The sequence below is a fragment of the Cohaesibacter sp. ES.047 genome, assembly GCF_900215505.1.
Classification (GTDB): domain Bacteria; phylum Pseudomonadota; class Alphaproteobacteria; order Rhizobiales; family Cohaesibacteraceae; genus Cohaesibacter.
This window is the reverse complement of sequence record NZ_LT907844.1, coordinates 1954243-2415615: the sequence shown is the minus strand read 5'-3', so window position 1 is coordinate 2415615 and position 461373 is coordinate 1954243. Positions and strand designations below refer to the sequence as shown.

At 55.7% G+C, this 461373-nt stretch carries 400 protein-coding genes, 4 tRNA genes, 1 other RNA gene, 11 pseudogenes, 2 CRISPR repeat arrays and 1 riboswitch (2 of these 419 cut by a window edge); of the genes and pseudogenes, 202 read left to right on the top strand and 214 right to left on the bottom strand.

Features of this window, described 5'->3' with window-relative positions; genetic code table 11:
• Positions 1–1000, top strand: partial view of an ATP-binding protein gene (locus CPH65_RS11000; protein ID WP_096173513.1) — the 3' portion only. Its footprint begins 3188 nt before the window's first position; the window shows 1000 of its 4188 coding nt (coding positions 3189–4188); its start codon lies off the left edge, out of view; its stop codon occupies positions 998–1000.
• A 52-nt stretch (positions 1001–1052) separates the two neighbouring features.
• On the opposite strand, the gene CPH65_RS10995 is transcribed toward CPH65_RS11000, so the two are convergent.
• From CPH65_RS10995 to CPH65_RS10965, 7 genes are all read right to left on the bottom strand, one after another.
• Positions 1053–1238: a hypothetical protein gene (locus CPH65_RS10995; RefSeq protein ID WP_096173512.1), complete on the bottom strand. Its 186-nt coding sequence runs from the start codon at positions 1236–1238 to the stop codon at positions 1053–1055.
• 168 nt (positions 1239–1406) lie between these two features.
• Positions 1407–2159, bottom strand: coding sequence for a glucose 1-dehydrogenase (locus CPH65_RS10990; protein ID WP_096173511.1), 753 nt, complete (start codon positions 2157–2159; stop codon positions 1407–1409).
• Positions 2160–2198: 39 nt separating this feature from the next.
• Positions 2199–3683, bottom strand: a complete 1485-nt coding sequence (locus CPH65_RS10985; RefSeq protein ID WP_096173510.1) for an aldehyde dehydrogenase family protein — start codon at positions 3681–3683, stop codon at positions 2199–2201.
• Between the two features lie 333 nt (positions 3684–4016).
• Entirely contained in the window at positions 4017–7160 is a 3144-nt protein-coding gene (locus CPH65_RS10980; protein WP_096173509.1) for an efflux RND transporter permease subunit, read from the bottom strand.
• A complete protein-coding gene (locus CPH65_RS10975; RefSeq protein ID WP_157747624.1) occupies positions 7157–8311 on the bottom strand; it encodes an efflux RND transporter periplasmic adaptor subunit in 1155 nt (384 codons plus the stop codon). The genes CPH65_RS10980 and CPH65_RS10975 overlap by 4 nt, the downstream gene beginning before the upstream one ends.
• Before the next feature lie 305 nt (positions 8312–8616).
• Entirely contained in the window at positions 8617–9234 is a 618-nt protein-coding gene (locus CPH65_RS10970) for an NUDIX domain-containing protein (RefSeq protein WP_096173507.1), read from the bottom strand.
• 136 nt (positions 9235–9370) lie between these two features.
• The gene (locus tag CPH65_RS10965) at positions 9371–10228 is read right to left on the bottom strand and encodes a 3-keto-5-aminohexanoate cleavage protein (protein ID WP_096173506.1); all 858 of its coding nucleotides are present in this window, start codon (positions 10226–10228) and stop codon (positions 9371–9373) included.
• 361 nt (positions 10229–10589) lie between these two features.
• Here CPH65_RS10965 and CPH65_RS10960 point away from each other — a divergent pair, with 361 nt between their 5' ends.
• Positions 10590–11507, top strand: a complete 918-nt coding sequence (locus tag CPH65_RS10960) for a MurR/RpiR family transcriptional regulator (RefSeq protein ID WP_096173505.1) — start codon at positions 10590–10592, stop codon at positions 11505–11507.
• A gap of 235 nt (positions 11508–11742) precedes the next feature.
• Here the strand turns inward: CPH65_RS10960 and CPH65_RS24555 are convergent, their stop codons facing one another.
• Positions 11743–11994: a hypothetical protein gene (locus CPH65_RS24555; protein WP_244574685.1), complete on the bottom strand. Its 252-nt coding sequence runs from the start codon at positions 11992–11994 to the stop codon at positions 11743–11745.
• Here CPH65_RS24555 and CPH65_RS10955 point away from each other — a divergent pair.
• The 3 genes from CPH65_RS10955 (at position 11890) to CPH65_RS10945 (ending at position 15201) form a co-directional block, all read left to right on the top strand.
• Entirely contained in the window at positions 11890–12816 is a 927-nt protein-coding gene (locus tag CPH65_RS10955; RefSeq protein ID WP_244574632.1) for a DegT/DnrJ/EryC1/StrS family aminotransferase, read from the top strand. The genes CPH65_RS24555 and CPH65_RS10955 overlap by 105 nt on opposite strands.
• 322 nt (positions 12817–13138) lie before the next feature.
• Positions 13139–13816: a TetR/AcrR family transcriptional regulator gene (locus CPH65_RS10950; protein WP_096173503.1), complete on the top strand. Its 678-nt coding sequence runs from the start codon at positions 13139–13141 to the stop codon at positions 13814–13816.
• Positions 13817–14091: 275 nt separating this feature from the next.
• Entirely contained in the window at positions 14092–15201 is a 1110-nt protein-coding gene (locus CPH65_RS10945; protein WP_096176361.1) for an ATP-dependent RecD-like DNA helicase, read from the top strand.
• 36 nt (positions 15202–15237) lie between these two features.
• Here CPH65_RS10945 and CPH65_RS10940 read toward each other — a convergent pair whose 3' ends face one another.
• The gene (locus CPH65_RS10940) at positions 15238–15756 is read right to left on the bottom strand and encodes a response regulator transcription factor (protein WP_096173502.1); all 519 of its coding nucleotides are present in this window, start codon (positions 15754–15756) and stop codon (positions 15238–15240) included.
• A 590-nt stretch (positions 15757–16346) separates the two neighbouring features.
• On the opposite strand from CPH65_RS10940, the gene hemA reads away from it, so the two are divergent.
• On the top strand, positions 16347–17624 hold the full coding sequence (hemA, locus tag CPH65_RS10935) for a 5-aminolevulinate synthase (RefSeq protein ID WP_096173501.1): 1278 nt from the start codon (positions 16347–16349) through the stop codon (positions 17622–17624).
• 116 nt (positions 17625–17740) lie between these two features.
• On the opposite strand, the gene CPH65_RS10930 is transcribed toward hemA, so the two are convergent.
• The 12 genes from CPH65_RS10930 to CPH65_RS10875 form a co-directional block, all read right to left on the bottom strand.
• Positions 17741–18376 (bottom strand): LysE family translocator, encoded by a 636-nt coding sequence (locus CPH65_RS10930; RefSeq protein ID WP_096173500.1) that lies wholly within the window; start codon positions 18374–18376, stop codon positions 17741–17743.
• Positions 18360–19034, bottom strand: coding sequence for a DedA family protein (locus tag CPH65_RS10925; protein ID WP_096173499.1), 675 nt, complete (start codon positions 19032–19034; stop codon positions 18360–18362). The genes CPH65_RS10930 and CPH65_RS10925 overlap by 17 nt, the downstream gene beginning before the upstream one ends.
• Entirely contained in the window at positions 19031–19510 is a 480-nt protein-coding gene (locus CPH65_RS10920; protein WP_096173498.1) for a hypothetical protein, read from the bottom strand. The genes CPH65_RS10925 and CPH65_RS10920 overlap by 4 nt, the downstream gene beginning before the upstream one ends.
• Positions 19511–19666: 156 nt before the next feature.
• Positions 19667–19861, bottom strand: a complete 195-nt coding sequence (gene ccoS, locus CPH65_RS10915; protein ID WP_096173497.1) for a cbb3-type cytochrome oxidase assembly protein CcoS — start codon at positions 19859–19861, stop codon at positions 19667–19669.
• Between the two features lie 119 nt (positions 19862–19980).
• A complete protein-coding gene (locus tag CPH65_RS10910) occupies positions 19981–22245 on the bottom strand; it encodes a heavy metal translocating P-type ATPase (protein WP_096173496.1) in 2265 nt (754 codons plus the stop codon).
• Positions 22246–22281: 36 nt separating this feature from the next.
• Positions 22282–22785 (bottom strand): FixH family protein, encoded by a 504-nt coding sequence (locus CPH65_RS10905; RefSeq protein WP_157747623.1) that lies wholly within the window; start codon positions 22783–22785, stop codon positions 22282–22284.
• A 105-nt stretch (positions 22786–22890) separates the two neighbouring features.
• Complete coding sequence (ccoG, locus tag CPH65_RS10900) at positions 22891–24342, bottom strand: cytochrome c oxidase accessory protein CcoG (protein WP_096173494.1); 1452 nt, start codon at positions 24340–24342, stop codon at positions 22891–22893.
• Between the two features lie 461 nt (positions 24343–24803).
• On the bottom strand, positions 24804–25676 hold the full coding sequence (ccoP, locus tag CPH65_RS10895) for a cytochrome-c oxidase, cbb3-type subunit III (protein WP_096173493.1): 873 nt from the start codon (positions 25674–25676) through the stop codon (positions 24804–24806).
• A 2-nt stretch (positions 25677–25678) separates the two neighbouring features.
• Positions 25679–25831, bottom strand: a complete 153-nt coding sequence (locus CPH65_RS10890) for a cbb3-type cytochrome c oxidase subunit 3 (RefSeq protein WP_096173492.1) — start codon at positions 25829–25831, stop codon at positions 25679–25681.
• Positions 25832–25842: 11 nt separating this feature from the next.
• A complete protein-coding gene (gene ccoO, locus CPH65_RS10885) occupies positions 25843–26577 on the bottom strand; it encodes a cytochrome-c oxidase, cbb3-type subunit II (RefSeq protein WP_096173491.1) in 735 nt (244 codons plus the stop codon).
• Positions 26578–26589: 12 nt separating this feature from the next.
• On the bottom strand, positions 26590–28221 hold the full coding sequence (gene ccoN / locus CPH65_RS10880) for a cytochrome-c oxidase, cbb3-type subunit I (RefSeq protein ID WP_096173490.1): 1632 nt from the start codon (positions 28219–28221) through the stop codon (positions 26590–26592).
• Between the two features lie 498 nt (positions 28222–28719).
• Positions 28720–29781 carry an AbrB family transcriptional regulator gene (locus CPH65_RS10875; RefSeq protein WP_157747622.1) on the bottom strand — a complete coding sequence of 354 codons (1062 nt, stop codon included), beginning with the start codon at positions 29779–29781 and terminating at the stop codon, positions 28720–28722.
• 364 nt (positions 29782–30145) lie between these two features.
• Between CPH65_RS10875 and CPH65_RS10870 the strand changes: the two genes are divergently transcribed.
• A complete protein-coding gene (locus CPH65_RS10870) occupies positions 30146–31354 on the top strand; it encodes an alpha/beta hydrolase (RefSeq protein WP_096173488.1) in 1209 nt (402 codons plus the stop codon).
• A 115-nt stretch (positions 31355–31469) separates the two neighbouring features.
• The gene (gene hemN, locus CPH65_RS10865; protein ID WP_096173487.1) at positions 31470–32819 is read left to right on the top strand and encodes an oxygen-independent coproporphyrinogen III oxidase; all 1350 of its coding nucleotides are present in this window, start codon (positions 31470–31472) and stop codon (positions 32817–32819) included.
• Positions 32820–32939: 120 nt separating this feature from the next.
• On the opposite strand, the gene CPH65_RS10860 is transcribed toward hemN, so the two are convergent.
• From CPH65_RS10860 to CPH65_RS10845, 4 genes are all read right to left on the bottom strand, one after another.
• Positions 32940–33563, bottom strand: coding sequence for a Crp/Fnr family transcriptional regulator (locus tag CPH65_RS10860; RefSeq protein WP_096176360.1), 624 nt, complete (start codon positions 33561–33563; stop codon positions 32940–32942).
• Positions 33564–34328: 765 nt separating this feature from the next.
• Positions 34329–34946, bottom strand: a complete 618-nt coding sequence (locus CPH65_RS10855; RefSeq protein WP_096173486.1) for a response regulator transcription factor — start codon at positions 34944–34946, stop codon at positions 34329–34331.
• Positions 34947–34992: 46 nt separating this feature from the next.
• Positions 34993–36273: a nitrogen regulation protein NR(II) gene (locus tag CPH65_RS10850; protein ID WP_096173485.1), complete on the bottom strand. Its 1281-nt coding sequence runs from the start codon at positions 36271–36273 to the stop codon at positions 34993–34995.
• 53 nt (positions 36274–36326) lie between these two features.
• Complete coding sequence (locus tag CPH65_RS10845; RefSeq protein ID WP_096173484.1) at positions 36327–37541, bottom strand: pyridoxal phosphate-dependent aminotransferase; 1215 nt, start codon at positions 37539–37541, stop codon at positions 36327–36329.
• Positions 37542–37820: 279 nt separating this feature from the next.
• Here CPH65_RS10845 and CPH65_RS10840 point away from each other — a divergent pair, with 279 nt between their 5' ends.
• Both CPH65_RS10840 and CPH65_RS10835 read left to right on the top strand, forming a co-directional pair.
• A complete protein-coding gene (locus CPH65_RS10840; RefSeq protein WP_371359442.1) occupies positions 37821–41357 on the top strand; it encodes a NahK/ErcS family hybrid sensor histidine kinase/response regulator in 3537 nt (1178 codons plus the stop codon).
• Positions 41318–41782, top strand: coding sequence for a hypothetical protein (locus CPH65_RS10835; RefSeq protein ID WP_172891503.1), 465 nt, complete (start codon positions 41318–41320; stop codon positions 41780–41782). Before CPH65_RS10840 ends, CPH65_RS10835 begins: the two co-directional genes overlap by 40 nt.
• 149 nt (positions 41783–41931) lie before the next feature.
• On the opposite strand, the gene CPH65_RS10830 is transcribed toward CPH65_RS10835, so the two are convergent.
• Positions 41932–42603 carry a response regulator transcription factor gene (locus CPH65_RS10830; protein WP_096173481.1) on the bottom strand — a complete coding sequence of 224 codons (672 nt, stop codon included), beginning with the start codon at positions 42601–42603 and terminating at the stop codon, positions 41932–41934.
• A 725-nt stretch (positions 42604–43328) separates the two neighbouring features.
• Here CPH65_RS10830 and CPH65_RS10820 point away from each other — a divergent pair.
• Positions 43329–44366 carry an endonuclease/exonuclease/phosphatase family protein gene (locus CPH65_RS10820; RefSeq protein ID WP_096176359.1) on the top strand — a complete coding sequence of 346 codons (1038 nt, stop codon included), beginning with the start codon at positions 43329–43331 and terminating at the stop codon, positions 44364–44366.
• A 51-nt stretch (positions 44367–44417) separates the two neighbouring features.
• On the opposite strand, the gene CPH65_RS10815 is transcribed toward CPH65_RS10820, so the two are convergent.
• Both CPH65_RS10815 and CPH65_RS10810 read right to left on the bottom strand, forming a co-directional pair.
• Entirely contained in the window at positions 44418–45059 is a 642-nt protein-coding gene (locus CPH65_RS10815) for a hypothetical protein (RefSeq protein ID WP_172891502.1), read from the bottom strand.
• Between the two features lie 150 nt (positions 45060–45209).
• Positions 45210–46256, bottom strand: a complete 1047-nt coding sequence (locus tag CPH65_RS10810) for a DUF2336 domain-containing protein (RefSeq protein WP_096173478.1) — start codon at positions 46254–46256, stop codon at positions 45210–45212.
• 282 nt (positions 46257–46538) lie between these two features.
• Here CPH65_RS10810 and CPH65_RS10800 point away from each other — a divergent pair, with 282 nt between their 5' ends.
• A complete protein-coding gene (locus CPH65_RS10800) occupies positions 46539–47531 on the top strand; it encodes a CorA family divalent cation transporter (protein ID WP_096173476.1) in 993 nt (330 codons plus the stop codon).
• A 45-nt stretch (positions 47532–47576) separates the two neighbouring features.
• Positions 47577–48122: an NUDIX hydrolase gene (locus tag CPH65_RS10795; protein WP_244574594.1), complete on the top strand. Its 546-nt coding sequence runs from the start codon at positions 47577–47579 to the stop codon at positions 48120–48122.
• A gap of 67 nt (positions 48123–48189) precedes the next feature.
• Here the strand turns inward: CPH65_RS10795 and CPH65_RS10790 are convergent, their stop codons facing one another.
• The 4 genes from CPH65_RS10790 to CPH65_RS10775 form a co-directional block, all read right to left on the bottom strand.
• Complete coding sequence (locus CPH65_RS10790; protein WP_096173475.1) at positions 48190–50403, bottom strand: 3-hydroxyacyl-CoA dehydrogenase NAD-binding domain-containing protein; 2214 nt, start codon at positions 50401–50403, stop codon at positions 48190–48192.
• A 13-nt stretch (positions 50404–50416) separates the two neighbouring features.
• A complete protein-coding gene (locus CPH65_RS10785; protein ID WP_096173474.1) occupies positions 50417–51625 on the bottom strand; it encodes an acetyl-CoA C-acetyltransferase in 1209 nt (402 codons plus the stop codon).
• Between the two features lie 171 nt (positions 51626–51796).
• Positions 51797–53584 carry an acyl-CoA dehydrogenase C-terminal domain-containing protein gene (locus CPH65_RS10780; protein WP_096173473.1) on the bottom strand — a complete coding sequence of 596 codons (1788 nt, stop codon included), beginning with the start codon at positions 53582–53584 and terminating at the stop codon, positions 51797–51799.
• 424 nt (positions 53585–54008) lie between these two features.
• On the bottom strand, positions 54009–54473 hold the full coding sequence (locus tag CPH65_RS10775) for a MerR family DNA-binding transcriptional regulator (protein ID WP_096173472.1): 465 nt from the start codon (positions 54471–54473) through the stop codon (positions 54009–54011).
• Between the two features lie 449 nt (positions 54474–54922).
• On the opposite strand from CPH65_RS10775, the gene CPH65_RS10770 reads away from it, so the two are divergent.
• From CPH65_RS10770 to CPH65_RS10760, 3 genes are all read left to right on the top strand, one after another.
• On the top strand, positions 54923–59434 hold the full coding sequence (locus tag CPH65_RS10770; RefSeq protein ID WP_096173471.1) for a peptidoglycan-binding protein: 4512 nt from the start codon (positions 54923–54925) through the stop codon (positions 59432–59434).
• Positions 59435–59740: 306 nt separating this feature from the next.
• Positions 59741–60667 carry a sulfite exporter TauE/SafE family protein gene (locus CPH65_RS10765; RefSeq protein WP_096173470.1) on the top strand — a complete coding sequence of 309 codons (927 nt, stop codon included), beginning with the start codon at positions 59741–59743 and terminating at the stop codon, positions 60665–60667.
• Positions 60664–61449 (top strand): TIGR02186 family protein, encoded by a 786-nt coding sequence (locus tag CPH65_RS10760; protein ID WP_096173469.1) that lies wholly within the window; start codon positions 60664–60666, stop codon positions 61447–61449. Before CPH65_RS10765 ends, CPH65_RS10760 begins: the two co-directional genes overlap by 4 nt.
• Before the next feature lie 22 nt (positions 61450–61471).
• Here CPH65_RS10760 and pdeM read toward each other — a convergent pair whose 3' ends face one another.
• The 3 genes from pdeM to CPH65_RS10745 all read right to left on the bottom strand — a co-directional run bounded on the left by pdeM (position 61472) and on the right by CPH65_RS10745 (position 65895).
• Entirely contained in the window at positions 61472–62260 is a 789-nt protein-coding gene (gene pdeM / locus CPH65_RS10755; protein ID WP_096173468.1) for a ligase-associated DNA damage response endonuclease PdeM, read from the bottom strand.
• A gap of 46 nt (positions 62261–62306) precedes the next feature.
• The gene (locus tag CPH65_RS10750) at positions 62307–64931 is read right to left on the bottom strand and encodes a ligase-associated DNA damage response DEXH box helicase (protein WP_096173467.1); all 2625 of its coding nucleotides are present in this window, start codon (positions 64929–64931) and stop codon (positions 62307–62309) included.
• A 124-nt stretch (positions 64932–65055) separates the two neighbouring features.
• Positions 65056–65895 carry a GGDEF domain-containing protein gene (locus CPH65_RS10745; protein ID WP_157747620.1) on the bottom strand — a complete coding sequence of 280 codons (840 nt, stop codon included), beginning with the start codon at positions 65893–65895 and terminating at the stop codon, positions 65056–65058.
• Positions 65896–66153: 258 nt separating this feature from the next.
• Between CPH65_RS10745 and CPH65_RS10740 the strand changes: the two genes are divergently transcribed.
• Complete coding sequence (locus tag CPH65_RS10740; RefSeq protein ID WP_096173465.1) at positions 66154–66432, top strand: DUF6460 domain-containing protein; 279 nt, start codon at positions 66154–66156, stop codon at positions 66430–66432.
• Between the two features lie 462 nt (positions 66433–66894).
• The gene (locus CPH65_RS10730; protein ID WP_096173463.1) at positions 66895–68259 is read left to right on the top strand and encodes an MATE family efflux transporter; all 1365 of its coding nucleotides are present in this window, start codon (positions 66895–66897) and stop codon (positions 68257–68259) included.
• Between the two features lie 6 nt (positions 68260–68265).
• Here the strand turns inward: CPH65_RS10730 and arsC are convergent, their stop codons facing one another.
• The 3 genes from arsC to CPH65_RS10715 are packed head-to-tail and all read right to left on the bottom strand — an operon-like array spanning position 68266 to position 70165.
• Positions 68266–68610, bottom strand: coding sequence for an arsenate reductase (glutaredoxin) (gene arsC / locus CPH65_RS10725; protein WP_096173462.1), 345 nt, complete (start codon positions 68608–68610; stop codon positions 68266–68268).
• 41 nt (positions 68611–68651) lie between these two features.
• A complete protein-coding gene (locus CPH65_RS10720) occupies positions 68652–69770 on the bottom strand; it encodes a quinone-dependent dihydroorotate dehydrogenase (protein ID WP_096173461.1) in 1119 nt (372 codons plus the stop codon).
• Between the two features lie 32 nt (positions 69771–69802).
• The gene (locus CPH65_RS10715; RefSeq protein ID WP_096173460.1) at positions 69803–70165 is read right to left on the bottom strand and encodes a DUF952 domain-containing protein; all 363 of its coding nucleotides are present in this window, start codon (positions 70163–70165) and stop codon (positions 69803–69805) included.
• 219 nt (positions 70166–70384) lie between these two features.
• Here CPH65_RS10715 and CPH65_RS10710 point away from each other — a divergent pair, with 219 nt between their 5' ends.
• Both CPH65_RS10710 and CPH65_RS10705 read left to right on the top strand, forming a co-directional pair.
• Positions 70385–71014, top strand: coding sequence for a S24 family peptidase (locus CPH65_RS10710; RefSeq protein ID WP_096173459.1), 630 nt, complete (start codon positions 70385–70387; stop codon positions 71012–71014).
• A 212-nt stretch (positions 71015–71226) separates the two neighbouring features.
• Complete coding sequence (locus CPH65_RS10705) at positions 71227–72336, top strand: hypothetical protein (protein ID WP_157747618.1); 1110 nt, start codon at positions 71227–71229, stop codon at positions 72334–72336.
• Between the two features lie 2 nt (positions 72337–72338).
• Here the strand turns inward: CPH65_RS10705 and CPH65_RS10700 are convergent, their stop codons facing one another.
• Both CPH65_RS10700 and CPH65_RS10695 read right to left on the bottom strand, forming a co-directional pair.
• The gene (locus CPH65_RS10700; protein ID WP_096173457.1) at positions 72339–73850 is read right to left on the bottom strand and encodes an alpha/beta hydrolase; all 1512 of its coding nucleotides are present in this window, start codon (positions 73848–73850) and stop codon (positions 72339–72341) included.
• Between the two features lie 30 nt (positions 73851–73880).
• Positions 73881–75503: a lysine--tRNA ligase gene (locus tag CPH65_RS10695; RefSeq protein WP_096173456.1), complete on the bottom strand. Its 1623-nt coding sequence runs from the start codon at positions 75501–75503 to the stop codon at positions 73881–73883.
• Between the two features lie 518 nt (positions 75504–76021).
• On the opposite strand from CPH65_RS10695, the gene CPH65_RS10690 reads away from it, so the two are divergent.
• The 3 genes from CPH65_RS10690 (at position 76022) to CPH65_RS10680 (ending at position 78205) form a co-directional block, all read left to right on the top strand.
• Positions 76022–76432 carry a tellurite resistance TerB family protein gene (locus CPH65_RS10690; RefSeq protein WP_096173455.1) on the top strand — a complete coding sequence of 137 codons (411 nt, stop codon included), beginning with the start codon at positions 76022–76024 and terminating at the stop codon, positions 76430–76432.
• A 204-nt stretch (positions 76433–76636) separates the two neighbouring features.
• Positions 76637–77275 carry a thymidine kinase gene (locus CPH65_RS10685; protein WP_096173454.1) on the top strand — a complete coding sequence of 213 codons (639 nt, stop codon included), beginning with the start codon at positions 76637–76639 and terminating at the stop codon, positions 77273–77275.
• Between the two features lie 213 nt (positions 77276–77488).
• Complete coding sequence (locus CPH65_RS10680) at positions 77489–78205, top strand: DUF930 domain-containing protein (protein WP_096173453.1); 717 nt, start codon at positions 77489–77491, stop codon at positions 78203–78205.
• A gap of 3 nt (positions 78206–78208) precedes the next feature.
• Here the strand turns inward: CPH65_RS10680 and CPH65_RS10675 are convergent, their stop codons facing one another.
• A complete protein-coding gene (locus tag CPH65_RS10675) occupies positions 78209–78976 on the bottom strand; it encodes an alpha/beta family hydrolase (RefSeq protein ID WP_197704009.1) in 768 nt (255 codons plus the stop codon).
• 210 nt (positions 78977–79186) lie between these two features.
• On the opposite strand from CPH65_RS10675, the gene CPH65_RS10665 reads away from it, so the two are divergent.
• Positions 79187–80002: a sterol desaturase family protein gene (locus tag CPH65_RS10665; RefSeq protein ID WP_096176357.1), complete on the top strand. Its 816-nt coding sequence runs from the start codon at positions 79187–79189 to the stop codon at positions 80000–80002.
• A gap of 27 nt (positions 80003–80029) precedes the next feature.
• On the opposite strand, the gene CPH65_RS10660 is transcribed toward CPH65_RS10665, so the two are convergent.
• The gene (locus tag CPH65_RS10660) at positions 80030–80959 is read right to left on the bottom strand and encodes a transporter substrate-binding domain-containing protein (protein WP_157747617.1); all 930 of its coding nucleotides are present in this window, start codon (positions 80957–80959) and stop codon (positions 80030–80032) included.
• 285 nt (positions 80960–81244) lie between these two features.
• Here CPH65_RS10660 and CPH65_RS10655 point away from each other — a divergent pair, with 285 nt between their 5' ends.
• From CPH65_RS10655 to CPH65_RS10630, 6 genes are all read left to right on the top strand, one after another.
• Complete coding sequence (locus tag CPH65_RS10655; RefSeq protein ID WP_096173450.1) at positions 81245–83260, top strand: glycosyltransferase family 2 protein; 2016 nt, start codon at positions 81245–81247, stop codon at positions 83258–83260.
• A gap of 241 nt (positions 83261–83501) precedes the next feature.
• Entirely contained in the window at positions 83502–85427 is a 1926-nt protein-coding gene (gene recQ, locus CPH65_RS10650; RefSeq protein WP_096173449.1) for a DNA helicase RecQ, read from the top strand.
• Between the two features lie 115 nt (positions 85428–85542).
• Positions 85543–86703 carry a GGDEF domain-containing protein gene (locus CPH65_RS10645; protein WP_096173448.1) on the top strand — a complete coding sequence of 387 codons (1161 nt, stop codon included), beginning with the start codon at positions 85543–85545 and terminating at the stop codon, positions 86701–86703.
• Positions 86704–86815: 112 nt separating this feature from the next.
• Positions 86816–87466, top strand: a complete 651-nt coding sequence (msrA, locus tag CPH65_RS10640; protein WP_096173447.1) for a peptide-methionine (S)-S-oxide reductase MsrA — start codon at positions 86816–86818, stop codon at positions 87464–87466.
• Positions 87467–87811: 345 nt separating this feature from the next.
• Complete coding sequence (locus tag CPH65_RS10635; RefSeq protein WP_096173446.1) at positions 87812–88156, top strand: arsenate reductase; 345 nt, start codon at positions 87812–87814, stop codon at positions 88154–88156.
• Between the two features lie 52 nt (positions 88157–88208).
• On the top strand, positions 88209–89270 hold the full coding sequence (locus CPH65_RS10630; RefSeq protein ID WP_157747616.1) for a DUF1176 domain-containing protein: 1062 nt from the start codon (positions 88209–88211) through the stop codon (positions 89268–89270).
• Positions 89271–89333: 63 nt separating this feature from the next.
• Here the strand turns inward: CPH65_RS10630 and CPH65_RS10625 are convergent.
• Positions 89334–89407, bottom strand: a tRNA-Gly gene (locus CPH65_RS10625).
• Positions 89408–89669: 262 nt separating this feature from the next.
• Between CPH65_RS10625 and CPH65_RS10620 the strand changes: the two genes are divergently transcribed.
• Both CPH65_RS10620 and CPH65_RS10615 read left to right on the top strand, forming a co-directional pair.
• The gene (locus CPH65_RS10620) at positions 89670–90476 is read left to right on the top strand and encodes an ion transporter (RefSeq protein WP_096173444.1); all 807 of its coding nucleotides are present in this window, start codon (positions 89670–89672) and stop codon (positions 90474–90476) included.
• Positions 90476–91147 carry a glutathione S-transferase gene (locus CPH65_RS10615; protein WP_096173443.1) on the top strand — a complete coding sequence of 224 codons (672 nt, stop codon included), beginning with the start codon at positions 90476–90478 and terminating at the stop codon, positions 91145–91147. The genes CPH65_RS10620 and CPH65_RS10615 overlap by 1 nt, the downstream gene beginning before the upstream one ends.
• A gap of 17 nt (positions 91148–91164) precedes the next feature.
• Here the strand turns inward: CPH65_RS10615 and CPH65_RS10610 are convergent, their stop codons facing one another.
• The 3 genes from CPH65_RS10610 to CPH65_RS10600 all read right to left on the bottom strand — a co-directional run bounded on the left by CPH65_RS10610 (position 91165) and on the right by CPH65_RS10600 (position 94088).
• Positions 91165–92142 carry a GNAT family N-acetyltransferase gene (locus tag CPH65_RS10610; protein ID WP_172891501.1) on the bottom strand — a complete coding sequence of 326 codons (978 nt, stop codon included), beginning with the start codon at positions 92140–92142 and terminating at the stop codon, positions 91165–91167.
• Between the two features lie 254 nt (positions 92143–92396).
• Entirely contained in the window at positions 92397–92972 is a 576-nt protein-coding gene (locus tag CPH65_RS10605; RefSeq protein WP_197704008.1) for a YigZ family protein, read from the bottom strand.
• Between the two features lie 18 nt (positions 92973–92990).
• The gene (locus tag CPH65_RS10600; RefSeq protein ID WP_096173440.1) at positions 92991–94088 is read right to left on the bottom strand and encodes a 2'-deoxycytidine 5'-triphosphate deaminase; all 1098 of its coding nucleotides are present in this window, start codon (positions 94086–94088) and stop codon (positions 92991–92993) included.
• Between the two features lie 340 nt (positions 94089–94428).
• Between CPH65_RS10600 and CPH65_RS10595 the strand changes: the two genes are divergently transcribed.
• The 3 genes from CPH65_RS10595 to CPH65_RS10585 all read left to right on the top strand — a co-directional run bounded on the left by CPH65_RS10595 (position 94429) and on the right by CPH65_RS10585 (position 97077).
• Positions 94429–95085 carry a hypothetical protein gene (locus CPH65_RS10595; RefSeq protein ID WP_096173439.1) on the top strand — a complete coding sequence of 219 codons (657 nt, stop codon included), beginning with the start codon at positions 94429–94431 and terminating at the stop codon, positions 95083–95085.
• Positions 95086–95134: 49 nt separating this feature from the next.
• Positions 95135–95214: riboswitch (SAM riboswitch) on the top strand.
• Between the two features lie 80 nt (positions 95215–95294).
• On the top strand, positions 95295–96491 hold the full coding sequence (locus tag CPH65_RS10590; protein ID WP_096173438.1) for an O-succinylhomoserine sulfhydrylase: 1197 nt from the start codon (positions 95295–95297) through the stop codon (positions 96489–96491).
• Between the two features lie 157 nt (positions 96492–96648).
• Positions 96649–97077 (top strand): VOC family protein, encoded by a 429-nt coding sequence (locus tag CPH65_RS10585; RefSeq protein ID WP_096173437.1) that lies wholly within the window; start codon positions 96649–96651, stop codon positions 97075–97077.
• Here CPH65_RS10585 and CPH65_RS10580 read toward each other — a convergent pair.
• Entirely contained in the window at positions 97074–97718 is a 645-nt protein-coding gene (locus CPH65_RS10580) for a CDP-alcohol phosphatidyltransferase family protein (protein WP_096173436.1), read from the bottom strand. The genes CPH65_RS10585 and CPH65_RS10580 overlap by 4 nt on opposite strands.
• Before the next feature lie 230 nt (positions 97719–97948).
• On the opposite strand from CPH65_RS10580, the gene apaG reads away from it, so the two are divergent.
• The 10 genes from apaG (at position 97949) to phoB (ending at position 108150) form a co-directional block, all read left to right on the top strand.
• Positions 97949–98353 (top strand): Co2+/Mg2+ efflux protein ApaG, encoded by a 405-nt coding sequence (apaG, locus tag CPH65_RS10575; protein ID WP_096173435.1) that lies wholly within the window; start codon positions 97949–97951, stop codon positions 98351–98353.
• A 45-nt stretch (positions 98354–98398) separates the two neighbouring features.
• Positions 98399–99880 (top strand): TrkH family potassium uptake protein, encoded by a 1482-nt coding sequence (locus tag CPH65_RS10570; RefSeq protein WP_244574593.1) that lies wholly within the window; start codon positions 98399–98401, stop codon positions 99878–99880.
• 3 nt (positions 99881–99883) lie between these two features.
• Complete coding sequence (locus CPH65_RS10565) at positions 99884–101224, top strand: ATP-binding protein (RefSeq protein WP_197704007.1); 1341 nt, start codon at positions 99884–99886, stop codon at positions 101222–101224.
• A 242-nt stretch (positions 101225–101466) separates the two neighbouring features.
• A complete protein-coding gene (locus tag CPH65_RS10560) occupies positions 101467–102483 on the top strand; it encodes a substrate-binding domain-containing protein (RefSeq protein WP_096173434.1) in 1017 nt (338 codons plus the stop codon).
• A gap of 260 nt (positions 102484–102743) precedes the next feature.
• Positions 102744–104291, top strand: coding sequence for a phosphate ABC transporter permease subunit PstC (pstC, locus tag CPH65_RS10555; protein ID WP_096176354.1), 1548 nt, complete (start codon positions 102744–102746; stop codon positions 104289–104291).
• A complete protein-coding gene (gene pstA, locus CPH65_RS10550; protein ID WP_096173433.1) occupies positions 104291–105613 on the top strand; it encodes a phosphate ABC transporter permease PstA in 1323 nt (440 codons plus the stop codon). Before pstC ends, pstA begins: the two co-directional genes overlap by 1 nt.
• A gap of 97 nt (positions 105614–105710) precedes the next feature.
• Complete coding sequence (gene pstB, locus CPH65_RS10545; RefSeq protein ID WP_371359441.1) at positions 105711–106517, top strand: phosphate ABC transporter ATP-binding protein PstB; 807 nt, start codon at positions 105711–105713, stop codon at positions 106515–106517.
• 95 nt (positions 106518–106612) lie between these two features.
• Positions 106613–107284 carry a phosphate signaling complex protein PhoU gene (phoU, locus tag CPH65_RS10540; protein ID WP_096173431.1) on the top strand — a complete coding sequence of 224 codons (672 nt, stop codon included), beginning with the start codon at positions 106613–106615 and terminating at the stop codon, positions 107282–107284.
• Between the two features lie 36 nt (positions 107285–107320).
• Positions 107321–107455, top strand: coding sequence for a hypothetical protein (locus CPH65_RS24840; RefSeq protein WP_256385214.1), 135 nt, complete (start codon positions 107321–107323; stop codon positions 107453–107455).
• Positions 107452–108150 (top strand): phosphate regulon transcriptional regulator PhoB, encoded by a 699-nt coding sequence (gene phoB, locus CPH65_RS10535; RefSeq protein ID WP_096173430.1) that lies wholly within the window; start codon positions 107452–107454, stop codon positions 108148–108150. Before CPH65_RS24840 ends, phoB begins: the two co-directional genes overlap by 4 nt.
• A gap of 100 nt (positions 108151–108250) precedes the next feature.
• On the opposite strand, the gene CPH65_RS10530 is transcribed toward phoB, so the two are convergent.
• Positions 108251–109720 carry a L,D-transpeptidase family protein gene (locus CPH65_RS10530; protein ID WP_096173429.1) on the bottom strand — a complete coding sequence of 490 codons (1470 nt, stop codon included), beginning with the start codon at positions 109718–109720 and terminating at the stop codon, positions 108251–108253.
• A 732-nt stretch (positions 109721–110452) separates the two neighbouring features.
• On the opposite strand from CPH65_RS10530, the gene CPH65_RS10525 reads away from it, so the two are divergent.
• From CPH65_RS10525 to CPH65_RS10495, 7 genes are all read left to right on the top strand, one after another.
• Positions 110453–111865: a methyl-accepting chemotaxis protein gene (locus CPH65_RS10525; protein WP_157747614.1), complete on the top strand. Its 1413-nt coding sequence runs from the start codon at positions 110453–110455 to the stop codon at positions 111863–111865.
• Positions 111866–112099: 234 nt separating this feature from the next.
• On the top strand, positions 112100–112954 hold the full coding sequence (gene dapD, locus CPH65_RS10520) for a 2,3,4,5-tetrahydropyridine-2,6-dicarboxylate N-succinyltransferase (protein WP_096176353.1): 855 nt from the start codon (positions 112100–112102) through the stop codon (positions 112952–112954).
• A gap of 173 nt (positions 112955–113127) precedes the next feature.
• Positions 113128–113556, top strand: coding sequence for a MerR family transcriptional regulator (locus CPH65_RS10515; protein ID WP_096173427.1), 429 nt, complete (start codon positions 113128–113130; stop codon positions 113554–113556).
• The gene (locus CPH65_RS10510) at positions 113501–113938 is read left to right on the top strand and encodes a carboxymuconolactone decarboxylase family protein (protein ID WP_096173426.1); all 438 of its coding nucleotides are present in this window, start codon (positions 113501–113503) and stop codon (positions 113936–113938) included. The genes CPH65_RS10515 and CPH65_RS10510 overlap by 56 nt, the downstream gene beginning before the upstream one ends.
• 145 nt (positions 113939–114083) lie before the next feature.
• Positions 114084–114581: a DUF805 domain-containing protein gene (locus CPH65_RS10505; RefSeq protein ID WP_157747613.1), complete on the top strand. Its 498-nt coding sequence runs from the start codon at positions 114084–114086 to the stop codon at positions 114579–114581.
• Positions 114582–114957: 376 nt separating this feature from the next.
• Entirely contained in the window at positions 114958–116133 is a 1176-nt protein-coding gene (gene dapE, locus CPH65_RS10500) for a succinyl-diaminopimelate desuccinylase (protein WP_096173424.1), read from the top strand.
• A gap of 101 nt (positions 116134–116234) precedes the next feature.
• The gene (locus CPH65_RS10495; protein WP_096173423.1) at positions 116235–116807 is read left to right on the top strand and encodes a hypothetical protein; all 573 of its coding nucleotides are present in this window, start codon (positions 116235–116237) and stop codon (positions 116805–116807) included.
• Between the two features lie 47 nt (positions 116808–116854).
• Here CPH65_RS10495 and truA read toward each other — a convergent pair whose 3' ends face one another.
• The 3 genes from truA to def all read right to left on the bottom strand — a co-directional run bounded on the left by truA (position 116855) and on the right by def (position 119197).
• Positions 116855–117649 carry a tRNA pseudouridine(38-40) synthase TruA gene (gene truA, locus CPH65_RS10490; protein WP_096173422.1) on the bottom strand — a complete coding sequence of 265 codons (795 nt, stop codon included), beginning with the start codon at positions 117647–117649 and terminating at the stop codon, positions 116855–116857.
• Positions 117650–117661: 12 nt separating this feature from the next.
• Positions 117662–118591 carry a methionyl-tRNA formyltransferase gene (gene fmt / locus CPH65_RS10485; RefSeq protein ID WP_197704006.1) on the bottom strand — a complete coding sequence of 310 codons (930 nt, stop codon included), beginning with the start codon at positions 118589–118591 and terminating at the stop codon, positions 117662–117664.
• Positions 118592–118669: 78 nt separating this feature from the next.
• Positions 118670–119197 carry a peptide deformylase gene (gene def / locus CPH65_RS10480; RefSeq protein ID WP_096173421.1) on the bottom strand — a complete coding sequence of 176 codons (528 nt, stop codon included), beginning with the start codon at positions 119195–119197 and terminating at the stop codon, positions 118670–118672.
• A gap of 153 nt (positions 119198–119350) precedes the next feature.
• Here def and CPH65_RS10475 point away from each other — a divergent pair, with 153 nt between their 5' ends.
• Positions 119351–120679, top strand: coding sequence for a DNA recombination protein RmuC (locus CPH65_RS10475; RefSeq protein WP_096173420.1), 1329 nt, complete (start codon positions 119351–119353; stop codon positions 120677–120679).
• Positions 120680–120772: 93 nt separating this feature from the next.
• Positions 120773–121486: a DUF1868 domain-containing protein gene (locus tag CPH65_RS10470; RefSeq protein ID WP_096173419.1), complete on the top strand. Its 714-nt coding sequence runs from the start codon at positions 120773–120775 to the stop codon at positions 121484–121486.
• Positions 121487–121516: 30 nt separating this feature from the next.
• Here CPH65_RS10470 and recR read toward each other — a convergent pair whose 3' ends face one another.
• The 5 genes from recR to ffs form a co-directional block, all read right to left on the bottom strand.
• On the bottom strand, positions 121517–122161 hold the full coding sequence (gene recR, locus CPH65_RS10465; RefSeq protein ID WP_096173418.1) for a recombination mediator RecR: 645 nt from the start codon (positions 122159–122161) through the stop codon (positions 121517–121519).
• A 43-nt stretch (positions 122162–122204) separates the two neighbouring features.
• Complete coding sequence (locus CPH65_RS10460; protein WP_096173417.1) at positions 122205–122822, bottom strand: LysE family translocator; 618 nt, start codon at positions 122820–122822, stop codon at positions 122205–122207.
• A 31-nt stretch (positions 122823–122853) separates the two neighbouring features.
• Positions 122854–123177, bottom strand: coding sequence for a YbaB/EbfC family nucleoid-associated protein (locus CPH65_RS10455; RefSeq protein ID WP_096173416.1), 324 nt, complete (start codon positions 123175–123177; stop codon positions 122854–122856).
• Positions 123178–123294: 117 nt separating this feature from the next.
• Entirely contained in the window at positions 123295–125274 is a 1980-nt protein-coding gene (locus CPH65_RS10450) for a DNA polymerase III subunit gamma/tau (RefSeq protein ID WP_096176351.1), read from the bottom strand.
• A 178-nt stretch (positions 125275–125452) separates the two neighbouring features.
• Positions 125453–125550, bottom strand: an RNA gene (gene ffs / locus CPH65_RS10445) — signal recognition particle sRNA small type.
• Positions 125551–125638: 88 nt separating this feature from the next.
• Here ffs and CPH65_RS10440 point away from each other — a divergent pair.
• Both CPH65_RS10440 and nudC read left to right on the top strand, forming a co-directional pair.
• Complete coding sequence (locus tag CPH65_RS10440; protein ID WP_096176350.1) at positions 125639–126046, top strand: HIT family protein; 408 nt, start codon at positions 125639–125641, stop codon at positions 126044–126046.
• Positions 126047–126197: 151 nt separating this feature from the next.
• Complete coding sequence (gene nudC / locus CPH65_RS10435) at positions 126198–127190, top strand: NAD(+) diphosphatase (protein WP_157747612.1); 993 nt, start codon at positions 126198–126200, stop codon at positions 127188–127190.
• On the opposite strand, the gene CPH65_RS10430 is transcribed toward nudC, so the two are convergent.
• Positions 127187–128353, bottom strand: coding sequence for an acyltransferase (locus tag CPH65_RS10430; RefSeq protein WP_172891500.1), 1167 nt, complete (start codon positions 128351–128353; stop codon positions 127187–127189). The two genes, nudC and CPH65_RS10430, sit on opposite strands and share 4 nt — an antisense overlap.
• 369 nt (positions 128354–128722) lie before the next feature.
• Here CPH65_RS10430 and CPH65_RS10425 point away from each other — a divergent pair, with 369 nt between their 5' ends.
• Positions 128723–129646: an MBL fold metallo-hydrolase gene (locus tag CPH65_RS10425; RefSeq protein WP_096173413.1), complete on the top strand. Its 924-nt coding sequence runs from the start codon at positions 128723–128725 to the stop codon at positions 129644–129646.
• Between the two features lie 95 nt (positions 129647–129741).
• On the opposite strand, the gene CPH65_RS10420 is transcribed toward CPH65_RS10425, so the two are convergent.
• Positions 129742–132444, bottom strand: coding sequence for an EAL domain-containing protein (locus tag CPH65_RS10420; RefSeq protein WP_096173412.1), 2703 nt, complete (start codon positions 132442–132444; stop codon positions 129742–129744).
• 303 nt (positions 132445–132747) lie between these two features.
• Here CPH65_RS10420 and CPH65_RS10415 point away from each other — a divergent pair, with 303 nt between their 5' ends.
• Positions 132748–133197, top strand: coding sequence for a hypothetical protein (locus CPH65_RS10415; protein ID WP_197704004.1), 450 nt, complete (start codon positions 132748–132750; stop codon positions 133195–133197).
• Between the two features lie 221 nt (positions 133198–133418).
• Here the strand turns inward: CPH65_RS10415 and CPH65_RS10410 are convergent, their stop codons facing one another.
• Positions 133419–134306, bottom strand: a complete 888-nt coding sequence (locus CPH65_RS10410) for a prephenate dehydratase (RefSeq protein WP_096173410.1) — start codon at positions 134304–134306, stop codon at positions 133419–133421.
• Positions 134307–134394: 88 nt separating this feature from the next.
• Complete coding sequence (locus CPH65_RS10405) at positions 134395–135153, bottom strand: 3-deoxy-manno-octulosonate cytidylyltransferase (RefSeq protein ID WP_096173409.1); 759 nt, start codon at positions 135151–135153, stop codon at positions 134395–134397.
• Positions 135154–135345: 192 nt separating this feature from the next.
• Here CPH65_RS10405 and CPH65_RS10400 point away from each other — a divergent pair, with 192 nt between their 5' ends.
• The 11 genes from CPH65_RS10400 to CPH65_RS10350 all read left to right on the top strand — a co-directional run bounded on the left by CPH65_RS10400 (position 135346) and on the right by CPH65_RS10350 (position 147718).
• The gene (locus CPH65_RS10400; RefSeq protein WP_096173408.1) at positions 135346–135867 is read left to right on the top strand and encodes a cytochrome c family protein; all 522 of its coding nucleotides are present in this window, start codon (positions 135346–135348) and stop codon (positions 135865–135867) included.
• Between the two features lie 250 nt (positions 135868–136117).
• Entirely contained in the window at positions 136118–136729 is a 612-nt protein-coding gene (gene pncA / locus CPH65_RS10395) for a bifunctional nicotinamidase/pyrazinamidase (protein ID WP_096173407.1), read from the top strand.
• A gap of 93 nt (positions 136730–136822) precedes the next feature.
• On the top strand, positions 136823–138118 hold the full coding sequence (pncB, locus tag CPH65_RS10390) for a nicotinate phosphoribosyltransferase (protein WP_096173406.1): 1296 nt from the start codon (positions 136823–136825) through the stop codon (positions 138116–138118).
• Complete coding sequence (locus CPH65_RS10385) at positions 138119–138619, top strand: YbaK/EbsC family protein (RefSeq protein WP_244574592.1); 501 nt, start codon at positions 138119–138121, stop codon at positions 138617–138619.
• A 129-nt stretch (positions 138620–138748) separates the two neighbouring features.
• On the top strand, positions 138749–140719 hold the full coding sequence (locus tag CPH65_RS10380; protein ID WP_244574591.1) for an extracellular solute-binding protein: 1971 nt from the start codon (positions 138749–138751) through the stop codon (positions 140717–140719).
• A gap of 62 nt (positions 140720–140781) precedes the next feature.
• Positions 140782–142695, top strand: a complete 1914-nt coding sequence (locus tag CPH65_RS10375) for an extracellular solute-binding protein (RefSeq protein WP_244574590.1) — start codon at positions 140782–140784, stop codon at positions 142693–142695.
• A 102-nt stretch (positions 142696–142797) separates the two neighbouring features.
• Positions 142798–143910, top strand: coding sequence for a microcin C ABC transporter permease YejB (locus CPH65_RS10370; protein ID WP_096173405.1), 1113 nt, complete (start codon positions 142798–142800; stop codon positions 143908–143910).
• A gap of 2 nt (positions 143911–143912) precedes the next feature.
• A complete protein-coding gene (locus tag CPH65_RS10365) occupies positions 143913–145061 on the top strand; it encodes an ABC transporter permease (protein ID WP_096173404.1) in 1149 nt (382 codons plus the stop codon).
• A gap of 12 nt (positions 145062–145073) precedes the next feature.
• Positions 145074–146717, top strand: a complete 1644-nt coding sequence (locus CPH65_RS10360; RefSeq protein ID WP_096176346.1) for an ABC transporter ATP-binding protein — start codon at positions 145074–145076, stop codon at positions 146715–146717.
• A 56-nt stretch (positions 146718–146773) separates the two neighbouring features.
• Positions 146774–147226 (top strand): hypothetical protein, encoded by a 453-nt coding sequence (locus CPH65_RS10355; RefSeq protein ID WP_096173403.1) that lies wholly within the window; start codon positions 146774–146776, stop codon positions 147224–147226.
• A 9-nt stretch (positions 147227–147235) separates the two neighbouring features.
• The gene (locus CPH65_RS10350; protein WP_096173402.1) at positions 147236–147718 is read left to right on the top strand and encodes an NAD(P)-dependent oxidoreductase; all 483 of its coding nucleotides are present in this window, start codon (positions 147236–147238) and stop codon (positions 147716–147718) included.
• Here the strand turns inward: CPH65_RS10350 and CPH65_RS10345 are convergent.
• From CPH65_RS10345 to CPH65_RS10335, 3 genes are all read right to left on the bottom strand, one after another.
• Entirely contained in the window at positions 147712–148629 is a 918-nt protein-coding gene (locus CPH65_RS10345; protein ID WP_096173401.1) for an NlpC/P60 family protein, read from the bottom strand. The genes CPH65_RS10350 and CPH65_RS10345 overlap by 7 nt on opposite strands.
• A gap of 63 nt (positions 148630–148692) precedes the next feature.
• Positions 148693–149043, bottom strand: a complete 351-nt coding sequence (locus CPH65_RS10340; protein WP_096173400.1) for a MarR family winged helix-turn-helix transcriptional regulator — start codon at positions 149041–149043, stop codon at positions 148693–148695.
• A gap of 177 nt (positions 149044–149220) precedes the next feature.
• Positions 149221–150606 carry a M17 family metallopeptidase gene (locus CPH65_RS10335; protein ID WP_096173399.1) on the bottom strand — a complete coding sequence of 462 codons (1386 nt, stop codon included), beginning with the start codon at positions 150604–150606 and terminating at the stop codon, positions 149221–149223.
• Positions 150607–150905: 299 nt separating this feature from the next.
• Between CPH65_RS10335 and CPH65_RS10330 the strand changes: the two genes are divergently transcribed.
• Positions 150906–151697, top strand: coding sequence for a tetratricopeptide repeat protein (locus tag CPH65_RS10330; protein ID WP_096173398.1), 792 nt, complete (start codon positions 150906–150908; stop codon positions 151695–151697).
• A gap of 82 nt (positions 151698–151779) precedes the next feature.
• Here the strand turns inward: CPH65_RS10330 and CPH65_RS10325 are convergent, their stop codons facing one another.
• The 9 genes from CPH65_RS10325 to CPH65_RS10285 all read right to left on the bottom strand — a co-directional run bounded on the left by CPH65_RS10325 (position 151780) and on the right by CPH65_RS10285 (position 160813).
• A complete protein-coding gene (locus CPH65_RS10325) occupies positions 151780–152748 on the bottom strand; it encodes a type II secretion system F family protein (protein WP_096173397.1) in 969 nt (322 codons plus the stop codon).
• A gap of 66 nt (positions 152749–152814) precedes the next feature.
• The gene (locus CPH65_RS10320) at positions 152815–153819 is read right to left on the bottom strand and encodes a type II secretion system F family protein (protein WP_096173396.1); all 1005 of its coding nucleotides are present in this window, start codon (positions 153817–153819) and stop codon (positions 152815–152817) included.
• A 9-nt stretch (positions 153820–153828) separates the two neighbouring features.
• Positions 153829–155283, bottom strand: a complete 1455-nt coding sequence (locus CPH65_RS10315; protein ID WP_096173395.1) for a CpaF family protein — start codon at positions 155281–155283, stop codon at positions 153829–153831.
• Between the two features lie 17 nt (positions 155284–155300).
• Positions 155301–156608 carry an AAA family ATPase gene (locus CPH65_RS10310; RefSeq protein ID WP_096173394.1) on the bottom strand — a complete coding sequence of 436 codons (1308 nt, stop codon included), beginning with the start codon at positions 156606–156608 and terminating at the stop codon, positions 155301–155303.
• Positions 156608–157363 (bottom strand): CpaD family pilus assembly protein, encoded by a 756-nt coding sequence (locus CPH65_RS10305; RefSeq protein ID WP_096173393.1) that lies wholly within the window; start codon positions 157361–157363, stop codon positions 156608–156610. Before CPH65_RS10305 ends, CPH65_RS10310 begins: the two co-directional genes overlap by 1 nt.
• A gap of 9 nt (positions 157364–157372) precedes the next feature.
• Positions 157373–158863 carry a type II and III secretion system protein family protein gene (locus tag CPH65_RS10300; protein WP_096173392.1) on the bottom strand — a complete coding sequence of 497 codons (1491 nt, stop codon included), beginning with the start codon at positions 158861–158863 and terminating at the stop codon, positions 157373–157375.
• A complete protein-coding gene (gene cpaB / locus CPH65_RS10295; protein WP_096173391.1) occupies positions 158860–159633 on the bottom strand; it encodes a Flp pilus assembly protein CpaB in 774 nt (257 codons plus the stop codon). Before cpaB ends, CPH65_RS10300 begins: the two co-directional genes overlap by 4 nt.
• Positions 159634–159920: 287 nt before the next feature.
• Positions 159921–160448 carry a prepilin peptidase gene (locus CPH65_RS10290; protein ID WP_157747610.1) on the bottom strand — a complete coding sequence of 176 codons (528 nt, stop codon included), beginning with the start codon at positions 160446–160448 and terminating at the stop codon, positions 159921–159923.
• A gap of 188 nt (positions 160449–160636) precedes the next feature.
• The gene (locus CPH65_RS10285) at positions 160637–160813 is read right to left on the bottom strand and encodes a Flp family type IVb pilin (protein ID WP_096173389.1); all 177 of its coding nucleotides are present in this window, start codon (positions 160811–160813) and stop codon (positions 160637–160639) included.
• 568 nt (positions 160814–161381) lie between these two features.
• Here CPH65_RS10285 and CPH65_RS10280 point away from each other — a divergent pair.
• The 3 genes from CPH65_RS10280 to CPH65_RS10270 all read left to right on the top strand — a co-directional run bounded on the left by CPH65_RS10280 (position 161382) and on the right by CPH65_RS10270 (position 163342).
• A complete protein-coding gene (locus tag CPH65_RS10280; protein ID WP_096173388.1) occupies positions 161382–161861 on the top strand; it encodes a pilus assembly protein N-terminal domain-containing protein in 480 nt (159 codons plus the stop codon).
• Positions 161862–162143: 282 nt separating this feature from the next.
• Entirely contained in the window at positions 162144–162710 is a 567-nt protein-coding gene (locus tag CPH65_RS10275) for a TadE/TadG family type IV pilus assembly protein (RefSeq protein WP_096173387.1), read from the top strand.
• 80 nt (positions 162711–162790) lie between these two features.
• Positions 162791–163342: a TadE/TadG family type IV pilus assembly protein gene (locus tag CPH65_RS10270; protein ID WP_096173386.1), complete on the top strand. Its 552-nt coding sequence runs from the start codon at positions 162791–162793 to the stop codon at positions 163340–163342.
• Positions 163343–163401: 59 nt separating this feature from the next.
• Here CPH65_RS10270 and CPH65_RS10265 read toward each other — a convergent pair whose 3' ends face one another.
• Entirely contained in the window at positions 163402–164574 is a 1173-nt protein-coding gene (locus tag CPH65_RS10265; RefSeq protein ID WP_096173385.1) for a phosphate/phosphite/phosphonate ABC transporter substrate-binding protein, read from the bottom strand.
• A gap of 119 nt (positions 164575–164693) precedes the next feature.
• On the opposite strand from CPH65_RS10265, the gene CPH65_RS10260 reads away from it, so the two are divergent.
• Positions 164694–165323, top strand: coding sequence for an HAD family phosphatase (locus CPH65_RS10260; RefSeq protein WP_197704003.1), 630 nt, complete (start codon positions 164694–164696; stop codon positions 165321–165323).
• Positions 165324–165370: 47 nt separating this feature from the next.
• On the opposite strand, the gene CPH65_RS10255 is transcribed toward CPH65_RS10260, so the two are convergent.
• From CPH65_RS10255 to CPH65_RS10195, 13 genes and pseudogenes are all read right to left on the bottom strand, one after another.
• A complete protein-coding gene (locus CPH65_RS10255) occupies positions 165371–165907 on the bottom strand; it encodes a TIGR02281 family clan AA aspartic protease (protein WP_157747609.1) in 537 nt (178 codons plus the stop codon).
• 163 nt (positions 165908–166070) lie between these two features.
• The gene (upp, locus tag CPH65_RS10250; RefSeq protein WP_096173383.1) at positions 166071–166700 is read right to left on the bottom strand and encodes a uracil phosphoribosyltransferase; all 630 of its coding nucleotides are present in this window, start codon (positions 166698–166700) and stop codon (positions 166071–166073) included.
• Between the two features lie 134 nt (positions 166701–166834).
• The gene (locus tag CPH65_RS10245) at positions 166835–167857 is read right to left on the bottom strand and encodes an adenosine deaminase (protein WP_096173382.1); all 1023 of its coding nucleotides are present in this window, start codon (positions 167855–167857) and stop codon (positions 166835–166837) included.
• A gap of 30 nt (positions 167858–167887) precedes the next feature.
• Entirely contained in the window at positions 167888–168154 is a 267-nt protein-coding gene (locus CPH65_RS10240; protein WP_096173381.1) for a hypothetical protein, read from the bottom strand.
• A gap of 11 nt (positions 168155–168165) precedes the next feature.
• Positions 168166–169404, bottom strand: a complete 1239-nt coding sequence (locus tag CPH65_RS10235) for a phosphopentomutase (RefSeq protein WP_096173380.1) — start codon at positions 169402–169404, stop codon at positions 168166–168168.
• Between the two features lie 77 nt (positions 169405–169481).
• Positions 169482–170792, bottom strand: coding sequence for a thymidine phosphorylase (gene deoA / locus CPH65_RS10230; RefSeq protein WP_096173379.1), 1311 nt, complete (start codon positions 170790–170792; stop codon positions 169482–169484).
• Positions 170792–171550 carry a deoxyribose-phosphate aldolase gene (gene deoC / locus CPH65_RS10225; RefSeq protein WP_096173378.1) on the bottom strand — a complete coding sequence of 253 codons (759 nt, stop codon included), beginning with the start codon at positions 171548–171550 and terminating at the stop codon, positions 170792–170794. The genes deoA and deoC overlap by 1 nt, the downstream gene beginning before the upstream one ends.
• Positions 171551–171633: 83 nt before the next feature.
• Positions 171634–172446: a purine-nucleoside phosphorylase gene (locus CPH65_RS10220; protein WP_096173377.1), complete on the bottom strand. Its 813-nt coding sequence runs from the start codon at positions 172444–172446 to the stop codon at positions 171634–171636.
• Entirely contained in the window at positions 172447–172881 is a 435-nt protein-coding gene (locus CPH65_RS10215; RefSeq protein ID WP_096173376.1) for a cytidine deaminase, read from the bottom strand.
• Between the two features lie 7 nt (positions 172882–172888).
• Positions 172889–173860 carry an ABC transporter permease gene (locus tag CPH65_RS10210; protein ID WP_096173375.1) on the bottom strand — a complete coding sequence of 324 codons (972 nt, stop codon included), beginning with the start codon at positions 173858–173860 and terminating at the stop codon, positions 172889–172891.
• 12 nt (positions 173861–173872) lie between these two features.
• Complete coding sequence (locus CPH65_RS10205) at positions 173873–174991, bottom strand: ABC transporter permease (protein WP_096173374.1); 1119 nt, start codon at positions 174989–174991, stop codon at positions 173873–173875.
• Between the two features lie 101 nt (positions 174992–175092).
• Positions 175093–176586: pseudogene (locus tag CPH65_RS10200) on the bottom strand (ABC transporter ATP-binding protein); the annotation flags it as partial.
• Between the two features lie 347 nt (positions 176587–176933).
• Positions 176934–177932: a BMP family protein gene (locus CPH65_RS10195; protein WP_172891499.1), complete on the bottom strand. Its 999-nt coding sequence runs from the start codon at positions 177930–177932 to the stop codon at positions 176934–176936.
• A gap of 169 nt (positions 177933–178101) precedes the next feature.
• Between CPH65_RS10195 and CPH65_RS23850 the strand changes: the two genes are divergently transcribed.
• Positions 178102–178365, top strand: coding sequence for a hypothetical protein (locus CPH65_RS23850; RefSeq protein WP_157747608.1), 264 nt, complete (start codon positions 178102–178104; stop codon positions 178363–178365).
• Between the two features lie 88 nt (positions 178366–178453).
• On the opposite strand, the gene hrpB is transcribed toward CPH65_RS23850, so the two are convergent.
• From hrpB to bfr, 5 genes are all read right to left on the bottom strand, one after another.
• Positions 178454–180913 (bottom strand): ATP-dependent helicase HrpB, encoded by a 2460-nt coding sequence (hrpB, locus tag CPH65_RS10190; protein WP_096173373.1) that lies wholly within the window; start codon positions 180911–180913, stop codon positions 178454–178456.
• A 52-nt stretch (positions 180914–180965) separates the two neighbouring features.
• Positions 180966–181625 carry an ATP-binding cassette domain-containing protein gene (locus CPH65_RS10185; protein ID WP_096176342.1) on the bottom strand — a complete coding sequence of 220 codons (660 nt, stop codon included), beginning with the start codon at positions 181623–181625 and terminating at the stop codon, positions 180966–180968.
• Positions 181626–181717: 92 nt separating this feature from the next.
• On the bottom strand, positions 181718–183415 hold the full coding sequence (locus CPH65_RS10180; protein WP_096173372.1) for an ABC transporter permease: 1698 nt from the start codon (positions 183413–183415) through the stop codon (positions 181718–181720).
• 59 nt (positions 183416–183474) lie between these two features.
• Positions 183475–184701 (bottom strand): ABC transporter substrate-binding protein, encoded by a 1227-nt coding sequence (locus tag CPH65_RS10175; protein WP_371359457.1) that lies wholly within the window; start codon positions 184699–184701, stop codon positions 183475–183477.
• 329 nt (positions 184702–185030) lie between these two features.
• The gene (bfr, locus tag CPH65_RS10170; protein ID WP_096173371.1) at positions 185031–185516 is read right to left on the bottom strand and encodes a bacterioferritin; all 486 of its coding nucleotides are present in this window, start codon (positions 185514–185516) and stop codon (positions 185031–185033) included.
• A 629-nt stretch (positions 185517–186145) separates the two neighbouring features.
• Here bfr and CPH65_RS10160 point away from each other — a divergent pair.
• Together CPH65_RS10160 and CPH65_RS10155 are read left to right on the top strand one after the other, a co-directional pair.
• The gene (locus CPH65_RS10160) at positions 186146–186892 is read left to right on the top strand and encodes an SDR family NAD(P)-dependent oxidoreductase (RefSeq protein ID WP_096173369.1); all 747 of its coding nucleotides are present in this window, start codon (positions 186146–186148) and stop codon (positions 186890–186892) included.
• A gap of 210 nt (positions 186893–187102) precedes the next feature.
• Complete coding sequence (locus CPH65_RS10155) at positions 187103–187966, top strand: DUF2189 domain-containing protein (protein ID WP_096173368.1); 864 nt, start codon at positions 187103–187105, stop codon at positions 187964–187966.
• Positions 187967–188130: 164 nt separating this feature from the next.
• Here CPH65_RS10155 and CPH65_RS10150 read toward each other — a convergent pair whose 3' ends face one another.
• The 5 genes from CPH65_RS10150 to CPH65_RS10130 form a co-directional block, all read right to left on the bottom strand.
• A complete protein-coding gene (locus CPH65_RS10150; protein WP_244574589.1) occupies positions 188131–191541 on the bottom strand; it encodes an efflux RND transporter permease subunit in 3411 nt (1136 codons plus the stop codon).
• Positions 191538–193091, bottom strand: coding sequence for an efflux RND transporter periplasmic adaptor subunit (locus tag CPH65_RS10145; RefSeq protein WP_157747607.1), 1554 nt, complete (start codon positions 193089–193091; stop codon positions 191538–191540). Before CPH65_RS10145 ends, CPH65_RS10150 begins: the two co-directional genes overlap by 4 nt.
• 220 nt (positions 193092–193311) lie before the next feature.
• Positions 193312–194307 (bottom strand): Hsp33 family molecular chaperone, encoded by a 996-nt coding sequence (locus CPH65_RS10140; protein WP_096173366.1) that lies wholly within the window; start codon positions 194305–194307, stop codon positions 193312–193314.
• A 151-nt stretch (positions 194308–194458) separates the two neighbouring features.
• Positions 194459–195394: an ornithine carbamoyltransferase gene (gene argF / locus CPH65_RS10135; RefSeq protein WP_096173365.1), complete on the bottom strand. Its 936-nt coding sequence runs from the start codon at positions 195392–195394 to the stop codon at positions 194459–194461.
• A gap of 20 nt (positions 195395–195414) precedes the next feature.
• Positions 195415–196608 (bottom strand): aspartate aminotransferase family protein, encoded by a 1194-nt coding sequence (locus CPH65_RS10130; protein WP_096173364.1) that lies wholly within the window; start codon positions 196606–196608, stop codon positions 195415–195417.
• Positions 196609–197455: 847 nt separating this feature from the next.
• Between CPH65_RS10130 and CPH65_RS10120 the strand changes: the two genes are divergently transcribed.
• From CPH65_RS10120 to CPH65_RS10105, 3 genes are all read left to right on the top strand, one after another.
• Complete coding sequence (locus tag CPH65_RS10120) at positions 197456–197974, top strand: GcrA family cell cycle regulator (protein WP_096173362.1); 519 nt, start codon at positions 197456–197458, stop codon at positions 197972–197974.
• Positions 197975–198603: 629 nt separating this feature from the next.
• Entirely contained in the window at positions 198604–199056 is a 453-nt protein-coding gene (locus tag CPH65_RS10110) for an Hsp20 family protein (protein WP_096173360.1), read from the top strand.
• A gap of 77 nt (positions 199057–199133) precedes the next feature.
• Positions 199134–199397, top strand: coding sequence for a DUF1150 family protein (locus CPH65_RS10105; protein WP_157747606.1), 264 nt, complete (start codon positions 199134–199136; stop codon positions 199395–199397).
• 88 nt (positions 199398–199485) lie between these two features.
• Here the strand turns inward: CPH65_RS10105 and chrA are convergent, their stop codons facing one another.
• The 17 genes from chrA to CPH65_RS10020 form a co-directional block, all read right to left on the bottom strand.
• Complete coding sequence (chrA, locus tag CPH65_RS10100) at positions 199486–200835, bottom strand: chromate efflux transporter (protein WP_096173358.1); 1350 nt, start codon at positions 200833–200835, stop codon at positions 199486–199488.
• A gap of 220 nt (positions 200836–201055) precedes the next feature.
• Positions 201056–201520, bottom strand: a complete 465-nt coding sequence (gene ptsN / locus CPH65_RS10095) for a PTS IIA-like nitrogen regulatory protein PtsN (RefSeq protein WP_096173357.1) — start codon at positions 201518–201520, stop codon at positions 201056–201058.
• Between the two features lie 152 nt (positions 201521–201672).
• The gene (gene hpf, locus CPH65_RS10090; RefSeq protein WP_096173356.1) at positions 201673–202245 is read right to left on the bottom strand and encodes a ribosome hibernation-promoting factor, HPF/YfiA family; all 573 of its coding nucleotides are present in this window, start codon (positions 202243–202245) and stop codon (positions 201673–201675) included.
• Between the two features lie 507 nt (positions 202246–202752).
• Entirely contained in the window at positions 202753–204351 is a 1599-nt protein-coding gene (gene rpoN / locus CPH65_RS10085) for an RNA polymerase factor sigma-54 (protein ID WP_096173355.1), read from the bottom strand.
• Between the two features lie 296 nt (positions 204352–204647).
• A complete protein-coding gene (gene lptB / locus CPH65_RS10080) occupies positions 204648–205382 on the bottom strand; it encodes an LPS export ABC transporter ATP-binding protein (RefSeq protein WP_244574628.1) in 735 nt (244 codons plus the stop codon).
• Positions 205383–205715: 333 nt separating this feature from the next.
• Positions 205716–206291 carry an LptA/OstA family protein gene (locus tag CPH65_RS10075; protein ID WP_096173353.1) on the bottom strand — a complete coding sequence of 192 codons (576 nt, stop codon included), beginning with the start codon at positions 206289–206291 and terminating at the stop codon, positions 205716–205718.
• Positions 206288–207064, bottom strand: coding sequence for an LPS export ABC transporter periplasmic protein LptC (gene lptC / locus CPH65_RS10070; protein WP_096173352.1), 777 nt, complete (start codon positions 207062–207064; stop codon positions 206288–206290). Before lptC ends, CPH65_RS10075 begins: the two co-directional genes overlap by 4 nt.
• Positions 207065–207236: 172 nt before the next feature.
• Entirely contained in the window at positions 207237–207857 is a 621-nt protein-coding gene (locus tag CPH65_RS10065; protein ID WP_096173351.1) for a ribonuclease D, read from the bottom strand.
• 154 nt (positions 207858–208011) lie between these two features.
• Entirely contained in the window at positions 208012–208347 is a 336-nt protein-coding gene (locus tag CPH65_RS10060; protein ID WP_096173350.1) for a hypothetical protein, read from the bottom strand.
• Between the two features lie 126 nt (positions 208348–208473).
• On the bottom strand, positions 208474–209661 hold the full coding sequence (locus CPH65_RS10055) for a glycoside hydrolase family 5 protein (protein WP_096173349.1): 1188 nt from the start codon (positions 209659–209661) through the stop codon (positions 208474–208476).
• 12 nt (positions 209662–209673) lie between these two features.
• Positions 209674–210432 (bottom strand): WecB/TagA/CpsF family glycosyltransferase, encoded by a 759-nt coding sequence (locus CPH65_RS10050; protein ID WP_096173348.1) that lies wholly within the window; start codon positions 210430–210432, stop codon positions 209674–209676.
• A 48-nt stretch (positions 210433–210480) separates the two neighbouring features.
• The gene (locus CPH65_RS10045; protein ID WP_096173347.1) at positions 210481–213063 is read right to left on the bottom strand and encodes a GumC family protein; all 2583 of its coding nucleotides are present in this window, start codon (positions 213061–213063) and stop codon (positions 210481–210483) included.
• Between the two features lie 148 nt (positions 213064–213211).
• A complete protein-coding gene (locus CPH65_RS10040) occupies positions 213212–214801 on the bottom strand; it encodes a hypothetical protein (RefSeq protein WP_096173346.1) in 1590 nt (529 codons plus the stop codon).
• Complete coding sequence (locus CPH65_RS10035; protein ID WP_096173345.1) at positions 214798–215946, bottom strand: glycosyltransferase family 4 protein; 1149 nt, start codon at positions 215944–215946, stop codon at positions 214798–214800. The genes CPH65_RS10040 and CPH65_RS10035 overlap by 4 nt, the downstream gene beginning before the upstream one ends.
• Positions 215943–217340: a lipopolysaccharide biosynthesis protein gene (locus CPH65_RS10030; RefSeq protein ID WP_157747605.1), complete on the bottom strand. Its 1398-nt coding sequence runs from the start codon at positions 217338–217340 to the stop codon at positions 215943–215945. The genes CPH65_RS10035 and CPH65_RS10030 overlap by 4 nt, the downstream gene beginning before the upstream one ends.
• 218 nt (positions 217341–217558) lie before the next feature.
• Positions 217559–218413, bottom strand: a complete 855-nt coding sequence (locus CPH65_RS10025) for a YdcF family protein (RefSeq protein WP_157747604.1) — start codon at positions 218411–218413, stop codon at positions 217559–217561.
• Positions 218361–219056, bottom strand: a complete 696-nt coding sequence (locus CPH65_RS10020; protein WP_096173342.1) for an SDR family oxidoreductase — start codon at positions 219054–219056, stop codon at positions 218361–218363. Before CPH65_RS10020 ends, CPH65_RS10025 begins: the two co-directional genes overlap by 53 nt.
• A gap of 403 nt (positions 219057–219459) precedes the next feature.
• On the opposite strand from CPH65_RS10020, the gene ahcY reads away from it, so the two are divergent.
• From ahcY to CPH65_RS09905, 24 genes and pseudogenes are all read left to right on the top strand, one after another.
• Positions 219460–220851, top strand: coding sequence for an adenosylhomocysteinase (gene ahcY / locus CPH65_RS10015; RefSeq protein ID WP_096173341.1), 1392 nt, complete (start codon positions 219460–219462; stop codon positions 220849–220851).
• Positions 220852–221372: 521 nt separating this feature from the next.
• Positions 221373–223979, top strand: coding sequence for a PAS domain-containing sensor histidine kinase (locus CPH65_RS10010; RefSeq protein WP_172891498.1), 2607 nt, complete (start codon positions 221373–221375; stop codon positions 223977–223979).
• 189 nt (positions 223980–224168) lie between these two features.
• A complete protein-coding gene (gene tsaE, locus CPH65_RS10000) occupies positions 224169–225764 on the top strand; it encodes a tRNA (adenosine(37)-N6)-threonylcarbamoyltransferase complex ATPase subunit type 1 TsaE (protein WP_096173338.1) in 1596 nt (531 codons plus the stop codon).
• A gap of 36 nt (positions 225765–225800) precedes the next feature.
• On the top strand, positions 225801–226544 hold the full coding sequence (locus tag CPH65_RS09995) for a nucleotidyltransferase family protein (protein ID WP_197704002.1): 744 nt from the start codon (positions 225801–225803) through the stop codon (positions 226542–226544).
• A gap of 31 nt (positions 226545–226575) precedes the next feature.
• Positions 226576–229719, top strand: a complete 3144-nt coding sequence (addB, locus tag CPH65_RS09990; protein ID WP_096173336.1) for a double-strand break repair protein AddB — start codon at positions 226576–226578, stop codon at positions 229717–229719.
• The gene (gene addA, locus CPH65_RS09985) at positions 229719–233288 is read left to right on the top strand and encodes a double-strand break repair helicase AddA (RefSeq protein WP_096173335.1); all 3570 of its coding nucleotides are present in this window, start codon (positions 229719–229721) and stop codon (positions 233286–233288) included. The genes addB and addA overlap by 1 nt, the downstream gene beginning before the upstream one ends.
• Before the next feature lie 113 nt (positions 233289–233401).
• Positions 233402–233719, top strand: a complete 318-nt coding sequence (trxA, locus tag CPH65_RS09980) for a thioredoxin (protein ID WP_096173334.1) — start codon at positions 233402–233404, stop codon at positions 233717–233719.
• 378 nt (positions 233720–234097) lie between these two features.
• Positions 234098–234235 carry a hypothetical protein gene (locus CPH65_RS24550; protein ID WP_244574588.1) on the top strand — a complete coding sequence of 46 codons (138 nt, stop codon included), beginning with the start codon at positions 234098–234100 and terminating at the stop codon, positions 234233–234235.
• 81 nt (positions 234236–234316) lie between these two features.
• Positions 234317–234448: a winged helix-turn-helix domain-containing protein gene (locus tag CPH65_RS24545; protein ID WP_244574587.1), complete on the top strand. Its 132-nt coding sequence runs from the start codon at positions 234317–234319 to the stop codon at positions 234446–234448.
• An 89-nt stretch (positions 234449–234537) separates the two neighbouring features.
• Positions 234538–235047 carry an IS630 family transposase gene (locus CPH65_RS24540; protein WP_244574586.1) on the top strand — a complete coding sequence of 170 codons (510 nt, stop codon included), beginning with the start codon at positions 234538–234540 and terminating at the stop codon, positions 235045–235047.
• A gap of 132 nt (positions 235048–235179) precedes the next feature.
• A protein-coding gene (locus CPH65_RS09970; protein ID WP_096176339.1) for an IS630 family transposase occupies positions 235180–236240 on the top strand; the annotation gives its coding sequence in 2 pieces (ribosomal slippage) (positions 235180–235672 and positions 235672–236240; 1062 coding nt in all).
• A gap of 664 nt (positions 236241–236904) precedes the next feature.
• On the top strand, positions 236905–237561 hold the full coding sequence (locus CPH65_RS09965) for an RNA polymerase sigma factor (RefSeq protein WP_096173333.1): 657 nt from the start codon (positions 236905–236907) through the stop codon (positions 237559–237561).
• Positions 237562–237995: 434 nt separating this feature from the next.
• Entirely contained in the window at positions 237996–239201 is a 1206-nt protein-coding gene (locus tag CPH65_RS24280; RefSeq protein WP_197704001.1) for a flagellin, read from the top strand.
• A gap of 455 nt (positions 239202–239656) precedes the next feature.
• A pseudogene (locus CPH65_RS25030) lies at positions 239657–240088 on the top strand (flagellin); the annotation flags it as partial.
• Positions 240089–240241: 153 nt separating this feature from the next.
• Complete coding sequence (locus CPH65_RS25025) at positions 240242–240874, top strand: flagellin (protein WP_371359456.1); 633 nt, start codon at positions 240242–240244, stop codon at positions 240872–240874.
• A gap of 98 nt (positions 240875–240972) precedes the next feature.
• Positions 240973–242682, top strand: coding sequence for a flagellar filament capping protein FliD (gene fliD, locus CPH65_RS09945; protein WP_096173331.1), 1710 nt, complete (start codon positions 240973–240975; stop codon positions 242680–242682).
• A 3-nt stretch (positions 242683–242685) separates the two neighbouring features.
• Positions 242686–243150, top strand: a complete 465-nt coding sequence (gene fliS, locus CPH65_RS09940; RefSeq protein WP_096173330.1) for a flagellar export chaperone FliS — start codon at positions 242686–242688, stop codon at positions 243148–243150.
• Between the two features lie 66 nt (positions 243151–243216).
• Positions 243217–243441 (top strand): hypothetical protein, encoded by a 225-nt coding sequence (locus tag CPH65_RS09935; RefSeq protein WP_157747603.1) that lies wholly within the window; start codon positions 243217–243219, stop codon positions 243439–243441.
• Positions 243442–243758: 317 nt separating this feature from the next.
• Complete coding sequence (locus CPH65_RS09930; RefSeq protein ID WP_096173328.1) at positions 243759–244424, top strand: flagellar hook assembly protein FlgD; 666 nt, start codon at positions 243759–243761, stop codon at positions 244422–244424.
• A 12-nt stretch (positions 244425–244436) separates the two neighbouring features.
• Positions 244437–245699: a flagellar hook protein FlgE gene (flgE, locus tag CPH65_RS09925; RefSeq protein ID WP_096173327.1), complete on the top strand. Its 1263-nt coding sequence runs from the start codon at positions 244437–244439 to the stop codon at positions 245697–245699.
• Complete coding sequence (locus CPH65_RS09920; RefSeq protein ID WP_096173326.1) at positions 245699–245965, top strand: hypothetical protein; 267 nt, start codon at positions 245699–245701, stop codon at positions 245963–245965. Before flgE ends, CPH65_RS09920 begins: the two co-directional genes overlap by 1 nt.
• Before the next feature lie 12 nt (positions 245966–245977).
• Positions 245978–246466 (top strand): flagellar export chaperone FlgN, encoded by a 489-nt coding sequence (gene flgN / locus CPH65_RS09915; protein ID WP_096173325.1) that lies wholly within the window; start codon positions 245978–245980, stop codon positions 246464–246466.
• 27 nt (positions 246467–246493) lie between these two features.
• On the top strand, positions 246494–247837 hold the full coding sequence (flgK, locus tag CPH65_RS09910) for a flagellar hook-associated protein FlgK (protein WP_096173324.1): 1344 nt from the start codon (positions 246494–246496) through the stop codon (positions 247835–247837).
• Between the two features lie 38 nt (positions 247838–247875).
• On the top strand, positions 247876–248745 hold the full coding sequence (locus CPH65_RS09905; RefSeq protein ID WP_157747602.1) for a hypothetical protein: 870 nt from the start codon (positions 247876–247878) through the stop codon (positions 248743–248745).
• A 25-nt stretch (positions 248746–248770) separates the two neighbouring features.
• Here the strand turns inward: CPH65_RS09905 and amt are convergent, their stop codons facing one another.
• Positions 248771–252055: an ammonium transporter gene (gene amt / locus CPH65_RS09900; protein ID WP_096173322.1), complete on the bottom strand. Its 3285-nt coding sequence runs from the start codon at positions 252053–252055 to the stop codon at positions 248771–248773.
• A gap of 339 nt (positions 252056–252394) precedes the next feature.
• On the opposite strand from amt, the pseudogene CPH65_RS24535 reads away from it, so the two are divergent.
• From CPH65_RS24535 to CPH65_RS09860, 7 genes and pseudogenes are all read left to right on the top strand, one after another.
• Positions 252395–252887, top strand: a pseudogene (locus CPH65_RS24535) (IS5 family transposase); the annotation flags it as partial.
• A 196-nt stretch (positions 252888–253083) separates the two neighbouring features.
• Positions 253084–253293 (top strand): annotated as a pseudogene (locus CPH65_RS09890) (IS481 family transposase); the annotation flags it as partial.
• 1277 nt (positions 253294–254570) lie between these two features.
• Positions 254571–255338 carry an AraC family transcriptional regulator gene (locus tag CPH65_RS09880; RefSeq protein WP_096173319.1) on the top strand — a complete coding sequence of 256 codons (768 nt, stop codon included), beginning with the start codon at positions 254571–254573 and terminating at the stop codon, positions 255336–255338.
• A gap of 182 nt (positions 255339–255520) precedes the next feature.
• Entirely contained in the window at positions 255521–256303 is a 783-nt protein-coding gene (locus tag CPH65_RS09875) for a hypothetical protein (protein ID WP_096173318.1), read from the top strand.
• Between the two features lie 145 nt (positions 256304–256448).
• A complete protein-coding gene (locus CPH65_RS09870) occupies positions 256449–257084 on the top strand; it encodes a LysE family translocator (RefSeq protein ID WP_096173317.1) in 636 nt (211 codons plus the stop codon).
• Positions 257085–257330: 246 nt separating this feature from the next.
• On the top strand, positions 257331–257534 hold the full coding sequence (locus CPH65_RS09865) for a hypothetical protein (RefSeq protein WP_157747601.1): 204 nt from the start codon (positions 257331–257333) through the stop codon (positions 257532–257534).
• 244 nt (positions 257535–257778) lie between these two features.
• Positions 257779–258489, top strand: coding sequence for a glutathione S-transferase family protein (locus CPH65_RS09860; RefSeq protein WP_096176337.1), 711 nt, complete (start codon positions 257779–257781; stop codon positions 258487–258489).
• A gap of 306 nt (positions 258490–258795) precedes the next feature.
• Here the strand turns inward: CPH65_RS09860 and CPH65_RS25020 are convergent.
• A pseudogene (locus CPH65_RS25020) lies at positions 258796–259747 on the bottom strand (IS630 family transposase).
• Between the two features lie 221 nt (positions 259748–259968).
• On the opposite strand from CPH65_RS25020, the gene CPH65_RS09845 reads away from it, so the two are divergent.
• Positions 259969–260478, top strand: coding sequence for an IS630 family transposase (locus tag CPH65_RS09845; protein ID WP_244574585.1), 510 nt, complete (start codon positions 259969–259971; stop codon positions 260476–260478).
• Between the two features lie 191 nt (positions 260479–260669).
• Here CPH65_RS09845 and CPH65_RS09840 read toward each other — a convergent pair whose 3' ends face one another.
• From CPH65_RS09840 to aroA, 14 genes are all read right to left on the bottom strand, one after another.
• Entirely contained in the window at positions 260670–260822 is a 153-nt protein-coding gene (locus CPH65_RS09840) for a DUF1127 domain-containing protein (RefSeq protein WP_096173315.1), read from the bottom strand.
• Between the two features lie 551 nt (positions 260823–261373).
• Positions 261374–262681, bottom strand: a complete 1308-nt coding sequence (locus CPH65_RS09835) for a folylpolyglutamate synthase/dihydrofolate synthase family protein (RefSeq protein ID WP_096173314.1) — start codon at positions 262679–262681, stop codon at positions 261374–261376.
• 209 nt (positions 262682–262890) lie between these two features.
• Positions 262891–263904, bottom strand: a complete 1014-nt coding sequence (accD, locus tag CPH65_RS09830) for an acetyl-CoA carboxylase, carboxyltransferase subunit beta (protein WP_096173313.1) — start codon at positions 263902–263904, stop codon at positions 262891–262893.
• Positions 263905–264278: 374 nt separating this feature from the next.
• Positions 264279–265109, bottom strand: coding sequence for a tryptophan synthase subunit alpha (gene trpA / locus CPH65_RS09825; protein ID WP_096173312.1), 831 nt, complete (start codon positions 265107–265109; stop codon positions 264279–264281).
• Positions 265110–265127: 18 nt separating this feature from the next.
• The gene (gene trpB, locus CPH65_RS09820; protein WP_096176336.1) at positions 265128–266357 is read right to left on the bottom strand and encodes a tryptophan synthase subunit beta; all 1230 of its coding nucleotides are present in this window, start codon (positions 266355–266357) and stop codon (positions 265128–265130) included.
• Positions 266358–266399: 42 nt separating this feature from the next.
• A complete protein-coding gene (locus CPH65_RS09815; RefSeq protein WP_096173311.1) occupies positions 266400–267053 on the bottom strand; it encodes a phosphoribosylanthranilate isomerase in 654 nt (217 codons plus the stop codon).
• Between the two features lie 66 nt (positions 267054–267119).
• Entirely contained in the window at positions 267120–268091 is a 972-nt protein-coding gene (locus CPH65_RS09810) for an ornithine cyclodeaminase family protein (protein ID WP_096173310.1), read from the bottom strand.
• A gap of 251 nt (positions 268092–268342) precedes the next feature.
• Entirely contained in the window at positions 268343–268738 is a 396-nt protein-coding gene (locus CPH65_RS09805) for a LapA family protein (protein WP_096173309.1), read from the bottom strand.
• A gap of 36 nt (positions 268739–268774) precedes the next feature.
• Positions 268775–269068, bottom strand: a complete 294-nt coding sequence (locus CPH65_RS09800; RefSeq protein ID WP_096173308.1) for an integration host factor subunit beta — start codon at positions 269066–269068, stop codon at positions 268775–268777.
• A 107-nt stretch (positions 269069–269175) separates the two neighbouring features.
• Complete coding sequence (gene sppA / locus CPH65_RS09795; RefSeq protein ID WP_096173307.1) at positions 269176–270138, bottom strand: signal peptide peptidase SppA; 963 nt, start codon at positions 270136–270138, stop codon at positions 269176–269178.
• 265 nt (positions 270139–270403) lie between these two features.
• Complete coding sequence (gene rpsA, locus CPH65_RS09790) at positions 270404–272098, bottom strand: 30S ribosomal protein S1 (protein ID WP_096173306.1); 1695 nt, start codon at positions 272096–272098, stop codon at positions 270404–270406.
• A 333-nt stretch (positions 272099–272431) separates the two neighbouring features.
• Positions 272432–273085 carry a (d)CMP kinase gene (gene cmk / locus CPH65_RS09785; protein WP_244574584.1) on the bottom strand — a complete coding sequence of 218 codons (654 nt, stop codon included), beginning with the start codon at positions 273083–273085 and terminating at the stop codon, positions 272432–272434.
• A gap of 83 nt (positions 273086–273168) precedes the next feature.
• Positions 273169–273924: a helical backbone metal receptor gene (locus tag CPH65_RS09780; RefSeq protein WP_096173305.1), complete on the bottom strand. Its 756-nt coding sequence runs from the start codon at positions 273922–273924 to the stop codon at positions 273169–273171.
• A gap of 565 nt (positions 273925–274489) precedes the next feature.
• On the bottom strand, positions 274490–275833 hold the full coding sequence (aroA, locus tag CPH65_RS09775) for a 3-phosphoshikimate 1-carboxyvinyltransferase (protein WP_096173304.1): 1344 nt from the start codon (positions 275831–275833) through the stop codon (positions 274490–274492).
• Positions 275834–276082: 249 nt separating this feature from the next.
• On the opposite strand from aroA, the gene CPH65_RS09770 reads away from it, so the two are divergent.
• The 3 genes and pseudogenes from CPH65_RS09770 to CPH65_RS09760 all read left to right on the top strand — a co-directional run.
• Positions 276083–276463 (top strand): TIGR02300 family protein, encoded by a 381-nt coding sequence (locus tag CPH65_RS09770; protein ID WP_096173303.1) that lies wholly within the window; start codon positions 276083–276085, stop codon positions 276461–276463.
• 262 nt (positions 276464–276725) lie between these two features.
• Positions 276726–276801: transfer RNA gene (locus tag CPH65_RS09765), tRNA-Ala, on the top strand.
• 186 nt (positions 276802–276987) lie between these two features.
• A pseudogene (locus CPH65_RS09760) lies at positions 276988–278085 on the top strand (IS3 family transposase); the annotation flags it as partial.
• Here CPH65_RS09760 and CPH65_RS09755 read toward each other — a convergent pair.
• Complete coding sequence (locus CPH65_RS09755) at positions 278082–279305, bottom strand: IS256 family transposase (protein ID WP_096171596.1); 1224 nt, start codon at positions 279303–279305, stop codon at positions 278082–278084. The pseudogene CPH65_RS09760 and the gene CPH65_RS09755 overlap by 4 nt on opposite strands.
• Before the next feature lie 72 nt (positions 279306–279377).
• Here CPH65_RS09755 and CPH65_RS25015 point away from each other — a divergent pair, with 72 nt between their 5' ends.
• Positions 279378–279566 carry a winged helix-turn-helix domain-containing protein gene (locus tag CPH65_RS25015; RefSeq protein WP_157747600.1) on the top strand — a complete coding sequence of 63 codons (189 nt, stop codon included), beginning with the start codon at positions 279378–279380 and terminating at the stop codon, positions 279564–279566.
• 192 nt (positions 279567–279758) lie between these two features.
• Here the strand turns inward: CPH65_RS25015 and istB are convergent, their stop codons facing one another.
• Complete coding sequence (istB, locus tag CPH65_RS09745; protein WP_096173301.1) at positions 279759–280517, bottom strand: IS21-like element helper ATPase IstB; 759 nt, start codon at positions 280515–280517, stop codon at positions 279759–279761.
• A gap of 11 nt (positions 280518–280528) precedes the next feature.
• A complete protein-coding gene (gene istA, locus CPH65_RS09740) occupies positions 280529–282058 on the bottom strand; it encodes an IS21 family transposase (protein ID WP_096171580.1) in 1530 nt (509 codons plus the stop codon).
• A 181-nt stretch (positions 282059–282239) separates the two neighbouring features.
• On the opposite strand from istA, the pseudogene CPH65_RS09735 reads away from it, so the two are divergent.
• Positions 282240–282701 (top strand): annotated as a pseudogene (locus CPH65_RS09735) (IS630 family transposase); the annotation flags it as partial.
• A gap of 129 nt (positions 282702–282830) precedes the next feature.
• On the opposite strand, the gene CPH65_RS09730 reads toward CPH65_RS09735, so the two are convergent.
• From CPH65_RS09730 to CPH65_RS09670, 13 genes are all read right to left on the bottom strand, one after another.
• Complete coding sequence (locus CPH65_RS09730; RefSeq protein WP_096173299.1) at positions 282831–283046, bottom strand: DUF1153 domain-containing protein; 216 nt, start codon at positions 283044–283046, stop codon at positions 282831–282833.
• Positions 283047–283228: 182 nt separating this feature from the next.
• Positions 283229–284599, bottom strand: a complete 1371-nt coding sequence (locus CPH65_RS09725; RefSeq protein ID WP_157747598.1) for a hypothetical protein — start codon at positions 284597–284599, stop codon at positions 283229–283231.
• Positions 284600–284627: 28 nt separating this feature from the next.
• Positions 284628–286265, bottom strand: coding sequence for a lipopolysaccharide assembly protein LapB (locus tag CPH65_RS09720; protein WP_096173297.1), 1638 nt, complete (start codon positions 286263–286265; stop codon positions 284628–284630).
• The gene (locus CPH65_RS09715) at positions 286262–287134 is read right to left on the bottom strand and encodes a rhamnan synthesis F family protein (RefSeq protein WP_157747597.1); all 873 of its coding nucleotides are present in this window, start codon (positions 287132–287134) and stop codon (positions 286262–286264) included. The genes CPH65_RS09720 and CPH65_RS09715 overlap by 4 nt, the downstream gene beginning before the upstream one ends.
• Positions 287135–287307: 173 nt before the next feature.
• Positions 287308–288603 (bottom strand): hypothetical protein, encoded by a 1296-nt coding sequence (locus tag CPH65_RS09710; RefSeq protein ID WP_096173295.1) that lies wholly within the window; start codon positions 288601–288603, stop codon positions 287308–287310.
• Between the two features lie 31 nt (positions 288604–288634).
• Positions 288635–289375 (bottom strand): ATP-binding cassette domain-containing protein, encoded by a 741-nt coding sequence (locus CPH65_RS09705; protein WP_157747596.1) that lies wholly within the window; start codon positions 289373–289375, stop codon positions 288635–288637.
• A 32-nt stretch (positions 289376–289407) separates the two neighbouring features.
• Positions 289408–290166 (bottom strand): ABC transporter permease, encoded by a 759-nt coding sequence (locus CPH65_RS09700; protein ID WP_096173293.1) that lies wholly within the window; start codon positions 290164–290166, stop codon positions 289408–289410.
• 37 nt (positions 290167–290203) lie between these two features.
• Positions 290204–291046 carry a class I SAM-dependent methyltransferase gene (locus CPH65_RS09695; RefSeq protein WP_096173292.1) on the bottom strand — a complete coding sequence of 281 codons (843 nt, stop codon included), beginning with the start codon at positions 291044–291046 and terminating at the stop codon, positions 290204–290206.
• The gene (locus CPH65_RS09690) at positions 291043–291366 is read right to left on the bottom strand and encodes a hypothetical protein (RefSeq protein ID WP_244574626.1); all 324 of its coding nucleotides are present in this window, start codon (positions 291364–291366) and stop codon (positions 291043–291045) included. The genes CPH65_RS09695 and CPH65_RS09690 overlap by 4 nt, the downstream gene beginning before the upstream one ends.
• A gap of 8 nt (positions 291367–291374) precedes the next feature.
• Positions 291375–292097, bottom strand: a complete 723-nt coding sequence (locus CPH65_RS09685; protein WP_096173290.1) for a glycosyltransferase family 2 protein — start codon at positions 292095–292097, stop codon at positions 291375–291377.
• Positions 292094–292732: an HAD family phosphatase gene (locus tag CPH65_RS09680; RefSeq protein ID WP_096173289.1), complete on the bottom strand. Its 639-nt coding sequence runs from the start codon at positions 292730–292732 to the stop codon at positions 292094–292096. The genes CPH65_RS09685 and CPH65_RS09680 overlap by 4 nt, the downstream gene beginning before the upstream one ends.
• Positions 292729–293340 carry a phosphodiesterase gene (locus tag CPH65_RS09675; RefSeq protein ID WP_096171572.1) on the bottom strand — a complete coding sequence of 204 codons (612 nt, stop codon included), beginning with the start codon at positions 293338–293340 and terminating at the stop codon, positions 292729–292731. Before CPH65_RS09675 ends, CPH65_RS09680 begins: the two co-directional genes overlap by 4 nt.
• The gene (locus tag CPH65_RS09670; protein WP_096173288.1) at positions 293337–294092 is read right to left on the bottom strand and encodes a glycosyltransferase family 2 protein; all 756 of its coding nucleotides are present in this window, start codon (positions 294090–294092) and stop codon (positions 293337–293339) included. The genes CPH65_RS09675 and CPH65_RS09670 overlap by 4 nt, the downstream gene beginning before the upstream one ends.
• A 150-nt stretch (positions 294093–294242) precedes the next feature.
• Here CPH65_RS09670 and CPH65_RS09665 point away from each other — a divergent pair, with 150 nt between their 5' ends.
• Entirely contained in the window at positions 294243–294500 is a 258-nt protein-coding gene (locus CPH65_RS09665) for a hypothetical protein (RefSeq protein WP_096173287.1), read from the top strand.
• 14 nt (positions 294501–294514) lie between these two features.
• On the opposite strand, the pseudogene CPH65_RS25010 reads toward CPH65_RS09665, so the two are convergent.
• Positions 294515–294722, bottom strand: a pseudogene (locus CPH65_RS25010) (recombinase family protein); the annotation flags it as partial.
• Positions 294723–294838: 116 nt separating this feature from the next.
• On the opposite strand from CPH65_RS25010, the gene rfbC reads away from it, so the two are divergent.
• The 5 genes from rfbC to CPH65_RS09640 all read left to right on the top strand — a co-directional run bounded on the left by rfbC (position 294839) and on the right by CPH65_RS09640 (position 299226).
• Complete coding sequence (rfbC, locus tag CPH65_RS09660) at positions 294839–295426, top strand: dTDP-4-dehydrorhamnose 3,5-epimerase (protein ID WP_096173286.1); 588 nt, start codon at positions 294839–294841, stop codon at positions 295424–295426.
• On the top strand, positions 295426–296481 hold the full coding sequence (gene rfbB, locus CPH65_RS09655) for a dTDP-glucose 4,6-dehydratase (RefSeq protein ID WP_096173285.1): 1056 nt from the start codon (positions 295426–295428) through the stop codon (positions 296479–296481). The genes rfbC and rfbB overlap by 1 nt, the downstream gene beginning before the upstream one ends.
• Positions 296482–296483: 2 nt before the next feature.
• Positions 296484–297377, top strand: coding sequence for a dTDP-4-dehydrorhamnose reductase (gene rfbD, locus CPH65_RS09650; RefSeq protein WP_096176136.1), 894 nt, complete (start codon positions 296484–296486; stop codon positions 297375–297377).
• The gene (gene rfbA / locus CPH65_RS09645; RefSeq protein ID WP_096171574.1) at positions 297374–298240 is read left to right on the top strand and encodes a glucose-1-phosphate thymidylyltransferase RfbA; all 867 of its coding nucleotides are present in this window, start codon (positions 297374–297376) and stop codon (positions 298238–298240) included. Before rfbD ends, rfbA begins: the two co-directional genes overlap by 4 nt.
• Before the next feature lie 68 nt (positions 298241–298308).
• Positions 298309–299226, top strand: a complete 918-nt coding sequence (locus CPH65_RS09640; RefSeq protein ID WP_096171575.1) for a glycosyltransferase family 2 protein — start codon at positions 298309–298311, stop codon at positions 299224–299226.
• A 161-nt stretch (positions 299227–299387) separates the two neighbouring features.
• On the opposite strand, the gene CPH65_RS09635 is transcribed toward CPH65_RS09640, so the two are convergent.
• Both CPH65_RS09635 and CPH65_RS25005 read right to left on the bottom strand, forming a co-directional pair.
• On the bottom strand, positions 299388–300611 hold the full coding sequence (locus tag CPH65_RS09635) for an IS256 family transposase (protein WP_096171576.1): 1224 nt from the start codon (positions 300609–300611) through the stop codon (positions 299388–299390).
• A gap of 361 nt (positions 300612–300972) precedes the next feature.
• Positions 300973–301212 (bottom strand): integrase core domain-containing protein, encoded by a 240-nt coding sequence (locus CPH65_RS25005; RefSeq protein WP_371359455.1) that lies wholly within the window; start codon positions 301210–301212, stop codon positions 300973–300975.
• A gap of 174 nt (positions 301213–301386) precedes the next feature.
• Here CPH65_RS25005 and CPH65_RS09625 point away from each other — a divergent pair.
• From CPH65_RS09625 to CPH65_RS09610, 4 genes and pseudogenes are all read left to right on the top strand, one after another.
• Positions 301387–301808 (top strand): annotated as a pseudogene (locus tag CPH65_RS09625) (IS5 family transposase); the annotation flags it as partial.
• Positions 301801–302097, top strand: a pseudogene (locus CPH65_RS09620) (acetyl-CoA C-acetyltransferase); the annotation flags it as partial. The pseudogenes CPH65_RS09625 and CPH65_RS09620, both read left to right, overlap by 8 nt.
• A 98-nt stretch (positions 302098–302195) precedes the next feature.
• Positions 302196–303262 (top strand): IS630 family transposase gene (locus CPH65_RS09615; RefSeq protein ID WP_096171592.1). Its coding sequence is split into 2 segments (ribosomal slippage): positions 302196–302700 and positions 302700–303262, totalling 1068 coding nucleotides; the frame shifts between segments, so codons are not numbered across the junction.
• On the top strand, positions 303184–305400 hold the full coding sequence (locus CPH65_RS09610) for a methyl-accepting chemotaxis protein (protein ID WP_096173283.1): 2217 nt from the start codon (positions 303184–303186) through the stop codon (positions 305398–305400). Before CPH65_RS09615 ends, CPH65_RS09610 begins: the two co-directional genes overlap by 79 nt.
• 237 nt (positions 305401–305637) lie before the next feature.
• On the opposite strand, the gene CPH65_RS09605 is transcribed toward CPH65_RS09610, so the two are convergent.
• Both CPH65_RS09605 and CPH65_RS09600 read right to left on the bottom strand, forming a co-directional pair.
• Positions 305638–305895: a DUF2312 domain-containing protein gene (locus tag CPH65_RS09605; RefSeq protein WP_096173282.1), complete on the bottom strand. Its 258-nt coding sequence runs from the start codon at positions 305893–305895 to the stop codon at positions 305638–305640.
• A 100-nt stretch (positions 305896–305995) separates the two neighbouring features.
• A complete protein-coding gene (locus tag CPH65_RS09600) occupies positions 305996–306286 on the bottom strand; it encodes a DUF1244 domain-containing protein (protein ID WP_096173281.1) in 291 nt (96 codons plus the stop codon).
• 578 nt (positions 306287–306864) lie between these two features.
• Between CPH65_RS09600 and CPH65_RS09595 the strand changes: the two genes are divergently transcribed.
• Both CPH65_RS09595 and pyk read left to right on the top strand, forming a co-directional pair.
• A complete protein-coding gene (locus CPH65_RS09595; RefSeq protein ID WP_197704000.1) occupies positions 306865–307236 on the top strand; it encodes a DUF1036 domain-containing protein in 372 nt (123 codons plus the stop codon).
• A gap of 10 nt (positions 307237–307246) precedes the next feature.
• A complete protein-coding gene (pyk, locus tag CPH65_RS09590) occupies positions 307247–308689 on the top strand; it encodes a pyruvate kinase (protein ID WP_096173280.1) in 1443 nt (480 codons plus the stop codon).
• Positions 308690–308774: 85 nt separating this feature from the next.
• Here pyk and CPH65_RS09585 read toward each other — a convergent pair whose 3' ends face one another.
• Entirely contained in the window at positions 308775–310715 is a 1941-nt protein-coding gene (locus CPH65_RS09585; RefSeq protein WP_172891495.1) for a methyl-accepting chemotaxis protein, read from the bottom strand.
• Positions 310716–311032: 317 nt separating this feature from the next.
• Positions 311033–311158, bottom strand: coding sequence for a type B 50S ribosomal protein L36 (ykgO, locus tag CPH65_RS09580; RefSeq protein ID WP_096173278.1), 126 nt, complete (start codon positions 311156–311158; stop codon positions 311033–311035).
• A gap of 312 nt (positions 311159–311470) precedes the next feature.
• On the opposite strand from ykgO, the gene CPH65_RS09575 reads away from it, so the two are divergent.
• Together CPH65_RS09575 and CPH65_RS09570 are read left to right on the top strand one after the other, a co-directional pair.
• Positions 311471–311785, top strand: coding sequence for a hypothetical protein (locus CPH65_RS09575; RefSeq protein ID WP_096173277.1), 315 nt, complete (start codon positions 311471–311473; stop codon positions 311783–311785).
• A gap of 203 nt (positions 311786–311988) precedes the next feature.
• Positions 311989–312195 (top strand): hypothetical protein, encoded by a 207-nt coding sequence (locus CPH65_RS09570; RefSeq protein WP_096173276.1) that lies wholly within the window; start codon positions 311989–311991, stop codon positions 312193–312195.
• A 30-nt stretch (positions 312196–312225) separates the two neighbouring features.
• Here CPH65_RS09570 and CPH65_RS09565 read toward each other — a convergent pair whose 3' ends face one another.
• The gene (locus CPH65_RS09565; protein ID WP_371359454.1) at positions 312226–312831 is read right to left on the bottom strand and encodes a methyl-accepting chemotaxis protein; all 606 of its coding nucleotides are present in this window, start codon (positions 312829–312831) and stop codon (positions 312226–312228) included.
• Between CPH65_RS09565 and CPH65_RS24835 the strand changes: the two genes are divergently transcribed.
• Positions 312772–312897 carry a hypothetical protein gene (locus CPH65_RS24835; protein ID WP_256385213.1) on the top strand — a complete coding sequence of 42 codons (126 nt, stop codon included), beginning with the start codon at positions 312772–312774 and terminating at the stop codon, positions 312895–312897. The two genes, CPH65_RS09565 and CPH65_RS24835, sit on opposite strands and share 60 nt — an antisense overlap.
• A gap of 316 nt (positions 312898–313213) precedes the next feature.
• On the opposite strand, the gene CPH65_RS09560 is transcribed toward CPH65_RS24835, so the two are convergent.
• Positions 313214–315574, bottom strand: a complete 2361-nt coding sequence (locus CPH65_RS09560; protein WP_172891493.1) for a methyl-accepting chemotaxis protein — start codon at positions 315572–315574, stop codon at positions 313214–313216.
• A gap of 555 nt (positions 315575–316129) precedes the next feature.
• On the opposite strand from CPH65_RS09560, the gene CPH65_RS09555 reads away from it, so the two are divergent.
• On the top strand, positions 316130–317248 hold the full coding sequence (locus CPH65_RS09555; protein ID WP_096173273.1) for a Gfo/Idh/MocA family protein: 1119 nt from the start codon (positions 316130–316132) through the stop codon (positions 317246–317248).
• 73 nt (positions 317249–317321) lie between these two features.
• Here the strand turns inward: CPH65_RS09555 and CPH65_RS09550 are convergent, their stop codons facing one another.
• The 3 genes from CPH65_RS09550 to CPH65_RS09540 form a co-directional block, all read right to left on the bottom strand.
• Positions 317322–318155: a MurR/RpiR family transcriptional regulator gene (locus CPH65_RS09550; RefSeq protein ID WP_096173272.1), complete on the bottom strand. Its 834-nt coding sequence runs from the start codon at positions 318153–318155 to the stop codon at positions 317322–317324.
• A gap of 362 nt (positions 318156–318517) precedes the next feature.
• Positions 318518–320032, bottom strand: coding sequence for a CoA-acylating methylmalonate-semialdehyde dehydrogenase (locus CPH65_RS09545; protein WP_096173271.1), 1515 nt, complete (start codon positions 320030–320032; stop codon positions 318518–318520).
• A gap of 596 nt (positions 320033–320628) precedes the next feature.
• Positions 320629–321654, bottom strand: a complete 1026-nt coding sequence (locus CPH65_RS09540; protein ID WP_172891492.1) for a LacI family DNA-binding transcriptional regulator — start codon at positions 321652–321654, stop codon at positions 320629–320631.
• 267 nt (positions 321655–321921) lie between these two features.
• Here CPH65_RS09540 and CPH65_RS09535 point away from each other — a divergent pair, with 267 nt between their 5' ends.
• From CPH65_RS09535 to CPH65_RS23840, 11 genes are all read left to right on the top strand, one after another.
• Positions 321922–322236, top strand: a complete 315-nt coding sequence (locus CPH65_RS09535; protein ID WP_157747595.1) for a hypothetical protein — start codon at positions 321922–321924, stop codon at positions 322234–322236.
• A 132-nt stretch (positions 322237–322368) separates the two neighbouring features.
• Complete coding sequence (locus CPH65_RS09530) at positions 322369–323289, top strand: sugar ABC transporter substrate-binding protein (RefSeq protein WP_096173268.1); 921 nt, start codon at positions 322369–322371, stop codon at positions 323287–323289.
• A 253-nt stretch (positions 323290–323542) separates the two neighbouring features.
• Positions 323543–325081, top strand: a complete 1539-nt coding sequence (locus CPH65_RS09525; RefSeq protein WP_096173267.1) for a sugar ABC transporter ATP-binding protein — start codon at positions 323543–323545, stop codon at positions 325079–325081.
• Positions 325082–325144: 63 nt separating this feature from the next.
• Positions 325145–326176 (top strand): ABC transporter permease, encoded by a 1032-nt coding sequence (locus tag CPH65_RS09520; RefSeq protein WP_096173266.1) that lies wholly within the window; start codon positions 325145–325147, stop codon positions 326174–326176.
• A 205-nt stretch (positions 326177–326381) separates the two neighbouring features.
• The gene (gene iolG / locus CPH65_RS09515) at positions 326382–327374 is read left to right on the top strand and encodes an inositol 2-dehydrogenase (RefSeq protein ID WP_096176333.1); all 993 of its coding nucleotides are present in this window, start codon (positions 326382–326384) and stop codon (positions 327372–327374) included.
• Between the two features lie 80 nt (positions 327375–327454).
• Positions 327455–329365 (top strand): 5-dehydro-2-deoxygluconokinase, encoded by a 1911-nt coding sequence (gene iolC / locus CPH65_RS09510; protein WP_096173265.1) that lies wholly within the window; start codon positions 327455–327457, stop codon positions 329363–329365.
• A gap of 5 nt (positions 329366–329370) precedes the next feature.
• Entirely contained in the window at positions 329371–331197 is a 1827-nt protein-coding gene (gene iolD / locus CPH65_RS09505) for a 3D-(3,5/4)-trihydroxycyclohexane-1,2-dione acylhydrolase (decyclizing) (protein ID WP_096176332.1), read from the top strand.
• A gap of 4 nt (positions 331198–331201) precedes the next feature.
• A complete protein-coding gene (gene iolE / locus CPH65_RS09500) occupies positions 331202–332095 on the top strand; it encodes a myo-inosose-2 dehydratase (protein ID WP_096173264.1) in 894 nt (297 codons plus the stop codon).
• Between the two features lie 26 nt (positions 332096–332121).
• Entirely contained in the window at positions 332122–332325 is a 204-nt protein-coding gene (locus CPH65_RS09495) for a hypothetical protein (protein ID WP_096173263.1), read from the top strand.
• Positions 332322–333131 (top strand): 5-deoxy-glucuronate isomerase, encoded by an 810-nt coding sequence (iolB, locus tag CPH65_RS09490; protein WP_096173262.1) that lies wholly within the window; start codon positions 332322–332324, stop codon positions 333129–333131. Before CPH65_RS09495 ends, iolB begins: the two co-directional genes overlap by 4 nt.
• 357 nt (positions 333132–333488) lie before the next feature.
• Positions 333489–333743 carry a GntR family transcriptional regulator gene (locus CPH65_RS23840; protein WP_157747594.1) on the top strand — a complete coding sequence of 85 codons (255 nt, stop codon included), beginning with the start codon at positions 333489–333491 and terminating at the stop codon, positions 333741–333743.
• Positions 333744–333758: 15 nt separating this feature from the next.
• Here the strand turns inward: CPH65_RS23840 and modC are convergent, their stop codons facing one another.
• From modC to CPH65_RS09435, 11 genes are all read right to left on the bottom strand, one after another.
• Positions 333759–334886 (bottom strand): molybdenum ABC transporter ATP-binding protein, encoded by a 1128-nt coding sequence (gene modC / locus CPH65_RS09480; RefSeq protein WP_096173260.1) that lies wholly within the window; start codon positions 334884–334886, stop codon positions 333759–333761.
• Positions 334883–335548, bottom strand: a complete 666-nt coding sequence (gene modB / locus CPH65_RS09475) for a molybdate ABC transporter permease subunit (RefSeq protein WP_096173259.1) — start codon at positions 335546–335548, stop codon at positions 334883–334885. The genes modC and modB overlap by 4 nt, the downstream gene beginning before the upstream one ends.
• A 42-nt stretch (positions 335549–335590) precedes the next feature.
• Positions 335591–336358, bottom strand: coding sequence for a molybdate ABC transporter substrate-binding protein (gene modA / locus CPH65_RS09470; protein WP_096173258.1), 768 nt, complete (start codon positions 336356–336358; stop codon positions 335591–335593).
• Between the two features lie 41 nt (positions 336359–336399).
• Positions 336400–337227, bottom strand: a complete 828-nt coding sequence (locus tag CPH65_RS09465; protein WP_096173257.1) for a TOBE domain-containing protein — start codon at positions 337225–337227, stop codon at positions 336400–336402.
• A gap of 368 nt (positions 337228–337595) precedes the next feature.
• A complete protein-coding gene (locus CPH65_RS09460; RefSeq protein ID WP_096173256.1) occupies positions 337596–338411 on the bottom strand; it encodes a DUF1868 domain-containing protein in 816 nt (271 codons plus the stop codon).
• A gap of 147 nt (positions 338412–338558) precedes the next feature.
• Positions 338559–340193, bottom strand: coding sequence for a Na/Pi cotransporter family protein (locus tag CPH65_RS09455; protein ID WP_096173255.1), 1635 nt, complete (start codon positions 340191–340193; stop codon positions 338559–338561).
• 43 nt (positions 340194–340236) lie between these two features.
• Positions 340237–340374: a hypothetical protein gene (locus CPH65_RS23835; protein ID WP_157747593.1), complete on the bottom strand. Its 138-nt coding sequence runs from the start codon at positions 340372–340374 to the stop codon at positions 340237–340239.
• Between the two features lie 6 nt (positions 340375–340380).
• Entirely contained in the window at positions 340381–341484 is a 1104-nt protein-coding gene (locus CPH65_RS09450) for an ABC transporter substrate-binding protein (protein ID WP_096173254.1), read from the bottom strand.
• Positions 341485–341542: 58 nt separating this feature from the next.
• Positions 341543–342370 carry an ABC transporter permease gene (locus CPH65_RS09445; protein WP_096173253.1) on the bottom strand — a complete coding sequence of 276 codons (828 nt, stop codon included), beginning with the start codon at positions 342368–342370 and terminating at the stop codon, positions 341543–341545.
• The gene (locus CPH65_RS09440; protein WP_096173252.1) at positions 342367–343221 is read right to left on the bottom strand and encodes an ABC transporter permease; all 855 of its coding nucleotides are present in this window, start codon (positions 343219–343221) and stop codon (positions 342367–342369) included. Before CPH65_RS09440 ends, CPH65_RS09445 begins: the two co-directional genes overlap by 4 nt.
• A complete protein-coding gene (locus tag CPH65_RS09435) occupies positions 343218–344261 on the bottom strand; it encodes an ABC transporter ATP-binding protein (RefSeq protein ID WP_096173251.1) in 1044 nt (347 codons plus the stop codon). The genes CPH65_RS09440 and CPH65_RS09435 overlap by 4 nt, the downstream gene beginning before the upstream one ends.
• A gap of 143 nt (positions 344262–344404) precedes the next feature.
• On the opposite strand from CPH65_RS09435, the gene CPH65_RS09430 reads away from it, so the two are divergent.
• Positions 344405–345520, top strand: coding sequence for an ROK family transcriptional regulator (locus tag CPH65_RS09430; RefSeq protein ID WP_172891491.1), 1116 nt, complete (start codon positions 344405–344407; stop codon positions 345518–345520).
• Positions 345521–345705: 185 nt separating this feature from the next.
• Here CPH65_RS09430 and CPH65_RS09425 read toward each other — a convergent pair whose 3' ends face one another.
• The 4 genes from CPH65_RS09425 to CPH65_RS09410 form a co-directional block, all read right to left on the bottom strand.
• Positions 345706–346986, bottom strand: a complete 1281-nt coding sequence (locus CPH65_RS09425) for a TRAP transporter large permease (protein ID WP_096173249.1) — start codon at positions 346984–346986, stop codon at positions 345706–345708.
• Positions 346983–347459 carry a TRAP transporter small permease gene (locus CPH65_RS09420; protein ID WP_096173248.1) on the bottom strand — a complete coding sequence of 159 codons (477 nt, stop codon included), beginning with the start codon at positions 347457–347459 and terminating at the stop codon, positions 346983–346985. Before CPH65_RS09420 ends, CPH65_RS09425 begins: the two co-directional genes overlap by 4 nt.
• A gap of 106 nt (positions 347460–347565) precedes the next feature.
• Positions 347566–348540 (bottom strand): TRAP transporter substrate-binding protein, encoded by a 975-nt coding sequence (locus CPH65_RS09415; protein ID WP_096173247.1) that lies wholly within the window; start codon positions 348538–348540, stop codon positions 347566–347568.
• Between the two features lie 48 nt (positions 348541–348588).
• Positions 348589–349416, bottom strand: a complete 828-nt coding sequence (locus tag CPH65_RS09410) for a phosphogluconate dehydrogenase C-terminal domain-containing protein (protein ID WP_096173246.1) — start codon at positions 349414–349416, stop codon at positions 348589–348591.
• A gap of 151 nt (positions 349417–349567) precedes the next feature.
• Here CPH65_RS09410 and CPH65_RS09405 point away from each other — a divergent pair, with 151 nt between their 5' ends.
• On the top strand, positions 349568–350950 hold the full coding sequence (locus CPH65_RS09405; RefSeq protein WP_244574582.1) for a four-carbon acid sugar kinase family protein: 1383 nt from the start codon (positions 349568–349570) through the stop codon (positions 350948–350950).
• A gap of 73 nt (positions 350951–351023) precedes the next feature.
• Here the strand turns inward: CPH65_RS09405 and nanR are convergent, their stop codons facing one another.
• A complete protein-coding gene (nanR, locus tag CPH65_RS09400) occupies positions 351024–351779 on the bottom strand; it encodes a transcriptional regulator NanR (RefSeq protein WP_096173244.1) in 756 nt (251 codons plus the stop codon).
• A 354-nt stretch (positions 351780–352133) separates the two neighbouring features.
• Between nanR and oiaX the strand changes: the two genes are divergently transcribed.
• The 5 genes from oiaX (at position 352134) to dhaL (CPH65_RS09375) (ending at position 359143) form a co-directional block, all read left to right on the top strand.
• The gene (oiaX, locus tag CPH65_RS09395; RefSeq protein WP_096173243.1) at positions 352134–353396 is read left to right on the top strand and encodes a 3-oxo-isoapionate-4-phosphate decarboxylase OiaX; all 1263 of its coding nucleotides are present in this window, start codon (positions 352134–352136) and stop codon (positions 353394–353396) included.
• 454 nt (positions 353397–353850) lie between these two features.
• Positions 353851–354795 carry a substrate-binding domain-containing protein gene (locus tag CPH65_RS09390; protein ID WP_096173242.1) on the top strand — a complete coding sequence of 315 codons (945 nt, stop codon included), beginning with the start codon at positions 353851–353853 and terminating at the stop codon, positions 354793–354795.
• Positions 354796–354882: 87 nt separating this feature from the next.
• Positions 354883–356376 carry a sugar ABC transporter ATP-binding protein gene (locus CPH65_RS09385; protein WP_096173241.1) on the top strand — a complete coding sequence of 498 codons (1494 nt, stop codon included), beginning with the start codon at positions 354883–354885 and terminating at the stop codon, positions 356374–356376.
• Positions 356377–356396: 20 nt separating this feature from the next.
• Positions 356397–357341: an ABC transporter permease gene (locus CPH65_RS09380; RefSeq protein ID WP_244574581.1), complete on the top strand. Its 945-nt coding sequence runs from the start codon at positions 356397–356399 to the stop codon at positions 357339–357341.
• A 35-nt stretch (positions 357342–357376) separates the two neighbouring features.
• Positions 357377–359143, top strand: coding sequence for a dihydroxyacetone kinase subunit DhaL (gene dhaL / locus CPH65_RS09375; RefSeq protein WP_096173239.1), 1767 nt, complete (start codon positions 357377–357379; stop codon positions 359141–359143).
• 50 nt (positions 359144–359193) lie between these two features.
• Here the strand turns inward: dhaL (CPH65_RS09375) and CPH65_RS09370 are convergent, their stop codons facing one another.
• Positions 359194–360150, bottom strand: a complete 957-nt coding sequence (locus CPH65_RS09370) for a sugar-binding transcriptional regulator (protein ID WP_096173238.1) — start codon at positions 360148–360150, stop codon at positions 359194–359196.
• Between the two features lie 345 nt (positions 360151–360495).
• On the opposite strand from CPH65_RS09370, the gene CPH65_RS09365 reads away from it, so the two are divergent.
• Both CPH65_RS09365 and CPH65_RS09360 read left to right on the top strand, forming a co-directional pair.
• Positions 360496–361260, top strand: coding sequence for a DeoR/GlpR family DNA-binding transcription regulator (locus tag CPH65_RS09365; protein ID WP_096173237.1), 765 nt, complete (start codon positions 360496–360498; stop codon positions 361258–361260).
• A gap of 3 nt (positions 361261–361263) precedes the next feature.
• Positions 361264–362043: a triose-phosphate isomerase gene (locus CPH65_RS09360; protein ID WP_096173236.1), complete on the top strand. Its 780-nt coding sequence runs from the start codon at positions 361264–361266 to the stop codon at positions 362041–362043.
• A 240-nt stretch (positions 362044–362283) separates the two neighbouring features.
• Here CPH65_RS09360 and CPH65_RS09355 read toward each other — a convergent pair whose 3' ends face one another.
• Positions 362284–362739, bottom strand: a complete 456-nt coding sequence (locus CPH65_RS09355) for an RpiB/LacA/LacB family sugar-phosphate isomerase (RefSeq protein ID WP_096173235.1) — start codon at positions 362737–362739, stop codon at positions 362284–362286.
• Between the two features lie 353 nt (positions 362740–363092).
• Between CPH65_RS09355 and tkt the strand changes: the two genes are divergently transcribed.
• From tkt to fsa, 3 genes are all read left to right on the top strand, one after another.
• Positions 363093–365102: a transketolase gene (gene tkt, locus CPH65_RS09350; RefSeq protein ID WP_096173234.1), complete on the top strand. Its 2010-nt coding sequence runs from the start codon at positions 363093–363095 to the stop codon at positions 365100–365102.
• 99 nt (positions 365103–365201) lie between these two features.
• The gene (gene gph, locus CPH65_RS09345; protein ID WP_096173233.1) at positions 365202–365858 is read left to right on the top strand and encodes a phosphoglycolate phosphatase; all 657 of its coding nucleotides are present in this window, start codon (positions 365202–365204) and stop codon (positions 365856–365858) included.
• 100 nt (positions 365859–365958) lie between these two features.
• Positions 365959–366612, top strand: coding sequence for a fructose-6-phosphate aldolase (fsa, locus tag CPH65_RS09340; protein WP_096173232.1), 654 nt, complete (start codon positions 365959–365961; stop codon positions 366610–366612).
• Positions 366613–366745: 133 nt separating this feature from the next.
• Here the strand turns inward: fsa and CPH65_RS09335 are convergent, their stop codons facing one another.
• Positions 366746–367777 (bottom strand): LacI family DNA-binding transcriptional regulator, encoded by a 1032-nt coding sequence (locus tag CPH65_RS09335; RefSeq protein ID WP_157747592.1) that lies wholly within the window; start codon positions 367775–367777, stop codon positions 366746–366748.
• A 121-nt stretch (positions 367778–367898) separates the two neighbouring features.
• On the opposite strand from CPH65_RS09335, the gene CPH65_RS09330 reads away from it, so the two are divergent.
• The 6 genes from CPH65_RS09330 (at position 367899) to CPH65_RS09305 (ending at position 373955) form a co-directional block, all read left to right on the top strand.
• Complete coding sequence (locus CPH65_RS09330; RefSeq protein ID WP_197703999.1) at positions 367899–368963, top strand: carbohydrate ABC transporter permease; 1065 nt, start codon at positions 367899–367901, stop codon at positions 368961–368963.
• The gene (locus CPH65_RS09325) at positions 368963–369799 is read left to right on the top strand and encodes a carbohydrate ABC transporter permease (protein ID WP_096173230.1); all 837 of its coding nucleotides are present in this window, start codon (positions 368963–368965) and stop codon (positions 369797–369799) included. The genes CPH65_RS09330 and CPH65_RS09325 overlap by 1 nt, the downstream gene beginning before the upstream one ends.
• A gap of 44 nt (positions 369800–369843) precedes the next feature.
• On the top strand, positions 369844–371124 hold the full coding sequence (locus CPH65_RS09320) for an extracellular solute-binding protein (protein ID WP_096173229.1): 1281 nt from the start codon (positions 369844–369846) through the stop codon (positions 371122–371124).
• Positions 371125–371224: 100 nt separating this feature from the next.
• Positions 371225–372349: a 1,4-beta-xylanase gene (locus tag CPH65_RS09315; protein ID WP_096173228.1), complete on the top strand. Its 1125-nt coding sequence runs from the start codon at positions 371225–371227 to the stop codon at positions 372347–372349.
• A 4-nt stretch (positions 372350–372353) separates the two neighbouring features.
• The gene (locus CPH65_RS09310; protein WP_096173227.1) at positions 372354–373412 is read left to right on the top strand and encodes an ABC transporter ATP-binding protein; all 1059 of its coding nucleotides are present in this window, start codon (positions 372354–372356) and stop codon (positions 373410–373412) included.
• A gap of 222 nt (positions 373413–373634) precedes the next feature.
• Positions 373635–373955 (top strand): multidrug efflux SMR transporter, encoded by a 321-nt coding sequence (locus CPH65_RS09305; protein ID WP_096173226.1) that lies wholly within the window; start codon positions 373635–373637, stop codon positions 373953–373955.
• Between the two features lie 12 nt (positions 373956–373967).
• Here the strand turns inward: CPH65_RS09305 and CPH65_RS09300 are convergent, their stop codons facing one another.
• A complete protein-coding gene (locus CPH65_RS09300) occupies positions 373968–374612 on the bottom strand; it encodes a GntR family transcriptional regulator (RefSeq protein ID WP_244574580.1) in 645 nt (214 codons plus the stop codon).
• 273 nt (positions 374613–374885) lie between these two features.
• Between CPH65_RS09300 and CPH65_RS09295 the strand changes: the two genes are divergently transcribed.
• The 4 genes from CPH65_RS09295 (at position 374886) to CPH65_RS09280 (ending at position 379488) form a co-directional block, all read left to right on the top strand.
• Complete coding sequence (locus CPH65_RS09295) at positions 374886–376286, top strand: NAD(P)H-dependent oxidoreductase (RefSeq protein ID WP_096173224.1); 1401 nt, start codon at positions 374886–374888, stop codon at positions 376284–376286.
• Positions 376287–376339: 53 nt separating this feature from the next.
• The gene (locus tag CPH65_RS09290) at positions 376340–377311 is read left to right on the top strand and encodes a tripartite tricarboxylate transporter substrate binding protein (protein ID WP_197703998.1); all 972 of its coding nucleotides are present in this window, start codon (positions 376340–376342) and stop codon (positions 377309–377311) included.
• Between the two features lie 132 nt (positions 377312–377443).
• Positions 377444–377923, top strand: coding sequence for a tripartite tricarboxylate transporter TctB family protein (locus tag CPH65_RS09285; protein ID WP_096173222.1), 480 nt, complete (start codon positions 377444–377446; stop codon positions 377921–377923).
• Positions 377924–377979: 56 nt separating this feature from the next.
• Positions 377980–379488: a tripartite tricarboxylate transporter permease gene (locus CPH65_RS09280; protein WP_096173221.1), complete on the top strand. Its 1509-nt coding sequence runs from the start codon at positions 377980–377982 to the stop codon at positions 379486–379488.
• 19 nt (positions 379489–379507) lie between these two features.
• Here CPH65_RS09280 and CPH65_RS09275 read toward each other — a convergent pair whose 3' ends face one another.
• Positions 379508–380503, bottom strand: a complete 996-nt coding sequence (locus tag CPH65_RS09275) for a LacI family DNA-binding transcriptional regulator (protein ID WP_172891490.1) — start codon at positions 380501–380503, stop codon at positions 379508–379510.
• Positions 380504–380716: 213 nt separating this feature from the next.
• Here CPH65_RS09275 and ltnD point away from each other — a divergent pair, with 213 nt between their 5' ends.
• The 4 genes from ltnD to CPH65_RS09255 all read left to right on the top strand — a co-directional run bounded on the left by ltnD (position 380717) and on the right by CPH65_RS09255 (position 384442).
• Positions 380717–381631: an L-threonate dehydrogenase gene (gene ltnD / locus CPH65_RS09270; protein WP_157747880.1), complete on the top strand. Its 915-nt coding sequence runs from the start codon at positions 380717–380719 to the stop codon at positions 381629–381631.
• 128 nt (positions 381632–381759) lie between these two features.
• On the top strand, positions 381760–383037 hold the full coding sequence (otnK, locus tag CPH65_RS09265) for a 3-oxo-tetronate kinase (protein WP_096173218.1): 1278 nt from the start codon (positions 381760–381762) through the stop codon (positions 383035–383037).
• Positions 383034–383681, top strand: coding sequence for an aldolase (locus CPH65_RS09260; RefSeq protein ID WP_096173217.1), 648 nt, complete (start codon positions 383034–383036; stop codon positions 383679–383681). The genes otnK and CPH65_RS09260 overlap by 4 nt, the downstream gene beginning before the upstream one ends.
• Entirely contained in the window at positions 383681–384442 is a 762-nt protein-coding gene (locus CPH65_RS09255) for a hydroxypyruvate isomerase family protein (protein ID WP_096173216.1), read from the top strand. Before CPH65_RS09260 ends, CPH65_RS09255 begins: the two co-directional genes overlap by 1 nt.
• Before the next feature lie 90 nt (positions 384443–384532).
• Here CPH65_RS09255 and CPH65_RS09250 read toward each other — a convergent pair whose 3' ends face one another.
• The 4 genes from CPH65_RS09250 to CPH65_RS09235 all read right to left on the bottom strand — a co-directional run bounded on the left by CPH65_RS09250 (position 384533) and on the right by CPH65_RS09235 (position 389265).
• Positions 384533–385465 (bottom strand): sugar phosphate isomerase/epimerase, encoded by a 933-nt coding sequence (locus CPH65_RS09250; RefSeq protein ID WP_096173215.1) that lies wholly within the window; start codon positions 385463–385465, stop codon positions 384533–384535.
• 81 nt (positions 385466–385546) lie between these two features.
• On the bottom strand, positions 385547–386524 hold the full coding sequence (denD, locus tag CPH65_RS09245; protein ID WP_096173214.1) for a D-erythronate dehydrogenase: 978 nt from the start codon (positions 386522–386524) through the stop codon (positions 385547–385549).
• Between the two features lie 264 nt (positions 386525–386788).
• Positions 386789–388417 carry a TRAP transporter large permease subunit gene (locus CPH65_RS09240; RefSeq protein ID WP_096173213.1) on the bottom strand — a complete coding sequence of 543 codons (1629 nt, stop codon included), beginning with the start codon at positions 388415–388417 and terminating at the stop codon, positions 386789–386791.
• Entirely contained in the window at positions 388417–389265 is an 849-nt protein-coding gene (locus CPH65_RS09235) for a TRAP transporter small permease subunit (RefSeq protein ID WP_096173212.1), read from the bottom strand. Before CPH65_RS09235 ends, CPH65_RS09240 begins: the two co-directional genes overlap by 1 nt.
• 442 nt (positions 389266–389707) lie before the next feature.
• On the opposite strand from CPH65_RS09235, the gene CPH65_RS09230 reads away from it, so the two are divergent.
• From CPH65_RS09230 to CPH65_RS09220, 3 genes are all read left to right on the top strand, one after another.
• On the top strand, positions 389708–390424 hold the full coding sequence (locus tag CPH65_RS09230; RefSeq protein ID WP_197703997.1) for a GntR family transcriptional regulator: 717 nt from the start codon (positions 389708–389710) through the stop codon (positions 390422–390424).
• A 207-nt stretch (positions 390425–390631) separates the two neighbouring features.
• A complete protein-coding gene (locus CPH65_RS09225) occupies positions 390632–391651 on the top strand; it encodes a TRAP transporter substrate-binding protein (protein ID WP_244574579.1) in 1020 nt (339 codons plus the stop codon).
• Positions 391652–391776: 125 nt separating this feature from the next.
• On the top strand, positions 391777–392607 hold the full coding sequence (locus CPH65_RS09220; protein ID WP_096173211.1) for an aldo/keto reductase: 831 nt from the start codon (positions 391777–391779) through the stop codon (positions 392605–392607).
• A gap of 66 nt (positions 392608–392673) precedes the next feature.
• On the opposite strand, the gene CPH65_RS09215 is transcribed toward CPH65_RS09220, so the two are convergent.
• The 6 genes from CPH65_RS09215 to CPH65_RS09185 all read right to left on the bottom strand — a co-directional run bounded on the left by CPH65_RS09215 (position 392674) and on the right by CPH65_RS09185 (position 399769).
• Positions 392674–394758, bottom strand: coding sequence for a bifunctional sugar-binding transcriptional regulator/dihydroxyacetone kinase subunit DhaK (locus CPH65_RS09215; RefSeq protein WP_096173210.1), 2085 nt, complete (start codon positions 394756–394758; stop codon positions 392674–392676).
• Positions 394758–395408 carry a dihydroxyacetone kinase subunit DhaL gene (gene dhaL / locus CPH65_RS09210; RefSeq protein ID WP_157747591.1) on the bottom strand — a complete coding sequence of 217 codons (651 nt, stop codon included), beginning with the start codon at positions 395406–395408 and terminating at the stop codon, positions 394758–394760. Before dhaL (CPH65_RS09210) ends, CPH65_RS09215 begins: the two co-directional genes overlap by 1 nt.
• A gap of 243 nt (positions 395409–395651) precedes the next feature.
• Complete coding sequence (dhaL, locus tag CPH65_RS09205; protein ID WP_096173208.1) at positions 395652–396290, bottom strand: dihydroxyacetone kinase subunit DhaL; 639 nt, start codon at positions 396288–396290, stop codon at positions 395652–395654.
• Between the two features lie 13 nt (positions 396291–396303).
• The gene (locus tag CPH65_RS09200; protein WP_096173207.1) at positions 396304–397296 is read right to left on the bottom strand and encodes a dihydroxyacetone kinase subunit DhaK; all 993 of its coding nucleotides are present in this window, start codon (positions 397294–397296) and stop codon (positions 396304–396306) included.
• A 929-nt stretch (positions 397297–398225) separates the two neighbouring features.
• The gene (locus tag CPH65_RS09190; protein WP_096173205.1) at positions 398226–399464 is read right to left on the bottom strand and encodes a type II toxin-antitoxin system HipA family toxin; all 1239 of its coding nucleotides are present in this window, start codon (positions 399462–399464) and stop codon (positions 398226–398228) included.
• Positions 399461–399769, bottom strand: a complete 309-nt coding sequence (locus CPH65_RS09185; RefSeq protein WP_172891489.1) for a helix-turn-helix domain-containing protein — start codon at positions 399767–399769, stop codon at positions 399461–399463. Before CPH65_RS09185 ends, CPH65_RS09190 begins: the two co-directional genes overlap by 4 nt.
• Positions 399770–399936: 167 nt before the next feature.
• Between CPH65_RS09185 and CPH65_RS09180 the strand changes: the two genes are divergently transcribed.
• Entirely contained in the window at positions 399937–400305 is a 369-nt protein-coding gene (locus CPH65_RS09180) for a hypothetical protein (RefSeq protein ID WP_096173204.1), read from the top strand.
• Between the two features lie 102 nt (positions 400306–400407).
• Here CPH65_RS09180 and CPH65_RS09175 read toward each other — a convergent pair whose 3' ends face one another.
• From CPH65_RS09175 to CPH65_RS09155, 5 genes are all read right to left on the bottom strand, one after another.
• Positions 400408–401490, bottom strand: coding sequence for an IS630 family transposase (locus CPH65_RS09175; protein WP_096173203.1), 1083 nt, complete (start codon positions 401488–401490; stop codon positions 400408–400410).
• A 127-nt stretch (positions 401491–401617) separates the two neighbouring features.
• A CRISPR array of direct repeats spans positions 401618–401869; the repeat unit is 37 nt; unit sequence GTCTCAGTCCCCTTCCTTGCGGGGTATCGGCCACTCC.
• A 290-nt stretch (positions 401870–402159) separates the two neighbouring features.
• Complete coding sequence (locus tag CPH65_RS23830) at positions 402160–404262, bottom strand: hypothetical protein (RefSeq protein ID WP_157747590.1); 2103 nt, start codon at positions 404260–404262, stop codon at positions 402160–402162.
• Positions 404255–405640 (bottom strand): RAMP superfamily CRISPR-associated protein, encoded by a 1386-nt coding sequence (locus CPH65_RS09165; protein ID WP_096173201.1) that lies wholly within the window; start codon positions 405638–405640, stop codon positions 404255–404257. Before CPH65_RS09165 ends, CPH65_RS23830 begins: the two co-directional genes overlap by 8 nt.
• A complete protein-coding gene (locus CPH65_RS09160) occupies positions 405637–407400 on the bottom strand; it encodes an RAMP superfamily CRISPR-associated protein (RefSeq protein ID WP_096173200.1) in 1764 nt (587 codons plus the stop codon). Before CPH65_RS09160 ends, CPH65_RS09165 begins: the two co-directional genes overlap by 4 nt.
• A gap of 1 nt (position 407401) precedes the next feature.
• Positions 407402–408697 carry a hypothetical protein gene (locus CPH65_RS09155; protein ID WP_157747588.1) on the bottom strand — a complete coding sequence of 432 codons (1296 nt, stop codon included), beginning with the start codon at positions 408695–408697 and terminating at the stop codon, positions 407402–407404.
• 394 nt (positions 408698–409091) lie between these two features.
• A CRISPR array of direct repeats spans positions 409092–409706; the repeat unit is 37 nt; unit sequence GTTTCAGTCCCCTTCCTTACGGGGTAACGGCCATCTC.
• Positions 409707–409919: 213 nt separating this feature from the next.
• Between CPH65_RS09155 and cas1 the strand changes: the two genes are divergently transcribed.
• The 5 genes from cas1 to CPH65_RS23825 all read left to right on the top strand — a co-directional run bounded on the left by cas1 (position 409920) and on the right by CPH65_RS23825 (position 416526).
• Entirely contained in the window at positions 409920–411842 is a 1923-nt protein-coding gene (gene cas1, locus CPH65_RS09150) for a CRISPR-associated endonuclease Cas1 (protein WP_096173198.1), read from the top strand.
• 10 nt (positions 411843–411852) lie between these two features.
• On the top strand, positions 411853–412140 hold the full coding sequence (gene cas2 / locus CPH65_RS09145; protein WP_096173197.1) for a CRISPR-associated endonuclease Cas2: 288 nt from the start codon (positions 411853–411855) through the stop codon (positions 412138–412140).
• A 62-nt stretch (positions 412141–412202) separates the two neighbouring features.
• Positions 412203–413084: a hypothetical protein gene (locus CPH65_RS09140; RefSeq protein ID WP_157747587.1), complete on the top strand. Its 882-nt coding sequence runs from the start codon at positions 412203–412205 to the stop codon at positions 413082–413084.
• 294 nt (positions 413085–413378) lie between these two features.
• Complete coding sequence (locus tag CPH65_RS09135; RefSeq protein WP_096173195.1) at positions 413379–415589, top strand: hypothetical protein; 2211 nt, start codon at positions 413379–413381, stop codon at positions 415587–415589.
• A gap of 184 nt (positions 415590–415773) precedes the next feature.
• The gene (locus CPH65_RS23825) at positions 415774–416526 is read left to right on the top strand and encodes a hypothetical protein (protein ID WP_157747586.1); all 753 of its coding nucleotides are present in this window, start codon (positions 415774–415776) and stop codon (positions 416524–416526) included.
• Between the two features lie 50 nt (positions 416527–416576).
• On the opposite strand, the pseudogene CPH65_RS24515 reads toward CPH65_RS23825, so the two are convergent.
• The 4 genes and pseudogenes from CPH65_RS24515 to CPH65_RS09115 form a co-directional block, all read right to left on the bottom strand.
• A pseudogene (locus tag CPH65_RS24515) lies at positions 416577–416987 on the bottom strand (IS5 family transposase); the annotation flags it as partial.
• Between the two features lie 279 nt (positions 416988–417266).
• Positions 417267–418148: a nucleotidyltransferase gene (locus CPH65_RS09125; RefSeq protein WP_096173194.1), complete on the bottom strand. Its 882-nt coding sequence runs from the start codon at positions 418146–418148 to the stop codon at positions 417267–417269.
• A 41-nt stretch (positions 418149–418189) separates the two neighbouring features.
• Positions 418190–419626 carry a cyclic GMP-AMP synthase DncV-like nucleotidyltransferase gene (locus tag CPH65_RS09120; protein ID WP_096173193.1) on the bottom strand — a complete coding sequence of 479 codons (1437 nt, stop codon included), beginning with the start codon at positions 419624–419626 and terminating at the stop codon, positions 418190–418192.
• 443 nt (positions 419627–420069) lie between these two features.
• Entirely contained in the window at positions 420070–421425 is a 1356-nt protein-coding gene (locus CPH65_RS09115; protein ID WP_096176327.1) for a transposase, read from the bottom strand.
• A gap of 1025 nt (positions 421426–422450) precedes the next feature.
• On the opposite strand from CPH65_RS09115, the gene CPH65_RS09110 reads away from it, so the two are divergent.
• The gene (locus tag CPH65_RS09110) at positions 422451–423407 is read left to right on the top strand and encodes a hypothetical protein (RefSeq protein WP_157747585.1); all 957 of its coding nucleotides are present in this window, start codon (positions 422451–422453) and stop codon (positions 423405–423407) included.
• 25 nt (positions 423408–423432) lie between these two features.
• On the opposite strand, the gene CPH65_RS09105 is transcribed toward CPH65_RS09110, so the two are convergent.
• Both CPH65_RS09105 and CPH65_RS24830 read right to left on the bottom strand, forming a co-directional pair.
• Complete coding sequence (locus CPH65_RS09105) at positions 423433–425022, bottom strand: hypothetical protein (RefSeq protein WP_157747584.1); 1590 nt, start codon at positions 425020–425022, stop codon at positions 423433–423435.
• A 437-nt stretch (positions 425023–425459) separates the two neighbouring features.
• Entirely contained in the window at positions 425460–425588 is a 129-nt protein-coding gene (locus CPH65_RS24830) for a hypothetical protein (protein ID WP_256385212.1), read from the bottom strand.
• A 265-nt stretch (positions 425589–425853) separates the two neighbouring features.
• Between CPH65_RS24830 and CPH65_RS09100 the strand changes: the two genes are divergently transcribed.
• From CPH65_RS09100 to CPH65_RS09085, 4 genes are all read left to right on the top strand, one after another.
• On the top strand, positions 425854–426420 hold the full coding sequence (locus tag CPH65_RS09100; protein WP_157747583.1) for a hypothetical protein: 567 nt from the start codon (positions 425854–425856) through the stop codon (positions 426418–426420).
• Positions 426421–426506: 86 nt separating this feature from the next.
• Positions 426507–426911: a hypothetical protein gene (locus CPH65_RS09095; protein ID WP_096173189.1), complete on the top strand. Its 405-nt coding sequence runs from the start codon at positions 426507–426509 to the stop codon at positions 426909–426911.
• A gap of 490 nt (positions 426912–427401) precedes the next feature.
• Positions 427402–427677, top strand: coding sequence for an excisionase family DNA-binding protein (locus tag CPH65_RS25000; RefSeq protein WP_096173188.1), 276 nt, complete (start codon positions 427402–427404; stop codon positions 427675–427677).
• A complete protein-coding gene (locus CPH65_RS09085; RefSeq protein WP_096173187.1) occupies positions 427560–428543 on the top strand; it encodes a site-specific integrase in 984 nt (327 codons plus the stop codon). The genes CPH65_RS25000 and CPH65_RS09085 overlap by 118 nt, the downstream gene beginning before the upstream one ends.
• A gap of 189 nt (positions 428544–428732) precedes the next feature.
• On the opposite strand, the gene CPH65_RS09080 is transcribed toward CPH65_RS09085, so the two are convergent.
• Both CPH65_RS09080 and cpdR read right to left on the bottom strand, forming a co-directional pair.
• Positions 428733–428807: transfer RNA gene (locus CPH65_RS09080), tRNA-Val, on the bottom strand.
• A 177-nt stretch (positions 428808–428984) separates the two neighbouring features.
• Positions 428985–429344 carry a cell cycle two-component system response regulator CpdR gene (gene cpdR, locus CPH65_RS09075; protein ID WP_096173186.1) on the bottom strand — a complete coding sequence of 120 codons (360 nt, stop codon included), beginning with the start codon at positions 429342–429344 and terminating at the stop codon, positions 428985–428987.
• A 285-nt stretch (positions 429345–429629) separates the two neighbouring features.
• Between cpdR and CPH65_RS09070 the strand changes: the two genes are divergently transcribed.
• The 6 genes from CPH65_RS09070 (at position 429630) to CPH65_RS09045 (ending at position 435212) form a co-directional block, all read left to right on the top strand.
• Positions 429630–430565 carry an N-formylglutamate amidohydrolase gene (locus tag CPH65_RS09070; protein WP_096173185.1) on the top strand — a complete coding sequence of 312 codons (936 nt, stop codon included), beginning with the start codon at positions 429630–429632 and terminating at the stop codon, positions 430563–430565.
• Between the two features lie 736 nt (positions 430566–431301).
• Positions 431302–431610 (top strand): DUF2282 domain-containing protein, encoded by a 309-nt coding sequence (locus CPH65_RS09065; protein ID WP_096173184.1) that lies wholly within the window; start codon positions 431302–431304, stop codon positions 431608–431610.
• A gap of 139 nt (positions 431611–431749) precedes the next feature.
• Entirely contained in the window at positions 431750–432643 is an 894-nt protein-coding gene (locus CPH65_RS09060) for a DUF692 family multinuclear iron-containing protein (RefSeq protein ID WP_096173183.1), read from the top strand.
• A complete protein-coding gene (locus CPH65_RS09055) occupies positions 432633–433445 on the top strand; it encodes a DUF2063 domain-containing protein (RefSeq protein ID WP_096173182.1) in 813 nt (270 codons plus the stop codon). Before CPH65_RS09060 ends, CPH65_RS09055 begins: the two co-directional genes overlap by 11 nt.
• A gap of 54 nt (positions 433446–433499) precedes the next feature.
• Positions 433500–434096: a DoxX family membrane protein gene (locus tag CPH65_RS09050; protein WP_096173181.1), complete on the top strand. Its 597-nt coding sequence runs from the start codon at positions 433500–433502 to the stop codon at positions 434094–434096.
• 60 nt (positions 434097–434156) lie between these two features.
• The gene (locus tag CPH65_RS09045; protein ID WP_096173180.1) at positions 434157–435212 is read left to right on the top strand and encodes a low specificity L-threonine aldolase; all 1056 of its coding nucleotides are present in this window, start codon (positions 434157–434159) and stop codon (positions 435210–435212) included.
• Between the two features lie 273 nt (positions 435213–435485).
• Here CPH65_RS09045 and CPH65_RS09040 read toward each other — a convergent pair whose 3' ends face one another.
• Complete coding sequence (locus CPH65_RS09040) at positions 435486–435953, bottom strand: Hsp20 family protein (RefSeq protein ID WP_096173179.1); 468 nt, start codon at positions 435951–435953, stop codon at positions 435486–435488.
• Positions 435954–436294: 341 nt separating this feature from the next.
• On the opposite strand from CPH65_RS09040, the gene CPH65_RS09035 reads away from it, so the two are divergent.
• Positions 436295–436732 (top strand): hypothetical protein, encoded by a 438-nt coding sequence (locus CPH65_RS09035; protein ID WP_096173178.1) that lies wholly within the window; start codon positions 436295–436297, stop codon positions 436730–436732.
• Positions 436733–436936: 204 nt separating this feature from the next.
• Complete coding sequence (locus tag CPH65_RS09030; protein WP_096173177.1) at positions 436937–437935, top strand: alpha/beta fold hydrolase; 999 nt, start codon at positions 436937–436939, stop codon at positions 437933–437935.
• Between the two features lie 26 nt (positions 437936–437961).
• Here CPH65_RS09030 and hisN read toward each other — a convergent pair whose 3' ends face one another.
• From hisN to CPH65_RS09015, 3 genes are all read right to left on the bottom strand, one after another.
• Positions 437962–438780: a histidinol-phosphatase gene (hisN, locus tag CPH65_RS09025; protein ID WP_244574578.1), complete on the bottom strand. Its 819-nt coding sequence runs from the start codon at positions 438778–438780 to the stop codon at positions 437962–437964.
• Between the two features lie 143 nt (positions 438781–438923).
• Positions 438924–440141 (bottom strand): DUF459 domain-containing protein, encoded by a 1218-nt coding sequence (locus tag CPH65_RS09020; protein ID WP_157747581.1) that lies wholly within the window; start codon positions 440139–440141, stop codon positions 438924–438926.
• A 65-nt stretch (positions 440142–440206) separates the two neighbouring features.
• Positions 440207–441382, bottom strand: coding sequence for a lytic murein transglycosylase (locus CPH65_RS09015; RefSeq protein ID WP_172891488.1), 1176 nt, complete (start codon positions 441380–441382; stop codon positions 440207–440209).
• A gap of 268 nt (positions 441383–441650) precedes the next feature.
• Here CPH65_RS09015 and galU point away from each other — a divergent pair, with 268 nt between their 5' ends.
• Entirely contained in the window at positions 441651–442553 is a 903-nt protein-coding gene (gene galU / locus CPH65_RS09010) for a UTP--glucose-1-phosphate uridylyltransferase GalU (protein WP_096173174.1), read from the top strand.
• Positions 442554–442639: 86 nt separating this feature from the next.
• On the opposite strand, the gene CPH65_RS09005 is transcribed toward galU, so the two are convergent.
• Entirely contained in the window at positions 442640–442990 is a 351-nt protein-coding gene (locus CPH65_RS09005) for a VOC family protein (protein ID WP_096173173.1), read from the bottom strand.
• 247 nt (positions 442991–443237) lie between these two features.
• The gene (locus tag CPH65_RS09000) at positions 443238–444320 is read right to left on the bottom strand and encodes a DUF2336 domain-containing protein (protein WP_096173172.1); all 1083 of its coding nucleotides are present in this window, start codon (positions 444318–444320) and stop codon (positions 443238–443240) included.
• Between the two features lie 201 nt (positions 444321–444521).
• Between CPH65_RS09000 and tsaA the strand changes: the two genes are divergently transcribed.
• Positions 444522–445022 carry a tRNA (N6-threonylcarbamoyladenosine(37)-N6)-methyltransferase TrmO gene (gene tsaA, locus CPH65_RS08995; RefSeq protein ID WP_096176325.1) on the top strand — a complete coding sequence of 167 codons (501 nt, stop codon included), beginning with the start codon at positions 444522–444524 and terminating at the stop codon, positions 445020–445022.
• 123 nt (positions 445023–445145) lie between these two features.
• On the opposite strand, the gene CPH65_RS08990 is transcribed toward tsaA, so the two are convergent.
• From CPH65_RS08990 to CPH65_RS08965, 6 genes are all read right to left on the bottom strand, one after another.
• On the bottom strand, positions 445146–446111 hold the full coding sequence (locus tag CPH65_RS08990; protein WP_096173171.1) for a pirin family protein: 966 nt from the start codon (positions 446109–446111) through the stop codon (positions 445146–445148).
• A 226-nt stretch (positions 446112–446337) separates the two neighbouring features.
• Positions 446338–447990, bottom strand: a complete 1653-nt coding sequence (gene ettA, locus CPH65_RS08985; RefSeq protein ID WP_096173170.1) for an energy-dependent translational throttle protein EttA — start codon at positions 447988–447990, stop codon at positions 446338–446340.
• A gap of 137 nt (positions 447991–448127) precedes the next feature.
• Complete coding sequence (locus CPH65_RS08980) at positions 448128–449657, bottom strand: DEAD/DEAH box helicase (RefSeq protein ID WP_096173169.1); 1530 nt, start codon at positions 449655–449657, stop codon at positions 448128–448130.
• A 289-nt stretch (positions 449658–449946) separates the two neighbouring features.
• Positions 449947–450888: a sensor domain-containing diguanylate cyclase gene (locus CPH65_RS08975; protein ID WP_096173168.1), complete on the bottom strand. Its 942-nt coding sequence runs from the start codon at positions 450886–450888 to the stop codon at positions 449947–449949.
• 254 nt (positions 450889–451142) lie between these two features.
• On the bottom strand, positions 451143–451856 hold the full coding sequence (gene ung / locus CPH65_RS08970) for a uracil-DNA glycosylase (RefSeq protein ID WP_096173167.1): 714 nt from the start codon (positions 451854–451856) through the stop codon (positions 451143–451145).
• On the bottom strand, positions 451853–452365 hold the full coding sequence (locus CPH65_RS08965) for a GNAT family N-acetyltransferase (protein ID WP_157747580.1): 513 nt from the start codon (positions 452363–452365) through the stop codon (positions 451853–451855). Before CPH65_RS08965 ends, ung begins: the two co-directional genes overlap by 4 nt.
• A gap of 226 nt (positions 452366–452591) precedes the next feature.
• Here CPH65_RS08965 and CPH65_RS08960 point away from each other — a divergent pair, with 226 nt between their 5' ends.
• The 7 genes from CPH65_RS08960 to CPH65_RS08930 all read left to right on the top strand — a co-directional run bounded on the left by CPH65_RS08960 (position 452592) and on the right by CPH65_RS08930 (position 460733).
• Positions 452592–453266: a CerR family C-terminal domain-containing protein gene (locus CPH65_RS08960; RefSeq protein ID WP_096173165.1), complete on the top strand. Its 675-nt coding sequence runs from the start codon at positions 452592–452594 to the stop codon at positions 453264–453266.
• Positions 453263–454225 carry an HlyD family secretion protein gene (locus tag CPH65_RS08955; RefSeq protein ID WP_096173164.1) on the top strand — a complete coding sequence of 321 codons (963 nt, stop codon included), beginning with the start codon at positions 453263–453265 and terminating at the stop codon, positions 454223–454225. Before CPH65_RS08960 ends, CPH65_RS08955 begins: the two co-directional genes overlap by 4 nt.
• A complete protein-coding gene (locus CPH65_RS08950) occupies positions 454222–455163 on the top strand; it encodes an ABC transporter ATP-binding protein (RefSeq protein ID WP_096173163.1) in 942 nt (313 codons plus the stop codon). The genes CPH65_RS08955 and CPH65_RS08950 overlap by 4 nt, the downstream gene beginning before the upstream one ends.
• Complete coding sequence (locus CPH65_RS08945) at positions 455160–456290, top strand: ABC transporter permease (protein ID WP_096173162.1); 1131 nt, start codon at positions 455160–455162, stop codon at positions 456288–456290. The genes CPH65_RS08950 and CPH65_RS08945 overlap by 4 nt, the downstream gene beginning before the upstream one ends.
• Positions 456291–456378: 88 nt before the next feature.
• Positions 456379–457098, top strand: coding sequence for an ABC transporter ATP-binding protein (locus tag CPH65_RS08940; protein WP_096173161.1), 720 nt, complete (start codon positions 456379–456381; stop codon positions 457096–457098).
• A gap of 14 nt (positions 457099–457112) precedes the next feature.
• Positions 457113–459479: an ABC transporter permease gene (locus CPH65_RS08935; RefSeq protein WP_096173160.1), complete on the top strand. Its 2367-nt coding sequence runs from the start codon at positions 457113–457115 to the stop codon at positions 459477–459479.
• Between the two features lie 30 nt (positions 459480–459509).
• Positions 459510–460733, top strand: coding sequence for an efflux RND transporter periplasmic adaptor subunit (locus CPH65_RS08930; protein ID WP_096173159.1), 1224 nt, complete (start codon positions 459510–459512; stop codon positions 460731–460733).
• 31 nt (positions 460734–460764) lie between these two features.
• Here CPH65_RS08930 and CPH65_RS08925 read toward each other — a convergent pair.
• Positions 460765–460841 (bottom strand) — tRNA-Ile (locus CPH65_RS08925).
• A 295-nt stretch (positions 460842–461136) separates the two neighbouring features.
• On the opposite strand from CPH65_RS08925, the gene CPH65_RS08920 reads away from it, so the two are divergent.
• A protein-coding gene (locus CPH65_RS08920) for an SIMPL domain-containing protein (protein ID WP_096173158.1) crosses the window boundary here: on the top strand, positions 461137–461373 show its 5' portion. Its footprint extends 483 nt past the window's final position; only the first 237 of its 720 coding nucleotides appear in the window; its start codon is at positions 461137–461139; its stop codon lies off the right edge, out of view.

Genomic DNA, 461373 nt, shown 5'->3' with positions numbered 1-461373 from the left:
CCTTGATCTGATCATGGAAGAGAGCCACAAGGATGTGCTCGATTATCTGGAGCGTTTGAAAAACAACAGCTTTGCGAGCCTGCTGAATGACGGGCGCGATATCATCGGTCGGGTGCCGAGTGGCGGCATGATACCGCTGTTCATCACACTCGGGCGGGTGGCCATTCCGGGAACCAATCGCTTCTGCGCCGTCTTGCGCGATGTGACCGAATGGAAGCGCACCGAAGAAACAATCATCAGCGAGAAATTGCGCGCTGAAACGGCGAGCAAGCAGAAATCGGAATTCCTCACCCGGGTGAGCCACGAGATCCGGACGCCACTCAATGCCATTCTGGGCTTTTCCGAAGTGATGATGGAAGAGCAGTTCGGCCCCATCGGCTCTGAACGCTACAAGGATTATCTCAAGGACATCAGCGTCTCGGGGAACCATATCATGGCCCTGCTCAACGACATCATGGATCTGTCCAAGGTGGAGTCGGGCAAGCTGGACCTCAACTTCGAAGCGACGCCGCTCAACAGGCTGGTTGCCGAAGGAGTTGGCATCATGCAGCCACAGGCCAACCGCGAGCAGATCATCATCCGCACGTCTCTCGCCTCCAGCCTGCCCCAAATTGCTGGCGATGACCGGTCCCTCAGGCAGGTGGTGCTCAACCTACTGTCCAATGCGCTCAAGTTCACGCCCGCAGGCGGTCAGGTAATCGTCTCGACATTGCAGGAAGAAAGCGGCGATGTGGTGCTGCGCATCCGGGACACCGGCATCGGCATGAACGAGGAAGACATCCAGTCGGCGCTCGAACCCTTCCGCCAATTGGCCAGCAACCGCCAGAACGATGGCATCGGGCTTGGGTTGCCTCTGACCAAGGCGCTGGTCGAGGCCAACCGTGGACGTCTGCGGCTAAGTAGCAAGGAAAAGCACGGCACGCTGGTCGAGGTCTCCTTCCCCAAGCAGCGCGTCATCGAGACAGACGAAGAAAGCGAAGAAGCCGAAACTCTGGTGTAAGATCACCTAGGGGTTTCGGCTTCGTTTCCGGTCATCTCGAATAGCGGGCGCGTCAGATGCCTCTGAGCAGGCATCCCACAGCGAGCAGCACATAGGCGATGGTCATCGACCAGAAGCTCGTCAGCGTGTATCCGGCGAGCGTGATCGGGGAGATGTTGCCTTGGAACATCAGATATCCGACGACGGCGAAGATCAGCGATAGAAGAAAGGTGAAGGTTCTGGGCGGGCTAAGGGTCATGGTGTTGGCTCCTGATGTCGCTTAAGCCTGAGCAAGAACGACAGAATCGCATTAAGGACTTTTCGGTGGACCAGAGGTATCTCAAAGATATGCCATCAGGGCAACTGGCGTCCGGTCTTTCTTACGAATATCGGAAAAAACCCGTGTTGCGTTACCGATACGCCGCCGCTAGATGCAGCGGCCGCCATCGACTTCCAGCGCCACGCCGGTGATGAAATCAGCCTCATCGCTGGCGAGATAAAGCGCAGCATTGGCCATGTCGCGCGGGGTCGACAACCGTCCGATGGGAATCGAGGACCGGAATTTGTCCCGCATTTCCGGCGTATCCTCTCCCATGAAGAGCGGCAGCATGCCCGTCTCGCCTGCCACCGGACACAGGGCATTGACGCGGATCTGCTCAGGCGCCAACTCGATGGCCATGCTCTTGGTCATGGAGATCACCGCCCCTTTCGAGCTGTTGTAGGCAACCAGCCCGGGGCGCGGCCTTAGGCCTGCGGTGGAAGCGGTGTTGAGAATCACGCCACCTCCGCGCAGGCGCATCAGTGGTATGGCTCGCTTGGCTGCCAAAAAGACGGCTTTGACATTGACGTTGAATATGCGGTCGAATTCTTCGTCGGAGACCTCCAGCATGGAGGTATTGCGGTGGGTGAAGCCGGCATTGTTGATGAGGATGTCAAGCCCACCGAGCGCACCTGCGGCCTTGATCATGCGATCCACATCCTCAGGCTCCGTCACATCGGCCCTGACCGGTGTTGCGCCAATGTCCTTGGCAAGCTTCTCAAGCCCCTCTTCGTTGAGATCTGCGATTACCACCTTGGCCCCTTCTGCGGTAAAGCGACGGGCAATGCCCTTACCAAACCCGGACGCGGCCCCCGTGACAATCGCGATTTTGCCTGCAAGTCGGCCGACTGGTTCCGTCATGGCCCTCTCCTCCCTAAAAAGCCAAATGATAATCTGCCTTCAGCCGTGGTTCATGACCACGGTCTTGATGGCGGACATTTCATAAAGGCCAGCAAGGCCCTTCTCGCGGCCATGGCCTGATTTTTTGACGCCTCCAAAGGGCAGTTCCACGCCGCCGCCCGCGCCATAGCTGTTGATGAAGACCTGACCTGCGCGGATGGCCCGTGCCATGCGCATGGCGCGCTTGGCGTCGTCAGTCCAGACACCGGCAACAAGACCGAAGGGGGTGCCATTGGCGATGCGCGCGGCTTCTTCTTCATCGGCAAAGGGGATCATCGACAGGAACGGACCGAAGATCTCTTGTTGTGCAAGGGCACTGTCCGTGGGAACGGGGCCAAAAAGGATCGGCACAGTATAATAGCCGCCTTGCGGGGCATCCTCTGCGATCGTTCCAGCGGCGAGCACCGGAATTTCCATCTCGTGTGCAAGGCTCATGAAGGTTTCAAGGCGTTCGGCCTGAGAGCGGGAGATGAGCGGGCCTAGATCTGCGTCAGCGTCGTGACGATTGGCCACCAGACCATCGAAGCGCTCCTGCAGGCCGAGCACCACCATGTCCCAGATTTCCCGCTGCACCAGAAGGCGCGAGCCGGCTGAACAGGTCTGGCCCGCATTCTGGATGATGGCCTTGGTGATCACCGGCAGCGCTTCTTCCAGATCGGCGTCGGCAAACAGGATCTGGGGGCTTTTGCCGCCCAGCTCCATCGTGGTGCCAATGTGATTGACGGCGGCGGCACGCTGCACGAGGGCACCGACTTCGGGAGAGCCGGTGAAGGTGAGATAGTCGATGTCGGAATGGGAGGACAGGGCAGCCCCCGCTTCCTCGCCAAGACCGCAGACGACATTGATCACCCCATCGGGCACACCCGCTTCACCCGCCAGTTCCGCAATGCGCAGGATCGACAGGCAGGCTTCTTCCGATGGTTTCATGACCAGACAGTTGCCCATGGCCAGCGCCGAAGCGATGACACGCGAGCCAATCTGGGCGGGATAATTCCATGGAATGATCGAGCCGACCACCCCGTGCGGTTCACGCAGTGTGAGCGCCGTGTAGCCATCAAGGGTTGGGATGGTGTCGCCGGCAATCTTGTCCGCAGCACTGCCGTAGAATTCGAAATAGCGGGCAGCGACGGTTATGTCCGCATCGGCCTGACGCAAGGGCTTGCCAGTGTCCCGGCTTTCGAGTGCGGTGAGCTCCATGTGGTTTTGCTTGATCAGCTCGGAAAGGCGCATGAGCACACGCCCGCGCTCGGTCGCACTTGTGCGCGCCCATGGTCCAAGCTCGAAGGCGTCACGTGCCGCATCGATGGCCGCTTCCACATCCTCCAGACCCGAGCGAGGAATGAAGCAAAAATCCTCTCCATCCGACGGGCTCACCAGACCGAGTGTTTCGCCACTGATGGCAGGTTGCGGTTTGCCGCCAATCAGATTGGACCAGGTGAGATCCTGAGCAATTTCGCGGGCCAGTTCGGCCAATGTGACGGACATGCGCCTCTCCCTCTTGCTTATTAGCGTGTCGCCTCTTTGGGTGCGATGGGGGAGCCCATCGCAAAGCGGAACAGGCACCCCGATTTTCCAGATACCATGCTTTTTATAGAGTGCCTGTATAAAGCTGTCTTGCGCGCGAATAATCAATCACACGCGCGGACTTTCATTAATCGATCCGGCTAAGTTTGCTCTGTAGGCCCGCCAAGCGCAAGCGCTGATGTCCCATGTCCAGTGTTTGTCGCTCATCGCAAACCCCGCCATAGAAAAAGCCGCGCGTTGATGGGCACGGCTTTTCCAATCGTCACTTGTGAGCCCTAAACCGGCAAATCCGGATCATTCGGCAGGTGAAGGCTGCTCGCTTTTTAGCGCGTGAGCCTCTGCTTCCCGCTGCACTTTGTGAGCAGCGCCGCCCGGTTCCCCGCCAAAGGGGGCAATCCAGCGATACAGAACGGGTATCAGGAACAGCGTGAAGACAGTGGCAAAACCAAGCCCCCCGACCACGACCCAACCGACGGCCGTGCGCGCCTCGGCCCCGGCACCTGATGTGAGGATAAGCGGAAGGCCACCGAAGACAGTCGACACCATGGTCATCATTACAGGCCGGATACGCAACCGAACTGCATCGCGAATGGCACTGTCGATATCCTGCCCACGCTCACGCAGCTGGTTGGCAAACTCGACAATCAGAATGCCGTTCTTGGCCATCACCCCGATCAACATGACGAGGCCGATCTGGCTGTAATAGTTGAGCGTACCGCCGGTTATGGTGATCGCGAGCATGGCTGCAGCAAGGCCGAAAGGCACCGTCAGCATGATGATGATCGCCGACACAAAGCTTTCGAACTGCGCCGAGAGCACCAGAAACACGATGATCGCCGCGATGGCGAAAATCATGATCGTGCCGGACCGACTGGAATCGAGTTCGGCAGCTTCTCCCAGCAGGGTAATGCCGGTGCCAAGAGGCAAGGCTTCGCTTGCCAGTTCGCGGACGCGGGAGACGGATTGCCCAAGCGCCACGCCGTTGGCGACGTTGGCGCGCACGCCCACGGCAAGGGACCCGTTTTCACGCGAGTAGGATGCTTGACTAAGCCCTTGCTCAAAGGTGGCGACGGAGGACAGAGGAATGATGTTGCCATCGTTCGTGCGGGCAAAGATCTGCTCCAGATCGCTGGGGTCATTGATCGGTTTGCCGCCAGGCTTCATCAGAAGGTCGACTTCCTCCCCGTCGATGAAGACCGATGTCGCGGTCAACCCTTGTGTCATGGCCGAGATGGTATCAGCGATGGTGTCAGGCGTTATTCCGAGTTCCAACGCCCTGTCGCGGTCGATATCAACGCTGATCTGAGGGGACGAGTCACTCCGGCTCAATTGCGCGTTGGTGAAAACCGGATCGGCATTCATCGCAGCAATCAGCTTGTCGGCTCCTTTAACCAAAGTCTCATAATTGTTGCCTGTCACCGCGAACTGTAGCCCCGATCCGCCGCCGCGAATCCCCAGAGAGTTGGGACTGCGCACCAAAACGCGGATGCCTGAAACCACGGACAGCTTTTTGTTGAACTCCGCACCTATGGTGGCCTGATCCCGCTCACGCACGGACCAGTCGGCTAGCCGGACGATGACGAAGGCAAGCTGCCCACCACCGCGTCCGATCAGGCTGAGGACAGATGTCACCTCGCCGCTATCGCGATAGGGCTCCAGAATCCCCTCAACCTCTTCGATCTGCGTGCTCATGTAGTCGTTGGTCGAGCCGACCGGCGCAATGGCGATGATGAAGAACATCCCCCGATCCTCGGGCGGCGTCAGCGTGCTGGTAAGGTTCTGGGATGCACCGACGGCGAAGACCGCGAAGGCCATGGCGATGCCAAGGGTGAGGAATGGCAGGCGGATGGACTGATCAATCACCTTGTGGAAGAGACCGGCAATCGGTCCATCCTTCGGTTCGGTTTGCCCATTCTCGCGCGCTTCTTCATCCGCCTTGATCATCTTCCGCGATGGTTTGCCCGGATCGAGGAGTGAAGCCAGCATGGGCGCCATGGTGAGCGCGACAACCGTGGACAGGGTGACACAAAAGGCGAGCACGAACCCGAATTCGGAAAAAACACCGCCAGCCTGTCCGGGCAAGAAGGAAATCGGGATGAACACCGCCGCAAGGGTCGCGGTGGTGGAGATGACGGCAAAGAAAACCTCGTTCGACCCGGTGATGGCCGCGAGCCTTGGCCCCTCCCCTTCATGGCGACGCCGCACGATATTCTCGACCACGACAATCGCATCATCGACGACCATGCCGGTGGCAAGCACGAGTGCAAGCAGACTGATTGTGTTGATGGAGAAGCCGACAATCCAGATGGCGGCGATGGTGCCGATGAGAGCCACAGGGATGGCCAGAGCCGGAATGAGCGTTGCTCGCCAGGACCGCAAGAAGAGGAATATCACCACGATCACGATGCCAATGGCCATCAGGATCGACTTGGACACTTCCTCAATGGAGCCCTGAATGAAGACACCGTCATCGGTGGTGATGGTCAGGGACACGTTGTCCGGCAATTGCTGTTGCAACTCGGAGACTGCGGTGCGCACGTCCTGCGAAATTGTCAGGGTGTTGCCCACCGATTGGCGCACGATATCGATGCCGATCGACGGACGCCCGTTGACGCGCGCGGACTGGGTGGTGTCTTCTGCGGTGAACTGCACATCGGCAATATCGGCAACATAGGTCGTGCTGTTGATCCTGAGGCCACCGACCAATTCTGCGGTCACGTCCGGACTGACAGAGCGCAGGATCGTGGTGCTGGTATCGCTCTCGATGGACCCCAGCGCATAATCGTTGCGCAGGGTTCTCAAGGTTTTGGTCACGTCCCCGAGTGTCAGACCACGCGCAAGGAGCGATGGCATCGACACGGTGAGACGGAATTCCTTGGCCTGCGAACCGGTTACGGTGATTTCTGCGATGCCGTCAACAAGGGACAGCCTGTCGGTGATCATGCCTTCGGCCAGCGAGGTCAACTGAGCAAGGCTCTGGCTGCCCGACAGCGCAAGCCGAATGATCGGGTCGGCATCGGCGTCGCTTTTGCGCACCGTTGGATCATCCACATCGTCAGGCAACTGGCGCAGGGTCTGGGAGACGATCTCACGTGCCTCATTCGCTGCGATGTCAACATCTGCGCCACTGTTCAGATCAAGGGTGATCCGGCTGCGACCGTAGCTGGAGGTTGAAGAAATCGCCTTGATACCATCCAGAGCGCCAAAGGCATCCTCAAGCACGGATGTAACCTCGCGGTCGACCACTTCTGCCGATGCGCCGTCATAGCTCGTACGCACGGACAGGGACGGCTGGTCGACGTCAGGCATTTCGCGCACTTCCACGCCCATGACCGCAGCGATCCCGGCGATGATGATGAGCAAATTGATGACGAAGGCCAGAATGGGGCGGGCTACGAAGAGTCTTGTCATGCCCTTCAGCATCTGCTGTCTGGTCATTCGGTGCCCTCCGTGGTCTCACTGGAGGCCTCGGGCGAGGCCACGGTAATGCTGGCTCCCGGACGCAGCTTGTGGACGCCATCGACGACCACATCCATACCCGACTCGACGTCTCCTTCGATCCAGATGGTATCGTCCTCACGCTTGCGGTAGACAACCGGCAGCGGCTCAACCTTGCCGTCCTTGGCCACCCAGATCTGGGTTCCGTCGCGGGTCCAGGTAAGGGCGATGGCAGGAATGGAGGCAAGGGGCTCGCTTTCCTGCACGAGGGTAACCGTGAAGGTCATGCCGGGCCAAAGCTGTCCGTCTTTGTTATCTATGGCCGCTTTTACGGTCACCGTACGGGTGGTCTGGTCGATCTGGCTGTCAAAGGCAACAATCCGGCCTTCGAACTGTCTGCCCCGAATGGCGGGTGTCTCGGCCTTGACCTTCTTGTCGAGCGACAGGATGTTGATGGCGCGTTCCGGCAGTTCGAAGGTGACGCGAATGGTTTCTGTGTTGTTGATATCGACGATGGTCGTGCCGTTGGCCAGAAAATCGCCGACCTCAAGATCCGAAAGCCCCAATCGACCCGCAATCGGGCTGTGAATGACCCGCTCACGCAAGGATACTTCGGCAAGAGCGAGATTGCTGCGCGCCACGGCAACCGCCGCTTCAGCTTCTTTCATTGTAACCGCGGTCACGACGCCACTGTTGCGCTGATGCAGGGTCCGATACCGCTCGAGGCTATCCTCGGCGGTTTCAAGCTTGGTCTTGGCAATGTCGACATTGATCCGCTCGCTCTCGTCATCCAGCCGAATGAGAACATCCCCTTTCTCGACGGTCTGGGTGCCGTCGAACATGACGTCCTTGATCTGGCCGGACACTTCGGAGACAAGCGAAACGCTCTTCTCGGCCAGTCCGGTGCCAACAGCGCTGAAGCTGTCCTTGTAGCTTTTGAATTCCACTTTTGCCAGAGTCACAATGGTGGAGCCGGAGCCGCGACGTCGTCCGGCAGGCGGGCCATCACGCCCGGCAGTCGCAGACGGAACGGCCTCCCCCTGCTCTGACGTTCCTGAGCCGAACTTCAGAGCATGCGGGATACCAAACTGAGAAACATAGACCGCTGCAACAAGAACCGCGGCGAGCACGATGCTGATTATGTGCTTCATAAAACCTACCAGTAAAAAAAAGACCATAAAGCCCGAAGGCACCTTGCGATCCGATTGGCCCGGCTGAAGAAATGAGCCTTAATCGGGCGGAAAGCTCCTTTGAATCATAGAATCCGACAAGCCAGAGTTATCACCCAGTACAACCGGGTGCTCAAGTCATGAAGTTTGACAAATTGTACCGTATTGTAACCACAAGCGATGGAGCGAACCGTCAAGATTGCGTGATATACAGCGCTTTTGACTGATTAGATCACTGTAAATATTGGCGAAACTACGACCGTCTGTGTCTTAAAATACCGGATTGATCAGAAAAATAGCTCGGGTTCTCCAAGCATCAAATGCTGCACAAGGAGAATAGTCTTTGCATCACGCAAATTGCCCTGAAGTGCCGCCTCGCCCAACTCGTCAAGGGCAATTTCCTCAACGATGATGTCTTCATCTTCCGCATCAAGTCCACCACCGGCATGGATCTTGTCGTTGAGCGTGTAGCTCGCAAGATAGGCATCAATCTTTTCCGTCAGCGTGCCTGGCGAGGCATAGAAACTTGTCACGTGAAAGAGATCATTCAAATCAAAGCCCAACTCCTCGCGGGCTTCGCGCAGGGCGGCTTCTTCAGCGGTTTCACCCGGATCAACGAGCCCTGCTGCGACCTCCAATATCATCGGATCCCGGTCTCCGTTGGCCAATGGCCCGATGCGCAACTGTCGAACGAGCAGCGCGACGCGACGATCCCGGTCAACAGGCAGAACGCAAATGGCGTGTCCATGGTCGTGGATTTCCCGCTCGACACTGCGCCGGTCACCGGTTGAGTGGTTGTAATCGACCTTGCAGGTATAGAGCTTGATAAAGCCGTCATACTCGAGTGTACGCTCGGAGATCTCGGCTTTGACATTGTCGTGTCGAGGAAGAAAACGGTCAGACATGGGTCTTGTGCCTTTTTGCCCGTTTCATGTGCCCTTGATCATCTAAATGATCTTCCGCAAGGCCATGAAACACATTTGTCTATCCCAAAAGGATGAGCGCGTTACGCGTTGAGCCAACGACACATCTCAAGACGGGTCATTTGGGGCCAAACAGCAGGGCGCGTGCTTCAAATGCGCCGGCGGTTGGACGGCCAAGTCGGCCCGCTGTTTTCGCCAACAGGCTTATCTGATCTTTCTGGGAAGCGAAAGCCTCTCCATTCACACCATGCACATTATAGGCAAAGCCAGCCGCAACATGCCCGCCCAGAGCCAGAGCTGCGCTGAGAGAGGCTGTTTCCCCGGGGCCAAACGCCGCGACAGACCAGACCATCCGGCCCATCAGCCTCTGCTTTTCCAAGGCATTGAGGAAACGCCGCAGATCCTGAGGGTCGCAGTCCGGCTCATCGCCGTCTTCTCCAAGCACGAAGACCAGAGAACGGCAACTTTCGGGAATGATGCCATATTGGCGAAAGGCATAGAACCAGTCGATGTCTCCGGGTTGGTGCATTGCGATCTGAACGCCGATGCCGAGATTTTCGGCCAGATCGAAAAGATCCCGAGCCACAGCCTCGTCGCTTTCATCGCCAGTGCGCGGGAGTATCTGATCAAAGCGAACCTGAATGATATCCGGTGACACATCGCGCAGAAAATCAGCCATCGCTTCTGGGGGGAGGCCCGATCCGGTATCCAGCTCCATCTGCAACAAAAGACCGCTCCCGACCTCGGCCCTGAGTAAATTCATGGCGTCCCGGCACCGGGCCGCGTCAATGCAACAGTTTCCCTTGTCGTCCCGAACCGTGAAACTGAAGAGCGCCGCCCCTGCTTCTTTGGCGGATCGGGCGCATTCAACAAGCTCTTCAAGTCTGGTAGGTAGCCCGAAAGCGTCCCGCTTCGTTCGAACTGGCCCATTTGCCGACATTGTCAATGCCGCCAGTTTCGGCGTTCCGTAGATCATCGTGCCCCCCACTCACTCATATGAACTATATTATGAGACTATAATGCGCCGTGCTCGACCGTCTCAAAATTTAACTATGAAAATTTAATCAGAAACCCTACTTCAAGGGAATCTGTTTTCCTGAAATCAACAACCAATCCGACCCTAATACATTCTTTTTACTTAATGAAAAACACCTATTCCAAAATGTGTGAAAAGTAGACGATCAAGAAACGCGCATCTGGTCATGACCGCGCTTGGGCAGACAGACTTTGCCAAATCGTCCCATCTTTTGTATGAAGGAGACCGTTTGACCCAAATCCGCTAAAGGCCCTTGCACTGCTCCGCGCCGCCGCAGACCCGAGCCGCAGGGAGATGAACCATGAAACTAGATGATCTGCGCCAAGTGCTCTGGGATGCCTATGCCGACCTGTCTCCTCAAATGAAGGTGGCAGCCTCCTACGCCTTGGAAAATCCCGCGGATGTTGCCTTCAAGTCGGTGCGCCAACTGGCAAAGGCCGCTGATGTCCATCCCTCCACCATCGTGCGGCTGGCGCAAGTCGCCGGCTTTTCGACCTATGACCCCTTCCGGGCCGTCTTTCAGGATGGCGTGCAGACGGTGGATGTGCGCCTTGAAGAACGCGCCGCCGCACTTCAGAAAGACGGCCGCTGGGGAGAAGAATCCGATGCGTTCTTCGAGATCGGCAAAGCGACCCTGAGCAATCTCTCAAGTCTGTTCCAGCCGGATACGCAACGGGCGGTGCAAAGGATAGCCAAAGCCATTCTTGACGCCGAACGGGTTTATGTCGCCGGATACCGGTCTTCCTTTGCCTTTGCGCACTATCTTGCCTATGCGGGCAAAATCGCGATGCGCAAAATCGAACTGCTTGAAAGCCCTGATGGCTCGCACTTCGACATGCTCGGTCAAGCCGGCCCCAATGATCTCATCATCCTGTTCACCTTCGCACCCTACGCCTCAGAAGGTGGGCGATTGCTCACCATCGCGAAAAAGCGTGGCTGCAAAATTGCGGCAATCACCGACACCATGTCCTCCCCTGCGGTGCCGCTGTCCGATATGGGCCTGTTCGTTCCCATGACCGGGCCGCAGCTCATCCCGTCTCTGGTGCCCGCTGCTTCGGCCTGTGAGCTTATTCTGGCCGAGTGCGCGCGACTGGGCGGTGCTGAACTGGTCGACAACTTGCGCGCCTTCCGGGATCAGGTTCACGCTGTCGAAGGCTATCTGAGTCCGGTTGAACCAATCTATGATGACGAGGACGAGGGTGCAGAACAGGCGAGGTGACACTTCAGATAGTCAAGCCTTCACCCTTCCTTTACCGAGAAAGGGTTTTTCCGTGGTTTTCCGCAATTTCCACTCCGTAAAACCCTAGTGGAATGGGTCGAAGTTAACGGGGATTGCACGGCTTCGGACCTATCTTTGCGCTCAAAGATCTCTAAACCGGCGCATCAAAATGGTCCCTCAATTCTCAATCAATCCGCGGCTTCGGTCGCTTCTCCGGCCGTCGACAGACCTCTCTTCACCCTCCGGGCTCAAGGCTGAAATCGGAACTGCGGCAACGCAGTCCGAGTCGAAGGCGTTGTTGCACGCCCACTTCAAGGGATGCCACGTTCATTTCGCTTCGGGATGGTCGACGGCGCTCTATGCGGCTTTTCTCGCGCTTGGGCTGGGGCATGAAGACGAAGTCATCCTGCCAGCGCTTGCTCCTGTCGGAATTGCCCATGCAATCCAGCTTACCGGGGCACGACCGGTGTTTGTCGATGTATCGCATGATCATCTCCTGCTTGATCTTGCGGCGGTCGAGGCCGCAATCAGCCCGAAGACCCGGATTGTCGTCGTCTCTCATCTTTATGGCCAGATCGCCCCGACGGAGCCATTGCACGCCCTGCTCGTGGATCGCGGCATCTGCATCATCGAAGATGGCTCAGATGCCTTTTCAGCGCTTGGCGGGGTTGAGTATCCGGCTCAACACAGCGACATGCTCGTATGTTGTCTGCCAGGATTGCGGGAAAGCGAAGGCCACCTTCCCGGCTTCATCGTCACGCGCACCGCACACTATCATCAGCTGCTGTCACTCTGGACACGGCAGAACGACTTCTCTGAGCGTCTCCTAGATGATCCCGCCTCTGGCTGGCCCGATGCCCCTTTGATCGATTTGATCGATGATGTGTGTGAAATCGATGACAAGCGATTGTGTGACGCCATTCATGCAATTGAGGAGATTCAAAAGGGGATCGATCAGCAGGTTGCACGCTATGATGACTTGCTCGCAGAACTTCCGGTCCGGCGTCTTGCCGCGTCTTCTGGAATCAGCCGCCGGCTCGTGAGCTATCCGATTCATGTCGAGGCTGACCATAGAGACTCACTGTTCGAAAAATTGCGCTCCGAAGGATTCGAAATCTATCGCAGCTATCGGAATTTGAGTGATTTGCAGTTTTTCTCCCACCAGGTTTCACAGACATACTGTCCATTGGCGTCAAAGTGGTCTTATGGTGCCCTCAGTTTACCCACAGGGCCTCATATCGGGCGGCGTGAACAAAACTTTTTAGTACAGTCAGTCAAAAATTACTTCTCAGAGTTCAGTTCAAACTGACGCTTTTGGATAAGAATTGACGTTTAATATGTACGCATAGGTAGTAATAAGCCATTAACTTCAATTGCCTGTTCCGTACAGAATCATAAAAGCCCCGCGTGAATTTGGGTATAATTACGCAAATTTCTTTGTTATTGATCAGTCATATTCCAACATAACAGGTTGAACATAGGCGATAAAATCGCATTCAATCTTTTGTGAGTTGATGTCCAAGATGCCACTTTTTCTACCAACCATGTTGCAGCCTTATCCGATCAACTGTAGATTTTCGTTATAGAAGACTAATTTTGGTGGTTTAAAAAGCGGCAACACGAGGTAGACCATGGGGAGACCTAAGGAATTTGATCTCGACAATGTTCTGACAGCAGCAAGCAATTGCTTCTGGGCAGACGGAATTGCGAGAACATCAATCAGTTCGCTGGTAGAGGCAATGAGAATCCAGCGTTCGAGTTTCTACAACAGTTTCAACTCCCGAGAGGGAATTCTTGCAACTGTTCTGGAGCGATATATCGAGGCATCGCCCTTGCGCATGCTGATGAGTCCGACAGTACAGGCGAACCAATCAAAGCCTGATCTGCTGTTGATCGACTTCATCCTCGATTTCAGCAATTTTCTGGCGCAAGAAGGGCGCGGGCGAGGATGCCTGTTCTTCAATGGCCTCAGTGAATTGACGCCACAGGATGAAAATGCCTACGAAATTTATCAGGACTATTATGCCCAACTGGCGGATGGCCTCGATCACGTCATCCGGCGTCTGGAGACGGAAGTTCCGGCCGCAACAGCAAATGGCACGGTCAGTCTTGACCATCTTTTGTGCATTTTCATCGGTCTAGCGCATTTCTCCCGGATTGATCCGACAGAACTGAGACTGGCGAAAATTGGGCTGGACCAGCTCGCAGGATTGTCGCCTCATTTTGCGGCACTCATACGGTCACACAGTCGTCCCATGGAGGCTATTCGCCAATCAGAAGTTGCGGAACGCAGCCTGATGGAGGCCTAAAGCCTCAGCAAGACGACAGCTATTGAAAATCGCCGCTCAACGTGGCGATTTTTTTGTTTCATGCCCTTAGCGCCCTCAGAGCCCTCAGAGCCCTGTGGCGGTTGAGATGTTCACATTTTCTTCTCCTTTTCATCGCCGCACAGTCTCTCAGCTTGATCTTTGGTCATAGCTTCGCCAGTCTCGGCGCGATCTTGGGCAGATAGGCAACTGATTCTGGATCGGACTTGGAATTTCTGGCTATCAAAATCACCGGCAAGAGCCAGCTGGGGGCAACGATGGAATGGTCGCAACAACAGGATGCCGCACTCAAGACGGTCAATGAATGGATTGCGAAGGGTGATGAGCCCATATTCCGTCTGTTCGGCTATGCTGGCACCGGCAAAACCACGCTGGCACGGCATCTGGCCGAAGGGGTTGATGGGACGACGCTTTTCGGGGCCTTCACCGGCAAGGCAGCTCAGGTGCTCAGGCAGAAAGGCTGCCCCGGCGCCAGCACGATCCATGCCATGATCTACCGGCCCGATACCAGCGATGACGACGATCAGGAAAGCGATGTTCCCGCCTTTGTCATCAATCGCGATAGCCCTGCTCATGATGCCGATCTGATCATTATCGATGAATGCTCGATGGTCGACGAAATGCTCGGCTCGGATCTTCTGTCCTTTGGCAAGCCTATTCTCGTGCTCGGAGACCCGGCCCAGTTGCCTCCCGTTTCGGGTGGCGGATATTTCACCGACGCCGAGCCGGACATGATGCTGACGGAAATTCACCGGCAGGCACGGGACAATCCCATTGTGCGACTGGCCCAACAGGTGCGCGAAGGCGAAGAACCGGCCTTTGGCGACTATGGCTCTGTGCAGGTCATCGGTCGGCGATCCCTTGAAACCGAGCAAGTCCTGAGTGCCGATCAGGTGCTTGTGGGGCGCAATGTGACCCGCCAGAAATACAACAAGCGACTAAGAGAGCTGAAAGAATTCGAAGGCCCCTACCCTCAGATCGGGGACAAGCTGGTCTGTCTTCGCAACAATCACCAAAAGGGCCTGCTCAATGGTGGCATCTGGATGGTGGACAAGATCACCAGTCGGGTGGGCAAGGACATCAAGATGCGCGTCTCTCCCGAACTCGGCCACGAATTGTCCGGGCGCGTTCCACTCAAGGTTCCAAAGGTGCTGTTCGAGGAGAGTGGTGGCGAAGTGCCATGGACCGTGCGCAAACAGGGTGACTCTTTCGATTATGGCTATGCGCTAACCGTGCACAAGGCGCAAGGCTCACAGTGGGATGAAGTGATGTTGTTTGATGAGAGCTGGGCATTCCGGGATCATCGCCAGCGCTGGCTCTATACCGGCGTGACCCGCGCAGCAGAGCGACTGACCATCGTTCGATAATCTCAAGACAGAATGATTGATGAAGAGCTGGCCGCCTCAGGCGAAGGCCGTCGGCATCGATACGCCTTGGCCCGGCTGATCGTTCAACCCGTCGCCAGTCCGGCGTGTTACGGCCTCTCTTGGAGCGGGGCCATAATAGGTGTCCGTGCGCACAAAGGGGCGTTCCATCGAGGTGGCCGCAACCATCCTGAAATACATGTCCTTGGCCGAGAAGGGCTTGCGCAGGAACTCATGCACACCCAGCTGTTTGGCTTCCATGATGCGATGCTTTTCGGCATAGGATGATATCATGATGATCGGCACGGTCCCCATCGGGTGATTGGGGTTGCGGACGAGCCGCACCAGTTCCGGTCCATCGAGAATCGGCAGAACCCAGTCGATGATCACGACGTCCGGCGAGAGCTGTTCGAGCTTCTCAAGGCCCACACCACCATCTTCAGCCTCGAAAATTTCTCGCACACCCAATCCCTGCAAGATCGTGCGGATGATCGTGCGCATGTAGGCGCTATCCTCGATCACCAGGACCCTGAGGGCCGAAAGCACTGTTACAGACATTGAATACTCCACACCTTAACGCCACTGACGGAAACTCCCCGCCAGATACATCGGTAGCCTAACTGTAAGCATAAAGCCTTTAAGAATCTTTACTGTGTTTGCTTGAATCAAATCGATTTGCGCCTCGTGTCAAGGCTTTGCCGGTGCGCTGCCGATGTCTGGGAGCTGCATTTTCTTTTGGGCTAGAAGCTTGGCAAGGCTCTGGTTGGGCAAGCTCTTCTCCCTTTCGGCGAGCGTCCTGTACAACGAAGGTCGCATTTTGCTGATGGGCCGTGACAAAAAAGGCGTGATGGCCGCAAAAAGCTCTGTCTAGCGCTGCTTCCTGCGCTTGCAAAAGCCATTGCCAAATGGCAAAACCATCCTAAAATTAAACGCCTTGAAGCAAGATGTCACATTACGCGGCCTTAACAATTTGTAAGGCTTCTAACAATTGACAAAGCCCAAGGCGGCTGCGCAAAGTGAGCAGTAATCAAGCAGTCCAAAGCCATGTCTGACCAACAGGATGCACACCGTCACAACAAGGTGCGTCAGGCTCTGGAGTTGACCGACCGGTTCGCTGTCTGGACCAAAATAAGCGGATGCCAAGTTCCATGAAGTATCTCGAGTTCTTCGAAAATGCCGTCTCGTCTCTGAAGACGGAAAAGCGTTATCGTATATTTGCCGATCTGGAACGGCAGGCGGGCAAATTCCCCCGCGCAATCTGGCGGGCAGAAAACGGACTTGAGAGAGAAATCATGGTCTGGTGCTCCAATGACTATCTGGGCATGGGGCAGCATCCAGCCGTGATCGAAGCGATGAGCGATACGGCGCACAAGATGGGCACGGGTGCCGGTGGTACGCGCAACATTTCAGGCACCAACCATCCGCTGGTGCAGCTTGAGACCGAATTGGCCGACCTGCACAACAAAGAATCCGCTCTGGTCTTTACCTCCGGGTTTGTCTCAAACGAAGCGGCCATTTCGACCATCGCCAAACTGCTGCCCAATTGCCTGATCCTGTCCGATCAGCTCAATCATGCTTCCATGATTGCAGGCGTGAAAAGCTCTGGCGTTCAGAAGCAGCTATGGCGGCATAACGATCTTGAGCATCTGGAAGAATTGCTGGCTGCAGCCGGAACCGAGCGCGCCAAGTTGATCGTCTTCGAATCCGTCTATTCCATGGATGGCGACATCGCACCGATCGAGCAAATCGCCGATCTGGCCGAGAAATACAACGCCATGACCTATATCGATGAGGTCCATGCGGTTGGCATGTATGGCCCACGCGGCGCAGGCATCTGCGAACGCGAAGGCCTGATGGACCGGATCGACATCATCGAAGGCACACTGGCGAAGGCCTTCGGCACACTTGGCGGCTATATCACCGGGAAGTGCGCCATCATTGACGCCGTACGCTCTTATGCACCTGGCTTCATTTTCACCACCGCAATGCCGCCCGCAATCGCTGCAGCGGCCTGCACTTCGGTCCGGCACCTCAAGGACAGCCAGGCCGAGCGTGACGGCCAGCAGCGTCAGGCCGCTCGCACCAAGGCGATGCTGTCAGAGGCAGGGTTGCCGGTGATGCCGTCCGAGACCCATATCGTACCGCTGTTTGTTGGTGATCCCGACCTGTGCAAGAAAGCTTCCGATATTCTGCTTGAGCAACACGGCATTTATATCCAGCCGATCAACTATCCCACCGTACCGCGCGGCACCGAACGCCTGCGCATTACGCCGACACCGTTCCATGACGATCATCTGGTCGATGGCCTGCGGGCTGCCCTCATTGATGTCTGGGAACGCCTCGAGTTGCCTTACATCGAGCCGGGTTCCTTCTACAATCTCAACGAACCTGTGGCTCAGGAGGTATTCGAGGCTGCTGGAGGTTGAGAGAACGGCGAGAGCCGGAACTCCGATGACGACAAGACAGAAACCCCGTCCTGATGGCGGGGTTTTCTTTTTTCAGCCCAATGGTTTGAGGCGCTCGAGATCGAGGCTGCGCGGGGTCAACGCTGTGTCATCACCAATCGGGTGGCGAGCCCCACAAAGACCACCCCCGCGATCCGGTTCATGATGATCTGTGCTCTTTGAGAACTGCGCAACCAGCCGCCGAGCGATCCGGCGGCGATAGCGATGGTGCCGAAGACAAGAATCGTTGCCAATATGAACAGGAGACCGAAAGCGAACAATTGCAGGGACAAGGAGCCGCTATCCGGGTTGGCAAACTGTGGCAGAAAGGCGAGAAAGAAAATGGCAACCTTGGGATTGGTCACATTCATGACAATGCCGCGCCCATAAAGCGCCAACAGACTGACCGGCTTTCCCTTCTCTTCTCGGGTGCCCATCTCTGTGCCTTTTGCGCGAAATGCGCCCCAAGCCAGATAGAGAAGATAGGCAGCGCCCGCGAATTTGAGGATGTTGAAGGCCAGCGTCGACGTCTGGAACAGGACCGCAATTCCGAGGGTGACGGCAGTGGTGTGAACGAGCAGGCCGGTGCATAGGCCCAGCGTCACCATCCAGCCCGCCTTGCGGCCATAGAGTGCCGATTGCGTCAGCACAAAGATATTATCCGGGCCGGGCGCAATGCCCAGCGCCAGAGATGCGGCCAGAAAAACAAGAAGCGTATCAAATGGTATCGACATTGGTCTGAAGAACCGCGTCCGATGTGTCACCGGTCGCCTCGGTCTCTTCTCCTCTTTCTTGGGTGTCACGATAGCGTTTCCAGCTCTGGCGCAACCACCATCCGGCGGCAATTGCGACACCGAACGCTGCGATGAAGCCGATGCCCTGACTTGCCAACTCGGCCAACTCAGTCAGGCGATCGGCAAAGACATATCCCATCATGACATAGACTGTCACCCATGTTGCCGAGCCAAGAATAGAGGCAATCGCGAAATGCTGCCATTTCACTTTCATGGAACCGCACAAAACGCTCATCCACGGCCCAACGGGACTGAAAATGGTGCGCGAGAGGAAAACGGCGAGCATTCCGCGCCGTTTGAACATGTCCTCTGCGCGGTCGATCATGCCATCGATCTTGCTGGATGTTCGCAATCGCGTAATGAGGGGAGACCCCGCAAGTCTGGCAAGACAGTAAGCAGACTGGTCGCCCAGAACGACAGCACAAAAAGCAACCAGCAAGGCCTGATAGAGTTCAAGGTCGTCGGAGGCAGCAAAGGCTCCGGACGACAGAACCAACATGGAAGCGGGGACAGGAATTGCATGACAGCTCAGGAGCACCGTAAAAAACAGAACCCACAGACCGAAGGTCGGGATCAGGGCAAGGATCGCCTCGGTCATGCCTTGCTCTCCCTTTGTTCGGCCTGCCTGTCTTGTATCGGGGTGTTGCCTGGCCTGTCGATCAGAGAGGACTGCGATGCGGGTGCCGGGGGGCGGGTCTGACTTTCATCTTGTGGCTGTTGACCAGACGTCTTGCCAGCCTCGTAGGCACGCTTGGCGGCCCGGACACGCTGCTCGAGTTCCTTGAGCGTGATGCCCATCCTCTCCGCGACATCCTCCAGCTTGATGCGCTTTCCTTCGAAATCCTCAAGCTGCATGACGTCATGGATGACGTCCCGCGGCAAGCGGTAGCTCATCCCGACATATTTGGGTGTCATCCATTTCTGCAGGGTTTCATTGCGATGCGTCGGATCCTGGAAATAGATAAAGCTCATGGCAAAGCGCGCACCAAAGAAGACCAGAACGCACAAAGCCAGAATCAAAGCCGACAGCGCGACAGGCTGCTCTTTCCAGAAATATCGCAGGGCCTTGATCATCCCGTCTTCTCCGAACCACCGACCGTTTCATATTGGTCAGCCATGACGACAGCCCCTACACGATAGACCGAGATGGCCAAGGTGGATACCCCACCTTTTAATTCCGATGGCGACTTTTCATGATCCAAAGGAACGCATTGGGCGGCGCAAGACAGCTCAATCCGCGCTGCTCTGCCCCTTGGCATTGATTTTTGCCTGTTCTTCCGGGCTCAGATCATCATCGTCGAGGATGCGGTAGGCCGCCCCTTGAATGTCTTCATATTGGTTGGTTTTGAGGGACCAGAGAAAAGCGACGAGCCCAAGTCCCCCGAGGAAAAGGGCTACAGGAATGAGAAAAAGCAGAGCGCTCATGTCTTGATCTTCCTTGTCCAAGCATCCCTCTAGGCTTAGCAGGAGTTGGTCTTGGTGAAAATTATAAATATCGCCCCAGTCCATGTCGGGCCGATGTCGGACCGATGTCGGTCAGCGGATCAAAGCTCTCTCATCGGCTTCTGTTCGTTGAGGGCTTCGTCAAAGGCAACGTTATCGGTGAACCACGGATCGCTTCTGGCGCGGGCGCGCAAGGCGTTGAGGGTCACCACCAGACTGGATCCGGACATGGCAAGCGCCGCGATCAGTGGCGTGACAAACCCCGCAATGGCAAAGGGCACGGCAACCATGTTGTAAAGGGTGGCCGCCCAGAGATTCTGCTCCATGATCCGGCGGGCGCGTTTGCCGATGTCGATGACCTGAAGGACGGGAGCCAGTTTCTCACCCAGAAACAGCGCGTCGGCGGCAGCCTGCGAGACATGTGCGGCGGTGACCGGCGAGATGGACACATCGGCGGCGGCCAGCGCGGGGGCATCGTTGAGGCCATCTCCGACCATCATCACCACAGCGCCGTTGGCTTTTTCTGCCTCGATCATGGCGATTTTGTCTGTTGGGGCAATGCCCGCATGGAATGCTTCAATCCCGAGCTTTTCGGCGACGGCGGCAACGGCTTTGGGCTGGTCGCCAGAGAGGATCTTCAGGGCCATGCCCCGCGCCTTCAGGGCTTCAATGACCTCGATGGCATCGGAGCGCAACTGCTGTTCAAGGGCGAAGACTACGGGTGCATTGGATCCATACCGAAAAGCCAGAAGCGATGCGGACGGATGGGCGGCCCTGACGCTCTCGGCCTCCCTTTCTGCGTCACAGAAGGTTGGTGAACCCAGACGGATTTCCGTGCCATCCACCGATGCGGTCAAGCCCTTGCCCTTTTCCTCGCTCGCGTCCGCGATGGGGCGGATGCGGCGATCCATGGCAGCGAGCGCCGCGGACAAGGGATGGCTGGATGATTTGGCGAGCGCGATGGCCAGATTGAGGCTTTCCGGATCACAGGCATCGGGGTTGACGATACCGGGACTGGGGCGCGTCAATGTTCCGGTCTTGTCGAAAACGACGGTGTCGACCCTCGAAAAGCGCTCAAGCGCGTCGGAACGATTGAGCAGCACCTGATTGCGGAACAGCGACCCCGAAGCAACCACTTGCACCGCCGGAATGGCAAGGCCAAGCGCGCAGGGGCAGGTGATGATCAAAACGGAAATCGCAATGACGAGCGAGGGCTGCCAGCCAATGCCCCAGAGCCACCAACCGGCAAAGGTCAGAGCCGAGGCGGTGTGTACGATGGGGGCATAGAGATCGGCTGCGCGGTCTGCCAGCTTGCGGTAGCGCGACCGGGCTTCCATGGCTTCTTCGATCAGGCGATTGACCTCGTCCAGTAGGGTGCCCTTGGCCGCGGCAGTGACCGAGATGGTCAGGCCATTTTCTCCATTGAGCGTTCCGGCATAGACCGCATCGCCCTCGCCCACCTCGATGAGCATGGTCTCGCCGGTCACGAGACTCTGGTCGATTTGCGACGCACCGGCCTCAACAGTGCCATCGACCGAAACCCGCTCGCCGGGGCGCACAAGGACACGATCACCCGGTTCGATCTTGGAGAGCGGCACCTCGCGCAAGGCGCCGTCGCCAAACAGCTTCATGGCCGTCTCGGCTTTCAACGCGGTCAGGTTCTCGGCAAAGGAGCGGGTTTTCAGGCGCATCATCTGATCCAGCCAACGGCCGATCAAAAGGAAGAACAACAGCATCAATGCGCTTTCGAAGTAGGCTTCCTTCTGATGCTGGATGGTCTGGAGGAGCGAGAGGAAGAGCGCAAGGATCACGCCGATGGAAATCGGCACATCCATGTTGAGGTGGCCCTTTCTGAGCACGCGCCAAGCCGAGCCGAAAAACGGCCGACCTGCATAGACCGCTGCAGGCAGCGTGATGAAAGCCGAAAGCCAATGGAAAAAATCACGCGTCTCGGGCGTGATATCCGACACATTGCCCGACCAGACCGAGACGGACAGCAACATGACGTTCATTGCGGCAAAACCCGCAACGGCCAGCGCGCGCAGAAGCCGCTGGTTTTCCTTCTTCTCTTCGGATTTGACGCGGCCGGGATCGAAGGGATGCGCGCCATAGCCAAGATCGTTGAGGCGTATCAGCAGCCTGTCCGGATCCGTCTCGGCTGGATCCCATGTGACGGCAAGGCGATGCGAAGAGAGATTGACGCGGGCGTTGGAGACGCCCTCAAGGTCCATGAGGCCCTTCTCGATGCGCGTCATGCAGGCAGGGCAATAGATCCCTTCGACAGCAAGCGCCAGCTTCTGCTTGCCATCGGGCAGGCTTTCGGAAAAGGCCGACCAATCACGCTCTACAGTGTCCGTTGCCGTCATAGCAAGCCTGCTGATGTCTTTCTTTGCTTGTTGATGCTACTTCAGCGTGACCGTCTGGAGCGTCTGGAACATGACCTCGCTGTCTTCGAGGGCTTCTAGCTTGATGCGCCAGCGGCCCGGGTCAAGCGTGCCTATGGTGCCCTGATACGTGCCGCCGGTCTTGGAAGACAGGGTCAATTGACGGTCAAAGCTTTCTGTCGCAGGACGACCGATATTCGCCTCTATAACCAGATCCGTAATCGGATTGTCCAGCTTGTCGCGCGCCTCGACAATCAGGAAGACGTCATTCTGGCGCCGTTTGAGCTCTATCCCCATCTGCCACTGACGATCTGCCTGAGCCTGCGCTTCCTTGAGGGTGTTGTTGTAATTCTGGCTGGCCTGATAAGGGCTTTGTTCCACCACGCCGGGCCAACTGGTGCTGGCGTAGTAGACGAACGCGCCGTTGGCAGTGAATACCACGGCGAAGAAACCACAGATCCACAGCAACACATGCCAGCCGGTCAGTTTCTTTTCAGAAGCGTCCAGTCTCTGTTGTGCCATTCTTGGGTCTCCGTGCAATTTTTCAGGGGTCATTTTGCAGCGAAACAGAGACTTTGGATAGCCACCAAAAGCCTCTGCTTCATGTCTTTTTGGTTAGAAAGCGCCTTACGGAGCCTTGAAATAATCCGATACGGTCTGGCCTTCACCCGTCTCTGTATCCCGGATATTGAAGGCAATCGGCTGGGACTTCTCGAGCTGTGCTTGGGGCGGCGAGAAGACCTGAACCCGGAGTTCCTTTGTCAGGTCAGCCTGAATTGGCACGACCATGGATCGGGGATCATCACTCTTGACACCGACCGCGTTCATTGAAAAGCCTTCTGGCGCATTGACCAGACTGAGTTCAAAATCGCGCGCCGTGGTTGCCTTGTTGATCAGGCGGATGGTGTAGCCATTGCGCAGCGACCCGTCAGACAATTGCACGAAGAGCGGGTTGCGGTCATGCAGGACATTGAGATCAACCAACTGCCGATTGATCAGAGTGAAGACCATCAGGCCGACAACAAAGGCGATCATCGCCATATAGATGATCGTTCGCGGGCGAATGAAACGGTAAACGCTTTCCTTGCCTTCAAGATGGCGCTGGATGTTGACGTCGGTTTCATAGTCGATGAGACCGCGTGGCTTGCCGACCTTCTCCATGACATTGTCGCAGGCATCGATGCACAGTCCGCACTGGATGCAGGCGAGCTGGGCACCATCCCGAATGTCGATGCCAGTCGGGCAGACGGCCACACACTGACCGCAATCGACGCAATCCCCGGCAGGCAAGCCCTCTTCGGCACGCGCCTTCATCTTTTTCAGAGAGCCGCGCGGCTCACCCCGGTCGGTGCGGTAGGTAACGTTGAGTGCCCATTCGTCGGTCAGGGCAGCCTGAATGCGCGGCCACGGGCACATATAGACACAGACCTGCTCGCGCATGTGGCCAGCCATGATGTAGGTCGTCGCCGTCAGAATGCCGATCCAGAGATAGGCCACCATCGGCGCTTGTCCAAAGGCCAGCTCAGTCACCAGTGTGGGCGCATCGGCAAAGTAGAGCACCCAGGCGCCGCCGGTCCACCACGCGATCAGCAACCAGACAAAATGTTTGAAGACCGTGCGACCGACCTTCTTGGCCGTCAAAGACTGTTTATCTGCCTTGATGCGTTCACGGCGATCGCCCTCGATCCACCGTTCGACCAGCATGAAAAGGTCAGTCCAGACCGTCTGGAAACACATGTAACCGCACCAGACGCGTCCCGCGAGCGCATTCATCAGGAACAGCGTCAGAGCCGCAAGGATCAAGAGGCCTGTGAGATAATAGATTTCCTGCGGCCAGATTTCGATGAAGAAGAAATAGAACCGCCGCGCAGGAAAATCGATCAGAACGGCCTGATCGGGAGCACCCGGGCCGCGATCCCACCGCACGAAGGGCAGGAAATAATAGAGACCGAGCGCCACGATCATGAACGCCCATTTGAAATTTCGGTAGCGGCCTTGAACACTTTGCGGAAAGACCTTCTTGGCCTTCGCATAGAGTACATCACCGCCCGAGCTGGTCCCTGGGGCTTCCACCGTCATCTCGCTTCTCCTCGAAACAGTCGTCTTTGCCAGTTGGCTGTCCGTAGTCCGGCAAACAGGTCCATCACTTGCCGGGCCTGCTAACAGGCATTTAATCTACTTCAATTTGTGTCTCGTTCAGCGGTCCATCGTGCTCATGGTCTATCAAGTAGACTATTTTTGCGTGAAAATACCGAGGCAAATTGTCGCGTATTTCGCATCTGCTCCGGTTCCCGTTTCTGTCGGCCGGGATGAGCCAGGACTGTATTGCAAGACAGCACGTTCAAACCTGTCACCGGCTTCTTTGGGCATCAGCAATGAGCACTGCCTTGAAGAGCTCGGAGAACTGGTCGGGCCGATCGGCTCGTTTCAAAGTCGGTCAACCGCTTGCAGGACGCGGGGCCAGCGTTCAAACCGGCCCCGGCTTCATTCTTGTCGCACTCGAAGATCGAGCGCCGTATCATAGCCGCAAGCGCGACCTGTTACTGGCCACCACCTCGGGTGTGCACATAGACCGCCAGAGACTTGATCGTCAGCGGATCAAGACGGGCTTCCCAGCTGGGCATGACACCGGCACGACCATTGGTGATCGTTTCGATGATGGTCTCGCGATCGCCACCATAGAGCCAGATGGCATCGGTCAGGTTTGGTGAACCGAGTTCCTGCATGCCCTTGGCATCCTCGCCATGACAGGCGACGCAGTTTTCTTCAAACAACACCTTACCGGCGTCCAGATCAGCACCTTCGGGCGCACTGCCCGAGAGAGACTGGACATAGCTTGCGAGGGTCTCGATTTCCTCTTTAGAGAGGATCTCATCACGACCGAAAGCCGTCATGTTGCCAAACCGCTCGTCTTCATGACCGGACCGGATGCCGACGCGAAGGGTCTCGTGGATGGCATCAATCGTGCCGCCCCAAAGCCAATCATCATCCAGCAGGTTCGGATAGCCCTCACCACCGGCTGCCCCCGTGCCATGACAGGCGGCACAGTTGTCACCAAAGGCAGCAGCACCCTGTGCAACGGCAAACTGACGCATATTTTCGTCACCGAGGATTTCCTCGACCGAGGCTGACTGCAGACCGGAGGCCTGTTCAAGGCGGGTTTCAACCAACTCGTTGTAGGCAGCGATGCCTTCGGCACGGTTGGAATGGCCCAACAGGCCCTGAGTGTAACCATTGACCAGTGGCCAAGCGGGATACAGCACCCAATAGCCGATACCCCAGATGATGGTGGCGTACCAGGTCCACAGCCACCAGCGTGGCAGCGGGTTATTCAGTTCTTTCAAACCGTCCCATGAGTGACCGGTGGTTTCGACACCAGACAGATGGTCAATTTCTTTTTCGTGATCGCTCATTCTCAATCCTCCCGCAGCGGCATGTTGGCAGCATCATCGAACCGCTTCTTGTTGGACGGCCAGAAGGTGTAAACCAGCACGCCAGCAAAAATCAGCACGAAATAGAGCAAGCCCCATGTTTGCGCGAAGTTAGCTAAAGTTTCATAGGTCGACATAAACCTGCTCCTTAGCGAAGGTCAGCCTTGTCATCATAGATGGAGAAATCGACCATCGTGCCCAATACCTGAAGGTAAGCCACGAGTGCATCCATTTCTGTCACCTGGTCCGGGTTGCCATCGAAATCACGATAGATCACATCAGGATAGCGTTCTTCGAAGCCATCGATGTTGTCATCATCAGGATTTGCTTGGGCCAGCATGTCGGCCTTGGCGTTGGCGATCTGTTCGTCGCTGTAGGGAACACCGACAATCTTGTTGACCGTTAGGTCAGACCTGATGTCGGGCACTTCCAGCTCGCGCTTGGTAAGGAACGGATAACCGGGCATAACGGATTCCGGAACCACCGAGCGCGGATCAGTCAAGTGACTGACGTGCCAGAGGTCGGAATATTTATTGCCCACACGCGCAAGGTCCGGACCGGTACGCTTGGATCCCCATTGGAAGGGATGGTCGTACATGGACTCAGCTGCGAGAGAATAATGGCCGTAACGTTCGATTTCATCGCGCATCGGGCGGATCATCTGTGAATGACACAGATAGCAGCCTTCGCGGATATAGATATTACGACCGGCGAGTTCGAGCGGGGTGTAGGGACGCACGCCCTCCACCTTCTCGATGGTGCTTTTCAGATAGAAAAGCGGGACAATCTCAACCAGACCACCAATGGCAACCACAATCAGGATGCCAATGAGCAGAAGCATGGAATGGCGTTCGAGAATGCCGTGTTTGTTCATCAAAGACATGGAAACCGTTCCTTATTCTGCAGGGACCAGAGCCGGGTCGGCAGCATCGGCCTGAGCCTTTTCGCCAACTCGTACGGTCATCCAGAGGTTATAAGCCATGATCAGAGCGCCAAGGACGAACAGAAGGCCGCCGATCGCGCGGATCATATAGAACGGGTGCATGGCTTCGACGGTTTCGATGAAGGAATATTCAAGGAAACCAAGGCTGTCGTAAGCACGCCACATCAGACCCTGCATGATACCGGAGACCCACATCGAGGTGATGTAGAGAACGATACCGAGCGTCGAGATCCAGAAGTGCCATTCGACAAGGGTATTGGAGAAGAGTTTCTTGCGGTTCCACAGCCACGGAACGAGGCAGTAGAGAGCACCGAAGGAAATGTAGCCAACCCAACCCAGAGCACCGGAGTGCACGTGACCGATGGTCCAGTCCGTGTAATGCGACAGGGAGTTCACGGCCTTAACGGACATCAGCGGACCTTCGAAGGTCGACATGCCGTAGAAGGCAACAGAAACAACCATCATGCGCAGCACTGGATCGGTTCTGAGCTTATCCCAAGCGCCAGACAGGGTCATCAGGCCGTTGATCATGCCACCCCAGGACGGCATCCAGAGGATGACGGAGAAGGTCATGCCAAGGGTCTGCGCCCAATCGGGAAGAGCGGTGTAATGCAGATGGTGCGGTCCGGCCCAGATATAAATGAAGATCAGGGCCCAGAAATGCACGATCGACAGCCGGTAGGAATAGACCGGACGCTCGGCACGTTTGGGAATGAAGTAGTACATGATGGCGAGGAAGCCGGCGGTGAGGAAGAAGCCCACTGCGTTATGGCCGTACCACCACTGCACCATGGCATCCTGCACACCAGAGAAGACCTGATAGGACTTGATGCCAAATACCGTGACCGGAATCGATAGGTTGTTGCCAATATGAAGCATGGCAATCGTTACGATGAAGGCCAGATAGAACCAGTTTGCCACATAAATATGCGGCTCCTTGCGCTTCCACAAAGTCGCGAGGAACACCAGCAAATAGGCCACCCAGACGATGGTCAGCCAAAGGTCGGCATACCATTCGGGTTCTGCATATTCCTTGCCTTGGGTCGCACCCAGAAGGTAGCCCGTACCCGCGATCACGATAAAGGCGTTATAGCCCAGGATCACGAACCACGGAGATATCCGGCCAGGCAGACGCGCGTGACTGGTCCGCTGCACCACATAGAAGGAGGTGCCGAGCAACACGTTGCCGCCGAATGCGAAGATCACCGCAGATGTATGCAGTGGGCGCAATCGACCGAAACTGGTCCACTCAAGATCAAAGTTCAGAATCGGAAATGTCAGCTGCCAGGCGATGATATCGCCAACGAGAAATCCTGCGATCCCCCAGAACATGGCAGCAGCCGTCGCGAACTTGATCGGGCCGAGGTTGTAGCCTGTTTCATCGACGTCGACAGGACGCTTGAAATAGGCATTGAAAATAAGAAACACACCGAGGGCTGAGAAAATCAGCCCGACGGTTGCATGAAATGCCATGACGCCATCAACCGCTTTAGCGGCGATAGTCAGGCAGGCGAAGGCGAGAACAGTCAGGAAAACTGCAAAAGCACCTTCTTCAACAGAGAGTCTTTTTGTCGTGTGAGCCATCTTTTAGTCCCATCTCCAGCGGCGCACAACAAGAGGTTGTCCGGCGCTAAAGCTTTAATGGTCGATCCTCCATGCTTGCGGTCTGAGTAAGCCATATAGACGCAAGCCGAGATTGGAACGCACTTCCCCCAAAGGGTGGTCAAACCCTATGGACGCCCCCCTTCATACGCTTTGACTCAGGTCAACGGAATGGGGAGGGCTGGCTGCCAAGTGCGACTCGTGGTCACAGGTAAATATGTCCCACCACCAGCATGGATAATTTTTACCCTTATAACACAATAACTTGAAGTCCAAGCCCGAAAACGTCCGCATTTGCCCTATGAGCCGTAAGTGGCAGAAAAAATATGCACTTACAGTGCACTTTATACACCGTTTCAATGCCCGGTCGGCTCTTTGCCAAGATGCGCTCCAGCGTTGGTTGGCAATCCCTCCCTCCAATTTACGCGATTTTCCCAAGTTTCGCGCGCTACCGGTGAAGTTGTGGCGCCATACACAGAATCATTTAGCCACCTTGTCGTCCACGCCTGTCTGATCTCTGGTCAGACGGGCGGTCACCGCCGGAGCGATGAGCACAAGCCCCAGATAGCGAACCAGATGATGCCCAGCCACGAAAGCCGGGTTCATATCGAACAGGAATGCCAGCAACACCATGGTTTCGAACCCGCCCGGCGCATAGGCCAGAAAGGTCTGGCCGGGCGGAAAGCCCAGCACGGCCCATCCGATCAAGGCGGCGATCAACGAGACAGACATGGAAACAAACAGCGACAGAAGGGATATACCCATCAGCTTTGCCAGCTGCGAAAGGGATACGGAACCAAAGCGCGTACCGACCAACGCACCAATCGTCAAGAAGCCCGGTACCGCGAGCCAGTCTGGCAAAGGTGCAGAGAAGGTTCCGGACAGGTAGAACGCACCGGAAATGGCCATGCCGCCAAGAAGGAAACCTCCGGGTATTTTGAACCATTTAACCAATGGCGCCACGATCGCCATTCCTGCGAGCAGGATCAGGATCGACTGCATATCAAGGTTCTCGGGCGCGGCCACTTTCACCACATCGTGAGCAGCTCCCCCTTCTAGCTGCGCGAAAGGGGTGAGCAACACCGGCAGCACTGCGATCATTGCAAAGACACGGATCGACTGAGCGACGGCCACTCGCGAGATGTCGGCGCGGGATGCTTCGGCAATGGCCATGACATAAGCCAGAGCGCCGGGAAGCGATGCAAAAAGCGCTGTTGCATGGTCCCAATGACCGACGCGCCGCAAGACAAAATAGGAACTCAGTGTGATGATGATCACCGTAACCACAAGCAATGCCACACTGAGTGGCCAAGCGGCGATGGCATGAAGGGTGTCCGGCGTGAAGCCTGTGCCAAGGATGACGCCAACCAACATGAACCCACCGTTCTTGAGCCGGTTCGGTATGAAGAGCTTGCGGCCCGCAAACATGGCAACCACAACCGCCAACAGGGACCCCGTGAGCCAAGAGGCCGGAAAACCGATGTAGGTGGCAAGCCATCCGCCAGCAAAGGCGATGGCATAGAGTTCAACTAAATTGAGCAAGCCTTGGAATCCTTCAGAAGATCCGGCAGAAGATCCGGTAGAAGATCCGGGTCGGTCGGCCGTAGAACAGACACCTTTGCGATTGGAAGGGATTTCGCAGTGATGCTGACGTCACATCAGATCACCACATTGGGTCGGCAGATGTCAGATTTGAAGTATCACACCGCGGATAGGACCACAATCCGGACAATACTGTCTATTTGGATGTACGGCTTCAGATGAGAACGATCTCAGGATTTTCAGCTTGGACCTCAATTATCGGCTGATTTGTGGTCTACAAGACACAATCGACCGCTAACGTGAGCGCTGGCCAGTTTGCATTTTGTGCTCTGAGGAGACGGTGGTATGCAAGGAACTGGATTTCATGACAGAGGTGACGGTGGTGTCAACCCAGCGCAATCGGCGGAAAAGAGAGCCTCAGATTCACAACGCTGCCCTGCTTGGGATGGTCCGGCCTGTGATGGCTGCAATGATGCTGGGTGCCCTGCTTGCGGGCTGCGCCGCGCCGACCGGCATCCGGTTTGCCCAAACCCCGACCATCTCGCTTGAAACCGAAAGCATCGTTGTTGCGACGACCCGCGTGCCCAAAGGCCATGCCGATTTCACCGGCGAGCGGGCAGGCAAGCTTCAGTATGCCTCGTATCAGGTTTCCATTCCGCCGGGCCACAAGATCGGCGAGATAGAATGGCCGCGCAGCAAGCCAGATCCGAAAAAGTATTTTGCCGTCGCCTCAACCAAACCGCTCACCGGTTCATCCATGTTCAGTGCGCAGATCAACGCCGATCTGGCAGCCGGTTCATCGCCCCAAGCCCGCGGCAAGCGCGAGGCAACGTTGTTCGCGCACGGCTATAATACCGACTTTTCCGAAGCCCTTTATCGCGCCGCACAAATCAAGCATGACTTTGACATGACCGCTCCGATGGCACTGTTCAGCTGGCCGTCGGCAGGCAGCCCCGGGCTCTATATTTATGACAGGGACAGTGTAAAGGCCTCTCGCGATCAGCTTGTCAGTGTCATCAAGGCGCTCGCGGCGAGCAAGGTGGATCATATCACACTGATGGCCCATTCGCTCGGCACGGAGCTTTTGATGGAGAGCCTGCGGCAAGTCGCGCTTGCGAACAATGGGCGCCTGCCCTCCAAGATACAGTCGGTCGTGCTGATTTCACCCGATATCGACATGGATGTCTTCAACAGCCAACTGGCAACCATCCGCACTCTGCCCAAGAATTTCGTTATCCTTGTGTCCGCACGGGATCGCGCGCTGCAATTATCCAGCCTTCTTGCGGGGGACACGGGGCGGGTTGGCAATTCGCTGGATGAAACCCGCATCAAACGCGAAGGCATCACCGTGGTTGATGTTACCGGTTTTGATGGCGGTGACAGCATGAACCACATGACCGCCGTGACCGCACCCAGCCTTGTCGCCCTGCTCAAGGGTGTTGCCATGTCTGGCAAGAAGACCGCGGTCTTCGAGAATAGCAACGATGCCAATCTGCCTGGCACCCTCATCAACACCGCAACGCTGCCGCTCGATCTGGTGGTCAAGACCACACGAACGATTTTCGATCAATGATCGGCTTTGAGTAGACCACCAACCGCCCTGCCCCCGACGAAAGCGGGACATGACAAATCGGACAGAATTGACCTTGCTCAAAGTTGAGCCTTAGCACCAGACGCTAAATGCCCCCATGACCGATGTGACCTTGAAATATGCCTCGCGCGCCGTGCCGCGCTACACCTCCTATCCCACTGCACCGCACTTCTCTTCGGAGTTCGGGGCGGAGACCTATGCCGAGTGGCTGAAGACCGTTGATCGCAGCGTGCCGATTTCTCTTTATCTGCACGTGCCCTTCTGCCAGTCCATGTGCCACTATTGCGGCTGCTATACCAAGGTCACCAAGAAAGAAAAGCCGCTGCAGGATTATGCGGATATGCTGGTGCGCGAAGTGGCGCTGGTGGCAGGGAAATTGCCCAAGGGACAGCCCGTCAGTCACATCCACTGGGGTGGCGGAACGCCATCCATTCTGCCTCGGGATGCCTTCATGCGTGTGGTCGATGCCATCCGCGCTCACTTCACCTTCACTGACGGCATGGAACATGCGATTGAGCTTGATCCGCGCACAGTGACTGACGAGCTTGCCGACACTTTGCGCCTCGCAGGCATCAACCGAACCAGTCTGGGGGTTCAGGATTTTGACCTCAAGGTGCAGGAAGCCGTGGGACGCGTGCAGCCCTATAGCCGCGTGAAAGAAGCGGTTGAGGCTCTTCGGTCCGTTGGCATCGAGGAAATCAATCTTGATCTGATGTATGGGTTGCCGCACCAGAGCCGGGAAACCATCCGCAACACGGTCGAACTCACAGCAAGCCTTGATCCGTCTCGTCTGGCCCTGTTCGGATATGCGCATGTGCCCTGGATGAAAAAACATCAAAGGCTCGTGCCCGAAGAGCTGCTGCCCGATGCGTCCGAACGCATAGCCCTCTTTGACGACGCCACCACGGCTTTGCAAGACCATGGCTACGAGAAGATCGGGCTCGATCACTTTGCCAAGTCCGATGACCCGCTCGCAATTGCCGCACGGGAAGGTTCCATGCGGCGCAATTTTCAGGGCTACACCACAGACGAAGCCGAGTTCCTGATTGGCCTTGGCGCATCCTCCATCGGAAAAATGCCGCAAGGCTATGTGCAGAACAGCCCTGACTTCGCAGGGTGGATCCGAGCTGTTGAAGCCGGAGAACTGCCAATTTCACGCGGCATCAACATGGATCAGGACGACCGCGCTCGGGCCGCAATCATCATGTCGATCATGACGGCCTATGCGGTGGATGTCGAAGCAGTGGCCCGCGATTTCAATGTGCCGCTGAGCCCGCTGCAAGCTTGCTATCCGGCACTGGAAGAGCTTCAGGCGGACGGTGTCTGTGCGCGGGACGGGAACCGCCTCAGTGTCACACATGCCGGACGCCCTCTTGTGCGGCTCGTCGCATCCGCCTTTGACGCCTATCTTCAAACCGGAAAGGGTCGGCATTCCGTTGCTGTCTAGCAGCTGCCAGACCTGCCACGACCGAATCACGCCGCCTCGCGCTGGCAAGCTATGCTAGCGGGTGGCGTATTCCAGTTTTCTGATGAGGTAGTAGCGCGCTTGGAGCGGCTTAAGGATCGATCAGTATTTGCCGGTCAGATGACACAGACCACAAACATTCATGATGCGGATCCGGTCCTGTTTTTCCATCGTGATGACCTTGCGGCGTTTCATGTCGGACAGGACGCGACTGACGGTCTCAATGGTCAGTCCAAGATAGTCGGCGATTTCCTGACGCGTCATGTGCAGGGTCACCACAGACTGATCTTCCCCTTCTTCGGGTCCGATGCATTCGAAGCCACCGCGGCTGGGTACAAAACGCATAAGGAAGGATGCCACGCGTTCGTGCGCTGATTTGCGCCCCAGAAGCACCGCATGCTCATGAAGATTCTGAACCTGAGACACCAGGCATTTCCTCATGTGCTGCTGAAGCTCATTGGAGCCTTCCGCATCCTTCTTGGAGATCATGTGCACGAGAGTTTCCGTGAGGGTTTCCGCAGACGTGTCATAAACATCGCCAGCAGGAACGCCAAACAGGTCACCCGGCCCCAGAATCTCCACCACTTGACGCCTGCCATCGGGCAAAAGCTTGTAGAGCATGACCGAACCATCGGCCACTTCATAGATATTGTTGGCCGGATCGCCCTCGAAGAAAACGACACCGTGGGAGGGAAAGGTTTTGTGCCGGCTTTGCTCGCTTGACATGATGCCTTTATATTCGCTTTTTGCCTTAAGAGGGGGCTGTGAAGGAAGCACACGGTTTTGTGCACTATGACTTGCCAGTTTGATATAGCGTTCTTCCGACATCTCAGCAACTCCCCTTATGCAGGGCTGGTGTCCCACATTTCATGTCTTATGCCAAAGACTGCCAGCACCTATACGACATGTTTCATCTTGTCGCAATCTGTCCATTTGAAAAACGAACTTACACGTATTTACCCTTATCATGAACGGAAATACCATGGCGGACAAGGTGCGTATTAGCCTTAATTTTCCGTCAAACACGTTTATTTTCTACACACATATAGACAAATTGAAGGCTAGTTTGTTGTAGATCAAACAAATTTTCCGCTGTGGGCGAACACAAGCTTCGCAAGAAAACCGCGTCTCAATCAGCGATTCCTTTATCTGGAAAAATGCCCATCAAGTGCATGTATGAGAAAACGGAACATCTAAGGCGCAACAGCGCATTGTTGTCCTGTGCAAAAGTCGTATATATCCGCCTAATCTTACGTAATTTATGGATTAAGCACATGGCTTGAGATGTGAAATTGATTACCCGCTCGTAAAAAGCAGGCACCTTCACTTTACGTAAAAGGAAGACTGCAAATCACTGTGCACCTCAATCTATCTGCGAAGGGCGCAGAGGACCAGTTCACATCGATCACAGGCGATGTAAAACACAACCTCGATCCAAGGGACCGGGGTTGAAGAATTTGGGGTTAAAAAGACTGGATTCGTCTTGTTGGCTCAATGGCCGGTCAGAACGATTCGAACCAGATCCGCCGTATTGCGCGCTTTGAGCTTTTCCATGATGCGAGCACGATGCACCTCGATGGTGCGCGGGGAGATGGCAAGATGCTGTCCCGCTTCCTTGTTCGATGCCCCTTGCGTAATCTGGAGCAAAACATCCCGCTCGCGCGGTGTCAGGGACTCCGCATTGGGGAAGCTCCAGTTGGTGAGCGCCGACTGGCCTGCATCCGGAATCTTTTTAGCGGTTTCGAGAATTTTCTCGATCCGGTCGACCACTTCGGTGCCATCAAACGGTTTTTCTATAAAGTCATGGGCGCCCATCTTGATCGCATTGACGGCCATTGGGATGTCCCCCTGGCCGGAAATGATCATGACGGGGGCTGCGACATGGCGAGCCGCCAGTTCTTCCATCACTTCCAGACCGGAGCGGCCCGGCATATGTACGTCGAGCAGGATAACGGACGGAACATTTTCACGCGAGAAGGCAAGGAAATCCTCGCCATTGGAAAAGGTTTCGACCTGATATCCTTCCAGCTCGAACAATACGGACAAAGCATCCCGGACGGCGGGATCGTCGTCAACGATATGGATAGAAGGGTGCAAATCAGTTGTCATCAAGTTGCCTCTTGGCTTTCATCGGGCTAGGTGGCCGGAACGCTGTTTACTGGCTGCCATCCATGCTCTCGGAAGACTCTGTCTTGGGTTCGGATTCGTCCGAGGGTGAGGAGGCGATGGGCAGGGTGAGGAGGAAACAGGCACCCGGCTGGGCTTCGTCAAACGGTGCCAGATCGAGGCTGCCACCATGGTTCTGGGCGATGGATCGCGCGATGGCCAGGCCCAGACCCATGCCATTGCGTCGTTCGGAATCGAAGGCCTTGAACAGGTTCTTGCGATGACTGTCCGGAATGCCCGATCCGGTATCCTGGAACCGGACCTGCAGTCTGTCGCGGCGATCCTCCTCGTCGGTGACGATCTTGAGACTGATCTTGATGGCCTTCTGTTCAACCTCGCGCATCGCCTGAAAGGCGTTGCGCAAAAGATTGAGAAAGATCTGCTCGATCTGAACAGGATCGACAGACACGGGCGGCAGATCATCAGGGGCAGAAAGATCGATGAAGACATCGGTTGCCGAAAAACCAACCAAAGACAGTTTGTGTGCCTTGCGGATGATCTCAACCAGATCGCACGTCGTCCGTTCGGGTTCCTTCTTCTCGATGATCGAGCGGATGCGTTGCAGCAGCGACGAGGAGCGCTGTGCTTCCTGAATGGCCCGGCCGCACAGATCGGACAATTGCTCGACATCTTCGGACGTGATGGGGCCCCTGTCTGCCAGCTTGGAGACTTTGCGCTCGACGGCCTGAAGGTAAAGGATGATCGCGGTCAGCGGCTGATTGAGCTCGTGGGCGACGGTTGCCCCCATCTCATCCATCGCATTGATGCGCGTCATCTGATTGAGTTCGGTCTGCAGACTGCGAAGGCGCTGTTCATCTTCCTTGCGTGCGCGCAGGTCGCGCATCACACCAATGAACTGCTTGCCATTTTCGGTCTCTGCAACCCCGACGGAAAGATCGAACGGGAAGGTCGTTCCGTCCTTGTGCTGTCCCTGAACCTCGCGGCCGATCCCGATGATGGAATGCTCGCCGGTTTCGAGATAACGCGCGATCCAGCCATCGTGATGCTCGGCATATTTTTGTGGCATAAGGATATCGACGCGCTGGCCGATGACATCCTCGGCGCTGTATCCGAACAGGGTTTCCGAAGCCTTGTTGAACAGCAGGATGCGGGAATGATCATCGATCAGACAAATGGAATCCGCAGCCATGTCGAGAAGGGATATCAGCCTTGCATCCACATGCTCGATAGGATGAAAAGGCTTTTCTTGTCTCTCAACGGTCAGGCCATCGGTATGCTTGGGGCCATTGATGGTTAGCGTTCCATCCATTCCAGGGGGTCTCTATGGTTTGTTTCATGTCCAAGAAACCCGGATTTCCGCGACTATTGTCTAATTAACCAATGCGTCAAGCGATCAATGGCCTTATCCATCTGATCCGGGTTTGTTGCGAAACATAGTCGCATAAACGCGGACCCGCTTTGACCGAACGCAAACCCGGGTGCCAATCCAACACCGGCTTCATCAACCAGTTTTCGGGTGACAGGAAGCGCATCCGTCACCCCGTCCAGCCCGAAAAAGAAGTAGAAACTTCCCATTGGCGGCGCATACTTAAGCGAATTGTGCCCGGCGAAGGCCGTCAGCAGCTTTGTTCGCCCTTCGCGGGCTCTCTCGATTTGTTCAGTTATAAATAACTCACCGTTATTCAGTGCAACGACCGCAGCGCGCTGCATGAAGGGGGCTACGCCGGAAGTCGAATACTGAATCAGGTTGCTGATGATGTCGCCGAGCGCAGGCGGGGCGCTGAGCCAGCCGACACGCCAACCGGTCATGGCCCAGTTCTTGGACATGGAGTTGACGAAGAAGATTTTGTCATTCTCTTCACAGATGTCATAGAAGGACGGCGCGGTCGCTCGATCCTCGCCATAATAGCAGCGGGTGTAGATCTCGTCGGCAATGATCCAGAGATCCCGCTCGCGGGCAAAGTCGAGGATCGCCTTGATCTGATCGCTGGAGGCAACCCAGCCTGTCGGATTGGACGGGGAATTGATGAACAACGCCTTGGTGCGCTCAGTGCAGGCAGCAAACAGCTTGTCGAGGTCGAGATGCCAGCCCTCGGGGGAGAAGTCGAGCGGCACTTCCACGGGGCGGGCGCTGGCGACCTGTACCGCCGCAGCCAAGTTTGGCCATGCGGGGGTCGGCACGACAATCTCGTCGCCGGGGCTGGCCAGAATGCGGACCGCGATCTGGATCGCCTGCATCCCCGATCCGGTCACAAAGAAGCGTTCCGTTGAAAAGGGCCGACCATAAAGCCGCTCATGATAGCGAGCGATGGCCTCGCGCAATTCCGGAATGCCGCACTGGTGTGTATAGAAAGTCTCGCCGGCCTTGAGCGACTGGTTGGCCGCCTCGCAAATAAAGTCCGGCGTTGGCATGCATCCCTCGCCGACCCAGAGCGGCACGACATCCTGTCGATCTGCGGCGTAGCTGCGTATATCAACGATGCCGCTTGGCGGCGTCTTTGTTGCTTCGTGGCTCAAATTGGCCAAAAGGTCTCGGCCCAGATCAGGCGCCGTATCGGAGGAATGCGACGAAGCCATTGTCTTTCCTTGGTCTTATTGAATGGAAAACTCTGCGGGGGGACGTGAAATAGCGTGCTTGGGATATCCTCGCTCAGAAAGCTGTCGCAATGCAAGAGACAATGCATTTGAGGCAGGTGCTGACCTCGCGTCAGGCTCAGAAGGCATTTATTCTCTTGAAAATTCGTCTAAGCATGTCGCTTCCTGACGCTTCACACCTTCCATTGAAAATGCATGTGCTATAGCTTTTTCATGAGTGAGGAAGGATTGCGGTGAATGATGCAAGGCTGGATGGTCGTTATGACGACCCTGACATATATCGGGCTGTTGTTTGCCATCGCATCCTATGGGGATCACCGTGCGCGCAAGCGCCCGCCCGGACAACGCAATCCAAATCTCTATGCGCTGTCGCTGGCCGTCTATTGCACGAGCTGGACGTTTTTCGGCTCGGTTGGCCTCGCACAGACCAGCGGCCTTGATTTTCTGACTATCTACATCGGGCCGATGATCGTTTTCACGCTAGGCTTCCCGCTGGTCTGGCGCATTATCAAACTGTCAAAGACCGAACGCATTACCTCAATCGCCGATTTCCTCGGTGCCCGATATGGCAAGAACCAGCAGGTGGCGGCCGTGGCGACGGTGATCGCGGTTGTTGGCACGATGCCCTATATCGCGCTGCAGCTCAAAGCGGTGGCAACGTCGGTTGCCATTCTGATGGAGCATCTGCACTTCTCCTTCCCCAATGACCAGCTTCCGGTTCTCGCCGACATCGCCTTTTTTGTAGCCATCGCGATGGCCATCTTCGCCATCCTGTTCGGCACGCGTCATGCGGACGCCACCGAGCATCAGGGCGGGCTGATCCTGGCTGTGGCGACCGAAAGTGTCATCAAGCTGATCGCCTTCCTGATTGTCGGTATTTTCGTCACCTTCTGGATGTTCGATGGCCCGTCTGACCTGTGGATGCAGGCGGCAGAAGCGGGCATTTCCGCGCTTGGCCCTGCCAACAAGGGCCCTGATGCCATCAACTGGATCGTGCTGATCATTCTGTCATCAGGGGCCGCCATCCTGCTGCCTCGACAGTTCCACGTTGCCGTGGTGGAGAATACCTCGGAAGCGTCCCTGCGCCGTGCAACCTGGCTCTTTCCCACCTATCTGGTTCTGATCAATCTGTTCGTCATTCCCATCGCCCTTGCCGGGCAGATCCTTCTGGGTGCTGATGTGGATGCGGACAGCTACGTGCTGACGCTGCCGATGACGGCTGGATCGGAATTCGTCACGCTGGTTGCCTTCCTTGGCGGGCTTTCGGCGGCAACGGCGATGGTCATCATCTCATCGGTCGCGCTCGCGATCATGATCTCGAATGATCTGGTGCTGCCGATCTTTTTGCGTCGCCACGCCGATCAGGCGATCTATACGCCCGACATGGGCCGCGCTCTGCTCAATGTACGGCGACTGGCGATTCTGTTGATGTTCACGCTCGCCTATGCCTTCTATCGCACAGCGGTGAACAATACGGCTCTGGCACAAATTGGCCTCATCGCCTTTGCTGCCATGGCCCAGTTTTTGCCGGCGCTGCTTGGCGGGCTTGTCTGGAAGCGTGCCAATGCGCGCGGAGCGATTGCCGGTCTGGTGATCGGCTTCACCATATGGGTCTATACCCTGCTGATGCCCATGTTTGCGCAATCCGGCCTATTCCCGCTGGACTTCATCCATCACGGCCCGTTCGACATCCCCTTCCTCAAACCGCAGGCCCTGTTCGGCACCGACCTGCCACCTTTGCTGCATGGCGTCTTCTGGAGCTTGTTGTTCAATTTCATTGCCTATACCGCAGGCTCCGTGTCTCGCAGGCCGGAGCTGATCGAACGTCTGCAGGCCAATGTGTTCGTGCCGGACGAATTGCGCCCTTCGCCAGCGCTCAGGCTGTGGCGCACGATGCTGACGGTTGGAGACCTTAAGGACATGGTGGCGCGTTATCTGGGTGCCGAGCGCACACAGCGGTCATTCCGCGCCCATGCCCAGCAGCGCGATACGACCTATGATCGCAACATGGAGGTGGATCCGCAGTTCCTGCGCTTTGCGGAACAACTGCTGGCCAGCGCCATCGGGTCGGCCTCATCCCGGCTGCTGATGAGTCTTCTGCTCAAGCGACGGGAAGTCGCCCCCAAAGGGACGATGAAGCTTTTGGACGATGCGTCAGAAGCCCTGCAGTACAACCGGGATCTGCTGCAGACCGCGCTCAACCATGTGCGCCAGGGCATTGCGGTGTTCGATCCGGATCTGCGCCTGACCTTATGGAACAAGCCCTTTCGGGACCTTCTCAAGATCCCCGCAGAGTTCGGCCAGGTTGGCACCCCCCTGCCCTCGATCCTGCATCACATTGCCGCCCGAGGAGACCTTGGTGACGGTCCGGTCGACATGCTCGTCAACGAGCGGATCGATCTCATCGTGGTGCAACAGGCCCCCTATCAGGAGCATATGGCCAGCTCGGAAATGACCCTTGATGTGCGGGCCAATGCGATGCCGGACGGCGGTGTCGTGATCACCTTCAGTGATGTATCCGAACGGGTTCGGGCCGAAAGGGCGCTCGAAGCCTCGAACGAAACCCTCGAGCGGAGGGTCAAGGACCGCACGCGCGAATTGATGCATCTGAACGATGCCCTCAGGAGTGCCAAGCAGGACGCGGAAGAGGCGAATATTTCAAAGACCCGCTTTCTGGCTGCCGCCGGCCACGACATCATGCAGCCGATGAATGCCGCGCGCCTTTACACCACGGCGCTGGTCAATCGCCTCGAGACCATCGCCGAGAAAACCGAAGATGCCAGAATTGCCGAAAGCTCCGTGATGGCGACCAACATCGACAGCTCACTGGAAGCGGTCGAAGACATTCTGGCAGCATTGCTCGATATCGCACGGCTTGATTCCGGCGCGATGAAACCGCAGATCTCAGCCTTTCCGATCGATGAACTGCTCGACCGGATGCGGATCGACTTTGAACCGCAGGCCAAGGAAAAGGGCCTAGAGCTCAAGATTGTATCGTGTGGTCTGCATGTCCGCTCTGACAAGCAACTTTTGCGGCGTCTGTTGCAGAACCTCATTTCCAACGCCATCAAATACACCACCCAAGGACGGGTGCTGGTCGGGTGCCGCCGATTGGCTGGCGCCATCGAAGTGCAGATTCACGATACGGGCGTTGGTATCCCCGAGGCCAAGCAAGAGGAGATCTTCCTTGAATTCCAGCGCCTTGATGAGGGTGCTCGCATCGCCGCGGGCCTTGGTCTGGGGCTGTCCATCGTGGATCGCATCGGACGGGTGCTTGATCACCCCATCCGCTTGATGTCGACCCCGAATGTCGGCTCTGCCTTTGGGGTCAAGCTGCCGGCCTTCCGCCTGCTGCACAGCGCGCGACGGGCCGAAGCGCCCCCGTCAATGGCGAAACAGCCGCTCAGCGATCTGCATATTCTGTGCATCGACAACGAGCCTGTCATTCTTGACGGAATGCGGGCCATGCTCGAAGGCTGGGGCTGCATCGTGCTTACGGCCGCTGATGTGGACGACGCCAAGATCAAGGTCAGAGAAAGTGAAAAGCCGCTGGATGGCATTCTTATCGACTATCATCTGGATGATATGCTGGGAACGGAAACCTGCGAAATCCTGCGCCGGGAATTTGGCAATCACATCATGGCCAGTCTGATCACCGCCGACCGCACCTCCGAGGTCCGTGACGAGGCAAGGTCAAAAGACATGGCCCTGCTCAACAAGCCGGTGAAACCGGCACAGCTGCGTGCCCTGCTCAACACATGGAACATGACCGCCATCCGCAGGCGGGGGCAGAAGTAGCCGCACCATTCCCATTCATGGAGTATCCAATCTTGTCTTTACCCGAGGTCTTCTACCAAGCATGGATGAACGTCTGGCCCATGGCCGCATGGCTTGCCTGTTTGATGGTTGCTCTCTATTGCCGCACCCGCAGTTGGATACGCTGGTTCTTACTGGCCCATGCGCTCGTTCTGCTGGTTGCCATTCCGGGTTCCGGTTGGATCGGGTTTTACATGACCCATGCCAACTGCACCGGCAGCATGTTGAAGGGCGTTCGGTGCCCCGAAGAGACCATGTGGGCCAAATTGATTTACTATCACAGTGTGCTCTGGTTCTACAGCTGGCTTTACACTCTTGCCCCGCTGCCATTTTTGTTGCTGACCTCCACGTTGGTTGAGTTTTCCATGCGCAGAAGTGTGAACAGAAGGCACCAAGAGACCACATGAACAGCGCTTGCACCTGAGCCATTCGCAGTGAGCGGTGCGCTCAGGGGCAGTTGCTAAACGAATTCAGAAATCCGAAAGACGAAAGAAAAAGCCCGCATCCAATAAAGACGCGGGCCTGATATCAAGCGAGACTGGTCTGATCAGGCTTGTCAGCCCTTGCCAGAGATGGCCTGCCACTGACCGGCTTCGATCTTGGCCGCAGCGATCACGGCCTGAGTGCGGCTGTCCACATTGAGCTTTTGCAGAATGGCGGAGACGTGCGCCTTCACCGTTGCCTCGGAGACCGAAAGCTCGTAGGCGATCTGCTTGTTGAGCAACCCTTCGGAGAGCATCATCAGCACGCGGACCTGTTGCGGGGTCAAGGTGTTGAGGCGTTCTACCAATTCGGTGATCTCGTCACTGTAAGGGGCGCTGAGATCAATGCTGTCTGGCACCCATGTTTCGCCATTCAGCACAGCGCGGATGCCCTGGGCCATGTTGTCGATGGATTGGGATTTGGGAATGAAGCCCGATGCCCCGAATTCCATGCACCGACGAATGGTCGGCACGTCTTCACTGGCAGACACGATCACCACAGGGATGGCCGGGAATTGGGCCCGCAAATAGAGAAGACCGGAAAAACCGCGAACCCCCGGCATGGACAGATCGAGCAGCACCAGATCAATGTCTTCGGACACTTCGAGCCTATCTCCCACTTGCTCGAGGGTGCCTGCTTCATGGATGGCAATCTGATCGAAGATCGTTTCCAAAGTCTGGCGCAACGCGCCCCGGAAAAGTGGATGATCGTCGGCGATGATGATATTCAGCGATGCCTGCTGCACTTTACTCCTCCCCAATCAGTATGGGCAACATGGCGGTATCGGATCAAGAGACCTGACATGGCCATTCTGAAAGTAGTCACTAAATGTCACGGAACGGACAATGAGATAGTCGCAGTGCCCATTAGGGGTTGCATCGCAATTGTCGATGCTTCGGTTCGCTCTCCGAACCGGCCCCAGCCTGGCTCGTCCCCATTTCCGCGGCTTCATTCCAGTACGGAGAATTCCCCGGCCCAGCTCTGTTTTGGCCGCTCCCAAAAGAAGCTGACCAACGACTACAGTATTACGACTTCTTTGCAAGAAACTATGCTTGGTTGCAACATGCTTGGCAAGCCGTAGCTTTGACATATTCGCAAATTCTCACGCTTGTTGAGCTATTTAGCCGCGTAACATGGTAAAGAAGAGCACCAACTTGGGGAAATCGCTTAAGCTTTGGTCCGGATTGTCAAGAATTCCATGTGCCTTGATCCAAATGGTCGAGAATCGGCAAACCATGTCATCCATCCTCAAGGCGGTATATCTTCCCTGCAAGAATAGTTGGATGCTGTCCTTCGTTTGACAGAACCTTGACCAGATCTGAGTCATAACTTGGTAAAGGCCGGTGCCGCGAGGGACATCTGTTCGTTACAAAAGCACTTTAAGTTGCCCCCGAATCTTGACAAGGCGCGCAGCCACGACGTCATACTGACATGTGACAGCTGCCAATGGATGCACCGGGGACCACCGGAATGAAGCTGTTCGAAACAAGTACCTGTTCCACCCTTCCCAAAGTCGAAGCCGAGATGGTCGAGGCAATTCAGGCATCCGAGCGCAACCATGAGGCGCACTGCCGCCTGTTCGCCGCGATGGACGCCATGCATTGTCTGGAAGTTGGTGGCGAGTATGGGGCGCACGGTCCAATCGGGCCACAACTGACCGCGATCGCGTGGAACTTGCAGCGCTGCCTTTATCCCGAACAGAGTGCCGATATCCTGCGGGATCTTGATCCGGATGTTGTGCTGGTCTCCGAGATGGATGGGGGCATGGCCCGCACCCACCAGCGCAACACCACCCGGGCGCTCGCCGACAGTCTGGATATGCATTACGCCTTCGGGCTTGAGTTTTTCGAACTTGGTCTTGGCAACGAAGCCGAACGGCGGCTGGCGGCGGACGATCACAATGAACTGGGCTGGCATGGCAATGCCGTGTTAAGTCGCGTCAAGCCAAGGGGTCTGGCGCTGATCCGGCTTGACGACCACGGACACTGGTTCTGCCCGGATGAAGGATTGCGCTCGGCTCGGGTTGACCAGCAGCCCCGTGTCGGCGGGCGCTGTGCCATTGCGGCCATCTTGCCGACGGAGGCTGGCGATGTCTGCGCGGTCTCAACCCACCTTGAGAACAACGCCCCGTCCGCCTATCGACAATCGCAGATTGACCGGCTGATTGCGGCGCTTGATGCATTTGCCCCGGATGTGCCGGTGATCATCGGCGGTGACCTGAATACGGGCGGTGATCCGGCGAATGGCGGAGGGCGCAATGAACCGCTGTTCAAGGCCGCTGAGCGTCATGGGTTCACCTGGGACAACAATGCCATCGGACCGACAACCCGCAAAAGCCCCCTGTCGGGTGCTGTTCGCCCCAAGATGCAGCTGGATTGGTTCGGCGCGCGAGGCCTTGACGGCAAGGGCGCCCAGATCATTCCTGCGCTGGATGAAGTGGGCAAGGTTCTCTCGGATCACGAATTGATCGTCGGCCACTTTGCTCTACCGGTCGCGGCGTCGAGCTGATGGCCCAAAAGGGGTCGGACCAATCGAGCGCCTCCCACCTTAGCGCTTTGGCTAGACCTTATTGTCTTCGAATTCCTGCCGGAACTCCTTCACGACACCGAAAAAGCGGCGCATCATGGCCTCCCCCATGTCGAGAAACTGCTCAAAATCACCCGGCATCTTTTTGGCTGACTTCTCTGACGTCTCGGATTGATCTGATTTGTTGTCTTCAGCATTGGCCGATTTATCGGCCTCGGGTTCATCAGGCTCCATGGACGGGAACGGTTTGTCCATGTCAGGGCTGGCCTTTCGGGCAAGTTGCTCGCCTTCGGCCAGTGTTTCGAGCCGCGCCGCCTGCTCTTTGTTTTCGGCCTCAAGTGTCTCGATGCGATGGTTCAGAATGTCGACCCGATCCCGAAGCATGTCGTTGAACTTGCGCTGGCGCTCCAGTTTGGTGGCAACAGCGGACAGCTCACGCAAGAATGCATCGCGCCATTCCTCTTCGGCCGCCGATTGCACAGCCTCGCCCGTTTCCACCTCTGCCGTTGCCGTGCCCGACTGTGGCCCCGACTGTGGCCCCGACTGTGGCCCCGATTGCGGCTCTGCCTGTTCGGACTGGGCCCAAACCGGGGTGGCCAGCATCGCGGTGCCCACGCAGATCGCAAGAGCGGTGTGGTGCAGGGCCGTGAGACTGAAGCGTTTTTCTATCGTCAAGAGCATGGTTCCTGTGTTTTGTCCGTCAAGCCCCCTCGGCCAACCAACCGGGGTGGCAGTTGATGGGCAATCGGCAATCGATGGCGAATCTTAACAAAAGCTTTCGCACAGGAACATGATTATTTGTGGGAAGGACTGAAACCGGTCAGATCAAGCCGGACGGGTGACGTGGCCCCTGAGTTGCTGGCGATATTCCTCGATATCACGGAACTGATGTCTGCGTGACAAACCCAGCTTGTCGATCCGCCACTGCATCAGCGCCTCGAAGGTCCTCACGCTCACCTCCTGTTCGCCAAGAACCCGGTACAGCGTCTTGTTGCCGTCGGTCATCAGCAAATGCTCCATGGCCTTGGAGGAAAGCCCCGGTCCATCGCGAAGGAACCAGATGATATCGTCCTTCTTGCCGGTTTTGATCATGTCTTCGAGCAGAGCATCAAAGGTCATTTCGCCCAGATTCATTTGCACCACCATCACTTCGCGGTCAACGGAAGCGCCATCATCCGTGTGGGCGAGCCCCCGGTTCATCTGGCTTTCAACAAAGCTTTCCAGTGTTCCGTTTTCCAATGCACTGGCCAAACCGGCGGGCAGGAAGGGGCAACCATCTGTCACCCGTTTGTTGAGCAAGTTGAAGAACACCTTGTCGGCGAGGCATCGGACAGCCAGCTCCGACTGAATCTCACCGGATTTCTGGCAAATGATGGAGCAGAGCATGACCGCCTTGCCGGAAAACTCAGCCCCCAGATTGCGCAGCAATCGTCCGATCGCACTCAAATAAGCTCTCGCCATGATCGCATCAACGAGATCCTCACGCACGACGTTGCGGCTCGCGATTGCATTGAGAACGGCCTCGCCCCTGGCGCGAACGGCGTTGAGGAGCAGGTCATTGCTGAGCATGGGGGAATGCTGGAACAGAGGCGTGACCATTTCATCGCGTTCCATGGCGAGGCGCTCTGCCAGTGGGGTAGAGATGTGGCGCGTGCGGGCCAGCAGAGTGATGATATCGCGCCGGACGCTCAGATCAATCTGGTCATAAAGATCCAGCACCAGCGCCGAGAAGAGCTGTCTCTCCACATCGCTGGGCGCTTTTCCCGTGCGCCGCGCATATTCAGCTGTGAGCTTTCGTATCAGCAGGGATCGAGCAGCCGTATCCGTCTCTTTGGCCAGTTGCTCAAACTGCTGTAAAATGCTTTCAGCCATTATTTGATCCCGTTCATCCAAATCCACCACGGGGGACCGTGGCAAATCAGTTCTAATTTATTTGAAATTTCTTAATTATATCTCCACTTGCACGAAATAGCTGACAAGATCGCCATACCGTCCGAGGCTGTCACCCGCCTAGAATGGTCGGCGGTTTGGCCGCTGAACTCAACCGGCTTTCTCTGTCCCTCACAAGCTGCTATAGGCAAGGAACCAAAGCTCCTGGCAGAAGAACGGCAACGAGACCTGAGTGCTGCCGGACAGATCGATGAAAGCTGACGCATGCAATTGCCTGAACCGACCATTCCCGGCCTCATCTGGGCCTTTCGGTATAACGCGAAAACCAACCGCTGGCAGTCGCTGCCTCTTGATATCGAAATGAAGGATCTCAACGGTGATGACGGGTTTGTCTGGCTGCATCTGGGGCTGGCGGACACGCGGGTCGGTGGGTTTCTCGACAGCATTGAGGAATTCGATGAAGAAGCCCGGCAGGAGCTGACGAGCCGTCAATATCGCGAACGCCTGTCGACAACGCAGGAAGCCGTCTATGGCACGCTGGTCGATTTTCAGCGCGGGTTTGACGATCAAGGGGCCGAAATTGGCTGGCTGCATTTTGTTGTCACAAACCGGGTCATTGTCACGACCCGCCTCAAGCCGCTCAGAAGCCTCGATCGGGTGCGCTCGATCCTCGCCAAGACCACGCGGGTGCGCAGCCCCCTTGATGTCTTTGCGCTTCTGGTCACCGAATTCCAGCGCACGGTTCTGGACGTGGTGGTGGAGACCACCGAGACCCTTAATGACATCGAGGATGTCGTCTATGAGGAAACGGCAGAGGAGGAAACCCGGTCGCTGGCCCCTGCCCGCCGGATGATTATTCGCCTCAACCGGCACCTGCGCACCGAGATTGCCCTGTTGCGCCGGGCTGCAGCCGAAGATGAAGAAGACCTCTTCCCTGGTCTTGACGACGTGGCCGATGACCTGCTAGCCCGAATCGAGACTGTGGAGCGGGATGTAACCTCATTGCAGGATCGGGCGCGTCTGCTGCACGAGGAAATCGATGCCAAGGCGACAACGCAGACAAACCGGCATCTCTACATTCTGTCTATCCTCACCGCCTTTTTCATGCCGCCCACCCTTGTGACCGGCTTCTTTGGCATGAACACAAACAATCTACCGCTTGAGAACAATTCTTCCGGCACGCTGCTGGCTTTCATCCTGATCATTGCCTCGGCCGGCTTTGCCTGGTGGCTGTTGCGCAAGGCCGACATTCTCTAGTTATCCCTTCATATAAACCATTTCATTGCTCAACGGACCGTCGTCATGACCAACACGATCATTCAACTTGCCACCCGTCTCATCTATCGCAATCGATGGATGAGTCTCAGAGAGGACAAGGTCCGTTTTCCCGGCGGGCATGAGGGCATTTACACCGTCGTCGACAAGCCGGACTTTGCGGTGATCATTCCCGTCCATGATGATGGTCGCCTGCAACTGGTGCAGCAATATCGCTATTCTGTCGGCGGTCGCTATTGGGAGCTGCCGCAAGGATCGTGGGAAGATGCAGCCGTCGTCGAAGCGGAGGCTTTGGCGCGCGGTGAACTGGAGGAAGAAACCGGCTATCGGGCCAGAACCATCGAGCATCTTGGTGCGACCTTTGCCGCTTATGGATTCGTCAACCAGCGCGGCCATATCTATCTTGCGCAAGGGCTGGTGCCGGGCGAGTTGAAGCGCGAAGTGACCGAAGAGGATATGATAACTGCAAGCTTTACCATGGATGAAGTGCTCGCCATGATCCGCTCGGGCGAGATCATGGATTCCATTACCATCGGTGCGCTGGGATATTGGAAGCTATTGGCGGACAAATAAGCCGGATGCCTTGTGGCACCCGGCCTTGATTGGTCACGCTGTTTGACGCCTTTTCTTATTCTGCTTTCTACTCTGCGGCTACCTTGGCGGCATCCGGATTAAAGCGGGAATAGAAGCGGTCGTTTTCTGCCGCCATATCCTCAAGCAGCTTGGGTGCCTTGAAGCGGTCGCCAAATTTGGCTTCGAGCGCCTGACACTTGTCCAAAAACGCAGGCGTTCCCATGGTGTCGATATAGGAGAAGACACCACCGGTGAAGGGCGCAAAGCCAAAGCCGAGAATGGAACCGACATCGGCCTCGCGGACATCTTCGAGGACGCCATCTTCAAAGACCCGCACCGCTTCGACAGCCTGCGCCACAAGGAACCGGTCCTTGATCTCTTCGTGTGAGATCGTATCCGGATCAAGCTGCGGCGCGAGCTCCTTCAGGCCCGGCCAGAGACGTTTGTTGCGGCCTTCATAGTCATAAAAGCCTTTGCCATTCTTGCGGCCAAGACGTCCTTCTTCGACCACGAGCTTTTTCAGGAGCGCTTCCTGATCGGGGTCAACGGCGCCCTCGCCCAATTGCGCCTTGGTTGCCTGCAGGATGTTCCACGCCAGTTCCAGCGCCACTTCGTCATTAAGCGACAAGGGCCCCACCGGCATGCCCGCCTGTTTGGCAAGATTTTCGATCATCGCCGCCGGTACGCCTTCCTTGAGCATCAGATGACCCTCGCGGATATAGGCCAGCACCGAACGGTTGGCATAAAAGCCCCTGCCATCATTGACAAGGATCGGGGTTTTCTTGATCCGCGAGACGAAATCAAGCGCGGTGGCGATTGCCGCCTCGCCGGTTTCCTTGCCCTTGATCACTTCGACCAGCATCATCTTGTCGACCGGCGAGAAGAAGTGAATGCCGATGAACTGAGCGGGATTGGCAACCGCCTTGGCGAGCCCGCTGATCGGCAGGGTCGAGGTGTTCGACGCGATGATGCAATCAGGGCCAACGGCGGCTTCGATCTGTTTGAAGATCGAGGCTTTCAGCTCGGGATCTTCGAACACCGCCTCGATGACGAGATCGCAGTTCTTGAGTGCCGCATAGTCGGCCGTGGCTGTGACGCGGCTCAAAAGCGTATCATTCTTCTCGGCTGTGGTGCGGCCCTTCTTGAGCGCCTTGGCGAGGCTGTCTGCGATGTGTCCCTTGCCCTTGTCGGCGCTGTCCTGATCGCGATCAACGAGCACGACCTCCAGTCCTGCCTTGGCCGAGACATGGGCAATGCCTGCCCCCATGAAACCGGCCCCGATGACGGCGATCTTTTTCAAATTGGTCTTGGCCACCCCATCGGGGCGACGGGCGCCCTTGCCCAGTTCCTGCATATTGAGGAACAGAGAACGGATCATGTTGGCCGCTTCCGGCGTTGCCACGGTCTTGGCGAAATAGCGGCTTTCGATACGAAGGGCCGTGTCCATGTCCATGAGCAAGCCTTCATAGGCTGCGCGGACCATGTAGCGAATGGCAGGATAATTGTCGTGCGTCTCGCGGCGATAGATGGCACCGACGGCGGGCCAGACGTTGAAGCCTGCCGGGCTGTAGACACGGCCCGAGGGCAGTTTGTAGCCCTTCTGGTCCCAAGGCTTCGCCGGAGACAAGCCATCGGCAAGCATCTGCTTTGCGGTTGAGACCAGCTCATCGGCAGGCGCGATCTTGTCGATCAGCTTTGAGCCCAGCGCCCGCTTGGCGTCGAGCATGGAGCCTTTCATGAGGAATTGAAGCCCTGCTTGCGTGTCCATCATTCTCAGGATGCGCGTGGTGCCACCTGCACCGGGGAACAGGCCGACCTTGACTTCGGGCAGACCGAATTTGGCACCGTCCTTATCTGTCATCACGCGGGCATGGCAGGCAAGAGCAAGCTCACACGCGCCACCCGCCGCTGTGCCATTCAAGGCTGCGACCCAAGGCTTGCCGCAGGTTTCAAGCTTGCGGAAGGTGAGCGACAGCCTTCGGCTTTCTTCAAACAGTTCAGTTGCGGCAGCGGTTGCGCCCTTCTCGGACATGGCCTTTTGATATTGACCGAGCAGCCCCTGCAGCATGGTGAGGTCGGCACCGCCGGAGAATTGCGCCTTGCCGGATGTGACCACCACGCCCTTGACCGCTTCATTGGCGGTGAGATCGTCGATCACCTTGTCGAGTTCGAGAATGACTTCAGCCGTGAACACATTCATTGAACGCTCAGGCATGTCCCAAGTGAGGGTCGCAATGCCGTCGGCGTCGATGTCGCACTGGAAATTGATATAATCTGACATGTCTCTCCCCTCCCTATACGCGCTCGATGATGGTTGCCGTGCCCATGCCTGCGCCAATGCACAGGGTGACGAGGGCGGTATTGAGATCGCGTCGTTCCAGCTCGTCAATGACGGTGCCCATGATCATCGCGCCCGTTGCACCGAGCGGATGGCCCATAGCGATGGCGCCGCCGTTGACATTGACCTTTTCGGGGTCGGCACCGAAATATTGCATGAAGCGCAGCACGACAGAGGCGAAGGCTTCGTTGATCTCGATGAGATCAAGATCGCCAAAGCTCATGCCAGCACGCTTGAGCACCTTGTCGGTCACATCCGTGGGTCCGGTCAGCATCAAGGCCGGCTCGGAACCGATGTTGGCAAAGGCACGAATGCGGGCCCGCGGTTTGAGGCCTGCGGCCTTGCCTGCTTCGGCATTGCCGATCAGCACGGCGGCGGCCCCATCAACAATGCCGGACGAATTCCCCGCATGATGGATGTGATTGATCATTTCGATCTCGGGATAGCGCTCCATCGCCACGGCGTTGAAACCACCCATCTCACCGATCATCCCGAAGGATGGATTGAGACCAGCCAGATTTTCGACCGTTGTGCCGGGCCGCATATGCTCGTCGCGATCAAGGATCAGAGCGCCGTTGATGTCTGTGACGGGAATGACCGATTTTGCAAAATAGCCGTTCTCCCAAGCATGGGCGGCGCGCTTCTGGCTTTCAACAGACAAGGCATCAGCTTCCTCGCGAGAGAAACCATATTTGGTGGCGATCAGATCAGCTGAGACGCCCTGCGGCATGAAATAGGCAGGAACGTTGACGCTGGGATCCATGAACCACGCCCCGCCGGACGAGCCAAGCCCGAGGCGCGACATGGCCTCGACACCACCGCCAATGGTCATGTCGTGGGCGCCTGCCATGATCTGGCTTGCGGCCATGTTGATGGCATCAAGACCAGAGGCACAGAAGCGGTTGACCTGAATGCCCGGCACCGACTGCGCATAGTCGGCGGCGAAGGCTGCGGCACGGGGGATAACGCCGCCAGCCTCGCCGATCGGATCGACGCATCCCAGCACGATGTCGTCGATCAGTGTTGTGTCCAGCCCGTTTCGGTCCCGGATGGCCTTCAGGGTGGTGGCGGCCAGTTGCACTGCCGGGACTTCATGCAGCGAGCCATCCGGCTTGCCGCGCCCGCGAGGCGTGCGCACATGGTCGTAGATATAAGCGTCTGCCATTGAGTTCTCCCGAATTTCATTTGCCAGAAAAGACGATAGTCCTCCGATCGTCCTTTCTTCTTGCATGTATGACTTATCAGCCAGATGTGGCGCGGGTTTGACATGCTTGCCTGCCTCGCGCCCTTGTTCGCACTCTGGGGACCAACGGGCTGATTGTACCCATCCTGAAGCCTAGAAAGCCTCCGCCGGCAGAGCCATCAGGCTGTCGGCGCCAACCATGATGCGGTCACGGCGCATCGCCGTGGTGGGCATGATCCTGTCCATATAGAAGCGGGCCAGCGCAAGCTTGGTGTCATAGAAGTCCTTGCGGCTATCATCTTCATTCTTGACGGCGACTTCTGCCATTTTGGCCCACATGTAGCCGAGCATCACGGTACCGAACAGGTGCATGTAGTCGACAGACCCTGCCCCGGCATGTTCCGGATTTTTCATGGCATTTTCGCCAAACCACATGGTGGCTTTCTGCAGGTCTTCCGCGCCTGATTTGAGCGGCATGACGAACGGTGCCATGGCTTCATTGGCTGCATGGGTCTCGATATAGGCCCCCAGCTCCTGAAACAGCGCCATGATGCCGCGGCCGCCGTTGGCCATCAGCTTGCGGCCCACCAGATCAAGCGCCTGAATGCCGTTGGCCCCCTCATAGATCATCGCGATGCGGGCATCGCGTACGAACTGGGAGGCACCCGTTTCCTCGATGAAGCCATGGCCGCCAAAGACCTGCTGAGCCATCACGGCATTATCAAAACCGATGTCAGTGAGATGCCCTTTGAGAACCGGCGTGAAGAGGCCAAGGCGATCTTCGGCCTGCTGGCGTGCCTTCTCATCCGGGTGCTTGTGGGCAATGTCGGACTGGATGGACGCATAAATGCAAAAAGCGCGGGCCGCCTCGTTGAAGCTGCGCATGGTCAGAAGCATGCGGCGCACGTCAGGATGCACGATCAAAGGATCGGCCGGGCCATCAGAATTTTTCGCGCCGGTCAGGGAGCGACCCTGAAGGCGATCCATCGCATAATCACGGGCATGCTGATAGGCCGCTTCCGACTGGGTCAGCCCCTGAATGGCAACACCGAGCCGGGCTTCGTTCATCATCACGAACATGGCCTTGAGGCCCTTGTGCTCTTCGCCAACGAGCCAGCCGGTGGAGCTGTCAAAGTTCATCACGCATGTCGAGTTGCCGTGGATGCCCATTTTCTCTTCGATCTTGCCGACCGTAACATGGTTGGCCTCACCGGGATCTCCGGCCTCATTGGGCAGGAATTTCGGCACGACGAACAGCGAAATACCCTTTGTGCCTTCCGGTGCGCCTTCGATGCGGGCGAGCACCAGATGAACGATGTTTTCGGCAAGGTCATGATCGCCAGCGGAGATGAAAATTTTGGTGCCGGTAATCTTGTAGCTGCCATCCCCTTGCGGCACCGCCTTGGTGCGCAAAAGGCCCAGATCCGTGCCGCAATGGGGCTCGGTCAGGTTCATGGTGCCAGTCCATTTTCCCTCGACCATCTTGGGCAGATAGGTTTGCTTGATCTCGTCATTTGCATGCACCAGCATGGCCGAATAGGCGCCCTGCGTCAGGCCCGGATACATGGAGAAGGCAAGGTTGGCCGTGCCAAGATACTCGTTCATGATGACGTTGAGCGTCGTCGGCATGCCCTGTCCGCCATAGGCGGGATCAGCGGACAGGCTCATCCAGCCCGCCTCGACATAGGCATCCCAGGCGTCCTTGAAGCCTTTGGGCGTCGTCACCACCCCATCTTCCCCGAGGGTGCAGCCTTCGACATCGCCTGTCACGTTGGTGGGCTGGATCACTTCGGTTGCGAATTTCGCGCCCTCCGTCAGGATCGCATCCACCAGATCTTCGGTTGCTTCCTCATAGCCGGGCAGCGTGTTGATCTGTTCAAGGCCAAACACCTCCTTGAGCAGGAACTGGGTATCCTCGACGGGTATCGTCAGACTAGGCATGATGCTCCTCCCTTGCGTCCAATCGGCCCCTTTGTCGGCTTTTGTCGGGAAGCGATTTCTCAGCGCTTCCTATCTGCCGCTCAAAGCGTCATGTGTTCCTCGCACAGGACGCAGAGGCGTCGATTTCATCAGTTACGTTAGCGTAAGCGTTAAGTTGGATATACATCTGCAACCTGCCCGATTCAAGCCGGAATGGCTGATACACGCCGAAAGTAGAAAGACTCATGCCCGCAGCTTTGCGCGGGTTTTTAACATGACGTAGGGGATTCCACCAATTGCAAGAGCGTCATTAAAGCTGACGTTACGTAAACAATAGGCACCCATATTTCGCCTGTCCCTTCATCATCGGCAGACAAAGAAAAACCGCGCAGCCCTAAGGCCCACGCGGTCAAAATCTCTTTTCAAAAAAGCTACAGCGAGTGAATCAACTCTCGGACTTTTCCTTTTCGCGCAGCATGCCCGAAACCACCGCCACGGTGCGTTCGAGATCGCCAATGGCCTGATCCACGTCAGCCCTTTGTTGCTTGAGAACATCGATCTGTTGTGTGAAACGATCGAGCGCGACGCGCAGCTGAGTGACCTGACCATCGCGCAGATCGTATAGATCCAGCATGTCCTTGATTTCGGAGAGCGAAAACCCGACTTTTTTGCCCATCAGAACGAGTTTCAGTCGCGCCCGGTCCCGGCGGCTGTAGATGCGGTTCATGCCTTCGCGGCGGGGATTGAGAAGATTTTTGTCTTCGTAAAAACGCAAGGTTCGCAGTGTCACACCGAATTCCTTGGCCAGATCACCAATCGTATAGGACAACGGGCCGCTGTCACTGGTGGATGCGGTCAGGACATCCTTGCCCTCTGTTCCACTCAATACCGTCGATTTGTCTTCACTCATGGCACTTATCTCCTTGGCTCGGTGCGTCAGACTGCTGGTCCGACAGACCGGTCTCCCCTTCATTGGCCTCGTTTCTCATTTGTTGCACACGCGCGGCTTGCACCTGAATTCCAGCCACCGGTCGCGACGACAGATCGAGACTCAACCTTACCTTATCGTAAACCATCGTTGTAAAAGCCTGTCAATGCGTCCAATGGCCTTTATGCTGCGGGTTGCTTCCCTATGGGCACTTGTTCTCTCGGTCTTTCGTAGAAGAAGACGGGTTTCACGAAAGTTATAGTGAGTGAAGGGTTAATTGAGCTGCGAAATATTGCAATTCGCACGGGTCATTAACTGCTTCTTTACCCTAACTTATCAAATTGGACACAGGAGAATCCGTTCGAAGCGGCCATTCTGCATTGCCTGTTTGCCCGGGAGGCAGTGGCGCCGACCAAGAGTAGAGTTCAGTCATGATTGATGAAACATTCCACACGGACCGCGATGTTGGCGAGTTTATCGAAGGTCTGCGCGGTGCCTCCAACCACCGCAAACGGCGTGGGCGCAGCCGTCGCAAACCAGACCAGGTGCAGGCCGGGGATCGTGCGGCGCTTCTCGACATGATCAAGGACATGGAATTGCAGATCGCATCCTTGTCAGGTGAAGATGACTATGGCCATCACTCTGACAGAGCTTACTCCGATGAGACCGAAACATTGCGCTCCGGGCGTCTGCGCAACAACGAGGGCTTTGACGCGCCGCGCAGCAGCAGTGCGCGCAGAAGACCGTCAGCCAAAACAGACGGGACGCGTGAAGACTATCGCAGTGCGCTGGAACGGATCGAAGCACAACTCGCACGCGTCGATAATGCCTTGGAACGCAAGACTGAGAGACAACCGAAAATCAAGCTTGAGCGCGTAGCACCCAAACGACAGCGCGGACAGGATCCGCTGATGCGTGGTGACGTGCGGCAGCCAGCCCCAACACAGACCCGCTCGCAATCGCGTGCTCGCAACGCCGCTTCATCCGCGAGTTCATCCAATGGCGTTCCTGCCGGTGTGGATCAGGCCCTGCGCCAGTTGATGCAGCGGGTTCAGGACATAACGCCCGCCATGCAGGAGGTACGCGCACAGGACGACAAACTCAACCGTCTGCGTGAGGATGTTGCCTCCCTTCGCGATCTGCTTGAACAGGCCAATTTTTCCGGCGCATCCGAACGACTGCTCAATGAAATCGCAGCCCTGTCCGGTCGCATTGATGCGATGACGGCGGCGATCAGCGAATCCCGTCATGAGCCCGAGTTGAGAGACGCCATTCACGACATCCATTCGTTGCTCGACAAGTCCGCCTATGATCCGTCGATTCAGGATCATTTCGAGCGTATCCTCGACAAGCTCGACAACCTGCCGCTCAATCACCATTATGACGACTTCGCCAAGCTGTCGGCCCAGATCGACAACCTGCGCGATATCCTGTCCGCGGCACCGCGGGCCCAGCATTTCTCTCATATTTCCGGGCAAATGAGTATGCTCGTTGATCGCCTTGGCGCTCTGGAAGATGATGTCCGGCGCTCGGTCAATCAGTCGCCGCAGAATGACCAGATGGAGGAATTGCTGGAGGAGCGTCTGGCCCATCTGCAGCAGATGATGGAGCGGGTTGATCCCAATGATCGGCTGCTGCGCCTTGAGGAACAGCTTACCTCGCTTGCCGATGGCCTTGAAGACACGCGCGGCGAATCCGACTCGCACTCCGCACTCGAAGCATTGGCGCGACAGGTAGAAAGTCTGGTCAAGCTGATCAGCCAGCAGAACCAGCACACGCCAAAGGCTGCGCTGGACACTCTGGCCAATCAGATGGCTGCTCTCGATCAACGCCTTCGCGAAGGACCGGATTCGAGCCGCACCGAGCATCGCTTTGATCAGGTCGAACAGACCCTTGCCCGCATTGATGACATGCTTCATCGGAAAATGGACAGCGTTGACCTCAGCACCCTTGAAACCGGACTGTCGCGCCTTGCTGATCGGATGGAAGCGCAGGAAGAAGTCCTGAGGGATACCGCGCATGGAACCGTTGGTGGTTTTGTCGGCATCGAGCAGCTCGAACGCCAGATTGCCGATCTGGCGGGCCGCCTAGATGGCTCGAGTCGCGGTGACCAGGACCCGCAGTTTCTCGACAGCCTGACGTCGCGGCTTGACGCACTCACCGAGCAATTTGCGCGGTCGCAGAGCCGCTTCGACGCTGTCGACCGCATTGGTCAGGACATTCAGCAGCTTGCCGCCAACCGGCCGAACGGCCCGGTCAACGAGTCCAAGATCGCTGAAGAAGCAGCCATGAGAGCGCTGCAGCGCGTTGGTCCGATCGGCGCTGGCAAAATGGACGGTGCTCTTGAGGTCATCATCGATGGCCTCAAGGATGATCTTCATGGCCTGCGCACCTTCGCTGAAAGCAGCGAGAATACCACCCAACGCAATCTTCACAGCGTCAGCAGCATGCTGAACACCATTGTCGAGCGTCTGGGCGCGTTGGAGGGCGAGGTTCGCACCTCCGAAGATCAGGATCATGCCGCCAGCTCTGAACCGGCACCACAGGTGCGCATGAGCCCGCCTCGCACCAGCGAGGACGGAGAGCCGGACCCTGAAAAACGCAGTCTTGGACAGATGTTGCGGCGCAGCCAGAAAGGCCGCGGCGCGACCTCTGGCTCGCAACAGGCAGCAGCACCGGGACAAAACGCCCAATCGATGAGCGCAGCCGATCTGCTGGCTGGCCGCGGCAGGACCCGAGCCGCTGAGCGTGCGGACGCAACCGCCGCCCAGATGCGTTCGGATCCCGATGGCGCTCGCCAGCCGGGCATTCGTCTGACCGGCAAGGCCGCACAGACTGCACAGGCCGCCGGCGCAGCTAGAGGTCAGAGCGAGGCAGCACCGCAGGCTCGCAGAGGCCAGATCGATATGGGTGGCGCACCGCAAGTTCACGGCAATGTTGCGCTCAAGGCCGACCCGCATCACGAACCAATGCATGATGCACCAAATGCTCCGCAGCAGCAGCCGCGACAGCCGCAGCCCAAGCGAGGCGCGCAAATCGTTGGCGGCAGCTCATCCGCGGCCACGGCTCCTCGTCAGGAAGGCGGGTCGAAAGCAGACTTTATCGCAGCCGCCCGGCGCGCAGCACAGGCAGCCGCTCAAGAAAGCGCCCGCGTCGAGCAGGAAGAAGGCGAAGCCAAGGGCTTTCTTGCCCGTTTCAAGGGAAGCAAGAAACCCAAGGACCAGCAGGCGACTGAAGAACAGGCCAAAGCCCCCCTGTCGGTACAGCCCGCAGAAGATTTGCTGAAAGGGCTCAATCGCAAGGAACGCCGCGCAGCCATCGCCGAAGCTGCACGCAAGGCCAAGAGCGCCAAGGGCGATGAACTCGCACAGGCACTCGAAGACGACGAAGCCGCCGCCCTCGCTGCAGGACTTGTAGAGGATGAAGAGGTTCGCAAGAGCCTGTTTGCCCGGATCGGCGGTGCCGTTTCCCGTCACAGCCGCCCCTTGCTGATCGCAGCAGCGGCAATCCTGCTGGCGATCACGACCTTGCAGTTGGCCAAGAATCCGGAATCGAGCCTGCATGGTCTGTTCAACAGCATGCAGAGCGAACAGACCGCAACGGTTGAGCCTGCAGCATCCGACGCCCCGGCTGAAGACACGAGCAATGCAGCAACACCTGATGCTCCCACCGCACCGGGCGACCAGTCCAGCGTGATGCCCTATTCCGGCAGTCTGGTTCCGGACATGACCAATCAAGAGGCCAATCGCGTCATCACCTTTGCGCAACCGTCAGGCGCTCAAGGCCCGATGAATGGACCGCGCAGACAGAATGCACCGGTCGCGCAAGCCCCGCAGGTTGCACAGCAGCTCGACCCGATGACGGCGACGGCAATGACGACCCCGAATGTCAACCCGGGGATCGACTACACGCCAACGAGCTCGATTCCGAGCACGTCGAATGCCATGACCCCACAGCAGCAGGCCAAGGCCGAAGCGCAGCCGATGCCTCCGGTGCTGGATCAAGGGGCAACAGATGCGGACGCATCGGTTCAGGCAGCCGTCGACATGAACAAGATGCTGTCGCCGGGAATTTCCCAAACGCCGCTGATGACAGCCGCCCAGAATGGCGATGCATTGGCCCAGTTCGAAGTCGGGCGCCGTATGACGCTGGGCGAGGGCATGACCGTCGATCTGAAAAAAGCCGCCGATTGGTTCGAAAAAGCGGCCTCGCAGTCCATGCCGCAGGCCCAATACAGCCTTGCCAACCTCTATGAAAAGGGCAAGGGCGTCAAAAAGGATCTGCAGGTTGCCCGTTTGTGGTACCAACGGGCAGCGGAGACCGGCAATGTCAAGGCGATGCACAATCTCGCGGTGCTTTATGCTTCGGGCGGTCTTGGCAAACCTGATTTCTCGCAAGCCTCGAAATGGTTCATTCAGGCCGCCGATCATGGTCTGAAAGACAGCCAGTACAATCTCGCGATCCTTTATGCACGCGGTATGGGGGTCAAACAGGATCTGTTGCAGAGCTACAAGTGGTTTGCTCTTGCGGCCAAGAATGGCGATCAGGGCGCGACGTCCAAGCGCGACGAAGTTCTGAACGTGCTCAATGCGTCGCAACAGAAGGCCGCCAAGGCAATGGTCGAGACCTGGGTTCCGAAGGTGGCCAAGCCATCCGCCAACAATCTGGCTACCCTGCCGGAGGAATGGCAATTGAAAGCCCCGCAGGAAGTGACCGGCAAAGTGTCGCAGAAACCGGGTCCCAAAGAGATCCCGATGCATGTGATTGTCGCCAAGGCACAATCCATGCTTGGAGCGCTTGGCTACAACGCAGGACCATCCGATGGCCAAATGGGCCCAAGAACACGCTCTGCGATCCGCAATTTCCAGGAAGTCGCCGGACTGCCCGTGACGGGTGAGATCGACCGGGCGTTGCTGGAAGAACTCGCATTGCGTGTCATCTGATCCAAAGGCAACTGAGCTGAATTTGCTCTATTGCCAAGAATTTGATCAATCATGCCAATTGCGTTTGGTTCGCGCAGAATGTACAAGTAAAAACAGACGTTTCGTCGACTCCCTTCGCCATACGCAAGAGGAGGGAGGCAAGTCTGAAGGGATACGGCGCTCCGTTTGTGAGCAAGGAGCGGGACTGATCGCCAGTCTAGCGAAAAGCGCTCTCTCCCCAAGGCGTGTTGTTTGCTTGCGACCGTCTCGCATGGCTATGGCCACAGCGGAGTAAGACGGACCAAACGGCCACTACAGGAGAAGCGTGTGGAGCTCTATTTGCCCATCGCGGAGATGCCCGTGAATGTCTTCGTCATTCTGGCGATGGGCGGAACCGTGGGTTTCTTGTCTGGCATTTTCGGTGTCGGTGGCGGCTTTCTTCTCACCCCCTTGCTCATCTTCTACGGTATCTCGCCCGCAGTTGCGGTTGCCTCTGTGACGGCCCAGATCACCGCCTCTTCGACGACCGGGGCACTTGCCTACCTACGCTCGGGCAACCTTGACATAAAGCTGGGTTCAATCCTGTTCAGCGCCGGTATCATGGGATCGGTCGTCGGGGTCGAAATCTTTGCGCGCCTCAGAGAGCTGGGGCAGCTCGATCTGATCATCTCGGTCTCCTATGTCACCTTTCTTGGTGCTGTTGGCTCGCTGATGGTGATGGAGAGTGTCCGGGCGATTGTTCGCACCCGCAAGGGCAACACGGTTGCAACGCGGCGGTCCGGTCAGCACAACTGGGTGCATGGCCTGCCATTCAAGATGCGGTTCAAGAAATCCAAGATCTATGTCAGCATCCTGCCTGTGCTCTTCATTGGCGGCAGCATCGGCTTTCTGGGCACGGTTCTGGGTATCGGTGGTGGTTTCATGCTGGTGCCTGCGCTTATCTATATCTTGCGGGTCCCCACAGCAGTGGTCATCGGAACATCGCTCTACCAGATCGTCGTGACCATGGCGGTGGCCACGGTGCTGCATTCGATCACGACGCAGACGGTGGATATCGTTCTGGCTCTCATTCTGATGCTCGGTGGCACCGTCGGCGCACAATTCGGCGCCCAGATCGGGCAGAAGCTCAAGGCTGAGCAATTGCGGGCGCTTTTGGGTATTCTGGTGCTGATGGTTGGCATGCGGTTCGCCTACAATCTGGTGATCCAGCCGCAGGAGGTCTACAGCATCGAAGTCCGGGAGGCTCAGCAGTGACCCCCTCCAACCTTCTCAAGCTTTGCCTGTTTCTCTTTTGCGGCCTCGGCATGTCCTCGCTCAGTGCGCGCGCCGAAAGCCTTGTTGCCGACATGTCTGATCGGGTCATCAAGATTTCATCCAACTTCACGGGGTCGAACATTGTCGTGTTCGGCATGATCGAGCGGGACGGTGCGACGGTCGCTCGTGGCGAACCCTATGATCTGGTGGTGGTGGTTCGGGGCTGGAACCAGACCATCGTCTCGCGACGCAAGGAGCGCGTTGTTGGTGTCTGGATCAACAATAAACGCGAGCTTTATCCAAACGCACCGAACTTCTATGTTCTTTCCTCGACGCGCAAACTCGAAGATATCGCCCATCCGGAGATCTTGGCGAAGATGCAGCTCGGGACGGATTATCTACTGCTCCCTTCGGGCGAGGGCGTCGCAAGCGAAGAGCGCGAGCCTGATCCCTTCCGTATGGCGGCCTTACGGCTCAAACGCAACGCGGGCCTTTATCGCGATGATCTGTCTTCCGTGGCCTTTCTGAATGACTCGCTGTTCCGCACGACCGTCGACATTCCCGCCAATGTCCGTGTCGGGCGCTATGATGTCACGGTTCACCTGTTCCGGGGTGGAGCGCTGCTCAGTTCCGTTACTCAGCCGCTCAACATTGCCAAGACCGGATTTGAGCAGTTGACCTTTTCTCTGGCGCGCAACAACAGCTTCATTTACGGCGTGTTGTGCGTGGCGATGGCCATGTTCATGGGCTGGTTTGCCGGGGTTGTCTTCCGAAGAAACTGACACTTGATCGATTTTTTCGACTTTACAGGCGCGCCGAACGCCGGTGGTTTGACAGGCCTTGCGCTGCGTCGAAGAGACAGATGGTCTGACGGCCAATCACGGCGAGCCTTGCTCCCGCATGCAAAAACGGCTCGAAGGCCGCCTCCCGCACATTGAGCCCACCTGTATAGCTGCCATAGGCTGGCAGGATGATGCGATTTCTGGTGATGACAAACGATTTGCGCCGCATGGTCCGCCCACGCTGACGGCTGGCAAGGGTCGCAACCGGGTGTAGATGGCCGGAAAGCTCCAACCCCGGAGCGGCTTCGGTTTCATCATCGTTGCCCTCGTCTGGCGCAATCAGGCTGCCCGGTTCGTGGGTGAGGCCGATGCCGCCAGTGCCGCCCTCAAGAACCATCGTGTCCAGCACGTCGCCGCCAACCAATCCATCGAGCTGCGGGTCATGGTTGCCGCAGATCCAGCTCCATTTGCGGTTTGTCATCAAGTCCGACAAGGTTTCGCGACAGTCTTGCGGCAGGCGAGCCGGTCCGCCAACATCATGAAAACTGTCGCCAAGACAGACAACATGGCCGGGGTCGAGAGCGCCGATATCGCTGGCCAGCTGTTTCAGGCTGTCATGGGAATCATAGGGCGGGATGAACTGGCCGCGCATCGCAAAGGCCGATCCCTTTTCAAGATGCAGATCCGCAAGCAAGAGCATCTCGAGCCGTGGGAGATAGAGCCCGCCGGACAGGAGGGCGACAAAGGTCTCCCCCTGCTGCTCGAACGCCAGCGTTTCGCTCATCTCAAATTCCAGTGCCGTCTCGCTCACCGTCAGTCCTACTCTTGTTGTTGATTGCGCCTCAGCTCTCTGTTCCTCATAGCCCCAGTTCAGCAGCCGCTTGCATCAGCAACTGATCCTCCGCCTCGCCATAGACCGGCTCCTTGCCGATTTCCAGCAAGACCGGAATGGCCAGCGGCGATGGTTCATCGAGGTCCGCGTGGATGATTCGCCCCTTCACGCGGGAGAGCATATCGCCAAGGCGGCCAATGTCCAACAGACCTCCGGCTGCATCCTGCCAGGTTGCCTTGAGCAGGAGATGGTCCGGTTCGTGATCCCTGAGCACGTTGTAGATGAGATCCGAGGACATGGTGATCTGCCGACCGGATTTTTCCTTGCCCGGATGGCGACGCTCGATCATCCCCGAAATCAGGGCACAATTGCGAAAGGTGCGCTTGAGCATGGCACTTTCTGCAAGCCATGCATCGAGATCATCCCCCAGCATGTCCTCGTCGAACAGCTGCTCGAAGCTCCAGCCCAGATCCTTTTCGAGACGCGCCAGATCCTTGAGGCCCCAGATCATCAGGGCATAGTCCGAAGCCACAAAGCCCAAGGGGCGCGCCCCGGCCCGCTCCAGCCGCCGCGTGAGCAACATGCCGAGCGTCTGCAGCGCCAACCGCCCCTCAAAGGCATAAAGGGTCAGATAGTATTTTCCTGCCCGAGGGAAGGTCTCGATCAGCATCTCATCGGGACCGGGAATGATCGAAGCCTCTTTCTGCTGTTCGAGCCAGTGCCGGACCTGATCGGGCAGGCCAGACCAGCTTTCCGGATCGGCCAGCATGGCGCGCACGCGCGAGGCGAGATAGGTCGACAAAGGAAACTTGCCACCATAGTAGGCAGGAACCTTGGGTTCGCGATGCCGGGTCTTGGTGACGAAGGCGGTGTTTTCTTCAAGCGTCTCGAAGCACAGGACCTGTCCAGCAAAGAGAAAACTGTCACCGGGCGCGAGGCCATCAATAAAGCTCTCCTCCACTTCGCCCAGAACCCTGCCGCCGCGCCCCAGTCGTCTGGGTTCTCCGCTGCCTCCCCCCTTCCATGAGGTCAGTCGCACCTTGATCATCGCCTCTTCGACAATGGTGCCGATATTCAACCTGTATTGCTGCGCCCGCTTGGGATGGGATAGACGCCAGAGCGTCTTGCCGCTTTCCTTGTCCTTCATCGGTTTGAGCTTGGCAAATTGCTCATAAACGCGCATGGCGTAACCGCCGGTGGCAACAAAGTCGATGGCCTGCTCGAACAGCTCCCACTCAAGATCGCGGTAAGGATAGGCGGCGGTGATTTCAACGTAAAAATCCGAAGGGTCAAATGGTCCGGCGCAGGCGCGCCCAAGGATATGCTGGGCCAGAACATCAAGGCCGCCGGTGCGAATGGGCGGGGTATCCTGATCGCCCAGATAGTTCGCGTCGAGGGCCGCGCGGCATTCCATGACCTCGAAGCAGTTGGATGGCACGAGAAGAGCCTTGGATGGTTCGTCAAGCCGGTGGTTGGAGCGACCGATGCGTTGGGCTAGGCGGCTTGCGCCCTTGGGGGCTCCCACATGGATGACAAGATCGACATCGCCCCAGTCGATGCCCAGATCAAGGGTTGAGGTACAGACGACGGCTCGCAAGACACCGCGCGCCATTGCGGCCTCTACTTTTCGCCGCTGGGATGCATCGAGAGAGCCGTGATGCAGGGCGATGGGGAGCGTGTCCTCGTTGATGGTCCAAAGAGACTGAAAGAGATATTCGGCCTGCGAGCGGGTGTTGACGAAGATAAGGCTCGTCTGATGCGCCTTGATTGCCTCGTAAAGATCAGGCAGCGCATAGCGGGCCCCATGGCCGGCCCACGGGATCCGCTGAGACGAGTTGAGCACCTCGATATCCGGCTGCGTTCCGCCCTTGAGCTGAATGATTTGCGGCTCGATTTCGGGACGGCCACCGTGATGCGGCACAAGCCAGTGGGCCAACTCGAGTGGATTGGAGACAGTCGCCGACAGGCCTATGGGTCTGACGGCGGGGGCCAACCGGCGCAGGCGACTGAGGCCAAGGCTGAGCAGTTCACCGCGTTTTGACGTGACAAGCGCATGCAATTCGTCAAACACGATGGTCTGCACGTCAGCGAACAATGTCTCGGCCTCTCGCGATGCAAGCAGGAGCGCGAGTTGTTCGGGTGTGGTCAACAGGAAATGCGGCGGGATCTGCTTCTGCCGCTGGCGCTTGTGTGCAGGAGTATCTCCGGTGCGGGTCTCCACCTTGACCGGCAAGGCCATTTCGGCAATGGGCTGTTCCAGGTTGCGGGCAATGTCGACAGCCAATGCCTTGAGCGGGGAGATATAGAGCGTATGCAGCTTGCCTTGCCAACGGTCCGGATCGGCCATGATGTCGATGAGAGAGGGCAGAAAGCCCGACAGGGTTTTGCCCGCTCCTGTCGGGGCGATCAGAAGCGTGGGATGCCCTTCGCGGGCCGATGCCAGCATGGCCGCCTGATGGGGACGCAGGCGCCAATTTCGGCCTTCAAGCCAATTGCCAAAGTGTTCAGGAAGATCGGCAGGATCCGGGCTCGCCGGCCAGCGCACTGAAAGACCCGCTTCACACTCGTCTGCTCCATGGCCAGATTGCAGATCTTGGGCTCCGGTCTCGGCCCCGACGTGGTGCGGCTCTGATTGTGGTGATTTCCTCATGGCACGACTATGACCAAGGGGCCAGGCTTTGTCACCTCACACGTTGACAACTTCACACAGGGCGCGTTGTGCAGGTGGTCTCCAAATGCCTATCGCTAGGGTCGTTTCAGGGCGTCCGGCGTTATCAGGCCGCACTGGCTTCGCTGAATTCGACATCCTGCTCATAGCCCTCGATGACCTCGAGAAAGAAGGGCGCATGACAGACCTGATTGCGCCCGGCACCCTTGGCAGAATAAAGTGCAATGTCCGCGCGATGGATCATGTCTTCGAGATTGTCATGCTCGGGGTTGAATTCGGTCACGCCTGCGCTCAGGGTCAGGGTCAATTCCTTGCCATTCCAGAACATCGGCGTTTCGGAAACGGTTTTGCGGACCCGTTCGGCGTAGGCTCGCGCTCCGTCGATATCAGCTGCGCTGAGCAGAACCGCGAATTCCTCGCCGCCCCAGCGGGCGATCAGATCCCCGTCGCGGCTGCTCTGACCTAGAATGCTTGCCAGATGCTGCAAGGCCAGATCGCCAGCCAGATGACCATGACTGTCATTGATCATCTTGAAATGATCCACGTCCATCATGATCAGGGACATGGGAGCCTCTTGCACACGCGCCATCTGGGTCATTTCCCTGCCGCGGCGCGAAAAGGCTGCGCGGTTTGCCAACCGGGTCAGCCCGTCCCTGTCTGCCACTTCGGTGAGAATCTTGTTGCGCCTGTCAAGCCGGGCATAGCCCCTGATCAGGATAAAGCTCGATCCCAAGACCAGAAGGAACGGCAGTCCACATGCCATCGCGCTGATCACAGGAACAAGAGGCGTGTGGGTCGCGGCAAGCACCCATTGACTCGTCACAACAGATAGCAAGCCGCACGCTCCGGCAACAATGCTTGAAGCCAACAGGGTGTGGCCCGTCGTCTGGATGGTGCCCAGATAGCGGTAAAGCCGATCAAGAAGGTTGCTTTCCCGAAAGCTCACCTTGTCTCCCTTAGTACTCTGCTGTCTGCAGACCAGAAGAATTTGATAAAGCAAACCACGGAATCTTGCACCTGTCATCCGCACATGGCCAGAAAACAGGCCAAAGCACCGCAGGTTTCGGGTTTCCGCTTAATGAATGGTTGAATGGACCGATCAACTTGACTACATCCCACATAATGTAGTCGGGTGAGGCCATCGATTGGCCATGAAGCCATGATCTGTTAAGTTTCAACAGGGTCTCAAAGGAGCAACGAGCTCATGTCGAATTCCAATTTGTCTCGATTTTTCGGCGGGTCACCGGGCATGGTGATCCTCAGACTGATGGGGCTGTCTGTGGTCGTGGGGATCATTCTGAGCGCTCTTAACCTGCATCCGCGCCAGTTGTGGAACCATATTGTTTCGTTGGTCGAGCATGTCTATTACATGGGCTTTGACGCCATCCACTGGGCAATCGAGTATTTCGTGCTCGGCGCTCTGATCGTCTTCCCGATCTGGATCATCATGCGCCTGCTCAAGATGGGCAGGAACGAGCCCTGAGACCACGCTCTTGGCGGTTTTCCAATTCTTCACCTTACCGAATTCTAACCACCACATTACACATGTTTAAGATGACAGGTCGGCCCTCATCGGCGATACTTGAACCCAAGTCAAGCGATTGGGATGTACAGGAATCTTGGGATACTCTCTCGAGAATGTCACAATCGCCCAAACGGCAACTCGTCTAGTCCCGGTTGCTGTTTTGCAAGCCCCGAGCTTCCCATCTTCCCCCAGAGCCATATGCAGGGGAGCTCGGAGCCACAAATTGACCGCTGCACGATTGGTCCCGTGTGGCGGTTAATTGTTTCTGAGGCCCTTAATTGTTTTTGAGGCCCTTGGAGCGGCAGAAGATGCCCAGGTGCTTCGGGCTTTTCTTGATGATCGGGGAGTGCTAAAAGAGCGAGCCCTTGCCCGGCAAGGCCCCAGCCTTGCCTTTGCTTTCTTCCCACCGGATCCCGCTCCATGGATGCTCCTGCTGTCGACAATCCCAACGCCTTTGATGTGACGCACCATATGGTGCTGACCATTGCCATTCCCATGACGCTCGGGCTCGTTACCGTGCCGATTGTCGGTATCGTCGATATGGCGGTGATTGGTCAATTGGGAGAAGCCCATCTCATGGGAGGCATCGCTGTCGGAGCGCTGTTGTTCTCCATTGTTGCCGCCTCTTTCAATTTCCTGCGCATAGGAACCACTGGACTGACGGCTCAAGCGGTCGGCCGCGGGGATGGCGTCTCACAAAGAGCGGTGCTCTATCGGGCGCTTTTGATCTCGCTCGCGCTTGGACTGATTTTCGCTGTGGCCAGCCCCCTGCTTGTCCCTCTGGGCCTTGTTGCCATGGGCGGATCAGAGGCGGTGAATGATGCGGCGGACAGCTATTTGTACATCCGCCTGATCGCCCTGCCGCTGACCCTGGCCAATACAGCCATTTTCGGCTGGCTCTTCGGTCTTGGCCATTCGCGCAAGGCGATGTTCCTGATGATTGCGCTCAACAGCGCCAACATCGTGCTCACCATCTGGTTGGTGCTCGGACTTGACATGGGTGTCGAAGGCGCAGCGCTGGGAACCGCAGCCAGCGAGTTGTTTGCGATCCTTCTGGGGTTTGTATTTCTGGCCTTCGAACTGAAGCTTGATTGGCGCGTCCCGCTTGATCGCCTGTTCAACGGTGAGGCCTTTTTGCGGTTCATGCAGCTGAATGGAGACATCTTTATCCGGTCGATGGTTCTGGTGCTCTCCGTCTCGGTCTTTACCTCGCTTGGCGCCCGGCAAGGAGACAGCGTGCTGGCTGCCAATGAACTGCTGATGCATTTCTTCGTGTTTGGCGGGTTCTTTCTCGATGGCATCGCTGCCGCCGCCGAGCAGATCGGCGGGCGGGCCATTGGTGCCAACTATCGCCCGGCCTTTGACAAGACGATCAGGCTCACCCTGATCTGGGGGTTGGCGCTCGGATTGGGTCTCAGTCTGGTGATGTGGCTATTCGGTCCGGCAATCATCGATCTTCTGACCACGGCGGAGGATGTACGCATTCTGGCGCGGAACTATCTCGTGTGGGCAGCAGTGACGCCCCTGATCGCCACATTGGCGTTTCAGATGGACGGTATCTTCATTGGCGCAACCTGGTCGGCTGCGATGCGCAACATCATGCTTCTGTGCTCGGTGATCTTCCTTGCGTCCGCCTGGGGCCTGATGCCGTTTCTTGGCAATCATGGCCTGTGGCTTGCCATGATCCTGATGCTCGCCTCGCGCGGCATCGGCCTGTCGCTGCTGCTGCCCGGGCAATTGGGCCGGAGCTTTGGTGCTCCGACCGGTTCAACCGTCAAGGCCTGAACGGGCTTAGAGAATTTCAAGCACCGCTTCGGGAGGACGGCCCAACCGGGCCTTGCCATCCTTGAATACCACGGGGCGTTCGATCAGCTTGGGATTTGCGGCCATCACATCGATGAGCTTGTCTTCATCGCTAATGCCATCAAGACCGAGGTCCTTGTAGAGCGCTTCCTTGGTGCGCATCAGATCACGCGCGCCAATCCCCAGCATGGCCAGGGCGGCGCGAATCTCTGTCGCGTCAGGCGCATCCTCAAGATATTTGCGAACGATGACGCCTTGTTCCTTGTCTTCGACAAGTGCCAGCGTCTCACGCGATTTGGAGCAACGTGGATTGTGCCAGATGGTGACGGGCATGGATTTCTCCCTTTGTTCAAGCGATCTTGCGATGAGGCCGCTCAGATGGACTTGTCGGGGCTGGCAAGCGGTTGCGACGCCCAGTCGCTGGTCGTCTCGCCCCGGATGGCGTCAAGCGTCTTTGAGCCCGAGGCGTTGAGCTCTTCGGCCATGCCCGCAAGCATGGTGGGAATCATCGTCACGCCGCCAAAGATCCAGCCGGTGTAAAGCTGGACGAGATGGGCCCCTGCCCTGATCTTTTCGAGCGCTGTTCCTGCGTCCTGAACCCCGCCAACACCAACCAGCGGCAGATCCGGCCCCACGCGCTCGCGGGTTTTTGCAAGGGCAATGGTTGATTTGGCAAACAGAGGCGCACCAGACAGGCCACCTGCCTCTTTCAGTTGCGCCTGAGAATGAAGATGGGCCGGACGATCCAATGTGGTGTTGGAGACAACCATGCCATCGATACCGCGTGTGAGGACAACAGAACAGATGTCATCAAGCCCCAGCTCATCAAGATCGGGGGCAATCTTGAGCAGCACAGGCACCCGTCGCCCAACCATCCCGGTCTGGCGGTCCCGCTCTTCAAGCACACGGTCTAGCAGATCATCGAGCGCATCACGCGCCTGAAGATCACGCAGGCCCGGCGTGTTGGGCGAGGAAATGTTGACCGTGAAATAGGACGCGACATCGGCAAAGGCCTTGATGCCCTTCACATAGTCCTCGGTGCGGTCCGTGCTGTCCTTGTTGGCACCGACATTGACGCCAATGATGCCCTGCTTGGTCTTGCGGGCCGTAAGGTTCGCGCGCGCTGCCGCGTGTCCCTTGTTGTTGAAACCGAGCCGATTGATCACCGCGTCATCCTCCACCAGACGGAACATGCGCGGTTTGGGATTGCCCGGTTGGGCGAGCGGCGTGATGGTGCCAACTTCGGCCGCACCGAACCCCATTCTCAGCAGTTCGTCGGGAACCTCGGCGTTTTTGTCGAACCCTGCAGCCATGCCCAAGGGATTGGGGAAATCTAGATCCCACAGCTTCACAGCCAGAGCGGGGGCCGTCTTCGGCTTGCATGCGGGCACCAGTCCGGTCTTGAGGGCCTTGACGGCCATGCCATGCGCGAATTCCGGATCAAGCGCGAACAGTGCCTTGCGGGTGAGTGTATCCAGCAGTGAATTGGCCATCACGGGGTCTTTCTTGTGTATTTCTCGTTGGCTTATTGGTCGTCAGGCAGGGCGGGGAATTGATGATAGCCGTCGTCGTCCATTGCCAGATTTGCCTGAGCGATTACCGCATCAATCGGCATGGGGCAATAGAGATGGGGAAACAGGGCCCCACCGCGCGAGGTCTCCCAGGTGATGGGCTGTGCCTTGGCTTCGAGCATCTCGACCGAAATCACCAACAACAACAGACTATCGACATGACGAAAGTGTTTGCGGGCGGTTTCCTCAACCTGATCGCCAGCAGAGAAATGAATGAAGCCATCTTCGATGTCGATCGGCGCGCCGTTGAAGACGCCTTGCGTCTGTGCGGCTTCCCATTGATCTCTTGTCGCGAGCTTGTAGATCCATTTTGCCATGTCGCACCCCTTTTCGCTGTTTCCTGTCCCTACGACAGTCCGGCGCGTTGCGCAAAGCCTTTTTGTGGTTTTGTTAAGGTTGACCCTGATCACCGGCCACCAGCATCTTCATCAGCGAGGTCTTTCCCTGTATCTTTTTGCTATTGAATAGACAAAAGATTGCATTTATAAAATTTACATTTAAAAATTGCATAAATGCAACCTGTGAAGGAAGCCGTAATGTTGTCTCACGAGGGGATATGGAAGGCGATTGATGGTTTAGCGTATCGTCTCAACCTGTCTCCTTCGGCACTTGCCCGCCGATCCGGCCTTGATCCGACGTCTTTCAATCCATCAAAACGCGTCAAGGCTGATGGACGGCCCCGGTGGCCATCCACAGAATCCATTGCCAAGATACTGGATGCAACCGATACGGACCTCAATGATTTTCTGGCTCCGATCATGACCCGGGAAAGACGCTCTGTCGAGACGGGAAGCTGGAGCACCCGGGCCATTGTGGCGCAAAAGATCCCGAAGCAATGGCCTCGCTTTGACAAGGCTGTTTTTTCGCCCGAAGCCCGAACTGCCGGGCTGAAAAACTCTTCCCTGTTTGTGCTGGAGATCGCTGGCGATTTTCTCTTCCCGCTCTATCGCGACGGGGATATCCTGCTGCTCGCCAATACGCAGAGCTATCAGCCGGGCGACAGGGTGATCCTTCAGGCCCAAAGCAGCGACCTTGTCGCCGGTGAAGTCATCAAAGTACGCAAGCGCTCCCTCAGCCTGATCACCCATCCCGAAAGGGAGTCCGTGCAAACATTCACGCTTAGCAACGTGGAATGGGTTGCAAGAATTGTATGGGTCAGCCAATAATATCCGGACAGCGTTGATCCGGGCATCACAGGCACCGGGTCAAACGACAATCCGAGCAGAGACTTACAGCAAACACCCTTGTCCGCCATGACGCCCGCAGACATTGCGCGTCAGGTGACAGGCTGTTGGAATGAATTGACACAGTGCCTTCGCAGAAACAAAGACCTGCCCGCTTCAACTCATCCGCGATCAGGCGCAAGCTGGCGGTTGCAATGGGTTACTTCACTCTAGCAGTGCTGGCGCTCCTGCTGGTGGTCCTGCTGCTGTGGTTGCTGGGGAGTAAAAGCCCCGAGGATAGGGCCGAGGCAGACACTCTGGCTCCGACAGCAACGGACGCGCCACCACCATCCTCTGGCACGGCGGATCCGTTGGCTCACTCCGAGGAAGCCAAACCAGTCTCAAGTCTCTCGCCCGCTCCCACATCTCCTGTTTTGCAAGCGCCCGTTGTGAACGGATCGGGTGATCAGCTTGCATCAGGCGTGAAGACCAAACGCATCACGATCCAAGGCCCGACCGCCGGTGAAGTGGTTGCCCCGCCGACGCGGGACGTGACCCCGAGTTATCAATTTTCTCCGCTGCATCAGAGACAGCCACTGAAGCGTGAGCCGGGTCTGCCACTCCCCCCCAAACCCAAGCGAGAGCCTCTTCCGAAGATCTTTCGCCATGTCGTTGTCGAGGGGCCGACCGAGCTTGTTCTCAAGGTTGACAAGAGCCGACAGGTCACCGTGTCACTGGCCCATGTCGATGCACCGGATGCAGACAGGGTTTGCTGGCTCGACGGGCGTCAGGCACCATGTGTTGCCCTTGCGAGAACCGCCCTTCGCCGCTACCTGCGTCAGAGGGCTGTCTCCTGCCGTTGGATTGACACCCCCGATGCGACCGATGGGGAGGAAACACAATCACACGATGCCTCATGCTATCTGGGAACCGGCCTGAGCCGCCGCAATTCAGTGCCGAAAAAGGGACCCATTCACGACATCGCAAGCTGGCTGGCGCGCTATGGTTGGGTCATCCCGCGGGATGAGCATTACGATCGCGAGAACCGTTCGGCGCAAAAGAATGCCCTTGGTATCTATGCCACCAAAGGATCCGCAAGCGATGACGCCGTTCAAGCCCGCAAGCGGGAATGGCAGGCGCTTTCGTCCATCCTCAATGAGGCAACACGAGACATCGATGCACCAGAGGCCCCATCGGACCTTTATGGGGATGATGACGTGGTGGGGGCGCTTACGCTGATCGCCCCCAGAGAAAACACTGAGCTCAAACCGTCTTCACCAAATAGCCTTGAGCCCCCCGGCTCTCAGGGTCGGCAGCAACCGTGAAGCTATTGCTGCGTCTCACTCACGAGTTTGAAGGCGGGCATCGGCCGGTTCTCACAATGATTGACCAGATCTGCCGGTGCGGTACCGGCGAGGAACTCTTGAGCCACCTTACGCGCGCACTCTATCCGACTGACGACGTCGTGTCCTGCATAGGGCACCTGAAACCAGACGCTGTTGGGGTAGACCTTCAGTCCGTTTTCCATCGTTGACGGCTCGACGATGGTGTCGAAAGCACCATTGAGGATCAGAACCGGCTTCGACGTTGTCTTGACCGTCTCCCAACCATCTTTGAGGACGACAACATCGCCGACTTCCCGCTCGATTTTGTCACACGCCTGCTGGTAAAATAGCGTCTTGGATGGCTGTGCGATTTCGCTGGGCGGCTGATCTGCGAGTGGCTTGATATCCTCTGCACATAGAATGGCGAAATGCATGCCAAGACCGATCTGCTTCATCGACGGCGCAAGGCTCTGCGGCGGGGTCCAGAGCTTGTCTTCGGCAAGAGCCGCTTCAAGGCTTTTTTTGGTGCTCTCTATGTCGGCGGGTAGCTGTTGGATGCGGTGCCATGACAGGAGCACTTCCAGCCTCGCATTGTAGAGAATGCCCTGCGCTTCTGCGGGCTGTTCATCCTCGGCGACCTTGGCCTTGCGCATTTCAAACGGCAGGCTTTGGAGATCCCAATAGACATTGGGGTACGCTTCTCTGCAGGCGTCATCCTGATTGCAAAGCTCAAGCGCCACTTCGACAAGATCGAACGGATCCCAATCCAACAAACGCGTATTGAGAAAAAGCGGGCCGTTGAAAATTACCCGATCAATGCCCTTCTCATCAATCCGCATCAGATCCTGCGCCACTCGGGCCCCATAGGAATGGGCGAGCACGGCCCATTTGTCGATCCTGAGTGCATTGCGAAGGGCGTGATAGTCTTCGGCGGCAAAGCGTGTCCGGTAGTCGGAGAGCAGCTGGCCCTCGTCCTTGGCTCGCTTGACACAGGCGACCAGGTCCTCGTCATCGATGGCGTTGGCATCACTGACCGCTTCGGAACAATGAATCGTGCCCGCAAGAGGACCGGTGCCGCGCTGGTCCATCAGGATCAGTTCTCGATGGGCGCGGAAAGGCTTGAGATTTTCGACAACCCGTTTTTCAAGCTGAATGGCCGATTGACCCGGCCCGCCGACCAGAACCAATAGCGGCGGTTCGGTCGCCTCACCATCGAGCGGCGCAAAGCGCATCACGGGCAAGGCCATTGGTCGATTGGAAATGTCGTTCCAGTCCGATGGCACATGCAACAGGAAGCAGCGCACGGCCTCGTCGTTGGCGCTTTCCGCCACGTCCTTTGTTGCCTCAGCGCTCTCACTGGGACAATCGATGGGCTGGAGCGGTGTGTGCGAGTCTTCGGCCTGTGCCACCTGCAACCCGCAGAAGGCCGCGGCCAGAAAAGTAAAGACAAGCAGACATACGGAACGGCAAGCCGACAGGATCGGGTTGGTGGTGCGGATCATGTCGACTTGCATCTGTTTGCTTTCCTTGGAACCGTAAGCAGCTTACGCCTTCAGGAGTTCGCCCTTGAGGCCCGTTTCGATCAGAAGGCGCGTGTTCTCAACACCGTAAAGGGCGATGAAAGAGCCAAAGCGCGGTCCCTGATCCTGTCCGAGCAGAACCTGATAGAGCGCCTTGAACCAGTCGCGCAAATTCTCGAACCCGTGGTCCTTGCCGACAGCGAAAACTTCGGTCTGCAGCTCTTCTGCATCGGTCACATCTGTCATGCCTTCCAGCCGCTTTGCAAGATCGGCCATGGCAGCGGCTTCCTGCTCGCTTGCTGCGCGGAAAACCTTGTGCGGTTTGACGAAGTCTTCGAAATAGCGGATCGCATAGCCGACCAATTCATCAAGCTTGGGGTGCGTCTTGACGCTGGCACCGGGTGCATAGCGAGAGATGAAGCCCCACAGGACATCCTTGTCATGGGCATTGGCCGCGCTGACGAGGTTGAGCAACAGGGCAAACGTCAATGGCATGTCAGCTTTTGGCGGATTGCCAGAATGGATGTGCCAGGTCGGATTGTTGAGTTGCTTGTCGGTGTCTTCCTTTTCGATGTTGCCAAGGAAGGTGAAATACTCGTCCACGGCTTTCGGGATCACATCGAAATAGAGTTTCTTGGCGGTCTTGGGCTTCTGATACATATAGAGCGACAGGCTCTCGGGCGATGCGTATGTCAGCCAGTCCTCAATGGTCAGGCCGTTGCCTTTCGACTTGGAAATCTTGGCGCCATTCTCATCAAGGAACAGTTCGTAGGACAGGCTCTCGGGCTGCGGCTTGCCAAGAGCGCGGCAGATCTTGGTGGAAAGTTTGACCGAGTCGATCAAATCCTTGCCGCTCATCTCGTAGGCGACATCAAGGGCTGCCCAGCGCATGGCCCAGTCGGCTTTCCACTGGCATTTGACAGCGCCGCCGGTGACAGGCACCTCAACTTTTTCGTCCGTTTCCGGATCCACATAGACCACTGTGCCTTTCGAGACATTCCGCTCGATCATCGGCACCTGCAAGACCATACCCGTGCGTGGGCAGACGGGCAGAAACGGCGAATAGGTCGCCTGACGTTCCGCGCCGAGCGTTGGCAGAATGATATCCATGATCTTGTCATAGACTTCAAGCATCCGTAGCAATGTCTCGTCGAACCGGCCCGAGGTGTAATAGTCGGTCGAGGAGGCAAATTCATAATCGAAGTCGAACTGGTCGAGAAAGGCGCAGAGACGCGCGTTGTTGTTCTGGGCGAAGCCTTCATGGGTTCCAAACGGATCAGGCACCTTGGTCAGCGGCATGCCCAGATAGCCCGCCAGCATGTCCTGATTGGGCAGATTGGTCGGCACCTTGCGGAAGCCATCCATGTCATCGGAGAAGCAAAGAAGGCGTGTCTTCACCGCATCGCCGGTCAGCGCACGAAAAGCGGTGCGCACCATGGAGGTGCGCGCGACTTCGCCGAAGGTGCCGATGTGCGGCAGCCCCGATGGGCCATAACCGGTCTCGAACAGGACTTCATCGGGCATCCCCGACTTGGAATAGCGCTTCACAAGCTTTCGTGCCTCTTCAAACGGCCAGGCCTTGGACGTTGCGCTTGCTGCGACGAGGTAATCAGTCAAAGCGAGCGGAGAGGCGGATTGCGAAGTCATATGTCAGGTTTCCTTGAGATGCCTTGTTCTTTGGCTCTGCTTGCGAGGTCTCTCGCTGTCGTTCAGAACCAGTGCGTCTTGAAATTCAGTTCGTGATCCGCCCCGAGAGACGGACATTCGGGGGTGTTCTAACCGATTGGCCCCGTCAAGGGAAGAAAATTCCCCTTCCGGCCACGGATGCTTGATCAGGCTGTCAATCCGGCATCAGGCGCAAGACCCTGACGGGTTTAAGACGCGGCGCATGGCATCTCACTGCACACCCTCTCTGTCAAACTCTCGGTCAAAAGACTGGACGCGCCCTATTTGCTGCGGCATGCTTCTATTCGTCAGTCTTTGAACGCCCAGATTGTGAAAACCAGATTGTGAAAAGATGACAGGGTGCCTTGATCCTGATGATTGCGATGCCTAGATAATCAGCAATCTCGACGCGGGGTCTTGTGCGCCGCCTATATTCCCGTCCCGGCCCGCGGGACCATGTTGGCCCGAATCGACGAATGGCCAGAAAGACAGGATGCACGATGACGAAAACCGTCTCACCAGAAGAAGCACTCGTTTATGTCATGGTGACCACTTCGGCGGCCGACCGGATGATGACGGACTCCGAGTTGATGAAGATCGGCGAAGAAGTACAGACACTTCCCGTCTTTACCGAGTTTGACGGCGCTCGCCTCGTTCAGGTCTCGCGCGATTGTACCGATCTTCTGGCCGAAGGCGGTGTTGATCTGGTGCTCAAGGTGATCCATGCGAGCCTGCCTGAAAAGCTGCGTGAAACCGCCTATGCCCTCGCGGTGGAAGTTGCCGCGGCCGACCTGCAGGTCGAACAGGATGAATTGCAGTTCCTGCTGCTGCTGCGCGACGAGCTGGAGCTTGACCGGCTGCATGTCGGCGCCATCGAACACAGCGCCCGCGTCCGCTATCGCCGGAAGTAGATCTCGGAGCAGCTTTCGAAGTTTGAAGGGTCGCACTCTTACGAGTGGGGCCTTTTTTGTTGCATTTGTCGCCCGCCTTTGCCGCCCAAACAGGATTGCGGCCATCCACACCGGTGAAACATTCGCACCTGTGGGACTTGCCGAATCTGAGCGGGCGTTCTAGCTAAGTCAGGTTCCCTTTGCGCTCGCCCGGTGGATTCAGCCATGTCAAAGATCTATTTCACCTATTCAGCGATGAATGCTGGCAAATCCACCTTGCTGCTTCAGGCCTCCTACAATTATGCCGAACGGGGCATGCGGACCCTGCTCTATACAGCAGCGCTCGATGATCGCACCCGCGTTGGTGAGATTTCCTCGCGGATCGGCCTGAGTTCCGAGGCCTTTATCTTCAGGACAGACACGGACCTGTTCGCGCATATCCAAGCGCAATATGACGACCAGACCGGAGACAAGAAACCGGACTGCATCTTCTTCGACGAGGCGCAATTTCTGACCGAAGATCAGGTCTGGCAGCTTTGCCGTGTGGCCGATAAATTGCGCATTCCGGTGATGTGTTACGGCCTCAGAACCGATTTTCAGGGCAAGCTGTTCAGCGGCTCCAAGCAGTTGCTCGCCCTTGCGGACGTGCTGCGCGAAGCCCGCACCATTTGCTGGTGCGGTCGCAAGGCGTCCATGGTGGTGCGTATCGACAAGCATGGCGATGTTATCGAGGAAGGCGCACAGGTGGTGATTGGCGGCGAGGAAGCCTATGTGTCACTGTGCCGCAAGCACTGGACGAGCAAAAATCTGGGCGGCAAGGATCGCTCCGATCCGCAAGCGGATTTGCCTTTCGACCCGGAATAAGTTCGCTGCGCCTGACCTTGCGCAAGGCACCAAGGTCGCGATTCTGCCTCAATCAAACTTTAGCAATTGTGCAAATAGCCGGTGCCTTTCGAGTTCTTCTGTGACATCCCAATGCCTTCACAAGAGCGGCACGTCATAGGACCGGGTTTTGCTTTGATTGTACTTTGATCGTACCGGAAAATGAGCGTGTGGCTCTTTTCGGGCTAAAGGCAGATGACCATGCCGGACCTGGCAGACATCGAAGACAACCGAGCCCGTTCGCACCGGCTGAGTCTTGCCCTTTCGGTGATGCTGCATGGCCTGCTTTTTGGTGCCCTCATCTCCCTTGCGCCAGAGATCCTGCCCGATGCGGATGAGGAAGAAACCGAGCCGATAAAAGTCGACTTCATCCCTCTGTCCTTGTTGCAGCCCAGTCCGCCCGATCCGCCTCGAGCGCCCAGTCCGTCCCCCCGACCAGCTCAAGCACCGCGAACATCAGCTCCGCCCGAAACCCCAGCACGTCAAGCCCCTTCCGGCTCGACCCTGCGGTATGATGCACCACGCCCGATGGTCAGAGCCTCCCGGATGATGGCCGCATCGCTGCTGGATGATCCGGCCAATGCGGAAGGACGCAAGGAGTTTTACGGCCTCACCGAAGATGAACAGCAGGACCAACTGTGCGCGCTGGAAGCGCTGGAACAGATCCGCGCGTGGAACAGCCGCTATGTGCCCGAACGCATGGTGTCTTACACCTTTAAAGAGGTGCGATATGAAGGCAACCGGATCATCGCGGACGGGGCTGCCTTCTGGAGCAAGGAGAATTGGCATCGCCTCAAGTTCGACTGTCTGCTGTCAGACGACCACAAGAGCGTTGTCGATTTCTCGTTCCTGGTTGGCGTCATCGTGCCCAAAGATCAATGGGAGGAGCATAACCTGACCCGATACAAGTGAAGACTACTCCTCATCCCCCTCATCAAACGCGCCATCACTAAAGGTATCTTCCTCGAAGTCCATCGTCAGCACTGGCGGGTTGGCGGCAAAATCGGCAGCAAGAGCGGATGCATGGTCCAGATTGCTTTTCAGGGTGGCTTCGGATTTGCCTGACGGACCAAGATCATGGCTGCCGTCGGTGATCCACTCGAGGGTGACCTGAGGCGGCAGCTCAAGCGCATCGACTTCATCCCACCAGCCAAAATCATCGCGCTCGCCCTGACAAATGAGGATCGGCAGAAGGCTCTTTTCAAGCGGCTCAAGACGCCACTGATCCGGCTCGGACTTGCCGATGGGATGGAACGGATAGCCAAACACCACCACGGCCTTGACCGCAAGATTGAGATCTTCATCATCGGCCAGCATCGCTGCGATGCGACCGCCCATACTCTTGCCGCCGATAACGAGCGGCAGGGCGTCCCAGTCCGGGTTCCAGCGCTCTCCTTCGGTCAATTCTTCAACCGCGCGAAAATAGTGATGCGTCCAGCGTTCGGCCCGACCGGACGGACGTCTTTTGCCGTCGACACGTCGGCGCGCCATGTAGGAGAATTCGAAGCGGGCGACAACAATGCCCTTTTCCGTCAACAGATTTGCGATGCGCTCCATGAAGGGCGAATCCATCGGACCGCCCGAGCCGTGCGCCAGCAGCATCACGGCTCTGGCCTCGCCCTCGGGCTCTGTGATGAGAAAATCAAATGGGCTGTCAGCGGTAATCGGGCTTGCGTCGGACATGGTTTGGCTCGATGCTCTCGGCTTGGATAGAAGGTTCGCCTTCCTATCAGTTTCGCAACCAAACGCCAAGGGTGCCTTGGGTTTGGCGTCACAACAAAGTGACAAGATATGGCCGAAATGCGATTTGCGTCTTCGCTTCGCGTTGGCTATTAAATGCAAAGAGTTGAATATATCTTTCGGCAATGCAGAGCGTTGCCTGCGGAGTGAATGATGCAAGACAGCCTCTTTTCCTTTCTCGGACTTGATGAAAACAGTCTGCGACTGGGCGTGTTTGTGGCCACCTTTGTCATCATGGCGATGGCGGAATGGGCTTTGCCCAAACGCGACCGGTCACAGCCCAAAGGACGACGCTGGTTGACCAACTGGGGCATTGTCGTCCTCGACACCGTAATCGTGCGGCTGCTGATGCCGATCCTGCCCATCGGTGTGGCACTGATCGCAGCCGAACACGGCTGGGGGGTGCTCAACTGGATCGACTTGCCCGCGTGGCTGTCGGTGCTGATTGCCTTTGTCATCCTTGATTTCGCGATCTGGCTGCAGCATCTGCTTTCGCACATCATTCCGGTCTTCTGGCGCCTGCATCAGGTTCATCATGCGGACCGGGATATCGATGTTTCTACTGCGCTGCGCTTTCACCCCATCGAGATCCTTCTGTCTCTTCTTTACAAGTGCGTCTGGGTGATCGTCTTTGGTGCGCCAGCGATTGCTGTGTTCCTGTTCGAGGCCATACTCAATGCCGCGGCGCTCTTCAACCATGCCAACGTGCGCCTGTCCAAGCGGGCGGATGCCGTGCTGAGGGTACTTGTCGTCACGCCGGACATGCATCGGGTGCATCATTCGGTAACCCCAAGGGAGACCAACTCGAACTATGGTTTCAATCTGTCGATCTGGGATCGGATGTTCGGCACCTACGTGGCGCAGCCAGATGCCGGTCACGAGGCGATGACCATCGGGCTCAATCAATATCAGAGCGAGAAACCGGGGCAGCTTTTATGGTCGATCCTGCTGCCGTTTCGCAATCGCTGACAGCGGCATGCTCGCAGAGTGCCTCGGTCAATAGCTGGCGTAGACATCAACGGCAAAGTGCCGCGCATACAGCTCGGCGAGCCGTCCCTTCTGCTCAAGCTTCAATAGGCCGTAGTTGAGCAGATTGCCCAACCCGGGCAGAGTGCGTGAATAGGCCAGCGCCATGCCATCACCGAAAAAATGCGAATCGTAATAGGGCTTGCCTGCAAAAATGAGTTTGCTGTTGCTGCCCGACACCAGAGGCAGCAACTGGAAGGCGTCAGCGAAGACGGCCTTGACGGTTTTGTCGAGAAGGATCCGGCGCGCCGCGTCGAGATCGGTCACCGGCACCCTGTTGATGCCGGGGAAATAGGCCTTGAGAAAGGCCTCGTGGGCCGAGCCGCCCAGCACCGCAACCGGCTCTCCATCCAGCGAATGGGCATCAAACCGGAGAAAATCATCCTTGCGGCGAACGAACCGGGCGGGCCGTTGCAAGTAGATGTTTGAAAAGCCGATGGTATCAAGAAGACTGGGGTGGATGGCCAACCCCGCCACAGCAACATCGGCCTCGCCCTCTTGCAGCATGTCCGGGATCGAGGAAAAGGCAACGACCTTCATCGTGCAGGCGATGTTCAGTTCCTCGCACAGGCTTCGCATCATCTCAACGTGATAGCCTTCGGGCTCGTCATCCCCTTGCCGAAAATTGAAGTGGGGGAAGTCGCCGGTCGTCAAAAGACGCAGGCCCCGATCAAGCAGGTCCTGCTCGGGCTGAGCCAGTCTCTGGCGGCTGTCGATAAAGCCCGTGAAGCCTGCCTTGGCCCACTCCTCGCTGGCAACAGGCGCTCCGGCCTGCGTCGGCCGGTTGCGCAGATTGACGTTTGCGCCGACGTCAGGATCTTCGGCGTCGTCGGTTGCCTCCTGTTCTGACGGCTCAAGCTGAGACTCTTCAACAACCTGAGCGTTTGTCTCTTGAGCCACAACAGGGCCGTTCGGAAGCATCATGACGATACAAAACAGCAGGGCGATATGACGAACACCCTCATAAACCCCTTCAAAAGCGCCCTTACAAGAGCATTTTGTCCTGTTTGCGCGTTTCAGGAAGCTCCCAAATGCGCAAATGCAATCTTTAATTGTCGAAAGTTTTCCGAGCCGCATTGAAATTGCAAATCCCGTGTGCCACAATTTTAGGTATTGACCACCAATATTTTTAATTCAGGTTGCCAGACTGTTGATTTGATATAACGGCATTGAACGGGGCATGTCATGCCATTTTTACTGACCGAGCAGAAAAAGCGGCCAGATGATGGGCCCCCTGGGACACCAGCCCCTCTCCTCACACCGCATGAAGATCTGGCGCTGCAATCCGGTCAGCCCCTTGCTTCCCCAGCCAAGCAAGAGAGCCTCCCCTTTCATCTGGAATTGCTTTGCCGTGGCACCCTTGATGCGGCGCGCATTGAGCGTCTGTCCAGCGCGCATGCTCAGTCCCGAATGAGCAATGATCTTGCCAGCCACTGGATACGGACCGGACGGCTGAGTGAACGGCTCTATTATCTTGCGGCCTCTCAAAAACTGGGCATACCCTATCTCGATGAGCAAGAGATGGCCACGCTGGAGGATGTCTCTCCCGATTGTCCACTTGATGCGCTTGATCTGATCAACTGTCGGTTCATGCAGCAGCGTGAGGCCTCCACCTCCCCTTTTCGCCTGTCCGGTGGGCACCTTGTCTGTGCCCCGCAAGGCAAAGCCCTTGATCTTCTGGCCGCCAAGCTCACTGCCAACCCCGATCTCAAACACCGTATCCGCCTGACGCGCCCCAGTCTTTTCCTGCGCAGTCAGCGAGAGCGGAGCAGTAAGGTCGCGTTGAGAACCGATGTCTATCGCTTGCGGCAGGACATGCCCGCCTATTCCTCGCACAGTCGACCGGGCGGTAAACAGATGCTCTTTTTCATCATCGGCATTCTGGTCGTCCTCGGTGGTAGCCTGTGGGCCAGCGAGCTGGCCATTCTGTTCAATATGATCAGCCTTGTGGTGTTTCTCAGCATCTCGTCCTTGCGTCTCGTTGCATGGCTGAACCATCGCACTATTGCGGCGTCGATGCACAACACGCTCGCAACCCTTGTCCAATCGTCGAAAAAGCAAATCTATTGGCCAAGCTACAGTCTGCTTGTGCCCCTTTACCGGGAAGCCGCCGTGGTGCCGGATCTGATTGCCTCGTTGAGGCGCATCAACTATCCGGAAGATCGTTTGACCATCATGTTGCTGATCGAGGCGGATGATCAGGACACCCATGATGCCTTGGTTGCCGAGAATCTGCCGCCGCTTTTTTCAATCATGACCATCCCCGTCAACGGCCCACGCACCAAGCCAAAAGCTCTCAACTATGCGCTTGCCTTCGTCAGCTCCGAGCTGGTGGCGGTTTTTGACGCCGAAGATCGCCCCCATCCGATGCAACTGCGAGAGGCAGCCTTGCGCATGCAGGCCGGCGGACCCTCGCTCGGATGTCTTCAGGGACGGCTCGCAATCGACAATCGCACAAGCAGCTTTCTGACCCGCCAGTTCGCCATGGAATATGCCGCGTTGTTCGACGGGTTGCTGCCGTTTCTTGCCAATGAACAACTGCCTGTGCCGTTGGGGGGCACGTCCAATCATTTTCGAACTTCGGTGCTCAGGGAGATCGGGGCCTGGGATCCCTATAACGTCACCGAGGATGCGGATCTTGGCATGCGCCTCACTCGGTTCGGCTACCGCATCGAAATGCTCCAGACCGATACTTGGGAAGAAGCGCCCGTTCGGTACCGCTCATGGCTGAAACAGCGGACCCGCTGGTTCAAGGGCTGGATGCAGACCTGGCTGGTGCACATGCGTGAACCACATATGTTGTGGATGCAGATGGGCGCGCTCAATTTCTTGGCTTTCCAGATCCTGATAGGCGGAATGCTTGTTTCGGCACTCATTCACCCGCTCTATTTCATCACATTCGGCGCGGCACTGGCATCGGCTGTCATGACATCGGGCTCCGATTCGATTTTCTACTGGTTCCTGTTGTCGCTTAACAGCTTCAATCTCATCTTCGGCTATGGCAGCATGATGCTGTTGGCCCGCTCAGCTGTCAGCAAGCGTTACGGCGCGGGCTGGATGAGTGTGTTTGCCATGCCGCTTTACTGGCTTGCCATGACACCGGCTGCGTGGCGGGCACTGTTCCAGTTGCTCGTGGCCCCCCATCACTGGGAGAAAACAGAACACGGCATCGGCACGCGCCCGCCGGTACGCTCGAACTGAGTGGGCCAAAATCTGCGGCTGTGTTATCGGATGAAGGTGCGAACCGGCTTTTTTCATGCTGCGACCTCATGAATTTTTATCGTGCTTAGGAAAGACAAACAACGGGATCAACGGCAGGCCAATTGAAGCCTCGGCGATCACTCTTCACAGGGGCTTCACGACGGCCTTTTGGCGGTTTACCTTTGCCTCGCAAATCAGATAGGTTCGGGACACCTGTTCCCTTGCCTTTAGAAATCAGTCGATGAACCCACCATCCCACTCTCCGCTTGCAGCCGAAATCACGTCCTCCGACGAGGACCTGTTCGCGCCGCACAGCAAGGTGGTGTTCGATGCCGATGCGGCGCCGGAAGTTCAGGCGCTTGACGTGCTCAAGACGGTTTATGGCTATGATCAGTTTCGCGGTCGTCAGGCCGAAGTCATCAAATCGCTGCTGGAAGGCAACAGCACGCTTGCCGTGATGCCGACTGGCATGGGCAAAAGCATCTGTTTCCAGATCCCTGCGATGATCTTCGGCGGGCTGACGCTGGTTGTCTCGCCCCTCGTTGCGCTGATGGAAGATCAGGTCATGGCGCTCAAGCTGGCGGGCATTGCCGCCGAGACCATCAACAGTTCGCGCTCTCGTGAAGGCAATGTCGCTGTCTGGCGCAAGGTCGCAGCCGGAGAGGTCTCCCTGCTTTATATCGCGCCCGAGCGATTGATGACGGAACGCATGCTGACGGCCCTCGCCAAACTTCCGGTGAAGCTGATCGCAATCGACGAAGCGCATTGCATTTCGCGATGGGGCCCAAGCTTCCGACCCGATTATGAAGGCCTCACGCGCCTGACTGACTTTTTCCCCGATGCGCCCATTGCAGCGCTGACGGCGACCGCAGATCACGCAACACGTGAGGATATTGCGGATAAACTCTTCCCGCGTGCAGCCGATGGTCAGCGCAAAGGCGAAGTGGTGGTCTCCGGTTTTGACCGGCCTAACATCCGCCTGTCCGTTACGCTTCGCAAAGACTGGAAAAAGCAACTTATCGAGTTTGTCGAAGCGCGGCGCGACCAGTCCGGCATCATCTATTGCCTGTCGCGGCGCAAGACCGAGGAAGTGGCTGACTTTCTCAGGGATCACGACATCAGGGCCTTTGCCTATCATGCGGGCATGGATTCAGAGATCCGCGCCGCCCATCAGGCTCTTTTCATGCGCGAAAGCGGAACTGTCATGGTGGCCACCATTGCCTTTGGCATGGGGATCGACAAGCCGGACGTGCGCTACGTTTTTCACACCAATCTGCCCTCCAACATGGAATCCTATGCGCAGGAGATCGGCCGTGCGGGGCGGGATGGCGAGCCATCCGAAGCGATGATGCTTTACGGGCTTGATGATATCCGCATGCGACGCTCCTTCATAGACAATGAAGGCGGCGAGGAAGATCACCTCGCCCGCGAGCACAAGCGGCTGGATGCCCTGATTGCCTTTTGCGAAGCGCCAAGCTGCCGCCGGCAATCCCTGCTGACCTATTTTGGCGAGACGATCAAGCCCTGCGGCAATTGTGATATCTGCCTTGATCCTCCCAAGCTCAAGGATGGCAATGTCGAGGCCCTGCGGCTCATTGAGGTGGCGGAGGCGACTGGCGAAAGCTTTGGCGCGGTTCAGCTCATCGATATTCTGCGCGGCCTGACCCACGAGAAAATCAAGAAGTATGGCCACGACAAGCTCAAGTGTCATGGCACCGGCAAGGAAACCCCAAAAGAGGACTGGCGTGCTATCCTGAGACAGATGGTGGCGGCCAACTTCCTCAAGATCGACATTCAAGGCCATGGTGCTCTAAAACTCACCGACAAGGCCATCGAACTCAAGACAGGATCGCTGCGCTTTGCCTATCGCACGGATGTGATGGGGCCGACCGAGCTGTCCCGACCGAAGCGCTCAAAGAGCGACCTTCCCGAGCTGGACGCAGCAGACAAGGACCTGTTCGAGGCTCTGCGCGCGGCCCGCGCCGATCTCGCCAGGGAGCATAAGGTGCCCGCCTATGTGATTTTCAACGACCGGACACTCGTTGACATGGCCATCCAGAAGCCGACCACCCGCCCCGATTTCCTTCATATTCACGGTGTCGGCAGCTCAAAGCAGAAGAAATTTGCCGACCATTTTATCGACGTCATTAAGCAGTGGCTAGGATAACCATTGTTGATATTGTCAATTTTGCGGATTCTTTTTTGTTTCAAACCGTTTTTTTAACAATTGGTGTCTAACCTAAGAGCCCCTAAGTCTCGCATATGTTGAGGAAATTTGGCTCTTGATAAATTCCGATCTAGATCTGGCTACGGTGCTGTTGCTTCAGAAGTCCACCTATCTTGTCGGGGCTTTTGCTTTCCTCTACCTGCACATGACGATCCCACGGCCTCACGCCGGATTGCTCACGCTTTTCGCTGCAGTTGTTTTGATGGTTATCGGCTCTACACTTGCAGGTGATGGCCTTTTGGGAAAAGTGCCCTTTTCCATCTGGACGTTCGGCAGCTTTGCAATCGGCATGCTCGGTTACGCAATGACCTTTATCGGATTTCGCGCACTGAACCGGCAGGCATACAATCGACATGATTTTTTGGTGCTCCTGCCCGCACTGGGATTGATTGCAGCCGCGCTGCACACCGAGTTCTACCTGAGCCAGCCGGTTCGGTCGGCCATTTTCAACTTTGTTGCAACAACAACCTTATTTGCTTGCGGCATCGACTTCATTAGAAACAACGACGCGACGGCAAAAAGAGTAAAATATATTCTGGGGGGGCTTTGCGGGCTAGGAGGTTTGCTGTCGCTGATTGCCGGGATTGGCTTCCTGAAGCCTGACATAATGCTGTTCCACCCGGTTACGGCTTTCTTCTACATTATTATCGTCAACTTTTCGATCTTCATGTTTGCGGTGATTTTGCTGGCCGAGCGTGCGATGTGCGCTTTAAAGCTGCAGGCGGAAACAGACGAACTGACGGGTTCCTTCAACCGTCGCTATTTCTTTGAGCATTATCCGCAGGATCTGGCTCCAACCGATGCGGTGATGCTGATGGACCTCGATCATTTCAAGAAGATCAACGACACGCATGGGCATCAGGCAGGGGATGAAATCCTGCGCGAGACGGCGCTGCATATACAGAACGCCTTGCGCAAAGAGGACATTCTGGCGCGCTACGGTGGCGAGGAGTTCATCGCCCTCATCCGCAACGTTGACCAAAGCAAGGCCAAAGACATTGCAGAACGCATCAGGGTCGCTGTTGCCAACCAGGCCATCATGATTGGATCCCAACCGGTTCACGTCACAATCAGTATCGGGATCGCTCATGTTTCGCACGACGGCAGAGTGAGAGGCATTCGGTCTCTGATCAATCAGGCAGACGAAGGTCTCTATGCCGCCAAGAAAAAGGGTCGAAATTGTGTGCATACGGAATGGCGTCTGGAGGCGGCCTGAGCTTGAAATCTCATCACATCCCTTCAAGCCTGCGTGAGAGGGCCATTTTCTGCGCGACAATGCCACAATCACACGGCACAAAGAGGCAAAACCACGATTAGGGAGACCTCTTATGCCTCGACACACAGCATCTCGCTTGAAATCTGTTCTCTTTGCTGCCTCACTCGCTCTTTCGGCTTCTCTGTCCGCCACTCTGGCTGGCCCCAGCCTTGCCGCAGATGATCTGAAGACTGCCATTTTCGCAGGCGGCTGTTTCTGGTGCGTTGAAAGCGACTTCGATCATGTGAACGGGGTCGTTGAAACCATCTCCGGCTATTCGGGTGGCACCACCACCAGGAATGTCACCTATGAAAACCACACAGCGGCCAAACACCTCGAAGTGGTCAAGATCACCTATGACAGCAGCAAGGTGAGCTATGATGAATTGCTGGATGTTTTCTGGCGGTCGGTTGATCCAACAGACGCGGGTGGGCAGTTCTGCGACCGCGGTCACAGCTACACCACCGCCATCTATACGCTGAATGATAAGCAGGCGAAAATCGCCAAGGCTTCGAAGGAGGCGCTCGACAAGGCCGGGACGCTGGGCAAACCGATCGCAACCGAGATCGCACCGGCCGGTCCCTTCTTTGCTGCCGAGACCTACCATCAGGACTATTACAACAAGAACCCGGTCCGCTATCGCTATTATCGCTTCGCCTGTGGCCGCGACAAGACCATCGAGCGGCTTTGGGGTGATCAGGCCCATAGGGGCATCGAGAAATAGGCCAATCTGTCGGCCACAGTCTCTGGCTACGATACGCTTTCCGACCGCCTAAGTCGGGCGGGCGTATCCTGTGGCCGCGACAAGACTATCGAGCGCCTCTGGGGTGATCAGGCCCATAGGGGCATCGAGAAATAGGCCAATCTGTCGGCCACAGTCTTTCTTCGCGATGCGCTTTCCGACCGTCTAGGTCGGGCGGGCGTCAACTCCTTACGATACGCTTTCCGCCCGTCTAGGTCGGGCGGGCGTATCTTGTGGCCGCGATACCCTGCAATTAGCCTCTGTTGATGGGACAAAAGATCGGCTAGCGTAAAACACAACGATCCGAATCCCATCCAAGAGGCGTGCATGAAACTCTATGGCATCAAGACCTGCGATACTTGCCGAAAGGCGCTGAAGGCCTTCGAGGCGGCAGGAAAACCGGTCACCTTCATTGATCTTCGCGCCGACGGGGTGAGCGAAGAGGAAATCGACCGCTGGATCGAGGCGCACGGCTGGGAGGCCGTCCTCAATCGCCGATCCACCACGTGGCGTGGCCTCTGCGACGCAGACAAGACGGATGTGGATGCAGACAAGGCCAAGGCGCTCATGCTGGCCAACCCGACCCTGATCAAACGGCCGGTGTTCGAAGATCAAACGGGCATCACCATCGGATTTGGCAAAGAACAGCAAAAGCACCTGCTGGGCAATTAGTCCTGCCATCTTCTTTTCTTGCTAAAGTCTCTCATCCGCCAAAGGAATGGTCATGATCACCCGGACTCTCTTTGCCGTTTTGGCAGCCGCTTCGATCCTTTTCACCAGCCAGCCGTCGCTTGCGCGCAGTTACAAGGAAATTCGCGATATCACCGTCTGGTGCGACACGGCGATGAACTGCACCTTGTCCCTCGTGCCCGAGACCTATCAAGGAGTGACCAGCCTGTCGGTTTATCGGGCGAACAGGCTCGGGAATGCGCTTTCGGTGCGCATGGCAAGTCAGGTTCCAATCACGCCAGGCACGCGGTTTTTGATCACCATCGATGGAACAGACACCCTCACGCTGATCGCAACGAACAAGGGCATCAGGGAAGATGGAGCAGCCTATCACGAGAGCAATCCTGATGTGGTCGCATGGCTGGTCAAGGCGATGAAAAGCGGCTCGGTTGCAACTGTCAAGATCGACAATGGAACGCAAGCTATGACCAGCCGTTTCTCCCTGTCGGGGAGCGTGGCGGGCATGATCTATATGGATGAGTATCAGGATCTCCTGAACACGTCCTACGCTCTGCAGGTCAAGGGAGACCAGCCCCCGAACCCTCGCATTCCCATCGTGGCACTCCATGGACAATCCCAGATACCGCGTCAGATCTGGCAAACATGGTTCGCCCCGGAAGATGCGCTTTGCCATTTCTACGGCAGCACCGCTGTGCTCGAGTCGGGCGTCGGGTTTCGCCTGACCCTGCACAATGCCGATCTCTATGGCCTTCCCTGCGGTATGGGTGGTGCCTACAATCAGCCCTATGCCTTCTTCACCGTTCCGCTAGACGAGAGCCGCGCCATCACGCGCACCCCGTTTTATATGGACGGCAATGAGAGCAGCAATGCCAATGAAGCCGATGCCTGGAACATCAGCTTTTCCGGCAAGGATTTCATGCTAAAGGGCCTGTTCAAGGGGCGCGGTCTGGGGGATTGCGGTTCGCAATCTGTCTGGCAATTGCATGAAGAAGGCAAGCGCGTGTTCTTCGAGGCGGTCGAGTTTCGCGAAAAAGGCGAATGCGATGGCGTTTATGCTGGCGGGCCCGACAATTGGCCGGTAACCTGGCCCGACTGAGGCAAGCGAGGCTGAGGCAGACGCGACCGAAGCAGGCGAAATAGCGATTTCTGGAAAAGCAGTTGGAGCGGGTGAAGGGAATCGAACCCTCGTCGTAAGCTTGGGAAGCTTCTGCTCTACCATTGAGCTACACCCGCTGACCTGCGCCATATCTAGCACAAAAGTGACCAACCACAAGCGCGATCCTATGGCTTTTTGACACTTTTTTGACAGCGCGTCGGGGATCGCGATCAGCGGGCGTCTTTTTATCTGATTTTCTGCCTTGTGCGAAGCAAATTGTGGATCATGGCCATTGCAGCTTCAGGAGTTCTGCTTATCTTTGTATGGCTTTCACATGCCGGATGGTTCCAAAAATCTCCAGACAGGACAGGACCGGATTGATAATAGGATTGCCCCTGAATGCTTGATCGACTGAACGCCTTGCTCTCCTCTAGCCGCTTCGAGATGGCCATTACCGCCGTGATCATCCTCAATGCCATAACCTTGGGGCTGGAAACCTGGCCCGAAGCCTATACGGCCTTTGGCGGGCTGTTCCGGTTCGTCGATGCTGCCATTCTGATCATATTTGTGGTCGAGATCACTCTGCGCCTGATCGTGCATCGACTGAGTTTCTTCAAGGATCCGTGGTCGATCTTCGACTTTGTCGTGGTGGCCATTTCCCTGATGCCGACGCAGGGCGCCTTCTCGGTTCTGCGCGCCTTGCGCGTGCTAAGGGTGCTGCGTCTGATCAGCTTCGTGCCGTCACTCAAGCGGGTTGTGACCGCCCTCCTTGAAGCCCTGCCGGGGCTTGGCTCCATCGCGTTGTTGCTGGGGTTGCTCTATTATGTGTTCGCGGTGATGGCAACCAAGCTCTATGGTGCCGGTTTTCCGGAGTGGTTCGGCTCAATCGGGGCTTCGGCCTACACATTGTTCCAGATCATGACGCTGGAAAGCTGGTCAATGGGGATTGTTCGCCCGGTGATGGAAACCCATCCGACGGCCTGGCTGTTCTTTGTCCCCTTTATCCTGATGACCTCCTTTACCGTGCTCAACCTGTTCATCGGTATCATTGTCTCGGCCATGCAGTCCGAACATGAAGCAACCGCTGAAGCGGACCGGGCTGCCATTCACGTGGAAACCGAAAGCATGACGGCAGAAGTCCGGGCGATGCGGCTTGAGATTGCCGAAATGAAAGACCTGCTCAAAGCCGACAGGACGCAAGCCTGATGTCTGACGAGACCTCAAACCCGTTACCCCTTCTTTATTCCTTCCGCCGCTGCCCCTATGCCATGCGTGGCCGGATGGGGCTGTGGGCGTCGGGCATCAAGGTAGAATTGCGCGAAATTGTTCTAAGGGACAAGCCAGCGCACATGCTCGAAATCTCGCCCAAGGGCACGGTTCCGGTGCTTCAGTTGCCCGATGGACGGGTCGTTGATGAGAGCCTCGACATCATGCTTTGGGCGCTTGAACAGAATGATCCGCGCGACTGGCTTTCGCCGCAAAGCGGCACGCTTGATGACATGCTGGGCTTGATCGGCGCGATGGATGGAGATTTCAAGGGCCATCTGGATCGCTATAAATATGCCACCCGCTTTGAGGATGCGGACGAAGCCACCGAACGTGATCTGGCGATGAAGGCTCTAACGCCGCTTTTTGATCGACTGGACGCGTCACCGCAGCTTTTCGGTGCGCGCATATCCCTTGCTGACATCGCGCTCTTTCCCTTCGTGCGCCAGTTTGCCAACACCGACAGGGCATGGTTCGACGAGGCTGCGCCCGAGCGGCTGAAGCAATGGCTTGAAGGACATGAGGGGTCGGACTTGTTTGCGCAGATCTTTCGCAAATGGCCGGTTTGGAAACCCGGTGATCCGGTCACCCTGTTTCCTGATGCAGATTGAGGGAAAGCGGTTTCAGGTCAGCTGACCCAACGGCGGATGCGACCTGAGAATTGCGATCCCCGGACCATATCAGCAACGCCCATGCCGACACTGCCCAGCATGGAATGGGCATGCCAGAGCGTATAGATCGGTGTTGACTTGGTGCCGAATTTCGCCTTGTAGGGTTCGTCCCCCACAGCAAGGTCAAACAAGGTCATGCCGCGGTCGATACAGTCACGGGCAATATCCTCGGTCATCAGCAGACCTGGGGAATATTTGCTCATGCGCTGATAGTCGAGCCCCATCATCAGATAGACATAGCGTCCCCGATCAGCGATGCCGAACTGGACGGCGGCGACGCGATCATCGTAGGTGAACTGGTAGGTGCGGGCAAACCCGCTCTCGGCTTCATTGATAGCAAGATCGACATAAAAGTCGAAGGATGCCGGATCCTGCAGCATGTCGAAGCCGGGACGGTCCGCATAGCGGTCCTTGTGATAGACACGCAGATATTCGAATGCCGTGCGGATCTCAATCGGATCGGTCAGCACACGCATCTGCCATTCCCCGTTGCGTAGCATCGCGCGCCGTTTCTTGTCGCGGGACTTGCGCTCGGCTTTGGAAATGGCGGTCTGTCGCCACTCATCATAATCCGGTCCCAACTCAACCGCATGAGCGGAAAAACTGGCCCGCTCCATGTAGGCATTGGGGAACAGGCGCATGATCTCTGGGTTGTCGGCTGGCATGTGCTTGATACGCAGCATGTCGTAGGCCCCGAGGGTCTCGCTCAATTTCACACCAAGCGTTACGGGATCGGGAACCCAGTTCCAAATGTCGGGATGCAGGGTCGGAAGGGCATAGTCGACGAGGCCCAGATTGGCATATTCAAGGATGGTCGCACGCATCTTGCGGCGCGCGGTCAAGGGAACAAGACCGAGCAGACGTCCGGATTGGCTGCACCGCATGATAAGCGTACGCTCTTCGACGCTGGACAGTTTGCGAATGTGTCGCTGCATGGCAGAATGCCACGCTGGATGCTGGAAGGCTGTTACCTCCGCAGCCTGAAACAACTCGCGGTATTCGTCCGATCGATAATCAAAACTTGCAGCTACGCTAAACTCAAGCATCTTGCTCTTCACAACCTGATGGTGTTTTCAATCTTTAGACACCAACTTCACACAGAGAGAATAAGCAAGTGTGAATCCGCGCCATGCAAACTACACAACAATGCGCAATATGGCCCGTTTTCCATGATTGGCGACTGGCATGGTTAATAAAGATTGAGTTCTTCCATGAAGGCGTCAAAGTCTTCCAGAGCAGATTGGGGGCCTTTTAAGGTTATATCGACCCCTTCTTCATGGTAGTTGCGCTCAAGCACCTCAAGGGACAACAGGGTAATCTGTCTTTCTATGTCCGAAGTCTGTTCAAAGCGCCCCGTAGCGGTGCGGGTCTCAATGCGCTCCCAGGTGACCAGATCTGCCCGGTCGATGGCCATGGACGCAGCGCCCGAATAGGCCCGAGCCAAACCACCCGCCCCCAGCTTGGTGCCACCGAAATAGCGCACCACAATCACACCGCAGTTGATGAGGTCGCGCCCGATGAGCACCTTGAGCATCGGCATGCCCGAAGTCCCTGCCGGTTCGCCGTCGTCCTTGGCACCTTCCTCGATGCGGTCGTCGTCATGGATGCAGCGAAAGGCCGTGACGTGATGAGACGCCTTTCTATGCTCGACGCGCAACGCTTCAAGGCGGGCATCAAATGTCTTGATGGGAACGAGAAAAGCCAGAAACCGGGACTTTTTCTCTTCCAGTTCGGCATAGACTTCTTTTTCAATGGTCTTCATCATCAATGGCCTTCGCCGGGATCAGGCCGACCGGAAATGTTTCGACAGTTTCAGCCCTTGTGCCTGATAGTTCGAGCCCATCCCGGCCCCGTAAAGGGTCTCAGGCCGCGCGCGCATGCGCTCATAGGCCAGACGCCCAATAATCTGACCATGCTCCACGATGAAGGGCACTTCATGGCTGCGCACCTCAAGGACGGCACGGCTTCCTGAACCACCTGCTTGAGAATGACCAAAGCCGGGATCAAAGAAGCCCGCGTAATGCACGCGGAACTCTCCGACAAGCGGGTCGAATGGCACCATTTCCGCAGCATAGAGAGGCGGGACATGCACTGCTTCGTTTGATACGAGAATGTAGAATTCGTCTGGATCCAGCACCAGCTCCCCCCGTCCGCGGCCCATGATCGGCTCCCAGAAATCGAGAAGATCCTGCGCGTCGCGGCGATCCACGTCGATCACGGCAGCATGGCGCTTGGCGCGATAGCCCACGACACCGTCTCCGGCAAGATCAATCGACAGGGCAATGCCATCGGCGATGAAGGGATCGCTCGAGGCCACAAGGGTCTCGGCCTGATGCAGGGCCAGATGCTCGGCATCGTCAAGGACCACGCGTCCCTGACGGAAGCGGATCTGGGTCAGGCGGCTACCGGAACGGGCGAGAATGGGAAAGGTCCGGGGACTGACTTCCATATAGAGCGGTCCGGAATAACCCTTGGGGATCTTGTCGAACTGCTGAGATCGGTCGGCGATGACGCGGGTGAAAATGTCGAGCCGTCCGGTTGAGCTCTTGGGATTGGCTGCTGCGGCGATGCCTTCGGGCAGCGTCAGGCTCTCCATCAGCGGCACGATATAAACGCAACCGGTTTCCAGCACAGCTCCCTCACTAAGGTCGATCTGGTGTAGCTGAAGATGATCAAGCTTGTCCTTCACCGTGCGATCCGGACCGGGCAGAAAGGATGCGCGGACCCGATAGGCCGTGCGCCCGAGACGCAGATCGAGGCTGGCAGGCTGGATCTGGTCTCCATCAAGGGGCGTGTCGAAAGCGATGGCCCCCGCGTTCACCAGCGCGGCGATATCCGCGTCATTGAGAATACCGGATCCGGAGAAAGAAAGAAGAGACATGAGACCGCCTGCATGAGTTGACTTGCGCTTGTTTACCAAGTTCGCCGGATCAGTGCAATTGCGGCCGCGTCAAGGCCCTGCAAGAAGCCGTTTGCCTTGCCTTTTGCCCGTCGAACCAACTGCATTTTTCGAGCAAAGCCGCTTCGGCGGCAATTTTCATTCTCATGTCCAAGTAAAATTACCAATGGCACAAACCGTTGCAAGTGCGCGCAAAACGGCATCTGGCTCTAGGATGCATCTTGTTTGGCTTAACTTGCGCTTAAGCTAGAAAACAGTCTTCGTTTGTATAATTTCGACAGTTATGACAAAAATACTTGTTCCATAACAAGCGGTTGTATTCATGAAGACATTCTTTTTAGGCCTTGGCTTTTGCAGTTTCGTGTCCATTGCCATTGCTTCAGTGTATTTCTATGAAGCGAGCCCTGCCTACTCGCTACCTCAGCCGCGCGTCTCTGCACTCGAGCAGAAACTTGCGACCCGGTTGAAGACAGACCTCACGCGCTCACGCCTTGCGCAGAACTCGGTCCAGGTTAAGAATTGCCAAATCACATTCCGCAAACAGACCCGATACGGCTGTCAGAGCGAAAATGAGCACACCTATTCCGAAACGCGCATTGATCTGCGCGAGATCGCCAATATCGATTATTTCGAGACCGCAAACCCAAAATCGGAATATGGCAGCTGGCTAACGTTCGAATTCTCCGACAATTTGCAAAGCCGGATGAAGTCGGCCAACCAAAAGATGTGGAAGTTCCTCGGGAACGGCAAGGGCATCTATGAATCCTTGTGGGCGGAGCATGTCAACGCAGCCGAGAAACGCATTCTCAAAAACATGGCGATCGACAAATTGGGCAGTTATGCGGTGACCAACGAATGCGGCAGCAATGCCCGCCGTATGCATGTGCCTGACGCCAAGCACACCCTGCTCCTGAAGGATCGGGACCGTGAAACAGCGAATAAATTGCAGGCTTACTTTGAGTATTGTTCGTCCAGCTGATGTGCCGGATCGGCTTCGCATTGACACTCTTTGCTGATCGGAGTAAAAACAGGTCCATCGTGGTCATTTGAGCCGGCCGGCTTGCCGCCACGTTAAACAATGTCGCTAAAAGGTCGGGGGATGAATGACTTCGAGCCCGGCCGTGCAGATTGCATCGCTGGGTTTTGTTATATTCAAGGCCCGGTATAGCTAGAAAACTGGATAGACTGATGTCAGACACAAAAAAGCCCGAGGCCTCCCTTCGTCCCGCCACCAAGATGGTTCATGGCGGAACCATGCGCTCCCAATGGGGAGAAACCTCCGAGGCGATGTTCATGACACAGGGCTATGTCTATGACAGCGCCGAAAGTCAGGAAGCCCGCTTCAATGGCGAAGAGCCAGGCTATATCTATTCCCGTTATGCCAACCCGACGATCTCCATGTTCGAAGAGCGCATGGCGCTTCTGGAAGGCGCGGAAGCCGCGCGCGGAACGGCATCCGGTATGGCGGCTGTTTCCTCTGCGATGCTGGCTTGCGTCAAGGCGGGCGATCATGTGGTGGCAGCAAGTGCCCTTTTCGGCTCCTGCCTTTTCATTGTCTCGGAACTGCTGCCGCGCTTTGGCGTCGAATGCACCCTCGTGGATGGCACTGATCTCAGCGCGTGGAAGGCCGCGATGCGCCCCAACACCACCGCCTGCTTCCTTGAAAGCCCGACCAACCCGGTGCTCTCGGTGATCGATATCGCCGGGGTTGCCGAGATTGCGCACGAGGCCGGTGCCAAGCTCGTCGTGGATAATGTCTTCGCCACGGCCCTGTGGCAGAGCCCGCTGGCATTGGGGGCCGATGTGGTTGTCTATTCGGCCACCAAGCATATTGATGGTCAGGGACGCTGTCTTGGCGGTGTGGTGCTGTCGAGCGAAGAGTTTCTGGAAGCCGACTTCAAGGACGTTCACCGTCACACCGGCCCGTCCCTCTCCCCCTTCAACGCTTGGGTCATGCTCAAGAGCCTTGAGACTTTCCCCTTGCGGGTCAAGGCCCAGACGGAAAACGCGCGGATCCTTGCCGACCGCCTTGCCGAACACAAAGCCATCGAGCGGGTGTTCTATCCCGGACGGGCTGATCATCCGCAGGCCGACGTCGTGGCGCGGCAGATGACGGGCGGCTCCACCATGGTGGCGCTCAATGTCGCGGGGGGCAAAGCAAAAGCCTTTGCCCTTGAGAATGCCCTGAAGGTGGTCAAGATCTCCAACAATCTGGGCGATACCAAGAGCCTGATCACCCATCCGGCCACCACCACCCATCAGCGCCTTGATGACGATCAGCTGGCCGCAGCCGGTATCGGCCAAGGCACCTTGCGCCTGTCGCTCGGGCTTGAGGACATCGAGGACCTGTGGGAGGATTTCGAGCAGGCTTTGAGCAGCCTCTAGCCTCTCATTACGGGCTAGATTACTCGGCTCTTTTTGATTGCGCCGGTCTGATCCTGATCAGACCGGTTTTTTGGTTCGGCTGATTTTCTCCTTGCCATCGCACTTTGTGGTCCTGTTACGCTTTTGGTCCGAATCAGCTTCTTGAAAGGACAGCCCGATGGAACCACGGCTTTCTCTCGTCACTCTGGGGGTCACCGATCTTGACCGCTCGGTAGCTTTTTATCGCGATGGCCTTGGCTGGCCGACCAGTCACAAACCGGGCGACGGGGTTGCCTTTTTCAAGACCAAGGGCACCGTCTTTTCCCTTTATCCCATCGAAGGTTTGGCCGATGAACTCCCCGACACGGATTTCAAGCCGGTGGCTGGACCGTGCGGCATCACCCTTGCCCATAACGTGCGCGAAAAACAAGAAGTGGACGCGGCACTGAAGCTTGCCGAAGCTGCAGGGGCCGTGATCCGAAAGCCTGCCGCAGACACCTTCTGGGGTGGCTATTCGGGTTATTTCGCCGACCCGGATGGCTATCTATGGGAAATCGCATGGGGCGCTTTCCCCATCGACGATGACGGGCATCTGGTGCTGCCTTAATCCGCCCCATCGCGCTCGCCGCCCTTTGCTGTGTTCTTTTGCCCGAACACCTGCACCGCCAGAAGAATCCGCGACCCGGTCGTGATGGCGGTGACGGCAGCAAAGCCATAAGCGATCCATGCAAAAGCATCTGGGAAGAGGCAGAAGGCCGCAAAAACCGCATAGGTCTCGCCAGCTTCGGCGAGACCACCGGTAAAATAAAGTGATTTGGAGCCGTGGCTTACCGTGCTCAACTTGTGCTTCTCGGCCATGATGGCGTAGGCCAGAAAGCTTGCTCCATTGGCGTAAAATGCCGTAAGCAGCACGGCTGCCGGAAGCGCATTCTCTGGTCGGGCAACCGCAAAGCCAAGCGGGATGAGACCATAGAAGATAAAGTCGAAGACAATGTCGAGATAGCCGCCAAGATCCGTCTTGCCCTTTACCCGTGCAACCGCGCCATCGAGGCCGTCCATCAACCGGCTGACGAGGAGAATGGCGAGACCGGTCCAGTAGGCCTCAAGGGCAATGGCGGTCGCCGCCGCCACACCAAGCAGAAGACCTGCAAGGGTGATCTGGTTGGCCGTTACGCCAAGACGGGCAAGGCTTTGGCCAAGGGCGTTGACGGGTGGATCGACGAAACGTCGCAAACGGGCATCAAGCAAACTGTCTTCCTGTCATCGGTTCATGGCGTCAGTTCATCGTATCGCTTCCCGCATCCCCATCGGGGCGATACAATCAGCGAAAGCTGCCATCAGAGGTAAATCCTGTTCGCCGGAAATGCCAACCACTTTTGCTCACTTTTTCGCAACAGGGACTTGAAGTTACCCCCCTAATCTGTGATCCCTTCAGCTGTTAAGCTCTGATGACACAGCAAGGATGAAAGCATCGGAAGATGGACGGATTGAAATACAAAGCAATCACCGGTTCGGTGCAGGTCATCGTCGAAACGGAATATGAACCTGACCGCTCCTGTGAGGAAGAGGGCGAGCACTTCTGGGCCTACCATATCGAGATTCACAATCTGGGCCAGAGCGATATCCAGCTCAGGGCCCGCTATTGGCGAATCGTCGATGGCATGGGGCGCGTGCACGAGGTGCGCGGGCGGGGTGTCGTGGGCGAAGAACCGCTGATTGAAGCGGGCGACTGGTACTCCTATAGTTCAGGATGTCCGCTCAGCAGCGATTCTGGCATCATGTCAGGGCATTTCGAGATGGAAGCTGATGATGGCAGCCTGTTTGAGGTGGTGATCCCATCTTTCTCTCTAGACCTGCCTGACCAGATTGTTACTCTGAACTGACAATTCTTACTCGTCCTGAATGTGCGCCGAACCGGGTGCTTGCCTTTGGGCAACAGACAGAAGGCCAAGACGTTCATGTTGCTCGACATTCGACCTGTGCTGATGGTGATAGGGACGTTGCTTTCCGTTCTGGGTATAGCGATGTTCATCCCCGCACTGCTCGATCTCGCTCTTGGTGACAAGCAATGGCGTGTGTTCGCAGCATCCGGTGGTGTCACGGTCTTCGTGGGTGGCGGCCTTTGGATGGCAACCCGCAAGGGGCGCGTCGAGTTCACACGGCGTCAGGCCTTCGTGATGACCGTGTTGTCCTGGACCTCGCTTGCCGCGTTTGGTGCCCTGCCCCTGTTGTGGTCCGGCGCTGCCCCCACCTATACCGATGCCTTCTTTGAAAGCATGTCCGGCATCACGACAACAGGCTCGACGGTCCTGTCCGGGCTTGATCAGATGCAGGCAGGCGTTCTGTTGTGGCGCGGCATCATGCAGTGGCTGGGCGGTCTTGGTGTGATCGTCATGGCGATTGCGGTGTTGCCGATGCTGCAAGTTGGCGGCATGCAGCTGTTTCAGGCAGAGGCCTTCAGCACGGCAGAAAAGATCCTGCCTCGCGCGACACAGATATCGGCTGGCCTCACCGGGCTCTATATAGTCTTCACCGCCGTCTGTGCCCTGCTCTATCATCTGGCTGGCATGACCGCACTGGACGCGATCATTCACGGCATGACGACCGTTGCGACCGGAGGGCTGTCTTCGCATGACAATTCGATCGGTCACTATGACAGCGCTCGCATCGAGATCATCGCCATTGTCTTCATGATCATCGGCTCCCTGCCCTTCATTCTCTATATCCAGGCGCTGCGCGGCCAGATCCTCCGGCTGACACGGGATTCCGAAATCCGGGCTTTTCTGGCAATCCTCGCCTTCTTCACCATCATTGCGTCCTTTTATGCCATCGAGAGTGGTACTTTCGAGGGCCTTGATGCGGTGCGCCATGCAGCCTTCAATGTGGTCTCGGTGGTGAGTGGGACAGGCTATTCCTCCACCGACTATCAGGCATGGGGCCCGTTTTCCCTCGCCTTCTTCTTCTTCATCATGTTCATCGGCGGCTGTCAGGGCTCGACCGCCTGCGGCCTCAAGGTTTTCCGGCTGCAGGTGACGTTCCAGGTACTCAAGCAGCATATCAACCGGATCGTCTTTCCCAACGGGGTGTTCGTGAAGAAATATGCGGGCATGCCTTTAGGTGATGATGTCTCAGCAGCCGTGATGAGCTTTTTCTTCCTTTACGTGGTCAGTTTCCTGGTGCTCGGCATCCTGTTGCAGATGACCGGCCTTGATCTGGTCACCGCGCTGTCCGGCGCCGGAACAGCGATTGCCAATGTGGGACCGGGTGTCGGTCATATCATTGGACCGGCGGGCAATTTTCAGCCTCTCAGCGATGTTGCAAAATGGTTGCTTTCTTTTGGCATGTTGCTGGGACGGCTCGAACTCCTGACCATGCTGGTCCTGTTCTTGCCGCGCTTCTGGATGGAGTAATCTATGGCAAACGACAAACATACCCCGCGCTCTGGCAAATCCTACGATGCTGAGCCCTTCATGGACACTGGACCGCTGTTGCGGCTTTATGCCGCCCGCTGGGTGCTTCTGGTGGCCGTAATCGGCCTTGCCTGGATCACCTATTCGACGGGCAGCGAGCCATGGCGTGCGGCGGTCGTTTTTGCGGTGATCCTGTTTGCGACGGCCTTTTTGCCACGACGGCGCAAGGTGACGCGGCTGAAAGCACGGGCCCAAGCCCGCCGCCTGACAATGGTGCCGGATGTCCATATGCGCAAATTGGCCGCAGCGCTGCCCGATCCCTGCTTCATTCTGGACCGGCGCGGGATCGTCCGCTTCGCCAATGCGCCGGGCGGCACTATCTTCGGCAATGTGAAAGAGGGCGACCCGCTGTCCTTCCGGATCCGGCAGCCGAACATGCTCGCTGCGCTTGACAATGTGCTTGATGGTGGCCCGATCGAGAAGGTCGAATATTCGCTCAAGAGCCACAGCGAACGCGTTTATGAGGCATGGGTGACCCCGATTCACCTGTCAGCCGAGCCGATGGGCGGGGCACGCCCTGACTTCATCCTGTTGTTGCTGCATGATCAGACAGAGCAGAAGAATATCGAACGGATGCGGGCTGATTTCGTGGCCAACGCCAGCCATGAGCTTCGCACCCCGCTTGCCTCGGTCATTGGCTTCATCGAAACGCTACAGGGGCCGGCCAAGGGTGACATCGCGGCAACCGAGAAATTCCTCGGCATCATGCTCGATCAGGCCGAGCGCATGTCGCGCCTCGTCTCGGATCTACTCTCGCTGTCGCGGATCGAGATGAAAGCCCACGTGCTGCCGGACACGCAGGTGGATCTATCGAAGATCATCAGCCATGTCGCCGACGCGCTTGCCCCGCTTGCACGGGATCAGAATGTCACCGTCAACATGTGTGCTTGCGACGACAGCCGCTGGATCGCAGGCGACAGGGACGAGTTGGTGCAGGTATTCGAGAATCTCGTCGAAAACGCCTTGAAGTACGGACAGGATGGGGAAAAAATCGACATCGATTGCAAGAAGATCGTCGATCCGGCAGATGGGCAACTGCATTATGCCGTCAGCATCCGGGATTACGGACAGGGCATTCCAACCGAACATCTGCCGCGCCTCACCGAACGCTTCTACCGCATCGATGTGGCCTCGTCACGTGAGCGAAAGGGCACAGGGCTGGGGCTCGCGATTGTCAAACATATCCTCACGCGCCACCGCGGTCGCCTGCTCGTCAACAGTGTCTCAGGTCTGGGTTCAACCTTTGAGGTGCGTCTGCCGGTTGCCGATTCTGACGATTTGTGACGGTTTTATAAAAGGCAAAAAATTTCCCCATAAGATACAACAGCTTAAACTGTCATAATAATGAAATACTTTTGTCATATCTCCATCATATGGGAGCGATAGTGTCGCGACTGTTCCGATCAGGCGACGCTGTTGCAAGCCCCTCCATAGGCGCTTGCACGGTCTTTGTTCGGCAAATCTCGTGAGCGCCCCGATGAAAACAGGGATTGTTCGCTCTAAAAACTGACTTATGGAGAGGTCAAGTGAAATTCGCATCTTTTGCTAGCGCAGCTGCTCTTGCTGCCACCACCATTCTCGCTGGTACCGCCGCACAGGCACGTGACCAGGTTCAGGTTGCTGGTTCTTCCACCGTCCTTCCCTATGCAACCATCGTTGCTGAAGCGTTCGGCGAAAACTACCCTGACTTCAAAACCCCGATCGTTGAATCCGGCGGGTCTTCCGCTGGCCTGAAACAGTTCTGCCAGGGCACCGGTCCGGAAACCATCGACGTTGCCAACGCATCGCGCGGTATCAAGGACAAAGAAATCAAGGCTTGTGCCGACAACGGCGTAACCGAAATCATGGAAGTCAAAATCGGTTATGACGGTATCGTCTTCGCTTCCGACATCAACGGCCCGGATTTCAAATTCGAACCAATTCACTGGTTCAACGCTCTGGCACCGAAAATCGTAAAAGACGGCAAACTGGTCGACAACACCAACACCAAATGGTCTGATGTTGACGCTTCCTTCCCGGATTGGGAAATCTCTGCTTACATTCCGGGCGAAAAACACGGCACCCGTGAAGTGTTCGAAGAGAAAGTGCTCGCTGCTGGCTGTGAAGCCTCTGGCGCTGCTGCTCTCTACGAAGATGAAGACGAATGCCTGAAAGTTCGCAAGGACGGTAAAGCTGTCGACATCGACGGCGACTACACCGAAACCCTTGCACGCATCGACTCCAACAAAACCGGCATCGGCGTCTTCGGTCTTGCTTTCTACGAAAACAACACCGACAAGCTGAAAGTTGCCACCATGTCCGGCATCGCTCCGAACGCGGCTGTTATCGCTGATGGCACCTATCCGGTTTCCCGCCCGCTTTACTTCTATGTCAAGAAAGCGCATCTGGGCGTTATCCCGGGCCTCAAAGAGTATGTTGACTTCTTCATGTCCGACGACATGACCGGCGAAGGCTCCCCGACCGCTGAATATGGTCTGGTTCCTGCTCCGGCTGCTGAGCGTGATGCTATCCACGCTGCAATCGAAGAAGGCAAAACCCTCTAAGGTTTGAACTTCATAGCCATGCGCGGATTGCCGCGCATGGCTTTTTTTGGGCCAGTACGACATATCGCTACTGGCTTCGCCTCGTCTTAAGCCATGCATTTGGTTCGATCTGACGGGGTGGCGTCGACGAGGCTTTCCTTACCAATGCCCGAACCGTTCCATCATCTCTCGGATCGGATAATCAAAAAACAGGGTAGTTTCGGAAAACCTCATTTGTTCGGTCTTGCGAATATACCGCAATGCTCAAGGGGCAGGTCGCTATGAGCCCGCTATGGCTTCTGGCAGCTATTTTCATCGTCGCGCTGGTCGGTGCGATGCTTGGACGCAATCGCGCGGTTTCCTGTGTGAACGGAAACATTGCTGCACTTCATTCTCGACCCGGATATTACGGTTCTTACGTTTTTATCTGGACGGCCATTCCAGCCACCATGTTCATGATTGCTGTGCTCATCGCGCAGCCTTTTCTTGATAATTCTGTTATTGATAGTGAATTGCGTGCTGGCTACAGCGAGGCTTGCGATCTTGCAACCGCTCGCATTCAGGGCGATAGCAAGGCTGAAAAGCCAGATATCTGCGCTGAATTTGATGAATATTTAGAATTGGATACGCGACGCAATCTGATGCAGGGCGTTGTGATCAACGTTGCCGATGGCGTTAAGCTCCTCAGTGAAGAGGAAACCGTGCAACTGCGCACGGGCCTTGTCGCTGTCCGGCCGACACTGGCCAAGCACGGCGTTGCCCTCGCAGAGAATGTCGACAAGTCAGTGGTTGATGCTGCCTATAGCCTCAACGAGACGCGGTCGTTCATTGATCTCTTGCTGATCATCGGTATTGCCGTGCTTCTCGCTCTGGGCCTTGTGCTGAGCTTCATGCGCATCAATCCAAAGCTTCGGGCTCGAAACCGGGTTGAGGCAAACATCAAGATCGCGCTGATCATGGCATCGTCGATTGCCATCATGACCACGGTCGGCATAGTTCTGTCGATGCTCTTTGAAGCCATTCACTTCTTTCGTGTGGTTCCGCCAACCGAGTTTTTCTTCGGCACAACATGGGACCCGCGTTTCACCGCAGCGGGTGTCGAGGGCGGCGCTGGTGGCACCTTCGGCCTTCTGCCGCTGCTCTGGGGCACTTTGTATATCTCGATCGTTGCCCTGATGGTTGCCGTGCCAATCGGTTTGTTCGCCGCGATCTACATGGCTGAATATGCGACCAGCACGGTGCGGTCCATAGCCAAGCCCCTGCTCGAAATCCTCGCGGGGATCCCGACCATCGTCTATGGTTTTTTTGCCATGGTCACGGTCGGTCCCTTCCTGAGGGATAGCGGCGCGTTGATCGGCCTTGACATCTCGGCCCGTTCCGTTCTGACCGCAGGTCTCGTGATGGGCATCATGCTGATCCCGTTCATCTCGTCTCTGTCTGATGATATCATCACCGCCGTTCCCCAATCCATGCGGGACGGGTCTCTCGGGCTTGGGGCAACCCGGTCGGAAACCATCAAGCGTGTGATCCTGCCCGCCGCCCTGCCCGGTATCGTGGGCTCGGTGCTTTTGGCCGCCTCCCGCGCGATTGGTGAAACGATGATCGTGGTGTTGGGGGCTGGCGCTGCTGCCAATCTCTCAGCCAACCCGTTCGAGGCGATGACCACCGTGACGGTGAAAATCGTCAACCAACTGACTGGTGACCTTGAGTTCAATTCGCCGCAGACGCTTGTGGCCTTTGCTCTTGGCATCACCTTGTTCGTGATCACGCTGGGTCTTAACATCTTCGCTCTGCACATCGTGCGGAAATATCGGGAGCAGTACGACTGATGACTGATATCACTCAAAATGAAAGCAATGTGGTTGCAAAGGCGCACCAGCGCGATCTGGGTCTGAAGAAGCGTTATGCATCTGAAACCCGTTTTCGGACAGCCGGGATTATTGCAATCTCTCTGGGCGTGCTGTTTCTGGTGGTCCTGTTCTGGTCGATCATCTCGAAGGGTTACACCGCCTTTCAGCAGACCGAGATCAACCTAACGGTCTATCTCGATGAGCAGATCATCGACCCCAAGGGCAACCGGTCCCGATCCGAGTTGACCCAGATGCTGCGCTACAACAAGGTCATTTTGCCAGCTCTTTACAAAGCCGCCGGCCTTGACCCGAACGACAAGACCCAGAAAGCCCAATTGAATGCGGTCAAGGGTCTGTTGTCCCGCGGTGCCGCCGTCGAATTGCGCGATATGGTAGCTGCCGACCCGGACCTGATCGGTCAGCGCCTCGACATGTGGTTCATCGCTGATGGCGATGTCGACTCGTTCGTCAAGGGACAGATTCCGCGCGACGTTCCCGAAGCCCGCCGCCAGATCAGCGATGCCCAGATTGCGGCCATTGATGACCTGATGGAAAAGGGTGTGATGGCCAAGAAATTCAACACCGGCCTGTTCACTTACGGCGCTTCGTCCCGGCCAGAGACGGCAGGGATTGGCGTTGCTGCCCTCGGCTCGATCTTCATGATGCTGATCGTGCTGGTCTGTGCGCTTCCGATTGGTGTGGCGGCTTCGATCTATCTTGAGGAATTCGCTCCCAAGAACCGCTGGACCGACCTGATTGAGGTGAACATCAACAACCTTGCTGCCGTGCCGTCCATCGTGTTTGGTCTTCTTGGCCTTGCGGTCTTCATCAACTTTGCCGGACTGCCGCGCTCTGCGTCGGTGGTCGGTGGTCTGGTGCTGACCCTTATGACCCTGCCAACCATCATCATCGCGACACGTTCGGCACTCAAGGCGGTTCCGCCGTCGATTCGGGAAGCGGCTCTTGGTGTTGGTGCCTCCAAAACCCAGGCGATCTTCCATCACGTGCTGCCGCTGGCCTCCCCCGGCATCCTGACCGGGACCATCATCGGTCTGGCGCAGGCGCTTGGTGAAACGGCTCCGCTGCTGATGATCGGTATGGTCGCTTTCGTGAAGGATTATCCGGTCACGCCGTTTGATCCGGCGACGGCCCTGCCCGTCCAGATCTACATGTGGGCGAACTCTGCGGAGCGTGCCTTTGTGGAGCGGACTTCGGCGGCTATCATGATCCTTCTGGGTTTCTTGGCCATCATGAATATTTCTGCGGTGCTTCTGCGTCGCCGCTTCGAGCGTCGCTGGTAACCCCAGCGGCGTGTGCACCCTACGCGTTGTTTAGCCTTTTGATCCCATGCCCCTCGATGGCAGGATCAGGCTGAAAGAGGACATAGAAAGCATGAACATGCAGGACACTAACACCACAGTTCAGCAGGATAGCAATATTCGCAAGAATCCGATCAAGATGTCCGGTGAAAAAGTCACTGTTCACTATGGACAGAAACAGGCCCTGTTCGACGTCGATCTTTTGATCGAGGAAAACAAGGTAACCTCACTCATCGGTCCATCGGGTTGCGGCAAGTCCACCTTCCTGCGCTGCCTCAACCGCATGAACGACACCATCGATATCTGTCGCGTCGGCGGCAATATCAGACTGGGCGACTTCGATATCTACGATCCATCCGTCGATGTCGTCGAGCTGCGCGCCCGTGTCGGCATGGTTTTCCAGAAGCCCAACCCGTTCCCGAAAAGCATTTTCGAGAATGTGGCGTATGGGCCGCGCATCCACGGCCTGTGCCGGAATAAGACCGAGATGGAAGAAGTGGTGGTCTCGTCACTTCAGAAAGCCGGCCTTTTCGAAGAGGTGAAGGATCGCCTTGATGAACCGGGGACGGGTCTGTCCGGTGGCCAGCAGCAGCGTCTGTGCATTGCCCGCGCGATTGCGGTGAGCCCTGAAGTCATCCTGATGGATGAACCCTGCTCGGCTCTTGACCCGATCGCCACGGCGAAAGTGGAGGAATTGATCGACGAATTGCGTGAGAACTACACCATCGTCATCGTGACCCACTCGATGCAGCAGGCGGCTCGTGTTTCACAGCGCACCGCGTTCTTCCATCTGGGCAATCTGGTGGAGGAAGGTCCAACCGATCAGATCTTCACCAACCCGGTAGATCAGCGCACTCAGGACTACATCACAGGCCGCTTCGGCTAACAGACACTTTCGTTCGCCTGTCTTTCCGGTCCGGCACATGGCTGTCCCGCGGACCCGGTCGGCGGAAAACAAGCGAACACAAGGAGAGAAAACAAATGTCCGATCACATTGTCTCGTCTTATGACGATGATCTACGCGAGCTGACCGGTCGTATCGCCGAAATGGGTGGTCAAGCCGAACGCATGGTTGAGGAAGCGGTCAACGCGCTTGTTCGCCTTGATATGACGGTTGCCAACACCACGATCGCCAGCGATCAGGCGATCAACAAGCTCGATCAGGAGATCGAGGAGAAGGCCGTTTTGACCATTGCGCGCCGCCAGCCGATGGCGCAGGATCTGCGCCACATCATTGCGGCCTTGCGCATCTCGATCGATCTGGAGCGCGTTGCTGACCTTGGCAAGAATATTGCCCGCAACGCTCTGGCCCTTGAAGGACGCCCCCAGCCCAAGCATTTCCTGCATGGGATCGAGCATATGGCCGAGTTGACCCTCGACCAGCTCAGGGCCGTGCTTGATGCCTATACTGCTTTGGACGAGAATGCCGCCTTGGCAATCGTCGCCAAGGACAAGGATATCGATGCGCTTTACAACTCGCTGTTCCGCGAATTCCTGACCTACATGATGGAAGATCCGCGCAATATCACGATTTGCACGAACTATCTGTTTGCCGCAAAGCATCTGGAGCGCGTCGGCGACCACGCCACCAACATCGCCGAGACCATCTTCTACGTGAAGACCGGGCGGGCGATGGAAGACCGGCCTCTCTGATAGACTTTAAAAGCCGCGCTTTTGACGGCGCGGTCAATGCCGGTTTCAACCAAACATGACATGGCGCTCACCCTGATGCGCCATGCAGACGTCCAAGACCTGATCCTGCTGGCTGAACGCCTCAATCGCGCGTCAGCCCGGATCCTTAGAATGCGGAATGAATGGCTATGAGCCCAAATGTCATGATTGTGGAGGATGAAGAAGCCCTCAGTCTTCTTCTTCGTTACAACCTAGAAGCAGAAGGCTATCAGGTTGAAGTGATTGCCAGAGGGGATGAAGCGGAAAACCGGCTTCAGGAAACCCTGCCCGATCTGCTGCTGCTTGACTGGATGCTGCCGGGCCTGTCCGGCATCGAGTTGTGCAGACGCTTGCGTGCCAAACCCAAAACGCTGAAGCTGCCGGTTATCATGCTGACAGCGCGCGGCGAGGAATCCGAACGCATCCGTGGGCTATCCACCGGGGCAGACGACTATGTGGTCAAACCCTTCTCGGTGCCTGAATTGATGGCCCGTGTGCGCGCGATCCTGCGCCGTGCAAGCCCGGATCTGGTGGCTACCATTCTCAAGGCTGGCGATCTGGAACTCAACCGCGAGACGCATCGTGTCAAACGCTCCAACCGCGAGGTCAATCTCGGGCCGACCGAATATCGCTTGCTCGAATTCCTGATGCAGAACCCGGGGCGTGTCTATTCCCGCGAGCAGTTGCTGGATGGCGTCTGGGGGCATGATGTCTATGTCGACGAACGCACGGTCGATGTGCATGTGGGGCGTCTGCGCAAAACCATCAACCGGGGGCGCGCCAAGGATCCGATCCGCACGGTGCGCGGCTCCGGCTACAGCTTTGACGATCAGTTTTCCGTCGAGTAGCCCCGAAGCGCGCACATGCGTCAGCCTTGATTGCAGAAACAAAAAACCCCGGCTCCCCTGACAGGAACCGGGGTTTTTCATGTTTTTCAGACTCTAGCAATCAATCTGAGGTGCGCGCACGGAGCATGGAGAACAAAGTGCGACGTTTGGGGGCAGTCGGCTTGGGCTCGACGAACGAGCGTTTCACGGTTGCCTGTCGTTTCACCTTGCTCACGGTTTTTGCGACCTTGCTGCGCTTGTTGGGCTTGGTCAGGACGATGAAGTCAGTGCCCTGAGGCGTTGTTTCCCGGCTGAAGCCGCGATCCGAAATGGTCAAGGACGCCCCGTTGCCGACAAGATGATTGATCTGGGCGCGGATATCCTCCGGAATGATCACGCGATCGAGCACAGTTGCCGCATCAACGCCGCCGGGATGCTCTGGATCCTGTTTGACGCCAAGGCGCGCCTGCTGTCTGTCCGACAATTTGTCATCCAGATTAACCGCGAGCCAATTGAGCTTGTCAGGTGCCACCGCGTTGGCGGTAAACAGATGCGCACCCAGCGGAGCCTTAGTGTCGCGGATCCGGATCGGCGCATCGAACAATGGTTTGAAATTGTGCCGAACGAACAGATGACCGGTCGGGATCTTGCCCTTTCCTGCAGCATTGTAGAGATTTTGCAGCAAGGCCTGATCGATACGCGGTTTGGCACCATAGGAACGCTGGTCCATGCTGCCATCCTGTGCTGCGATAAAGGCACGCAGAGCTGCCATTGTGGCGCTGCCAGCAAGGCCATCAACGACGCCCGCATCGTAGCCTAGCTCATTGAGCAGGGTCTGGACTTCCTTGACAACATTGCCCCTAGCCTGACGCGTGATGAAGATACGCAAGGGCTTGTCACTGTGCTTCACGGCTTCGAGCTGATTGAGATAGCGCGCGACCTGATGCGCCGTGGTGTCACGCACCGGGTGCTCATTGAGCAAGGAAATCTTGCCGAGCGCTTCTATTGGTTCGGGCGTTGCTGCAACAGAGGTGACTTGTGCCGCGAGATCATCGACCTCACGAGGCTGAAACAGGTTGGCATGTTCGATTGGTTCGGGCACCGCCTCACGATTGGCGATGATCACGTGAGCGCCGCGCTCGGTGATCGAAAACAGCTGTTTTGCGAACCCGCCAGGCAGGCGAACACAGCCATGCGATGCCGGATAGCCGGGCACGGAATTGGACTGATGCAGAGCGATACCCGACCACGTCAGGCGCTGCATATAGGGCATCGGAGCGCTGTTGTAGAGATTGGAGTAATGACGTCGCCGTTTTTCGAGGATGGAAAAGATACCCGTCGGCGTGGTGTGGCCGCGCTTGCCGGTGGAAACCCGCGAGGTCGCGATTTCTTCGGTGCCTCTGAAGACCCGAGCGCGTTGATCCTTGCGGGATATAATGATCTGGATTGGCAATTCGTATTCGGGGGTCAGCGCCAAAGTATTCACGGGCGATGCAGGCAAGGCTCCCAACATCTGCTCATTGGCCTGTGACAAACCGGTCGTCGCCAGAAGCAAACCGCCTACCAGGCACAGGTATGCCGATTTATTCATTTCACGTTCCCCTCACGCTTCAAACGCCAATGTGCAATATGCTTCCAAAAATAATAAAACAATACTGCACCACTATATCTATTCCGACTTTCCAGACAAGTCGATTTGAAATCTTCGGCACCCGAGACCGGTCACTTTCCAGTCATCACGACCGAACGACTTACCGCATAACTGTCGATCACCGCAAAACACCGACGCTTTGACGAGGTTTTTACGCATTGCACCGAAAGATGACTCACCAACCGGAGCAACCCCGTCACGAAAGCCTAGAGTGACTCAAATGGATGAAGCGCTTCTTAACGACCTGCAACGGCGGCCCCTGTGACCCCGTTTCTTGGGCTTGGCAAAGTCGCGCGTGAGGCTCTGCAAGCATAAACGGTCATCTGGCATGCTGTCGAATGCACTCTTACTTTCACTTTACGCCAACTAAGTTTTCGTTGAAGAAGCAAATTAATATTACACGGTTTTATATAGGTATCTGTAATTGAAACCTTTTTTTTATTTTTTCGGCGGAAGATCTGCGTGAAGCAGTTCATTTTTCTGCCTGCATTTCCTATTTTCATGCGCAGAGGCATTCATGGCCAACAAAATTACGCCACCTTGCTTTGAACGCCGCGTTTCGGATAGCAAAAGTCTGGTCGGCAAAACCGATACACGCGACAGGTTCGGCGACAGTCAGAGATGCCGGGTACAACCGACTGAATGCCATCTTCCAAGAGAAAGCCGCGCCCTATGACCCGTTTGTCCTCTCTTTCTTGTGCGCGGCTTCTGGCCATTGGCGTCCTTGTGCTGCTGAGCGCTGGCATTGGCCTCGACCTTCTGGGTCTTCGAACTGCTGCACTTGGTCTGTTCGTTGTCTCTGGCCTTGCCATGGCCGTGCAACTGCTTCTGTGTCTGAAAGCCGAACGGGCAATCAATAATGTTGCGAACGTGGCGCAGGCGCTGGGCTCTGGTGAGCTGGAAGCACGCGCCGATGAGGCGCTCGAAACCGGTTCGCTCGGCCTGCTTGCGGTTGCCATCAACTATCAGGCCGACCGCTTCGACACCTTCATGCGGGAAGCGGTGGCATCAACCAATGCGATGTCGCGCAACAAGTATTATCGCCGTATCCAGCTTATCGGCATGCCCGGGGCATTCCATGCCTATTCGGAACAGATCAACGACGCGATCATCCGCGTTCAGACACGGATTGAAGACTTTGCTGAAAAGACCGGTCATTTCGAGGAAGCCACCAAGACAATCGCGAGCTATCTCTCGGAAGCCGGCACCCAGATGAACCAGACAGCGACGAACATGACCCGGAGTGCATCGAGCACCAATGAACGCGCCAGCATTGTTGCATCAGCCAGCCACGAAACCTCTGTCAATGTTCAGACGGTCTCGGCGGCCGTCGAGGAACTGAGTGCAAGTTCGGTTGAGATCGGATCCCAGATCGAGCGTTCCGCGAAGGTTGCTGCAGATGCAGTTGCGGAAGTGCGCGAGGGCGAAATGAAGATCAATGATCTGTCAGAGGCCGCTGAAACCATCGGGCATGTGGTCGAACTGATCTCTGCGATTGCGGAACAGACCAACCTTCTTGCTCTCAATGCAACCATTGAATCCGCGCGCGCCGGCGAAGCGGGCAAAGGCTTTGCGGTCGTAGCTGGCGAGGTCAAGGAACTGGCAGGACAAACAAGCAAGGCGATTGGCGAAATTACCGAACAGATTCATCGGATCCAGTCGGCGACCAGTCTTGCCGTTGCCGCTTTTGGCAATGTGTCCACCACAATTCATGAGATCGAGGACATCACCTCGGCGGTTGCCGCAGCAGCCGAAGAGCAGAATGCTGCAACAACCGAGATTGCCCGCAATATCGAGGAAGCCCACACGGGCACCTCCGAAGTGGCCAGAAACATCGGCGAAGTGACGACGGATGCGGAGCAAACGGGCGAAGCGGCAACCTTCGTGCTCACGTCGGCTGAACGCATGTCGCGGGATGCCGCCACCCTGCAAAAAGAGGTGACCGACTTCATTCTCAGCCTCCGTCGCGGGCCACTGGATCGGCGCGAAGTCGATGACCCGGCATACTCCGGGTCCGACCGCCGACAGGCTGGACGCGCGATACAGCAGACCTTCGAGCAACCGGCACAGAAGCTGGCCAGTTAGGCACGATCCAGACGCCTTTCAGACAGCATACAGGGGCGGTCCCAGCGGCCACCCCTGTTTCGTTTTGCACTCCTTTTTGCGGTTCAAGTGGTGTTGGGCCAGCAGGCGCACTTTTCTGCTTTTTTGGTGATTGACTTCACCGGCGGGGTGCTTATGGTTTGCGCCACAGTTCCAGCGGCCAAGGCCGCGAGACATGCGCAATCGAACACCCCAGACAAGCTGAAAGCGAGAGACATGACCCAGTACGATCTGCCTGCGCTCAAGAGCATCATTGAAGCGAGCTTTGACGCACGCGATACCGTCAATTCCGACACAACCGGCGAAATCCGCGATGCTGTCGAGGCCGCCCTGCACCTGATGGATCATGGCGACGCCCGTGTGGCCGAGAAGAACTCCGACGGAGAGTGGATCGTCAATCAATGGCTGAAAAAGGCCGTGTTGCTTTCCTTCCGGCTCAATGCGATGGAAGTGATCAAGGGTGGTCCGGGCAATGCCAGCTGGTGGGACAAGGTTCCTTCCAAATTCGATGGATGGGGTGCGAGCGAGTTTGAACAGGCAGGGTTCCGCGCCGTTCCCAATTGCATCGTTCGCCGCTCCGCCTTCATCGGCAAGGGTGTGGTGTTGATGCCGTCCTTCGTCAACCTTGGTGCCTATGTTGATGATGGCACGATGATCGACACATGGGCGACGGTCGGCTCCTGCGCACAGATCGGCAAGAATGTTCATATCTCTGGCGGGGCTGGCATTGGCGGCGTTCTCGAGCCGCTGCAGGCCGGTCCGGTGATCATCGAAGACAACTGCTTCATCGGGGCGCGTGCCGAAGTGGCCGAAGGCGTCATTGTGCGCGAAGGCTCGGTGCTCTCCATGGGTGTCTATCTTGGTGCGTCCACCAAGATCATCGACCGCAGCACGGGTGAAATCTTCATGGGCGAAGTGCCGCCCTACTCCGTGGTTGTTTCCGGCACCATGCCCGGCAAGCATCTGCCCGATGGCGCGCAGGGACCAAGCCTTTATTGCGCCGTTATCGTCAAGCGCGTTGACGAGCGCACCCGGTCCAAAACGTCGATCAACGACCTGTTGCGCGACTGATCCGCAGCGGAACAAAGCTTGATTTCATCCCGCCCGATCCAATCGGGCGGGATTTTTTTGTTCTGAAGGGCCATCAGCCCGTTTGAAATAATCGACCATTTTCATTCTTTTGCTCTTGACCTAGAGTGCACTCGAACATCTAGCCTCCCTTATGTCGAACAGGAGTTGGTCCTTTGAAAATCGGTGATCTTGCTGCCAAGACGGGTTTGTCCGTCCATACCATCCGCTACTACGAAAAAATCGGGCTTTTGCCAGATGCGCATCGCGATGCGGGCGGGCGGCGTCAATATGGCATGGAGATCACCAACTGGTTGACCTTTCTCAAGCATCTCAAGACCACCGGGATGGGAATTTCCCGCATGGTCCGCTATGCGCGGTTGAGAGCAGAGGGTCCGCACACCGCTACCGAACGCCGCCAGATGCTGGAGGACCAGAGAGCGGACGTACAGACCCAGATCAGAAGACTGCAAGAGACCCTGCCTGTGCTCGACAAGAAAATCGCAATCTATCTCGATATGGAAAATGCCCATATCATGGAGGCATCGAATGACCGAAGCACAAAGCAAATCCCCCGTGTCCAACCCGCAAGCGAGCGCCCTTGAGCGTGGCCGCGCCTATTGCGCAAAATATCACCCTCATCTTGAAGCCGCGCTTTCCGAACGCTATGACGCGAAAGTGCCCGACTTCTCAGAAAGCCTGATCGAGTGGGCCTATGGCCGACATTATTCAAGACCCGGACTTGATGCGAAAACCCGCCAGTTGGCGACAATCGCCGCCCTAACAGCCCTTGGTGGGCAGACGGAGCCACAGCTCAGGATCAACATCGAGCACAGTCTCGCTGCTGGCTGTTCAGAACAGGAGATCCTTGAAATCATCTGGCAAATGTCTGTCTATGGCGGTTTGCCTGCTGCGATCAATGGCTTGAATGTCGCGCTTGAGTTCTTCTCCCAGACACAGGAAGAAGGGATGGCGCCGGAGGAATGATTGACGCCCGGTTCGGAATAATGCCTACTATCCGCGGAAGGCTTGCGGCAAGTCATAGTGCGCCGTTTGCATCGCGATCAGAGTGAGCTTGACGCGGACAGGCAAAACCGAACTGGCCAGCGAACAGACCACCCAAGGAGATGTCATGACCATCGAACGCTTGTTGTTTGACAGCCAGGGACAAATTGGCCGCAAGCAATTCTGGTTTGCTCATCTTTTGCTCTTCCCTCTGGAAATCGGGGCGGCTTTTCTGTTTCGTGTGCATGATAATTTCCTTTGCCAAATGGACCCTGCCCAGACACTGGGCAAGGTCTATTACGGTGCGCTCGGCGTGATGGCTGCTACCTTTTTCTTCATGTGGTATTGCGTGGTCATCAAACGGCTGAGAGACCGCGGGCGCGGCCATGTCAGCTTCTTTGCCTATGCGATCCCGATCCTTGCCACCCTCAGCGCTCTTGCGCCGCACTTTCCCCTCTCGTGCAGCGTCGGCATTGAGACACGGGGCATTTATCTGCTAGCCATCCTGCCCTTCTGGCTGGTCTATTTCATCGATCTGGGGATTGTCTCAAATACCAACAGAGCGCCGGTCGATGAGACCGCGGAGCATACGCCCGAGCACTCGAGCCATCCCGGCAAGGCCTGATGGCATAACTTTTCAACCAATGCCGCTTCGTTTCGTTCAAGAGCGGTGGAAAGTGGATTGAAGGCGGCGCCAACCTTGCCTAATGTGACGCCGTACTATTTGTTGCAACCCGGAAAAGATGATCCTGTTTTCCCGTGTTCTTCCCCGCTCGTCTGATCATGACCGCATGTCGCCCTCCCGACCCGGAGCAATTCGTGTGTCCGCGCCGCGTTGTGCATCAGGCTGTGCATCGAACCTGTGCCCACCTCACGCAAAGGACTGCATGAGACCCGCACGACATCCTTGAAGCAAAGGCACAGTCCAGACTGCCTGCTGAGCAGGCGTCGACACCGGATCCCTCTGATCGGACCGTGCCCAGACGAAAGCAAGCCGCGCCATGACCAAAGCCCCGACCGCTCTGGATATCACCCAGAAACTCGTTCAATGCCCCAGTGTCACGCCCAAGGAAGCCGGCGCGCTGGCTTATCTCGATGCCCTGTTGAGCCCCGAGGGGTTTCAGGTGGATCGTCCGGTCTTCACAGACAAGGACACCCCGGACATCGAGAATCTATTCGCCAAAATATCCGGCGGAGAGGGTCCGCACCTGACCTTTGCCGGTCATGCGGATGTGGTCCCCACCGGCGATGAAAGCCAGTGGTCCGTGCCGCCCTTTGCCGGCGAGGTGAAGGATGGCCAGCTTTATGGTCGCGGCACCTCGGACATGAAGGGCGGTATCGGCGCGTTCATCGCAGCGGTGCTGAAATATATCGAATTGCATGGCGAGCCGAACGGAACGATTTCCCTTCTGATCACCGGCGACGAAGAAGGCCCGGCGGTCAATGGCACCATCAAGCTGCTGAAATGGGCTGCAGATCGTGGCGAGTGCTTCAGCGATGCCATTGTCGGGGAGCCAACCAACCCGGATGCGATGGGCGATGCCATCAAGATCGGGCGGCGCGGCAGCCAGTCCGGGACGTTGACGGTCATCGGCCAGCAGGGCCATGTGGCCTATCCGCATCTGGCGCACAATCCGGTGCCTGTTCTGGGCAAGATCGTCTCCTACTTGAGCTCGGCCATCCTCGATCATGGCACCGATCATTTTCAGCCGACCAACCTTGAGTTCATCTCGGTCGACGTTGGCAACGAGACCTGGAACCTCATTCCCAAGACCGCGACAGCCCGCTTCAATGTGCGCTACAACGATCTTTGGGATCCGGAGATGATTGCCGAGCTCGTTCTGACGCGCGCCAAGGAGAGCCTGCCCTCAACCGATTTCCATGTTGTTGTCGAAATGGAGCCGGCCATCAGTCAGGCCTTCCTGACGAAGTCGGAAAAACTGATCAAGGGCTTCAGTGCTGCGGTGGCCAAGGTGACCGGCAGAACGCCCGAACACTCGACCGATGGCGGCACGTCGGACGCCCGTTTCATCAAGGACTATTGTCCGGTGATCGAATTCGGCCTTGTCGGCAAGACCATGCACATGATCGACGAACATATCGCTCTCAAAGATCTGCAGACATTGTCCGATGTTTACTATGAATTCCTGATGCAGTATTTCCCACCACAAAGATAAGCATCTGGCGATTGCCATTCTGGCGGGGTCGGCTATGCTGGCCCCGCTTTTCTATCGCCCATCGCACACTGCAGCCGCAAACGCAGCTTCAACGGAGCCTCATGGCCTACATCCTCTTTCATCTCGAGCTCGTCTGGGCCTTTGTGCGCGGCGACGAGGAAGCGCTCTACAAGATCGATGCCACGGTGCGCGGCGTCCTACTTTCGTTTCTCGCCATCGTCATCACCGAACCGATCAATCTTCTCTACACGGTGCTGTTCGGCGACGTTGACAACATGCTGATATTCAGCGAAGGCGGGCTCGGCCTCTGGATCGCCAACACCTTGCTCGACTGGGGTCTGGGGCCAGTAGTGCTCTATCTGATTTGCCGGTTCTTTGGCTTCAGAGATCGCTTCATCCCGCTCATTGTCAGCTACAACTGGCTCAGTGTCATTGTCCTGTTGCTCACCCTTGTGCCCGGGGCAATTGTCACCTCGGGGCTTGGCGGTCCGGGGATGGCCGTGCTCATCATGCTCGGGATCATCCTCTTTGCGCTGTGGATTTCCTATCGCCTGTTCAGCTTCGTGCTGGAGTGTCCCGGATCGATGGCGCTGGCGCTGGCGGTCTTGCTGATGGTCGCCAATGTTGCCGCAACCGTCATGCTGTTCCAGCACTCGGCTAGTACCGCGATGTAATGGCAGCGATACCGATCTGGCGGCGTCTCTGGCCACATCTCTGGCGATTAGGCCTTCTGGTGGCCTTCCCATGGCGCTTCTGGGATCAGATAGTCCCGATCCTGAGGGTAATCGACTCGGGTCAGATAGAGGCCATCGGGTGGAGCGACAGGTCCACAGGCGCGGCGATCGCGGGCATCGAGAATCTCGGTGATCCAGCCGACCGGCTTGCGCTCGGCCCCCACCTCGACCAGAGATCCGACGAAGGACCGGATCTGGTTGTGCAGGAAAGAGCGCGACATGGCATGCAGATAGACCCATTCGCCTTCCCGGCTCACCTTGAGGCTTTCCATCGTCCGCCATGGGCTCTTGGCCTGACAGGCGGTTGCGCGGAAGGTGGTGAAGTCGAAATGGCCGATCAGTTGATCCGCCCCCTTTTGCATCAGGTCGATATCAATCGGATAGCTATATTGCCAGGCACGTCCGATCTCGAAGGTAAGCGGCGCACGGCGATTGCAGATGCGATAGCGGTAGTAGCGCTTGGAGGCGAGAAAGCGGCTGTCGAATTCTTCGGTGACCTTCCAGCTGTCGAGGATGGCGACACCCGTTTCCTTGAGGAAATGATTGAGCGCTTCGCGGATCTTGTGACTGTGCCAGTCCCGCTCCAGATCGAAATGCGCCACCTGACCGAGCGCATGAACGCCCGTATCGGTCCGCCCGGCACCGAACACCGTGACCGCCTCACCGGTGAACTTTAGCAGCGACTTTTCAATCAGCCCCATGACACTGGGGGCATTGTTCTGCCGTTGCCAGCCCGAAAAGGGCCGGCCGTCATATTCGATGAGAAGCTTGAAGCGTGGCATTCTATCTCTTCGTCATGCAATGACGTCGCCGACCGAAAGGTCTGCTCCGCGCTGGAAATCCTCGGCCTTCATGGCACCTTTGCCAGCCCGTTGCAATTCGATAAGGCGCACGGCCCCGTCTCCGCAGGCGACCGTCATGGCTCCGTCGAGCAGTGTGCCAGCCTCACCAGCCCCATCAGATAGCTCGGAGCGCAGGATCTTGACCCGCTGCGCCTTGCCGCGGATGGTCATTTCGCACCACGCGCCGGGGAAGGGCGAAAGCCCGCGGATCTTGTTGTGCACCTCATTGGCCGGCTGAGAGAAGTCGATGCGGCTCTCGGCCTTGTCGATCTTTTTCGCGTAGGTCACGCCCTCTTCGGCCTGAGGTCTGGACGTAAGGCCCCCGTGCGACAGGGCCCCAAGAGCCCGGACCATCAGATCTGCCCCAAGCACCATCATGCGGTCGTGCAGATCCTCGGCGGTCATTGTGTCGGTGATGGGAATGGTCTCTGACATGGCGACATCGCCGGTGTCGAGCCCTTCGTCCATACGCATGACCTGAACGCCGGTCTCGGCATCTCCGGACATGATGGCCCGCTGGATCGGAGCGGCGCCCCGCCAGCGCGGCAGCAACGAGCCATGCAGATTGAGGCAGCCCTCTTCTGTCGCCTCCAAAATGGCTTTGGGTAGCAGGAGGCCATAGGCAACGACGACGGCGACATCGGCCTCAAGGGCGCGGAATTTTTCCTGCTCTTCTTCGGATTTGAGCGAGGTCGGCGTAAAAACCGGCAGGCCAAGACGCTCGGCCGCCTGATGGACGGGAGACTTGCGCTCTTCCATGCCGCGTCCGGCGGGCCGTGGTGGCTGGCTGTAGACTGCGACAACCTCGTGGCCCCGCCCGACGATTTCCATCAGGGTCGGAACGGAGAAATCCGGGGTGCCCATAAAGATGACGCGGAGCATGGCTAATCCTTGCGGTGATTGTGGTGCGGACGGCAGAAAGCCAGACGAGAGCCAGACTAGAGCCAGACTAGAGCCAGACTAGAGAATGCCCTGCTTGTCTTTCTGCTTGGCGAGTTTGGTGAATTTCTTGATCACACGGTCGCGGCGCAGCCTGGAGATATAGTCGATGAAGAGCGCACCATTGAGGTGGTCGAATTCATGCTGGGCGCACGTGGCATCAAGCCCTTCGCAGAGCATTTCCTGCTCCTTGCCGAATTGATCCAGAAACCGGAATTTCACCGATGCCGGTCGCTCCACCTCAGCGTAATAGTCGGGGATCGACAGACAGCCCTCTTCATAGGTGCTCAGATCGTCCGATTGCCAGAGAATTTCCGGGTTGATCATACAGATCGGATTCTTGTCATCATCGCCCTTGCCGCAATCCATGGTGAAGATGCGACGAGGCACACCAACCTGTATGCCCGCCAGACCGATGCCCGGGGCTTTGTACATGGTTTCAAACATGTTTTCGACAAGGCGACGCAGATCATCATCCACGCGCTCGACCGGAGCGGACTGCTCGCGCAGCATGGGATCCGGCAATGTAACTATATCCAGAAGTGCCATGGGAGGTGATGTAAGGGTTCGGGGTCGCAGCGTCAATCACAATCGGCACAAATCTGGCCAACCAAGCGGGCGTCTCAACAAGAGACGGTAGACCGTGCGAGCCCCTGTTCTCATTTTGTTTCCCCCTTTTCCGAATCAATCTATAGTCGCGCCATGAATGACATCGTGATCACCATCGGCCAACATGGCCTGACGACCTTTGAAATCCTGATCGGTGCGATTGCCCTGCTCGGATTGCTGCTGGTCTGGCTTCTGATCTCGCAGAACCGCCAAAGCGGTACGCGTGAGCAGGAGCTCTATGAAGCACAGGAACAGGCCAGAGCGCAAAGGGCGCAAGTCGAGGAATTGACGCGCCTGCAGGCGGAGATGACCGGTCGGATGCAGACCATGGCGGAGATTTTCTCCACCCGCCAGTCCGAGATGGCGCAATCCCTGACCAACCGTATGGACGGCATGGGGCATCGCTTGACCCAGACCGTGTCCAAAAGCCTGACGGATGGCCAAAAAGCAACGGGCGATAATCTGCGAGCGCTGCATGAGCGGCTGGCTGTGATCGATAAAGCGCAAGGCAACATCACCGAGCTATCGGGCCGGGTGGTCGAGTTGCAGCAGATCCTTGCCAACAAGCAAACGCGCGGCACATTTGGTCAGGGCCGGATGGAGGCGATCATCGAGGATGCGCTGCCCAAGCACGCCTTTGATTTCCAATATACCCTTTCCAACAAAAACCGACCCGATTGCGTCATTCATATTCCCAATGACAATGCGGTGCTGGTGATCGATGCAAAGTTTCCGCTCGAAGGCTGGACCGCGGTCAAGGAGGCTCATAATCCGGACGAGGACAAGGCGGCACGGACGCGCTTCCGCAATGATGTGAAGAAACACATCAAGGACATTTCCGAGCGCTATTTCATTCCCGGTGAAACGCAGGACACCGCCTTCATGTTCGTGCCCTCCGAGAGCCTTTTTGCCGATCTGCACGAGCAGTTTGACGATGTCGTGCAGCTTGCCCACCGGACGCGTGTGGTCATCGTCTCGCCGTCCCTTCTGACGCTGTCCATTCAGGTGGTACAATCGGTTCTGAAGGATGCCCGCATGCGGGAGCAGGCCCACATCATCCAGCGCGAGGTCGCCTTGCTGATGGAAGACGTCATGCGCCTTGATGATCGGGTATCCAAGCTGCAAAGCCATTTTGGCCAGACCCAGAAAGATGTCGATCAGATCCTGACGTCGACGGGCAAGATCGTCAAACGCGGTCGCAAAATCGAGGATATTGACGTCAGCGAAGCCGAGCTTGAAGCCATCGCCAAGGATCAGGCCAGAGAGTTGGCAAAGAAACAGGCCGAAGAGCAAACCACGCCATCAGAGCCAGAGACGCCGCCGGAAACAGGGTCTCGGGCGCGCGCCCGCCCTGTGGGTATTGCCGGACCCGAGGATGAAGTCAGCCGCCGCATGGCCTCGCTGTTTGACGGCGAGACGTAAGGCTCTTTTGATCACTGCTGCCCGAAGGTCATCAAACTGTTGTGTCGATCGGATAGACCTTGCCATTGACCGCATCAATGAGACTGGGTTTTTATGACGCTTCAGACACTTCCGCAGCATTTGCATGGCTTTTCGAAGTCACTCAATTCCACGCCCTTGCGCCATCTGGGTACCCGCTACAGCAGGGATGGCAGTTTCCTTGAGGAACCGGGCAACACCATCGTCTGCCATCTGGTCGATGGGTCGATGGCGGTGCAGGCGGTGATTGATGCGCGCACCCGCATGCAATCCCTGCCAGAATCGGAAAAGCTGGCCTATACTGCGGAATCGAGCCTGCATATGACCCTGTTTCAGGGCATCATCGAATATCGCCGCAAGCGGCCCTACTGGCCGGCAGATATGGCGCTTGATACGCCCATCGAAGCGATGACCGAGCATTATCTCAAGCAACTTGAGGACTTTGACGCACCGGGACCCTTCAAGGTCGAGGTCATTGGCGCAACGCCCAACGGGTTGACGGTTCAAGGGCTGACGGATGCAGACCGCAGAATAATGAAAGTCTGGCGGGATCGACTGGCTGACATTTTCGGCTATCGGCACCCGGATCACGACAGCTATAGGTTCCACATCACCTTCGCCTATGAGATGGATCGCTTCAGAGACGAAGCCATGCTGGAATGGCACAAGGGCCTTCTGGAAATTCTCGAAGATCTACAGGAAGCGGCTCCGGTCATCGAGCTGGAACCGCCTGCCTTCTGCTCCTTTGTGGACATGAACCATTTCGAGAAGCTGAAGGTGCTCGCCTAACCCCGAAAGTCTCAGCCTATAAGCCTCAGGCTAGCCGAATTCCTTGCGGCTGCGCATGGCCTGCAGAAGCGTGCCCTCGTCGAGATAATCGAGTTCTCCGCCGATCGGCACACCATGGGCGAGCTGTGAGATTCTGACCGGTTCAAAGGCGGGATCGGAGCGTTTCATCTCTTTGGCCTGAGCTTGCAGTTGGTCGGTGAGATAGTGCGCCGTGGTCTGCCCTTCGACTGTGGCATTCACCGCCAGAATGATCTCGCGGATTTCTCCACTGGCAGTGCGGGCCAGAAGCCCGGCAATATTGAGATCGTCCGGACCGATGCCATCAAGCGGTGACAGGGTCCCGCCCAGCACGTGATAGGCGGCATTGAGCACGGACGCCCGTTCAAGCGCCCAGAGATCCGAGACATCCTCGACGACCACCAACAGGGTGGGATCGCGCCGGGTATCGGTGCAGATAGTGCAAGGGCTTTTGCTGTCGATGTTGCCGCAGGTCTCACAGACCTGCACCTTCTCCACGGCGGTCGCCATGGCGGCAGACAGCGGCACCAGAAGCTGCTCCTTGTTCTTGATCAGATGCAGAGCCGCGCGGCGCGCGGATCTCGGCCCCAGCCCCGGCAGGCGTGCCAGCAACTTAATCAGGCTTTCAATTTCAGGTCCTGCCATGTGATTGGCCATTCCACACCTCTTGCTGCGGTCCCCCTAGCGGGCGACCAACCCTTCAGGTTTTGCTGACAATCGCCGCAGCTGCACCTGCCATGGCAACGGCACCTGCCCGATTGGCAATGCGCACCGCGCGCGGGCTGTGCAACAGGCGACGGGCCTTGCTGGCAAAGAAAACCCAGCCCAGATCGACCGTTGCCAACGTGATCACCATGGTGATCAGCAGCTCGAACCAGCCAATCGCCGTCACAGACCCCAGATCGATCAACGTCGGCAGCAGCGCTGCGTAAAAGAGCATGATCTTGGGGTTGCCCATGGTCACCGCAAACCCGGCCAGAAACATGCCGACACCTGACGAGCGGTTTGGAAGGCCCTGCTCGGTCTCATCATCTTGGCGGGTGGTCCACATCGTGTAGGCCAGATAAACCAGATAGGCGCAGCCAAGCCATTTGATGACGACAAAGACCGAGGCAAAGGCCGACGCCACGATAGAAAGTCCCCCGATGGCCAGCGATAGCCAGATCGCTTCCCCCAGCCACATGGCAACGACGAAAGGCAGCACGTCGCGCGAGCCGCGGCTCAGAACGCGGGCCACCAGTGCAGTGATGCTCGGGCCGGGGACACTGGCAACCAGAAACAGCGTCCCGGCATAAAGCAACAGGGAGGACAGGGTCATCGGATCAACTCGCTTGCATCGGGCGGGATGCCTAGAACGGCAGGTTCATGCCTGCTGGCAGGCCGAGTTCGCCAGCCATATCCTGCATCTTTTCCTGCATCGCAGCTTCGACCTTGGACTTGGCGTCGTTGTGCGCGGCGATAATGAGATCCTCAAGGATTTCAGCATCGTCGGGATTGATCAAAGACGGATCAATGGAGAGCGTCTTCATCACACCCTTGCCAGACAGGGTGATCTTGACCGTGTCTCCACCGGCCACGCCGGTCGCTTCCATTTCGGCCACCTGTTCCTGCATCTCGGCCATTTTGGCCTGCATTTCCTTGGCCTTCTTCATCATCTTCATCATGTCCATGATGATCGCTTCCCTTGTTGATCCTGTCTTTTCCGGCCAGTGTGAGCCGAAGCGGACAGTCTGTGCTACTCTATTGATTGTGACTGGACTGTATATGAGACCGGATTGCTCCGGTTCAAGCTACAAATCCTCATCGATCCCGAAGTCATCATCATCTGCAAGCAGGATGGGGAGATCGTCTTCCTGTTCGTTGAGCTCTTCCGCGGCCACTTCGAGGAATTCTTCCTCGAAATCGCGATGGAAGCGAACATCAACAATCTTGGAGCCGGGGAACATGTCGCGCACAGCTTCGACGAGCGGATGCTGATCGGCCTCTTCGCGGGCCTGTCGTTCCCGTTCTTCCTTGCGTTCGGAAATCGTCGCGCCGCCGCCCTCACCTGCAAGTTCGACGATCCAGCGTTCGCCGGTCCAGTCACCAAGCTTGCGAGAGAGCTTCGACTGAAAGGCTTCGCTGTCAAAGCCGTCATAGGCGATGACAAGTCGGCCCTGCTCCATACTGATCGGGCGTACGGCGGATTCCAGTATCAATTGCAGCGCAATATCGCGATTCTTCTTGGCGATTGCGACGATCTGTTCAAAGCGGGTGATGACTGGTCTGAGCGAGGATTCGCGTGGTTGCGCGTCATCCCCGGTCGGCTTTCGTTTGGCGACGTCGGCTTCGCTGTTGCTGGCGACCAGCCGAAGGTCTGCCTTTTCAGTTTTGACAGGCTCAGCCTGTCCCAAGGTCGCAGCGGGAGCCTGATCGGGCGTCGAGACCGGTGTGGAGCGCCCGCTTGTTGCCCGCATGGCCGTCGGGCCATTGTTGCTTGAAGGCGTCTCATGGGGGTCTGCCACCGCAGAGCTTTGGGCATCGGGAGGCGGTGTGGTGGCGTCAGGCGGCACTGATGGACCGGCGCCCGCGCCCGTTGGCATCGGCGGGCGATAATCGCGATTGGTCAGATGGCGCAGGGCCTCGTCCGGGGTGGGAAGGTCCGCGACATAGGCAAGGCGGACCAGCACCATTTCTGCCGACGCCAGAGGTCGCGGCGATGTCTGCACCTCCGACAGCCCCTTGAGGATCATCTGCCAGGCACGCGATAGCACCCGAACAGACAGCTGACCGGAAAAATCGCGGCCCCGGCTCTTTTCAGCTTCGGTTGCCGCTGCATCCGACTGGGCGTCGGGCGTGAGCTTCAGGCGGGTGACGAGATGAACGAAATCGGCCAGATCCGAGAGCACGACCGCTGGATCGGCCCCGATGTCATATTGCGCTTTCAACTCCTCAAGTGCGGTGGCTATATCGCCTTTCATCACGGCCTCAAACAGATCAATGATCCGCGCCCGGTCAGCGAGCCCCAGCATCTGGCGGGTTGTCTCGGTGGTAATCTTGCCCGCGCCGTGGGAAATCGCCTGATCAAGAAGGGACAGAGAATCGCGCACCGATCCCTCGCCTGCGCGGGCGATCATCTGCAGCGCATCGTCCTCGATATCGACCTGTTCCTTGTCACAGATCTTGCGCATGTAGCCTGCCATGTCAGCGGCATCAATGCGGCGCAAGTCAAAGCGCTGACAGCGCGACAGGACCGTGACGGGGACCTTGCGGATTTCGGTCGTTGCGAAAATGAACTTCACATGCTCGGGCGGCTCTTCAAGGGTCTTCAGCAGACCATTGAAAGCGGCAGTCGAGAGCATGTGCACCTCATCGATGATATAGACCTTGTAGCGGGCGCTCACCGGTTTGTAGCGGGCCGCCTCGATGATCTCGCGAATGTCGTTGATCGATGTGTGGGACGCCGCGTCCATCTCCATGATGTCGACATGGCGGCCTTCCATGATGGCCTGACAATGGGTGCCGATGCGATCCATATTAATGGTCGGTTCGTCGATCTCACCGGGAATTTCATAATTGAGAGCGCGGGCGAGGATGCGAGCTGTTGTGGTCTTGCCGACGCCGCGCACACCGGTCAACATGTAGGCCTGAGCAATCCTGCCAGTGGCGAATGCATTGGTCAGGGTGCGAATCATCGGCGTCTGGCCGACCATGTCTTCAAAGCCTGCCGGGCGATATTTGCGCGCCAGCACACGATATCCTGCGTGGGATTGAAGATCCTGACCGTCCATCGAGAAGTCCTTGTTCACCATTGTGACCGTAAGCTCCATCCATAGCAGAGGAGACAACGACACGTCACCTTTCTTGTCGCAGTGAGATGCTGCCTGTTGACAGCAAGGCACCGGGCGGAAAGGGTGCATCAAGCGCCCGTCTTGCAGGATACCGGATCGAACAGATTTTGTGGAGAAAGTGGAAGGCTGAACAGATGACCCGCTCTGTAACTCGTTAGGGCTGCTTCCTTCCGGACCTGACCCGATTGGCGAGGGGAACGTCCATTGCCAACCTTCCACTGGTTCATATGTCATTTGTTGCAAGCGAATGCAAGAGGCAGAGCGCAATCGTGATGAAAAAGCCGCAGAACCTTGGAGAGACACAATGGCCCAATTCACACTTGATCCCCAACTCGAAGGCGACAGTCTGCCACTGGCCGAGCTTGAGCTGTGTAGCGTGCGGCTGATGAACGATGCCAATTTCGTCTGGCTGCTGATGGTGCCCCAGCGAAGCAGTCTTGTGGAACTGATTGATCTGGCCCGTGGCGAGCAACACTTGCTCATGGACGAGATTCGGCAGGTATCCCAAGCGCTGCAACAGGCCACTGGCTGCGACAAACTCAATGTGGCGCAACTGGGCAATCAGGTCCGTCAGCTCCATGTGCATGTGATCGCTCGCAATGAAGGCGACGGCGCATGGCCCGGCCCGATCTGGGGCAAATTGCCAGCCCGCCCCTACTCTGACCAGGACGCGGAGAAAATGATCGAAACGCTCAGAGCCGCGCTGCTCTGACGGTTTGCAAAAGACAGATCCCTTGCATAAGACGCTGAAGGGCGCGTAAAAGAGAGCCATATCATCCCCCTGCCCTGTTTTCTCCTCCCGGTTCTCAGGGTTGATCCCCGCTTTCACAGCCCGCTATTAAAGAATGAATGGTCCGGATCCAATGGCTAGCCTTTCCAATGACGACTTCTTTGCCTTTTCGCACACGCTGCCGACCTTTGAAGGTCTTGGATATGCGCACAACCGCCTTGATCGCGACACCGAAGCACGGGACGAAACCACTCTTGAACGCATGATGGCAGCACCGGGTGCGCGCTTCTATCTGTTCGATGGCGATCAAGTCGTGATGCGCCAGCGTGACGACAGGCTTGATCCGTTGTTCTGTTTGGCCAGTGTGGAACGGTTGGGGGGAGACATGGACAGCGTCATCCTGCTTGGCACCGATCCGGATGAGGATAACGCCCCAAGGCTCGCAACACGCCTCAAGGGCGAGGCAGGTCAGGCGCTTGACGAGAAGGCTGGTTATTGCGCTGGAACCGTGCGCGACGTGGGGCTCAAGGCTCTTTTGCCCCCGGATCAGGTGGGCGCTGTGGCGCAGGCAACCAGCTTGCTCCATTGGCACGACACGCAGCGCTACTGCTCGAAATGCGGAGCCCTGACACAGGTGGCCCTCTCCGGTGCGCGGCGGGATTGTCCGAGCTGTTCGTCGTTTCAATTTCCCCGCACGGATCCTGTCGTCATCATGCTCGCCATCCATCGCGACGAGGCAGGCATCGAACGGTGTCTTCTGGGCCATCACACGCGGTTTGACTCGCCGATGTATTCGACCCTTGCCGGCTACATGGAGCAGGGCGAGACCCTTGAGCATGCGGTGCGGCGGGAGATAGAGGAAGAGGCAGGCATTGCGATTGGTGCGGTTCAGTATCTCACCAGCCAGCCATGGCCCTTTCCCTCGTCCTTGATGCTCGGCTGCTTTGCCGAGGCTTTGAGCTCGGAGATTTCCATCGATCCGACGGAGTTGACCAACGCAGGCTGGTTCACACGCGATCAGGTTCGGGAAATGTTGAGCCGGGACTCCAGCTGTGGTCTACCGCATATTCCGGGTCGCTTTTCCATTGCGGCCTGGCTCATTCGCTATTGGGTGGACGCTGGTTAAGCCCGCAAGTCAAACTGCTTGGCGCGGGCGGCTGACAGCCCTGCGTCCTGTTCTTTGCGCCTCGCTTCTCGGCGAGCTTGCCAATTGAGAATGGCTCGCCGGACCGGAGCTTCAAAGAAATAGGCCGAAAGCAGACTGACCACCATCGACCCGATCACCGTGATGGCGACCATGACCCAGAAGGGCGTTCCGAAGTCGGGCAGTAGCCAACGTTGCCAGACAAGGCCGATCACGGCGCTGGCAACGACTGGATGCCACATGTAGATGCCGAAGGACACCGCTGACAACGGCATCAGGGGGTTGAGATAAGCCGTGCGTTCGGGGGCATTGATTTCCACCTGCGCGGCCAGAAACAGAGCCAGCGCGATGGCGATCATGGACAGATATCCCCACTCAGGGTCAGACAGCAGAACAAAGACCGCCATGGCATATCCTGCCCACGGCCACCATTGACTGCGCATCGGCACATAGCGGCGCTGGGCCAGAACACAGATCGTTGCCCCCAACACGAAATCTGCAAAGACGCGATAAGCCCCCCAAGTGGTCGCCTCCAGCCAGGAGGGGAAGGGCATGAAGCCGATCCACGTCAGACCTTCAAGGGCGAGAATGGTCACGAACATCAGACCGATCAGCCCGCCCAACTGCCACTTTTGCCAGATGACGACCAATAGCGGAAACATGAGATAGGCGAACCACTCGGCCGACAGGGACCAGGACACATAGTTGAAGGACAAAGTGTCGCTGAAGCCCCATGCATTGATCATCAGCACTTCCTCGATCAGGCTGACAAAGCTGTAGCTCTCGGTCATCTTGGCACTAACGATGCCAAGCCCCACAGCGAGCCAGACAAGGCAGAAGCAGGCCAGTGTCAAAAGATGCAGCGGATAAAGACGCGCAACCCGGCGGACGAGAAAGGCCTTGTATTCGGCAAAGGAAGTCAGTCGATCAATATAGAAGCTGAAGATCAGAAAGCCCGAAACGACAAAAAACATGTCCAGCATGTCATTGAGCATCTCAAGGTTTTTTGCCAGATCATGGTAAGCGGGCGGCCCGTAGAGACCGATGTGATACATCATCACTGCAATGGCAGCGATCAGTCGCCAAAGGGCGAATAGCCGATAAACTGGCCTGCTTTCGGACTGATCAGAGTTGTTTGACGCCATAAAAAACTCGCCACATGCCAATGAGATCTGTGATTTGGACATCTTATGTTCAATTGTTTTGATAAGAGTTAATGTGCGCTCATTCGAGCAGCCCTGCCCGACACCAGATCGATCCACCGCCGCTTCACAAGCAATTGTTTTGATCTCCCGATCATCCAATACTAGTTTTTCTACGTAGATAAGTAAGAGAGCTTCTGGCTTTGACGGGATGGCAGAAGAGCTCCAAAAACAATCAACACTGATAAAGCCATGCTGCGGCAACGCCCTTGATGCTTTTGGGACGTGATGACTGCAGGAAAAGACCAGCGACCACAAGACGGCCGGACGCGAACGACGCGAAAACGCCGCATGTCACATGGGAGAAAAGACATGACTTTTTCTATCAATCGCCGCACAGCCATGCTTGCAGCTGCCGGAGTGGCTGGCAGTCTGACCCTTCCTCGGCCTTCATTGGCCATGGATCACAAGAAAAAATTGCTGCCGATGGCCAAGGCCCGCGGGTTCAAGGTTGGCGATCTGGAGGTCGTGGCCCTGCTCGCCGGCTCTGCCCCGCGCGACAATCCGCACGGCATTTTCGGTCTCAATGTGTCCGACGAGACATTCGCAGAGATCAGCAAGGCCAACTTTATCGGGACAGACATGGCCCAGTTCTATTTCACGCCGACGCTGGTTCGCAGCGGCGAGAATGTGATCCTGTTCGATACCGGCCTTAACGCAGCGGGCATCACGGCAGCGCTCGCAGAAGCAGGCACCAAACCGTCAGAGGTGACCCATGTGGTCATCACGCATATGCACGGCGACCACATCGGCGGTCTGATGGCAGACGGCGCTCCGACGTTTGAGAATGCTGCATTCCTTACCGGGCAGATCGAGTATGACCACTGGTCCAAGACTGACAGCGAAGGCTTTGCCAAGAATGTGAAACCGCTTGCCGAGAGAATGTCGTTCCTGTCTGATGGTGACAGCGTGGCGCCGGGCATTTCTGCAATGCTCGCACCGGGTCACACCCCCGGCCACATGACCTTCATGCTCGATAGCAATGACCAGCAGCTTCTTCTCATGGCCGATCTTGCCAACCATTATGTTTGGTCCCTCGCCTACCCTGACTGGGAGGTGCGCTTTGACATGGACAAGGAAATGGCAGCGAAGTCCCGCCGCAAGGTTCTCGGCATGCTGGCCACCGACCGCATTCCGATGATCGGTTATCACATGCCCTTCCCGGCAGCCGGATTTGTCGAGACAAATGGTGACGGGTTCCGGTATGTGCCGGTCAGCTATCAGTTGACGGCATAGAAAACCGGCCTGCTAGGTGATGAAAGACGGTAGAACGAAAAAAGCCTCCGCATCGCGTGATGCGGGGGCTGTTTTATCTCAAGATTGGATGGTTTCTAGCGCCTACCGGACTGCCCGATCTTGCCCAACTGACGTTCCTTGTTGTGCCGGAGGAAACGCTCTGCGGTCACGGGCCGGCAGAAGGCATAGCCCTGCAGCACATCCACCCCCATTGCTTCGAGAATATCCGCATGAACCATGGTTTCGACCCCTTCAGCCACGGTCCCGATTCCGAGCGTCCGTCCGATTTGGATGATCGAGTGCACGAGTTCGCGCTGATCCGTGCTGTTGATTACAGGCTGGATCAGTTCGCGGTCGATCTTCAACCGGTGAGGCAAAAGATGGGTGAGGCTGACAATCGACGCATAAGCGGTGCCGAAGTCGTCGATCTCGATTTCGATACCCATATTGCGGATCTGTCGAATGTTGGCAGCAACCTGTGTGTCACTGTGATCCAGAAATGTGGATTCGAGCAATTCGAAGGTTAGCGAACGCCAGTCGAAATCAATCTTCTTGAGTTTGGATATCAGATCCGCATCCCCAAGACGTCGTGCCGATACGTTGACCGAGACCCGCGGAACTGTCAGGCCCCTTTTCTCCCAGAAGGCTTTGGCTTCGATGGTCTGATCAAGCACAAGCGCGTCGATGGTACTTGTAAGGCCCAGGCTCTCGGCCAGACCAAGAAACTCGCAGGGCTGGAGCATACCGCGCCTTGGATGGTTCCAACGGACAAGCGCTTCCACTCCAACGAGATTGTGGGTCTTGGCGCAATACTGACCCTGAAAATGGGCGATGAACTCGCGGGTTTCGATGGCGCGCAGCAGATCTTCAGCCAGTTCGCGTTCCTGCCGCACCCTTTGATACAGCGGCTGGGAAAAGACCTCGAAACCGCCCTTGCCCTTTTGCTTGACCTGATAAAGGGCCAGATCGGAGTTGCTGAGCATTTTGTCCGCGTCCAGAAATGCATCCTTGCCTGATGAGATACCGATGCTCATGCCCAACCGACAGGTCCGCCCCCTATAGTCGATGGGGCGGTCAATTTCACTGAGGAGCTGTTTGGCCAGAGTTTCGGGGCGTGAAGGCTCCTTGGCGCTGTCGCACAGCAAAACAAATTCATCACCGCCGATACGGGCCGCAAATTCCCCCTCTTTAATCGCGCTTCGCAACAGGTCGGCTGTTCGGCGCAACATGATGTCACCAGCGGCATGACCAAAACTGTCGTTGATGTCCTTAAAGCCGTCGAGATCGATCTTGAGCATTTGCAGCGTTTCGGACATGAGGCTTGGCTCATATTCGCTGCCGGTCAGTTTCTCATCCAGATACCGCCGGTTGGGCAATCGGGTCAGGAAATCGTGCTTTGCGAGGGCCTCGAGGCGTGCCTTTGCCTCCTCCAGCTCCTGATTGCGCTCGTCGCTCTCGGTTCGCGCAAGACAGAGCTCCTTCTCGCGCTCGACGTCTGTGGTGATGTCCCAATTGAGCCCGACCAGCCGCCTGCCACCGTTTTCGTCCTTGAGAAAGGAACCGACCGTGCGAAAGTGTTTCTGCACACCATCCTGCATGGCCACACGATAATCGCTCCTGAATCTGCCCTTAGATTTCAGGGCTTCCCTGATTGCGTCAAGTGTGGCGTCTCGATCCACGATCGGAAGCCACGTCAGCAACGCCTGTAAATCGGAGTGATCTTTGCCTTCCGGATCAAGACCAAATTGCTTGAGGAAACGCCGATCCCATTTGGCAATGCCGGTTTTCGGGTCCATCTCCCAGACAGCAATCCCCGATGCGTCGAGGGCCAATTGCAAACGCTTGTTTGCGTCGGTCAGCGCGTGATCGCGAATGATCCGCTCACGCAGATGCACCAGACGATCCCGATAGAGCCAGCCGACGAAAAGAAATGGAATGACAATCAGCAAAAACGCCAGTGCCGCCACAAGACGGATCAACTTTGTGCGATGCGTGCCAGCCTGCCATCCTCCTTTGGGGATGGCCTTGAGAACCCAGCTGGCGAAGCCGAAGTCAACCACGGCCTCAACCGGCTGAGAGGCCAGCACCGCTCCGCTACCATAGAAAAGCGCACCATTTTCACCCTTGCCATCCCGCCCCAAAAGGGCAAAGGAGACATTGGATTGCTCATCAAGACCCGTATGGTCATAAATCTCGGCGATGTCGATAACCAACGAGAGAAGGCCCCAGAACTGCCGCCCCACAACCTTGTCGTCATAGTAGATGGGATAGCGAACGATGAAGGCCTCTCCACCCTGAATGAGTGCAACCGGGCCAGCCAGGGTCGGAGTATTTTCGTCTCGTGTCTTGAGGGCCAGCTCTCTTTGCGTCTCGTGTTTGCGAAGGTCGAGCCCTAGCACCTTGCGGTTTTCTTGCTCAGGATAGACCATTTTGACGACCATACCCGGTACACCGGCAATATTAATCAAGTGGCTGTGTTGATGAAAAAGATTGCGAGCCAAATCGGAAAAGTGCTCCTGATCGATATCCGGCTCGGTTGAGATCATGGCTGAAAGACCTCGCGCCAGTTCGATACTCGGCGACATGTGGGCCTGAAGCTTTGCGGCCATCACGGTTGCCTTGTTTTGCAGCGCCGATCGTTCTTGCTGCGCCTCGGAGCTCTCAGTGATGTGCTCGGCAAACAGGGTCGCGGCCACAAGGACAACCACGGCGATCAAAGCGGGCAGGTTGGCCGGATTCCATATGAGAAACCGAACTTGTTGCCATAAGCTGTTATTCGCCGAACCGTATTCGATCATCTCTTTGTCGGGCTCTTAAACGGAGAACTGAGGAAAGTTTCAACCGGGAGTTTGCTATGGAAATGTTGAAAAAGAGTGATCAATGTCCAATATCTGGTGGTTTGCCATAGGTGGATGCCGTGATCCCACGCGCCAGATTCGTGTTGCCGCTAGAGAACCCGCAAGGCCCCGGCGCTTTGCATTGTGCACCGACAGCCTCTAGTCCTTTGGTTGTATGGGCTCTGCCTTGTCATTTCCATCATTCGCACAATTGCGGTATCATGGTATGCTTTTACCCGGTCCGCGGAATGACTGGAACCTGACATGTCTGGCTTAATTTCCCCTTTCTTTATGCTGCTGCGCAAGCCACTGTTTCTTGCGCTCATCATCCCCATCGCGGGCTTGTCGCTGACAAGTCTCGCCACATCCGCAGTGGCTGACAGTTGCTGGTGGCACAACGGCTCTCTGATGCGTTTGAAGGCGCGCGGCAATGACCGCTGGTTCTATTACGAGCAGCCGCGAGCGGGATTGTCCGTCAGTCGCGGAACCCTGTTGTTCAATGGCAGCAAACAGGGCGACTGGTATGTGGGAACGGCGCGTGTCTTCTCCCAATATTGTCCGGGCAGTCCCCAGCCCTATCGCGCCGAAGGCCCCGTGGCGCCAAATCAGTTGCGGGTCACGGTTCAGGGTGATCGGGAAATACACAAACGATGCCGCCCCACAGGGCGCTGGACGTCGGACACGCTGGTCTTCACCTATGCCTATCGGTGCTGACTCTTCAGACAACAATGCTTAAGCAGGTGAGGATGTGATCAAAGAAAAAGCCGGTCAATGACCGGCTTTTTTGCGTCTCGAGCGATTTGAAGATAAACCGGGTGACCGGTTTAGATTAAACGCCATTTCTCAGTATGTTAGAGCCATTCTCGTGCACGGGTGTGCCCGATGTTGGCTCTAGTCCGGGCTCTTCACCCTTGTCACGATATCTCGTCACTCTTTCATAACTCGGGGCTTGGGCGCAAAGCGCGGTTGGCCTCCGGTTCGTTGTGGGTCGAGCGGAATTCGTGGGCCGGGTAGACGCCCAGAATCTTCAGTTCAGCGGAGAAGAAGCGCAGTTCCTCAAGCGCCAATTGAACAGAAGGGTCATCCGGATGACCTTCAACATCGGAGTAAAACTGGGTTGCGAAGAATTTGCCGCCCGTCTGATAGCTCTCCAACTTGGTCATGTTGACACCATTGGTTGCAAAACCGCCCATCGCCTTGTAGAGCGCGGCAGGCACGTTGCGCACCCGGAAGACGAAGGTCGTGATCACCGGTCCGGAGCCTCGATCTGCCTTGATCGGGTATTTAGACAGGATGATGAAGCGGGTCGTGTTGTGGGCTTCGTCTTCAATATTCGCCTTGAGAATATCCAGATCATAAACCTGTGCGGCCAATTCAGAGGCAATCGCCGCCTTGGACCGATCGCCCAGTTCTGCAATCTGTCGTGCCGAACCGGCGGTATCCGCCCCAACCACAGCCTTGACCCCAAGCTCGCGGATCACCTTGCGGCATTGACCAAGGGCCATGAGATGGCTCTGAACCGAGTCTACATCGGACAGCTTCGAGCCCTTGATGCCAACCAGCTGGTGACTGATGGGCAGGAAATACTCGCCAATGATATGTAGATCGGACGTGGGCATCAGGTGATGAATGTCGGCAACACGGCCCGCGACCGAGTTCTCGACGGGAATCATCGCAAGATCCGCAACATCGTTTTGAACCGCGTTAAAGCAGTCTTCGAAAGTCGACATGGGGATTGCGTCGCAGTCGGGAAAGACATTGTTGCATGCGATATGCGAATTGGCTCCCGGTTCTCCCTGAAAGACGACTTTCTTGGCGATCATAACGGCTCCTTGATAGATCATTGGGTCGCGGGCATGGCTCGCGAGCTGGGGGTTTTCTGGCGGACAGCTGCCGCCAGATAATCGCGTATCAGATAGCACGATTTGCGATGATGGCTCGCGCCTTTTCGACATCATCCATCGTATCCACACCAAAGGGGAAATCGTCGACAATGGCAACATCAATACGCATGCCTGCCTCGATGGCCCTTAGCTGCTCCAGATGTTCGCGGTCCTCGAGTTGGGACACCGGAAGTTCGCTGAAGGTCTCGAGCACGTTGCGGCGATAGGCGTAAAGACCGATGTGATGATAAAGTGTGCCGTCTCCATGAGGAGCCGTGGCGCGCGTGAAATAGAGGGCCTTGAGACGCTTTGGCGCCACTTCTGCCCCAACGACCTTGACAACATTGGGGTTGTTTTTCTGATCCTCTTCTGTGATTTCCACCGCGAGTGTCGCAATGTCGACGGCCTCGTCGGCGAGGGGCACCAGAACGCTGCGGATAATGGTCGGATCAATGGTGGGCAGATCCCCCTGAAGATCGACAACAATATTGAACCGATGATTGGGATCAAAGTGATCAAGGGCCTCGCAAATCCGGTCGGAGCCGGACGGATGGGCCGGATTGGTGACCACGGCGTCACCACCCGCATCGCGAATGGCTTGCGCGATCTCGTGGCTATCGGCTGCAACCAGAACCGGACCGATGTCCGCTTCCATTGCGCGTCGCCAAACCTGCACGATCATCGGAGCTCCGCCAATATCCATCATAGGCTTGTTTGGAAGGCGGTTCGAAGTCATGCATGCCGGAATCAGGACAATCGGATTGATGTCTTTGGTACCAAGTGACATGCGGATATCTCCCCAATATTGTTGAAAAGGGGTCTTTCTACCCCCCAAGTCGGAGTATCTTAGCCGCTATTCCTATGGACATTCATCCGGAAAAGCTAGTAGTTTCCGCAGCAAGTAGAAAACGCTATACGCAATTTGCTATACTGATGCTGTATCGCTCGCGTTTCCCAAATGACCCCGGAGCTAGGACCAATGAATTTTTTTGAACTCAACAAAGCCTTTGGCGCGCTTTTGATGGCCCTGATTTTCATCATGGTCAGTGGCATGGTGACTGGCTTCATCTTCAGCGCAGACGAACCTGAAACGCCAGGCTATGAGATTGAAGTCGCCGATGCCGGTGACACGGCCGCTCCGGTCGAAGAAGTCGAGAAAGTCGACTTCAGCGTCCTTCTGGCCGACGCCGACCCTTCCAAAGGGGAGCGTGTTGCCAAAAAATGTGCGGCTTGTCATACGTTTGAAGCTGGCGGTGCCAACAAGACCGGCCCGCACCTGCACGATGTTGTTGGCCGCGACATTGCATCTGTGACCGACTTCAACTATTCCGATGCGATGAAGTCTTTCGGCGAAGGCAAGACCTGGGATACGGAAACACTCAACGCTTTCCTGACCAAGCCCAGGGATCTGGTCGATGGCACCAAAATGGCATTCGCCGGTCTGAGAAAAGACGGCGACCGCGCCGATCTCATCAAATACCTTCAGACGCTGAGCGAATAATCACAATGCGCGACACATGCGCGCATGCTTGAAAGATGTGCTCAAGGCCGGAGTCTCCCTGGCCTTTTGGCGTCATGCGCGTCTTTTTTCTTTCTTACCTTTGTCGTCGTTTTCAGCATATTTTCAGCATCAGGGCAGCATCAGGGGTGGCCATCGGTCAGGCCGCGCCCCATCTGTGCTGGGAGTGCTTTGACCACTCCACCCGACAGCACGACCTTTGTTAATTGAAAAATCCCGGAGGAACTCCTAGATGCCAAATCCAGCCCATCAAGCGCTCATTCTCATTGATGTGCAAAATGACTTCTGCCCGGGAGGAAGCCTCGCCGTACCGGAGGGCAATCAGATCATCGATCGCGTAAACGCCCTTCAGAACGGGTTTTCAACCATCGTTCTGACACAGGACTGGCATCCCGATGGTCACCTGTCCTTTGTCTCGAGCCACGCAAACAAATCACCCTACGATATGATCGACATGCCCTATGGTCCGCAGGTTCTGTGGCCAGACCATTGCATTCAGGGCAGCGACGGTGCCCAGCTTCATCCCGGTCTTGCCACCAATGCCGCCAGCATGATCCTGCGCAAGGGCAGCAATCCGACCATTGACAGCTATTCGGCCTTTTTCGAAAATGACCACACCACCCCAACCGGGCTTGAAGGCTATTTGCGCGAGAAAGGCATCACGTCTCTGGTGATGGCCGGGCTTGCCACGGACTTCTGTGTTCGCTTTTCTGCCGTGGATGCCGCCAAACTGGGCTTTGAGGTCCATGTGGATCTCAAGGCGTGCCGCGCCATTGATCTTGATGGATCGCTCGATGCCGCCCTTGCCGACATGCGCGCGCATGGCGTCATCCTCAGTGACTAGCCAGCCGCGTCGATTTTGGACAAGAAATCTCTTGCAACAGGCTGACCGGTGCGTCAGCCTGTTACTGATTTGTCATTTGCACAAGGCCCTCTCATGACCACGGATCTCGCGTCTCGCGTCTATAGTCACCGCTGGAAGATCGATCCCATCGTCCGCTCCCTTATCGACACCGATTTCTACAAGCTTCTGATGGCGCAATCGGTTTTTCACAACAAGCCGGACGTCCATGTCGAGTTCAGCCTGATCAATCGCTCCAAGCATATCCCGCTTGCGGATCTGATCGATGAGGGCGAACTCAGGGCACAGCTCGATTATATCCGCACCCTGCGCCTGTCGCGGGGCGAAAGCACATGGCTGCGCGGCAACATGTTCTATGGCAAACGCTCCATGTTCCATTCCGACTTCATGGAATGGTTCGAGGAGCTGACGCTGCCGCCCTATCACCTCGAACGGGTGGGGGATCAATATGAGCTCAGCTTCGAAGGCCCGTGGCCGGCAGTGATGCTGTGGGAAATCCCGGCGCTCTCAGTGTTGATGGAATTGCGCTCCCGCGCCTCTCTGCAGAAGATGGCCCGCTTCGAGCTCCAGATCCTATATGCCCGCGCCATGACACGGCTCTGGGAAAAGGTCGAACGGCTCAGGGCGATCGGCGATATTCGGCTGGCTGATTTCGGGACACGGCGGCGGCATTCCTTCCTTTGGCAGGACTGGTGCGTTCAGGCCATGCGGGAGGGCCTTGGCGACAACTTCATTGGCACGTCGAACTGCCTCATTGCCATGCGGCGCGAGTTGGAAGCCATTGGCACCAACGCCCATGAGCTGCCGATGGTCTACTCCGCGCTCGCGACCAGTGATGAAGATCTGGCTGAAGCGCCCTATCGCGTCCTTGAAGACTGGCAGCGCGAGCATGACGGCAATCTGCGGGTCATTCTGCCCGACACCTATGGCACCAAGGGATTTCTGGAACGCGCTCCGGACTGGCTGACCAGTTGGACAGGAATCCGCATCGATAGTGGCCAACCAGCCGAGGCCGCCGAGACCGCCATCCAGTGGTGGCTTGACCGGGGCGAAGACCCAACGCAGAAGCTGATCATCTTCTCGGACGGCCTTGATGTAGACGAAATCGCCACGCTTTATAACCAGTTCCACGGGCGCGTTCGGATCTCATTTGGCTGGGGCACGCTTTTGACCAACGATTTCCGAGGACTTGTTGCCGAGGATGACCTTGCCCCCTTCTCGCTGGTCTGCAAAGCCGTGTCAGCCAACGGACGGCCAACGGTCAAGCTGTCGGACAATCCGAACAAGGCCATGGGGCCGCAAGATGAAATCGAACGGTACAAGCGCGTCTTTGGTGTTGGTGCCCAAAAAGCTATGGAGGTCATTGTCTGAATGAATGAAATGCCGAAACCCGAGGCGGGCAAGAAGGGCAAGCAAAGTTCGAAAGAGCGTGTCGCAGAGGCGGCAAGCCGCCTTGGCCTTGACGTTGAGATCAAGACCATGCCCGCGTCGACGCGCACCGCTGAGGATGCCGCTGCTGCCTGTGGCTGCGAAGTGGCCCAGATCGTCAAGAGCCTGATTTTCGAGCGCCATGATAACCAGCAACTGGTACTGCTGCTGATCGCCGGACACAATCGAGCAGATCTGGATGGCGCCACCAAGGTGATCGGATCAAGCCTTGATCGGGCCGATGCCAAGAAGGTGCGCGCGGAGACCGGTTTTGCCATCGGCGGCGTGGCTCCGATCGGACATTTGTGCGAGATGGAGGTCTATATGGACCCGGCCCTTCTCGCCTTTGATACGGTTTGGGCCGCAGCGGGTGCACCCAATGCCGTCTTCCGGGTTGCACCCGATCGGTTGCGGGACGTCACCGGCGCGACCTTGCTATCCTAGGCCTCAATGGCCTAGGATCGGTTCTTTCTTACCATAATTTCATGAAATTCTGTTCGATTCTGCCACATTACCGACCGATTGCATTTGAAAATATCGATTGATCAAGCCTCTGATTGAAGGAGACAAACCGTGCCTCATTCCTTGCGCCGTCGCAAGACCTCCGCTCTGCGTGCCTTGTGTTTCGCGCTGGCTTTCGTGCCCATCACAACCGTGGGCCTGTTTGCCGGATCCGGCGATGCAAAGGCCTTGGAATTCGAGACCTGGCTGCACGGCTCCTCGCTGATGGGTGAGCCCAAATACCAGCCCGGGTTCGAACATTTCGATTATGTCAATGCCGACGCGCCCAAGGGTGGTATTGCACGACAGGCGCTTCAGGGCGGCTATGACAGCTTCAACGTCATCATTCCCAAAGGCGAACCCGCTTCGGGCCTTGGTTATATCTACGACACCCTGATGACCTCGGCCTATGACGAGATTTCCTCGGACTATGGCCTCATCGCCGATGCCATGTATGTGGGGCCGAATTATTCCTATGTAAAATATCGCATCCGGGACGAGGCGCGCTGGCATGATGGCGAACCCATCACGCCCGAGGATGTGGTCTGGTCATTCGAGAAGCTGACAGAACTCAACCCGCAGCAGCGTTTCTATTATAGCCACGTCACCAAGGCTGAAGTCACCGGCGAGCATGAAGTGACCTTCACCTTTGATCAGGAAGGCAATCGCGAGCTGCCCCATATCGTCGGCCAGCTGATGATCCTGCCCAAACACTGGTGGACAGGCACCAACGAGAAGGGCGAGAAGCGCGACATCTCAAAAGGCACCCTCGAGCCACCGCTTGGCTCGGGTGCCTATAAAATCGGCGATTTTTCTCCGGGAAAATACATTTCCTATGTCCGGGTCAAGGATTATTGGGGCAAGGATCTCAACGTCAATATCGGCACCAGCAATTTCGATGAACTGCGCGTTGAATATTTCCGCGATGACACGGTACTTTTTGAGAATTTCAAATCCGGCGGGTATGATTTCCGCGTGGAGGCAACCGCCAAGCGCTGGGCAACGGAATATGCGTTTCCTGCGGCTGAGGATGGACGGGTCGTCAAGGACCAGATCCCCGACAAATCGTCAGGTGTTCTTGTCGGCTTCCTGCCCAACTTGCGACGCGAGAAATTTCAGGATCCGCGTGTGCGTGAGGCACTCAATTATGTCTTCAACTTCGAGGAAATGAACCGCACGCTGTTCTATGACCAGTATGATCGCATCAACAGCTTCTATTTCGGCTCCGAACTCGCCTCCTCCGGCACGGCAGAGGGCGAAGTCAAGGCGCTTCTGGAACCGCTTCGTGACAAGATCCCGCCCGCAGCTTTCGAGCCTTATACAAATCCCAAGGTCGAGAGCCGGGAAGACTTGCGCGACAATCTGAAAAAGGCGCTTGATCTGTTCAAGGAAGCAGGCTGGGAGCCGCGCACAGAAGTCGACATGGAGAACCGTCCAGAGGGCTTTCTGCACTCGGTGATGGTCACCTTGGGGCTGGCCAGCGATCCCACCAAGGTCGTGATGCGCAATGACAAAGGCGAAGCGTTCGAGATTGAGTATCTGCTGAACAGCAACAGGTTCGAGCGTGTCGCGCTGCGCCTGCAATCCTCGCTTCAGCGGGTCGGGATCACCATGACCCCGCGTGTCGTTGACAGCGCGCAGTATGTCAATCGGGTTCGCAGTCGCGATTTTGACATGATCTACACCGGCTGGCCCCAGAGCCTGTCGCCCGGCAACGAGCAGAAGGAATTTTTCGGCTCCGAATCCGCAGACCGCGAAGGGTCGGCCAATTATGTGGGCATCAAGAACGAGGCGGTGGATGAGCTGATCAACAAGGTGATCTATGCCGATGACCGGGAGACGCTGGTCGCGGCCACCAAGGCGCTTGATCGCGTTCTTCTGGCCAATCACTATGTCATCCCCGGCTGGACACTGCCAGCAACCCGGATTGCCTATTGGGACCGGTTCGGCCATCCAGATCCGCTGCCGATGTTGAGCGTGGGCTTCCCGACCATCTGGTGGTGGGACGAGGCCAAAGCCGAAGCGGTGGCTGCGAAAAACTGATCTTGCTTGCAGAAGCGCATGGAGCAATTCAATTGGACGAGCTCAACAGCGAAGGACGGCACTTGACGAAGGACAGAGACATCATGCCCCGCTCATGGGGGACCGAGCCGGGTGCTTCATCCGGTCTTGACCGGCGTGCCTTTCTGCGCTCCTCGGCTCTGGCTGCCGTCTCTGCGGCGGTGTTCGGTGCGGGTCTTGTCGGTCGGCCGCTTGTTGGATGGGCTGCCGCAGAACTGCATGGCCTGTCGGTCTTCGGCCCGCTCAAATATCCGCCCGGCTTTGTCCATTTCGACTATATCAACCCTGATGCGCCGAAGGGTGGGCGCTTTGCCTTCAATCCGCCAAGCTGGGGACTGAATGAAAACCCTCGAACCTTCAACACGCTGAACGGCTTCACGCTGAAGGGCGATGCACCGCCGCGCATCGGCCTCTTGTTCGATTCGCTGATGGTCCGCGCTCTCGATGAACCGGATGCCATCTATTGTCATCTCGCCCGAGCGGTCACCCTGTCTCCCGATGGCAATCGGCTGACGTTCTCCTTGCGCCCCCAAGCCCGCTTTCATGACGGCAGTGTCGTGACGCCGGAGGATGTGGCTTTTTCCTACAATCTGCTCAAGGAAAACGGGCATCCAGTGCTCAAGACGATCCTGTCTGAACTCGATGAGGTGTTTGTTGAAGGTGAACAAGTCGTGATGGCCTTTTCCGGCAAGCAGGGTCGTCAGGCCATGCTCAATGTCACCTCCGACATCCCGATCTTCTCCAAAATCTATTACAGTGAGGTGGATTTCCTCGCTTCCACCCTCACTCCCCCGCTGGGGTCTGGTGGGTACAAGGTGGGCAAGATGAAAGCTGGCAGCTTTATCGAGTTTCATCGCGATCCGGAGTATTGGGGGGCAGACCTGCCAACCGCAATTGGGCATGGCAATTTCGACGTCATCCGACTGCTCTTTGCGCGCGACCACACCATTCTGTTCGAGGCCTTCAAGAAAGGCGATCTCAATTTCTACGAGGAATTCTCCTCCAAGAGCTGGGCGACGCAATATGACTTTCCCGCAATCCTGGATGGCCGCGCCTACAAGCAGGAAATTCCTGACGGGCGCCCCTCTGGCGGGCAAGGTTGGTTCTTTAATCTCAGGCGCAGCAAGTTCGCGGATCCGCGCACGCGCGAGGCCATCGCCCTCGCATTCGACTTCGAATGGTCGAACAAAAATTTGTTTTACGGGCTCTATCAGCGCACGGAGTCCTTCTTCGAGCGCACCAACATGAAGGCCGCTGGGCCTGCGAGCGGCAAAGAGCTGGCACTGCTTGAATCCTATCGCGATCAGCTCAATCCGGCTGTGTTCGATGTGCCCTACAGCCCACCAGTCTCGGACGGATCGGGCAAGGATCGCAAATTGCTGGCCCGCGCCAATCGATTGCTTGCTGAAGCAGGCTGGAAGCGCCAAGGGGGAGAGCTGGTCAATGAAGCCGGAGAGCGGCTTGAGATTGAACTCCTGACCCCCAGTCCCGCCTTTGCGCGGATCGTCACGCCCTGGTCCAACGCCCTCGCCCTGCTGGGCATCAAGCTGACCTTGCGCCTCGTCGATCCCTCGCAATATCAGGCTCGGACCAGAGACTTCGATTTCGACATGACCGGCCTGCGACTGGCACTCTCGGCCAACCTCACACCGTCAACCCGGGATATCTGGAGTTCTGAGGCGGCTGACACCCCCGGTAGCTACAATTATGCCGGGGTCAAGGACCCGGTGCTCGACGCCTTGATCGAAACCGGACTTGCCGCCAAAACCCGTGAAGATATGGAAGCGGCGGGACGGGCCATCGACCGGCTCTGGCGTGCGGGCCATTATTGGGTGCCGAACTGGAACAAACCGGTGCATACACTCGGTGTCTGGAAGGGCCTTGGTTGGCCAGATAGTGCCGATCTTTATGATTTTAGCCCCGAAAGCTGGTGGTGGGCCGAAGATCAGCCCTCTTGATGCCTCATGGTTAACGAAACGTTGTGAGGCTTCGTGTCTAGATGACCCGAATGGCTTTCAATGGGTCGGGCCGTCAGAGCCCGAACAGACAATGGAGAGAGAATGAGCGCTTATATTCTGCGACGTCTCCTGCTGATCATCCCGACCCTCATCGGGATCATGGCAATCAATTTCGCGGTCATCCAGTTTGCTCCGGGTGGTCCGGTTGAAAAGATCATCGCTCAGGTTACCGGCACTGATGTGTCGGCAACGGAACGGATCTCGGGCAGCAGCGGCGACTTTGCCGGCACGGGCGCCGGACAGGGCAACGCCGGTGCCGATGACATCAATTCCAAATATCGCGGCGCGCAAGGGCTCGATCCGGACTTCATCAAGGATCTGGAAAAGCAATTCGGCTTTGACAAACCGCCACTTGAACGGTTCCTCGGAATGCTCGTCGACTATGCGACCTTCGACTTTGGCGACAGTTATTTCCGCGATATTGGCGTGCTTGATCTGATCATCGAGAAGATGCCGGTTTCCATTTCGCTGGGGCTCTGGATGACCCTGATTTCCTATGTCATTTCAATTCCGCTGGGGATCAGAAAGGCCGTGACGGACGGCTCGAAATTCGATGTCTGGACCTCGGCTGTGATCATCATCGGCTATGCCATCCCCGGCTTCCTGTTTGCGGTGCTCTTGGTGGTGCTGTTCGCCGGTGGATCCTTCTTTGACTGGTTCCCGTTGCGCGGGCTTGTTTCGGACAATTTCGCCGATCTCAGTTGGTATGAGAAGATCATCGACTATTTCTGGCACCTCGCCCTGCCGCTCATCTCCATGGCACTTGCCGCCTTTGCCACAACGACGCTTCTGACCAAAAACTCGTTCCTTGACGAGATCCGCAAGCAATATGTCGTCACGGCGCGGGCCAAGGGACTGAATGAACGTCAGGTGCTCTATGGACATGTCTTCCGCAACGCCATGCTGATCATCATAGCGGGCTTTCCCGGCGCATTCATCAGCGCCTTCTTTGGCGGATCCCTGCTCATCGAGACCATCTTCTCGCTTGACGGATTGGGGCTATTGTCCTTCGAGAGCGTGATCAACCGGGACTATGCGGTGGTTTTTGCGACCCTTTATATCTTTTCGTTGATGGGTCTTCTCATCAGCCTCGTCTCAGACATCACCTACATGCTCATCGATCCCCGGATCGACTTTGAAAGCCGGGAGGTTTAGGGATGAGCGAGACCACGATGACCAAGACCAAAAAAGTCAAGAAGCCGAGCTTCCATGACCGCATGTCGCCGCTCAATCAGCGCCGCTGGAAGAATTTCAAGGCCAACAAGCGCGGTTACATCTCGCTCTATCTGTTCGCTTTGCTGTTTTTCCTGACGCTGTTTGCCGAACTGATCGCCAATGACAAGCCGCTGCTGGTCTCTTACAAGGGCGAGTTGCTGTCGCCGCTGGTCTCCGACTATCCGGAGACAAAATTCGGCGGCTTCCTGCCCAATACCGATTATCGCGATCCGTTCATTCAGGACGAGATCAACAACAATGGCTGGATCCTCTGGGCCCCGGTACGCTACAGCTATCGCACGGTCAACCTTGATCTGCCGACCCCGGCGCCAGCTCCTCCGAGCTGGATGCTCGACATCGAGACCCGCTGTGCGCCCTTTGTCGATGGCGTCAATGACCGCAACTGCACCATCGGCAACTGGAACTGGATCGGCACCGACGATCAGGGCCGCGATGTTCTGGCGCGGTTGATCTACGGCTTTCGCATCTCGGTTCTGTTCGGGTTGACGCTCACCCTCTTCTCCTCGGTCATCGGTGTGACCGCAGGGGCCGTGCAGGGCTATTTCGGCGGCCTGACTGATCTCATTTTCCAGCGCTTCATCGAAATATGGACCTCTGTGCCCCAGCTCTATCTGCTCCTCATTATCGCAGCCATCATCACCCCGAGTTTCTGGATCCTGCTTGGCATCCTGTTGCTGTTCTCGTGGGTGGCACTGGTGGGCGTCGTGAGGGCAGAATTCCTGCGCGCCCGAAATTTCGAATATGTCTCGGCGGCGCGAGCGCTCGGGGTGTCGAACAGGACCATTATGCTCAGGCATCTGTTGCCCAACGCCATGGTGGCGACGCTCACCTTCATGCCCTTTATTCTCAACGGATCGATCACGACGCTGACGTCTCTCGACTTCCTTGGGTTCGGCCTGCCGCCGGGTTCTCCTTCGCTGGGTGAATTGCTGGCGCAGGGCAAGAAGAACCTTGAGGCTCCTTGGCTCGGCATCACCGGCTTTCTGTCCATCTCGATCATGCTCAGCCTGCTCATCTTCATCGGTGAAGCGGTGCGCGACGCGTTCGATCCTCGCAAGACATTTCATTAAGGGAGCGGAATGATGAACAAGACGACACCTTCCCAACCGCTTCTCAGTGTTGAGGACCTGTCCGTTGCCTTTCGGCAGGATGGAGAGGAAAAGCTTGCTGTCGATCGCATTTCCTTCGATCTTCAGAAGGGCGAGACCCTCGCTCTGGTGGGCGAATCCGGGTCTGGCAAGTCCGTTTCGGCCCTGTCGATCCTCAAGCTGCTGCCTTATCCCGCAGCCTCTCACCCGTCGGGCCATGTCTGGTTTGACGGAGAGGATCTGCTTCATGCCAGCGACAAGGCCTTGCGCGCCGTGCGCGGCAATCGCATCTCGATGATCTTTCAGGAGCCAATGTCCTCGCTCAACCCGCTTCATTCGGTCGAGCAGCAGATCGGCGAGGTGCTCTCTATCCATCATGGCATGGGTGAAAAGCAGGCGCGAGAGCGCGTTTTGCAGTTGCTTGATGACGTTGGCATTCACGAACCGGAGAAGCGCCTCAAGAGCTATCCGCACCAGCTCTCCGGTGGTCAGCGCCAGCGCGTGATGATCGCCATGGCCCTTGCCAACGAACCGGAACTGCTGATCGCCGACGAGCCGACGACTGCTCTGGATGTCACCGTGCAGGCGCAGATTATCGAATTGCTGCGGAGCCTGCAAAAGACCCATGGCATGGCGCTGATGTTCATCACCCACGATCTTGGCATCGTTGAAAAGCTTGCCGACAGGGTCTGTGTGATGACCGACGGCAAGATCGTCGAGACGGGGCTGACTGAGGAAATTTTTGCCAATCCGCAGCACAGCTACACCCGGCACCTCCTGTCATCCGAGCCGAGCGGCAGAGCACTGCCGGTGGCAGATGATGCCCCCATTCTGCTGACCGCTGACGATCTCAAGGTGTGGTTCCCGATCAAGCGCGGTTTCTTGCGCAAAACCGTCGGTCATATCAAAGCGGTGGACGGGATTTCCCTCAAGATCCGCAAGGGCGAGACCCTTGGTATCGTCGGCGAAAGCGGCTCGGGCAAGACAACTTTAGGACTGGCCCTGTTGCGGATGATTTCCTCGGACGGCCCGATCGTCTTTCAAGGGGCCAATCTTGAGGGTCTTGATACCCGCGCCATGCGTGACAAGCGCGGCGACATGCAGGTCGTTTTTCAGGATCCGTTTGGCTCCCTGTCCCCGCGCATGTCGGTTGAACAGATCGTGGCCGAAGGCCTGGCCATTCATGCCGCCAACCTCAGCGCTGAGGAACGCGACGCCAAGGTGGTCAACGCCCTCAAGGAAGTCGGGATCGATCCGAATACCCGGCATCGCTATCCGCATGAATTCTCCGGCGGTCAGCGCCAGCGCATTTCCATCGCGCGCGCGATGGTATTGGAGCCGAGCTTTGTCATGCTGGATGAGCCCACGAGCGCCCTTGATATGAGCGTGCAGGCACAGGTGGTCGATCTGTTACGCGATCTTCAGGCTCGTCACGGTCTCACCTATCTCTTCATCAGCCATGACCTCAAGGTTGTCCGGGCCCTGTCCAATCGCGTGCTGGTCATGCGGCAGGGCAAGATTGTGGAAGAGGGCGATGCTGAGCAGATTTTCGACGCGCCCCAGACCGACTATACCAAGGCTCTGATGGCCGCAGCCCTGCGCATGGAAACGGCACCTGAAGGGGTTGTCTCGGATTAGGCATCTCGGCTAAATCTCGTCCATCACCCAACAAGGCTCCGCAACAAGGAAGACCGATGAAGATTGCCCTTTATGCCCGCGGCTGGGACATGGCCGAATGGTCAGAGCGCATTGAGGCGGCTCTGCCCGGCTCAGAAGTTCGCACGCCGGATCGTCTGGGGGATGTGAACGAAATCGACTATGCCTTTGTCTGGAAGCCCGAGCCGGGTTTTCTCACCCAGTTTCCCAATCTCAAGCTGATTTGCTCCCTGGGCGCCGGTGTGGATGCTCTGTTGTCCGATCCGACCCTTCCCGCAGACGTCCCCTTGGTGCGGGTGATCGACCCGGATCTGACCAACCGGATGAGCGAATGGGTGCTGTTGCAGGTGCTGATGCATCACCGCAATGCGCTTGGCTGTCTCAAAGCTCAAAGCGAATCCCGTTGGGCCTTCCTTGAGGATCCGATCGCTGCCGATGTGCGCGTGGGGATCATGGGGCTGGGTGTTCTGGGTCTTGATGCGGCCGAGTAACTCAAGGTGATGGGCTATCAGGTCTCAGGCTGGAGCCGCTCACCCAAACAGATTGATGGTCTTGTCACCTATCACGGCAACGACGGGCTCGACGCCATGTTGGCAAAGACCGATATTCTGGTCTGCCTCCTGCCGCACACGCCTGAAACCGAGGGCATTCTCAATCTCTCCCTGTTCCGCAAGATGGCTAAGGACGGGGTGCTGGGTGGCCCCTATATGCTCAACGCGGGGCGCGGCAAGCTGCAGATCGAGGATGACATAGCCGCTGCCATCCAAGAGGGGAGCCTCAAGGGCGCCTCGCTTGATGTGTTTGAAGTGGAGCCTCTCTCCAAGGACAGCCCGCTCTGGTCCCTGCCCGGCGTTATCCTCACCCCACACAATGCGGCCTGCTCGAATGCCAATTCAACCGCCAATTATCTTGCCCGTCAGGTGATGCTGTTTGCCGAGGGCAAGGAGCCGGAGAGTCTGGTGGATCGCAGCGTAGGTTATTGAGGCTTCAGTCGCCGCAATGCTCTCAGCGCACCGAACTCGTTCGCCTTGATCCGCTCAAGGGCGGCGTCCAGAGGCTCTGCGGCGACGGCCATATGGTGACCGTTGGCGTGGAGCAGCGTTGCCGGATCGCTCATGATGCCCACGTGTCCGGGCCAGAAGAGAAGATCCCCGCGCATCAGTTCCGGCAAACCACCGGAGATATCAATTGCCTCGCCTGCGTCCGCTTCCTGCATCGAGGCATCGCGCAGCATGGGGATGCCCACCATCTCGCAAGCCAGCTGCACAAGGCCCGAGCAATCAATACCGAGAGAGCTTTTGCCCCCCCAAAGATAGGGCGTGCCAACAAGGCTTTCGGCTACAGCAACGAAATCCGCGGCCTTTTCATCCACTTCGGCCACATGCTGGGCAACGACCCAACCGGGCTCTCCCGTTGGCGTGACCAGATTGAGCAGCTTGCGGTAGCGCGTGTTTCGGGTGGTGACTTCCTCACCCAAAATCACCCCTGCCCCCATGGACAGGAAGGTGCCCGCCGGGTGTTTGAGGTCGGGTCCGGGATAGACAAAGGTGCGCACAGCGCTCACGCGATGGGTCGGTGCACCAGCCAGAAAATTGTCCCTGAGTTCGCCGCCGAACGGGCCTAGCATCGCCGAAGGCATATATCCGACATAGCCATCACCATCGAGCTGAACCCAGCTCCAGCCATCGTCGGTTGTCTCGAAGACGCGCACGACTTCGCCCAGAAGCGCCTGCGTGTCCAGCCCGCTGATCGGATTGGGCGCAGACTTGACGGGCGCGACGGGCATCTGCACGCGCATGATGCGTGGATCGACGAAGCGGTCTGCCTCCACCTGCCCTTCAAGGCGTTTGTCGGCTAGGTCGGGGCGAAAGGCATTGAGGGCGGGATTCAGCATGGTTGTTCAGTTCTTGGAGACATGGGATCGGCGGAGGTTCAGACAGGCGAAGGCTCGGCAGGTTCAATCCACGAGGGTGCGGCTGTTCTCGACGATCTTGTAGCCCAGTCGCTCGACATGAAGCGCGCCCTTGACGGTGCGCAGCACCACGACATTGCGCTTGTCCTTGTCGTCCCGGCGGCGGGTCAGAAGGCCAATGCGCCCCATCGTATCAAGCGCGCGCGTGATGGCGGGCTTGGTCACCCCCAGTTTGGCGGCAAGGCCTCGAACCGTGTGGGGCGGTGTTTCAAGATAGACGGTGAGCAGGACGGTCATCTGGCGCGCAGACAGATCGGCCTGTTCCTCCAACACAAGTTGATGGGTTACATCGTGCCACAATTTCAGCGCCTGACCGGCGCTCACATTCAGCGTCATGGAAAATCACTCGCGTGATGGCTGGCCACCACTCCATCGGCCCTGTCACACCCGACCAGCGAAGTGTGAGGAAACTTGTTTCGGCTCCGTATCAATAAAGGCTGATTCATGCCGATGGTGCAAGGCATCGGGGACCGAACGCGGCTTTCGGTCCCCTGCAATTGCCAACTTTGCGCATCATGCCTCGAATTTTGCCCGCAAGTGTGCGTAGATCGCGCGGATTGCCTGCGCCTCGCCGCCTTTCGGGCGGCCCGGTTGCGGCTTGGGTGCCCAGCCGTAGATATCGAAATGAGACCAGGATTTTGCATTGCTGACAAAGCGGCGCAGGAACAGCGCGGCTGTGATCGACCCGGCAAAGCCACCCGTCGAAATGTGGTTCACATCCGCAATATCGGAGGACAGATCTGCGTCATAGGGATCCCACAAGGGCATGTTCCAGATTGGATCCCACTGGCGTTTGCCTTCTGCTGCCAGATCGGCAACGAGCGCGTCGTCATCCGAATAGAAGGGCGGCAGATCCGGCCCCAGCGCCACCCGTGCAGCACCAGTCAGGGTCGCCATGTCGATCAACAGATCCGGATCCTCCTCGTCGGCCAATGCCAAAGCGTCGGCCAGCACCAAACGGCCTTCTGCGTCGGTATTGCCGATTTCGACGGTCAGTCCCTTGCGGCTGGGCAGCACATCACCGGGCCGGAAGGCATCACCGGAGATGGCATTCTCCACCGCCGGAATGAGCACTCTGAGACGCACCGGAAGCTTGGCGCTCATGATCATGGAGGCAAGTCCGAGAACGCAAGCTGCGCCACCCATGTCCTTTTTCATCAGCGACATGGACGAGCCGGGTTTGATATTAAGGCCCCCGGTGTCAAAACAGACGCCCTTGCCGACAAGCGTGATCTTGGGGTCACTCTCCTCTCCCCAGATAAAATCGAGCAGGCGTGGTGTGCGGATCGATCCCCGGCCAACGGCGTGGATCATGGGGAAGTTTCCGGCAAGTAGATCCTCTCCCTTGGTTACTTCAAGTCTCGCGCCATGGGTGTCGACAAGGCCGCGGGTCACCGCTTCGAGCTCTTCCGGGCCCATGTCATTGGCTGGAATATTGATGAGATCGCGCGCCAGCGTGCAGCCCTTGACCTGCCGCATCACGTCATCACGGTCGACAGCTTCCGGCCAATCCAGCTCGGGCATCGGCTTGGCATTTTCCTTGTAGCGATCGAAGCGATAGGCTCCCAGGTACCAGGCCAGAGTTGCCAGGAACAAGCCATGCGGATTGTCCTCGAACAAGGCACCGGTGATGTAATGATAGCGGCCGGCGGGAAGCTTGGTCGGCAAAGAACCGGTCAGAAACGGGGACCGCGTCTGAGCCGGTTTCTTGCCCAGGCCGAACAGCACAGCCAGCAGCTCTCCCGAAGCATCAGGCACAAGGCAGATTTCCCCTTCACTGGCGGAAAAGCCGGTCGCCTCTACCCACTGGGTCGCCGCGACGGGCAACCCTTTGGGTACAAGCGCTTCATTGCTGGCTTCAATGAGGTAAATGGGAACGGATTTCGTTAGGTCAGACATGTGTTTGTTCTTATCCAAATATTGTGGGGACCGGCATCTTGAATGCCGTGCGGGAACAAGAAGCATCCGCCGCACTGTTGGGTGCAAGACTAGTGCAAAGCGCGCGCGGTGAAAATAGCCCGCAAACCGCTCCGGTAAAATAACGAAACGAACCGGAGCTGACACCCCAGAAGATTGATGCAAATTGCAAGAATTAACCAAGCATTAGGGTTAATTCTTTATTGATAGGGAGACTGAAAACTCCGGCAGGCGCCGCATTGCGCCCGGCCAATGTAATTCAAGTGGTGTGAGGTTGATCCATGAAAGCCCAGATGAAATCCGCGCAGCGCCTGAGCTTCCGCAAGGCGATGCTCGTTACCTCGGTCGCGCTGCTTGTTGCGGTTGCGGGCTGTTCCAAGAAGAAAAGCGTCTCCTCCTCATCCCATCTGGGCAATGGATATGCGTCCGAACAGGCCCTGCAAGAGACCATCATCTATTGGGAAAAGCGCTACAAAAACAACCCGCACGATCCAAAAGTCGCTCTCAACTATGGGCAGGCTTTGCGTCAAGCAGGGCGCAACGAACAGGCTCTTGCCGTGCTTGAAGGGCTGGCGATGCGCCATACCAACGACAAGGTCATTCTTGCGGCCTATGGCAAGTCTCTGGCCACCGCTGGTCGTCTGCAGCAGGCGTTGACTGTTCTCGAGCGGGCCCAGACACCGACAACACCGGACTGGCGTCTCGAGTCGGCCATGGGCGCGATCTACGATCAAATGGGCGAATATAACAGGGCCCGCTCATTCTATGACAAGGCGCTGCTGAAAGCCCCCGAAGCGCCGAGTGTGCTCAGTAACTACGGGCTTTCTTATCTGCTCGAGGGCGACCTCGTTTCGGCTGAAAGTTATCTGCGCCGCGCGGCGATCCACCCCAAGGCGGACAGCCGTGTGCGGCAGAATCTGGCACTGGTTCTGGGGCTTCAGGGTAAGTTCGCCGAGGCCGAATCCATCGCCCGCAACGAGCTTTCACCGCAACAGGCCGAAGCCAACATGGCTTACCTGAAAAGCATGCTGCATGAACGCGGCACCTGGAAGCAATTGCAAAAACAAGGCTGAGAGACAAACGCTCGCCAAGCATAAAGGGGCCGCAATGGCCCCTTTTTTTTTGTTGTCTAGTGTGTGCTTGGGCTACCCGGCTCTAGAAGTGGCCGGTGAAATACTGCACGGCCACCGGTCCCAGCACGACGATGAAAATCGCCGGCAGGAAGAACAGGATCATCGGCACTGTGAGTTTGGGCGGCAGGGCGGCGGCCTTTTTCTCCGCTGCGCTCATGCGCTCGGCGCGGTTCTCTTCAGCCATCACGCGGATGGCATCCCCTAGAGGCGTGCCGTAGCGCTCGGCCTGAATCAACGACGTCATCACCGCTCGCACACTTTCAATCCCGGTTCGCCGACCGATATTTTCATAGGCCATGCGGCGATCCTGCAAATAGGAGAGCTCGGCTGTGAGGAGCGTCAATTCCTCGGCCAGCTCAACAGAGGCAGTGCCGATTTCCTTGGATACCTTCTGAAAGCCGGTCTCCGCCGTCATGCCCGACTCGACGCAGATGAGCAGAAGATCCAGCGCATCCGGCCAAGCCTGATTGATGGATTTCTGACGCTTGGCGATCCGGTTCTTGAGATACAGGAGCGGCGCGTAATAGCAGGCATAGGCAAACAACACCGAGATAAACAACCGGACCATTGTCGGGTAGTCTGGTTTGATCACCACGAAGATATAGAACAGCGCGACCGCCAGACCGATGATTGGACCCACGATGCGTGAGAACGTAAAAGTCATCAGGTGGTTTTCTGAGCGAAATCCAGCCTGCTTGAGCATGATCCTCGTGCCCTTGTCCGAGAAAGCATCCCGCATCTTGAACCGGTCGACGATGTTCATGACCAACAGCTTGGGCTCTTCACGCAAAGAAATCCGACCGTTACCACGTCCTTCACTGAGGGCAGCTCGCTCGCGTTTTCGAATTTTTTCGCGCTCCGATGCAACTGCCTTCATACGGTTATTGAGGCTATCCCCTTCCATGAAAGGCATGGCGGCAGCGATGATCGACGCAATCACGGCAAGCGCGGTCACCACGGCGAACACATCATTGAGTTCAAAGCCCATCATCAGTCGTTTCCTCGTCCTGCCTTGGTCATGTCATTGCGGCTGTCTGTCAAACCCCGTGTCCCATCGTCAGATTTCAAAGCTGACCATGTTGCGCATCACGAGGATACCCAATGCCATCCAGGCAAGGGTCACCGCCAGGAGCATGTTGCCCATGGGCTCGATGAACATGATCATGATGTAGTCGGGTTGTGTCAGATAGGTCATGAAAGCGATGATGAAAGGCATGACGGCAATGATGGCCGCCGATGCCTTGGCTTCCATCGACATGGCGCCGATCTTCTGTTTCATCTGGGCGCGCGAACGCAGCACACGCGACAGGTTGCCCAAGGCTTCAGCAAGCGAGCCCCCCGCCTCGATCTGGATGGCAATCACGATGGCGAAGAAGTTCGTTTCCGCAATCGGCACGCGCTCATGCATGCGGGGAAGAACCTTGTTGAGCGCCAGACCCATGGCCTGTTCGTCAATCACCTGCTGGAATTCGCTTTTTACCGGTTCCGCGGTTTCCGCCGCCGCAATCATCAAGCAATCCCCGAGCGGCAAACCGGTCTTGATGCCGCGCACGATAACGTCTACGGCGTTGGGGAATTCGGCGACGAATTTCGCCATCCGTTTCTTGCGTTTCCGGGCCAGCCAGAAATGCGGCAGGCCAAGAAACCCGACAAATCCAACGCCCAGCGCGATCAATGCTGACAGCCCGCCGATCATGGCAATGAAAAATGTCACTATTCCGGAGATGACGCTGTAGAGCCAGAATTGGCGCACCGTCATGGTCAGCCCGGCCTGTTTGAGGCGGGCCTTGAGCGTGGACTTTTTCTTGCTACCCTGCTTCTGCTGTTCTTCGATTTTGCGCAGGCTGGCCTCGATGTCCTTGCGCCGATCTGCGCCTGCCGTGCGGTTGCGTTTGTCGCCAATCTGAACCCGGTTCATGGCAATGGCGTCGATACGCTTGTTGCGGTTGAAATTCTTCGACAAGCGCGGATAGAACAGTCCCCAGGCAATGCCCAGAACCGACAGAACAACCAGAACAAACAGAGCGATCGTGATGATCAGGTCATTGCCAATAAAGCTCATGCTCGCTCCTCATAGCTCGAAGGCATCACGCTCGGCAGCCGCATCAAGGGCCGCAGCGAGGTCCGCCTCCTGATTGTAGTAGCGTGCGCGTTCCCAGAACGCCGGACGGCCAATGCCTGTGGACTTGTGCTTGCCCAACAGGTTGCCGTTGGCATCTTCGCCCAGGATTTCATAAACGAACAGATCCTGTGTGGTGATCACGTCACCCTCCATGCCCGTCACTTCCGTGATGTGAGTGATGCGGCGGGAGCCGTCGCGCAAGCGGGATGCCTGAACGATCACATCGACAGAACCGACGATCATTTCGCGAATGGTGCGGGTGGGAAGGTTGTAGCCCCCCATGGTGATCATGGCTTCCATTCGGGACAGGGCCTCGCGCGGGGAGTTGGCGTGGAGCGTTCCCATGGAGCCATCGTGGCCGGTGTTCATGGCCTGCAAAAGGTCAAACGCCTCAAAGCCACGCACCTCGCCGACGATGATCCGTTCAGGACGCATACGCAGACAGTTCTTGACGAGGTCCGTCATCGTGATCTGGCCCTCGCCTTCGAGGTTGGGCGGGCGCGTTTCGAGCCGGACCACATGCGGCTGCTGGAGCTGCAGTTCGGCGGCGTCCTCGCAGGTGACGATACGCTCGTCCCCTTCAATATAGTGGGTGAGGCAGTTGAGCAAAGTCGTCTTACCCGAGCCCGTACCGCCGGAAATGATCACGTTACAGCGAACCTTGCCGATGATTTGCAGGATGCGGGCACCCTCGCGGGAAATCGAGCCGAACTTGACCAGTTGATCAAGAGTCAGCTTGTCTTTCCTGAATTTACGAATGGTCAGGGTCGGACCGTCGATGGCCAGTGGCGGAGCAATCACGTTGACACGAGATCCGTCAGGCAGGCGCGCATCACAGATAGGGCTCGATTCATCAACCCGGCGTCCAACTTGCGAGACGATGCGCTGGCAGATGTTCATCAACTGGCCGTTGTCGCGGAACCGCACGTTGGTCAAAAAGACCTTGCCGCTTGTCTCGATGTAGGTTTTCTCGGCGCCATTGACCATGATATCGGCGATATCGTCGCGCGCCAGAAGCGGTTCGAGCGGACCATAGCCCAGAACGTCGTTGCAGATGTCATCAAGCAGTTCTTCCTGTTCGGCGATCGACAGAACGATGTTCTTCAGTGCGATGATTTCCGAAACGATGTCACGGATTTCCTCACGTGCGGTTTCGGAATCAAGCCGGGCCATCTGTGCCAGGTCAATGGTGTCAATCAGTGCGCCGAAAACGGAGGTCTTGATATCGAAATATTGTTCGGAGCGACCACCATTGCCGGTCTCCTCAACGGGCTGATAGTTCACCTCCACGGCCTGCTTGTAACCGCTCGCCTCTTCCGCCTTTTTGGGCGCAGGCTTAGGCGCCGCGGGCTTGGTTGCCTGCGTCGCTTTCTGTGTGCCATCCGTACCACGTTTTCCGAACATACTTTACTCTCAGAGTGTTACTTGGACTTTTTAAGTTTTCCCAGAAGGGGAGCGAACAGAGATTTGCTTGCCTTGGGTGCTTCGGTGCGACCGGTCAGGTCGGATGCGAGCTTGTCAAAGATGTCGGCGATCTTGCCACTTGCCGACAACTCACTGATCATCTGACCGTTGTTGGCGGCGAGACCGAAGGTTGCCGGATCAAAGGGAACTTCGATGAAGTCGGTTCGTTCGAGCGCCGCGACAAAGTCCTTGGCCTTGATCTCGGGCCGCTTCTGCATCCCGGTCTGGTTGATGATCAGGAAGGGTTCACGATCGCCGCGCCTTTCTTGCCCAATCAGGTCCAAAAGGTTTTTCACATTTCTCAGGTTGGCCAGATCTGGGGCCACCGTGATGACAATCTCATCAGCGCCGAGCAACAGATGCTTGTTCCAGGCACTCCATAAATGAGGCAGATCGAGGACGGTATAGGGCGCACTGTTTTGCAGAAGCTCGAGCATGTGCGAGAAGAACTCGTCATCATAATCGCAGGTTTGATCAAGCACGGCCGGTGCCGTAAGCAGGTTCAGGCGTTCACTGCACTTGGTCAGAAGGCGTTCGAGAAACTGGTCGTCCAGTCGGTCCGCCGCCTTGATTGCATCGGCAATGGTCTGGGGCGGATCTTCATTGAAATCCAGTCCTGCAGTCCCGAAAGCGACATCGAAATCGGTGATGATGACGTCCTGCTGATGGACGGTCGAAATCGCCCACCCGATATTGTGGGCCATGGTCGAAGACCCGACCCCGCCCTTGGCGCCAATGAAGGCAATGGACTTGCCCAACGGGTCATTCTCGGGATTGCTGAACAGATCGCTGAGCGCCTGAATAAGCTCGATCTGGCCGACGGGCATGACGATATATTCCGAGACACCACGACGAACCAGATCGCGATACATCTGCACGTCATTGATGTGCCCGACGAGCACCACCTTTGTGCCCACATCGCACACTTCGGCGAGACGGTCGAGGTCCTCCAACAGCTCCTCATAGGCCATATTCGCCTCAAGCAGGATAAGGTTGGGTGTGGGCGCTTCCGAGAAGAACTCGGTCGCGGCACGGATGCCACCGGACACGGCCTTGACGTGCACCCGGGCCATGCGTCTGTCATTGGCCACGGATTCTATCGTCGACAGGAGCTGAGGCGACTCGCAAAAGGCATGCATGGAGACACGCGGCAAAGGCCGGATATCCGTCAGTTCTTCAGGCGAGAGCTGGGAAAACTCCTGCTCGAATGCCTCGAGATCTGAGGGAACTTCAAAATTCTCGTTGGGCAGAACCTGATCACTCATCACTTCACCTTGGAGCTTTTGCCGGTGTCAGCACCCAGGTCTTCCGACCAGGTTGGCTCTCCGTTGCGGTATTTCTCGGATATGACGGAACGGCGGCTGGAATCACGCGCGTCCCAGCCTCGCGGCTGAACAAGATCTTGCGGATTGGCAACCATCGCTGCGAAATTCTGTTGCGTCGAACAGCCAAAATCAAAATGGGTGCGGTTGGCCATATCCATTGCCAGATCCTCAGGATGGGTTCCGCACGTCAGTGTCTTGGCCTCAATGCGAGGATAGGCGAGACGGATCGGCGCGTCGGTTGCATCAAGGGCCGAGTAGGGGATCATGTCGATCCGTCCGTGAGCCACACCCTGACGCATCAGATGGCTGCGGATTTTCCTTGCGACATATTGCGCACTCGATTCATTCTGCGCACCCGAGGGCACCATGATTTGAATGACCGCAGCACGCTCACGTAAAAAGTCTCTGGCAAAGCCGGAAATCGCTGATCGCGATGCCGGTGTCAGGTCCTCGCTGTGCATACCGACCGGGACATCGATGGTTTTTGCCGACTGTTGCAGCGTGATCGGGTGGCGCAGACGATAGTCGTCAGGCACCGAACCGGTGATCTCACGCTTGTTTGATTGGCAAGCGACCAGCAGCAGGGCGCAGGTCGCAATCCCTGCCATGCGCAGAAACCTCTTGCTGTTTCCCATTGTCTCAGCCCCAATGTGCAAGGTGTGGTGCATGGTGCATGTCTCAACTTCGTTGTTCATTGCCGGGCCCTATTCGTAGCTGTAGCCGAAGCGGCCGTGATATTTCACACCGCGCCGAGCGCCGCCGGAAACGTCATAGCGACGGATCAGCTTGCCCATGAAAATGGAGTTCATATCCGATGCCGGCTCAAGATTCTGTGTCGGCAAGGCGGTCTTGGAGCGCGAAACAGGTGCGACGATGTATGGCGTGACAAAGACGACCAGTTCGGTTTGAGCACGCTTGTAGTCAGAGGACCGGAAGAGCGCGCCGAGGACCGGAACATCCTTGAGTACGGGGAAGCCGTCGATATTCTTGCGGACCTCGTCATTCAGCAGCCCTGCCATCGCCATCGTACCGCCAGAGGGCAGTTCGAGCGTCGTTTCGGAACGGCGGACCTTCAGACCGGGAATCGTCAGGGCAAAGCCGTTCGTCTGACTTCCGAGCTGGATTGACGTTTCGGTGTCGATCTCTGAGACTTCTGTCTTGATTTGCAGGCTGATCCGGTTTTCTGAAAGCACAATCGGCCGGAAGCCGAGGGACACACCGAACTGTTTGAATTCAATGGAGATCTTGTTCTCGTCAAGACCAACGGGAATCGGGAATTCGCCACCTGCGAGAAAGTCCGCGCGTTCGCCGGAGATTGCTGTCAGGTTGGGCTCGGCAAGGGTTCGAACCAGACCATTTCGCTCCATGGCCCTCAAGTTGGCCTGAATAACGTTGCCTCCGCCCCCCAGACGCAATCCGAGTTCCGTATTGGACAATTGCAGCTGGCTGGCAGAAAAAGGCGTGTCGACAATGCCGGCCAACAAGGCGCCGCCGCGCGATCCCTGTCCGGTCAGGCTGATGCCCAACTGCTTGGTAACGCTGCGCTCGACTTCGGCGACCACGACACGCAGTTGAACCTGCTCGCGGGCTTCAACGGCGATATAGTTGCTGACCAGTTTGGCGTCGCCAACATAGCTCACGGCAAGATCTTTTGCCTTTTCCGCGTCGGACGGGTTGCGAACATGACCGCTGAGCACAACCCCCTCACCAACGCCTTCGACCTTGATGTCACTTCTGGGAATGGTCCGGCGCAGAAGCGCAGTCAAAGCGGAATTGTCACGCGCAACGTCGATGTCGAAGCTGGCGATCTGTCTGCCCTTGCCATCAAAGAGCACAATGTTGGCCTGCCCCACCTTGTTGCCGATGACATAAACGCGGCGGGTGCTACGTACGACCGCATCGGCGATGGTCGGGTTGGAAACCAGAACATCGCGGACGTCCCGTGGCGTCTCGATAACAATCGACTTGTTGAGGCCAACCGTCAGATTGCGGCCATTGGCACTGGCTGCCTTGAGGCGCATGGTTGATGCGGCCTCAACAGGTGTGATTGTGCCCATCGTCAGGGTCATCATGATGGCCGCGGCAATCGCCAGGAACGCATGCATCGCCTTGGCGAATGGCGGTTTCACGCCAGCCACTAAAGGAATTGAGCGCGCGGTGTCGATCATGGTCCCGAACTCCAAAACTTTACTCATTGCTTCACGGTCCTCTTGATCAGATTGCCGTTTCTCACGAGCGTGATCGTTCCACTTCTGTCATCCACGTCCGGATCGTCGCCCTTGGCGTCTTCCAGAGAGCGCAAAGCAAGGGCGAGTTGCCCCTGGCGCTGGGAGGTGACGAGGACTTCACTCTGGCTCGGCGTCAGTTCGAGGGTCGCGGTTTCTCCGACGACGACTTTCTGGCCGTCCTGATCCTCGACCGTCTGATCGATCGCCAGCACACGGATGTTGCTAAGGATCGTCTCGGAGGCTACGCCCCGGTTGCTTTCGACTGTCAGGATCACATCAACCCTGTCCTTGGGCAGAATGAAACCGCCGGCACTTGTCTCCGGGGAGATGCGGGTCGCAACGGCGCGATAGCCCTTTGGCAAGATCGAGGCCATCATCCCCTTGCCTGCCGTGGCGATCTTGGCTTCATTGATCGGTTCACCGCTGAGGAAAGAGCCACGCGCAACCGAGCCAAGCAATTCGCTGTCGGCCTCAGGCCGCTTGCTGCGAAGGATGAAACCCGGGCCAGTGCTGCCCACTGGCCACTTGCGCCAGACAAACATGTCCGCTGTCAGATTGCTTCCAAGGGGAATGTTGTTCGCAGCCGTCAAAACCTCATCCATTTTGATCTGCGGTGCTTCCTTGGTGATCACCACTGGTTCGGACTTGTCACCGCCACCCATCGATCTCGCAAGGATCAGGGCGAACAATCCTGCAATAAGTGCAATGGCAATTACGGCAATACGCGCTACTTTCATGTCCTTGGTTCCCATGGATGCTAGGCGACAGACGGCATTCGAGCGCACAGGCGCTCCTGACACAGTGTCCAACACTTATGGTTAACGACAGGTAAGCAGGTATGATTAATATAAAGTGAAACTTGCAATTTGCGGCTAACTTAGCCGAAATTTACTCGCTTCTATAAATGTTTCTCTGAAGGTTTGGACTTGGGAAATTCCGTACAAAACTCGCCGCAAAGGCACGTGTACATTGCGGCTTCAGAGTTTTCGGCACCGGCGAGCCCCATTTCAACACGGCTGGCTGATCAGGAAATGCTTGCAAGATGGACGCCGGTCGACATCCAGTCGGACATGGCATAGAACTGCAATCCGGCCGCCGACAACGCAAGGCCGTAGGGGATACGTTTGACGTTGTGAAGGCGCAGCGCCCAATCCATCTTGAGGATGAACTCTGGGAGAACCTGTGCGCGGAACATGACGAGGACGAGAGCCAAGACCGTCCCGTAAATCGATGTGGCAGCGAAAAACCAGATGGTCAGACCAGGGCCAAGCCAAAGGGCTGCTGCTGCTGCAAATTTCGCATCTCCGCCGCCTATCCACTTTTGCATCCAGAAAAAATAGCAAACGGCGAGCGTGACAATCGAGACACCGACATGGGCAAGAGCCGTGGTCCAGGACATATCGACGCCCCAGGCAAAGATCGGAAAGGGCAGCAATAAAAGAAGAGCGATGCGGTTGGAAATGCGCATGTTGAACAGGTCCGAGCTCCCTGCATAGGCAAACACCAAGGGTGCAAAGAGCATCAAGGCCCAAGCGAAAAACGTGTCCAACATCATACAGCCCCCATTTGCATCCGACTTGACAATCCAGTGTTTGCGGATCGCTCAAGCAACTCTTGTCCCGAGCGAAATGCTAGACGAAACTCATTACCAAAGGATTGAAATAAAAGGAATAATTGCAATCAAAAACGAAAGGCCGCCCGAGGGCAGCCTTTCGCTTATTTCTGGTCGTGTGCAGCCGATTAGCTGACGACAGCACCCTGAAGGGCGGTAGAGATACGACCCATCAGAAGGACGATTTCGTCGCGCAGGGTTCCTGCAGCGGTTACGATACCGATGCCGATCAGGCCAGCGAGCAGTGCGTATTCGATTGCGGTTGCACCGGATTCATCTTCGATAAAACGAGCAAAATTTTTCATGGTTGGACTCCTAGTATTCCACGTTTTGACAGCTCTTCCATCCTGAGGCATATGCTTTTTGCATTAGGAAGATCGCCTCGGACAAATAAACTTTTATTCCGAACCTGTTTCCAAGTAGTTAAATATGCCCCTAAAAGCGGTAAAATACGAACCTTCCCGTTATTATAGTTAAAATTTCATAACTTAAAACTCAGAAATCAGAGCAAATATCGCAGTTAAATTTTAGTGAAAAGAATTTAAGCTTCGTATTTACTTAGTATATAATGATTAATGCAATTTTAAATCAACTCAACACTCAAACATCCATTGTCTGAATCATAATTACACTGACTGATATTGACGAAATGGCGCTGACTTTGCGTACTGTTTTTCTGGACAGAGACGCTCTTTAAGTCTTCCTTCACCAATTTTTTTCATCCTTGACCAAGTTGATCGTAGCTGCGCCTGAAAAAACCTTCATGGGTGCCGTGCTGCACGCACATCGAGATCTCTGTGCGATCATTGCTGTCAACCTATATCAAGGGGAAGATCCGGCCCCTGCCCTGCAACCGGTTCGACGGAGTTAGGTATGAAAGTCGTTTCTGCTGTTTCAGCACTTGTCCTGTCTGTACTGCTTCTGGGCAGTTCGGTTGCCTCCGCCCAAGACTATCCCATGATTGACGTCAAGGTTGATCGGGCCAAGGTGATGCGCGTGTCGCGTCCTGCTGCCATGATCATCCTGGGGAACCCAGCCATTGCCGATGCCACGATCAAGGACAGTCAAACCCTGATCATCACCGGCAAGCAATTTGGCACCACCAATCTGATCGTTCTGGATTCCGACGGGGAGCCGATCGCCGATGAGTTGCTGCGGGTCTCCTCTGCGACGGACAGCCATGTCGTGATCTACAAGGGAACGGGTCGCGAAACGATGGCCTGCTCACCCTACTGTGAACCGGTCTTCCGCGTCGGGGACAACAATGACAAGTTGAAGGCCCTGGCGGGCCAGATCACGGCCTATCGTGACATGGCCAATGGCGAGGCCACCAACATGCAGCAGGAAGAATAGTTCACGGACGTGGTCTGATCGGCGAAGGGACTGTTGCGGCTGACCTTGCGGCCAGCAACAGGCGGATTTTGGCTGTCTCAGGTCAGCCTGTGGCCTTCATTAACCAACCTTGCCAATCATTCCTAAACGATTTTCTGGCATCGTGGGTTCAAAATACGGGGCACATTTTCCGGCCCTGTCAAACCGCCATCCTTGCAAGACCTGATGATGGGGCGGCTCCGAGCTCCACTTGGAAAAAGCAGGAGCCCTTCTCTGTTTTTATTTTTCGTGTGAGGTTCATTGATGCGATCCTTGTTCATACCAGTGCGCCAATGGCACGACCGCAAGCACGGACCGACCCCGCCTGCTGTGGCGTCCCGTTTCAGCAGGGATGAAGATGGCGCGACAGCCGTCGAGTTTGCACTGGTTGCAGCGCCTTTCTTTGGCATGTTGTTCGTGATCATTTCGATTGCCCACTTTTTCTGGACTGGTGCATCATTGGAAGATGCCGTCCAGGAAGCCGGGCGACAGATCAGGGTCGGGCGCGTCGAAGCCGCAGGAATGGGACAGGGGGAATTCAAGGATTTCATTTGCACCTATCTGACCATCCCCAAAGCGAATTGCCTCGAGAGCATCCTGATCGACGTGGAAAGTTCACCTTCGCTCGCAGGATTATCAACGAATGCTCCCGAGGAGGACAACGAGCAATATAATCCGGGCGATGGCGCTGACTATGTCATCGTCAAGGCGACATTGCCGATCACGGCATTCAACAGCCTGTTCGACCTTTTGGCCACGTCGAATGACGACAAGCCAAATCGTTTCGTCCTGACATCCGTCACAGCCTTTCGCAACGAACCCTTCAACTGATCTGGCCCTGACTGCAAAGAACAGACGCTGCAGTCAGCAATCCGGGCAACCAGCCTCAAGCGCGTTTTCAGGTAACCGAGATGACAATTCTGAGCAAGATTCGGTCTCACTCCAGACCCTTTGCAAAAGACGACAAGGGCCTCGCTGTTGTGGAGTTTGCACTCATTCTGCCAATCTTTGCCTTGCTGATCGTTGCGACGTGGGAGGCAACGAACGCCATTGCCGTGAAACGCAAGGCCTCGCTTTCAGCAGCGATCATCGCGGATCTGGCCACTCAGGGTAATTCCTTCAGTGCGGAGGACTGGAACAGGGTGTCGGATATTTTCGACAAAGCCATGTTCCCCTATACCCAATACACCAAGCGGGCGAACCTGATTGGCTTGAGAGTGGATGCGAGAGAACGGGTCACCGTGGTCTGCAGCTTTGGCACACAAATGCTGGATGAGAATTCGCTGCCCGAGGGACTGATCATTGCGAACAGTTTCTACATGATGGCGGCGACGGAAGTCGACTATACGGTTCTCTATTCCGGTCGGTCTCTGTACGGCGACGCGAGAGGCTTCACCGACATGACCTTCCGGGACAACGCCATCTTCACACCCCGGATTTCATCGGCCATCAACTGCTCCTGAGCCTTGCGGTCCAGATCCTGTCCCTCACCGCACCACCGCTCACCGCCTTGACGTTTCCCCTATTTCGCCGTTGCGATCTTGACGATGGGGTCATAGTCGTCAACCGAGACGCGGCGGAACCCACCATCGTGATAAAGCTCGATGGCATCATAGGCAGCCGGGTCCTTCGTGTTCATCGCCGTCAGGGCAGTGATGAGATCGGCGCGGTCCTGTTTGGGCATGTCCGCATGCACAACGTGCGGACCGGCTGGAATGGCCGGAGAACTCCATATGGAGATGAAATCGGGCCTCTGGGTCGTCCCTGTGTTGGCCTTTCTTTCTTCCAGAAAGGCCGAAACAGCACCGGGGCTGTCAAACAGGCGCTGGCTGTATTGGGTCGAGGACCAGACCAGAGCCGCATCCACTTCGCCCTTTTGCAACAAGGACAGAGCCTCCTGAGGGGTATCGCGGCTATACACCACCGCCAGATCCCGGTTCGGGTCAAGGCCAGCCCGCTGCAGCTCGCTCAGCGCCATATGATAGGGCAAGGCGCCACTGCGGGACGACAAGGCCAACGATCGGCCCGTCATGTCCGCCAAGCTCTTGATGCCGCTCTGGGCGCGCACGATCATCAGGATGTAAATCCCTTCCGGTGCCGACTGAGAAACGGGGGCGACCAAAGGCAACAAACACCCGCAAGCTGCCTGCGCCATGGCAAAGGCTCCTGCCGGGTAGGTCGCATAATCGATCTGTTTTGACGTCTGCGCGCCCATCATTGCCTTCATATCGGTAAAGGCGATGATCTCCACGGGACGCGACAGCTCCCTTTCCAGATAGTCGCGAAAGGGTTTGATGCGCCGTTGCAAATAGGACGGTCCTCGCTCGGCCATCAGACCAATGCGCAGGGTGTGGGTGTTATCGATCAGTTCGATCTGATTGTCGCTGCTCTGGGTGAGAGCCTCTCCCAAAGTCTCGATGGAGGATGGAAGCGTCTGCTCTGGTGCGCCGGTCAGATCAACAATTGGCTCGCCGTTGATATCGGCATCGGTTCTCGTGTTCATGCCCGTGTCGGGGCTGGCTCGCTCCGGCGCTGGTGCGACAAGATCGCCCAACTCCCTGCTCTCGACGACGTCCTGCGCCTTTACTCTGGGCGTCAGAGCGGTGAGCCCAAGAACCAAGAGCACCAACAGGAACAGGGCTCTGGAGCCTTTTTCCTTCAGGACGGCTGTTGCGGATGCATGGGTCTTAAACATCAAACGGCGGCTCTCTTAACGGTTGGTCTGGCTGTTGATCTGGGCTGATAGTATGGGATCGAATCATATATTGGTCATCTTGCGGTGATACGCCTTCTGGATCAATCACAATAGCCTTCATGCTTGGAGTTGGAATGAACAAGAATCCGTCAATCGTGGTCTTCGATATCGGCAATGTGCTGCTGCGTTGGGACATGCATTATCTCTATGAATCCTATTTTCAGAACCGTGACGCGGCGCAGGCCTTCATTGACGAAACCGGTCTGGAAGCCTGGAATCTGGAACAGGATCGTGGCCGGAATTGGGAAGAGGCCGAAGCCGCGCTCATTCCATCCTTTCCGCAGTATGAAACCGAGATCAAAGCTTATCGCAAACATTGGCAACATATGGTGCCGGGTGTGATTGCCGGAACGGTCCTGATCAAGGAACGGCTCGAAGCATTGAACACACCGCTTTATGCCATCACCAACTTTGCCGCTGACACCTTCGCAGAATGTCAGGACCGATTTCCGACCCTGAAGGCCTTCATCGATATTGTGATCTCGGGGGATGAAAAGCTCATCAAGCCCGATCCGGCAATCTATCGGGTTCTTCTGGAACGCAACAATCTGGATGCCTCGGATTGCCTGTTCATCGATGACAGCGCAAAGAATGTCGAGGCCGCGCGGGCGGTTGGCATGCATGCCCATCACTTCACCAGCCCCTATCTGCTGGCGCAGGATCTCAGAGGCTACGGTTTCGACGTCTAGGCATTGCCATGAGATGTTCCGCTCGCCATGGCGGGCGGGACCAAACCTCAGCTTTCAAGAATGAGTTTGCCGTTTGAAAAGCGGAAGCTTTTGAGTTTCTTCAGATAACTCATTCCCATCAGGCTGATACCAAGCGCGCCTTTCGGGGCGATGATGGCCTTGATGTTTCGCTCTTCGGCCTCTCCGATCCGCACCGATTGCAACTGTGCCCGCGCATTGTACATGCGCCCGTTGGCCGTGTTGACCGGGACCGTGAAATCGGATTTTTTGGGATATAACCCCAAGCTTTTCGCATCCTCGTAAGTCAAGGCAACGACCGTTGCGCCGGTGTCGATAACGACACGGATCGGGCGGTTGTTGATATAGGCCTTGACCACATAGTGGCCACTGGAATCCGCCCGCAGCACCGCTCGGCCACTGCGCCGGACTTTCTTGGCGGGTTCCTTGGTGCTCACATAGGCTGAGGGATCGCTTGTGCCGCCCGGCTCCATATAGCCATTCTCGACTGCCCATTTTTGGGCCAGCGGGGGAATGACGCTGAAGACGCCAATAGCCAGTATGGCAAGAAAAATAAGGCGTGCCATGATGGACGTGTCCTGTTGCCGTGAGTTTTGGACACAGTGACAGGCAAGCCCAACCATCCGGTTAAGACGCCACCGGATCAGCGTGCATTTCACCGCTCAGCGTAAACGGGATATGAACCCGCCCAAGCGGGTTCATTCCAGGACACCGATCCGCACCAAAAAGCTACTTGGTGCCATACATCCGGTCACCGGCATCACCGAGGCCGGGCAGGATGTAGTTTTTCTCATTCAGCTTCTTGTCGATGGCCGCAGTGATCACTGGCACGTCTGGATGAGCCGTCGTGAAGGCATCTATGCCTTCAGGAGCAGCCAGAAGCGACACAAAGCGAATGTTTTGCGCACCGCGCTCCTTGAGCTTATTGATTGCCAGAACGGCCGAATTGGCCGTTGCCAACATCGGGTCCACCGCGATCACCAACCGATCTTCAAGATCTTCGGGCGCCTTGAAATAATATTCGACAGCTTCGAAGGTTTGAGGATCGCGGTAAAGGCCGACATGGGCAACGCGCGCTGCCGGCACCAGATCGAGCATGCCTTCAAGAAGACCGTTGCCAGCCCTCAAGATCGACGCAAAGACCAGCTTTTTGCCCGAAAGGGTTGGTGCCTTCATTTCCATCAGAGGCGTTTCGATGTTCTTGGTGGTCATTTCCAGCTCACGCGTGGCTTCATAGCAAAGCAGGTGAGAGATCTCGCGCAACAGCTGCCGGAAGGACGCGGTCGACGTATCCTTTTCGCGCATGATGGTCAGCTTGTGCTGCACCAGCGGGTGGTTGACGACGGTTACCTGCTCCATGGCCGAATCCTTCGTATTTCTGGTTTGGGGACATCCCCTCTTCTTAGCCGATGGCAAGTCAAAAGGGCAAGAAGCAGGCATCATGCTTTGCGACCCACGAACCGCTTTCTTGATGCGACTGTTAACAAATGCGATCAGACCGGATGCGAAAGCCGGGCCAGCAACTCTGACCGGGTGGGCTCATCGACAAAGGCTGCCTCGAAGGCCCGCCGGGTGAAGCCTTCCATGGTGGCGTGATCCCAGTCATGAAGGGCTTGCAGGGCGTCGTATTCCTTGCCGATGGACGTCGCAAAGAAAGGGGGATCATCAGAGGAGACGGTTGTCTTGACCCCTGCGGCCATCAGCTTTGTGAGCGGATGATCGGACAAGGATGGATAAACACCGAGCGCCACATTCGAATGCGGGCATACCTCCAGCAGGATCTGCTCATCCTCCAGCCGTCGCATCAGGTCGGCATCCTCGCTCGCCCGAACGCCGTGACCGATACGCGTCACCGGCAGATGATCAAGGGCGTTGCGGACGCTCTCCGGTCCGCCAAACTCTCCAGCGTGGGTGGTACAGGCGAGCCCCGCATCGTGCGCAATCTCGAAGGCTGGTTTGAACGCAAGCTGCGAATGCAGGCGTTCGTCCCCTCCCATGCCAAAGCCGGTCACAAGCGGATGCGGTCTCGCCGCCACGCGTTTTGCCACTTCGATGGCCGGTTCCGGCCCCATGTGCCTAAGGCACGTGACAATGAAACGGGCATCGATGGGGAACCCTTGAGCGGCGCATGTCTCGCGGGCGCGCCGCAAGCCTTCGGTGACGCCTTCAAGGAGGTTGTCGTAGCTCATCCCCAGAAGTGCGACATGGTCAGGCGAGAGAAAGAACTCAGTATAGGCGCACCCTTCGGCAGCGTTGCGCAGCAGATAGTCCTCGGTGAGGTCGGCATAATCCTCAGGCGTGGTGATAACGGCAGCCACCCGATCATAGCATTGGAGGAAGGTGGTGAAGTCTTCCCATATATAGGTCCCATCCGCGCGCATGATGGCGTCAAGGTTGGTTCCGTGCCGCGCGGCGAGCCTCTGCACAAGTTCCGGATGGGCTGCCCCTTCAATATGGACGTGCAATTCGGCTTTCAGAAGGGATTTGCCTGAGGATTCTAGCGCTTTGGATGCCATGCTTTGTCCGTTGGTTCTGTCGTTGTCGTTTCAGGACTCTTTGTCGCCGAGCCACTTGCAATGCCATTCTGTGGTCTTGAGGCGGCGCTCACATCGGAGCCACTGACCACAGGCGTGCTTGCCCTTGAGCATGCGCATCTGTGGGGCGAAGGCCTCCTTCATGGGCCACATCGTGTGAGCCGCCTCTCTGGGATCAACAGGGCAGGTCTTGGTGTCATCGGCCCTGACTGGTGCTGGTCCAGCGACGACGAGAAGGACTGCAGCAACCCCGATCAGGCCATTTGTTTTAAGCATCATCCCTTTCATCCTCATGCCTTGAGAAAGGATGTGCCGTGCTTGCCGGGGGTCAGTCCCAGATGGTCGGCCACAGTCTCGCCGATATCGGCAAACGTCCCGCGCTGACCGGCATAGCGTGCCTTGATACCCGGCCCGAACATCATCACCGGCACCTGTTCGCGGGTGTGATCGGTTCCCGGCCAGCTCGGATCACAGCCATGATCGGCGGTCAGGATCACCATGTCGCCGGGCTTGAGAACAGCCTCCAGTTCGGGGATGCGCGCATCGAAGTATTCCAGCGCGGCGGCATAGCCGGGAATGTCGCGCCGATGACCATAATGCATGTCGAAATCAACGAGATTGGAGAAGACCAGATCGCCGTCTCCCGCCTCGGATATGGCCTTCAGCGTGGTCTCGAAAATCTGCGGGTTGCCGGTGGCCTTCATCTTTTTCGTCACGCCTTGGGCGGCGAAGATATCGGAAATCTTGCCAACAGCAAACACTTGACGCCCTGCCGCCTTGGTGCGGTCCAGCAAGGTCGGCTCGGGCGGCAGGACCGAAAAATCTCGCCGGTTGCCGGTGCGCTCGAAATCGGCTGGTGTCTCGCCGATGAAGGGCCGCGCGATGACCCGGCCAATGTTGTAAGGCTTGACCAACTCATAGGCAATTTCGCAGATCTCATAGAGCCGCTCGAGGCCAAAGTGCTCTTCGTGGGCGGCGATCTGATAGACCGAGTCCGCGCTGGTATAACAGATGGGCTTGCCAGAGCGGATATGCTCTTCTCCCAACTCGTTAATGATCACCGTGCCCGAGGCATGTTTGTCGCCAAGGATACCTGGCACGCCCGACTTCTCGATAAAGGCCCGGGTCATGTCGGCGGGAAAGGTCGGCTGCTTGTCCGGGAAATAGCCCCAGTCAAAAGGCACAGGGACGCCTGCGATTTCCCAATGGCCGGACGGGGTGTCCTTGCCCTTGGAAATCTCAAGTGCGTTGGCGCAGAGCGCTTCTGGCTCGCCCCTGTAATCAAGATTGGCCGGGCGCGCACCGGTTGCCTTCTCGGCAACGAGGCCCAGACCGAGCCGGTCCATATTTGGCAGGCTCAACGGGCCAGAGCGCAAACCTTCCTTGTCGCCCTTGCCGTTGGCGCAAGCAGCTGCGATATGGCCAAGGGTATCCGAGCCCTTATCGCTCTCAGGATGGCCATATTGGTCGGCGTCGGGCGCGTTGCCGATGCCAAAGGAATCCAGAACCAGTAGAAATGCCCGTGCCATACCGTTCTCTCCTGTTAAGTCAAAGGGAGCGGCACGGAAGACACCGACCGCTCAACCCGTCACATGCGCTCGACCGCCTAGCGATCGATGATCTGATAGATGCTGTTGCTTTGCGCACCGGACGCACCAATGCTGTAGGCCTTGCGAAGGCGGTTCGTTGCCAGTTTGACCTGATCGTCATTGTGGGCATAGACCCTTGCAATCGGTGTCCCGGCATCGACCTTTGCACCAAGACCGGCAAGCTGATCAAGGCCCACCGAGTGGTCGATGGCGTCTTTTGCCCGGACCCGGCCGCCACCAAGCTCAACCACCGCAATACCGACCTGCCGCGTATCGATGGCCTCGACAACGCCTTCCTGCTCGGCAAACACATCAACGACCTTGGGCGCGAGGGTCAGATGGGATTGCCAGCGTTCCATGAAGTCAGCAGGACCGCCAAGGGCTGTGACCATCTGGCCGAACTTTTCAGCTGCCGCGCCGGAGCGATAGACCTCTTCCATCTTGCGGGTGCCCTCGTCCCGATCCGCGACACGCCCCGCAATGGTCAGCATCTCCGCTCCCAGTGCGACGGTGATGTCCCAGTTGCGCGGATCAATAGCGGCTCCAGTGAGAAACTCGACCGCATTCTTCATTTCGATGGCATTGCCGGCAGCGGTGGCCAGTGGCTCGTTCATATCGGTGATGAGGGCTGAGGTCCTGACACCTGCCCCATTTGCCACGGCAACAAGGCTTTTTGCCAGCTCGATGCTCTCTTCGTGGCTGGGCATGAAGGCACCGGAGCCGGATTTAACATCCAGCACGAGGCCATGAAGGCCAGCGGCCAGCTTCTTGGACAGGATCGATGCCGTGATCAGCGGGATGCTCTCCACCGTCGCGGTCACATCGCGAATGCCGTAGAAGCGCTTGTCCGCCGGGGCCAGGTTGGCGGTCTGGCCGATGATGGCGCAGCCAACCTCCGAGGTTACCTTGCGGAAAAGAGCATTGTCGGGCTGGGTGACATAGCCGGGGATGGAGTCAAATTTGTCGAGGGTGCCGCCAGTGTGTCCAAGACCGCGCCCGGAAATCATCGGCACATAGACACCAGAGGCAGCAAGCGCCGGTGCGAGCATCAGCGAGACATTGTCCCCGACGCCGCCAGTTGAATGCTTGTCGATCACCGGGCCATCCAGATCTGACCAGTCGAGCACCTCGCCGGAATCGCGCATGGCAAGCGTCAGTGCAACGCGCTCGTCATATTCCATGCCCTTAAAATACACGGCCATGGCAAGCGCGGAAATCTGGCCTTCGCTCACGGAATCATCGGTGATGCCGTTGACGAAAAACTGAATTTCCTCAGCGCTCAACGTGCCTCCGTCGCGCTTTTTGCGGATGATTTCCTGTGGCAGCATCAGTAGCCCTCGCCCGCTTCGGCCGTTTCGCCTTCCATGACTGCAATCAGGGCGTCAAGCACGCCCGAAGCGCCAAACCGGAAGGTCTCGGGACTTGCCCAGTCAGCGCCCATGTGTTTCTCGGCAATGGCGAGATAGACGCCCGCATCATCCAAGCTGCGCACACCACCGGCCGGTTTAAAACCAACGGGTTTGCCGCTGTCCGCAATCGCCTTGATCATGATCTCGGCTGCTTCTGGCGTGGCATTGACGCTGACCTTGCCGGTGGAGGTCTTGATAAAATCAGCGCCTGCCGTGATCGCCATATCGGAGGCAGCGCGGATGATGGCAGGATCTTTCAATTCACCGGTTTCCAGAATGGTCTTCAGCCTGACTGTTTCGGGCAGAGCCGCCTTGACCCTGAGGACCATCGTTTCCGCGAACCCGCGCCGCTGCGCCAAAAATGCCTTGTAGGGGATGACCAGATCGATCTCGTCAGCCCCGTCCGCGATGGCCTTGACGGTTTCGTCAAGCGTCGCCTCAAGGCTCTCGCCTCCTTGAGGGAAGTTGACCACGGTTGCGATCTTGATGCCGGTGCCTTTGAGGTATTCACCCGCCTTTTTGACAAAGCGCGGCCAGACACAGACGGCGGCCGTGTTGCCATAGGGGGTCTGCGCCTTGGCACACAGGGCCTCGATGGCCTCATCGGTGCAATCATCATTGAGATTTGTCAGATCAAGCAGAGAAATGGCCTTTCGAGCCAACTGTTTGCTGTCCATACTGTGGTCTCTTCATTGCTGCGCGGGTTTGAAAACCCTTTGTTGCTGTCAGAAGGCGCCTGTTGGGCGGTTCGAAACCGGCCTCAGGCCATTGCGCCGAGATAGGCACGGATCACCTTGATCAGTTTCTCCGCACCGATCGCCCCGACTTCCTTGGTCTCATGGTGTGAAAGCTCGTCGCCGGTCATGCCTGCCCCATAATTGGTGATGGTGGAGATCGCCCCCACCTTGAGGCCCATCCAGCGCGCAAGGATCACTTCAGGCACAGTCGACATGCCGACGGCATCCGAGCCAATGATCCGGGCTGCGCGGATTTCTGCCGGCGTCTCGAAATTGGGCCCGGAGAACCACGTGTAGACACCACTTTCCAGCGGCACACCGGCGTGAGCAGCGGCTTTCTTGAGATTGGCGCGAATCTCAGCATCATAAACCTCGGTCAGCCCGACGAAACGGTCGTCGGATTCCACTCCGATGAGAGGTGAACGGCCGGACCAGTTGATGTGATCTTCGATCAGCATCAGATTGCCCGGCGCGACCTCGACACGCAGCGAGCCTGCCGCGTTGGTCAGCAAAACCTGCTCACAACCGAGGGCTCTCAGGGTTGCCAGTGGCTGCTTCATCACCGTTGCGTCGCCCTTTTCGTAATAGTGGGCGCGCCCTGCAAGGATCGCGACGCGAACGCCCATCAAGGTGCCGACGACCAGCTCGGAGGCGTGGGATGAGACGGAGGAAACCGGAAAACCGGGCAGCTCGGAATAAGCAAACCGGTGGGCGTTTTCGACCTCATCGGCAAGGGCACCGAGACCTGATCCCAGCACCATGCCAACGGTCACAGGTTCTTTCACCTTGTCGAGGATGCGCTGTGCTGCATCCTGTGCCAGACCTTTGGTGGTCATCTATTCCTCCGCTTTGAGATCAAATGCGGCGGGCAGCAGACCCGCCAGCGTAAAGCTTTTCTGGATGCCGTTCAGATCGGCCGAATGGATCACCGTCTCGGGCGTGCCAAATTCCTTGATGCGCTGGCGGCATCCACCACACGGGGTGATCGGCTGGCTGTGCTCGGCGACCACCACCAGTTCCTCGATCTCGGAGCTTCCGGCGCCGTCACTCGCCATGATCATGGCGGAAATGGCGGACGTTTCGGCGCACCAGCCTTCGGGATAAGAGGCATTCTCGATGTTGCAGCCCACATGGACGGTGCCTGAGCGCGTACGCAAGGCAACCCCGACCCTGAATTTCGAATAGGGCACATAGGCCTTGTCCCGCGCTTTTGTGGCGAGACTGAGGAGCTCTAGGCTGTCTTTGGTCAAAGCAAGGGATGGTTCTGACATGGCGACCCTAGCGTTCCTTCACGTATGGCACACCGGATGCCTTCGGTGGAATGGATTTGCCGATGAAGCCTGCCAGCAGCACAACGGTCAGCACATAAGGCAGAGCCTGCATGGCCTGCACTGGCACTTCGCCGATAACCGGCAATTGGGTGCCCTGCAAGCGAATACCGACTGCATCAAGGAAGCCGAAAAGGAAACAGGCCCCAAGCGCGTTGAGCGGCTTCCATTTGGCAAAGACCAGCGCCGCAAGTGCGATGAAACCCTTGCCTGCGGTCATGTCTTTGGAAAAGCCAGCAGACTGGGCAATGGACAGATAAGCCCCTGCAAAGCCGCATAAAACGCCCGTGATGACAACGGCGCGATAGCGCATCCATACAACCGAAATACCGGCCGTATCAACCGCACCTGGATTTTCCCCCACTGCGCGCAAACGCAAGCCAAAGCGGGTGCGATAAAGCGCCCACCATGTCAGCGGAATAGCGGCAAAGGCAGCGTAAACCAGCAGGGAATGCCCCGAAATGACTTCGGAATAAATTGAACCGATAATTGGAATATCCTTGGCGGCATCGGCAAAAGGCAAGATAATTTCATTGAAGCGAGCCGTATTGGGCAATTGCGGGGTTTTGCCGCCGCGACTGAACCAGGCTTGTCCGAGCAGAGCGGTCAGGCCAGCCGCCACGAAGTTGATGGCAACGCCCGATACAATCTGGTTGCCACGTTGGGTAATCGATGCATAGCCATGCACCAGCGCCAGACCGATGGACACCAGCACGGCTGCCAACAGCCCAAGCCACGCAGAGCCTGTTACCGCGGCGACGGCACCAGCGGCAAAGGCGCCACCAAGCATCTTGCCTTCCAGTCCGATATCAACAACGCCGGAGCGTTCGGAATAGAGCCCGGCAAGACAGGCGAAAAGAAGCGGAACAGAGAGGCGAACGGCCGAGTCTGTCGTAAGAATGAGTGTTTGCAATAGGTCCATGGTCACGCTCCCTTACGCCTCTTGTCCAAGTTCATTGTGGCTTGATGTGAAAATCCGCACCAGCGCAGGACGGAACATATGCTCCATGGCACCGGCAAAGAGGATCACCAGCCCCTGAATGGAAATGATCATATCGCGGGTGATCTTGGGCATTTCAAACGCCAACTCGGCACCGCCCTGATAGAGCATGCCAAACAGGATCGATGCCATGATGATCCCCACCGGGTGAGATCGCCCCATGAGCGCTACGGCAATCCCAACAAAGCCATAGCCGGTGACATAATCGAGTAGCAGGCGGTTCTGCGCGCCCATGACCTCGTTGAGGGCCATCAGACCGGCAAGGCCGCCGGAGATCATCATGGTAATGATGATGATGCGCGACAGATTCATGCCCGCATAGACGGCGGCGTCCTGATTGGTTCCGAACGTTCGAATGGCATAGCCAAGTCGCGTGCGCCAGATGAGCGCCCAAACAAAAACACAGGCCAAAAGGGCAACCACGAAGGACAGGTTGAGAGGGGAAGCGGCCATCTTGATGCCGAACCATCCGGCCACATCATGAATGAAAGGCAGGCGGCCGCCTTCAAGGAAGGTGCGACTTTCCGGCTGCATGGAGCCAGGCTGTTTGAAGACCTGCACCAGTAGATAGGCCATCAGGGAATAGGATATGAAGTTGAACATGATCGTGGTGATCACGATGTGGCTACCGCGCTTGGCCTGAAGATAGGCCGGAATGGTGGCCCACGCCGCCCCGAACACCGCAGCCCCAATCAACGCGAACGGAAAGGTCACATACCATGGCACATAATGGTCCAGCGCCAGACAGGCGAGCGTCACCCCAAGGCCTCCCACATAGGCCTGCCCTTCCCCACCGATGTTGAACATGCCAGCATGAGCGGCAACAGCGACAGCAAGGCCGGTGAAGATGAAGTTTGTGGTGTAATAGAGCGTAAAACCGATGCCTTCGCCATAGCCAAGCGAACCTTGCACCAGCCAATAGACCGCTTCGAGCGGGTTTTCGCCAATCAACAGCACCACCATACCGGAGACCAGCAAGGCGGCGGCCAGATTGAGCAACGGGATCAGGCCATAATCGACCCAACGGGGCAGTTTTTCAGATTGCGCGCTCATTTTTCACCCCCTTTGGCCATTTCAACGAGGGCCTTATCTGTATTGTCTCGGGCCAGTTCTGCGCTGACCATAGGATCTGTTCCCATCTCGGCGGGGTCGTTAATGCCAGCCATCATCAGGCCAAGTTCCTGCTCGGTTGCCCCTGCCGGACGCTCACCCACGATCTTGCCGTCAAACATCACAAGGATACGGTCGGCCAAGGACCGAATTTCATCCAGTTCCACCGACACCAGCAAAATGGCCTTGCCGGCATCGCGCATTTCAATGAGCCGTTTGTGAATGAACTCAATGGCACCGATATCAACACCGCGCGTTGGCTGTCCAACCAACAGGATATCCGGGTCGCGTTCCATTTCGCGGGCCAACACCAGCTTTTGCTGGTTGCCGCCCGAAAAGTTGGCGGCCTTCAAATGCGGATCCGTTGGGCGGACATCGAAATCCACCATGAAGTCCTGAGTTTCCTTCAGGATCGCCGTAGGATCGAGAAACAGGCCTTCACCATATTTTTCACTGTCCTGATAGCCTAGGATCATGTTTTCCTTGGCCGGGAATTTTGTCACCAGTCCGGTGCGATGACGATCTTCAGGCACATGGGCCATGCCGCGATGGCGGCGATCCAGCGCATCGGGCTTCTTGGTAACTTCACCATTGATTGCAATGGTACCCGAGCGGGCCGTGATCATGCCTGCGATGGCTTCCATAAGCTCGCTCTGGCCATTACCGGACACGCCGGCGATGCCGACAATCTCGCCCGCACGGACCTTGAAAGAGACATCCTTAACCAGATCGACGCCGCGCTTGTCGGTAACCGTCAGATTTTCAACCGAGAGCACTTCGCGGGTTGGGTTGCTAGGGCCTTTCTCGACATTGAGCAGCACATGGCGGCCAACCATCATTTCGGCCAATTGTTCAACAGAGGTCTCAGAGGTGTGCACCGAGCCCACCATTTCGCCTCGGCGCATAACCGAAACCTCATCGGTGATGGCCATGATTTCGCGTAGCTTGTGGGTGATGAGCAGAATGGTTTTTCCCTGATCGCGCAACTGCTCGAGAATGCGGAACAGGTGGTCGGCTTCCGGCGGGGTCAGCACCCCGGTTGGCTCGTCCAGAATAAGAATGTCTGCGCCACGATAGAGCGCCTTGAGGATCTCGACACGCTGTTGCAATCCAACAGGGAGATCCTCGATCAGGGCGTCAGGGTCGATATTCAGCTCATATTCGTCAGCCAGACGCTCGAGCTCAGCGCGCGCCTTGTCCTCGCCCTTTTGTAGCAGCAACCCGCCTTCCACACCGAGCACCACATTCTCAAGCACCGAAAAACTATCAACCAGCATGAAATGCTGGTGCACCATACCGATGCCAACGGCGATGGCCTTCTGACTATCAGGAATGGTTTCGCGTTTGCCATTCACATAGATTTCGCCGCCATCAGCCTGATAAAAACCATAAAGGATAGACATCAGTGTCGACTTGCCGGCGCCATTCTCACCTATGATCCCGTGAATGGAGCCTTTTGCGACATTCAGATCGATATTCTTGTTGGCGTAGACCGGGCCGAACCGCTTTTCGATTCCGACCAGACGGATGGCGGGCACCGCGTCGGTTTGCCCATCACCAGAGCCTTGTGCACCGGCTCCTTTGTTGCCCTGCGCCTTTGTTTTCTCGTCCAGATGCAAGATCTCTTCCCCAATTATCAGCCCCTCCCGCCTATTATTTGCCTCGCAGAGAGTGTCTTCAACCAGACTGCCGGACAGATAAACCGGGACCCACTCTTCACTTATGGTGCGGAGTGGTATGGGTGGGCTTTGTTGCTCAGGAGCCACTGATGTGGCCGGCCGGTAGATAATTTGCGCTCCAAGCGATTATCTGACTATTGATGGCAATAAAAATGCGCCCCATCCGAGAATGAGGACGGGGCACATTTTATTCCAAAGTCAACCGCTTAGAATGGGCAACTGTTGTCAGCACGATAGTCGTGGACAACGATTTTTCCATCGATGATTTCCTTGGATGCCTGATCGACAGCAGCGCGCATATCGGCGGTGATCAGGTCCTTGTTATACTCATCATCAGCCCATTCTACGCCATTCTCGGCCAGTCCGAGAACATAGATGCCTGAAGTCCAGTTGTCAGAAGCCAGATCCTCGAAGGCACTATAGACTGCGGTGTCAACACGCTTGACCATGGAGGTCAGCATGTTGCCTGGATGCAGGGCATTTTGGTTGGAATCGACGCCAATGCCGAGTTTACCGGCGTCAGTCACAGCCTGCAGAACACCAGAACCCGAACCACCAGCAGCGTGATAAATCACGTCAGCGCCGCGGTCGATCTGGGATTTGGCCAGTTCCCCACCCTTCACAGGGTCGTTCCATGCAGCGCCGGTCGTGCCGATCATGTTCTCGAAGATTTCAACATCAGGATTGGCAGCCTTGGCACCCTGCTTATAGCCACAGGCAAAGGCGCGAATGAGCGGGATATCCATGCCGCCAACAAAGCCGACCTTGCCAGTCTTGGCCGCCTTTGCAGCGAGCAGGCCGACGAGGAACGAGCCTTCGTGCTCCTTGAACTTGATGGAGCGAACATTTGGCAGATCAACAACTTCATCCACAATGGCGAATTTTGTGTCCGGGAATTCCGGTGCCACTTTCGCCAGCGCACCAGCATGCGAGAACCCGATGGCAATGATCGGATTGTGACCCCGTTTAGCGAAACGGCGCAGAGCCTGTTCGCGCTGGGTGTCATTCTGGATCTCGAAATCGCTATATTCGGTTCCAGTATCTTTCATGTATTTTTCAGCGCCGAAATAGGCAGACTGGTTGAAAGACTGGTCGTTCTTGCCACCAAGGTCATAGACAACGGCAGGCTTGATGTCAGCAGCAGATGCAGGGCTTGCGACCATCATGGTTGCAAGCACAGCGGCACCAAAAAATTGACGCAACATGCAAATCCCCTTCGTGAGTGTTTCGTCCCGATTGCTCAAGGAACAAATTATCGTTGGTTCCATGCCGTGCGGGAGAGGTTTGCCTTCGGCAATGATTGGCATCCGCTCGACCCTGTCGGCCCGTCTGTTGCAAAGCAATACGGGTCTGGCACAACATTGAAGGACAGTCTTGCATGGTCTTGCCCGGTTTGCAGCCAGAAAATTTCTTTTCTTTAATGCCAAGGGGTTGGTGTGGAGTGTCAATGCCGGAGCGTGCCTTCTGGCGGCACTTGCAATGCGGATTGATGCAGATGAAAATTCTGTTAATTATACCTTTTGCAGTAAATTATGCGCCAAAATACTACAGATATTTCACTTTGGGCTTAGTACTGATCGCAAAAAATCATCAGTTGAACGCGAAATGGTCACATTACGTTTCCCTGTTGTCAGTTGATAATTATCCAAAATCCTATGCATCCCACTCTCGCTGAAGGGGAATCAACGGGCGGACGGGCACTTTGTCTGGTCGGCATCGAGAATGCTCATTTTCGCGGCTTGGCGCGCCGGGTCGCTTGCGTGTTCAGCGGATCGTCGGGCCAGACATGTTTGGGATATTGTCCGCGCATATCCGCTTTCACATCCTTCCAGCTTCCGACCCAGAAGCCGGGTAGATCACGGGTGAGCTGAATGGGGCGATGGGCGGGCGAGAGGAGATGCAGCAACAGCGGCAATTTGCCGTGCATGATGGTGGGATGGGTTGCAAGACCGAACAGCTCCTGCACCCGGACCGCCAGAACTGGTCCATTCTCTGCGTCATAATCGATCGGGATTTTCGATCCTGTCGGCACAACGAAATGCGTCGGCAGAAGGTGCTCCACCGCCATCAACCTATCGTAGGGGACTTGCGCCTCAAGCGCATTGCGCACATCCGCAGCGGTGATCGCCGAAAGGCTGGTCTTGCCTGCAAGGAATGGCTGCAACCAGTCCTCGAGCGTATCGAGCAGACCCTGATCCGAAAGATCGGGCCAGCCGTCCTCGCGCTCGGCAAGGAAGCGAATGCGCCCGCGCCATCGTTTCAGCTCTTTGGTGAAAGGCAGAACGCGCAAGCCCTCCTTGCGAATCGCGGCAATCAGCGCCTGTTCTACCGCTTCAGACGATGGTGCCCTGAGACGCTTTTCTGCAAGAACGATCCGCCCGAGCCGTGTCTGAAGCATTGCACTGACCGCACCGCTCTGGCGATCAAAGGAGATGTCTTCTTCTTCGGTGATCAGATCGGCGAACTCTTCCTCGATCACCTTGCGAGCGATGGGAGCGGCCAAGGTGATGCGGGCATTGCCAGCAGAGCCTTGCAGGTCGGCAACGACCAGAAAGCTTTCGGTAACCAGCGGGTCATTGCCATCGAGCACCCCGCCCCGCCCCGAGGCAAGAAGATAGCGCCCTTCCGCGCCGCGCCGAATGGCGATGCGGTCGGGATAGGCAAGCGCCAGAATGCGACCGGCTTCCTCGGGCTGGATGCGCGCCTCTGCCTTCCCTTTGATCCATCGTTTGGCCATGCCCTTGATGTCGCGGGCGCGGGGCAGTCTGCCAGAGGCCAGATCCTGCAGGAGATGCCTCAGATCATTGTGGCGAAAACGCCCGCCTTCGGTCAGCAAGGCCGCGATATGGGCTGCGATTACGCCGTCGCCCTTCTTGCGGGCGGTCACCAGCATATGCGCCAATCGTGGCGGCAGCGGCAGGTCAGCAAGGGCGCGGCCATGATCGGTCAACAAGCCATCCTCATCGAGGGCATTAAGGGAGGTCAGCAGCTTGACGGCTTCGAGCCAACCGGCAGCGGGCGGCTCATCCAGCCATCTCAGCTTGGACGGATCGGTCTCGCCCCACAACGCGCAATCGAGCACGAGGCGAGAAAGATCGGTTTCAAGGATTTCGGGAGGTTCGAAGGCAGCAAGCGCTGCTGTCTGACCCTGATCCCAGAGGCGATAGCAGACGCCCGGCTCGGTGCGTCCGGCACGGCCCTTCCGCTGATCGGCACTGGCGCGGGAAACCCGCACGGTCTCCAGCCGCGAAATGCCAAGGTTGGGTTCGTAGCGTGGCCTGCGCACCAGTCCCGCATCAATGATGATCCGCACGCCATCGATGGTCAGGGACGTTTCCGCAATAGAGGTGGCCAGTACAATTTTGCGCTTGCCCTTGGGTGGCGGCTGGATGGCGCGATCCTGCGCCCGTCCGTCCATCGCGCCATAGAGCGGGGCAAGGATGACGTCCTTATCGATGCCTTTTGCAAGACGCTCCTCAACGCGGTGGATCTCGCCCTGTCCTGGCAGGAATACCAACACCGAGCTATCTTCTTCCCGCATGGCCTGATGGACGGCATTGGTCACGGCATCCTCTAGCCGATCCCGCGCCTTGCGCGGTATGTGGCGGGTCTCGACGGGATAGGCGCGGCCCATACTCTCGATCACCGGTGCGTCATCGAGGATCGAGGCGACGCGTCCACCGTCAAGGGTCGCGGACATGACAATCAGCCGCAGATCCTCTCGCAGAGCATCCTGCGCCTCAAGGGTGAAGGCGAGCGAGGTGTCCGCATCAAGACTGCGCTCGTGGAATTCGTCGAACAGCACCGCAGAGATGCCTTCAAGGCTGGGATCATCAACGATCATGCGGGCGAAGATCCCCTCGGTCACCACCTCTATGATCGTGTCCTTGGAGATGCGACTGTCCATGCGGACGCGATAGCCGACACGTTTGCCAACCGGTTCGCCCAGAAGATCAGCCATGCGATGCGCCGCAGCTCTGGCGGCCAGACGGCGGGGTTCGAGCATGATGATGCGGCCGTCGCGCCATGGTTGATCGAGACAGGCGAGCGGCACGCAGGTGGTTTTGCCCGCACCCGGCGGGGCGATGAGCACGGCACGACTGCCGGTCTTGAGCGCGGTCAACAGATCCGGCAACGCTTCGCGGATCGGCAGTTGGGGCAAAAAGGTCGGTAGGGTCTCGCTCATGCCTTGCCCCTACCCGCTTATCGGGAGCGAGGCAAGCGCTTTTGCGACTCTGTCATGCGGAGATCGGTGAATGGGTCGAGGGTTCATCAAGCCGGATGATGCGGCCACCAGCGGCGTTGGCATCTTCCTCATCGTGGGTGACGAGAAGAGTGGGCAGGCCATTCAGCCGTGCCCGATCAAAGACATGCTTTCGCATCTGGTCGCGCAAACCGGCATCAAGTTTGGAGAAGGGTTCATCGAGCAACAGGGCACAGGGTTCGGACAAGAGCACACGAGCAAGCGCCACCCGCGCTTTCTGGCCGCCTGACAGGGTGGCCGGATCCCGCGCCGCGAAATTCTCCAGATCGATGTCCTTCAGAGCCTCATTGACCTTGGCGCTGCGGGCTTGGCGACCCTTGACGCTGGAGGTCAGCCCGAAGGCGAGATTGCCACCGACGGACATGTGAGGAAAGAGCAGCGGGTCCTGAAACAGGATGCCGATGTGGCGCAGCTCTGCCCGGCGTTCCGTGACATCCTCGCCATGAAACAGCACACGCCCGGAGGCTTCAAACTCGGGCGCAAGAAAACCGCCGATATAGGCCAGCAAAGTGGATTTTCCCGAACCGGACGGCCCCATGATCGTGACGATCTCGCCCGGTTCGATGGTGCAGGACAGCTCAAGCAGGCGTTTGCCGCCCAGCGCGATCCGAATGGCGTCAAGCGAGAGGCTCATCACGCTGCCGCGATCCTGCAGGCGACTGTCATCCTCTGCAGGAACGTCTTCTTTGTGAACAAGTTTCAGATCCGGTTTGATCATGGGCATTCCTAATGACCCGCCGTCTGCATATCGCGGCGCTGGCGATAGAGTAAGGCAGGGACGAGCATGGCGACGAGAAAGCCGAGGAAGGGCAACAGCATCTGCATCAGGGCATAGACCCCGATGAGGCGACGGTTGCCTCCGGCGCTCAGCGCCACGGCTTCGGTGGTGATGGTTTCCCAGCGCCCGCCACCGATGATAATGGTGGGCAGATACTGGCCGATGGAGACCGCAAAGCCGACCGCGGCGGCGGTCAGGATCGGGCGAATGAGAAGCGGCAGGCGTATCTGCCACAGAGCGGTCCAGCGGCTGCGACCGAGACTGGCTGCCAGCTGGGCATAGCGTGGATCAAGGTTGCGCCACGGATCGCCAAGCGACAACAGGACATAAGGCATGACGAACACCAGATGTCCCAGAATGATAGCGCCAGAAGAATGGTTGACTGAGGAGAACAGAAACAGCAATTGCAGCCCGAACAGAAAGGCCACCTGCGGTACGATCAACGGCAGATAGACGAGACCGAGCCAAGATTGTCCTGCCTGACGCCCTCTTCGGCTTTCTGTTTCGAGGCAGGCGACGGTGACAAACAGCGCAATGAGCGTTGCCACGCCACCGATCAGGATCGAATTGATCAGCGGCTCGACGAGCATTGAAGCCTGCCGCTGCCATGTGACAAGCCCCAGACTGCGGGGCAAGGCATCGGGAAAACGCCAGAAACCGGCAAAGGACCAGACCGCCAGACCGGCGAGGCCAAGGACCATGACAAGGGTGGCAATGACGTTGGTCATGGCGATACACAGACGCAGCCAACCATCGCGCTGAAACCGCAGGCCGGAGTGATGGCCGCAGCCGAACAGTCGCGCCACCAAACGCTCGCCACACCACCAAATGAGCAGGGCGAAAAGGGTCACCCCAAGCTGGAGGATGGCGCCTGCGGACGCCAGAAAGCGCATATCGAGATCCGGATCGCTCATCCAGCGCACAAGTTGGACGGCAAGAGTCGGCGGGTTGGTGGGACCGAGGATAAGCGCGACATCAACGACGGAACTTGCATAGGCAATCACCGCAAAGACCGGCAGGCGGATGCGCGCATATAAAAGCGGCCAAACACCATAGATCCAAGCAGCCATCCGGCCATACCCCAGTGTTCGGGCAACGTTGGCATGACGGCGCGGATTGGTCTGCGGCAGGGCGGCAAGGCTGACGAGCAGCAGGAAGGGGAGCTCCTTCATAGCAAGGCCCGCTATCATCGCAAGGCCGTAAGGATCATGAGGGAAGAGCCAGTCCGGCGGGCGGGCCCAGCCAGTGAGTTCAGGCGAGAGCAACCGCACCAGCCAGCCAGAGGGTGCAAGCAGAAAGGCAAAGCCAAAGGCGGTCGCAGCGTGAGGGATGGACAGAAGCGGCGAGATCAGCCGTTGCATCCAGCCAAAAAACCGCGTTCCGGACCAGGCGGCAAGCAGGCCGATGGTCGCCATCAGGGCAAGCAGCGTTGTCAGCACACCAGACGCGAGACTGAGACCAATGGACCGCGAAATCCCGGGCGTTGCAACAAGCGCCCGCATGGGATCAAGGCTCAGCGCCTCCCCTCCAAGCGTTGGCAGCCAGCCAAAGGCAGGGGCCAACGATCCGGCAAGACCGGCAAGAATCGGCCCGATCATGAGGGCAAGCGCGGCGGTGGTTGCCAGATTGGAGGCACGGAGTTTCATGTCGGGTTACGCCTTGCAAAGAGATGGCCGCGAACGGCCACCCCTTGGTTCAGATCAGCTTATTGCACGCCGTAGCGTTTGGTCCAGTCCGCTTCGAGCCGCTCCATCCATGAGCTGTGCGGTTCGGGCAGTGTCGGCCCCAGCTCATCGGGCTTGAGCGTTGCGATGCCCAGATCGAGCTGATCAAACAAAGCGCGATCATTGGCTCCAAGGCTCGCCAGATCCAGAACGGTCGGATCCCCCCAGATGTCCGGATCCTGTTTGCGGGCCTGCGCCTCGGGCGAGAGCAGGAAATCGGCCAGAACCATGGCCCCCGCCTTGGCATTGGCATTGAACGGGATGGCGACGAAGTGACTGTTGCCGATGGTTCCCCCATCAAAGGTGAAGGAGCGCACAGTGTCAGGCAGTTCGTTGTTGGCAATTGCCGCCGACGCATCGCCGGGGTTGAAGGTGAAGGCGATCTCGATCTCGCTGTCGGCCAGAAGATTCTTGAGCGACGACACATTGTCTGGGAAAGCCTGCGCCTTGCGCCAGAGATGGGGATGCAGCGCATCGAGATACGCAAAGAGCTTGTCGGCGACGGGGCCATAGCTCTCATCGGTGACAGGCTCGGCCATCACCGATGGATCGGGCGCAAGCTCAAGCGCGATCTGCTTGAGGAAGGTAGAGCCGAGGAAGTCAGGTGGCTTGGGATAGGCAAAGCGCCCCGGATGGGCTCTGGCCCAGTCGAGCAGTTCGGCTGCAGACTTTGGCAGATCGGTCGTAACGGCACTGTCATAGTAGAAGGACAATTGCGCCATGCCCCATGGGCTTTCAAGACCATCAGTCGGGACAGTGAAGTCCGTTGTCAGGGTCGGTTTCCCATTGATGTCGGCGAAGCGATAGTTCGGCAGGTCCGGCGCCCAGCTCATGGGCAACAGGAGCCCCTTTTCCTTGAGCGAGGCGAAGTTTTCACCGTTGATCCAGACCAGATCAACCGAACCGCCCTCATCTTTACCCGCGGCCTTCTCGGCAACGATCTGGGAGACCACGTTGGCGGTGTCGCTGACCTTCACATGCTGGAGAGTGACGCCGTAGCGATCCTTAATCTGGTCACCCGCCCAATCGATATAGGCGTTGATGCGATCCCCACCGCCCCAGGCATGAAAATAAACCGTCTGGCCTTTTGCCTCGGCGAGCACTGCGTCCCAGTCAGACGGGTCGATTTCGGCTGCATCGAGGGTCGCGGGATGCATTATGGTTGCGGCAATGAGGCAAAGTCCCACAAGACCTGTCGCCCGCAGCAAGGGTGACGTGTGAGCCTTTGAGCCGGCTGCGCAATGAAACGGGGCGGCAAACATCTTCTTCTCCTTCAGGGCAACAGATTGGGCGCGTCGCTGTTGCGGATGCGCCGGATTGCTCAAGCCGTTCGGCCTTAATGCCTGCCAGACCTGTGCTTGGCTGAACTCTGGATCGAGTTGTTTCAAATCCATCGGTACACGGTCAATTCACAAGTGGTTGAAACCCGCGAGAGCGTGGAGACTTTTGTCATGTATAGAACAACGAAAAACCCCGCATCGCGGCGGATGCGGGGTTCACGATCGGATCACTCAGATTGTCTTGAACAGACTGAGGATTATTCGGTTTCGCCTGCGTTGCCGGCCTGAAGCTGGCAATATTTTTCCTTGCCGAGATCGGCGTAGAGGCTGAGCTGGGTTTCGAGATAGTCGATGTGGCCCTCTTCGTCAGCCATCAACTCTTCGAACAGCGCCTTGCTGATATAGTCGCCAGCTTTCTCGGCGGCATCCCGGCCTTCCTTGTAAAGGGTGCGGGCGCCAATTTCGCCCTTCAGGTCGCTTTCAAGGATTTCCTTGATGTCTTGACCGATCAGCAGCGGATCAAGATGCTGAAGGTTCGGATGACCTTCGAGGAACAGGATGCGCTCGATGAACTTGTCGGCATGGTGCATTTCCTCGATGGATTCTTCGCGCCATTTGGCGGCCATCTTGGTGTAACCCCAGTCGTCCAGAAGACGATAGTGCAGCCAATACTGGCTGACAGCCGTCAGTTCACTGCGCAGGCCCTTGTTGAGATATTCGATTACAGTGTCATTGCCCTTCATGTCGATCCTCTTTTGCTATAGTTCAAGTCAAAATCCGGAATGGGTGGCCCAATGTTAGCGATCTGAAAGACAAGAGGAAATACGCAAATCCGCGTTCCACTTTCTTGGTCGTTTACTGCCGTCCATCACATAATCTCTTTAGAATAATTCTAATTTAATGCGTCCAGTTGCCCCGGTCAAGAGCCCCGCGAAGAATTGTGCCACTGTCCGCTCTTTATTCCAAGATGGCACAAGCGCTCACGTCACACTTAGGGGGTGAAAGGTGGACACCCCTGAAAATGACGGACTTGCAGGCGCTCGATCTCGTCTCGCTTTGCAACCGAAACATCATATCCATTCGCCAGAAGCAGAGCCTCCATCATCGGACGACAGCAGCCGCATTTGGCGCGACAGCCCCGGCCACGGTAGATTTTGTTCGATCGTATCGGGGTATCGGGTTCTTCCTTTTTCAGATGTTCAGCAATCTCGAGGATTTCCTGATCAGTTATCTTGTTGCAATGACAGATGATCATTTTCTAACTCTTCACTTTTCAATCCCCAGAGATGTCTCTCACTGCCCATATAAGAATTGATATCGCCATTGGCAAACAGGTTTCTTGTCCCTATCTTTAAGGAAAGAGGACTTGATCATGCAAAACAGTGAACGGAAGACCCTTGTGCTAACAGGCGCAAGCCGCGGTATCGGTCATGCCACGGTGAAACGCTTTTCGCAGGAAGGGTGGCGTGTGATCAGTTGTTCGCGACATCCTTTTTCCGACAAATGCCCCTGGCCGATGGGGGAAGCGGACCACATCCAGATTGATCTGTCCGATCCTGATAGTCTGGGCGTCGCCGTGGGAGAAATCCGCAACCGGCTGGCCGCCGAAGGCGGAAAACTAAACGCGCTGGTCAACAATGCCGCCATCAGCCCGAAAAACGAGGATGGCAATCGGCTGGACAGTCTTGAAACGCCGATGCATATCTGGCGTCAGGTCTTTCAGGTCAATTTCTTCGCTCCAATCATGCTGGCGCGCGGCCTGTTCGAAGAACTGAAGGCAGCAGAAGGGTCGATCGTCAATGTCACCTCGATTGCCGGGATGCGGGTCCACCCGTTTGCCGGAACCGCCTACGCAACCTCCAAGGCGGCCCTTGCTTCCCTGAGCCGGGAAATGGCGGCAGATTTCGGTCCGCACAAGATCCGCGTCAATGCCATTGCGCCCGGAGAGATCGATACATCGATCCTGTCGCCTGGCACCGAGAAGATCGTGGAGGGCATTCCCATGCGCCGGCTCGGCCTGCCATCGGAAGTCGCCGACACGATCTTTTATCTTTGCTCGGACGCCAGCTCCTATGTGTCTGGTGCCGAAGTGCATATCAATGGCGGGCAGCACGTCTAGGATCTGATCGCCACTTTCCCACATCCTTGCGTATCTTTGGATATTTTTGCTGCCTCAATCCAATTGCGACATTGTGTCACATCAAATTCCCGTTAGGATAGGGTCGTTGCATCAATGACAACGAACGGGATGCGGCGCCTGTCACGACAGCATTCCCCTCTGGAGGCAGCGTGAAGAGGCAAGCCGCAGGAGGCCCCGGAGGAGGATGTTATGACTGATATTGCCAACCACGGAACGCTTGACGATGCTCCGGCAGCGCCGTCTTCGAACCCTTCGACTGTTGCCTCGCTGAATGAGCCGCAGATCAGGGACCTGACGACGGAAGATCTGACCTATGCCCTCAGCGCCGGCATGCGGGATCTGCAACACAGCGCGCCTTATGGTCTGTTCTTCGGTGCCTTCTATGCTCTCGCTGGCTGGCTTCTTTTGTGGCTCCTTTCGGTCTATAGCCTTCCCTATCTGGTTTATCCGCTGGCCTCGGGCTTTGCGTTGATCGCCCCCTTCATCGCTGCGGGACTTTATGAAATCAGCCGCCGCAGGGAATATGGTCTCCCGCTTTCGCCCGGAGCGGTATTCGGTGCGATCTTCGGCAAAGAGACCAAGGAATTGCGCTGGATGGCGCTGGTCACGGGCTTTGCCTTCATCATATGGATCGATATCGCGATCTTTCTTTACGTGATTTTCTTTGGTCTCGAGGCGCTCAGCCCATCGACGCTGATCAGCACCGTTGTCGCGACTCCGGAGGGTGCCCTGTTTCTGGTGGTTGGCAATCTGGCTGGTGCAGGACTGGGGCTCGCCGTTTTCTCGATCACGGCCATTTCCTTTCCCATGCTCCTTCATCGCGACGTCGATTTCATCACCGGCATGATCACCTCGATCCGGTGTGTGCTCGCCAACCGCAAGGCCATGTTGAGCTGGGCCATTTTCATTGCCTTCATGATGCTGGTCAGTCTGGCGTCGCTGCTTCTGGGCCTGATTGTCATTCTGCCGCTGCTCGGTCATGCAACATGGCATCTTTATCGAAGAGCAATCATACTTGATGAAACAGCAATAGAATCCAATACATCATCTTGAGTGAGGCCGATAATGGGTCTGCCAGCGCATATTTTTAGTCCCCACACGAACATGCGTTGACGGTCGTTAGATATCATGCGAGATGGTTTCGACTATGGGAGGGGATCAGGTGTGCGCCTGATCCCCTTTTTCTTGGTCTGTTGCTGACCTCGGCCAATTTCAGCCTATTCCGCCGGGCTTGAGGCGGAGCGTTGCCTCTCTTTTGCGCCACCATGCAACAACCATTGGAACAGATTGCGGATGTCGAGACCGACACCGAAGAGGCATGGCACAAGGAACAGGACGAACAGGGTGGCCACGGCAAGTCCGAAGACGATGGTCACCGCCATGGGCTTGAGGAACTGCGCCTGTACGGATGTTTCGAACAGAAGCGGCGTGAGGCCACCAACGGTGGTGAGGGATGTGAGCAGAACCGCCCGCAAGCGATCACAGCTTGCGCCGATGGCTGACTGCTTCAGGCTCTCTCCATGCGCCAGCCGCTCATCCAGTCGACTGACAAGGATAATCGAGTCGTTGACGAGAATGCCCGCAAGTCCGAGCAGGCCGATCATTGACAGAATGGTAAGCTGGAAGCCCAGCAGATAATGGCCCAGCACAGCCCCGACCACTCCGAACGGAATGATCATCATGATCGCGAAGGGACGCAGGTAGGATGCGAACACCCACGCGAGGATGACAAAGATCGACGCCAGCGCAATGATGGTTCCGATCTTGAGATCGGTAAAGGCCTCCTGCCGTTCCTCGTTGCGGCCCGAGAAGCTGTAGCCCACACCATGCTCGGCTGCGAACCGCGGCATCAGGTCTTTGTCCAGCTCGGCCACCAGTTCCGAGACCGTGACCACCTCTGAATCCACATCTCCCGTCACGGCGACCGTTGTCTTGCCGTCAAAGCGCTGGATCGACGAAAAGCCCTGTCGGTCTGTGAGCGAGACCACTTCCATCAAGGGAACATACGGTCCAGAGGGACTTTTAACCCAAAGGGATCTCAGATTGTCCCGGTTCTCCTCGCTCAACTGCTGGATCTTGACGTCCACCTCATCTTCGAAGATGGCCAGCTTGCGCGCCGTCCGCCCGTCGATCAGATCGCGCACCGCACCACCGATGGACTGGGTCGTAAAGCCGAGCCTCTCGCCTCTTGGAGTGAGCTGAAGAACGAGCTCTGGTTTGCCATAGGGCAGATTGTCATCAAGTTCGCTCACGCCCGGGTAGGAAGACAGCCGGGCTTGCAAATCAACAGACGCCGCCTTGAGGATCTCAGCATTTGCCCCGGTGAGGCGGATGTCGAGATCGGCTCCGGGTGGTCCGCCTCGCTGGCCCCGGATGGAGGCGCGGCGTAGACCGGCGATCTGGGGAATTCTGGCGCGCAGTGCCTCCTGAAAGGTGCCGGTGCGCACGCTGCGCTGCTCCGAGCTGGTCAGGCGCAGACGCAAGGATGCCACATTGTCAGCAGTTGTCCTGCCTGAGGTCCCAAGGGTCGTGAAGGAGGCAACAACCAGCTTCTCGCCCTTGCCGACAGCTTCCTCGGTCTCGTAGATCGCGTCATCGACCTCGTTGATGATGGCAATGGCATCTTCTTCCAGAATCCCGACATTGAACACCAGCGAAATGGTGAGCGTCTCGGCTTCCGCAGACGGGAAGAAGACAAAGCCGATGCGGCCTCCGCGCAAGACACCGACGACGAGCAGCATGGAGGCGATGCAGATGGCCAGTGTGGTGTAGCGCCAATCAAAGGCAAGGGTTACAAGCGAACGGAACGGCCCATCACGCAGGGCAGAAAAGCCCTTGTCGAAGCCACGGCGAAAGGCCCCTTCCTCCTGCCGTCCATGGTGACCGAGCCGCTCGGCTTTCCTTGTCCGGCACACGGAAGCCACCTCGGCAAGGCAGGCCAGCAGGAAACTCCCGACGGCAAGCGCGGGGATCGCCAGAGGCCCCAAGCCGTCGATCAATGCATGCAGCCAGATCCACGCGCTTTCGGATACCCCTCCGAACTTTGCAACAAGTTCCGGGGACAGGGCGTAGAAAGAGACCAGCGGCAGGACAATGACGAGGCCGACGACAATGACCCGCTTGACGCTCCAGCCCCGGTGATGGCTCGGTGTCATGGAGTGCGCGAGATGGCCAGGAAGAATGAAAAAGCACTCGACGAGGCTCGCCAGCAGAACGGAAATCACAACGACCGGCAGAACACCCATGATCTGGCCGATCACATCGCCGATCATCAGGATAGGCGAGAATGCCGCGATGGTGGTCAGAGATGCTGCCGTGATCGGCATGAACATGCGCTTGCCCGCCCCTTCGGCAGCGACCACACCCGGCGCGCCATCCTCATAGCGGGTTGTCGTCTCCTCGCCGATGACAATCGCGTCATCGACAATGATGCCGAGCATCATGATGAAGGAGAAGAGCGACATCATGTTGATCGTCTGGCCAAGGGCCAGCAAGATGACGCAAGCCGCCAGCATCGCGATGGGAATGCCCGCCGTGACCCAAAGGGCCGTACGCAAATTGAGGAAAATGGCGAGGATGATCATCACCACCAGAAGGCCGGACGCCGCGTTTTTGACGAGCAGCAGAATGCGGTCGACGAGCGCTTCGGCAAGCGAGTCATATTGGGTAATCTTGAGGGTCGGCGGCAAGGTCTGCCTTGCTTGCTCAAGATAGTCTGCGACGATGGCGGATGCCTTGAGGGAATCCGCGCTGGAAGCACGCTTGACCACGAGTTGGATCGCCGACTGGCCGCGCATGATACCGCGCACCTGATCGGGATTGAGGCGTCTTTCTATCCGGGAGATATCTCCCAGCTCGACGCTTGATCCGCTGATCTGAGACTTGATCTCGATCCCTGCGAGCTGCTCGGGTCTTTCCTCGACAGCAAGGGTTCTGACCTGCTTCTCGATGCCATCCCGGACACTGCCCGACGGCAAATCGCGGCTGTTGGATGACACCGCATTGGCGACATCCTGAATGGTCAGAGACAGTCGGCGCAGATCATAGTCACTGATGCCAACGAAGAACTCTTCATCTCTGAGGCCCGTGAATTCCACCGCATCGATGCCGCGCTCGATCAGATCGTCACGCATGGTGCGCGCAAAGCCCCGCAAGGCCGTCTCGTCGAAAGGCCCCGACAGGATCAGCCGCGCGACATCATCCCGAAACTGCAAATAGGACACTTCAGGATCTTCGGCCTGATCGGGAAAGGTGGTGATGGTGTCGAGGTTTGTTTCCACATCGCGCAGGGCCGCCTGCATGTCTGCGCCGGGCTTGAAGTCTAGATAGATCGAAGCGAACCCTTCGCGGGCAACGGACTGGATATTGTCGACGCCGTCGACAAAGCGGATCTTCGGTTCGACAATCTCGAGAATGTTGGCTTCCACATCCTCTGCGCTGGCACCGGTCCAGACGACGGAAATACGGAGCGTGTCGGTTGCCACGGTGGGAAAGAACTGAGTGTTCATGCGCGACAGGGCGAACACGCCCGCCATCAGCAGCAGGATCATCAACAGATTGGCGGCGTTGGGGTGATGCACGAAAAAGGCGACGGCCCCGCCCCTGCCCCTTGGATCCATCCGGCTCATTGAGTGCGCTCCGTCTGGTCGGCGGGCTGAGCGGGCGGATTGTTGCTTTCATCGCTATCCTGAGCTGGCGCTTCAGGCAACACGACCTTGAGGCCCGGGCCAGCTTCGGCAATGCGGGTGGCGATGATCTCGGCCTCGTCTCCAAGAGCCGACCCATCGATCAGCACATCATCGCCGAGATAGGCCAGAACATCGACGGTGCGCGGCTGCATGCGTCCATCCTCATGCACATAGACCGTGTGCCCCAGATAGAGCGCCGCCTGCGGTATGCGGATGGCATCGGAATAGTTCCTGTCTGGCACGACCAGCTCCACGAAGGTGCCCGCACGCAGGTCGGTGCCCTTGGCAAACCGGGCGTAAACCTCGATGCCGCCATCGCCCGCACTGATCTCCGCAGTGATCCGTTCGATCACCGCTTTGTGGCTGCGGATGCTATCCCCCAGTTTCCAGTTGGCTGTGATCTGGCGGCCTACGAGCTGGTTGTTGCCCGAAGTCAGGCGGCCATATTGCGCGTCGGAGATGGTAAAGCGAACTTCCAGCTCTTGAGGATCATAGAGCGAGACCAAAGTGTCGCTGCCCGAGACCGAACGCCCCAACGCGACAGACTTGCTCAGGACAACGCCTGTGAACGGCGCCGTCAAAGTCGTGTTGGTCAGATTGCGGCGGGCCTGTTCAAGCTTCCAGTTCAAACGCTCGATGTTCGCCTGCTGCTGATCGATCCGCGCCTTCTGGACGAGCAGATTGTTCTGGGCGGCCTTCACCGCCTGCTCGCGTTGCGAGAAGGTCAATTTCCGGCTTTCGAGCGCTTGCCGGGTGAGACTGCCGCTCTTGATCAGCGTCTCGGCGCGTTCAAGATCGGAGCGGGCAATGCGTTCCTGCTCAAGAAGGAATTGAAGGCTTGCTTGTTCGCTGGCACTCGATGCCCTTGTCTCGGCCAATCGTGCTCTGGCCTCTGCCAGATTGGCGTTGGCTTCTTCCACAGCCCCTTCGAACTCGAACGGATCCACGCGGACCAAGTCTGCGCCCTTTGCGATGGTGCCGCCCTCAACCAGCTCGGGGCTGACCCAGATCACCTCACCACCAACCAATGCGCGGAGATCCACCCGCCGGGCGGCGGACACGGTGCCATAGACCAGAATATCGGGCTGAATGGTCGCGGGGGAGGCCTTGACCAACTGGACGGCATAGGCCTGCTCCCGAGCCTGCCTGCGCTGAACCTCGGGCTTGGTCGCCACGAGCATATTCATAATTGATGCCGCAGCCACGATGACAATCAGCGGCAATGCGAGGCGGAAAAACCATCGCACGGCCGACATGACCTTGCGTCCAGCCGATCGGCTTGGTTGCCGGTCCGGCGCTTCGTTCGTGTCCGCCCGGCTGGGGGCCTGTCGGTCCAGCATTGGCTGAGGCTTTTCATCGCTATGATAATTCATGGTCCTCGGGTCGACAGAGGCTGCGGGATCATCAGACGGCAGGTGGCCCGGTTTGTGGCTTTCCTGCTGCAGCTGTTGATCCACTAAGATGCGGTCACGCAAGGCTTCACACTTCATACGTGATCGCAACAAGGTTGGATGCCCGGAACGGATTTTGGCCATATGGCGAGACAGTTCGGGTTTCTCTTATGAGAATATTCTCAAAAGCGGTATTTGCGCACAATCAAACTTTTACGTCATTTTGTATCCGATTGTATCACACAAACAAAAAACGCCCGTTCCCGGGCGTTTTTCATACGTTACAACAGTGTCTGGCGGCTCGGTTTCCGAGGATAACTCAGGCTCCGCTGGCGCCTTTCTTCTCTTGCGGGTCGAATTCATAGCGCGTGCTGCAGAATTCGCATGTCACTTCAATCTTGCCATCGACCAGCAGGTCTTCGAGCTCCTCATCCGAGAAATTGCTCATCATGGCGCTGATGCGCTCGCGGCTGCAGGTGCATTGATCGACCACGGGCGTGGCATCAAAGACCCGCGGGCCGTTCTCGTGAAACAGCCGGTAAAGCAGCGTCTCTGCAGACACCGCCGGATCGGTCAATTCTTGGTCTGTCAGGGTCGAGACAAGCGCCTCACACTCACGCCATGCGTCCGCCTCGGTGACGTGAAGGATGCCCTGCATATCCGGATCGGGATGGTCACCGGGATGCAGATCACGATGGGGAATGTCTTGGGAGGAATGCGGCAGATACTGCACCAGCAGACCGCCGACGAGCCATTCACTCCTCGGGTTTTCGCCCTCTTGCCGAGACACCATCTCGGTGGCAGCAAGGCGCACGCGTGTCGGCAACTGCTCTGACTGTAGGAAGTAGCTGTCAGCTGCCTCCTCCAGACTCTTGCCGTCGAGCACAACAACCCCCTGATAGCGGTTCATATACTGGCCCTGATCGATGGTCATCACCAGATGCCCCTCACCCAGCAGCTGCTCGGGCTTGGTCTCCCCCTTGGCGATCAGCGCGGCAAGCGCCTCCTCGTCAAAGCGGACATAGGCACGGATGGCATCGGGTGCCTGAAAATCAACCACCAGCATGTTCACCGCTCCTTGTGACTGAACCTGCAAAATGAGCTTGCCCTCGAACTTGAGGGATGAGCCGAGCAGGGTCGTCAGAGCAATGGCTTCGGCGAGCAACCGGTTGACCGCATCGGGATAGTCATGGCGCTGGATGATGCTGGAGACGGAATCCTTGAGATGAACCACGCGCCCTCTTACATCCAGTCTGTCGACCTGAAAGGGAAGAACGCGATCCATCTCAGCAAGGCTTGGCATTTGTTCGGTCATGAAGATCTCGCTTTCTTCGCCCCGTCTGATGGCTGGCCATCATTGGGCAAAGGCAAAGGGCGGATACGGTCGCATCCACCCTTGTGATTGTTTGAGCTTAAAGCGTCAAGACCGGGTCTTCAATAAGGCCCGGCATGATCGCCCGCTGGGGTCAGCTGTCACCCAAGGCCTTGTTGAAGCACCAGACCATAATGCCCTTTTGTGCGTGTAGCCGGTTCTCGGCCTCGTCGAAGACCACCGACTGCGGCCCGTCGATCACCTCGTCCGTCACTTCCTCGCCGCGATGGGCAGGCAGGCAGTGCATGAACAGGGCGTCATCCTTGGCCAGAGCCATCAATCTGGTGTTGACCTGATAGGGTTTCAAGAGATTGTGTCGATGTTCGGCATCTTCATCGCCCATCGAGACCCATGTGTCAGTGATGATCAGGTCAGACTGGTCTGCAGCGTCTTCTGCGGTGTCGCAGAACTCGATCTTGACACCACGATCGCGCAGGCGATTGATCACCTCGAAGTCGGTCATCAGCTCGTCCGGCACAGCCACACGCATGGTGAAATCAAATTTCTCGGCAGCCTGCAACCAGGACACAAGCACATTGTTGTAGTCGCCAACCCAGGTCACGACCTTGCCTTCAAGCGAGCCGCGATGTTCCTCATAGGTCATCACGTCCGCCATGATCTGGCAGGGATGGGAGAAATAGGTCAAACCGTTGATCACGGGAACGGAGGCATATTTTGCCAGTTCCTCAACCGCCTCGTTATCCAGCATCCGGATCATGATGCAATCGACAAAACGGGACAAAACGCGCGCCGTATCCGGGATGCTCTCCCCGCGGCCCAGCTGCATTTCGGCCCCGGTCAGCATCAAGGACTCACCACCCAGCTCGCGGATCCCGACATCGAACGAGACGCGGGTCCGTGTAGACGGCTTGTCAAAGACGAGCGCGACGACCTGATCGGCAAGCAGATCGGTCTTGCGTTCCACCTTGCGCTTGGTCTTGATTTCATGTGCGGTCGCCATGATCGTCTTGAGCGTCGTGGCGTCCAGTTGTTCCAAATCCAAAAAATGGCGAATAGGATCGTTAGACATAGCCTGCAATCCCCCTGTTCCTAATGATTGTCTTTCTGGTTAGCGGACACTTTTGCGAGCGCTTTGTCCAGACTATTCATTGCAAAATCTATTTCTTCTTGGCCGATGATCAGCGGCGGTGCCAATCGCAGCACATTGTCACCAGCCGGAACCGCGAGCAGTCCTTCGCCACGGCATGCGGCCAGAAGCTCGGCAGGAGGGACGGTCAGCTTGAGTCCGAGCAACAAACCGCGTCCCCTGATTTCGGTCAAGATATCAGAATGGGCATCCCGAATTTCTGCCAGACGCTGCTTCAGCACGAGGCTGATATCGCGAACGCGTTCGAGGAACCCTTCTTCCAAAACGACATCAAGAACGGCATTGCCGACGGCCATGGCCAGCGGATTGCCACCATAGGTAGAGCCGTGTGTGCCAGGAACCATGGCCTGAGCGACCTCTTCGCGGGCCATGCAGGCCCCCATCGGAAAGCCGCCGCCAATACCCTTGGCGATGGCCATGATGTCCGGTTCGATGCCATATTCCTGATGGGCGAACAGGTATCCCGTCCGACCAACACCGGTCTGAACCTCATCATAAATTAACAGGATGTCCAATTCATCGCACAAGCTTCTAAGTGCTTGGAGAAAAGATGGCGCAATTTCGCGAATTCCGCCCTCTCCCTGGATCGGTTCGATGAGGATGGCAGCTGTGGTTTCCCCTACTGCCGACTTCACCAAATCGATATCCGGAGCGGGCAGATTGACGAAGCCGGGGGCCTTTTCCCCAAAGCCCTCAAGATACTTTTCCTGTCCACCGGCCGCGATCATTGCCAGCGTGCGGCCGTGAAACGCCCCATCAAATGTGATGATCGTGGTTTTATCCACGTTGCCCTTGCCGTAATGGTAGCGCCGGGCGGTCTTTACCGCGCATTCGAGAGCCTCGGCTCCCGAGTTCGTGAAAAACACCTTATCGGCGAAAGTCGCTGCGCAGAGCCGTTCACCCAGACGCTGCTGCCCGGGAATGTCATATAGGTTGGAGACATGCCACAGCTTCTCCGCCTGAGCCTTGAGCGCATCCACCAGATGGGGGTGCGCATGGCCAAGGCTGTTGACGGCAATGCCTGCAGCAAAGTCCAGGAAGCGTCGGTTATCTTGCGTTGTCAGCCAAGCGCCTTCGCCCTTTTCGAACTTCAGATCAGCACGTGCATATGTGGCAAACAGCGAAGATTGTGTCATTTTATTCACCCTCGTCCCAAGATTCCGGTCCCCTGTTTTCACCGAAACTCCCGCCCGTGATTGACACGCTTTCTAGATCGAACCGGAAAGGCGTTTCAGGCAGGTATCGACAGGCTCTTCTCCACCGATCGTCACCGTCGGCTTTTCGGCGGAAAAGCAACAAAAAAAGCCGCCCCATCGGCGGCCAGCGAAGGTCTTCTTTTGCCGGACCGAAGTCGGTTTGTCAATCTGAATGCGCCATTTGAAGAGAAAATAATCTGCTTTAAATGAGTTACTCCACAATATTATATTGTGATAAGCGCGAAAATATTGCGATTTAATAGCGAAGCGATGAGGCGAATTTATAAACAGTCCGTGAAATCATGAATTGAATGCCTTAGCGAAGTATGCACTTACTGCGTGGAAGCCTTTATCCAAAGGCAATAGGTTGATCATTGTCGTGCCACTCACCGTCGCAGAGAGTGATCAACGCATCATCAGAGAGTCCGCACATGCTGCTCTGGCATCCGTGCTCTCGAACCAGGCGCCGGTCTTCATACTGGTATCATAACGCTTGCCCACAACTTATCCACAACAACTCAACAGGCATGAGAGCGGAAATGCAATTTTCTATTGCTGAAAAAATTTTGGACATCCTCTGATTCGGTTTTCTGGGGAAAAGGGTTAATTCATTCCTAACGCTGTATTGCGACGACGTCACTGGATATAGTAGTTTACAAATTATTAACTACTAATATCAATGCGGCAAACTACAATCCAATTTAGAGGACAGAACTTTTGGTTGCAAATTTGCAACTGAATGCGGCCCATATTTGTCTTCTAAACAGTCGAGACGGAGGCTATTTTTATGTCTTGGACTGACGAACGAGTCGAACTTCTTAAGAAACTCTGGTCGGAAGGCCTGAGTGCCAGTCAGGTTGCAGCGGAACTTGGCGGCGTAACACGCAATGCCGTGATCGGTAAGGTCCATCGTCTGGGTCTATCTGGTCGGGCAAAGACCACAACGACACCCCCACGGGCTCGTCGCCCAAAAACGCAGGCCCCGAGAGCCAGCCGGCCGAACAGCGGCACAACGACCACTGTCGGAGCAACGGCGCTGAAGGCGGATACAAAGCCGCAAATGGCACCGCAACCGAAAGCCCATAAAAAGCAGGACGTGGATGCTGTCGTGGTTCCCATTTCCAAGCGCGCTTCGATCCTGACGCTGACGGAAAACACGTGCAAATGGCCGATCGGCGATCCCGGTGATGGTGATTTCCACTTCTGCGGACATAAATCCGATGCAGGCACCCCTTACTGCAAATATCATGCAGAGGTTGCCTATCAGCCGAGCTCCGAGCGCCGCCGCGCCAAGAAAGCAAGCTGACGCGCCAAGGAAGGCGAGGCGCCTCTTTGAAGCCCGCCAATCCTTACGATACAAAGACGTGCTGCCAGCCCTTTAAAATTTGCGGGTTGGCCGCATGCCAAGATCTGAAGTAAAGACACAAGAAGACCAAAAACTCGCCGTCGCATCGAATAAAAAGCCGCTCCGAACGCATCGGGACGGCTTTTTTCATGGTTTGACCTCGCACAGCGACAATCGCCAAGCCAACGAAGGCAATCTTTCTGCGCTTCTTTGGTGTGTGGGGAGAGCAACAGCCTGCCCGCAAGACCTCAAGAATCTGGATTAAGAGAGACAGAAGCTACAAAACCCGCTGCTGCGCATAGAAAACTGCGCGGTTTATTCAGCCGTGCGCAAGTTCGCCTTGAAGACTTGCGAGATTGGCCCCATATTGGGAGAGGGTCAGATGCTTGAACCAAGGTTTGACCCGTTGGGTGTGGTGTACCGCCGGCCCGAATTCTGATCTAGCGGACGAAGGTCGTCCGACTGGCCAGAAAGGCAATGGGAGCCTCTGCTGCGCTTTGAGAAACAGCGCACAGGTTGCCAAAAACTCATTGGCTTGATGCCCGACCGGGTAAAAGCCGCGCGTGTCGCTTACCGATGAAGGACCGCCAATGTCTCGTATGTCTGTGTTTTCCAGCCCATTCCTGCTCGGCTTTGATGAGGTCGAGCGTGTGCTTGATCGTGTCGCCAAGGGGTCGAACGAGGGCTACCCACCCTATAATATTGAACGACTGGATCCGACCGAGAGCAAATTGCTCGAAGGAAATGGCGGCTGCGGAGATGTGTTGCGCATCACGCTGGCCGTGGCCGGGTTCACCCGTGATCAGCTTGACGTCTCGCTTGAAGAAAGCCAGCTCGTCATTCGTGGTCGGCAGGTGGATGACCAGAGCCGCCAGTATCTTCATCGCGGGATCGCCGCCCGCCAGTTCCAGCGCTCCTTCGTGCTGGCTGAAGGTATCGAAATTCTCGGCGCCGAATTGAAAGATGGTCTGCTGTCCATCGATCTTGCCCGGCCAGAACCGGAAAAGGTGGTCCGCAAGATAGCCATTGACGTCAAAGAGTAACTGTCCGTCCCCTGAGGTCTCTTCACCCACCGCCTCCCAAGGTGGCCTGAAACGGATCCAACATGAAAGCAGATGCCATGTTTGATGAAGAAATGTACGACAGCGATGAGATGGAAGACGGCCTGGAAGCGATCATGCTAGAGCGTCGCATGGCCTATGTCCGGCAGGTGAGCGTGGACGAAGTGCTCGACATGTTCCCCGAAGCCCCGGACATCCCTGCAAATCAGGAATTGTGGGCCTTGCTTGATGTGCAGGGCCAGCCCATTGCTCTTGCAGGCAGCGAGTCCGCTGTCAAGCTCAGCGCAATGCGTCACGACATCGAGACAGTTAGCGTTCACTAAGATGACGCTCTCGTTCAGCCAAACCAGAAACCGGCTCACCACTGTCTGAGCCGGTTTTTTTATGTCCAGCCCATATGAGAAACGCCGGTCAGACACCAAGCAGGCCGATCAGAAGCCCCAGTCCCGACGTCACGGCAAGGCATTTCACGATCGACCATTGCCGGACATGCAACATGTAGCCGGCCAAAAGGGAAAGCACAAAGACCTCGGGGTTGAAGCTCTGCCAGTTTGGGACGTGAAGGCTGAGAAGCCCGACCTGTTGTTTTTCTACAGTATCGAACAAGACGTGAAGCGCAAACCAGACCGACAGATTGAGAATGACACCGACGACGGCTGCCGTGATGGCCCTTAGGGCCTCGCGCAGTTGTGGACGGGCGCTGATCCACTCGATATAGGGCGCACCGGCAAAGACCCACAGAAAGCAAGGGGCAAAGGTCGCCCACAGGGTCAACATGGCACCGGCAAGACCGAGCCATAAATTAACGCCGCCTTCAACGCGTGCGGCCGCCAGAAACCCCACGAATTCAGTGACCAGAATAAGCGGCCCCGGGGTGGTTTCCGCCAGTCCCAATCCGTCCATCATTTCCGTGGCGCTCAACCAGCCATAAAGATCGACGGCGTCCTGTGCCATATAGGCCAGCACCGCATAAGCGCCGCCAAAGGTCACCATGGCCAGCTTCGAGAAGAACAGTCCAATGGTGCCGAATGCATCCGGTGAAGCCAGGGCCCAGACCAGCGCCACGGGTAGCCACCAGATGACGAGCCAGACCAACACCGTCGTGAGTGTCTTGATAAACGTGACTTTATCGGGGGTGCCCTGCGGCTCCGCCGTTTGTTCACCATTTTGAGCGAGCCCACGCCCGTGCCGCAAGCCATAGAGTGCGGCAAAGGCTATAATGAGCGGAAACGGCCATTCGAGAAAGAAGATGCCAACGAAGGCAAAGGCGGCGATCAGCCAGTGTGCCGGACCGCTCAAGGCCTTTCTTGCGACCTTGAGCAAGGCTTCGAGCACGATGACAAGCACCGCAGCCTTGATGCCCATGAAGAGCGATGCCGCCAAGGGTGCCTGACCGTAAAGAGCATAAGCTGCCGCAAGACAAAGGATGACTGCAGCACCGGGCAAAACAAAGGCCAGCCCTGCCATCAAGCCGCCCGCAACACCATGAAGACGCCAACCGGCATAGGTCGCCAACTGCATGGCCTCGGGGCCGGGCAACATCATGCAGAAGGACAATGCGTTGAGAAACTGCTGCTCGCTCAACCATTTTCGTTCGTCAACGACCATCCGATGCATCAGGGCGATTTGCGCAGCCGGCCCCCCAAAGGACAGAACGCCAATGCGCCACCATACCATTGCGGCCTCGCGATAGCTCGGCGCTTCGCCGACAGGTGTCTTGCCGATTGGCGTCTTTTCGATGTCCTTGTTCGCATCCGTCATGCTCGGTCCCTCTTTACGGTGCAGCCGACGCCCATCGCTCCCGACAAGGCAAAGTCCTTGGCATCCCCACACAATCCTGTCGGGGATACCTGCTTAGCTTGTCAGTTTTACGAATAGAGGTCTGGCTACCCGAATTGGAACCGGATATCGCCGTCAACCGGCCGAAATGCAAAGAATGCAAGCCAACCGGAATGCGATATCCTTCGCATCACGCAATTGGTTATGCTGCGTCTGAAGCAGGAAGCTGACAAAGGACTGCACGGATTGCGTCGCAATCTGTCGCGGCCCGCAATTTGGCCAGCGTGTCCTCATTTCGCAGAAGCCTTGCAATGCGTGCAAGCGCCTTGAGATGATCGGCACCAGCGCCCTCGGGCGCGAGCAAAAGAAAAACAATATCAACCGGTTTATCATCCATCGCATCATAATCGACAGGCTTGTCGAGCAATGCAAAGATACCGTAAATACGTTCGAGTTCCGGCAATTTCCCGTGAGGAATTGCAACGCCCTGGCCAACACCTGTGGATCCAAGACGCTCCCTTTGAAGGAGTTTATCGAAAATGTGGCTTTGGGACAGTCCCGTCAGGTCTGCGGCGCGCTCCGAGAGCTCCTGAATCACTTGTTTCTTGCTGCTCGCTTTGAGCAGGGGCACAATCGCTTCAGGGTCGAGTAGTTCGTTCAGTTCCATCAGACTCTCATATGTAAAACATCATGCCCTTCAGTTACGAAAAGCATGATGTTTCTATCTGCAATTGATCAGCCCTTGACCTTTCAGAACGATGTAGAAAAGGCTGATCCTGAGCGAGAGCCAACGGGAAAAAAAGCCCGCTGGCGCTTAATTTATTTGACAAGAGACGGGTTGATCCATCCCACATGTCCGTCCTTGCGCTGATAGACGACATTGATACCATCATCGCCAGCATTGCGAAAGACCACGACCGGTGCATCCGTCATATCCAGAGCCAAGACGGCTTCTCCGACGGTCATGGTTCTGATCGGCGAAGTGGACTCGGCGATCACGACGGGCGTGAAATCATCAGGAATTTCGTCCTGAGTATCAGGGTTCTGCAAAACGCCATAAGCGACTTCAATCGCTTCGGGGCTTTCGTGGAAATCAGCGCGGTGGCTCTTCAGGCGCCGTTTGTATCGACGAAGACGCTTGTCGATATGTTCTGCAGCATTGTCAAAGCTCTTCTGTGGATCAAGGTCCGACCCACTGGCCTGCATGACCATACCAGTATCGAGATGAACGACGAGGTCGCTTTTGAAGCCGATGCCTTCCTTTTCCAGTGTCATTTGACCACTGAAAGTGCCGTCGAAATACTTCCCGACCGTATCGGCCACGGTGTCTTCGGCATAGGTGCGCAAAGATTCGCCCACATCAACTTGTTTGCCAGATACTCGAAACGTCATAGAACCCCCTATTCAATTTGGGTCAATGGAATGATCAAACCGTCCATTCTATCGATGACTACCAGAGGTACCTGACTGTTTCATCAGGTGCGACCGGCGTTGCATCGCTAAAGCTTGAAAGCCGGGTCGACCAGAAGCGCGGAACCATTCCCCAAGTCCACAAAGGCCTGAAAACGGGTTGCGCTCTCATACGCGCTCACCTTGTAAAAGTCAATGTGCTGGGACTGTCTCTCACGCATACATTGAGTGTGCCAAATTTTTGCAGCTTTGACTAGGAAACATGACAAGCATTATACGGTTTGACAGTTGGCCCTAGGTTTTTCCACTATGTTTTCAAAAATGAAATTAATGAAATGCAATCAGGACCAGAGATTTTCTTTCATTGCAAAAAGGCGTTGCAGATGTCTCGATCCTTGCGTGCAACCAGCACTCCCGCACTCCCTGAGACAGACTTCACGCCCGGGGGCAACAGAAGCCGGTTCAACACGTCTGGCTTCGTGGCAAAAATCAGGCGTGGGCGGCCTTTTTCTCTCGCCGGCGCTGAACCGAAGAGGGAATATGCATGGCTTCGCGGTATTTTGCGACGGTGCGCCGGGCAATATCGATTCCCGAATCGCGCAGAAGTTTGACCAGGGCATCATCTGACAGGACTTTGTCTGCGCTTTCCGCATCAATGGCCTGTCTGATCCGATGCTTGACCGCTTCGGCGGAATGGCTGTCGCCGCCTTCTGTCGCCGAAATCGCCGAGGTAAAGAAATATTTCATCTCGAACGTGCCGCGGTTTGTGGCGATGAACTTGTTGGAGGTCACGCGGCTGACGGTGCTCTCGTGCATCTGGATCGCGTCGGCAATGGTCTTGAGGTTGAGCGGTTTGAGATGTGTAACGCCGTAGGTGAAGAAGGCATCCTGCTGTTTGACGATTTCGGTCGCGACCTTGAGGATCGTCTGCGCCCGCTGATCAAGGCTCTTGACCAGCCAGTTTGCGCTTTGCAGGCAATCGATCAGAAAGTCCTTCTCCTGCTTGCCGGACTTGGTCTTTGTGATTTCCGAATAATAGGTCCGATTGACCAGCACACGCGGCAGGGTGTCGCTGTTCAGCTCGAGCCGCCAACTGCCATCGGAAGCCGGTTTGACAAAGACATCGGGAATGACCGGCTGGACCGTCAGATGACCGAAGGCGCTGCCGGGGCGCGGATTGAGCGCTCTAATTTCTGCAACCATTTCACTGAGATCATCATCATCGACCCTGCATATCTTGCGCAAGGCGGCAAAATCGCGTTTGGCGAGCAGTTCCAGATTGTCCAAGAGGCATGCGATGGCCGGATCATAGCGGTTCAACTCCCTGAGCTGCAACGCGAGGCACTCCGACAGGGAGCGCGCAAAGACGCCCGATGGCTCAAAGGTCTGCAGGATGTCGAGGATGGCCTCGACTTCGGCGGTGTCAACACCAAGCCGGTTGGCAACAAGCGACAAGTCCGTCTGCAGATAGCCGAATTCGTCCAGCTCGTTGATAAGGAACTGACCGATCACGCGGCCACGCACATCACTGATCGCGGTTGTCAATTGCTGTTCGAGATGGTCCGCAAGGGAAATCTCGCCCGCGAGCACGGATTCCAGATCGTAGTCGGGATTAAAGCCACCGTCGCGCATCGGCGTCGACATCCACGGATCATTGAGCTGGGGTGTCGCCTGTTCAGCCGGGCCATTGTCGTCGGGAAACACATTGTCCAGCCGCGCATCCAGATCGTTGGAAATCGCGTCCATATTCTCCGAACTCGAGACGTCCAATTGCTCGGACAGGTCCGGCGAGGCGGGGCCTTCACCGGAAAGCTCGGCATTGGCCTCGTTCACCTCGGATGCCTTGGTTGCGGCTTCTGCAGCAAATCCGTCTTCGCTCCGGCTGTCCGAGCCATCCGCTTCGCTGCCTTCCGAAGTTGGCGAATCGTTGCTCACAGTCTCCAGCAAAGGATTGCTCTCTAGCTCCTGCTGCACATAGGCCACGAGGTCCATGTTCGACATTTGCAGCAACTGAATCGCCTGCATCAGCTGGGGTGTCATAACCAGCGATTGGCTCTGTCGAAGATCCAGTCTTGGAGATATCGCCATTCCTCACCCGTTTCGCATCAGTTGGTACGAGATTTGCTTGTTATATATAGCAGTGATGTGTCTGAATGCATAATTCAAAAAATGGCCTTGAGGAAAAAGCTCGTATTTTGAGTTAATTAGCCCTTTGAAAAGCCTATTGATTGCATTCCGGGCTTTGTGTCAGCCCATTCATTTCTCTAGGATTTCGTGCCTCATTGTGCCCAAATTACGCACACGCACATTTTTTAAGCTTGAACCGGTCAAGCTGTGGGGAAGTGTTGAAAGACCTTCCCTGTATCCTGCCTGGCCGCAAGGCTCTACATCGTGAAACCTTCGCCCAGATAGAGACGGCGCACATCTGGATCCGAGATGATTTCCTCCGGCGTGCCATTGGTCAGCACGTTACCCGAATGGATGATATAGGCACGATCGATCAGCGACAAGGTTTCGCGCACATTGTGATCGGTTATGAGAACACCGATGCCGCGCGCTGTCAAATGGCGGACCAACTGCTGAATGTCGCCAACCGCAATGGGATCGACCCCGGCAAAGGGTTCATCAAGCAGCATGAACGAGGGGCGCGACGCCAGAGCGCGCGCAATTTCGAGCCGACGACGTTCACCACCGGACAGGGCAATCGCCATGGATTTGCGCAAATGCGTGATGGTGAATTCTTCCAGAAGCTGGTCGAGTTGTTCCCGGCGCTTTTTGCGATTCTTCTCAACCAGTTGCAACACCGCCATGATGTTGTCTTCCACATTGAGACCACGAAAGATGGACGCTTCCTGCGGCAGATAGCCGATCCCCAGCTGCGCCCGGCGATACATCGGCAGTTTGGTGATGTCGAAGCCATCAAGAGAGATATAGCCCTTGTCCGGTCGCACCAAGCCGGTGATCATGTAGAAGACCGTCGTCTTGCCCGCACCGTTCGGCCCCAAAAGGCCAACCGCTTCCCCGCGGCGCACGGCAAGAGACGCCGAGGTGACCACCGTGCGCTTCTTGTAGCTCTTGCCGATACCATGAACGGTCAGCCATCCCTGTTCGTCCCGCATATTGGGATCAATCTGGTGATCCTCAACCTGATCATCAGGATGCTGGGTGTAGAGATCTGAATCGGTCATGTTCGAGCGCAAAATGGGTCTTGGCCTGCCGCCGGTGGTTGGATCCCTCGGGTGGATCTGGTTCAGATATGGGCGCTTGTCGCGCTCATGGAAGTGCAGGTCTGCAAAATCGCATTAACTGCTCATAAATACTAATTTTCGCAATGTCGAGACAGTTTGCCTTCTGATGCGGCATTTCGCAGGCCATAAAGGCTCACAAAAAGCAGATTTTGTTAAAACACCAAGAGATATAAACAGATTAGGTCAGGCGGCAGGATTCAAGTCCTAGCGCTTCTTGGGGATGAAAAGCCCCTGCACACGACCCGAGCCGCCGTTTTTGCTGTTGTTGGTGTTGGCGGCAAGTCGGGCTGCCCCGGAGCGCATGTTGATCGTCAACTTCGTGCCCCGCAGAACGTTGCCCCCTTGCGTCAGAACGACATTACCACTGAGCGTGATGACTTCCTTGGCCATATCGACAAAGGCCGTGTCGCCGGTGGCATTCTGGTCTTTTTGCGAAACCTTGACCCCGCCATTGGCTTCAAGCCGGGTGATGGACTGGGCTGTTCCAGCCCCACCACCGGAATAGTGAATGGTCAGACTGGCGGTGTTGAGAAGCGTATCCCCCTGCCGCGCCACGACGCGCCCCTTGAAAATCGCGACCTTTTTCTTGTCGAAGATATCAAGTTGGTCCGCCTCGATCTCGATCGGGGCATCGGGATCTGTGCGCAGGCCGGAGACAACATCCGTCATGCCCTGGGCCGACGAGGGGCTGGACAGCATAAAGAGGGCACCCGACAAGCAGACCAGCAACAGGAGCATGAGGCCAATAAAGGTACGCGCCTTTGAAAGTGTGTTGCTCATTGGTTCGCCTCCTCTTGGGGCGCATCAGCGGTTTGATCGCGGCTTGTGGAAGGCTCGTTCAACATTCCTGCATCAATGCGCAAACGCACATTGCCGGTGAAGCGGAACACCTCGCCATTGTCGATCGCTTCGAGCGTTGTTGCGGAAAGCTTGATATCCTTGGACTGGATATCAACGGGTGCTGTGGTTTTCATGTATCCCTTTGTCATTTCGACCTCGACGGCCTCTGTCTTGAGGCCATAGCCAAGGGATGACTTCACATCGACGGCACCATCAAGTTCAAGATGCTCGCTGGTCTGGTTGAATTGGCCTTTGGTTGATGTGAGCGTAACCCATTGCTGCTTGTCATCCGTGATGCGCGCCGAGATGTCTTCGAGATTGATGACATCGGGCTGGGTGACATTCTGGATGGCCCGGGCAGCGACGACCTCATAGGCGCGGCCCTGAGAAAAGCCGTTCAGCTTGGGATTCTGCATGATCAGCTCCTCCTGCTTGAAGGCTTCCTGTTGGACGGCCAGATCCTCGGGCGGCGGCGGCGGTTTCTGCTGGGCGACCCATGTCACGAACCCGGCGATGATCCCAAGGGCAAGCAGCGGAGCGCCCCACTTGAGCAACCGGACGCGCTGCGTGTGGCGCTGCGCCTTTCTGAAGGCACGCTGCTGTTCCGTGGACGAAATGATGCGGTTCGCATGAAAGGACCTGCCCGGCGAAGCAATCTGCTCCGGCGGATACAGGAAAGGATCCGTTTCATTCTGTCCCGTCTTGTCCTGCATGCTTTGCCCTTTGGTGTTTGCATGGTCGCCTTGCGGCGCGCCGACGTTCCTTCTCCCTATGTGTCGCCAATCAAGACCAAATCAAGACCCAATCGGGCGACAGACCTCGCTGAACGACCAATCGTCATGCACGATTTCGCCCAGCAAAGCTCAGCATCGACGATCGAAAGCCTCAGGTATGAGCGAAAATATCGACCTCGGGCCATCCAGCCAGATCAAGCTTGGCTCTCGCAGGCAAGAAATCAAAGGCGGACTGGGCCAGGTCCTTTCGCCCTTCGCGAGACAGGCGAGCGCGGAAGATCCCCATCAGCCCATGCAGATGCAGCACGTCGGAGGCGGCATATTTCTTCTGGGCTTCCGTGAGGCTGTCGGCCCCCCAGTCGGAGCTTTGCTGCTGTTTGGAAATGTCGACTTCGAGAAACTCGCGGCACACATCCTTCAGACCGTGGCGGTCGGTGTAGGTGCGGGTAAGCTTGGAGGCGATCTTGGTGCAGAACACCGGGTTGGGCATCACGCCGAAGGTGTGGAACAAAATAGCCATGTCGAAGCGGGCAAAATGGAAGATTTTCGTGAGATTGTCGTTGCCCAGCAAGGAACACAGATTAGGCGCTTCGGTCTGCCCCTTGGCGATCTGGATGAGATCGGCGCTGCCGTCACCGGGGGAGAGCTGAACAACGCACAAACGGTCCCTGTGCGGGTGAAGGCCCATTGTCTCGGTATCAATCGCGACTGCTGAAATGCTGTTATAATGGTTGAGATTGGGCAAGTCACCCTGATGCAGTCTGATAGTCATTTTCGTGGCAAGGTCCTGAACTTGGCGAAACCGCACTATGCGGCCCTGAAGGGGGTATTGAATGCACGGCGGGCAGCGCACTGGCAAGATGTCCTGCTCAGCCGCTTGCTGTCACCCGGACTTTCCGATCCGGTTGCCGACCTTGGGTTCCCTGTCAATATCGCACGGTGCAGATATATTTTTCAAAGACCCAACCAATCTGATAGCCCCCTACATACGGTGCGTCAAGGCTCGGCAGGACCTCGACCTCGCGCCACCCATGCATACCGACGGGCTCAAACGAGCGCAAAGGCGTTCCCGGACCAAGACGCGCGATTTCACGACAGCGTGTCGAACCGCATGTTCTAAGGGACAGATAATTGTCGCCATAGGGGTTGAGACCGCAGACCCTGTAAAGCTCGCCGGAGTAAGCTAAGGCACGGGAAACCGTGAAAGAAGAGAACATGAAGAGCGCCACAATGAAGAGGACATGAAGGGCACGTCCTGTCATTTTACCCGCGCTTTCGTCTGTTGTTCGGTTCACCCCATGCATCCGGTCTTGCAACCAGCCTAACAGCTTTTCCGGTCCGGCGGCAGGTGACCAAATGTACCGGTTCAGTTTCGTTGGTATGTTGGATCACCGCGCGCCGAACAAGGCATCAAGGACGAGCGGATCAGGCAATGTGGTGGCGCTGTCCACCAGAGCGAAGCCGTCGGAGAAATCCCAATGGGTCCAGCCCAGACACGCGTCCTCGGCCCCTTTTCGCACGGCTGCGAGCCAGTCGTGCCGTGCCCACGGATCCACGTCAAAGGTCAGGACGCCGAATTCGTTGACGATCACTGGCACCCCATAACGTTTTGACCATTCCCCGACCGGAGCGAGATCAGCGGCAACGCGCGCCGCATCCCAACTTTCTTCATAAGCTTTCTCGATGTCATCGGCGCCAGCAGCCTTGCCTTCATCCTTCAGTTTTTGAACGGCTTTTGCGACCTGCGGGTGGTCGGAATTGCCGGGGAATGGCAATTGGCCGACCTTAGAGAGATAGGAGCCCGGATCCCACGACATGGCCTGATGCGTGAAGACGAACGGATCATAATAGTGGATTGCATAAGTGAGCCGGTTGCCCTTGAGAGGTTGCGCCGAAAGAAGCGGCTCATAGCGCTGGAAAACAGCCGGGCCAACGATCAGCCCGCGCGTGGGGGCTGCCGCATTGAGATGTGTGACAAGGACCTGAGCCTGCGACCACCAGATGTCTTGTGATGGCACAGGCTCATTGAGCAGCTCGAAATAGATGTCGTCCTTCGGCCAGGAGCGTGACCGGGAGACGACGAGGTCCCATGCCTCGATCAGCAAGGCAAACGCCTTGTCTGGCACCATACGGTGCAGCGCCTGAAACCGTCCGCCAGGATGCATATCGACCGTAACGGCGAAGCCCAGCTTATTGAGGCGCAGCACCTCTTTCTCAAGCGTTGCCAGATAGCGATCCGTCTCGGTGACGTCAGTGAAGTCGGCCATCAGCCATTCGCCATCGACCGGCAGGCGAACATGGGAAAAGCCCTCCTTGCGCAAGAGCTCAAGCAGGGCTTTATCGGGCTTCAGACCGGTGTGGGAGGGCTCCCAATTGGGCAGGTTGAAGCCGCGGGCGAGCTTGGCATCAGCACCGGCAGGAGACAGGGCCCGCCCTTCTTCACAGGAAGACAGTCCGTCTTCTGTTTCCCCTGCCATTGCAGCGGTCGTCACCCCCGTGATCAAGGCCAGCGTGAAGCAAACTGCGAAACACGAGACAATCCGCATTGATCCGCGCAAGAAACAGCTCATAGACATGGCACATCCTCGTTAGCGTGAACGGGTTAGCAGAAGCCAGGCGGCATGTGGATTTGTGGTCAGATAGCGCCAGAAGAGACGCCGCGGTTCCTGAGCGATGCGATAGGCCCATTCAAGACCCCATTTCTGCATCCAGCGCGGTGCCCGGCTGTTTTTGCCAGAGAGGAAATCGAACAGGCCCCCGGATGTCTTGATGACGCCGACGCCGGTCAGTTCCTTGCGATGACGCGACACGAAGAGCTGTTCGCGCGGCACGCCCATGCCAATCCAAAGAATATCGGGAGCCGCCTGGTTGATCTGGGAAATGACGCCCGCCTCTTCGCTCTCGCTCATATATCCGTTGCGATAGCCTGCAAAAATGAGATCCGGGTAAAGGCTCTGCATCGTTTTGACAGCCTTTTCGATTTCATCCTGAGACGCACCGAGAAAGTAGAAGCTGACCTTTTCTTGCTGGGCGATGCGGGCAGTAAAGTGGACAAGGTCGGTGGTGGCGATGCGCTCGGGCAGCTTTTTGCGACAGAGCAGCTTTGAGGCGCGCACCAGAGGCTCGCCATCGGCGTGCAGGATATCGGCCTCCAGAAACAGCGACCGGATGCTGGCATCAAGCGCGCACATGGACAGCACCTGTCCATTGGCGGATGAAGAATAGAGCGGCGGATTGCCTTTGCCCCTTGCGGCAATGGCATGATCAATCATCTGCCGGGCCGCCCCTTCACAATCGTCAACCGTGATGGGTAGGCCGCCAACCGTCGTTACTGCATGGCCTGTCATGTCTCTCAAAACCCCCTCATTTTTGAGAGGCATCATAGTGAGAAAACCTTAAATTTGGGTTTGGTCGAGCACCAGAGCCACTCCGGCATTCTCAGCCCAGAGCTGCCAGTCTTCAAGGTCCTCATCCGACAATTCTGCATCCTTGAGGACCAGAAGCGCGGTATCGACGAGATCAATCAGATCCTCAAGTGCCTCGGGATCGACAATCTGCCGGGTCTCGAGGATCACGAACCCATAATTCTCGCGACACAAAGCAATCAGATCGCCCAGCTCTTTGGACAGCGCCGGGGTGAGCCCCTGTGCACTGCTGATGCCTTTGGCTGTCACGAAGGGGATGATGTCGAACTCTTCATAGACCTGCAAACGAGCAACCCGATCCGGTGGCTTGGCTCTGCTTCCGGATCTCGCCTTGTGGGCCTGCTCGGCCCGGTCCTTCAGAGAAATGATCACCGGATGGAAGCCGGAATCGATGGCAAACTCGCGCAGGACATCGGCGGTCAGGGTCTGCCCCTCGCCGGCCTGTGCTGCGGTTACAAGGAGGCTTACGCTTTCCTGCTCGAGATCCTTTGCAATGAAATGCTCGATCGCATCGCCGTTGGTCTCGACCAACTCATCCAGGAGGCCATCGTCCTCTTCATTGAACCCAGCAGGCAACATCATCAAGACCGACGGCATGGAGAGCAGATCACGGGCCGGCGCAGCGGGCTTTGGCGTTCTTGAAACAGGCTCCTGATTGGACGCAACCAGGGTCAGAGGCTTCTTGCGTCGTTTCGGAGCGGCAGCATCATGAAAGCGCTTGGCAGACATGACCGAGCGGAGCGGAACGACCGGATCGGGCTGCTTGTGGTCATCGTCATCATCCATTGAGGCGTCAGCACCAACCGGATCGTCGAACTGGGCAGTTGCCGCAGCCTCATCTTCCCCTTCTGGCCCATGGGAGTCATCCAACGCGCTTTCACGCTCCTCATCGGCAAACGGTTCATCCATCATCGATGCGGAGGCAGCAATCGGAGGGGGCGCGCTAGTCGGTACCGGCACCGACTGCGGGCCCTCGGGCTGGCGCATCGGCTGACGGCGATAATCTGATCCGCCATATGGATCGCCGCCGGGATCAGGCTGAGAAAAGGCTTCCCGGATCAGAGCGATCAGCAAGCCAAAGCCCAGTCCAAGGACGAGCAGAACGGGAAGCACCAGCGTCATCGACGGCTTGGTGGACTTGGAAGGGACGGGGGCGGGAGAGACAATGCGCGCTTCGCTAAACTGGAAGCGGCTCTGTTCGTCGGTGATTTTGTAGCGAGCAAGAAACTGCTCATAGAGATTGCGGTTGGCGGTTGCTTCGCGCTCCAGCGTGGCAAGCTCGACCATCGCCTTGTTCAGCTGAATGGAGCGTTGGCGGGCATCTGCGAGCTGCTGCTCGATGGCCGTTTTCCTTGCCTCAGCCGTCTCGAAGGCCTGCTTGGTCTGTTTGACCAGACGGCTGCGCTCCTGCCTGATCTGTCCGGCAATGATGCGCTGTTGCTCGGTGATGGCCAACATGCGGGGATGACGACTGCCGAAGGTCTGCCCCAGCTCCGCTGCCTGCCGGCGCAGCCGCCCCTGTTCCTGCAACAATTGATCAAGGACCTGAAACTGACCGCTCTGGCTTGAGTCCGCGCTTGCCGGAACGCCATCCTTGCTGGCCTGTTCATATCTGGAACGTGCTTCGACATATTCGGTGGAGGCAATTGCGAGCCGGCTGACGAGGGATGTGAGCTGCTGATTGTCGAGGGTGCCTTGGGCTCCGGTATCGACGATGCCGTTGCGCGCCTGAAAGGCTGCCACTGCATCTTCGGAGACCTTGAGATTGGACCGCAACAGCTTGAGGCGCTCGGACAGCCACTCGGTTGCCTCTTCATTGGTTGCGGTGCGATAGTCGCGCTGGTCCCGCACGAACGCCTTGGCGACACCATTGGCATATTTGGCTGCGGACTTGGGATTCTTCGAGCGATAATAAACCTGAACGATATAGGTCGCTCCCTGCCGGTTGGCGGAGAGGTTGCTACGGAACATGGAAATCAGTTCGCCCTCGTTCTTTGCCTTGGCAAAATCGGGATCCTCCTTCACGCCAAGCTCATCAACGACTTTGCTCAGAAATCCGTCGCTATTCATGATTTCCACATAGGACGTGAGGGCCGCAGCATCGCCGCCAATCCCGGAAATCACCGTGTCGGAATTCGTGATCCGCGGCTGGCGTGGATCGACAAGAATGAGGGCCGTGGTGCCGTATTTTTCGGGCAAGATCAGATAGATGGCGAACCCGGCCAGAAAAACGACAAGCGTCATCATGACAATCATTTTCAGATTGCCGCCAATGAACCGCAGGATTGCGCGCGGATGAACCAGACCGCTCCAGACATCGTTCGATCCGCCGCGCGGGTCTCTCGAGGTCACCGAACGAGCGGCATAGGGGTCATCATACTGTGCGGCATGAGCCATAGCGATATCATCAGGCCTGTGATCAGGCCCGAATTCATGTGAGACTAAGGCATCTGAAGAACCGCCCTGATCGTCACCTTCACCGGACAGGGCTTTGCTTGTCGCGGCATCGGGCTGCCAATCCAGATCGGCTTTCTTCTTCTTGCGACCAAACATTTACTACATCCTGTCAGATACTACGGCACGCGAAAAGGCAGGCTTGTCGCCATTTGTCACGAGCCAGTATGCACAGAGTAGATTGAGGTTTGGTTAACCATAACGCCGAGCAACAGCGTTGATTTCCATGGTTTTTGGCGCATTATGGTCACAGGTGCCAATCAGGATTGGGCAGGCTTCTTACAAGGGCATCAGGCTCAGACCCTTGCGGCGCGAACCATCGTTCGCACAGAGCCCGCAGGAAAGACATGCGCGGCCTCAAGATGGCGCCATCAATGACTTCGAGGTTACCGGCACGATTGAGTGTGTGCAGCTTGCGCCCCGGCCAGTGGGCGTCCGGTGCGAGACTGAACACTTCCTTCTGCTCAAAGGCCTGAGGCGTCAGGCAAGTCACCTCGAACAGCTTGAGGCCCGCACCATAGGACCGGGCGCAATCCTGAACGGGTCGAAACAGGCGGTCGCCGTCGCGTAGCATATTGCCAGCCGGGCGCGCTGCCGAAACATCGATAAGCACGGGGTTCTGGGCATGCGGCTGCCACGGACCGAGCAGATCGTCGGCGTAAAAGAGTGACAGACAATCTGAATATCCCCCCTCGCCCTCGCGCGTGACACAAAAGATCCACCATCTTTGTTCGTGTCGGGTGAGTGTCACGTCAGCGGCTTCCAGCCCCTCCAGTAGCGTTGCATGGCGGTGCCAGCCAAAGGGGAAGTTTGCCGCTTTGTAGAGTGCAACATCCCGGTTGGCAGAGGTTTCCGGGATCATGTAGGTTTCACCCTCGTGGCTTATCATGAAGGGATAGGAGAGATGATACTCCTCCTCTAGGCACACCTTGGCAGCTCCCGGATGGCCGTCATCGCCGAACGCAACCACCGAGATCACGCCCTTCTGGGTTTTCTCGTCAAGGTCCTCGAAAAACAGATAGCTGCGTCCATCCTCGATCCACGGCACCGGATCGGCATAAAAATGGGTCTCTGGATCCCGAATGACCTGCCAGCGCTCCCCGGCCAGAGACTGACGTTCGACGACACCCTCCTCATCCAGCCAGCGCCAGCCGATGCGCCAGTGGCCCGCTCGAAAAAGCTTGTAGTAGATCGATTTCAGCGCACCCCGCATGCGGCTCTTGAGTAAACGGACGCGCATTTGACGGGCGGTCGGCATCTCGGCCTGTCTGGTAATGAGGGCATGGGTCGTGCGGTGCGGATTGGCAATATAGGCCCTGATGAGCGTGCACAGTCTTATGAAGCATTGCTCCATGGCCCCCGAAAGACCAACCGCCAATTCGGCCGAAGGGTGAGCCGTTGCGACAACCGTTCCGTCGGTTTTAACAAGGGCGATTTGTGGCAGTCCATACTGAAGGATGGCAGCGATCAGCGCCCTGTCTCCCGGGTTGCCGTCATAGACAATCTTGATCACATCGTTGCCGACCGGCTCGTAACCATCACCGACCAGATCAAGCACAAGATCGAATGCAAGCCGGACCCGGGCCGAATGCTCTGTGCTGACGTCAAAGCTATCAACCGAAAGATCGTCGACATCAATCGGATCCGATTCGAGCCGCTGCCCATGATGAAGCCTGCGCTTTTCCGTCTGCAAATGCTGCAAGATGTGATCAGGTAAGGGCTTATCGTCGGACCAAAGAATGACAACGTCCGCCGACAGGTCCCTTGTCAGTCTGTCGGCAAATGTCTGGAGCCACTGCCGGGCGTGGGCAGGATTGGCATAAAGGCAAATCTTCATGCCTTTGCGACTTCCAACTTCGCCAGCTTCGGATCACTTGCCATCTGCTCTTTGATCATATCATCGAAGCGCTGGACCATGGCTTCCACTGCATAAAGATGCTTGAGCTGTTCTGATGACCGTTTCAGTTTTTCAACCACGTCCTCATTGGTCAACAGCGTCCGAATCGGATCAGCATAGCTTTCCGGCTGGCTGCTGTCCGCGAACAGGGCGCAGGGACCGAGCTCGGTGTTCATGACTTCGCGCAACACCGGCAGGCTGTTGCAAACGCACGGAACCCCGGCATTGGCCGCTTCAACAGCCGCAAGCCCGAATGTCTCGGCGGTTGAGGGGAACACAAATACGTCGAGGGCTGCCAGCAGATCGCCGACTTCCTCGGTGGTCATCTCGCCGGTGAAGTGCGTGCGGTCGGCAACGCCCAGCTCTTTGGCCAGATCGCGCAGATTCTGCTCATCAGGCCCCTGCCCGCCAAGCACCAGATGCCAACTGTCATCATGGGTGAGCGTCTTTATCGAAACGCGTTGACCCTTGAGCGCATTGAGGCGGGCGACCGTTCCCAGAAGCGTTGCATCTTGCGGCAATCCGAACTTGGCTCGGGCTTCAGACTTGTTGAGTTGGGAGGTCTTGAGCCGGAAACCATGGGGCACATGAACGATGCGCTTTGTATAGGCTTTCGGAAAGGCGGCATAATCTTTGGCTGTATCGCACGTATTGACCGTGATCTTGTCGTAAAGACCGATGCGACCGAACTGCTTGTCGACCAGGCGAATGACCTTGTTCATCATTGCAGGTGCCGACACCTGATTGGCAATGACATTGTGCACGCCAGCCAGACGCGATGCAGGCACGCCGATGATGTTGCCATAATGCTGGAAGGTGAGCACCACATCCGGTTCAAGCTCCCTGATCTGCTTGACCAGTTTGGCTAGAAAGGCCAAGAAAGCCAGAGGCTTGCCGGGTCGATCATGGCACGTGATGACCGTGTTGGGTTCATGATCAAAAGCATCGGTCTTGCGATAGAAAAACAGCTGATGTGTATCATAGCCTTTCTGCTCGAGACCCGAGGCCAAAAGGCGCGTGATTTCCTGCGCACCCGCATTTTCGGCCTGTGTTTGCATGAAGAGAATTCTGGGGCGGCGGGTCATTTTTCGAGCCTTTCTGCAGTCGCATCTGCCGGTTTGAAACTGGCTGGAGGCGTGTCGGGGCTTTCGATGAAAAAGCGTATGATGGATGGATCCATGCCGGTGAAAATGCGGCAGTAGACATTAAGCAGCAGCGCCATCGCAACCATGATGGCGGCGGTCACGACGGCCGCGCCAATAATGCCGTGAGAGGGCACAACAAGGAAGAAACCGACGACGCGCAAGATCACGGATGCGGTCACAACGACCATGTAGCGTCCCTCATGCCCGGTGAGCATCAGGAAACTCGGGGCTGCGCCGTTGGCCGCCGTGACTGCCGTGCCGATGGAAAGAATGACCAACACCCAATAATAGTCCGCATAAGAGCTGCCAAAGACCATGAGCATATAGTCGCCGGCGAGCAAAACGACACTCATGCCGCCGACCACAATCAGGAATGTGGTGATGGCCATCAGGTGCAGCGTGTGCTTAAGGGCTGGAATATCCCGTGAAAAATAGAGTCTGGGAATACGGCGGGTGGCAAAGGTATAGAGCCCGCCCGTCGCCAGGGCAAAGGCATTGGCCAGACGCGAGGCGACGAAATAGGCACCCGCCGCAATGGGGTCAAGCAGCATGCCGATCAGGAACACTTCCATATGCTGGTTCGCCGCTTCCATCGTGACCGCCAGCCACAGGCGGAACGACCGCCCGCTCCATTCGCGCAAATTGTAGCGTGGCTCGGGGGTGCCGACTTCCACGCGCACCCGGCGAGCGACCGCCCAGACCTGAGTTACCACCACGAGGATGAGGCCGATTGCGAAGACCGCAAAAATTTCGCTGGAATAGACGGGCCGCCCCATCCATAGGCACCAAGCGAGAAACAGGATGGCGATCGACCGCCACGTCAGCTCGTAATGCGCATCGCCCCAGCGGATGCCCACGATGGCACGGGTCGCGTGAGCGCTATAAAGGGAGAGCGTGTTGGTCGCCAGAAAGGCAACGGCAGCAGCGCTCAGCGTCCATTGATTGGCCAGCGGAATGTCGGCGAGGACCAATCCGGGTTCAAAAACCGCCCAGAGCAACACACTGCCAATAAGGGCACCGGTGATGGTCACGACCCAGCCAAAGCGGAGAGCACCAACGGCAAAGGCGGGGCGGTCAGCCGAGAGATATTCGTTCCACGACCGGACGATCTGCAGCTCCTGACCGGCGGCAGCAATGATGGAGAGCATCGAGACGGCGGAAAAGATGATCGAGAAATAGCCAAACTCTTTTACGCCTGCTGAGCGAGCGGCGAGCGAAAACAGGGCAAAAGCGACAACAGCACTGGCTACCTTGAGCAGCATCGTACCGACAATTCCCTGAGCAACCTTGTTGCCGACCAGTGCCTTCACTTTGAGCCTGATCGTTACTGGCATTTGAGCCGTATCCGTCATTCACACTTACTCTGAAATCGCCCGTCCGGCGATTCTCTTGGCGAAACAGCTGACCGAAAAGCCGCAAATTTCGAAACTGCACGCGCGTTGAAATATCCCTGTCCAGAATAGCCGAATCTTCAGAAAGATTTGGTTACAAGGTATGTTTAATAAAATTCAAAATGCCGTGGTTAAGAAAGTGTGCGTTCGAAAGGGCTGTATCAACGCCCGGTCAAGCTGTAGATGACGAGCCCGACCAACTCCTTGATAGTGGTGTTGGCACGGTTGATCTTGCCAGCTGGATACCAGTCGCTGACGAAGTTCGCCGGGTCAGTGCGATGGTCCACCGGATAGGCAAGCAGATCGACAAACCCAGCCTTTTGAAAGCTCTGCATGGCGCGGGACATATGGAATGCGCTGGTCACAAGGATCCAGCGGCGTTTGGTATCCATGCCAACAAGCGCCGCGCTCAGGGTGGCGTTTTCCGCCGTGTTGCGCGCCTTTGTCTCGAGCATGAGACGCGTCCGATCAAGCCCCATGTCCACCATGAGATCTCCGGTCATCTCAGCTTCGCTCCTGACCTTTTGCTTGATCAGCATGTTGACGGGAGTGGCACTCCCCCCTGTCAGCAGGACTTTTACCTTAGGCAATTTTGTTGCCAGACGCATGGTTTCGGTGATCCGCTCCCCCGCCTCGTTGATCTCGGTCTGCTGCCAGACATCGGTATTGTGGGGGATGGTGCTCCCACCCAGAGAAATGATGCCGTGAATTGGTTCGACACCAGAAAGAACTGGGTTGACCGGATAGGCTTTTTCCAACTGATAGAGCGCGATATCCGTGAGGGGCGAGAGCACCGCGAGCAACAACAGGAGCGTGCCGCCAAACAGGATCCGGGCGGCCATCAATCGGCCGCCCCACAGACAGATGAGGCCTATAGCCATGCCCAACACCAACCAGCTTTCAACCAGCAGCATCAGGCCGACTATCTTGGAGACAACAAAAAACACAGTCCCGATCACAGGATCACCATACGTGCGGCTCGCCGTTCCACTTGAAGAAGCACCCCGTGTCAGCAAGCGTCAGGCGCTCAAGGGTTCGGGCAATCCCGCCGGCGCTCTCATCGGCATGGAGCTCGGCATTTTGCCCACCCATGTCGGTTTTCACCCAACCGGGATGAAAGAGGACGCAGGTGATCTCGTCATCGCGCAACTGTTCGGCCATGATCCGCATGGTCTTGTTGACCGCCGCCTTGGAGGAACAATAGGCATATCGGTTGGTACTCTTGTAGTTGAGCGCGCCCAACTGGCTTGAGATGGTGGCGATTTTTGCACCGGACGCCCGCCGCAAGGCTGGCAGGAGTGCCTGAGCGACCCGGAAGGGAGCGATGGCGTTCACCGCGAAAGCCTCGGCCCATGCCTCGAAATCCATGTTGTCCAATTCCTGATGGTCGCCCCCCATGATACCGGCGTTGTTGATCAAGAGATCGATAGGGGCATCGGACAGATCGTTGGCGAGTTTCTCGACAGAGGCGGGATCGGTGACCTCAAGGCTGTGCAGCGTGATGCGGCCAAGACTGCCGGTCACAAGCTCGCGCAGGGCGTCAGCTTTTTCCGGCTCCCGGCAGCAGGCATGAACGTGCCAATCCCCGCGAGACAGGTAAGATCGGACCAATTCAAAGCCTACGCCACGATTGCTGCCGGTGATCACGCACTGTTTCATTGCACCTTCTCCTTCTATGTCTACTTGGCTCAGATTGACTGTCCTAGTTTACGGGCGATCAGATCCATGTGCGAGCACTTACGGTGGTCATACTGCCAAAATGTGACCAACCCGGTCTTATCAACACGCCCGCTTTGTCTTTTCATGATCTGACATGCCCCCCATCCTTCGTAAAGCCAAGAATGAACAAGTCAAGGATCAGCGTAACCCTTTGGTAAGCTTGCCTGACGTTTCCAGGCTTTGATATAAAGAATTGTTTATATCCTTATTGCTTTACGCCTTATGGCAAGGTATAGCTGGGTCAAACTCTCACAGGGCGGCAATCAATCCTATTGTCGCCCGACAAATCGAGACAAAACAGCCGATACACCATGTATCTGGCTCCGAGAATTGAGGATTCACCATGGCCGATTATGTCGTCAAAGATCTGTCCCTCGCCGATTGGGGACGCAAGGAAATTGCCATCGCCGAGACCGAAATGCCCGGTCTCATGCAAACCCGCGCCGAATATGGTCCGACGCAGCCGCTCAAGGGCGCACGCATCACCGGCTCCCTGCACATGACCATTCAGACCGCCGTTCTGATCGAAACGCTTCAGGCTCTTGGCGCAGAAGTGCGCTGGGCGACCTGCAACATCTTCTCCACACAGGACCATGCAGCCGCTGCTATCGCAGCCACAGGAACTCCGGTCTATGCCGTCAAAGGCGAGAGCCTTGAAGATTACTGGGCCTATGTCGACCGCATTTTCGACTGGCCCGATGGGGACGGTCCGAACTTGATCCTTGATGATGGTGGCGACGCGACCATGTATGTGTTGCTTGGTGCCAAGGTCGATGCGGGCGAGGAAATCATCCCGAACCCGGAAAACGAGGAAGAAGAAGTCGTCAAGGCACAGATCCTTAAACGCGCCAAAGAAACGCCGGGCTGGTTCACCAAGATCCGTGACGGCATTCTGGGCGTGTCCGAGGAAACAACCACAGGCGTTCATCGCCTCTACCATCTGGCCAAGGCTGGCGATCTGCCCTTCCCGGCGATCAACGTCAACGACTCCGTCACCAAATCCAAGTTCGACAACCTTTATGGCTGCCGCGAGTCCCTCGTGGATGGCGTCAAGCGCGCAACCGACGTGATGATCTCGGGCAAGGTAGCCGTGGTTGCCGGCTTTGGTGACGTGGGCAAGGGATCTGCTGAATCGATGCGCTCTCAGGGTGCCCGCGTTCTGGTCACCGAAATCGATCCGATCTGCGCATTGCAGGCCGCGATGCAGGGTTATGAAGTGACCACGATGGAAGACGCCGTGCCGCAGGGTGACATCTTCGTGACTACCACCGGCAACAAGGACGTCATTACCATTGAGCACATGCGCGGCATGAAGGATCGCGCCATCGTCTGCAACATTGGCCACTTCGACAGTGAAATCCAGATCGGGGCGCTCAAGAACCTTGCATGGCACAATGTGAAGCCGCAGGTGGACGAGGTCGAATTCCCTGATGGAAAACGCATCATCGTTCTGGCAGAGGGTCGCCTCGTGAACCTTGGCTGTGCAACGGGTCATCCGTCCTTTGTGATGTCGGCCAGCTTCACCAACCAGACGCTGGCTCAGATCGAGCTCTTCAAAAACCACAGCAATTACAACAATGACGTCTATGTTCTGCCCAAGGCTCTCGACGAGAAGGTCGCGATGCTTCACCTCGAAAAGCTCGGTGTGAAACTGACCCAGCTGAACAAGGATCAGGCCGACTATATCGGCGTGCCTGTGGAAGGACCTTTCAAACCGGAACATTATCGCTACTAGGCAATTTGTTAACCGGATCTTAAGGAATGACGGAAAACCAATGGGTTGGCTCGTCACTCCATATCAGACGAAATGAACGCGCTCCTTTTCTCGGTGAAAAGGGCGCGTTTTTTATATGAATTTTTATACAGACTCTTCTTCCCGAGTCCGCGAGAGGTTAATGTAAAGTGATTCGATTGGTACCGGAGGAGGCCCCGGAGCCAGTCGCACAGGCGTAGTTTCAAGCAGTATTCGTTGCGTTGTGCCCAAGGCATATCTCCTGAATGGGGTTTTCAGGAGCCGAGGAAGGAGTCTTTCAAGGATTGCTGGTCTTTGACCATTTGTCTTGAGTGCTCCAAGCATGACGCCATCAAATCGGCTTGAGACCTGTCGCCGGACGGAAAACCTTGGGACATGTCGCTCGACGGGGCAGTAGCGAGCGGCATTGCAAGAACAAAAACGAGAGTGGATTGCCTCTGCAAAGAAGCAATCAAGCGGCGGAAAGGACGAGCATGATGCCGAAACACGGCCTGTTCGGAAACATGGATTCATCACACCCCAAAGACATTTCCAGACGGGTTCTGCTGCGGGGTATCTGCCCCTTGATCCCAGCGCTTCGCTCCCGGCTCATCGCTGCCCCCGCTTTCATCACGGCGTTCACTCTGGGCGTATCGCAAAGCCAGGCACAGATCGAGACTTTGACAGGCCTTCCGGCCGTTCCCGAGATTGTTTCCGGGACAGCCGAATTGCTCAATCTGCCGTTTGAAGAACCCTCTGTCGTCAGTCAATTGCTCATTATGTCGCTTCTGTGCGCCCTGACGATCTTCGTATTGGTCGCCGGGTTCGGCTTCATGCGTGAACGCCGCAGGTCGCGGGAAAACCTGCTTGCTGCCAATCTGGCCCTCCAGACCCTGCAAGCCAAGCTTGATCAGTCAGAGAGCCTGCTCAATGCATCGGACCAGATGCTGATAATCTGGCAGGGACGCACAGACGTCCCGCAACTGCATGGTAATCTCAACACGCAGGACGCGACCCTACCGCATGGCCTTGGCATCCTTGCTTTCGGCACATGGCTCGAGGTCGAATGCGCCCAGCAAATCGAAGAGGCGATCGACCGCTTGCGCAGCACGGGGCAACGCTTTTTGCTGGTTGCTCAAACCCTCAATGGTGGCTTTGTCGAGTTCAAGGGCCGCACATCCGGGTCGAGGGCTCTTTTGCAGCTTCGTACGCTTGAGGGAGATGATCTCGACCGGGCGCAGCTGGAGTTCGAAGCCACCCGTCACGCCAACGAACTCGCCCGCATGCGCAGCCTGCTGGATGAAATGCCGATGCCGGTCTGGTCCCGCGACGAGTACGGCCAGCTCAGCTGGGTCAATCGCGCCTATCAGGAAGCGGTCGAGGAAGAAAGCATCGAAGCGGTTCTTGATGCCCAGACCGAACTGCTCGATCAGCGCGGCAGGGACTCTGTGCAGCAGGCACGCGAACAGACTGCGGGCGCTGCCTCCACCGTCAACCGTCTTCCGGTCATTGTCGCAGGCAAGCGACAGATCTTTGACGTGGTCGATGTGCAGGCCAAGGAAGGCCAGGTCGGCATTGCGACGGATGTATCCTCGATCGAGAGCGCAGAAAAGACCCTCGAACGGATGCAGGCCTTCCACACCAGCACGATGGATCAGCTGACAACCCCGGTCGCCATTTATGACTCCAACCGTCAGCTGCAATATTACAATGCGGCCTATGCGGTGCAGTTCAAGCTGGATATGCGGTTCCTTGAGACACATCCGAACGAGAGCACTGTGCTTGATCGGATGCGCACCAACCGTTGTCTGCCCGAGCAGGCCGATTTCCATAGATGGAAAGCCGAGCATCTGGCGTCCTACCGCGAAGTCGGCATGCGCGAAGACTGGTGGCACCTGCCCGACGGGCAATCCCTGCGGGCCGTCTCCACTCCCAATCCGGATGGGGGAGTGACCTATCTGTTCGAGAATGTGACCGAGCAGCTCGAATTGGAAAAACGCTACAAACTTCTGTTCCAAATGCAGCGCGAAACCCTCGACCATCTCAACGACGGCGTGGTGGTGTTCGGCTCGGACGGGCGTCTGAGGGTCTACAACCCGGCCTTCACCCGCCTATGGGAAATTGAAGACGAGTTGCTCAACGGACAGCCCCATGTTTCTGCCGTGCTTGAACGCTGCCGCAAGAAATTTCAGGATCAGGACGTCTGGGACAAGCTCAAGGCCTGCGTTGTCGATTTCAACGATGCCCGCCGCAGCACCGAGGGACGCATGGAATGCAACGACGGGCGCTACCTCGATTTCGCCTCCATTCCACTGCCTGATGGTGCGACGATGATCACCTTCGTCGACGTGACCGACAACGTCACGGTCGCGCAAGGGCTGCAGGATCGAAACGAAGCCCTGCTCGCGGCCGATCATCTCAAGAACACCTTCATCCAGCATGTATCCTACGAGCTGCGCTCGCCACTGACCAACATCATCGGCTTCACCGAGCTTCTGACGAGCGAGGCATTCGGCGCACTCAACGAGCGCCAGCGCGAATACACCGACCACATCATGAAATCGAGTTCGTCCCTGCTCGCCATCGTCAATGACATTCTCGACCTTGCCACCATCGATGCGGGCATCATGGCGCTTGAACTGGCACAGGTGGACCCGGTCGATTCCATTCGCGCCGCAGCTGAAGGGCTGCAGGATCGGCTTGCAGAACGCAACATCAAACTCGATATCTCTGTCGCCGAGAATATGGGTGAGTTCGTCGGTGATCCCAAACGCGTTCGTCAGGTGCTCTTCAATCTGATCTCCAATGCAATCGCCTTCTCGGAGGATCATTCCTCGATTTTCGTGGTTGCGGACCGGGACAATACCGACATCACCTTTACGGTGACCGATCAGGGATGCGGCATTCCCAATGACTATCTGGAAACCGCCTTCGACCGCTTCGAGAGCCGCAAATCCGGCTCCAGCCGCCGCGGCGCCGGTCTCGGCCTATCCATCGTCAAGAGCTTCGTCGAGTTGCATGGCGGCTCAATCCACATCGAGAGCAAGGAGGGGGACGGCACGCAAGTGACCTGCAGCTTTCCCATCGAGGCCAAAATCGTAAGCCCGGCCAGCGAAGAAGCGGCCGAATAGCCCCTCACCCATCTCTCTTCAAACTCGTTCCCAAGATCGCATCACGACCGCATAAGCTCCCAAGCCCTCCAGTTCTTTCTTGACCCGCAGTGCGCTGCGGATACACTCCGTCGCAAGGCTTTCCCGATCCCATGCCATTCCCTTCTTGGCACGGTTGCAGGATGCCCAGCAGAGGATGTTCACGAGACAATGCCCATACCCCCCCATGCCGATCATCACGCTCTGAGGGTTTCATCATGGCCGCTGCATTTCGAACGGCTGACCGAAGCAGCCAGCATGGCTCTTGCCGCAGATCTGGCGCGGATCCTCAAGCAAGGGGATGTGGTCGCGCTTGATGGCGATCTTGGTGCCGGCAAGAGCACCTTTGCGCGCGCCCTGTTGCGCGCGAAGGCCGATGATCCTTTTCTGGAAGTTCCCAGCCCTACATTCACTCTGGTTCAGACCTATGATTACGAGGATTTCGAAATCAGCCATTTCGATCTCTACCGGGTCGGGGATTTTGAGGAGCTCTACGAAATCGGCTTTGAGGAAAGCTGGCTCACGGGTGCGGCTTTGGTGGAATGGCCCGAGCGGGCAAAGGACCTGATGCCGTCTGATGCCCTGTGGATCACAATCGAGACCACCGAGAACGTCGGCGAAAGACGCCTGATCATGTCGGGCACTCCTGTTTGGCAGCAGCGTCTTGAACGCTTGGGACAGAAACGCAAACTCCTCAACTGCAGAGGATGGAGCGAGGCCCTTCTGAAACCCATTGATGGTGATCTTTCCCCCCGCAGCTACGACCGGGTGACGCGGCTGGCCCTTGATCCAGATGGGCAGCCCCTAGCAACAAACCCGGACGAGAAGGCCCCTTCCGCACAGTCGGCCATTCTGATGGACATGCCCGCCCGCCAACCGGGGCCAGAGCTTCCCGACGGGCGCCTTTATGACACGGTTGCCCACCGGGTGACCGATCTGCCGCCGGTGGTAACAATCACGGAAGGGCTTGATCATCTGGGTTTGCGTGTGCCGGACATCTATGGCTTCGATCTTGATGCAGGGCTTTTGTTGTGGGAGGATTTCGGTACCGAGCGTCTGACCGGTAGCGACGGCAATCCGATTGATGAGCGATATCTGGCCGTCGTGAAATGCCTCGCCCAACTGCATGACAAGACAATTCCCAATGCGTTTGACGGGGCAGGTGGCAGGCATGTTCTGCCCCGTTACGATCTGGAGGCCTTCAAGGTCGAGCTTGATGTCTTTCTCGATTTCTACTGGCCACACACGCATAGAGCCCCGTGCCCGGAGGTGGAGCGGCACGATTTTCATGCCTTGTGGCAGCCGCTTCTGACCCTTCTTGTCGACAGCGAGCGGTCTCTTGTGCTGCGCGATGTTCAGGATCCCAACTGTTTCTGGCTGGGTGAAGGGCACCGGCCCGGGGCCATTGGCTTCATCGATTTTCAAGACTGTCTCATCGGCCCGACCGCCTATGACCTTTCCGCTTTGGCACTGGATGCCCGGGTAACGATCCCTGATGATCTGCAGGACCTGATGTTCGCGCACTATGTTTCGCTTCGCAATCTGGACGATCTTCAGACCGCGGAGTTCAAACAGACCTATTGTCTGGCAGCTGCACAACGGATTTCAAAGAATCTCGGGGCCTTTGCTCGGGCCGCGGATCTTGCCGGACGGACGGGCTATCTTGAGCATGTCCCCCGCAGTCTTAAGTATCTTTGCAAGGTATTGGAACTCCCTCTTCTGTCCGGCTTAAAAGACTGGTATGACACCCACGATTTGCTTGGCTGATTCACCAAGACCAATAAGAAGAAAGGGGCTGTTGAGATGATCTCATCAAGCCAACCAGCGACAGGTATGATCCTTGCCGCGGGACTGGGCAAACGCATGCGCCCTTTGTCCGCTATCACACCCAAACCTCTGATCCCCGTAGCCGGGGAAGCAATGATCGACCGCGCTTTGTCCGTGCTTGTCAAAGCAGGCGTCGGACGTGCCGTGATCAATGTTCACTATCTGGCCGATCTCGTGGAAGTGCATGTACGCCAGCGCTCGGACATTGACATCGTCATCTCGGACGAGCGCGAAGCCTTGCTTGAAACCGGTGGCGGCATCACCAAGGCCCTGCCCCTCATCGGTCAGGATCCGTTTTATCTGCTCAACTCGGACAGCTTCTGGATGGAAGGCTCGAAAGAAAATCTCGCGCTGCTGTCCAGCCATTGGGACGACAAGGTGATGGACGGCCTCCTGCTTTTGTCTCCCACAGTCGATGCCGTGGGATACAACGGTCGGGGCGACTTTCTGCTCGATCCCTATGGTCGCTTGCGCCGACGCAAGGTGCATGAGATTTCACCCTTCGTCTACAGTGGCGCGGCCATTCTGCACCCCAGACTGTTTGACGGTGCTTCCGTCACGCCGCACTCCCTCAATGTGCAGTTTGACAAGGCCATAGAAGACGCTAGGCTCTACGGCATCATCATGGACGGAACATGGGTGCATGTGGGCACGCCAGCGTCGATTGAGCTTGCCGAGCAGGCCATCGCCGAAAGCGCGTCAGGGGGCAGACTGCTCTGAATTCCGGTCTTGAAGCCTTCGGGAGGGGCCCATGCAGCAAACGGCTCGCGTTTATTCCATTTCAGCGGCCAGCCCCTTTCTGGCCACCCTGATTGATTCCCTTGTTGATGGGCGGCTGATCCCCGGCTTCGACGCCAGCAATCCGGCGGAGTTGGGTCGTGCTCTGATTTATGTACCCACCCGGCGAACCGCAGACGCACTCAAGGACGCCTTCCTGCCGCAGATGCAAAAGCGCGGTTTGCAAAGCGTTATCCTGCCCAAGATCCATGTGATCGGAGATACGGACGAAGACCTGCTTCCGCTCAAGGTTGCGGCCGGCGATTCGGATGGCTTCTGGGATCTTCCCGTTGCCATGGACGCTGTGCAACGGCGGCTCTCCATGAGCGCGCTTGTGCATGGCTGGGCACAGCAATATGCCCGTACCGTGCTCAATCTGGACCCGAACCAACCTCTTCATGTTTCGGCCACGCCGACCGATGCGGCCTATCTGGCGATTGACCTGCTCGCCCTCATTGATGCTGTGCATCGTGAGCGTTCGGACTGGTCGCTACTCGATACTCTGGTGCCGGAGGACTATGGCACCTACTGGCAGATGAGCCTCGCGTTTCTCAAAATCGCCACCGAGTTCTGGCCCAACCATCTGGCGGAGCTGGGGCAGAAAGCCGGCTTGACGCTGGTGGATCCCGTCGAGCGGCGCAACGCGGTGATTGCAGCAGAAATCAAGGCGATTGAAGCCCATGACGGGCCTGTCATCGCCGCCGGGTCGACTGGTTCAATTCCCGCCACGGCGGACCTGCTTGAAGCGGTCGCGCGTCATCCCAAAGGCGCGCTGATCCTGCCCGGACTTGATTATCATCTGGACGAGCCGAGCTGGCAGGCGATTGGCACCTTGCACCCCGCCTTTGGCGAAGCGGAACCAGCCGCCGGTCATCCTCAATTCAACCTCAAGCAATTGCTTGACCGCATGGCTCTCAAGCGGGATGACGTGGCCGACCTTTCTGGCATTTCTGGCGCGCCTCTGGTGCGCGAGACACTGATGAGCGAGGCCTTGCGCCCGGCAGAGACCACCGAGCTTTGGAGCACAACGCTGGCACCGATTGACGAGGCCGCACGGGCTGAAGCCCTCGCTGGCGTGTCCTTTGCCGAGGCTGGCAACGAGCAGGAAGAGGCACGGATTGCCGCGCTTGCCCTGCGGGAAGTTCTGGAGCGACCGGAGGGCCGGGCGGCGCTGGTCACCCCCGACCGCGCGCTGGCGCGAAGGGTGTTGCTTGAACTCAAGCGCTGGCAGATCGATGTGGAAGACACAGCCGGCATGCCTCTGGGTGAAACGCCCCCTGCCCTCTTGATGCGTTTGATGGTGGAATGCATCGTGGGGGGCTATGATCCCGTTCACCTTCTGGCCTTGCTCAAGCATCCGCTTGCCTCGCTGGGTCTGCCGCGCGCCGAAGTCCGTCGCGCAGCGCGTTTCCTTGAGCTTCGTCTTTTGCGTGGCCCACGGCTTGGCAATGGCCTTCAGCCAATGCTGGATGAATTTGCCCGCCGCAAGATCAAAGCAATCGAAAAGGCAGAGAAATCAAGCACCGGTCTACCGGAAATCTGGCATCTGGCCGAGACTTTGCTCGCCCGCCTTGGGGAAGCCACTAGCCCCATTGAAGCGCTGATGACTGGCGACGAGCCCGCCGGATTTGGCGACTGGATAGCCGCGCTTGTTGCTGCACTCGAAGCCATCGCCCTTGATGTCGAAGGCACCCCCGACCGGCTTTATGATGAGGCTGCGGGGCGGTCCTTGCGCGGCTTCTTTGATCGCACGATCCAGCTGGATCATGGCGGCATGGTGCTGGACGCCGGTGATGTCGCGCCGTTTCTCGTGGCCCTGATGTCTGGCGAGACCGTGCTGTCACAAGGGGACGGCGATCCACGCCTGCAATTGCTCGGAACGCTCGAAGCACGGCTCCTGGATGTCGACCGGGTGGTTATCGGGGGCCTTAATGAAGGCTCATGGCCAGCGGAGACAACGTCGGATGCATGGCTATCGCGGCCCATGCGGGCGGGCATGAAACTCGAGCCGCCGGAGCGCCGCATCGGTCTCGCAGCCCACGACTTTGTTCAGGCCATGGGGCGCAAGGAAGTCGTGCTCATCCGGGCGGTCAAGAGCGGCGGCTCACCAACCGTGCCAAGTCGCTGGTTGCAGCGCCTGTCTGCCGTGGCTGGCGAGACCGCACGCAAAGCGATGGCCGAACGGGGTGAAACCTACGTACACTGGGCACGGCAGATGGATGCTCCCGAACCGTCAGAGCCTTATCAACGGCCTGTGCCTGTCCCGCCGCTTAACGCCCGCCCCAGATCCCTGTCGGTCACCGAGATCGAGACGTGGGTGCGGGATCCCTATGCCCTTTATGCCAAACATGTGCTGGGGCTTCGCGAGCTTGACGACATCGGAGCGCAGCCGGGTGGTGCGGAAAAAGGCTCGATCATTCACGATATTTTGGGCAATTTCACAAAGGACTGGACCGGTCCGTATGACGAAAGCGCAGTCGCCTGCCTTTTGAAAATGGGTGAAGAGGCCTTCCACCAGTGGGACAATTTCCCCGAGCTGATGGCCTTCTGGTGGCCACGTTTCGAGCGTATCGCCCGCTGGTTCGTGCTGGAGTGGGAAGCGCCGCGCAACGACAGGATTGCCGGTCGCTATCCAGAGATTACGGGCCGCATCACCCTATCCATGTCGGGCGGTGACTTCGTGTTGAGGGGACGGGCCGACCGGCTCGATATTTCCGATGACGACCGCCTGCATGTGGTGGATTTCAAGACCGGCCAGCCTCCCACCGCCAAACAGGTTCTGCCCGGCTTCGCACCGCAATTGGCGCTTGAAGGCTACATGGCCAAACTCGGCGGCTTTGATAACATTCCCAAAGGCATCGAAGTCGGCGACATGGCGTGGATCCGGCTTTCCGGCGGACGCACCGCAGGCGAAATAAAGACCGGTGTCGAAAAGGACTATGCCGCCGAGGATATTGTCGAATTGATCGGCAAGCGCCTATTGGGCCTGATCACGGCCTATGATGATCCGGCGAAAGGGTATGCCTCGCGGGCGCGGCCCATGATGACGCGTTTTGCAGGGTCTTACGATCATCTTGCGCGGGTCAAGGAATGGTCACTCAACGAGGGAGATGAGTGATGGCACCCACGATTCCAGCCGACACGCTTGATGCCCAGTTTCGCGCGGCCCATCCGGACAATTCGGCGTGGGTCAGCGCCAATGCCGGATCGGGCAAGACCTTTGTTCTGGCGCGGCGGGTTGTTCGGCTTTTGCTCAACGGAACAGAGCCTTCGCGCATTCTGTGCCTGACCTTTACCAAGGCGGCAGCAGCAGAAATGTCGAACCGGGTCTTCAGTGATCTGGGCAAATGGACCGAGCAATCCGATGAAGAGCTCGCCGCCCTGCTAACCGAAATCGAGGGAGAACGGCCCGATGCGGCCAAGCTGGCTCTGGCACGGCGCTTGTTTGCACGCGCACTTGAGACCCCGGGCGGGCTCAAGATCCAGACTATTCACGCCTTTGCCGAACGCCTGCTACACCAGTTCCCGCTGGAGGCCAACGTTCCGGCCCACTTCGAGATTCTCGACGATCAGCTTTCAGCCGAGCTGCTTGAGGCGGCGCTTTCGCACGTCTTGCGCGCCGCACGGCTTGGCCTGCGTCCAGACTGGCGCACGGCGCTTGATCTCGTTGTCGATCATATGGGGGATATGGGCATCCGTGATGCCCTCATCTCGCTGGTGCGCGACCGGGAAGGCTTTGGCCGTTTCATGGAAGCCAGCGAAATTGGCGGCGCGGGCGCAGGGCAAGTTGGCCTTGATGCTGCTCTTGCCGCGCTCGCCCGGACCCTTGGCGTTGCGCCGGGGGAAACTGTTGCTGATCTGGAGGCAACGATCCCGTTCGGGCCGGATTTTCAGCCCGGCTATCTCAGCCAACTCGCGCCTCTATTTGCCACCGGCGGCAAACGCGACAAGGACCAGTCGGCGCTGATGGCGGCTCTGGTCGCCTCGAAGGATCCGGCCGAGCAGATCACCCTGTGGCTATCGCTCTTTCGAAAGAAGGACGGAAACGCCAAGGCTCTCTCCTATGTCGCATCCAAGAAAATGCTGGAAGCTGAACCGAGCCTTGAAGGGGCGATTGATCGCGAGCAGGCGCGACTTGATGCCCTGTTTGACAAGAAGGCTGCGCTTCTGACCCTTGACGTCAGCGGGGCGCTGTTCGCGCTCGCCGAAGGGGTCATTGGTTATTACGAACGGGTCAAGGCGGCCCGTGGGCTGATGGATTTCGACGACCTGATCCTCAAGGCGTCCAATCTCCTGCGCGGCGTCAATGCCTCCGCCTGGGTGCACTACAAGCTCGATCAGGGCATTGATCATATTCTCGTAGACGAGGCGCAGGATACCAACCCGCGCCAGTGGGAAATCATAAGCAAACTGGGGGAGGAATTCTTCACCGGTGAAAGCGCCCGCCCGGTCAACCGGACAATCTTTGCCGTGGGCGACGAGAAACAGTCAATCTATTCCTTCCAAGGCGCCGAGCCGAAATGGTTCGCCAAAATGCGCGAGTCCTTTCGGCAGAAAGCGAAAGAGGCAGGCAAGCCGTTCGAAGACGTCAAGCTGTACCTGTCTTTCCGCTCGACACCCCATGTGTTGAGATCCGTGGACGCGGTCTTTTCCAAGTCCGAGACCTTCGAGGCCCTGTCCTCGGACAAGGTCGCAACGGTGCATGAACCGATCCGCGGACGGGATCCGGGCCTTGTCGAGGTCTGGCCGCTTTATGAGCCAATCGAGCAGGAAGAGGAAGAAGACTGGGCCAAGCCACTGGATGCGCAAGGAGAGGCGAGCCCGGCGGTCCGTCTGGCCCGTACGGTTGCCCAAACGGTTCGCCACTGGATCGAAAAAGGCGAGCGGCTCGAAGGGTCCGGACGCCTGATCACGGCTGGTGACATTCTCATTCTGGTGCGCAAGCGCGATGCCTTCGTGACTGCCGTGAACCGGGCCCTCAAGGAAGAAGGATTGCCCGTTGCCGGGGCTGACCGGCTGGCCTTGCTCGACCATATCGCGGTGATGGATCTTCTCGCATTGTGCGATGTCATGCTGCTGCCCGAGGATGACCTGTCCCTTGCCACGGTGCTCAAAAGCCCCCTGTTCGGACTATCCGAAGCGCGTCTGTTCGACCTTGCCCACGCTCCCGATGGGCGCGCCACAAGCCTTTGGGATGTCTTACAAAAACGGGCTGAAAGCGGGCGAGATTCTGACACCGATTTTGCGGCCACCTTCAGCCAGCTCAAGGCATGGCAGAGCCAGATCGACTTCCAGCCGCCGTTCGATTTCTTTGCCCAGATCCTCGGGCCGGATGGCAAACGGCAGGCCTTCATCGAAAGGCTCGGACCGGAAGCTGACGAGGTGATAGACGAGCTGTTGTCGCGGGCGCTTGACTTCGAAAAGACACAGACGCCAAACCTGCAGGCCTTTCTGGCGGCGATGCGAGCAGGTGGGGCCGAGATCAAACGCGACATGGGCGCGGCAAACGACCAGATCCGCGTCATGACCGTGCATGGCTCGAAAGGTCTTGAAGCCCCGATCGTGTTCCTGATCGATGGCACGGGAAAACCGGCCAACGCGCGGCATCACCCGCATCTGGTCGAGCTGCCCAATGATCAGGGCGGCGCGACGCTTCGGGCATGGAAGGCCCCAAGCAGCAGCCAACCACTGCCGGTGAAACAGAGCCTTGCCCTATTGGATGCTGCCGCCGAAGAAGAATATTTGCGGCTGCTCTATGTGGGCATGACGCGCGCCGAAGACCGACTTTATCTGTGCGGCTATCGGGGCAAGAACCAACCAGCGGAGAATTGCTGGTATGAGGTGGCGCGGCGGTCGCTTGCTGCCGATCTTGTCGATATCGAACATCCGGTGACCGGCGAGCCGATCCAGCGCTGGCAGCTTGAAGGGGCGTTTGTTGCCAAAGATGCGGCATCTGACAAGACTGACAAGGAAAAAGAAAGCGCTGTCTCCGCGCCTCTGCCTGATTGGTTTGGTCGGCCCGCTCCTGCAAAACCTGCCTCACCTTTGCTGTTGCAGCCCTCTCGGGCGGCGGAAAGCGAAGAAGCGGCGGACAGGCCATTTGTCAAACTGACCAAAATCCCGACCCAAGCCCATGTGTTTGACTGGGAACCGCGTCGGCGGGGCACTCTCATTCATGCGTTGATTGAGCATCTCCCTCAATTACCAAGAGAAAAGCGCTCCACGTCGGCGCATACCTATCTGGCGAGCATGGCCTCCGACATGCCTCATCAAGCGCGACAACAGATACTCGACGAAGTCATCGGGCTTATCGACCACCCGGAACATGGCGCACTTTTCAGTCCTGAAAGTCAGGCCGAAGTGTCCCTTGCTGGCTTTGTCACGCTCAATGGCGAGACAAGGACTGTGTCTGGCCAGGTCGACAGATTGATCGTGACCGACAGATCGGTCGTCATCATCGACTACAAGACGAATCGCCATCCGCCACAGACTTCCGAAGAGATTCCTCTGGCCTACCAGACGCAAATGGCCCTTTATGCAGAGCTGCTCGCGCCTCTCTATCCGGGAAAATCCATTCTATCGTTGCTGCTCTTCACAGCAGATGCTTCCATTATGGAGGTGAGTGCCGCACAACGGCGCTCAGCTCTTGATCACGTGGGTGTTAAGTCCTTGACGCAAGCCCAGTGAATACCTACCTTCAGAACAAAGAGCTAATATTCATTCTTCAATGAATATTGATAGATCAACCGCCTTGCCCGACTTCCCTGATTTCGGTGGGGCTCAATTGAAAGAGGCATGATATGGCTACTGTCAATGCTACCGACGCCACGTTTGCGGAAGAAGTTCAGGGCGATGTACCTGTTGTTGTAGATTTCTGGGCTGAATGGTGCGGCCCTTGCAAAATGATCGCTCCGATTCTTGACGAGATCGACACCGAAAAAGGTGGAAGCGTCAAAATCGTCAAGGTCAACGTCGACGAAAATCCCAACACCGCAGCTCAGTTCGGCGTGCGCTCCATCCCGACCCTCCTGCTGTTTAAAGGCGGAGAAGCGGTTGCGATGAAGGTTGGCGCTGCTCCGAAGTCCGATCTTGAAAAATGGATCGAGACCGGCGCCTGATTATAGAGCAATTCTCGGGAACACTCATTCACGAGAATGCGATAGCATACTGAGAGATAGCGTTTAAATCTAAACCGGTGACCCGGTTTATCTTCAAATCGCTCTAGTGCGCCGTTTCTGATCCTGAAACGGATCCTAAAAAACCCGGTCAAATCATCTGGCCGGGTTTTTTCATGCGCGAACGCTTCCCAATGCATCGAAGCACCAGACAATGCTCGCGTGCACCCATGAGAGTGAACGTCCGATTGCTGGACGATACCGGCCTAACGGATCAATTATCGTATCTCTTGATGGAAGATCAAAGCATGTCGCAATTAATGAGATTCAGGATTCCCATTTTTTGCCAATTGTGATTCCCTTTGAGAAAAGGGGATCATCATGGGCAAATCACTTCCTATTGCATTGCGCGAACGTGTTGCTTCATTTGTTGATGCCGGTCATTCGCATCGGGCGGCCGCCACCCATTTCCACGTGTCACCACGGTTTGTCAATAACCTGATGCTTCTCAAGAAATAGACGGGTTCTGTGCAGCCTCGCAAGCAAGGCCGACCAGACAAAGGCAAGTTGGGTGGGCATCATGAATGGATCACAAGGCGCATGTCTGAGAATGGCGATCTGAAGCTTGATGAACTTTGTCTGGAATTGGCTGAACGCGGGGTCCATGTGCATCGCTCCAACGTTGGGCGCCTGCTTCACAGGCTCGGCCTGAGCCATAAAAAAGTCTGGTAGCCACTAAACAGCTACGGGCCGCCATTGCTCATGATCGGTATGTATGGATCAATCAGCGCCAGTCTTTCTTCAACAAGGCACTGTCCCGATTGCTCTTTATCGATGTGACATCAACCAACACGAAGCTGACCAAACGGTCTGGATGGTCACCAAAAGGACAGCGCTATCGCGCTCACGCTTCTTTTGGTCATTGGAAATCCCAGGCCTTCATCGCTGGTTTGAGATCCCGTGGGATGGTTGCGCCCTGGATCGTCAATGCTCCGATGAACCGACGTATCTTTGAAACTTGGATTGAAACTCAACTACTGCCGACCCTGTCAGCTGGCGACATCGTCATCCTCGATAATGTCGCCTTCCACAAAAGTGAGAAAGCTGACAAGCTCGTCAGATCAAAGGGGGCATGGCTGCTGTTTCTTCCGCCATATTCTCCGGACCTCAATCCCATCGAAATGGCATATTCCAAACTCAAGACACTGCTGCGCAAGCGAGCAGCCAGAAGCTTCGATACAATCTCAGACGCGATCGGTGACATTTGTGACCTCTATTCTGCCAAGGAGTGTCTGAACGACTTCAAAGCTGCCAGGTCTGAGGTCAATTAATCGCATCACGCTTTAATCGGCCCGCAACGTGAAGAGGTAATACCAACAAGCGGAAGTTCTGACTCAAATTCGGGATTCCCTTTTTGATCGTTTTCTGGATCAATGGCTTTCATTGATTTGGAGGATGGCAGAATGGGCAGAGCAGTATCACTTCGTGAAGTTTATGACGGGCAGGCCTTGCAGCAGTTGTCCACGGCTAGCAAGCATGCCAACCAGAGCCGTCGGCTTTTGGCTCTGGCCGAGATTTACGATGGCGGCAAACGGTGTGATGCCGCCCGCATTGGCGGCGTTACCTTGCAAATAATCCGGGATTGGGTGCTTCGCTTCAATACCGAAGGCCCAACGGGTTTGATCGAAAAGGCACGTTCTGGAGCCCCCAGCAAACTGGATGATGAACAGCGCAAGGCTCTCGCCGCAATCGTCGAACAGGGACCTATCCCGGCCATTCATGGTGTTGTGCGCTGGCGGCGCAAGGATCTGGCCCGCTGGATCTATGAGGAATATGGCATCTCCTTGGAAGAATCCTCTGTTGGTCGTGAACTACGTGCCCTTGGCTTTGCCAAGCTCTCTGCTCGCCCCCGCCATAGAGGGCAGAACCAGTTTGCGATGGATGAGTTTAAAAAAACTTCCCAGCCGAGTTGGCAGAAGTCCGCAGAAAGCTCCCGAAAGGAGCCCCGATAGAAGTGTGGTGGCAGGATGAGGCGCGTGTCGGGCAGAAAACCAAGATCACACGTCGTTGGGCAAAGCGCGGAACCCGCCCTGTTGCACCGAAAGATCAAAGGACAAAGTCAGTCTATATCTTCGGGGCTATCTGCCCGGCACGTGGTGTAGGGGCGGGTTTGGTCCTGCCCTATTGCAACAGGCAAGCCATGCAGTGGCATCTGGAAGAAATCTCCGGCCAAGTCGCTGATGGAGCCCACGCAATCCTCATTCTCGATCAGGCAGGCTGGCACACAACGCAAAATCTTGACGTGCCGGACAACATCACATTGCTCCCGCTACCACCAAGGTCTCCTGAATTGAACCCGGTCGAGAATATATGGCAGTTCATGCGGGAAAATTGGCTTTCCAACCGGATCTTCTCATCCTACGAGGAAATCCTCGCGATATGTTGCGAAGCCTGGAACAAACTCGTCGATCAACCTTGGATCATCATGTCCATCGGATTGCGAGAATGGGCAAATCGGTTCTGAATTCCGCTCGATGGTATTAGGTCACCCCGCCCGGGGTGGCCTTTTTGTTGCCAGACCCGCCTCAGTCTGCGGGCCTCTTCAAAACGAATCACCAATGATTCTTCTGCGTGTTTTCAGCGGCAAAAAGACCTTTCTAACCTGTGAAAAGGGGCGGTTTGAGCGCTAAAAATGCTGCGCTTCATGTCTGAATTGTTTCTGATATTTTCCCAATAATTTCCGCTTTTCATGCGTTTTCTCAAACAGAGCATTCGTCTTTCGACTGCGTTTTGTCACGTACAACCAAAACAACTTTTGAACACATGTCCAACAAACGCCTTGGCATTTTTGTCATTCGGTTTCAAAACTCATTCCATTACAACCCAAAATAGAACAGAAATACTATTTTCTACATTACAAAAATATTTTTCACTTACCTAAACTTGTATTTCAACCCGGTTTTCTTGGCCGCGAAAGATCGTTTCGCGCCTTTACATAAGAAGCTGACGCACCTCACTTGCAACGGCAATATGTTCCGGGCACTAGGAAATTTTTGCCTAGAAACAGCCAGAAAAATGCAGAAAAAAAACATATAGTTACACGCCTGCCTTTGTCCCATAGAACGTTTAATTGGTACGACGCATTTTATGATGCGAACTGTGGCCGCGCCGTGGGAATGGAACGAAGAATGGGAAATGCAGCGCTAAAGTGTCTTTCGCAACCGGATCGCTCCGAAGCTATTTCGGGCAAGGCGAAATCCTTGCAGGCAAGTGACCTGACAGCCTTGTCCGACGACGAGCTGTTCGGCTTCATTGCACTGGGACAGCAAGAGGCCTTCCAAGCGCTTATAGAACGACACATTGATCGCGGCTATGCCGTCGCCTACCGAATTTTGCAGAATGCATCGGATGCGGAGGATGTGCTGCAGGATGCCTTCTTGCAGGTTTGGTCCCGTCGTGAAAGCTGGAAACCGGGCAAGGCGAAATTCTCCACCTGGCTGTTTCGTGTTGTCACCAACCGCTGCATTGATCAGTTGCGCCGCAAAAAAACCTCTTCGATGGATGTGCTTCCCGAACTCACGGATGACAGTTCGAACCAATCACAGATACTCGAAATGCAGCAAGCGCTTGAGCTGCTTGAAGACGCGATGGGAGAACTGCCCGAACAACAGCGCATCGCCATCGTTTTTTCCTACCAAGAAAATCTTAGCAACGGCGAGATTGCCGAGATCATGGAGACCAGCGTTTCGGCAGTGGAATCCCTTCTGAAGCGGGGACGCCAGAAGCTGCGCAAGATTCTGAAGAGCCACAGTGGCGACATTCTATCGCTGTTTACGCAAGGCTGATTTGTCAGGCTGTATGGTAAAGAGATGACTTAACCAGCCGGCCACGGCATGGTTCAATGCATGCACGGTCTGCATAAAGGGATCGTGAGGTCCCAGGCGACAATCCGATGATCATCCACGATCGCACGGCGCGTTAAGAACTTCGTAAGTTCTTGAAAACACTCACTGGCATTATCTAAACTTTGTTGATGCAAGGTTAAATTCCGCGCAAATAAATTGAAATAAAATGTGCCCGGATTCGCCTGCCTTCTCCGTTTTATCTCCGAGGCGTGATTATTGACGCCAAACTGCCCCAGTATGGGAGCGGATAAAGTTTACTGTGTTCACCGGAGCAGCCGTTTGAGTTGCTGCAAAGGGGACGCAAGAGACAAGTGCGAGTAGCTTTGCGAACGATTGGGCGATCGTAAAGCATGCACCAGTTCAGGAGTTAGACAATGCCCGTTATTTCTACCAACACTGCCGCCAATACCGCGGTTCGTTTCCTCAACATCAACGCCAATGAACAGTCGAACTCTCTGGCCAAACTTGCCAGTGGGTCGAACATCAACAAGGCATCTGACGATGCTGCCGGTCTTGCTATCGCAACCAAGATCTCGTCTGACGTTGCCGCTCTTGAGCAGGCATCCACTAACTCCTCCCACGGTATTTCCGTGCTGCAGACCGCCGATGGTGGCGCATCCAACATTGCCGACATCGTCGAGCGCATGAAGGTTCTGGCCTCCCAGTCCGCGTCCGGTACCGTGACAGCTCCCGAACGCGCTTACATCCAGGCTGAATTTGAACAGCTTCAGGAAGAGATTGACGGCATCACCGAGTCCACCCGCTACAACGGCCAGAGCCTGCTGAACGGGACTTCGGATTTTGCTGATGACACCGTTGAGAGCGCTCCCACAGCACTAACAGGTGCCGCTGGCGACGTCACGATTACTGCTGACACGACAGGCGTCATTTCGGTTAACGGCACTGAAATCGAAATCAAGGGTGAAGACGCTCTTGATGATACGCTCACCGTCGATGATCTGGTCAAGATGATCGAAGATGGTCTCCATGACAAGGGTGTCTATACAATTGAGGTCGAGAACGACGGTAGCACCCTTACTCTGTCATCTCTTGACAAAGGCAAAGATGCGGTCATTGAAGTCAAAGACGTATCCGGCACTATCAACGTAGCCGCCCTCGGCTTTACAACCACTAAAACAACAGGCACCACGACCGAGAAAGAGACCACAGGCGCGGATATCGTCGTCGGCTCGACCTCAGCCGATACCATCAACCTGTCGATCAAGTCCCTGACCACTGAAGAACTGGGTATCCAGAAGCTTGATGCCAACGGCGACGGGCTCGATGTCTCGACCGAAGAAGGTGCCGCCAAGGCTCTGTCGGTTCTCGATATGGCAATCGACAATATTTCCAACGCCCGCGCCGAACTGGGTGCGACCATGTCGCGGTTCGAATTCCGGTCCGCGCAGATCGACACCAGTGTTGAAAACCTCAAGGCTGCTGAATCCGCCATTCGCGACGTGGACATCGCCAAGGAACAGGCACAGCTGTCCGCTTCCACGGTCAAGGTTCAGGCCGCTGTGGCTGCTGCTTCGCAGGCCAACCAGATGCCGCAGAACCTGCTCAGCCTGATCCGTTAGGCTCAATTCTGGCAAGGCTGGAATGACGCGTAAAAGGTCGGGGCGAACTGCTCCGGCCTTTTCTATTGTGATCCGCTCTGCAGCAATCCCGAACCAATCCGCAACACGGTTAATTCGGGCCTATCACAAAGGATCCGGCCTCACGTTCCGGCGCCAACAAACCCTTCGTAACACCTTGAAATCAAACACACGCCCAACCTTAGGATTGTTTACGATATGGTTAATTTTTGCATCAAAAAAGGAAAATAAAAACTGCCTGAAATTGTCAGCCTGCTCCGTTTTATAGACGAGGCGTGAAGAAGGTGCCCCTTGCCCTTCTTTCAGTGCGGACTGTGTTTGGAGTGTTCGCAGAACCAAGAGTTTCAGGTTTCTCGACAGAAACGTTCGAAACAAAGCGATTAGCATTACGAGCGATTGGGCGATCGTAAAGCATGCACCAGCTCAGGAGTTAGACAATGCCCGTTATTTCTACCAACACTGCCGCCAACACTGCGGTCCGCTTCCTCAACATCAACGCGTCTGATCAGTCCAGCTCTCTGGCCAAACTTGCCAGTGGGTCGAACATCAACAAGGCATCCGACGATGCTGCCGGTCTTGCTATCGCAACCAAGATCTCGTCTGACGTTGCCGCTCTTGAGCAGGCATCCACTAACTCCTCCCACGGTATTTCCGTGCTGCAGACCGCCGATGGTGGCGCATCCAACATTGCCGACATCGTCGAGCGCATGAAGGTTCTGGCCTCCCAGTCCGCGTCCGGTACCGTGACCGCTCCCGAACGCGCTTACATCCAGGCTGAATTTGAACAACTTCAGGAAGAGATTGACGGCATCACCGAATCCACCCGCTACAACGGCCAGAGCCTGCTGAACGGAACTTCGGATTTTGCCGATGAAACCGTCGAAACCGCCCCGAAATACGAAGGTGTTGGTGCTCAGGTAACCAGTCTGGCACCTGGTGCGACCGGCACGATCAAGATCAACGGCATCGAAATTGAGCTGTCTCTGGCAACCGATGTAGCCAACACATACGATGTTTCTGAAATGGTCAAACAGATCAATGACGCGCTCCACGACCATGGGGAATACACGATTGAAGCGAAAGACGAGAGCGGCACACTCACGATCAATACACTCCGTAAGGGTGCGGACATAGAGCTGAAGTTCGAAGACGTTGGCACCCCGGCAGGATCCGCTCTGCAGCTATCGACGCTCGGCCTTGATGCCGCCTCCCTCGCCACTGGAACCAACACCACCAAGGGTACGACAGTGCCCTCAGCAGATACCGGTGCGGAGATCATTGTCGGCTCGACGTCCGCCGACACCATCAACCTGTCTATCGAGTCGCTCACCACGTCAAAGCTTGGCATTGCGGATCTTAATGTCTCCTCAGAAGAGGGTGCCGCCAAAGCCCTGTCGGTTCTCGATCTGGCGATCGACAGGATTTCCAACGCCCGTGCCGAGCTGGGTGCGACCATGTCACGGTTCGAATTCCGGTCCGCGCAGATCGACACCAGCGTCGAAAACCTCAAGGCCGCTGAATCCGCTATTCGCGACGTGGACATCGCCAAGGAACAGGCACAGCTGTCCGCTTCCACGGTCAAGGTTCAGGCCGCTGTGGCAGCCGCTTCGCAGGCAAACGAAATGCCGCAGAACCTGCTCAGCCTGATCCGGTAACACCCTGACCCGGACCCACTTTGAATAAATCAAGCCGGAGGCCCTGTCTCCGGCTTTTCGAGCGATCAATCCTTGGTTTCCTTTAATGGAGTGCGTTGATGACGGATACGACAACAAACACATCAAGTGCGTCGACACCCCGTGCATCTTCCGGCTCGACATATTCTCCCACCAAGAGGATCAACAACCCCACGTCGGACATTGACTGGAATGGCCTTGTTGAGGCGGCCGTGCTGTCCAAGAAGCTTACGGCGGACCGGATCGACTCGAGAATTACCGAAACCGAAACAAAGATCGAAGCCTACTCCAAAATGCAGGATCTCCTGCAGGCCATGCAGGGTAGCCTCAAGACGCTTTGCGGTTCGGCAGAATCGTTGACGAAGAAGGACGATGTCTTTTCAAGACGCGAGGCCTATCTGACGGGAAGTGGCGGCGTGAATGCTGCCAATGCTGTGGTCGTCACAGCCGATGCCGGGGTTGATATTCAGACCTACGACCTCAATATCCTGCAGCTCGCCAAAGCACAGAAAATTGCCGGCGCCCCCCAAGGCAGCAACACCGAAAAACTTGACCTTTCGGGCACCTTCTCTCTCAAACTGGCCGATAGGGAGAAAGCCGTCGAAATCGCAATCGACGAAACCATGTCGCTTAACGACATAGCCCGCGCCATCAACAACGAGAATAGCAAAACCGGTATCAATGCGACCGTCGTTCAGGTGAATGATGACGAGTTTACACTTGTCATGACGGCTGAAGACACCGGACAGGATATTATCTACGAGAGCGTCTCAGGCGATGATATTGGCCACTCATTGGGGCTGACAGCTGGGGACGGCAGTTTTGCCAGGGAACTGCAAGCCGCGCAGTCTGCCATCATCAAGATCGACGGGATCGAAATCACCCGCAGCACCAACTCCATTGATGATGTCATCAAGGGGGTGAACTTCTCGATTTATCAGAAGACCGGAGAAGATGAATCCGTTTCGGTGGAGATCTCCCAGTCACTCAACAATATCAAGACAGCCATTTCAGGGTTGGTCGAGTCCTACAACGCCTATCGCGAATGGGCGATGACCCAGCAGGCGGTTGCGTCCGGTGGCGGGGCTTCCAGTGATGCAACGCTGTTTGGTGACAGCATTCTGAGGAGTGTCAACGCGTCCGTTGCCGAGTCGCTCTCTACGATGGTCGGCAATGAGAACATGGCATTTCTCGGCCTGGAGTATGACGAGAACAACTTTCTTGTACTGGACAACGATAAACTCAATGAAGCGCTCCTGAACGATCTGGATCAGATTGAGGACCTGTTGAACTTTCAATATTCGGTCAGCAACAACGATCTTGGCCTGCTGTATCGCAACGACAACATGCCAGCGAAAATGACCATCGACATCGAAGTCGATGAGGAAGGCAACGTCGCGAAGGTCTTGGCGGATGGCCAAGAGGGCCGGTTCGAGGTCAATGGCACCCGTATCGTCGGCGTCAAGGGCACCCAATACGAAGGCGTAACATTCGTCTACACAGGCGATGAAGACGCCACGATCGACTTCACCAGCACAGCCGGCATGGCCGAGTCCCTCTTTCATACCATCAACGAATATGCCGATGAGGACCAAAGCGTCCTGACAGACCTTGCGGTCAAACTGCAGGAAAACGTCAAGTCCTTCAAGAAGGACTACAAGGACGAAATGTCGACGGTCGAGAACTATCGCCTGCGCCTGATCAATCTTTACTCAAAATACCAAGAGCAGATCTCAGGAGCCGAGAGCACCCTGAGCTATCTCAAAGTCATTCTAGATCCCGGAGACTAAACAATGAATCCTGTGCTCAATCAGGCTATTGGCGCTTATCGCACGGCCACAAAAACGGTTGCACCAACCAAAGCCGTGGCTTTGTTGCTTGATGAGGTTCTCAACTCGCTTATTCTGACCTCCTACTATCTCAGAGGCAAAGAATTCGAGAAGGCCTTTAATCGCGTGGTCCATGCCTCCAAGATCCTCTCCGGTCTACGCCAGAATGTGAACCTCGATGTCGATCAGGAAATGGGTCAACAGTTCATCGACATGTATTCGCAGAATATCTTTGCGTTGCACAACGCTTACGGAAGACCGGATTCGCTGGAACGTTTCTCGGAAATTGCCAAAGGCCTGGTTGATTTCCGCAACTCCTGGGCAGAAATTGCGGGGTTGCCGCTCCGTAATATTGACATGGTGCTAGAAGAAATACTATCCCAGAAAGACGTAGAAACATCGCCTGCCGCAGACCGTATGGTGGGCTAGCCTGACCGGCATCACCGGCAGGGCGCATACTCTGTTGGATCGACTATGGCCAAGTCTGAAGACGCAATGACAATTGAACGTTTCAAAGAGATGCTCGATTGTCATGGCACGAAGTTGGACACTTGGCCAAAATCAGAGCAGTTGCCAGCACGGCAGCTGCTTTTGCATTCTGAGGAAGCTCGAACCCTTTTGAAGTTCGATGAGGGCATAGAGGCTCTCTTGAAAGCCAGTCCTGCCAAAAAAGCGCCCGCTTTTCTTGTTGGCAACATCATGGACAGGATCAAGAAGTAAAGCTTATTTCCTGATCTCCCATCTTCTTTTCTCTCCTTTCAGTCGCTCCCTTACGTTTAATTTGTGCGCGTTTGGCATGAAGCAGAGATTTATTATTCTGCAATACAGAAATTCCTAATTTATATACTTAGTAATATTAAACTAGGCAATTATTGCCTTGCTGCAATAAGTATTCGGCAAATTATTCCTAACAAAAACTTAAAATTTATTCGCCTGATTTCTTATCTCCGCCCGTTTCAGAAATAGAGGAGCGAAATATCGGACGACCGGTCCGTGCCTCGTTCTACCTATTCGAGACATGCGAGATCGGAAGCAAAATGTCCATTTCAGCGCTAACAAACCCCGCGTCTGCTGAAGCCGCCAAAGGTGCCGCGCCAAATTCCAAATTGGGACTCGATACCACCGATTTTTTGACGCTGATGATTAAGCAGCTTCAGCATCAGAACCCGACAGATCCGAGCGACATCAGTTCCTACATGGGACAGCTGATTGATATGTCCAACTATGAGTCGCAGATCGCGACCGCGAAAAAAATGGACACAATCGTCAACTCGATGGCCTCTGTGGTCGCAGCAACCGGGATCGGCTACATCGGCCAGACAGTCACCGCAAATGGCGACACCACCACCTTGCAAGAAGGTCAGGCTCAGTGGAGCTACGCAGTCGATGGCAATGCCAAGAGCGTGGAGCTGACTGTCACCGATGCGAATGGCGACGTCGTTTATAGCCAAGAAGGTGACCCTTCGAAAGGCATTCACGACTTCTCATGGGACGGCGTCGACAAAGAAGGCGAACAGCACGAAGACGGCGATTACTACACCCTCAAGGTCACTGCGCTCGATGCGGACGGGGCCACGGTTGGCACCAGCACGGCCATCAAGGGCACGATTACGGGGGTCGATTCCTCCAAAGGCACAACCTACCTGCTGATCGGTGATGTTGGCGTCACCCTGGACAGCATCTCTTCCATCGTTTCGAACTAGGAGTAATGAGTTATGAGTTTGATGGGTGCAATGAACTCGGCCATTTCCGGTCTGTCCGCGCAGTCTTCTGCCCTTGCGACAGTTTCCAACAACCTGGCCAACTCTTCGACGACCGCCTACAAAACCAGCGCGACCAGCTTTGCCAGTCTCGTTGCAGGCAGTGGCGCGACAAAGAGCGGCGGTGTATCTGCAACTCGCGTGGCAAACGTCAATTCGCAAGGGTTGCTTATTGACTCTGCCATTTCCACGAACCTCGCGATCGAAGGACAAGGCTTCTTTGTCGTATCGTCCGAGGGCGACGAAACATCTCGCTCCTACACCCGCAATGGTGAATTCAGCGTCAACGAAGACGGCTATCTGACCAACGGCAACACCTACCTTTTGGGATGGGCAACCGGTCCAAACGGCAACATTGCTCGCGGCGCCAGCAACGTAAACCTTGACAGAATTGATATCAGCTCGGTGCAGAGTTCCGCACAAGCGACATCGTCCGTCGGCACACAAGCCATCCTGCCAGCTGATGCCGCTAACGGTGCGACATTTGAATCAAGCTTCGAGGTTTACGATTCGCTTGGCACGGCCTGCACGGTCACGGCAACGTACGAGAAGAAATCCGACAAAACTTGGGAAGTCACCTACTCGGATCCGATCTCAGCCGATACAGGCCAGGTTGTAGGGACCATCCCCGCCGGGTACGCCGTGGGGGTTGTCTTTAACGAAAATGGCACGCTTGCCAGCACCACGCCTGCAGATCCCAAGATGGTCATTGAAAACTGGACGACGGGCGCTGCTGACAGCTCAATTGCTCTCAATCTTGGTTCGCCGGGCGGCAGTGACGGTCTGACGCAGTTTTCCGCCAACGATTCCGAATCTGCCGAAATCGACGTGCAAAAGCTCACCGTCGACGGGCGCGCTTACGGCACGCTGAGCGATATCGAGATCGACACCAACGGCGCAGTTGTCGCTTCCTTCAGCAACGGTGAGACCCGGACGATCTACAAGATCCCGATTGCAGGCTTCACCAACCCCAGCGGGCTCATAGAAGGCAATAACGGGCTTTACGAGCTCTCCACCCATTCCGGCAATGCGACATTGCATACAGCCGGACAGGGCGGATCAGGCTTTATCAAGAGCAGTCAGCTGGAGGCCAGTAACGTGGACACGAGCACCGAGTTCTCCAGCATGCTTGCTGCCCAGCAGGCCTATTCCTCGGCATCACAGATCATCTCGACCAGTAACACAATGTTCGACAGCCTGATCGGTGCTGTCAGGTAATGGTCGATGAAGCGCCCGACGATCTCAAGCAATGCGCAGAAAAGCTCCGTCGCCTGAAGATCGATATCGCTGAGGTGGATGTTGAAACGCTCAGCCTGAATGACAAGCTGCTACTGCTCGACGCACAGCAGTCCCTTCGGGCTCTCGTCCGCCATATGCGCAGACAGCAGGGCGCGCTCAAACAGAAACAGTCGCAGGCTACCGCCGCAACCCAAGTCGCTCAGGCCTATGTCCATGCGGCGGGTGCCAGACAAAAAGAAAGTTAGCAGGATCTCGCAATGTCAGACGTCATTCCCGCCACACCGCCCCTGACTGCCAAAGAAGTGGCTGAAATCGAGACCGCAATGGATGAGGCCATCAAGGTGGCGGACGAAATCATCGAGCTTGCGGCCGAAGAAAACAGACGGCTGGAAAGCGGCCGTCCGGTGTCACTGGAAGGCTTGCTTGTCAGAAAGCAAAAGCTGGTGAGTGAATTCAGCGCGTTCTTCAAAACCTACAAGAGCGAACGTGCCGCGATGATGCTGACCTCTGACAGCAAGTTCAGCCTGCTTCAGGAACGTGTCCAGACGCTGGCAACCTCAATGATGGAAAATGCCGAAAACCTGAACCGTGCGGTCAACGCCAACGAACGGCGGACCAGTGCGATCATGCGGGCCATCCGCGATAGCCAGAAAGAAGTCGCTGGAGCGACAAATTATGGTGCCGACGGCTATCAGACCGGCATCACCGCGCAGACCAGTTCCCTCAAACAAAGCCGTGAGATCTAAGCCGCTTTCACGGATCGGGATTTTGCCATGAGCACATTGAGCTCGTCACTGCACATCGCGAGAAGTTCACTCGGCGCCACACAGGCCCAGCTTTCTGTAACCGCAAACAACATTGCCAATGCGGATACAGACGGCTACACGGCCAAGTCGGCGCGCCAAACGGCCAATGTGACGAATGGCACGAGTTCTGGCGTCAATGTCGATCGGGTCATTTCCAAGGTTAGTCAATACATCTTGTCAGATCTGCTTGGCTCGACATCCGATACGGCTGGCGCGCTCAAGACTTTCGACATGCTGAAACAAACGCAAAGTGCGCTTGGGGCCCTGACCGACAAGACTGGCGATGGAACCAGCATCGCCAATGCTGTGCTGGATTTTGAAAATGCCATGACAACATTGGCAGCGACGCCGGAAAGCACCAGCCTTGCCAATGCCGCCATCGGAGCACTTGAGGATCTGGTGAACCAGATCAACGGGCTGTCGGAAGGCCTGCAGGACCAGATTAATCTGGCCAACGACGAAGTCGTGACCGGCGTTGATACCGCCAACGCAATCATCTCGAAAATTGACAGCCTCAACCACCGCATCAGCACGTTGCACAATGCGGGCCAAAGCACTGCCGATCTTGAAGACCAGCTCAACAACGCTCTTGTAGAGCTGTCGGAATATATGGAAATCAAGACCTTCAAGAATGAGGATGGCGGCACCAAGGTTTATAGCGCATCCGGGCAGGTAATGGTCGACAGCACAGCCCATCTCTTGTCCACCGAGGAAGCCCCAGATGGCACCATGACCATCTCCCTCAATGGGGCCGATGTCACCGACAGGCTTCACAACGGCACCCTTGGGGCGCTTGTTACGATGCGCGACGAGACATTGCCGGCCTACATGACCTCGCTCGACGAACTCGCTACGACCATGAAGGAAGCCCTCAATCTTGTCGTTCCCGGTTTGGTGACGGGGTCTTCGGCTGCAGATATGTCTGTCGGCAGCAGCTTTTTGTCCGATCCCGCCTCTCTTCTGGGCACGAGCGATCAGGAAACAACCGCCTATGCGTTGCTGGACGCGCTGCAAGGCGACCTCAGCTTTGACGCAGCGGGCAAACTGGGCGCAGGCGATCGAACCTTGTCGGAATATGCCAGCGAGTTGCTCTCCTTCGTCGTGAATGATCACACATCGGCCGGAAATGAGATGAAGCTTGCGCAAACGGAATTACAATCCATCACCGACACGATGAACTCCTTTTATGGTGTCAATGTCGACGAAGAGACCGAACGGCTTTCCGAATTGAAACAGCTTTATTCATTGGCCTCTACCCTGATGAGTGTCATTCAGGAAATGTTCGATCAATTGCTGTCATCGGTCAGATAGGTGAAACCATGACGATGCGTGTTGCCACATTTAGCCAAATGTCTTCGATTCTCTCGCTTGCGATGGATACGCAAGGCCGCCTTGCCAAAGTGCAACAGCAAGAGGCAAGCGGGTTGGAGACGACCAGTTACGGCGGGCTTGAATTTAAGGCCGGCACGGTCGTGGACCTTGGCAACACGATCGCCCGCTCCAATACCCAAATCGAGACAGCCTCAAAGATCGCAAGCCGCACGGAAATGGTCTCCGCCTCTCTTGTGGAGGTCAGTGACTTGCTCACCAAGATGCGTGTGGCCGTCACCTCGGTCTCCTCCGAGGAGTATCTGTCCGAGCTTAAGTCTCAGGCGTCCTCGTACCTTGAAGAGCTGTCGAGCATTATGAACACACAATATGCCGGGCGCTATCTGTTTGGCGGAGGCGAGACGCAATCGGAGCCTGTCGACTTGTCAGGCTACACAGCTGTCGACCTCACCACCCCGAACACAGACTATTACCTTGGTGATAGTTACGTCCAAAAGTGCCGGCTAACCGCTGACCAGAGCGTCAGTTACGGCGTGACCGCAGACAACAGCGGCATCGAGAAATCCATGCGCGCCCTGTCCTTCATCGCCGGGTCAAGCTCCCTGTCTGCAGCGGATATGACAGATCTGTCTGACCTTTTCATCGAGGCACAAGACGAGGTTCTTGCCCTAGTCACGACAACCGGTAACGCGACGGTTCGGATCGAGAATTTCATCAAAAGCGAAAGCGCCTATGTTGCCGAGCTGGAAACGGTAGTTGCGGACATGACCTCCGTTGATATCGCCGCAGTCGCTGTCGAGGCAAAAGCCCTTGAGGTGCAATTGGAGGCGAGTTTCTCAGCAATCAGTGTCCTCACCAATCTCAGTCTTGCCGACTATCTCAAACTCTAGCCGAGCCCGTCTTGACGAGCTTGCCCTAAGAGGCTTTCTGGTCGGCATCCAGATCATGCTGCGAATAGCTGGCGTCCGGCTCTGCGAAAGTGTCGCCATGCCCGCCGCTGTCTTCTTCTTCTTCTGAGCAAGCCAGGATCGATCGCAAGCCCGCAACCTGCCCTTCGGTGTCCATCAAGATGTCAATGGCGCGGATGGCCTCGGCTTCTTCATCGGCAACCTGGTGAATGATCTCGCTGACAGGCTTGGGACGACCGATCAGATAGCCCTGTAATTGATCACAGCCGTTGCGTCTGAGGAAGACAGCTTCTTCGGCGGTCTCCACCCCTTCCGCAACGATCTTCATGCCAAGGCTCGTGCCAAGGCCGATGATCGCATTCATGATGGCAACAGCATTGGTTTCATGTCCAAGATTGGCGACAAAACCGCGATCAATCTTGATGGTATCGAAGGGATATTTCGACAGATAGGACAAGGATGAATAGCCTGTACCAAAATCATCAAGGGCGAGGGCCAGACCAAGCTTCTTGAGCATCTTCATGACCGACAGGCCCCGCGCGTCATCCTCGATAAGCATGCCTTCGGTCAGTTCCAGCTCCAGACAGGCAGGATCGGCACCGGTCTCGCAGAGAATGGTATCGAACTTGTTGACCAGATCCTTCTGCTGAAACTGCAGGGGGCTGATGTTGACGCTGATATCGGCACCCTTGAGAATTGATGTCGAAGCGATGCAGGCCTGCCGAAAAACCCACTCATCGATATCGATGATCATGCCACTGGCCTCTGCCACCGGGATGAATTCGGCAGGGCTGACAAGGCCGCGTTCGGGATGTTTCCAGCGTAACAAAGCCTCGTAGGCGTTGATTTCCAGATTCCCGGCGCAGGCACGAGGCTGATAGTAAAGCTCAAACTCGCCACGCTCGAGCGCGTTTTCCAAGTCCGCCTGAAGAGCCCGGCGCTTCTCCATCAGCGCATTGAGGCCGTTTCGGAACATGTTGGACATGTTGCGGCCCGTATTCTTGGAGTGATAAAGCGCGATATCGGCACGAGAGAAAAGCATTTCTGCAGTCGTGCCGTGTTCCGGGCACAGGGCAATCCCGACACTTGCACCGATCAGGGCCGAGGCATTGTCATCGATCGGTATCGGAATGGACATCTCTGCAACAATCCGGTGGCCGGTATCCGCTGCCTGATTGGCAAAATGCAGACCGTTCTGGATGATGGCAAATTCGTCCCCCCCGAGGCGCGCCACCGTGCCGTTTTCTCCAGCAATCGCCTTCAGTCGCTTCGCAGTCTCCTTGATGACAATATCCCCGGCCTGATGGCCATGCACATCGTTGACATTCTTGAAGCGGTCCAGATCGATCAGGATCAGCGCAGTACGGTTGTTGTCCTTTGCCTTGTTGACGGCCGTTTCGAGCTGTTCATTGAACAGGGACCGGTTGGCCAGCCCGGTCAAGGGATCATGCTGCGCCATCAGACGGATGTTCTGCTCTGCCTGCTTGCGCTCGCGCAGATCGACAAAGCAGGCAATCCTGACGGGCTCGCCCTTGAAGTCGATACTGCGGCCACGAACAGCCACAGGGATCGCTTCGCCGCTCTTGGCCTTGAGTTTGGCCTCATAGGTGTGGCTCCAGTTCTCGGCAATCGCCTGCTGAATGATCGGTTCGGTTTCATCGACCATCACCTTGTCAATGGACGCACCAATCACCTCATCAAGCGTGTAGCCGAGCAAGTCGGCCAGTTGCTGATTGCAATCGACGACGTGATCGTCACGATGCATGGCGATGCCTTCAAACGTGGCGTTGGACAGGGCTGCAATGCGCTCGGCTTCTTCGGATTTTGCCTGAAGCAGTTCCAGTTCGCTGAGCTGCTTGTGCTCTTTTTCCAGATTGACCATCAGATCATTGAAAAGCTTTGTCAGGTTTTCCGCCTCGTCACCGGGCACCGTCGGCAAGCGCTGCACAAAATTGCGTTTCCCCGACAGGAGCTTCTCGAGCGCGCTCTCCACGTGGCCTACACCGATGCGGGTGGCGTGTTCGGAAATGTTGAGACCGAGTTTCTCCTCGTCCAGCGTTGCACGAAATCGCGAGACGCGGCGAAGAATGGAGAAGAAGAGAAAGCCAAGCCCAAATGACAGACAGAAGTTCAGCCCCGAGCCGATGCCCTGCACATAAAGCTGATGAAGGCGGCCAAATTCGAATTGGTCAGCCGGTGCAAGCAGTGCCAGACCGATGGTTCCGGCGACACCGGCAAAGGCGTGTGCGCCAATCGCGCCCACCGCGTCATCAATCTTGAATTTGGTCTCAAGGATATGATTGGCGATGATCGAGATGCAGCCACCCAGAATACCGATCATGATGGCCCCGCCGGGCGAGAGCACCGCGCAGCCTGCGGTGACGGCAACAAGACCGCCGAGCATACCGGCCATTGCCTTTTCGGGTAGATAGTATCCATCATGGTAATAGCCGATGATATGTCCGGCCACGGTTCCGAAGCCACCGGCAAGAATCGTATTGAGAATGATGAAAGCGACATCCTCGCCCGCCTTCAGGGTCGATCCGCCGTTGAACCCGAGCCAACCGATAAACAGCAGTAGAACGCCAGTGGTGGCCAGAACCGGACTGTGACCCGCCATGCGCACCGGATTGCCAGCCTCATCGAAGCGCCCCATACGCGGCCCCAGCGCAATACAGGCGGCAAGCGCGACCCAACCGCCGGTCGCGTGCACCACCGTTGATCCGGCAAAATCGATGAAGCCCATGTTGGCGAGGAAAGCCCCCTCGTTTGGGCGCAGCGCGTCTCCCCACGCCCAGTGGGCGAACACGGGATAAATGAGTGAGGACAGAAAAATAGAACCGATGATATAGGCAGAGAGGCGCATCCGTTCGGCAACGGCACCGGAGACGATTGTCGCAGCCGTACCGCAGAACATAACCTGAAAAACGAAGAACCCAGCCTCGTAGGACGTGATATTGCTCAGGCCGAAGTAGTCCCAATCAAACCCCACCATCAAAGACCCGGTCGGTCCGAAGGCTATCATGAAACCGGCAATTGCGAACGCTGCAATCGAAAAAACAAAATCAAGCAGGTTCTTCTGCGCCACGTTGATCGAGTTCTTGGAGCGGACCATGCCCGCTTCGAGCAGCAGGAATCCTGCCTGCATGAACATCACCAATGCAGAGGCGGCCATGATCCACGTCAGGTCAAGATTTGCAGACAATCCCCTCAGATCGCTCGCAGCCCACACCGAAGAAGGGAAAAGGGCGGCAGCACCCGCCACTGTGATAAATATCGATGATTTTTTCATGTTTGCCGGAATGCTAAAAATTAAAGACGCCAATATCCAATTCTTAGCGTGTTCAAGTTAAATTTGAATTATTGCATTCCAATCCGGATAAAATTGTCGAGAGGTATCATATGCCTCTGCATGCGGCAGGTATGGGGAGAGTGTTTCCTGCGTCCTTGTCGAGCAGGCAGGCACATGGAGCGACAGGCCCCATCAGGGCTGGCCTGAGATGGTTTTGTGGAACCGTTCGCGGATGCCGTTGGTCTGAAGGTGGTTGAACTTAGAGCCGGATTTAAAAGTAGTTGTGGGATATCAATAGGTTCTGATGCAACCGTTTTAGATGAGAAGATGGAGGATCATATGCCTTGGGACAATACCGCTCGGGTTCACCATAACCGGGATAAACTGCGCTATCCAACAGGTTTAACCGATAGAGAGTGGGAAGTGATCGCACTGTTCTTGCCGCCGCCCGGTCAGGCGGGCGACCACGCACCACAAATATGGCGATGTGATAGATGCGATCCTTTATGTTGGTTGCAGCGGTTGCCAATGGCGGATTTTGCCCAAGGACTTTCCTCTGGTCTCGACGGTTCGCGGATATTTTTATGCTTGGCGCAATGCTGGCTTGTGGACCCGGATCAATCATCTCCTGGCCATGGGGTGCCTTGAACTGGAAGGGCGAGGAGCCAGTCCGACGGCTGATGTCATTGATAGCCAAAGCGTCAAAACCACGGAAAGCGGCGGGCTTTCCGGATATGACGTGGGGGAAAAGATCAAGGGCCGCAAGCGCGATGGAATCCACCTATGCCCGAATTCCGTTGGCCTGATGCTACATATTATCGTCCATGCCGCAGCCAGATGGAACAGACGCCAGAGAGTGAGACAAGCACAACCTGTTTGTGCAACTCGTTGGACATGCGGGACGGACCAAAGTTCGGAGAGCTATGATCGGTTCGTAACGGCGGCGTGTCATTCAAGGCTCCATTTTCTAGGTGTTTGATCCCATGCTTTGATGGTGCACCTTTCTCATTTGAATGGAGGGAAGCACTATGGGCCAAGTTCTACACGGCAGCGCCACGACGACAGAGGCAGTCCGTCGAGCAATACAAAATAGTCAAGAGAGCCTGAGAGTGCTTTCCAAGCGATACGGCATCAATCAGAAAACGGTCGTCAAGTGGAAGACGCGCACTTCACAAGCGGACTCAAGAACCGGACCGAAGGAGCCACGTTCGACGGTGCTTTCGCGGCAAGAAGAAGCGACAGGTCCCACCTTGATGCAGGCGGTGTCTTTGCGCTGAAGATACCGTGAGTGCAGAGCTTGCCCAGCCATCGCATGATTTTGGAATAGCAGCTTCCATCTTGCGCGCACAGGGCGGCACTCGCCGGACTGCCGGGGGCCGCGCTAATGCATGGCCTGAATCGTGCCGAGCGCTCGGATTCTTCTGCCTTCACCCGCCTCAATACCATTACGGATAAATTTTGCGTATTTTTACACAGGCTATGATCATCTATTTAGTGAGGATCAAGAGCATCAATCTGGCGCGCATGCCCTGAAGACCGAAGTCGTCATATATCTGTCATAAAAGGATAATTTCGGTTCTGGCCAAAAATAGGAAAAGTCAATCCTTCGAGATACATAAATATCCAAAAATAAACTTTTAAGTAATTTTGAATCGAACGCAAATCACTGATTGCAACGACCGCCAAATCCGACGAATATCTCAGCATAGGCTGACAGTTTAGCTTACGGGAATGACAGCCCCTGTAAGAAGACTGAATTGGGGCGGGGAAAACCCCATCAGCGGCGCGACAGTCTGTACGGGAACAGACTGATCGGGCCACACTGCAAGAAAAACGAGCGAATAGGGAAGTCCGGGGACTTGGACCCGAAGCCAACGGGATCAGGAAAAGGACGGGAACTTCTCTAAAAAAAAGGTGTTGCGGCATTGAGCAAACCAGCTAACTCAATGCCGCAACACCAATTCCAAGGGAGCCCAGAGCCTCTGGATATGGTGTACGGAACCAGAAGATAGTCCCTTGGTTCGCGATGTCACGTCACAATCGTGACTTCGCGCTCCCTTGGATTACAGTTTCTTTCGTTCTTGACGGGTTAACGCCGACAAACAATCCACTTGCCTCGCGCCCTTCCCCAAATTCTCATCCAATTCTGACTTTGCCAGATACACGAGCTTTCGCACGGCATGTGTGTCTGAACTATCGGCCTCCTGCAACGCTCTCAACAGATAATCAGCCGCTTTTCTGTGAGAGGTCAAAGTCTCTGAATCGGCTTTTTCCCTGACCATTCATCCGCCTCTTGATGCGTATTGTGTCTCCATCGGGCCAACCCGGGACGCTAAACAGAGCGACCATTCCAGTCGGCTAGCCAGGCCAAAACACAAAAAGAGAGCCAGAAGCGCTAGAGAAAACATCTGCGGCGTAACACTAGCGAGATAGAACCAATTCATATTGTAAAATATTGCGCACCTGTGTTAATAAAGGCAACAATATATAATGCGCTGATGTTGCAGGTATTTTAATGATTACTAAACAGATCAAGACATACCGCTATGAAGCGGCTGCCATATGGTCCGAAAGTGTAAGCTTTCCAGCACATGCCCATGACGAATTCGTTTTGAGTTGCAATATAAAAGGTCATGAGCGTCTAAAACTCGATGGCCGACAACTGGAAGCGCCTGAATTTTCTACAACCCTATACAATCCAGGACAGATTCAGTCGGGAATTGGCACCGAATTGATCAGTAGTGTCTATCTTGATCAAAGCTATGTGCAGGAAGCGTTGCACGAGGACAGGGAGATTGTCTTTGACCGCTATATTGTCGAGGACATGGATCTGTTCAAACTCTTTGCCAAAACAATGGGAAGCGTCCTGACGCACGATGAGGACGGCGATCTTGAAGACTATATCAATGCCATTCTCTTGTTGGCAGCGGAACGCTATTCCAACCGGGTCATCACGCACGCTCCCAAGCTGGATGACTGGCGTGTGCAGTATGTGCTCAACTGGCTGAAATCAGACCTCAGCGGCACACCGAGCCTTGAAACCATGGCTGCAGAAGTGGGACTGAGCAAAACCGCATTTCTTCGCATGTTCAAGAAAGCCGTCGGCACGACCCCATCCCAATGGCATAGAACCCAGAGGGTGGCTGAAGCGAAAAACCGCCTGAGATCAGGGGATGATGCAACCAAAGTTGCCGTCGAGCTGGGCTTTTACGATCAGGCTCACCTGATCAAGCATTTCCGACAAGCCTATGGTGTGACACCGGGTCATTACACACATAAGTGAGTTTTCCTACAATCCTGACAAACCGGAATGGGGACCCTTGGGGCTGCTGCAACGAAAACGCAGTTCCCGATACCGGTCTTTGCCTGCCATGAGCACGGCTGGGCCGGCCTCAAAACTGGTTGTCGCACGTCGAGCCGAATGCCTATGGGCTGGCGAAGCGTGCATCAGGAAGGAAGCCCCACATGCAGTCCCTTATTCATGCCTCGATTGCCGAGCATCTGGGCAAACAGCCCGAACAGTTTCTCAGCCTGCTGGCCGATGAATTCGCCACACATCACGTGGTCGCGATGAACGACCTGTTGCCTGCCCATCTCAAAACCGCATTTCACGACGAAGCTGCCACACTGCTTGCTGGCGATGCCAAGCGCCGCGATCTCAACATCGATTCCACGGGTGGCACACCGCGCCACTATCAGTCCGTTGGCCGCGACACCATCAAAGAGCATGGCGTCGTCATTCCGTCCGTTTTTTCATCGCCGGACATTCTGGCCTTTCTCTCTCGCGTTGCGGGCGACAGCCTTCATCCGGTTCCTTATGAACCGGAGGAATATATCCTCAACTCGCAATGCCAGACTGGCGACACCCATGGCTGGCACTGGGATGACTATACCTATGCCCTGATCTGGATCGTCGATGCCCCTGATCCCCTCTCGGGTGGCCGCATCGAGTTTGTGCCCAACACCCGGTGGGACAAGGATGCGCCCCGCGAAGCCCTCACGGACATCCTAACCCAGCGCGAAGTCCGCAGCCGCTATGTGCAGGCAGGCAGTTGCTACCTGATGAAAGCCAATACAACGCTGCACCGGATCACGCCACTAACTTCCAATACGCGACGTACAGTTGTGGTCTACACCTTTGCATCAGAAGCGGATTTAAGCGACGAGACCATCTCTCATGAGACCATGGAAGCGATCTACAGCACGGAGATCTCGAACGAGGAAGCCGCAAACGTGGCTGCGGAATAGCCGGCGTGCCTGCCCGCCACCGTTCCTGCATTCCGCTTGTGAATGACACAAACCCTACTCCCGGCGCATGCGCCGGGCCCGCCCGCAACCATCGCACTTCCCCGGCATCCCTCTGGGGCCGATCGTCTGAAGAGATGAGACCGACATGACCGATGCGCTCATAATGTTTGCCATTACGGAGTTTTTCCTCTCCCTTTCTCCCGGCCCTGCGGTGCTATTGGTGGTCTCCACGTCGCTCAATAGAGGCTTTCGGGCCTCCATTGGCACGGTTTTTGGCATTTTGTCGGTCAATATTCTCTATTTCAGCCTGTCAGCCATCGGCGTCGGCGCGCTGATCGCCTCTTCACCGTCCATCGCGCTGGCGCTGAAGCTCACCGGTTGCCTCTACCTTGCCTGGACGGCCCTTCAGATCATCCTTGATGTCCGCGCTCAGAATGGTGGCGCAACACCCCTCATGGCCCAAGCAGCCACACGCAGACAGGGACCAGCTCAAATGTCACGCGGATTTATCCGCGGCTTTGTCATTCAGTCCTCTTCGATCAAGAATATCATGATCTTTATTGCGATCATCCCGCAGTTCGTGGACGCCCACGCACCGGTTCTGACACAGATGGTCGCGCTGGGGACGGTGTCCGTTTTGGTGGAAGCGCCGGTGCTCTTCATCTATGGCTATGCAGCCTTCCGTCTGGCCAGACTTGTCGACCAGCGCGCCGCCAACATTCTCGATCTGGTCTCAGCCGTCCTGCTGATCGTCGTTGCCGGCAGTGTTGCCATGATCTGAGGCTTCAAGCCCCTACTCACCTCACTTGGCAAGGCCTCTACCCGCTCAAAAAGCCAGCCTTGGGCACTGATGCATCCATGCAACATAGCGGTTCTTTCCGCAATTCTTCCCTTTTTGATGGCAAACCTGCCACATTTTAACCTCGGTTTACCTTTTGTTAACCACGTTCGTTAACGATGGATATGAACGCACCTCTTGCTTGTCCTTGTCGGCATTCAAGAGAGAGAGAAACAGGAAGGGACGATCATGGTGCATCGCTATTCAGTGCGTCCGCATTTGCTGGACGAAACCGCAATCCGAGAAGCCATTCGGCGCACCGGACTTCAGATGCATGAACGCGGAATGATCACCGATGAACTGATCGAGAACTACACCGTCGACCTTGATTTGCTCGCCTCGACCATGCGGGCGATGGACTCGGTTCCGCTTGAGCACGCTCGCGCAGCCTGAGGGTCGCCCTCATTCTTAGGGACAACGCGTGTGGTTTGGCCCGTTGGCGCTGAAAACCTTGTTCTCTGAACTCTGTGAACAAAGAAAAATTAGTTCTGCAAGGCCCCTCCCGAGGGGCCTTTTTCGTTCATATGTGTGAGTGATAAGGCGCGGCAACCGCAGCTCCTGATCGAGTTGAGTGTCAAACCCGCGGCATTTGTTCCATGTTCACACCTTTTGCCATTCCCATATGCCGGAGTTTTCCATGAACGATACCAATCTCTTGTCCGCCTTCCCGATCACCAATCGTTGGCCCGCTTCAAATCCGGACGTCATTCAGCTCTATTCCTTTCCCACGCCCAACGGTGTGAAGATTTCCGCAGCTCTCGAAGAGCTGGGGCTTGATTATGAGCCGCACCTTGTCACGCTGTCGGATGAGGATGTGAAGAGCCCCGAATTTCTATCGCTCAGCCCGAACAACAAGATCCCTGCGCTGATCGATCCGAATGGCCCGGATGGTAACCCTATCGGCCTGTTCGAAAGCGGCGCCATTCTCATCTATCTGGGCGAGAAAACCGGCAAGCTCTATGGCTCAAACGAGCGTGAGCGACTTCAGATCCTGCAATGGCTGATGTTCCAGATGGGAGGCGTCGGTCCGATGCTGGGGCAGCTCGGTTTCTTCTACAAATTTGGCGGCAAGGACATTGAAGACCCGCGTCCGCGCGAACGCTATGTCAATGAAACGAAGCGCCTGCTCAACGTCGTCAACACCCAGCTTGAGGGCAAGGACTGGCTGGTTGGCGACTTCTCGATCGCCGATCTGGCTGTCGCGCCGTGGCTTGCGACTATCGAGAAATTCTACGAGGCAACCGAGGTGACAGAATTCAAGAGCTTTGAAAATGTGGTTGCCTATGTCGAGCGCTTCAACGCGCGTCCAGCGGCTCAGAAAGCCTGGAATATTCCATCCCGCAGTTGATCGGCTCGCAGCTATTGCATTGCGCGAACGTGTTGCTTCATTTGTTGAGGCCGGTCACTCTCATCGGGCGGCCGCCACCCATTTCCACGTGTCACCACGGTTTGTCAATAACCTGATGCTTCTCAAGAAATAGACGGGTTCTGTGCAGCCTCGCAAGCAAGGCCGACCAGACAAAGGCAAGTTGGGTGGGCATCATGAATGGATCACAAGGCGCATGTCTGAGAATGGCGATCTGAAGCTTGATGAGCTTTGTCTGGAATTGGCTGAACGCGGGGTCCATGTGCATCGCTCTAAAGCATATCGCAATTAATTAACCTCATACCCGGCAGCTTTGAAGTAGTTCAGACACTCCTTGGCAGAATAGAGGTCACAAATGTCACCGATCGCGTCTGAGATTGTATCGAAGCTTCTGGCTGCTCGCTTGCGCAGCAGTGTCTTGAGTTTGGAATATGCCATTTCGATGGGATTGAGGTCCGGTGAATATGGCGGAAGAAACAGCAGCCATGCTCCCTTTGATCTGACGAGCTTTTGAGCTTTCTCACTTTTGTGGAAGGCGACATTATCGAGGATGACGATGTCGCCAGCTGACAGGGTCGGCAGTAGTTGAGTTTCAATCCAAGTTTCAAAGATACGTCGGTTCATCGGAGCATTGACGATCCAGGGCGCAACCATCCCACGGGATCTCAAACCAGCGATGAAGGTCTGGGATTTCCAATGACCAAAAGAAGCGTGAGCGCGATAGCGCTGTCCTTTTGGTGACCATCCAGACCGTTTGGTCAGCTTCGTGTTGGTTGATGTCTCATCGATAAAGATCAATCGGGACAATGCTTTGTTGAAGAAAGGCCGGCGCTGATTGATCCATACATACCGATCATGAGCAATCGCGGCCCGTAGCTGTTCAGTGGCTACCAGACTTTTTTTTATGGCTCAGGCCGAGCCTGTGAAGCACGCGCCCAACGCTAGAGCGATGCACATGGACCCCGCGTTCAGCCAATTCCAGACAAAGCTCATCAAGCGTCAGATCGCCATTCTCAGACATGCGCCTTGTGATCCATTCATGATGCACACCCAACTTGCCTTTGTCTGGTCGGCCTTGCTTGCGAGGCTGCACAGAACCCGTCTCTTTCTTGAGAAGCATCAGGTTATTGACAAACCGTGGTGACACGCGGAAATGGCTGGCGGCCGCCCGATGCGAATGACCGGCATCAACAAATGAAGCAACACGTTCGCGCAATGCAATAGGAAGTGATTTGCCCATGATGATCCCCTTTTCTCAAAGGGAATCACAATTGGCAAAAAATGGGAATCCTGAATCTCATTAACTGCGACACGCTTTAGCGTTGGGCGCGTGCTTCACAGGCTCGGCCTGAGCCATAAAAAAGTCTGGTAGCCACTAAACAGCTACGGGCCGCCATTGCTCATGATCGGTATGTATGGATCAATCAGCGCCAGTCTTTCTTCAACAAGGCACTGTCCCGATTGCTCTTTATCGATGTGACATCAACCAACACGAAGCTGACCAAACGGTCTGGATGGTCACCAAAAGGACAGCGCTATCGCGCCCACGCTTCTTTTGGTCATTGGAAATCCCAGACCTTCATCGCTAGTTTGAGATCCCGTGGAATGGTTGCGCCCTGGATCGTCAATGCTCCGATGAACCGACGCATCTTTGAAACTTGGATTGAAACTCAACTACTGCCGACCCTGTCAGCTGGCGACGTCGTCATCCTCGATAATGTCACCTTCCACAAAAGTGAGAAAGCTGACAATCTCGTCAGATCAAAGGCGGCATGGCTGCTGTTTCTTCCGCCATATTCTCCGGACCTCAATCCCATAAAAATGGCATATTCCAAACTCAAGACACTGCTGCGCAAGCGAGCAGCCAGAAGCTTCGATACAATCTCAGACGCGATCGGTGACATTTGTGACCTCTATTCTGCCAAGGAGTGTCTGAACGACTTCAAAGCTGCCAGGTCTGAGGTCAATTAATCGCATCACGCTTTAGTCCGTCGAAAGGGCGCTCCAGAACGACGAAAGCCCACCGGGGGAGGAGGTCCGGTGGGCTTCGTTGCAGGATCCAAAACCGGGAGGAGGTAGTTTTGGATCAATCAGGCTTCTGGGAGGAGGAGTCAGCCTGAATTGCGGAAACTGGGGGCTTTCGCTTGTTAGCGAAAGACTTTTTATTTGACTGATGCGTCGCGAGCGATGGTGGTGATGTCGGCGCGGGAGATACCCAGGTCGTTCAGATCACGGTTGCTCAGGCGGTTCAGTTCTTCAACAGTGTCACGGTAATTGCGCCACTGACGATAGTTTTTAACAACATTATCAAGCATGTTAGTCGTCCTTTTTTACCTAACGTGGCTTTATCGAGTTCTTGGTTTTTCTTACGAAGCGCTCCGTAACTCGATTTAAAGTCTCGCTTCGTTGTGTTGACCTGTATATAGCTCATAGCTTCATATTTTACACCACACAATTTTGCATGACTGGCTTGCAAGAGATGCAAAATATTTACCTCTCGAAATTGAGATAATCTATTTTTGCATAGCTAATTGTGCCAAACTTATTTTACTTTTTATTTCAATATCTTACACGCTCTTAAAAAATCGATTATTTTTAGACGAAAGGCGTAGGCGATGGACCAACCTATAATTTCCCACCGCTCGGCTCTGGCGGTTTTTCTTGAGAAAAGGCAATTTTGCTCTTGCGCCCATCCCTGATCGTTTGAAAACAACGGGTCTGGGCGTTGGTTTATCAATTGTATCGTTACAACTTTTTAAGCATACGCGGCGGAGGACAAGCCTTTTATGAGTGCCCAGACCTGTTACAAACAGTCCGGACTCTGTGAGGAGAACAAAACCCAGCGTCGGATCTGCCGTCCATAATCTTATTTGGGAGGGGTGCCATTGGCGGCAAGCGCCGCTCCAGCGACATAGAGCGATCCACCGATCAGGATGCGGGGTGCCGTTTTATGCTGTTGCAGAGAGAAACGCTTGAGCGCTTCTTCAAGGGAGGCTGCGGCGGACGCCGGAATTCCCTTCTCCTGGGCAATGCTGGCAAGGCTCACAGGATCGACCCCGGCATCAGAATTGGGCACAGGGACTGTGATGATTTCGCGTGCGAGGCCCTTGAACGGGGCGAAGTAGCCCTGCGGTTTCTTGGTCGAGAGCATTCCGATGATCATCAGCAGCGGCTTGGGAGCCTTTTCTTCAAGATCCGCCAGCGCCGACGACAGGGCATGGCCTGCCTGCGGATTGTGTCCACCATCGAGCCAGAGTTCGGCGTCAGGTGGTAATTGGCTCAGCAGACGCCCCTCGGTGAGACGCTGTAGGCGGGCGGGCCAGTCTACCTTGACAAGGCCTTTCGCGATGCTGTCGTCGGACATCTCCGGGAAAACAGTCCGGATCGCGGCGATGGCGGTGCCGGCATTGTCCAGCTGGTGTCGTCCACCAAGGCGCGGCATGGGAAGATCCAGAAAGCGGCTCTCTGCCTGAAAAATGAAACGCCCATGTTCTTCGTAGGCCATCCAGTCCTGTCCGGCGATAGCCACCAGCCCCGTTCGGGCTCGTGTCGCCTCCCCTTCCAAGACTTCGCGCACATCATCGGACTGTGGGGCGATGATCGCCGGCACACCGGGCTTGAAAATGCCGGCCTTCTCGCGCGCGATGCCATCAAGCTCACTGCCCAGATATCCCTCGTGATCGTGGGCAATCGCCGTGATGACGCTTACTGCGGGAAAATCAATGACATTGGTGGCGTCAAGACGTCCACCAAGGCCGACCTCCAGAATGAGCAGATCCGCCGGGTTCTGGGCAAACAGCAAGAAGGCCGCCACCGTGGTGATTTCGAAAAAGGTGATGGGCGCGCCGCCATTGGCCCGCTCGCAAGTCAGGAGCGCCTCGACCAGACACGCATCCGAGACACATGTGCCACCAAGCCGGATGCGTTCACGGAAGTGGACAAGATGCGGTGAGGTGTAGACATGCACGCGCTTGCCATCGGCTTCGGCCATCGCCCTCAGGAACGCTGACGTCGAGCCCTTGCCGTTGGTGCCGGCGATATGAATGGTCGGCGGCAGATGGTGGTGTGGATTGCCAAGTTTTGCCAGCAATGCGGATACCCTGCCCAGACCAAGATCTATGCTCTTGGGGTGCAGGGCGATCATGCGATTGAGAATGGCCTCGGGCTGTTCCATGGCAGGTCTTCTTGTACTGGCGTCGGGGGATCACACGTGGGTCGCGCAGATGCCGGTTTGACGGTGGCCGGACGGACCCGGATTCAGTGGTTTTATTCGGCCCTCAATAGAGAACATCCCACGCTTGATCAAGCGCAGGATGCAGGTATTTCGGCTCTCATTGAGGCCGTGCAACGGGAGCGGTTTTGTTCGGCCCACTCCCGAGACAATCAATCGGCTTTCTTGTCTTCGTCCGGGGCCGGGGTTTCTTTCTTCTCATCAGCTTCTTTGGCGGTGTCCACAGCTTCGGCTGCCGTAGCTTCAGGCGCCTCTGCCTCGGGCAGGGTTTCGTCTGTTAGCAGCAGCACCTCGTCCTCATCCACAGGATCAGGTGTCGGCGTGTTGGTGAAGAAGCGGCACAAGCGCGCAATGACGGATTTGAGCTCATGGCGATGGACGACCATGTCCACCATGCCGTGTTCCTTGAGATATTCGGCGCGCTGGAAGCCTTCTGGCAGTTTTTCGCGGATGGTCTGTTCGATCACACGCTGTCCGGCAAAGCCAATGAGGGCGCCGGGCTCTGCCAGCTGAATGTCGCCAAGCATGGCATAAGAGGCTGTCACGCCGCCCGTGGTCGGATCGGTGAGAACCACGATATAGGGCAATCCGGCCTCGCGCAGGGACTGCACAGCCACAGTGACACGCGGCATCTGCATCAGGGAAAGAATGCCCTCCTGCATGCGCGCGCCACCTGACGCGGTGAACAGCACAAACGGCGTCTTGTCCGCGACCGCTTTCATCATGCCGGTAATCAGCGCTTCGCCTGCGGCCATGCCGAGCGATCCGGCCAGGAAGGTGAAGTCCTGAACCGCTGCCGTCATGTAAAGGCCTTCGACCTCGCCTTGCGCGACGACCACCGAATCCCGGCGTCCGGATTTGGCGCGCGCATCTTTCATGCGGTCGGAGTAGCGCTTTACGTCTCGGAACTTGAGCGGATCAACCGCCACTTCCGGCAGGTCCACAAGGGTGTAATCGTTCTTGTCGAAGAAATAGCTGAAGCGCTGGGTGGCATTGATGCGCATATGGAAGTCGGAATTGGGCACCACATACTGGTTATGCTCCAAATCCCTGTGGAACACCATTTCACCGGTAACCGGACATTTGATCCAGAGATTTTCCGGGGTATCTCGACGGTTCAGGATAGAGCGAATTTTCGGGCGAACGACAGTGTTAATCCAGTTCACGAACCAATTCCTTTTGTCCCAATGGCGGGATAGCGCCCTCGCTCTTTGCACAGGCCGATCGCTTTGCGATCAAGGCTGGCTCTTGGCGTGGACTGTGCCAACCCGCTCCATTGCGGGGCTCGGCACCACAAATTTCAAATCGACGTCATAGCAAGGGGCGGCCCTACAGGGGATATAATCTGCGGACGCCACTCTATGACGTTGCCAATCTTTATCATTCAAATATGTCTATGGCACGGGTAAATTTCAACGGAAGGCCGCTTTTTCCCAATGCACCTTTAATAAACTTAACCGGAGGCTGTCTCAACCTCCGGTCTATTTTTATGATCACGCCGGTTGAGCCCAGCCGGTCTTCGGCCCAATGAGCCATCCCATCAGGCGCGCGCCTTGCGGCATCCTTCGGCCAAACCGGACGTGATGTCCGTTACGGCGGAGACGGTGGTTGCCGTCGCCTTGCCATTGGCATCAAGGCTGTCCTTGATGGCATTGACCAACACGGAGCCAACCACGACCCCATCCGCGTTGCGGCCAACGGCCTCAGCCTGATCCGGTGACTTGACGCCAAAGCCCACAGCCACGGGCAGATCGGTGTGTCCTTTGATGCGGTCCACCGCGAGGGCGACCTTTTCAGAATCGAGTGCGCCCGAGCCGGTGATGCCGGTGACCGAGACATAATAGACAAAGCCGGACGTATTCTGGAGAACCTTCGGCAGTCGCTTGTCATCGGTGGTCGGGGTGGCAAGACGAATGAAGTTGAGCCCGCCTTTTCTGGCAGGCAGGCAGAGTTCGTCATCATGCTCAGGTGGCAGATCGACAACGATCAGGCCATCAGCACCGGCCGCCTTGGCATCGGCTACAAATTTTTCCGAGCCCCAGATATAGATGGGATTGTAATAGCCCATCAGGATGATCGGGGTGTCGTTGTCCCCTTGGCGGAAATCGCGCACCATCTGGAGCGTCTTTTCCATCGTCTGACCGCCGGCCATGGCGCGCTGGGTGGCGAGCTGGATGGGGACGCCCTCGGCCATGGGATCGGAGAAGGGCATTCCCAGTTCGATGACATCAACACCGGATTTGGGCATCGCCTTGAGGATCTCGAGCGAGGTGCCCAGATCCGGGTCGCCTGCGGTGATAAAGCCAACGAGCGCGGGACGGTTTTCAGCCTTGCAGGCAGCAAAGCGGGTATCGATACGTGTCTGTTCCATTGCTTTTCTTCCTGCTGCTTATTCCGAGACCGAACCCTGGCCGAGATATTTGCTGACGGTGTTCACGTCCTTGTCGCCGCGACCCGAAAGGTTGATCACGATGATCTGGTCTTTGTCCATCGTCGGGGCGCGCTTGACCACTTCGGCGATGGCATGGGACGATTCAAGCGCCGGAATGATGCCCTCGGTCCGGCACAAAAGCTGGAACGCATCGAGCGCCTCGGTGTCCGTGGCCGAGACATACTCGACACGGCCAGAATCGCGAAGGAAGGAATGCTCTGGCCCGATGCCGGGATAGTCGAGACCGGCAGAGATGGAGTGGCCTTCCTGAATCTGGCCATCCGCATCCTGAAGCAGGTAGGTCCGGTTGCCATGGAGCACACCCGGTTTGCCCGCATTGAGCGAGGCGCAATGAGCCTCAGTATCAAGCCCGTGTCCTGCCGCTTCGACACCGACGATCTGAACATCGGTATCCTCAAGGAAGGGATGGAAAAGACCGATGGCATTGGAGCCGCCACCCAGACAGGCGCACAGCATATCCGGCAAGCGGCCTTCGGCGGCCATCATCTGTTCCTTGACTTCCTGACCGATGATCGACTGGAAGTCGCGCACCAGCTGAGGATAGGGGTGCGGTCCGGCGGCGGTGCCGATGATATAATAGGTGTCCTCGACGTTGGTGACCCAGTCGCGCAAGGCTTCGTTCATAGCGTCCTTGAGGGTCCCTGCCCCGGCCGTGACCGGATTGACCTTGCCGCCGAGCAGTTCCATGCGGAAAACGTTCGGGGCCTGCCGTTCAACGTCGGTCGCGCCCATGTAGACCTCACAAGGAAAACCAAAGCGGGCGCAAACAGTCGCCGTTGCCACACCATGCTGACCGGCTCCGGTCTCGGCGATGATGCGGGTCTTGCCCATACGCTTGGCGAGCAGGATCTGGCCAAGGCAGTTGTTGATCTTGTGGCTGCCGGTGTGGTTCAGTTCCTCGCGCTTGAGATAGATCTTGGCGCCGCCAAGCTCGTCGGTCAGGCGCTCGGCAAAATAAAGCGGGCTCTGACGGCCGACATAGTTTTTGTGAAGGTCGGCGAGTTCCTCGTGAAAGGCTGGATCCGCCATCGCTTCGGTGTAGGCTTTCTCGAGATCGAGAATGAGCGGCATCAATGTCTCGGAGACAAACTGGCCGCCATAGATGCCAAAGAACCCTCGGGCATCAGGGCCCTGGCTCATGCTGTTGGGCAGAGTGGAGGTGGTCATGGAAAAGTCCTTGCTCATCGCTTGGTTCAAAGCGAGCAGGCTTTAGAAATCTTGCGCGGCCTGCTTTGCTCTTTGAACAAAATCAACAATCTTCTGCCGGTCCTTGATGCCCGGCGCGCTTTCAATGCCGCTTGAGACGTCGACCCCTTGCGGGCGGGTCAGGCGAATGGCTTCCGATACATTGTCCGGATCGAGCCCGCCTGCCAGAACGAAGGGTTTCTTGAGCTTGAGATTTTCAATCAAACGCCAGTCAAAGGCGATGCCATTGCCGCCGGGGAGGTCCGTTTTGGAATCCGTGGGCGGTTTGGCATCGAACAGGAAGATATCGCAAGCCTCTTCATATCGAGAGATGGCAGCAAGATCTTCCCTATCCCGGATGGTCAGCGCCTTCATGACCGGACGGCCATAGCGCTGTTTGATTTCACGGACACGTTCAGGGCTCTCGGAGCCGTGCAACTGCCAGATATCGGGATTGATCGACCGGTCGATGGCCTCAAGCTCATCGTCACTCGCATTGACAGTGAGGGCGACTATGGACGCTTTGCCGCGTACCGGACCCACCAGTTCCTTCGCTTTCCCATATCCTACATGCCTCGGGCTTTTTGGAAAAAAGACAAATCCAATCCAGTTGGCACCTGCTTGCAAGCCTGCCTCAATCGTACCGGGCGTCGATAGGCCGCAGATTTTTACATACATTGCCCGCAGGCTCCTTGCAATGACTTTGTCTTGTCTCGCTCCTGCCGGTGCGCTCAAACAGCTTGCTTAATCGGCAGAGACCTTCTCGTAAACATATTGCGCAGCGGATAGATCCTCAAGGGCCGTTCCCACGGACTTGAACAGGGTGATGTCCTCGTCACCCCAGCGCGCGCTGCACTTGTCCTGACACAGGCCGAACAGATCGCCGCGAATGTCATCAAGATCGAGCACGTTGGACGCGATCGGCTGGGTGATGTCTCCCCCCTCCTTGGTCGCGCCTGCAAGAGTGTCTACGTAAACGCGCGAGCGGCGGATCGCTTCATCGTCGGATTCGCGCATATCGGGCCGAAAAGCCCCAACGAGATCGAGATGGGTTCCCGGCGTCAGCCACTCCCCTTTGATGATCGGGGTTGGGGACATCGTAGCACAGGAGATGACGTCAGCCGCTTTGGCAGCAGCTTCCAGATCCTCGGTTACGCAAATATCAAGCCCCAGATCGGCAACCCGCTCGGACAAGGCCATTGCCTTTTCGGGATTGCGGCCCCAGATGGTGACCTTCTTGATCGGGCGAACGGCACAATGGGCGCGGATGAGATGGCTCGACAGGGCCCCCGTGCCAACCATCAGCAACGAGGCAGAATCGGGCCGCGCCAAAAAGTCTGCAGCAAGCGCAGACGCACAGGCCGTGCGCCAGACCGTCAGGGTCGGGCCATCGAGTATTGCCTTGACCTCACCATTCGCACCATCAAGCAGAAGGTAGGTTCCCAGAATGGATGGCTTGAGCGCGCGGGTCTCGTTATCGGGATAGACCGTCAGGATCTTGATGCCGAGATAGCCACCGCTGGATGTTCCAACCGCTTTTGCATCTTTCCATGCGGGCATCATGAGCAAGGTTGCATTGGCCTGATCAGGCAGATCAATCGTATGATGATGGCGGACCGGTGTGACGATCTGCGAGCGAAAGGCCTGTCGCAACGCACTGGTCAGGCTGACATAATCCATGGCTTCCCCGACATCTTTCGCAGACAATACCAGCATCGCAACGCTCTCCTGTTTTTATAGTCAATCGGACGGGCCCGTTCATCCCTGACACGATGACTGGCCGACTAAAGTGTTAGGGCATTTTGGGTGATTGAGCAAATCCCATTCGGATTTCGAAAACAACTTGGTGAACTTTCGATCAGAATCAGGCTTGGAAACAACAATGCCAGCCTGTTCGGCTGGCATTCGTTTGCTGTTGACCCAACGGTCGCTCCCACATTCCCCTTAAAGGCCGGGTCGCAGCGCCCTCAGGCGGCTGAATTTGCAATGTCCTTGCTGGAAGACGCCGGAGCGGACAGCTTGGGCGCATCGCCTTTGGTGTCGGTTACCAGTTTTTCCATACGCTTCTGCTGTCGATCCGCTTCATTGCGCCATTTCTGGGCTTCATAGCGCTTTTCACGGGCTGTGCGGCGGTGACGCCCCTGTTTGAGCCAAGCCATGAAGCCGCCAATCAGAACGCCGATCAGAAGGGCTCCGAAGATGACAAAGTAAAGGGGAATCGAGAAATCAAGCGCCGGCTGTTCGGGTGAAAACGGATCGAGCGCGAGCTTGACGTCGTGACGATTGGCGACGGCAAGCGAGACAACCACAATACCGACTGGCAGCAGAATCAACAGCTGAAGCAGGCGCTTGAGAATTTTCATAATCTTATCGAATCCTGGCTGGGCACGAAAAGGCGCTTATTCGGTATCTTCGCCATCATTCAGGCGTTCGCGCATTTCCTTGCCGGTCTTGAAGAAGGGCACATATTTTTCCGCCACGGGCACCTTCTCCCCAGTCCGGGGGTTGCGGCCGACCCTTGCCGGTCGATTCTTGACGGAAAATGCGCCAAAGCCTCGAAGCTCGACACGATCCCCACGCGCAAGCGCGTCGGAAATCTCGTCGAGAATAGCATTGACGATGTGTTCCACGTCCCGTTGGTAGAGATGTGGATTCTGTTCTGCGATATGCTGTACCAATTCGGACTTAATCATCGTCCGCTCCCCTTCATCATACTATTTTTCCGGAATCACGCCTTGGAACCGGTCTACTACGTATGCTGCTGGCCCTACTGTCTTCCGTCAACCGTAATGTGCTCTTATTATTTGGTTTTTTGAGCCTGCCAAACTGAGACCAGTCCGTCAAGTTTTCCGACCTGATTTCGTGTTTCAAACAGTTCGAGAATCGGTTCTGGCAGCCAATTTGCCACAATTCTGCTCGCCAGACCGAACGGAAGGTTATCCCTTAGTGGTGCAGGCTTCCATTCCACGAGCTCAAGATCGGCTGGCAGATCGTGCTCGCGCAGCAGCCAGTCCTTCGCCGCTTCGGGGCCACCCAACTCGTCCACGAGCTGCAAATCGACCGCCTGACCACCGGTCACGACGCGTCCGTCAGCCAGCTCCAGAGCGCGCGCCCGGTCAAACGGACGGTGCTTTGTCACCAGATCGACGAACCACTGATAGGAATCATCAATCATGTTGGCGATCATCGCCTCGGCTTCGTCGCTATGGGGCGAGAACGGATTGGGTTCGGCTTTGAGAGGTGCGCTCTTGATGGCGCGCATTTCAACGCCAACCTTTTTCATCAGCTCGGTGATGTCGGTATACTGAAAAATCACGCCAATGGAGCCTGTAATTGAAGACCGGCGCGCGAATATCCGTTCGGCGGGCAACGCAATCATATAGCCAGCAGAGGCCGCCAAGGCATCCATGCTGGTGACCATCGGTTTCTTCTTGCCCAGCTTGACGAGTGCGTCATACAGCGCTTCGCCGCCGGAGGTTGCTCCGCCTGGGCTGTTAATCGATACGACGACGCCTTTTACCTTGTCGGATTCGGCAAGCTCTTCAAGCAGCTTGATCTTGCGGGTTTCCCCCAAAATGACGCCATCGAAAGTCACCTTAGCGATGTGATCCTTGCTCTGCTTTTGCTCGGCGCCATCGAAGACGGCGAACAATCCAAAGCCGACGACGAGCGCAATCAGCGAAAGAATCGCAACAATCCGCCATGTCGAGAGCTTGCGCCGCATCTGTCTTCGCTCCACCAAATGATCCGCATCGAATACCATATTGCGTTCCCTTGAGGCTGAAAAGCCGATTGTGTCGTTCTACAAAGGCGTCGTTTCACTGCCTGCCGATTTATCGCCCGGACCCATGTCATTTGCAACGCCTATATCGACGCATATCGGAAAAGGGTTTGAAAAAACTTGACGTCTTCGTGAAACGCCAGATTTTCAACGCCCGTTTTGGGACAGGCTTCAGAAAAAAACCGCGGGGCATGTGCACCCGCGGTTTTTATATCTTTCTTCGGTCCGTAAAGGACGAAGGCTGCTCTTAGTCGTCGTCGCGGGCTTTGAGGGCTGCGCCAAGAATGTCGCCAAGGGATGCGCCAGCATCGGAAGATCCGAACTGTGCAATGGCTTCTTTCTCTTCTGCAACTTCCAGAGCCTTGATGGAGACGCCGAGCTTGCGGTTTTTCTTGTCGAACTGCGTGATACGCGCATCGATCTTTTCACCAACCTGGAAGCGGTCGGTGCGCTGATCAGCGCGGTCGCGGGCCAGATCACCACGGCGAATGAAGGCGGTCATGTCGCTGTCGACAACTTTGACTTCCAGACCGTTTTCTTTCACTTCGGTGATTTCGCAGGTCACGATAGCACCCCGTTTCAAGTCGCCGGATGCATCCTCGAACGGATCGCTTTCAAGCTGCTTGATACCAAGGGAAATGCGTTCTTTCTCGACATCAACATCAAGGATAACGGCTTTGACAACGTCGCCCTTGTTGAATTCTTCGAGAACCTGCTCGCCAGGACGGTTCCAGTCCAGGTCGGAAAGGTGAACCATGCCGTCGACTTCGCCTTCGAGGCCAATGAAGAGACCGAATTCGGTCTTGTTCTTGACTTCGCCTTCGACAACGGTGCCGGAAGGATGGGTTTCAGCGAAGACAGCCCACGGATTGTCGAGGGTCTGTTTCAGGCCGAGAGAAACGCGGCGTTTGACCGGATCGACTTCCAGGATCATCACTTCCACTTCCTGAGAGGTGGAGACGATTTTGCCCGGATGGACGTTTTTCTTGGTCCAGGACATTTCAGAAACGTGGATCAGGCCTTCGATGCCCGGCTCCAGCTCAAGGAATGCACCATAGTCGGTGATGTTGGTCACGCGGCCGGTGAACTTCTCGCCAACCGGATAACGCTGCTCGATTTCGGACCATGGGTCGACTTCCAGCTGTTTCATGCCCAGGGAAATGCGGTGCGTTTCCTGGTTTACACGAACGATCTGGACCTTGACGGTCTGGCCGATGGAGAGCACTTCGCTCGGATGGTTGATGCGGCGCCATGCAATGTCGGTGACATGGAGCAGGCCGTCGATGCCGCCCAGATCCACGAATGCGCCGTAATCGGTGATGTTCTTGACGACACCCTCGACGGTCTGACCTTCTTTGAGGTTTTGGACCAGCTCGGTGCGCAATTCTGCGCGGGTTTCTTCAAGAATGACACGACGGGAAACAACGATGTTGCCGCGGCGCTTGTCCATTTTGAGAATCTGGAAAGGCTGCGGGGTGTGCATCAGAGGGGTCACGTCGCGTACAGGGCGGATGTCAACCTGCGAGCGAGGCAGGAAGGCAACTGCGCCATCCAGATCGACGGTGAAGCCACCCTTGACCTGGTTGAAGATAACGCCATTGACTTTTTCTTCTGCTTCGAAGGCTTTTTCCAGCTTGCCCCAGCTTTCTTCGCGGCGAGCCTTGTCGCGGGACAGAACCGCTTCGCCCATCGCGTTCTCGATACGCTCGAGGTAAACTTCAACCTCGGAACCGATATCAATACCACCGTCTTTTGCCTGGGCTCCAAACTCCTTCAGAGCAACGCGGCCTTCGACTTTCAAGCCAACATCGATGACAGCCATGTCTTTTTCGATGCCGACAACGGTCCCTTTGATCACGGAGCCCTCATGGGGCTCATCTGCGCTGAAGGACTCGTCGAGAAGCGCGGCAAAATCTTCCATAGACGGATTAAGATCGCTCATAAAATCTCCTAAATAACCCTGCATGTCAGGGCTTCGTCACGCCAATTGGTTCGTGTTTCACAAAGCACTTTCCCGCCCGTGTTCCTCTTAAGAACAAGTCCATCCTTTGGTAAAAAGGAATGGTCCGGCGCGCATCCGGACGAAAAAGAGCCAAATTTTGTTAGCATCCCAACAAACCGCGACGACAGGCAACATTGGCATGAAGGACGCCCCGAAAGCCCGCCTGTCATACCGCCACCTTACGCAACGCACTGAAAGCATAAAGAAAAAGAGAAAAACCACCAGAATTGGACACGACAAAGAGGGCGCTCGATGCACCCTCGCCTTCCACTTCTAACGAGCCTTCACTGCCTCAACAATGCCAACAGCTTGCTGGAATGCGCTTTCTATATCCAATTTTGACGTGTCAAGCAAGTGGGCATCTTCAGCCGGAAGCAGCGGCGCAACCGCGCGGGTGCTGTCGCGCTCGTCACGTTTTTTGACATCGGCCAGCACCTGCTCATAGTCCGCAGTTCCGCCTCTCGATACGATTTCGTCGGTCCGGCGTCTGGCGCGAACCTCCGGGCTCGCCGTGACAAAGAGTTTCACCGGTGCATCTGGGCACACCACCGTGCCGATATCGCGCCCATCCAAAACAGCGCCACCGGGCTGATTGGCAAACCCGCGCTGGGCTTCAAGCAGTGCTGTGCGCACCCGCGGCATCACGGCAACCTTGGAGGCTGCCTCGCCTATCGCATGGGCGGACAGCACATCCCGGTCCAGAGTGCCCAGATCCAGCTTGCGTGCCACCTCTTCGGCGACATTCTCGTCATCAAGCGGCAAGCCCGCCTCGAGCAGTGCGTGTGCAACGGCACGAAAGGTCAGGCCGGTATCGAGGTGGGGAACACCCAGATGCTGGGCCAACTTGCGTGCCATGGTGCCTTTGCCGGAAGCGGCCGGTCCGTCGATCGCGATGATCATCTGGGTTTCCTCTTTGGTCTTCTGCATTCTTGTTAAAAGCCAACTTGCTAGAAGCAGGCGCTTTTTGCTGATGCCTCTGGCTTTGGCCGATGGTTTCGGGCCTCGCGCCGTCAACCATCGACAGATCGGGCACATTCACGTTCCAGAAATTTCAAGGAGCGGATGCCATACCAGCCTATCTGTTCTCCATCGACGAAGGCATGGGGAAAGTCAAGTGAGGCCAGTTGTCCTTTTTTGCTCAAGAACGGATATGGCTCCGAGGAAAAGAGCAGAAGCGTTGTCGCGGGATCGAAAACCGACAGATCAATCTGCGGATATGTCTCGTCAAATGCCGCGATCCTGACGCCAAGCCTTTGAAGAACACTGCCGATATAACTCTGACGGCTCACCGCCATCCATGGTCGTTGCCAGATCAGATAGAGGATTTTATCAGGAGAAATGCCCGGTTTTTTGCCCCATTCGATGAGCCCCGGCAGGTCCCTGTCAATGTGCCACGGTTCGCACTCGGGCGCATTCATTGCCCGCCAGCGCTCCGCCATTGCCGCCAGTGCCGGTGCATGAAGTAAACTCGCCAACTCTTGCATCACCGTGACCATATCGGCAATCGCAGTGATATGCGTCACGTAGCATGGAATGTCCGTCTGATCAGCCATGAACTCAGCGTTTTCCTCCCGGTCGATGATCAAAAGGTCCGGCTGAAGGGCACGGATTTTGTCAAAGTCCCAGTCCTTGGTCCCGGCAACCGCCGGGATATCCGCAACCGTGCTTTCGGGATGGATACAATAACGTGTCCGCCCAACTGGCCGGATGCCTGCGGCGAGCAACGTCTCGGTGAGGCTTGGGACAAGACTGATGACACGTGTCATTTGATGGCCCTGATGGCTGGAGGTTCTTTCTACTGCCTTTCTATCAGACATAAAAAAGGGCTGCCAGTTCGTGGCAGCCCTTTTGATTTCATTCTTGCTTGATCCGGCTTGTCCGATACCTCAAGGCGATCAGACCTCTCAAGTCAGCGCTTAGGCTGCAGGGCGAGCTTCCCAGAAAAGCCGATACATCTTTTTCGGAAGCCAACGCAATGTGCGATGCCGGTTTGAATCGAGGCTGCCACGGGTAAGAAGACAGCTGGCCGCATATGTGTTCATGCTGATTCTCCTTATTGAATCAAACTTGTTGTTGTCTTTTCTTCTACCTTCAAGATAGCGCAAAATTTGCACCTTTCAAGAGGTAAGTGCACTTTGTGCACTAAAAGTACGGCACTTGGATTAACAATAACTGAATTGCAGCACATTCCCGCCGGATGGAACCAGCAGTCGGAAGGATCGGGTTCCGCTCAGGTTCAGAGCCGCGACACAGCACGGGCAAGTGGTTGGCATGATGGAAGCATCACGCCAACCCGTCCCATACAGCACATAGGTTAGAGCTGAAGACTCATTAGCCGCGGGAGAAAGACGCACCGAGCGTCCCCAACAGGTCGGCAAAGCCGGGGAATGAGGTGTTGATGATGGCCGCGTCATCAACTGTGACGGGCTTGTGTACGGCAAGGCCGAGAACAAGGAAGCTCATCGCGATACGATGATCAAGATGGGTCGTGACCATGCCGCCGCCAATCTCATTGGCTCCGCCGCTGACAACAAGATAGTCCCCGCCCTCTTCGTGCGGCACGCCATTGGCCTTGAGGCCAGCTGCCACGGCTGAGAGCCGGTCACTTTCCTTGACTCGCAGCTCTTCGAGCCCTTCCATCCGGGTCTCGCCTTCAGCGAAGCTCGCCGCAACGCTCAGCACGGGATATTCATCGATCATCGAGGGCGCCCGATCCGCGGGGACAGTCACGCCCTTGAGGCTGGAAGACCGGACGCGTATGTTGCCGATCCGCTCGCCGCCGCTTTCGCGCTCGTTCTCGATGGTGATATCGGCGCCCATCTCCAAGAGCGTGGTGATCAGGCCGGTCCGGGATTCATTGAGCAGAATATCGTCGATCACCAGATTGCTGTCCGGTGTGATGAGCGCCGCCACGATCGGGAAGGCCGCCGAGGACGGGTCGCCCGGCACCGTCACATCCTGAGCTTTCAGCGCCTGCAATCCTTCGATGGTCAGAATGGTCTCACCTGCCTCGTTGACACTCTCGCCAAGCGTCGCCCCGAAGCCGCGCAACATACGCTCGGTGTGATCTCGGGTCTTGATTGGTTCGATCACCGTTGTTGTGCCAGCCATATTGAGGCCCGCCAGCAGCACGCAGCTCTTTACCTGAGCCGAGGCCATTGGCACCCGGTAGGTGATTGGCGCGGCAGGCTCAGCGCCCCTGATGGTCAAGGGTAGACGATCGCCAGAGCGACCAAGCACTTCGACACCCATTTCCCGCAAGGGATCAAGCACGCGAGCCATCGGCCGACTGGACAGGGACTCATCCCCCATGAAGGTGGTGGAAAAGGCATGGGCGCCGGCCAGCCCCATCACGAGACGGACACCGGTGCCCGAATTGCCGAAATCGAGCACATTGGACGGCTCAACGAGCGAGCCCGTCCCGACGCCGTCGACATACCAGACGCCATCATCATCCTTGACGATATGTGCGCCAAAGGCGGCCATGGCCTTGGCAGTGTTGAGAACGTCTTCTGATTCGAGCAAACCCGAAATGCGGGTCTTGCCGCGGGCCAGCGCTCCGAAAATCAACGCCCGATGAGAAATGGACTTATCCCCCGGCACGCGCAGGCGACCCGTAAGGCCGTGCGACATCGTGGCAGAGAGCGGAGACAATTGCGTGGCGTCGTGTGCCATTTTTTCCTCTGTTATCTATACTTATCCATGGCCCGCACCGTCATGATCCTGCGTTTCGGGGGCCGCAATTGAGACCAAACAGGCACCGACTTACACCAAATTACGCACCCAGTCACGCCGACTGTCCGATATTTGCGCAATTTGCGCGCGCTTTTGCCTTTTAGCTTTTGACAGGCACGGCAAGGTTAGCTAATGGAGGTGATCAATCTGAAGGAACAGTCAATCTAGTCAATTGCAAGAGGCAAAGCTGTGGCACGACCAGAACTGGGAACGAAGCGCGTCTGTGGTGAATGCGGCGCCAAATACTACGATCTCAATCGCAACCCGATCACTTGTCCCAAGTGCGGGACGATCTTCGAATTGTCGAAATCCGCCAAGATAGAAGCCGAGGAGGTCGCAGCAGAAGAGGAAGTGGTTGTCGAAGCGGACGCCAAAGCGGAAGAAGCAGAAGCGGAAGTCATCTCCTTGGAGGATGCAGACGCGGAGCAGGCCTCCGAAATTGACGTTCCCGATCTCGAGGACGATGACAACAGCGACGATTCCGACGTCTTCCTCGATGAGGAAGAAGACGAGGAAGCCCTCGGTGCCATCGGTCTTGATGTTGCGGTTCCGTCCGAAGACGAAGAATAAGACGCTGCCATTGCTGGCATTCGGGTCGCAGCTTCAGGGTTTCCCGCCCTTGCCTGATCAACCCGAGCGCCACAGCCTGGCAGCTCTGACACGGTTTGGCGCGACAGATTTCTGTCGCGCTTTTTCTTGTCCGGAACGCTTCTTGAAGCCGCTTTTCATAAGCTGGGGATAGAATCCACAAATGCATGGATTAGGGTATTGATTTCACGAAGGCCCTTCAATATGTTCCGCTCACTACCATGACGGGCTACCGTCATTGTGTGGGGCTATAGCTCAGTTGGGAGAGCGCGTGAATGGCATTCACGAGGTCAGCGGTTCGATCCCGCTTAGCTCCACCATTTTATTGCTAAGTAACTATAATCTCAAAGAATCGCAGAATTCAGCCATTCCGTTTACCGAACTTGGATGCATTTCGGTATGCAACACATGGCAAAGTACCCTTATTTACAGCAAGTAAAATCCGGCATTGATCCTCCCCCACTGAATTGGTCCACCGTTATAGTTAGGCAAACGGAGGATTCTATATGGCGAACAAACGACCCAAACCAGAAGAGATTGTCACGAAGTTACGGCAGGTTGAGATCTTGACGGGGCAAGGGATGCCTCGTCTTGATGCGATCCGGCAAATTAGCGTGACTGAGCAAACCTATTACCGATGTAAGAAGAAGTACGGTGGAATGGGCACAGATCAACTCAAGGAACTCAAGCGGCTCCAGAAGGAGAATGAGCGCTTGAGGAAGGCGGTTTCTGACCTGACGCTGGACAAGCTGATCCTTTCTGAAGCTGCAAAGGGAAACTTCTAAGCCCTTCTCGCCGTCGTGCCTGCATCGATCATGTTCGTAGTCAGGGTCAAGGTCTCTGAGCGTCGTGTCTGTCGTGTTCTGGGGCAACATCGTTCAACGCAAAGACGGTTGCCACAAGGACGCTCCGATGAAGAGCGCTTGGTGGCGGACATGATCGAGTTGGCCCGGCAATATGGTCGCTATGGTTATCGGCGAGTCGCCGCTTTGTTGCGAGATGCCGGCCTCCTCTCAGCGATGCAAGCATCGCCTGCCGGGCAATGGTCCAACGGTTATCGCTACGAGAAGGGCTAAAAGTGCCAATGAAACAATCCAAGCGAGGTCGGCTTTGGCTCAATGATGGGTCTAGTGTCCGGCTTAGGCCCGAACATCGGGATCATGTTTGGTCCTATGCGTTGCCCCGGCAGGCGTTTGCTTGCAAACGCTGAGAGGGGACTTCGTTCATTGTCGAACCGATGAAGGCAAGGTCTTTCGAACACTGAATATCATTGATGAGTTCAGTCGGGAATGTCTGGCCATCAAAGTGAAGCGAAAGCTGAATTCGGATGATGTCATTGATGCCTTGAGTGACCTGTACATAACGCGTGGTGTGCCGGCATTCATACGATCAGACAATGCCCAGAGTTCGTTGCCCAGACCGTACGTGGTTGGATCAAGGCTGTTGGAGCAAAGACTGCTTACATTGAGCCGGGATCACCCTGGGAGAACGGTTACTGCGAAAGCTTCAATGCAAGGTTTCGAGACGAGTTCCTAGATGGAGAGATATTCTACAGCCTGAGGGAAGGGACTATGCAGAATTTTGTGCCCTGGCGCTTTGATTACGCCATTTGGAAACGATCTTCGAACATTATTGCGAACTGGCTTTTCACTGAGTGCCATTCGCGCACGGAGCGTTTCCATTCCACAGAAGTAGCATTCAGGGCGAGATAAATCAATTTCGCAGCTGCCTCGTCACTGGGGAAATGCCCGCGGGAGCGAACGGCCCGGCGGATTTTCGAGTTCAGTGCTTCAATGGCGTTCGTGGTGTAGATCAGCCTGCGCACTTGGGGCGGATAGTCAAGGAACGGGATCACCTCGTTCCAAGTCCGGCGCCAACTCGGCGCGATTGCCGGGTATTTGGCGGCAAGGTCGCTGTTTTCGAACTCCGCCAGCGCCGCCTCCGCGGCTGTGGCGTCCACAGCGGTGTAGACAGCCTTAAGAGCCGCTGCGACGGCCTTGCGATCCTTGTAGCTGGCAAAGCTCATGGAATGGCGCAGCAGATGCACGATACAGGTCTGGACCTGGGTCTGAGGAAAGGCTGCCTCGATGGCCTGGGGGAAGCCCTTCAGACCGTCCACGACGGCGATGAGAATGTCCTGAACGCCACGGTTGCGCAGATCGCTGAGAACTTTAGCCCAGAACTTGGCACCCTCATTGGCCTGGAACCAAAGCCCCAGAACGTCGCGGGTGCCGTCCGGGAGAACAGCCAGGGCCACAAAAACCGCCTTGTTCAGAACCACGCCGTCGGTGCGGATCTTGACCCGGATCGCGTCCATGAACACAATCGGATAACACGGTTCCAGCGGGCGGTTCTGCCAGGCGGTCACTTCCTCCATCACGGCATCGGTGATCGCCGAAATCAGGCTCGGGGACGCCTCTATACCATAGATATCCTCGATATGCCCCTGGATCTCGCGGGTCGTCATCCCGCGCGCGTACATGCTGATGATCTTGGTGTCGAACTCGGGAAAGCGGCGCTGATACTTGGCGATCAGCAGAGGATCAAAGCTGCCGTTGCGGTCACGGGGAATGTCGAGAATGACCTTCCCGCTGTCGGTGGTCACCGTCTTCTGGCTGCGGCCATTGCGACGATTTAGCGCCTGGTTCGCGCCTTCAGGCGGCGCATCGGCGCGTTCTTCGGTCAGATGCTCGTCCAGTTCGGCGCTCAGGGCTCGTTCGGCCAGCGCCTTGGTCAGTTCTTGCAGAATCCCGTCCTCTCCGAACAGATCGCCCGCTTTGCGGCCTTCCATCAGATGATCCAAAAGGGCTTTGTCGATGCTCATACGTGGGTCTCCTCATATTATACCAAGGGCGTGAAGTTCTGACTCTTTAGGGATTCCATTTTTAGCACTGGCGTGATTCAACATGGCAAAGGAGATTTTGCCATGTCTGCCGCTTTGATTCTTAGCGATGCTTTTGACGCCGATAGTTTGCGCCGCATGGGGTATGTGCGCATATCTGGTCGACCTCAACATCCAGAACAAAAGCCTGAAGTCATTGATGCTTTCAAAAAAACTTCTCCGCAACGTTGGCAGCGCATGTAGGCCATTTGCCAAAGAACAAGCCCATCGAGATTTGGTGGCAAGATGAGGCTAGGCTTGGTCAGAAGAATGGACTGGCCCGACTATGTGCGCATTCCGGAGCATTCGGCCGGCCATTCCGATAACATCCGGCCACCTAATCCGGAGTATCCGGCCACCTTTGGCGTGCCGTCTTGAGGCCTGAAGATTTAGGTATCAGCTTTTGTTGTTTTCGTCACCCGTTTTGACATGGGTTTTTCGGAAGGACTGGCCTTCGAGTTCGAGGCGATATGCGTTGTGCACGAGCCGATCGAGGATAGCGTCGGCGAAGGTAGGTTCGCCGATAACCTCGTGCCAGGTTTTCAGCGGCAATTGGCTGGTGATCAGGATTGACCCTGCACCATATCGTTCTTCGACGATTTCCATGAGGTCCCGTCTCTGGTTTGCATTCAGACGGTCGGGTCCCCAGTCATCGAGGATCAGGAGTTGGGTTTTGGTAAGGCTTCGAAAGAGGCGCGGGAAGCGCCCGTCTGCATGGGCCATCTCCAATTCGCTAAACAGACGCGGCACACGTTTGTAAAGCACGGTGACACCACTTCGACAAGCGGCCTGGGCGAGCGCACAGGCTAACCAGGTTTTACCGACGCCACATGAGCCGGTGATCATCAAGTTCCGTTTGTCCCGTATCCATTTACCTGTCAGCAGTTGCTGGAACAGCGCCTTGTCCAGCCCACGTCTGGTTTTGTAGTCGACATCTTCTGGGGCGGCTCCGACATGGCGCAGACGTGCGGTTCGCATTCGGCTCTCGAACCGCTTGGTCTCGCGGCTGGCAGCTTCTCTGTCGATGAGTAGCCCCAGCCATTCGGCCTGGGTCAGATCAGCCGTTCCGTCTTGGCTGGCCAGCTCGGTGAAGGCCTCTGCCATGCCGTCGAGCTTGAGGCTATTGAGCTGCTCCAGGGTTGGATGTGTCAGCATATCCTGTCCTTTCAATGGAAGTAATCTGCACCACGGATATTGGGGTGGGTGATCGCGGGGCCGTCCGTGGGCGTTTCTCGGCGTTGTCGATCCAGACCATTCTTGAGAATGGAATGCAGGGATTGGTAGGTGTAGCTGTTGATCTCGAGCGCGCGTTCACAGGCAGCATCGAGGCGAGCATTGCCAAAAGATCGGGCAAGCTTGAGCACGCCCATGCAACTGCGATAGGCTTGTTCTGGGTGTTTGCGTCGGCGCATGACGACCTCAACATAGGTATCGACATTGGGGCCGATGCGGACGGCTTGCCTTCGGATGCTTTCCGGCGTCCAGTCGGCACGATGGCGATGATTGGACGGCATATGTTCTTTCTGGGTGGAATGTTGGCGGTTACCAGAGATGCGGACGTGAGACGCAACCCTCTGACCTTTATGGAAGACTTCGATGGTCCGCGCGGCGACCCGCACCCATAGCCTTTGTTTGATCAGCTGGTAGGGTACCGAGTAATAGTGCCGGTCCACATCGATGTGATAGTCAATCCCAGCACGACACTGCTTCCATTCGGCATAGACGTATGGCTCCCGGGGCACTGGCTTCATGGCTGGTTTGTCCAGGCTCTCAAACAAGGCCCGGCGGCTGGTACCCAGATGCCGGGTGACCTTGGCATTGAGCTGATCTTGTAGAGGGCGAATTGCTGCGTTCAGCTCGTCCAGGCCAAAGAAGGTCTGGTTGCGAAGTCGAGCCAATACCCAGCGCTCGGCCAATTGAACCGCCGTCTCGACCTTGGCTTTGTCCTTGGGTTTATGCGGACGAGCGGGCACAACGGCGGTATCGTAATGTGCAGCCATATCCCCATAGGTGCGGTTGATCGCCGGGTCATGGAAACAGGCCTTGATTACCGCTGACTTCAGATTATCTGAGACAATCATCGCAGGCACACCGCCGAAGAAATCGAAGGCCCGCACATGGCTCGATATCCAATCCGGCAGGCTCTGGGTCCAACTGGCCTCCACATAGGTGTAGTTCGACGCCCCAAGCGTGGCCACAAAGATCTGAGCTGTGCGCACTTCACCGGTCTGAGGACAGATCACATCCACGGTCTGGCCCGCATAATCGACAAACAACCGTTCACCAGCGGGGTGACGCTGGCGCATTACCGGCGAAAGCTTGCCTTCCCACGCTGAATAGCGGGCACAATATTGGCTGTAACCATAGCCGTCAGGATGAACCTCGCGATATTCCTGCCACAACAGAGCCAGCGTCACACCTTTGCGGCGCAGCTCGGCATGCATATGAGCCCAGTCTGGCTGCGGTACCGCGCGAGAGGACGCCCCAGGTTGGGATGGGTAAAGAAGAAGTTCCAGATCACTGTCAGACAAATCAACCGGCAGAGGCCATGCCAAACCAGCCAAATCCGCGCGACGGAAATAGTCCGATATCGTTGCTCGTCCTATCGAAAGGCTTTGCGCCACTCGGCGTCCTGACAAGCCTTCTGCCCGAAGCCGAAGGGCTTCCCGGATCTTGCGCATTGGTAATCTCTTCATGGGGCTTTCTCACGTTCCAAAAGAACACAAGATAGCCGGTGAGTGATTACCTCAAAACGGTCGACAAATCCCCTTCACAAGGGGGGGCCGAATGCTCCGGAATCAATGGCCGGATCAAATCGGAATGGGTGGCCGGATGCTGTCGGAATCAGTGGCCGGATAAGACCGGAATGCGCAACTATGGGCAAAAAAGGGAACCAGACCACGTCTGCCAGCCGATCAGCGATATAAAAATGCCTATCTGTTCGGTGCAATATGTCCAGCGCGTGGCGTTGGCGCGGGATTGATGATGCCTTTTGCAAATACACAGGCCATGCAAATGCACCTCGAAGAAGTCTCAAGGACAGTGGCGCGCGGCGCTCATGCCGTGGTGCTGATGGATCGTGCCGGACGGCATACGACAAGCAGACTCAACGTGCCCAAGAATATCACCATCCTCCTGTTGCCTTCCAAATCACCGGAACTGAACCCAGTTGAGAATATTTGGCAGTATCTGCGCGGTACCTTCCTGTCCAATCGGGTCTTCGAAGACTATGCCGCCATTCTTGATGCTGGTTGCCAAGCATGGAAGAGCCTCTCCGCCAACCCAACCATCATCCATTCAATAGGTATGAGAAAATGGGCTCAAGAAGGTCAGAATTAAATGCCGTTGGTATTAGAGTTACCACGCCAGGGCACAAAATTCTCCATAGTCCCGCAGACATGGCAAAATCTCCTTTGCCATGTTGAATCACGCCAGTGCTAAAAATGGAATCCCTAAAGAGTCAGAACTTCACGCCCTTGGTATAATGTCGAGGGGATTGGCACGCAGGCTATTCTCCAACCCTCGCTTGGCGTCTTCAACCCATCCCTCAATCTCGGAGGGCGACAGATCAAAAGAGCGGCTTGCTTCTGATACCGTCGTCTTGCCCTGAATGATCTCAATAACCAATGCCGATTTCCGCTTCGCTGTCCAGCGTTTGATCTTATCGTCCATAGTCGTACTCATCACTATTTTCCTTACCTATAGCATGAGCAGAATTTCAATGGGTCAATACAAAGGACTGGAAGGCTGCTATCGCCAGTTCAGAAACATAGGTCACAATTGCAAACATCAAGGTTATGTTCCGACGCTCGGCAACATATTGTTATGTCTTATAGACTTTTGAAGTTCCTTATTCGTGAGGAGGATTACTCCGAAGTAATGTCCAACAAGAACGATCGAATATCTTTAGGCTCTTTATTTTCGTAAAATTCTCGATTAAAATCGGCATCCCCCTTATCCATTTGCAACGCCAATTCCATTTTATCCGCAAGTTCATCGCGATGAGGATCATAAACTACGATGTTCTTGGAGATTTTTTCTATAGTGTCTTTGTCACGCTGTAAAAAACAATTTGTCACGGTTGGAATACCGGAGGCGGCGGATTGCCAAGCAATAACGCCTGGGTGTGCAGAATAAATCATTGAAACAACGGCATCGCAGCTCCCGATCAAATTTATATACTCATCTTTTGGAAGTTTGTTTAGTACATATACTTTAGAACCATTTGCCTCAAAGGAATAAGACACTTCAACCGTACCTACTAGATAGAATTCATATCCATTGTGTCTTGCTGAAAAAGCATTAATTGCCTCCAAAATGATTTCTGGAAGATTTCTGGAATTGAAAAACTCCGGGCGAAAATAGCAAAATATCTTTTTTGATTTCTCCATTTTCACTGGAAATGGAGATATCTCAGGGGATTTAACATATATGCGCTTTGCGTTGAGAAGCCCCTGCCTTTCAAGAAAATCTCGCAAAAAAGGCGTTGAAATAATTATGTTTTCTGATTTTAGAAGTGCCTTCTCGCACCTTATATACTGGGTTCCGAATGGAAAAAATCCTGCTTCATAATCTTGACAGTAGTAGACTATTTTTGATGCATCCCCCCCCAACATTTCCAGTGCCATGAAAAATGTCTCCGTGTCGAAACAAATTGCCATTGTGGGGGCGTGGGTTATCTTCAAAGCTTCCCGATAATGAAGTATATTCAGCTGGCTCCCAAATTCTGTAAGCAATTCAGGATTGCGCGCACTCTCCAGTACAAGGACGTTGATTTTTTCAAAATCGCCGAAGATTTTTGCGATGTCTTTGAAAAAGATTGAGTAACCTGCATAGAAAAGGGAGGCATCTAAATAGGGAATAAAAATCGTCAGTTCACGTTTGTCGGGCTGCGGCAGCCTCATGAGGTTTGTTTCGTAGTGACGTGGAGCATGAGCATTTATAGGATAAAATAGAGAGCTGGTTGAGGGGTAACTTGGCGCTATTCCAAACCGTTTTCTGAAATCGATCGTGCTGGTGACGCGAACTTCATGCTGACCAAATAGCAAGTAATGCATATAGCCGCATTCAAATTCACCGCGTTCGACGGCTTTTTTTATATCAGGATATGCATTGCAGTAAAAATCTTCGTCGAAGTTTATTATTCTATTTGTGCCAGATTTTAGGCGGTCGATTTCGTTCTTGAACTCAACGAGTGGCCGGTCGAACATCGGCGATAAACAATGTGCTTGAGCCAACTGCTCGTGTCGCCTTTGCCTTTGTTTCCTAGTCGCGAACATTTAGAATCCTTTCCGCTTCCAGCCGCAAATTGTTACTCAATATATCGAGTATTTTCATGGCTTCCTGCTGTTTCCCGGTGGCGTGATATGCACGCAAAAGCGTAAATGCAGCCGTCTGGTCATTAGGGCTTATTTTATGGGCTTTTTCCAGAAAATAGATTGCTAGTTTGGGGAAGCGTAAATCAAGAAGAGTGCAGCCTAGTCCATGTGCGACCCCTAAATCTGTCTTGTTATGCATATAAGCGCGTAGAAACCAATAAAGAGCTTTGTATTTCTTGTCGTTTCTGAAATAGTGCTCACCCAATCTGACCGTAAGCTTGGGATCCTTTTTGATGAGGGGCAAAAAATTGTCAATTGTCTTGCCTATATTGTCAAAATCTTGCTGGAACGTAAAAAAGTCTATCATTCGCTCCAATACAAAAATCTGGTCAGCAGTGCTCATATAGCGCTTTTGAGGCTTGCCCTCCATAAGCCAGAGGTAGGATTGTTCCAAGGTTCCCCTGTCGCGCTGTCTTATATTCCAGTAAAGTGCTTTCCTCAGACGAGCCTCATTAGGTTCGTCCTTTTCGATCTCTTCCTTTATGATCGATTGGCGCAACAGTACAATATCGGAGTATTCCCGCTTGTTGCTGTTGCGGATTTGTTCAATTTGCAGAGGAAATGGATACTGAGGAGCCACTATTTCCGCGTCTTCAAAGCGATGTGCCGAAGCCGAGTTCAAATACGAAGTGCTCGGTATTGGATTTTCGATCATCGGTGGTATTGCTTTAAGAGCATTTTTGAGCTTTTCGTATTCCGGCCGATCACCAATCAGATAACGCCAGCTGCCTTCGTCAACCAGCCACGACGGAGCGAAGCCGCATTTTAAAACATCGCTCAAAAAGAGGAATTCCTTATCAAATGTCTCAACCCAACGCTTGTACAGATATCCTATATGTGGAGGGACTTCATCAAACTTATAGTCGAATACACTGCCGTATTGCAGCATGTGGACCGAAATCTGACGAAAATCGAGTTTCTCGACCAGACGAAGAAGATTTGAATCGCTTCGCGCATACTCCAGCCATAAGAAGCATTCGGGACCAATTCCGTTAAATATGTGGTCGGCGACATAGCGTGTTCTAAGCGAAAAATGGGTAACATTTCTAAGTGCCTTCATGCCGCCGAGATAGATCATATCTTTGGCCATAAACGGCAAGCTCAACGAAAGATGTTCGACAGCCAACCGGTTTTCCGATATCATCCTCTGATAAGGCTCTTCGTTGAATTCTCTGCTTATAAATGCGCTTAGAACATCCTTGCGCAGCAGAAATTTATCCGTACGCCCCTTCAATATCAGAGCATCATCGTCACAGGCGTTAAGCCCCGCATTCAGGGTCCTCCATTGCCGGTATATGTTCGCAGGGCCACCCTCTTGAATGTTTGGAGAGCCTATAATTGCAGCACCTTCGCTGGCAAGCCACCTAAAAATTTCGGTATTGGCTGCGATGTCTTCGTGCCATGTCGAAATAACAACGGAAATGTCCGCGTCGACTTGCTCTCTTTTATGCAGTATCGAATCAGCAATCAGAACAAACTCTTCAACATCTCGAATTGCCCCATTTAGAAGGATTGTTCTTTTCATCGTTCATCCTTAGCCGCAATCAGCTCCATTAATGTTTCACAAGAGCCGCCACCCTCTTCTGCTATAACGCCAAAGTAACGCTCCATGGCATGTGCAAGCGTCCCATCAAGCTGCCCATTCTCACCATCAAAGCGATAACGCCACAATTCTCGGCTCGCAACTGATCTCAAAAAAAAGCCAGTTCCTAAAAACATACTACCGGGTATGAACTTTACGTCGCTTGAGCTGTAATCAGATCCTATGAGCCACGAAAGCCAAGGTTGGTTATTTATATAGTGATCTGTAATCTTGAACGTTTCTAATCCGTACAGCGAAGTAACATTCTGATCAGCCAATTCATAAAGCTGTTTCGTTACCTCGTTGCTACCGATGAACGACAGAAGATTTACGAGAAACCAGGCACCAGCATCTGCAACATGGAGAGAACGCTTCGTATGAAGTTTGATGAACGTTTTATAATGGTCTATATCCAGGTTGCGTAAAGCAAGCAAAAAAGGAAAAATGTCACGACCAACATTGGGAACAACAAAACAGGCAATTGCACAAGGAACGTGAGAAATGAAGTAATTGCAAATATTTTCATTCGGCGTTGTCAATACAACGTCTGTATCGCGCAAATTCTTTGCTTTTTCAAATATAATTTTTGCTTCTTCTTCATAGAATCCATGTATTATTAACAGATGAGGCCGTCGAGCTGCAACTTTAAAATTTTCAGAAAGCCGCGCAAATTCGTCCTTACCGCCGCACGAACCGTCTAAATAGGCCGGCACATCCACAGAATATATACGTTCGTCTTCAGTGGATTGAGAAACTATAATATCACTTGGAGATATCTGAGATTCTGTTGGCTTCTGAGCCTCAATACGCATTGCCAGCCGGTATAGCCTGTATTCTTGAAGTCGCGGTAATATAGGAAGCAATTGGGCACGAACAAATGACCGAAACGGAAAATTTCGCGTCCACTCCAATTTCGCCTGGGTTCTAAACAATTCAGTCTTCAATTGAACGAGTTCGAGGTAATTCTGAAGTTCTATTCTTACCATTATTTTGCCTGTTTACGCATGAAATAGCGTACATAGAAAGACGTTAGGCGCGGAAAGCGATAGCGCAGGAAAAGTACCAATCTGGGAGAAAGCACTCTGCTGATCCAACGATGCAATGAGCTAGGCGTCAGCGTAATATTCAACTGCTTTTTCAAGTAGTCGTTTTCGCGTCTTAGGTGCGTGATCTGCTCATGGTAACGTGTCGTCGCACTATCGATCCCGTCTTTAACAAAAAAGTGCTGTGGTGCACCGGAAATAGACACTGGAAAGTTGTCAACCTTGCTAGATTTTGCTTCTGGGAGCCCGCTGAATTTCTTCCGGAATTCCTCATAACAATCATAGACATCCGAAGACACTTCGAGCGGGCGTCCAGAGGAACTCACTGCAAGGTCTTTTTTGAGCGCAGCTATCTCGTCTGACGGAAGTACCTTAATTAGTTCTTTGACAAAGGAATCATGCGCAATTACATCGCTCTTTTCTGTTCCGAGAAACTTGTCACTTCCATTGTGCTCGATTGCTTCTTCTATGGAGCGAAACGGGCTACCGGAAAAATCACGTTCCGGCCCCCACCCCACCTTGAAATAGGCGTCGAGAACCAACCACCAACCCTTGATAGCTCGCGCAATCTGTTTGTTGTTCAAAATATATAGAACCTGCTCGGAGCGCTCATTCGCGATTTCGCTAATATGTGGAAGATTCCAGTAGAAGTGCTCCTGAAACACTTTACTTTCTTTGAAAGGCTCAAAGAAAAATGTCTGCTCCACAGCAAGCCTGTTGTAAACAAGTTCCATTTCAGCCGACAAGTTAACCATCTTTTGCAAATCACGCTTGCGTCCAAAAAATTGCGCATCTCCGTTTAGAAAGGGAAATAACATTTGGCTATTTTCAATTAATATTCGATTGCCAATGCCAACTCCCATGAAATCATCAGCTTCAGTAGTGCCATTGACGAATTCATGGATCATATCATCGGTGTTATCTGCAAGATCCACACGTGTCTTAAGAACGAATTGTCCATCGTCGATCACACTCAGGCCGTAGTAATAAGCCAGCATCTGATGGAGTTGATGCCCACCTTTCAAGATAAGCCGGGGCTCTTCTACCTCCACGATCAGAACACCGGCCTCTTCCAACGAGCGGCGTAGCCCATTATACCGATCAACTTCTCCAATCCAAGTGGCGTAGACTATCTTATCTACGTAACCTGAATTACGCCAATTAACGTAGTGCGTAAGCTTTCTTGTGAGCCGATTCTGTTCACGAACCAAACCACAAATTAGAACCGATATTGCCATTTTTCTGTTCTCTTGTGTAGCCTAGCGCAAATCAAGAATTGCTCTTGCGGTAGAAATCTACACCTTTTGAAAATTCCCCGTCAAAGGTAATGCGGCCTTCCTCTATGACAAGTACGCGATTGCAAACACCATCGAACTCGTCAGGTCCGTGCGTCGCGATAAATGCGGTTTGAGACACCGCAATGGTTTCATGTAACTTAGAATTCGCCTTTTTCATGAAAAACTCATCGCCACCTCCGAGCACTTCATCCAGCAATAATATACGTGGAGTCTCGCATATCGCGGTCGCGAACGCGAGCCGGCTCCTGTAACCAGTAGAGAGGTGCTTGAATTGTTTATTGGCATCTGTTGTCAATTCGCAAAATTCCAAAATTCCCCTTTTGAGTTCGCGGATTTGACCAGAAGTAAGATTCCGCAAGAGAAGCGAGACATCGATGTTTTCCTCAACTGTCAACTCGTCTTCCATTCCGATACCAGCGGCAAGAACCGCCGTTGGTTTACTGCGCGTCCAAACCTGTCCTCGGGTTGGGGTGAAAATGCCCGCAAGCACCTTCATAAAAGTGGTTTTACCATTGCCGTTTTTACCAATTACACAAATGCGATCCCCCTCCCGCGCGATAAAATGCGGCACATTCAATATCAACTTGCGAACGGTTGGATGTTTACGATTCACCAGAAGACTCTTCAGTGAGCTTGGCCGGCTACCAACCGAAACGGAGAGTTCAACATTTGAAATTTCTACTGTTAAATTTTCTTCCACATGCAATCCCAATTTGTCAGTATTTCTGCACTCTTGCGGACAGATCAAAGATAGATAACAACTTTTCTCGCAAAGGCGTTGTACACGAAAGTGCCAACAACAACGAATGCTAGCGAGAGAACAGCAGGCAAGACCAAATCCACCATTGTGAATAGATCGCCTAGAAAGATCTTCTGTGATAGTTGGACGTAATAGGTGAGCGGATTAAGCTCTATAATCAGGCGCACCCTGTCGTCGATCATCGATTTTGCATATGCAATAGGGGTCAACCAGAACAAAACCTGAAGTGCCAATCCAACAAGATAGGGAATGTCCCGCAAGAAGGGAGTTAGCACTGCTAATACCAAGCCGAGGCCATATATGAATGATACAAGCACAACAAGCATATACGGAATAAGAAGAAGGCTGAGACTTACTGTCCCCGAAGCCAGCAAGCCTACTATGGCCAAACCAAAAAAAGGAAGCAACAAAAACAGCTCCCCTAAGATATCAGCCATAATAAGCCCTTTGAAGTCAACATTGTTGTGCTGAATAAGGGCCCGCCGACCGACAAGACTGTTGCAAGTTTTAGTAATTGAAGCCGAAATTACTATCCACGTCCCAATGCCGCTGACCAGCCACAAAAACTTATGCGGTTGGGTGCTTTTGAACACGAACTCCATCACGAACCAGATGATCAACATCTGCATCAACGGCGCAGCGACGCTCCACATCACGCCAATGAACGTATTTAGAGAGCGCTTGCGTATCTCAAACACGGCCAACCGGAATATGTTTGATCCAATATTAGAAATACTTTTCATTTGACTATCCGCTAACCAGTTCCTGTCACCAAAAGTGCTAAGTGATTTTGTCTATCAGACGTCTAGTCCAGCTAGGCTGACCCATTTGGACTGCAGGAGCGTGGGTATCATTTAAACGCTCAATCTCAAGCTGGGCGTTGCAAAGTCTCGATCCGAGATTCTTGTGCTCTGTTTGCCAGTACTTGGCCTTGGCTCGGTAGAAGAAACGCCCCCCAAGGGCTTCATGTATCGCCTTGAATTTCTCGCATTCGACGGCATCCCTGCTTAATATCAACAATTCCTCGGGGACATCCTTCCCGACCAGGAGTATGCCAAGCCCATTGCCGTGCTTAAAGCTGAAACTTGGGTACTGATCCCTGACTTCACGCCAATACTGATATACTCCAAAGCCATCAGCCAATACTTCAATATCATGAAAGAGTATAACACCGCGGTCAGAAATTTTTGGCTTCCACATTTCGTAGTCTTGCTTCACAGCTGCGTATTCGTGGCAACCATCGACGTGCAAAAGGTCAATGCTACCATCGGCAAACTCACTAATAGCTGAATCAAACAGCATCCGCATTAGGCGTGCACTCGGGTGATGAATATCAAAGTAATCCTTTAACTCAGGATAGACATCGTCATAGGTTCCGGTGGTCGCATCACCTTGCCACGTGTCCACCCCAAACAATTTGCAATCAACATCCTGCTCCCTGACAGCTTGAGCGAACGCCGCGAAGCTGTCTCCGCGAAAAACACCAAGTTCTACAAGTATGTGGGGGCGTAACGTTTCAATTAACCAAGCAGCAAATGCCAAGTGCCCATGCCAATCTATCGCTTGAGTAAGCCTTGCTGGATCAAACCGCAAACTGTAGGGTGTTTTGATAATGTTCTTCAACCTTCAGGCCTTCCCAAATACTTGTCGTCGTTGGCACCGGGGTGTTTCACAACCACAGTAGTTACGTCTGTCAGCGCCTCAAATGAGGTTGCGTCCCTTGGCTCGAGGACTAATATGTCTCCATCGCCCCATTCGGCATCACACATACGCACCCGGCCATTTAAAATCAATGTGATTTCCGTAGCCATTTTATGATAGTGTTCTTTCTCCTTATCGCCTTTGCGATAAGTCTTGACTGCAACTTCGCAGTCAGTGGTTTGATAGGCGGCTGGTTTAAAATTACCAACAAACCAGCCTTTTACCATATCTTCCAAACGCATTGTTTTCACTAGGTATTGCTCCTCTGAGATACAGCTTCGTAGCGATCGATTTCCCGTTCGGATTTGAGGGGATGATATTTTTTAATATCCAAAACGGATGAGCCTACCTGCTTTTGCTCTAGTATGAATTCGTTGAACACGGGGCAAATATAGAATCCACCCTGAACGCTTGCCCCTTTACGAATCATATTTTTTGCGGCGTTTACGAAGTCATGCCCGTGTCGATACCAGTAAAAGCCAACGGTGGCGTTTTGGCTGATGGGGCGCTTTTCAGCAGCTTCCATGACAAAGCCGCTATCGTCCAGCTTCACATAGGAATATCGCGGGTGGACAGATTTGAAGGTCAGAACGCCTGCAGCAAGGGAGCGTTCTCGAAACCCACCAACAATGTCCGCGAAATTGACATCAATCAACTCATTTGCGTTTATGATCAGCAATTCCTTATCGTTGTCGATGAAGCCAGCGGCAAGTAAAGCAGTGCAAGCTGCACCGCTGGTCGGATTTTCAATTTTGACAACTACGCTTTTCGGTTCCAGCAATCTAACAACATTATCAAGGTGAAATTTTTCGACGTCCGTTTTGGGCATCGCCACAATTATTTTTTCAGCTTCCAGACCGGCGCAAGCACTAAGTTGTTTCGCGATTAGGGGCTCGCCATCAAACTCACTTAGGCAGAGGGGATATGAATCGTGGTCGGCGGCTTCTCCAGCCGCTAAAAGCAATACGTTCATAAGGATACAGCCTTCCCTTCAGCATGTTCTATAAAGTTGGTGATCCTGTCCAATGTAACGTCAGTGACTTCATGAACAACAAGGACATGCGCACCGGCCGCACGCGCAGCACGTATTCCATTCTCGTTGTCTTCGACGACCAAGCACTCTTCCGGCATGAGGTTCAACGCCTCGATAGCACTGGTGTAAATTGCGGGATTGGGTTTGCCTTCCGTGACATCCTCATTGGAGCGGATCACGTCAAGATATTGTTTCAGGCTAGCCTTTTCCATCATCAACTCAATTGTGCTTCGAATTGAATTACTGGCAAGACCAAGCTTGTAGCCTTTCGCCTTGAGTGTGGACAACGCGTATTCATGAACAAAGAGAGGGCGACAGCGTTGGTGAATGATCTCCGTTGTGTAAATCTGCTTCATTTCATTGATGAAGCTGTGCAAAGACCGCGGCAGGTTGCGTTCAGCGCTGAGCATCTCCAATTTCTTGCGCGTCGGCAATCCGTCATATGTTGTCAGATGATCAAAACGGCTTATTTCATATCCAAACAACAGAAGCGCTCGGTTAAGTGCTTCATAGTGCCAATCCTTGGCCTCGATTAGAACGCCATCCATATCGAAAATTATGGCTTTGATTCTCATGTGAAATACTCGCGCGCTTGTTCCGGAAAATCGGTGCAAAGGGTGATGTTTTTCCAATGGTTGAATTTGGCAAGTAGGCGCCATTGAGCGTGGTTTGAACGCCTGTGCAGATCTGCGGAAACTACACAAATTGGTTTGCCAAGCTTCAACAATTCCTCAAGCTCGGCTTCGCCGTACCATTCCGCTCCAAAACTATCTAGCCAAATGCCGGTTGCTTGGTCGAGATAAGCGGGTACTTTTTCGACCTCACTGAGGCGCGTATATACTGGCATTTCGAGACGAAAGTAATCCCGCATATCAGGGACGGCCATGTCGAAGACGAAATACTCCGTAATATTTGCTGCCTCCAGTTGTTCCTTCAGGAGCCCCGCCAATCCGTCGGCTTTGATGTTCAAAGCCAAGAGCAAGTGTTTGGGAGCCATCGCCAAAAGTGAGGGCAAGCTCATGTCATACGCAGTTGCTGGATCATGCGCGACCGCTAATTGGCCTTTGCGGTCACGAACGTCTGTTTCGGTGCCGAACTCCAGAGAGAAAGAACGGTTAAAGGCCACATCCCTGTTCTTTTCCAGAGGCTCTTTCCAATAACCGCGGTGGGAAATAATCTTCATTCTTGTACTGCAATTTTCTTTGAAAGAGGAAGTTCCAAAAACAAGTTCAAATCAGCCGGAATGCCAAGCCCATACATCCCATCGGCCTCAGACCCGATATTATAGACGCCGATTTTTTCCGACTTTGCGATCAGCAAATTATACGCAGGCGCGACATAAAATTCGCCGTTTACGCGCAGATCTGCTTCAATCATTTCCTCAGCGGCCGACACGAAGTCGCAGCCATGCTTGAAGTTGTAAATCCCAACGGTCGCTTCGTCGGAAATGACCTGTTTCTCGACGACACAGTTGACATTCCCTGCCGCATCGAAACCAACAAAAGACCACTTTGGATCGTCGGCCTTCATTGTCATTATCAAGCCGTCCAAATTCCCTTCCGCCATAGCGCCGACGTAATCGTCGATCTTGACATCGACATATTGGTCCGAATTGGCGATCATCAACGGATCGGCGTTATTGATGAAGCTTTTCGCCGCCAAGACCGTACAGGCCGCGCCTTCAGTTAAGCCCTTGACCGCAACAATCTCGCAGCCTGGTGCCCATTTTTCAAGTTTTGCAGCCAAGTCAAACTTTTCCAGGTGCTCCTGCTGACAGATGAACACAAAGCGATGTGGCGTGGTCGTGCGCAGGTTTTTGATGACCAGCTTGATCATTGGGACGCCTTGCACTTCGATAAGTGGTTTGGGCAGTTTGTACCCGGCTGCCGCGAACCGGCTTCCCGCGCCAGCCATTGGTATAACAATATTGAGCATCTTATCCCCCTATTTATTTGACAGCCAAATGCCGGACGTACTACTAGCATCTTTCAAAGACAATACAATATTTAGATGGGGTTTGGGTCGGTCGATTTTCGCTTTGTTCGAAAGTAAGGGAGTAGGATTGCCAATGCTAAGAAGGTTAGAATGTTTGCCGGAAGGGCTGAAGTGGCATTTAGAAAATTGACTTCAAGGCACGACTCGACTGGTCTGGCGGACGGTCAAACTGAGCTCTTGTTTTTAGGGTGGGAGGCTCTGGGGCAGAACCACCAAGAAGAGGCACTTGATAAATTTAATCGGTGCATTTCTGTCGATCCGGACAATCTCAGTGCTTACATCGGCATTTTGGAAGGTCTGCACGCGCTGAAGAAATTTCAAAATGTGAAAGATGTTTTGAAGCGATAGAGTTGGATAGTACCTTATAAGGGGTCAGAACAAGATTTATTTCCGCGAACCCGCATGATGGTCTGCCTACTAGTGGCAAATAGTGACAAATTTCCTGGCGATTGCCGAAGCACTCATGCCCTTTGCGAGCTCGTCTCGCACATCCTGCTTCTATTTTTTGCTGAGCGTTGCGGGGACACCGAGGGTTTTGCCTTCCGATTTTGCGCGTTTCAGGTCGGATTGCCTGATGATAGTGGCGAGTAAAATGAAGCAATATAATTAATCTATTTGTCACACCGGAATTTTCGGTTATCACAAAGACACAATATGCAAAATTTACATGTTCCAATTGTTAAGCGATGAGAGGTCACTCTTTGCACGTCACGCCTACCAAAATTCCGGGCCTCGTTTCTATTTCGCCGGTGCACCATGGCGATCACCGAGGGTATTTCTGCGAGGTCTTCAAGGATGGCTGGTTTCGGGAGAATGTTGCCGATGTAACTTTCGTGCAGGACAATGAATCGCTGTCCGCCGATGTCGGCACGATGCGGGGGCTGCATTTTCAGCTTGATCCGTTTGCGCAAGGCAAGCTGGTGCGCTGCATCAAGGGCGCGCTTTTCGATGTCGCGGTTGATATCCGGCATGGCTCGCCAACGTTTGGTCAGTGGGTTGGCGTTGAGCTTTCGGCGGAAAACGGCCAGCAATTATGGGTCCCGCCCGGCATGGCGCACGGTTTCATGACGCTTAAACCCGACACGATGATCGCTTATAAGGTCACGGCACCATATAGCGCGGAAAACGATCGCGGACTGCGCTGGAACGATCCGGCGATCGGCATATCCTGGCCGCAAAGCGTTGATTGCATTCTTTCTGACAAGGACAAAAAGCAGCCGATGCTCGCCGATATGCCAGCCTATTTCCACTGTCACGCGCGGGAGGCGAATTAATGCGGGTTCTCATCACTGGCGGGGCGGGATTTATCGGCTCGGCACTCGTGCGTTACCTCGTCAGCGATATCGGAGCTGAGGTTCTCAATGTCGACAAGCTCACCTATGCGGGCAATCTCGCCTCGCTGAAGCCGATCGCGGAGCGTCCAAACTATCGCTTTCTACAGGCAGATATTTGCGACGAATCAGCGATTGCCGAAGCTTTTGAAAGCTTCCAGCCGGATTATGTCATGCATCTGGCAGCGGAAAGCCATGTCGACCGCTCAATCACCGGGGCTGCCGATTTCGTGCAAACCAATGTGAACGGCACGTTCAACATGCTGGAGGCAGGCCGCAAATACTGGAACAGCCTTAAGGATGACAAGAAGGCGGCCTTCCGCATGCTACATGTGTCGACCGACGAGGTTTACGGCTCGCTTGGCGAAGAGGGGCTATTTGAAGAAACAACGCCTTACGATCCCTCATCGCCTTATTCGGCATCCAAGGCGGCAAGCGACCATCTGGTCTCTGCATGGCAGCGAACTTACGGTTTCCCGGCGGTAATCTCCAATTGCTCGAACAATTACGGGCCCTTCCATTTCCCCGAAAAGCTCATCCCGCTCATCATTCTGAATGCACTGGAAGGCAAACCGCTGCCCGTTTATGGCAATGGCGCGAATATTCGCGACTGGCTTTACGTGGAGGATCATGCGCGCGCCCTTTGGCTTGTTACGAGAAAAGGGCGTCCCGGCGAGAAATACAATGTCGGCGGGCGCAATGAGCGGCGCAATATCGATGTCGTCACCCGCGTTTGCGAGATCATGGATCAACTGCGCCCCTCCAGCAAACCACATAGCCAGCTTATAACTTACGTCATCGACCGGCCCGGCCACGATGCGCGCTATGCCATCGACGCCACCAAACTCGAAACCGAGCTTGGCTGGAATGCCGAAGAGACCTTCGACACCGGCATTGCCAAGACGGTCGAGTGGTATCTCGACAATGACTGGTGGTGGGAGCCGCTGCGCAAGGGTGTTTATTCCGGCAAGCGGCTTGGCATGTTGAAGAAGGCATGACCATGCGACTTGCGGTGACGGGCAAAAATGGACAGGTGAGCCAGGCTTTGCAGGGGCTGAACCTTGACGATCTCGAAGTGGTTGCCATCGGGCGGCCCGAGATGGATCTGACGGATGCAGAAAGCGTGCGGGCAGCTATTGATGCGGCAAAGGCCGATACGGTGGTTTCGGCGGCAGCCTATACTGCGGTGGATGCGGCGGAAAGCGAGCCCGATCTGGCCTTTGCCAACAACCGCGATGGGGCTGGTGCTGTGGCTGCGGCCGCAGCAAGCCTGAATATCCCGGTGCTTCACCTTTCGACCGATTATGTCTTCGATGGCACGCTTAACCGCGCCTATATCGAAAGCGATCCAACCGGGCCTGCCACCATTTACGGCCGCTCGAAACTGGACGGCGAAGAGGCCGTGGCGCGGGCAACGGACAATCATGCAATCTTTCGAACCGCCTGGGTCTATTCGCCCTATGGCAAGAATTTCGTGAAGACCATGCTACGGCTTGCAGAAACGCGCGACAGCGTGGGCGTGGTTGGCGATCAGTTCGGCTGCCCCACCTCCGCGCGGGATATTGCAGAAGCGCTGGTTTCCGCCGCGCGGCAGATGCTTGCCAATTCATCGCAAGGATTGCGCGGCATATTCCATATGAGCGGCCATGGTGAGACGAGCTGGGCCGACTTTGCAGCGGAAATCTTCGACGCGCTTTACGATGAGACGGGCAAGCGCGTGATGGTGACGGCGATCACCACCGCGGATTATCCGACCCCTGCCAAGCGGCCTGCCAATTCGCGGCTTGATTGCGGAAAGCTTGAGGCGGAATTCGGTATCCGCATGCCAAACTGGCAGGCATCGACGCGCGAGGTTGTTCGCGCGCTGATCAGCGACACTGGAGGAGCATCATGAAGGGCATCATTCTCGCAGGCGGTAGTGGCACGCGCCTCCACCCGATGACGCTTGTGATCAGCAAGCAGATCATCCCGATTTATGACAAGCCGATGATCTATTACCCGCTTAGCGTTTTGATGCTGGCGGATATCCGCGAAATCCTGATCATTTCCACGCCGCATGATATGCCGCTCTTCCAGAAGCTTCTGGGAGACGGCGCGCAATGGGGGCTTTCGCTCACCTATGCCGAACAGCCAAGCCCGGACGGTCTAGCGCAAGCCTATATGATCGGGGCGGATTTCGTGGGGGGCTCGCCCTCCTGCCTGATCCTTGGTGACAACATTTATTACGGCCACGGCCTGCCCGAGCTTCTCGATGACGCAAAGGCAATCACCGATGGCGCGACCGTCTTTGCTTATCGCGTCCACGATCCAGAGCGTTACGGCGTCGTCGATTTCGATACCAGTATGAAGGCGATTTCGATTGAGGAAAAACCCGCTAGGCCGAAATCCAACTGGGCCGTTACCGGACTTTATTTCTACGACAGCGCGGTCGTCGATATCGTCGCCGACCTGAAGCCATCGAAGCGCGGCGAATATGAAATCACCGACGTCAACCAGATCTATCTCGACCGCGGCAAGCTGAACGTCTCCATCATGGGGCGCGGCTATGCATGGCTGGATACGGGCACGCCGGAAAGCCTTCTCGAAGCCGGCCTGTTCGTCCGCACGCTTGAAAAACGACAGGGTTTCAAGATCGCCTGCCCGGAAGAAATCGCCTTCACCAAGGGCTTTATTAACGCTGACGATCTAGCCAAACTCGCCGAAAATGCAGGCAGGGGCGATTATGGTACTTATTTGCGGATGCTAATCACTCAGTAGAATTTTAATGTTGGTTCGAATTCTGGATAACAACTCGAAAATATTGTTTCATCTGATATCGTAAAAATATGCGTTTTTTGATCCTTTTAGCCACCTACAATGGGCTCGAGTTTTTAGATGAACAACTCGAAAGCATTCTTGATCAAAATGTGGATAATATTGACCTTCTGATTTCGGATGATGGCTCCACAGATGGGACGTGGGTACACCTAGAAAAATGGGCTTCGAGGTGGAGCAAGGGACACGTAAAAATCATTGAAGGTCCAAAGCTAGGATTTGCGGAAAATTTTAGGCGTTTGCTGCTTTGTGCTCCTGATGGTTACGATTATTATGCCTTCTCTGATCAAGATGATGTCTGGTTACCTAACAAGCTGTTGCAAGCTCAAGAGAAAATTGCTTTGATGGGGTCTGGAAAGATTTGCCTTTATGGAGGACGTACTAGAATAGTTGATTCAAAGGGAATACCGTATGGTCAGTCGCCTTTGATGAGCAATAAGCCGTGTTTTGGCAATGCTTTAGTTCAATCTATCGTGGGTGGGAACACCATGGTGTTCAATTTTCCGACATTAGCTCTCTTGCAAAAAGTTAGTGCCGACTCAAGAATTGTATCTCATGATTGGTGGGCATATATCTGGGTTTCTGGAGCAGGTGGCAACGTATTTTACGATAAAGAAGTTTTTGTGGAATATCGCCAACATGAAGCAAATTTGGTTGGTAACAACTCCGGATTGAGTGAAAATATAATACGTTTTAAGATGCTACTTAATGGTCGCTTCAAAACTTGGACCGATCTTCACCTGAGCGCACTTCAGAAGAATTCTTGTTACCTTACAGTTGAAAATGCCGCCAAACTTGATCGCTTTGTTCGTGCTCGCGAAGGGGGAAGTGTCGGGTTCGCATTAGAATTGATGCGTAGAGGATTTAGGCGCCAGACACTGATTTCCTCTATTGCGCTATATGCTGCAGCCCTTTTTAGGAGAATATAATTCTTTAGGTTGAACTGCGCTGGGTTTACCTGAGGCTGTTTAATTTAGGTGTTCGGTCCCGGGATTTGATGGATCGGATTCATTTTGAATCTTTCCGGATCCTCTGTCCACTTTTTGAAGATAAATGGGACTATGCAGAATTTTGTGCCCTGGCGCTTTGATTACGCCATTTGGAAACGATCTTCGAACATTATTGCGAACTGGCTTTTCACTGAGTGCCATTCGCGCACGGAGCGTTTCCATTCCACAGAAGTAGCATTCAGGGCGAGATAAATCAATTTCGCAGCTGCCTCGTCACTGGGGAAATGCCCGCGGGAGCGAACGGCCCGGCGGATTTTCGAGTTCAGTGCTTCAATGGCGTTCGTGGTGTAGATCAGCCTGCGCACTTGGGGCGGATAGTCAAGGAACGGGATCACCTCGTTCCAAGTCCGGCGCCAACTCGGCGCGATTGCCGGGTATTTGGCGGCAAGGTCGCTGTTTTCGAACTCCGCCAGCGCAGTCTCCGCGGCTGCTGCGTCCACAGCGGTGTAGACAGCCTTAAGAGCCGCTGCGACGGCCTTGCGATCCTTGTAGCTGGCAAAGCTCATGGAATGGCGCAGCAGATGCACGATACAGGTCTGGACCTGGGTCTGAGGAAAGGCTGCCTCGATGGCCTGGGGGAAGCCCTTCAGACCGTCCACGACGGCGATGAGAATGTCCTGAACGCCACGGTTGCGCAGATCGCTGAGAACTTTAGCCCAGAACTTGGCACCCTCATTGGCCTGGAACCAAAGCCCCAGAACGTCGCGGGTGCCGTCCGGGAGAACAGCCAGGGCCACAAAAACCGCCTTGTTCAGAACCACGCCGTCGGTGCGGATCTTGACCCGGATCGCGTCCATGAACACAATCGGATAACACGGTTCCAGCGGGCGGTTCTGCCAGGCGGTCACTTCCTCCATCACGGCATCGGTGATCGCCGAAATCAGGCTCGGGGACGCCTCTATACCATAGATATCCTCGATATGCCCCTGGATCTCGCGGGTCGTCATCCCGCGCGCGTACATGCTGATGATCTTGGTGTCGAACTCGGGAAAGCGGCGCTGATACTTGGCGATCAGCAGAGGATCAAAGCTGCCGTTGCGGTCACGGGGAATGTCGAGAATGACCTTCCCGCTGTCGGTGGTCACCGTCTTCTGGCTGCGGCCATTGCGACGATTTGGCGCCTGGTTCGCGCCTTCAGGCGGCGCATCGGCGCGTTCTTCGGTCAGATGCTCGTCCAGTTCGGCGCTCAGGGCTCGTTCGGCCAGCGCCTTGGTCAGTTCTTGCAGAATCCCGTCCTCTCCGAACAGATCGCCCGCTTTGCGGCCTTCCATCAGATGATCCAAAAGGGCTTTGTCGATGCTCATACGTGGGTCTCCTCATATTAGAGTTACCACGCCAGGGCACAAAATTCTCCATAGTCCCAGATAAATTCGTATGGGATCAACCACCTAAAGTCCTTAAATCACAAACAAAACAAAAAAACAAACAACTTTTATGCATTTACAGCCTAAGACCACCTCACAAGCTTCGCAGCTTCGCAGCTTCGCTCACCTCGCCGACGCCACTGAGGGCGTCAATGGCATCACCCCAACAAAAAGCCGCTGCTTGAAAAATCTTCAAACACCAGACTCGACATAAGCTCCACCGCCTCGACTTCGAACTGCCTGTTCAAGCGGTTGTCGACCACAAGGGACGGCTGTATTGACCCATCGGAATCTGCACAGTTTATGCTGCTAATTTGAATGCCTCAGCGGGTGTCCGCATGGCGAGTGCTTGGTGCGGGCGGTAATTATTGTAAAAGGCAATCCAATCGCTTATAACCCGATTTGCATGTTTAATGGTTTCGAAGCGGTGTCTGTGAAAGCATTGTTCTTTCATTGTTCTGATAACACGTTCGACCATTCCATTCTGTTGCGGGTAATGCGGAGTTATGAACTCCTGTTTGAGACCATAACTTCGAACCATGGCTGTGAAGTGCCTGCTGGTAAAAACCAATCCATTGTCAGAGCGGAGCTGGAATTCCCGATCGACACGACCAAGTGTTCCAAATCGACTGATCAGAGCATGCTCTAGGATCTGTTGACAAACTGGTTTCCCAAATCAGCTGAGATATGATTCAAGATAGCTTTCAAGGAGGCTATGTTGGCGCGATTGACTATGAGCGATGCGGAATGGGCATTTTTCGAACCTTTCATGCACTCGATTCGTGGTCGTGCGGTCGCCCGGCGGGAGATCATCGCTTGGTTCTTGACGGGGTCTTCTGGATTGCTCGTACTGGAGCACAGTGGCGTGACTTGCCTGAGGAGTTCGGCAAATGGTCGTCGGTCTATCGCCAATTCCGACGCTGGACTTTGGCGGGTCTCTGGGAAATGGTTCTTGAGGCGCTGAACGAGAGTGGCGCCGCACCAAATCAGGTTCAAATGATCGACAGCACCGTCATCCGCGCCCATCATCCACTGCCCGGCAGGGCATTGCGTTAGCAATGTCCCGAGAGAGGGGGCAGCGGGCGCAAAACGGGGACTCCAAAAGAAGGTTTTGGCCGTTCAAAAGGTGGCCTCACGCAAGGCGCTGGAACGCGCTGGTTGGTCAATCGATGATCTCGATCTGGTCGAAGCGAACGAAGCCTTTGCCGCTCAAGCCATTGCGGTCAACAAGGAACTGGCATGGGACACCGACAAGGTGAATGTCAATGGCGGTGCCATCGCCCTTGGCCACCCGATTGGTGCCTCAGGCGCTCGCATTCTGGTGACCTTGCTGCATGAAATGCGTCGCCGCGACGCCAAGAAGGGCCTTGCCACCCTTTGCATCGGCGGCGGCATGGGCATTGCTCTTTGCATTGAACGCGCCTAGCGATATTGGCCAGTAATACCAAGGGCGTGAAGTTCTGACTCTTTAGGGATTCCATTTTTAGCACTGGCGTGATTCAACATGGCAAAGGAGATTTTGCCATGTCTGCCGCTTTGATTCTTAGCGATGCTTTTGACGCCGATAGTTTGCGCCGTCTTGCCAAAGGATGCCGCAATGCCAAACAGAGCCGCCGCCTACTGGCCATTGCGGCTGTCTATGACGGCATGAACCGTGCTGATGCCGCCAAAGTCGGCGGTATGGACCGCCAGACTTTGCGAGATTGGGTTCTTCGCTTCAATGAGCAAGGCACCGATGGTCTTGTCGACATCAAAGCAACCGGCGCTCCCATGCGCTTGAGCCCAGAACAGCTCGAAGAGTTTGTTGCTATCGTTGAAACCGGTCCTGATCCTGAGAAGGACGGCGTCTCTGTCTGGCGTAGCCAGGATCTGGTGCGTGTGATCCAAGAGCGGTTTGGGGTCTCCTACAAGGAACGTGGAGTACGGGATCTTTTGCGCCGCATGGGGTATGTGCGCATATCTGGTCGACCTCAACATCCAGAACAAAAGCCTGAAGTCATTGATGCTTTCAAAAAAACTTCTCCGCAACGTTGGCAGCGCATGTAGGCCATTTGCCAAAGAACAAGCCCATCGAGATTTGGTGGCAAGATGAGGCTAGGCTTGGTCAGAAGAATGGACTGGCCCGACTATGGGCAAAAAAGGGAACCAGACCACGTCTGCCAGCCGATCAGCGATATAAAAATGCCTATCTGTTCGGTGCAATATGTCCAGCGCGTGGCGTTGGCGCGGGATTGATGATGCCTTTTGCAAATACACAGGCCATGCAAATGCACCTCGAAGAAGTCTCAAGGACAGTGGCGCGCGGCGCTCATGCCGTGGTGCTGATGGATCGTGCCGGATGGCATACGACAAGCAGACTCAACGTGCCCAAGAATATCACCATCCTCCTGTTGCCTTCCAAATCACCGGAACTGAACCCAGTTGAGAATATTTGGCAGTATCTGCGCGGTACCTTCCTGTCCAATCGGGTCTTCGAAGACTATGCCGCCATTCTTGATGCTGGTTGCCAAGCATGGAAGAGCCTCTCCGCCAACCCAACCATCATCCATTCAATAGGTATGAGAAAATGGGCTCAAGAAGGTCAGAATTAAATGCCGTTGGTATTACTGTGGTTTCATTGGTGGTAACTTCACTGTTCTTCTCTCGTGACACGAACGAGTATATCGGGAAAACCGCCACAAGCATCATCGACAGTCAAATCAAAGAACGCCTATTGAATGAAGCCAGCCTTCAAGCGGGTGCCATCAAGTCAAGGCTGAGCGTAGGGATCGAGACCGCACGCAACATGGCGACGACGTTTTCGGAACTCGCATCGACGAGCGATGGCTTGCCTGCCGAGATCCGGCGCGAGAAATTCAATGGTATCCTGCGTCATACCGTCGAGCAAAACAGCACGATCAACGGCACATACTCGGCCTGGGAACCCAACGCTCTTGATGGCGATGACGCGACCTACCAGAACCGCACCGACATCGGCTCCGATGACACGGGTCGTTTCCTTCCTTACTGGACCAGAGATGCATCAGGCAAAGCGGTGGTGCAGGCCCTTGTGGAGTACGAAGAGACCACAATGGCTTCATACGGTTTGCAAAAGGGAGCGTGGTATCTTGATCCGCGCTCAACCGGCAAAGAACGTGTTATCGGCCCACTGACCTATCTCGATCAAGGAAAGTTGGTTTCCCTTGCTACTTTCTCCGTTCCCGTCATGATTGATGGCAAGTTTCGCGGTATTACCGGCGCCAATTTCAATCTGAACTTCGTGCAAAAACTCGTCACGAACGTTGATGCCGACCTGTTTGAGGGTCAGGGAAGCGTGAGCATCATCAACGACAACGGACTGATCGTTGCCTATAGTGAAGATGCCAATCTCATTGGCAAAAAGGTCGCCGAAGCCGGAACAAGCTGGTCGCAGCGCATCGATTCAATGGACCAGGATAAGTCCACTGTCATTGACGATGGCAAGTTCGAAGCAGTCGACATCTTTGCCCCTATCGTCCTTAGTGAAGATAACACGCCGTGGACAGTTGCGATCTCGGTGCCCAAGGCAGTGGCGCTCGCAAATGTCAATCAATTGGAGAGCAAGCTCACTGAGCGCGCCCACTCAGCGACCATGTGGATGATCATTCTGGGCATCACCGTAGGCGTGGCTGCAACTTTCGTCATGGTTCTTGCTGCACGCGGCATCGCAAAGCCGATTGTCAACATTACCAGCTCCATGAAGAAGCTGGCCGGGCATGATACGTCGGCCGAGATACCCTACCAGGAAAGAACCGACGAAGTCGGCGACATGGCTGTGGCCGTACAAGTCTTTAAAGACAATATGATCAAGGCCGATGAGCTGAGCCTTGGAGCTGCCGAGGAAACAAGGCGTAGGGAAGAACGGGCACAGCGCATCGCGACGTTGACGCAACGTTTTGATGTCGATGCCAGTGAATTGCTGGCCGCCACTTCCACGACTTCGAAAGAAATGGAAAGCACGGCAGATGCAGTCACAGGCATTGCCAACGACACCAATCAAAGGGCCTCCTCGGTTGCGAGCGCCGCAGAACAGGCTGCGGCAAACGTACAAACAGTCGCCAGCGCGACGGAAGAACTGACGAGCTCCATTGCGGAAATCAGCAGGCAGGTAACCCAGTCATCCCAGATAGCGGGGGGTGCCGTGTCTCAGGCTGAACAGACGGATCGGCAGATCCAGGGTCTTGCGACCGCCTCCCAGAAGATCGGCGATGTGGTTAATCTGATTTCTGCCATTGCCGAGCAAACCAATCTTTTGGCCCTCAATGCGACGATCGAAGCCGCCCGCGCTGGCGATGCTGGCAAGGGATTTGCGGTTGTCGCCAGCGAAGTGAAGGAGCTCGCAAGCCAAACCACCAAGGCAACAGAGGAAATCAGCCAGCAGATCAGCACCGTTCAGCTTGAAACCGATGAGGCGGTGAGAGCAATCCAAGAGATTGGAACAACGATCGGCGATATGAATGCGATCGCTTCGAGTATTGCTTCTGCCGTTGAACAGCAATCTTCGGCCACTGGAGAAATTGCCCAAAATGTAGAACAGGCCGCCCGCGGCACTCAGGAAGTGACTGAAAACATTCGATTCGTGTCGCAGTCAGCAGGCGAAACAGGAACAGCGGCAAGCCAGGTTACAAGCACCGCCGGAGAGCTGAGCAACAAGTCAGAGCAGCTCAGAGCTCAAGTTGAGAGGTTTCTTGCGGAAGTTCGGGCAGCCTAAGGCCAAGGCCGCAAGCTGACGAACAAATCGAGTTGCTTTTCTGCCCGCATGGCCCCGCCATGCGGGCAGCTTTGCATCATGCTCCAGCCAATCGCGCACTGTGACTGACCTCGCGGATCGCCTGCTTTTCTCGCAGAGCCATTGCCCGTCAGTCAATCACTCTCCAGATAAAACAAAACCCCGCCACAGTATGGCAGGGTTTTGCGATAATCAGGATTGTTTGCGACGAGCCGTTGGCTATTCGACGCTTTCAGCCATTCCCAGAGCATGAAGATAGAGGTCCAGAAGCGCCTCCATTTCCTGCCTTTCGTTGCTGTCCTGTTTGCGCATGCGCACGACCTGACGCATGACTTTGACGTCATAGCCGTTGCCCTTGGCTTCGGCATAGACATCCTTGATATCGTCAGCGATTGCTTTTTTCTCTTCTTCGAGGCGTTCGATCCGCTCGACGAAGGCGCGCAGCTGATCTGCGGCTACACCACCGGCATTTGACATTCTCTACTCCACATCTCGATCCATGACCCACCAGAGCACATGTTTTCGTCTGGCGTGTATTGACCGCTCTCTAACCATTTTTCTTGCGACGGGATCAACCCTATTTGTGATCGGCTGTGAATGCCGCGAGTTGTTCCCTGGATGCTTCACGCTGATGCGCACGCTTCCAGTCGTCATAAGGCATGCCATAGACGATTTCACGCGCCTCTTGCTGAGACATCTCAAAACCGGCATCCTCAGCCGCTTCCATATACCAACGAGACAGACAATTGCGGCAAAAACCGGCCAAGTTCATCATGTCGATATTCTGCACATCACTGCGCTCGCGCAAATGGGCGACCAGTCGCCGGAAGGCAGCCGCCTCGAGCTGTTCCGTTTCTTTATGATCCATGTTTGCCCTCGTCCAAGACATTCCAGATTATCGACTTGTTTGGGTGATTCCCGCTGCGCCCTGCCCCGGGCAACAGGCGCCGATAATAGTCCTTTGGCCTCCAAGAACAAGCCAGAATCGGCGCTCTGCTTTTTGGCATGTGAGATTTCCGCGCTATGCACAGGATAGACCAACAGCCGTGACCGTGGTCGTCATTCCGCCCAAGTCATGCGCAACAGCTGATCACACAGCCGTCATTGAATGCCGCTAAGAAGGCCTCCAGCAAGAGACGAAAAGGTCTTCCCGCTGGACCATCAAACTTGACCGGCCCATTACAAAATGAGATGCAAGCCGAACAATAGGGAGCCGAGATCAAGCAATGCAAAGCGACTTTGTCAGGGCAAAAAACACCCTGAAACAAAAAACAAGCTCTACTAATGTAGGAATATTCATTGACTTTGCGGGCCTGAAACGCGAAACAAAAGGCGGCTACCCGACACTCGAACACAATAGTGCATAGCCCAATGATTGTTTGTGAAATTAAAAAGCGACTTTCTGCATCACGTTTTGCCCAAGCCCTCACCTTGACCTGTCTGATGATGGCCGCAAGCAGCATGGACGCCTCAGCTGACCTGCGTGTCTGCAACAAGACAAGCAGCACGATCGGACTTGCGATCGGCTACGAGCTGAAAGGCGACTGGTACAGCGAAGGCTGGTGGAACCTTGAGAAAGACAAATGCGAGACCGTCCTGATGGGCATTCTCGTCAAAACCCGCTACCTCATCCATGCAATCGACTATGACAAGGGTGGGCAGTGGAACGGCGAAGCTTTCATGTGCACACAGGATCTTGAGTTCAAGATCAAGGGCACCGAAGAATGCGTCGCAAGGGGATTTGAACGGACCGGCTTCTTCGAAATCGATACGGCCGGCAAACAGGATTATACGGTTCAATTGACCGATCAAGAATAGGAAAGCTGTCGTGACTGTTAGAAGAAACCGAAAAGTGAAAATTCTGGCCACGCTCGGGCCGGCTTCGGAAACCAAGGAACAGATCAAACAATTGTTTCTTGCTGGCGCTGATGTTTTCCGCATCAATATGAGCCATTCCGACCATCCGACCTTGCGCAGTCGTGTTGCCAAAATCCGTGAAGTCGAAAAAGAAGTTGGCCGTCCAATCGGCATTCTGGCCGACCTTCAGGGCCCCAAGCTTCGTCTGGGCATCTTCAAGGACACCAAGGTCACTCTGGAGAACGGCTCCAACTTCACCCTCGACATGTCTGACAAGGAAGGCGACGTTTCTCGCGTCCAGCTGCCGCATCCCGAAATTTTCGGCTCTGTGAAAGAGGGTGACATGCTGTTGCTTGACGATGGCAAGGTCCGCCTCAGAACCATCGGCACTGCAGCCGACGCCATCCACACCGAAGTGGTTACCGGCGGTACGATCTCCAACCGCAAGGGCATCAGCTTCCCCGATTCGACCCTGTCCTTCTCGGCCTTGACCCCTAAAGACCGCTCGGACCTTGATGCAGCGGTTGAAGCCGATGTCGACTGGATCGCCCTGTCTTTCGTACAGCGCCCCGAAGACGTCGCCGAAGTACGCAAGCTGTCCCGCGGTCGCACCGGCATCCTGTCCAAGATCGAAAAGCCGCAGGCGGTCGCCTGCCTCAACGAGATCATCGAACTCAGCGACGCCATCATGGTGGCGCGTGGTGACCTTGGCGTTGAAATGCCGCTCGAAAAAGTTCCCGGCGCTCAGAAACAGATCACCCGTGCGGCGCGTCAGGCCGGCAAGCCCGTGGTCGTCGCGACCCAGATGCTCGAATCGATGATCACCTCACCGATGCCGACCCGTGCCGAGGCCTCTGACGTGGCAACCGCCGTGTTCGAAGGTGCCGACGCTGTCATGCTCTCGGCCGAATCCGCAGCCGGTCAGTTCCCGCTCGAATCCGTTTCGATGATGAACCGCATCGCAGAAGAAGTTGAGCAGGATCCCTACTACGAGAACATCATCTATGCTCAGCGCGCCGAACCCGAAGCAACCGGTGCCGACGCCATTTCTGCCGCATCCCGCCAGATTGCCGAGACGCTGAACCTTGCCAGCATCATCTGCTACACCTCATCGGGCACCACAGGCCTCAGAGCCGCTCGCGAGCGTCCTCAGACCCCGATCATCACCATGAGCCCGATCAACGCCACAGCGCGTCGTCTGTCCATTGTGTGGGGTCTGCACTGCATCGTCTCCGAAGATGCTGGCACCCTTGACCAGATGGTCGACCGGGCTTGCAGCACCGCCTTCTCCGAAGGCTTCGCCAAACCCGGCCAGCGCGTCATCATCACCGCCGGTGTTCCCCTTGGCACGCCCGGCGCGACCAACATGTTGCGCATTGCCTTTGTCGGCAGCGACGGTCTTGGTGGCATCTGATCGATTGGCGATCATCGCGAACAACAAAAGGGCCGGTCTGAGACCGGCCCTTTTTCGTTCCAGAACGGATCCTTGTGAGGTGAGGCTAGGCTGCGCGCACGCGCTCTATGAAACTGGCAACTTTTTCCTTGAGCATGCTTGATTGGCTGCCCAGCGTTGCCACCTCTCCCACGACTTCATCCGATGCCGAACCTGCATCCCTTGAGGCGGTCGTGACCTCCTGAACGCTCTTGTTCACGATCTCGCTTCCACGGGCAGCATGATTGAGGCTGCCAGCAATCTCTTGCGCTGTTGCATTTTGCTGTTCGATGGCACTGGCAATGGAGGTTGAGATCTGCTCAACCTGCTGGATGACTTGCGAGACATCCTCGATCGACTCGGAGGCGAGATTCGTTGCCGATTGGATCTCGGTAATCTGACTGGAAATCTGCTCGGTTGCCTTGGAGGTTTGCTCGGCGAGGGCCTTCACTTCACCGGCGACAACAGAAAAGCCCTTGCCCGCCTCCCCCGCTCTCGCGGACTCGATCGTTGCATTGAGGGCCAAAAGGTTGGTCTGCTCGGCGATGGAGGAGATCATCGCGACGACCTCCCCGATCCGGCTCGCCGTAGCCGAGAGGGTCTGCATCAGCGCATTGGTGCTGCCGACCTTGCCGACCGCTTCCTGTGCCGCCGTCGAGGCAAGGCCGATCTGCTGGCTGATATCCGAAATGGACGAGGTCATCTCTTCTGTCGCCGAAGCAATTGTCTGCACGCTCGCCAGTGTCTCCGCTGACGCGGTCGAGGCGGAGGTCGCCTGTCCCGACGTTTGCTCGGCAACAGCGGCCATCGCCTGCGCGGAGGCCGTGAGTTGGTAGGCGGACAGGGAAACGGATTCGACAATCCCGCTGATATGCGTATCGAACTCATCGGCCAATTGCATCATCATGGCCCGCTTTTCCTGCTCGGCCCTTTGTTTCTTGGCCGCTTCGTCGGCCTCCATTTCCTTCTGGGTCTTGACGTTTTGATGCAGGATGGCGGCGATTTTGCACAAGTCGCCAATCTCATCATCATGCTTTCTGACCGGAATATCCGTTTCCAGATTGCCCTTCGCAATCTCGCTCATCGCATCTGTTACGTCATGGATGGGCTTCGTGATCGAACGGATGACGAGCAATCCAAAGCCAAGAAGCATCAGCGCCGTTGCGATCAGGATGCTGAGCGCCATGGTGTCGACCCAAGCTGCAATGGTGCGGCGGTCATTCTGAGCTTTTGCCAGTTTCATTTCAGCCGAATGTTTGAGCGCCTGCAGTTCACTCGAAAAGCTTTCAGACTGAGCCCGATAGGCATCCACCAGCGCCAGAACGGCCTGATTTGCATCCACCCAACTGAGAAACTTGTTGTGATAATCCTGCATAAGGGGAACAGCTTCCGCCTTTACGCTCTCAGGAAGACGGGACTGTTCAAGGACATCATAAAACTCTTCAATCCGGGTTTCGAAGGTTTGAACATATTTTTCCTGCTGCCGCAGCATATAGTCCTTTTCGTGCCGACGAAGCATCAGCATCTTGACCATGATCGCGTCGATGTTGGCGCTCCGGCTTTCCTTGCCAACCGCCGTCAAGTTGGCCTCCACAGTCTTGACCGCCTTGCGCAGTTCGCCTTTCAGCCCCTCTTTCTCGGAAAGGCCCGCGACCGTACGGGCATCAACAATCTGTTTGGCCTTCAAAAGAGAATCATCAACAAACCCGGCCAGCCTCGCTTGCCGTGTGCCCAGCTTGCTGATATCGGCCTTTCTGCTGGAAGCAATATCTTCCAACTTGGCAACAACGGCCAGATCGCCACTTTGTAAAAACTGTTCTGTCACAGACGCCAGATTGCCTATCGCGACAGCAGCGTGACTGATAGAGGCTACATCCTGATCAGCAAGGGTCGTTGCCTTCGCAACTTCCTGATTCTGCACGTCTCCCCAGTAAAACGTGCCAGAAAGCACCACCAGTCCGACCAATCCAAGCAGCAATACGCCCCAAATACGGTGTTTAAGCGTCACACTAGGCCCCATTGTTTAAGAGTAAGCACGTATCACCAACCGAGTCGGCAACAATGATGGAACCTAGCCTTACAAAAAAATGTTATTTAAACATTACTCAAAGGTATATTTAAATAAATTCCGATAATTTTCCATTTTGAAAACAAGTGAACACAAAAATACATCAGAAAATAATTTTATACATTAACAAACATAAGAATAGATAAGATTTGACTGTCGCCAGAGCGGGACAGATTGGCTCGATGACACAACCAACAACAAAAAACGCGCTGGAAATATCCAGCGCGTTTCTTATTCAACAAACAGGAAAAAGTCACTTAGCCCTGACGGGCCTTGAAGCGAGGGTTCTTCTTGTTGATGATGTAAATGCGACCCTTGCGGCGAACCATGCGGTTATCACGGTGACGCTTGGCAAGTGCTTTCAGAGAATTCTTGATTTTCATTGTTCCAAGCCTCGGCCAAATCTTGCGAAACAAAAAGCGCGCCGAGGCGCGCAAATTCGTTGCGGAACCTACGATTCCTTATGCCCGATGTCAACTGTCAAATTCCAGCCCTTTGGAGTTTGACGGCACTGATAGCCTATTTAGCGCCCAACAAGCTCCATTTCCACTTCAAATTCCACAGTGTCGTAGCCCTGGAACCTTGGATAGCGCGACAGAGTGACCCTATTTTCTCGACTTGAGACGCAACTCTCGCTACTTTGTAACACGCAAAAAGACTGGCAACGGACATGAAGCAGGCAATGGAGAAGGCGCATGACATTCGGGGGAACTGTGGATCTGAACTGGCATCACAAGGAAGTGGTGGTTCTGGATCTGAGGTGGGTGAAGAAAACTATGGTCCTTCATGTCGAGATGAAACAGTTTGAAGAAAACAAGCATCAGGGCATTGACCCTTCGATCATCCTGACAAGGCGCTCCCCTTCAAAGAAGGAAGATATCCTTATTGTGTCCGGTCGCGCAACGGCCCATATACTGGTCAGCCTCGATCATGAGGAGCAGCTTGTCGGACGGATTGACACCAGCAATCCCAATGCTGCTGGTAGCGTCAAATGGGAAATCGTGGCCTGATCGGGCACCCGCGGCAAAACACGGCCCAGACATCGCGAAAACGCAACACGACGCTCGATCATCATTCATGGTGATTGATTGCAATTCCATACGCTTTTTCTTGCAACCCACATCGCGCAAGGGTTGATATTTCTGAACAAACCCATCAAAAATAGCAAACCAATCAGTCGGCTTGCCGAACAGATGAAACGGATGGCAGGGGAATGAACAAACAGGACAGCACACAGCTCGACACCGATGCGCGCGAATTGGCCAAGTTGGGCCACAGCCTCAGCACGGCGCTGTTCGAGGGCAATCTGGACCAGTGTCTTGCGATCATAGTCGATCATGGCAACCGGCACGGATATCAGTTCTCTGACGGGTCCAGGCATCTGCTGGAGCAAAGCACCATGACGACCGGGCAGAGTTAGTAAGACGCACAATCCGCGCATCAGGTTCTCTCAGGCAATATCTTTCAGACAATTCTGCACATCGTCTGCCGCATCCAGCATTCGATCGGCCAAATGCTTGATCTCGCGCGACAGGGCGCTGAACTCTTCTCCAAACGGCCCCGCCCTGCCCGCGGCCACACGCGCATTGAGGGAAACCAGCTTGGAGTGACGCGCGACGCGATCGATGCGCTCGATTGCTTTCTGTGCATCTGAAACCGAAACAGACAGCGTGTCTGCCTGCTCCTGTGATCTTGCAGAAAATTCAGCCTCCAACGCCTCCACAACCCGCTGCAGGGTGGCGAGGGCATCTTGCTGTATTACACCCGCGACATGCTCCATGAGCGCCGCATCCGGCGCCTCCCCCGCCTTGACGCCTTTCAGGATCCGCCGGGCCTTTTCCAGCATCATGTCGATGCCAGACACTTCGTTCGAACTGACCTGCTGGGCAAGAGGGCTAAAGAACAAAACGCCCTTGCTTGCCGCAAATCGGCCAGACTTCAAAATATTGTGGGTTGCAGCAAACTCTCTGATGGCTTCTTCCAGACAGGAGAGGTCATGCGCATCGCCAGGATCATCGACGTCCCTGTTGCAGCCGCCAAGCTGCAATTTGAGCAAAAAGAAGCCAATCCGCTGGGACAGCATACGTTGCCGGCCGGCGTGATTGATCAGTTCAGGATATAAATTGACAAGTTCGGTCCCGGATTGTGTCATGGTCTATCCAAAGGTTGCTTCGAACCAAGGATTAGGCCTGATGGTTAGCAAGACATTAACGCCAACCGGCAAGCGGCTCTTCTTTGGAAAAAACTCCATCAATGACTAAAATTTGTTCATATGCGCACCGCAAAGTCTCTCAAATAGCCGCTTGCTGGGGCGATGCGAGGACAGTCGAAGGTCAACCGATTTGCTTTGATGAGGTCTTGAATAGACAATCGGGGCGCCCGGCTATGCGGACGCCCCGATTGGATTTGTCATTTAAGACGAAGTCGCAAGACCCGCTTTAGCAGGACGAGACCTTGTTGACAAACTCATCAATATTCTTCTGCAACCGCTGAGAGTTCTCATTGACTTCCCTTGAGGAAGAAAGAACCAGATTGGCCGCATCTGCCGTGGATTGAACCGTTTCAAGCAGCTTGGTTGTGCCCATCACGGAAATATTGGAGCCGTTTGCAGCCGATTGTGCGCTCGACGAAATCTCCGATGTCGCTGTTTCCTGCTGAACGACAGCCGAAGCGATGCTCGAGGTGACCGCATTGGCCTGATCCATCTTCTCGGTAATTTCCTTCACCGCCGTCACTGCTTGCTCGGTCGCGGACTGGATTTCAGAGACCTGTTCAACAATATCTTCAGTTGCCTTGGATGTCTGGTTGGCCAGTTCCTTGACCTCGGCTGCGACGACAGCAAAGCCCCTGCCCGCTTCACCGGCTCTTGCCGCCTCGATGGTGGCGTTCAGGGCAAGCAGATTGGTCTGCTCGGCAATGGCCTTGATCAGGTCGACAACATCGCCGATCCGGTTTGCAGACTGAAGCAGGTGCGAAATCCGGCTGCTCATGGCAACGGCAGAATGGGAGGCTTCGGTCACCACCGCGTTGGCCTTGTCGGTCTGTTGGCTGATCTCGGAAATGGAGGCCGTCAACTCTTCGGCCGCAGACGCAACCGCCGTTGCACTTTGCAGCGTCTCACCGGTTGCCTTGTTGGTTTCGGTCGCATTTTCTGTGTTGGTGTCCGAGATTTCCGCAAGATCGGATGCCACGTCTTCCATCTGTGTCGCATTCTTGTCCATAGCGGACAACTGGTTGGAGACATCAACGCGGAACTGGGAGATCAATTCAGAGATGGCCTCGGCACGACGACGTTGTGCTTCCTCTTCCTCCGATTGCAGGCCCGCCAGTCTGCGGCGCTCGACGGCATTGTCGCGGAAGACCACAACCGCCCGGAGCATCTTGCCGATTTCATCCTTGCGCTCGCTTGATGCCAATTCAATATCGGTCTTGCCCTCTGCCAGTTGCAACATGGACTCAGTCACCTTGGCGATCGGGTGCCCGATGATGCGAATGAGGCCATAAGATATGGCGGCAGCAGCAATCGCGGCAATCAGAAGCGTGATGATGACCGTCATGGTCGATCTGGTCTCATCCTGTTTGGCGACCTCTGCAAGCTGCGTGATCATCTGCCCCAAAGACTGGGTGGCGGCCAGAGACCCCTGCCGTGCATTCTGCCCAGCCGTTTGCATGTCTTTGGTGGCATCAGCAAATTGCGAGAAACTCTTGCCATAACTTGCGAACAGCTCGCCGACTTTCTTTGCGCCAGTACGAGCCAGATTTGCACCGAGTGCATCTGCATCCACCAACGCAGCCTTTACCGCTGCATGATTCCTATCGCTGGGTTCGCGCTGATAGTTCAGCGTTGCCAGATCGATCCGCGACATCAATGATGCAACCGAACGCCCGGTTTCCATTGCAAGCGCAGCTTCACCCTTGGCGAAGCTGGCACGATCCTTGACCATCACCGCTTCGCTCATAGTGCGATTGAGATCAATCCGACCGCGCATCGCATTGTTTGCCAGCTCATCGAGCTGCTTCACCAGCTTGGACGTCTCGAAATAGATGGAAGAGACCGGATTCGCCTTGGGATCCTTAACCACTTTGGCCAGCGAGGGAAGCAGCTTCTGGATCGTTTCGTAATTCTGAGCCAGATCCTTCTGCCTTTTCTCAAGCCCGGATTCTTTCGCTTTCAGCACCATCTTCAGGGTTTTGTCCATCATCCTGACGCTCATAGCGCTCTGCGCGAGCAATTTGACGTTCCCCGTCTGCTTGGACTGCAGAATCCGCAAGCCCGCACGGTTGGCTCCGGCTTGAATCGTATCGGTCGCGGTCATCAGATCCTGGATTTTCTTGACACTCGCGGTGGCATCAGAGGCTTCCTGGTTGGCTTCATCAAAGCTTTTCTGAGCCGCAGCAAGGGTCTGGGACGCTTCCTGAGAGAGCGAATTCAGGGCAGATTGCTGGCTGACACGCGTTCTCCCGATCACCTGTGCTGCGTTGGCCAGATCATCAATCGCACCATCAAAGCTCGCGATCGCCTTTTGCGCGCCGGTAAGCACGGGATCGTCATTGCCGATAGAAGCTAGGGCCTGAGTAGCCTCCTGCAAGAAACCTTTGGCTTTCACAAGATCCTTCTGATCACCGCTCACATTGAAATTGTCCACCGATGCAGAGGCTTCGTGAACCTTGATCACGACAGCGGTGCTCTTCTCGGAAACCTTGATCGTCTGCCCCAAACGGAACGTGCCAAACACGCCAACCCCACCGACCATGATCGCCAACAGCGTGACAAGCGCCATGCCGACAGCAATCTTCATCCCCGTCGATCGGTTTTGAAAAAATCTAACTACCATCTCGTCCTCCCAAAACGGCCCACCAGCCATTCATGCACAATCGGCAGAAAGCCTTTACCCCAAAGGTAAAAAACTCATAAAATCGCGTACTTGGAGTATTACGGAGGCGGGAACAAAACCGCGCAACCAAATCGAGGAAATGCTCGCTTTACTGGTCTTTTACTACCAATAGCTGCAGAACTTGTACAAATTTGACCAGAATCCGTTTGCTCCCCGTGCCCAATTTTTAAAGAAAAGTTGTGCAAAAGACCGCACCACGCGGCCAGAGTGCAGTTTCCCCGTTCGGGTAGCAAACCTGTTGAGCTTGCTAAAATGAAACAATTCCACGGGTTTATTTCATATCCGATCCAATGGAGAATACGCCTGACCACTTCGCAAATCCATCGCTCAGACCGTTCGACCCGCAAGATGAGCCCACCCGCGATGGCGTTTGGACTGGCGCGATACCGAGCGCCCCCCGCATCGCCAACATCAGACAACAGAAACTGCATTTCATTCGTCTTTCTGGGAGGAAAGCACATGAGAAGACTGAAAGTAGGCCTTATCGGCACTGGCTACATGGGAAAGTGCCATGCCCTTGCATATGGCAACGTTAGAGCCGTGTTTGGCGACGTGCCCCCCGTCGAGAAAGACATGTTGTGCGACGTTCCCGCCCAGAAGGCTGAGGACCTGGCCGATCAGTTCGGCTTTGCCCGCTCGACAGACTCTTGGCAAGAGCTTGTGTCCGATCCGAACATTGACATCATCTCCATCACAACGCCGAACAAGTTTCACAAGGAGATGGCCCTCTCCGCCATTGAGCACGGCAAGCATGTCTGGTGCGAAAAGCCACTCGCTCTGACGACGAATGACGCCACAGAGATGGCCGAAGCAGCCCGCAAAGCCGGGGTGAAGACCATGGTCGGCTACAATTATCTCAAGAACCCGATCATCGCCCACGCCAAGCAGCTCGTTGAGGATGGCGCCATTGGTCGCCTGCTGCATTTTCGTGGATGGGTTGATGAGGACTATCAGGCAGATCCTTCTCTGGCATGGACATGGCGTGCCACCAAGTCCGAAGCGGGTCTCGGCGCACTGGGCGATCTGGGATGCCATCTCGTCAGCATTGCTCATGAGTTGGCCGGGCCGATCGAAAGCCTCACAGCTGATATGGCCACGGTCTACCCGGAACGGCCGATGCCCGAGGGAGATGGCATGGGCAAGGTGGAAAACGAAGATGTCGCCACAGCCATCTGCCGCTTTGGTTCTGGCATACTCGGTACGCTCTCCTCCTCGCGGTCGGCATGGGGACGCAAGAACCACCTCGCATGGGAACTCCACGGCGACAAGGGCATGCTGATCTATGATCAGGAACGCATGAACGAGCTGCGCCTCTATCAGAATGAAGGCCCTGTTTCCGAGCAGGGCTTCAAAACCATCCTATCCGGCCCGACCCATCCCCATTACGCCCATTTCTGCCCGTCGGCGGGACACGGTCTGGGCTTCAATGAACTGAAGGTGATTGAACTCGCCGAGTTCCTCCGGGCAATCGATCAGGGCACCCGCCCCTATCCGGACTTTGACGCAGCACTAGCTTTCGAGAAGGTCATCCACGCCATGGCACAATCCGCTGAAGAGAAGAGCTGGATCTCGCTCTAGGGTATCAATGAAAAGGCCCGCTCAAGCACGATGCGGGCCTTGACTACCTGATTGCATGGCAGCAAATGCGCCTTCACTCGGACTCGCTGATCTTGTAGGCCAGCGCAACGATGATGGACTGCACCAGACAGTTGGTAACGCACTGCGAGCGGAAGGCATCGATTTGCGTCTCGTTGACCACGAAACACAAGTCACTCAGGGTCGCAATCGGGCTGATCTGGCTGTCCGTCACCACGATCTGTGCGGTGCCCGCGTTGCTGGCCGCCTCGACCGCGATCTGGGTCTCTTCTGCATAGGGGGCAAAACTGATCGAGACCAGCACATCCTTGTCGGACATCCGATTGCACTGCTCGCGGTACATGCCACCGATGCCATCGATGAGAACAACCTTGCGATCAAGGTGATGCAGCGCATAGGTCAGATAAGAGGCAATGCTGAAAGAGCGTCCCATCCCGGCGACATAAATGGTATCGGCATGCGCCAGCAGCTCGACCGACTGGTGCAGATCCTCGGGCGGTGTGCGCAGCGCAAGCTGCTTGAGCGCCTGCGCATTGGCCTGCGAGAATTCCTTGAGGATCTTCATGGACCGCAAGGATGCGGTTTCTTCTTGCGGATAGGCGCTGGCGAGCTTGGCACGCTCGGTGTAGCTCGTGGTTTCCTTGATCAACTTGTCGCGGAAAAGCTGCTTCATTTCATTGAAGCCACCAAAACCGAAGGTATTGGCGAACCGGATCATGGTGGAGGGCGGGACATCGGCTTTTTCAGCAATGACCGCAATCGTATCGAAGGCAACGCTGTTGTGATTGTCGATCACAAACTGTGCGACCTGCTGCAGGCGTTTGCTCAACCCGCCATATTCGGCTCGGATCTGGTCCTGTAGTTCGGTAAGGGTGTTGGCAGGCGTCATCCGGACCTCAATGATTGCTGTTCGTCGTTGCCTCCTATGCGCAGAGGCAACATCCATAGGCCTTAAAAGCCTGATTATCGGCAAAAGCTTAGTCACTTATACTAAGCACATGCGCCTTGGCTCAACAGTTTTACGGGCCTGCCACCAAATGTCTCTAGACGTCTGCGGACAAACCATCAAGTCATGAGCGACAATTGCTGGAAATTGCCGCTCATGCCGGGAAGGGAAAAGCCTTTGATCAGGTCCAAAAAATGAACCTTTATTGAGCAAGGGAGTGGACGCTCTCGCGCTCCAGGGCTTTTTCCGAACAAGGAGGAGGCAATATGCACCTCCTCCCACTCCCGATTAGCAGGATCGCATTATCAGTTACGGGTCAAAGTGCCATCCCAGGTGCTAACCTTCTTGGTGGCATCTTCTTCAGAGAACCAGACCGAGGTAACCGATTTGGTTTCGGTGAAGAAGGCAACGCCGTCCTTGCCCATGGCATGCAGATCGCCAAAGAAGGACTGCTTGTGGCCCGAGAAGGGGAAGATCGAGAAGGGCACCGGAATGCCAACGTTGATCCCGACCATGCCGCCGTCGGTCCGTCTGGCGAATTCACGCGCGAGCAGGCCGGACTGGGTGTAGATGCAAGAGCCGTTGGCAAAACGGTTGGCATTCATGATGGCGAGGCCTTCCTCGAAGTCCTTCACGCGCTTGATGCAGGTGACAGGACCAAAGATTTCCTCGTCGCCGATCCACATGCCTTCCTTGACATTGTCAAAGATGGTCGGGCCGACATAATAGCCATCTTCATGGCCTTCAACCTTGGCACCACGACCGTCCAGAACCAGATCGGCCCCTTCATCAACACCGCGCTGGATGCATTTCTCGACAAAGTTCAGCTGGCCCTTGGAGACGAGCGGACCAAGCTGGGAGGTTGGATCGTAGGCCGGACCGATTTTCAATTCCTTGGCAAGTTCGATCAGTTTGGCAACGAACTCATCGGCAATGGATTCCTGCACGCAGACAACCGGCAGAGCCATGCAGCGCTGACCGGCGCAGCCATAGGTCGAGTTGATCACGCCGCGCACCGTGCGTTCAAGCACACAGTCTTCCATGACCAAAGCATGGTTTTTCGCTTCAGTGAGCGCCTGAACGCGTTTGCCAGCACCTGCTGCGGTTTCATAGATATGCATGCCGACAGAGGTTGACCCAACGAAGGTAACGCCCTTGATAGAGGGATGCTTGAGCAGCGTGTCTGCTTCCACACGGGAACAGGTGACAAGGTTGACAACGCCCTTGGGCAGGCCCGCTTCGATCAGAAGCTCGAGCATGCGCGACGCAGTCTGGGGCACCATGGACGCCGCCTTCAGAACCACCGTGTTGCCTGTGGTGATCGCAAACGGGATCATCCAACCCATCGGGATCATCGCAGGGAAGTTATAAGGAGCGATGGCAGCAAAGACGCCCAGCGGCTCGCGGAAAGAAACCGTGTCATAGCCGGTGGACACATTCATGCAGGTATCACCCTGCATCAGATAATGGCTGGCGCAAGCGCATTCGACCACTTCAATGGCCTTCAGGACATCGCCACGCGCCTCACCAAGGCATTTGCCGTTTTCCGTAGCCAGAAGCTCGGTCAATTCATCAAGATGGGCATCAAGAAGCTGCTTGAACCGGAACATCAGCTGAATGCGGACAGGGATCGGGGTATTGGACCAAACGGGGAATGCAGCCGCGGCAGTCTCCACTGCTCCGTCGACTTCATCCTGCGTACAGCAAGGTGCTTCTGCGGTCTGCTTACCGGTGGACGGGTCCATCACCGGCATAAATTTTTCTGTCTTGGATTCGCGCCATTCATTGTCGACGCAAAATTTCAAACGCTTGATTCTCATTCTGGTTTCCTCCGCTTGGATTGGAATGCTGGCATTGCAAAGAGAATGTCAGCAGATTGTTATGGGTAAGGGCTGGCAAAAAGGAGGGATGGGGGGGGCACAGGCACTGACCGCTATGTCAGAGCGTTCCCATGCGCGGATGGCGAGAAGAATGCGCCCATTGCGAACAACCGGGTTTCGCATTGCACTTGCTTGCCTCGCGCGCGCACCAACTGTGACGTCAGCCATGACACACAAAAGCCTTCACTTTGGCCCCGTCGCACGAGCCCCGTTTGCTCAGTCTGATGGCATGCCAACAGCGAGCAAATGGCGGGAAAACGATGCGACCGGCTCCTCCAAACCAGCAATTATCCCGGATTGGTCATCCGGACCGTTGTTTCTTGAGCATTAGGGGTAGTCAGAGAGCCCCAAGAGAACCATGAGACAGATCAAAAATGAAAAATATATTTCATTTTGCACTATTTTGAAATTTTGATTTCAAAAACTGATTGATGCCATCAAAAGCAAATATCAGAACAAAACTGCTGTTGGCTCCGTGCGGCAAAATTGACCAAAAATGCGCCGCGACCAAAATTTAGGCACCCTTAAAACCAGCCCTAACCAAGATTGTATTTGCACTTGATGACCGGCTGCAAAGGCGCAAATCCAGAGGGTACATTCTTGCCTTCGCAATGGGCGCGCAAGCTTTCCGTGGCACGTTCGAGCTCGGTTGAAATGTCATGCGTCAGAATGAAGTCAATACCGTCTTCTTCCAGCAACTCGGATGATACGCGCGTCAATTCGTGACCAACGAAAAGCACATCGGCATTCAGGCCCGCATCAACCAGCGCTCTGGTGATTCCCGCATTGCCACCAGCCACATTATAGATAGCAATCGGCGGGTTGCCTGAATGCAGATACTGTGTCAGATATTCGTAAGCGGTATAGGAATTGTCCTTCTGATTGAAATATTCAACGATGGACAAGTCAGGATAATGGGAGCGAATGACGCGCCGGAATCCGATCCCTCTCTGCTCCTGACAGCGGTAGGCAGCACTGCCCAACAACACCACCTGCCCCTGCATTTTTCGCGAAAATCGGCCAATCAGATGCGCTGCACAACTGCCAGAGGCGACCTGATCCAGCCCGGCATAGCCGATCCGTCGGGTATGTGGTTGATCGGTGGAAATACAAAAAACGCCGGTGCCATTCTCAGAGGTTGTTTCAATGGCGCGGGCAATTGCGGGATGCTCCCGACACGACAGGATCAGGCCATCATATTTCTCTCCCCACTCGATGATCTTGTCGGAAAAGGCTCCGGGATCGAACTGGACCGGCAGACTGGAGAAGACCTTGATCTCGACGCCCGGATCCCGGTCATTGATATCGGAGATGAGATCCTTGAGCGCGACGGTGAAAGAAGCATCAGAATCGATCAGCAAACCGAACGAGAGCACCGAACTCTCTGGATCGGCTCGGATCTGCATCGCCTGCAACTCGGCCATGGCTCGTTGCACCGCCACGGTCTTTTTCTGGGACACGCCACCGCGATTGTGAAGAACCCGATCAACCGTGGCAGATGAAACGCCAGATACCTCAGCAATTTTAGCAAGTGTTGGACTCTGCCAGGGAGCTCGGGACATTTTTTCCTCCATCAACGGTCAAATAAGAGCATTAATTTGATGTCTTTTCAATCAAAATTTGGAGAAATAATTTCAATATTCCACAAGAGTGAAATATTAATTTCATAATTTTTGCAGTCAGATCAGATCGTTAGCTGCATAACTGTCCAAATGCAACGGCAAGTGAGCAACATCGTTGACTGAAATCGCCTCCATCATATGATTGATAATACAAGAAACCGGCCCGATTTGTGGAGGATGAAGGCCGGACCGAACTGGGAGGTTTGCGTGTCTGACAGAATTGACTGCGCGCTCGGCCATACGGCTGTGCCGAGGATGTCGTTTGTTGCTTTTTTTGCGCCCGCAAAAGCGCAGGGCACGACCTACGCACAAATCCATAATGGCATAGAAAACAAGCCCTTGACCGCCTGCAACACAGCGGCTGATGCAGATAATATGGCTCAAAACGCTCCAATTGACATCGTTTCAATCAACGCCCCCCAGCCCGTCACGAAGAAAATTCAAACACAGGACGATCAGGCGCGCGCTCTTGGCAGCAGCACCCATATCGATTCCAGCCAGCAACTTGTCGGGCTTGCCTGACCTTAGCGGGATCCCACCGGATCCCAACACCTCGTATTCGTGTCTTTGATGTTCGGAGGACTACACACATCAAAGACAGGACTATCTCACCAAAGGGCCTGATAGGCAGGCCTTGATTTTCGGGAGGAAAGTATGAAGAAAACACTCATTGCCATGGCAGCTGCAGCATCAGCCATGCTGTCTACATCTGCCTACGCAGAAAACATCGGCGTTGCCATGGCAAGCTTCGATGACAACTTCATGACCATCGTGCGTGAAGCCATGGCCACCGAAGCCGCCAAGGATGACAGCATCGAAATCCAGTTCGAAGACGCTCGTACCGATATCGGCAAACAGATCGATCAGGTTCAGAACTTCGTCGCTCAGGGCCTTGATGCCATCATCGTTCATCCGGTTGACATGTCCGCAACGCCGCGCATCACCAAAATGGTCAAGGAAGCTGGCATTCCGCTGGTTTACGTAAACCGCAAACCGTCCGACAAAGATCTGCCTGAAGGCGTTGTTTTTGTGGGATCTGAAGAAGTTGTCGCCGGTCGTTTGCAGATGGAAGAACTCGCCAAGAAAATGGGCGGCAAAGGCAACGTTGCCATCATGCTCGGCGAACTGTCCTCTGACGGCACCCATGGTCGGACGCGGGGCGTCAAGGAAGTGCTGGAAAAATACCCGGACATCAAGATCGTCGAAGAACAGACCGCTGAATGGCAACGGTCCGAAGCCATCGACCTGATGAACAACTGGATCGTATCGGGCACCCAAATCGACGCGGTTGCTGCCAACAACGACGAAATGGCTCTTGGCGCTCTGCTTGCCATGAAACAGGCTGGTATCTCTCCGGACGAAATCGCTGTTGCCGGTGTTGACGCAACCCCGGATGCTCTGGCTTCCATGAAAGCTGGCGAACTCTTCATCTCCATCTTCCAGGATGCTGAAGGTCAGGGTGCAGGCTCTGTGAAAGCAGCCATGCAGCTTGCCAAAGGCGAAAAAGTCGACCAGTTCGTCTGGATCCCGTTCAAACTCGTCAGTCAGGATAACCTTGACGAGTTCATGAAATAACCCTTTCGAACCAATAGCTGCATGCGTCCTTGCTGGATGCATGCAGTCAATCAGCAAGAGCATGCAGACGATCCCCGTTTTTTCTTCATCTGTCATGCTATTGGAATCCAATTCAGCTTTGCTGCCTCCTTCTGAAACCCCAAAAGAGCGTCCATCGTTGGGATCCCCAATCCCTTGCTCGCTCTACCGGCGATCCGGCTGGCAAAAGAAACGGTGTTGGCGAGAATTGGTATAGAGAAGGGAAACGCTCGTTATGATTAGCCCCAATACTCTGCAAGTGATCAGAGAAAGTGGCGCGGAACCCCACGCGGAATATCTGCTCGAAGTGACGGACGTCCGCAAGGCATTTCCGGGTGTTGTCGCTCTGGATGACGTATCCTTGAACGTACGCCCGGGCACAGTTCACGCCCTCATGGGTGAGAATGGTGCAGGCAAATCGACCTTGATGAAGATCGTTGCCGGCATCTATCACCCGGACCACGGCTCGGTGAAGCTTCGCGGCCAGCCTGTCATCATGAATACCCCGCTTGACGCGCTCTCCGCGGGCGTCGCCATGATCCATCAGGAACTCAACCTGATGCCTTTCATGACCGTTGCGGAAAACATCTGGATCCGGCGTGAACCGAAGAACCGGTTCGGCTTTGTCGATCACCGCGCCCTGCGCGACCAGACCCAGAAATTGTTCGATGACCTCAATCTGGATCTGGATCCGGACGAGGAAGTGCGCAACCTGACCATCGCCAGCCGTCAGATGATCGAGATTGCCAAGGCGATCTCATACGAATCCGACGTCCTGATCATGGACGAGCCGACTTCGGCCCTGACGGACAACGAAGTCCGCCACCTGTTCCAGCTCATCGCGGATCTCAAGGCACAGGGCAAAGGGATCATCTACATCACCCATAAAATGGATGAAGTGTTCGAAATCGCCGATGACGTTTCCGTATTCCGGGATGGCAAATACATCGGAACCGATCTTGCCGACAATCTGAACCGCGACAAGCTCATTCAGATGATGGTTGGTCGTGAGATCACCCAGATGTTCCCCAAAGAGGATGTGCCCATCGGCAAGGTCGCCCTTTCCGTGCGCAATCTGTCTCTCAAAGGGGTTTTCGAGGACGTCAGCTTCGACCTGCATGAAGGAGAAATTCTCGGTCTTGCAGGCCTTGTCGGTGCTGGGCGCACCAACGTTGCCGAAACCGTCTTTGGCGTCACACCTGCCACATCCGGCACCATCGAGGTCTTTGGCAAAAAGGCTCCCATCTCCTCGACACAACAGGCAATGCGACAAGGCATGGCCCTGTTGACCGAAGACAGACGCGATACCGGCCTGTTCCTCGTGCTTGATGTCCTTGAGAACATGCAGATGGCGGTCATCAACCAGAAATACGTCAAAGCCGGCTTTGTTGACGAAAGGACGGTCACCAAACTCTGCGAAGACATGAGTGACACCTTGCGCGTCAAGACACCCGATATGCAGGAACGGATCGAAAACCTGTCGGGCGGCAACCAGCAGAAGGTCCTGATCGGCCGCTGGCTGCTCAACAAGCCACGCATTCTCATTCTCGATGAACCGACACGCGGCATCGATGTGGGTGCCAAGTCAGAAATTCATCGCCTGATCACGCAATTGGCCAAGGAAGGCGTTGCCGTTCTCATGATTTCTTCGGAAATGCCCGAAGTTCTGGGAATGAGCGACCGCATCATGGTCATGCACGAAGGCAAGCTCACCGGCATTCTGGACCGTTCGGAAGCCGATCAAGTGAGCATCATGAACCTGGCATCCGATTAACAGACATAAGTGGTGCTCCCCGCCGGGCACCCAACGATGCAAAGCGACTAAAGGATTTGTTCCATGTCCACAACAACACAAACCGCGTCGAACGCTCCGGAAACCCAAAGGCAGAGAAAGAAAAAGCTGCCAAGCGAAGTCAACATTCTGCTGATTTTGATCGGGATTGCCTTCTTCTTTGAAGTCCTGGGCTGGATCATCAAGGGTGACACCTTCCTGTTCAACCCCCAGCGCCTTCTGATCATGATCCTGCAGGTCTCGATCATTGGCCTTCTGGCCATCGGCGTGACGCAAGTCATCATCACCGAAGGGATCGATCTTTCGTCCGGTTCGGTTCTGGCCCTGTCAGCGATGGTGGCAGCCAGTTTTGCCCAGACGTCAGACTACGCACGCGCTGTCTTCCCTGCCCTCACTGACCTGCCGTTCATTATTCCGGTCATGGCCGGTATTGTGGTCGGTATCATAGCGGGGACGATCAACGGATCGCTCATAGCCTATACGGGCATTCCCCCATTCATCTCGACCCTCGGCATGATGGTGACAGCCCGTGGTCTTGCCCGCTTCTACACCAAGGGTCAGCCCATCAGTCTTCTGTCGGATGACTATACCTGGATCGGCTCTGGCACCACGCCCGTTATCATATTCCTTGTGGTTGCCGCCATCTTCCACATAGCATTGCGATACACCCGATATGGCAAATTCACCTACGCCATCGGGGCCAACCTGCAAGCCGCGAAAGTCTCGGGCATCAACGTCAAGCATCACCTGATCAAGGTCTATCTGATCGCGGGCATGCTGTCCGGTGTTGCCGGTGTCGTCGCCTCTGCCCGCGCCGGGTCCGGTCAGGCAGGCATGGGCCTTGCCTATGAGCTCGATGCGATTGCTGCCTCCGTTATCGGCGGCACCAGCCTTTCGGGCGGCGTCGGGCGCATCACCGGAACCGTGATCGGCACGATCATCCTTGGTACGATGATCTCGGGTTTCACATTCCTTGGGATTGATGCCTACATTCAGGACATCGTCAAAGGTATGATCATTGTCGCAGCCGTGGTTGCCGACCAGTATCGCCAGCGCAAACGCTCGAAAAAGAGCTAAAGGAACCGAAAAGCCCCGCACTCTCCCCTTATCGTTCCGTGCATCATACGGGGAGGGTGCACCTTAGAAAAAAGAGCAAGTAGGACCCGCCCAAGACATCCCTGCTCCCCCGTGCACCCGAAGCCAAGATGACGCTCTTCCCGTTCGGCTGACAGGACACGGATGGGGGTGTATTGAAGCTGTCTATTCCTTGAAAAGGACGACTATCATGATCTCCATCGGACTGATTGGAGCCGGACGCATCGGCAAGCTGCATGCTGCCAACATTGCCCAATCCGCAAACACCGAACTCGTCGCCGTGACTGACTTCGCGCCCGAGGCCGCAGAAGCCCTTGCCGGGGACTACGGTATCAAGGCTGTGTCAGCCGAAGACCTCATGGCCGACCCGGCCATTGACGCCATCTTTGTCTGCTCGTCAACGGACACCCATGCCGACTACACCGAAATGGCGGTCAAGGCTGGCAAGCATGTCTTCTGCGAAAAGCCGGTCGATATGTCCTCGGATCGCATACGTGCCTGCCTCAAGGTTGTCGAAGCATCCGGCAAGAAACTGATGATCGGCTTCAATCGCCGCTTCGATCCCAACTTTGCAGCGGTTCGCGCCCGCATCGAAGCGGGTGAAATCGGCGACGTCGAACTCGTCACCATCACCTCCCGCGACCCGTCTGCTCCCCCGGTCGAATATGTCAAACGCTCCGGCGGCCTCTTCCGCGACATGATGATCCACGATCTAGACATGGCACGGTTCCTGCTCGGCGAAGAGCCGGTCACCCTGTTCGCACGTGGCTCCAGCCTCGTTGATGCAGGCATTGGCGAAGCAGGCGATGTCGACACCGCTGTCGCAGTTCTCGAAACCGCCAGCGGCAAGATCTGCCAGATCTCCAACTCCCGCCGCGCGACCTATGGCTACGACCAGCGCATCGAGGTGCATGGCTCCAAAGGCATGCTGAGTGCAGGCAACTGCCGCGCGACGACAGTGACATTGGCCAATTCGAATGGCTATCAGATCGACCCGTCCCTCGATTTCTTCCTTGAACGCTACGGCGAGGCCTTCCGCAAGGAACTTGAGGCTTTCGTCAAGCTCTGTGAAGGCGAAGCCGTGTCCATCCCCACCGGCGAAGATGGCCTGAAAGCCCAGCTATTGGCCGATGCAGCAACCGAGTCCGTTAAAGACGGCTCTCTCAAAGCCCTGTCCTGAGGTCTTCATTAGACCCTCAAAAAGGTACTGCTCCCTGATCTGCAAAAAAAGATCGGGGAGCCACAAACAAGGAATAAGACATGACAAGCCTTGATGTCATCACCATAGGTCGGTCCTCGGTTGATTTGTATGGCACACAGATTGGCGGTCGTCTGGAAGACATGGGGTCCTTCAGCAAGTATCTGGGCGGTTCCCCGACCAACATGGCGGCGGGCACCGCGCGCCTGGGTCTGAAATCCGCACTGATCACCCGGGTTGGCGACGAACATATGGGCCGTTTCATCCGCGAGCAGCTCGAACGCGAAGGCGTCAACACCCGCGGCATTGTCACGGACCCCGAGCGCCTCACCGCTCTTGTGCTGCTGGGCATTCGTGACCGCGAACAGTTCCCCCTGATCTTCTACCGCGAAAACTGCGCCGACATGGCGCTGTGCGAAGACGACATTGATCCCGCTTTCATTGCCGAAAGTCGGTGTGTCACGGTCACCGGTACTCACCTCTCCCATCCCAAGACGGAGAGTGCTGTTCTCAAGGCCTTGCGGCTGGCCAAGGAGAACGGTGCTCTCACCGCGCTCGACATCGATTATCGCCCCAACCTGTGGGGCCTGTCGGGCCATGGGGATGGAGAAAACCGCTTTATCGCTTCGGAAAAAGTGACCGCCAAGCTGCAGTCGACCCTGCATCATTTCGATCTGATCGTCGGCACCGAGGAAGAATTCTTCATCGCCGGAGGCTCAACCGATCCCGTCGAGGCCCTTCGCGCTGTTCGCAAGGTCTCCGGCGCCACACTCGTTTGCAAACGCGGCGCCAAGGGAGCCGTTGCCTTCACCGGTGACATCCCCGACAGCCTTGACGATGGCCAATGCGGCCCCGGCTTCCCCATTGAGGTCTTCAACGTGCTTGGCGCGGGCGACGGCTTCATGTCCGGGCTGCTCAAGGGCTGGCTCGATGGCGAGGATTGGCCAACCGCGCTTAAATATGCCAACGCCTGCGGTGCTTTCGCCGTTTCCCGCCATGGCTGCACCCCGGCCTATCCGAGTTGGAAGGAGCTGCAATATTTCCTCGAACGCGGGGTCGTCAACAAGGCCCTGCGCAAGGACAAGGATCTCGAACAAATCCATTGGTCCACCAACCGCAGTGGCGACTGGTCGACCATGCGGGTCTTCGCCTTTGACCACCGCATCCAGCTCGAAGAGATGGACGGCGCAACCAACGAGAAGATCGGTGACTTCAAGAAGCTCTGCGTCGAAGTCGTCGACCGTGTGGCCGATGGCAAAACCGGCTACGGCCTGCTCTGCGATGGCCGCCTTGGCCGCGACGCCCTCGACATTGCCACCGGCAAGGGTCTCTGGATCGGCCGCCCGGTCGAATGGCCAACCTCCCGCCCGCTGACCGTTGAGCCTCAGCTTGGTGAAGATTTTGGCGGCCTCATGGAATGGCCCCTTGAGCATGTCATCAAATGCCTGTGCTTCTATCATCCGGACGATACGGACGAAATGAAGGCTGAGCAGGAAGCCGTTGTCAAACGCCTGTTTGCTGCCTCTCGCCGCAATCGCCTTGAATTCTTGCTTGAGATCATCCCCTCGAAAGTCGGGGCGATGGATGAAACAACCGCGCCAAAGATCATTCAGCGTTTCTACGATATTGGCGTTTGCCCCGATTGGTGGAAACTTGAGCCATTCCAGACCGACAAGGAATGGGCAGCCGTGGTTGAGACCATTAAGAAGAATGACAAGCATACGCGCGGCATCGTCGTGCTGGGCCTTGATGCAAAAATGGACGAGCTCAAAGCATCCTTCGCGCAGGCAGCCAAGTTCGAACTGGTACGCGGCTTTGCCATTGGCCGGACGATCTTCGGTGACGCAGCCCGTGCCTATATGCGCGATGAAATGTCCGGCGTCGACGCCGTCGCGCAAATGACCGAAAAATATGCCAGCCTGTGCGCTATCTGGGACGACGTCCGGGCGCAGGCAGGACTTGGCAAGGAGTAAGAATGATGAAAACGATCCGATTAACAGCGGCTCAGGCAATGGTGCGCTACCTTGGCAAACAGATGACCGAGGACGGCGTCCCTTTCCTCGCTGGCATCTGGGCCATCTTCGGACATGGCAACGTCTCTGGTCTGGGGGAAGCTCTCTACCACGCACAAGACACCCTGCCGACCTATCGTGGCCACAACGAGCAGAGCATGGCTCATGCCGCCCTTGCCTACACCAAACAGCAAGCTCGCAGACGGGCCATGGCCGTCACCTCGTCCATCGGACCGGGGGCAACCAACCTGGTCACCGCAGCCGCGCTCGCTCATATCAACAGGCTTCCCCTGCTGATCATTCCCGGCGATATCTTCTCAACGCGCGGCCCCGACCCGGTGCTGCAGCAGGTTGAGGATTTCAACGACGGCACCATCAGCGTCAATGACTGCTTCAAACCGGTTTCGCGGTATTTCGATCGCATCCAGCGGCCCGAACAACTGCTGCTCGCTTTGCCCAGAGCCATGGCGACCATGACCGACCCGGCCGATTGCGGGCCCGTCACCCTCGCCTTCTGTCAGGACGTGCAATCCGAAGCCTACGACTGGCCGGAAAGTTTCTTTGAAGAAAAAGTCTGGTATCAGCGCCGCATCCGGCCCGATTCAGGCGAGCTCTCCCGTGTGCTTGACGCAATCCGTGCGGCCAAGAAACCGGTCATCGTGGCCGGTGGCGGCGTGCATTATTCGGGCGCCTGCGACACTCTGCAAAGCTTTGCCGAAAAACACGGCATCCCTGTTGTTGAAACACAGGCTGGCAAATCCGCCCTGCCGTGGGATCATCCCCTCAACATGGGTCCAGTCGGCGTCACCGGGTCGGCAAGCGCCAACACCGTCTGCGAAGATGCGGATCTGGTGCTCGGTGTTGGCACCCGCTTTCAGGATTTCACAACCGGTTCATGGGCTCTGTTCAAAAACCCGGATCGCCAGCTCGTCAGCATCAACGTCGCGGCCTATGACGCCATGAAACATGGTGCGATGCCGCTGCAAAGCGACGCCATGGTCGGCCTTGAAGTCCTGACGGCAGCCCTTGCCGACTTCGCCTTCACAGCCCCATCCGATCAACTCAAGGCGGACTGGTTCGCTGCCGTTGATCCCCTCACCGCAGCCCCCAAAGACGATGTCAACGCCCTGCCGACGGACCAGCAGGTCATTGGCGCGGTTCAGCGGGCCTCAACCGAGGACACCGTCGTCATGTGCGCGGCCGGCACCATGCCCGGTGAATTGCACAAGCTCTGGAAGTCTCCCCGTCCGGGGGCCTACCATATGGAATATGGCTATTCCTGCATGGGCTACGAAATTGCCGGTGCAATAGGCATCAAGATGGCAGAGCCCGAGCGCGATGTTGTCTGCATGTTGGGGGATGGCTCCTACATGATGATGAACTCGGAGCTGGCGACAGCGGTCACGATGGGCGTCAAGATCACCATCGTGATCACCGACAACCGCGGCTTTGGCTGCATCAACCGGTTGCAGATGAGCACAGGAGGAGCGGAATTCAACAACCTTCTCGACCATGCCTATCATGTCAAACCGGCCGAAATCGACTTTGTCCAGCACACGGCCTCAATGGGAGCCACATCCGTCAAGGCGGCCACGGTTGCTGAACTGGAAGACGCGCTCGCAAAAGCCAAGCAAGCCACAGGCCCCTTCGTCGTCGTGATCGACACCGACCCCTACCCCAGCACGCCGGATGGCGGACACTGGTGGGATGTCGCGGTGCCCGAAGTCAGCGAACGTCCAGAAGTCAACGAGGCACGTGCCAACTATCTCAAACAACTAGCATATCGGAACTAAGGCCATGATCCTGTTCGGTACAAATCCAATTGCCTGGTCCAATGATGACGATCAGTCGCTGGGCGCTCACATCACCCTAGAGCAATGCCTTGATGAAACAGCCAAGATCGGCTTCGACGGCATCGAGAAAGGCCACAAACTGCCAACGACCCCGGAAGGGATCGAGAAGGAACTCGGCGGACGGGGCCTCAAATATGTCTCCGGCTGGCATTCTCTCAACGTACTGACCAACAGCATCGAGGACGAAAAGGCCGCCATGCAGAGCTATCTTGATCTGCTCAAGGCGGTTGGCTCCAAGGTGATCATCACCTGTGAAACCTCCAACGCCATCCACGGCGCGGATGACACGCCGGTCAACAACAAACCGGTCCTGTCTGACAGCGACTGGGAAGCGTTCGGCAAAGGTGTTGAGGAGCTAGCCCAGTTTGCGGCTGATCAAGGCATCACGCTGGTCTATCATCATCACATGGGCACAGTGGTGGAAAGCCCCGAGGAAATCGACCTCTTTATGAAGCACACCGGCCCGGCCACCCATCTGTTGCTCGACACCGGTCACTGCTTTTTTGGTGGCGGCAAACCCGAACAGGTTGCCAAGAAATACATGGACCGGGTTGGCCATATCCATGCCAAGAACATCCGGCCCGACATCATGAAACAGGTCAGAGCCGACGATCTGTCCTTCCTTGAAGGCGTGCGTCGTGGTGTCTTCACCGTACCGGGCGACCCGGAGGGCATTGTTGCGTTCGAGCCGGTTCTGACAATCGCCGCAGAGCATAAATATGATGGCTGGATCGTCATCGAGGCCGAACAGGATCCCGATGTCCGCAACCCGCTTGAGTATCAGACCATGGGCCTCAAGGCCCTCAAGGCCATGTCAAAAGATGCTGGCCTGATCTGATCAACACGTAAAAGAGAGAAGACTTCATGCTTGACGCCTCCCACCCTTCCTTCCGGCCTCTCTGGGTCCGTATCGCAGTAACACTCGTTGCCTGCGGGTGGGCTGGGGTCGAAGCATATGATCGTGCCTACGTCTGGGCGCTCCTGTTCGGAGCGGCCGGCGTCTGGTGCATCTATGCGCTTCTCCTCACCTACAAAGACCCCGATGACAATGCGGAGGAACAATCGTGACCAACCTACAAAGAAAGCCAACGGCCCAATCCGGCAAGGTGCATGACATCACGCCCGAATCCGCCAATTGGGGCTATGTCGGCTTTGCCCTTTATGATCTGCAGCCCGGCGAGACCGCAGCCGAAGCAACCGGTGACCGGGAAGTCATCCTCGTCATGGTGGAAGGCAAGGCGACCGTCACGGCTGCTGGAAAAGACTGGGGCGAAATGGGCGAACGCATGAGCGTTTTCGAACGCACCCCGCCCCACTGCCTTTATGTCCCCAATGGCTCCGACTGGTCCGCGAAAGCAACCACGCCCTGCAAGATCGCCATCTGTTCAGCCCCCGGCAAGGGCACTTATGAGGCCCAGCGCCTCGGCCCCGACGGCATCGAACTGACCCCGCGGGGCAAGGGCAGCAACACCCGCTTCATCAACAACATTGCCATGGAAGGTCGCGACGTCGCCGACAGTCTTCTGGTGACCGAGGTCTTCACGCCGAATGGAAACTGGTCGTCCTATCCCAGCCACCGTCACGACGAGGACAACTTCCCTCACATGACCTACCTAGAGGAGACCTATTATCACCGGCTCAATCCGGGTGACGGGTTCGGCATCCAGCGGGTCTACACCGACGATGGCTCTCTTGATGAAGTGATGGCAGTCAAGGACGGCGATGTGGTTCTGGTGCCAAAAGGCCACCATCCTTGTGGTGCCCCCTATGGCTTCGAGATGTATTATCTCAATGTCATGGCAGGCCCCTTGCGCAAATGGCGTTTCGAGGCAGCCCCCGAGGTCAAGTGGATCATGGAACGCGACGCCGACTGAGGCAAAAACTGAGGCAACGACCGGGCCATTCAGCCCGGCTTTGCCCATGGTGAAGCACAGAGTTGCTGTCTGGGGTTGGTTGGGCTTGTCGAGCGTACCTAGCGAACTTCAAAAGCCCTTTTGACGAATGCATAGCACCCGTCCATGCATTCCGATGGCACCAATCGTCTGGGACGGCTCCAAGGGAGATCATGGCCTTCTCCTGTCATGATCTCCACTCTTCTCCCTCACCTCACACAGAGAAGACGAGCAGCCAGCCTCTCCCAAAACAGTCAGGCGGGTTGTCCGAAAAAGACATCCTCTGCCATCCAAAGCAGGCACCTTGGACCCAGACATATCAGACTTGAGGCATCCGTCATGAACTCCCCCTCCGCCCGTACCAACCGCCGCGAAGAAGTGGCCGACTGGATCGCAGCGGAGATCAAACGCCTCGGTCCCGGTGCCAAACTACCCTCGATGCGCGCCATGATGCTGAAATTCTCGACCTCTCAACGCGTCATTGAAGCAGCCCTCTCCCCCTTCGTTGCAGAAGGCAGACTGATCTCGCGCCGCGGACAGGGGATTGTCATCGCAAGCCCTGCAGCGCCTGATGCGGATGAAGCAGTCGAGTAGAGCTGCCCTGCCTTCCTAGGCTTCCCTGACCAGAGACACCGATTTGACCATCGCCTGCACAGGTTCGCCCGGCTTGAGATCCAACAGATGCAGACTCTTGCGCGAAATGCGGGCCAGAAGCGACTGTGTCTCCCCCTCGCCTTCGAAGGTTAGAAAGACGTTCGCCATATGCTCACCGAATGGCTGAATGGTCTCGATCCGCACCGATGGCGTGTTCAGGATTGAGGAACTGCCCTCAGGCATATTGCGAGCCAGCGACACATCGCTTGCCTCAATGCGCAGGCGCACCGGCCGCCCGATTGTCCCCGCAACGCCGGGGATCTGAAAGAAGGTTCCAGACACATCAATGGTGCCGATGCCATAGCGCTCATCATACGCATGCAGCGTTCCGGACAGCACCGAAGCCGCATCGGGCATGCTCGCCAAGGACAACGAGGGATCGGACAGGAGCGCCTGCAGCGGACCCACAGCCCGCACATGCCCCCGTTCCATCAGGACCATCTGGTCCGCCAACCGCTCCACTTCTGCAAGATCGTGGCTGACATAGAGGACAGGGATGGCCAACTCGTCATGCAGCCGCTCCAGATAAGGCAGGATCTCGTTCTTGCTGAAACGGTCGAGCGCCGCCATCGGCTCATCCATCAAGAGGATCTCGGGACACGACAGAAGCGCCCGCCCAATGGCAACGCGCTGCCGCTCGCCTCCGGACAGTTTGAGCGGCGACCGCTTGAGCAATGGCCCGATACCCAGCAACTCAACCACGTCTTTCTGATTGAGCACCGCCCTCCCGTTGTCAACACGCGCCGCCATCCGCTTGTGGCCAAAGAGCAGATTGTCCTCAACCGACAGATGGGGAAACAGGCTTGCCTCCTGAAAGACATATCCGATGGGCCGCTTGTGTGTGGCAACGAACCGGTCCGCATCCTGCCAGACCTGACCCTTGAGAGAAAAGAAGCCATCCGCCAAACGGTTCAGCCCGGCAACACATCGAAGAATGCTCGTCTTGCCGCAACCGGATGGACCAAAAAGAGCGGTAACGCCCCGCGCTGGCAAAGAAAAGGAGACATCCAGATCGAACGTCCCCAACGCCCCCCGAAATGCGGCGGTCATCTCCTGATCCGGGCTTTCGTTTCCATCCCTCATTGCATCTTGCTCCGCAAGCGTTTTTCGATGGTGGTCGTGGTGAAAATGACAAGGAACGAGAAGACCAACATACCGGCAGCCAATATATGCGCCTTGCTCCACTGCAGGGTCTCGACATAGTCATAAATCGCGACCGACAGGACCTTGGTCTCGCCGGGAATGTTCCCCCCGATCATCAAAACGACACCGAACTCTCCCACCGTGTGAGCAAAACTCAGGATCGTGCCGGCGATCAGCCCCGGACGGGCCAACGGCAGGACGACCGTAAAGAAGCGATCCAGCGGCGAAGCGCGCAAGGTGGCCGCGACCTCAAGGGGACGCTCCCCTATTGCCTCAAAGGCATTGCGGATCGGCTGCACCATAAAGGGCATGGAATAGATGATCGACGCCACCACCAGCCCCGCAAAAGTGAAAGGCAGGGTTTGCCCGAACACGGCAGCAATCGACCGTCCAAGAAAGCTGTTTGGCCCCAGCGCCAGCAGAAGATAAAACCCCAGCACCGTTGGCGGCAGCACCAGAGGCAACGCCACAACCGTACCAACGGCCTCCTTCCACCAGCATTTTGAACGGGCCAGCCACCACGCAATCGGCGTGCCGATCAGCAGCAAGAGGACAGTCACCGTCACGGCCAGTTCAAGCGTCAGCAGGATGGCTTCCAGCACTCATCTACTCCCCGTTGGTAAGGCCCTCTAGGTCCGTGTGTTTCACTCGACACCATAGCCGAATGAGCGAATGATGTCTTTTGCCCTATCCCCTTTTAAAAAGATCATAAAGGCTTTGGCTGCTTCGTCATCTGCTCCGGTTTTCAAAAGGACAGCATCCTGTCGGATCGGCGTGTAAAGCGCGGTCGGAACCACCCATTGAGACCCTTGATCAAGATTGATGACCTGCGAAAGGGCAAGAAACCCCAGCTGTGCATTGCCCGAGGCAACAAACTGATGGGTTTGAGAGATGCTGTCGCCGCGGACGATCTTGTCCTGCGTTGCGACCGGCACGGCAAGCGCCTCAATCACCTCCATCGCGGCAGCACCATAGGGCGCAGTGGCAGGGTTGGCGATGGCAAGGCGATCAAACCGGTCGGGCGACTGGAGTACGGCCCCTTCCCCATCAACCAGTTCCGCGTCCTGACTGAAGAGCACAATCCGCCCAGTGGCATAAGTGAAGCGGGATCCGGCAACCGCCGCTCCCTCCTGCTCCGCTTTGATCGGACGGGCCTGATCGGCCGCCAGAAAGACCGTAAAAGGCGCGCCATTGACGATCTGGGCAAAAAGCTTGCCGGTCGATCCGAAGCTAAGCTTGGCATCATGGCCGGTCTCATCCTTGAAGGCGGCAGCGATTTCCTTGGCAGCCGAGGTGAAATTGGCAGCCACGGCGATCTTGGTTTCTGCCGCCTCGCTCTGCGGCGCAACAAGAGGCGAGAGCGCGAGGGCAATCAAGGACCAAAGAGCGGGTTTGTTCAACAGGGACGACATGACAATCCTCATAAAAAAGAAAACGCAAAAAAGACAAGCGACTATTCGACCCCGAGAATGATCTGCGAGGCCTTGATCATGGCACAGACCGGCTCTCCGGGCTTGATTGCGAGCGTTTCAACGCTCTGTTTGGTGATAATGACGGTCAAAACCTTGCTGTCACCGATATCGATCAACACCTCACTATTCACCGCCCCATCCTCGACAGACAGAACCGCACCCCTGATCTGGTTTCGCGCTGACAGGCGGGTCTGTCCTTCGTCGATCATCAAGACAGGTGCCGACGCCTTGATGAGGGCGAAGGCTTCCAGCCCTTCGCGCAGCTCAAGCGACTCGGCGCTTTTGTTGGTCAGGATAACGGTCAGGAGCGTTCGGTCGGATACGCGCAAGGCGACCTCTGAATGAACAGCACCCGTAATCACGGATTCAACGATACCGTGAAAGACATTCCGTGCGCTGGTTCGCATGGCAAAACTCCACAAGAGAGGACTGGGAGAAACGGCACGATCAGAAGAACCCATCATATCCTGCTCCAGTTCAGCCCAAAACGCAGCGAGCCGTTCCGTGAGATACTGATGAGCCTGAAGAGCCTTGCGCCCTTCTTCGGTCAGGAATGCTCCTCCACCCTTTCGTCCACCGGGCTGAGTGACGACAAGGGGCGATGGAAACAGGTTGTTAAGGGCATGGACCGCATCCCAAGCCCCCTTGTAACTGATCCCGACCGCTTTGGCCGCAGCGGAGATCGAGCCTTCCCTGTCTATCTGGGACAGAAGGCGAAAGCGCTCTTCGCTGGCCCGTTGGCCAGCCTTGCCCAGAAATGACAGAACGGGGCGAATGGCGTGTGGTAAGGGTTCGGCGGTTTTGGTCATAGCGTAATGAAGTTAGACTACATAACGCCTAAAATCCAGAGCAGGACGTTCTGCTCAGCGCCCCTAATAACAACAAATTTTGAATATATTGGTGCCCGCTACGCATTTTCGCGCAAAATTCTGTCGCATCAGCGACAAGGCACGAAACCTCGCAGGTTGCTTTGGCGGATTGCCGACATAGCAGACGGCCCGCTCGGAGCTGTCAGGTAAACAAGCGCCGAACTGTCGTCATCTGATCAGTAGCGGAAAGGATGGTGGGGAAACTGGGATTGAACCAGTGCCCCCTTCAATGTCAACAGATGTCGCGATGTACACTGCCTCGACCAATGCGTCTCTGCGCCATTGGAGAAAGCGGACGCTTGCCCGCTTTATGATGCTTCACTTTGCTCGTAGCGTTCGGCATCTGCGCTGGTTTCCCGGTAGCCGGTTTCATCCAGCACCCCGATCGTGTCGTACCGATGCATGGTTTCAAACAAGCAGAATTCCACGGGATCCAGAGCGATTGGGCCAAAGTTGGCAAGCAAGTCTTCAAACTGAGCCTCGGCCTCTTTGATCACATCGTCGGCCTGATCCGGACTGAGCCAGCGAACGGGATATGCCATGCTTACATGAAAGCCATAGCTTTCAATATCTCCCCGTTTGATGCCGGTGACCCTTTCGAGCAGCGCCCGAGTGGCGCGCAGCTTTTTCTCTTCTATCTCGTTCGAGCCGGCCATTTCGATTGTGGCCGGCAGGACCAACCCTGTCGCCTTGACGCTGAAGCCAGCCTCTCCCTTTTCGCGCTTAAGCGCAGAAATGAAGGAGTTGGTGACCGTCGGCAGATCGCTGCCAATTGGCAGAGCGTCTGTCCAGCCATCCTGTCCCAGTGGATCTCCACTAACCCCGCAGAACACGGTCATGTGGAAGCTTGCCTTGGGCAGGAAAGAAAAATGATCCGCATAAGGCATGGCCTTCAGCCGATCCTGCATTGTGCAGAGCGCTTCAAAGAAGGCCGACTGGCGATCAATATGACAAATGAAGGTGTTGCCGGGAAATTTGAGCAGAGACCCCGCAGCGTCAAATTTGCCGCCCTTTCCAGGCTCGGAAATGGCGGGAGGAAATGGCGTGTCTGCGTTTTGGCCGGTTAGCAATGCTTTGAGATTGCTACGCTTTGGCTCTGGCATCGACCAGTTTCTGATAGTCATCGAGGTCTCCACTTCATCGGATTGGACCGGCCGTCATCCCTTGGGAGCGGATGATCGGCTGATGTCCGGTCGGTTGTCTGGGATAGGAACGCGAGTTATGTGATCACCGGTTCCTGAGTGTCTTGTCCGTTGGCTCGTGGCTGAAATTCACGAAGCAGGGGGAACTGCCGAGGCATTTTTGATGCGGGACTTTTTCAATCGTCCATGCTGTTCCATCACTGCGTAGCCAATGGTTGCGAATTTGCTGTTCATCTCCTTGAGATCGGCGATCATCTCCAAATGCTGATTGCTGGATGCAAGGCTGGTCAGGTTACCGCGCCGCAAGCGCGCCAGATGATTGGCGCGGCTCGTCTGTTCCATCTCGGCGACATTCTGCTTGTGCACCACAAGCTGCTGGGCAACGGGAACGAAACCGGTCCATGCCGTTTCCTGCGCCAGAATGATCGCCTTGCGGACGGCGTCGATGATCCTTTCGATTTCCTCCAGCCCCTCCTCGGAAAACTTGAATTCTCCCCTGCGGTGAGCAAGCTGGAGCGCCAGAAACTTGCCAGCCAGAACATCCGCACATCGTTCGACGCGAATGGCGAACTCGACGATCTGACGAATGCTGTCCAGCTCCTGTTCGTTGCCAACAGGCAAGCGGGCATAGCACTGGCGGACGCTCACCAAGCCCTCGTTCATGCGTATTTCCATCTGTGCGATCGCTTCAACGTCGGGCGAAGCAGAGGCCCCCTCCTCCAGCATCATGGCGGCAATGTCCAACATGCCGCTCACCTGACGCTTTATTGCAGGAAAGGCGATGGTGCTGTCCTCGCTCACGTCGCCGGACAAGTCCGGACTGGCATGATTAAGGCCATGGTTCATGCGTTGCTCCAGAACCGAACAGACTTTGCGGCAGGCCGGAGCGCTGAGCAGCAACAGAAAATTGAAGGCCAAATGGCCCGAGAGGATCATCTGGTCAGCAGACAGCAAGGGGGGGATCTCGACCCGACCCTGTGCAAAGACGAGAAGCAGAACCAGAAACCCAGCGATACAACAGCGAAGGATCGCCACGGACAGGGCAACTGCCTTGCTTCTCTCGTTTTCATATTTGAGCAGCCACACCGGCAGCAGCGCACTGCCCAGATTGCAGCCCAGCATGAAAGCAAGCCCAGCAAAGGAGCCAAGCCCCGCATGAGCGGAAAAGGCAACAGCGGTCAGCACTGCGGCAACACTGGAATGCATCAGGAATGTCAACACCAGCCCAGCGAGGGCCGCCGTCACGGCATCCCGGTTAAGATAGTCGACGACTGCCGACGTCCATGGCATATCGCCAAGCGGCGCCACACTGTCGCGAATGATAAACAAGGATAGGAAAATGAGGCCAAGCCCAAGAAGCGTGCGGCCCATGTTGCGATGGCGCGGATTGTTCGAGCGAAGATAGAGACTTGCGCCAACGAGGATCGCGAGAGGCCCCAATGCCGATATGGGCAAATGCAGAAACTGCACAGCCAGTGCCGAGCCCATATCTGCGCCAAGGGCAACAACAGCTGCGGAGAGGATTGGAATGGACCCTGATCCCGCCAGCGATGCCGTCATCAGCATGACCACCGTGGCCCCTTGCATGAGAAAGCCCAGACCGGTGCCCTTCATCAGATTGCGAAAGGTCGTGGAATCGTCACTGAGGCTCTCATGGATCTGAACACTCCATAGCCGCTCGATCCCGATCCGCATGAAGCGGACGGAGAACAACAGCAGCATGGCGCCGCTGGTTAGCTGGATCAGGAAGCTCAGAATTGTCACGGTTGCCTCAAACAGTTCGGGCCTTGACAGGGGATATCCGGAATCAAGGGATGTCCGGTGTCCGGAGATATCGGAAAATCCCGGCGTTGCGTCGCGCCAAGGCCAATCGCAGGCTCATCGCCAGAACGAGGATCGTTTCGATAAGGGTATCGAGGCCGGAGATCTCCGGCCTCGATGGCATGGACGCTTAGCGTTCCTGCACAACATTTTCGATGAAGTCGATTTCAACCTTGCCGCGGAATGGCTGAGCACCCCAAGGCATGCGATACTGGCGCTGTTCGTTGGGAACAAGAGCATAGCTATCGTCGGCAGCCGCATTCATTGGGGCGCTACCGAAGTTGCGATTGAGCTTCGACTGGGTTTCTGCCGATGTCAGCCAGTTGACGAAGACAGCGGCAGCAGCCGGATGCGGCGCGTTGCGCGGAATGGCGATGGCATTGCCGCCCCCGTTCATGCCCATTTCGGGAATGTAGAACTTGAGTTCCTTGCGCACTTCACCCCGTTTCTGCAAGCCTGCGAGATGGTCTTCCCAAGCCGGTGCCATCGTCAGCTCGCCATCAGAAACGCGCGTGATCGAATCCGCGTTCGATACGGTGATCACATAATCTTCGGCATATTTGTTGAAGAAGTCGATGCCGGGCTGCAGCTCTGCCAGATGCTCGTCACTGTCAGATCCGTCTGTGAAGTCAGCACCAGAGACGACGCGCAAAACATTCTGGTAGAAGGACGGCCCAGATCCGCCATTTTCGTAGTTGAAGCCGAATTTGTTGGGGTTGGCCTGCCAGTATGCAGCAAAGTCATCAACGGATTGCGGCAGATCTTCCGCTTCGATTTTGGCCGGGTCGTAGGCGATGCCGGTCTGGTTGCCCCAGAATGCGAAGGCATAGCCCTTGCTGTCATATCCGGACAGCGTCGACACACGTCCTTCATCTTCAGGCAGCATGTCGAGAGAGTAGAACAGGGACGCCGGTTTGACCGTGCTCAGAAGATCCCAATCCCATGCAAAGGCGTCGATGTCGCCGGTGTCGCGGTCCCGCTCAGCAAGCAACTTTTCGGTGTTGCCATCAAGAGTGGTCACCGGAATGGTCACCTCAATGCCGTAAGCTTCTTCGAAGGCCTTGACCTCGCGGCGGAAGTCATCCTGGAAGTACCAGACATACCAGGTAAGCTCTCCCTCTTCCTTTGCCTGTGCCACGATCTCGTCCCACGACATGGAGCCAAGATCCGCAGCAGATGCCATCTGCACGGATGCAAGCAGCACGGTGGCTGACATGAGTAGTTTCTTGAGCATGGATCATCTCCTCTGTTGAATTCTGCTCGGATTTTTATTGATTGTTGCCTGCCTCCGGTCATCCCTTACCGGAAGACAGGGTCGGATTGGCTGACTTGAGTAGCCGTTCCAGAACGAGCATCAGAATGATGTTGGGAACGACAAGAATGAGAGACAGCACCGCAGCATTGGGGCGGACGAAATCCTGCCCAAGCGCCGCATAAAGCAGCGTCGGAATGGTCACCACATCCGGCGAGCCGACGATGAAGGCAATGGCAAATTCCTCGATCGACTGGATGAAGACGATCAGCAGCGTTGCGAAGATGCCCGGGCGCAGGGCAGGCAGGTAAGCAACCTTGAACCTCGCCCAGTGGCTGGCACCAAGATCACGCGCTGCATCCACGTGATCCTGCCGGACCTGTTCGAAGCAAACCGTAAGGATGCGAATGGCATAAGGCAGGAAAATGATGGAATGGGCAAAGACGATCGCCCCCATTCGCCAGCTTGCCAGACCGATCTGAAACAACAGGGCCGAGAAAAAGACCGACGTGATAAAGGGAGGCACCACCAGTGGCAGTAGACACAGGGTCTTTGCGACCTCGCGCCCCGGGAACTCGATCCGGCCCAATGCGAACGATGTCGGCAGGGCCAGAAGAAAGGCCACAACGGCCGTGGTTGGCGCGAGTGTGTAGGATGTGATGAGGGCAGATTTCAACGAGGAATTCTGCCACATGTCAACCCATCGGTAGAAGGAGACAGCCGGAGGCAACAAGGTGCCTGCCGTCCATGGCTGAGATGGATCCACCAGCGACCAAAGAATGGCCATGGAGAAGGGAATGACCAGCCAGATGATCGATACAACGACCACCAGCCCCATGAGAATACGGTTGATGCGAGACTGACTCATTTCCTGCCTCCCTTCAGAACAAGACGGGAGACAAAGGCCAGAATGGCCGATCCTACGAGCGCGATCACGATCATCGACACGCCCACCACGGCTGCGGAATGCCAGTCGCCCCGCCCCTTGTAGCTGACCATGAGCTGCGAGAGAGACTGCCGATTGATCGGGCCAGCAATGGTCTGAAAGCTGAAGTCGGCCAGCGCACCGATGAAGATGATCACCATGGCCGCCTGCATGCCAGACACCGTCAGCGGGGCAATCACCTTGCGAAACCGCGCCCAAGATCCGGCGCCGAGATCGCGTGCTGCATCGAGAACATCGTCCGAAATGCCCTGAACGGCGCCTGTCAGAAGGAGGAGAGCGAAAGGCATCTGCTTCCAGGTCTGCAACAGCAGCACACCGATGGCATTGCGGTCATTTTGAAGCCTGTGCGGGCTGTCCCAGATGCCCAACCACATCATGAATTGGTTGAACAAGCCATGATAGGCGACGATGTTGATGAACAGAAAGGCAGCGACCAGTCCATGCACCAGCATGGGCGCCTTTAGGATTGCACCAATGGTCATGGAACCAGGGAAGGGTTTGCGCAACCAGATCGCCAACGGATAGGCAAGCGCCACAGAGAAAAGCGCGCTCAGGACACCGACATAAATGGAATATCGGATGGAACGACCAAACATCTTGCTATCGAACAGATCTGCCCAGAAGGCCACAGTCAAATGGCTCTCGCCACTGATGGAATAAAGACCGAACGACTGCGCAACGGCGATATAGACCACGGTGCCCATCAACCATAAAATGAGACCGAGCCCGGGCAGAAGCAGCAGAATCACAAGGACCCAACGCCGGAATGTCATAGTCCCGCCTCCAGTGCGATTAGGTGCTCGACAGGAATGTCGAAATGAACGAGATCACCTTCCTGCGCACTGCTTTCGCTAACCTGAATGCGATGAGTGAAGCCGTTTGTCTCGATCATCAGATCCGTGTAATGGCCCTGAAAGGCGCGGTTCTTGACGATACCTGAAAGAGCACCCTGACCGAGACTGACTTTTTCGGGACGCCAACCAAGGAAAACCCGCGAACCGGTCTCACCGGCATCGAACGGCAGTTGCAAATGCCCAACGGGCGTTTCGACCTGCCAGCATCCCTCAGCCCCCTTCTCGCCGATGACGCCCTCAATAACATTGGCATCGCCGATGAAATCAGCCACAAACCCTGTGCGCGGGCGGGAGTAGATTGCTTCAGGGCTATCCACCTGTTCCGTACGGCCCTCATTCAGCACCACAACCCGGTCTGACATGGCCAGCGCCTCGGCCTGATCATGGGTCACATAGATCGCTGTAAGGCCATATTCGCGCTGGATCCGGCGGATTTCGATCCGCACCTGATCGCGCAATTTGGCGTCCAGATTGGAGAGGGGTTCGTCAAACAGGATAACACTTGGCCGCATGACGAGAGCCCGACCGAGAGAAACACGCTGCTGTTGCCCGCCCGACAATTGGTTGGGAAGGCGGTCCATCTGCTGCTTGAGTTCGAGCTTTGCGGCAACATCCGCGACGCGTTCATTCCGTTCCTTGGCAGGCAATTTCTTCTGGCGCAGGCCGAATTCCAGATTGGCGCGCACAGTCAGATGAGGGAACAGCGCATAAGACTGGAAACACAGGGCCGTATCCCTCGCCTCTGGCGGGATGTTGGTCACGTCCTTGCCATTGATGCTGATGCTACCGCTGGTCGGCTCCAGAAATCCGGAGATCAGTTTCAGCAACGTGGTCTTGCCGCAACCCGAGGGGCCCAGCAGCGTTAGAAATTCGCCGGAATTCACATCGAGCGACATTTCGGAAAGGGCTGTGAAGGTGCCAAATGTCTTTGACAGATTGCGCAAGCTGATGGCGGTCATGTTTCCTCCCGAGGGACCGTATTTTATTACTCATTGACAGTAATATTAATATTACTCATGTCAAGTGAAAAAACGCTTGATCGAAAATGCTGCAAGGGCGAATATGCCCAAGCACGTAAAAATCGAGGATGGGTAAAAACGCAATGCAATCTGATGCAGGCATCGACGCCGCCTGCTCGCTCAGTCAGAGCGAGCGGAAAATCATGTCGACGATCAAGCATTCCGGCCCGATGGCGCGATCCGAGATCACTCGCGAAACCGAATTGGCCCAGCAGACGGTGCATCGCATCGTCGATAGTCTGGAGCAGCGCGGGTATCTGAAATTTGGAGAAGCGGTCATTGCCGGTCGGGGAAAGCCGAGCCCCACCGTCTCGATCCACCCGGACAATTTTGCCTCGATCGGCCTGTCCATCAGCACGGATCACGTTCGGCTGTGCCTGCTTGATCTGTCAGGCAATCCGTTGGCGCAGGAAACCGAACTCCTCGCAGCCTCGAACCCCGAGCAAGCCGTAAACCTTGTTCGGCAGAAGATGGACGCCTGGCATAAACAGGGCATTGGTAACCGGTCCATCGTCGGAATTGGCATTTCCATGCAGGGGTTCCGGACAGGGCCAAATGACCAGTTTCAACCCCCGGAGCTGCTGTCCACGTGGCAATCCCTGCCGCTGGAAGCCTATTTCGGCAGCGCGCTTGATCTCCCTGCCTTTGCTGAGAACAACTCCACGGCCAGTGCTGTGGCGGAATATTATCTGGGAGCGGGAAGCGATTGCGATACGCTCGCCTATCTTTCTTTCAACCACGGCTTCGGTGCAGGCATCTACTCGGGCAACAGGCCATTTCTTGGCGGCAACGGCAACGCGGGGGAAATCGGGGCTCTCTTTCTGAGCGACGAGTTGAACCGGCGCCCTGCCCTGTCAGAGTTGCTGCGGGCACTCAACGCAAAAGGCCATGCTCTCAACGGGGTCATGGACCTCACGTCCCGCTTCGACGCCGAGTGGCCAGCAGTGGCGGACTGGCTCGAGGCGGTCAAACCCCAGCTTCAGCTCGCGCTTCGCGCCTTGCAGGCCACGGTCGATCCGCAAGCGATCTTTTTTGGCGGTGAAGCGCCGGACGATCTCAGACACATGCTCATGGAGACCTCAGTCGGAGCGTTCCGCGACAAGAGATTGCCGCGCCCCGCATTGATCGTCAGCGCCCTGCAGGGGGACCCCGCACATTTGGGCGCGGGGCTTTTGCCTTTGAGAGAGCTCGTGTTTTAACGCCCGACAGACCTCCGCCTGCCACCCGCGAACGCTCGGATCGCAAAAGGGGCCAGCGCATGACCGCCAGCCCCTTTCTTTTTGATCAATGCCCCAAGGCATCGACATCTGGCGCCTGACGCCCTTCAAACGGGAAGCAACTTGGCAATGCCCTTGAGGGAGGTTTCAGGGGCACATTTCCCGCTCTAGTGCGTCAGGCCACCGCCAGAAATCCCGATTGTCACCGCAGGAACATAGGTGATGATCAGCAGCGCTCCGATAACCACAAGAAGCGGCCAAAGCAGACTGGAGAACATCTTCTGGACGGGAATTTTAGCCACCTGAGCTGCAGCAAACAGATTGACACCAAGAGGAGGCGTGAACATGCCGAGCGCGAGATTGACGACAATCACGATGCCGAAATGAACCGGATCAATGCCATATTGCAACGCAACGGGTGTCAGGATCGGAGCCAAAACCAGAATGGCAGCCGATGTTTCAATGAACATGCCGGCAATAAACAGCAAGACATTGATCCCTAACAGAAAGGTAATGGGTGAAGAAAACGTGTTGGTCGCCCAGTGACCGACCGCGGTTGGCAACCCTGACAGACTGATCAGGAAACTGAAGAGCGACGCTGCCGCAATGATGAACATCACAGCGCCCGAAGAGACGGCCGCCCTGCGAAACATCACCGGCAGGTGCTTGAAGCTGATCTCCCGATAGACAAACAACGACAGGACCAGCGCATAGACCACCGAGACGGCTGCTGCTTCTGTCGGTGTAAAGATGCCGCCATAGATGCCGCCCAGAATGATCACGGGCATCATCAAAGCGCCAAAAGCATCCTTGCCTGCGCGAAGAACGGATTTGCGTTGATCACCATCCGACTTGCCCACGCCCGTCAGACGGCACCAGATCTGCACCATGATGATCAGTCCAACCACGATAATCAAACCCGGCACCAGCCCGGCGACAAACAACTTGGTGATCGAAGTCTCGGTGGAGACGGCATATAGGATCAGGGGAACAGACGGCGGTATGATCACGCCAAGCTCAGCGGATGATGCCTGGATCGCAGCGGCCATCGGCGTGGGATATCCATGTTTTACCATGGCCGGGATCAAAATCGATCCGATGGCGAACGTCGTTGCAACTGACGAGCCTGAAATCGACGCAAAAACCATGCAGGTCAGGACGGTTGAACTTGCCAGCCCCCCCTGCAGATTGCCAATGATCGCCTTGACGAAATCAACCAGCCTGGCGGAAATGCCGCCGTGGGTCATGATGACCCCGGCAAGGATGAAAAAGGGCACGGCCATGAGCGGGAAACTGTCCAGACCCGTGAACATCTTCTGTGGCACCACCATAAGCGGCAGCACCGAAAACAGCTTGATCGAGAAGACGGAAGCCAGCCCAATGGAGACGGCAACGGGAACGGACAAGGCAAAGAAGCCAATCAGAAATATAGCGAGTGCGGCATTCATTGCTCTTCCCTTTCAATTTCAAGATGTCGCAGAAGCAAGCCGGGCACAGCAAACAAGGCTCCGAGCGGGATCGCCAGATAGAATACAGACATTGAAAAGTCGAGCATCGCGACGCGTTGATTGATGACGCGCTGGGCCATAGCCAAGCCATACCAGAACAGAACGCCCATAAAGATCAGGCACAGCAGTGTGACCAATCTCGTCATCCAGATTTGGGGTTTGGGCGGCAAAAGGGATCGAATGAAATCGATCGGGATCATGGTGCCAAACCGAAAGGCTGCCCCTGCGACCAAAAAGGTCGACCAGATAATGAGCCCCCGTGCAAGCACCTCGGTCCAGACGGCAGCATCACCCAATAAAAAGCGGGTAACAACTTGAACAAAAACAAGAATTACGGCAAGACCCAATAGAATCGCCGAAAGATTGTGCATTAATCGCACAAACCACTCAGCCGCCTGATGGATTGGCTTCATGACTTCTCCTCCCTGTGAAGAAGGGGGATGTCTCCCCCTTCTTGTTCATTGCAGAACAGGTGGTGGCCACCGCGAATCTGGCGGCCACCAAAATCATCACATGACGTTATTTTTGAGCATCGCGAATGCGCTGGATCAGTTCTGGCGCATATTTCGGTGCAAACTCGTCATAAACAGGCTGAACAGCGGCTGCGAAAGCGTCTTTGTCAACGTCCGTTACAACTTCCATGCCGTTGTCGATCATCAATTGCACGCCACTTTTCTCCTTGGCAGCAACCGTTGCACGGGATGCTTCTGCGGCGACATGGGCAGCTTCCTTGACCCATTTCTGCTCTTGCTCACTCAGTTGGTCCCAATGGACCTTGGACATCAAGACAACTGCGGGAGAATAGACATGACCAGTCATCGTCACATATTTCTGGATTTCCCACATATGGTTGACGGTGATGATGGGCGTCGGGTTTTCCTGACCATCAATCGTGCCCTGCTGCAAGGCAGTAAGGACCTCGGTCCAGCTCATCGGTGTTGGCGCAGCTCCCAGTGCCTGGAACGCAGCGATATGCACCTCGTTTTCCATCGTCCGGAGTTTGATGCCTTCCAGATCAGAAGGCTTCACGATCGGATGTTTGGAGTTGGTGATGTGGCGGAAACCATTCTCGGCCCATGCGAGACCGATCAGATCGGAATCGGCCATCTGGTCGAGCAGTTCCTGTCCAATCTCGCCATCCAGCACCTTATGTGCTGACTCATAGCTTTTGAAAAGGAACGGGAAATCCAGAGCGTAAACGTCGGGAACGAAGTTTCCGATCGGACCGGTTGATGAAATGGTCATTTCAATCGCACCGATCTGCAACCCTTCTACGACGCTACGCTCACCACCCAATGCTCCAGCAGGCTTCAAGGACACGGTGATATCACCACCGGAAAGCTCCTCGATTTTGGCCTTGAACGCCTTACCAGCGTCGCCATAATGGCTATCAAGCGGCGGCGTGAAGCCAAGATTGAGCGTCTTGGCGCTAACCGGTGCACTGGCCAATAGTAGCCCCGCAACGATCAATGATGATGATAGGAATTTGTTCATAGGTCATCCTCCCTGTTTCAGACCTCGAGTGATTGGATTGCCTAGTTACTAGGTAATCCGTTTAACACTTGCCATGATCTCTTCACGCTCGAAGACTTTTTTCCAGTCATCTTTCATAAGAGCTGGAACTCCGAATTCGATTGCCTTGTTGCAGGCATCCGAGAACACACCTTCGACTTCCTCGAAAATGACCGCGGCAAGAATATTCATGTGACCAAGGAGGAAATCCCGGGCACATTCTTTTGAAACACCTGTCTTCACGACCTCGTCCATGGCTTCACGCATCACGACAAGCAGCGAGGCGCAGACAGTTTCCGAAAGTCCGGGTTCCAGATAAGCCATTTGCTCGACGGTGCAGCGATATGTGTTGGCGACCGGAGCGTAAATCGCGCGGGCAACTTGATCACCAAGGGCATAATGCTCTTCTGGACCTTGCATCAGCGCGTTAACAACACCCTGTTTTGCTGCAATGCCACCGAAGTGATCATTACGGCCTGCTTCTGTCGACTCATCGTTGAAAATCGGCGGATGGCATGGGTGCGTGATGAAATAGGTGATATCCGACCGTTCCGGAAGATAGCCGGCATAAGGCGCTGCGGCATCAAGGATCACAACCATCGTGTTTGGTGCAAGCGTCGGAATAAGATTTGCAGCCAGCTTTCCGATGACTGTATCAGGCACAGCCATAATGACGACATCAGCGCCATCAATGGCTGACGACTGGTCCACTGTGTCCACGCCATGCTCTGTCTTGAGCCGCTGTTTGCCGGCATCAGAGACTTCCACATGACGCACTTCGAATTCCGTATCCAGCAGGTTGCGCCCAAGACGCATACCCATTTTCCCACCGGCTCCAAATAAAGCGACTACCGTCATTGAAGGTGTCCTCCCTAACTCTCAGTTAAACAACAATTTGTTAAACTGGTATGATGACATAATGATCATATCTCTATATATTTGATTGGAAATGTCAACCGCACGATCGGAATTGACTCGTTTATTCGCAAAAATTTATCCGGAGGAAGCAGTGGATACGCACAAGAACCAAGAGACCCTTTCGTCATCCCCATGGATCACCTGGTATGGAGATGACTTTACAGGAGCCGCTGCCGTGATGGAGGTTCTGGCCTTCGCCGGATTGCCAACAGTTCTGTTTACAGACATTCCATCCGATGATCTAAGAGCGCGATTTTCCAATGCTTTGGGCGTTGGATTGGCATCGACCGCACGGTCAAAGAGCCCTGAATGGATGGCGGAAAACCTGCCGGAGCCCCTAGGGTGGCTCGACAGCTTTGGTGCCCCATTGTTGCACTACAAAGTCTGCTCGACCTTTGACTCCTCTCCGCAAAGCGGCTCGATTGGCGCGGCGATCGAAACGTGCCTGAAAGTTCGAGCATCAAGAGCGGTTCCCCTGATCACCGCGGCCCCTCAGATGAGACGCTACCAGTCTTTCGGCAATCTATATGCAAGCACCTACGACGGCGTATATAGGCTGGATCGGCACCCGGTCATGTCGAAGCATCCGGTCACGCCAATGAGCGAAGCGGATCTACTCCGTCACCTGAGCGCCCAAACAGATTTGCCTTCAAGTCTTATCGATCTGGAAGCACTTTGGAGCGACCCTCAGGCCGCGCTTGATGCAGCAATCCTGAAAGGCGCCAAGATCCTTTCAATCGACTCCATGGAGGCAACATCGGAAGAAGCTGCCGGACGGCTGCTGTGGGAGAACCGTGAGGCCCTGTCGCTTGTCGTTGGCAGCCAAGGTGTCGAATATGCCCTTGTGCGTCACTGGATCAGGACCGGCATGCTGGCCCCCAGCTCCAATTTGCCATCGCTTGAGGCTGTCGACCAGATTGTTGCGGTTTCAGGTTCCGTCTCGCCAATGACGGCAGAACAGTTGGATCATGCCGCATCGGACGGTTTCGAGATCATCCGCTTCAAGGGCGAGTTGGCTTGCGGCTCTGATGACGCTTTGCAGGCGGAAGTCAAACGCATAAGCCAATTATCTCTCGAAGCGCTCGACAAAGGCGCAAGCCCTCTTGTCTGTTCGGCACGCGGGCCCGATGATCCGGCAGTTGAGACCTTCCATCATGCCCTCTCCTCAAGCTCCATGGATCCAGCTTTGGCCAATGAACGCATTGGGGTCTCTCTGGGAAAGGCTCTGGATGAGGTCCTGAAAGCCTCTTCGGTACGGCGTGCCATCATTTCTGGCGGCGACACCTCTGGGTACGGCTTGCAACAGCTGGGCATTCAGGCTCTGGAGGCAAAGGCGGCAACGATACCGGGGGCATCCATTTGCATCGGCTTTGGCGATACACCGCATGACGGCCTGGAAATCGCTCTCAAAGGCGGCCAGATGGGGACGCGCGATTTCTTCAGCTGGGTCCGGAGCGGAGGTGGCGCCCACTAAAACGCCTGTCTCCTGAACTCAAAATCGCTGTTCGACCTTGTCATCTCGATGCTTGGCCGAACAGCCACACATGTTAGCTATTATAGAGCGCGTTTGTTCGATCCAGATGATGCTGCATTTCCAGCACGGCCGCTTCTTCTTCCTTGGCCTCCATATGGTCGACAATCTTTCTGTGCTCCTTCAGGGTCGTGTCTTCGTTTCCAGCCCAGTGCAACAACTCATATTGATATTCCATGAGCCAGCGGAGCATCGCACTGGAGGCCGCTCCTATAATGGGATTTTTGGTGATCTCAGCGATGCGACTATGAAACAGGATGTCAGTTTCAACAAATTGGCTTGGATTGTTCAACTCTTGTTCCTGCCTGACAATCAAATCCCTCAGATCCTGAATGTCGTCTTTCGATGCCATTTTGGTCGCTTCTCTGACAATACCACGCTCAAACATCCGTCTGGCCTGCTTGAGATGTTCGAAGTTTTTCGGCGCGGAATACAGCAGCAGACGCGCAATCTCGTTGGCATGATCGAGAACGGCAGTGGCGGTCAATAGATTTACGCGAGACCGTTCGCCATGCTTGATCGTGATCAGTCCCTGCGTGTGCAGGGCTTGCAAGGCTTCCCTGACAGCTGGGCGTCCCACTCCGAAACGCTGCATGAGATCCCGTTCCGAGGGCAAGTAGTCGTTCGGAGCAAACTCCCCGCTTCTGATCATCGAACGGAGCTCATCAAGAACCTGCTCGGAGAGTTTTTGACGAACTATCTTTCTATCGCTCTTTTGATCAACTATCTCGCTCACTATTCCATCCTTCCAAACCTTGCGCGCACCCTTCATGAGCAGGCGTTATCTTGAACAGCCTCACACTGTCTTTTTTTTCAAGCCCAATCCGTTGGACCTTTCAACCAATTGTCACTGCCCTTCAAGCAGCATATCCGCAAAGTGCGCAACACATAATTGCAATGATACTGGAAGCGGCAATAAATCACACCACCGAAGCGACCAATCATATCTAAACCATGCCTCGTTGTTTCATGCCAGATATCAGCTGAGGACTTTCGGCACCAGACAGCCTGTCACTCTCTTCTTAGTGCCACATGGACACACAACACCCGACATTTTTCTTGGCCTCGCTTTTCAACTGGTATAATGATAATACCAGATTGAGCAAAGGTATACAGGAAAAGGCCCATGCAGGACAGAAATACGAGCGCCGACGTCATCAGGGTAACCTATAGAATTGAAACGACTGAAAGCCCTGAAAAGATTGCACATAAGATGGCTGGAGATCAGTCAACGGGCACCTTCACCGAGTTGCCGGGCGAGTCGGAAGAAGTTCAAGCGCGCTGTGCAGCCCGCGTGGTCAGTGTTGAAAACTTGGAGCCTCACAGCTTTGCTTCCATTCCCGATCCCGCACTTAAAGGCCCTTTCAATCGCGCCGATATCGCGATCGATTTCCCACTGGAAGCAATCGGAACCGATATTGCCGCTCTTGCCACCATCGTCATCGGGGGGGCCTTCTCTATTCGCGGCGTCACCGGCATCCGCATCATGGATATCAGTTTGCCGGATGCGTGGAATTGCCATCCGGGACCTCAATTCGGCATTGATGGGTCTCGCCGGTTGATGGGCGTGAAGGAAGGCGTGATGATTGCCTCGATCATCAAACCGTCTCTTGGTCTGCTACCTGAAGAAACCGCCCCGATGATCGCCGAGCTGTGCGAAGCCGGTGTCGACTTCATCAAGGATGATGAGAAGCTGATGAGCCCCGGCTACTCTCCCCTTGAAAAGCGCGTTGAAGCTTTCATGCCCGTTATCAAGGACCACGAACAGAAAACCGGTAAGAAAGTGATGTATGCCTTCGGCATTTCTTCCGCAGACCCGGACGAGATGATGCGAAACCACGATATTGTCTTGAAAGCGGGCGGGAATGCAGCCGTTGTCAATATAAACTCGATTGGCTACGGGGGAATGAGCTTTCTGCGCAAGCGCTCGGGTCTGTGTCTGCATGCCCATCGCAACGGCTGGGACATCATGACACGCAATCCCGGGTTCGGGATGGAGTTTTCGCCCTATCAGAAAATCTGGCGCCTGCTCGGTGTGGATCAGTTCCAGATCAACGGCATTCGCGCCAAGTATTGGGAATCCGATGACAGCTTCGTCAAATCATTCGAAAACTGTATGACACCGATCTTTGATGAAAGCGATCGCCCCTTGCCTGTCGTGTGCTCCGGGCAATGGGGTGGACAGGCTGTGGATACCTATCAACGCACCGGCAAGACGCTTGATCTCATGTATCTGGGCGGCGGTGGCATCCATGGTCATCCCAATGGGGCCGCTGCAGGGGTAAGGGCCATTCGTCAGGCATGGCAGGCAGCAGAAGCTGGCCTCACATTGCCCGAAATGGCGAAATCCTGCCCCGAGCTAGCTGCCGCTTTGGCGAAGTGGGGCTAAGCCAAACCTTGGTATTGGCGCAAACATCGTAGAGTTGATGTGGGGCCGATCATGGCAATAAAGGGCCAGCTGATCCGCCCCACAAATAACAACCGACACCTGCCTCTCACCGCCGTGGACAAGGCGGATATTTCTTTAATTTTCAGCATTTTGATTAAGTCATTCACTTATTTCTGAGCGTGCGGACGCCGTCGCGATCTCCACTGACGCCACCCCATTTTCCTCAATTGATCTTTCAGCAGCAAGCACAACCAGAAGATTGCAACCAAGGGGCATTTGCAATGGATCGCCTCCGTTAATGTGCTTATGTGCGCTTAAAAATACTCTTGTAAATTTAAAAATACAGGTGTATCTTTTATCGCGAGCAGGGACATGCGAGGGAGGAGCCTCGCACCAGGCTCGTGTCTTTTTTAGCGAGCGACGAAGATTGCTCGCACCCCAAGGGAGGAAACTCATGAAGATTTTTGCTACTCTGCTGGCATGTGCTGCCGTGTCTTTGCCGGTTGCGGCTATGGCTCAGGATGATGCAGGAACCATCAAGAAAGACAGCTACCGTTTTGTTGTCGTTCCCAAGGTCGTACATCCCTGGTTTGACAAAGTGAACGACGGTGCACAGGCCGCAGCGACAGCACTCAAAGCCCAGACCGGCGCCGACATCGAAGTGATCTATTCTGCTCCGCAGTCTGCAGATGTTGTTCAACAGAACCAGATCATTGACAGTGCGCTCGCCACCCGCCCGGACGGGCTGGCTCTCGATCTGCTCGACCCATCTGGCAACCGTGCCTCTCTTGAAGAAGCGCAGGCACAGGATATCCCGCTCGTCATTTTTGACTCTGTGCCGCCAGAAGGCATGAAGATCCCCTACATCGGTTCCGATTTCTGCGAGCAGGCCAAAATCGCGTCGCGCCGTCTCGTCGAAGTGCTCGACGGCAAAGGCGAAGTCGCCATCATGATGGGTGTTCCAACCGCGCCCAACCATGCCATTCGCGCAGAATGCCATCGTCAGGTTTTTGCTGAATATCCAGACATCAAGGTCGTTGCAGAAGGCATCGACAATGACAGCATCGAAATTGCCCAGCAGCAGGCAGCTGCCATCATGCAAGCCAATCCGAATCTGAAGGGTTGGGTTGCCAGCGATGCGGCCGGTCCGATCGGCATTGGTCAGGCAATTATTGAAGCTGGCAAAGAGGGTAAAGTCACTCTCGTTGGCCTCGATAACCTGAACGAAATGCTCGACATGATCCGCAGCGGTGTCGCAGACAGCTCTTCTGCATCTCAGCCGGAACTGCAGGGCTACTGGTCTGTCATGTTGCTTTGGGCGCAAGCCACCGGCGCTCCTGTGCCGGGCTATCTTGATACAGGCAACTCTTTCCTGACCAAGGAAAATGTAGACGGCTAAGTCTTCCGGGATAAATGGTCCGGGGGCGCGCCTGTTCGCAGGTTCGCGCTCCCGATATTTCAGCACTTCCCCAGAAGGTAAAATCTCATGGCTTTTCTAGAAGCAAGCGGCTTGGGTCGGGACTTCCCCGGCGTGACCGCGCTCAACGATGTTGACCTGAAGCTTGAGCTTGGACGGACGCATATTCTTGCGGGTGAGAATGGAGCCGGCAAATCCACTCTGGTTAAAATCCTGACAGGCACAGATCGGCAATCCCGCGGGCAGGTTTTTATTGACAGTTGCGATCCCCGTGAGGATCCGTCCCTGTATGATCAGGTTTCCTACGTCCCTCAGGAATTGAACCTCTTCCAAGAGATGAGCGTCGCCGAAAATCTCTTCATGCCATTCCATAAAACAGGGCATGGCGGCACATTGGTCAACAGCGCCGCCCTCGTCAAAGAGGCAAGAACTTACCTTGACCGGTTCGGTATCGAGGCAGATCCGAGAGCGCTGGTTAAGAATATTTCTGTCTCTGACCAACAGCTTTTGCAGATCGCACGGGCCTGCACCAACAAGAAGATGAGTGTCCTCATTCTGGATGAGCCAACCTCTTCCCTGACTCAGGTTGAGGTCGACAGGGTCTTCAAGGTCATTCGGGACTTGCTGCAACAGAATCTGGCCATCGTTTTCATCAGTCACAAAATGGAAGAAGTCCTCAATATCGGTGATGACTACACGGTCCTGCGCAATGGCGAATGGGTCGAAAGCGGGCTGATTGAAGACATCGAAGAGGCCGACCTCATTCGCGCCATGTCTGGGCAGGATCTGGCCTTTCAGGAGTTGTTCCTCCCCAAAGCCCCCACGCGGGATACGATCATGGCAGTGCGAGGCCTCAGCGGTCGCCGCTTTTCCAATATCAATTTCGATCTCTACCGCGGTGAAATTCTCGGGTTTGCCGGCTTGGTTGGAGCCGGTCGTTCTGAGGTCATGCAAACCGTTTTCGGTTTCCTCAAGGCGACAGGGGGACAGATCGCGGTTGACGGCAAGAGCTGGAGCCTTGGAAAACCCTCAAGCTCCGTCAAAGGCGGCATGCTTTATCTTTCCGAGGAAAGAAAGCATCACGGCATTTTCCCGCTCCTGTCTCTGCGCGAGAATATCGGCCTTTCCCTCTTTTCGCTGACCTGTGGCCCCGCCGGCATCAATAGCGGCGCGGAACGCGATGCCGTGCAGAAGGTCATTGATGACTATGACATCAAGGCCCCCAGCATGGCCAAGCGCATTTCCCAGCTATCCGGCGGCAACCAGCAAAAAGCCATCATCGGCCGGGCGATGGCAACGCGCCCCAAGGTCATCATTTTCGATGAACCGACCAAAGGCATCGACATCCGGACCAAGTCCGAGATCTATCGCATCATGCGCAACCTTGCCGAGGATGGCGTGGGCGTCATCCTCGTCTCGTCAGAACTGAACGAGCTCAAGAAATGCGCCAACCGGATCATCGCAATGCACAGTGGCGAAATCACCGGCGAGTACGATTCAACAGATACCAACAATGAAACCCTCGTGGGGGCTATCTTCGGAACGGGAGGCGAAACCAGATGAACGCTCAATCCAGTAATTTAATGATCAAACTACGCAGCCCGATTGCGGGCGTGTTCGTTGCCTTGGTCATTATCTTCGTGCTGTCTTCGCTGGCCTCTCCCTATTTTCTGAGTGGTTACAACCTCTCGGTCATAGCGCGCGGCCTCGCCTTTGTTGGCCTTATCACAATTGCCCAGTCGTCTTTGATGGTGCTTGGTGAACTCGACCTCTCCCTTGGCGCAATCGGCGGCCTATGCGGGATCATCTCTGGCATCCTGATGGTCAGATACGGGATCAACCCCTATCTCTCCATGCTCATTGCAATCTTTTTGGGTGTCTTGATGGGCTTCGTGAACGGGATTCTCGTCACAACCCTCAGGCTGCATTCGCTGGTCTTGACCATCGGTATGGCCGGCGTGTTTGGCGGTGCCATTCTGGTGCTGACCCGAGGGGTTGCCATTACCGGTGTGCCAAAGGAAGTGCAGTTTCTGGGCAGGGGAGCCTTGATGGGTGTCCCGGTTCCATTCCTCATCATGTTGGTTGCGTTGATTGTTGCTTCCTTCCTGATGCTGAAAACGCCGATCGGCCGCTACATGTATGCCATTGGCAACAACCCCGCCGGGGCAAGAATGCTGGGCATCCGCGTTGACTACATTCGGACATTGACGTTCGCATGTGCGGGTGGCCTTGCCGCTCTTGCCGGCGTGCTTATGGTTGCCCGCCTTGGAACGGCCCAGCCGTCAATCGGCAACACATGGGTTCTTGCGCCCATCGCAGCTTCAGTGATTGGGGGCGTTGCAACAACGGGCGGCATCGGTAGTCCGGTCGGCGCAATATTTGGCGCCGGTATCATTGCCATCATTGAGAATATTATCGTTCTTTTCGGTGTGTCACCCTATTGGCAGGGCATCGTTTCGGGCGCGATTGTTGTACTCGCGATTTCCTTTGACGCCGTCTCACGCCGTTATCTTCGCTCGGATGCCTAAGCGGCCACGAATTGGAATTGACGAAAGAAGAAATCATGACTGAAGCAATCAAAACCAAAAAGTTGATCAACGCTCCCGAGGCTATCATTGACGAGTTGATCGAGGGACTGGTGGCTGCACATCCCGATATGCTGGGCGTGAGCGGAAAGACCGGACGGGCAGTTGTCTCGCTTGATGGACCGCGAGACGGCAAGGTAGGCATCGTGGTTGGCGGAGGGTCCGGGCATGAACCGGCCTTCGCAGGCTATGTCGGGTCCGGACTTGCAGACGCCGCGGCCGTTGGCAATATCTTTGCCTCCCCCTCTCCGGCCCACATCGTCGAGGCGACGCAGGCCGCAGACGGCGGTGCGGGTATCCTGATGCTCTATGGCAACTATACTGGCGACGTGCTCAATTTTACGATGGCGGCCGAGGAGCTGGAGCAGAACGGCATTGCTGTGCGCCATGTTGCAGTAACCGATGACGTAGCGTCCGCACCGCTTGATCGCCGTTCCGAACGACGCGGCATTGCGGGCGACTTCTTCGTTTTCAAAATTGCCGGTGCTGCTGCTGATCTGGGTGAGCCTTTGGCGCGGGTCGAGGCAATGGCACGGGCTGCCAATGACGCAACCTTCTCCATGGGGGTGGCTCTCAGCCCTTGCTCATTGCCCCAAACCGGCAAGCCCAACTTCGTGATCAACGACGAGGATATGGAAATCGGCATGGGGCTTCATGGCGAGCCCGGTATCCGGCGCCACAAGCTCGCCCCGGCAGATGAGGTAGCCGACGAACTGGTCGACACCATTCTCAAGGAAGCCGGTCTGTCTTCAGGTGACCGCGTCGCGGTGCTGGTCAACGGGCTTGGTGCAACCTCGCAGATCGAACTCTACATCCTGTTTCGCCGCGTCAAACAGCGTCTTGATAGCGAGGGCGTCAGCATCCATGCCTCATGGGTTGGCGAATATGCCACGTCGCTCGAAATGGCTGGTGCATCGGTCACCCTGCTCAAGCTCGATGACACCCTTGAAGCGCTGCTTGATCATCCCTGCCGCACGCCGGCACTGGTCGTCGGCACCATGGAGCGGACCAGCGAAAAAGCGGTGCGCCGCAAGCCGGTGGCCGCGCCCGTCGAAAAAGTCGTCACCAGTCAGGAAACACCGCGCGACCTGATCACCGAGGGCGATGTCACTCCGGCGATCTTCAAAGCCATGATGCACAATGTCGGCGATGAGATTATTGCGAAGAAGGATTGGCTGTCTGAACTGGATGGTGTCATTGGTGATGGCGATCACGGCATGACGATGGAAATCGGCTGGAAAGCCGTCCAGCATGCGCTGGAAGAAGCCTCAGATGATGAAACCATCGAAAGCATGTGCAAACGAATGGCGAAAGCCTTTCTTGATGCAGTGGGAGCGTCGTCCGGCCCTCTTTATGCTACGGCTTTTCTGAGGGCGGGAACGGCTGTCAACAATCGTCTCAATCTTGATGGAGCCGCGATGGCCGAATGGCTGAGCGCTGCCTGTCAGGGCATTCAGGATCGCGGTCGCGCCAGTCCTGGCGACAAGACCATGATCGACGCCTGGGTGCCTGCTGTTGAGGAAGCGCAGCAGGTAGCATCCAAAGGTGGATCTGCGGCCGACGTGATGGCCGCCGCTCAAAAAGGTGGCGAGAGCGGCATGAACGCAACTGCGCCGATGCTCTCACGCAGGGGACGCTCTGCCAAGTTGGGCGAACGTGCGGTCGGTCATATTGACCCCGGCGCCGCTTCGACATTCATCACATTGCGCGCCATGCGCGAAGCACTCGACCAAGCGATGGCCTGATCGAGACCGTATCATCGTCTTTTGGCGAGATCGACGCACAGGGGCTGCACTCAGCGCGGCCCCTGTAGCAACGCTCGGGCAACCCCCTCGTTGGTCACAAGGCGATTGACATAGCCGGCCCGCAGGATGGCCCGGATGATGGGGATCTTCTCGAGCCCCCCAGAAACAAGCATTGAAATTGGTTTCAGCTTCATCTTGTCTGGTGGCAGGGCAATAACCGAGTCATTGAGGAAGTGATCAATCGGCTTGCCAAAAGCATCAAGAAAACACCCCATGAACTCCCCCACAGCGCCCAGTTTCTGCACCGCATCGAAATTGTCTTTCACAACCCGTATCTGGGTGAGCGAGGTCTCCAGCTTCAGGTGACCACAGGAGACAATTCCAACATCTGCGATTTCGGTACGCGCCAGTACATCGGTCAGTTCGTCATTGAGCAACAACGCGTTGCGGCTTTCGGGATTGGCGCAATAGATCGGGGCCGTTAGATAGTGGCATTCGACACCCAGAACATGGGCAAGGGTCGTCGCCACGCCAAAGGAATTGCTGGACGAGCCACTGGTCACGCCTCCGGTTAGCCCGACAACCCAACTGTCGAATTTGGGTTTGGCCTGCACGCTCCTGACAACAAAGCTCAAGGTCCGGCCAGAGCCGACCCCCACGCCCATGTCCCTCCCCTCGATCAATCCATTGGCAAGCGATCCGGCGGCTTCACCGATCACGCGCTTCTGGTTCATGAAATCATCCAGATCCGGCACAGCGACGGTTTCGATCAGCCCGTAGCGTGTCGAGACCTTTTCGGCCAATTCTATACAGTCTGTCAGCGGTAGATTGACATTGATCTGCACATTGCCAGAAAGCCTCACCTGCCCGATGATCTTGTTGACCTTCAGGCGCGTGACATTCATCCGTCTGGCGATTTCTTGCTGGGTCTGGCCACCGATAAAATAGAGCCAGGCGACGCGCGCGCGCTCAAGCTCTTCATCAAGCGGGCTGATCGTGTCGGCCATACGGAAACAGGTCTCTCTGCGGGTGAATCTTGGCTATTGATTGGCGCTAGAAGTGAAGCGTCTGAAGCATAAATACATGGTCCTAACCCTAGGATAGTCGATGCGAATTTACAAGACATCCGTGATTTTGTGGCGGGTTTCACATAGCAATCGCCGGACAGCCTTTTTATACTGTGCGCAGACTTCGGGAGAAACGGCATCTGCTTTCGGAGCAGACATGTGGCATTTATAGAATTTGGGGCATGTCACGAAAACATCTCACAAAATCACATAATTTTATTGAATATGTGATTTTATATGTTACAAATTTAACATCCGCTGAAATGCCGGATATGGAGGTGGCGCGTGAGAGGCGAAGACCGAAGACAGCTGATTATGGATCTTTTGGTAGAGCACAGAAGCGTCGATATCGACGATCTGGCCGAGAGGTTCAGTGTGTCGAAAATGACCATTCACCGCGATCTCGACGAGCTCGAACAAAGCGGCGTTTTGCGCAAGGTGCGAGGCGGTGCCACCGCAGATGCGGGCAACCAATTCGAGAGCGATTTCCGGATTCGCGTCCAGCAGGATGCCGAAGCCAAAGATCGCATGGCCCGGCAGGCCCTGTCCCTAATCGAGCCGGGCATGACGGTCATGATCAATGACGGTTCCATGTCGGCCGTTCTTGGCTCCATGCTGCCCCAGAGACGCCCCCTGACCGTTATCACCAACAATCAGGCCGTCATCAGCGACTTGCTGGGCGAGGCCGGGATCACATTGCTGGCCCTCGGCGGGATCTATTCAGCCAAGTTCAACGCTTACAGCGGGGTCGTAACCGAGGAATCACTTCATCGGTTGCGAGCTGACATCGCATTCATTTCCGCACCAGCCGTGTCGGGACTACAGGCATTTCACATGGATGACAATATTGTGCGGGCCAAGCAGGCGATGATGCTTGCGGGAACGCGCAAATGCCTCCTCATAAACCACTCCCGTTTCAATCGCACAGCCCTCCACGTTTTGTCGGACCTCAAAGCTTTCGACTGGATTATCACCGATGACAAGCCAGAAGCCAATGTAGTCGAAGACCTGAAAGGGGCAGGATTGAACCTCACAATTGCAAAGGCCTAAAACATGACTGTCACCCCTCAATTCTGGATTGGCACAAGCTGGAAGATGAACAAGACGCTGGCAGAGGCTACGGCTTTTGCAAGCGCACTGAAGGCTGCTGATGCTGAACGGGATCCGCGCATCCAGCGCTTTATCGTGCCGCCTTTTACTGCCGTGCGAGAGGTCAAGTCCCTGCTCGCGGACACATCGGTAAAAGTGGGTGCACAGAATATGCATTGGAAGGACGAAGGGGCCTGGACGGGGGAGGTTTCGCCCCTCATGCTGACAGATTGCAACCTTGATCTTGTCGAGCTGGGCCATTCAGAACGGCGTGAGTTCTTTGGTGAGACCAATGAGACGGTCGGGCTGAAAACGGAGGCGGCCATCCGCCATGGCCTAACGCCTCTGATCTGTGTTGGGGAAACGCTGAAAGAAAAGGAATCCGGCAGAGCCCAACAGGTTCTTGAAGAGGAAGTGCGCGGTGCGCTTGGCAAATTGTCGGGTGACCAGAAGACAGCACCGGTCCTGCTGGCCTATGAGCCGGTTTGGGCCATTGGCGACAACGGCATCCCGGCAAGCTCGGACTATGCAGATGCGCGGCAGGCAGAGATTTTGGCCGTTGCAGAAGACGTGCTGGGACACCGCCCGCTTTGTCTCTATGGCGGTTCGGTCAATCCGGGCAACTGCGAAGAATTGATTTCCTGCCCGAATATCGACGGCCTGTTCATCGGTCGCTCGGCCTGGAATGTTGAAGGTTACCTTGACATCCTTGCCAAATGTTCCGCCAAGCTGGGCGCCGCCTGATCGCAGGACCGATCATTCGCGCAAACAAAAAACGCTGCATTCATCTTTATGATCAATGCAGCGTTTTTTATTGTCTTCCGAGGTGTGGCGATGGAACAAAATCGCCACACCTCGCACAGGACAAGCCCCAATTTGTTGCGGCCTGCCCCGGGTTTGGCTCAGAGACTAAGCGAGGCGCCTGTTGCCAGTCGGGAGTATCGCCTCACTTGGACCCACGGAGGTTTGGGTCCGTTTTACGTCTCAAGCCTTGTTGTATTTCGTATCAACCGCGTCGATTGCAGCCACATTCCCGGCTGAACGCCCTTGAGGGTCGAAGCTTTCTTTCAAGAATGTATCGGCAATCGTCTTGGCGACTTCCACACCGATAACCCGAGCGCCCATAGTGATGATTTGCGCATTGTTGGACAGGGCAGCACGTTCGGCCGAATAAGTATCATGAGTGAGGGCAGCGCGAATGCCCGGAACCTTGTTAGCCGAGATGCACACGCCGATACCCGTTCCACACACCAGAATGGCCCGATCGTAGGTGCCTTTCATGACGGCACTGGCGACCCGATCAGAGAGGTTGGCATAGAAATCGTCCGGTCCGTCTTCGCTGTGCGAAATTTCGGATACTTCGTAACGATCACCCAGATGCTCGGCCAAAGTCTTGGCAAGGCCTTCTCCGGCGCTGTCGCCTGCAATTGCAATTTTCATTGTCGTTTCCTTCCCGTTGATATGTGTCTTGCCGGTCCATTCAGGTCGCAAATGTTAAAAGACCGATTTTGGTACGAGCTTCACCACTCTTCATTCGGACATCTTGTTCTCAGGGCCTTAAAAGACGGCTTTTGCGTAAAACAGCCGCTCTCTGCCTGATGCAGATTAAAAACCCTTTTATCTGAAACCATATGTAACGCTGAAACGTCACAAAAACAATATCTAGAATGTGATTTTTGAGACTAATTTGCGAATTTAGCTCCATAAATCACATATTTTTGTATGTAATGTGATTTTATATTGTTATTTTGTGATTTTTGATATATTGCAGGAGCGACAGGAGGAAAAATTTGATGATCAGCGATCCATTCATTGCCAGCAAGCAAAAGCAGGGACCGGAGAACTTCGCTCTGGCTAACTGCATTCGCGCTCTTTCAATCGATGCAGTCAACGCCGCCAACTCGGGTCACCCCGGAGCGCCAATGGGCATGGCCGATGCCGCGACAGTTCTGTTTCGCAACCATTTGCGATTCGACGCATCCCATCCGGAGTGGCCTGACAGGGATCGCTTTGTGTTATCAAACGGCCATGCCTCGATGATGCTTTATGCCTTGCTTCATCTGACGGGCTATGAAGATATGAGCCTCAAAGAGCTCCGCAATTTCCGGCAGTGGGGGTCCAGAACAGCCGGCCATCCCGAATATGGGCACGCCAAAGGCATCGAGACCACAACCGGACCATTGGGACAGGGGCTCGCGACGGCAGTCGGCATGGCCATGTCCGAACGTTTGCTTGCGGCTCAATTTCCGGATCTGGTGGATCACCACACCTATGTCATGCTCGGCGATGGATGCCTGCAGGAAGGCATCGGGCAGGAAGCCATCAGCCTGGCGGGACATTTGGGCCTTGGCAAACTGATCGTGCTGTATGATGACAATGACATCACAATCGACGGCCCGACCTCGATTTCTTTCTCCGAAGACGTTCCAGCCCGGTTTCGTGCTTGCGGCTGGCATGTCCAGTCCTGCGATGGACACGATGCCGGAGCGGTTGATCGCGCGCTGACTGCTGCAAAAAAAGAAGGCAGCATGCCTTCACTGATCGCCATGAAGACCATCATCGGGTTCGGCTCGCCAAACCGGGGCGGCACATCCGCTGCGCATGGTGCGCCACTGGGCGAAGAAGAAGGCGCTGCGGCCAAGGCAGCTCTTGGGTGGACCTATGCACCCTTCGAAATTCCCCCCACCCTCTCGCACACATGGCGCACCATTGGCAAAAAGGGGCGCAGCGAGCGGGAACAATGGGAAGCCAAGCTGAAGGCGCATCCCGATGGAGCCGAATTCATTCGCCGCCAGTCCACCCAACGGCAGCCCGAATATGAAACGGCACTGGCCGAGGCACGCGCCAACCTTGTCGCCAAGCCCATCAAGGTCGCAACCCGCAAGGCTTCCCAACTGGCGCTCGACGCCCTTGCCGGGTCTCTGCCCGAACTTGTGGGCGGCTCTGCCGACCTGACGGGTAGCAATCTGACACGGGTCGACGCGGTGAGCAGCCAGTTCTCACGTCAGGAACCCGGCCGCTATATCGGCTATGGGATCCGCGAGTTCTGCATGTCTGCCGCGATGAACGGCATGGCGCTGCATGGCGGTTTCATTCCATATGGCGGCACCTTCCTTGTGTTCAGTGACTACGCACGCAATGCCATTCGCCTTTCGGCATTGATGGGCATCGGCAGTATCTACGTCATGACCCACGACAGTATCGGTCTGGGCGAGGATGGCCCCACCCATCAGCCGGTCGAGCATTTGGCCAGCCTGCGTGCCATTCCCAATCTTCAGGTCTTCCGTCCTTGCGACGCGAAAGAAACACTGGAGTGCTGGGACATTGCCATCCGGTCGCGCAAGGTACCTTCGCTGATGGCCCTGTCGCGTCAGGCTGTGCCGCAACTGCGCCTCGAAGAGGGTGATGAAAATCTCACCGCCAAAGGCGCCTATGTCATCCGCAGCTTCGGCGAGGAACGAAACATCACCCTGATCGCCACGGGCACGGAAGTGGCGCTGGCAGTCGAGGCTGCTGAGGCGCTTCATTCTCGCGGCATGGGTGTTGTTGTGGTTTCCATGCCTTGCTGGGAGCTTTTCGATGCCCAGCCTGCGGACTACCGCGCTGAAATTCTGGGAACGGCCCCGCGCATCGCCGTTGAAGCGGCGGGCAAGTTCGGCTGGACGCGCTATGTTGCAAGTGAAGACGATGTGATCGGAATGGATGGGTTCGGCTCTTCGGCTCCGGCCGAGCGGCTTTATCAGGAATTCGGCATCACAAAGGACGCCATCGTTGCGCGCGCCAAGCGGCTTTGCGGTTCGTAACTCCTTGTGTGAGTGGGGGAAGGCTTTGTGTCTCGGACCGGGCTCTGCTTCGGCCTCCCCCAGCAACCAAGACCTGTTTGTTGAAAGGAGAAGATCAAGATGGCCCAAATCGTCTTTGATCTCGACGGAACGCTGATCGACAGTGCACCGGATTTGCTCATTGCTGCCAATACCGTGCTTGCCGAAGAAGGCAAGGGCCATGTGTCACTGGCTCAGGTCTGCGCCTTTTTGGGCAGCGGAACACCGACCTTTGTGCAGCGAATGCGCGAAACTGTCGACATTCCCGCCTGTGAGCAAGAGCGACTTCTGGCACGGTACCGCGAACTCTATGTCGGGGCCGTGCATCGCACCAAGCTCTACCCAGGGGTCCGGAAGGCGCTGGAGAGGCTGACGGCAGCAGGGCATGACCTTGGCATTTGCACGAACAAGCCAATGAGCCCCTGCACGGCAGTTCTGCGCCATTTGGAGCTGGATACGTTTTTTGCTCAAATTCTGGGAGGCGACAGCCTTCCGGTGCACAAGCCCGATCCGGCGCCACTGATTGCCACCTTTGATGCGCTTGGCGCGGGAAAGCAGATTTATGTCGGCGACAGCGAAGTTGACGCCGAAACGGCCCGCCGGGCCGGGGTGCCCTTCCTGCTCTTTACCGAAGGCTATCGCAAGTCAATGGTGGAGGAGATACACCACACCGCAACATTTGAGCATTTTGACGACTTGCCTGACTTGATCACGCGGATATTGACCGCGACTGATTGACCGTCGGAATGGAAACAATTGCTGCCGGACCAACTCGGCAGCAAACCGGACTACCCGACTGCGGCCACGCAATCGGGCCACCTTACTGGAGGAAAGCACCATGAAATTCTTTGTTGATACAGCAATCATCGAAGACATCCGCGAACTCAATGACTACGGTTTGCTCGATGGGGTAACCACAAACCCATCGCTGATCGCCAAATCTGGCCGCGACTTCAAGGAAGTCATCGCCGAAATCTGTGCCCTTGTGAGCGGCCCAGTGTCTGCAGAGGTTGCAGCACTTGATTTTGACGGGATGATTGCCGAAGGCGAGCATCTGGCCGGGATTGCCAAAAATGTAGTGATCAAACTGCCTTTGACCCTCGAAGGTCTCAAGGCTTGCCGCTACTTCACACAGAAGGGCATCAAGACCAACGTAACATTGTGCTTCAGCGCCAATCAGGCCCTGCTTGCTGCTAAAGCGGGAGCGACTTTCATCAGTCCTTTTGTCGGACGTCTTGATGATCTCAACATTGAAGGCATGGAGCTGATTAGCGACATCCGCCAGATTTACGACAATTATGACTTCAAGACCGAGATCCTCGCCGCTTCGGTACGATCCGCCAATCATGTCAAGGATGCAGCTCTGGCCGGAGCAGATGTGGCCACCGTTCCGCCCGCCGTCATCAAAGGGCTCGCACGGCATGTGCTGACCGACAAGGGTCTTGAACAGTTTGCCAAGGACTGGGCCTCAACGGGCCAATCGATCCTGTAATGATATTTCTGTAATCCGGTCCCCGCATCGGTGTATACCGGGTGCCTGAAATGGTGCCTTCACAAACAGAAAAGCCCGGCCTCTTGGCCGGGCTTTTTGATGTCTCGATGCGGGATTACGATGGTCATTGCTGTCAAGATGGGCTTCGCACGTGCGACACCCGCTCAACCAGCGGGCAAACAACGTCAACCTGTTCCAAGGGGATATCCCGATCGGCAAGGATCAGCTCGGTTGCCAATTGTCCCATTTCTGCATGGGGCAGGAGAACGGTGGTTAGGGTCGGATGGAGATGCTGTGCAATTTCCTGATCGTCATATCCCATGACGCCGACATCAACGCCGATTTTCAAACCCAATTCCTTGAGCGCTTCATAGCAGCCCACGGCGGTCAGGTCGTTCGAGCAGAATATGGCCTCGGGCGGGTCATTCCGGTTCATCAATCGAAGGGTCGCGCTACGGCCGCCAGATGCAAGGAAGTTGCCCTCGACAATCAACTCCGGATCCAACTGAAGACCAGCATCGGCCAAGGTCTGCTCGAAGCCTTCCCGCCTCAGTCTGGCCGCGTCCATCCACGGCTCTCCGGTGATGAAAGCTATCCGGCGGTGCCCCGCATCAATGAGGGCCCGGGCGGCTCGCTCACCACCCTGCCGCTCGCCGGGGACAATCGAGGCATAGCGCCCTTCCCGGTCATAACAGTTCATCAGAAGGCATTTGTGATTGGCAAGCAGATCAGGAGGCGAAACCATGCGGGTCAGGATCGAGCTGTAGATGACGCCCCGTACCCGGTCCGCTGACCATTTGCGCAGAATGGCACGCTCATATTCCTTGTCACCACCGGTCATGACGGTCTCAAGAATGACATTTTTCTTCCAGGCTGCGGACTGGATGGCATCAATGGATATGGCGGCGAAATGACTGGTCGCAATTTCATCAACCATCAGGCCGATCACAGCATGGCCAGCACCTGCGGGCGGGCGACCTGCCGATCGGGGACGATAGCCGAGTTCACGCACCGCCTGCAGCACACGGCTGCGGGTTTCACTGCTAATCCGCATGTCTTCCTGCCCGTTGAGAACAAAAGAGACTGTTGATTGCGAAACACCTGCTCGGAGTGCGACGTCATTCATCGTCACCCTGCTGCCTTGAGGTCGCCGATTTTCAGCCAAGCAAAATCCTCCTTGCGCATTGGTCTGATGGATGCTAATAAATATTGCTAATAATTTTAGCGCAAGCGATTTCTGCCATGGGAGGAACTAAGTGGCCAGTTTTCGATTGCCGACACAACGTTTGAGCCAAACAAGCTCGGCGCTCGTTCTGTTGGCCCCCTTTTTGATTGTCTATGGTACGTTTCTGGTCTTCCCCTTCTTTCGGGGCATCTGGATCAGCCTGCACGACTGGAATCTTCTGGCCGTAGCCTTCAACCCCGAAGCCAAGCAATTCGTCGGCTTGCGCAATTTCGAGCGCATCATGTGGGGGCGGGATATCGTTTGGTCAGCAATGGCACTCCCTCTCCTTCAAGGAAGCGCTTCGGCTGTTCTGATTGGCGTGGTTGTTCTTGAGCGCCTGCGACGCATCAGCCGGCCAACGGCCATCCTGATCGGCGTGGTGGCGCTCGTTTTCTTCATCGCTTGGGGCTTCCATCCCGCAGATGGGGGACGCTGGTATGACCGCCGCTTCTGGCCGACGGTTGGCAACACCATCCTGTTTGTTGCTCTGACCGTGCCCGGCGTGACCATCGTGGCGCTTGCCTTGGCCGCGCTTCTTAATCGCGAAAGCCGGATGATGGCGATTTTTCGCACCGTCTTCTTTCTCTCCCAAGTGCTGTCGGTCACGGTTGTGACCCTCATCTGGCAGATCATGTTCTCTCCACGACAGGGGCTTATTGCCAATGTCATGGAGCTGTTTGGCGGAACACCCATCCACTGGCTGACCGACGAGGGATTTGCCATGGCTGCCATCGCCATCACCACGGTGTGGTGGTCACTGGGCGTGGCCATGATTCTGTTTCTTGCCGGACTACAGGATATCAGTCGGGACATTTACGAGGCCGCCGCCTTAGATAATGCGCGGGGCTTACGCGCCTTCCGCCATATCACGCTGCCCAATCTCAAGCGCACGATCACGTTGGTCGTGGTGCTTCAGATCATCATGCATTTTCAGGTGTTCGGGCAGTCGCATCTGATGACCGGTGGCGGGCCGGACGGCAGCACTCAGACCCTTGTGCGCTACATCTACCAAACCGGCTTTAGGGATAGTGATCTGGGACGGGCGACCGCCATGGCGATCTTCCTGTTCATCATTATGGGAGCCTTTTCCATCGTGCAATTCATTCTGGGACGGGGAGAGAAGTGATGCTTGGACGCGGCTACTACTGGCTGGTGACAGCGCTTGCCATCCCCGCCTTTGCCTGGCTGGTTCCCATCCTCTGGATGGTGTCCCTGTCGCTGCAGCCCAACGATGTTTTGGCCCGGACCACCTCCTCGACCTTCTTCGGTCTGGTGCCGATCCCCTTCACGCTGGACAATTATACGGCCCTCTTTTCTTTCGGGCACACCCCGCTGTGGTTCCTGAACTCGGCCATTGTTGCCTTCGGCATGACGTTTGCGGTGTTGTTTGTTTCCACCACTGCAGGCTATGCGTTGGCCCGGCTAGACTTTCCTTTCAAAAAGGTCGTGATTGTCTTCTGTCTCATCGGTCTGATGGTGCCCGAGCAGGCGGTCTTCATCCCGCTTTACACCATGTTTGCCGATCTTGGCTGGCATAACAGCTATCAGGCCTTGATCCTGCCACGGGTGGCCGTGCCGATCGGTGTGTTTCTGATGATGCAGTTCTTCAAGGCGATTCCTGCCGATATAGAGGAGGCCGCGCGCCTTGATGGTGTGAGCTGGCTACAGATTTTCTGGCACATCATGTTGCCGCTCGCGCGCCCTGCGATCACCACGCTGGCGATCCTGACCTTTCTTTATGCTTGGAACGATTATCTCTGGCCGCTGGTCTCTGCCCAGAAGCGCGAGATTTTCACCATCACGCTCGGCCTCGCCAGCCTTCAATCAAACTTCGCACAATCCGAGGGGCTTGGCCGGGTCATGGCATCTGGCGTCATCGCGACCGTGCCAGTGGTTGTGCTTTTCCTCATCTTCCAGCGTTACGTGGTTCAGGCAATGACCGCAGGCGGAAGCAAAGGATAACCGGGCCTTGCGGCCCACAATCAAGACCAATGGGAGGATACACTATGAAAAGATTAATTCTGGCGGCGACGATGGCCGTAGGCGTCGTCACCCCGACCCTCGCTCAGGATGTCACGCTGGGCCGTTTCTTCGGCGCATGTGAAGATGCCGGCACCGACACAAAGGCGTCGGTTGGTGAACCCTGCATCGTGCAATCGATCATCAATGCCGCAAGCGCCGAGATCGATGGCGTCACCATAGAGACGCTGCCCACCGACTGGGGCAACTATTATGACCAGATCAAAGCCGCCTATGCCGGCGGCACCCCGCCGGATGTCCATGTGATGCACCGTCACCGGGTTGCCGAATTCGCTGGCCTTGGTGCCCTTGCAGACTTGACCGATGATCTGGCCGGTGCCGGGAACGACGTATCAGACTGGGCCGCGGCCGCCAAAGAGGGCGTGACCTATAAGGGCCGTGTCTATGGCGTACCGTTCGATTTCCATGCCAACCTGTGGCACGTCAACATGGACATCATGGAGCAAGCAGGGCTGGTTAAAGATGGCAAACCCGTCCTTCCCACTTCGGTTGACGAGCTGATGGCGCAGGCCAAGCAGGTCAAGGAGAAAACCGGCAAAGACTATCTCATCGGTGACTTCTCGCAGTTTGATACGGGCGTCCGGGTGGTCATGTCCCTGATCTGGCAGCAAGGTGGTGACCTTTATGAGGGTGATACCGCCACGGTCAACACCCCTGAAGCAAAGGCCGCTCTCAAGGTCCTGACCGATCTGTTCGACAATGGCTATGCCAAGCCCAAGCTGAACTATGCCGATAGCCAGCAGGCCTTCCTCAACGGGGAAGGAGCGATCTTCATCAACGGCACATGGGTGGTCGACTTCAACGACGCACAGGCTGCCGATCCGGATGTCGCTCTCAAAAATTACTATGCGGCCAGTTTCCCGACCCTGTTCGGCACGGATGCCTCCTGGGCAGACAGCCACATGTGGGCAATCCCCGCATCTGTGAAAAAGAATGATCCGGCGAAATATCAGGCCGCACTGAAGGTTCTGGCTTTCATCAATGATCACAATGGCGACTGGGCACGCACTGGCCATATGGCAGTTCGCAATTCAGTTCTGCAGAGCGATGCCTATGCCAAGCTGCCGCACCGGACCGAATATGCCGGCACCGCAGAGATGGCCAGAACAATGCCTCCCAACAAGCGTTACGGCGCTATCTGGGATGCGCTCAACCGCGAGTACAAAGCCATCTGGCTGACCGGCAAGGACGTCGACGAAGCCTTGTCCAATGCTCAGGCTGATGTACAGGATCTACTGGATCGCTGATCTTTCTCGCGCAAGGGCAAAGCCCTTCAAACAGTCAGACCTGTCCGGCCCAAGGGCCGGGCGGGTGCCGTCCCTAGATCCCTATTTCAGGAAAAAGACAATGGAATTGAACACCACTGGCCGTTGGCCGAAGACAGAGGCCCAAAACTGGTGGCAGCAGCAGAATTGGATCTGCGGCTTCAACTATCTGCCGTCTACTGCGGTCAATTTTCTGGACATGTGGATGGCCCAGAGCTTTGATCGCGAGACCATCGCGCGGGAGCTTCGCTGGGCAGCAGACATCGGCTTCAATTCCGCTCGTGTCAATCTGCATTATCTGGTCTGGCAGCATGATCGCGACGGGCTCATGGAGCGCCTCGACTGGTTCCTTGGCTGTGCCTCGGAGGCTGGGCTTTCTGTCATGCCGGTGCTGTTTGATGATTGCGGCTTCGGTGGGTTCGAGCCGGTCTATGGCCCGCAGCCAGACCCTGTGCCCGGCATTCACAACAGCCGAGCGGTTGCCAGTCCGGGCCGCTCTGCTGTGATGGATCGGGCTCAGTGGAGCGGATTCAGAGCCTATGTCACCGATATTCTGGGCCGCTTTTCCGATGACGCGCGCATTTTGGCGTGGGACCTTTATAACGAGCCGGGCAATGGCATGATTTTCTGCCATGACGGTGGCTTTTCGAACTATGACCCGGCCTTGGCGGAGCACAGCCGCGATCTGATGATCCAAAGCTTTGAGTGCGCCCGCGCTGTCGGAGTGACCCAGCCGCTGACAGTCGCAGCATGGCGGACACCTCCGGTGGGGGACAACAGCATCGCCTATGACAATGAGATCGACCGTCTGGCACTCGCATTATCCGACATCATCACCTTTCATGCCTATTGCGACAGCGATCATGCGCGCCGGTATATAGAACAGCTTGGCGCCTATGGCCGACCGATGTTGTCAACGGAATGGATGGCGCGCACGATCGGTAGCAAAATTGAAGACCAGCTTGAGCTTTATCAGACGAACAAGGTGGGATGTTACCAGTGGGGCTTTGTTCGTGGCCGCACCCAGACCGATCTGCCATGGCCTGCCATGCTGGAGACCTATCACGGTGGGGCTCGGGATGCTCATGAAGCACCGGCGGAATGGTTCCACGACCTGCTCCAGACGGACGGCACACCCTATGACCCCAGAGAAATCGAAATCCTTTCAGCGTTGACACGCAAGGGATGCAGAGAAAGCGCGGAGTAGAGCCATGACCGGTGTTGTGCTGAAGAATGTTGTCAAGAAATTTGGCGATGTGGAAGTCGTCCACGGCGTCAGTCTGGCCATTGAGGATGGGGAATTCTGCGTCTTTGTTGGCCCGTCCGGCTGCGGCAAGTCGACCCTGATGCGGATGGTGGCAGGGCTTGAGGTCACCACATCGGGCAGCATCCACATTGGCTCGCTGGATGTAACCAAGCTCGATCCGGCAGAGCGGGGCGTCGCCATGGTGTTTCAGACCTATGCCCTTTATCCGCATATGACGGTCGAGGAGAACATGGGCTTCGGGCTACGCATGAATGGCGTGCCAAAGGATGTGATCCGCAAGAAGGTCGCCGAAGCCAGTCGGATCCTGAAGCTTGACGCCTATATGGATCGCAAGCCCAAGGCCTTGTCGGGCGGCCAGCGCCAGCGCGTGGCCATCGGCCGGACCATCGTGCGCGGTCCGGACGTGTTTTTGTTCGACGAACCTCTGAGCAATCTTGATGCGGAGCTGCGTGTCGAGATGCGTGTCGAAATCGCGCGACTGCACAAGGAGATCGGCGCGACAATGATCTATGTAACCCATGATCAGGTCGAGGCCATGACGCTGGCGGACAAGATTGTGGTTCTGCGCGATGGGAATATCGAACAGGTTGGCAAGCCGCTGGAGCTTTACGAGGATCCGGACAACCGCTTCGTGGCGGGCTTTATCGGCTCGCCCTCGATGAACTTTCTGGGCGCGCGAGTGCAGGATAACGAAGTGTTCGTCACCTCTTTGGCGGCCAGCCTGTCACCCTCTGTTGCCTTGCCCGCGAGGGGAACAGAAATCGAAGTCGGCATCCGTCCTGAACATCTGTCGATCGATCCGGATGGCAATCAATTCCGGATCGATTTCATCGAGTGTTTAGGGGGAATGTCCTATCTGCATTTGACGTCCGACAACGGTGAGCGCGTTGTGGTCGCCGAAATTGGGATCTGCCAATTCCAAGAACAAGCGGCCGTCGGTCTTGCTTTCGATCTGGGCGACGTCCGATTGTTCGAGCGGAAAAGTGGCAAACGCCTACGATGAGCCTTAAAGCCATCTTTCAGTTGCCAAGGAAAAGCGAAAAGCAGAGGCAGAGGTCCAGACCCTCTACCTGTTGCATCAGCCACTGTTTCCAAAAAACTGAAATGCAGCATGAACCTCGCCTGTATGGTTGACGCCCCCGATGTGAAGTCCTATTTCCACCCGTGAGGACGACCTCACCGATCTGGTTTTCATTCGGGACGGCCCGGCATAGAGGAAACAACCATGGCTTGGGTTTGTCTTTTTATTGCCGGCGTCTTGGAGACTGTTTGGGCTTTTTACATGAAGCAGTCCGACGGTTTTTCCCGCACCCTCCCGACCGCCATCACACTCATAACAATGACCGCCAGTTTCGGGCTGTTGTCTGTGGCGATGAAAACCCTCCCCCTCGGCACAGCCTATATGATTTGGACGGGCATCGGAGCGGTCGGCGCGTTTGTCGTCGGTATCGTCGTTCTGGAAGAAACCGTCACCCCTGCACGGGTTATTGCGGCGCTTCTTATCGTCAGCGGCATCATCATCATGAAACTGGCTAGCCCTGACTGAAGAACGATAAGATCACGGGGATGAGGCAGGGCGTATTTGCCCGTCTGCGATCAAGGCCTTTTGGGCAATTTTCCAGCCTGCAATGTGGTGTGCCTTGAGAATTTCTCTCAGCAAGGCCCCTTCCCGACGCTCTAGCGCGTCGAGGATCTGGGCATGTTCCTGCACGGCTCTTTTCCATCGAACCAGATCACGATTGCCTGCGAACCTGAAGCGCTTGATACGGGCACTTTCCGCGGCATAGATCCGCGACAAAGCCGTGTTTTTTGCTGCGTCTATGATCTTCTGGTGGATTTCCTGATTGATGTGGAAATATTCCATAAGCTCACGCTTTTCGAACGCTTCTATCATTTTTGCATTCAATTCAGCGATTTCCTCGATCTCTTCGGCCGAGGCACGCGTTGCAGCCTGTTCAGCGCCAATACTTTCAAGACCGATCAGGATTTCAAGGGCATCACGGACATCCTCTGTGCACAATTGAATGACGGTGGCGCCCGCATTGGGCCGAATGGAGACGAGCCCCTCACTCTCCAGAATTTTGAACGCTTCCCGCAAGGGCGTGCGGGATATGCCGAACTTTTCGGTCAAAACTCTTTCACTTATGCGCTCTCCCGGCGGTGTCTGGCCGCTCACAATAAGATCGCGAAGCAGATTGGCCATCAAGATCGATCTTTGCCCACGGGGCCAGTTTGCGATGACGTCAGGGGTTGGGGTGAGGTCGTTTAAATCCATAGGCTCCACTCGAATTGCATGCAGTCACACTAAAATAAGCGACTTTTTTCCGCAAGCCAATTGACAATCGCTATATTGCATGCAATTTTTTATGAAAGAACACGTTTTAGAGCGATCAGCTCCAAATTTTTCCAACATTGCGTGCAAATCGCACTTTATCACCGGAATACGTGTGCCAAAAGTGAAGTCTGAGGAACGCCGATGAATTACCATTCCTATTTCAAAGCCGACAGCAAGATAGTCGAAGCTTGTATCATTGGGACCGGCGGTTTCGGTCGAAGCCTGTTGGCTCAGGGGCTTCGGGTCCCACTTCTTGAAGTTCGCATCGGTGTGGACGTTACAGCTCAAAATGTCGTGGAAGCCATGATCGATGCAGGCGTGGATGAAGCCCAGATAGCTGTTTGCCATACAGCGCAAAGCGCGAAAGAGGCCTTTGAAAAAGGCGCCTTTATTGCCACAGATGACTTGGCCCATGTTGTCGACCTGCCCTTCTCGATTGCAGTGGAGGCAACAGGTCACCCGGTTCATGGTGCCCGTCATGCAGATCTGGCCATCAGAGCAGGCAAGCATGTGGCAATGGTTTCAAAAGAGGTGGATAGCGTTGTCGGAGCAGAACTTTCTGCGCGCGCCAAGGAAGCCGGGCTTGTGTTCACTCCAGTAGATGGCGATCAGCCAAGTTTGCTGATCGGGCTTATCACCTGGGCGCAACTGCTTGGTCTGGAAATCATTGCTGCCGGCAAGGCGAGCGAGTATGACTTTGTTTATGACCGAGCAAGCGGCACAATCGCGTGCAATGGTTCAACCTATGAAACGCCGCAATTCGCGCCCGTTGCGCGAATGGGGGATTCAGATATTCCGGCACTTGTGGAGTCTCGGGCAAAAGCGGCCAGCGCACTCCCTCAGAGGGCCGTTCCCGATCTGTGTGAGATGAGCATCGTTGCCAATGCCTGTGCAATGGATATTGATCGATCTGATTTCCATTGCCCGATTGCCCGCATCGACGAAGTGCCTTCAATTTTGTGCGGTGTTGAAGACGGAGGGATTCTGAGCAAAACAGGCGTTCTGGATGTCTTCCACTGCTTGCGAGAACCTGGAGAGATCAGTTTCGCAGGCGGCGTTTTCGTGATCGTCCGCTGCGAACATGCCGATACGTGGAGCATGTTGGCAGATAAGGGACATATCATTAGCCGCAACGCGCGCACAGCCATGCTGTTCCTGCCGCGCCATCTTCTCGGATTGGAGGCTGCGACATCCCTGTTGGAAGCGGGCCTGCTTGATCGGTCAAGCGGCGCAATGGAGCCCAAGCATTGCTTTGATCTTGTTGCCTTTGCTGATATCGATCTGGCAGAGGGGACATGCCTTGAAATGGGTGGTCATCACCATTCCATCAACGGCGTGTCTGCCCGACTGGTTCCCGCAGGTGCCTTGTCGGGCAACAGCCCCGCTCCATTTTACCTTGCCTCCAATCAACGATTGGCGCGTGCGGTAAAAGCAGGAGGCTACATCGTAATGGATGATTTAGAACCCTTCGACCCCACCCCACTTACCGAGATTCGCCAGGATCAGGACATTCGCTTCCATTCGCAAGGGCGGTCGTCCTGAGCTTAAATAACCTTGCATTCAATGACTTCAAAGTTCTAGGGAGGAACATGATCATGAAAAACCTTATGCGTAGCGCAGCATTCAGCTGTGCCTTGATTGGCCTTGCAGCAACAGCTCCGGCCATGGCCGGCGATGCGGCAAAGAGCTTTTCGCCAAAAGAGATTACGGCTTTCGTTGCAGCGGGCGCCGGTGGCGGCACTGACAACTTTGCCCGTCAGGTGCAGCCGAAATTGAAGGACATCTTTGACACCAACGTCATTGTGGTCAATCTGCCGGCAGCGTCCGGCGTCATGGCGCATCAGCGCACCGCGACCGGAAAAGCCAATGGTGAGGCCATTGATTTTGCGTCTTCCACCATCATCACCTCTCTTGCTGCAGGTCAGAATCCGATCGGCCTTGACATGCTGACACCGGTCGCCCGGATGCAGTCGGATGTGTTGACCCTCATGGTCAACCCCAAAAAATATGACTCGCTCGAAGCCTTTATGACATATGCCAAGGAAAACCCCGGCGAAGTCATCATTGGTGGAACGCATGCGGCAAGCCCGGATGGTATGGCGTTCCTCGCCTTCAAAGACGCCAGTGGTCTTGATATGCAGTTCATTCCTTACGATGAGGAAGGCAGCGTCGCAGCCAACGTGATGAGCGGCAATATTGATGGCCTGTTTAATGAGATCAGTGCTTCGCTCGGCTACATCGAAAGCGGCCACATGAAACCCGTCATGGTTCTGGCAGACGAACGACTGGCTGACTTCCCCGATGTTCCAACGACAGTTGAAAACGGCTGGGACATTACCTTCGGCAATGAGCGCGGTGTGTTTATCAACGCCAAAACTGACCCCGCAATCATCAAAGCTTATGAAAATGCACTGCGGGAAATCTACGATTCCGAGGCCTATCAGACCTATGAGGAAAAAGTGCAGTTGCACTATCGTGAAGGATGGCTAGGCAGCAAGGACTATCGCGCCGCTCTGGAAAAAAATCTTGAGCAATTCACGCGTTTGCTTGCTGAAAGCAAACAATAACAGCCCGTCAACAAGGCGGTGGAGGCAATCGAATGCGCCTCCATCGCCCTGCGGTCGAGCCTCAATTCTCCCGGGCCGACATGTGCAGGGCCACAGTCGGTCCGGGGGTACTAAACGACGGAGGAGCTTGGCATGATGAGAACGCTTAAAGCGCGCATGGTTTTGTTTTGTTTGATCGTTCTGGTGACAAGCCTCATGCTGCTTGTGCCAACAATGCAATTACCCAGCGGCAACGAAGTCACAACACGCATCGGCCCGCGCTTCTGGCCCTTCTGGATTCTCGCGCTTCTAGCAGCAGGTGCTGCGGTTCAGCTTGTTCTGTCACTCTTCAGCAATGCTTATGAAGAGCGGCCGAGCAAAAAAGAGCAAACGTCGAGCGACAAGCTGACCTGGTTGCAGGCCAATACTCATATCGTCGTCTTTGTGGCAACCATGATCTACCTCTATGCGATGACGCATTTTGGTTACCTGATAACCACACCGATTTTCGCATGTGTTGTGAGTTTTGCGCTCGGCGAGCGCAACATAAAACGATTGGCCCTGACGACGTTGGTCGCGGCGCTTATTGTTGCGGTTGTATTCGACTTTCTTCTTGAAATTCCGCTTCCTTGATTGAAGCGACCCGCTAAAGGCGTCCTTTTGAGCGCCTTTGGGAAAGGTAGTATCTGATGTTACAGGATCTTGTCGGGGGGTTCCTCGTCGTTATTCAGCCAGTCAACTTGCTCATTCTAATGACAGCCGTTTTCATCGGCTTCATTGGTGGTGCACTTCCTGGCATCAGCGGTGTCATTCTGGTTGTCATCCTCTTGCCTGTGACCTACGGCATGGATTCCACTGGCGCTTTCATGCTGTTAACAGCGATCTATGCGTCCAGTGTCTTTTCTGGCCTGATAACGTCCATTCTCTACCGGGCACCGGGCACGCCGGAAGCTGTTATGACAGCCATTGACGGCTATCCCATGACCCAAAAGGGCGAGGCTGGCAAGGCGCTTGGGATTGGCATTCTCAGCTCCGCATTCGGCGGGGTTGTCGGAACGATTGTTCTGATTTTTGCAACGCCGATCCTTGCCGGAGTTGCCCTTCAGTTTTCTTCACCCGAATTCTTTGCGCTCGCGGTTCTTGGATTGTCGGTTGTTGCCTCACTTGGAGGCAATCTGCTGCTCGGTATTATGGGCGTACTGCTGGGGCTGTTCGTGTCCACCATTGGCATCGACCCTCTGACCGGAACCATACGCTATACCTTCGGCAATCTTCATTTGATGGGCGGGATCAACCTCATTCCGGTCATCATCGGCTTGTTCGCGATCTCGGAAGTTCTGAAACGGTGTCAGGAGCGACAGGTTCATTTGCCTGCAAAGAAAATCTCCATCACCATTTTTGACCGTGGCGTGATGCGTGAAATTCGAAGCACATTGGCCCGTTCGTCTATTCTTGGTGTCTTGATCGGCATTCTTCCCGGGATTGGCGCAAGCACCGCTGCAATGGTCAGCTACGGTGAAGCCGTGCGTTGGTCCAAGGATCCCAGCCGGTTCGGAAAAGGCGCTGCAGAAGGGGTTGCCGCCCCGGAAGCAGCCAACAACGCCGCCGCCATGGGGGCTTTGGTTCCGCTGTTCGCGCTTGGTATCCCCGGCAGTGGGGTAACCGCGATTATTCTGGGGGCATTCATCATTCACGGGCTCCAGCCCGGCCCCTTGTTCATGAGCGGCAACACGGATCTGATCTATGCAGTCTTTGTCGGTCTGCTCATCGTCAACCTGATGATCCTGGTCATCTCCAAGCCCTTTATCGCCATTCTCTCGAAACTTTTGGACATTCCCTATTCTGCCCTTGGGCCGATCATCGTCATTTGCTGTATCGTTGGCACCTACTCCGTCCAGAACGCGATTACCGATGTTTGGTTGATGCTTGGCTTCGGGGTTGTCGGTTTCCTGCTCGAAAAGATCAATTTTCCATTGGTCTCGGTCATTCTCGGGGTCGTCCTTGGCCCTATCGCAGAGAGTGAACTGCGCCGGTCCCTTGGTATGTCCCATGGCGATCCGAGCATTTTCATCGAACGACCGATCAGCGCGACTTTGCTTGTCATCGCGGTCGGACTTGTGGCGTTTTCCATCATTCGACCGATTATCGCACGGCGTCGCGCACACCTTGAGGAAAATACGAACAGTGGTGCAGCTTAAATGAGCTGCACCCTCAGGCTCAGGCGCTTTCGCGGGGGACCAGTTCCGACTTCAGATCAAGAACCCGCGGAATGCCTTCCTTTCTCTTGATCGCATCAAGAGCATATTGCGCCGTTTTCTCGCCGATCAAACCGCGCGGGGTTCGCGTGGTGGTCAAGCGGGGCGTGATCTGCCGCCCAAGAGGAATGTCGTTGAACCCGGCAATTGCCAACTGATCGGGAACGGAAATCCCGAGCCGAGCACACAGCAGGAGAGCAGAAATCGCCAGATCATCGTTGCTGAAATAGATGCAATCGAGGCCGTCTTTGGCGTTCACCATGCTTTGAAAGACATCTTGCGTGAGGACACCTTCCGGCTCATCGATATTGAACAGCGAAGGCTCGATGAAGCCATTTGCTTGAAGCGTATCCCTGAAGCCGACGAAACGCTTGTAGGCCCTCGTGTCCATGTTGAGCTGATTGCCGCAAAAGGCAAAACGCTTGTACCCGCGCCCGATGAGATATCGGGCCATATCGGCACCAGCCAGAAAGTGATCGAATCCGACAGCAAGATCGATAGGGTCTTCAGTCAGATCCATCATTTCCACCACAGGAAACCCTGCATTCTTCAATTGCAGTTTCGACTGCTCCGTGTGATCGACGCCCGACAGGATGAACGCAGCCGGAGACCAGGCCATCAACGCGGCAATGGCCTTTTCTTCCTGATCAAGGGAATAGTCGGTGTTGAAAAGCATCATCTGAAAACCCGCTTCCAGCAGCAGCGGCTGGGCATGGGCAACAATGTCCGCAAAGACACTGTTCGATATCGAGGGAATGATCATCGGAATGATCAATGAGGACTTGGCGGATAGCATGGAGGCCATCTGATTGGGCACATAGCCCATCTCGGCGGCAACCTTGCGCACTCTCTCGCGGGTTTCCGCCGCAACGTCAGAATGCTCTCTCAAGGCTCTGGATGCGGTCATCTTGCTGACAGCGGCAGCTTTGGCCACATCCAGTAATGTCACTCTCGGCATGATCGACCTGTGTCCTTGCTGGCGAAAACCCTCTGGTTTTCTAGTGATTGCGTCACTCGATGCCCTGTGTGCACCCGCATTTGATCTTGACAGAGTAGCGTCTTCGATCCAATATTCTGTTATCGGTAACGGTATCGATATCGGTACCGATACCAACTTGATTACATTACAAACACTCTTCGGAGTTGGCAAGGCAATTTGCCAAATACTGGAATTGCTGGAGGAAGGAATACCAAGATGAAGGTAGCAGCAATCGGTCTCGGTTCCATGGGCTACGGCATGGCACAAAGCCTGATACGGGCGGGGCATGACACTTACGGATATGATATCGTGCCTGAGCGGATGCAAAGCCTTGTCGATGAGGGCGGAAAGTCTGCAGAGCTCGCCGATATCGCCCCCGACCTTGACGCGGCCGTACTGATTGTTCTCAACGCAGCACAGACCGAGGCAGTCCTCGTCGGCGACGAGGGCATTCTTTCCAAACTCAAGAAAGGCGCAGTCGTTATGTCCTGCGCGACCGTTGCGCCGGATTTCGCGCGCTCAATGGAAGCGAAATGTGCTGAGGTCGGTGTCCATTACGTGGACGCACCGATTTCAGGAGGCGCGATCAAAGCGGCACAAGGCCAGCTCTCCATCCTGTCGTCAGCGACCCCGGCTGCCTATGCCGCTGCAGAAGCGCTACTCGATGCCACTGCAGAAACGGTTTTCCGGTTGGGAGACAGCGCAGGCGCAGGCTCCGCAATGAAAGCAGTCAACCAGATGCTGGCGGGGATTCACATCGCAGCAATGGGCGAAGCCATCACCTTCGGCATGACGCAAGGGGTTGATCCGGCAAGTTTTGTCGAGGTCATTTCCAAATGCGCAGGCACCAGCTGGATGCTCGAGAACCGCGCGCCTCATATTGTTGCTGGCGATTATACCCCCCACTCCGCAATCAACATCTGGCTGAAGGATCTGGGCATTGTCCTCGACATTGCCAAGGGTGCCAAATTCGGCGCTCCGATCACCGCGGCAGCTCTGCAACAATATCTTGCGGCAGCGGGCACAGGCCTCGGCATGGAAGACGACGCGGCCGTTGCCAAGGTCTACGCCCGCAATGCAGGCATCACCCTGCCCGGCATGGACTGATCTGCAAGGCCGACCACTACACGAAATTGGGCGAACAGTCCGCGTTTGTTGATCGACCCTAGATCAGCTTTCCCAAAGACGGCTCGCCCACACTCAATCAAAGCCATTATGCCCAGGAGGATATGCCAATGGGAACCTTGCTTGGCTGCATAGCCGATGATTTTACAGGAGCAACAGATCTGGCCGGTCTGTTGGCACGCTCTGGGGTGAAAGTATCCCTGCGGATGGGCGTGCCATCGGAAGAGCCAACGGACGCGACGACATTCGAAGTCATCGCCTTGAAATGCAGAACTGCACCGTTTGATGAAGCCCTGCCGGAAGTACGCGCAGCCTACGACTGGCTGAAACGGGCTGGTGCAACGCACTTCTTCTGGAAATACTGCTCGACTTTTGATTCCACAGCTAAGGGCAACATCGGCCCGATTGCCGAAGCCCTGATGGAAGAAATCGGCACCGATCAGACGATCTATTGCCCGGCATTCCCCGAGAACGGCCGCTCGATCTTCATGGGCAACCTGTTTGTCGGTGAACAGCCCATTGCCGAGAGTCCGATGAAGGACCATCCCCTCACTCCCATGCGCGACAGCAACCTGATGCGTTTGCTTGAGCCGCAAGTAACCAAACCGGTCGGGCTTGCCAATCGGCTCTGTGTTGCCAAGGGCCCCGAGGCGATCAAGGCACGGCTTGAAGAACTGCGCAAAGACGGCGTTGCCCATGTGGTGATTGATGCTGTGGCCAATGAGGATCTCTACCTCATCGCCGAAGCCTGTCAAGACATGCCCCTTCTGACTGGCGGCAGCGCCATCGCGATGCCTCTGCCAGATTTGTATTTGCAACAGGGTGTACTGTCTGCGGATGAAGCAAAGACGCAAGTGCCCGACTTGGCAAAAACAGCGATTGTCCTGTCCGGCTCCTGCTCCGCCAAGACCCGCGCGCAGGTCGCCGCTTACAGCGAAGCAGCCCCGAGCTATCGGCTCGATCCGCTGGATCTGGACGAAAACGGTCCGGAAAAGGCTTTGGAATGGCTTGCGGCGCAGGATCTGGCAAAAGCTCCGCTGATTTATGCTTCAGCAGAACCGGATCAGGTCAGGATCGCTCAGGAAAAACTCGGCACGATGCAAGCAGGCGCAATCGTCGAAGACGCCTTGGCAAAACTCGCCGTCGCTGCACGCGATCAGGGAGCGGAACGCTTCATCGTTGCCGGCGGCGAGACATCGGGCGCCGTAACCAAAGCCCTTGACGTCACCACTCTGGATGTGAGCGCCGAGATCTCCCCCGGTGTGCCCTGGTCCTTCTGCAACACGGGCGGCAAGACAATCGCACTGACGCTAAAGTCAGGCAACTTCGGTGACGTTCGCTTCTTTGACGATGCACTCCGCAAGCTAGAGGAGATCGAAGGTCAATGAGCGAAGAAGCACAATTGCGCGAGCTGATGTGCCTGCTGGCCAAGTCGATGTTTGATCGCGGTCTGACCGGCGGCTCAACCGGCAACATCTCCGCACGTACGTCCGATGGCGGCCTTCTGGTTTCGCCATCCGGTTCTTGCTTTGGCCGACTGGATCCGGCCAGACTGAGCCGGTTTGATGCCAAAGGGATGCTGGTCAGCGGTGACAAGCCGACCAAGGAAATGCCTCTGCATTCCGCCTTCTATGACACACGCTCAACCGCCGGTGCCGTGGTGCATTTGCACTCTTGCCATTCGGTCGCTCTTTCCATGATGCCGGAAGCCGACGAAGATGACTTCCTGCCCCATCTCACACCCTACGCCATCATGAAACTCGGCAAGGTCAAGCTTCTGCCGTTCTTCATGCCAGGGGACGCCGCAATCGGTGATGCGGTCAAGGGATTGGCAGGCAAACGCTCTGCCGTGATGCTTGCAAATCATGGTCCGGTTGTCGCGGCAAAGGACGTTGAAGCCGCGTGCAATGCAATCGAGGAGTTGGAGGATACCGCCCGGCTCGCAATATTGACCAGAGGCCATAGCCCAAGAGGCCTGAGCGAGACGCAGGTGCAGAATCTGGTTACCAAATTCAATGTGGAGTGGGAGTGATGACACAATTTTCTGCCAACCTCGGCTTTCTCTGGAGCGACCTATCGTTGCCTGACGCCATTCGCGCTGCGAAAGCTGCCGGTTTTGATGCCGTCGAGTGTCACTGGCCCTTTGAGGTGCCTGCTGAAGACGTAAAAGCCGCCCTAGATGAAACGGGCCTCATCATGCTTGGCCTCAACACGATCAGAGGCGATGTGGCCTCGGGCGACAATGGCACGGCGGCCATCCCGGGACGGGAACAGGAAGCCCGTGCGGCCATTGATCAGGCGCTTGACTACGCCGCCCGCATTGGCACGCCAAATGTCCATGTCATGGCAGGTTTTGCAGGAGGCCCGAAGGCGCACGCGACCTTCATCTCCAATTTGACATATGCCTGCGAGCAAGCCTTGAAACACGGCATCACGATCTTGATCGAGCCCCTCAATCACTATGATGCGCCGAACTATTTTCTGGCCACATCAGAGCAGGCAAAAGCGATCATCCTTGAGGTCGGCGCGCCCAATCTCAAGCTGATGTTCGACTGCTATCATCTGCAGATCATGGAAGGGGATCTTGTCAGGAGACTGGAAAAGATGCTGCCTTTGACCGGGCATATTCAGTTCGCGTCTGTTCCGGATCGGGGGACACCAGATCATGGGGAAGTGAATTACAATTTCATTTTCGAGATGACAGAGAAACTGGGTTGGACTGCGCCGCTTGGTGCTGAATACAAGCCCGGCAACACCCCAACGGACCAGACCTTGGGCTGGCTCAAAAAGTAATCCCGCAAAGGTACCGACAAAAGAAAAGCCTTGCCGATCAGATGATCGGCAAGGCTTTTCTCGTTTCTTGGCTATGTTAGCCACGCAACATCAGTCGCGCGGCAGAATGCGCCGAAGTGTCTGCAGGTTCTTGCCGCAGACCGACAGCCCGTCGCCGCCATAGTTTTCCAGAAGGATCGGGCTCGAAAAGCCCTCGGCCAATGCCATCCGGATGGCTTCGCGATAATTGATCACACCGAACTCGAGGGGAACCGGCGCCGTTGCAAAGGTTCCATTCTCGGGATCCTCATCGCGGATGTAGTTCTTTACATGCCAGTATTTCATGAAAGGAGCGACCTTGGCGAGCATGACGTCCCATTTCTCCATGGGACGATGTAGCCGCACAAGGTTGCCAATATCGGCACAGATACCCACATTATCGCGATCCACATCGGTGACGAAGCGAACAGCGCTGTCCGGCGTGCCGATATAGGTGTCTTCATACATCTCCATCGCGATGTCGATGCCGACTTCCTTTGCATGGTCGGCCAACTCACGGATCCGGTTCACGGCAAGCTGCCATGTCTCCGGATCATCGGGATTGCTGTAGCCTTCGGCGAGCCAGAACCACAGCATCTTTTGCTGAGCTGGCAAGATGGGACCAAAGAGCCCAAAGGCCACTTCCTTAGCGCCCAGGTCGGCAGCCGTGTCGAGGAAACGGTGGCAATAGGCCAGCATCTCATCCCCCACATCCTTGTCGATCACGCATTTACGCGATGTCGACATTGCCGGAATGGTCAACCCGGCTTCCTTGACGACAGCCTTGAAGTCTTCAAGGCGTGATGTCTCAAGATCAGCAACCCGCATCCAGCTATCAGTCGGATCAAGCTCGGTGAATCCTTCGTCGGCAATCAGGGCCAACGTTTCAGCCCACGCCTCGGCTGGCGCATCCTGAACGAGAGTGCCATCAGGCAACACCGGAGAAAAGGGGATCATCGCACAGGCAATCGGCCAATTATCGCGCGTCCATCTGTACTTGCTCATAATATTCGCTTCCTTTAGTGGAATCTGGTCAAAGGGTGGGTCGCAGGCCAGTCAAGACCTGCGCTCCAAGCGTCTTCAGGGTTAGGCGTAGGCTTTCTTGTAAGCGGTGATGAGATCATCAAAATGCGCGTCAGGCTTGAAGCCCAGGGCTTCAGCTTCCGGCGTCGTGATGGACCCCGGCCATGTGGCAACAATGGCTTCGATCTTGGCATCCGGCTGGTCCTTGACCAACGCAGCCACATCATCTCCTGCAATGGCGCGCAGCCCGCCGATCATTTCCTCAACACTGACACTGAGGCCAGGCAAGGTGATGGCGCCGCGATCCCCAAGCACGTCCTGCTTCAGAGAAATCGCATGAACAACCGACCCTACCGCCATATCAGGCGATCCGAGGTGAAGACGGATGGAGCGCGATACTGGCAAAATCGCTTCTTGCCCTGCCAGAGGCTCGCGAATGATGCCACTTGCAAAACTGGAAGCCGCGCTGTTCGGTTTACCGGGGCGAACGGCGATGGTCGGGAAACGGATTGTTCTGCCGCGTACGAACCCTTTTCGGCTGGCATCGCGCACAAGATATTCACCCACGACCTTCTCCATCCCGTAGGAAGAGAGCGGCATCGGCGTGCATGACTCGTCAATTCCCGCATTGCCTTCGCAGCTGAAGACGGCAATCGATGACGTGAAGACCAGAACCGGGGGCTTGGGCTGTGCCCGGCAGCAGTCGATGAGGGAACGCAATGCGTCGACATTGACCTTCATACCCAGATCAAAGTCAGCTTCGGCAGCCGAACTGACGACAGCGGCCAGATGCAGGATGATATCAGGTGCGATGTCCTTGATCTTGGCCACCATGGCCGGATCCGTGAGGTCACCAGCCAGCGCTTCGACCGCGTCGAACTCATCGGCCAAACCCTGCACTGCATCGCCAAAAAGATCGCAGGCATAGACGGTGGTGACGGGAGCTTCCACACCATCCACAGTGATTGTCCCAAGCTCGATTAGCTTTCGCACAACGCGCTGACCAACAAATCCCCCTGCCCCAGTGACAAGAATTTTCATTTTAATTTCTCCATAAATCGAGAGTTTTCTCACATGCCTATTCACGGCCGCGGTCTTGCGGCATGAAGCGAGGCAGAATTGAACTACAGACAGACAAAGCCAGACGGTTTGTTAAGCAAAGGCCGCTCTCGTGAAAGCCGTTCGGTGATGATCAGTCGTTTTGCCTTGAACAGTGGGCGTCACTTGCATCGGTTCGCCCGGATGCTCTTGGCGTGGATTTCGATGTTGGCCAGTTGCGGCCAACATCTGATTTTGAGCCCTGCCCTAGAGCAGGATGGTTACAATTTCAGGCCAGATCAGAAGAACGGAGATCGCCACAAGCTGCACACCGATGAAGGGTAAGAACCCTTTGAAGATATCGGTCAGGGAGATGTGTTCAGGCGCAACCGACTTGAGATAGAAGGCCGCCGTCCCGAAGGGTGGTGAGAGGAAACTCACCTGCATGTTCATACAGAACAGAACCCCGAACCAGATCGACACCTGCGAAGGATTGAGCTGACCAATGAACCCGATCTCTTCAACAGGGATGCGCTGCACGATCGGCAGGAAGACGGGGATGATCAGCAGAACGATCCCGACCCAATCCATGAACGCACCCATAAACAGCAGGATGAGCATCATCGTCAGAAGGATCACCATCGTGGGCATTTCGGAGCCGACGATCAGGTCTGCAATGTAGCGAGGGCCACCTGACAAGGTATAGGCCCCTGCAAGAGCAGCAGCACCGATCGTCACCCACAGGATCGTGCCTGTCGATTTCATGGTTCGCATCATCGAATCCCACAGAAGACCGACGGATGCCTCCCCGCGGATCAATGCAAACACGAAGACTGCAAAGGCACCCATTCCAGCCGCTTCGGTAATACCGGTAATACCACCGTAAATGGATCCAAGCACAACACTGATGACGGCGAAGGGTGGCACCAGTCCTTTGCCGTGTTTCCAGCCCCTTGCAGACCTTTCACGACCGAAGACAAACAACACCAGCACAACACCCAGAATAACCAGACCGGCAAGCCAGGGAACATGCCAAGCCATGCCCAGTGGAATGGGGTCAACATTTTCACCGAAATTGGCATTCTGCCCCGTGACCGTGAAGAACAGTGCACGCAAAAACAGCAAGCCGCAGACACCTGACATCAGCATCGACAGGAAGGCCGCGAACATGCTCAATTTTTCAAGCCCGGTGGGATCACCCGGCTTGCGTTCCGGCAAGGGAGCGTCTTCAGGGTAAAGCTGGGTTCTGATGATGATATAAAGAATGATCATCGAGGCAAGCATGAAACCGGGCAGGAATGCAGCTGTGAAAAGAGCCTTGATCGAGGTTTCCGTGATGAGCCCGTACATGATCAGCACGATCGACGGAGGGATCATGGTTCCCAGCGTTCCCGAGGCACAGATCGTCCCAACCGCAAGAGATTGATTGTAGCCAAGGCGTAGCATTTGCGGCAGAGCGATGAGGCCCAGAAGGACCACCTCCCCGCCAACAATCCCCGACATGGCCGCCATGATCACAGCCATCAGGGACGTCACGATGGCAACACCGCCGCGCACGCTGGAGAGCCAATAATCAAGCGCCTTGTACATCTCCTTTGCAATGCCGGAGCGCTCCAGCAAAGCGGCCATGAAGATGAACAACGGAACGGAAATCATGACATAGTCTGTCAGAAGCCCGAAAACCTTCTGCGTGAGAATATACAGAGGCCCCGTACCGGGTCGCCCGGTGAGAATTCCGTCGCCAAAGGTGAGCGGATTGAGCAGCAATGAGGGCTCGAACTTCATGATCATGACCAGAACGGCCAAGAAGAATGAGGCAAAAGCCAGAGGTACGCCGATGGCAAGCAACAGGCACATACCTATGACAAGGATCAATGAGATAGTTCCGACGTCCATTATTGAACTCCAACATTGCGTTTGAGGGCATCAATTTCTTCTTGATCGACTTGTTCTGCGGCGCTGTGGAGGACTTTGACTTCATTCCAGTCGGAGAAGATGTTGATCACTGACTGAAGCGCGATCAGGGTGATCACGATCAGAATTGCAGGCAGCACAGTGGCCGGAAGCGGGGGGTCGAAGGCGGTGCCATACATTTCCCACTTGTAGAACTTGTTCACGAAAACCTGGATGTAGCTGCCGTAGACAAGGAAGAATGCGGGAATACAGACAATGATGACGGCAATAACATCCAGAATCCGCTGAGTTCTGCGAGACAGCATGTCATAGAGCAGGAAGATGCGGATGTGGCAGCGCTGCTGCATGGCATAAAGGCCGGAGAACAGAAAGACGAAACAGGCCAGCCATTGCGTCATCTCGTTGGCCCACAGCGTCGGCGCTTCGAAAACGTACCGAAGGAAGACCTCATAGAGCATGATGCAGCTCATCGCGATTATCAAAATCATGGTAATGCGCGAAATGAAAAGCGTCGGGCGGTCTATCTGGCGCCAGTGCTTGAACTCGTTGTGCGCGATCCTGACGGTCAGGCTTCCCCAGACGAAAAGAACCGGTATAAGCACCATCGCAAGCCAGTCGATGGCGTCCGCATAGCCTCCAAACAATCCGGGCAATCCGGGGGAGACGTCTTTTCTCTCGTGAAGTTGTCTCAGAATTTCAACGAGGCTTTGGTTATCGGGCGGATAGAGGTCGAGGATGAATGCTGGCATATGCCAGATGACCCAACCCGCACAAATCAAGAATGCGGAAGGGATAATCCATTCCCGCAGTTCTCCAGTTGACTCTCGCATAACCTTTCCTCCCTATGCGACTTCACTAAAAAATGGAACTGTGATTGGACCCAGACACATAATGGACACGGCGCAGAGCCGGTAGGTGGCTCATGCCGCAGACAAAATCAGACCATTATGGATATTTGCTAATCGGCAGAACCGATCTAGAGCACCCCAAAACCAATTGGGTTCAAGAGCCTCCTCCCAGATATTCAATCAGCTCGGAAAGCAGCTTCGCCAGAGGAAATTCTTTGCGATTGCGGCATGACGTCTTTGGAACTTGGTTGCAACCAATAGCCCTTGTGCGCAACCAGGTTCCACTTGAGAAAGAATCCTCCAACCCCTTCAAAAGCCAATCAGCACATGTCAATAACGACAAAGTTGCCTTCTTCCATTGGTTTAGACGGTAACTTCTAAATTTGGAGATCGCAATAAAAAACATTGAGATTTTCAAAAAATTATGGAATTATGGATTTACACGAGAAAAGGCGGAATGTTTGTGATTACAGAAAAAATAGACATTATAGATATTTACGAAAGCCTTCGTGACCGATTGGTAAGCGCCGAGTTTTCGCCGCAACAGCGAATACGAGCTGAAGACTTGCGTCTGGAGTACGGGGTCTCTGCTTCGACCATCCGCGAAATCCTGTTTCGGCTTTCAACTCAGGGCCTGATCGATTTTCAGGAACAGCGGGGGTTCAGGAAACCCGAACAGATCGCCGAACTGCAGAATGAGCTGACGCATTTTCGTATTTTACTGGAGTGCGAGGGAGCCGTTCTGTCCGTCAGAAACGGCGGCATAGCCTGGGAGGCGAAGCTGTCTGCCGCTCACTATGCGTTGAGCCACATAGAGAAGCGGGCAAAGGATCATCAGCCTTCGCCAGAGCTCTTGTTTCTATGGGTTCGCGCCGAATTGGATTTCCACCAGACACTGATTGATGCCTGCAGGAACGAAGTGCTGAAACAAACGCACGAAACGGTTTTCTTCCGCCATCGTCAGCAGCTGAACACGCAAGATCGCGACTTCCACAAGGTGTCGCAGAACATCCATCATCATAAGAAAATTGTTGATGCTGCCCTTGAGAAAGACGAGGAGCTCGTCAAGCAACATATCAAGGAGCATTTGGTGCAAAACCTTGCGAAAATTGAAATTCAACATGATGCCATAGAGAGGTAACCGACTGAATAATCGGAATTTTCCACACTTAGGCTGACTGTTTGAAGAAGGGTCTGAAGGGCATATTTGATGCCAGCATCAACGATCGGGACGGAGGAGTTTCGGTTGTCCTTCAGACAAAATGTGACCCGTAAAAGGGGTCGAGGAGGAGTCTGGATCGGACTGGTCCGGACACCTAGATGTTTCAACATTTGAAAGGAAACTCTGGTGAAAATTAAAAACAAGTTGGCCGTCACAACGGCTCTCGCTCTCGGGATGCTGACAACTGCTGCCGCTGCGGGGGATGTGACCCTTCGTATTCAGTCACATATGGCACCAGAATCGACGCAAGGTAAGCTTCTCGCCAATTTCGTCGATGATATCGAAACCATGTCTGAAGGTTCGATCAATATCGAATTTTTCTATTCAGCCGCAGTTGTGAAATCCGCAGAAACCTTCGACGCCGCGTCTACTGGCATCATTGACTGCGACATGACAAACGGCTCCTACCAGACCGGCAAAAACCCCGCTTTCCAGTTCGTTGCAGACACAATGGGCGGCTATGATACCCCGATGCAATATCTGGCATGGGTAAACTTTGGCGGTGGCCGTGAAGCCATCAACGAAATCTACAAGCCCTACAATATGCATTTCATTGGTGCGCAGGTTGGCGGTCAGGAATCCCTGAGCTCGACCAAACCACTGCCGAACATCGACTCGCTCAAAAACTTCAAGTTCCGTTCCCCTCCGGGCCTTGAAACCGAAATCTTCCAGTCTCTTGGTGCAAAACCGGTTGTGATGGACTTCACCGAAATCTTCACCGCTCTGGAAACCGGTATCGTTGATGGCGCAGACGCTTCAACCCTCGCCCAGAATGCGTCCCTTGGCCTTTATGACATCGCCAAGCATACCACCTATCCGGGCTTCCATTCGATGTCTTCGGATCAGCTCGCCTGCCGTCAGGACGCATGGGATTCTCTGAGCGCAGGCCAGCAGCGCATCATCGAAACTGCACATAAAAAGCTGATGACCGACTATGTCATGGTTACCATGATCGAAAACGGCGAAGCTTTTGGCAAGATGGATGAAATGGGCGTGACCACCTATGACTGGTCTCCGGAAGATCGTTCCAAGTTCCGTGATGCAGCAGTAGCAGCGTGGGACGCATGGGCCGAGAAGACTCCGGAAGCTGCCATGATGGTGAAAAGCCACAAGGACTTCCTGAAACGGATCGGTCTTTCCAAGTAATCTGATCGCGATAACTGCACCCCCGGCACACCTTGTGCCGGGGGTGTTGTCGTTTGTATCTTGTTCAAGATGCGCGAAGGCGACCAACCAGTATTAGCACCCCTTGCATTCAGGAGGATCAGACAATGCTTTATGTGCATTCGAACGGGGCGACCATGCCTGCTCTCGGGTTTGGGACGTTTCGGATGGAACCGAAGGATGTCGTCAAGATGGTGCCTTTGGCGATAAAACAGGGGTTCCGTCACATTGACACGGCACAGGCTTACGGCAATGAGGATGCTGTCGGCGAAGCCCTAGTCGCTTCGGGGATCGCCCGGGACGAGATTTTCCTGACCACCAAGGTCTGGATTGACAACTTCGATCCCCAAGACTTCCTGCCATCCATAGAAGACAGCTTGAAAAAACTGCGCGTCGATCATGTCGATCTGCTGCTGCTCCATTGGCCGTTTGTGAAAAAAGTGCCCATGGACGTCCAGATGCCCGAGTTCAACAAGGCTGTAGACAGGGGCATGACCCGTCATATCGGCCTCAGCAACTACACGGTCAGCCAGATAAATCAGGCTGTCAGCCTGAGCAAGGCACCGATCGTCACCAATCAGGTCGAGTATCACCCCTATCTGTCCCAGCAACTCGTGCTGAATGCCTGCAAACAGCACGGCATGGCGCTGACGAGCTATTACGGTATGGCGGACGGCTTGGTGCCCAGGGATGAAAGGCTTGCAGACATCGGATCAGCTTACGGCAAGTCCGCAGCGCAGGTTGCCTTGCGCTGGCTCATTCAGCAGCCAAATGTCGCCGCTCTGTCAAAAACCGTCAATCCATCGCGGCTGGCAGAAAATTTCGACATCTTTGATTTCAGTCTTTCGACAGGCGACATGGAGGCAATCCATGCGCTCGCCAGACAAGACGGCCGATTGCTCTCCCCCGCGCAGAGGGCCCCTGACTGGGACAAATAGGCAAAAGGCCTGAGAGGTCTGCCAATCCTGGCTGAGCAACGCCCCTTGGGGGTTGCTCGCACGTTCTCAGGAAATCCGAAAGGCCGGAGCATCGCAGGGATGGTCCAGCATGGCCTTGAGTTCGGCATCCAGATGCAGCATCGAGATGGACACGCCGGACATGTCGAGGGATGTGCAATAGTTGCCCGTCCAACTCCGGGCAATGGTGACATTGTGGGCCTTTAGCCGCTGGCGGACACGCCGCGCCACGATGTGCAGCTCCATCATGGGTGTTGCCCCCAAGGAGTTGACCAGCAATGCAACCTCCTCGCCTCTTGCAGAGCCCATCTCCGCCAGAATGCGATCAATCATGATGTCCGCCGTATCATTGGCGCTGGCCACGGGCTGGCGCGCAATGCCCGGCTCACCATGCACCCCAACGCCCACTTCCATTTCGTTATCCCCCAGCACGAACGTGGGACGGCGTGTCTCAGGCATCGAGCAGGGCTCCAACGCTACACCAACCGTATAGGTTCGTTCATTGGCCTTGCGTGCCAGAGCCGCGACCCGATCGATGGACAACATTTGATCGCAGGCAGCCCCCGCAACCTTGAAGACAAAGATATTACCAGCAACACCGCGCCGTCCTTCGCGCTCCTCCTTGCGAGAGGATGCGATGTCATCGGTGGTGATGATGGTCCGCACATCGATGCCCTCACGCTTGGCCATGTCCGCGGCCATTTCGAAGTTGAGGACATCGCCTGAATAGTTGCCGAACAGATGCACCACTCCGGCACCACCATTGACCGCTCTCGTGCAGTCAAGAATGGGCATCGGAGGTGGTGAGGCAAAAATATTGCCAATCGCAACTGCGTCCGCCAGCCCACGCCCGACATACCCATAGAAATAGGGATCGTGCCCGGCCCCGCCGCCGATGACCAGCCCCACCTTGCCCGGACGAGGACCATCACGAGCCACCAGCGCCCGGTTGGACGCTTTAACCGGCTGCAAATAGTCCGCATACTGCATGACAACGCCTTCCAGAGCCTCATCAATAGCGTCCTCGGGCGCATTCAGGAACTTCTTGATGCTGGTGCTCCTGGCCGCCCCGACCGTTTCACTCGTCTCCTCGGCCTGTTGTCTTATTCCGCGCGGGATGAAGGTCTTCTTGCCTTCGGCGCTCAGAATGCCAATGCCCGTGGTGGCATCGGTGATCAGTACGTTCATATAGCCGCCACGCAAGGTGGCAAGAATCGCGGGAACTTTATCCGTCCCCCCGGCAATCGCGATGCGGGTCTTCACTGCGGCGAGTTGTTCGAGTGAAATCCCGATTGTGCGGTCCTCAAGCGGTCCTTGGACCAACGCGCCCCGATCATCGATGTAGCGCCCGGCAATCGCCCCCACAGCAGTCGCATAGGCATCTCGCAGAACCGGATCGTCATGAAGAAAACCGGAGCTGTGCAGGGTCGAACCCGGACGCATAGAGGCGATGCCGAAGACAATGCTGTCGAGCTCATTGAGGCATGCCAACTGTTCCCGGATCAGAGCTTCGCTTGTCAGGATGCCGTGAAGCTCGGGGCTGGAGACGATGGCCGGAGCGGACAAGGGGATGCATTCGGCACCCACAGCAGCCGCCATTTTGGTCGCACAAGCCGCAGGAGCGTAGGGAACATGACTGGACGTGGACCCTGTTGCCTGCACCACCCGAAGGTCCTCAAGCTTGTCGATCCTGAGTGCATTGGCCGTGGCCAGCACGGTCCGCCCCCAGCCGACCCCAATCGTGTCGCCCGAGCGGAGCATTTCCTCCAACACCTGCGCACCGGCCGCGCCAAGCCGGTCGATCAGCGAGCGGTCGCCGCCTTCACCGGGGATGACCACACAGTCCTTGAGGCCAAAATGCTCCTTGAGCGCCTTGGAAATGGACAAGGTGCGCAAATGCTCAGTTGCGATGGAAATATTGACCAGACCACGCGTGCGCGCATCGGCCAGATAGGAGACAACAGTTGCCCGAGAGACCCCGATGATGCGGGCAATATCACCCTGCGTCAGGCCTTCTTCGTAATAGAGCCAACTGGCCCAAAGAAGGGGATCATTACCGAACCGCAGAGGAATGGCCGTTTCACCAGCGGCCTTCTCAGAACGAGCCGGTCCCGGCTTTTTCTTGGGGGGCATTAGCAGCCCCTCTGTTCAAAAGTATCCGCAAAGCACTCCACGATAATGGCAGCCGAAGCGGCCCCCGGATCAATATGGCCAAGGCTGCGATCTCCAAGACGGGCGGCGCGGCCACGAACGGCCTTCATGGAACGGGTGCTTTCTGCACCGCGAGACGCAACCGCACGGATCTCAGCCAGAATAGCGGGCAGTGGAGTTCCCTTCTGATGAAGTGACCGGATGGTCTGGGCGACCGGCAGCCAGACATCCATCATGGTCTTGTCTCCTGCAATCGCCTTTCCGCGCGCGCCAATACCCTCGCAAATTGCGACAAGGATCATGGGCGCGTCACTATCGGGCAGAGCTTTACATCCATCAGCCAAGTCGCTGGCAGACAACAGACCCGAGGCATAGAGCGGGCCTGCGGTAGCTCCGACGGCTTCCAGAAAGCTCTCAGCGCTCCGGTTGAACAACGCGGACAGGTCAAACGATTGAAGGTCGGCATCATTCAGCGCCTGAACGATGGCGGAAAAGCCACGCGCCATGGTGTAGCCGTGATCGCCGTCACCAATTTCACCATCGAGCTGACCGAGATAATCAGCCTGCTCCTTCATGCGTATCGACACTTCCCGGAAGAAGGCGACCATATCTTCGATATCAACCTGTTTCATGCCAGAATCTATATCCCACGGACCCAATCTTCGCAACCAGAACGCAAGCGTGGCAAGAGTATTGGAGCGTCCAGTGCCCGCGACGTTTTCATATGCCCCGCACCCCAATCGCGTCATCCTCTGCCCCCTTGTCCTGTCATCCAGCAAGGACTGACCAGTCCGCGACACAAGACAACAAAAAAGGCACCGCGCATCGCGCGGTACCATTGCACAAAAATCAGGTTGCCAAAGGAACCCATCCAATCACGTCAGACGGGCAGAAATACCATCGGCAAAGCCGGAAAGGATCAGGCAGCAGGAGGTCGCTCCAGCATCCAGAACACCGCGAGACCGTTCACCGAGGCGCGCAGATCGTCCGAGCTTGGCCACAAGATCGATGGTGCTGTCACGCCCGACTTCGGCGGCAGCCTTCATCGATGCCAGCGCATCGGCAAAGCTCTGACCATCAGCGATGGCCTTGTCAAAGCTTTCGAGAGCTGGCGACAGCGTGTCCAGCAAGGTTTTGTCCCCGACCTGAGCGTTGCCGATACCCTGTACCCCGTCATGTCCGGCCCGAAGCATCGCGCTGAACGTTTTGGGATCAATCATCTCGGCATCACCAAGGGCTTCGGCCATGTCAGAGAACATCATGCCATAGAGCGGCCCCATCGAGCCCCCGATCTCTGTCATCAACACGTTGGAAAGCACTTCCATCGCATCGGTCAGAGTGCCATCCGGATCCAGATCCTGAGCCGCACGACCGAACCCCTTGGCCATGTTGATGCCGTGGTCACCGTCCCCGATCTTGCCATCGATCTCTGACAGATAGGCCTTGTTGTCCACGATCACAGCCGCAATTTCGGCGAGGATGCTACCGGCACCCTTATTTGCAATAGCTTGCATGTCATTCTCTCCCTTAAAGACCAGGACAATCGGTTTCCATGTCCAGAAGCGACTTGAGTTCATCGTCAAGCGCCATCACCGTGAGGGTTGCGCCAACCATTTCCAGTGAGGTGAAATAGTTGCCGACAAAAGATTTGTGAATGGAAAGACCACGCGCCTCGATCTGCTGGGCCATGCGATCATAAAGGACATAGAGCTCGTTCACCGGTGTCGCGCCCAAACCCGACAGGAGCACCGCCACTTCCGTGCCTTCAGGAAGGTTGTGATCATCCAGCACCACTTTTACCATGTCATCGGCGATCTGGTTTGCCGTGCCCAAGTCCTCGACCCGGACACCCGGTTCACCGTGATGCCCGATGCCAACTTCCATCTTGCCCGGCTCGATTTCAAAGTTCGGATGTCCAACGGCTGGCAGGGTGCAGGGACCAAGGCCCAGACCGACCGAGCGGCAGCTGTCGATGGCCTTTTGCGCAGCGGCAAGGACGTCCTCAAGCGAAGCACCCGTTGCGGCCTTGGCACCACCGATCTTCCACATAAAGATCTCACCGGCAACACCGCGTCGCTTTTCAAGTTCGTCAGCAGGCGCAGAACAGACATCATCATTGGCAACGACCGTTCCCACCTCGATGCCGTCCTTCTTGATCATCTTGGTGGCCATTTTGACATTCATGTTGTCGCCGGCGTAGTTGCCGTAAAGAATGGCAACGCCAGCACCACCATCGGCCGCCTTGATCGCGTCAAGGAAGCTCTTGGCAGTGGGGGACGAGAAAAGCTCACCAACGGCAACCGCATCGACCATGTTCTTGCCGGTATAGCCGACGAAGGCAGGCTCGTGCCCGGAGCCACCGCCGGTTACAATACCGACACGCCCCTTCTCACCGGCAAAGCGGGAGACAACGACTCTGTGATTGTCTTCATGAAGACGCACGACATCGTCATGAGCCCGCACAAAACCGGCAATTGTTTCGTCGACGATGTCATCGGGATTGTTGAGAAAGCGTTGCATATCACTGTCCTTGTTTGACCATGTTGCCATCGCCGATCACTGGATCGACGGTGTTTGAAATGGCAGCGGCTTCGGAAGCAGAAAAAGCTGATGACCACAGCAACATGCAGAACCTTTATTTCACCGCACGCACGACACCAGACTGGAAGGTCAAACGGCCACGGCAGAATGCATCAGCATCAACGGGCCTCGTTATCCTATCGCAAACCTTGCCAAAACCTGGGTCGCAGTTTCCTCCGACAAGCCTCCACTTGCCACTTTCTTCTTCAAGAAATAGCACCAAGTTTTATCATTTGTCAAACTTGATCTGACTATTGTAACAATTTGAAATTTTATGTTTTATTTTCAGACGCTTGAGAAGGTAAAAACCTAATCACGGATTATCATCTTTTTGGTAATGCGGAATGGGGTTCGACCAAGACGAAGTCAAGACGCTCATCGAGTGGGCGGCAAAGCCGCATGTCAAACTGGCCAGTAAAATGATGAGTGCCACAGGAGCAAAGGCCATGACCGAGCATGTCATCACATGGTGTGACACGCGGGTAAAATCCCATAAATGCTCGTTGGCCACCGCGCCAACAAAGGCTGGTCTTGAGTGGGTATTTCCGGATGGAAATGCCCTTCATCTTCGCGCAAACTGGAAAGCAAGAGCATCATTTCAATAACCGGTTCACGATGAACCAGCGGCAACTTCGCAGCACGCCCGTGCTAGCGTACAAGGATTTGACTTTATTGAGGAAAGGATGGTGGGCGTAACTGGGATTGAACCAGTGACCCCTTCGATGTCAACTTTCTTCCCTCCACTCGAAACCGCAGGAAATCGACAAACGAGAACTTCGTTTTGAACCGGTAGAGCCTACATATTCTCGATTTGTTCCGGTTTACCGGTTCACGTGAACCAGCGGGAACTTCTTAAAACCGGAAAATCATTATGACTCCATCAAAAGCCTGCTGCTAATCACTTGCCTTGTCTCTGGCGATACACCAAATTCTTTCGCCAGAGATGGCCATTGTAATAACGCAGCTTTGACATCAGCGATGATTTCATCTGCCCGACCTTTTGGCAGAGAGGCTTCATCTCCCAGCTTTTTCATATGCTCAATGCCGGGATTGCGCCCCTCCCCCATCACCATGGTGCTTTGCTCTCCTCGTGGACCGGAAGAGAAGGTCAGGTCATAGGCTGGTGACAGATGCCAATTGCCATCACTCGCCATTAGAAAGCTGAAATTCTTGGAGTGATCATCGCGATTATGAGCCAGAACGTTGAAGACGGCCAGTCTGTATAGACTTTCAACTTCTCGAATGTCTCTTGTCAGCATTTGCGTCAAAGCGACCAGATCCTCATAATCCATCGACGGTGTTCGGAAATCTGAATGAAGCAGGCCGCATGCTGTATGCATGTGGAAGCGCTGCTCGCCCACACGATCGAACCGCCGGATCCCAAAATATCCCGGTCCGCTCGCTGCCGGGAACAAATGAACATCCGGCATTTCAATGCCGGCATCCTTGGCCATCAGGGCATAAACATATTCCACGGCTCCCGCGTCGATCCCGTCTCGGCTATTAGGAAACTTGACCAGCCAGTGGTCGAAACCGTCTGACAAATCAGACACACCATGAGTAATCACTCTGCGATCCTGATCGACGCCGAGTAGAACCTTTGGTCTGGCTCCCGCGGAGGAGCCATTCAACGCCAGCAGATCTTCAAGGACATCTTCCGCTCGCCCTTCCAGTATCTCCTGTGCCTGATCTGCCAACGCATCAAGACTGATGGTCCCTTCCTGCTCACCGACAGCATGATCAGGCTCATAAACCAACGCGCCGAGCGCCCGATGACCCATAAAGGCGAGACGGTCCAAAGGAGAGATTTCCTGCGGCAAGACACCATGCGATCGGGCAAAGCGATCAAACAGCAGTCTCCCCCAGCCATCCGGCAAGCTGTCATTGAACAGACCCGGTAGACCTTCAAAGAGAAAGGGATCGAAACTTGAAACACCACGCTTCAAAGGAAGACGCAAAGGGGAAAGCTCCTTCCCGGTATTGATGAAAGAGGCATCATACTCGAAATAGATTCGTCCATCCCGAATGGCGAGGCGCCCAACAGAAATGGCATCCTCTCCGAAATCAAGGCCAACCTTGATTTCCCTGACAGGTTGAAAGTCGATCATTTAAGGCGCCCCCTCTGGCGTTTGAGGCCGGGTTCCGGCTTCAAGACGTCATCGATGGAAGCAAATTCTTCCGCCCGATTTTCCGTTGCCTCGATCACCTCCTCAATCCCGCCCACGACCATCAGGAGCTTGAGAAAAGCCTCAAGCGAGATTGAGCCGGTCTGTTCAAACTTCCGCAATGTCGGCAAAGGAACGCCCGAACGATCAGCAAGGCCGGCCTGCGTCAAATTCATACCAAGACGTCTTGCGCGGACATTATCCCGCAGCGTTGACCTAGCCTTCGATGCTGTAACAAGTGATATCATAATAGTATCAGACCATAAAAAAGCAAATCCACTAATACAATAATATTACTTACATCACAATACAAGGCCGACTCTACCCAGAATTGGACACATTGAAAATTCAATACCCTCACCAATTGGCTCGCAGTCTCAATAGGCAGAACCGCAAGCCGAAATGGAGGAATAAAATGGCAGACCTATTTATCTCTATGGGCCATGACATAAGCGTGAAAAACTTAGGCAGTGGATCATTCAAATGTCGAGAGTTGACGTCTGATGAATGCATAAAGCAGTTCGATGAGCTGCTCCTCGCTTTTGAAGCCATCACGGGAACAAGACTGACCAGAAATGATTTCATGAGTGAGCCCGACGAAGATGGCGATCAATTCCCCAATCTCAACTATATGACAGCGGTCGATGAAACCTGCCACATGCAGGTGGTGGGTTACTTCTTCCAATTCAATCCACCCTCAAACATGTCTTCAAAGGCGTGGAAGGAGAGTTTCATGGTCGCGCGGGATCATATGGAATTTAATCTAATTAAACAGGTACCCTAAACGTAGTCCAAGCAAAACGTTTCGCGAGAACGCGACAGCTCATGAAGCAACATGAGAAATCCGAGCTCAAATCACACAGCGATACAATCCTGACCGGAGCAGCTAGTGGTTTGATTCCAACGTTTGGAACCCTCGGTTTCGTGCGGTGATGATGTCGTCGGGATCCGCTTTCCAGACGAATGGCTTTGGGTCGTCAGCATTGTATTCGCGCACGAAACGGTTGATTGCGGCCTGCAGATCGATGAGGGAATGGAAGACCCCGTATTTGAGCCTGCGGCGTGTGAGTTTGGCGAAGAAGCCTTCGACTGCGTTGAGCCAGGAGCAGGATGTCGGGGTAAAGTGGAATGTCCAGCGCGGATGGCGGGCGAGCCAGGCGCGGACTTTGTCCTTTTTGTGTACGGCGTAATTGTCGAGGATGACATGGATCGTCTTGTCTTGCGGCACTTCGCGCTCGATGCGATTGAGGAAACGGATGAACTCCTGATGGCGGTGGCGCTGCATGTTCTGCCCGATGACCGTGCCATCCAGCACGTTGAGCGCGGCAAACAGGGTGGTGGTGCCGTGGCGCTTGTAGTCGTGGGTCATGGTTCCGGCGCGCCCCTTCTTCATCGGCAATCCGGGCTGGGTGCGGTCGAGGGCCTGTATCTGCGATTTCTCGTCGACCGACAGCACCACAGCATGGGCCGGCGGGTCGACATAAAGACCAATGATGTCGGTGAGTTTTTCGGCGAAGGCCGGATCGTTGGAGAGTTTGAACTGCCGCCAGCGATGCGGGCTGAGGCCGTGGGCCTTCCAGATCGCCTGCACCGTCGAAGCTGCAATGCCGGCGACCCTGGCCATGGCGCGCAGCGTCCAGTGTGTTGCCTCATGCGGCGGTGGTTCCTGCGTCAGGCGGAGGATTTCGGCGACACGATCCGGCGGGACCGGCGCCTTGCCGGGTGGCCGGGACCGATCATGAAGCAGGCCGTCGACGCCCTCATGCATGAACCGTTCCTGCCATCGCCACACGCAGGTCTTCGACTTGCCGGTCTCGGCCATGATCGCGGAGGTGCCCAGACCATCGTCGCTCAGAAGGATGATACGCGCCCGCCAGACGTGCTTCTGTGGGCTGTTCGGGGCCGCGATGATGGCCCTCAATCGCTGCCGGTCGTCGGAAGATACCGTAAAGGAAATGTTGCTGCGCATGTCGCAGACTCGCACATCAAAATGCTGATGGGAATCACTTTCTGGACTCTTTTGATCCGATCAATCCACTAGGACCCCTTATATTTGACGGACAATGTGTTTGAAGCGATTGCTTCCGCACCCATGCGTCTCAGTCCCCTTCCTTGCGGGGTATCGGCCACTCCGTGACTGTCTGATCACCCGCTTGCCCGCCATCGTATGTCTCAGTCCCCTTCCTTGCGGGGTATCGGCCACTCCCTGTGTGGCCAAAGTAGGGGGCGAAAAGCCCTCGTCTCAGTCCCCTTCCTTGCGGGGTATCGGCCACTCCTCCATCAAGCCAACCAGCAAAACCATATCATTCAGGTCTCAGTCCCCTTCCTTGCGGGGTATCGGCCACTCCCGACCACCTAGATATTCCTGAAATTACTCATAATAATCAAGGCCAATCCATTAACCTGGCTGCATTTAGCCACTCCAAATTCAATTTTTGAGTACAATTTCAAAAGTCTCCCTGTTTTATCTCTTATTTTCAATATCTTAAATCATTCCACAAACCTAATGCCAGAAAAAGTCATGCTTTATTAGCGCGTTTTGAAGACGTCCGGCTCAGAGGATTTGAATAAAATGCCCAAGCCATTGTTTTGAAGCGCATCCTTATCCGAAAACCATACACACTTTTCGGGATACGCTCTAACTCAAATCAAGAGGGCTCGAAAGTGGATAAGGGCCACTCATTGTTCCATCTTGGCTTCCAGAAACATCCCTCCAGTTCTTGAAATCCGGTAACTCGCCCGTATCCAATTTATGCTGGCCCGCCATCGTATCACCAACACTCGGGTTGGCCATTGCTTCCAGCATTTTGATGGAAGGATGATCAGCATGCGCAGGAAGATCCCGAACCTCCATCTGTTTGTTCATCCAGTCACGGAAGTGCCCGATCCATTGAGAAACACTGGAGTTGTTTCCAATAGCAGCCTCGTCATCGGGGGAGTGAACCAAATCGCACTTTGCGATAGTCACTCGGGGCGAAATAGCACCATGCCCCATCCCTTTGGCCCTTCCGAGCTGATGCCAAAGAGACCCATCCTCAACACCAAAGGTCAGAGCATACAGTAACGCGCCAAATTCCACCGGATGGAAATTGTGAACTCTGATCTGGCCTGTAAAAATGGTACCCTTGGGCAAAAACCGCACATTTGTCTCGGTATTCTCGTTGCCATTGCCTCCAGGAAATGCAGGAGCTTCTGCGCTGCGAACAACGGTACGCTTTCTCCCAGCAGGCACAGCCGCCTCACTGGAATAGCTTACGGTACGATCACTGCCCAAAATCCCATCTGCAACAGCATCTCCATGTCGCAGATAGAATGGCCAGAAACTTTCGCGCGGCTGACCAAAAACACCTCTCCTGGATGCAGATTCCGGCCTTGTATTTTCCGGGGCAAACGCAAAGCCGATGGCAACCCGGCCACGCTGTGCATCTTCTCTCCTCGTCCCATCGGCACGTTTACCAGGCTTTGCCCTTTCAGGACTATCATTTGCGCCATCAACTTCACCAAACATGGCGCGCGCAAAATCCCACCCATCCTCTTCCGACATCCGTGGCAAGTGATAACCATTGGCTTCAGAATAGAGACGTCCAGCAACATCACCAACCGAATATCCGTGTGGCACGCGCATAACTCTCGAAAGAGAAAACCAGAATGATTGCAGCCCCGGGGCCGGTGGATCATCAGGATCAATATTCTCCAGATTGGCTATGTCCCCTTTCCAGAAAACCGGAATTCCGAGTTTTTCCTCCCTCATGCAATCCGGAATTGCTTCCTCGTCACTGCTGGCCTTAAACCCTTTGAACTCATCCTGCCACCCTTTTGCAAGCAACCATGTGCGCCAAGCTCCGCGTGGGTTTCCCCCATCTCGGGCATATTCCGAATGCATGCCATGAAACACATCCATCCAGGCATCCGGAATGAGGTAACCTGTAATGCCGGGTCCAGGGAAAAGAGCTTCGTTCTTTTTGGGTGTCCCTTCTTCCGCTCTAGGGTTAGAGGTTCTTGTTGCCTCTTGACGATAAGGACCTGTACAAATAACGTACATATCCTTGATTGGATGCGTACTAGACTGAAAAGTCCTCGATGAACCGGGAGCATCTCTCGTCAGGCAAGCACGAGGCAATCCTTTACCCTCCTTTTCCAGCGCATAAAAATACTTGTTTGGCCGCATTTGATAGACTGGTGGTAGCTGCGCATATTTCTCTGCAACGGACATACTTGTCTGCCAAGTCGAGAAATCAACTCTATTCTGTTCAGACAATGTATTAAGAAGGCTATCGATAGGAACCAAGACAAAGCGAGCGTCCCTATGCCGCACAGGATAGATCCTCCACCTTCCTCCTTCCCGCTTTAGCCAACCTGCCTTGACTTCTCCCACCTTAACCGAGTGATAGTCACCCATACCGGCAAAATCCCGCACACCATGGTGATGGCTGGAATTGATACGGCCCAGATGCGAGAAGGTTGCTATCTCCACAGCAGATCGCAACATGCCCCGCAGGCTGGTTCCAGGCAAACAATAGCGCTTCCCAATCTTCAAGGGTCTCACCTCTGAAGAAGTATCCTCCTTCGCACCGACACATATTGGGGTTTTTGCTGTCCACTCGACATCAATCACAGCGGAAAGACTGCCTTCCGCCAATGGTTTGTCAAAACGTATATCTTCACGTTTAACTGGAGCCGCCTGAACATAACCCGGTTCAATCGGAATAAATCGATAAGGTGCCGTAGCCATATCAGCCATTCTCCTTCATTGCGGCCAAGTCGGTCGTTTCCACGTTGAACCAGCCAAATCCGCGATTGGTTGCATGACCAAGCATCAGCACATCCCCCTGGAGGCCCTCAAGCAGCAGCATGAAGAGCTTCCGATCTTCCCTGGTTGGATATTCCACTCCATCGGGCGAAGTGCGCTTTTCCAATAAAAGCGAGACATCCAGCTCGACACCGACAAAAACCTCGTGCTCAAAAAGCGTTGAGTCCAACACCGAGCCAGAAAACCGATCAATGGCAATAGAGGTCAAACTACCTTTCTCTTGCGCACCGGCACTTTCAGGTTGAGAGAAGCGAACAAGACCACGCCAGCCTCCAACTCCGAAAAGCCTCTCAACCGATGTTAGTTCGACAGGGCTGGTCCATTCAGAAGATTTGCGAAATCTCCTGTCACCACCATAACCCTCACACTCGGAAAGAAATGCAGCACGCGCGCGCAACGCACCAACCAAAGAGTGGATATGGAGAACTGGCGTCTTATCATTGCGTTTAAGGGCTTTGATGCAGTTTTTGGCTGTATTTTCGCCCTTGCGTCGAGCCGGGTCGACCGAGAGAAACGGGCCATCGCAAAATAGCTTGAGATTAATCCTCTCTTGCCCTTTGCCCTGCGGCTGGATCGTCAACGTCCCTTTTGGAACCATTTCCTCAACTACGCCTGTAGCTGGCAAAAACCGGGTCTGCTTCAACAAGACTTGTTCCTTGTTCTTGGAAAAGCGAAATGCTCCAAGGCCATGCTTTATTCCCGAGCCAATGCTGAGACCATCGCGTGTTGCGAAGGGAGCGAGCAAAACCGCAAGTCCATCTCTTGCTTCATCCAAAGTACCGAACCAGACACCTTCAATCTCAAAGACAGCACCTGCTGGCAGCATTTCCTGATTAAAAAGCTTCATATGCTCAGCAGTACCGGTTTCGCGAGAAATGGCAACATGAGTGGCAATCCAAGTCTGCTCTTTCATTTCCCAATAAGGCAACCCTACCGCAACGCTATCATCTGTTCCTTTTAGCTTGCCAGCATAAAGGGCGAACGTCCCCATTGCCCCTTCGTCACCTTCCTTGATCGCACCAAAAAAGCCTTCCAGCTCACCTTTAGCCATTTGCAATTCATGCTGTTTCCGCAGTGCACCCTTGAGCGAGGTTGAGGGCAAGCATGGCGAACCATCATAAGCACGAACAATTGTCGCAACCCGCGTTTCCAATTTTCCGCCGTCAACATCCGTGCTCAGATTTTCCATCAAGGGCCGCAGCTCGGCCAGGGCTTTGTCCTTGCCATCTCCAATATGGCAATCACTGGCAAGTTCAAGCTCGAATGAAAAGCGAATATATTCCAATAGCATGTTCATCGCCCCACTCATTTAGCCGAACTCATCCGGACTTCGCCAAAACCATTCTCCGGCACAAAAGGATTGCCTTGCCAATGCTTGCGAGCAGTATCAAACCCTGCAGGAACAGGGAGGCCACACGAGACAAAGCTTTCCAACGCAACCTCGCATCCCTCGGGAACAACGAAGCGGAACACCGACCCAGCATTTGTCACCAACCAAGGATAGTAGCCATCGTCTGTGGGTGCGTATCGTGCCGAGAGATATCCACCCAGACGCCGTTGAGAGGCATAGAATTTAAGGTTCAGATCCTCGTCGGAGAAAACTATTGAATTTCCTGTACGATCACGCAGAGCACCGGCCAAATAAGCTTGGTATTGTAATCGAAGCTGCTCTTCAGCTGGCTCATCGCCAAAAGCGAAAAGATCATTCGGCGTATGCAAACACGCATCGGTCTCGAGAACCATGATCACCTCGCCAGAAATCCTGTCAGAAATCGGCTCGACAGGCTGTATAGAAAGACTAGCGGATACGCGTGTCTTGCCAATACCCAAAAGCCGACCCGGTAACGCCCGTAAAAGCTCGGCAAACTCATCATCATTCAGAGCCCCCTTGGAAATTCGCCCCTTCCAGACAAAATCTTTGGGCTCGACCGCTGCGAAAGTGAATAATTTCCCGGTATCAGCAGTCCCGCTGTCGTTGATTGCCGTATGCGTGCGCACATGATAGCTGGCATCGAACGAACGTGGATAGCTCTGGCTTCTTAGTTCAAAAGGCTTGGAACCTTCCTTCCAGTCCATTGCGAAGGAAATCATTTCACCATCTTCCGCCCAATCGCTCGGTGAAACATCAATGGCATCTAGAAGTTCGCCCATAGTTTCCAAATAATAAAGCGAAAGCGGAGGTGTCATCGGTCTGGTTTCATCTTCTCTGGCAGGGCGAAGCTCTGCCATCACACAGCCTGCCAAACTCTGATATAAAGAACTATCTGTCTCATTGGCTCCTGTAGATTGCGCGATCGCGGCCTTGAGGACAGATCCCGGCACATCAGGCGAACCGGTAAAAAGATTGGTGTTCCAACGACCAGAGGAAACAAGGAAGGGGGCATCGAAGACCAGCACGACCTCTGCCGCGCCAGCTCTGACTATTTGAGCGATCACACCCTCGTCTACTGCATACTCCGTTTTTGTTTCAACACCATTTTCGAGCAGAATGCGCTCAATTTTGCCAAAACCTGCACTTTTGTGAGCCCCTATCGCAGGTGTCAGTATGAGTGCTTTGCGCACCCAATCTGCCATCTCGTCTTCATCACCATCCTTCGTCTGAATTTCAATATATCCAGAGAAGTCAATAGTCTCTCCAACAGCTATCGGCTGTTCAAGCACTTGAAGACTGCCGTGAGAAACTGCTCCGGTAAACCCATCGACAGCAACACGTGTCATAGCTGATGAACGGTCTTCTCGTCCCTCAATGACAAGGTCGGAAAATTCTATTTCTCCATACCTTGGCTCCCAGGCACTTGAGTTGCTTTCAAATGCTTCATCAGCATTTTCCCCTGCTGTGGCCGAGACTTGCCCGAAAAGGCGGTCAGCCTTCTCTTCAGGCAGTCTGTCACTCTTTGCAGCCATGGCCCGCATGACATGGCGCACGACCCCTCGAATTTGCGAACCAGGTATTATGATCCTGCCCTCATGATTTCGCAGAAACGGCGCATCAACACCATGAGCAATGGCTTCGATCCCGGCGATCATCAGAGGGCCTGTCACGGAAATAGTAAGATTATAGCACTTCATTTCACCCAATCTCCGTCTCTAGCTCACTGGATACCATGAAAGGGCGCATGAGATCCCATGTCTCAGCAATCCGAACTAGGCCAACGAAGGGAGCTCCGGCGGAGACACCGAAAGCCGGATCAAGGAGCGCGGCTTTTAGGGCCATGACAACATCTTCACCATTTTCGCCTCTACTACGGTCTACCGCAGTTTGCAGCAATTCTTCCAGATTACTTGCCTCTCCGGCCAGTTGTCCAGGCAACCCTTGGGAGCGCGCTTCAGAGATCAGATTATACAGTTGGCTTCGCGGCAATCCGGTTGATGGATCCGTAATCCGCCGATAGCTATCGATAATACTACGAAGGCCCGAAGCACCCTCAACCACGAAGGCAGAAGCATCTGAAGTCTGGTAGAGTTTTTGACGAAACCCGCGAATACCACCCACGTGAGGCTCAATGCTCTCAATAAGCTGAATTGAAAGCATATTTTCCGGTTTGCCTTCCTTTGCGCGCTGATAGGCCTTGATCTCGTCGACGATGTCGTCCGCCATCGCGACAGCTCGTGTGATCGGCATCTTGTGATGGCAAACAAGGACACCAATCGCACTGGTCATCGTCTCACCGCGAAACGCCCAGTGCTCTCCTTCCATGTCATCTGCCAGAATGGGCAATATTTCGGCCAGTTTCCAAGCAGGAAGGACGAAACGGGCTTCGTCTCCTCCCCACATAAGGATTTCGAAACGAAGACGTCTGCCATCACAATACATGCGACTGTCATTTTCCAGATTATCAAGAATCCGATCCAGAAACAGCGCGCGGGCTTTGGTAACAGCTTCTGAAAACGCCCTGACGGCATCACCACCACCGTGCTGATCATTACGGATCGCCCGCTCGCGAATTGCTGTAAATTTGTTACCATCAAAATAGACAACTGCCATCTTACCCTTCAGGGAGGGAGAAAGGCCCGGCGGAGGATCATTCACCAGATCGGCAAAACTGTCAGCATATTCCAGATTGCGATCCGTACGCACTCCGATTTGCCTGTAGATTTCTTGCCTCAATTCACGTCCAAGTATCTGACGAGAATACACACTGGAAGAAACAATCAGTTTCTTGCCACCCTTGGAAAGAGACATACTCCCCGGTCGGGTGCCATCTACCATGCAAGGTCGCCGAAAAGACTGTGCCGGTGGCTCACCTTTGTCGATGGTCAGGTTCATCAGCTGACGTTCACGAATCTTGCCAATGGCATATCGGCTCGCCGCCAGATATCCGCTTTCATAGGGAACAACCGCGCACAACAGGGTCAGATGCGGCAAAATGGCGACCAATTGGGGTTCCATATTGGCAACATCCTCTTGGCCACTGGCCAGAGATATCAGGCGCGCCTCGACCTGCCGTTCGTCAACATTTTCTGCTACGTTCAATATGGCTTCAGCTTGCGACGCTCCGGCAAAAACCAACGCCAAGGCTCCCATATCCAAGGCACCCAGAAGTCTTTCCGGAACCAGAAGATTGGCAAAGCCCCCACCACGAATGACTGAAAGATCGTCTGTATCAACTATAGACGAGGCCAGATTAACAGCCTCAACACGAACAAGGAATCTCCTCACGCGACCACTCCCCAAGATTGCACCGAAAAAGAGTGCAATACAGGCAGGAAGAGATCAAGCGACATATTGTCTCTCGCACCAAAAGCAAAGCGATCGATCTGAAATAGTCCCCTTCCTTACGGGGTAACGGCCATCTCCGAAAGCAACGTTGATGCGGTGCTGATTGCACTGGGTTTCAGTCCCCTTCCTTACGGGGTAACGGCCATCTCTGCCCCTTCGCTGGCAGCCGACCTGCCGCAGTTGCCGCGTTTCAGTCCCCTTCCTTACGGGGTAACGGCCATCTCCCGCGGAGAAGGCTTTGCCTTTGGCGGATTCGTCCGTTTCAGTCCCCTTCCTTACGGGGTAACGGCCATCTCGCAAAGAAAATGCCGTTGTTATCGAACGCCTGTGTTTCAGTCCCCTTCCTTACGGGGTAACGGCCATCTCTCCACGATGAAGACAGCTCCGTAGGCCCTATGGAGTTTCAGTCCCCTTCCTTACGGGGTAACGGCCATCTCCCAACGGCGGTGTCGCTGGTACATCGTTCGTGAGTTTCAGTCCCCTTCCTTACGGGGTAAAGGCCATCTCTCGGAGCAAATCCTCCGAAATATGGTTATGGCAACCATGAGTTTCAGTCCCCTTCCTTACGGGGTAACGGCCATCTCTTGACGGGGCAACCCAAGCCCTTTGGGCGCACATGTTTCAGTCCCCTTCCTTACGGGGTAACGGCCATCTCCGACCCGCTAAGCTTTGCTGAAATCACTCGATAAAATCAAGCTATTTCCATAGACTGGCATGAATTGCGTCCGCCACAACAAGCTATTTTTTAAAATTCCATCAAATAGAGTGATTTTATCCATATTTTTCAGCATATTATTAGTTTCCACAGAGGTTTCAGGCAAAACTAGGAAATTGCCACTTTCCACATGACTAAATCGAGGATAGTCCCATGTCCCGCAAACTCAAAGGTCTTTTCTACACCATTGCAGAAGCATCCGCGCTGACAATGGCCTTTGCCCGAGTGAAGGAAAACGGAGGGGCACCGGGTACAGACCATGTGACGATTGAACGATTTGAGAAACGCCTACGTCATGAAATCGGAAATCTTGTCGAAGAATTGCTGGAAAGCCGTTACCAGCCCCGCATAGCCAGACCTGTCAAGATTCCGAAGAAGAGTGGAGGAACTCGACAGCTTATGATCCCTGCGATACGCGACCGTGTTGTCCAAACCGCCGCTTCGCAACTTCTTGTACCCGGCTTCGAGCCAATATTCGAGGAATCAAGTTTTGGATACCGTCCAGGTCGATCCGTAGACCAGGCGATCTGGAAAGTTGACAAATATAGACGCGAGGGGCTGCGTTGGGCTGTAGATGCCGACATCAAGTCCTATTTTGACAATGTTTCGCATGAACAACTGATTTTGCGGCTCAACGAACACGTAAATGACGAGCGTTTTACTGACCTGGTGAGCCTTTGGCTGGAAACCTATGGCGACAATGGGAAAGGCCTACCGCAAGGTTCGCCAATTTCCCCCGTCTTGGCCAATCTGTTTCTCGATCCGCTCGACGAGGCATTCAAACATGGCAAATCACGCATTGTTCGCTATGCGGATGATTTCGTCCTGCTGGCGCCAACACGGGATTTGGCAGAGGAGGCAAGAGAAAAGGCCTCAAAGTTACTCGGCAAGCAAGGCTTGAAGCTGCATCCTGAAAAGACACGTATCGTTTCCTTCGATCAGGGGTTTCGATTTCTAGGTTGCGAGTTCGTGCGTTCAATCGTTATTGAAGATCCATGGGACGAGGGCGAAAATCCGACCTATGCTCCCGCTGAACTGGATGAAAGTAAGGACCGCACAGGCCGTTCAATCCCTTCACGTCGAACGCTTTACCTTGCCAGCCCCGGCACCCGCCTATCACTTGGTACGGGTGATTGTCTTGAAGTTTCTCAAGCAGAACGCCCGAGACTGCGGCTAAGGCCGGAAATGCTTGACCGGTTGGAAATATATCCCGATGTTGAAGTCGACATGTCAGCACTGCGCACGATATTGGAAACACGGGTTCCTGTTGCATTCATGAATGCAGGGGGAGACATTTCAGGGATGGCCGGGCCACGCGTAGGCATCAATGCGAAGCTCCATCTGGAACAAGCAAAGGCCTCGTTGGAAGAACAGCGTCGCTTCAAGATAGCAAAAGCAATTGTGTCTGCCAGAATTCATAATCAGCGCGCGTTGTTAAGGCGATTGAACCGCTCGAAAAACGATTTGAGCGTTGTACGGACGTGCGAAGAAATAAACCGGGTTTTACGCAAACTTCCCAAAGATGGGGCCACATCAACACTGATGGCCTATGAGGCCCGGTCAGCCAAGCTATACTGGGACGTACTGGGGCAAATGCTGCCTGAAACCTGGATATTTCTCCGCAGGCGCAGACGCCCTCCGGAGACGCCATTTGACGCCCTTCTGTCCTTTCTTTCCGTCATACTCACCAACGACATTGAAGGTGCTGTATTGCGAGCGGGTCTTCATCCTGGCTTTGCCGTGCTTCATTCAGTAAAAAATGGCAATGCAGCATGTGCGACTGACCTGGTTGAAGAATTTCGTGGACCAGTCGCAGAGGCTTGTGCAGTAACTTTGGCGGCCCAACGCGCAATCAAACCTGAAGGTTTTGAGAAAGGCCATAATGGTTTTCATATTTCTTCTCCGACCCGTGAGGCGATCATTCGAGGCTATGAACGTTGGCTATCCAGATCAATAAAAGACCCTAAAACATCCACCAGTATTCCTTGGCGCCAACTGATATTGCGACAAGCAAAACGATATGCAAAAGCGCTTCTAACCCAGCAAAGTTACAAACCCTATCGAATGGATTATTGAGAGGTGTCATATGCCCCGAACAATCATGTTTACCGTTTTTGCGTATGATATCAGCGACAACAAGCTCCGCCGCAAGGTCGCAGGCGTTCTGGAAGATAGTGCGGTTCGCGTACAAAACTCGGTCTTCGAAGCATGGATGAGCGAAAAACAAGCGAACCGCCTTATCAAAAAAATTGAAAAGCTTCTGGTTGCAGGTGACAGCTTACGCGTCTACGTTGTTGGACAGTCAGGTTTATCCCGATGCCACACATTCGGGGGACCTGCCATAACAGGTAGCCCTTCCTTTCTAATCATATAAATCAAAAAATGAGCCCGCCAACTTACGATTTCTTCAATAACACGGCTTCGAGCGCAACCGGAATGGACATTCGCACGTTCGTAAGCTCCAATCTGGTATCTGCCAGCCCCTCGGAGTTAGCCGAAAATTTTTGCTGGGCCACAATATCATTACTGATTGAAGGAGACTTCGAAAGTATTGGTGGATATGACATCGCGCGCAGGGTGCGTGGAGCTCTTTGGCCGACTCTCACGAAAAATGCCTGCCATCTGGCTCGCGAAGGCAAGCCCTGCCGCCATGGTCCGATCTGTCTTCTAGATCTCCTGTGGAACGAAATAGGCCGTCTCCCTCGTGGCCGTGAAATCCCGAAACCGTGGGTATTGCGCGCCTTCCGTCAACCAGTTGGCGCAGGCCGTCCACGTGCCATCGTCCAATTGGTGCTTTTCGGGCTCGCATCCTCCTATTGTCAACTAATCGCAAATTTGCTGATTTCAATATTTGAGAATGGCGTCGGCCATTGGGACAAACCCTGGCGCCTGCTAGACCATGAAATCATTCGTGATGAAGGACTGGAAATCCAGGAATTGGGCAACGGGCTTTCTCTTCGCTTGCTTAGCCCGCTGAAACTACGCTCCGAGGATCGAACCATGAGCAACCTGATACCTGGATTGATTGACCGGATTGAGGGGCTTGGACGTTGGCATGGTGTCAAGCTGGAGTGCGATTTCGGTGCGCTACGCAACATTGCCCGTTCCATCGAGATCATTGGAGACAGAACGTCACAGCACTCGTGGGCTCGGCGATCTTCCCGATCCGGAACCACTATTCCAATGAATGATACACGCGGACTTATCAAGCTTCGTGGTGATTTGGAACCGCTAGCACCTTTTATCAGTCTCCTTCCGGTCGTCCACGCAGGTAAAGACACGCGCCACGGACACGGTTGGATCAGCCTGGTACATTAAAGCTATCAAGAAACACAACTCGAATATCCCCACACCATGTATGTCACGATGCCCAAGTCGTTGTTTTAACGCATATGCTTAATCGAAGACCGTACCCACATCTCAAGGATACACCGTAGATATCAGGAAGCAAACAATTCCATTGGAATGACGACTGATGACTGATAACTGGGGCAAATCCTATGGACAAAGCGATATTTCATTTTTTCTGAATTCCCAACATATCTTGCTTGCAATCTCGAGCGCAGCACACGACGATACCCACATCTGGAAATTGCATACTGGGGATGCCGAATGGACAGAAAGACCTGGGCCGAAAGCCAACTGTTGGGGTTGAACGAGAATAACAATAACTATCAGCCAGACAAGTGGAGCCAGAACCGCGGCATCTCTGTGCGCACCTTCAGGCAGATCCTGATCTGGCCCCTATTCGTCGAACTGGACAGGCAGGCTTTGAAAAATGAAAAAGCCGTCCACGAGGATGATCTGCCCCAGAGCCTTGCTGGGCTTATGAGCAAAATCGCTCAGGAATTGCAATCGCCAAAAGACAAAAGCGCTTCTTCTTTCTCCAGCGCGTGGAGGAAAGAAGAAGATCTTTTGGAACATATTGAGAAGAGGTCAGAAGAATCTGCCGCTCAAACAGCAGAAACAAACAATGAAGCTGAAAACAAGCGCCGCAAAGCAGATTGCATCAAACATGAAAATGACAAGTATGCCGAATTTGTCTTTTTCCATGAAGTAATTCAGGATTTTCTCTATCAAAGACGCCCGATCTCTTCGACAAATCGCCCGAATAGAGACGCAGTTTCTCGATTACATTTGTTCAAGCGCGACGACATCACGCAGCTTAAGGTAAAGCTTGCGCATGATGAGGGAAAAGGGCTAGAAATTACTCTGGATGTAGACCGCTGCAATCTCTATTTGGCCTCAACCGGCATCGTACTTTTGGCGCTAGAGGTTAGCTGGAATGAGGGAAGCAAAAATTCGCCTCCCGTCTTGTCGCTTGCAGATGTTGAGTCCCTGACAGATCAGTTGCGACGTTGCTATAGCCCCTTTGTCCATTTACCATTTAAACTTAGTAGCAAGGCCGATGAGGAAGAGAGCTACAGATCAGGCCTTTGTCCTGAACAAGTGGACTTGATTTTCTCACCGTCCCGGACACCTATCTTGAAACAGCCAAAGCAGCGTCTCGCAGTCATAGAGGAGCGACGGCAGGCCTTGGACGATTCGGGCAAACATAAGCGCTCACCCCAATTATTCCCACACTGGCAAGAATTGATCGCCCCCTTCAACCCCGTCAATGTCAGTCAATCAGACCAGGCATATATGACCACAATTGGCAAGGGCATGCCTTTCACCTGCCGACATATCATGGATGAGCGCATCCCCATAATGACGTTTCTATCGCTGTCAAAACAGAATTGTGATGGGCCATCTTGCTTGTCAACGGTCAGCCGGGGCGACTGGGTAAGATTATGCTTTGCGGATGGCTCTGGCGCTGATCCCATGCCTTACAACCCCTTGTTCCTAAGAGACTTCGAAGAAAAACACTGTTACGATCGTTTTTTCCTGTCCCCAGCAACCCCCGACAAAGCTGTTCGATTGATGTTCGCAAGCTATGCCTTTACGACAGTGGGAGCCGGTGACTATTTTGACAATATCCTTCAAGAGCATTTCCGAAGGCACTATTTTCAAATGAGTCTATTGGCCTATTTGGAGCATTCAACTTTGCTTGGCTTTTCCAAACGACTGACCAATGTGGTTGCCAGCTATGAGGAAGATCGGAACGACAAAAGACCAGATCCGAAAGTGGAACAGCAATTCCACCGGGCAATCAGCGACTTAAAAAGAGAATTCTTGCTGTACACACATCAATACAGATTTACCGGCATTTCCAATCAGGTACAGCCCATTGAAATGTATAATCAGTGGCGGGAAGTTATCGGACTTAACTCACTGTATGAAGATGTAAAGCAGGAGCTGGATACCGCTACCGATTTCCTTCTGGCTATAGACCAGCAACAACAGACCGATTCTGCCGCAAACCTCAATGTGCTTGCGTCGTTGGGCCTAGCCGCCAGTCTCATTTTCAGCTTCCTTGGTATGAACATCCTGTTTCAGAAAAATCCGATTAATCCTTTCTGGAATGACAATAGCACTTTCGGTTCTCAGAGTTTTTCTTCTGCAATTTGGGTAGACCTCTTTTACGGAGCAATAGCCTTTCTCGTTATCAGCGGAATAATTTACGCTGTGCTTTACCGGCTGGTCGGCTCTTCGGGCAGGACCATTCAAGAGAGATTTACATCTAGAGCATTGAAATACGGGATTATTATTAGCCTCTTTGCTGCTATATTTCTTGGATTATGGATAAAATATCCAATTTCACCTTCCTGTGAAGACTCCCCTTCCCCGCAGAGCAGAACACAGAACTGTTCCCAACTTCTGCACACAGCGGATTCAGACAGGAAAAGAGATATACGACCCAAAGAGAACCGTCATGATTAGGCCATTCGTAAGTAGTTCCACTTTGCTGAAGACCACCAATCTGATAGCTATGATAGCCTTACAGTAAAGTTTTCCGCGTCGGCATGAGAATTTGTAAGTATCAATTATGGCCAAACGAAAATCCCCGTCACCAGCCCCTACTTCACCCCGTTATCACTTTTTTCTTGGTGGACAGGACCTTGAAATGGTTGAGATTGCTCATTTGCTCGAGACGGATGCCCGATTTCCGACTCGTAATGACTCACTGCCATGGGGGGCCTCAGCCAGTCACTATCTGGATGAAATTAATGCAGTTCTCGTATCTGGAGACATCCCTGTTACTGTAGAACTTCGTGACGATCTGAATCAATATCAACTGCCGGGATATGGGCACATAATTTGGGTCGATCATCACAATGATCGTTCAGGCCACAATCAAGAAACAGCACTCGAGCAGATTTTCACTTTACTGAAATGGCCTGAAGAGGCTTGGACGCGCAGATTAGCTCTGGTCGCGGCGAATGATAAAGCTCATATCAAAGGAATGGTTGAGCTTGATGCGACAGAAGAAGAACTCAATCAAATTCGCTGTGAAGATCGACGAGCACAAGGTGTTACCGAAGCGGATGAAAAGCAAGCCAAACAGGATTTGCGCAACGCCAATATCGCAAGCAACTGCCTATTAGTCGAAACCTCGCTAGACTCCTCAACAGCCATTGCAGATCTCTTTTCTCTCGACCTAGAGCCGAACAAAGCCTCGAATCTGCTTGTTCTTATGCCTAACAAATCAGCGTTCTTCGGAGAAGGCCTAATCGTTGTTGAGTTGGCAAAAGCCATTGAAGGATCTTGGTATGGCGGAAACCTCCCAGAAATTGGCTTTTGGGGAAGTTACGAAACCAACAAGACTCGCTTGCTAAATATAGTAGAAGGCGCGGCTTCTCTACGCCATCTGGAGTAGCCAAAGCGTACAGCCAAGTCTCGTCGACTATAACTACCGAGAGCGCTGCGGGGACGGCCAATGACATCGGTCAGAATGTGGATTTTGGTGGTATGGCCCCCCCCCCGCGACGGCCCGACCGCCTGATTTTTCGCCCCTTTTCCGCCATGGGCAGAACGGTGAGCCTTGACATAGGTGCTACCGATAGCGGTGCTTTTGGTCACTGCACCTTAAATCGCCAGAGCCTCAACAAGGTCAACCCAGAACCGTTTGTGCGACCACCTGTTGAACCGGTTATAGATCGTTGTTGAGGGGCCATAGTCTGCTGGGCAGTCGCACCAACGGCAGCCCACTTTCAAAACAAGGATGATGCCAGAAATTACCCGGCGATCATCGACACGGCAGGCACCTCCTTTGTCGTTCGGCAAAAGTGGCTCAATCACAGCCCATTGCGAATCCGACAACCGAAACAGATGTCCCATTCAAGCCTCCAATCCGTTGATTGAGCCGATTGAATCTGATTTGCCTCAATAGTTCAATGGTATCGATGGGTTTTGACCCTAGGGCTTAGTGACACGAATATTCTCCTTAAGAACATATGCTATTCAGCTAGGAGGCTTTTCACACCTGTGCGGGTGAAGGTCTACCTAGAATCATTCCGAAACCAGCACCATCTCCAGGCCGAAGTTCTGATACCTCTTAGCGGGGAGAAGCCAAAAGTACTTCTGCAATCAACGCAAAACCAATTAATTTTCGCCGCTTTACCTCGGGCTATCTAGTCCGCCATATGCCGGAAAATAGTTGGGCACGATCAGGCGCCATTTGTCGATTGCGCCCGAGACGTTACCGGCTTTAGCCATTGCTTCAGCTTCCCTTGATCGGTCTCGCGCCCAGGTCAAACGGTCCACAAGGAGTTTTATCTTGGCTTCGGTATTCACGTGTGCCCCGACATCATCGCTATAGCCAGCCGGATCAGCCAATTCATATTGCACGAGGCTGATGCCTTTGTTGAAAACGTACCGCATGCCCGATGGGTAATCCGTGATCGTGACGCCGTCGAGTGCTTTAAGGATCAACGTCTCCAAATGAAATGACTTGAAGAGATTCCGGCTCTTATTCCACCCTTTGATCATCTTGATCAAAGGCACGAGGTCACAGTTGTGAGCCTTGTTGGCCGCTGTCCATAGTTCTACATGCTTTCTAGGGTCTGTGGGTATCCACTTGTTAAGCTCGAGGCTTGGGATAATGTAGCCGCCACCATTGCGATTAAAGGCGGGCACCACGTCTACCTTGAAGTCGGTGAACGTTATAGTCACAGCCGAGCCGTCCGGCCTTATATCGGGAGTTTTGGAATATGTCTTTCGGAGTGACTTCTTAATGCTCTCAAGCAACGCTTTCTTTCCACCACTGTGAAAGTACTTAACATCAAATACAATGAAGATGTCGACATCCGCCTCTTTCAGTGGCCTAATCATGGTTCTACGACGATATGATCCCGTTAGAAACGTGTCGTTGATGACAAAATCGCGATCCAATACTCCGCGAATGTCGCGTTGGCGGCTAGCGACCGCCTGCTCTTGCAGGTCTGTGATTTCAAGATTGCTGCGGAAAACACGAAACGCTTCTGCAATTGTTTTTACCATGACTAGCTCACTACAACAATTTTTTATCCGGGCACCACAACCTATTTGATCACAACGTAGAACGGCTCGCTATAGCCAACCAAACGATCATCGCTTTTGCGGATGACAAAGGCTTCAGCCATGTGGACGCCGTGGTATTGCAGATCCTCCCAGCGACGATTAACTTCGGTGGGGTGTTCAAATCCACCACGCCCCTTTTTGAGTGCTATAGCCACGGCACCTGTATTGGTGATCCGCCAACGGACATAACAATCCGCGGGCACCAGCTGGAACTTATTGACCCTGACATCGAACCACAAGCCGCCACGTGGTGGAAGCGCCTCCCCGTTTTGGACAGGATAGCTTCTATCTGTTTTGTGATTGGAATACTCTGCCGACACTTGGACATTGCGAGAGACGTGTTCTGCAGATTGCCAGGGTGGGGCATGTTTGTGAGCAGGGTTCTTGAACCGTGCAGGCAAGATGGCGATGCCGAAATCTATGACACTGTCGACGAGGCTGTCGAGGTGGGCGGCGCTTTCCAGCAGCATCGCATTGGCCCGTTGCATGGCCAAGGCCTCAGCCTTCTGCACAGTCTCGCCCTTCGCGAAGTCGTCGCCGAACACTTTTCGCCACTTCTCTATGCTATCGGATAGGGTCGTAGCATTGATCGCGTCGTCAATCCACTTTCGGTACTTGTTCACGAAGTTGCGGAAGTTAGCATATTGAGTGTCGTTCCAAAGATCGGCGAAATCCTGAGCCGGGAGTGCGGGATTGGGAACTGCCGGCTTGTCGGGGTGCGCTTGCAGCCAATCATCCAGCCTTCCCATGATAGTTTGCAAGGCGCTCGGCGTATCACTGAATGCACTCGAATCCTTATCAGACCACTCGATACGATGACCAATGAGAGTTGTCAGCAGTACGGACTGACAGCTGAAGCGTTTCTTGATATCGCGGTTGTATTTGATGAGGCGCGTGGCTTTGCGGAACGAGTTGTTCCCCGAATAGCCGTTTTTCTCACGCATCCAACGCGTGTACTCTACGGGCTGGGATTCTTCGAACTCATCCTTGCGCTTGTTGCAAACTTCTAGGGTACCTTGGTGTTCGCGCTCCATCACCAAGGGAGCAATGTCGATCTTGCAATCATCTGCGTAGGTGATCGTAACGCAGTAATCGTAAATCACGGTTTTGTCGCCATAGCGGCCGTTGTCGAGGAAGACACGCCCTAACTCTTTGACGTATTGGGCAGCACTCCAACCATTGACTGTGTGCACCTTGACCAGGAGGTCGGCGTCAAATTCGCCACCATCCACAGGGCGAATGATTGTATCGTGCGCCCATGAGCCCTGTTCGATAAACGTTGATATCTTCGGCTCCCAGTCCGAGCCTCGAATGAAACTTTTGATGGTTTCTACCCGTTCTTCAAGTCGGTCGATGCGGGTTTGATTGAGGTTGACAGTATCGGCTAAGAATTCTTTGAATTGGTTGACGAGTTTCATAAGTTGGCCCCCACATTTCAATAATTGCAAATTTATTCTCGTGCAACCTTGATGTCTCGTGGGGCTTGGGATTTATCAATTTCAATACGCCATCAGCACGAACTCCGGGGGGGGGGGGGGGGGCTTGATTGCGCTCTTCGGCACAGCGAGCGCCCACTTGCCGAGCGACCATACCGCAGCGGCCAGGGCGAGCTTCTAGTTCTAACGAATGTCCGCTTCTGTTGGCAGCCTTCAGGATCTCGCGCCAGCGGGAAATGTCCTCAACCCACCCGAACTTGGTAGTCGCAGCCTAGATGCGTCTCCTGGTCCCCTGAATGGCCGCTTTCGCCTGCGGCACCACGGATCTCGCTCCTGCAGGAAATGACCTCAATCCGCCAATTCTGTTGAAAAACAATGTGTTGCAGCGCAAAACGAAGAGCGGTTTTGGGAGGTTAAACTCTCCCTCATGCCGGTGTTGGTAGCAGCTTTGCCATCTTGCGCAGGTTTTGTGCTGTGGCTGCCAGTGTGAACTCGTCTTTTGCTCCATTTGGGCCTCGAAGACGCAGTCTATTCAGCCCCATGATCTTCTTCATGTGAGCGAACAGCATCTCTACTTTTCGCCTTGCGCGTCTTGAGGCGATAAAGGCATCCGTGTCTGCCAGATCTCGGGCGAAGTCTCGCGCTCCTTCATGGATCGATCTGGTGATGTGTCGGGTGGCAGTGTTTGGGCAGCATCTGAACTTCAACGCGCAGTTTTGACAATCCGCTTTAGCAGCACGATATCGGATGTTTTCATCGTCCTTCACCTTGGGTCGGATCGTCTGGAACTGACGGCGGCTGGGCAGCAAGTCTTTGCCATCAGGGCAAATGTATCGGTCATTCTCGCAGTCGAATATGAAGTCGGTCCTCGAGAATGTCTGGTCGAGCCGCTGCGATCTGTCGAGGACCGGAACATGTGGCTCGATACCTTTTTCATGAACCAGCCAACCCAGTGTTTCGGCATTGCCATAAGCACCAACACCGACGAAGCGTTCTGGGTATATACCAAACTTCTCTTCAACACGATCAACCATATCCAGAGCGGCATTGACTTCCGCCTGCCGGATCGGCGCTGTTGTTTCAACGTCAACAATCACGGCATTATCCAGGTCCACCAGATAGTTGGTAGAATAGGCGAAGATCGAATAGGCATTCTTTGCCCCGGTAAAGCGTGCAGCTGGATCAACGGGCGATAGCACCTTTGGCTTCACGGGCGTTGCCGCGCCGAAAGCGGCATCATCAAGGGTCTCGAAGTATTCTTCTGTTGCCCGCGTGATCCGTTCTGGCGTCCAATCTGATGCCTCAACTTTGTTCAGCCACTTTGCATCAGCTTGCACGATAGACGCATCAACACCCAAAGCCTCCCCACCGACAAGCCCCTCTGCGATGCAGCGGGTCAACACCAGTTCGAAGAGGTGGCGGAAAAGATCACTATCCCGGAAACGGCCATGTCTATTCTTGGAAAATGTCGAATGGTCAGGAACAGGATCACCCAAGTCCAAACGGCAAAACCAACGATAAGCCAGGTTCAGGTGAACTTCCTCACAGATGCGCCGCTCTGAGCGAATGCCCATGATGTAGCCGGCCAACAACATCCGGATTATCAGCTCTGGATCAATCGAAGGGCGACCCTGGCTGCTGTAATAGGGAGCAAGGAAAGATCTGATCTCACTCAGATCGAGAAAGTGATCGACCTTCCTGAGCAAGTGATCCGCAGGAACGTGATCCTCAATCGAAAACTCATAAAAGAGTGCTGCCTGCGCAACTTGCCTCGGTCCCATCCATTGGCCGGCAGGCGATGCTTGCATCGCTGAGAGGCATTTGCAAATCCCTCCTTTTCTTAAAAGGATTGAAGCAGGACCAAGCGATTACTTCAATAGCGACTTTTTCAACACCATTCGCCCACCCAAGACTTTGCTTTGTTCGTGGCATCACATTCGTCATCACGTTGTCAGGATGCTTCTGACGGATGTCAGGCACATTTCGTGACGTCATGACAGACAGTCTATTTGTTCTGATGACAGGTAAAACAGCGGCACAACAGATGCTTCGAATGCCATCAGACAACGGACCGTCTTTGTGACAAATGTGATGCGAGACTGATCGTCACCAGCGCCGTCAGCAACTTCCTGACCGTAATGCACGCAGCCAACAAGTTGCTCATCCACACTATTCCAAACGCTTGCAAAACATGATGGTCGGCGGGGTGTTCTGATGATTGTCATGACAGTCCTGACGGTTGTCATGACAGCATGACGCAGAACACGATAGCGGCATTTCGGTCATGTATTGGCAATCCGCCTTTACTTCCTGCCCCATCCATCCTGAATGGCGTATCAACGGCAGTTGCCTTGGACTTGACCTCGTCTGTGACGAAAGATTCGTTTAAACCAGCTGACTGCGGCAGTCATGTCGGGCTTTATCAATGCAATTAGACAGCAACCTCTGACCATCAGTACCAACGTGATAATGGTCTCGGCTTCTGGTTCCAACGCGTCATTGGTCAGGTGCATTTCTGGCCGTCACGATCACCTTTTGATGCACTGACAGCTGTCATGAACTGAGGCCAAACATCACCGGTAAATCCGTCTTGCAGCAGCAATCTGCATAAACTTTTTCGTTCACGGGAATTCTTTCTATTTCCTCTTCGGAAGGGCCTTCGCTCTTCCGGTCAAACAACTGATGTCTTGATTAGGAGAATAGAATGAACGATGGCACATCACACCCGACCACCGGGCAAGAACCAGACGATCTCTTCGGCACCTTTGCTGGCACACCGGTTTATCTGCACCAAATCGAAGCCGCATTGGCCCAACTGCCCGAAGCCTTTACAAAGCGAGCATTCAGCAACGCTCTTGAAGGCGCCGGACTGGATGCCGCGGTCGATCGCAATATGGTGCGAGGCGTAATGCAGAAAGCCAAGGAGAAGGGCTTGATGCGCCACAACAAGCAGTCCGATTTGTGGGAAAAGGCCCCGAAGGGTTCACCGATGCCAACTGCGTCGCCAGACACAACCGATGACCCCAGCACCTTGGCCTTCTCGGAAACGCTGCCTCCAACCAAGGCAATATGGCGAATAAGTTATTTGCAGGTCATTTGCACAATGATCTGGGTCGCCTTGATGATCATCAATGCTCGACTGGGCTTCGAGATCGGAGGGAGCGATCCTGTAACAAGCTATACGATTATGGCTCTTATGATAATTTTGGACCTTTGCCGATCAACAGCAATTGGTGGCGCGCTGCGATGCGTGCGAAACCACCGATGGTCCCTGGTCAGCCTCTTGGCTCTATACATCACCGTCGCGACCCCGATATCCATTCTTTCGACCACCACGCTCTTATGCGTGCCTCTGCAGAAAGCGACGGACGAAGTGGATATGAGGGAAAAGCAGGCAGCCATCATTGAAGGATATATCATCACCTATAACAAGCAAAAGAGGGCTGCAGCGCTTTACCATGATGAATGGGAGACGGAATGTCGGCGCGATAGATGCGGGCCAAAGGCCGCAGAATATGAACGGCAGTATAATCAAGCAGAGGCAATGGCAGCGGAGGCCATTGAAGCAGCAAGAAAGGCGGACAGTCGCCACAAGGATTTACCGTCATCAGACGAAACGGTGGTTGAGCGGATCGCGAAAGTCCTGCAACAGTTTCGAAATGATCCATTTGCGCCCGATCTCATGGTTCCACTATATATCGGAATCTTGGCCGAGCTATCTGCCCTCTGCATAACATTGCTCTGCAATACCAGGAAAGACTGACATCGACGATATTGGTGATACCGGGCTACCGATCCATCTTGTCACCTTTGCTCCTTAGGTCCTGTCTTGCCCGTCTCTCCGCATTGCGCGGATCTGGCGCCTTGGCCATCATGTTTTCTAGGCCCTGTTCCTGAAATGACATTTTGGCTTCTGCTTTTGGATCAATGGAGCCATATTGCTGTCGGTGCTGGACACGATATGCCTTAAGGTCGTCGAGTTCATCCCGCAGTTTTGATCGCGCCAACTTGATCGCGGCGTTGCCAACCTGCGTAGCAATGACATTCGCGATGCCGCCGAGAATCCGCTTCATTGGCTGTGAAAGGCCCTTGATCTTATCAAGACTGACCTTTACGTCCATTTTCAGAATATCGTCAGACTGAGGCGCTGCATCAGGGTTATATGTCACCTGTACATCGACCAGTGAAGGATCCGCTTTGAATTGGCGTTCACACTGAGCGGCCTCTGAGCTCCAGATTCGCCGGGCATACTTTTTGATCACTTTAAGAGCAGGTTGCCATTTGGCTTTTAAAATCGCTCTTTGCTCACCATCCTTGGGAGCAGCTGGGCCAAAACTCAGCTTGTCTTGTTGGCCTGTGCCACTCGACGGTTGATAGGAAATCACTCCATCATCGACAGCAGCCAGGCCTGCTTCAAGAGCATCGTCGTATCTCTCGATATACTGCTCATTCAGTTTTTGTTGGCGTAACGCCTTGGCCCGGATTGCATCTGCCTCCCGTTTTGCTTCTTCCGCCTTGGCAATGATCTGATCACCCTCCGCCTGTTTTTGCTGCTGTTCGAAATATACCTTGTTTTGACGTTCAAACAGGTCCTCTTCGGCAATCTGGACCTTGCATTCCTTAGAAGTCACATACTCTTCAAATTCCCGCTTTTCCCTTTCCAACTCCTGCCGTTTTGCCTCGATGCTTTCCTGCTGGCTATGTGCTTCGTCGATTGTTTTTCTAGCCTCCGGCAGATCTCTTCTCGTCACCGCAAGCTGCTCATGAGCAGCCATTTGCTGCAGATATTCAGCTCGTGGCAGGCGAAATCGCTTGGGGCCATACCGCATCAGGCCAGCGTCCCTGAAAACTGAAGTATAGAAATCATCTTGCCACTGTCGCATAGCATCACAATAGGCTCGACCCTGTTCGGCCAAATTGTCTTTTTTCCAGCCAGCGCCTCGACGGATATTATCAACGGCAGCTTTTCCTGGATGAAGCCAGGTGATCTCTCCACGCACAGGATCAACGCCATAAACATGGATATGCATATGCGCTTCGTCTCGGTGCACAACTGCCATCGCAAATTGACCACCTGCCTCTTCGAGGCGGTCCGTTTCGAAACGGACGACCTGTTGAAACAAGTCCATACACTCGTCCATCAGATCGGGCATTGCCCATGCATCAGCACTCAGGATTGGAAGCGAAATCACAGAAGAATAAAGCGTGTGTTTGTCGACTCGCAGGGCTTTGGTGCGTAGGGATTTTTTTCCAGTCTTTGGATTTGTATATGGCACCTGCTGCTTGACTTTGCAGGCATCATTGTGAGCTTGGCGTAGCTCATCAAAATTTTTACAAGAGCCCGGTATAATCAATGGGTCTGGATCTGGCTCTTCCACATGACTACATGATCCAGGCTTGCGCTCTGCCTCGGCGATAACTTCATCGACGGTCCAGGCTCTGTCTCCATTCGCACGCTTTTTTTGTTGGCCGCCTTTGCGGCTATATGACTCGACGCGACCGTATTGATACCCTTGCAATTGCGTTACTCCACATGTCTGATGTCATGACCTGTGAAGCAAATAGGGCGCACTTTATTGATCCGGAAATAAAAGCAAACAACCCCAGAAACCTCTCATTTTCAGAGGCAAATTAAGGGTGGTTCAAGAGTAGTAGGGTCCGACTATACGTTTTGATTTCTCCGCTTTCGCGGATCAAAACGTGTCGACTCTCCGAGGGCTCTTACGCAGAGTGCGGCATGGGAAACCCCTGCACCCAGCGACGATGATATCGCCGCATGGGTAGCGCGCCGCCTACCCAAACCCGACCGGGGCCATCAGCCGGACCAGAGGGGGCTATCGCGCCCATCCTCTTGGATCTCCCACTCGTCTCCGACGGGCCTGTCTGGCGACTGGCAGACGATCCTCTCTGCCAGACCAACTCCGGCCAAGGGAGCGATTGCCATGCCCTCCTTGGATCCCCTTGGCGGCCTTCAGCCGGACTCGAGACAACCTCTTGGCGGCGGTTTTCTCGAGGCTCTTTCCCTTAAACTGCAAGCTCCCTGATCTCATGCTGATCCCACCAATCATCATGAGATCAAAAACCCCTGACGGATGGCAACCGGATTGTGCGCAGCGGGTCTGGTGACGCCGCGCCCGATCCGTTTCGCCAGAAAGAGAAACCAGGAAAGGCAGGTGTCAAAATCCCTTCAAACCAGGTCGGAGATATTGATGACCAGCAAAAATATTCCATCCACGAAGCACGCCAGCAACTGGCAAGGCTCTGTCAGCTGTGGCGACATTGTTGCCTTCGAGATGCCTTCAGAGCATTTCGACAATCCTCTACAACCACCCAAGAAGGCATTGCCATGGCTTGTTGTCGACGAGGCAATCTATATCGGCACCCGCTATCTGACTCTCGCCCGGGGACATGACATCGGGACAACTTTTAACCACGGACCCCAAATCCGCGTCGAGCATTCTGCCGCCTTTGGTGCAGCAGGTCTCATGCAGCCGACAGTCTACAATCTGCGTGGCCTTGTGATTGTCTCTGTCAACCATGAAGGCTTTGCACTCAACAAGGATGGAACACCAGTCCTTGGTCGGCTGGTTGGTGACGAGCTCGTTCAGTTGGAACGCCTTAGAGCTCTTATCCATGCCACCAACGTTGAGCGCGCAGAAGGACGAGCCGATATGCTCAAACAACAAGCCCTGCTTGCCAAGAGATCTGGCCGCCAAATGTCCGGGATGATTATCCCAGCGCCGATTGCCATCCCAAAACCCGATCCCCAGAAGTAGTCACAGAGTGCTTTGAGATTTGTCCGACCAGCCACGGTGTCGGCCGGACAAATCACCAAACCATTCATTTTGAAAAGGATGACCATATGCCCCTTATACCTGAAACCTATCGCCACAATATTTCGCTTCTTGTCGATCAGCACAAGACCGATGCCAGCCGCATCATCGATATCGGAGCCGATGCAATCTTCGCGGCCCGAAGGGCGCTATCCTCTATGCCCGATATTGCAGTTGGCGATATTTTCGACGACATCAGGCCATTACATGCCCTGATCGATGCTGTCAGCAATCGCTGTGTTCTGGATCCGCAATTTGACGAGATCGTCGACGATTTGCTGGAGGCTCTGCCCAACCTGGATGCGGACAATCCTTTGGCTTCATCCTACGCCAGTATACGGGCTGATCTGCAAGAAGCTCAATATTTTGCCAATCGGTTTCTGGATATCATTCACGCTGAGAAGCGACGGGCACAATCGTTCAGAGAGATGTAAATCAAGTAAAGCGCACCGAACAACCTCGCCATCCATGACACGATGGCGAGGATAATGAGACAGCGTCGGCGGAAAAGCTGGTAGATTCAACAAAAACGGCGGAAACCGAGAATAAACCCTCATGAAATCAGTTAGATAACTTTTTTTGTCAATTTTATTTGGGTTTGTGAAATTTTTGCCCTATGCAAAAACGCACATATTGCACCTGTCGCCAGCGATCACAGCAGCCCAAATACTGCACATCGGGACTGCCAAGATTTCTGAACACCTCGATTATATCAGGAACACGAGGTGATCAAAGAGCTTTTCGGCACAAATCACGGTCCTGAGAGCGCTTTTCTTTCGAAATTGACGCATTCTGGTTTGGGTCCAGCTCTCAGCTTTTCTACTTCCCTTTTAGTTCACGCAAACGCAAAGAGCCGTCGGTTGGAATTCAACCGGGCGGCATAGCGATGGAATTCGCCGAGAAAGCATCTTGGAAGGCCCGCAAATGGATAGTCAGCCCCTCACTCCGGAACAACTCTCAGAACGTTGGCAATGCTCTAAAACCCTTGTCATCAAGACGATCAACGAGGGCAAACTGTCAGCATTCCGCTTAGGCAAAAAACATTTCCGTATCCCCGTCTCAGCAGTAAAGGAGTATGAGACATGTCTAATCAAATCAAAATGTATCGTGGCGTCTGGTGTGAAGTCTGGTACGAGGGCGGAAAAACTCGCCGCGCATCACTTGGTACGACAGACTTCCAAGAAGCGCGGCGGCGTCTAGCTCAAGTTGAAGATATCCTAAAAACACCCTCAGAGATCACGGTAGAATGGCTCTGGAATGAGTATGTGCAAGAGAACGAGGGCAAAGCAGTTCTCGAGACCATGGAACATACATGGAAAGCTCTTGGACAGCATTTTGGCTATCTTTTGCCAAATCTGATAAAAAGGAAAACCTGTACAGACTATATCGAAGCCCGTCGGGCTGCAGGCAAAGCAGATGGGACAATTTGGACAGAACTCGGTCATCTTAGCACAGTGATGAATTTCGGCGAGAAAAACGACTGGATCAAGAAAGCTCCATATATCCATCGACCTAAGAAACCAGACCCTGTCGACAGATACCTCAAAAAAGCCGAAGTCAAAACGCTCATCGAATGCGCGACGAAACCCCATGTTAAGCTGGCCATTACGATTATGAGCGCCACAGGAGCAAGGATCGGAGCAGTTTCGGAGCTGACCTGGGATCGTTGCGATTTTGAACGGCGACTGATCACTTTTAAGCGACCAGAAGATCTTCAAAGGCGTAAGGGCCGTGCGGTGGTGCCCATGAATGACACCGTTTATCATGCGCTCCTCGAGGCAAAGTCCAAGGCCATGACCGAACATGTCATCACGTGGGGTGACAAGCCAGTAAAATCTCTCAAACGCTCGTTGGCCACCGCGTCGGCCAAGGCTGGTCTCAAAAGGGTTACTGCCCATCTGTTGCGCCATAGCGCTGCTGTCTGGATGGCCGAAGAAGGGAACTCCATGTCAGAAATCGCACAGTTTCTTGGGCATTCAGATTCGAGGATCACGGAAAAGGTCTACGCGAAATTTTCACCGGACTATCTTCGAAAGACAGCAAAAGCTACACAATTGGACATGTAAGAATGATCCGCAGAATCCAACCTGAAGATATGGCCATTCAAGTGTTATCTATCGGAAAACATCCTTCTTTTCCCATGCGAAATGGAAAACAGGAGGGTCTCTTGAAGAACCGGTTCACGATGAACCAGAGAGAACTTCGTTACAGAGGTGGCCCGAAAATCTATGGCATTGTTTTCATTGAGGAAAGGATGGTGGGCGTAACTGGGATTGAACCAGTGACCCCTTCGATGTCAACGAAGTGCTCTCCCGCTGAGCTATACGCCCATCCTGTCGGCGCCCTCGTAACGAGGACATTGCCATGCGGTGAGATGGCTTCTACCGCTCTGCAAAAGGGATTGCAACCCCTTTCGCCGAACTCTTCAGCCGTTTGTTGCAAATCTGTGAAAAACATCGTCGCAAGCCTTCGGCGCGACGATGGCAGCCCCTTAAAATGGTCCGAAATCAGGCTGCTAGCATCTTGCTGACCTCATTGACGAGGTCTCGAAGGTGGAACGGTTTGGACAGCACTTTGGCGTCCTTGGGTGCCTGAGAATCGGGATTGAGAGCAACGGCGGCAAACCCGGTGATGAACATCACCTTGAGGTCAGGATCAAGCTCGGTCGCGCGGCGTGCGAGCTCAATGCCATCCATCTCCGGCATCACGATATCGGTCAAAAGCAAGGTAAATGGCTCTTCACGCAGCCTGTCGTAGGCGCTTTTCCCGTTATCAAAAGAGACGACTTCGTAGCCAGCATTCTGCAAAGCGCGCGCCAGAAAGCGGCGCATGTCATTATCATCTTCAGCGAGCAAAATTTGCGACATGGTATATCGGTCTCCAGCCCCTTGCGGGCGACTTTCTCGATCGGTTTTCAATCCCACTTCTCAGGGACGACTGATCCTACATTTCATACCACTTCGGGTAAAGATCAAGTGAACCCGGCCCCTCTTTCACCATCTTAGCGCAGTCACCTCATAAGATTCGACAAAAATCTTAGGAGTTTTTCTCCCATTTACACGAAGTTTCCATTAGTATCAGCTTTCATAAGCCCTTAGCGCGACTCAAGGCATGTTTGGCCAACCGGTGAAGAACCGATCAAATCCTGCCGAATGTCGCAGAAAAACAAGAGTTACAGCAACGAGACGAGCTCTGTGAATTTCGAACCGACCCACCAACTCGACACGCCCTTTCGGATCGACCATCCCGAACAGCTGCTTGCTCCCTATCTGTTCAATTCGCCCCATTCCGGACGCTGCTACACCGAGGACTTCCGGCACTCCAGTCGCTTGAGCGAGATGGAATTGCGCAGCTCTGAAGACGCCTATGTCGATCACCTTTTCTCAAAAGTGCCTGACTGCGGCGCGCCGCTGATGTCTGCCCATTTCCCGCGCGCCTATCTCGATCTCAATCGAGAGCCTTACGAGCTCGACCCCACCATGTTCGACGCTCCCTTGCCCTCTTATGCCAAGAGTGCCGGGACGCGCGTGGGGAGCGGCCTTGGCACGATCGCCCGCATTGTCTCCGAGCGCAAGGAGATCTATCGCCACAAACTCGCGCTCACCGAAGGGCTTGACCGCATTGATCGCCTCTACAAGCCCTATCATCAGGCGTTGCGCCGGCAGATGGCCCTCACCCATGTCGAATTCGGCTATGCCTGTCTCATCGATTGCCATTCCATGCCATCCCGTGTTCTCAAGAACACCAATCCAAGCATCAGGCCAGACATCATTCTGGGGGATCGCTACGGCACCAGCTGTCACAGCTCGCTGACCAGCTCAGTCAAGAGCATCCTGACCCATCTGGGCTTCAAGGTAGATCTCAACCGGCCCTATGCTGGCGGCTTTATCACCCAGCATTATGGCCGCCCGATCAAGGGGCTGCATGCCTTGCAGATCGAAATCGATCGCAGCCTTTATATGAACGAGGAAACGCTGGAACCGCTGGATCACTTTGATGAACTGACGGATCTGTTTGCTCGCTTCACCGAGCTGTTGATGCAATGCGCCAACGACCACCTGTTGCCCGAGGCGGCAGCAGCAGAATAGCAGTCCCTCTTTACGATCACGCATCTGCGCACTTTGGCTGGGATATGGCGTCCTTGTTTTGGGCGTTGGCCATCGCGCCCTGATCGCATTCCCCGCCCCTTTTTGCGGCTATTCCCGCCAGACTTTGGCCCGTCACAGAAATTGATCACCAACACTGTGACTGATCCACCAGCCCTCCAAACGCACAAAAGAAAAAGGGCCGCACGATGGCGGCCCGAAAAGTCTAAGGAGGAAACGCCCAGCAAGGGCGGCGGGAAGTATTCCGCACTGCAACAGTGACATTCGGCCCACGCTTTTTCAACCCAGACAGTGCTGATCTGCCGCCCAAACCGGTCTAACAGCGGCCAGAATAGCGCTGCGACGCATTTAAACGCACTCAATAAAGCATTGAAACAAATGCGCTTTAAAGCCATCATTCGACTAAATCCCAAGACCGAAATAACCTGTGCATAATTTTTAGGCCAATTTCGAGATCGAAAATAATTGCACAATTATTAGTCAACTGCTCGCGACAATGTCTAGATAAAAAGCGACAGGAAGCTGCCCGTCGCCCCAACTCGCGCTCTTGCTACCTCACCATGATTCTCACGGCTCAGTGAGCTGGCGTGAGGCGCGCGTCACACCCAATTCATTTCCTATTGATCGGAATTGCCGACAGACTTGGCCTTGTTCGAAAGCGAGACAAACCGCACGAACCAGTTTCAGAGCAACAATTCCAATCACCGAGGAGACACGCATGTCCACCAATTCCAAATCCTTCTCCGCTACCGTCCTTGCTGGCGCCGTCGCAACCATCGTATCCGCAAGTGCCATGACCGCCATGTCCACTGGCGGCGCCTACGCCATGGAAAAGGAGAAATGCTACGGCGTTGCTCTCAAGGGCCAGAACGATTGCAAGGCCGGCCCTGGCACCACCTGCGCAGGCACATCGACTGAAGATTATCAGGGCAATGCCTGGAAGCTCGTCCCCAAAGGCACCTGCACCACCATGAAAACTCCGAACGGCATGGGTAGCCTCGAGCCGATCATGAAAGACTCCATGTAAGCGAAACGTCAGCGAGATACCGATGCAGTTCCTCTGGCGTCACCAATGTCGCCAGAGGAACCGCTCGGAACCAGATCCATCCCCATTCGCAAGGCTCAATGACCATTTCGCATGGGGATCTTTCAAGGAGGCTAAGACGATGCCACCCAAAGCAGCGACCACCACACCGACAGGCAAGCCGATCCCGCGCCGCGCCGGTGTCGGGCTCAAGGCCGAGCACTATCAGACCATCATTGAAACATCGCCCGATATTGGCTGGTTTGAGGTTCACCCGGAAAACTACATGGGCGCGGGCGGGCCACCGCACAAATATCTGACGGAAATCGCCTCCCGCTACCCTTTATCGCTGCACGGCGTGGGTGCCTCCATCGGTGCGAACCAACCTTTGCGGCAGAACCATCTCGACCGACTGAGAATCCTCAACCAGCGATACAATCCCGGCCTGTTCTCGGAACATCTGGCTTGGTCGACCCATGAAGACGTCTTCTTCAATGACCTGCTTCCCGTCCCATACCGCGAAGAAAGCCTGATGCGGGTCATCCAGCATGTCGACCAGCTTCAACAGACGTTACGTCGCCGGGTCCTAATCGAGAACCCGTCGGTCTATATCGCCTTCGACAGCTCGACCATGTCGGAGATCACCTTTCTGGAGCGTTTGGTGGAGAGCACCGACTGCGGTCTGCTTCTCGACTGCAACAATGTCTACGTCTCGGCCACCAACCAGAATTATGATCCGATCGCCTATCTCGATGCCTTCCCTGTCGAGCATGTCGGGGAGATCCACCTTGCCGGTTTTGCGCGCGATGAAGATGATGAGGGCGAGCCTTTGCTGATTGACGCCCACGACCGCGAAGTCGCCGACGCGGTCTGGTCCCTCTATGATCACACATTGAAGCGCTCCGGCCCTGTCCCGACGCTGATCGAATGGGACAGCAACATTCCAGCATGGGAAGTCCTTTATGCTGAAGCCATGCGAGCTGAAGCCAAACTGAAAGCGGCGGCCAACAGCGCGGAGCTGCGTCATGCCATCTGATCAGACGTCGCTGGCGCACAGTCACGCATTGACCATACAGCAAAAGGCCTTCTCGGACGCCCTGCTCGCGCCAGACTTGCCCATTCCTTCTGGCGTAATCGGACCTAGTCGCATGAAAAAGGCGCAGAAACGGTTTGGCATCTATCGCAACAACGTTGTGTCAAGCCTGACCGAAGCGCTCGCGGCTGCCTTTCCAACCATTCATCAACTGGTAGGGGATGACTTTTTTCGGGCCATGGCGCGGGTATACATCACCACCCATCCGCCGCGGTCTCCCATGCTGGCAAGCTATGGCGCAACCTTTGGCGACTTTCTCGATGGCTTTGAGCCCGTCGGGCAATTGCCCTATCTGGGTGATGTGGCAAGGCTCGAACATGCCTGGCTCAGATCCTACAACGCGGCCGATGCCCCGAGCCTTGATCCAGCAGAGCTGCAACGGATCGACCCAGAGCAGTTGGGCGCACTCATTTTCGATCTTCACCCCTCCGCCGAACTTCTCTCTAGCAGCCATCCCGCCTATAGCATCTGGGCCGCGCACAAATCGGACGATCCCGCAAGCGCGATAGCCAATGTGGCAAGCATACCGGAAGACACGCTCATCACGCGCCCGGAATGGGATGTTATGGTGGTCTCTCTGCCTGCCGGAGGCCATGACTTCATCCATGCCCTGATGACAGGCCACCCGCTGGGAGAGGCTGCCGAGCGCGCCGCCAACAACAACGAGGCCTTCGATTTCGCGCTCAATCTCGGCGGATTACTCGAAACGGGCGCGATTGCCTCCATCCATCCACCGGGATCGTAACGCTACCCTCGTTCACCCGACACCCAACACAATCAGTCTCTTCAGGTCCAGATCATGCCCTTCCTGCTCCAGCTCAACCAGTTTCACAAAGTCATCTTCTGCCGACTTGAAAGGGCGCTCGATGGCTGGTTTCTGGGTCTGAGTGCAAGATTGATCTTCTCAAGCGTGCTGTTGTTCTTCTTTATCAATTCGGCCATGACCAAGCTTGGCGATGGTCCCCTTGGCCTGTTCGAACCTTCTGTCGGCGCCTACGCCCAGATCATCCCGCCCATCGTCGAGGCCGTCGGCTATGACACATCGCAGATCGCCTTCTTTCCATGGAAGCTGATCGTCATCGCAGGGACTGTCGCCGAGGTGGTTTTGCCTCTGCTCATTCTTCTGGGCCTGTTTTCGCGCCTCGCGGCCCTTAGCTTCATCGGCTTCATCGCGGTGATGAGCTATGTCGACATCGCCTTCCACAAGGTCGAAGCAGAGACCATCGGCACGCTTTTTGATCCGGTCCACAATTCAGCTATCCTTGATCAACGCCTCCTCTGGCTGATGCCACTCCTCGTCCTTATCATCAAGGGGCCGGGCATGATTTCCCTTGACCATCTGGCCTCCAAACTGCTTTCCCGCAAGCAACCCGGAACAGCGGCTCTTTCCTCTTGACCTTGAAGCCTTGAGACGGTCGAATGGCGCAAATCACTCTATCGCTTCAAGGAAATCCAAATGCAATTTGCCAGCGACAACTGGGCCGGCGCCTCCGAGCCTGTGATGCAAGCTCTCGCCAAATTCAATGGCGGGCATGTCCCGGCCTACGGTGACGGCGACCTCTGCGAGGCCATAGAGCACCGGTTTCGCGATATTTTTGAAACCGACTGCACCGCCTTCGTTGTGGCAACGGGCACAGCAGCCAATGCGCTTGGCCTGTCTAGCGTAACTGGGCCCGGTGGCACGGTCTTTTGTCACAAGGAAGCCCACATCCGTGTCGATGAATGCGGTGCGCCGGAATTCCTGTCATCGGGCGCGCGCATGTGGGGCCTTGATGGCCCCCTTGGCAAACTGACGCCTGACGCGATCCTAGAAGGTCTGGAAGATGTCCCGCATGGGGTCGTTCACCACGGCCAGCCAAGTGCGATATCCCTGTCGCAGGCAACCGAATATGGCACCGCCTACAGCATCAGTGAAATCCACGATCTGGCTGCCTGTGCTCATGCCAATCACCTCAAGGTGCATATGGATGGAGCACGGTTCGCCAACGCCATGCTGGCCATTGGTGCCACGCCGGCGGAAATGACCTGGAAGGCAGGCGTCGATATTCTCTCATTTGGAGCCACGAAAAACGGCGCATGGTGCGCCGAAGCAGTGGTCTTCTTCAACAAGGACGATGCGGCAGACTTCATCTATCGCCGCAAGCGAGCTGGTCATCTCTTCTCGAAAATGCGCTTTGTTGCCGCCCAGTTCGAGGGCTACTTCGCAGATGACCACTGGCTCGACAATGCCCGCCATGCCAACAAGATGGCAGCGCGCCTCACGGCCGGACTACAAGCAAGCGCCAATGCCCGCCCGGCGTGGGACAGCCAGTCGAACGAGGTCTTTGCGATCATCAAGAAAACCGCAGCTGCGAAGGCGACGGCGCAAGGTGCCGTTTTCCATGACTGGCCAACCGGCAACCTGCCGCCCCAAGACAGGCCCCGCGAAGATGAGACCCTCTTTCGGCTGGTCTGCTCCTTTGCCACAACACCCCAAGAGATCGATAGCTTTATTAAGGCAATCAACGACTGAGGGCGCATCACGCCAATTCATGCCAAAAGGGCACCTGAGGTCTGAAACCCGGTGCCCTTTCGGTGAGAGGTGGCGGTCGGGCGGAACGCTCGGACGCCAATCATGCATGGCATTGTCTGCTGACTGGGTGCGGCAACAGATCAGACGGTTTTTTTGGGGAGAAGAAGACGGCCTGATATCAGGCCGCCGAGTAGAACGCGGGGGCTGCACCCGAGGGACAAGCAACAGCCCTCGCGCCATTTTGGGATCTGCGATACAGACCCAAAGGCACCGTTAGTGAGTGGAGCCTTCGATCACAGCCGCGTCGGTTGCACCGTCTTGGCTTTTGATCTCAATTTGACGAGGCTTTTTGGCTTCGGGAATTTCGCGAACAAGGTCGATGTGCAGCAGACCATGTTCAAGGCTTGCCCCTTCTACCTGCATGTAGTCCGCGAGCTGGAACTGGCGTTCAAACGCACGGGCGGCGATGCCGCGATGCAGGAATTCCCGGCTTTCCTTGTCCTGTTCAGCCTTTTCCGCAACAACAGTCAGGGTGTTTTCCTTCACCTCGATCTTGAGATCGGCTTCGGTAAAGCCAGCGACAGCCATCGTGATGCGATAGTTGTTTTCTGCAAGACGTTCGATGTTGTAGGGCGGATAGCTCGGCGTACCGTCAGGGTTGGACACGGAGTCCAGCATGGAGAAAAGCTTGTCAAAGCCTACGGTGGAACGGTAAAGCGGAGTCAGATCATAATGACGCATAGGTATGCCCTCCTTTGAGCGACAGGATTGCGACTTCATATAAGATCCATTCTCCCTGTATCAGGCGAGAACGGCGTGAGTTCGGAGCCATCTTGGCCTCCGATACACAAGATATGGAAACATCGGATTTTGATTTCAAGATCTTCGATTTTTAAAAAAATCAAAAATCGTCAAAACACCGACGGGTGGCCAAAAATGGCTTTTCAAAGGCACTGCCTCATCCTCGCCACGATGATAAATCCAGCGTGAACGAAGCCTTCTGATTGGGTTCAGATTGACTGTCGTAAAGTGACATCATCACCACGATGGTGACACCCGACCCAATGAAGAAAGGCACTATCATGAAAGCCACAACCTTCGCACTTCCGCTGCTGATCGTCGCAACGCTGGCAACGCCCGTTCTCGCAAAAGGTCATCACGATGCTGTACGCCAGCATCAGACCATCATCGTCAACAGCCTTTTGCCGCATCATAATTACAGGCAGGTCAAGGCGCGCAAACTGTCGCCTCAGCACATCGCCCATATCCTGAAGCGCAAAGGCTTTCGCGGTCTACGCAACATGCGCTTCGATGGTCGCTCCTATCAGGTACAGGCCCGTAGCAAACGCGGAAAAACCATGCGCCTGATCGTCAATGCCCGGAATGGCAACGTCATTCATCGCACGGTCCTGCGCGATATGCGCCCGATCAAGAAGCACAAATGGCAGCGTGACAATCGCCGCTGGCAGAAACACAACAACTACAAGCGGCAGCACCGCACGCCCTTCTGGATAAACTGATCCCCTTCAGACCTCTACGGATGGCCGCCTCCAACAATGGGGCGGCCTTCGCATGTTTGGCCTCTTGGATGGCCCCGAGAAATCCCTTTTCCGATGCCACATGGCGGACAAAGAGGGATAACATGAAAAAAGCTGGTTGCTCCCCCTCCCATGGCTATCTCTTTTGAGTAAACTGTCCCCGATGCCGCTCTGCCGGGGGAACCGATGTATCTGAGAAATATCGACAAATATCCAGACCTTGCGGAAGGCCGCGTCAAGGCAATGCGCTGCTGGGATGAGCGCGAGGTCCGCACCGTCGTCTGGCCCTCCACACACCCACATCCCAAGGGCACGGTCTGCCTGTTGCAGGGGCGCGCTGAGTTTGTCGAGAAATATTATGAAGTTGTCCGCAACCTGCGTGCCCGCGGCTTTGCGGTCGTGACGATGGACTGGCGTGGCCAGGGCGGATCCGAGCGACTTCTGGACGATCCTCTCAAAGGCGACGTGCGCCGCTTTTCAGACTATGGCCGGGACCTGCACCAGTTTCTGCATGAAAGCGTTCTGCCCGATTTTCCACCCCCCCATTTTGCCCTCAGCCATTCGATGGGCGGGCTCATTCTTCTAGAACAATTGCCAAGCTTGCGGGCGGTCTTCGAGCGGGCGGTTCTTTGCGCGCCGCTCATTGAACTCGCCACGGAACGGCGGAAGCTTCTAAGCATGCGGCTGAAGCAGTCAACCGTCCGAAAGATTTCGTCTTTCTTACGTTTGCTGGGGCGCGGCAAACATTTCATGCCCGGAGCGGAGCGAGCCCCCATCGACCGGCTGGGCTTTGATGTCAATACCCTGACATCGGACGGCCCGACCTATGATCGCAACAGGCAATATCTGATCGACTTTCCGGAGCTGGCCATCGCGGGCCCGACTGTGCGCTGGATACACGAGGCCTGCAAGGCGATGGACCGCCTGCAATCGAGCGAAATGCAGTCCTCCATCTACACGCCGACCCTGATCATCACCGCCAGTCAGGACCGTGTGGTGAACACCAAGACCGCCGAGTATTTCGCATCGACAGCCCGCGCCATTCATGCCGTTCCGATCCCCGGATCCCGGCATGAAATCATGATGGAACGAAAGATTTTGCGCGAGCAATTCTGGGCCGCCTTCGATGCCTTCATTCCCGGTCAGAACACCCTGACCAACGAAAACATCTACATGCCGCGCTAGGAAAAAAACTCGCTAGAAGAGTGGCGTCAAACAGCAGCGTGAGACAGAAGCGCCAGCGCTTCTGCATGCACCTTGGCATTACCCGCAGCGATAACCTGCCCGCCCTCAAGCGGGGAGCCGCCGCGCCAGTTGGTCACGATGCCTCCAGCCCCTTCGATCACAGGCACCAGCGGCGCAATATCGACCGGTTTGAGCGCGGCTTCCACAACCAGATCCGCCATCCCCAGAGCAACCATGCAATAAGCATAGCAATCGACCCCATACCGGGCCAATTGCACCGCATTCTCTACCGCAAGATAGGCAGGCATTTCTGCCTCGTTGAACAGGGCCGGTGTCGTCGTAAACAGCGTTGCCTGTGCCAGTCCCGAGCACTCCCGCACGCGGAGCGTCCGCTCCCCATCGGGGCCCATGTAAAGGCTGCGAGTTCCATCACCGACGAAACGTTCCCCCGTGAAAGGCTGGCTCATCATGCCAAGCTTCGTGCCATCTTCATGAAAATACCCGATAAGCGTGCCCCAGGTTGGCAACCCCGAAATGAACGCCCGCGTCCCGTCGATCGGATCAAGAATCCAGCGCCCGCTCGCATCCAGTTGTTCGGCTTCGAATTCCTCCCCCAGAATACCATCATCGGGAAAGCGCTCATGAATGTGCCGCCGCATCTGCAATTCGGCTTCGCGATCCGCATCGGTCACCGGGTCGAACCCGCCCTCCTCCTTGTTATCGACCTGTATGGGCGAACGGAAGAGCGGCATGACGACGTCTCGCGCGACATCGGCCAAGGCATGAAGAAAATCAAAATCCGGATGGATGCCAGCCTGTGGCGGCAAGGAAGATCGCTGTGACAAGGGTTTGGCTCCACGGCAGTTGGATACAGCAATTGTTCGGACAAAACTTGTCCCACCTGCTTGTATCCCTATCCGTCCTGCATCGCAATGATCAGGCCGTCATCAAACGCCCAAGGCACAGCTATAATGAGGGGGCTATATCCTCAACGCCCCGACCATGAAAAATCATCAACGCGCAACTGCGGCACGCGCCCTGGCGAGATCACCTGCTGAGCCTCGGTCGCCGGCATTGCGCTGGAAACGGTTGCAACATCGGGATTAACGAGGGCATCCGCGTCAAGAGGCGGTTTGCGAAGGACAAAGATGTCCCGTTGCGCACCACGGCCCTCCTTGAGTGCCGTCTCGTCAGCCGCCGTCAGATTTTCTGGCAGCACATCTTCGGCCACCGACTGGGAAAGGGCCCGTATAACGAGTTTTTCAACAAAGAATGCCAGCTTCCGGCGCCCCGCCTTGTTGAAGCGGATCGCGTTTTTCTGGCGCAACCGCTTCTCCTGTCCGGTAAGGTCGGGCCCACGGAAGGTAAATCCCCCCTCCTCATTGGAGAAAGCAGGCCAGATATCGATGAAGGTCTCACCGCGCTCAGTCAGCTTGCTGGAGACAAAATCATTGAGATAGAGAAGGTTGGCACTCAAATCCTTGTTGCCCACTGGCGGCAGTCCGACCCAGAAAAGCGGTTTGTCGTGCTCTGCAAATGCCAGACGCAAGCGATCTATCTCGCGCTCATAGGAGCGAAGCCAGCCTTCGGATTTGAATTCATAGGAGGGAAACACAACGTCTCCCTCTTTATTGCGCACTTCGCGGGTTTTCACACGATCACCAAGTCCCACCATGACAACGGCAAAGGTGTAGGGTGATTTCTCGAACACCTTTTCCGGATCTTCAAGCGGATTGCGACTGGCACGATAGATCAGCCCGCTGTTGGCAACCGAATGAATGTCGACGCGAACATCCGGCGTTTTGGCAAAAGCATCCTTGAGCCCCCAGGCCAGATCCATTGAGAATTCATCGCCGAACACTGCGATCACTGCAGCATCGGGATCTTTCTTCACGGTCTGAATCACCGGCACGCGGGGCGCGGCTGGCTTACGGGTCTTGGACGCGTTGCTATCCTTCTCCTTCTCCTTGGATTTGTCACGGCTCTTGCGATTGAACAGCCGCTCGAAAAAGGACAGCGCAACAACAATACGCCCATCATCAGGCGCAGCAGCAACAGAGCGATCTTGAGAAGCCATCTCCACAATTGATGCGGCACGCGCTTCATCGATGGCCCCAAACGCCACGGATGAGACAAAGGGAATGAGAACAACCGCCACGATGGCCTTTGCTCTCACACCCGGTCTGTCTTTTCGATCCAAACCCATAAACACCGATATTCCTCGAACCATTCGGGCTGTCATTCTCTAGCCCGCATGAGACCTAGCCGCCTTTATTTAAGCGCTTTCAGCAATTTACCGCTGGCAAACCCGTCAGGCACATGTCCATTGCGCTTTTGCCAATGCCGGATTGCGGCCCGGGATTTGGAGCCCAAACGCCCGTCAATTCCGCCCGTATCATACCCCAGCCGGTTGAGGATTGTCTGCAACTCTTTGCGTTCAGAGCGCGTCAAAACCCTGTCAGAACGAGGCCAACTGCCCGCAAACGGACCACCGCCACGAATGCGGTCGGCCAGATGGCCAACGGCCAGTGCATATGAATCAGCATTATTATATCGCTTGATCATGGCGAAATTTTTGAGGATCAGAAAGGCCGGTCCGCTATAGCCTGCCGGCAGGATAAGCCGTGCTTTGTCGTCGGGACGGGGATAGGCCTGTCCCTTTGCCCGTTTCGCACCAAGCGCCTCCCACTGGGCGAGGGTCATGGCCTGCTTGCCATCCGCAAGTTCAAAGCGGAAGGTCTTGGGCAGCTTGACCTCATAGCCCCAGGTTTTTCCGGTCTCCCAGCCTGCCGATTCCAGAAGGTTGGCACTGGAGGCAAGCGCATCCGGCACCGAGCGCCAGATATCACGGCGTCCATCACCGTCAAAATCAACCGCCTTGGTCAGATAGGTGGTCGGAATGAATTGGGTATGCCCCATCGCACCGGCCCAGGATCCCATCATGTCGGAGGGTTTGACGTCCCCATTCTGCAAAATCTTCAAAGCCGCCAGAAGCTGTTGCCGGCCGAATTTTGATCGTTGCTTGTCTGCATAGGCCAGCGTGGCAAGCGACTGGATGGTCGGCTTGATGAGAGCGGTATTCTTGAAGATCGCCCCATAGGCGCTTTCCATGCCCCAGATCGCCAGCAGGATATGGCGATCAACGCCAAAACGCTGTTCGAGTCTTGCCAGCAACCGAGCGTGCTCACGCTTCATCTTGCGCCCGTTCTTGATCCGGGCCTCACTGACGGCGCTATCGAGATAAGACCAGATCGGCTTCACAAACTCGGGTTGATTGTTGGCCCGTTTGACAATTGACATATCGAGCTCAACGCCCGCAAATGCTGCATTGTATGTGCTTGCGGAGATCCCCGAAGATCGGGCCGTGGGCCAGAAATCCCTGATCCACTTTTCAAATCCCGCAGAGCTCTGGCTGGCAGCCGACAGGCTCGAGCCGAAGAGAACCATAAGACAAAGTGAAACAGCTTTTACAACCCGACCTGAAAAGTGATATATATTTCCGAGATTTACCTGCATAGACATGTCCTTCTCGCTAAAAAGTGACGAAGCACCCGTTCCCAGTCATGCCATACAAATATGGTAAAGATAGTAAACCGTTTACCAAGAAATGGGAGTTTTCCTTAGTGAAAATAATTTGCTTTTGATTGGAACCATCCGCCTCGCGGGGCGTTTATAACAGCGTACGACTTTTTAAAAGGCCTGGAGTAACTAAAATATGGTAAAACCAATTCGTAAAGCCGTCTTTCCAGTGGCGGGTCTCGGCACGCGCTTTCTGCCAGCAACCAAGGCAATGCCCAAGGAAATGCTGACCATCGTCGATAGACCGGTGATTCAATATGTTGTTGATGAAGCCAAAGCCGCAGGTGTCGAGCATTTCATCTTCGTTACAGGCCGCAACAAAGGTGTCATCGAAGACCATTTCGACATTCAGGTCGAGCTGGAGCATACACTGGAGCAACGCGGCAAACTGGACACGCTCGGCATATTGCGCCGCGACATGCCCAAAGCCGGTCACACCAGCTTTACCCGGCAGCAGCAGCCAATGGGCCTCGGGCATGCCGTTCTGTGCGCTCAGGAACTGGTTGGCGACGAACCCTTTGCACTTCTGCTTCCCGACATGATCATGAAGGCCCCTCGCGGCTGCCTCTCCCAGATGATGGAAGTCTACCAACAACGTGGCGGCAACATTGTTGCACTCGAGGAAGTGCCCGAAAAGGACACCCACAAATACGGCGTCGTTCAGACCGGCGAAGTGCGTGAGACGGACTATGAAATTCTCGGCATGATCGAGAAACCGGCTCAGGGCCACGCCCCGTCGAATCTCATTCTGTCAGGCCGCTACATTCTGCAGCCTGAAATCTTCAAGTATCTGGCCTCACAGCCCCCGGGTGCCGGCAACGAGATCCAGTTGACCGATGCCATGATCCAGTTGAAGAACGATCAGGACTTCTCGGGCGTGAAATTCACGGGTCAGACCTTTGACTGCGGGTCCAAATCCGGCTTCCTGATGGCCAACGTGGCCTTCGGCATGGAGCGAGGCGACATCGCACCGAACGTTGCCGATACGATCCGTGAAATCGTCCAGAATTACGACGACCGCAACGGCATTGAAGCCTGATCGCCACACAGCTGTTTGATAAACACAACGAAAAAGCGGACCTCAACCGGGGTCCGCTTTTTTACGTCACAATGTTGAGAGGGCCATCACTCCACGAGACTGACAATATTGCCCGACGGATCGATGAGATGGGCGAGATAACCGCCCCAGAATTGCCGCTCAGGCGGCGCCACGAATGGCACACCCCGAGCCTTGAGAACCTTGTAGAGCTCGGGCAAATCATCAACGACAAGCGACAGGCCGGTAAAGCGACCGATCAATGATGCCTGTGGACCTCTGGCATCCTCTTCCTCGATGATCACCAACATGCCAGGCTCGAATCCGACAGCTCCCTGTTCCGAGCGATCCCAGACCATGGGCCACTCGAGAGAATTGGCATAAAACTCACGTGCGGCAGCAAGATCTCTGACAAAAATTCGAAAGGCGGTTACGTGCATCGACCGTTCCCCATCATTTTCCCGTTGCAACCTTATTGCACAACTCGCCCGATGGGTCCAACCGGCAAATTGGCTGAAGGCAGCTTATCACCTTGCCGGCGGGTCTTCACACGTGGGTCTGTTAAAATAGGTGCACCCATGGCACCAGCCAAATGATCAAAGACGGGCTCCCAAAGGAGCCTGTCTGATTGCAGACGATATCAGAAATTCCCGTCCAGCATCAACAGTTTGGCCACCTGCTGCCGGATCAGTCAAGAAGTAATCCGTCTCGCGACCACAAAAGCGCCTGACTTCTCGCCTCTTCAACGGTTAGCGACACATATTGCCTGATGACAGCGCTACACTGGTTCTTGGACAAACACAGCAGCCACGGGCCGCATTCCAGAATATCCTTTACGAGGCGGTCGGAGAAGCCGAGCAACTTAAACAGGCTCAGGATCTGGTTCCACTGCACCGAAGACATCATCCGCGCCACAATCTCGTGTGGGAAACCACTGACCAGTGCAATGCCGCAGACAAGGTCCGCAAACTGATCATTGCAGGCAAACTGCCGCAGGATACCCTTGTCGAGCAGACCTTGCTTGTTGAAGCGCTCCGCCTTCCAGAGAGAATTCTCGAATTTGTATCGACCCAGATAGGAATGCCGCGACAGATCATACATCGACTGAGAGACATTCGGCTCGATCTTCTGCCACAGCTCCGGCAAACTCACACTGCCCTGCGGGACAATCTGTTTTGGAGCCTCATGGTTGCGGCCGTCGCCACCTGACTGCCCGCGCTGAACCAGTTCGTGAGCCAGCATCTGATCATTGGCAGCGGCTGACTTCAGGGCGCTCATGCCCAACTCCGAGAATTCGGCATCGCTGTTTGCAGCCAGCTTGATCAGCACAGACCCTTTTTTCGATCTGATCAGAACATCGGTCACCAGTACGCTGAGCGATTTGCGCATACTGATGGATACCATATGCTCTTCACCCTTCTCATCACTGACTTCCACAAGGTCGATATCAGTCAGAACCGGTGAATTGCGCAGCACCGGATCAGCCACGCTGATCAGGTCAAAAGCGAAGCGCCGAATAATCTCATGCGGCGCATTGCTCAAGCGACAGATTTTCTTGGCAGCAAAGGACCGGGTTTCAACCCCCACGAGATCGGCCAGACGCTGCATGACAGTGTCATAGGTATCAATCTGCTCTTGTGTGCAATGGTCCGCTGTCAGCGAAAACAACGTAGCTACGTGGCGCATAAGCTCGTCGCTTCTGCCCCGATCGCCCTGGCCGCTCAGAACTTTCCAGTCAACCAGTTCTGTTTTTGGGTTGGCAGCTTGCATGTTACTTCCCCGTAAAAAATCTCGGCCCTGACGATGGAGTCGCAAAGGCAGTTCCGAAACAAGCTAACAGGTGCATGTGTAAAATCGCCTAAATCGCCAGCGGGAATTTGATGATAAACTGCGGCAAATTTGATGAAAATTTGAACGACTCTGCTAGCATTGCGCTATCCATCCGCATGCAATACCAAAGGCCAAAATCCCATGAACAAACGCCCCGGAGAAATCGAACTGAACCACAACAGCCTCAACCATGACGCGTGGATCAGCTTTATTGGACGGATCGAAACGCCGTTCAAAACCCGCGATCAATGCCCCCGCCACGGCCGGAAAACGGACGAAGTGGCGCGCATCAGACTGAAGCCTGACTTTATTCCGGGCCTCAAATCCCTTGAAACCTGTTCCCATGTCATTGTTTTATATTGGATGCACGAAGCGGACCGGACGCTGATCCAGCAACGCCCCAAATTCGCCGATGCCATTCATGGCACGTTTGCCTTGCGGTCACCCAACAGACCCAACCCGATCTCGCTCTCAGTGGCGGATCTACTGGAAGTTACAGAGGACGGGCTTCTTGTCAGACATCTGGATTGTCTTGATGGAACACCCCTGTTGGACCTGAAGCCCTATTTTCCGCATACGGATTCCATCCCCGACGCAAACGCAGGCTGGTTCGACACGTTAAAATCTGACGGAAAAGCCTAACCAACAGATAACCATAAGTTCATTGCTTGCTGAAACGGCCAAATAGGACAGGCCAAAGAACCATGACAGCCGCGGAGATGTTCAGCATCAAGACCCGCTCCGAGCGATGATTGTCGACACGCTCTAGCGCTTGATCTTCATGCGATCCATTTCCGGAGTGATCGGAATGAACTCCTCCGCGTCCCCTGCCGGCAGCCGAAACAGTCCCGATTTGAAATTAGCCGCTTTCCAGGCTTCCTTGGCCTCCTCGATCTTGTCCACCGAGGAGGAGACGAAGTTCCACCAGATATATCGTGGCCCGTTGAGGGTCTCTCCCCCAAGAGCCATGACGCGTGCCCCCCGAGCGCCAGCGCGCACGGCGATACGATCACCGGGGCGAAAGACCATCATGTGGCCCGCCTCAAAAGTCTGACCCGCCACTTCGATGCTTCCTTGCGTGACATAGAGCCCGCGATCTTCATGACCATCCGGCATGGGAAAGGATGCATGCGGCTCTAGCGTCACGTCGGCATAGAAGATTTCGCTGTGCATCGTTACCGGCGAGGCTTCGCCCCACGCGTTGCCAAGAATGAGCCGCGCAAATGCGCCATTGTCGTTGAGCTCAGGCAAGGCTTTCTTGGCATGATGCTCAAAAGTCGGAGCCATGTCCTCACGGTCCTCAGGCAACGCCACCCAGGTCTGAACCCCGAAAAGACTGTGCGGTGTCTTGCGCCGCGTTTCAGCGCTGGTCCGTTCCGAATGCGTCACGCCTTCGCCAGCCAGCATCCAGTTGACCTCGCCGGGGTAGATCATCTGGCGCGTACCGATGCTATCGCGATGCTCGAACTCGCCCTGATAAAGATAGGTAACCGTGCCAAGGCCGATATGGGGATGAGGCTGGATATCGATCCCACCTTCCGTGATGAACTCCGCAGGCCCCACCTGATCAAAGAAAATGAAGGGGCCAACCATCTGCCGCTTCATCGACGGCAGGGCGCGACGGACTTCAAAGCCAGCCAGATCCCGCGCGCGCGGAATGATCAGGGTTTCGATCAGGTCCGGGTCATTGGCTCCAGACAGATCGTGATCAAGGGTTGGGTTCCAGCTCATGGCTCAATCCTCTCATCGTTGGCGCACACACAAGCGTGGTGCAATCGCGTCAGAGGGCGCGTCCCCTATGACTAGCAGTATCGCATCATATGGGTTTGCTTGAAAGGTTGTGTAACCCATCCCTCGACCATCAGCCTCATGCAGCCAAACTCATAAACCCAATCCCATAAGAAAACCCCGGACGATGGCTCGTCCGGGGTCACAGATTTCAGCAAGATCTGAATGATCAGCGCGTGAAGGGCTTGTATTTGACACGCTTGGGATTGACCGCATCCGGACCAAGACGGCGAACCTTGTCCGCTTCGTAATCCTCAAAGTTGCCTTCAAACCATTCCACGTGACTGTCGCCTTCAAAGGCCATCATGTGCGTTGCCAGACGGTCAAGGAACATACGATCATGGCTGATGACCACGGCGCAACCGGCGAAATCCTCAAGCGCATCTTCAAGCGCGGCAAGAGTTTCAGTGTCCAAATCGTTGGTCGGCTCATCGAGCAGCAGCACGTTGGCACCGGATTTCAGAACCTTCGCCAGATGCACCCGGTTCCGCTGACCACCTGACAGGGAGCCCACTTTCTGCTGCTGATCGCCACCCTTGAAGTTGAAGGCGGAGCAATAGGCGCGGCTGTTCATCTCGCGCTTGCCAAGCTTGATGATGTCATCGCCGCCGGAAATCTCTTCCCAGACAGTCTTGTCAGCATCGAGCGCATCGCGGGACTGATCCACATAGCCCAGATGCACGGTTTCACCCAGACGCAAGGATCCCTCATCAGGCTCCTCCTTTCCGGTCAGCATCTTGAACAGGGTGGTTTTGCCGACACCGTTCGGGCCGATCACACCAACAATGCCGCCCGGCGGCAGTTTGAAATCAAGACCATCGACCAGCAGACGATCACCGAAGCCCTTTTTGAGACCTTCGGCTTCAATCACCACATCACCAAGACGCTCTCCCGGCGGAATGATGATCTGGGCCGAGCCCGGAGCCCGCTCTTCGTTGCGCTTGAGCAACTCGTCATAGGCCTTGATACGAGCCTTGGATTTGGCCTGACGCGCTTTCGGGCTGGCGGCAATCCATTCCTGTTCGCGCGACAGGGCACGCTGGCGAGCTGCTTCCTCGCGGCCTTCCTGAGCCAAACGCTTGGCTTTCTTCTCAAGGTAGGCCGTATAGTTGCCTTCGTACGGAATACCCGAGCCACGGTCGAGCTCGAGAATCCAGCCGGTGACATTATCAAGGAAGTAGCGATCATGGGTGATGATCAGCACGGAACCCTTGAATTCGCGCAGGTGCTTTTCGAGCCAGTTCACGGTCTCGGCGTCAAGATGGTTGGTCGGTTCGTCGAGCAGCAGAAGATCCGGCTCGGCCAGCAGCAGTTTGCAGAGCGCCACGCGGCGTTTCTCGCCACCAGACAAGACCGACACGTCGGCATCAGAAGGAGGACAGCGCAAGGCGTCCATGGCCATCTCGACCACAGAGTCCAGATCCCACAGGTTCTGGCTGTCGATGATGTCCTGAAGCTTGGCGCCCTCTTCCGCGGTCTCGTCGGAATAGTTCATCATCAGCTCGTTGTAACGGTCGAGAATGGCCTGCTTTTCCGCAACCCCTTCCATCACGTTACCGAGCACATCCTTGCTTTCATCCAGCACCGGTTCCTGTGGCAGATAGCCGATCTTGGCCCCGTCCGCCGCCCAAGCTTCGCCAGTGAATTCATTGTCGAGACCAGCCATAATCCGCAGGATCGTCGACTTACCCGCGCCGTTGGGCCCGAGGATACCAATCTTGGCATCGGGGTAGAAAGAAAGATGGATATTGTCCAGCACCTTCTTGCCACCGCTATAGGTCTTGGACAGGCCGTGCATGTGATAGATGAATTGTCGAGCCATTAATCGCTACCATTCAGTGAATCAAAGGGAAAGTTGCCCCGTTTTAATGGGCTGAGCGAGGGGATTCAATCCCCCAATAAAAAGAAGACGGCCATTGGCCGCCTTCAAACCTTGAGAAAACTAGAGACCATCAGGCCTTACATGTAGGCAGCTTCACCAGCCGGACGCCCACGGCGTCCCCTGTTGTTGCCTTGAGATTGGCCGGGTGCACCGGAGGGCTTGCCGTAGCGACGACCATTCTTTTTACCCTGATCCGCTTTACCCTGTGCGTGCCTGTCCTGAGCTGGTTTGCCCTGAGCTGGCCGGCTCTGCTCGCGCTTGCCCTGTGCTCGCTGATCATCCTGACCATTGCCGGTCGCGCGATCTTCAAGCGGAGACCAAGACCGGCCGCCATTGCCACCCCTGCGCTTGGCGGTCTGGGCTCTCTTGCCATCGTCATTCTGGCCTTTGCGATGCGATGAGGCACGCGGTGCACCTTGACCGGACGGCTTACGGCGCGCTCTTGGTGATGCTTCGGCAGCGCTCGCATCAACGGATGAATAGCTATCGTCCATCTCGCTTGGCAGTTTGTTGCCGATCAGGCGTTCGATATCGCGCAGGAGCTTTGCCTCGGATGGATCACACAGAGAGATCGCCACGCCTTCGCGTCCAGCGCGGGCGGTACGGCCGATCCTGTGAACATAGGCTTCTGGCACTTCCGGCAGCTCATAATTGACCACATGCGAAACATCATCGATATCGATACCGCGCGCGGCAATGTCCGTGGCAACCATGATCGTGGTTTCGCCGGTCTTGAAGCTCGCCAGCGCCCGAACCCGCTGGCCCTGACTCTTGTTGCCATGAATGGCGGTGGCCGACAGACCAGCCTTCTGCAAGGTCTGGCTCACACGGTCAGCGCCCCGCTTGGTGCGGGTGAAGACAATCGCACGATCCACTTCGCCACCAGAGAGGAGGCGCGTCAACGAGCGCGCTTTCGACGCGCGGGACATGAGGTGAACGCTCTGAGCGATCCGCTCAATCGGGCGCGACGCGGCGCCAACAGAAACCTCGACCGGATCGGTCTGGAAATCTTTTGCCAGCGCACGAATCTGCGGCGGCATGGTAGCGGACAGCAAGGATGTCTGACGCTTCTTCGGCAGCAGCTTCATGATCCGGCGGATATCGGGAATGAAGCCCAGATCGAGCATGTGATCGGCTTCATCCAGTACCACGCAATGGGTCTGTGTCAGGTTCAGATGCCCGTTGGAGACATGGTCGAGCAAGCGGCCCGGTGTGGCAACAACGATATGGCTCCCGCTTGCCAGTTTGCGAATCTGAGGGGTGGGTTTGACGCCACCGACCACGACGGTCACGGAAACACGCATGTTCTTGCTGTATTTACGGATATTGTCCGCGATCTGGGCAACCAGCTCACGTGTCGGCGCGATGATCAGTGCATCGCAGCCCTTGGGTGTCGGACGTCTGTCATTGCGGGCCAGTCGATCAAGGATCGGCAACACGAAGGAGGCCGTTTTGCCGGTTCCCGTCTGGGCGATGCCGACAATGTCCTGACCGGACAAGGCAACCGGAATAGCCTGTGACTGAATGGGGGTAGGTTCGGCATAGCCATTGGATTCGAGGGCACGAAGAATTGGTTCGGCAAGGCCGAGTTCATTGAAATTTTTCAAGTAGTTACTTCCATATGACATTGCTTGTTCGCGCAAAATTTGCAGCGAGCAATGACGTTTCGTCGTAAAAGGGGGAAGCTTGCGCAGAAAAGCTGCCTATGGGGTGTGACCTGTGATGGGTCCGTCCCGGCAACAATCATCAAGATTGTTAGCAAGAATACTTGCTCGCTGATATCAAGACTATCGTCCACGCACGGGCAAGAAAGGCCTACATACAGCATGGACGATGGATACGCAAGACAATTCGCCGCAGGACAGTTCTACCTGAAAAGCCCGGCTGCGATTGTCATCAGCAAGCAGTCAGCACAATCCTCGGGTTGAGGTCATATTTGGAGCCATTGAAATAGAAACAGTTCCTGCCGTCTTCCTTGCAACGATAGAGCTGCTGGTCCGCCTGCTCCATGACAAACGCCACCGTATCTCCAGGCTGCGCCAGAGCCCCGCCTATCGAGGCTGAAAAGGTAACCGCCTCAGTCTCCAGTTCGATCCATGATTCCTTGATCAGATGCAGCAGGCGCCGGCCGATGACACTCACCCCCTCCTTGGTCGCCTCGGGGATTAGGATCACATATTCATCGCCCCCCCAACGACAGGCGATATCGCGTGGGCGTAGAGCAGACAACAGGGTCTGGGCCACGGTTTTGATCACTCGGTCCCCAAGTTTGTGGCCCCAGGTATCATTGATGGATTTGAAATTATCGACGTCGACAATGATCACACCAAACGGAATGCCTCTGGCCACAAGACCGGCTTCATAGCTTTCAAGGGTGATATCCGCATAGCGCCGGTTGCCAATACCGGTCAGGGGGTCTGTAAGCACTTCCTGCCGCAGCGTTTCAACCTCGGAGATCATGGCGCGATGCTGCCGATCATCCTTGAAAATCTCAACCGCACCAGTCACCCGCCCATTTTCATCGTGTGTGGGAAAGGAGCGAATATGCACCGGCATGCGAAAACCGCTCTTGTGATGCATATAGACATGGGTTTCACGCGGCTCGCCATCCCTCATGCTCGCAGACAGGGGACACCCCTTGAAACAGAGGTGAGTGCCCGCGTCATCGACATGTTGCAGCGTGTTTTCCGCGCAACATTTACCCAGAACCTCATCCGCTTTATAGCCACTCAGCTCTTCGGCTGCCTTGTTCCAGTAAAGGATTTGGCGCTTGCGATTGACGAAATAGACACCATCAGTCATGGCGTCGAGAATCTTCTCGTAAAAGGATTGATCCATGTTGCTGCTCGTCCCCCCAATATGATCAGCCTTCCGTTGCCAACTAAACCAAAAAGACCGCGCCTGAAAAGACACGGCAACTTTAGAACAGCCGAGTGCTGGCTTCCCCTCTCCCCCCAGAGTTGCCCGAGAGCCAGAAACCGCAACCAGAACGATCACCTCATTTTGGAGCGTAAAGTCTTATTAAAATGTAAATAATTCATATGGTCCGCAAGTTTGCACATGAATCCCACGCCCCAATCCCGGACATGGTTTCAAAATCTTGACCAGTCGATTTTGCCACGGCCACGCGCCTCAAGAAATGCATTGGCACGCGAGAAGCAACCCGAGCCAAGAAAGGCGTCAAATCCTTTTCCGGCCTTACGGGCACCAAGCGGGCTTGGATGGGATGTGCGGATCACGCAGTGCTTTTCTTCGTTGATCCCCTCAACCAGCTTGTGGCTGTGACGCCCCCAGGCAAGAAACACCGCCGGCGCATCTTGCCTGTTCACCCGATCCAGAATCGCCGCCGTAAAAGCTTCCCAGCCTTTCTTGGCATGGGAGGCTGCCAGCCCCTGCCGGAGGGTGAGTGTGCTGTTGAGCATCAAAACCCCTTGCGCCGCCCAGCCCGAAAGATCGCCGTGCGAAGGAGGAACCAGACCGCAATCGGCGGACAGTTCCTTATAGATATTGACGAGCGAACGGGGCGGCTTGATACCGCGCGGCACAGAAAAGGAAAGCCCCATGGCGTGCGGCATGTCCCCCTCGACACCCGGATAGGGATCCTGACCGGTTATCACCACCTTGACCGCATCGGGCGGTGTCTGGGTGAGCGCCCGCAGACGCTGCCCGCGTTCGGGCAAAATACGCGCCTGCGCTTCTTCTTCACAAAGCCAACTCTCCAACTGCTCCAACCGCGATTGCTGGTCAGACAGTCCTGCCAGCCAGCCGCCGGAGCCTTTGAGTTCATCAAACAGGCTGATGCTCATGCCTCCTGCCCTCCGGAACTGCCGCCACTGAGAACACGAAACGCGTCACCCTTGACCGCAAAGATCTTCTCGCTCTCGGACCATTGGAACCCGCAAGCCTCATAAAAGCCCTGTGCCGACAGATTGGCCGCGTCGACCGACAGTCTGAGATAGCAACAGCCGCGGTCCCTGCCTATGGCCGCGACCTGCTCAATGAGCTTGCGTCCCAACCCCAGCCCGCGCGCCTTGTTCGACACATAGAGATCCTGAACATAAAAGCCCGGCTTGCCTTGCCATGTTGAAAAGCTGTTGAAGTAAAGACACATGCCGACAGCCTCCCCATCCAGTTCGGCGATCACTGCCTCAAACGCAGGCACGTCGCCAAACCCGTGCTCCGCATAGTCTTCGGCACGAGCCACATGCTTTTCCGTGTCACCCAAAAAGGCAGACAGCTCCGACACCATGTGATGGATCAGTGCGGCATCCGTTTTTTGCGCAACACGAAACCGAAGCGGCTTGCTGCTTTCCATGGTGGCTGAGCGAGGCTTTTCCATCTTGGTGTGGTCCTTCAAGGTCATTTTGCGAGATTGGATTCGGCGCGACCTTACAACAGCTTATCCGTCAGGATCAAACACGCATCCCCATGACGCTCGGGGCTTTCACCTCATCTCTCCATAAATTAAATCAATCGATTGATTTAATTTACCTCACGTGATAGCGTGATCACGCAATAAAGACGAGAAACGGTTCAGCATCATGGCACGACAAACACGATCAGAGGCTACCAGAACAGCGCTTATCGACGCCGCTTTCGAGTTGTTCGGCGACAAGGGATATGCCGCGGCATCAACACGCGAGATCGCTTCAGCGGCTGGTACAAACATCGCCTCCATCACTTATCATTTTGGCGGCAAGGCCGGTTTGCGCATGGCTTGCGCGGAGACAATCGTCAGCCACATGCTAGCCCAGCGCAAAGCACCGGACCAGATCGCAACGCCCCGGATCGCTCAAAACGCAGAGACCGAGTTCGAGCTTTTCATGCTGCGTCAGGCCAACATGTTGCTCAGCCTCAACAAAGCCCAGACTATGGTCCGTTTCCTGTTTCGCGAACTTTATGAGCAAACGGAAGTCTTTGAGCATATGTATCAGAGGTTCTTCGGTCCCGTCTTCGACCATGTTTCCACCCTCTGGGCCAAAGCGATAGACATTGATCCTGAGGAGGCTCAATCAAATGAAAACAAGATCCGGATCTTCTCGGTTATTGCCCAGATCGCCTATTTCCGCATCGGCCAACCGGTGGTTGTCCGTCATCTTGGCTGGGCCGACTACGACACAGACGAAACCGAACAGATCCTCCGCGTCCTTCAGACCAACATTCGCGCACTCATCGCCGCTTATCGAACCACATCCAGCCATAGGACCACACAATGAGCTTCCTCTGTTCCATCCCGCTTGTGTCCATGCTCATGAGTGGCTGCCTACCGCCCGAACCCTTGGCCACGGGCTACGTCGAAGGTGACTATGTTCTGGTTGCCCCCATCGAGACAGCGCAGATCGCGGCCATCCCGGTCAAACGCGGCGACCGTGTCAGCGATGACCAGCCCCTTGCCATCCTTGAGCGGCGCGATGCAGAAATCACAGTCGCCCAGTCCGAAGCCGCGCTGGCGCAGGCAAAAAGCAAACTCGCCGATCTCGAACAGGGAGCACGACCGGAAAAGATTGCGACCATCAAGGCCTCCATCGCAGCAGCCGACGCAAGCGCCAAGGAGGCCAAACGCGACATGGAGCGCCAGCAGAAACTGGCCGCCAAAGGCACTGTTTCGGAAAGCAAACTGGAATCGGCCCGAACCAGCTATGATGTGGCAAAAGCCAAGGTGGAGGAATTGCAGGCCGATCTCGCCTATACCAGACTTCCCGCCCGCAAGGATGAAATCGCAGCAGCCACCGCCTCCGTCAAACAGGCTGAAGCGGCCCTTGAATCGGCAGAATGGCGCCTCACCAAACGCACCCTGAAAGCCAGCCAACCCGGAATTGTCGTCGATGTCATCCGCGATATGGGCGAAGTCGCGGGTCCCTCAGCCCCCGTTTTATCGATCTTGCCGGATGGCGGTGCGAAGCTGCGTCTCTACATTCCCGAAAAGGATATTGCCACCATCAAGCTGGGCAGTCGCCTGAGCGTCGAATGCGACAGTTGCACGGGCGATCTCAGTGCGACGGTCAATTACATCTCCGATGGACCGGAGTTCACCCCGCCGGTGATCTATTCCCTCGAGAACCGCCAAAAGCTGGTTTACCTGATCGAAGCCAAGCTGGGCAAGGACAGCGCCCTCAAGCCCGGCCAGATTGTCTCGGTTCGTCTTGACACCGGAACCGGCGGAGAGACCCGATGAAGGCGATTGACGTTAAAAATCTCGTCAAGCGTTTTGGCGACAAAACCGTTGTCAACAATGTCTCCCTGACCGTCGATCAGGGCGAGATTTCCGGTTTCCTCGGCCCCAACGGCTCGGGCAAGACAACAACGATCCGCGTCATGTGCGGCTTGCTGACCCCGGATGAAGGCGAAGGCACGGTGCTCGGCCACGACTTGCGCCGCGAGCAATTGCACATCAAGCGTCAGGTCGGCTACATGACGCAGAAATTCTCGCTCTATACCGATCTGACCATCGAGGAAAATCTCTATTTCGTTGCCCGCCTCTATGGCCTTTCGCCAGCGCGCGACTTTGTCCGCGACACGCTTGAAAATCTTGGGCTGACGTCTCGCAAAAGCCAGTTGGCCGGACTTCTGTCAGGCGGCTGGAAGCAGCGCCTCGCCCTCGCAGCCTGTATCATGCACAAGCCCAAGCTTCTGCTGCTCGACGAGCCGACCGCAGGCGTCGATCCAAAGGCGCGCCGGGAATTTTGGGATGAAATCCACCAACTCGCCGCGGACGGCATGACGGTGATGGTCTCCACCCACTATATGGACGAGGCCGAACGCTGCCACCGCATCAACTATATCGCCTACGGCACGCTTTTGACCTCCGGCACGGTTGAAGAGGTCGTGCAACAAGCCGGCCTGCACACCTTCATCCTCACCGGCAAAGAAGCGCCCCTTGCCTCCGGCCAGCTTCAGACAATGGAGGGCGTCGACCAGATCGCCCCCTTTGGGAACAATCTGCATGTGGTTGGTCACGACAAGGCGCTTTTGGAAAAAGCCGTGCGCAAGGTGGCGAGTGATTTTGACATCCGCTTCGAACCCGGAGAGACGACACTGGAGGATGTTTTCATCCAGTATATGGCCCAGTCGACCGACAATATGGACAATGGCAACAGCAGGAGCATGGCGTGACCCTCAATCGCTTTTTCTCCTCCACTCGCCTCTACGCCCTGCTGGCCAAGGAAATCACCCAGATGATGCGCGACCGCATCACCTTTGCCATGATGATCGGCATCCCGCTGGTTCAGCTCGCCCTGTTCGGCTTTGCCATCAACACCGATCCCAAGCGCCTGCCCGCTGCGCTCGTGACCACCTCTCAGGATCAATTCACCCGCGCCATGGTCAGCGCCCTTGAGGTTACCAATTATTACCGCTTCGACTATCTGGTCTCGACGGTAGAAGAAGCCGATCAATTGATGCAGAAGGGCAAGGTCACCTTCATCGTCACCATCCCGTCCGACTTTTCCAAGCGGGTCCTCAAGGGCGACAACCCGCAAATCCTGATCGAGGCGGATGCCACTGACCCGTCCGCCTCGTCAGGCGCGGTCTCGACCCTGAAAACTGTCGCCAATCAGGCTTTCCTGCGTAAGCTGGGCAAGGTTGAGAGCAACAATTCGGGCCTCGATATCGTGGTTCACCGACGCTACAACCCCGAAGGCATCACCCAATATAATATCGTGCCGGGCCTGCTCGGCGTCATCCTGCAGCTTGTCATGGTGATGATGACGGCCATGGCCCTGACGCGGGAGGTCGAGCGCGGGACAATGGAAAACCTGCTTGCCATGCCCGCCACACCCTTCGAGATCATGCTGGGCAAGATCCTGCCCTATCTAGGCATTGGCGGGGTGCAGGTGGTGGTCATTCTGGTTGCGGCCAGGGCGGTCTTTCATGTCCCCTTTGTTGGCTCCCTGCCGCTGTTGCTCCTTGGCATCATGATCTTCATCGCCTCATTGGTGCTGATTGGCTACACCATCTCCACCATCGCCCGCAGCCAGATGCAAGCCATGCAGATGAGCTTCTTCTTCTTTCTTCCCTCGCTGATGCTATCGGGCTTCATGTTTCCCTTCAAGGGCATGCCGGACTGGGCCCAGATGCTCGGCAGCATCTTCCCGTTGACCTATTTTCTGAGGCTGGTCAGAGGCATCATGCTCAAGGGCGCAGATCTGCAAGCAGTCCAGTCCCCGCTGATCGCCCTCGTCGTCTTCACGGTCCTTGTGGCAATCCTCGCCCTTTTGCGCTTCCGCAAGACACTCGACTAACTTGCGCGACTGGAAGTCGGCACGCAAAAGGCCTATATTCGGAGCAGCACGCAACCGTGTTCGCAAGCGATGTCAAAGGACTTCGGCCATGAAGCAGGATACGCCCTCCTTCGCCTTCCGCACCAAAGGCCTGACCAAGACCTATGGAGAGGGAAACGCAGCCGTCCACGCGCTCAGAGGGGTCGATCTGGAAATCCCTCAAGGAGAGATCGTCGTCCTTCTCGGCCCATCGGGCAGCGGTAAGTCCACCCTGCTCAACATCATTGGCGGCCTTGATCGCGCCAGCGAAGGCGAAGTCTACTTCAGGGACATGAGCCTCTCAGACCTCTCGGACGACAAGCTCACCCTCTATCGCCGCGATCATGTCGGCTTTGTCTTCCAGTTCTACAATCTTATGCCAAGCCTGACGGCGTTGGAAAATGTCCAGCTCGTCACCGAAATTGCCGATGATCCCCTCGATGCACAAGAAGCCCTCGCTCTTGTGGGCCTCAAGGAACGGTCCCACCACTTCCCGGCCCAGATGTCCGGCGGTGAGCAGCAAAGGGTGGCCATCGCCCGCGCCATTGCCAAACAGCCCAACGTGCTCTTTTGCGACGAGCCGACAGGCGCGCTCGACAGCTCGACAGGCCGGGTCATCCTGAAGGTCTTGAAGGACGTGAACGAGAAACTGGGGGCGACCGTCCTCATCGTCACCCATGCCGCCAGCACGGCCTTAATGGCCGACCGGGTGATCCATTTTGCCGATGGCCAGATCCGGGAAGTCGAAACAAACGCCGCCCCTCTTTCACCCGATGAGATCGAATGGTAGGAGGCTGATGATCCATGATGTCTCCGCTCGACCGCAAGCTGCTGCGTGATCTGTGGCGCATGAAGGGCCAAGCCATCGCTATCGCTTCGGTGATTGCGACCGGGGTGATGCTGCTCGTTATGATGTCCGGCGTTGTGACCTCGCTCAGTGAAACCCGGCGGGCCTATTATGAACGCAACCGGCTGGCGCATGTCTTTGCCCCGGTCAAACGCGCTCCGCTCCATGTCATCCGCGATCTGGCAGACCTGCCCGGAGTCACGGCCGCAGAGGGCCGGGTGACAGGGTCCGCTCTCATCAGCCTGCCAAGCCTGGAATTGCCCTTAAGGGCCACCGCCGTTTCCCTGCCCGATCTTGGTGAGCCACGCCTCAATGCCATTCATCTAACCGACGGACGCCAGATCAGCCACGACAAGCCTGACGAAATCATTCTGCTCAACAGCTTTGCCCGAGCCCATAACCTCACCCCCGGCGACGCTCTTTCAGCCACCATGAATGGCGCCAAGCGCACCTTCCGCATCGTTGGTCTGGCGCAGTCTCCGGAATATCTCTACAGCGTCGCGCCGGGCGAAATGATTTCCGACGACAGCCGCTTCGGCGTCATCTGGATGAGCCAAACCGCCCTGTCCGCCGCCTATGACATGCAGGGTGCCTTCAACGAAGCGCTTTTGTCCCTTGGCCCCCGCACCAGTCTTCAGGAGATCCTTGATCGGGTCGACATGGTTCTCGATCCTTATGGCGGTCTTGGGGCTTATGGCCTGAAGGATCAGACCTCCAACCGCTTCATCAGCGAAGAAATCGTCGGCATGGAGGGCTCGTCCCGCGTCGTACCGCCCATCTTTCTGGCGGTCGCCGCATTCCTGCTCAACATCGTGATCTCCCGCATGGTGCAGTCCGAGCGTGAGCAGATCGGCCTCATCAAAGCCTTCGGCTACACCAATTGGGAGGTGGGCCTACATTATTTCAAGTTCGTGCTGGTGATCGCCATCGGCGGCGCTGTCGCCGGCTGTCTGAGCGGCATAGCGCTGGGCCGCGGCATGATGAGCCTTTATCTCACCTATTACAAATTTCCCATTCTCGTCTTCGAGCTGGATCCGGCCTCCTTCGTGACAGCCTTTCTCATCTCGATCCTTGCCGCGTCGGCGGGCGGGTTGTTTGTCCTGCGCAGCGTCTTTGCGCTCACGCCGGCGGTCGCCATGCGCCCGCCAGCTCCGGATGACTATTCCCGCACGGGCCGGTTTGGTGCCTTGTTTGAAAGCCTGCTTGATCAACCCAGCCGCATGGTTCTGCGCCGCATCACCCGACAACCAGGGCGGATGCTGGGTGCCCTCGTTGGCATCGCCTGCGGCATGGCGCTGTCGGTTTCAATGATTTCGCTCCTCGCCGGTTTCGACAAGACCATGAACCTGACCTTCTCCGTCATGGACCGAAGCGATGTCACCGTAACCTTCACTCATGCCTTAGGCCAGAAGGCCGTTCATGAACTGCAAAGCCTGCCCGGCGTGTTGCAGGTTGAGCCGGAACGCAGCGTATCAGCCCTCTTGCGCAATGGTCTGAGATCCTATCGCGGCAGCATCGAAGGGCTCACGGATGCCCCCCACCTCAAGCGTGCCATCGCCAAGGACCTCTCCCCCATCGCGCTCGGGGATCAAGGCATCGTGCTGTCAAAAGCCCTCGCCAAAACCCTCGACATCACCCCCGGCGAGATGCTGACCGTCGAGATCCTTGAGGGCCGCCGCCCGATCCTGAAAATCCCGGTCGCCAATTTCGCTGAAAGCCTGCTTGGTTCACCCGCCTATATGCGCATCGATGCCCTCAACAAAGTGCTCAAGGAGCCTTTGCGGATTTCAACCGCCTATCTGCGCATCGACAGCAATCAAGCGGACCAGATTTTCAAAGCGCTGAAAGATCGCCCCAATGTGGCTGGGGTCAGCCTTAAATCCGACGCTCGAGCAGCCTTGCAGAAAATGATGAACACAGGCGCCGGCTCAATGCGGTTTGTCATGGTCGCCATCGCAGCGATCATCACCTTCGGCATTGTCTATAACGCCGCCCGCATCGCCTATGCGGAACGTTTGAGAGATCTTGCCAGCCTCAGGGTAATGGGTTTCACCCGTTCCGAGGCCGCCTTCGTTCTTTTGGGCGAATTGGCGGTCATCACTCTCGCAGCCCTGCCGCTTGGCAGCCTGATGGGTTATTATCTCAATTACAGTATCGCCGAAGGTTTCAGCACGGATCTTTATCAGATCCCGACCATCTTCTCCCCGGCAAGCTATGGCACCGCAGCGCTCGCCGTGTTGATCGCAGCCTTCCTGTCAGGCTGGCTGGTAAAACGTGACATCGACCGGGCGGATCTCGTCTCCGCCCTCAAAATCAGGGAATAGTCTCAGTTTGCATCACTGGGGAAAAACATCATGGCCAAGAAGAAATCCCGCTCCGCCTTCACCATTCTCGCCGCTCTTTTAACTGTCGGGGCTTTGGCCTATGCCTTCTGGCCGCGACCGACCATGGTTGACATCGGTCAGGTGACCCGTGGCTCAATGATGGTGACCATCGACGAAGAGGGCAAGACCCGGGTTCGCGATGCCTATGTTGTCTCAACGCCGGTTGCCGGGCGGCTGATGCGTGTCGAAGCAGACCCCGGCGACGCGGTCATCAAGAACGAAACAATTGTCGCCCGGATGCGCCCGACCAACCCGTCTGCTCTTGATATCCGAACCCGCGAACAGGCCCGCGCCGCCGTCACCGCCGCCGAGGCAGCCCTGAGAGTAGCCCGCGCCGACCTCAACAAAGCCATCGGCGATCTGGACTATGCGCGCAGCGAGTGGAAGCGAACAGAGGCCCTCTCCGAACAGGGCACAGCCAGCACTGCCACCCTTGAGCTCAAACGCAAAAGCGTCAGAAGCGCAAGCGCCATGAAGGACAATGCCGAAGCCGCCATCGCCGTCCGCGAAGCCGAGCTTGCCAACGCCCGCGCCCGCCTGATCAGCTTTGACGGCTCCGACCTTGCGTCCGCCAAGTTCGAAGAAAAGGCGATCCCGCTGCGCGCGCCGACGACAGGGCGCATCCTCCGCATCCTCCAGCAAAGCGAAACCACCCTGCCCGCCGGTAGCAAGATCATGGAAATCGGCAACATCGACAATGATCTGGAAGTCGAGGTGGATCTGCTCTCGAGCGACGCGGTGCAGATCAGCCCCGGTGATCGCGTCCTGATCGAACAATGGGGCGGCAGCGACCAATTGGAAGGAAAAGTGGAGCGCATAGACCCTTGGGGCTACGAGAAATATTCGTCCCTTGGTGTCGAAGAACAGCGCGTCAATGCCATCATCCAGTTCACGGGATCAGAGGCCAGCAGAAGCAAGCTCGGCCATGGCTACCGGGTCGAGGTCAAGATCATCATCTGGCAGCAAAACGACATCCTGCTCATCCCCTCGAACGCCCTCTTCAGGGATGGCCAAGACTGGGCCGTCTTCAAGGTCGTTGATGGACGCGCCGAGAAGACCAACGTCACGGTCGGCAAGGACAATGGTCTCAAGGCCCAGATCCTTGATGGCCTCAACGAAGGCGACCAGATCATCCTCTACCCCTCCTCAGGCATCACCAGCGGCATCCGCGTCAAGCAGCGCGTGGTCGAATAAGCACGAGATGATCGAGTGGAAAGGAAAAGAGTGGTAGGACCGGAGGGACTTGAACCCCCAACCAGACCGTTATGAGCGGTCGGCTCTAACCAATTGAGCTACGGTCCCCAACCAGACATGCCCCCATCATCAGAGAGGCAATGCCATAGGGCTTCCGGAAGGCAAGGTATCGCCCAAAGATCCAGAAGTGCAAATGACGTATACCGAATTGCGTATTCAGGCAAGCCCTGCACCAACAGGCAGTGGATAGTGTAGGATCCACAGGCAACTGAACGCGAAAACCCGCGCGAGGACGGCAATCAGGACGGGAAAACCTGTTCGTTCCCTCAAACCGCCACAAAGCCGGTCGATCACTGACGATGGCTGCGACAGGCCCAAGACAATTTGAGGAGACAGACACACAATGAGAAAGCAGTTTCTTGCTCTCGCCGCTATCGTTCCACTCATGACTCTGCCAGCGCTCGCCGCAGAAAGCACCAACGGCACCCTAACCATTTCGGGCACAGGCTCTGTCAGCAAAGCGCCGGACATGGCCATCCTGTCCGCAGGTGTCGAATCCCGCGAGAAAACCGCCAAGGCGGCCCTTGCCGACAACAACGCCAAGATGGAAGCTCTGTTCGCCGAGCTGGACAAGGCGGGC

Coding starts and splice junctions, on each gene's coding strand:
- CPH65_RS10995 (WP_096173512.1), bottom strand. CDS start 1,238: ATGACCCTTAGCCCGCCCAGAACCTTCACCTTTCTTCTATCGCTGATC.
- CPH65_RS10990 (WP_096173511.1), bottom strand. CDS start 2,159: ATGACGGAACCAGTCGGCCGACTTGCAGGCAAAATCGCGATTGTCACG.
- CPH65_RS10985 (WP_096173510.1), bottom strand. CDS start 3,683: ATGTCCGTCACATTGGCCGAACTGGCCCGCGAAATTGCTCAGGATCTC.
- CPH65_RS10980 (WP_096173509.1), bottom strand. CDS start 7,160: ATGACCAGACAGCAGATGCTGAAGGGCATGACAAGACTCTTCGTAGCC.
- CPH65_RS10975 (WP_157747624.1), bottom strand. CDS start 8,311: ATGAAGCACATAATCAGCATCGTGCTCGCCGCGGTTCTTGTTGCAGCG.
- CPH65_RS10970 (WP_096173507.1), bottom strand. CDS start 9,234: ATGTCTGACCGTTTTCTTCCTCGACACGACAATGTCAAAGCCGAGATC.
- CPH65_RS10965 (WP_096173506.1), bottom strand. CDS start 10,228: ATGATCTACGGAACGCCGAAACTGGCGGCATTGACAATGTCGGCAAAT.
- CPH65_RS10960 (WP_096173505.1), top strand. CDS start 10,590: ATGAAACTAGATGATCTGCGCCAAGTGCTCTGGGATGCCTATGCCGAC.
- CPH65_RS24555 (WP_244574685.1), bottom strand. CDS start 11,994: ATGCGATACATCGACAAACACCGGTCGTGCCCCGGTAAGCTGGATTGC.
- CPH65_RS10950 (WP_096173503.1), top strand. CDS start 13,139: ATGGGGAGACCTAAGGAATTTGATCTCGACAATGTTCTGACAGCAGCA.
- CPH65_RS10945 (WP_096176361.1), top strand. CDS start 14,092: ATGGAATGGTCGCAACAACAGGATGCCGCACTCAAGACGGTCAATGAA.
- CPH65_RS10940 (WP_096173502.1), bottom strand. CDS start 15,756: ATGTCTGTAACAGTGCTTTCGGCCCTCAGGGTCCTGGTGATCGAGGAT.
- hemA (WP_096173501.1), top strand. CDS start 16,347: ATGAAGTATCTCGAGTTCTTCGAAAATGCCGTCTCGTCTCTGAAGACG.
- CPH65_RS10930 (WP_096173500.1), bottom strand. CDS start 18,376: ATGTCGATACCATTTGATACGCTTCTTGTTTTTCTGGCCGCATCTCTG.
- CPH65_RS10925 (WP_096173499.1), bottom strand. CDS start 19,034: ATGACCGAGGCGATCCTTGCCCTGATCCCGACCTTCGGTCTGTGGGTT.
- CPH65_RS10920 (WP_096173498.1), bottom strand. CDS start 19,510: ATGATCAAGGCCCTGCGATATTTCTGGAAAGAGCAGCCTGTCGCGCTG.
- ccoS (WP_096173497.1), bottom strand. CDS start 19,861: ATGAGCGCTCTGCTTTTTCTCATTCCTGTAGCCCTTTTCCTCGGGGGA.
- CPH65_RS10910 (WP_096173496.1), bottom strand. CDS start 22,245: ATGACGGCAACGGACACTGTAGAGCGTGATTGGTCGGCCTTTTCCGAA.
- CPH65_RS10905 (WP_157747623.1), bottom strand. CDS start 22,785: ATGGCACAACAGAGACTGGACGCTTCTGAAAAGAAACTGACCGGCTGG.
- ccoG (WP_096173494.1), bottom strand. CDS start 24,342: ATGACGGTGGAAGCCCCAGGGACCAGCTCGGGCGGTGATGTACTCTAT.
- ccoP (WP_096173493.1), bottom strand. CDS start 25,676: ATGAGCGATCACGAAAAAGAAATTGACCATCTGTCTGGTGTCGAAACC.
- CPH65_RS10890 (WP_096173492.1), bottom strand. CDS start 25,831: ATGTCGACCTATGAAACTTTAGCTAACTTCGCGCAAACATGGGGCTTG.
- ccoO (WP_096173491.1), bottom strand. CDS start 26,577: ATGTCTTTGATGAACAAACACGGCATTCTCGAACGCCATTCCATGCTT.
- ccoN (WP_096173490.1), bottom strand. CDS start 28,221: ATGGCTCACACGACAAAAAGACTCTCTGTTGAAGAAGGTGCTTTTGCA.
- CPH65_RS10870 (WP_096173488.1), top strand. CDS start 30,146: ATGACAGAGGTGACGGTGGTGTCAACCCAGCGCAATCGGCGGAAAAGA.
- hemN (WP_096173487.1), top strand. CDS start 31,470: ATGACCGATGTGACCTTGAAATATGCCTCGCGCGCCGTGCCGCGCTAC.
- CPH65_RS10860 (WP_096176360.1), bottom strand. CDS start 33,563: ATGTCAAGCGAGCAAAGCCGGCACAAAACCTTTCCCTCCCACGGTGTC.
- CPH65_RS10855 (WP_096173486.1), bottom strand. CDS start 34,946: ATGACAACTGATTTGCACCCTTCTATCCATATCGTTGACGACGATCCC.
- CPH65_RS10850 (WP_096173485.1), bottom strand. CDS start 36,273: ATGGATGGAACGCTAACCATCAATGGCCCCAAGCATACCGATGGCCTG.
- CPH65_RS10845 (WP_096173484.1), bottom strand. CDS start 37,541: ATGGCTTCGTCGCATTCCTCCGATACGGCGCCTGATCTGGGCCGAGAC.
- CPH65_RS10840 (WP_371359442.1), top strand. CDS start 37,821: ATGACGACCCTGACATATATCGGGCTGTTGTTTGCCATCGCATCCTAT.
- CPH65_RS10835 (WP_172891503.1), top strand. CDS start 41,318: ATGGAACATGACCGCCATCCGCAGGCGGGGGCAGAAGTAGCCGCACCA.
- CPH65_RS10820 (WP_096176359.1), top strand. CDS start 43,329: ATGAAGCTGTTCGAAACAAGTACCTGTTCCACCCTTCCCAAAGTCGAA.
- CPH65_RS10810 (WP_096173478.1), bottom strand. CDS start 46,256: ATGGCTGAAAGCATTTTACAGCAGTTTGAGCAACTGGCCAAAGAGACG.
- CPH65_RS10800 (WP_096173476.1), top strand. CDS start 46,539: ATGCAATTGCCTGAACCGACCATTCCCGGCCTCATCTGGGCCTTTCGG.
- CPH65_RS10795 (WP_244574594.1), top strand. CDS start 47,577: ATGACCAACACGATCATTCAACTTGCCACCCGTCTCATCTATCGCAAT.
- CPH65_RS10790 (WP_096173475.1), bottom strand. CDS start 50,403: ATGTCAGATTATATCAATTTCCAGTGCGACATCGACGCCGACGGCATT.
- CPH65_RS10785 (WP_096173474.1), bottom strand. CDS start 51,625: ATGGCAGACGCTTATATCTACGACCATGTGCGCACGCCTCGCGGGCGC.
- CPH65_RS10780 (WP_096173473.1), bottom strand. CDS start 53,584: ATGCCTAGTCTGACGATACCCGTCGAGGATACCCAGTTCCTGCTCAAG.
- CPH65_RS10775 (WP_096173472.1), bottom strand. CDS start 54,473: ATGAGTGAAGACAAATCGACGGTATTGAGTGGAACAGAGGGCAAGGAT.
- CPH65_RS10770 (WP_096173471.1), top strand. CDS start 54,923: ATGATTGATGAAACATTCCACACGGACCGCGATGTTGGCGAGTTTATC.
- CPH65_RS10750 (WP_096173467.1), bottom strand. CDS start 64,931: ATGAGGAAATCACCACAATCAGAGCCGCACCACGTCGGGGCCGAGACC.
- CPH65_RS10740 (WP_096173465.1), top strand. CDS start 66,154: ATGTCGAATTCCAATTTGTCTCGATTTTTCGGCGGGTCACCGGGCATG.
- CPH65_RS10730 (WP_096173463.1), top strand. CDS start 66,895: ATGGATGCTCCTGCTGTCGACAATCCCAACGCCTTTGATGTGACGCAC.
- arsC (WP_096173462.1), bottom strand. CDS start 68,610: ATGCCCGTCACCATCTGGCACAATCCACGTTGCTCCAAATCGCGTGAG.
- CPH65_RS10720 (WP_096173461.1), bottom strand. CDS start 69,770: ATGGCCAATTCACTGCTGGATACACTCACCCGCAAGGCACTGTTCGCG.
- CPH65_RS10715 (WP_096173460.1), bottom strand. CDS start 70,165: ATGGCAAAATGGATCTACAAGCTCGCGACAAGAGATCAATGGGAAGCC.
- CPH65_RS10710 (WP_096173459.1), top strand. CDS start 70,385: ATGTTGTCTCACGAGGGGATATGGAAGGCGATTGATGGTTTAGCGTAT.
- CPH65_RS10705 (WP_157747618.1), top strand. CDS start 71,227: ATGGGTTACTTCACTCTAGCAGTGCTGGCGCTCCTGCTGGTGGTCCTG.
- CPH65_RS10700 (WP_096173457.1), bottom strand. CDS start 73,850: ATGCAAGTCGACATGATCCGCACCACCAACCCGATCCTGTCGGCTTGC.
- CPH65_RS10695 (WP_096173456.1), bottom strand. CDS start 75,503: ATGACTTCGCAATCCGCCTCTCCGCTCGCTTTGACTGATTACCTCGTC.
- CPH65_RS10690 (WP_096173455.1), top strand. CDS start 76,022: ATGACGAAAACCGTCTCACCAGAAGAAGCACTCGTTTATGTCATGGTG.
- CPH65_RS10685 (WP_096173454.1), top strand. CDS start 76,637: ATGTCAAAGATCTATTTCACCTATTCAGCGATGAATGCTGGCAAATCC.
- CPH65_RS10680 (WP_096173453.1), top strand. CDS start 77,489: ATGACCATGCCGGACCTGGCAGACATCGAAGACAACCGAGCCCGTTCG.
- CPH65_RS10675 (WP_197704009.1), bottom strand. CDS start 78,976: ATGTCCGACGCAAGCCCGATTACCGCTGACAGCCCATTTGATTTTCTC.
- CPH65_RS10665 (WP_096176357.1), top strand. CDS start 79,187: ATGCAAGACAGCCTCTTTTCCTTTCTCGGACTTGATGAAAACAGTCTG.
- CPH65_RS10655 (WP_096173450.1), top strand. CDS start 81,245: ATGCCATTTTTACTGACCGAGCAGAAAAAGCGGCCAGATGATGGGCCC.
- recQ (WP_096173449.1), top strand. CDS start 83,502: ATGAACCCACCATCCCACTCTCCGCTTGCAGCCGAAATCACGTCCTCC.
- msrA (WP_096173447.1), top strand. CDS start 86,816: ATGCCTCGACACACAGCATCTCGCTTGAAATCTGTTCTCTTTGCTGCC.
- CPH65_RS10635 (WP_096173446.1), top strand. CDS start 87,812: ATGAAACTCTATGGCATCAAGACCTGCGATACTTGCCGAAAGGCGCTG.
- CPH65_RS10630 (WP_157747616.1), top strand. CDS start 88,209: ATGATCACCCGGACTCTCTTTGCCGTTTTGGCAGCCGCTTCGATCCTT.
- CPH65_RS10620 (WP_096173444.1), top strand. CDS start 89,670: ATGCTTGATCGACTGAACGCCTTGCTCTCCTCTAGCCGCTTCGAGATG.
- CPH65_RS10615 (WP_096173443.1), top strand. CDS start 90,476: ATGTCTGACGAGACCTCAAACCCGTTACCCCTTCTTTATTCCTTCCGC.
- CPH65_RS10610 (WP_172891501.1), bottom strand. CDS start 92,142: ATGCAGCGACACATTCGCAAACTGTCCAGCGTCGAAGAGCGTACGCTT.
- CPH65_RS10605 (WP_197704008.1), bottom strand. CDS start 92,972: ATGATGAAGACCATTGAAAAAGAAGTCTATGCCGAACTGGAAGAGAAA.
- CPH65_RS10600 (WP_096173440.1), bottom strand. CDS start 94,088: ATGTCTCTTCTTTCTTTCTCCGGATCCGGTATTCTCAATGACGCGGAT.
- CPH65_RS10595 (WP_096173439.1), top strand. CDS start 94,429: ATGAAGACATTCTTTTTAGGCCTTGGCTTTTGCAGTTTCGTGTCCATT.
- CPH65_RS10590 (WP_096173438.1), top strand. CDS start 95,295: ATGTCAGACACAAAAAAGCCCGAGGCCTCCCTTCGTCCCGCCACCAAG.
- CPH65_RS10585 (WP_096173437.1), top strand. CDS start 96,649: ATGGAACCACGGCTTTCTCTCGTCACTCTGGGGGTCACCGATCTTGAC.
- apaG (WP_096173435.1), top strand. CDS start 97,949: ATGGACGGATTGAAATACAAAGCAATCACCGGTTCGGTGCAGGTCATC.
- CPH65_RS10565 (WP_197704007.1), top strand. CDS start 99,884: ATGGCAAACGACAAACATACCCCGCGCTCTGGCAAATCCTACGATGCT.
- pstC (WP_096176354.1), top strand. CDS start 102,744: ATGAGCCCGCTATGGCTTCTGGCAGCTATTTTCATCGTCGCGCTGGTC.
- pstA (WP_096173433.1), top strand. CDS start 104,291: ATGACTGATATCACTCAAAATGAAAGCAATGTGGTTGCAAAGGCGCAC.
- pstB (WP_371359441.1), top strand. CDS start 105,711: ATGCAGGACACTAACACCACAGTTCAGCAGGATAGCAATATTCGCAAG.
- phoU (WP_096173431.1), top strand. CDS start 106,613: ATGTCCGATCACATTGTCTCGTCTTATGACGATGATCTACGCGAGCTG.
- CPH65_RS24840 (WP_256385214.1), top strand. CDS start 107,321: ATGCCGGTTTCAACCAAACATGACATGGCGCTCACCCTGATGCGCCAT.
- phoB (WP_096173430.1), top strand. CDS start 107,452: ATGAGCCCAAATGTCATGATTGTGGAGGATGAAGAAGCCCTCAGTCTT.
- CPH65_RS10530 (WP_096173429.1), bottom strand. CDS start 109,720: ATGAATAAATCGGCATACCTGTGCCTGGTAGGCGGTTTGCTTCTGGCG.
- CPH65_RS10525 (WP_157747614.1), top strand. CDS start 110,453: ATGACCCGTTTGTCCTCTCTTTCTTGTGCGCGGCTTCTGGCCATTGGC.
- dapD (WP_096176353.1), top strand. CDS start 112,100: ATGACCCAGTACGATCTGCCTGCGCTCAAGAGCATCATTGAAGCGAGC.
- CPH65_RS10510 (WP_096173426.1), top strand. CDS start 113,501: ATGACCGAAGCACAAAGCAAATCCCCCGTGTCCAACCCGCAAGCGAGC.
- CPH65_RS10505 (WP_157747613.1), top strand. CDS start 114,084: ATGACCATCGAACGCTTGTTGTTTGACAGCCAGGGACAAATTGGCCGC.
- dapE (WP_096173424.1), top strand. CDS start 114,958: ATGACCAAAGCCCCGACCGCTCTGGATATCACCCAGAAACTCGTTCAA.
- CPH65_RS10495 (WP_096173423.1), top strand. CDS start 116,235: ATGGCCTACATCCTCTTTCATCTCGAGCTCGTCTGGGCCTTTGTGCGC.
- truA (WP_096173422.1), bottom strand. CDS start 117,649: ATGCCACGCTTCAAGCTTCTCATCGAATATGACGGCCGGCCCTTTTCG.
- fmt (WP_197704006.1), bottom strand. CDS start 118,591: ATGCTCCGCGTCATCTTTATGGGCACCCCGGATTTCTCCGTTCCGACC.
- def (WP_096173421.1), bottom strand. CDS start 119,197: ATGGCACTTCTGGATATAGTTACATTGCCGGATCCCATGCTGCGCGAG.
- CPH65_RS10475 (WP_096173420.1), top strand. CDS start 119,351: ATGAATGACATCGTGATCACCATCGGCCAACATGGCCTGACGACCTTT.
- CPH65_RS10470 (WP_096173419.1), top strand. CDS start 120,773: ATGACGCTTCAGACACTTCCGCAGCATTTGCATGGCTTTTCGAAGTCA.
- recR (WP_096173418.1), bottom strand. CDS start 122,161: ATGGCCAATCACATGGCAGGACCTGAAATTGAAAGCCTGATTAAGTTG.
- CPH65_RS10460 (WP_096173417.1), bottom strand. CDS start 122,822: ATGACCCTGTCCTCCCTGTTGCTTTATGCCGGGACGCTGTTTCTGGTT.
- CPH65_RS10450 (WP_096176351.1), bottom strand. CDS start 125,274: ATGGACGGTCAGGATCTTCAATCCCACGCAGGATATCGTGTGCTGGCG.
- CPH65_RS10440 (WP_096176350.1), top strand. CDS start 125,639: ATGGCCCAATTCACACTTGATCCCCAACTCGAAGGCGACAGTCTGCCA.
- nudC (WP_157747612.1), top strand. CDS start 126,198: ATGGCTAGCCTTTCCAATGACGACTTCTTTGCCTTTTCGCACACGCTG.
- CPH65_RS10430 (WP_172891500.1), bottom strand. CDS start 128,353: ATGGCGTCAAACAACTCTGATCAGTCCGAAAGCAGGCCAGTTTATCGG.
- CPH65_RS10425 (WP_096173413.1), top strand. CDS start 128,723: ATGACTTTTTCTATCAATCGCCGCACAGCCATGCTTGCAGCTGCCGGA.
- CPH65_RS10420 (WP_096173412.1), bottom strand. CDS start 132,444: ATGATCGAATACGGTTCGGCGAATAACAGCTTATGGCAACAAGTTCGG.
- CPH65_RS10415 (WP_197704004.1), top strand. CDS start 132,748: ATGTCTGGCTTAATTTCCCCTTTCTTTATGCTGCTGCGCAAGCCACTG.
- CPH65_RS10410 (WP_096173410.1), bottom strand. CDS start 134,306: ATGATCGCCAAGAAAGTCGTCTTTCAGGGAGAACCGGGAGCCAATTCG.
- CPH65_RS10405 (WP_096173409.1), bottom strand. CDS start 135,153: ATGTCACTTGGTACCAAAGACATCAATCCGATTGTCCTGATTCCGGCA.
- CPH65_RS10400 (WP_096173408.1), top strand. CDS start 135,346: ATGAATTTTTTTGAACTCAACAAAGCCTTTGGCGCGCTTTTGATGGCC.
- pncA (WP_096173407.1), top strand. CDS start 136,118: ATGCCAAATCCAGCCCATCAAGCGCTCATTCTCATTGATGTGCAAAAT.
- pncB (WP_096173406.1), top strand. CDS start 136,823: ATGACCACGGATCTCGCGTCTCGCGTCTATAGTCACCGCTGGAAGATC.
- CPH65_RS10385 (WP_244574592.1), top strand. CDS start 138,119: ATGAATGAAATGCCGAAACCCGAGGCGGGCAAGAAGGGCAAGCAAAGT.
- CPH65_RS10370 (WP_096173405.1), top strand. CDS start 142,798: ATGAGCGCTTATATTCTGCGACGTCTCCTGCTGATCATCCCGACCCTC.
- CPH65_RS10365 (WP_096173404.1), top strand. CDS start 143,913: ATGAGCGAGACCACGATGACCAAGACCAAAAAAGTCAAGAAGCCGAGC.
- CPH65_RS10360 (WP_096176346.1), top strand. CDS start 145,074: ATGAACAAGACGACACCTTCCCAACCGCTTCTCAGTGTTGAGGACCTG.
- CPH65_RS10355 (WP_096173403.1), top strand. CDS start 146,774: ATGAAGATTGCCCTTTATGCCCGCGGCTGGGACATGGCCGAATGGTCA.
- CPH65_RS10350 (WP_096173402.1), top strand. CDS start 147,236: ATGGGCTATCAGGTCTCAGGCTGGAGCCGCTCACCCAAACAGATTGAT.
- CPH65_RS10345 (WP_096173401.1), bottom strand. CDS start 148,629: ATGCTGAATCCCGCCCTCAATGCCTTTCGCCCCGACCTAGCCGACAAA.
- CPH65_RS10340 (WP_096173400.1), bottom strand. CDS start 149,043: ATGACGCTGAATGTGAGCGCCGGTCAGGCGCTGAAATTGTGGCACGAT.
- CPH65_RS10335 (WP_096173399.1), bottom strand. CDS start 150,606: ATGTCTGACCTAACGAAATCCGTTCCCATTTACCTCATTGAAGCCAGC.
- CPH65_RS10330 (WP_096173398.1), top strand. CDS start 150,906: ATGAAAGCCCAGATGAAATCCGCGCAGCGCCTGAGCTTCCGCAAGGCG.
- CPH65_RS10325 (WP_096173397.1), bottom strand. CDS start 152,748: ATGATGGGCTTTGAACTCAATGATGTGTTCGCCGTGGTGACCGCGCTT.
- CPH65_RS10320 (WP_096173396.1), bottom strand. CDS start 153,819: ATGAGCTTTATTGGCAATGACCTGATCATCACGATCGCTCTGTTTGTT.
- CPH65_RS10315 (WP_096173395.1), bottom strand. CDS start 155,283: ATGTTCGGAAAACGTGGTACGGATGGCACACAGAAAGCGACGCAGGCA.
- CPH65_RS10310 (WP_096173394.1), bottom strand. CDS start 156,608: ATGAGTGATCAGGTTCTGCCCAACGAGAATTTTGAAGTTCCCTCAGAT.
- CPH65_RS10305 (WP_096173393.1), bottom strand. CDS start 157,363: ATGAACAACGAAGTTGAGACATGCACCATGCACCACACCTTGCACATT.
- CPH65_RS10300 (WP_096173392.1), bottom strand. CDS start 158,863: ATGAGTAAAGTTTTGGAGTTCGGGACCATGATCGACACCGCGCGCTCA.
- cpaB (WP_096173391.1), bottom strand. CDS start 159,633: ATGAAAGTAGCGCGTATTGCCGTAATTGCCATTGCACTTATTGCAGGA.
- CPH65_RS10290 (WP_157747610.1), bottom strand. CDS start 160,448: ATGTTGGACACGTTTTTCGCTTGGGCCTTGATGCTCTTTGCACCCTTG.
- CPH65_RS10285 (WP_096173389.1), bottom strand. CDS start 160,813: ATGAAAAATTTTGCTCGTTTTATCGAAGATGAATCCGGTGCAACCGCA.
- CPH65_RS10280 (WP_096173388.1), top strand. CDS start 161,382: ATGAAAGTCGTTTCTGCTGTTTCAGCACTTGTCCTGTCTGTACTGCTT.
- CPH65_RS10275 (WP_096173387.1), top strand. CDS start 162,144: ATGCGATCCTTGTTCATACCAGTGCGCCAATGGCACGACCGCAAGCAC.
- CPH65_RS10270 (WP_096173386.1), top strand. CDS start 162,791: ATGACAATTCTGAGCAAGATTCGGTCTCACTCCAGACCCTTTGCAAAA.
- CPH65_RS10265 (WP_096173385.1), bottom strand. CDS start 164,574: ATGTTTAAGACCCATGCATCCGCAACAGCCGTCCTGAAGGAAAAAGGC.
- CPH65_RS10260 (WP_197704003.1), top strand. CDS start 164,694: ATGCTTGGAGTTGGAATGAACAAGAATCCGTCAATCGTGGTCTTCGAT.
- CPH65_RS10255 (WP_157747609.1), bottom strand. CDS start 165,907: ATGGCACGCCTTATTTTTCTTGCCATACTGGCTATTGGCGTCTTCAGC.
- upp (WP_096173383.1), bottom strand. CDS start 166,700: ATGGAGCAGGTAACCGTCGTCAACCACCCGCTGGTGCAGCACAAGCTG.
- CPH65_RS10245 (WP_096173382.1), bottom strand. CDS start 167,857: ATGGCATCCAAAGCGCTAGAATCCTCAGGCAAATCCCTTCTGAAAGCC.
- CPH65_RS10240 (WP_096173381.1), bottom strand. CDS start 168,154: ATGATGCTTAAAACAAATGGCCTGATCGGGGTTGCTGCAGTCCTTCTC.
- CPH65_RS10235 (WP_096173380.1), bottom strand. CDS start 169,404: ATGGCACGGGCATTTCTACTGGTTCTGGATTCCTTTGGCATCGGCAAC.
- deoA (WP_096173379.1), bottom strand. CDS start 170,792: ATGCTGCCACAGGAAATCATCCGCAAAAAGCGCGACGGAGGCACGTTG.
- deoC (WP_096173378.1), bottom strand. CDS start 171,550: ATGGACAGCAAACAGTTGGCTCGAAAGGCCATTTCTCTGCTTGATCTG.
- CPH65_RS10220 (WP_096173377.1), bottom strand. CDS start 172,446: ATGACCACCAAAGGTCTGGCACAGGATGCAGCACAGCGCATCCTCGAC.
- CPH65_RS10215 (WP_096173376.1), bottom strand. CDS start 172,881: ATGTCAGAACCATCCCTTGCTTTGACCAAAGACAGCCTAGAGCTCCTC.
- CPH65_RS10210 (WP_096173375.1), bottom strand. CDS start 173,860: ATGGACCTATTGCAAACACTCATTCTTACGACAGACTCGGCCGTTCGC.
- CPH65_RS10205 (WP_096173374.1), bottom strand. CDS start 174,991: ATGAGCGCGCAATCTGAAAAACTGCCCCGTTGGGTCGATTATGGCCTG.
- CPH65_RS10195 (WP_172891499.1), bottom strand. CDS start 177,932: ATGTTGCGTCAATTTTTTGGTGCCGCTGTGCTTGCAACCATGATGGTC.
- hrpB (WP_096173373.1), bottom strand. CDS start 180,913: ATGAGCGAGACCCTACCGACCTTTTTGCCCCAACTGCCGATCCGCGAA.
- CPH65_RS10185 (WP_096176342.1), bottom strand. CDS start 181,625: ATGAGCCTCTCGCTTGACGCCATTCGGATCGCGCTGGGCGGCAAACGC.
- CPH65_RS10180 (WP_096173372.1), bottom strand. CDS start 183,415: ATGAAACTCCGTGCCTCCAATCTGGCAACCACCGCCGCGCTTGCCCTC.
- bfr (WP_096173371.1), bottom strand. CDS start 185,516: ATGAAGGGCAATGACACTGTAATCGAATATCTCAACAAGGGCCTGCGC.
- CPH65_RS10160 (WP_096173369.1), top strand. CDS start 186,146: ATGCAAAACAGTGAACGGAAGACCCTTGTGCTAACAGGCGCAAGCCGC.
- CPH65_RS10155 (WP_096173368.1), top strand. CDS start 187,103: ATGACTGATATTGCCAACCACGGAACGCTTGACGATGCTCCGGCAGCG.
- CPH65_RS10150 (WP_244574589.1), bottom strand. CDS start 191,541: ATGAGCCGGATGGATCCAAGGGGCAGGGGCGGGGCCGTCGCCTTTTTC.
- CPH65_RS10145 (WP_157747607.1), bottom strand. CDS start 193,091: ATGAAGTGTGAAGCCTTGCGTGACCGCATCTTAGTGGATCAACAGCTG.
- CPH65_RS10140 (WP_096173366.1), bottom strand. CDS start 194,307: ATGACCGAACAAATGCCAAGCCTTGCTGAGATGGATCGCGTTCTTCCC.
- argF (WP_096173365.1), bottom strand. CDS start 195,394: ATGTCTAACGATCCTATTCGCCATTTTTTGGATTTGGAACAACTGGAC.
- CPH65_RS10130 (WP_096173364.1), bottom strand. CDS start 196,608: ATGACACAATCTTCGCTGTTTGCCACATATGCACGTGCTGATCTGAAG.
- CPH65_RS10120 (WP_096173362.1), top strand. CDS start 197,456: ATGTCTTGGACTGACGAACGAGTCGAACTTCTTAAGAAACTCTGGTCG.
- CPH65_RS10110 (WP_096173360.1), top strand. CDS start 198,604: ATGTCTCGTATGTCTGTGTTTTCCAGCCCATTCCTGCTCGGCTTTGAT.
- CPH65_RS10105 (WP_157747606.1), top strand. CDS start 199,134: ATGTTTGATGAAGAAATGTACGACAGCGATGAGATGGAAGACGGCCTG.
- chrA (WP_096173358.1), bottom strand. CDS start 200,835: ATGACGGATGCGAACAAGGACATCGAAAAGACGCCAATCGGCAAGACA.
- ptsN (WP_096173357.1), bottom strand. CDS start 201,520: ATGGAACTGAACGAACTACTCGACCCTGAAGCGATTGTGCCCCTGCTC.
- hpf (WP_096173356.1), bottom strand. CDS start 202,245: ATGACGTTTCGAGTATCTGGCAAACAAGTTGATGTGGGCGAATCTTTG.
- rpoN (WP_096173355.1), bottom strand. CDS start 204,351: ATGGCGATATCTCCAAGACTGGATCTTCGACAGAGCCAATCGCTGGTT.
- lptB (WP_244574628.1), bottom strand. CDS start 205,382: ATGCGGGACGAACAGGGATGGCTGACCGTTCATGGTATCGGCAAGAGC.
- CPH65_RS10075 (WP_096173353.1), bottom strand. CDS start 206,291: ATGAGCAACACACTTTCAAAGGCGCGTACCTTTATTGGCCTCATGCTC.
- lptC (WP_096173352.1), bottom strand. CDS start 207,064: ATGCAGGACAAGACGGGACAGAATGAAACGGATCCTTTCCTGTATCCG.
- CPH65_RS10065 (WP_096173351.1), bottom strand. CDS start 207,857: ATGACTATCAGACTGCATCAGGGTGACTTGCCCAATCTCAACCATTAT.
- CPH65_RS10060 (WP_096173350.1), bottom strand. CDS start 208,347: ATGACAGGACGTGCCCTTCATGTCCTCTTCATTGTGGCGCTCTTCATG.
- CPH65_RS10055 (WP_096173349.1), bottom strand. CDS start 209,661: ATGTCTATGAGCTGTTTCTTGCGCGGATCAATGCGGATTGTCTCGTGT.
- CPH65_RS10050 (WP_096173348.1), bottom strand. CDS start 210,432: ATGACAGGCCATGCAGTAACGACGGTTGGCGGCCTACCCATCACGGTT.
- CPH65_RS10045 (WP_096173347.1), bottom strand. CDS start 213,063: ATGTTTGGTCGCAAGAAGAAGAAAGCCGATCTGGATTGGCAGCCCGAT.
- CPH65_RS10040 (WP_096173346.1), bottom strand. CDS start 214,801: ATGAAGATTTGCCTTTATGCCAATCCTGCCCACGCCCGGCAGTGGCTC.
- CPH65_RS10035 (WP_096173345.1), bottom strand. CDS start 215,946: ATGACCCGCCGCCCCAGAATTCTCTTCATGCAAACACAGGCCGAAAAT.
- CPH65_RS10030 (WP_157747605.1), bottom strand. CDS start 217,340: ATGCCAGTAACGATCAGGCTCAAAGTGAAGGCACTGGTCGGCAACAAG.
- CPH65_RS10020 (WP_096173342.1), bottom strand. CDS start 219,056: ATGAAACAGTGCGTGATCACCGGCAGCAATCGTGGCGTAGGCTTTGAA.
- ahcY (WP_096173341.1), top strand. CDS start 219,460: ATGGCCGATTATGTCGTCAAAGATCTGTCCCTCGCCGATTGGGGACGC.
- CPH65_RS10010 (WP_172891498.1), top strand. CDS start 221,373: ATGGATTCATCACACCCCAAAGACATTTCCAGACGGGTTCTGCTGCGG.
- tsaE (WP_096173338.1), top strand. CDS start 224,169: ATGCCCATACCCCCCCATGCCGATCATCACGCTCTGAGGGTTTCATCA.
- CPH65_RS09995 (WP_197704002.1), top strand. CDS start 225,801: ATGATCTCATCAAGCCAACCAGCGACAGGTATGATCCTTGCCGCGGGA.
- addB (WP_096173336.1), top strand. CDS start 226,576: ATGCAGCAAACGGCTCGCGTTTATTCCATTTCAGCGGCCAGCCCCTTT.
- addA (WP_096173335.1), top strand. CDS start 229,719: ATGGCACCCACGATTCCAGCCGACACGCTTGATGCCCAGTTTCGCGCG.
- trxA (WP_096173334.1), top strand. CDS start 233,402: ATGGCTACTGTCAATGCTACCGACGCCACGTTTGCGGAAGAAGTTCAG.
- CPH65_RS24550 (WP_244574588.1), top strand. CDS start 234,098: ATGGGCAAATCACTTCCTATTGCATTGCGCGAACGTGTTGCTTCATTT.
- CPH65_RS24545 (WP_244574587.1), top strand. CDS start 234,317: ATGTCTGAGAATGGCGATCTGAAGCTTGATGAACTTTGTCTGGAATTG.
- CPH65_RS09965 (WP_096173333.1), top strand. CDS start 236,905: ATGGGAAATGCAGCGCTAAAGTGTCTTTCGCAACCGGATCGCTCCGAA.
- CPH65_RS24280 (WP_197704001.1), top strand. CDS start 237,996: ATGCCCGTTATTTCTACCAACACTGCCGCCAATACCGCGGTTCGTTTC.
- CPH65_RS25025 (WP_371359456.1), top strand. CDS start 240,242: ATGGTCAAACAGATCAATGACGCGCTCCACGACCATGGGGAATACACG.
- fliD (WP_096173331.1), top strand. CDS start 240,973: ATGACGGATACGACAACAAACACATCAAGTGCGTCGACACCCCGTGCA.
- fliS (WP_096173330.1), top strand. CDS start 242,686: ATGAATCCTGTGCTCAATCAGGCTATTGGCGCTTATCGCACGGCCACA.
- CPH65_RS09935 (WP_157747603.1), top strand. CDS start 243,217: ATGACAATTGAACGTTTCAAAGAGATGCTCGATTGTCATGGCACGAAG.
- CPH65_RS09930 (WP_096173328.1), top strand. CDS start 243,759: ATGTCCATTTCAGCGCTAACAAACCCCGCGTCTGCTGAAGCCGCCAAA.
- flgE (WP_096173327.1), top strand. CDS start 244,437: ATGAGTTTGATGGGTGCAATGAACTCGGCCATTTCCGGTCTGTCCGCG.
- CPH65_RS09920 (WP_096173326.1), top strand. CDS start 245,699: ATGGTCGATGAAGCGCCCGACGATCTCAAGCAATGCGCAGAAAAGCTC.
- flgN (WP_096173325.1), top strand. CDS start 245,978: ATGTCAGACGTCATTCCCGCCACACCGCCCCTGACTGCCAAAGAAGTG.
- flgK (WP_096173324.1), top strand. CDS start 246,494: ATGAGCACATTGAGCTCGTCACTGCACATCGCGAGAAGTTCACTCGGC.
- CPH65_RS09905 (WP_157747602.1), top strand. CDS start 247,876: ATGTCTTCGATTCTCTCGCTTGCGATGGATACGCAAGGCCGCCTTGCC.
- amt (WP_096173322.1), bottom strand. CDS start 252,055: ATGAAAAAATCATCGATATTTATCACAGTGGCGGGTGCTGCCGCCCTT.
- CPH65_RS09880 (WP_096173319.1), top strand. CDS start 254,571: ATGATTACTAAACAGATCAAGACATACCGCTATGAAGCGGCTGCCATA.
- CPH65_RS09875 (WP_096173318.1), top strand. CDS start 255,521: ATGCAGTCCCTTATTCATGCCTCGATTGCCGAGCATCTGGGCAAACAG.
- CPH65_RS09870 (WP_096173317.1), top strand. CDS start 256,449: ATGACCGATGCGCTCATAATGTTTGCCATTACGGAGTTTTTCCTCTCC.
- CPH65_RS09865 (WP_157747601.1), top strand. CDS start 257,331: ATGGTGCATCGCTATTCAGTGCGTCCGCATTTGCTGGACGAAACCGCA.
- CPH65_RS09860 (WP_096176337.1), top strand. CDS start 257,779: ATGAACGATACCAATCTCTTGTCCGCCTTCCCGATCACCAATCGTTGG.
- CPH65_RS09840 (WP_096173315.1), bottom strand. CDS start 260,822: ATGCTTGATAATGTTGTTAAAAACTATCGTCAGTGGCGCAATTACCGT.
- CPH65_RS09835 (WP_096173314.1), bottom strand. CDS start 262,681: ATGGAACAGCCCGAGGCCATTCTCAATCGCATGATCGCCCTGCACCCC.
- trpA (WP_096173312.1), bottom strand. CDS start 265,109: ATGGAACAGACACGTATCGATACCCGCTTTGCTGCCTGCAAGGCTGAA.
- trpB (WP_096176336.1), bottom strand. CDS start 266,357: ATGACCACCTCCACTCTGCCCAACAGCATGAGCCAGGGCCCTGATGCC.
- CPH65_RS09815 (WP_096173311.1), bottom strand. CDS start 267,053: ATGTATGTAAAAATCTGCGGCCTATCGACGCCCGGTACGATTGAGGCA.
- CPH65_RS09810 (WP_096173310.1), bottom strand. CDS start 268,091: ATGCTGGTATTGTCTGCGAAAGATGTCGGGGAAGCCATGGATTATGTC.
- CPH65_RS09805 (WP_096173309.1), bottom strand. CDS start 268,738: ATGAAAATTCTCAAGCGCCTGCTTCAGCTGTTGATTCTGCTGCCAGTC.
- CPH65_RS09800 (WP_096173308.1), bottom strand. CDS start 269,068: ATGATTAAGTCCGAATTGGTACAGCATATCGCAGAACAGAATCCACAT.
- sppA (WP_096173307.1), bottom strand. CDS start 270,138: ATGGTATTCGATGCGGATCATTTGGTGGAGCGAAGACAGATGCGGCGC.
- rpsA (WP_096173306.1), bottom strand. CDS start 272,098: ATGAGCGATCTTAATCCGTCTATGGAAGATTTTGCCGCGCTTCTCGAC.
- cmk (WP_244574584.1), bottom strand. CDS start 273,085: ATGCAGAAGACCAAAGAGGAAACCCAGATGATCATCGCGATCGACGGA.
- CPH65_RS09780 (WP_096173305.1), bottom strand. CDS start 273,924: ATGACACGTGTCATCAGTCTTGTCCCAAGCCTCACCGAGACGTTGCTC.
- aroA (WP_096173304.1), bottom strand. CDS start 275,833: ATGGCACACGACGCCACGCAATTGTCTCCGCTCTCTGCCACGATGTCG.
- CPH65_RS09755 (WP_096171596.1), bottom strand. CDS start 279,305: ATGAGCATCGACAAAGCCCTTTTGGATCATCTGATGGAAGGCCGCAAA.
- istB (WP_096173301.1), bottom strand. CDS start 280,517: ATGCTGACACATCCAACCCTGGAGCAGCTCAATAGCCTCAAGCTCGAC.
- istA (WP_096171580.1), bottom strand. CDS start 282,058: ATGAAGAGATTACCAATGCGCAAGATCCGGGAAGCCCTTCGGCTTCGG.
- CPH65_RS09730 (WP_096173299.1), bottom strand. CDS start 283,046: ATGAGTACGACTATGGACGATAAGATCAAACGCTGGACAGCGAAGCGG.
- CPH65_RS09720 (WP_096173297.1), bottom strand. CDS start 286,265: ATGAAAAGAACAATCCTTCTAAATGGGGCAATTCGAGATGTTGAAGAG.
- CPH65_RS09715 (WP_157747597.1), bottom strand. CDS start 287,134: ATGCGTATTGAGGCTCAGAAGCCAACAGAATCTCAGATATCTCCAAGT.
- CPH65_RS09710 (WP_096173295.1), bottom strand. CDS start 288,603: ATGGCAATATCGGTTCTAATTTGTGGTTTGGTTCGTGAACAGAATCGG.
- CPH65_RS09700 (WP_096173293.1), bottom strand. CDS start 290,166: ATGAAAAGTATTTCTAATATTGGATCAAACATATTCCGGTTGGCCGTG.
- CPH65_RS09690 (WP_244574626.1), bottom strand. CDS start 291,366: ATGCGTTTGGAAGATATGGTAAAAGGCTGGTTTGTTGGTAATTTTAAA.
- CPH65_RS09685 (WP_096173290.1), bottom strand. CDS start 292,097: ATGAACGTATTGCTTTTAGCGGCTGGAGAAGCCGCCGACCACGATTCA.
- CPH65_RS09680 (WP_096173289.1), bottom strand. CDS start 292,732: ATGAGAATCAAAGCCATAATTTTCGATATGGATGGCGTTCTAATCGAG.
- CPH65_RS09675 (WP_096171572.1), bottom strand. CDS start 293,340: ATGAAGATTATTTCCCACCGCGGTTATTGGAAAGAGCCTCTGGAAAAG.
- CPH65_RS09670 (WP_096173288.1), bottom strand. CDS start 294,092: ATGCTCAATATTGTTATACCAATGGCTGGCGCGGGAAGCCGGTTCGCG.
- CPH65_RS09665 (WP_096173287.1), top strand. CDS start 294,243: ATGTTTGCCGGAAGGGCTGAAGTGGCATTTAGAAAATTGACTTCAAGG.
- rfbC (WP_096173286.1), top strand. CDS start 294,839: ATGAGAGGTCACTCTTTGCACGTCACGCCTACCAAAATTCCGGGCCTC.
- rfbB (WP_096173285.1), top strand. CDS start 295,426: ATGCGGGTTCTCATCACTGGCGGGGCGGGATTTATCGGCTCGGCACTC.
- rfbD (WP_096176136.1), top strand. CDS start 296,484: ATGCGACTTGCGGTGACGGGCAAAAATGGACAGGTGAGCCAGGCTTTG.
- rfbA (WP_096171574.1), top strand. CDS start 297,374: ATGAAGGGCATCATTCTCGCAGGCGGTAGTGGCACGCGCCTCCACCCG.
- CPH65_RS09640 (WP_096171575.1), top strand. CDS start 298,309: ATGCGTTTTTTGATCCTTTTAGCCACCTACAATGGGCTCGAGTTTTTA.
- CPH65_RS09635 (WP_096171576.1), bottom strand. CDS start 300,611: ATGAGCATCGACAAAGCCCTTTTGGATCATCTGATGGAAGGCCGCAAA.
- CPH65_RS25005 (WP_371359455.1), bottom strand. CDS start 301,212: ATGGTTCGAAGTTATGGTCTCAAACAGGAGTTCATAACTCCGCATTAC.
- CPH65_RS09610 (WP_096173283.1), top strand. CDS start 303,184: ATGGAAGAGCCTCTCCGCCAACCCAACCATCATCCATTCAATAGGTAT.
- CPH65_RS09605 (WP_096173282.1), bottom strand. CDS start 305,895: ATGTCAAATGCCGGTGGTGTAGCCGCAGATCAGCTGCGCGCCTTCGTC.
- CPH65_RS09600 (WP_096173281.1), bottom strand. CDS start 306,286: ATGGATCATAAAGAAACGGAACAGCTCGAGGCGGCTGCCTTCCGGCGA.
- CPH65_RS09595 (WP_197704000.1), top strand. CDS start 306,865: ATGGCCGCAAGCAGCATGGACGCCTCAGCTGACCTGCGTGTCTGCAAC.
- ykgO (WP_096173278.1), bottom strand. CDS start 311,158: ATGAAAATCAAGAATTCTCTGAAAGCACTTGCCAAGCGTCACCGTGAT.
- CPH65_RS09575 (WP_096173277.1), top strand. CDS start 311,471: ATGACATTCGGGGGAACTGTGGATCTGAACTGGCATCACAAGGAAGTG.
- CPH65_RS09570 (WP_096173276.1), top strand. CDS start 311,989: ATGAACAAACAGGACAGCACACAGCTCGACACCGATGCGCGCGAATTG.
- CPH65_RS24835 (WP_256385213.1), top strand. CDS start 312,772: ATGCGCATCGCCAGGATCATCGACGTCCCTGTTGCAGCCGCCAAGCTG.
- CPH65_RS09560 (WP_172891493.1), bottom strand. CDS start 315,574: ATGAAGATTGCTGTCGGCATGGCGCTTGTCACGCTGTTGGCGATCATG.
- CPH65_RS09555 (WP_096173273.1), top strand. CDS start 316,130: ATGAGAAGACTGAAAGTAGGCCTTATCGGCACTGGCTACATGGGAAAG.
- CPH65_RS09550 (WP_096173272.1), bottom strand. CDS start 318,155: ATGACGCCTGCCAACACCCTTACCGAACTACAGGACCAGATCCGAGCC.
- CPH65_RS09545 (WP_096173271.1), bottom strand. CDS start 320,032: ATGAGAATCAAGCGTTTGAAATTTTGCGTCGACAATGAATGGCGCGAA.
- CPH65_RS09540 (WP_172891492.1), bottom strand. CDS start 321,654: ATGTCCCGAGCTCCCTGGCAGAGTCCAACACTTGCTAAAATTGCTGAG.
- CPH65_RS09530 (WP_096173268.1), top strand. CDS start 322,369: ATGAAGAAAACACTCATTGCCATGGCAGCTGCAGCATCAGCCATGCTG.
- CPH65_RS09525 (WP_096173267.1), top strand. CDS start 323,543: ATGATTAGCCCCAATACTCTGCAAGTGATCAGAGAAAGTGGCGCGGAA.
- CPH65_RS09520 (WP_096173266.1), top strand. CDS start 325,145: ATGTCCACAACAACACAAACCGCGTCGAACGCTCCGGAAACCCAAAGG.
- iolC (WP_096173265.1), top strand. CDS start 327,455: ATGACAAGCCTTGATGTCATCACCATAGGTCGGTCCTCGGTTGATTTG.
- iolD (WP_096176332.1), top strand. CDS start 329,371: ATGAAAACGATCCGATTAACAGCGGCTCAGGCAATGGTGCGCTACCTT.
- iolE (WP_096173264.1), top strand. CDS start 331,202: ATGATCCTGTTCGGTACAAATCCAATTGCCTGGTCCAATGATGACGAT.
- CPH65_RS09495 (WP_096173263.1), top strand. CDS start 332,122: ATGCTTGACGCCTCCCACCCTTCCTTCCGGCCTCTCTGGGTCCGTATC.
- CPH65_RS23840 (WP_157747594.1), top strand. CDS start 333,489: ATGAACTCCCCCTCCGCCCGTACCAACCGCCGCGAAGAAGTGGCCGAC.
- modC (WP_096173260.1), bottom strand. CDS start 334,886: ATGAGGGATGGAAACGAAAGCCCGGATCAGGAGATGACCGCCGCATTT.
- modA (WP_096173258.1), bottom strand. CDS start 336,358: ATGTCGTCCCTGTTGAACAAACCCGCTCTTTGGTCCTTGATTGCCCTC.
- CPH65_RS09465 (WP_096173257.1), bottom strand. CDS start 337,227: ATGACCAAAACCGCCGAACCCTTACCACACGCCATTCGCCCCGTTCTG.
- CPH65_RS09460 (WP_096173256.1), bottom strand. CDS start 338,411: ATGACTATCAGAAACTGGTCGATGCCAGAGCCAAAGCGTAGCAATCTC.
- CPH65_RS23835 (WP_157747593.1), bottom strand. CDS start 340,374: ATGCCATCGAGGCCGGAGATCTCCGGCCTCGATACCCTTATCGAAACG.
- CPH65_RS09450 (WP_096173254.1), bottom strand. CDS start 341,484: ATGCTCAAGAAACTACTCATGTCAGCCACCGTGCTGCTTGCATCCGTG.
- CPH65_RS09445 (WP_096173253.1), bottom strand. CDS start 342,370: ATGAGTCAGTCTCGCATCAACCGTATTCTCATGGGGCTGGTGGTCGTT.
- CPH65_RS09440 (WP_096173252.1), bottom strand. CDS start 343,221: ATGACATTCCGGCGTTGGGTCCTTGTGATTCTGCTGCTTCTGCCCGGG.
- CPH65_RS09435 (WP_096173251.1), bottom strand. CDS start 344,261: ATGACCGCCATCAGCTTGCGCAATCTGTCAAAGACATTTGGCACCTTC.
- CPH65_RS09430 (WP_172891491.1), top strand. CDS start 344,405: ATGCAATCTGATGCAGGCATCGACGCCGCCTGCTCGCTCAGTCAGAGC.
- CPH65_RS09425 (WP_096173249.1), bottom strand. CDS start 346,986: ATGAATGCCGCACTCGCTATATTTCTGATTGGCTTCTTTGCCTTGTCC.
- CPH65_RS09420 (WP_096173248.1), bottom strand. CDS start 347,459: ATGAAGCCAATCCATCAGGCGGCTGAGTGGTTTGTGCGATTAATGCAC.
- CPH65_RS09415 (WP_096173247.1), bottom strand. CDS start 348,540: ATGAACAAATTCCTATCATCATCATTGATCGTTGCGGGGCTACTATTG.
- CPH65_RS09410 (WP_096173246.1), bottom strand. CDS start 349,416: ATGACGGTAGTCGCTTTATTTGGAGCCGGTGGGAAAATGGGTATGCGT.
- nanR (WP_096173244.1), bottom strand. CDS start 351,779: ATGAAGGGTGCGCGCAAGGTTTGGAAGGATGGAATAGTGAGCGAGATA.
- oiaX (WP_096173243.1), top strand. CDS start 352,134: ATGCAGGACAGAAATACGAGCGCCGACGTCATCAGGGTAACCTATAGA.
- CPH65_RS09390 (WP_096173242.1), top strand. CDS start 353,851: ATGAAGATTTTTGCTACTCTGCTGGCATGTGCTGCCGTGTCTTTGCCG.
- CPH65_RS09385 (WP_096173241.1), top strand. CDS start 354,883: ATGGCTTTTCTAGAAGCAAGCGGCTTGGGTCGGGACTTCCCCGGCGTG.
- CPH65_RS09380 (WP_244574581.1), top strand. CDS start 356,397: ATGATCAAACTACGCAGCCCGATTGCGGGCGTGTTCGTTGCCTTGGTC.
- dhaL (WP_096173239.1), top strand. CDS start 357,377: ATGACTGAAGCAATCAAAACCAAAAAGTTGATCAACGCTCCCGAGGCT.
- CPH65_RS09370 (WP_096173238.1), bottom strand. CDS start 360,150: ATGGCCGACACGATCAGCCCGCTTGATGAAGAGCTTGAGCGCGCGCGC.
- CPH65_RS09360 (WP_096173236.1), top strand. CDS start 361,264: ATGACTGTCACCCCTCAATTCTGGATTGGCACAAGCTGGAAGATGAAC.
- CPH65_RS09355 (WP_096173235.1), bottom strand. CDS start 362,739: ATGAAAATTGCAATTGCAGGCGACAGCGCCGGAGAAGGCCTTGCCAAG.
- tkt (WP_096173234.1), top strand. CDS start 363,093: ATGATCAGCGATCCATTCATTGCCAGCAAGCAAAAGCAGGGACCGGAG.
- gph (WP_096173233.1), top strand. CDS start 365,202: ATGGCCCAAATCGTCTTTGATCTCGACGGAACGCTGATCGACAGTGCA.
- fsa (WP_096173232.1), top strand. CDS start 365,959: ATGAAATTCTTTGTTGATACAGCAATCATCGAAGACATCCGCGAACTC.
- CPH65_RS09325 (WP_096173230.1), top strand. CDS start 368,963: ATGCTTGGACGCGGCTACTACTGGCTGGTGACAGCGCTTGCCATCCCC.
- CPH65_RS09320 (WP_096173229.1), top strand. CDS start 369,844: ATGAAAAGATTAATTCTGGCGGCGACGATGGCCGTAGGCGTCGTCACC.
- CPH65_RS09315 (WP_096173228.1), top strand. CDS start 371,225: ATGGAATTGAACACCACTGGCCGTTGGCCGAAGACAGAGGCCCAAAAC.
- CPH65_RS09310 (WP_096173227.1), top strand. CDS start 372,354: ATGACCGGTGTTGTGCTGAAGAATGTTGTCAAGAAATTTGGCGATGTG.
- CPH65_RS09305 (WP_096173226.1), top strand. CDS start 373,635: ATGGCTTGGGTTTGTCTTTTTATTGCCGGCGTCTTGGAGACTGTTTGG.
- CPH65_RS09300 (WP_244574580.1), bottom strand. CDS start 374,612: ATGGCCAATCTGCTTCGCGATCTTATTGTGAGCGGCCAGACACCGCCG.
- CPH65_RS09295 (WP_096173224.1), top strand. CDS start 374,886: ATGAATTACCATTCCTATTTCAAAGCCGACAGCAAGATAGTCGAAGCT.
- CPH65_RS09290 (WP_197703998.1), top strand. CDS start 376,340: ATGAAAAACCTTATGCGTAGCGCAGCATTCAGCTGTGCCTTGATTGGC.
- CPH65_RS09285 (WP_096173222.1), top strand. CDS start 377,444: ATGATGAGAACGCTTAAAGCGCGCATGGTTTTGTTTTGTTTGATCGTT.
- CPH65_RS09280 (WP_096173221.1), top strand. CDS start 377,980: ATGTTACAGGATCTTGTCGGGGGGTTCCTCGTCGTTATTCAGCCAGTC.
- CPH65_RS09275 (WP_172891490.1), bottom strand. CDS start 380,503: ATGCCGAGAGTGACATTACTGGATGTGGCCAAAGCTGCCGCTGTCAGC.
- otnK (WP_096173218.1), top strand. CDS start 381,760: ATGGGAACCTTGCTTGGCTGCATAGCCGATGATTTTACAGGAGCAACA.
- CPH65_RS09260 (WP_096173217.1), top strand. CDS start 383,034: ATGAGCGAAGAAGCACAATTGCGCGAGCTGATGTGCCTGCTGGCCAAG.
- CPH65_RS09255 (WP_096173216.1), top strand. CDS start 383,681: ATGACACAATTTTCTGCCAACCTCGGCTTTCTCTGGAGCGACCTATCG.
- CPH65_RS09250 (WP_096173215.1), bottom strand. CDS start 385,465: ATGAGCAAGTACAGATGGACGCGCGATAATTGGCCGATTGCCTGTGCG.
- denD (WP_096173214.1), bottom strand. CDS start 386,524: ATGAAAATTCTTGTCACTGGGGCAGGGGGATTTGTTGGTCAGCGCGTT.
- CPH65_RS09240 (WP_096173213.1), bottom strand. CDS start 388,417: ATGGACGTCGGAACTATCTCATTGATCCTTGTCATAGGTATGTGCCTG.
- CPH65_RS09235 (WP_096173212.1), bottom strand. CDS start 389,265: ATGCGAGAGTCAACTGGAGAACTGCGGGAATGGATTATCCCTTCCGCA.
- CPH65_RS09230 (WP_197703997.1), top strand. CDS start 389,708: ATGGAATTATGGATTTACACGAGAAAAGGCGGAATGTTTGTGATTACA.
- CPH65_RS09220 (WP_096173211.1), top strand. CDS start 391,777: ATGCTTTATGTGCATTCGAACGGGGCGACCATGCCTGCTCTCGGGTTT.
- CPH65_RS09215 (WP_096173210.1), bottom strand. CDS start 394,758: ATGCCCCCCAAGAAAAAGCCGGGACCGGCTCGTTCTGAGAAGGCCGCT.
- dhaL (WP_157747591.1), bottom strand. CDS start 395,408: ATGAAACAGGTTGATATCGAAGATATGGTCGCCTTCTTCCGGGAAGTG.
- dhaL (WP_096173208.1), bottom strand. CDS start 396,290: ATGCAAGCTATTGCAAATAAGGGTGCCGGTAGCATCCTCGCCGAAATT.
- CPH65_RS09200 (WP_096173207.1), bottom strand. CDS start 397,296: ATGCAACGCTTTCTCAACAATCCCGATGACATCGTCGACGAAACAATT.
- CPH65_RS09190 (WP_096173205.1), bottom strand. CDS start 399,464: ATGATCGACTTTCAACCTGTCAGGGAAATCAAGGTTGGCCTTGATTTC.
- CPH65_RS09185 (WP_172891489.1), bottom strand. CDS start 399,769: ATGATATCACTTGTTACAGCATCGAAGGCTAGGTCAACGCTGCGGGAT.
- CPH65_RS09180 (WP_096173204.1), top strand. CDS start 399,937: ATGGCAGACCTATTTATCTCTATGGGCCATGACATAAGCGTGAAAAAC.
- CPH65_RS09175 (WP_096173203.1), bottom strand. CDS start 401,490: ATGCGCAGCAACATTTCCTTTACGGTATCTTCCGACGACCGGCAGCGA.
- CPH65_RS23830 (WP_157747590.1), bottom strand. CDS start 404,262: ATGGCTGATATGGCTACGGCACCTTATCGATTTATTCCGATTGAACCG.
- CPH65_RS09165 (WP_096173201.1), bottom strand. CDS start 405,640: ATGAGTGGGGCGATGAACATGCTATTGGAATATATTCGCTTTTCATTC.
- CPH65_RS09160 (WP_096173200.1), bottom strand. CDS start 407,400: ATGAAGTGCTATAATCTTACTATTTCCGTGACAGGCCCTCTGATGATC.
- cas1 (WP_096173198.1), top strand. CDS start 409,920: ATGTCCCGCAAACTCAAAGGTCTTTTCTACACCATTGCAGAAGCATCC.
- cas2 (WP_096173197.1), top strand. CDS start 411,853: ATGCCCCGAACAATCATGTTTACCGTTTTTGCGTATGATATCAGCGAC.
- CPH65_RS09140 (WP_157747587.1), top strand. CDS start 412,203: ATGGACATTCGCACGTTCGTAAGCTCCAATCTGGTATCTGCCAGCCCC.
- CPH65_RS09135 (WP_096173195.1), top strand. CDS start 413,379: ATGGACAGAAAGACCTGGGCCGAAAGCCAACTGTTGGGGTTGAACGAG.
- CPH65_RS23825 (WP_157747586.1), top strand. CDS start 415,774: ATGGTTGAGATTGCTCATTTGCTCGAGACGGATGCCCGATTTCCGACT.
- CPH65_RS09125 (WP_096173194.1), bottom strand. CDS start 418,148: ATGGTAAAAACAATTGCAGAAGCGTTTCGTGTTTTCCGCAGCAATCTT.
- CPH65_RS09120 (WP_096173193.1), bottom strand. CDS start 419,626: ATGAAACTCGTCAACCAATTCAAAGAATTCTTAGCCGATACTGTCAAC.
- CPH65_RS09115 (WP_096176327.1), bottom strand. CDS start 421,425: ATGGGACCGAGGCAAGTTGCGCAGGCAGCACTCTTTTATGAGTTTTCG.
- CPH65_RS24830 (WP_256385212.1), bottom strand. CDS start 425,588: ATGGCAATCGCTCCCTTGGCCGGAGTTGGTCTGGCAGAGAGGATCGTC.
- CPH65_RS09100 (WP_157747583.1), top strand. CDS start 425,854: ATGACCAGCAAAAATATTCCATCCACGAAGCACGCCAGCAACTGGCAA.
- CPH65_RS09095 (WP_096173189.1), top strand. CDS start 426,507: ATGCCCCTTATACCTGAAACCTATCGCCACAATATTTCGCTTCTTGTC.
- CPH65_RS25000 (WP_096173188.1), top strand. CDS start 427,402: ATGGATAGTCAGCCCCTCACTCCGGAACAACTCTCAGAACGTTGGCAA.
- CPH65_RS09085 (WP_096173187.1), top strand. CDS start 427,560: ATGTCTAATCAAATCAAAATGTATCGTGGCGTCTGGTGTGAAGTCTGG.
- cpdR (WP_096173186.1), bottom strand. CDS start 429,344: ATGTCGCAAATTTTGCTCGCTGAAGATGATAATGACATGCGCCGCTTT.
- CPH65_RS09070 (WP_096173185.1), top strand. CDS start 429,630: ATGTCGCAGAAAAACAAGAGTTACAGCAACGAGACGAGCTCTGTGAAT.
- CPH65_RS09065 (WP_096173184.1), top strand. CDS start 431,302: ATGTCCACCAATTCCAAATCCTTCTCCGCTACCGTCCTTGCTGGCGCC.
- CPH65_RS09060 (WP_096173183.1), top strand. CDS start 431,750: ATGCCACCCAAAGCAGCGACCACCACACCGACAGGCAAGCCGATCCCG.
- CPH65_RS09055 (WP_096173182.1), top strand. CDS start 432,633: ATGCCATCTGATCAGACGTCGCTGGCGCACAGTCACGCATTGACCATA.
- CPH65_RS09050 (WP_096173181.1), top strand. CDS start 433,500: ATGCCCTTCCTGCTCCAGCTCAACCAGTTTCACAAAGTCATCTTCTGC.
- CPH65_RS09045 (WP_096173180.1), top strand. CDS start 434,157: ATGCAATTTGCCAGCGACAACTGGGCCGGCGCCTCCGAGCCTGTGATG.
- CPH65_RS09040 (WP_096173179.1), bottom strand. CDS start 435,953: ATGCGTCATTATGATCTGACTCCGCTTTACCGTTCCACCGTAGGCTTT.
- CPH65_RS09035 (WP_096173178.1), top strand. CDS start 436,295: ATGAAAGCCACAACCTTCGCACTTCCGCTGCTGATCGTCGCAACGCTG.
- CPH65_RS09030 (WP_096173177.1), top strand. CDS start 436,937: ATGTATCTGAGAAATATCGACAAATATCCAGACCTTGCGGAAGGCCGC.
- CPH65_RS09020 (WP_157747581.1), bottom strand. CDS start 440,141: ATGGGTTTGGATCGAAAAGACAGACCGGGTGTGAGAGCAAAGGCCATC.
- CPH65_RS09015 (WP_172891488.1), bottom strand. CDS start 441,382: ATGGTTCTCTTCGGCTCGAGCCTGTCGGCTGCCAGCCAGAGCTCTGCG.
- galU (WP_096173174.1), top strand. CDS start 441,651: ATGGTAAAACCAATTCGTAAAGCCGTCTTTCCAGTGGCGGGTCTCGGC.
- CPH65_RS09005 (WP_096173173.1), bottom strand. CDS start 442,990: ATGCACGTAACCGCCTTTCGAATTTTTGTCAGAGATCTTGCTGCCGCA.
- CPH65_RS09000 (WP_096173172.1), bottom strand. CDS start 444,320: ATGCAAGCTGCCAACCCAAAAACAGAACTGGTTGACTGGAAAGTTCTG.
- tsaA (WP_096176325.1), top strand. CDS start 444,522: ATGAACAAACGCCCCGGAGAAATCGAACTGAACCACAACAGCCTCAAC.
- CPH65_RS08990 (WP_096173171.1), bottom strand. CDS start 446,111: ATGAGCTGGAACCCAACCCTTGATCACGATCTGTCTGGAGCCAATGAC.
- ettA (WP_096173170.1), bottom strand. CDS start 447,990: ATGGCTCGACAATTCATCTATCACATGCACGGCCTGTCCAAGACCTAT.
- CPH65_RS08975 (WP_096173168.1), bottom strand. CDS start 450,888: ATGGATCAATCCTTTTACGAGAAGATTCTCGACGCCATGACTGATGGT.
- ung (WP_096173167.1), bottom strand. CDS start 451,856: ATGAGCATCAGCCTGTTTGATGAACTCAAAGGCTCCGGCGGCTGGCTG.
- CPH65_RS08965 (WP_157747580.1), bottom strand. CDS start 452,365: ATGGAAAGCAGCAAGCCGCTTCGGTTTCGTGTTGCGCAAAAAACGGAT.
- CPH65_RS08960 (WP_096173165.1), top strand. CDS start 452,592: ATGGCACGACAAACACGATCAGAGGCTACCAGAACAGCGCTTATCGAC.
- CPH65_RS08955 (WP_096173164.1), top strand. CDS start 453,263: ATGAGCTTCCTCTGTTCCATCCCGCTTGTGTCCATGCTCATGAGTGGC.
- CPH65_RS08950 (WP_096173163.1), top strand. CDS start 454,222: ATGAAGGCGATTGACGTTAAAAATCTCGTCAAGCGTTTTGGCGACAAA.
- CPH65_RS08940 (WP_096173161.1), top strand. CDS start 456,379: ATGAAGCAGGATACGCCCTCCTTCGCCTTCCGCACCAAAGGCCTGACC.
- CPH65_RS08935 (WP_096173160.1), top strand. CDS start 457,113: ATGATGTCTCCGCTCGACCGCAAGCTGCTGCGTGATCTGTGGCGCATG.
- CPH65_RS08930 (WP_096173159.1), top strand. CDS start 459,510: ATGGCCAAGAAGAAATCCCGCTCCGCCTTCACCATTCTCGCCGCTCTT.